This is a genomic window from Enterococcus sp. DIV0167, assembly GCF_050541555.1.
GTDB classification, from domain to species: domain Bacteria; phylum Bacillota; class Bacilli; order Lactobacillales; family Enterococcaceae; genus Enterococcus; species Enterococcus faecalis.
Genome location: NZ_CP172933.1, coordinates 1,830,415 through 2,277,500 on the forward strand (window position 1 = coordinate 1,830,415; position 447,086 = coordinate 2,277,500).

Here is a 447,086-nt window from a genome sequence, read left to right on the forward strand (position 1 = left end):
TAGAAGACAGCCAAATTAAAGAAAGCATTGAGCCCTATTATATGGCTCGAATTGTTGATGTCAAAGCCTTTTTAGAAAATTTTCCTTTTGAAAGTACAGCTAAGCCCTTCCATTTTGTCGTTAAAGATCCTGTTGCTGAGTGGAATAATGGTATTTTTGGCTTAATTTGGGATGAAAATGATCAAGTAACCATTACGGATGAACCTTTAGGTACCGCCGTTCACTTAGATATTCAAACACTAACTTGTTTAGTCATGAATTACCGACGCCCTTCGTACTTACATCGAATTGAGCGCATTGATACAGATAAAGAAACTTTAAATTCTTTGGAACGGATTTTTCCTGACCAAGAAGCTTATTTCAGTGATTATTTCTAAACCCTTGGATTGGAGACAGACAAATGACAAAAATTTATTTTGCAGGACCTTTATTTTCGCAAGCTGACTTACGTTATAATGCCTATTTAGTCGAACAAATTCGACAATTGGATAAAACAATCGATCTTTATTTACCACAAGAAAATGCGGCGATTAACGACAAATCTGCTTATGCCGATAGTAAAATGATTGCCTTAGCAGATACAGAAAACGTCCTTGCTAGCGACTTATTGGTTGCTTTATTAGACGGACCAACCATTGATGCGGGCGTAGCTTCCGAAATTGGTGTTGCTTATGCCAAAGGAATCCCGGTGGTTGCCCTTTACACAGACAGCCGCCAACAAGGTGCTGATAATCACCAAAAGCTTGATGCTTTGAACGAAGTCGCTGAAAATCAATTCCATTATTTAAACCTTTATACAGTTGGTTTGATTAAATTGAATGGTCGGGTTGTTTCTTCAGAAGAGGACTTGTTGGAAGAAATTAAGCAACGATTGTAAAAGTATATATTATATATAGGGCAAAAGAAAAAACTCAAAAGTTAGTCTAACTTTTGAGTTTTTTTCTTTCTAATCCTTACTTTTTTATTTCTTATTTTCAAAACTTAAATTAAGAGACAAAAATATTATTTTAAACTAATTGTCTATGTATAAAGGATATTTTAAGCTATAATAGTTATGATTTTACATTTTACATTTGGGGGTTTATACATGTTTCGTTTTATTATTGGTATAACTGCTTTTATTTTAAGCTTTGTCGGTTACGGCATATATCTAAGAAAAAAAGAAGTGCCACGTGACTTTATTCCTATTATTATTTTCTCTTCAATAATTGTAGCTATGTTTTTAGGCGGTCTTCTTAACATTCTAAAAGTCATGATACTTATTATTATTTTCAGTGGTATATTCTTATTGTTATTTGATTTTTGGAAAAATAAAAGTATTCGGCGATCTTTAAAAGATCTATTATCACCAGGTATACTTTTTTTCCTGTTATTTAGTTTTATTTTCTTTCTTGTTAGTCGAAACAGACTATTCATACATTACGATAATTTTTCACATTGGGCTTTAATTGTTAAATCAATGTCTCTGACAAATAGTTTTCCTAATTTTAAAACGGATGTCATAATGTTTACTTCTTATCCACCAGGATCGGCTGTTTTTATTTATTATTTTATTAAATTAGTTGGCGTCACAGAAAGCAATGCTATTTTTGCACAAATATTATTAATTTTAGCTTCCATAACGACCATCTTTAATTGGAAAAATATTTTTTCTACCAGCTTTTCGCAAAAACAAAATAAAAATGTTAAAAAACTACTAGTATTCTTTTTGGCTGTTTTTTCATTTTACTTGTTTAAAGGCCCAACTTCTCTAATGGATCTTTTGGTAGACAATCTATTGCTGCTTTTGGGAACAGCAACCATGAATATTATTTTTTATTACTATCATGATTTCAAACGCGGCTTAATCCTGTCAAGTCCGTTAATGATTAGCCTTTTACTAGTGAAAAATAGCGGAGTTATTTTCATTGGATTAAATACTATATTTTTACTAATAAGTTTTTGGAATTGCTATGTCTTAGGGAAAGAGCGTTGTACAAAAAAAGAACTGTTCCAATTTTTATTACTCTTACTAACGCCATGGATTTCTTTTTTTCTTTGGCTACGCCATACAAAATATGTATATCCAGATGGAATGTCTGGGAAGCATGATATGAGTATTGCTTACTATAAAAAAATATTTTCAGAAAAAAGTTTTTCAGATATTGTTGAAATAAGCAAACGGTTTTTACTTAGAATGTTCTCCTTTACAAGCTCAAATTTTCTATACGAATTGTTACTTTTCATTATAATTGCACTAGGGATTGCCTTCTATCTTAATAAAAAAACTGCTATTCCGATTAAAACATTAAAGCTACAAATTATCAGTAGTTTGGTTTTATTTTTAGGTTATATGTGTATTTTGTGGGCGATGTATCTTCTTTCTATGCCGACTCCAGAAGCTTTAAACTTAGGAAGTTTTGATCGTTACGCTGGAAGTATTTTTAACTTTCTAATTGCTTTTATTATTGTGCAACTGCTGTGTTATATAGCTAAAACAGACAATTATAAAATTATCATGACTTCCTTGTTATCATTAACGCTATTGTTCTCCTGTGTTATATTTGTTCGAATTTCTGATTACTCATCAATCTTTTTAAGTAATCGTTATCCAAATAGCTTACGCGAACAAATAGAGCAAGCCTTACCTAATTCAAAAAATGCTTTAAAAGACAGAGACACTTCACATTCATATGCTGTCTATTCACCAGCCAGCAAAAATGATGCTGGTTACTCAGGTTTCTTTTTACGATATAAATTATTTAATAAAAATTCTTCTGTAATTTATGATTTAAATGATTCTTCTACTTTTAATGATAAAATTAAAGGTAAGGATTACTTAGTTGTAGTGAAAGATGATCCTAAAATCTTGGAATACATTCAACGTAATAATTTAACTAAAGTAGAAAATAACACGTATAAACTTCAGTAAAAAAAGAACGAGCGAATTCGCTCGTTCTTTTTTTATACTTCTTCTATCGGTTCATTTTCAAAAACTAATTGATTGTCTAATAGACTAATCGTGACTTTTGTTTTTGGCATTACTCGACCAGAAACAATTTCTTTTGCTAATGGTGTTTCGACTTCGCGAGTAATGAAACGTTTTAACGGACGAGCTCCATAAGCTGGCTCATACCCATTTTCAGCAATCCACGTTTTAGCTTCATCAGTGATTTCCAACACAATTTCTTGTTGCTCTAAACGATGAGCAAGTTGTGCGGTCATTTTACCAATGATTCCTTTCACATTATCCAAGCTTAATGGTGTAAATAAAATAGTATCATCAATTCTGTTTAAGAACTCTGGTTTAAAGTGTCCTTTTAGAATATTCATGACTTGATTTTCAACTTCTTCTGGAATTGTTCCTTCAGGTGTCACACCTTCCAATAAAAGCTGAGAGCCGATGTTACTTGTCATAATTAAAACCGTATTTTTAAAATCAACGACCCGACCTTTAGAATCTGTCAAACGACCATCATCTAAAACTTGTAATAAGATATTAAAGACATCTGGGTGCGCTTTTTCAATTTCGTCTAATAAAACAATTGTATATGGATTTCGACGAACAGCTTCTGTTAACTGACCACCTTCTTCATAACCAATATAGCCTGGAGGGGCCCCAACCAAACGAGACACGGCATGTTTTTCCATGTATTCACTCATGTCAATCCGTACCATATGATCTTCAGAATCAAACAAATCTTCAGCTAAAGCTTTAGCAAGTTCTGTTTTACCAACACCAGTTGGTCCTAAGAAAAGGAACGAACCAAGTGGGCGATTTGGATCTTGTAAGCCTGCTCTTGAACGAATCACCGCATCACTAACAGCATCGACGGCTTCATCTTGACCAATCACACGTTTGTGTAATGTTTCATTCAGTTTCATTAATTTTTCTCGTTCGCCTTCAACTAATTTTGTCACAGGAATGCCGGTTAAACGACCGACCACTTGCGCAATTTCGTTTTCAGTAACCGATTCTTGTACCATTTTAACGTTATCTTTGGCGTTCTTTTCTTCCAATTCTTTCAATTCATGTTCTAATTGCGGAATTGTTCCATGACGCAAAACAGCAGCTCGTTCTAAATCATAATTATTTTCAGCATCTTCTAATTCGTGTTTTGCTTTATCAATCTCTGCACGTTTGTTGGAAACCGCATTAACTTCTTCTTTTTCCGTTTCCCATTGCATTTTCATTGAGTTGGCTTCTTCACGCAAATCTGCTAATTCTTCTTGCAAGTTGGCTAACCGTTTTTTACTTGCATCATCCGATTCTTTTTTCAAGGCCGCTTCTTCAATTTCTAGTTGCATTAACCGACGTGTTACTTGATCGAGCTCTGTAGGCATCGAATTCATTTCCACTCGAATCGTTGCGCTTGCTTCATCGACTAAGTCAATCGCTTTATCTGGTAAGAAACGATCAGTAATATAGCGATCGGATAAAGTAGCGGCAGCAACTAAAGCATTGTCATGAATATTCACGCCGTGGTGAATTTCAAATCGTTCTTTTAAGCCACGCAAAATAGAAATGGTATCTTCTACTGTTGGTTCTTTGACTAATACTTTTTGGAAACGACGTTCTAAGGCTTTATCTTTTTCCATATATTGGCGATATTCATCAAGCGTTGTGGCACCGATTAAATGCAATTCACCACGTGCTAGCATCGGTTTTAATAAATTCCCGGCGTCCATACTGCCTTCAGTTTTACCAGCTCCGACGATATTATGAATTTCATCAATGAATAAAATGATTTTGCCATCACTTTTTTTCACTTCTTTTAAAACAGCTTTTAACCGTTCTTCAAATTCGCCACGGAATTTTGCTCCCGCAATTAAGGCGCCCATATCTAAAGAAAAAATAGTTTTATCTTTTAAGTTTTCGGGAACATCTTTACGAACGATTCGTTGTGCTAATCCTTCAACAATCGCTGTTTTACCAACACCTGGTTCACCAATTAAGACTGGATTATTTTTAGTTTTTCTTGATAAAATCCGAATAACGTCACGAATTTCTTCGTCACGACCAATGATTGGATCTTGTTTTCCTGCTTTTACTTGTTGTACTAAGTCAACACCGTATTTTTCTAGTGCTTTATATTGTTCTTCCTGGTTTTGAGAAGTCACACGATCTCCTCCTCTCATCTCTTCAATATTTTTTCTTAACTCTTTTTCTGTAATGCCTTGTTGCATTAAATATTTTGTTAAACGATAATTTTTCAATTTCATTAAAGCTAAAAGTACAATTTCGGTTGATAAAAATTCATCTTGGAATTCTTCTCGAAGTGAATCAGCTTCTTGCAATAAATGGAACAAATTTTGACTTAAATTTTGACCATATTGCACATTACCGCCTGCCACACTTGGATATTCATCTAACGCGTTATCTACTTCTCGTTCAAATGCGTCAACATCTAAACCAGCATCTGTGTAAAAATTACGCCCAAAATGGTTTGGTTGAAGAAAAATTTTCCATAAATGTGCGATATCAATTTCTTGATGTTGCCGTGTCACCGCAACTTTTTGAGCTTCAGCAATCGCCTCTTGTAGCGTTGTTGTCATTTTTTCAATATTCATAAACGATCCCTCCCGTTTATTGTTTTGTCTTTTTTTATTTTAACATTCTTTACAATTATTATTATCCGACTTTTGATGGATTTCTTCAAAAGTTAAGGTATTCGTAAACCTTATAAATTTATTATACCTTATTGGTCAGTAAAGGTCAATAAATAAATTGACCTTTTTTGACCTTTTTGATAAAAAAAACCTAAAACAGTTAAATATCACTGTTTTAGGGCTTTTTTCGCAATAACAACTAGTTTGACCAACTCTTTATTACATTGATTTATTAAAAATAAAGTTTTAACGTAAGATACTTTTTATCGGCATAGCTAACCAAAATAGCCAAACTGGTTATTGCTAAAAATAATTCGTACTCATAACCACTAAAACCACTTGCCAAACCAAAAGAAAAAATAGCTCCGACTAAAACTGCTATGAATCCTACTGATACCAATGGAATTAAAAAGCCAATAATCATAAATAATCCACCAATTAATTCAATTGCCGCTACACCATACACGAAAAGGCTTGGCAAACCAATACTAGCAAAAAACGCTAAAGTATCTTCCAATGACGTTACTTTCATCACTCCATGAATTAACATCGTCACCCCTAGCCAAATTCTAATCACTTGAATGCCTCGTTGTTGTTTATCCATACTTCTCCTCCTTTGTTTGCATTAAATAGCTAATGTAACTATTTTAGTTACATTATAAAGGATAAATAGAAAAAAGTATAGAAAAAAACAAACGTATTTAACAATACGTTTGTTTTTTAATGTTACTGTAAAACTTATATTTTTTCTTAATACAATTAACTTTCCTTTCAAGTGAAACATACTAAGATTAGACTACATCGTCCAATGACCAAGTTACTGTCGATTGATATACTTTTGATATTTCTCCTACATTTGCAGGCACAGTTAATTTTATCTCTTCAAAAGGAAAATATAGTTGCCAAGTTCCACTTCCTTGTGCTCCAGTTGCTGTGATTATTGATTGGGCTGTTGCACCCGATCGAAAAGCTTGAGAACCTAACATCGGTCCATTGGTAAAACCAGTCGTTACTGATTCCTCAGCTGTATTAGCATATTGAACTTTTTGAAGCTGAGTGTCCGCAAAGTTTAAGGTAATTCCTTCTCCTTGTGGTAAAGATTTACCAGTTTTATCTTTAAATTCAGATAAACTAACGTTTAATTTCCAACCTGTGCTAGTTGGTCGATTATCTTCTAGACGTAACATAAAACCAGCTTGTTGTAATTCGGGACTTCCTACATAGCTAGCTGAATTTAGTCCATAACTTTTTGCCGTTGGCGAAATCGTTTGTTTGCCAAAATCAAACGTACTTGGTGTCCCCATCAATACAGGTCGTTGCCCACTCCATTTCGCATATAAAGTTACAGTCCCATTATTAGTAGCAGTTAATGTCGAAATTATTTGTTTATCCGTATAGACAACTGCACTTGTCCGTGTCCTTGACCAACCAAGGAACGTATTACTCTCTTTCGTAAAGGTGTTGGCTGGTAATGGCTTGCCTGTTCCATAAATAAAACTAGCGTTAGGCATAGTACCAGTTCCCCCATTCGCATCAAACTTTACGGTATAAGCGTTCCCCTTCCAAACAGCATAATAGGTCTTAGCTGAGGCATAATTAACGAGAGGGTTTGTTGTAATATCTGGTGTTGTGGCACTGGCTGTTGTAGCCCAACCTTGAAAAATATAGCCTGTTCTTGTTGGCTTCACAACCGTGCTTAAATTAACTACTGTCCCAAAAGTATAGGCTTTAGCAGCCGTACCACCCGAGCCCCCATTGGCACTAAAAGTCACATTCACTGAGATTGGTTCCCAAATAGCTTTCAGAGTTATTTTTGTGGTAGTTGACGTAGACGTAAAGCTAATCGTTGCTCCCGGTTGATATTTTTTGGTTGGTGTTTCAACATCTTGCCATTCTACAAAAGTATAACCACTAAGCGTTGGTTTGGCTGTTGGAATGACAATTTTGCCGGCATCATTCACATCTAACTGGATTGTTTGCGGAGAAGGTAAATCTTTCACTCCACTTCCAGGAACTGTAATACTCGGTAAATTTTGTTCATAGGCTACTTGAGCAAACTCTGTGCTAAAGGTAATTTCATCACTAACTGCTGTTAAAGTGGCTCCTGCCTTAGCTTCTTTAGCAGAATATTGAAATTGGTTAATTGCTTTTTGATTCTCTGCATCTGGCACTAAAAAACTCATAATCGCATCTAATGTCTCACTTGGTTTGATTGTCGTTGCGCCAAAATCGACATAGATTGCTGTGATTAAAGCTGAATTAGCGGGTTTAGTTGTAGTGAACCCTAAACTGGTTAGTTTAGTGGCATTCCACGCTTGCAAATCATTGTTAGCATAACTAGGCAATTGTGAGACAGGCTTAGTTGTATAGTAAGTTTTGGCTGTCCCATTATTACTGGTCAAGTTTGTAAACCCGATGCTGCCTGTTGAACCACGACCATCGCTAGAAGAAGGTAAAATATTATACAAGCGAACGTTATTGAAGTTTGTATTTCCAGAATTTTTAATGACCGTTTGCATTTGCGGGGTGCCTTTGCGATCTACCGCAAAGATATTCGTATTTGACCAAGCTTGCGTCGCGGAGCCACGAGCATTAGTAGCGCTGTCTAACTTAGAAGAATCCACAACAGAAAAGCCGACATTAAAAGGAGATGAGTTGATCTCGTAGCTATTTTCTTTCGTGTTGTCTACACCGATTTTTTTAGCCTCTGCAGCGGATAATTGAGTAAGTACACCATGAAAGAAATCAGTTGGCTTAGGGCTACTATAGGCGATATAAGGAATTTGATAGCTTCCAGAAGCAGCTGAACTATCCACTACAAATTCTAAAGGAATCCGAAAAAAACTAGCCTCTCCCGTTACTTTAGATTTATAAGCCGTGCTGGACGTCTTAAAACGATAATAATTGTAAGTTGTATCATTTGTAGCTAAGGTTTCAACGGTCACCGAAGCTGGATAGGTCACTTGATTACTCTCATCAATAAAATCTTTTTTCGTAGTCGCTTTTAAACGTAACTGTTTGGGAACTTTAATTGTAATAATGGGATTCTCCCAATCCCCAGAAGAAGTATCTGTATAGTAGCCACTATTTCTCCCGAGTATTTCATAGTTAACCGTGTCCCCAGGCAGTTTATTTTCACTATTAACACTGGTAAGTCTAGCAGAAACACGTAAGGCCACGCCTTTATTATAATATACTACATTATTGTTTAATTTAAGCTCTGTAGGAGTCCCCATTGCGTCTTGGTACTGCATTGTGGCTCCAAAGGTGATTGGATTAGTCATCTTAGAAAGTACTGTCCCATCTGGCCACCGCCCATTAGGCCAACTTTTGATTCGATATCGGAGTGCCATCCCATTGCCTGGAGGTAACGAATTGGCGGTTGTGCCATCGGTTCCCATAGGAATAATATCAATGGTTGAAATATACTCATTGGTTGCTAAAGTCGGTAAAGCTGGACTAAAGCTACCAGTCGTGGCAGGTGTACTGCTCCAAACAGAACGACTCGTTCCAGTTACAGCATTTTTAATATGATACAAAGGGCGATAATAGGCGGGGGCACTCACTCCATCAGTCAAACCTAAAATATATAAATTAGTAAAGTTTCCCTTAGCTGAGCCTGCAGTTAATTCTTGTAACTTGTATGTCACTCCTTGAATTGGTTTAGCGCCAGTATTCTTAATAGTAGCAGAGCGGTTAAATATCCCAGAGCTAAAAGCGTAAAAATTTCCAGCTGTCGCTAAATTATCTAAGTTATTAACTGTGTTAGTAGAACCTATAACAGTCGAATGATAGCCTGTTCCTGATAATTGAAAATCTGGCCGAGAACGTTTTACATAACTTTTCGTAGTGGTAAGCGTATTTATTTTCCCATTTAGGAATTTTACTTTCATTCCAAAATTAACAGAAAAAGTACTCCCTTCTGCATACGTTTTATTCAAAGTAACCCTTGTGTTAGTATAGGATAAATCAATTCGAGTTGCTGGGTTTTCTAAAATATTTGGTGAGAGAGTTACTAATTTCTGATAGTACCGAGTAAAACCCGCTGGCACACTAGGGTCTTGTGCATTTGTGATCCCTGTTTTTAATAATTTATTGGCTAAAGTTCCCGTTAATGTAGCTCCCGTGGGAATTTCAACATACACTTGATGCTCATAATTAGGGTCTAAATTCGCTCTAGCTAAATAATTAAACCGATAAGAGTTTGTCATAACAATATCACCATCAAAATAATTGTCATCACTAGGAACTGCGTAACCAGAAAGCACATATGAAGCACTAGAAACAGCCACATCAGTTTTTAACACTTTATTTGTCGCTGAACTTGCTATTTGTGTCCCCGTATTATCAAATACCTTCGCTTGGAGATTATTCCACACGATTTGTTCAGGTGGGATTTTGGCATCATAGACATTATTAAATTTAAAACGTAAATTAATCGTCTCTAAAGTTGTCTTGGTTTCTTTCAAGCGAATAATTAATTTTTTATTGGCCGTATCGTTTACATACGAAGCCACAATGGAGTTAGCACTAGGTGTACTAGGTGTCACCAACGAAAATATCGGTGCTGTACTATCAAAGTCTTTAAAAATCGGGTCACTTTTACTTGGATAAAAGCCATAAGGAAGCTCAATCGAAGTACCAGTGAGGCCCGCTTGGCTGATGGAAACTGGTAAAGAAACAGTTAAGTAATCTGGTGCTGTTCCTGTCGCAGGGTCAGTATATGTACGATAAGTGGCTGGTGCAGTCAAACCGACCGTAATCCCATTCGCTTTAGCGGCAATGTTTTTAGACTTAACGACAGGGTTGCTTTTTTCATTTTCCTTTGTTTGCTTCTGCTCACTACTCTTCTGGGTCTCTTGTGGCACTACTACTTGCTCTTTCACAATCGTCACGTCTAAATTATTAGCCAACGTTTCTTGGTTTTTATCTTTGACTGACAATGTAAAGGTTCCTGCTTTTGTTGTCGTTAACAGCAAGTAACTCTCCCCCAACTGGGCTAAGTCTCTTAAAACCAAGCTATGTTGTTCTTGATTATAAGAACTATGCTCCTGCAATTGTTGGTTCTTTTGGGGATTATATTGAATTTCCTGAGGCAATTGGATTTCCGCCCAGGTTGCATTGCTAATTATTTTTAGATAAAAATCCGCTCCGGCAGTTACTTGACGTTCTGATTCTTGTTGTGACCAAGTAAAGGAAACAGTTTCTACTTCTTTCGTTGCTTCAGTTGCTTGAGTTTTTTCAATTGAAGAATCGGTTGTTTCAGTTGTTTCTATCGTTTGCTTGGACGGTTCTGATAGCTTAGGTAATGAATCTTCAATAATTTGTTGCATTTCACTCGTTACTGTTGTTGACTCAGTCCCCTCAGCTAAGCCATTAATTGGTAAAATCATCGTGCCTAATAATATGACACAGATTAGATTAGTCATTTTCTTGTTCATAACCAACACCTGCTTTTCCTTTTTATTTCTTTACTATTTAGTTCTACTCTTTTTAAGATAAAAATAAATGCTAACTACAACGAGGACCATTGCACTACTCCCCACTAACAAAAACGGTTGCCTTTTTGCTGAAGGTGTATTCGTCGACCATTGTTTTATTTGCGTTTGTGTAATTGTAAAATCTTTTCGCCACTGCCATTCGCGATTACCAGCGCTTACTTGGCTGTGAACAGTATAAGTTCCCGCTGGCAGGACAACGTCATTCAATGGCAGATCCATAGCTAATAGCGAATTAGGTGCCACTGTCACATCTGCTTGTACTTTTTTTAGTAACTCTTTTGTCTGACCTTTTTTGGTTAACCAATTGGTAATTGTTGCTTCTTTCATAACTTTTGGTTGCCGATTTTGGTATGTTACTTGAACCACAGGTTGGCCAGCACTGATCGTTGTACCAACTTTTTTTAGTTGCAATTCTGCTCCTTCATCAAATGGTTGTTTATCTTCTGTCAACATGACGGAAATAGTATACGCATAGGTTGATGTAAACTGATTACTTGTTAATGATTCATCCTCTAATTGTTTAATAAACCGTAATGCGCCTAATTTAACTCCAGAAAATGGCTCTTTGGGTATTTTGATTTCATAATTCACTATTTTTTCTTCAAAGTTTTTTACAGTGACCGTAGCTTCCTTATTTTGCAAATGAACAATTTGTGTGATGGAATTTGTCAAACTAGAATCTAGTTTGGGGCTCGTCTGCGTATAGTCAATCTGTCCTTCCGTTCCGTTCACTGCATCATGAATACTTAAAGCGACAGTTACGGGCTCTTTTTGCAAACTTCTGATTTTCACTTGAATAATCTGCTGATTACTTGGCTGAACACCTAAATAAAAATAAGTTTGGTTCTTATCTAGCTGATTATCTGGTATCACACTTTCAACTGTGAAACCCGCCAGTGGCTGTGGCTCTGGTTGTTGGGATAAAGCAACTTCGAAGCGTAAAAAGATTAGATAACAGCTAACTATAAAACAGAGATAACAGAATATTTTTATTCCATTCCCCGTCGTTTTATTTGGGACTTGTGACAATTTCATTACAATCAACTTTCCCTCCATTCTTTTAATAATTATCGTTAATAGACTCATTATAGCTAAAGATACACAAAAAAAAATTTTGAATTTTTAAACCCATAATTAAAAAATGATATATGCTTATCCTATAAGGGTTTGATAGCGCTTTACACCTATGAAAACACCTAAATTCCATCTTTTTTTGAAAATATCTCCTTTATAATCTAAAGAAAAACCAAACAAATAGCGAGCAAACGTCAAAAGGTAAATAAATGAATTATACCTTTTGACGTTTGCTCGCTAAAAATTAATACTTTTTCTTCTTATTTCTACTAAATAACTTTTCAACTTTTTTTCTGAAAATAAAAAAAGCGCTCAGGAAGAAACTGTTTTTTCCTGAACGCTCTTTTTTATCCTAAACCAACACGTTCAAAAATCGTGTCAACATTTTTTAAATGATAATGATAATCAAAGGCATCATCTAGCTCTTCTTTTGATAAGACAGATGTAATTTTTTCATCCGCATCTAGCAACGGACGGAACGCCGTTTGATGATCCCATGCGTAAGCTGTTTTTGGTTGGACCAGATCATACGCTTCTTCACGTGTCATGCCATGGTCAATCAATTTTAACAAGACACGTTGGCTGTAAATTAGTCCATAGGTCGCATCCATGTTACGTTTCATATTTTCTGGGAAGACCGTTAAGTTTTTGACAATATTACCAAAACGATTCAACATGTAATTTAGCAAAATCGTTGTATCGGGAATAATAATCCGTTCAGCAGACGAGTGAGAAATATCTCGTTCATGCCATAAACTCACATTTTCAAAGGCAGTAATGACATGACCACGAATCACACGTGCCAAACCAGTCATATTTTCAGAACCAATTGGATTCCGTTTATGCGGCATTGCCGAAGATCCTTTTTGTCCTTTTGCAAAAAATTCTTCTACTTCACGTGTTTCTGATTTTTGTAGACCACGAATTTCTGTTGCAAATTTTTCAATACTTGTCGCAATTAATGCCATGGCAGAAACATATTCTGCATGTAAATCACGTGGTAAAACTTGTGTCGAAATCTCTTGAGCACGGATCCCCAAATGTTCGCAAACATATTCTTCAACAAATGGTGAAATATTGGCAAAGGTACCTACGGCTCCACTGATTTTACCTGCTTCGACACCTTTGGCTGCATGTTCAAAACGTTCAATGTTGCGTTTCATTTCAGAATACCACAACGCTAATTTCAAACCAAATGTAGTCGGTTCTGCATGAACACCATGCGTTCTTCCCATCATGACCGTATGTTTATACTCTTTGGCTTTGGCTCCGACAATCTCCGTAAATGTTTGTAAATCTTTCCGTAAAATATCATTCGCCTGTTTCAATAGATAACCATAGGCAGTATCCACAACATCTGTGCTGGTTAACCCATAGTGTACCCATTTTCGCTCTTCACCAAGCGTTTCTGAAACGGCACGAGTAAAAGCGACAACATCATGACGTGTTTCTGCTTCAATTTCTAAAATACGTGCAACATCAAATGATGCATTTTCTCGGATTTTTTGTACATCTTCTTTAGGAATTTCGCCAAGTTCTGCCCAAGCTTCATCCGCCAAAATTTCAACTTCTAGCCATGCCTTGTAGCGGTTCTCATCTGTCCAAATTGCGCCCATTTCGGGTCTTGTATAACGATCAATCATTGTACCTTATCCCCTCTTTACTCCTCAATTTTTGAAAAATAATTACGACCAAATCTTTGTTTCTTTAATTTCTTCCAGTGTTTCATCGATTTCTTTGGTTAATATAGTAATATGCCCCATCGCTCGTTGCGCTTTTGCTTCACTATGGCCATAATAGTGGAAATGCCAATCTGGATGTTCATTAATAATGTCCATCGTTTCATAGGCTTCATTCCCAAGCACATTGACCGTAACCGCTTCTGACAACAGTTGAATCGTTGGCATTGGCCAATTACATAAACCACGAATATGCGTATCATATTGGCTAAAAGAACAAGCATCTATTGAAAAATTCCCAGCATCTTCTGGACGAGGTAAAATTTTATTTACATAAATCCCGCCTGTTTCTGTATAAAACATTTCAATTGAAAGGGTGCCGACTAAACCAACTGCTTTAGCAATCACCTTAGCAATTCGTTGCAACTCGCCACTGACTTCGTCATCAATTCGGGCTGGCGCAATCGTTTCATGTAGCTTACGCTCTTTTTTAATTGTTTCCACAACTGGAAATGTCGCAAATTCGCCACGACCATTACCAGAAATCAGAACAGATAATTCTTTTTCGTAAGGAATCCAAGCTTCCAAGACACAGGTTCCTTCTCTCAGAAGATTCATGGATGGCGCTAAGTCTGAAGTACTATGTAGTACATAACGACCTTCCCCTCGCGTATTCTTCAAGATACACGGATAACCAATGCCATCAATTGCTTCTTGAATATCAGTCGGACTAACAATCGTTGCATAAGGTGCAATCACAATATTATTATCTTCCAAGAAACTTTTTTCCATTAAGCGATCTTGCGTAATCGCTAAAATGTCTGTTCCTTGTGGTATATTCGCTAAATGTTGAATCGCTGTTAACGCATCAACATCTGCATGTTCAAATTCATACGTAATCACTTGGGCACGTTTTGCCAATTTCTCTAACGCTTCAGGATCATTATATGCTCCTAATAATTGCCAATCGGCAACTTGTGCAGCAGGACAATCAATTTGTGGATCTAGCACACCCACTCGAAACCCCATTTCTCTTGCACTAAGGGCCATCATTTTTGCTAAATGTCCGCCACCAATGATACCAATCACTTGACCAGGTAATAGTGGTTTATCCAAGTTCATCACAACTTTCCATCACAGTTTTATCCTTAAAATCCTTCTGCGGTTTCTCGTCGCAGTCTAGCCTTTAAGAGTGCTCTTTTTACATGATACAAGGAAAAAGGCTCAACTTCAAGTGCCAGCAGTGTTTCCCTTAGGTTTTCTCATCAGAATTTATTAACATACTTTAGGATAAAACAGCGGTAACTTACTACTCGTCTCTTTGTAACCAAGCTTTTTTCTCTTTTTCTCTTCAGATTGATGAAAACATTAAATTTTTCTAAACGATGATTAGGTCAAAAAAGTATGAAAGAAAAGCCACCTGACCTTATCTATCATACTTTTTTGAAACTATTCCTTACTTTCTGAGGTTTCTTTTAAACCATTGAATAAAAGATTTAAAATAATTGCGGTAATGCTGCTCATGACAATTCCATTACCAGTAAACATGCTAACAGTTTCTGGTACTTTATTAAAGAGCGTTGGCATAATATTAAAGCCTAAACCAAAGCCAATCGAAATGGCAATAATTAATAAATTTTTGTCATTTGAGTAGTCAACTTTTGACAACATGCGCATTCCTTGGACAGCCACCATTCCAAACATAACCAGCATTCCGCCGCCTAAAACTGGCTCTGGGATAATTTGGGCCATCGCACCAATTTTTGGTAATAAGCCTAAAATAATTAAGAAAAAAGCAGAAAAATAGATTGGCCGACGTGTTTTGATTCCAGATAATTGAACTAACCCGACATTTTGAGAGAAACCTGTATAAGGAAACGTATTAAAAATCCCCCCTAAAATGACGGCTAAACCTTCTGCATGATACCCACGACGTAAATCATCTTCGCCAATTTTCTTCCCTGTAATGTCTCCTAAGGCAAAATAAACACCTGTTGATTCAACCATACTAACAATTGAAATAATAATCATCAACACAATAGAAGAAAGATCAAACGTTGGTTTGCCAAAATAAAATGGCTGTGGAAAGTGAAACCACGTAGCTTGACCAACAGGAGACAAATCCACTAATCCCAGAAACGCAGCTAAAATTGTGCCACCGACTAGGCCGATTAACACGGCAATTGACTTGATAAAGCCACGTCCCCAAACTTGCACAACAATGATTAAGGCAATTGTTACAAATGCGAGGAGCAAGTTTTTAGGATCACCAAAACTTTTGTCCGTTGCTAAGCCGCCACCCATTTTTTCAACAGCAACAGGAATTAAGGTCAAACCAATAACTGTAATGACTGTGCCGGTGACTAAAGGCGGAAATAGACGCTTAATTTTTGAGAAAAATCCTGCAATAAGAACGACAAAAATGCCCGAAGCAATAATTGAACCGTAAATTGCACCAACCCCTTTGTTCGTACCAATCATGATTAAAGGCGCAACTGCTTGAATGGCACAACCTAAAACGACTGGCAAGCCAATCCCAAAAAACTTATTCACCGTTAATTGTAAAAGTGTCGCAACGCCGCACATAAAAATATCGATTGAAATCAAATACGTCATTTGTTGCGAATCAAAATTCAAGCCGGTTCCGATTAATAAAGGTACCGCAACTGCTCCAGCATACATCGCTAATAAATGTTGCAATCCTAAAACGGCGGCTTTCCCATTTGGTGTTTCCGTCTGTTGTGGTGTATTCAATTGTTTTGTTTCCAAGATTATGCATCCTCCTCTAAAAACGTCACCGTTCCTTCACTTAATGAAGCGATACGTGCTAAAGAGACTACATTTAAGCCCATGTCTTCTAATAACTGACGACCATCTTGGAATGATTTTTCAATTACGATACCAATTCCTTCAACCTTTGCACCAGCCTGTTGGCATAATTCTACCAATCCTTTAGCAGCTTGTCCGTTAGCTAAAAAGTCATCAATAATCAACACTTTATCAGCATCAGATAAAAATTTTCTTGAAATTGAAATTTGACTTGTCACTTGTTTTGTAAATGAATAAACTGAAGCCGTTAAGAGCTCTTCATCCATGGTTAAACTTTTTGCCTTACGAGCGAAGATCATTGGCACGCCTAATTTTTGCGCTGCGTATAAGGCAGGAGCGATTCCTGATGCTTCAATTGTAATTACTTTGGTAATGCCTGCTTCTGCGAAAACCTCAGCAAAACGATTACCCATAGCCTCCATCAATTCTGGATCCACTTGGTGCGTAATAAAACTATCTACTTTTAAAACACCTTCACCTAATACACGGCCATCATTTTTAATACGTTCGACTAATTCCTTCACAATATGAACTCCTTTACTTATTTTTCGATAGATGCTTTGTTCTCATCCTGAGGAAAGGACGGTTCGTTAAAAACGAACGAAATAAAACAAAGTGCTATTTATATTCGTGTTCTAACAAAAGAAAAAAGCCCATTTTGCCAAAGCAAAAAAGGGCTATCCGCTCTTCTTCACTTATAGACCAGCATTTACGGTGCTGGGTAGAGACGGTCAACCGTATTTTGACCTTATACAAGCTTCTATGTTTCTCTAGGATAGTACAAAAATCTCTAACTTTCAATGGTTTAACAACTTTTTTTCATTAGAATTTTCAAATAATTGGTTCATTCTTCCATTGTTCCGTAAAAGCGAACATTAAATAGCCAAAAACGCTTTGGCAGGATAGACTGCCAAAGCGTTTTTTATTCTTCATCGGTTGCTTTTTCTTGTTCACGATATTTTTTCATTTTTTTGCTGAATAATTCACCGTTACTAGGGGGCGTATATGTAATAGCATTCGCTCCGGCGATAATGGTTTCATGAATACTCGATTCAGTTGGTCCTCCTGTTGCAATAATCGGTAATTCTGGATACTTGCCACGGAAATAGCGTACAGTGGCTGCAGTGTCTTTTCCTGCACTGATATTAATCATATCCACGCCAGCCGCAAGTTTTTCATCAATTGGCGTATGAATAGAAGTTACTGTGCTGATAATAGGAATATCGATTGCTTCATCCACCATTTTAATTGTTTCAATTGGTGTAGGACCATTCAAAACGACACCCATTGAGCCTTGTGCTTCTGCAAATAAACTCATATAAGCAGAACGCATGCCTTGCGTTAAACCGCCGCCGACTCCTGAAAAGACAGGAATATCCGCTGCTTCAATAATGCCTTTTGTAATCGCTGGATGCGGTGTAAAAGGATATACAGCAATCACTGCCTGTGCATCCGTATTGCGGATAATCGCAATATCTGTCGTAAAAATAATTGATTTTATTTTACGGCCAAAAATTTTAATGCCACTGGCTTGCCGAATAATCTCTGGCATTTTTACAATATCTTGTTTCAGCGGCGTCATAATTTCTGGAATCCACTTTTCGCTCATTGTCATCGTTCCTCCATGCTTAACGGTCGTATTTATTTAAATTGTATTCTTCAATTACATGAATGATCTTATCAGCGTATGTAGGATCCGTTGCGTATCCAGCATCTTGAAGCGCTTGTGCAGCCTCTTTATAATTTTTGGCTAACAAGACTTTTTCATATAAATTTGGATCCCAATCGACCCCATCAACAAATAACTTGGTATGATCTCGCATGGATTCTTCCCAATTGTCATAAACTCGAAAATCACCCTGAATCGTAATCCAGACCTCATTGACATACTCTTTTGTTTCTAAATTGACTTTTGGTTGATTGCCATATGCTTTAATCCCAAAAAGATTGTTATATTTCGATGCTAATTGACTTTGTCCAAAATTTGATTCTAAAACTGCTTGCCCCATAATAATACTTGGTAACACCCCGTAAGATTCTTGTAATTCACGTGCATACGGTGTGATTTCAGCAACAAATTCTTCTTTTGAGATGTTTTCATTTTGGCGATTGACTGACTCGCTTTGTCCCTTATCTGAATCAGAAAGGACAGATAACGAAAAGACAAAGGCCAAACCGACGACAACTACGCCTAAGAATAACTTTGGCAAATTCAGCTGCTTTTTTCTTTTTTTCTGATAGTTGCTCACTTCATTAATTCCCCACTTCATCTTTTATTTTCCGATAAAATGTTTCACTATCTTTCACTTTCGTGATTGATTTCATTTGTTACTATAACCGAATAATTGTATCATTTTCACAGAAAATTATCAACTTTCATCACTGCTTACGCTCGTGATTTCAGTACTTGATTCAGTGGTAGCAGTTGAAGAAACTGTACTACTTTCAGAAATTTTAGTGGACGATTTCACTGTTGTTTCAGTTGATGTGTGAACAGATTCTTCAACTGGCTTTTTGCCAAAAAAGACAAAAATTACCGCACCAAACATAATAATCACAGATAAAATCCCAGCAATTGTGTATTTCAAAAGACCATCCTTCCTATTCGTTATTCACCTACGTAAGTATCCATCAGATTTTCATTGACCCAATCTAATAATTCAACTTTTGAACCTTCCAATTGTCGTTGAATCGTAGCTGGTAACCGGAATGTAATAATATCATCAAAACCCCATTCACCATAGGCCAGCGTCACTTTCAAATCGATATAACCAGCAGCAATTTCTTGTTCCTGTTTATTGTTAGGAATCAATTCTACAACGCCCAAATCAGATTGTAACCATTTTTTGGCAATTGTTGTTTTTAACCGTTTATATTCCGAAACAGCTAGGTTACGTTTTTCCGGAAATAAGATGGTTTGGCGGAGTATTTTTTGAGTCAGCATCCACTCATAATCCGTAAACAAATTCTTAATTTTTTGCATGACTTCATTGTCCAAACCAAATTGGCCTTCTTTCCAAGCTTGCCAATCGGCTGCTTGAATTTGATAAGCGGAGTAAAAATTTTCTTCTGTTTGGTACTGTTCAATAATTGCGTCAACAATAATATCTACATAAACTTGATGCATAATCATTCGCCTCCATTTTCTATTTTACTGAAATTCTCTAAAAAAAGCATCTTTTTATCTCTGGATTTTATCATATTTACAAAATTGTCCTTGTTTTCTAATTTCTCTTGTTTACAGTATAATAAATAATGAAGAAGATTTGAAGAAATTGCATAGATTAGGAGGACTTCTTTTGACAAAAAAATTATATCAATGGGGCATCGTCGGATTAGGTGGAATTGCCCACGAATTTGCTTCAACGTTTAAACAAGAAACTAGCCAACTTGCAGCTGTTGCTTCACGGACATTGTCTAAAGCAGAACAATTTGCCGCTGATTATTCAATCCCTAAAGCCTATGGTTCTTATGAAGAATTGCTAGCAGATGAAACAATCGATGTTGTCTATATAGCAGTGCCAAATAAACAACATGCTGAACACATTTTAAAAGCGCTCCAGGCCGGAAAACATGTGTTGTGTGAAAAAGCTATTACGATGAACGCAGCAGAATTAAAACAAGCCTTGGCAGTTGCAGAAAAAAATGACCTTATTTTAGCAGAAGCCATGACTATTTTTAACATGCCACTATACGACGAATTACGTCGCTTGATGGATGCTGGCAAATTTGGTCAGTTAAAAATGATTCAAGCACCATTTGGAAGTTACAAAGAACCCGATCCTAAAAATCGCTTTTTTAATCCTGACTTAGCAGGCGGCGCATTGTTAGATATTGGTACTTATGCGGTTTCGTTTGCTCGTTGGTTTCTCAGCTCACAGCCAGACGTTTTAGCTTCTAGCATGGTTCCCTTCTCTACTGGCGTTGATGAACAATCGGTGACATTGCTTCGGAATAAAGAAAATGAGTTGGCTACTATTTCATTAACATTCCAAGCAAAAATGCCAAAGCAAGGAATTGTTGCTTTTGAAGATGCCTATATTACCATTACAGATTATCCACGTGCAGATGAAGCAATCGTTCACTACAATGACGGTACGGTTGAGACCATCGTTTCTGGGTACTCAGCTGAAGCCATGAATTATGAAATCTACAATATGGTTGAAGCAATCAAAGGTACACAACCCAACCGCTCCTTATTTTTCACGACAGAAGTCATTGATATTTTGGACCAGATGCAAAAATTATGGCAGAATTAAAAAAAGAACTTCGGCTTTTGCCGAAGTTCTCTTTTTTATTTGTTCTCTATGGATAAATACGGTTTAACATACGTGGGAACGGAATCGCTTCACGAATGTGTTCATTACCAGTAATGAACGTAACAGCACGTTCTAAACCTAACCCGAAGCCGGAATGTGGCACAGAACCGTATTTACGTAAATCTAAATACCAGCTGTATTCTTCTTCAGATAAGCCAAACTCAGCTACTTTTTCTTTCAAATAATCATAATCAGTTGCACGCTCTGAACCACCGATAATTTCACCATAACCTTCTGGCGCAATTAAATCGGCACAAATTACAACATCTTCACGTGTTGGATGTGGTTTCATATAGAAGGCTTTAATTGCTTTTGGATAATTTAAAATGAATGTTGGAACGCCATAGTAATTTGAAATAAAGGTTTCATGTGGGCTACCAAAGTCTTCGCCCCATTCAATGTGATCATAATCATTGTTTGCTTCTTCTTTTTGTAATAACTCAATCGCATCATCGTAAGTAATACGTTTGAATGGTTCCGAAACATATTTTTCCAGTAAAGCTGTATCACGTTCTAAAACATCCAATGGATATTGTTGATTTTTCAATACTGATTTAATTAAATGTTTTACGTAAGCTTCTTGAATATCTAGTGATTCTTCATGAGTTGTGTATGCCATTTCTGGTTCAATCATCCAGAATTCCGTTAAGTGACGACGAGTTTTGGATTTTTCCGCACGGAAGGTTGGTCCAAAAGTAAAGACTTTTCCAAATGCCATCGCACCAGCTTCTGCATATAATTGACCTGTTTGTGATAAGAATGCTGGTTGTCCGAAGTAATCTGTTTCAAATAATTCTGTTGTGCCTTCTGGTGCTGAGCCTGTTAAAATTGGGCTATCAATTTTAATGAATCCTTGTTCGTTAAAGAACTCGTAAGTAGCACGAATAATTTCGTTACGAACTAACATGATTGCATGTTGTTTGCTTGAACGTAACCATAAATGACGATGATCCATTAAGAAATCTGTGCCGTGTTCTTTCGGCGTAATTGGGTAATCTTCTGAAGCGCCAACGACTTCTAAATCAGTGATATCCATTTCATAGCCGAATTTAGAACGGCTATCTTCTTTGATAACACCAGTAACCATGACTGCTGTTTCTTGTGATAAATGTTTAATTTCTTGGAATTTTTCTGTACCAGCTTCTTCACCAAAGGCTTCAATGAAGTTTGGTTTGAACACGACACCTTGGAAAAAGGCTGTCCCGTCACGTAATTGTAAAAAGGCAATTTTTCCGCTTGAGCGTTTGTTAGCAATCCAAGCGCCAATTTTTACTGTTTCTCCAACATGTTTGTTTGAATCAATAATTTGAATTTGTTCCACGTTTGTCTCTCCGTTCATTTCTTAGTTTATTCTTTTAGGCGTTGTGCTGAATTCGTTTCTTTTCTATAAAGTCGTTCATTCGCTCAATCGCTTTTTCTAACGTCATTAAATCTGTCGCATAGCTCATCCGCACATGTTCTGGTGCACCAAAGCCTTCTCCTGTTACCAGAGCAACATGCGCTTCTTGTAATAAATCTTCCACCCAATTAGTCACGTTATCATACCCACAAATTTCTAACGTTTTTTTGACATTCGGGAATAGATAAAATGCGCCTTCAGGTTTTATTAGCGAAACACCTGGCAAAGCTGCTACTTTTGGATAGATATGATTCAGGCGTTTTTCAAAGGCCTGACGCATGTCTTCAACTGTCGACTGTTCACCTGTTAAAGCCTCAATTGCCGCATATTGGCTAACCGCGACTGGATTACTGGTGGATTGTGAAGCGAGTTGTGTCATTGCTTGAATAATTTTTTCATCACCGACTGCAAAACCAATGCGCCAGCCTGTCATTGCATATGTTTTGGAAACACCATTAATAATGATTGTCTGTTGACGAATTGCTTCTGAGATGGTTGCAATTGGTGTGAACCGATGTCCATTGTACACCAAACGACCATAAATATCATCTGCAATAATGAGGATATTATGAGCAACTGCCCATTCACCAATTTGGCGTAATTCTTCTTCCGTATAAATAACACCAGTTGGGTTAGATGGTGAATTTAAAATGATTGCTTTTGTTTTGTCCGTTCGTACAGCTTCTAATTGTGCGACTGACACTTTAAATGATTGCTCTTGCGTGCTTGATACAAATACTGGCTTGCCTTCTGCTAACTTGACTTGTTCACCATAACTTACCCAATAAGGGACAGGGATAATCACTTCGTCCCCAACGTTCAAAATGGCTTGAAATAATAGATACAGCGCATATTTGGCACCATCTGTCACAATAACTTGCTTGGGTTGATAACGAAGTTGATATTCTCGTTCCACATAAGAGACAATTGCTTGCTTTAATTCAGGAATGCCGCCAGAAGGTGTGTAATAACTTGCTCTTCCATCCTCAATTGAAGCAATTGCTGCTTTTTGAATATTTTTCGGGGTTACAAAATCTGGTTCCCCAACCGTTAAGCTTAAAACATCTACACCTTTTGCTTTTAATGCTTTCGCTTTGGCGGCAGCTGCTAATGTAACAGAAGGAGTCAATTGCTGTGCTCGATTTGATACGTTCATACACCTTTCACTCCCACTTTCATCAAAACCTATCTAAATTAAATATCTTTGACAACGTTGATCTCTTCGCCTTTATCAAAGCTCATCAGATAATACGTCAGTACTCCTTGATCATTTTCGGTGACCACTTCCCATGCAGGGCGCTTATCATAAAGCCCTAACGTAGCTTTCATCACCGATTCATCGGGATGGGCTTTAGCAACAATGTCTGTTATTTGTTGTTCTGTTTGACCATCTTTTTGATTTAAGACCGTGACTTTTTCTCCCGATTTAGGGACAATCACGACAATCTCTGTGCCTTTATCATTTTTGCCGGTTAAAGTAAAATACGTATTTTTGCGTGTAAACCAGTAAAATTTATCAACTGTTTCTAAATTAGCAGAAGTTTTGGCAATTGCGGTTGCTTCTTTTTTGGCTTGAGCCATTGGTTGATTGGTTCGTACAAAAAAGATAATTATTGTTACAAGAATTGCTAAAAGGATTGCCAATAGGGTTAAAAGGACAGTAATCCGTTTCTTCTCTTTCTTTTCTTCTAATTCCTCCAAAAATCCTTCCATCCTCTCTAAACTTACTGGGTCTTATTATAGCAGAAAAATAGCGGCCTTTCACAAATATGACCTAAAAATAATCAATTATTTGTTTAAAAATTCCTTTAATTCTTCTAAAATTTCAGGCATGGGCGCTTCTTTTACTGAGAGTCCCTTGGGAAACGCTTTGATTAATCGTTTGCCATATTTTGCAGTGACTAAACGACGATCCAGAATCAGCAATGCCCCTCTATCTTCTTCAGAACGGATTAAACGGCCCAGTGCTTGTCGCAAACGTAAGGCTGCTTTCGGTACCGCTTCTTGAGCAAATGGTTGTATCCCTTCTGCTTCTAAATACGCATATTTTGCTTGCACAAGTGGTCGTTTCGGGTTTTCAAAAGGCAAACGCGTGACTATCAATAACTGTAAAGCTGTTCCTGGTAAGTCCACACCTTCCCAAAAGCTATCGGCTCCTAGCAAGACATTTGGTTTTCCATTAGAGAACCGTTTAAGAATTTTTTCACGACTGCCGCTAATCCCTTGGGCGAGGACCTCTTGTCCTTTTTCCAATAACCTTGGCTGGACTTGATGATACACGGTGGACAATAATTCATGCGAAGTAAAAAGAACCAACATTGAACGTTCCTCTTGCGCCATCAATTTTTCAATGGTATCTGAAATGTATTGACCCATTTCATAGGAAGAGGCATTTTGAATGGCTACTGCTTCTTCCGGTACATAGACTCGCGCATTTTCTGCATAGTTATATGGCGTTGGCAGGGTTTTGAACGTCACCTCTGTTAAACCTAACCGTTGCGGTAAATACTTTTTATTGTTGCCAAACTTCAATGTGCCGCTTGTATAAATAATTCGTTCATACCGCGGATACCACTTTGTTTCGGGAAGCAAACTAGCTTCTAAGTCATGAATTTCAATCAAGCCATGGTCTTCATTTTGTGGTAAATATTCTTTTACCCAACGTGGACGCCAATCATCAAGATAAATGGTAAAACAGTGGTGAATACGTTCAATTTCATCAAAAAATTGAAACAAGCGAACAAAAACGATGCGATCAGCCAAACTAAAGGTTTCCAACTGACTCATAATTGTTTGCTGTAACTTACTTTGAATAGTTAACAGCTCCTGCAGTAAAAGCTGGAGCGTTTGACTATGTTTTTCTCCCGCAGCAGATAAATAATCAATACGTTCTTTGGTTAAAAGCAACTCCTGATGGTCTATCCGCTTCTGTGTTTTACTAAATAAACGATGCAGTTCAAAAAGAAAATCTTGCCATTCATCCACAAAATCCAGTAAACCTTGCTGATAAACTTTTACAAGCCGCTGCTCTTCAGAAAACTGTTGAAAAATTTGCTGTAAAGCAACAAAAAGTTGTTCTTTTTCAATAAAATGCGTGACTTGTTTTTTTAGTATCACGCTGTTCACTCGTTCGCTCGCCATCCGACTAGCGATGTCTGGTAAATGATGTGCTTCATCAATAATTAGCCACGGACTTTCAGGTAATAACGGTTGTTTTCTTAGCGACTCTTGCGCCAAAAATGCATGATTAACAATCAACACGTTACTTTGAGCGACTTTTTTATACAAATGTCTTAAAAAGTCAACTTCATAAAGTTCATCTTTTTTTGAAAGAAAATCCAATCCGCGATGTGTAACTTCTTTCCAGAATAAATGATTTAAATTCGTCAATTGTAGTTCATCTAAATCGCCCGTTTCTGTTTCTAGCAACCAGACGAGAACGCCCATTTGATAAAGAGCGTATTGTTTTTGCGGAGTTGGCTGATTCAACGTTGCCTTAAAGCGTTGTAAATCAAGATAGTGTCGATGGCTTTTAATAACAATGCCTCGTAATTTTCCTTGGCAGATTTGATTGGCTAATGGTAAATCTTTTTCCACTAATTGATTTTGTAAAACAATCGAAACTGTTGAAATGATAACTGGTTTTTCTGGCGTTGCTAAATAGCTCATCGGCAACAGATAGCCTAATGTTTTTCCCGTTCCAGTCGCTGCTTCAATAAATAAATCTTTTGTCGTTCCTTCTGTAAAATGATCATAGACTAAATTCATCATCCGACTCTGTTCCGCACGATAAGCGAAACGTTCCCCAAACAGTTTTTCTTTGGCTTTTTTAGTTTTGGGATACGTGCTAGTCTGATAGAACGTTTCTTCAAAAAGAGGAACTTCTTTTTTGCGTAAAGCAATGCCACTGACCACTTGATAAGCTGGATTTAATGGTGTGACTTGTTTTTTCATTTGTTCATACGTTTGTTGAATAAAGGCACTGGTTTCCCGCGCTGTCTGTTGACTTAATTCCGCAATTTTTTCCATAGTGACTAATGGTAAAGATTTCATTTTTTCTTGAATTAATAACAAAAGTTCGGCTGTAACCTGCGCATCACTATCTGCTTGATGGGGATTCTCATGAGACAAACCTAAACTTTCCGACAAATCACTTAAACGGAAACTTTTTTCTGTCGGTAAAAAAATCTGTGCCAATTCCACTGTATCAATGGCTGGAATAGTAAGTGGCGGCGTGCCACACCGTACCAGTTCACGAGCTAAAAAATTATAATCAAAGTGGACGTTATGCGCCACAAAAATAGTATCTTCCAGATAATGATAAATTGTATGTGCTACATCTTCAAAATAAGGCGCTTTTTGAACTTGCGTATTACTAATCCCCGTTAAACTTTGAATTTGTTTTGGTACTACTTGATTGGGATTCACATCTGTCGCAAAGTTCGCAATAATCTTTCCATCTTGAACGAGAACGCATCCAAACTGAATGATCCGATCACTTGTAGGATCTGTTCCAGTCGTCTCAAGGTCAACTACTGCATACACTTGTTTGTCTTTCAATGACTTCACGCCTTTCATTCATCTTTGAAAATTATACTACAATTTATAGGATTTTCACTAGTATTTCAAAAATTCTCTTGAAATCTTTTCCAGAGATAATAAGAAAGAGCCTGAAACAAAAATCCAAAGTGATTTTTGTTTCAGGCTTAAAAGCTGATAAACTGAACGGTTTTGTCTTACCTTCTCCTAAATAAACGATTAATAACAGTCAAGGATTTTCTGCATATACTGGTTTAATTGCCCATAGCCTTCCAATTCTCTGATTACTGGGAGCGGACAACGAACCTTTTTATTAAATAGTGTCCGCTTTTCAACATATTCTGTAACTTCGTCTAAAAATTTATCTAATCCTTTTTCTAATTTCATACAACTTAACTGATTGCAAATTCGCACGTCTCCTGCCTTTTTCTTTTGAACTTGTTTAAATGATTGTGAGAATGCTTTTGCTTCAAACATTTGTGCTTCTAACTGTCTTTTTTCAATCGTTATTTTCGGTACTGCTTGATTTCCATCAGTATCCTCTAACTGGCGACTCATAAAGCGACGATAAATTTCCTCTTCTAATTCGTCCAATTGTCGTTGAAAGTCCGCAGGAATTGTCCGACTTGATGAATTTTCTTTCTCACTTTCCATAGAGACAGCTTCTTTTTCTGGCTTCTGCTCCTCTTCTTTTTCGGCAGACTTATCCACTGAATTTAGCGAGCTTTTTTCTGTTTCTTGTGGAAAAGTAAATAAAGGTTTTGCCGCAGTGCTCTGCTGGTTTTCTTGTTTTTTTTCTAGCTGCGCTTCTTTAATTGGCGCTGGTTCAGATAACACTGGTTCTTTCGCTGGTTCTTCAAGCACTAGTTTGTTAACGGGAAGCACTGCTTCACTTGTTGCTACAGTTGTTTCACCTTCTTGATTTTCCAGATTATCAGGCGAGAGATTGACGTCTGGTTGTTCCGGATTAGTATCCTCTGATACTTTTAGCGATGCCTGTTCTGCGGCTATCACAGGAGAAGCTCTTTTCAAATGGATCGTTTTTATTTGTCTAGAAATGACGGGATTTCTCGTTTGCTTAACGGCTTCATTCAAGGAGGCTAAATTTTCTTTTAAAAGTGTCAACATTTCACGTAAGACAGCAATTTCACCAGCTAATTCCGTTAATTGATTTTCTTGCGGCACTACTTGCACATTGGTTTCATTCATACGGACTGTTTTTTTATTTTTAGTTGTCGGTATTTCATACATCCATTGTTTCAATGCGAATCGTAAGTCACGAGTGGTCGGCTCAAAGCTTCCAAAATAAACAGTGTAGTACATTAACTCCGTTTCAACATAGACATAAATCTTTTTAACAATTAACTCTTCAAACTGTTCTGATTCATCCCAACTTTCACATAAAGCCTCAAAAAATTGTTCCCCTTCTGCTAAATTTTGGTACTCTTTCGCTAAATAAAGCTTGCGAATTAAGTAAAAATTATACAGTGTTTCAACATTATCCGCATAAATTTCTCGTCCTAAAAAATCTGGATTCGTTTCTTTACAAAGAAAGACCGTTTTCTCTTCTGGTTGTGTTTCAAGTGTTTTAGTCATGAGGTTCACTTCCTTTTTCTCCGTTAATAACCATTTTTAATGATAGATACCTTTAGTATACAGGAGAAATTCTTCTGATTTTCTCATATTTTTAAGAGACAATAGAAATTTTAGAGAAAAATCGACAGAAAAAAACGTGAGACAAACAGTCCTATTGACCATTTATCTCACGAAAAATACTTAAACTGGCTATTTTATCCTTGAAACATGTAACCAATTATTCTGCTGAATCAATTGGCAAAATCGTGTCTTTTTTCTCACGACGTGCAATTGCTGGTAAAATCATTCCTAATAGAATTAAGACGATTGGTGTTACAATGTTAGAAGCTAATTGGAACAACCAGCCTTGAGGGTCTGAGGCATACTCAAATTTAGGCACCATTCCTAGGATACAAGCAAAGGCTGTAAATAGGAAACACCAGAGACCAAACACAAAACCAATTTTAGGATTTTTAACAAATTTATATTCTGAATTAAATTGTTTGTATGCTTTGTTTAGAAGCATATAGGCAAAGAAGACCCACAAGTAACGCATTGGCATAACTACAGAATTTAAGTTAGTTAGCCATTTAACCACTTCGTTCATGTCCTTCAACCCAAACATCGGTAAAGCGATAATAATACTTACTAAAATACCTGTTAATAGGTAACCATTAATTAACGTACCTTTTTTCGTACGTTTACGTAACCAACTTGGAACAAATTCTGGATCTGCTTCAGCTAAAAGAATTTTCAGTGGAGCATCAATTGAAAAGGCTAACGCAGCCACTTGACCCACTGTATTCGTTAACGCATAAACAATCATTAAGAGATTACCGACACCATAATACGCGCCTAATTTTTGGAAGGCACTATAGGCACCATTTGCCATTAAATCTTTAGGAATATTGTCACTTGAGAATAACATTCCCATTGCAAATGAACCTAAAACAGCCGATAAACCAACCATTGCTGCTAGGAAAATCATTCCTTTAGGGAACTCTTTGGCTGGATTTTTAGTTGCATTTACGTAAGGAGAAATTTTTTCAGCGCCACCTACCGCAAAAACTAACATTGATACGGTTGTAAAATAACTAAAATCAAATTTAGGAATGTAGGTGCTGACTTGTGACATGTTTGGCGTCGCAAATTCAACCGTTGAATTAATAAATGGTGCGCCTACCGCTAATAAAATGAATAAAATAGACATCACAAACATGGCGGTTCCAGCTAAACCACCAATAACTTTTAAGGTGGTTAACCCTTTTGTTGATAATAACAAGAAAACCAAGAAAATTATTAATGAAATAAATGATACCGTTACGATTGGCATCGTATTGACTAAGTTTCCATTCCCTTGAACTGCCCAACCTAAGGCAATTAAAATTGCTTGTGGTTTTTGTGCCAAGTAAGGAATGTGCACTACCCAATAAGTCCATGCTGCATAATAGGCTAGACGTTTAGTACTGGTATTTTGCACCCACGAACTAACCCCACCATTACTGTCTTTAAATGTTGAACCTAACTGTCCTACGATTAACGCATAGGGAATAAAATATAAAACTAAAATCAAAAGCCATGAAGTGACCACTGAAATCCCTTGTTGTGCATAATTATTCACAACATTTCCAAGACCCCAGACCATGTTAAAGGCAATTAACCCGACGGTGAACCATCGTAATTGCTTTTTGTCCATATAACCAATTCCTTTCTTATTAAAAAATAAAGCTCTTCATTTATCATAAGCATTTTACTTTTTATGCACAAGCTCAACATAATTAAATAAAGATGGCTTTTTAATAAGTAATTAAAACGCTTCTAGCAATGATTTTCTAATTTATTTGATGACTAAAAAAGGCCGGTGAATAAGTTGCTTCACCGGCCTTTTTCTAAGAGATTTTTCTTTTATAACATATCAAATAATGATAATTGGTTTTCATCTGGCAAGTCTTTTAAGACACCATTTTCATTCATGTATTCAATTAACGTTTTAGAAACTTTGCCTCGTGTTGCCAAATCTTCTTTCGACAAGAACGGTTGCTCTTCTCGCGCAGCGACAATGGCTTTCGCTACGTTGAGTCCTAAACTTGGCACTGCTCGGAAAGGTGCAATCAAGGTATCCCCTTCAATCACAAAATTTTCAGCGTCCGATTTGTACAAATCAATCATGCCAAATTTATAGCCCCGTTCCAGCATTTCATTACATAATTCTAAAACCGTTAATAAGTTCTTCTCTTTAGTGGAGGCGTCCATCCCTTTGTCCGTAATTTCTTTCATTCGTGCTTTCACAGCTTCTTTCCCTTGTGACATTGCCACTAAGTCAAAGTCATCCGCCCGAACGGAGAAAAATGCACAGTAATATAAGATTGGGAAATAAACTTTAAAGTAAGCGACCCGCAATGCCATTAATACGTATGCTGCCGCATGGGCTTTCGGGAACATATATTTAATTTTAGAACAAGAATCAATATACCAGTCAGGGACGTTGTTTTCTTTCATCGCATTTAAATACGTATCCCGTAGTTCATCAGGAATCTTATTCCATTGTCCTTTACGTACCGTTTCCATAATCTTAAAGGCCATCCCACTGTCCAAACCAGCATGAATTAAATATACCATGATATCATCCCGACAACCAATTACTTCAGCAAGATTGGCTTCGCCACGGCGAATCAACTCTTCTGCATTCCCTAGCCACACATCGGTTCCGTGAGACAGTCCAGAAATTTGAAGTAATTCTGCAAAAGTTGATGGATGGGTCTGCTCTAACATGCCTCGAACGAAACGTGTTCCAAATTCAGGAATTCCTAACGTTCCTGTTTTAGAATAAATTTGCTCTGCATCCACACCTAGAACCTCAGGTCCTTCAAAAATACGCATCACTTCTGGATCGTCTGTTGGGATGGTTTTTGGCTCAATCCCAGATAAATCTTGTAACATCCGAATCACGGTTGGATCATCATGTCCCAGAATATCAAGTTTTAAAATATTATCGTGAATGGAATGGAAATCAAAGTGCGTCGTTTTCCATTCTGCCTCTTGATCATCAGCAGGGTATTGAATTGGCGTAAAGTCATAAACATCCATGTAATCAGGAATTACAATAATACCGCCGGGATGCTGCCCAGTCGTCCGTTTAACCCCTGTTGAACCTTTGGCTAAGCGATCAATTTCAGCACCACGCAAATGTAAATTATGATCTCTTTCATATCCTTTAACAAAGCCATACGCTGTTTTGTCAGCTACTGTACCAATGGTTCCTGCCCGATAGACATATTCTTCACCAAAAAGAACTTTCGTGTAGTTATGGGCTTCGGCTTGATAATCGCCAGAAAAGTTCAAATCGATATCGGGAACTTTGTCGCCATGGAACCCTAAGAACGTTTCAAAAGGAATATCGTGACCATCTTTAAACAATCGAGCGCCACATTTTGGACAGGCTTTTTCAGGCATATCAAACCCTGAACCATAGGAACCATCTTCATAGAACTCAGAATATTGACACTCAGGACAATAATAATGTGGCGCTAAAGGATTTACTTCAGTAATCCCTGTCATTGTCGCAACAAAACTCGAACCGACAGAGCCCCGTGAACCGACTAAATAGCCGTCTTCATTACTTTTATGCACCAGTTTTTGAGAAATTAAATAAATGACCGAGAAACCATTCCCGTTAATCGAATTCAGTTCCTTTTCTAACCGTTTTTCGACAATTTCTGGTAAAGGATCGCCATACAATTCGCGCGCACGATTGTAGCTTAAATCAGTGATTTCTTGTTCAGACCCAGGAATTTTTGGCGTATACAAATCGTCTTTTACTGGAATAACTTCTTCACATAAATCAGCGACTTTGTTGGGATTTTCTACTACAATTCGCTTAGCGACGTCTTGTCCTAAAAATTGGAATTCCGTTAACATTTCATCGGTGGTTCTGAAATGAACCTTTGGTAAACTATGGCGATTTAACGGATTAGCGCCACCCATAGACCCGACTAAAATTTTCCGATAGATGGCATCTTCTTCATTTAAATAATGAACATTTCCAGTGGCGACAACCAGCTTGCCAAGTTCGTCACCGATTTTCACTAGATTACTAATAATTTCTTCCAAATCTGCTTCATTTTTCACCAATTCTTGTTCAATTAATGGCGCGTAAACTGGTTTGGGCATAACTTCAATATAATCGTAGAATTTGGCACGATTTTTTGCTTCTTCGACACCTTTTTGCATCATTGCTTCAAAAATTTCGCCGTTTGAACATGCGGAACCAATTAAAAGCCCTTCTCTTAACTTCGATAATTGCGAACGAGGAATCCGTGGTACTCGGAAAAAATAATCTACATTGGACATGGAAATCAATTTAAAAAGATTTTTTAATCCTGCTTGAGTTGTTGCTAAAATCGTTGCATGGAAAGGTCGAGCTCGTTTGTATGAGTCTCCTTCGCCAATATGACGATTCAAATCATCATGGAAATGCATATCATGATTCTCTTTCGCTTCTTTTAAGAAAATCCAGCACAAATGACCCGTTGATTCCGAGTCATAGATGGCGCGGTGATGTTGTTCTAAGTTGACGCCAAATTTTTTCGATAAGGTATTTAGACGATGGCTTTTGAAATGTGGATACAAGAATCTGGATAATTCTAATGTATCGATGACGGGATTAGCCGCTTCAGGTATTCCATGTTTGCCATAACTTGTGTTTAAGAATCCCATATCAAAAGAAGCGTTGTGGGCCACTAAAATAGTTCCTTCTGAAAACTCTTTAAACATGCGTAAAACTTCTTCTTCGGATTTTGAACCGCGCACCATTTCATCTGTAATCCCAGTTAAATTGATTGTCGTTTGAGATAATGGATGGCCAGGATCAATAAACTGCTCAAAAGTCTCAATGACATTTCCTTTGTGCATTTTGACAGCGGCCAATTCAATAATTGTATCATAAACAGCGGAAAGCCCCGTTGTTTCCACGTCAAAGACCACATAGGTAGCATCTGTTAATTCAATATGTTCTTCGTTGTAAGCAATGGGTACACCATCATCAACAATATTAGCTTCCACGCCGTATAAAATTTTAACGCCTGCTTTTTTACCTGCAGCATGGGCATCAGGAAACGCTTGGGCGCCGCCATGATCCGTAATTGCGATGGCCTTGTGACCCCATTTCCCCGCTTGCGCCACCAAGTCACCGACTTTATTGGTCGCATCCATTGTACTCATGTTACTATGCATGTGTAATTCTACACGTTTTTCACCTTCTGGCGCGTAGTCTTTTCTTGGCGCATGGGCGACTTCCATCAAATCTTGGGCATTCATGACTAAATCACGCATGAAGGTATCTTCTTGTACACTACCACGAACACGAATCCAACTTTGCGGTTGAATCGCATCAAAAACTTGTTCATCTTTTTCCCCATTCGAAAATTTCTTCACCACGAAAGAGGAAGTATAATCAGTTATTTTCAAAATTAAAATTTTTCGTTTAGAACGCAATTCACGCACTTCTTTATCAAAAATAAAGCCTTCAATCGTTATCCGACGTTCTTCTTCCAGTATATTTCCCATTGGCATAATGGGTTCATCATTGGGAATATTCCGACCTAAACGAATTGGACCATCAAACGCAGGCGCTTGTTGTTGTTTTTCTTTTTTCATTTGTTCATGTTTAACAAGCGATTCAGCAGCTTGTTGTTGAAAGGCTGCGGCTTGTTCTAATTTTTGCTCTTCAAACTTTTTCAGCACTTCTGCAGCTTGCTGTTGATCCATTTTTGGTTCAATATGAAATTTAGGAAACCCGTAAGAGAAATAAAGTTCCTCAATAATTGGTAAATATTGTTGCTTCAAATAAGGAATAACTGCTTCATTATCAACAGGTAAGATAATTTTCCGATCTTCAAATTGTGGTGTCTGTGTTTTTAAGACTTTCTGAACTAACGGTGTATTGCATTGACTATTTAACAAGGCCAATTGCCAATAATCCGTTAATTGTTCCTCAGTAAATGTTGTCTGATTTGTGGTTATTTGAACGGAAACCTGCGCAATTTGTTGAAAAGCTAGTTCCAATTGTTGCATAAATGTTTGATATAGCATCACTGGCATCAATTCATCAAAACTTAAATGAAATTCCCATAAGCGACTTTGTTGGTGAACAATGACCTTGTCAATCCGGCCATTTTGAATTAAGGGATGTTCTTTCGCTGTGTCATCTAACTGAATTTGCGTCATCAGTTTATCAAATAAATCGCGTGCTTTTTCTGTCACAAAATGAACCTCCTTCTATCATTGAAAAAAGGCCCTCAGACAAATCTGTCAAGTGCCTTTTTTCGGTTTCTCTGCATTCGCTTCTCTATTAAGTATACTCGTTTTTTGTAAAAAAACAATCTTGTTTCTTTTCTAAAAAGAGCTAAGAAGAGCTTGAAGCAAAAATCACTTTAGATTTTTGCTTCAAGCTTAAACGCTGATAAGTGGCGGAAACAGTTTATCCTAATCATTCTGTCCGCCCTTTTCATTATTATTCCACTTCTGATGTTGTGTTCATCAAAATAGAAAGTGTGCTTTCTAATTCTTCTTTGCGTACTTCCAACATTTCACCAGTACGTTTGATTTTGACTTCTACCACACCATCGACTGCTTTTTTCCCGACTGTAATACGGATTGGACAACCAATTAAATCAGCATCAGCAAATTTTACGCCTGCACGCTCGTTGCGGTCATCAACTAATACTTCGTAGCCCGCTTCGGTCATCATTGCTTCAACTTCTTGTGATAGTTTTGTTTGATACTCATCTTTCACATTCATTTGGACCACGTGTAAATCAAATGGCGCAATTCCTGTTGGCCAATTAATACCGCGCTCGTCTGCATTTTGTTCAACGATTGCTGAAAGTAAACGACTAACGCCGATGCCATAGCAACCCATGATCACTGATTTTTCACGACCGTTTTCATCTAAAACTGTTGCGCCCATAGCATCACTGTAACGCGTTCCTAATTTGAAGATATGACCAATTTCGATTCCTTTGGTAAAGGCTAAGACACCATTGCCATCAGGAGAAGGATCGCCTTCTTGAACAAAGCGTAAATCTTCGTAACTAATTGGTTGGAAATCACGATCTGGATTTACATTTGTCAAATGATAGCCATCTTCGTTAGCTCCAACAATGGCGTTGGCTAAATCTTGAACAGCTAAATCTGCATAAATTTTAACATCTTCGGAAACATTGACTGGACCAATTGAACCAAAGCCCGCTCCTAAGACACGGCGAGCATCTTCTTCTGTTGCTTCATCTAAGAAATCAGCGCCTAAGAAGTTTTTCAATTTGACATCATTGACATCATGATCGCCACGAACCAAGACCATTACTGGCTCTTCATCGGCAATAAATAGTACTGATTTAATAATACGTTGTGGCTCAACTTCAAAGAAGTTTGCCACTTCGGCAATTGTACCCACTTCTGGTGTTGCAATTTTTTCTAAATCTAATTGTGTTTCATGTGATTTTTTCGGCGTATAAAGACTTGTTGCCATTTCTAAATTGGCAGCATAATCACTTTCTGTTGAATAACAAATAGTATCTTCCCCAATTTCAGAAATCGCCATAAATTCTTTAGAATCTTTACCACCCATGGCACCACCGTCCCCAATAATGGCACGGAATTCTAGTCCACAGCGTTCAAAAATGCGTGAGTAAGCTTTTTCGTAATCACGGTATGATTGATCTAAACTAGCTTCATCGGCATGAAAAGAATAGCCATCTTTCATGATAAATTCACGGCCTCTTAATAAGCCAGAACGTGGGCGTTTTTCATCACGATATTTTGTTTGAATTTGGTATAAATTCAAAGGTAATCGTTTGTAAGAATTGATTTCATCACGAATTAATTCTGTGAAGGTTTCTTCATGCGTTGGGCCTAAGATATAGTCACGGTCATTGCGATCTTTTAAGCGATACAAGTTAGGTCCATAAGTTTCATAACGGCCTGATTCTTTCCAAAGTTCTGCTGGTAATAACGCAGGCATTAACATTTCAACTGCATCAATTTTCTCAAATTCTTCTCGCATAATCGTTTTTAATTTTTCTAAAACACGATTGGCTAAAGGTAAATAAGAATAGATCCCTGCAGCGACTTGACGAATATAGCCTGCGCGCAACAGAATTTGATGACTTAAGACTTCTGCATCATTTGGTACTTCTCTTAACGTTGGAATTAACATTTTTGACTGTTTCATTAAAACTCTCCTCTATTTTAAAATCAACTATTTTTGATTTCTTTACACACTTTTTTACTTAAGCTTTCTCCTTAAAAGAAAAAGCGTTGAATATCGTTCCAAGTAACTAACACCATTAACACCATGACAAACCCAAAGCCAATTAACGTAATGATGCCTTCTTTTTCAGGACTAATTGGTTTTCCACGTACACCTTCAATAATGTTTAAGACAATTTTCCCGCCATCTAAAGCTGGGATTGGCAACAAATTAATAATCCCTAAGTTCATTGACAACATGGCCATTAAGAATACAACTGTACTTACTCCAGCATTGGATGCTTCTTCCGATAATTTAAACATCATGACTGGCCCACCTAGTTTGTTTAAGCTAAAACCGGTGAATAGTGAGCCGAGTGCTTTAAAAATCTGTGTCGTACTATTTAAAGTATCCTGAATACCGCCCATCAATTTTGACGGTAAATCGGTTTTCATATAAGGATAAACGCCGACTTTACCAATCGTTTGTTTTTCCACTTTTTGTTTTTCTGGTGTCACTGTTAGTTGCTCTTCTTTGCCGTTACGCTCAACTACGAACGTTAACGGCTTTTCGGGGTTCTTCTGCACAATGGTTGTAAAATCTTCGTATTTTTTGATTTTTTGATTATTAATCGATAAGACTTTATCATTTTCTTTCAACCCAGCTTCTGCGGCTGGGCCATTAGGAATCACTTGTCCAATTTGATTCGTGTTTAAATCAGTAACGCCTCCTTGTAGAAAGACCGCTAACGTAAACAGAATAAACCCTAAGATAAAGTTATTCATGGGTCCCGCAAAGTTCGTCAAAATGCGTTGCGATAATTTCGCTGATTGAAATTGAACGTCAAGTGGCGCAATCCGCACCTCGGTTCCATCACTTTCAATAATCGTTGCATCATGGTCAACTTTATAAACGGTTTCTTCTTCCTCGTTTCCATTGACATAGCCCTTGATGAATAATTCTTTTTCAAGATCAAAATCAACGACTTCCATCGGAATACTATGAGGTAATTGTACTTTTTTACTTGTATTAATTTTAACCACATTACCCACGGCATTTAACTCAACAGATAGAGGCATACCTGGTGTGATTTCTGTCATGTCTTCGCCCATCCCAGCCATTCGCACATAGCCACCAATTGGCAATAAGCGAATCGTATAAGTGGTGCCATCTTTTCCACGATGCGCAAAAATCTTTGGTCCCATTCCGATTGCAAACTCACGAACTAAAATACCCGCTCGTTTTGCAAAATAAAAGTGGCCAAATTCATGTACGAGGACAAGAATACCGAAGACAATAATGAATGTGATAATTGTTTTCATAGATGTCCTTCTTCCTTCATTCACTGACGTTCAGTGCTTTTTATTATTACATGGGAAAGTCTCGTAAAACTTGCTCTGTTCCCTTCCCGATAAACCAGTGCAACTGTTTACTGAGAACAGTCGCCACTGTTAGTGAACAAATCTTTCCTTATGTAAGACAAGTTTTATTTTAGCATATTCACTCATAAATAACCATTGGACTTGACCACTTCGCCTAGATATTTTGTGTTTTTTTAGAAAACTCTATAAATGAGAGGAATTGATTACTACGACCAGTATTTTTTTAAAGACCTTCAACAATAGTAGCTAACTTTAGACCATAAACTTTTCCGACAGTTTGTCGTATTTTATCAACACGCTGATTGACATGTGCTACCATGAAAGTATTAATAGTAATTTTAGGGGGAATGAATCAATGTATGGAGAATTACATGGTAAAGTGGCCGTTGTCACTGGTGCAGCTACGGGTTTAGGATTATTTATTACTCTGCGTTATATCTTAGAAGGTATGAATGTTGTTGCTGACTATGTCGGTGAGCTGCCTAAAGAATTTGAAGATGTCCAAGCCAAGCACGCAGACCGCGTAAAATTCGTGAAGGCTGATGTCTCTAATGAAGAAGATATTAAAGCGTTAGCTGAAACCGCTTTAAAAGAGTTTGGTCATGTTGACATTTGGGTAAATAACGCCGGTGTGGAGGCTTCTTTTCCGACAATTGATATGCCATTAAAAGAATGGCAACGTGTCATTGATGTCAATTTAAACGGTGTCTTTTTGGGTTCTAGAGAGGCACTCCGAATATTTAGAGATCAAAAAATCAAAGGGTCAATCATTAATATGTCCTCCGTTCACCAAAGAATTCCTTGGCCAACGTTCGCCCACTATGCGGCAAGTAAAGGCGCCACCGAAATGTTCACGAAAACAATCGCTTTGGAATATGCGGAATATGGTATTCGTGCCAACTGTATTGCGCCTGGAGCGATTAACACACCTATTAATGCTGAAAAATTTTCCGATCCCGAACAGTTAAAACAAACAACGAGCATGGTTCCTATGGGCATTATTGGTAAACCAAATCAAGTAGCTGCTGCGGCCGCTTGGTTAGCTTCTGATGAATCCTCATACGTAACCGGAACAACACTCTTTGTAGATGGCGGGATGTCTCTATACCCTTCGTTCCAACACGGAGCTGGTTAAAAAGTAGTCTGCAACAAAATTCTCTATGAATTTTTGTTGCAGACTTTGTACTATCACACACAAAATCTATTCAGGAGGCTTACCATGAAACTAGTCAAAAATGTTCTTTTAATTTTAATTGGTTTAGTTATTATCGGGATTGGCGCATCCACTTTAAGAGTGGCAGGTTTAGGAGTTGATCCTTTCACTGCTATGAATATCGGACTTTCTTCGATGTTTGGTATGCAATTAGGCATTTTTCAAATTATTGTCAATGCGTTTATTTTATTCTATGTCTATTTAAAAAACAAAAAAGCCATTGGTCTAGGAACTATTTTAAATATGCTTTTAGTAGGGATTTTGATTCAACAGATTTCTACTTGGCTTCAACCTTACGCCAATAGTTTAGGAGGCTCAACAATTGGCAAACTACTTTCTTTATTCTTCGGAGTCCTGATTTTTACATTTGGCTGCGCCTTATACATGGCTACAGATCAAGGCGAATCCCCCTATGATGCGATTGCGCCAACCATCTGTCAACAAATCAACAAACCTTACGCTTCTGTTCGAAAAGCACAAGATTTGTTGGTCCTATTAATTGGCTTTATTGCTGGTGGTCCAATTGGGATTGGTACAATTATTTGTGCATTTGGTGCTGGCCCACTCATTAGTTTCTGGAACAAGTTACTTCAACCTTTAGTAAAATAATTTTTTAACTAAAATATAAGAAAAAGCGATGACTTCATAGAGACTTTCTTCTCGAGTCATCGCTTTTTTATTTGTGCTTCTTTGAAGAAGCATGATTAGTATGTTTCTTGTTTGGCTTTCCGTTGTTGTTTTGGTTGATTATTTGTTGGTAGAGTGAAAAACTAGCCGACAGAGCCTTCCATATTGGAATCGACTTCTCAACCAGTGTCATTAACTATCAAACCAAGTTATTAAGAGTTCTTATTGTAGTTTAAAGACTCAATATTTATCAATGATTATCAAATTAGGATGGTCAAAATCTGGTCAATTTTGATGTGTTATTGGTAGCAAAAAATGTTGGGACATTTCCCAACATTTTTTATTAATTTTATACATATCAATTCAGATACCTTATAGTATTTTTTCTTTTTAAAGAAGTTTTTAAATGAATTATGGTAACTCTTTAGAGTGTCAATTGACTGTACTTATAAAAAAATAAAGTTTGATAACCAAATCCTTAGAGTAATAAATGAAAAAAAATTCTAGATAAAATCAACCAAAAGATCAATCATGCTAGACATTCTAATATTTTTCTACATACTTCGGATAACTCTGAACCAGTATTTATATTAAAATTTAATAGTTCTATACGTTCAAATTCAATTAGTATTGAATCAAATATTTTTAACCCAGAAATTTCTTGTTTATATTTTTTATTGAATATTTTTGCTTTTTTTCTAAATTCAAATATATCTATGTTATATCGTTCTTTACTAGAAAGATTTTTAATTTTTTTCGAATTATTTATTTTTTTTAATTTTTCAGAGTCTTTAACGATACATTTAAATAAATTTTCTAATGTAATATGTTTTTGAATATTATTCAAAAACATATTACATTCCCAATCTAAATAAGCCAATACTTCTAATAAATCCTCCTCTGAATTTTTAATATCTAAAGGATAAATATTAGCATGAGCATATTGATGACGAGGTTGAATCATACTATCGTAACTTTTAATCTTTGAAAAGTTTTGATTTAAAACAAATTTAAAATTACTATTTAAAGATTTTAATTCCTCTTCAAAAGATTTAAATTTAGGATTAGGACTAAACTTCTCTGGATTTAGTTTTCTGAACATAAAATTATTTACATAATCGTTACTATTATTTTTAAATTCCAGACAATGATAGATAGTATTTTTTAATAATTTTTCCGAAAATGTATAACAATCAATCAACAAAGAATACTCTGATTTTTTTATTGATTCCTTGGCTATATTAAAATCTAGACCAATTTCCTCATAAAATCGTCTATAGCTAGAAGAATTATCTGATAGACTGTTTGATACATCAACAATTCTCGAAAAATTCCTTTGAATATCAATTAAAGTGTCCTCACTATTAAATTCATAAATCATCAATACTATCTCCAATAATTTTATCGAATATACTTAATCTGGCATTAATTGATTCCGCTGTTCCTGTTGATATACTAAAAGGATTTACACCAGTTTCTTTTGCTTCTTTATCTATACTAGCCATCTTTTTTTTATAATTAATTAATATTTTCTCATCGTTGATTATTTTGTTATGCATTATTCTATCTATAACTGATGAAATCATTGCCTCAAAAATACTAATATTCATACTTCCAACAAATGTAAAATTATCTTTTTCATACCCAGCTTCTTCATTTTTAAACTCTACCCGCTTACAAAAAGAACTTTTTTCAAAAGTATTAAAAGTTATTGATATTGCTTCCTTTATCTTTTTCCCTTACTCTTCTCTACAGTATATTTCTTTCCATTCTTCTTAATCTTATTCTTTATAATCTCTTCAACACTCAAACCTAAATCATCAGCTAAAATCAAGCAATAAATCATCACATCAGCAATCTCATCTTTAATATTTTCTAAATCATCAGCTATTGCTTCTTCACTCGACTTCCATTGAAAGTTTTCCAGTAATTCTGAAGCTTCAAGAGAAACTGATAATGCTAGGTCTTTAGCATTATGAAATTGTCTCCAGTCCCTGTCATCTCTAAATTGGTTAATTTCTTTTATTAAGTCTTCCATAATGCATTCCTCCTATAAGCCCACTCGTTCTTTAACTAGTTTCTCTACATTTTTATCTTCAAAGTAAACAGCACAACCATCTATACCTCTTGAAAGTAGTACATAATAAATATTTAATATATACTCTGTTAATTCAGATAAATTAAATCCCTCTTTTAGAGGTGTCCCGCCGATATCTTTGTAGTTTTCTGGCACCGCCACAATTTTTCCATCTTTTACTGTTATATCATTGCCTACTATAACTCCGGAATAGTTTAGATCATATCCTTGAATTGCATGTATTGAACCTATTTCCTTTTCTGAGTTTGGTTTCTTTACCCAATCTTCATAAGTAGAGTTCCATCTTTTTTGTATACCATCTATATTCCAATCGTATGGCAATTCTTCAAATTTTTTACCTTTATTTTCTTTTTTCCCAGTATTTGATACCCACTCTCTGCAGTAACCAGCAATCAGTCTATTGGTCGTTTCTGGATAAGCGTGAGAATAATCATCAACATAGTCAATAACTTCTTTAAAAGTGGCTACAATTTTAAAATAGTCATCTTTAAAAACTTTAGAATTAAAACTTTTGTCATTACTTAATTGAAAACCGTATAATATGCCTTTTAAAAAATCTTCTCCTGAGAAATCTCTATCTCCTCCGATTCTAAACTGTTGCATTAAACAAACTTTTTTATAATCACTCGTAAGGCTTCTTATTTCTGCAGGTCTAATATTCTGAGGTTTAATACCTTGATATGGATCATATAACAGAACTAATCCATCTGTTAATTTTTCAAGAAGAGTGATCTCATCATCACCTTCATCAAGATGTCTTCTTGCATTCGGATGTCCTTTTCTATAGTATTTTTTCAATTTATGAGCTTCATCTACAATAATAATATCGTATTTTTGCTCATTTTTCTTTGCATCCATTATTAGTTGAGAACCTGTTTTTACTATTAATCTATTGTTCAGACCGATCGACTTAAATATCAAATTAAATTGTTTAGTTAAATTTCCTGTTGTTATCAAACCTATTCTTAAATCAGGATACACTTCAGCTAAGGAAAAAGCTAAGTTTGTAAATAGAACTGACTTACCAGAACCTGCTGGTGCTTCAATTAAATATTTTTTTGTTATGTTTTTTTCAATTTCATCAACTATTTCTTTTTGCTTAAATGATAGCTGTTTAAAAGGAGAGTACTTAAACAGAAGTCTTTCTCTTAACTCTTCAACATTAGGATTATCTACTAACCCCAGTGTATACAATTCATTATTCCATAATTTATTAAAAACTTCTGTTAATATTTCTTCCTTATTTTTATATACCAACTTAGTTTGTCCATTATTTCCATTAGCTAATACAAATTTTGTCACATCAGATTCAGCAATCATATAGTTCAATATTAATGATTCCAAATCCAGAATGGACGATTTATCAAATAGACTGGAGTATATGACTAAGCAATTTGTATAATCTCTATAATCCACTTTCGGATTGCTTTCAATCAGATGCTCATAGTGTCTTCTAATGAAGCCATTAGTCTCTCCAACATAAATTTTTTTAGTTTTAAGATTATAGTAAACATAGGTGACTGGATTATTCTCTAATACATTAACATGAATTTTTTCCAATTTATTTGATATTTCCCCATTTTTAAATATTAAATTCATGACTCTGTAACTTGACATTTTATTCACTCCAATTGTTAATTTCCTATCTATAATAAATTGTATCATACTAAGTATAAGATATATAATTAATTATTTAAGTGTATTAAATAAAAAAATAGAAGTGACTATCTCTATATTAAAATATCTCCTAAAGCCCTAATTCATGAGTAGCTTATTCTGCATCTACTCAATCAATTAACAATAAAAACTTATAGATATGAAACATTGTACAAATATTTCATATGAGTATTACAACCTGAAATAATTGTAGGTCTGTTTCATCTGCAATAACTGCCACAACTATGTAGTACTTTTTAACTATTTTTAGCAGAAAACTATTTTTTTATTTCCACATAAATGAAACAGAACATCCCTTTGTATCAGCATTCTTAACCCTAATTTCATTTAGTTTCATCTATCAAAATTTATTAACCTTTTGCAAAAGACAAAAAAAGAGTATCCCAAGTGAGCCGTGTAGCTCAATTAAAGGGTACCCTTAGTACGGTCAAATATCAACGGGGTGGGTTTCTCTATCCTATTCAATTCCTTGTATGATTCTGCCAAAGATATGATTAGCTTGGGTTGGTTGTCCATCAATTAGAGTAAGAGTGTACTCCGTTTCCAGCGGCTCTTTTAAGCTTACTGTAATCCCTTCTCCACCTTCTGCTGAACAGATAGGCAATTGCTTTCAGATGTTCAATTGCTTCTGATATAGCTTGCTGATCATTTGGAATAGACTCATCAACATAAATAGAAAAGTAACGTAATCTATCTATACAGATATTGCGAACAGCGCCCCTAAGAAAACTGGTCAAGAGTTTGCTGATATGATGGCTCATCAGTAAAAAGCTGGTCATTTCTACTATCAAGACAAAATAAAAAAGCTAGAATCCTTATACATCAAGGGTTCTAGCTCCTATAATAGGTTTATCCAACACTGCCTTCCATTAAATTTATCGGTAATCAATAGGTTATAATAAGCATTAGATCAAAGAAAATGATGAGATTATTTTTGATCTTATATATATCGTATTCAAAAAGCACAAATAAAATAGCATTTAATTTGGCATTAAAATTTTGAGGAGCTATTTCAAAAATCAATTTTGAATTTTATATAAATATTTCGATTTTATTTGCCTTTTACTGCTCCCCCAGGGCATTTCTTTCTCTAGAGGATAAGTCAAATAACACTCTCTTTTTGCCCTAGTTAAAGCAACAAACATATTATTTAGTTCTTCTTTTTCTTGAACAGGAGTTTTTACTCTGTAGTCAGGAAATGTTCCTTCTACCATGCCTATTATAAAAACTACTTCAAATTCTAAGCCTTTTGACATGTGGACCGTTAATAAAGAAACACCTGAATTACTATCTGTATTTAATTTTCCCAAAGAAACTTGATTTCTAAAATATGCTAGACTTCTATCTCCTTTTACAGATTGTTTGACGTATTTGTTCCAACGAGTTTCCCATAATTCTATGTCGCCTTGAATTAAAAATTTAAATTCCTCATCAAAATCTCCATTTAAAACCACATCTTTTATAATATTTAAAGCTTTATTAAAATCCTCTTGGTAATTATATAATATATTCCATGCTTCAACTATCGAATTAAAAACCTGTATATTTACCTCATTTGAATTAACTACATCATTGGTTAAAATATCTTCTAAAAAATTTTCTTCTTTATTTTTTCTAGAAAGATGTTTATTTAATTGTCTATAGTGTAAATCATCAAAAGGATTAACAATAATTCGAATTCCTAATTCAAATATCTTCATTTCAATTGTTTCACACTCAATATTAGAGTTTACACCACCAAAAGAAAAATCTATTTGACTGTCTTCAAGTTTTTTTTCTAATTTTGAAAATAAATATCTATTTCTACCAATAATAGCGATATCTTTTAAAGTAATATCTTCTTCTACCCACTCACTACCATTGGTTAATAAATAGTGTATCTTTTTAGTAATCCATTCAGCTTCTTCAATTTCATTTTCAAAAGAGTGTATTTGAAGTTCGCCTTCTAAAGGATAAACTGACAATGATTTTGATTCAGGTTGAATTTTGCTAGCTGCTTCAATTATTTTTGAAGTAGACCTAAAGTTTTCTACTAATGAAAAAGTTTTAGGTTTGTAGTCTTCGACGAATAGTTTAGTCATAATTTTACTATCTGACCCATTGAATCCATAAATTGATTGTGCAGAATCTCCGACCATCATTAAGTTTTCAAAGTTTGGGGTCAACGCCTTGATAATTCTATACTGAGTATTATTTAAATCTTGTGCTTCATCTATCAAAATGTATTTATAAAGTCTCGTATAATTTTTTGCAACTGATGGACACTCTATTAAAATCCTGTATGAGTAGTATAATATATCATCAAAATCAATCATTCTGTTAGACTTTAATAAATTATTGTAAGTTTCAAAGATATCTGTAAATTCGTTATTATGTTCCATACTATCAGGATATAAAAAATTTTTTTTATATCCTTCTATAGCATTTAATTCTTTACGCAACACTTTATCTTCTGGAATCATCATTTTTGAATTCAAATATGCTCTCTTTAAAATATCAAGTTTATCATTCTTATCTTCAATAACTGTCAAACCACTTTTAAGACCTATTTGATTTCCTCTATTTAAAACTAGATCCAAACAGAAACTGTGAATAGTTTCTACTTTTATTCTATCGTGATTTTCTACAGAAAGTTGTTGTTTTACTCTATCTGATATTTCTTCTGCTGCTTTATTACTAAATGTTAAAGCTAAAACTTTTCCTTTTCTCAACTCTAAAATATTGGCAATTCTCTGCGTTAATACCCTCGTTTTACCACTTCCTGGTCCTGCTGTTACCAATATTGGACCATCAATATAATCTACTATTTTTTGTTGGCTAACTGTCAACTTCATTTTTATCTCCCCTTTTCAGCATATAATGAGGCAATCGAGAAATTCTTAACTTTCGATATTTCAAAAAACATTTCTTGAATGATATCAGGTATTTTAGTTTTATCTTTGCGTTTAAGAATTTCACTACCAATCATTGAAGAATACTCTGTTTTATTTTCTTTTAAATAATCTAGAAGTGCTTCCTGATACCCTTCATTACCACTATAATCTCTAATAGGAGCCTTAAATATATTTTGATTACATTTAGAACATTTTTCATTTGTTTTTATCCTCTTTTTTTCAGTGCCATTTTTTTTATCAATATATTTAGAAAGATAATCTTCATCCTGTTCAATAAGTCCGATTACTCTTAATAGCTCTTTTTGATAACCATGATTTACCAAATATTTTTCAAAGTCACATTCTTCTGGTAAAAATTTTATTCGTTTATCTATATCTTCCTCAGTGATATTACAATACACACTTTTATAAGCTTTTTTAACTTTTTGTATTACTTCCTCCTCACCATCGCTTAAAATAAATAATTCAATATCCAAATCTTTCGCAACTCTAAGAAATGGTTTGTACTTCCCAAATCCACCAACACTTACTATATTAACTCCTAGTTCAAAGGGTTCATAGCCAAAATATTCTTTAAAAAATTGTGGTAAAACTTGATCTTCTGTTTCCCCTTCGCATAATATCAATACATCTGCAAACAGAACATCCCCACGAGTTTTAAAAACTTCTTCTTTGATTTTTCGAATTTCATTTTGATTTAATTCATCAACTAAAATATTATTAGTTTTAGAGTTATCGCCTTTTTTATATACATGAATAATTTCACCAATGTCTGATTGAGAAGCAATTATTGGCGAATGTGTGCTTATGATCTTTTGACCATCTAAATTACTCATTTGAGAATAAATTTTCCTTTGAGCTTGTGGATGTAAGTGTGCTTCTGGTTCTTCTAACAAAAGAATTGGATGGAATGCAGACCCTTTTTCAGCCATTTCTTTTGTTTTCCATTTTATATATGCTGATAAAGTTAAAAAAGTAGCCCAACTTCTAGTTCCCATCCCTTGGTTAATGATTGAAAATGATTCAGATTTTTTATCTGTGAAGCGAATCTCCATTCCTTGATTTAAATCTTTTATCTTTCTACTAACTGGATTAATTTGTATAGAACTCTCTCCAGAATCCAATACTTGACTAATTTCATTTAAACTACCAGATAAATGTTTTAATACCTCACTATTCTCCACAATATTGTCATTAATTTCATTTAAATGTCTTTCCATTTCCTGTAGATTTTCTTCTGACAGCTTAATATCTTTCACTAATTTCCCAAAATAAGAGTACTTATCGTTCATTTCAGAAGCAATGTCTCTTTTAGCATCTAAATAAAAAACTGGGAATGCTTCTATTAAATCTTTAGTAACTCTATTTGTGCTAAAATTCTCAAAATTTTCAACTTCATCAGTACTTGGCCAACTATTCATCCCTTTCCTTTCAATTTGATAATCTCCAGTCGCATGATTATATTTTATTATGGTTCTAATTCCAGCATATTGCTTTTCATTTTCTTCAAAAACAAGTTCGCCAAACAAGTCAAACCATTTTTCAGTAAATTCATGATTCTTAGATTCGATTAATAAATCTAATATTATTGATTTGTCTTTTGATAATATTTCATCTTTTTTAACGAAAATAATTTCTTCATTAATTCTTTTATATTGAGTAAAACATAATTCTATGGCTTCTAATAGAGATGTCTTACCAACATTATTAACACCTAGAAGCAGGTTGGAATCTTTTAAATCTACATCGACACTTTCATAACATTTATAATTTCTAATTCTCAATTCTTTTATACAAACATCCATTTACTTCATCTCCAAAAATTATTTTCATTAAAATTAATTTTAAATGCTAAAAAGATAAAATTTTCTCACTTTATGCATAACTTGGATCAAAAAATGTAAATCTTCTTCAATAGAAGTATTTATTAAGTAAAAAACTCTGAATAACTAATGTCAAAAAATTTTTTTATTCCTTTTAATTGTTCCAACTTAATATGTTGCTTTCCGCTTTCAATCTTAACAAGTGTTTCTCTGGTAATATTCACATTCATTAACTGTAGTTGTTTAACTAATTCAGTCTGTCCTATTCCTTTTTCCAATCGTATTCTCCTAATGTTACTGCCAATAATATTTTCATTATCTATAATCTTTTCTTCTCCCAAGACTAGCACACTTTCTGGACTAAAATAAGTCCTTTTTCATCTAATCTTAGTGAAAATTTATGATATAATGGGACCAGTACAAGTCCACAAAGGAGATTTCATATGAATAATTCTTATATTAAAGTAATATTTTCAAAGATATTTCTGTCAATCATTATAGCCGTATTCCCATTACAACATTCTCAAAGTTCTACTTTAGGAAAAATATTCTTATCTTATCTTGCTTTTTCTATTATTTATTTTTGTTTTGCAATTTCAAAAAATTATCTGATTACTTTAATATTACTTATACTAGTTATCGCTGGTTTTACTTATTTAAATGATTTATCTCAAATACCTGCATTCATTTCACAATACTTAATTATTGGAGTAATTTTAACGCCTTTCATTTATGACTCCTATATTATTATTTGCCTTATTCTAGATAAGGTAAAATCACACAAATATTAATTTAAAAGATCACCTAAAAAAACTCTGAGCAATTTATATCTCAGAGTCTTTTTTTATTTTATCTATTAATTTATTCATCTCTTCCCAATATTCAGATACATATTTCAGTTCTTTTTCATTCAGGTCAAACAAATCTAGATTATGCATCATTTTAAATTGTTGATATAATATTGCAAAAAAATCATTTGATCTTTCTATATCAATTTTTTTATTGCATAAAAAAGTAATTAGTTTGGCTATCACTCCCATAGAAAGCTCACTTATCGTTTCAACCTTGTACATATGTTCATAATCGTATTCTTTTTTCATTTTCTATCAAATTCACCTCATTTTTTTATCTAACTTTTCTTTATATCGAGTAGCACAACAAACAAAAAATATACACTACTTGTTTATAGGTTTTAGGATCATTCCTAACAAAAAAAACCAGGGTGTGCGCACACACCCGATGCTTGCCCTTACTTTTATTTGACATACTTGTTCTATTATATATTAATTGTCGTAAATAAAACTACGCCTGTCTTTTTCCAAACTCTGTTTAGAAGAATAATTTGATTTCATTTCAAAAAACATATCCTCTAATTCTAAATTACCATTAGAATGCCAATAATCTAATTGTGTGAAACCATATTCTCTTTCCATACAATATACATTTTCCCAAAAATTTATCATTATTTTATTCCAATATGCTTTTAAATTTTTTATAGGCTCCCCTTTGTATTCTGCTTCTTTCATTTTCAAAATAAAATTAGTTGCTTTTTTCTCAATTTCGTTTGACCATATTTCACCATAAATTTTTATGGATTTTTTAGATTGACTAACTCTTTTCTCTACAGTTTTTTTAGCTATAAAAATAATATCTAAAAATTCCTTTGCTTCAAAAAAAGTACCAAACAACAAAAAAAGACGTACTGTTTTTTCAGTTAAAAATTCTTTGTTATAGGATGTTAAGATGTCATCTGTATCGATTATTGTATCAAATATATTTGTATTATTAGTATTTGTATTATAGGTATTTGTAGTTGCGGATTTTCCATACTGCGATTTATCGGAATCTGGAAAATCCGATTCTGGTATCCCTCTGACTGGATTATCAGTAACTATCCAAGTATAGCCACTAAATTTCCCTCTATTCCTATTATTAAATCCTCTGATATACCCCCTTCGAATTAATTCTTTCCAGCCACTATTAAAACTATCTTTTTTATCTTTTGAATGTGTCATAACTTCGCTTTTATATATTTTCCAATCAGGTGGTAAACTCGCCAAATAAACTAAAATTCCTCTTGCTTTCCATGAAAGTTTCTTATCTCTTACTGCTTCATTTCTAATTTGAGTAAAATTTTTGCCTGAAAAATTAGTATATATTCTTTGTTCCATATTTTTCTCCTCTGTTTACTAAAGTTTCAACTAGAAGAAACCCGAGGACTCTTTCCATCATACTCATAACTTTATAACAAGCCTACTTCATGTTAAACTATATGATGAAATAGAGTCACAGGCTCCTATTTCATTAAAGGCTTGATGTCTATCCACCAAGATTAAGCATCAAGTCTTTCATTTTGTCTTTGTAACATGAATTTCGAAACTTCACTTTTTGAATAAAAATTTCTTCCTCCAATCACAATAATAGGTAAACCTTCCTTAACATAATTCTTTAAAGTATTAATGCTTACTCCTAACCAATCGCTCATCTCTCTCTGATTTAAGAAGTCCTTATCCGAGCTTACATCGTGAATAGCTTTTTTAATAGCCTCGTTAGTTAAATCATAAACAAACTTTTGCAACTCTTTGGTTTGCTTTTCATTAAGTAAAACCTGAAATCCTTCCATTTGCAATCAATCCTCTCCAAAAAATTTATGAGTAGCTCCTCATAAATGTATCATAACACGGTACATAAAATCAGGTCAAGAAGTTGTACCTCATCATGATACATTTGTATATCATGATTTATTTTTTTATTGTATAATAATAGAAAAAGGACGGTGATTACATTCTATGACATCTATTGATAAAAAAAATGTAGGTGAAAGAATTAAGACTATTAGGCTCAATTTTTCTAAAAAGCCCATGTCCCAAACACGTTTTGGTGAACTTTTTAATCCCATAGCAAATAGAAGCTCAGTTCAGAAATGGGAATCTGGAAAAAGTTTACCTAATGATGAACGCTTAAAACAAATAGCTTTCTTAGGAGGAACCACTATTGATTATTTACTTTATGGAAATTTCAGACAATCTTTAGGCTATGGAGAACGCATTAGACAGATTCGTGAAAACGAACTTAATATGACTAGAGAAGAATTTGCAAGTTCTTTTAATCCACCGGTTACAGAAAATGAAATTCGTGATTGGGAAAACGAACTTGCATTTCCTCCTAAAGATTATTTGAAGTATATTGCTCAAGACGGGCACATGTCCGTAGCTGAATTAATCTATAAAGAAAGAAAATTTTCTAGTCCCGTTAGTCCTTATTTATCACTTGAAACTATTGAAAACACTTTAGATGAATCTAATCTATCATTTGATAATCGTTGGAAATCAGATATATTTTTCAAAAATTTAAATGAATTACGTTATCTACAAATTAAAAATCCTCCCGCTTTTGATAAATTGAATAGACTCATCGAAATATTGCATATCAATTTAATCGAAAATACAGATTCTACTAGTAAAATTGATAATAAAGATATAAAAGAGTGCAAAAGACTAATTGAAGAAATTCTCAAAAAAAACTAAGGTTGTCTCCTATTGATTTTTGAAATAGCTCCTCAAAGTCAATATTATAGGAGGTTTCAAAATGGCTTCATTTAAACAATACACTTTAAATAACGGTAATAAACGTTGGAAATTCCAAATATATTTAGGTACTCACCCTGTTAAAGGAACGCCTATAAAAACAACTAGAGGTGGTTTTAAAACTAAAAGGGAAGCTCAAATTGCTTTAGCTCAATTACAAACTAATTTTGAAAAAAATAATCGTGAATTAACTAATCAAGAAAAAATCACTTTTTCTGATCTTTATGATTTATGGTTAAAGCAATATCGATTGAAAGTGAAACCTTCAACAGTTGCTACATCACGTCGATTTGTTGAAAATTATGCTCTAAAATATTTCGGCAGCTTGAAGTTAGACAAAATTACTGTTAGGTATTGTCAAAAGATAGTCAATCTTTGGCATGATCAATACAAGCAGTACCATTATTTTAGAAAGGTAGTAGGACAAATACTTCAATTTGGTGTTCAAATGGAATTAATTGATTCTAACCCCATGAGAAAGACTATTCTACCTCGTAAAAAAGAAGTAGAGGAATTTCCTAACTTTTACACCAAAGAGCAACTAGAGGTGTTTTTTGAGTGTTTAGAGAAGCATACAAATGAAGTCAGTCGGACTAGCACAAAAATATTCACCTTTTTCCGTCTTTTAGCATTTACAGGGATGAGAAAATCTGAAGTACTTGCTTTACAATGGAAAGATATAGATATTTTCAATCGTAAACTTACTATAGGAAAAACACTTGCTATAGATGAGCATAATCAAATTATCATTCAAGAACCTAAAACGATTAGTTCTCAAAGGGTTATTGCTCTAGATGCTAATACGATTAAAGTCATTGAACAATGGCGATATAATCAAAAAGAGTGGTATTTTAAATTTGGATATAATACATCCAAAGACACTCAATTTCTTTTTACAAATAAATTCAATGAGTTATATTATCCTCAAGCTCCTAATGACTGGCTTTATAACATACTCGAAAAATATGACCTACCAAAGATTACATTACATGGTTTTCGTCATACTCATGCTAGTCTGTTGTTTGAATCCGGCGCAAGCATAAAAGAGGTTCAGGAAAGGTTGGGGCATAAAGATGTCAAAACTACTATGAATATTTACGCTCATGTTACTCCTGAAAAGATTAAAGAGACTGGCGAACGGTTCGCAAAATACGTAAATTTTTGACGAATGGCATTCAATATGGCATTCACTTATCTATGAATACAAAACAAAAAGCCCCGAAACGTTATTACATCAACGTTTCGGGAACTTATAAAATTTCTAACCCACTGACCCTTCCATCTCATAACTAATCAACCGATTCAACTCAACCGCATATTCCATCGGTAATTCTTTCGTAAATGGTTCAACAAAGCCCATAACAATCATTTCTGTCGCTTCGGCTTCAGATAAGCCGCGACTCATTAAATAATATAATTGTTCTTCAGAAATTTTTGAAACTTTGGCTTCGTGTTCTAAGGACACTTGGCTGTTATGGATTTCGTTAAACGGAATCGTATCTGATTTTGATTTTTCGTCCATGATAATCGTGTCGCATTCGATGTGGGAAATCGAGCCTGCGCTGTCTTTTCCAAAAGTCACTTGGCCACGGTAGTTAACTTCGCCGCCGTCTTTAGCAATTGATTTTGAAACAATTGAGCTAGAGGTATTCGGCGCATTGTGAATCATTTTGGCCCCAGTATCTTGGATTTGGTTAGCACCAGCAAAGGCAATCGATAACATCGTGCCACGGGCGCCTTTGCCATCTAAGTAAACGCTTGGATATTTCATGGTTGTTTTAGCTCCTAGGTTACCATCAATCCATTCGACAGTGGCACCTTCGTAAGCTTTAGCACGTTTGGTTACTAAGTTGTAGACGTTATCTGACCAGTTTTGAATAGTGGTATAACGACAATAAGCATCTTTTCTTGTAAAAATTTCTACGATGGCCGCATGCAAGCTGTTACTTGAATACGTTGGTGCCGTACAACCTTCAACATAGTGAACGCTAGCCCCTTCATCGACAATAATCAAGGTCCGTTCAAATTGGCCGGTATTTTCAGCGTTGATTCGGAAATATGTTTGTAATGGTACATCAACTCGAACGCCTTTTGGTACATAAATAAAGGTTCCACCTGACCAAACAGCTGAGTTTAAAGCGGCCAGTTTATTATCTGTTGGTGGCACAAGTTTTGAAAAATACTCTTTGAATAAGTCAGGATATTCTTTTAAAGCAGAGTCAGTATCTGTAAAAATGATGCCTAATTTTTCAAATTCTTCTTTCATGTTGTGGTAAACAACTTCTGATTCATATTGAGCCGAAGCCCCAGCTAGATAAGCACGCTCAGCTTCGGGAATCCCAATTTTTTCAAAGGTTTCTTTGATTTTATCAGGTACATCATCCCAATCGCGTGCGGGTTTGTCACTCGGTTTTTGGTAATATTTAATTTTACTAAAGTCAATATCTGACAGGTCTGGACCCCATTCTTGCATGGGCATTTTATTGAATTGTTCTAACGATTTTAAACGGAAGTCAAGCATCCATTCTGGTTCGCCTTTCACGCGAGAAATTTCGCGAACGACGTCTTCTGTTAGGCCGTCTCCGGTACTAAAGACTGGTTCCACATCGTCGTGAAAGCCAAATTTATATTCTTCTAATTCAGGTACTGTACTCAATTCGTCGTCACCCTTTCTTTATTTTTCACAATGTAAATGACCGGCTTCGCCTTGGCCGTTATTAGCAACAGCCTGCTCTAAGGCTTTCCAAGCCAGGGTTGCACATTTAATCCGAGCTGGAAATTTAGCTACGCCGCTTAACATTGCTGCATCGCCTAATTTTTCATCTTCGGCCACTTCATTTCCTTGAACAAGTTGAGAGAAATCCTCTGCTAAGGCCGTTGCTTCGGCGATTGTTTTTCCTAAGACCGCATCAGTCATCATACTAGCACTTGCGGTACTGATGGAACAGCCACTTCCTTGAAAGGCGATATCTTTAATCACACCGTCTTCAATGGCCACATCCAGTTCAATCACATCTCCACAAGTAGGATTATTCAGTTCAATTGTTTGGCTAGACGCATCTAGCGTTCCGTGGTGATGTGGGTGGCTAGAATGGTCCAAAATGACTTGGCGATATAAGTTATCTAATTTAGAAAGTGCCATGCTGGAAAAACTCCTTTGTCGCTTTAATCGCTTCAACTAAGCGATCTGCGTCTTCTTTGGTATTGTATAAATAAAAACTTGCCCGTGCAGTTGCTGGCACGCTCAGATAGTTTAATAACGGTTGCGCGCAATGGTGACCCGCTCTGACAGCGACCCCTTCCATATCTAACGCCGTAGCCACATCATGTGGATGTAAACCTTCAATATTAAAAGCAATCACACCTGTGTGGTCTTTTGGATCCTGTGGACCATAAATCGTCAAGCCCTCGATAGCTTGCAACTTCGGCAAAACATAGTGAACAAGGGCTGCTTCATGTTGATGAATGGCCTCTAAACCAATTTCAGTTAAATAATCAATGGCGGCACCTAAGGCAATTGCCCCGGCAATATTAGGTGTGCCAGCTTCAAATTTCCAAGGAAGCTCTTTCCAAGTACTTTCTTGAAGATGAACAAAGTCAATCATTTCGCCACCAAATTCCACAGGTTCCATTTGTTCCAATAAATGACGTTTGCCATAAAGGACACCAATTCCAGTTGGTCCACACATTTTGTGACCACTAAATGCATAAAAATCAGCATCGATGGCTTGAACGTCCACAGGCATATGAGGAACTGCTTGCGCGCCGTCTACCACCATCACAGCGCCATTTTGATGAGCTAATTGTGTTAATTCTTCGATTGGATTAATGACCCCTAACACATTTGAAACATGAGCAATCGAAACAATTTTCGTTTTTTCTGTAATTTGTTGACGTGCACTTGCCATGTCTAAAAAGCCGTCTTCAGTGACGTCTATATACTTCAAAATGGCCCCTGTACGTTGAGCTAATTGTTGCCAGGGAATAATGTTTGAATGATGTTCCATGTAAGATATGACGATTTCATCCCCGGCTGTAACTGCCAAGTCACCATAACTTTTGGCAATCCAATTCAAACTGGTTGTTGTTCCTCGTGTAAATAAAACTTCCGCTGTTTCTTTGGCATGGATAAATTGGCGAACCTTTTCGCGGGAGGCTTCATAGTCCTTCGTTGCTCGTTCGGCTAACGTGTGCACCCCACGATGAACATTGGCATTATCGGTTTCATAATAATGTCGTAAAACATCTAACACTGCCGTTGGTTTTTGGGTTGTTGCAGCATTGTCTAAATAAACTAGCGGTTCATCATTAACTTCTTGAAATAAAATAGGAAACGATTGACGAATGGTTGCTGCATCCATCATGCGTTTAACTTCCCTTCAATTACTTCTACAAATTCATTTTGTACTTCTTTAACTGGAATTGCTGTAATGACAGAACCTAGGAAGCCACGAATCACCAAACGTTCCGCTTCTTCTTTACGCAAGCCGCGGCTCATTAAATAATACATTTCTTCTGGATCTACTCGACCAACGCTGGCTGCGTGTCCGGCAGTCACTTCATTTTCATCAATTAAAAGAATTGGATTGGCATCACCACGAGCTTTATCAGACAGCATTAAAACACGACTTTCTTGCTGTGCGTCGGCTCCTTTTGCGCCTTTTAAAATGTGGCCAATTCCGTTAAACGTTAAAGTACCACGTTCACGAATAACTCCATGTTGTAAAATATGACCAATCGAATGTGGCGCTTTGTTTGTCACTCGTGTGTCGATGCCTTGTGTTTGTTTACCTGCACTAATTGCAACGACTTTAACTTCTGAATGAGCGCCTTCGCCAACTAAATCAGAATCAAAATCAGCCACAACATCGCCATCATTCATGACGCCTAGAGCCCAATCAACAGAGGCATCCCGCATAATATAGCCACGACGATTCATATAAGTCGTTACAGTTTGCCCTAATTGATCCACAGCTGAGTATTTAACTTTTGCGCCATCTTTCGCAATCACTTCCACAACAATATTTCCAGAAGCTTTCTCTGCGTGATTACCGGTTGATTGAAAACGTTCTAAATAACTGAATTCACTATGATTATCTGCAACGATTAAAACATGTTTAAAGAAAGGTTGGTTGCTATCTGAATCCTGAATAAACAAAGATTCAATGGGCTCTTCAATCACTACGTTTTTAGGAACGTATAAGAAAACGCCACTATTCATGAAAGCTGCATGAGCTGCTGTCAGCTTATCTTCTTCTGGTAATACGGCTTTAGTCATATAGTATTCTTTAACCAATTCTGGGTGCTCTTGTAAAGCAGTAAAAATGTCTGTAAAAATTACCCCTTGTTCCGCTAATGAGGCTGGCAATTGCTCAAAAGCATGAAAAGATCCTTGTTGAACAATTAAAGGATTGTCTTTCATTTGATCAAAACTTGCGACATTTCCTTCAGAAGGCACATAACTTTCCATGTGAACATTTAATAAAGGCCAACGATGAAATTTCACACGATCAATATGTGGTAACTCACTTTCGTCAGCGTTTCTTAAAGCCGTTGTTCGCAATTCAGTCATCCAAGCTGGTTCTTCATGTTCTAGTGAAAAAGCGGTGACTTCGTCAAGATAATCCATTAGATTTACTTTTTTCATTTATCTTGTCCTCCTTACGCTTCTTCTTTGTAATCAATACCTAATTCTTGGCTGATACCAGCATAGCCTTCTGTTTCTAAACGTTTTGCCAAATCAGCCCCACCGGTTTTCACAACGCGGCCTTCCATCATGATATGAACAACATCTGGCGTGATATAGTTCAATAAGCGTTGATAATGGGTAATAATTAACGCACCAAAGTTCTCGCCGCGCATTTCATTAACCCCTTTAGAAACTACTTTTAACGCATCGATATCTAAGCCTGAATCAATTTCATCTAAAATGGCAAACGTAGGCTCTAACATCAATAATTGTAAAATTTCATTTCGTTTTTTCTCGCCGCCAGAAAAACCTTCGTTTAAGTAACGCTCAGCCATTTCTTCAGGCATATTTAATAATTCCATTTTGCTATCTAATTTTTTTAAGAACTGCATGACTGACATTTTGTTGTCTTCGTCACGTTTTGCATTGATTGCTGCACGCATGAATTCAGCATTGGTAATTCCTGGAATTTCACTTGGGTATTGCATTGCTAAGAATAAACCTAAGCGAGCACGTTCGTCTACCTCTAAATCTAAAACGTTGACGCCGTCAAATAGAATTTCTCCTTCTGTGACTTCATAGTTAGGATTTCCCATAATTGCTGCTGATAAAGTAGATTTACCAGTTCCATTAGGTCCCATAATTGCATGGATTTCTCCAGTATTAATTGTTAAATCGACCCCTTTTAGAATCTTTTTATCTTCAATTGATACGTGTAAATTTTTGATTTCTAACACAGACATGTACAATTCCCTCCAACTTGTTTTAATCGTTTTTCCGTTCTCACTCATTTTAGCCTAATTGAGAATGAATCGCAAATTACAATTGCTAAAAATAACAACTCTTATCATCAAATTTTAGGATTCAATTTGTGAAGGAAAATTTTAAAATGCTGATATTTCAAAGTTTCTCTATATTTTCAAGTGATCCTCCCTACACAAAGAAAAAAATTCTGGTAGAATAAAAAAATTTATTAAAGAAAGCGTTTTCTTAAATAATTACTTTAGAATGACTTTCGCAAAGAGAGATTTGAGATACGCCTTCCTCATCTATACAAAAAAATCCAGAGCATTTGCTTCTCTGGATTCAATAATTTTTATTAGTAATTGGTTTTATACTTCTAAAAGTTCTTGTTCTTTTTCAGCAGTAATCGCATCGATATTTTTGATGCTATCATCTGTTAATTTTTGAACATCTTTTTCAAATGAACGTAATTCATCTTCAGTGATGTCGCCATTTTTTTGAGCTTTTTTCAACTCATCCATTGCATCACGACGAACGTTACGGACAGCAACTTTTGAGTTTTCCGCTTCTTTTTTCACGTCTTTGGCTAATTCTTTCCGACGTTCTTCCGTTAATTGTGGAATCACTAAACGGATGACATTTCCATCATTGGTTGGGCTAATGCCGATATCACTCATTTGAATAGCTTTTTCAATGTCAGCGATAGAATTTTTGTCAAACGGTGTAATCATTAATACACGAGCTTCTGGGATATTGATACTTGCTAATTGGTTAACTGGTGTTGGTGCACCATAATATTCTACTTGAATACGGTCTAATAGACTTGCGTTCGCACGACCAGCACGAATTTGACCTAATTCACGGCGTAAGCTTTCTTCCGCTTTTGTCATTTTTTCTTTGGCTGTTGCTAAAACTTCTTTAGACATTCTTTATTTCCCCCTTACAGTTGTTCCGATATTTTCACCAAGGATGGCACGACGGATATTTCCTGCTTCATTTAGGTTAAAGACAACTAAAGGAATATCGTTATCCATACTTAATGAGCTTGCTGTTGAATCCATTACTTGCAGCCCTTTAGAAATAACATCTAAATGTGTTAGTTCTTCAAATTTTGTCGCTGTTTCATCCACACGTGGATCCGCAGAATAAACACCATCAACATTGTTCTTCGCCATTAAGATGACGTCCGCATCTACTTCTGCAGCTCGTAACGCAGCCGTTGTATCTGTCGAGAAGTAAGGATTTCCTGTTCCTCCGGCAAAAATAACAACGCGGCCTTTTTCTAAATGACGTTCTGCACGACGACGAATGTATGGTTCTGCAATTTGACGCATTTCAATTGATGTTTGAACACGTGTAGGCACACCAAGATTTTCTAATGTATCTTGCAATGCTAAGGCATTCATCACAGTAGCTAACATGCCCATATAATCAGCTTGTGCACGTTCCATGCCCATTTGAGCACCAATTTGTCCACGCCAGATGTTTCCGCCGCCAACCACGATGGCCATTTCGATACCTAATTCATGGACCTCTTTAATTTCTTGGACGATTTCTTTAATGACTGGTGGTTTAATGCCAAAACCGTCTTCTCCGGCTAGCGCTTCTCCACTTAACTTTAATACGACACGTTGATACTTAGGTTTAACCATCATAATTCCCTCCAAGATTCTCTAAAAATCATTCAATTCCTCATTTAGATGACTTTTCACCAAAATGATTTTTTAGACCAAGCAGTGCGATCCACTGGTTTTGCCTAAAAAAAGGGAGCGCATATCAAAGTTATGCGTTCCCAAATGGCTGAAAGACTGCCTTGAATCAAGCAGTAATCAATTTATGCAGCTTCCTTTGGGGATCGCTGTCTGTTTAGATACTTATGATTCACGGCTTTTCAACCGAGCGTTTGATGCTCTTAGTTTTTCATTTGGCTCATTACTTCATCCGCAAAGTTATCTTCACGTTTTTCGATACCTTCGCCAACTTCAAAACGTACGAATGATTTCACTTCGCCGCCTTTAGAAGCAACAAATTTTTCGACAGTCATATCTGGATCTTTAACAAATGGTTGGTCAACCAAAGCGATTTCTGCTTTGAATTTTTGTAGACGACCAACAACCATTTTTTCAACGATATTTGCTGGTTTACCTTCGTTTAATGCTTGTTCAGTTAACACAGCTTTTTCGTGTTCTAATTCTTCTTGAGGAATTTGAGATTCGTTGACATAGCGAGGGTTGATTGCCGCGATGTGCATAGCAACATCTTTCGCTACTTCTTCGTCAGTTGTGCCATCGATAACTGTTAATACAGCAATACGGCCACCCATGTGTAAGTAAGCGCCAAATGCAGCATTGTCAGCTTTTTCGACAACTTCAAAACGACGGAAGCTGATTTTTTCACCGATAACAGTTGTTGCTTCGATTAAATCAGATTCGATTGTGCCTTTTTCAGTTTTAATAGCCATTGCTTCTTCCATCGTAGCTGGTTTGTTTTCAGCAACTTTAGTCGCAATATCTTTAACTAAATCTTGGAACATTTCGTTTTTAGAAACGAAGTCAGTTTCTGAGTTTACTTCAACGATTGCTGCAACGTTACCTACAGTTGCTACGTTTGCTAAACCTTCAGCCGCAATGCGGTCATTTTTCTTCGCTGCTTTAGCCATACCATTTTCACGTAAAAAGTCTACGGCTTTTTCCATGTCGCCTTCTACTTTTACTAATGCTTTTTTAGCGTCCATCATTCCAACGCCAGTCATATCGCGTAATTCTTTTACCATTTTAGCTGTAACGTCTGCCATTATTTGTGTCCTCCTCGGATATTATCAATTCTTTTTAAAAAAGCTATCTCAAAGGAGAATCAGGCTTTTTGTCGCCTAGCCTTTGAGACAGCTCCGTAATCATTATTATTCAGCTGATTCGTTATTTCCTTCAACAACATCAACGATTTCTTCGATTGAAGTTGCTTCTGGTGTTTCTTCAACGAATAACTCTTCAGTTGCTTGGTCTTCCCCTTGGTTACCTTCGATGAAAGCGTCAGCCATTTTAGCAGTGATTAATTTCACGGCGCGGATTGCATCATCATTTGAAGGGATTACAACATCGATCTCATCAGGATCACAGTTTGTATCAACCATTGCAACGATTGGAATGTTTAATTTGTGTGCTTCTTGAACAGCAATGCGTTCTTTACGTGGGTCAACGATGTACATTACATCTGGAATTCTTGGCATATCAGCGATACCACCTAAGAATTTTTCTAAACGTTCACGTTCTTTGTTTAAGCCAGCAACTTCTTTCTTAGGTAAAACTTCGAAAGTGCCGTCTTCTTCCATTGCATTGATTTTTTTCAAGCGAGCAATACGTTTTTGGATTGTATCCCAGTTAGTTAACGTACCACCTAACCAACGATGGTTTACATAGTATTGACCAGCGCGGATTGCTTCATCTTTGATTGCTTCTTGTGCTTGTTTTTTAGTTCCTACGAATAAAGCAACGCCGCCTTCTTCTGCAACGTTTTTCATGTAATCGTAAGCTGCATCTACTAATTTCACTGTTTTTTGTAAGTCAATGATGTAGATACCGTTTCTTTCTGTGAAGATATATTTCTTCATTTTTGGGTTCCAGCGACGAGTTTGGTGACCAAAGTGTACGCCGGCTTCTAGTAATTGTTTCATAGAAATTACTGCCATGTTGTGTTTCCTCCAGTTTGGTTTTTATTTTCCTCTTCTTTTCGTCAACTCCTTGAAGAACTACCGTAGTAGCACCACTTCGCAGATGGAAAAGAATGTGGATTTCGTGTGTGAAAATCACACCTTTAACAGTATAAGATATTTTCAGAAAAATAGCAAGCCTTAAAACTAGAAATGTCGCTCCTACTGCGCTTGCCAAACAAGATGACATTCTTCGTTTCCCGTTTCATCGATGGTTCGCTTTTGTTGGACAAAGCCTTGTTTTTGATAAAAGGCGTAAGCTGCTTGATTTTCCCTGTAAACAGCCAAAGATAAGATGTCCTGTTCTTCTTTTGCTACTTGCAGTAATTTCTGACCGATGCCCTTCCCTTGAAACGCTTTTTTTATAAAAATTCCTGCGATATAGTTATCCATTAAGCCTAAAAACCCAATTATCTGACCCTCTTCTTCCGCTAAGATCAGTGTTGCTTTTGGCAACGCAGCGCGGACAAATGCCTTATTTTCTTGCCAATAAGTTGGTGCGACAAATGGATGAGCTTCTAGATTCGTTTGCAGCCAAATAGCCATAATGGTTTCTAATTCTTTTTCTGTTAACTGGGTTGTCTTTTTGATAGTCAGCATTTTTTGACACTCGTTTCTGTTATTGATTATTTTCAAAATAAAACATTAACACGCCTGCTGCGATAGCGACATTCAATGATTCCGCTTGACCTTTCATTGGAATATAAAGATTTTTCGTGGTTTCTGCTAACAATTCTGGCGAAACCCCGCTACCTTCATTGCCTAAAATCAACGCATAATTTTCCACTGCCTCTTGTTCATAATAAGCAATCGCAGCTTCATTTAGTTCTGTACCGAAAACTGGTAGACCTTGCTTCTTGAATGCCTGAACCACTTCAGTCAACTCTCGTTGAAGAACTGGTAAATGATAGTGGCTTCCCTGCATTGAGCGCAACACTTTTGTATTGTAAATATCTGCTGTGCCCTTACCTAAAATCACGCCTGCTAAACCCGCTGCATCAGCTGTGCGAATCATCGTACCAACATTACCAGGGTCTTGGATATTATCTAAAAGTAACCAACCACCTTTAAAAGAAAGCGACTGCTCTTGTTGCGTTTCCAAGGTGACAATTGCCAAAATTCCTTGTGAAGTTGGCAGCTCCGACAAACTATTTAAAACCTCATCACTTACAAAAATTAATTTTTCTGTTTCTTGTTCAGCTAACCAAGTTCCCCATTCTTGTTGACCTCTTTGGTTAAACAAAATCCACTGGACATCGGCATTGGCGTTCACAGCTTCTTCAACTAAATGAAATCCTTCTATTATATATTGGTTCAGTTCTTCTCGGTACTTCTTTTTGTGTAATTTTTTCCATTCTTTTAATTGGTTATTTTTCGTTGATGTAATTTCTTTCATAAGTCACCTCGCCTTTGTATTATAGCATGCTTCTAGCTTGCTTGGATACTTGCTAGAACCAAGAAAAATCGCTATCATAAAGAAAAAAGCAAAGGAAGTGTCTCTCATGGAAAAACTAAGAATGAATGTACAAGGGCGTGTCCAAGGTGTTGGCTTCCGCTACATGACCAAAATGGTGGCAGATCAATTAGGTGTCACTGGTTCAGTGAGGAACGAAGACGACGGGTCCGTTTCAATTACAGCAATTGCACCCGAAGACATAATGGAAACATTTATCAAAAAAATCAAAGATTCCCCCAGTCCAGCGGGACGTGTAACGTATGTTGATATTCAAGAAGACCCTTTGTTAGAAGAAACGGAACAATTTAAAGTGATTCAATAAACTTACTTTCTAACGATTGATTTCTTTGGGAAGAAGCCTTGAACAGCAAGTAGTTCCTGCTTTTTATTGATTTTTGTAAGAGCTTCTTTTCGATTTTGATTGAAAAAGAGCGCTGTTTCAAGTATAGTTAACCATGTAAAAATTTTTTAGAAAAGGACCGAATTACATGCGTAAATTAAACCGATGGCTTTACGGCTCTGGCTTACTATTTTTAGTAATGTTTTTATCAGGCTGTGTGAAAACAGGAGCAGATGGACAACCAACTGGTGAAGGTTTTGTCTATAACTTCCTTGTTTTACCGATGAGTAATGCAATTACTTATCTTGTCGATAACTTTAATTGGAACTATGGTTGGGCGATTATTTTTATCACCATTATTGTACGGATCATTATTTTACCGTTAGGCTTACATCAATCGAAAAAAAGCTTTATCCAAACGGAAAAAATGCAAGCAATCAAACCCCAAGTGGATGTTGCACAAGCAAAAATGAAACAAGCAAGTACGCGTGAAGAACAAATGGCCGCACAAGCAGAACTACAAAAGATTTATAAAGAAAACAATGTGAGTATGGTTGGCGGAATTGGTTGTTTGCCTTTATTAATTCAAATGCCTATTTTCTCATCTCTGTTCTTTGCTGCTCGTTATACAAAAGGTATTGCCACAGCAAGCTTCTTAGGAATGAATTTAGGGCAACCAAATATGATTTTAGTGGCATTAGCTGGTTTAGCCTATTTAGCTCAAGGCTATATTTCAATGATTGGTATTCCTGAAGAACAAAAGAAAACAATGAAATCAATGCTGATTGTTTCACCATTAATGATTGTTTTCATGTCCTTTAGCTCACCTGCAGGCGTAGCGCTTTACTGGGTAGTTGGTGGTATTTTCACATGTATTCAATCTGCCATCACAAATATCCTCTTACGTCCAAGAATTAAAAAACAAGTACAAGAAGAATTGAAAAATAACCCACCAAAACAAGTGGTTACTCCTATCAAGGATGTGACACCAAAAGAAACAAACAAAGTAACGCAAAAAGCGAACCAACCAAAAGCAAACGGCAATAAAGGTCGCAATGCTGGAAAACAAAAACGTAAATAAAAAAAGGATCGCCTCTAAACGGCGATCCTTTTTTTATTTCAATTCTTTCCCAGTCATCTCTTCAATAGTTCGAATAGACTTTGGACCAAAGCCATGCAACGAAAGTAACGCTTTTCGGCCTCGTGCGTAGAGTTCATCCACACTGTCGATTTTTTCATTCGTTAGCGCACGAACAGCTGGCTTTGATAATTGTGTTAAAATTTGTTCAAATGTTGTTTCTAGCATGCTGTCGGTTCCTCCTTAGCGGTCGAAAAACAGCGCTTTTTATTTTACAATTAATAAGTCTAAGCTAGCAATTGATAACGCCATTTTAGCAATTTGCATTAATTGTTTTAATCGGTTTTGTTTGACTTTTTCATCCTCAACCATAACCATCGTTTCATTGAAGTACGCATCAATTAACGGACGTAGATTTACTAGTGCTTCATAGTTTTCTGCAATCGTGCGTGTCGCAAATGCTTCAGATAAATCGTTAACCGCTTGATACAGTTCTTTTTCTGCCTTATTTTCAAACAGACTTGGATCAATCCCTTCTTCAGTATCACCTAAAAGTTCTTGACCTTTTTTCGCTAAATTAATAACACGCGTTAAGGCTTCCATTGATGGTTTAAAATCTTGATCTTCAAAACGGCTTTTTAAAATATTTGCTGAAGCAAATAATTTCGATAAATCGGCTTGCTCAGCAGACACCACTGCATCGATAATGTCATGGCGAACATTTTTCGTCATTAATAATTGACGTAAGCGAGCTTTCACAAATTCAACGACTTCTGCTTGTCCTTCGTTTAGTAAAACGCCATATTTCTCAACATCTTGATTCACTGCTTCATCAACTTCTGTTTGTAATTGGACTAATGGGAAGGTCCAGCCTTTATCTTCAATAATTCGGATAACGCCATAGGTTTGACGACGAAGTGCATAAGGATCGTTAGAACCTGTTGGAATCATACCAACTGAGAAGAATGAAAAGACGCTGTCAAGCTTATCGGCTAAGGCCAAAACAGCCCCGATTGCTGTTTCTGGCAATTCACCTTCACTGGAAGTTGGTAGATAATGTTCTCGAATCGCCGTTGCTACGGCTGGTTTTTCGCCTTGTAATAAGGCATATTTTTCTCCCATAATTCCTTGTAATTCTGGGAATTCACCAACCATATTTGTTACTAAGTCAAATTTATAAATTTCAGAGGCACGTTTTAAATCTTCCAATTCCTCCTCAGATAAGCCAACTTTTCGACCAATGATTTGTGCAATCAAAGCAACCCGTTGCATTTTTTCATAAATTGAGCCAATCTTTTCATGGAAAGTCACATTTTTTAGTTTTTCAACACATGCTTCAATCGTTAATTTTTTATCTTCATTGTAAAAGAATTCTGCATCTTCTAAACGAGCAATTAACACTTTTTCATTTCCTTTAATCACGTTTTCAAGGTGAACATTATCCCCATTGCGAACAGCGATAAAATGCGGCATTAATAAGCCTTGGTCGTTACGAACTTCAAAGTAACGTTGGTGTTCTTTCATAGAAGTCACTAATACTTCATCTGGAACAGATAAATATTTTTCATCAAAACTGCCTACAAATGCAGTTGGATATTCCACTAAATTCGTAACTTCTTCCAATAACTCTTCATCTAAAGCTAACTGCCAATTTTTTTCTGCAGCGAGTGCGTTCGCTTGATCAACAATCATTTGTTTCCGTTCATTCGGTTGAACCACTACAAATTGTTCTTTTAATTTTGTTTCATATTCATTAGCATGTTGGAACGTCACATCGTCTCCCAAGAAACGGTGGCCACGAGAAGTTTGCCCTGTCGTCACGTCTAACACTTTGAAAGGAATTACTTCATCATCAAGTAGTGCCACAATCCAATGAATTGGACGAATATATTCGAAATCATAGTTTGACCAGTGCATTGTTACCGGGAAAGTTAGACTTGTAATCACGTCATTTAATTTTGTTAATACCTCTTTGGCACTTTGGCCTTTGGTAAACTTCGTCACATAGACATATTCGACACCATTTAATTCTTTGAAAACAATGTCCTCAGTTGTAACTCCTTGGCCGCGTACAAAACCTTGTGCAGCTTTTGACCAATTTCCTTCAGCATCTAAAGCAATTTTTTTCGCTGGACCTTTTACTTCTTCTTCAACATCCGCTTGTTTTTCAGGAATCGCAGTTACTTTCACGGCTAAACGGCGAGGTGTGGCAAAGGATTGCACTGTTTCATAGTCTAAATGATGTTCATCTAAAAATTTGATTACTTTTTCTTCAAGTTGGATACGGCTTGGTGTGACAACATGTGCGGGCATTTCTTCTAAGCCAATTTCTAATAATAAATCTTTTGCCATGTTATTCTGCCTCCTTGGATACACTTTGATCTTTATTTAATAATGGGAACCCTAATTTTTCACGTTCAGCCACAAAAATTTTCGCTACGGAACGAGCCATATTCCGAATGCGGGCTAAATATCCTGCACGTTCCGTTACAGAGACAGCGCCGCGAGCATCTAATAAATTGAATGTATGGCTACATTTTAAAATATAATCATAGGCTGGATGAACTAAGCTTTCTTCAATACAGCGTTTAGCTTCTTTTTCAAATTTGTCAAAGTTTTCTAAAAGCATTTCTTGGTTACTAATTTCAAAGGAATATTTTGAATGTTCATATTCAGGTTGCACAAAAATTTCACCATATTTAACGCCTTGTGTCCATTCTAAATCATAGACACTTTCGACTTCTTGGATATATGATGCCAAGCGTTCTAACCCGTAAGTAATTTCAGAAGTGACAGGATGACATTGTAAGCCGCCAACTTGTTGGAAATACGTAAATTGGGTAATTTCCATGCCATCTAACCAAACTTCCCAACCTAAACCAGCACAGCCCATTGAAGGATTTTCCCAGTTATCTTCTACAAAACGAATGTCATGTTCTAATGGATCAATTCCTAATAATTTTAAACTTTCTAGATAAAGTTCTTGGATATTTTCAGGAGAAGGCTTCATTACAACTTGGAATTGATGATGTTGGTATAGACGGTTTGGATTTTCGCCATAGCGTCCATCAGCTGGACGACGAGAAGGTTCTACGTAGGCAGCATTCCATGGTTCAGGTCCAATGGCACGTAAAAACGTGTAAGGACTCATGGTGCCGGCTCCCTTTTCTGTATCATAGGCTTGCATTAACATACAGCCATTAGATGACCAAAATTTTTGCAAGGTTAAAATCATTTCTTGTACGGTTAACTTGTTTTTCATTGTTTTCCTCCTTGGAATATTTTTTATAGACATAGGGATTGGCTTTGCTTCGGGAATGTAAATTTAAAAAGGGCTACAGAGAAACAATTTTGTAGAATGAGATAATTTTTATGCTGTTATAACGTTCCACATCTACTCCATGTTTTTGGCTAAGCAGTTTGTTTTAACACAGAGGAGACAACGTTCCCTTTGGTCACCTTGTGCTGTTCATCATCTACTCCATGTTTTTGGCTAAGCAGTTTGTTTTAACATAGAGGAGACAACGTTCCCTTTGGTCACCTTGTACTGTTCATCATCTACTCTGTCGCATTTGCGCCAATCGTAGTGATTCACAGCAAAAAGTCCCCATGCCTATTAATAGACATAGGGACGAATAATTATCGCGGTTCCACCCTACTTCCGATGTGTTCATCGGCAGCTTCGTTTGTCGTACTCCAAAGTGCCTTTCAAAAGTTCCGTGTTTCTGGCTCCCACTCTCCCAGATTCGCTTAACAGAGGGTTCTTTTTACTTCTCTTTTTCTTCGTACGTATTTAACTTCTCTATCATAATACGGTGTCTGAGGGAAGTTGTCAAATTTTTTTTAGAAAAACGTCTGCTTGTTTATGTTTCTTTTTCTTCCTTCTTTCGTGGTGGAATTTTTAACGTATTTTCCCACGTTTTCATTTGATCAATAAATTTTTTGCTTTTTAAGTGCAACCCGACATATTCATCGTATAACATATCAATCGTTTCTCGAATACTTTTCTTAGTTTCTTCTTTTACTTGAATGTTTTGGACTTTTTCATAGGAGACTTGCGAAAATAAGCGAATAAAATGAATTGCTCTAGGATCTGCATGGTAGCGCTGTTCATCTAAATGCCAATGTTTTTCACAAAGCACACCGCTATATTTTGAGGAATAATCAAATTTCCCTTGTGTTTCGCCACAAGCCACACAATGATGCCATTCTGGTCGTACACCAAACCGTTCTAACAATTGAATTTCAAAAATATTTGTAATGATTTCCGGATCTTTTTGCTCATTTAAAGCGGATAATGCCATGTGGGTAAATTGAAATAAGTTCGGATCATAGTGCTGATCTTCAATTGCTGCATCGACTAAGTTTAAAATATATGTTCCATATGCGTTAATAAATATATCTTGTTGAATGTTTCGAAAAGGTTGAACTCCTTTGCTGCTATTGAGAAAAGATAAGCCTTCTTCTCTAAAGTTTCCGATGTAGACGGCTTCTGTAAATGGCAGAATCGCTGGCAAAAGAGGATTATTTTTTCGATGCGCGCCTTTCACAAAAAACATCAATTTTCCATAGGATTCTGTAAAAATTTTGACGAGTTTATCCTTCTCTTTAAAATCCTTCGTAAATAAAATAATGCCTTTGGTCTCCCCTAATGCCATTCAATTCACTTCCATTTCTTATGTAAATTAGTGTAGTGTTTGGAAAGTTCGTTTATACACTCGCTTCCCAAACACTACTTTCTTAATATTCTTCTTTGCGATAACCAAAATCTTGTAAATAGATTTTTTTGTCACGCCAGTCTTTTTGGACTTTTACCCAAAGCTCCAAATACACTTTGTCATCTAATAAATATTCAATATCTTGACGCGCCTTGGTACCAATTTGTTTCAGCATTTTTCCGCCTTTGCCAATAATGATACCTTTTTGACTGTCCCGTTCCACAATAATGGTTGCTTGGACATGGACTTTATCGTTTTCATCCCGTTTCATTGAGTCCACAACGACAGCGACAGAATGAGGAATCTCATCTCTTGTTAAAAGTAACACTTTTTCACGAATTAATTCGGAAACGATAAAATATTCTGGATGATCCGTAATTTGGTCATCAGGGAAATATTGTGGTCCTTCTGGCATTTGCTCAACGAGAACATCCATCAAATGCTCAAAATTATTTCCTTCAGTGGCAGAAATGGGAATAATTTCTTTAAAGTCCATTTGTTTCGAATAGTCTTCAATAATACTCAATAAATCATCTGGATGGACTTTGTCAATTTTATTAATAATCAAGTAGACTGGACTATTATTATTTTTCAATCGTTCAATAATAAAGTCGTCACCTTTCCCGCGTTTTTGATCAGCACTTACCATAAATAAAGTAGCATCTACTTCACGCATCGCATTGTAGGCACTTTCCACCATGAAATCGCCTAAGCGGTGTTTAGGTTTATGAATCCCTGGAGTATCGATAAAAACAATTTGTGCTTCAGGAATTGTATAAATTCCTTGAATCTTATTACGAGTTGTTTGTGCTTTGTCACTCATAATTGCAATTTTTTGGCCGACAATTCGATTTAACAATGTTGATTTTCCAACATTTGGTCTGCCGACAATGGCTACGAAACCAGATTTATGTTCAGTTGTCATTGTATTACTCCTCTTATTTCCACATTTGAATGATTTGTAAAATTTTTGGTACAAATAGAATTAGTCCTACTAGCACTGCGAAACCGGCTGTTAATAAAACAGCTCCTGCGGCCATGTCTTTAACTTTTTTTCCGATTGGATGAAAGTGAAAATCCGTAAACATATCTACGACATTTTCAAAAATTGTGTTGATAATTTCTGCCAACCAGACGAGAAAAACGGCCAATAACAACCACAGCCATTCAGCAAGTGTTAAGGAAAACAAGAAACCAAACACAATGGCAGTGACACCAAACGCCACATGTTTGCGCATATTACGTTCTTCTCGAAAAACTGTTTTGATTCCTTGCCAGGCAAATTCTAATGAATTAATAAAATGTTTATTTTTTCCTGTTTGCTCATCTTTTAAGGCCATACGCATCTAAAATCTCTTTCTGTAAACCAAACATTTCTTTTTCATCTTCAGGTTCCATATGATCGTACCCATTCAAATGTAAAAAGCCATGTACTGCCAAAAAGCCCATTTCTCGCTCCAATGTGTGCCCATATTCAACTGCTTGTTCTGCTGCTCGCTCTGTTGAAATAATTAAATCACCTAGATTCCGTGGTAGCTCTGCCAACTCTTCATCATCAAAAATAATTGGCAATTCGTCTTCCCCTTCATCCTCTAAAGCAAAACTGATGACATCTGTAGGCATATCTTTGCCCCGATAGTCACGATTAATCACTTGGATACCTGCGTTATCTGTAAAAGTCACCGACATCTCCGTATCTTCGGCAATTTCTAGAAAACCCGCTGCAAATTGCAGCAAGTTTTCGATTTCTTTGATTTCTTCTGTTGGTACTTTCTCGGTTTCATCAATGAAAGTAATATCCATTAGTCATCTCTCTTTTCTTGTTCATCTTTCATTTCTTCTGCTTCAGCTTTCATTTTTGGATACTTAATCCGTGAATGGAAGGTACTGCATAATCCATTAATTAATGATTTTTCAATGATGCGAATCTCTTTCATCGTTAACCCGCATTCATCTAATTGGCCATCTGAAATTCTATCTTGAATCACATTATGCACAAAGGCTTGAATTTTTTCGTTGGTGGGATGATCCATCGCCCGCACAGCAGCCTCACAAGTATCAGCAATACTCACAATCCCTGCTTCTCGTGTTTGCGGACGTGGTCCAGGATAACGGAAGTCTGATTCTTTAATTTCAGGATTGCGTTCTTTTGCTTTCACATAGAAAAATTTCATCAATGTTGTGCCATGATGTTGACGACAAATGTCAATCACCATTTGCGGCATATTGTACTCTTCTAAAATTTTGGCGCCATCAATTACGTGGCCAAAAATAATTTGTTTACTATCTTCTGGTAATAAAAAGTTATGTGGATTTTCTGCACCAGCAGGTAAGTTTTCCACAAAGAAATTGGCGTGTTTAATTTTGCCAATGTCATGGTAATAACAAGCAACTCGTGTTAATAGCGACCGCCCGCCAATCTCAGCAACAGCGTTAGCGCTCAAACTAGCCACCATCATGCTATGATGATAGGTACCTGGCGCTTCTTCTAACAGTTGTTTTAACAACGGATGGTTCGGATTACTTAATTCATTCAAGACAATCATACTATCATCAGTCACTAATAATTCGATATATGGATGCAAGCCCATTGTTGCTAAAAATGAAAGTACCGTTCCTGCACCTGCACAAATTAAAGCTGTCCACGTTTTACCATCTGTTAAACTCATTCCTTGATAAATCATTAAGACAACCGCCATGAAAACAGGAAAGACCACTACCCACATTAAAGCTGGGAAAACTTGCTCACTCATCCGTTTCCGTTTAACAACTGTTGCTAGAAATCCTGAGAATAAGTACATAATCAGAATAACCGTCAACGAGTTTGTGCCAATAGAATTATAAAAGATAAATAACGCAAAAACGACTTGGAAAATGGCAGCGATTATCCCTGAACGACGATTTACAAAATGATTTAGAATCAGCGGCGCAAAGGCTGCCGGATAGAACAAGGGAATATACATCAACTGCTCTGTTTGGAAAATCTGGAAGAATTTCATTAAAATAACACTGATTAGCATAGCACCCGTGTAAAAGATAATAAACGAGCGTTGTCGTGAAGGCTCAGTCACTTGTTTTGTAAAGAAAATCAACACTTCAACTTGAAGTAAAATAGCTAATGCTAATGCCACCATTGGAAAAATAGAGGTATTTTGACTAGTCATTCCTAGTAGCTCAAGTTTTTCGACCGCTTTTGCATCAATTTGAGTACCTTCACGAACAATAATTTCGCCTTGATAAATCATTGCGGGTTGGACAGCATTCATCGCTTTTTGGCGTAGCTCTTCTGTTCGTTTTTCATTGGCAATATCGTTTACCACAATCCCTTGGTTAACAATGTAACGAATGACTTGTTGCATGGTACTCGTAATATCTAAGTATTGAATTTTACCGTTAGCTTCTTGGCGAATTTTATCTAAATCAGATTCTCGAACGTGATTTTGCATTGCGTCGTCCACCAACATCAAACTTTCTGAACGAACCTTATCCAATTGCTCAGAGGTTAATGTAAAGATTGTTTGATAAAAAACATTAGGAAAACTTTGATAAAACGTAACTTCATCTTGCGGTAAAGATTCAAACAATGACTTTAAGCTAGCTACTCGTTCTTCCACGGTCGGCGCAGGAATCGTTTCTTCCTTTTTGGCCTTCGCTTGCTTATTGCTGTACTCTTTGTCTACTTTTTCATTCGCAGAATCAATCAATTTAAATAATTTATCAATACGATTATGTTGGACAGATGCCGTATCTTCTTGATAAATATATTCGGGTGTGACAGCTTCTGCTGCCAATTTTTTTCTTTGTTCTGTTTCGTAGGTATTCTCGATATTTTTATTTGCACGAATGGTTTTCTCGGCCAGTTGACCTTCTTTAATTTCTACTCTTTTCTGATGGACACTGCCAAACATAATCATAAATAAAAGAAGAGAAAAAACGGCTAATAAAATAGGTAAATAGGCTTTACCTAAACGATCCCCTAACTTTGTAAGTACTTTTTTCAAAAGGTACTTTCACTCCTTCCCTAACTGCTTAGGAATGCTTTTGTTGTTCCTTTTCATAGGCTTGAATAATTTGTGCTACAACCGGATGACGCACAACGTCACTGGCTTCAAAATTTACAAAGGCAATTTTTTCAATGTCTTTTAACGTACGCTCGGCGTTAACTAAACCACTTGTTACACCACGTGGCAAGTCAATCTGACTAGTATCTCCATTAACAATCATTTTTGAACTAAACCCTAAACGAGTTAAAAACATTTTCATTTGGGCAACCGTGGTATTTTGTGCTTCATCTAGAATGACAAAAGCATCATCCAATGTACGACCACGCATATAAGCAAGCGGGGCAATTTCAATAACGCCGCGTTCCATTAAACGATTTGTATGATCCATACCAAAAATTTGATACAAGGCATCGTAAACTGGACGTAAATAAGGATCGACTTTTTCTTTTAAGTCACCTGGTAAAAAGCCCAAGCTTTCGCCAGCTTCCACCGCTGGACGAGTTAAAATAATTTTTTGTACTTCGCCTTTTTTTAAGGCTGCTACTGCCATCACCACGGCCAAAAAGGTTTTTCCTGTCCCCGCAGGTCCCACCCCGAAAATGACGTCATGAGTTTTAACTGCATCGATATATTTTTTTTGACCAACATTCTTAATTCGGATCGCCCGACCATGATGGTCCTTCATAATTTCTTCTTCATACATGGCAATAAACGCCTCTAAATTTCCAGCTTTGGCCATTTTAAAAGCAGAAACGACATCTGGCGTATGCACTTTGATGCCTCGTTGAATTAATGTTTGTAGCGCTCTTAACACGGAAGCGACTAACTCTACCTCTGATGATTCGCCAATTAACTGAATAACTTCGCCACGACTATTAATCGTTACGTGGGTATTCTCTTCTAAAAATTTGATATGTTTATCATGTGTTCCTAAAAGCATGTGTGCATCATCAGAATCAGTAAGTATTAATTCCAAAGATTTTGACTGATTATCTGTCAAAAAACGTCCATCTCCTTTATTATATAGTCCTTTACAATGATACCACATTCTTATCTGTTTAAAAAGAAGTCGTACCTGATTTGACTTTGAAAGTCAAAAAAGAGAAAACCGTAAAAAGCTACCGGTTTTCTCTTTGCATAAAAAAACTAGGACAGTATCCTGTCCTAGTTTCGATAACGCTCTTAGTTTTCTTGTAATAATTCTTTCACAATTGCGTTAACTTGGTTGCCATCGGCTTTGCCTTTGACTTTCGGCATCATAGCGCCCATCACTTTACCAAAATCTTTTGGTGAAGTGGCGCCAGTTTGCGTCATTACCTCTTGAACTAGTTGACGAATTTCTTCCTCCGTTAGTTGTTGAGGCATATATTTTTCAACAATTGCTATTTCAACTTTTACTTTTTCAACAAGATCGTCGCGTCCCGCCTTTTCAAACTCTGATAAAGAATCTTTTCTCTGTTTCATCTCACGAGACAATACAGTGAGTTCTTCTTCTCCGTTCAATTCACGGCCCGCTTTAATCTGATCATTTTGAATGGCAGTCTTTAACATACGAAGTACGGCTAAAGTTTCTTTGTCTTTAGCTTTCATCGCTGTTTTAATGTCGTCATTCAATGTGGTTAGCAATGACATACCACCAACTCCAATTCATTCAAAACTAGAATTTTTTACGTTTTCTAGCTGCTTCAGATTTTTTCTTACGCTTTACACTTGGTTTTTCGTAGAATTCACGTTTACGTGATTCTTGTAAAGTACCCGCTTTTGAAACGGAACGTTTGAAGCGACGAAGAGCATCATCAAGAGATTCGTTTTTACGAACGACTGTTTTTGACATGTTATTCCCTCCCTCCGAGCTTAAAAAGTAACCGTTTTTCTTATTTGTGGGAAAAACCCACAAATTAAAATACTGTCCTTGTTATATTATAGCTAAAGCATAAATAACCGTCAACCACTCTACTGATAAAATACGAAATTTTTGTTTGATTTTTCGTCTTATTCGCTATTTTTCGCAACAATCGGCACAACGACCAAGTATTTCAAAGCGATGTCCTTCAATTGAACAACCTTTTAACTGTTCTTCAAAAAAATTCATCGGACACATGTGAATTTCTTCCGTTTTGCCACAAACCGTACAAATAAAGTGATGATGATGTTCCACCTCTTGGCAACAACGGAAGCGAAACTTTTGTTCGCCATTTAATTCTGTTTTTTCCAGCAATTCTAAGCGCTCAAAGTCATGCAAGTTACGATAAACCGTATCATAACTGACTCCTTTAAAGGTTTCATTCATAAATTCATACACTTCACGTGCAGAAACATACCGATTTCGCTTAATCAAATAGCTCATCAGTAATTCTCGTTTTTTAGTATATTTTAATCCACTGGCTTTCATGGTTTCTAAGGCTTGTTCAATATTGGTTTTTACTGGTGCCATCGCCATTTCCTCCCTCACCAACCTAAATCAGAATCATTACGAAATAGATTCTGGACTTATGGTATAATAAAATTATTAAAAATGCAAGAAAGGACTTACCCTCTATGACTATTTCTGAAGAAAAAAAATGTGTGACGATTTTTGTCATCTCAGATTCTGCTGGCGAGACCGCTTCAAAATTGGCGGCTGCTTCAATGGCCCAGTACCCCACTGTTGATTTTACTTTGATTAGACGAACATTCGTTAAAGACGAAGATAAACTGGTGCAAGCGTTAGAAGATGCCAAAAAAGCAGAAGCCATGGTGCTGCATACTATTATTAATGATCATCTCGTGGCGATTGCAAATCAATTTTTCAATGAGCATCAATTGTTCCATTTTGACATTTTGACACCACCAGTTGCGGAAATCGAACGATTAACAGGTGTCGCGCCCATGCGGGAACCAGGTGCCTTACATCATCTGAATGAAAATTATTTTAAACGAATTGAAGCAATGGAATTTGCTGTCAAATATGACGATGGCAAGGACCCACGAGGCTTTTTAGAAGCGGATGTGTTACTTCTTGGCGTTTCCCGAACTTCTAAAACACCGCTAAGTCTCTTTTTAGCCAACAAGAACTTAAAAGTTGCTAATTTGCCACTAATTCCTGAAGCACATTTACCGAAACAATTATTCGAAATGGACCCTAAAAAAATTGTTGGCTTAACCAATGATCCCAATGTTTTAAACGGGATTCGTAAAGAACGAATGCGCGCATATGGATTACCTGAAAATACTTCTTATTCAGATATTGAAAAAATTCGGCGAGAACTGGCTTTTGCTAATGATCTTTATCAAAAATTGGGTTGTATCGTTATTGATGTCGCTTCTCTTTCAATTGAAGAAACTGCCTCAATGATTCTTAATGCTTTGAACTTAGAAGATCATAGTTATTATTCCACGGAAACAGCCGAGGATTAAAAAAAACGAGAAAAAATCACTAGTGATTTTTTCTCGTTTTTTTAAAAGACTTGAACGCCTTCTTGATCAATATTGAAAATTTGGATGCTCGCTTTGGTAGATAATTTCTCCAAACTTTGAACAATTTCGTTGGTTCGTTCTTCTGGCGACAAGATTAGCACAGTTGGACCAGCACCGCTTAAGAAAGAGCCATAAGCACCTCTTTGCTGGGTTAAACGACGAATTTCTTTTAAGTGAGGAACCAATGAACGACGATACGTTTCATGCCATTTATCTTGTTCCATCATTTTGCCTGCTAAAGGTAAATCCCCGTTTAAAATTGCGGCAATCATAACATTGGCAATTGAGCTGGCCGCGACCGCTTCTTTATAAGCCAATTTTTCGGGCAAAACAGCACGACTTTTTTCGGTAAATAATGGTTCCTCTGGAATAAATGCAATGACATCACACATTGGAAAGTGATGTTTGACATGGTAGACTTGGTTTTCTACATGGCTAGCCACCACGAAATCTCCTAAAATAGCTGGGGCAACATTATCCGGATGTCCTTCCATCTCTGTGGCCAAACGGACTTTTTCTTTAGGGGACAAATTTAAATGTGCTAGTCGGTTAGCTAATTCAATGCCTGCTACAATCACACTTGAGCTACTGCCTAGTCCTCTTGCAAGGGGAATATCAGAAACCATCCGAATAACTTTTGGTGTTAATTCTGGTGCAATTTTCAATGCCGTTTGAATTAATAAATTCTCTTCATTAGTAGGGATTTCTTCTCCCAAAGTATGTTGAATTTCCCAAAATTCACTTTCACCTAAAACGTTGATTGTTAAATAAGCGGATAATGCAATGCCACATGAATCAAAGCCAGGTCCTAAGTTGGCACTAGTGGCAGGTACTCTTATTTTCATAGTGTTGCGACTCCTTTTCGTAAGTGCAGACGCATTTCTTCCACGTCACTCATTTTTGAAATAGTTACTTCTGTCTCCATTGCTGTATCAGGATCTTTCAGTCCGTTACCAGTAAAGACTGCCACGACGGTTTCACCTGCTTTGATTTTACCGCTTTTAACATGTTGAATAACTCCAGCTAATGAGGCAGCCGAACCAGGTTCAATGAAAACCCCATCTTGAGCAGCAATTTTTCGGTAAGCCGTTAAAATTTCTTGATCTGTCACGGCATCAATGAAACCACCCGATTCATCGCGTGCCTGTTCTGCTAATTGCCAACTAGCAGGATTTCCAATCCGGATCGCTGTTGCCACGGTTTCAGGTTGCTCAATCACTTGGCCTTTCACGATCGCTGCGGCACCTTCTGCTTCAAAACCATGCATTCTTGGTAAAGTTGTTCCTTGTTTTTCATGCCATTCTTTAAAGCCTTTCCAGTAAGCGGAAATATTGCCGGCATTTCCAACTGGAATCGCTAAGACATCGGGCGCTTGACCTAATTGTTCACAAACTTCAAAAGCTGCTGTCTTTTGCCCTTCTAAGCGATAAGGATTCACTGAATTAACTAGCGCAACTGCCTCAGTTTTCGCAATCTCTCGCACCGCTTTTAATGCTTCATCAAAGTTACCTGGAATCGAAATAATGTCCGCCCCATACATAATAGCTTGCGCCAATTTTCCCAGTGCGATTTTTCCTTCTGGAATCACTACATACGCTTTAATGCCTGCTCTTGTGGCATAAGCAGCAGCGGCGGCACTAGTATTTCCTGTAGAAGCACAAACAATCGCTTTGGCACCTTCTTCTACCGCTTTTGCTACAGCCATCACCATCCCGCGATCTTTGAATGAGCCAGTGGGATTTAAGCCTTCGTATTTTCCATATAATTGAATACCTAATTCTTTGGATAAATTAGGTAAAGGAATCAGTGGCGTATTTCCTTCGGCTAAAGAAATCATTGGTGTTTTTTCTGTTACGGGCAAATACGCTTGATACTGTTTTAACAAACCTTCATACATGTTTACTCATCTCCTATAACCTTCATTACATTCAATAACTGAAAGGCTTCCGTATTTTGAATAGCTGTCACAACTTGTTGCATTTGTGCTTTTGATATCTGGTGTGTAATGGCAACAATTCTTGCTCGCTGTCCATCTGATTTCTGTTGAACTAATTGATCAAAACTGACTTCTGCTTTAGTCATTAATTGCGTCAACTGCAAAAATTGTCCTGGTGTATCTGGAACATCTAATGAAAAATAGTACTGCCCAAATACATTTTCGGAACTCGTCAATTGGGTTTTATGTTGATACGAATTGAACATATGGCCAGTCGTTGCCAAGCGAATGTTTTTAGCAATCGTAATTAAATCACTGACCACACTGGTTGCTGTCGGTTTAGCGCCAGCTCCTGGACCGTAATACATTGATTCGCCCACGCCTGCACTTTTTATAAATACTGCATTGTACTCATTCCGAACAGATGCAATAGGATGCTTTTGATTGACTAGCATAGGCGCCACTTCCACCGAGATACTATGCTCATTTTGTTCAGCAGAGCCAATCAATTTGATTTCATACCCCAGTTGTTTAGCCATGGCGACATCATCTAAAGACAATCCGCGAATTCCACGAATATCAACTTGTGGTAATGAAACATTCATCCCAAAAGCAAATTGACTTAAAATAACCATTTTATAGGCTGCGTCAATTCCATCGACATCATTTGTCGGATCCGCTTCAGCAAATCCCAACGCTTGCGCTTCTGCTAAAGCTTCTTCATAAGTTTTATCAGCAGAAACCATTTGCGTAAGCATATAATTCGTCGTACCGTTCACAATCCCTAAAACTTGTTGAATATTGTCTGCCGCTAAGCTATTAGCAATTGTTCTTAAAATTGGAATCCCGCCAGCAACACTTGCTTCGTAATATAAATCACAGTGATGTTTTTGGGCTAACGCTACTAATTCACTCCCATGTTGCGCCAGTAAATCTTTATTAGCAGTCACAATATGTTTGCCCTTTTCTAAAGCTTTCATGATATAGGTTTTAGCTGGTTCAATGGTTCCCATTAATTCCACAACGATTTGAATCTCTTTATCTTCTAAAATATCATCAATTGAAGTTGTTAAAGACAGACCGTATTCTTCCGCTTGCGCTTGTTTCGTTTCAAGATTTCGGACAAATGCTTTTTCAATGACTACATTCATTCCTGTCACTTGTGAAATTTTCTCTTGATGTTCTTTCAAAAGAGTTAAAACGCCAGTGCCTACAGTCCCTAATCCTAGTAACCCGATCTTTAAGGTATCCTTCATTTTTACCTCCATCAACAGCGCTATTCTAGTTACGCTATTTTTTCCCTACTTTTTATCGATGTTCAATATGCTCAAAGGTCTGATTTAAAATATCTATTACATGATGATCATCTAATGTATAAAAAATCGTTTTTCCTTCACGACGTGCCTTGACAACCCGGCTATCTCTTAATAATTTTAGTTGATGAGAAACGGCGGACTGTTCCATTCCCAATTGTTCACTAATCGCCGTTACGTTATGCTCGCCTTCTTTTAAAAGTAGCAAAATTCTTAAACGTGTTGGATCACTTAATACTTTATATAATTGACTTACTTGTTTGATTTCTTCCATTTGTTTCATTATAGTCGCCTCACTTTGCACTCATTATAACACAGAGTTTTTTAAAATAAGAACTGCGATTGTTCTTTCCTACGAAAAATATGGCACAAAGAAAGTTGGAAAAATGACAAACTTGTCGATTTTCCAACTTTCTTCATCTATTCGTGGTTGGCTTGCTGAACTGCATCCATCACGGCATAACGGAAGCCATTTTTTTCTAGAGCTACGACACCGCGAATCGTACTTCCTCCTGGAGAAGTCACTTCATCTTTCAATGCTCCTGGGTGTTTTTTCGTGTCTAAGGCTAAGGTCGCCGTTCCTTTTATCATTTGAGCGACAATTTCATAAGATAAGTCTCTTGGTAACCCTTCTAAGACTGCTGCATCTCCCAATGCTTCCATAAAGATATCAACAAAAGCTGGACTGCAACCAGCCACAGTACCAAAAGTTTCCAGTTGCGCTTCACGAATTTCTTTGACTAACCCTAAAGTAGCAAGAAGTTCCATTACCAGGTCCTTCGTTTGGCCTTCAATTGTTGGTGCCAAGGCTACGCCAATCACACCCTGATTCACGCTAACTGGTGTATTAGGAATGGCATGAACAACTTTGGCTTCTTTATTGCCAAGAGCCATTTGTGCTTCTTGTATGGTATGACCTGTTGCAACAGAAATCAATAGACTTTCGTTGGAAAAATGAGGAGCTAATTCCTGAAGAACAGGTAACACGACCTTTGCTCCTGTCGCAATAAAAATAACCTTACATTCTTGGAAAAGTGCATAATCTGTGACAAGTTGAAAGCCCCACTCTTTTTGAAGTGCTTCTGCTGTTCCACTTGAGCCGCCTTTCACATATAAATGTTCCTTCTTGACTGCCTCAGCTTTCAGTAACCCTTTAATCATGGCACCGCCCATACTGCCAGCACCGATAAAGCCAATTTTCATAGCATTCCCTCCTTAGTTAAATAAAGTGTTTGTGTCAAAAGTCAATTAGCTTTTGACACAAACACTAACATTCGTACTTTTTTCCGTACAGCCTGTTTCGTTTATTTTATTTTGTTAATTCATTAACGACTGCTTCAAACGCAGCAATTTTTTCAGAAGCTTCTGAACTACTTGTTGCTTTTGTCGCTAGATAGAATTTAATTTTTGGTTCTGTTCCTGATGGTCGGATAGCAATCCAACTGCCATCTTCTAAATGATATTTCAGCACATCAGAAGGAGGCGTTTGTAATTGTTCTGTTTGACCATCTGCAAAAGTGCGTGTTAATTCTTTAAAATCTTCCGTTTGAGCAACTTGAATCCCGGCAAACTCAGTTGGGGCTTGTTCACGACATTTTGCCATTAAAGCTTTGATTTTGCCGCTGCCTTCAATTCCGCTCATTGTTACGGAAATAGTTTTTTCTTCAAAGTAACCAAATTCTTCAAAGATATCTTGTAAGCCATCGTATAATGTTTTTCCTTGTTTTTTATAGAAAGCCGCTACTTCTGCTAATAAAACTAACGCTTGAATCGCATCTTTATCACGAACAAAAGGTTTCACTAAGTAACCATAACTTTCTTCAAAACCAAACATAAACGTTTGACTGTGGTCTTCTTCGTATTGTTGAATTTTTTCAGCAATAAATTTGAAACCTGTTAAAACATTAAACATCTTCGTATTATATTTCTCAGCAATCGCTGTAGCAAGTTCACTAGAAACGATTGATTTTAGAACCGCAGCATTTTGAGGCAACGTGCCTGCTTGTTGATGGGCTTCTAAAATATAATGAATCATAATTGAACCTAATTGATTTCCTGTTAATACTTGGTAGTCTCCGTTTGGCATCCGCACAGCAGCACCTAAACGATCAGCATCTGGATCTGTTGCAATCAATAAATCAGCGCCTTCTTTTTCCCCTAAACGAATCGCGTATTCAAAAGCTGAATGTTCTTCAGGGTTTGGTGACTTAACTGTAGTAAAGTCAGGATCAGCAACAGCTTGCTCAGGTACTAAAACAAATTTTTCAAAACCGGCTTGTTTTAATGCCTTTTCTCCTAACATTTTCCCAGTTCCATGTAAGGGAGTGTAAACTAATTTTAATTCTTTACCCATTTCGTTAATTAATTCTTGATTAATCGTAACTGTTTTAATTTCTTTCAAATACGCGTTATCGACTTCTTCACCAACAATGTTAATTAAACCGCTGTGGGCAACTTCTTCATCTGATAAGACATCAATTTTCAAAGGATTTTCGATACTACGAACATATTTAGTTAATGCATCTGCATCAGCTGGCGGCATTTGACCACCGTCTTCACCATAGACTTTGTAGCCATTATAGGCAGCTGGATTGTGAGAAGCCGTAATCATGATTCCCGCAAAAGCTTTAAAGTAGCGGACCGCAAAAGATAATTCTGGTGTTGGTCGTAAGCTTTCAAACACAAAAGAAGGAATATCATGTTTAGCTAATGTTTTAGCTGCTTCCATTGCAAATTCTGGAGACATATGACGTGAATCATAGGCAATGGCTACACCGCGACGTTTTGTTTCAGGATCTTGCGTATCCATAAAACGTGCAAGCCCTTCTGTCGCTTGACGAACCGTAAAGATATTCATCCGATTAATACCGGCGCCTAAAATTCCGCGCATCCCGGCAGTCCCAAATTCTAATGGTGCGTAAAATGCATCTTCACATTTTTCAGGGTCTGTATTTAAGTCCTTTAATTCATTTTTTAAATTTTCTGGAATATTTTCTTCATTTAACCATTGTTGGTAAACTTGTTCCCAAGACATGGAAAACACCTCATTTGTTTTTTTGTTTTTACTTTTTAAGTATAGCATTGGATATTCGTTTAGAAAAGGGAAGTTGTAGCGTTTTCTCTCAGCAAATGATTTTTATAAGAAAAATCTTACTTACTGTTCTATTTTTGTTTGTCTATTTTCAGAAAGTTGTCGTGTAATCCGTACCATTCGCTCACAAAAAAGAGGCATTTCTTCTGGTGAAATTCGGGAACAGTTCAAGCGAATACTTCCACGTTTTTCACTAAAAGCGACACTTGGTGCTACCAAAACACCTTCTCGTAAAAACACTTGCCAATCTTCTGGCTTAAGTGCCCCTTGACGCCAATGTGCCCATAAATAAAAGCCGCCTTTTACTGGCGAAACTTCCCATTCTGACAACGATTTAAATACTTGATACACATCTGTTGCTCGTTGTTCCACTTGTTTATTTAATAACGTAATTTTTTCAGAAAAAGAAGGATCTTCAATCGCCATTTTAGCGAGCATCTGCGGAAAAATACTCAACGATACATCCATCATTTTTCTGGCTTCTGCAATTTGTTTCGTCACGGAGGCGGGCGCACTTAACCAACCAATTTTCGTGGTCGAACCTAAAATTTTTGACAACGAACCGATATACAAGACATTATCTGGATCTAATTTTTTTAAAGGAGGAATTTCTGTTTTCGGGATAAAACTTAGCTGCCCAAAAACATCATCTTCTAAAATAGGAACTTGATACGTTTGACAGACTTTCACGAGCTGTTCTCTTTTTCTTAAAGGCATCACTGTCCCAGTCGGATTTTGAAAGGAAGGATTAACCATAACCATTTTGATGCGATGTTGTCGGATTGTTTGTTCTAGCGCTTCAAGATCAATCCCTTCCTCTGTCATGGGCACACCAAATAAGCGCACACCAGCAGCTTGGAAAATTGGTAAGGCATAGAAGAAAGATGGATCTTCTACGGCAACACTATCTCCTTGTCTCAATAAAACTTGTAAAACTAAAAAAAGTGCTTGTTGCGCACCTGAAGTAAGCAATAAACTTTCACTTGGTAAATGAAGCTGATATTCCGTTGCTGTAATGGCTTGGATTTCTTTTCTTAACGGCAAATAACCTAATTCATCTTGTGCTTCCTCTTTTAAAAATTGTTTCCAATTTAATGCTGGAAAATCGAAACTGGGAATTAAGTCTAACGGCAACTCGCCTGTATACATATCTAAGTCAGTCGGCAAATTTTGTTTAGCACGTAACTCAATCTCTGTCACCAAGGGATGAACTTGTTTGAACACATTTTGTTCTAAATAACGATGCCAATCCGTTCGTGGCGTCATCATTACCCCCCATTTTCCTTCGTTGACAATCGTTCCGCTCCCTCTTTTTCGCACAATCCAGCCTAAGTCCACCAGTTCGTCTAATGCATGAACAACGGTTGAACGATTGACAGACAAGTACTCTGCCAGTTTACGTTCTGAAGGGATTTTTTCGCCTGGTAATAATTCGCCTGTTTGAATCTTTTGAACAATCATTTCCATAATACTGCGATAAATGGGAACATTTTGTTCTTTTTTAAGTTGCCACATAGCCATCACCTCAACAATTGGATGAGTTAAAAGTAATCCAGTTTAATGCTTTTGTCAATCGAAAATACAAGAAAAGTGGGGCAGCCGTTTTGACGAATGTCCCACTTTTCTGTTTTACTATTAACAGGTTTGTCTCAATGTTTGTGTAAAAATGCTTGGATGGTGTTATAAAAGATTCCTGCGAACATAAAGATTAACCAACTAAACCGCCAATCCCCTAAAACAAAACTAATAAATAAATAGAGTGCAACAACTAAGGGCCAATAAACGGATGCAATAATTGCACCGACAGGATTTCCCACAGGTCCTTCCTCTGTTTTTGTTTGCTGAGGGGCAAAATCAGGATGACCAACATGTTCTGAATAAAAATAAGTTTCATTCAACAATTTATTAAAACTTCCTTTAATTACTCCACCAAATATAAACAAGAAGACGCCAACCGATACTAAAAAGAAGAGCCAACTAATCCCCATCGTTCCATTATAATATTGTCCGCCCATCATTTGATGCATGGAACGGCGCATCATCAGATGAAGGCCACTACTAAAGACAACAACTGGGATTAAACCCAAAATACAAAAAACGACGCCCGCTGCCATACAAAAAATAAATGATCGTTGAAAACTTTGTTCTCTTTGTGCAACTTCTTTTTTTAACTTAATCGGAATCAATCGTTGCCCCAGCTGTTTGTCCATTGCAACAAACCGATTACCAACAACAATAAATAATGGAACGCCGATTGCCACACCTATGAAAAGACAAACTAAACCAAGACCGTTAGAAAGAACACCACGCATACCAACCAGCAAGCCAACACCCACCATGATTGCAACAACACCAAGACCAATTTGAATAGCACCTTTACGTTGGACAGCTAAATAGTCAAGTCCTTCCTCCACTGAAATTTCTGGCAAACCGTTCATTGAATCGTTTGTTTCATCCACTTGTTTATTTTCTAAATTCAATTCTTCCATTAATTCATCAATAGTACCAAATTCAGAAATAATTGTACCAATTGCTTCATTTTCCGATTTTCCTTGGCTGAGCAAATCTTCATAACGATCCTCAGCATTTGCTAATAAGTCCGCCTTTAATTGTTTTGTTTCAGATGTTTCAACAACGCCTGAAAATAAGCTATCAATAAATTCTTCTATAATTTTCATTTTCCCATCTCCTTTACAAATGCTTCGACGACGTCTTTTGTTACTTCCCATTCTAGTAACTTTTCCTCTAAATAACGCTCTCCTGCATGGGTTATTTGATAATAGGTCCGCTTTTTGCCATGCGTTACTTCTCCTGGAAATGATTCAATGTAGCCATTTTTCTCTAAACGTGTAAAAGCAGAATAAAGTGTCGTTTCTTTAATCGAATATTGTTCTTTAGAAATTTCACGAATGCGTTTAGAAATCGCATAACCATATGAAGCGCCAGATTGTAAGATTGAGAGAATAAAGGTATCGTTGTATCCTCGAATTGCATCACTACCAATCACATAAATTCCTCCCTCAAGTACTTCAACTATCGTACTACGTCTGTCGTTGTAATTATCTTAACACGATTACTACGATAGGTAAAGTAAAAAAAGCACGGAATGCAGAAATCGTTTTAATTTCTGCACTACGTGCTGTCTTCTTTTCAGTCTATAGTTGAATGTTAAATGGTATCACCATTAAAAATAGAATTTTTTACAATCACATAATCAACTTTACGAATCGCTTCTAAATCACGACCTCCCGCGTATGAAATGGAAGATTGTAAATCTTGTTGCATTTCGACTAAAGTATCTGCCAACTTCCCTTTATGGCGTAACCAGATTTTTTTGCCTTCAACGTTTTTCTTTTCGCCTTTTTGGAATTCAGAGGCGCTACCAAAGTATTCTTTGTAAACAACGCCATCTTCCACTTTTGTTTCACCTGGTGATTCTTCATGTCCAGCAAATAATGAACCAATCATGACCATAGTTGCCCCAAAACGCACAGATTTTGCAATGTCTCCATGGGTCCGAATTCCACCATCTGCAATAATTGGTTTCCGAGCAGCTTTGGCACACCAACGTAAAGCCGCTAACTGCCAGCCACCTGTCCCAAAGCCAGTCTTAATTTTAGTAATACATACTTTTCCTGGTCCAATCCCCACTTTGGTGGCATCGGCTCCAGCGTTTTCTAATTCGCGAACGGCTTCTGGCGTTCCAACATTGCCCGCAATAACGAACGTTTCTGGTAAAAATTTTTTCAAGTGTTGAATCATATTAATCACCGCATTTGAATGACCATGGGCGATATCAATTGTCACGTAGTCAGGAACTAAACCTTCTCGGGCTAACGTTTCAACAAAAGCGTATTCCCCTTCTTTCACACCCACACTAATTGACGTGATTAAGCCCTTTTGTTGCATTTTTTTAATAAATGGCACTCGCGCCTCTTCATCAAACCGATGCATGATATAAAAATAACCGTTTTCAGCAAGGGTTTCCGCAATCGTTTCATCAATAATTGTTTGCATGTTCGCTGGAACGACAGGCATTTTAAACGAATGTTTTCCTAAAGTTACTGTAGTATCACATTCAGAACGACTATTCACGATACATTTATTGGGAATTAATTGGACATCTTCATAATCAAAAACTTTCATACTTACTGCCTCCTAGTTATTTACAAAAATAACGTAAAAACCGAACATTCGGTCATTTAACGTTCGTGTTTACAAACACCATTGTTAATTTACACTATTTACCGCCACTTGTCAAAGGCGTTTTAACGAAAATTAATCTTTTTACCCTTCTTGAACGTTTGGTAAAATGGCCTGCAATAAAATAGCAACAATTGAGGCAGTTGCCACGGGTGAACTAAATAAATATTGTAAAAATTGTGGTAGAGTTTCCAAAAACTCTTTTGGTAACAATGTCAACGCTAATGTCATAATAATCGGAACGGCAATTACATACATCTCTTTTTCATGAATTGTTACATCGCTCATGACTTTCATTCCACTTACAGAAATGATGCCACAAACAACCACAAAAACACCGCCGATAACTGGTGCCGGAATGGCCGAAATCAAGGTGGAAAGTTTTCCAGATAAGCCAAATAAGACAAACCACGCACCTGCAGCCACAAAAACCTTGCGACTAGCAACTCCAGTGATTGAAATAATCCCAGCATTTGTAGAGTAACTAGTTACTGGCGTGCCGCCAATGAATGAAGAAACTAAGCAACCTAAGCCTTCACCAATTACGCCGCGATTAATTTTTTCTTCGGTCAAAGGTTCAGCGACAACATGACTCACAGCAAACCAAGTGCCTGTTGTTTCCGCCATTAAAACCAGATAAATAACTAACATCGTGGCAATGGCTGACCAATCAAATTGGAAAGAAAAGTTAACTAATGGTAACTGAGGCAAACTAAACCAAGCCGCTTCACTAACGGCTGATAAATCAAGTACCCCTAATAATTGTGCCGCGATGCTCCCAAATAATAATGCCAAAATGACAGAAGAAACGCGGAAAATCCGCCCTTTTTTCAAAGCAGAACCTAAGAGCGCAAAGAAGATCAACGTCCCCGCTGCTATAAATGCTAATAAAATATTTTGTCCTAATTCCCCTTTTGCGTGGTAAATATTATCCGATAAAGCGACTGGCATTAACGAAAGCCCCACCACAAAAATAATTGTTCCTCCCACAATTGGTGGAACAAATTTAGTGATTAAACGATTAAAGATACCAGTAAATCCTAATATAATAACAACAATTGCCCCCACTAAACTAGCACCTAAAACTGCGCCCCAGCCATTTCCTTGTTGGTTATTGGCAAAATAAATTCCCGCAATTGCCCCGATTGGAATAAATGAAGGGCCTTGCGCAACTGGTAATCTCATACAAAAATGAGATTGAATAATCGTGGCAAGTCCTGCTGCTATGAATGTTGCTTGGATTAAAGAAGACGTTTGTGCTGTGCTAATCCCAATAATTGAAGCAATGATCACAGGTACGACGTACACGTCCATTGCTAAGACATGCTGAATCCCTAACATAGTGGCCTGCCCAAAAGATACTGAATCTTCTGGCCCCACTGTTAAATGAAGATTATTTTGTTTCTTTTCACTCATTTTTTATACTCCTTTAGTTGCTGACATTAAATTTTTATCATGTACTTTTTCACCTTGTACCCAGACTTCTCGAATATTTTCTGGTCGTGCTAAATATAAGATTTTTTGGAAAATATCAAGCAATGATTCCCCTGGATTTTTAGGGATTCGTGCTTGTGACAAGCTTGTATTAATAATTTGAACATCCCAAGCATACCCTTTTTCTAATTTTCCAATTGGTAAACTTAGCGCTTGACCACCACCAGCAGTAGCTAAATAAAACGCTTCATTTACTGTAATCCGTGCTGTTTTAACACCTCGTACTTCTGGTTTTTTTGTAGCATCGACACCATCTTCTAACATTCTAGAAGAAATAACCGCTTGCTTTAAATTGTCAAAAAGACTTGGTGAAAAACCACCTGAAAGATCACTACCTAAACCAACTTCTACTTGATGTTGATGTACTAATTTTGCAATCGGTGTTACTGCATTACCAAAATAAGCATTAGAGATTGGGCAGTGCGCCACAGCCGTCCCTGTTTCATGGAATAAATTCATATCTGCTTCTTCTAAAAAGCCTGCATGTGCCATCACTGCTTTTTCTGTCAATAAACCAAAATCATTCAATGCTTGAGCATCATTTTTTCCAAAACGTTCTTGAACAAATTGATGTTCCCAATCACTCTCACTACAATGACTTTGAACATGGACTTGATATTTCGCTGTTAATTCTCCTAATCCTTTAAGTGCTTCCTCTGTACAACTAGGAATGAAACGCGGAGTTACAACGGGATACACGCCTTGTTTTGTTTGCTGCGCTAATGTTTGAATTTCTTGAATAAACCGTTCCGTTTCTTCTAATGCTTGTTGCGTTGTTTGATCACGATAGTACTCTGGATTCTCATTAAGATCATCCATTACAACTTTACCAATTAAGCCACGTTGCCCTTTTTCCGCACAAATCTCTGCCAAACGACGGCTAGCTTCATAATGAATGGTTGCAAAATAAAGGGCTGTTGTTGTCCCATTAGCTAACAATTGGGTTACCAATTCATCATAGACTTGTTGGGCAAATGCTAAATCTGCAAACTTGGACTCCAAAGGAAACGTGTACGTATTCAGCCATTCATACAATGGAATATCCAAGGCGGTCCCTGATTGTGCCCACTGAGGTGCATGGACATGTAAATCAACAAAGCCGGGTAAAAGATAAGAATCTTGGGGCAATTCTTGAAAACGTTGTGCCTCTTTTTGTTCTGCTAGCACAGTTTCATACGCTTCAGCATCTGGTTCAATTATTTCCTGAATTACTCCGGCCTCATCTATACAAAAAAGTGTCTCTTCATAAACTTTAATCTCTTGCAAATTTTTACTAGAAAAACCTGTTCCTTTTATTACAAAATGAAACATTTAATACTCCTCCTTACTATCACATGAAGATTATACATAAACTTTCGCTTAATAACTATAAAAATGTGATTTTTTTTAAAAAAATACGTGTTAAAACAAGCAAAAACCGAACATTCTAAGAATGATTTATTTTTTCTTTGGATAAACAAGAAAACTTTCTATTCTTAAGATTCTTCGGTATACTTGAAGAGAATCGTTAGAACTTTAGGAGGTCCTGAGATGATACAGATCGAACAAATTAGAACAGGTGTTATTCAAGAAAACTGTTATCTTGTTTATAATGAAGAAGCATTATTAATTATTGATCCGGGTGCAGAAGGAGCAAAACTAATTCAAGAAATTACCCGTTTAGGGAAGAAACCAGCCGCTATTTTATTAACACATACTCACTATGATCATATTGGTGCGGTAGAAGAATTGCGCCATCATTATCAAATCCCTGTTTATGTTAGTCCATTAGAACAAGCGTGGCTTTCCAATCCTATTTTGAATCTTTCAGGATTAGGCAGACATGATGATATAGCAAATATTATTGTTCAACCCGCCGAACATGAATTTAAACTAACCGATTATGAAATTGGCGGCATGAAATTTTCCGTAGTCCCAACACCTGGTCATTCAATTGGTAGCGTCAGCTTTGTCTTTGATGATTTTGTTGTTGTTGGGGATGCATTGTTTAAAGGTAGTATTGGTCGTACCAATTTACACACTGGTGATATGCAACAATTATTACACAGCATTACGACCTATCTATTCACTTTACCAGAAGAATTTCCTGTTTATCCAGGCCATGGTGATGCCACAACCATTCAACATGAAAAAGCCACAAACCCATTTTTTAATTAGAGATTTATTCACTATTTAAAGAAACTTAGGAGGAGTAGCATTGACTGAAGCAACGACACTTTATATTATTCGTCACGGAAAAACGATGTTTAATACGATTGGCCGTACCCAAGGCTGGTCAGATACCCCCTTAACCAAACAAGGAGAAGAAGGCATTTATCATTTAGGCTTAGGTCTTAGAGACATAGACTTTAAGGAAGCCTATAGTAGTGATAGTGGTCGTGCCATGCAAACCGCTCAGATTATTTTACAAGAACATCAAAACCACCAAAAGATTCCTTACCTAACCGATAAACGGATTCGTGAGTGGTGTTTTGGTTCTTTAGATGGTGGCTATGATGGTGAACTTTGGGGTGTGGTGCCACGCATTTTAGCTTTTAAAAGTTATGAGGACATGATGACCACGAAGATTACCTATCGTGAGCTAGCAAATGCTATTATTGAAGCCGATACGGCTGACTGGGCGGAGCCTTATGAAGTTATCCGTGATCGTGTTTGGTCTGGTTTCGAAGATATCGCTCATCATCGAGAAAAAAATGGTGGCGGCAAAGTCATGGTGGTTTCCCATGGACTAACAATTTCCTTTTTACTTTCCTTAATTGATGCAAGTTTGCCTATGCAGATGGCACTGGAGAATGGTAGCGTGACGACCTTAACTTACGAAAAAGGAACATTTACCATTCAAGGAATTAATGATATTTCTTATATTGAAAAGGGAAAAAAGATCGCTGAAAAGCGCCGTTGATAGTAAAAAAAAGAGAAGGTTATCTGTCATTTTGACAGATAACCTTCTCTTTTTATTTATTCTTTTAAACGTTCTACATTTTTTCTTGAGATTTGAATTTTTTCTAAGGTTTCCTTATAGTTTTTTGCTGCATAAGCAAAAAATAAAACATCGACTACATACAATTGTGCCACCAAGGAAACAGTAGCCGCACTTCTCAATGGCACGTCTTCCCCACTAGAGGTTTGAAGGACGATATCACTTTTTTCACCAATCACTGATTTTTCATCTTGTGTGATACTAACAATAGGAATCCCTTGCTGCTTCGCTAAATCAGCTAAAGTACTTGCTTCTTTATTCGTTCCAGAATTAGAAATAACAATAAAAACACTAGGCTTTTCTGTTGAGCCTAACATAGAAGCAAATAAATGATGGTCCAATGTTGTAAATACCGTTCGGCCTAATCGCGTAAACTTTTGATAAATATCTTGAGCAACCAACGAAGAGGCGCCCAACCCATAGACAAAAATTACTTCTGTTTTTTCCAACAAATCAACGGCTTCATTCACTGCGACATCCTCTAATGTCTGACCGCTTCGCTCAACCACATGAACAAAGCGCGCCTGTAACTTTTGTTTAATATCAGCTGTTGATTCCCCTTTAGTAACTTCAGTATACATTTGCTGCTTCATTTGGCCAAGATTTGCAGATAATAAAAGTTTCAACTCTGTGAAGCCATTCACATCCATAGAATGACAAAAGCGAATAATTGCCGCTGGACTTGATCCTGCTTGTTTCGCTAGCTCTTGCGCATTCATTGAAATAACTGTTTCTGTATTTTTTAAAATATATTCTGCGATTTTTCGTTCTGATTTTGGTAATTGTTGTAGACGATCTTGGATAGATAAGACAATATTTTGTTGCATAAACACCCCTCCTGATACACCATTTCCTACGCAATTAAATTTTAACAAAGAAAAAGGGAGAAGCCAAGTTCTCCTTTTTTCTATTTATTATTTAGTTGTTTGCATATCTTTAGGAATCCCAAAGAATAACGTTGCTACAAAACCACCTGCGTAAGCAGCCAATAAACCTAATACATATGCAAGCCATTGGTTGTTGGCAATTAATGGAATTAAAGCCACCCCACTTGGTCCAATAGCAATCGCACCAACATTACCGAAGGCACCAATTACTGCACCACCAATACCACCGCCGATACAAGCAGTAATGAATGGACGTCCTAATGGTAAAGTAACTCCGTAGATTAATGGTTCACCAATACCTAAAATCCCAACTGGCAAGGCACCTTTAATCATTTCAACTAATTTTTTATCTGATTTACAACGAATCCATAATGCTAAAGCTGCACCGACTTGTCCCGCACCAGCCATGGCCAGAATTGGTAATAACAAAGTCATCCCTGTTTGATTAATCATTTCAATGTGGATTGGCGTCAAAATTTGATGTAAACCAAACATTACCATTGGCAAGAAGGTTAAACCAAGAGTAAAGCCAGCAACCATGCCACCTTTTTCTAAGACAACATTGATAATACCAACTAAGCCATTAGAAATAGCTCCGGCTACAGGCATGATTAAGAAAATAGTTGCTAAGCCAATCACTAAAAGTGAAATGGTTGGCGTTACGATAATATCAATTGATTCTGGGACAATTTTATGCAATTGTTTTTCTAACAATGATAATAACCATACGGCAAAAATAACACCGATAATTCCGCCTTGTCCTGCAGATAATGTTCCCCCAGTGAAAATATTACTGATTGGTGCATCTGGATTCATTCCTGTCAACATTGTGACTGCCCCAATAACACCACCCAACGCTGGCGTTGCACCAAAAACGCTGGCACTGTTAATCCCAGTGTAAAGAGCTAAATAAGCAAAAATCCCATTTTTAATGATATTTAAGACATCAATATATTGTTGCCATGAAGCTGAAATATCACCAGCAACAACTAAGTTAGACATAACAGCTGCAATCCCGCCAATAATACCAGCCCCAACAAAGGCAGGAATCATCGGAACAAAGATACTAGAAATGGCTTTTAACACTTTTTTAAATGGTGAAGTGTTATTTTGTTTCGCTTTTTGTTGTGCTTTCATTTGAGCGGCTTTTTCTTCTACTAAATCTTTTCCAGATTTGCCTGCTGAAGCATCCGTTGCGGTGTCATGATTAAATGGTTCTCCCAATTTGACACCTGCTTGATCTACCATTTCTTGTGCAACCTTGTTAACAGTCCCTGGACCAACAACTACTTGCAACGTATCATCTTCTACGACGCCCATAACGCCATCAATTTTTTTCAATCCTTCAATATCCACTTTGTCATAATCGCGGATATCCATACGAACACGAGTCATACAATGAATGACTTTGTCCACGTTTTCTTGACCACCAACTTCTTTATAAATCCCATCAGCAATGCGTTTAATTCTTTCTTCTGCCATGTTAAAACACCCTCCTAATTCCTTAATTTAATGTATTCTTGATAAATTGATTCCCGTCAATTAATTTTTGTGTTGCTTCTTCTTTAGTACTATCAGTTAAAATCATTACAATTGCTAACTTCACATTTTCTTCTGCTTCTACAAATTTTAGTTCGGCAACTTCATAACTACAACCCGTTGCTTCCATAATAATCCGTTTGGAACGCTCCACTAATTTTTCATTGGTTGGTTTTACATCAACCATTAAGTTATTGTAGACTTTCCCAATACCAATCATGGAAATAGTTGATAACATATTTAAAATTAATTTTTGAGCTGTCCCAGATTTCAAGCGAGTCGAACCTGTTAAAAATTCAGGTCCTGCATCTACTTCAATCGGCATTTGTGCATACTTACTAATTTCGGCATCTTTATTACATGCCACAGTTGCGGTAGCTGCTCCCACCGTTGTAGCATATTCTAAACCGCCAATTACATAAGGCGTCCGACCACTGGCTGCAATCCCGACAACAATGTCATTTGCTGATAATTTTAGATCAACTAAATCTTGACGACCTAGTTCTTTTGAATCTTCAGCACCTTCTACTGCGACAGTCATTGCTTTTTGACCACCAGCGATGAGGCCTTGAACCATCTCTGGCTCGACGCCAAAAGTTGGTACACATTCGGCTGCATCTAAGACACCTAACCGACCACTCGTACCAGCGCCCATGTAGATTAAGCGGCCGCCTTGATTGAAGCTTTTGATGATGGCTTCTACCACTGGTTCAATGGCTGCTAATTCTTGACCCACTGCCATTGCAACTTTTTGGTCTTCTTGATTCATTTTTTGTAAAGCTTCTTTGACACTCATCTCATCTAAGCCCATTGTATTTTCATTTCTACGTTCAGTTGTTAAGTTTTCTAAATTCATTCTCTATCGTTCCTTCCGTGACTAGCGTAAATTGATTGCCTGCCTTGATTAACGGCAATATCGTTTGATCTTTTTCAATAATTCGTGTAATCGTATTGACTTTTTCATCTTTCGGCAAGTCCACAAGTGTGACTTGAATTTCTCCCATATAGCGACCATATTTTTCATTATCAATCGTTACGGTTCCCACTGGACGTGCTTCAGTCTGCTCTGACTCAATCGTTGCAATTTCATCTTTTCTGAACATTTCACTCGTTCTTGATAATTCACTTCGCAAAACATCTCTTGCAGCATCTAAACGATTGGTATGAGTCCCAAGTATTCGCTTCAAATAGCGGCTCTTGCTAGGTGCTACTTCTAACAGAAATTGATTGGTTTGGTGATAATAACCAAATTGAGCCATGGTTCGCTCACTAATTGTAGGATCACCAATATAAACAGCATCGACATAAGGATCAGCCATCAAACCAACGGCAGCGGCGAAAGGATTTTGCCCACGATGTTTTTCTAATGTTGGTAAACCAGCAAAAATTGGGCCTCTTGTTTGCCCATCTCCTGGCACAAAAGTAAAAACTTGTAAGCCTAATTCTTTAAGCCAGCGGTTCTTTTCATTAAAAAATGTTGTTCCAATACCTGTTTCAGGTCTTGGATAATAATTATGCCAAGCTTCTAAGCGAGAAAATTCCGCTTGGTGAGCCTTTAACTCAGCCACTTCTTCCAGTGTAATGGTACTAGCATTCAATCCTATATCAATCTTATGTGAAGCATGAGCCATTTGTTCTATCGTAATGCCATAGTCCATCCGGAGGCCAGTTACGCCCAACTCAATTAAAGGCTCTAATTCATCGAAAGAAAAACCCGCTCTTTTTAACGCTTCACCTGAAATATCTACCATAATTTTCATTTTTTCTGCCTTAGCAATTGCCCCTAAATCAGTCAAGCGTTGGCGGTAAAGGGAAGTATCATCTTCTGGAATGTGTAAAGAAGTGAAAATACCATCAAATCCAAGCGCTTTCATCTTTTTGATATAAATAATTGTATCGTTTGTAATCTCTTCACCAAGAAAAACTGAAATACCATACATCTTTTTAGCTCCTCTCTAATACGCTTTCATTATAACTTGTTTGAAATAAAATTTCAACTATTTTCTAAATATTTTTTAATTCCAAAATAAAATTTTATTTCTGTTCAAAAAAAAACAGATATTCCTTTATAGAAATATCTGTCTACTACATTAATTGGCTGTGGCAGAGCCAACTGGTGTACCAGCTGTAACCACGCCAGTTTTCTCTAACGAAAATTGTGCTACTTTATCCATGTTGGTAATGATGACAACCATTTCAGTTCCTTTACCAGCTGCTTTAATTGCTTCTAAATCAGCAATTGCGACCACCGTATCTGCAGTCACTTGGTCGCCTTCTTTCACTTTAATAGTGAACGGTGCCCCGTTTAACTCTACCGTATCGATCCCCATGTGTAATAAAATTTCAAGACCGTTTGTCATTTTTAAACCAATGGCATGTTTTGTTTGGAAAACGCTTAAAACTTCTCCTTCAATAGGTGCATAAATTTCACCATTTTCTGGAACTACTGCATAGCCATCTCCCATCATTTTTTGTGAAAAAACAGGATCATTCACTTCACTAATTGGGATAACGGTTCCATTGGCAACGGCATACATTGTATTATTTTCGACAACTTCATTCTTTTTCTTCAAAAATCCAAACATTTCTCTTCCCCCATTTTTTAAAGTATCACTAGTATAGAAAAAAGTTTCATGAATTACAAGTGGCACCTTTGTATAATTCTAAAATTTATTTTAAAATAAGAATTTGCATTGGCATTTACTTTGTCAGCGGGTATACTTATACTTGATGTATTTTGCATTTATTTCAGAAAGGAATGGTGACATGCTTTTTGCTAACCTATGGAAAGCAATTATTCTTGGTATTATCGAAGGAATTACCGAGTGGCTTCCAATTAGTAGTACCGGACATTTAATTTTAGTGGATGAGTTTATTAAACTCAATCTAAGTAAAGATTTTATGGAAATGTTCAACGTCGTTATCCAATTGGGAGCAATTATGGCGGTTGTTATTTTATACTTCCACAAATTGAATCCTTTCTCACCAAAGAAAAATGGCGAAGAGAAAAAAGATACTTGGATTCTTTGGTCTAAAGTCTTAGTCGCTTGTTTACCAGCGGCAGTTATTGGTCTAAAATTTGATGATTATTTAGATGCACATTTTTATAACTTTTTAACAGTATCGATTATGTTAATTGTTTATGGGATTGCTTTTATTATCATTGAAAAACGAAATAAAAATGTTGCACCGAAGTGTACTAATCTAAAAGACTTCACTTATAAAGCCGCTTTAATCGTTGGTGCTTTCCAAGTACTGGCATTAATTCCAGGAACTTCACGTTCAGGAGCGACCATTTTAGGGGCAATCTTAATTGGGGCCTCACGTTTTGTTGCAACAGAGTTTTCATTTTTCTTAGGAATTCCAGTAATGTTTGGAGCAAGTTTTTTAAAAATCTTTAAATTCTTGGCCAAAGGAAATACGTTTGGATCAGAAGAAATCATTATTTTATTAACTGGCTCTATTGTTGCCTTCGTTGTTTCCATCATTGCAATTAAATTCTTATTGAATTACTTGAAGAAAAACGATTTTACAGTTTTCGGTTGGTATCGTGTAATTTTAGGTGCGATTTTAATTGGCTACTGGTTATTCTCATAAAAATAAAACCGTTGCTTTCACTGTTGAAAGCAACGGTTTTATTTTTTTAAATCGCCAAACGTTATTCGCTCAATCCCCTGTTCTTCAAACCACTGACGAACACAAGGATCACAAATCGTTGCTAATTCTTTACAGCGTAAAGTGGTATAAGAAGAATTGTCTAACACAAATTGATCCAAATACCCAACATCAAAATGCATCTCAGCAATTGCCGATTCCGGCATCCGTAATAAACCAAAGTCATCTTTTAAAAAATTCTCCACTGATACGCCTTCGTGAATATAAGATAACGCCCCAGACTCTAACAAATGTGTCACCTGGAAATAACCTTGTTGCGGTGGATATTCTTTTTCCCCACTATATTTCAGGGTTGTATGAAGTCCGTACTCTTCTGCTAATTCTAAAAATACTTGATCAACCACTTCATCCCCAATCGAGTGGCAATCAAAATGTTCAGGATAATGTCCAGTTAGTTCCTTAAAGCGCGTCAATTGCGCAATCGTTTCAAGTCGTACTTCTTCATATACGAAGGTTACTTGCTTTTGTTGACGATAATAAGAAGAGCGATGAAAATTGCCTTGTTCATCTACCAGTGAAGGAATCATACATGGGTCTGCACAAGGTTTCCCTAATAAAAAATTCGTATGCTGACCTACAAATAAGCCTGGATAATTTTTTGCTAACGCAACGGCGTGTTCTGCTGTTGGTAAATTGGGCATCAAAAGTGTCGACGTCGTTAAACCATCGACATAACTTTTGATAATGCCATGATTAATCGCTTCTGACATCCCAAAATCATCAGCATCAATAATTACTTTAACCAACAGCTCCCCCTCTTTTCTTTACGTATTTTTGATGACAATTCCGACAATAATATTAACAGCTGATTCACAATCATTAATCGTGCGCTCAAGCTGATCATAAACATCTTTCCACTTGATAACTTTTAATAAATCTTTTTCGTTAGTCATCAAATCTTTCATGGCGCTACTGTATAATTTATCGCCTTGAGATTCAATCGTATTCACTTCATCAATCAATGAAACTAACGTTTTGGAATTCTTAAATTTTGCAAATTCCTTCGTTGCTGATTTAACGCCTTCTGTCGCTTTAACAATATAAGCAGTTAATTCTAGCGCGGGCGCAATCATTTCTTCGACAACTAAATGATCAAGTAAATAAGACAAACTATTAATGCTATCGATAATGTTATCTAAGTGATCCGTAATATCGACAATATCTTCTCGATCAATCGGCGTAATAAAGGAAATATAGAGTTCATTTAAAATTTTGCGAACAATTTCATCATTCTCTTTTTCCAATTGATGAATCACTTCTGATTTTTTTACTAAGTTTTCTAATGAATAATTGTCTACAATTTCTTGCAAAACCTTTGCCGCTTCATAAGCATTTGTTGCTAACTGGTTTAATTCTCCAAAATAATCAAATTGTTTTTTACGTGCCATGTTTTTCTCTCCTTAAAAAATTGCAATAAATAATTTTGACATCACATAAGCGATCAGCCCACATCCTGGGAAAGTTAAAATCCATGCTATCAGCATTTCTTTCACGATACGCCAGTCAACACTTGAGATTCGCTTAGAAGCACCTACTCCCATAATCGCTGTTGTTTTTGTATGAGTAGTTGAAACTGGAATCCCAAAAGCCGATGCTAAAAATAAACAAATAGCCGTGCTTAAATCTGCAGTGAAGCCTTGATAGCGTTCAAGTTTTACCATATCCATCCCGACTGATTTAATGATTCTCATGCCGCCCACAGAAGTTCCAATGCCCATTGTAATGGAACACAGAACCATAACCCATAACGGAATCACAAAACCGCCACCTGTTTTTTCGACTAAATTATTATAAAAAAGCACTAACATGAACACGCCCATAAATTTTTGCCCATCTTGCGCACCATGTAAAAAAGCATTAGCTCCTGCACCAAAGGCTTGTCCAACTGTAAAAAATTTGTTGGCTTTTCTTCTAGGCACAGCCGAGAAAGCTTTCACAACAAGTTTGGCAATCAAATAACCGCCGCCAAAGCCCATAACGGTAGAAACAACTAGACCAACAAGCACTTTGATCCATTCCGAGCCATTGACTGCACCCAAACCACCTAATGCCATTGCCGAACCAGTCAAGCCGGCAATTAACGCATGGCTTTCACTTGTGGGAATACCAAAATACCACGCAGCAACTGCCCAAACCACAATTGAAAAAAGCGAAGCAGCCAAAGCCACCTGTGAAGCGTTTCCATTTGCGTCAAAACTAACAATGTTGCTAATCGTTTCAGCTACTTGGGCATTAAAAAAGGTCATGACTAATGCACCTAAAAAGTTCATCACAACAGCCATCCAAATTGCGACATTCGGTTTTAACACCCGAGTCGAGACAGCGGTTGCAATTGCGTTCGGCGCATCCGTCCAACCGTTAACAAAAATTACACCCATTACCAAAGTAATCGTTACCAATAATGCAATACTCACAAAGACACCACCATTTTTCATTTATCTATTTTATCATAGCATGTTTTAAAAAAAATGTATGCTTTTTTCTTAAGGCTCTGGCAAATTTTCTTATTTTTTTCTTGAAATTGTCTGTTAAGGAAAAAAACTTGTCGTCTTTTATTGCAATGGAACAATGGATTAGGTATAATGATTACTGTTGAATTACATTGGCTGACCAGTGTAAAACCTAAATCATCGGAGGTGAAACAAATGCCAAATATCGAATCTGCAATCAAACGCGTACGTACAAGTGCTAATGCGAATGCGAAAAATTCATCTCAAACAAACGCAATGCGTACAGCAATCAAGAAATTTGAAGAAGCTGTAGCTGCTGGAGCTGATAACGTCGATGCTTTATACAACGAAGCTGTTAAAGCTGTTGATATGGCTGCAACTAAAGGTTTAATCCATAAAAACAAAGCTAACCGCGATAAAATTCGTTTAAGCAAATTAGCTAAATAATGTGAGATAGAAGTTAGCATTCATGTTAGCTTCTTTTTTCATCAAAAAATGTCCAAGTCTGTTTTCACAAAGACTCGGACATTTTTTTATAAAGGTGAATCAATCCACGGTAAATCTGTTGTGAGATGTTGACTAAATAATTTAGTCTCTTCTCGCAAAGCTAAACGTTGTTGTCTTCTCGTTTCATAATTGGAACAAATCAACTTTTCTTCTGCAGTTTCTGGGACGACTGCCGCTAATTGGAAGTCACTTTCGGGATTCATATGAGACGGAATGGCTACAAAAGTTGTAAAACAAGTCGCCGCTAAATAACGCTCTCCAGTTGTTAAATCTTCTCCTACAACTTTAACAAATACTTCCATCGATTTATGATGCACACCAGAAACAAACGTTTCAACACACACTGAGTGATTTTCTTTTAAAGGTTTTAAAAAATTCAAGTTATCTAAAGATGCTGTAACTGCCCCTCTCCGACAATGTCGTGAAACGGAAATGGATGCGGCGTCATCAATTAAAGACATTAATTTCCCACCAAATAGTGCACCAAAGGGATTTAAATCAAAGGGAAATACACGATGTGTTTGAATCACTCGTGATTCTCGACAAAATTTTTCTTTCGTCATTAACGATTCCTCTACTTTCATTTATAAACTTTTCCACGCTTTACTTTAGCTTACTTTACCATTTGATGCAATCCTTACTTTTTAGGAAACATTTAAAAAATAACAAATTTGCAAGTCCCATTTATTCATTTTTAGGAAAGTTGCTGTATAATAATAACGGTTAAAGAACTTTTAAGGAGATGGATACACATGAAAATTGCAATTGCTGGTGCCGGCGCTATGGGCAGCCGTTTAGGAATTATGTTGCATCAAGGCGGAAATGATGTAACTTTAATCGATCAATGGCCCGCGCACATTGAAGCCATTCGTGAACATGGTTTAATCGCTGATTTTAATGGAGAAGAAGTTGTCGCAAAACTACCAATCTTCTCACCAGAAGAAATTGACCATCAAAATGAACAAGTAGATTTAATTATTGCTTTAACCAAAGCACAACAATTAGATGCAATGTTTAAAGCGATTCAACCAATGATTACTGAAAAAACGTATGTACTATGTTTATTAAATGGCTTAGGTCATGAAGATGTACTAGAAAAATATGTACCAAAAGAAAACATCTTGGTTGGCATTACCATGTGGACAGCTGGTTTAGAAGGACCGGGACGTGTTAAACTTTTAGGTGATGGCGAAATTGAATTAGAAAATATTGATCCTTCTGGTAAAGAATTTGCTTTAGAAGTCGTTGATGTCTTCCAACAAGCTGGTTTAAATCCAAGCTATAGTAGCAATGTTCGCTACTCTATTTGGCGGAAAGCCTGTGTCAATGGCACGCTAAATGGTTTGTGTACAATCCTTGATTGTAATATTGCCGAATTTGGTGCATTACCTGTTAGTGAATCCCTTGTTAAAACATTAATCAGTGAATTTGCAGCAGTCGCAGAAAAAGAAGCCATTCATTTAGATCAAGCAGAAGTCTATACACATATTGCTCAAACTTATGATCCAAACGGTATTGGCTTGCACTATCCGTCTATGTATCAAGATTTAATTAAAAATCATCGTCTCACAGAAATTGATTACATTAATGGTGCCGTTTGGCGCAAAGGACAAAAATACAACGTAGCAACACCTTTCTGTGCCATGTTGACACAGCTTGTTCACGGAAAAGAAGAACTATTAGGAGCTAAATAATAAGAAAGTGCCAGAGACAATCGTTGTATGACGATTGCCTCTGGCATTTTCTTATTTTGCTTGTGCAGTCAATTTTAAAATAAATAATTGGAATAGTAATTCTTTATCCATTTGTCCTGTTTTCATGCGGTAATCATTTTCAACTAATTCATCATAAAGTCTTTCTAATCGAGACAATTCAAATCGTCGGACTTGTTGTAACGCTAACTTGACTCGATAAGGATGAACCTTTAATGTATCAGCGATATTCGCTTGTTGATAGCCCATCTTAGCCAAAATTTTTGTTTGCAGAAAAAGGCGAATCTGATTCAATAAGATTGCATTTAACTTAATGGTTTCTTCTCCTTGTAAAAGTAAATCTTCATACAATTGAACAGCTTTTTCACTGTTTCCAGAAAGTACTTCGTTGGTTAAGTCAAAAACATTATGTTCCAAAGACTTAGGGACTAATTCTTGAACCGCACCTCGTGTAATTGTCTTCGTCTCAAGGGCATATAAATACAGCTTCTGTAATTCTCCCATAATTTTTGATAAGTTCAAGTCTGTCAATTGAAGTAATAAATCAAAAGCATCGGAGCGAATAGTGTACCCTTCGCTCTCAATCGTTTGAGAAATGTACTGACGAATAGCCTTTTCATCCATTGGATTGACATCAACTACTGTGGCATTTTTTTTCAATGCTTTGGTAATTTTTTTTCGTTCATCTAATTTTTCATAAGAGGCCATAAAAACAAGAACAGTTGTTGGTGATGGACTTTCCAAATAATTCAATAAAAGATTGACATCATGTTCCACACCGTTTGTTTTTCTTTCGGCAGTTAAAAAGTAAGGATTTTCCACAAAGACAAGGCGATAATCACCAAAAAACGGAATTGTTTCCGCTTCAGCAATCGCTGCACTTAAAGGTGTTTCCTCCATATCAAATGAGAAAAAGTTAAATTGATCATCCTCTTCCGTCAACAATTCTTTCATCAATGTTGTTTTAAATAATTCAGTTAAATAAAGTTCTGTTCCTATTAATAAATACACTGGAGCGATTTTTTGCTCTCGCACTTCTTTCAAAGCTTTTTGTAACTCCATTGGCTCGCTCCTTTTCTCGTTTCTCTTGTTTATCCTATCATGTTACTTCTGGAAATACTAGTCTTGTTCTTTAACAAATTTGGCTTTAGAAAGCCCTTGCCAAGGTAACCATTGATAATAAATCATTCCTTGAAGATCGGTCCGATAATAATTTATTTTTTGCTCCTCCAGCGTCGCTAATGTCTCCTGATGAGGATGTTTAAAACGATTATTCAGTCCAGCTGAAATCAATGCTTCTCGCGGATTAAGCTGTTTGATAAATCTTTTAGTAGACGACGTTTTACTACCATGATGACCGACTTTCAAGATGTCGATTTTCAACTGGGGATAGCGAGCCAACACTTGTTCTTCTCCTTCGGCTTCCAAGTCACCAGTAAATAAAAAATGCCGTCCGCCTAATTGTGTGGAAAACACTATCGAGTCATTATTGCCCCCAATACTGCTCTTATTGGGCGATAAAATTTGAAGAGAAATGGGCCCATTAATTCGCTTGGGCGCTAAAATTGGCCGACAGTCTGTTCCGCTTTTTTGGAGTTGTTTCAAGACTTGGCGAAACGAAAAATTGGCTTCAGCTGCTCCTTTAGGGAAATAAAGAACAGAAATTGGAACCTTCTGCGCAATGGCTAATAAATCGCCAAAATGGTCTTCATGTGCGTGTGTGATGATCACTTCATCTAAACGTTTGACTCCTTGACTTTTGAGAAAAGGAATCACTGAATATTCCGCTCCTGATCGACTATTTTTCCGTTGCCGCCAAGCTTCTTTGTCAAAAGACAACCGACCACCTGTATCGATCAGTGTATTTTTTCTGTGAAAAGGCGCTTGGATAAACAAACTATCCCCTTGGCCTACATCGATCATTGCAACAATGCCAATTGGCGAAAGGTATTTACTATTTATCAAAACAATTAGTAGTCCGATTGAGAAAAAAATTTTTTTAGACTTGTCTGCTAAATAAATCATTGAAAGTCCGATTAGTAATAACAAACTAATTTGTATCCAAGAATTTAAATAGCCGATGGTCAGCTTCGGATTTAAGTGAACTAGCACCCACTCAAATAAGCCATTCATTGTTAAAAATAGTGGTTCGAGCAAGGCTGCTAAATAACGTGCTGGCATAATAATCACTAGAAAAAAGCTCAACGTCAAAAGCGGTAACAAGAACCGTTCAAAAATTGGTAACAAGAGAAATGTTAAGAAACTTCCTAACAAGGGCCATTCATAAAATGATTGGACTAAAATAGGTAAGGAAGCCACAGCCAATAGGAAAGAGCCTAAACAATTTTTAATGAAAGGCGAAGAATAACCAACCAATGTTTGCTCTAAAAACAGCAGAACAAAGGAAAGTAAATAACTAAATTGACCGCCGACTGAAAAAAAGAGGGTTGGCTGAACAATCAAGTGCACTAAGAGAGTTAAACTCCAACAATCGAGGGCCGGAACCTGCCAATTAAACCGTCGATTGAACGTATTGAGGTTTGTTTGTAAAAGCGCCCGCATGACACTGACTGAGAATCCTGTTAAACCAGCATATATCAGTGAAAAAGCGCATTGCCACAAAAAATAACTTTCTTGCGTTCGGCGAGCAATTCTTAGCATTAGCAAGCGAAATAAACGAAGGAAAAAAGAAACATGCATCCCTGACAAACTAAAAAGATGCAAAATGCCTAATGCTGAAAATTTATCGCTTATTTCAGCAAATTCTTCATTACGAAAACCTAAGAGCAACGCATTCATATACATTGCACTAGTCTCAGCAAAATTTTTCTGAATATGTACCATCGCCCACTTCCGCCAGCCGCTAATGATTTCTTTAAACCGCCAAGAAAAAAAGGAACGCTGTTGTCCTATCTCCTCAATGAATAAAATAGCTTCGATTCCTTGATTCTTTAAAAATAGTTGATAATTGAAGCCATTTTTGTTGGTTTGACCTTGGGGCGAGTCTAAAATACCTACAGCGGTTGCCTGAATGGTTGTGGTTAGTTGTTGCCATTGCTGTTTTTCTTTCACACTTTTTAATTGATAAAATACCATCACTTTCTGCCTTTTGCCTTTTACGATCCAATTGGCAGGAAATTTTACTTGATCACCATCGACTTGTATTTCATCTGGCAATATCGTTAGCTGTCCTGACAAGCGGACTTCTTTAGGCAACAAAGAGACTGGCTTTAACCACTGGAAAATCAATATGCCCCCTACTATTAAAAAACTGCACAAAAAACCTCCCAATATAACAGGAAAACTTTTTGTACAGACAATACGGATAACAGTGATAGAAAGAAGAAGAGCTCCTAATAGACTAGGTGCGAAAAAACACCACAGCCCACAACTAGTCAGCAGAGCTATGAAGAACCAATTATTCCTCAGCTGAGGAAGGATTGTCCTCAAGTGTGGCAAATTCTTCTCCCCATTGTAATTCGGCAAAATATTTTGGTACTAAAGTCACTTTTTCAACCGTGGCGCCTACTTGTTCAATTAAATTTAGGGCATACTTATCATTACGGTAATCCTTTAAATAATAAATCTTTTTAATCCCTGCTTGTAAAATCATCTTTGTACATTGCAGGCAAGGGAAATGTGTCACATAAATTTCTGCCCCTTCTGTAGGGACGCCAAACTTCGCACATTGTAAAATTGCATTCATTTCTGCGTGGATTGTTCGAACGCAATGATTATCAACAACATAGCATCCTTCATCAATACAATGCGTTCCGCCACTGACTGAACCATTATAACCTCCTGCAATAATTCGTTTGTCGCGAACAATGGTTGCTCCGACAGTTAACCGTGTGCAAGTACTTCTTAATGATAATAAGACGCTTTGTCCCATAAAATATTGGTCCCATGGAATTCGTTCCATAATAAACCTCCTTTATTTTTAATGACTCCTGTGTTCGATTTGCCAAATCATTTAATCTTATTACAAATAGTATGTTATCCGCATCCCATAGTCAAGAATTCTCAGGAATTTTCTGTTAAAAGTTAGCCAGTCACTGTCAACATGTCTTTTAAACGTTCTACTGTTTTCTCTCCAATACCGGGAACATTTTTCAGTTCCTCGACGGTTTTAAACGGTCCTTGTTCGTCACGAAAACGAATAATCTCTTGTGCTTTTTTCGCACCGATTCCTGAAATCGTTTGTAGCTCTGCTTCTGTTGCCGTATTAAGGTTGATCTTTTCCTCCTGATTTTGCTGAGCAGATGCTGATTCCTGCAGCGTTTCTAATGACTGTGCCACTGGTTCTCCTTTTTTGGGCACGTAAATAATCATTTGATCTTTTACTTTTTGAGCGTAATTGACCTGGGCAGTATCAGCTTCCTCGCTCACGCCTCCAGCTAAAGCTAAAGCATCCCAAATCCGCTGCTGATTTTTTAGTTGGTAGATTCCTGGTACTTTCACTGCGCCTTTAATATCAACATAGATCATTGTTTCTGCCCTTTCTTTTGTGGCATCTGTGGTGGCCTCTGCCGTAGTGGTCAGACTTGTCTCCTCCCACATTGTGGTGTCTACTCGTGGCTCCTTATTAACCATCAAATAAATGCCCACTAATAGAGTTATCAAAATAACTATAGACGCGCCACTACCTAGCAATAGCCACTTTTTGGGTAACTGTTTCAACCAATCCATCGTTTGTCCTCCCTTCAAAATATAATTACGCATTTTTTAACAAAAAAAATGCGCCTGGACCAAAAATCACTAGTAATTTTTGGTCCAGGCGTACTTTTATTTTAATTTCTCTAGATAGTTCAAGGCATCTTGAACCGTTTTTACTGGGACAATTTTCATTTTTGTCCCAATTTTTTTCGCAGCTTCTTGTGCTTCTTGATAATTCGATTTGATTTTTGGCTCAACTTTTTTCATTTCTGAAGTTATTTCATCATCGGGTGCAAAGAAAATTTCTGCGCCGTTCTCACTGGCAGTTACAACTTTTTTGTCAATGCCTCCGATTCTACCAACGATTCCTTGACTGTTCATCGTACCTGTTCCAGCAATTTCATGACCTTTACGTAAATCTTTATGACTTAATTGTTCATAGGTCTGCAAAGTAAACATTAAACCAGCCGATGGCCCACCAATATCACCCGCTTCAATAGATACTGGGATAGAAGAATCAATTTCTGTATGATCGGTCAAACCAATACCAATCCCCGCTTTTTTATCTGTTGGCAATTCAATTAATTTGCCAGTCGCTTCTTTTGCTTTGCCATCTTGAGTAAATTGAACAGTGACTTTTTGATTCACTTTTTGTGCTTTAATGTAGTTCATTAATTCTTCACTGCTTTTAAAAGATTTGCCATCCACGCCTGTCACGGTATCGCCAACTTCAATTTTTCCTTTAAAACTTGAGTTGTCTTCCATCGCTAACACATAGACGCCTTTAAATTTCATCTCATATGGAACCTTCGCTAATTTTAAGGCTTGCTCAATTGCGGCGTTTTTTGAGGAATCCATATAGTATTGTTGAATTCGATTATATTCGCTATTACTACTATCTCCCATTAATTCTTTTTTAGACATAACTTCTTGAAAATCCGAAAAGTTTGCTTTTATGGCAGAAAAAATAGTGGCCGAACGAATGCCCACCGTTGTTAAATAAAAAGCACCAGACTGCGTATCTTTTTTCCCATCAACAGTTACAAACTCTTTTAAATTTTCTGTCGTTCCTGGTCCTTCAATATAATAAGGAATTGGGACGATAAACAAACCAATTAGCAGCAATGCCAATACCATTGGAATGAGTGATTTAAACGAAAATTTTTCTGTTTTTTTATTCATTATTTTAGCTCCAGTCATTCTTCTTTTGTTTTAACGCATGATAAATATTGGGAGGAAGATAGTCAGACACATCGCCTCCAAAACGTAAAACTTCTTTTAGTAAACTGGAGCTTACATGTGCATATGGTTCTTCTGCTAATAGAAAAACCGTTTCAATTTCTGGCGCCAGATGTTGATTCATTTTAGCAATGTCTTTCTCGTACTCGTAGTCTTTGACGTTTCTAATGCCACGAATCAAAAAATTAGCCCCTAATGATTTTGCACTTTCCACAGTTAACTGGGTTTCTTGCATAATAACACGCACATTTGGCATTTCTTTAGTTGCTTCTTCAATTAAATATTTTTTCTCTTCTGGCGTAAATAATGTTTGCTTACTTGTATTTATAAAAACGCCAATGATGACTTCGTCAAATAACTTCGCACTGCGTTCAATCAAATTTAAATGACCATTTGTCATCGGATCAAAACTTCCGGGAAATAGAGCAATTTTACGCATCTTACGCCTCCTGACGATAAATCGTTACTTGAGTGATTCCGTAAACGGTTTCTCTTGTTTTTTCTAGTGTACCAATCGTTTCCGGTAATTTGACAGTTTTATCTGTTTCACAAACGATAACGGCTTCGTTTGTTAATAACTGCCGTTCTAACATCTTTTCTAATTGTGAAACAATTTCTTGTTTGGCATAGGGCGGATCCAATAAGACCAAATCAAACTGTAGCTTCTCTTCATAAAACTGTTCTAAGGCACGATTAGCATCCATTTTTCTAACTTCAAATTTTTCTGGTTCTTTTGTAATCGCAATATTTTCTTTAATTACTTTTAGTGCAGCAAAATTCTTTTCAATACAAATACTTTTGTCCATTCCACGAGAAACGGCTTCAATCGCTAACCCGCCACTTCCTGAATATAAATCCAGCGCCATTCCACCGTCGAAATATGGACCAATCATATTAAAAATAGATTCTTTTACTTTATCTGTTGTGGGCCTAGTATTGTCGCCATCTAACGCTTTCAAGCGTCGTCCACCATATTCTCCAGAAATAACACGCATTGTTTCGACTCCTTTATCAATCATTCTTTTATAATTCATTATAACAAAAAGAGTGAAAAATGTTTGAAATTTCTCATAACATTTCTCACTCTTTTACATCAGACATTCTCTGCTAAGCGAATCTCTGTAGATAATTCCTCTACTACATAGCCATCGTCTTCTTGTTCTTGATAAGCCGCTTTGGTACCAATTTTTTCAGCAAAATTCATTTCGACATCTGGTCGATACGATTTATCGACACTACGAACAAAATGTAACTGATTAATTTTTTCCATGTTACTTTCAATATTTTCTTCATTCATGTAAATCACCACATATTTCATTTTTCGTGAAACATAGTGAATCAGTCCATATCGGCGTAACTGTTTTAACGGTTTTAATGTGTATACCCAAACAATTAGGCAACGACGCTCTTGAAGCGTAAATTCTTTTTCTTCTTTAGCTTGCATGGCAGCTTCCTCCACAACCTGAATGTTTCTTTCCTCGTTCAAAGAAAGGATTTCCAGCATCTACTTTAATATCTTCAGAAATTAGTTGCGCAATCTTTAAACCAATTGTATCTAGCAACGTTTGAACGTTTGTCTCAGCAAAACGATAATTTGCAACGATTTCATTTAAATCAAGCGCCCGCTTCGCTTTACGTAGGGCTCGTTGTTTCTCCCGAAAATCGGGTGCATGAATTCCATAAGCTTCTACTCGTTCAAAAGCTGACTTAGCTTCTAAAAATGCTTTTTGTAACTGAGCAACTTCCCTTGAAGCATACATGGCTTTTTTTGTTTCTTTATAGTTTTGAACAGCATCACTTTCTAAAAGTGCTGAAATTAAGCATTCTGTTTGATCTTCAATTGCAAATAAATGTTCTGTTACAATCATAACTTTTCACTACTCTCCGTGATTTGCCTATTTTCTGGTCGTTTCTCTAATAAGACTAACACACCTTCATTGGAAAAGGCAACGCCCAATTCTGTCGTTTCTGACTCAGCAAAATAGCTATCATATTGCGGGTCCGAAAACCATGACAAAATAGTAAAGGTACTATCATAAACAGGTTCTTGGAAAATACCTGCTGGTTCTCTCAACGAAAGTTTGCTCGTTTTAACTAATAAAGAAAATTCGTCCTTAGTCAAATGAAAGGGATGAATGGCTGTATGTTCCTCTCTCGTTTGTAACAATTCTGCTTGTCGATTTGCCGACAAAATTGTTGATGTATGGTTAGCCAGCGTTTGATACAATGTTTGGGCATCTTTTTGACTTTGTGTGGAAACTGAAAAAGCAGCTTGATTTTCTTGCTGTTTAACCAGATTCATGACATAAATCGCTTGGTTACTTTGAACAGGATCGAAGGTCATTGACTGCGTTATATCAACTGGCAAAGGAGAACCTTCATTTAATTGATACGGCATTTCCGTGAGCAACGTTTCTTTATTGACATAATTAACTGCCATTAAACCGCCCGTCCGCTGATTAAAAAATAACACCGCAAAACTGCCATTATCAAAAGCAACCAGTGGTCGATAGTTCATATCTTCTTCCATCAGCTCGACATCGTAAGCTTCATGATGAAAATTAAATGCAAAATTCGAATAAATCGTCATTAAATCAGACAAGTCAGCAAGCTTCATATCTATTTTAAACGGTTCTATCATTTTGTCATTGTTAAAGGCCTTAATTGCGATGACTTTATTTTCTCGAACGTTGACTTCTAAGTAATCATTCATCGTCAAACCGAACGTCCATAATTCATACGTACGACCTGTTTTAATTTTTTCTTTAGGATTGCCAAACTGGCGGATAAAGGTTTCCACATCTTTCCCTATGTATGCTGCGTAGCCAGAAGCTGGCAATTCTTCATGAGGAACAGCGGTGTGAGCGCTGGATAAGCGCCCACTTTGAGCTGTTTCGGTTGGTTTTTCAGCAGGGAAAAAAACTGGCTCTAAATATCCGATGAGTAGAACTGTTAAAAAAACAGCAGTAAAGGCCCAAAATCGCTTCATTTTTTCCCCTCTCATCTTATTTTTCTTTCACTTCTAATAACAAATCACCTGAGCTGATTGCTTCGCCTTCTTCAACATAAATGTGATCTACCGTGCCCGCAAAACGTGCTTCGATAGTCGTTTCCATTTTCATGGCTTCTGTAATCAGCAACGGCTGACCTTTTTCTACTTTATCGCCACGTTTGACCAATACTTGTAGAACAGAACCAGACATCGTTGCGCCGATTTGTTCTTTATTAGTTGGTTCCGCCTTTTGTTTTACTTGAACAGCAGACTTAATGGAGGCATCTTTAACTAAAACCTCACGACGTTGCCCATTCAAATTGAAGAACAAGACACGGTTTCCGTCAATATCAGGTTCGCCAATTTCATCTAAACGAATAATTAACGTTTTTCCTCGTTCAATTTGAACTTCCAATGTCTCTCCTTGACGAATACCATTAAAGAATGTTGGCGTATCTAATAAGGTTATATCTCCAAAGGTTTCGTATTTTTGACGATACTCTAAAAATACTTGTGGATACATTAAATAACTTAAAACTTCTTCCAATTTAGGTTGATACCCAATTTTTTCGGCTAATTCTTCTTGTACTTTTGCAAAATCAACAGGTGCTGCTAAGTCACCTGGCCGCTCTGTGAAGGCTGGTCGACCTTTTAGAATAATTCGTTGGAGCTCTTTCGGGAACCCACCAACTGGTTGACCTAAATCACCTTGGAAAAAAGTCACAACGGATTCAGGAAAACTTAGTTCTTCGCCACGCGCATAAACATCTTGTTCTGTCAGATGATTTTGAACCATGAAGAGTGCCATGTCTCCCACGACTTTTGAAGATGGTGTCACTTTTACAATATCACCAAACATCAAATTCACTGTGTGATACATTTTTTTGATTTCATCCCAACGGTGCCCTAAGCCTACCGCTTTTGCTTGCTGCTGCAGATTAGAGTATTGACCACCAGGCATTTCATGCATATAGACTTCTGTTTGCGGGGCATTTAACCCATTTTCAAATGGTTGATAATACATGCGCACATCTTCCCAATAATGATTGATTTTCTGTGCATTATCAATGTTAATAGTTGGCGTCCGTTCACCATTGACTAAAGCATAATATAGACTGTTCATACTTGGCTGGCTAGTTGCGCCACTCATCGCACTCATTGCGACGTCAACAATATCAACGCCTGCTTTAGTGGCTGCTGAATAAGTGATGATCCCATTGCCACTAGTATCGTGGGTATGGAGATGGATTGGTAAATCCGTGGCTGCCTTTAATTCACTAATTAAACGATAAGCAGCTTGTGGTTTCAATAAGCCAGCCATATCTTTAATCGCAATGATTTGTGCACCTAAATTTTCCAATTCTTTAGCCATATCAAGGTAATATTGAACATTATATTTTGCTCGGGCTGGATCATTGATGTCCCCAGTATAACAAATTGCTGCTTCCGCAATTTTTCCGGTATCCCGAACGACTTGAATACTTTTTTCCATTTGAGGAATCCAGTTTAAGCTATCAAAAATTCGGAAAACATCGACTCCTTGGCGAGCGGATTCTTTAATAAATTCTTCAATAACATTATCAGGATAATTTTGATAGCCTACCGCATTAGATCCTCTGAACAGCATTTGTAAAAGTGTGTTTGGCATCAACTGACGAATTTTTCTTAAACGTTGCCATGGGTCTTCGGTTAAGAAGCGATAGGCAACATCGAACGTAGCGCCACCCCACATTTCACTAGAAAACAGCTCAGGCAGGGCTGCATCAGTTAGACCAGCAATTGCTTTAAAATCTTGTGTTCTCACACGAGTAGCTAATAAACTTTGGTGCGCATCACGGAACGTGGTATCTGTCATTAACACACTTTCTTGATTCTTAACCCAATCGATGACGGCGGTTGCTCCTTGAGCGTCTAGAATATTTTTAGCTGTGATCACTTTTTCTGGAACTTCAACATCTGTCGGCACGCGCGGAGCTTCAAAATATTTTTTCTCCGTTCGTTCAATGCCAGGGAACCCATTGACCGTTACTTCTCCAATGTATTTCATCGTTTTATTGCCACGATCGCGCATACGAGGAAATTCAAATAATTCAGGTGTATTATCAATAAAGGTTGTTTTGGCTTCCCCAGATTGAAACGCTGGATAGCTCACAACATTTTGTAAAAACGGAATATTTGTTTTCACGCCACGAATCCGAAATTCTTTTAAGCAGCGTTGCATTTTACTGATTGCCTGTTCAAAAGAGAAACCATGCGTACAGACTTTAACCAATAAAGAATCAAAGTAAGGCGTCACAGCGTAGCCAGAATAAGCATTCCCTACATCTAAACGCACACCAAACCCACCTGGTGAACGATACGTATCAATTTTCCCTGTATCTGGCATAAACTGGTTCAGGGGATCTTCAGTCGTAATCCGACATTGAATAGCCGCGCCTTTTAATGTCAATTCGTTTTGTTTTGGCAAATGCATATCTTTATGCAAATCAAGCCCTTGCGCAATTTGTAATTGAGAGATCACAATATCAATATCTGTAATCATTTCTGTGATAGTATGTTCTACCTGAACACGCGGATTCACTTCAATAAAATAAAACTGATCCCCTTCTACTAAAAACTCAACCGTTCCCGCATTCACGTAGCCGACATGCGCCATTAACTGCACAGCAGCCGAACAAATGGCTGCTCGTTGTTCTTCATTCATTGATACACACGGTGCGACTTCTACCACTTTTTGGTGGCGCCGTTGAACGGAACAATCACGTTCAAATAAATGCAAGACATTCCCATGATGATCGCCTAAAATTTGTACTTCGATATGTTTAGGATTAGAAATATACTTTTCAACATAAACCTCGTCAGAACCAAAGGCTGCTTTCGCTTCACTTTTTGCTCTTTCGTAACCTTCTCGTGCTTCCTTGGCATCGTGGGCAACCCGCATCCCGCGACCGCCGCCACCTAAAGCAGCTTTAATCATGATAGGAAAGCCATGCGTTTCACCAAAGGCTACGACCTCTTCCACCGTTGCTACTGGCCCATCTGAGCCTGGAATCGAAGCAATCCCCGCAGCTACAGCTGCTTCTTTCGCTTTAATTTTATCGCCAAAAATATCTAAATGGTGTGTTTTAGGTCCAACAAAAATGATTTCTTCTTCTTCACAACGTTCGGCGAAGTGCAAGTTCTCAGATAAAAAGCCATAACCAGGATGAATGGCATCTGCTCCCGATTTTTTGGCAATTTGGATAATATTTTCAATGTCTAAATAGGCTTCAATTGGTTTTTTCCCTTTACCAACTAAATACGCTTCATCTGCTTTGAAACGATGAACAGAATACTCATCTTCTGCAGCATAAATCGCTACTGTACGGATATCTAATTCTGTACAAGCTCTAAAAATTCGAATCGCAATTTCGCCACGATTGGCAACTAATACCTTTTTCATAACGTCACTCCTACCATCAATTTCCTTCAAATTTATCGGTTCTGTTCTAAAGATAAATAGTACTCATTTTCTAATTTCTGACGTGTTTCATCTGCACTGATATTCAGGACAAAGGCCACAGCAATCGAAATAATCAGCAAACTATTCCCACCTTGACTCAAGAACGGGAAAGTAATTCCTGTTAATGGAATAATCCCAGTAATCCCACCAACATTAATAAAGACTTGAATTAATAACATTGTACCAATTCCAATACACATTAGTGAATTAAAAGGTTTCTTCGAGCGTACACCAACTAAAATAATTCGCGCAATCATAAACATCAACAATCCTAAAATCGCTAGACCGCCGATAATGCCTAACTCTTCTAAAGTAATCGCAAAGATAAAGTCCGTATGTGCTTCTGGTAAAAAGCCTTTTTTCTGAACACTATTCCCTAGACCTTTGCCAAACCAGCCGCCATTACTGATTGCATAATAAGAATTAGCTAACTGATGGCCTAAGTTCCGTTCATCTAAAAATGGATTTTTAAAAACAGCAAAACGATTATAAATATATTGGTAACGCGCTGGGAAAATTTTTCCTTTAGACATAATTAATAACTGAATAGCCGTGATACTACCTAAAATGCCCAAGCCACCGACCAAGTAGGTATACATATAATTAATCCCACTTGCTAAAACCATCACGATGGTAATTAATGTTAGAATGGCCGCATTCCCGAAGTCAGGCTGGATTGCAACTAGAGCAATTAATACAAAAACGAGCATCAACGGGCGCCCGGCAGCTTGTTTAAATTGATCCATGCCTCCATTAATTGTCTTTTGTCGCCGTGCTAAAATATAAGACAGATACCAGACAACCATAATTTTTAAATACTCAGCTGGTTGCATCGAAAATCCACCAATCTCAATCCAACCACGTGCGCCATTAATTTCTTTCCCGATACCAGGAATCCGAACGGCTAAAACCATAACCGTAATTACTGCAATGGCAAACATGATAAAACTTCGATTCTGGAAAACGGATGTTTTCATCTTATAAATAAAAAACATTGCAACTAACCCTACTACCCAAAAGGCAACCTGGTTAATAACGAATGACGTAGGTGAAAAACCTTTCATTACTTGTAATGCGGATGTGGAACTATATACCATAATCAATCCCACGATACTTAAAATTAAATATGGAATAAAAATACTATAGTCTAGCAAATGCCGTTTCTTTACTTTGTTTGGCAAAGCTTAACCCTCCTTGCCAATCTCGTTTTTTTCTTGTGTTTCTTCATAAACATCTGTATATAATTGATTCAATTCGCGTTCTAAATCACTTAGTAAGCGATGTCCTTCATCATTAGTTAAAATCCCCAAACGGGTCGCATAGGTCACTTGTCTTGAAAAACCATACATTTGTGTATCCACCACTTCTTCAAATGCTTTACATTGAGAAATGCACAAACTGTTTTTTTGATTACGAATAAGCATTTTAATGCGTTCTGCATCGTCTTCTAATAATTGAATGGCAAATTTCTTTGAAATTCCTTCGTCCATTTGTACAGAACCTCCCTATCTTAATTAAATAATTATAACATAATTCTCAGTTAGATACATGATGATTTCAGAAAATTTCCTTTAAGAAATTTTCTAAAACCAAGCGATATATTAAGTAAGAAATCTCTTTATATAACAAGCTTATTTTATCAATACAACAACAAATACATTAAAAGAATTTTTTCTTATTTTCTGCTTTTAATTTTAAATAAAATAACAAACTATATCATTTTTCCGTCTCTTGATATTCTTTAATTACTTCTAAAAAGGCGGTGCCATATTTATCTAATTTATTTTGGCCGACCCCTTTTATTTGCAATAATTGAATCGTTGTTTGCGGTAATTTTTCACACATTTCTTTAAGTGTACTATCGGAAAAGACTACATATGGCGGCACGCCTGCCTCTTGAGCCATGTCCATACGTAATTCGCGTAATCGTTCAAACAAGGCATCATCCACTGCTACTTTTCGAACTTTTTGGTCTTCTTTTCGGAAGACTTTCCGTTCCCCTAAAAGCACCTGAACACCTTCTGTCGAGACTGATAACAACGGAAATTGCCCATCAGAAGGAATTAAATAACGTTCTGCTGTCAAATAATCAATCAGCTGTGTGACTTCTTTTTGCGTGCGACCTTTCATTAGTCCGTATGTTGGCAAACGATCAAAATGCCATTGATCAATTTTTTGATCTTTTGAGCCAGTCAAGACTTTACCAACTAAGCCCTTACCGAAACGTTCTCCCATACGTTTTACACAAGACAAGACTTTTTGGGCATCGACCGTAATATCGACTAATTCTCGATTATCCAGACAATTCGAGCAGCGACCGCAGTCCGTCCCTTCTTCACCAAAATAGCGTAAAATATATTTTTGTAAACACATTTGTGCATTCGCATATTGTGACATTTCCCGTAATTTCAAGTACTCTTTCTGCTTATAATCAATGGTCATTTCAGATTGTTCAATAAAGTATTGTTGAATTTGCAAGTCTTGTGGAGCAAACATTAACACAGCATCACTAGGCAGACCGTCACGACCAGCTCGGCCGGCTTCTTGATAATAAGATTCAATATTCCCTGGTACTTGTGCGTGAATGACAAAACGAACATTACTCTTATTAATCCCCATACCAAAGGCATTTGTTGCTACCATCACTTGCACTTGATCATACAAGAATGCTTCTTGATTTTCACTACGTAACTGTTCACTCATGCCCCCATGATACATCCCAGCCGCAATTTTTTTATTCTCTAATAAATGATAAATTCGTTCAACTTCCTTCCGCGTGCTTGCATAAATAATACCTGATTGCCCAGTATTCATCTTTAAATATTCCAAAAGAAAAACGTCTCTGTTTTGATCTTTCACGACTTGAAAAGATAGATTTTCTCGAGCGAATCCTGTTTTGATTTCATTTTCTGATGGAATTCTTAATTGCTTGACAATATCCTCCGCTACTTGTGGCGTTGCTGTAGCTGTTAGTGCAATCACGGTTGGTTGTTGTTGAAATTGATCGATAATCTCTGCTAAACGCAAATAGCTTGGACGAAAATCATGCCCCCATTGTGAAATACAGTGTGCCTCATCTACTGCCAATAAATCAATCGGTACATGTGTCAGCATCTGTTGAAAATCATAAGATTCTAATCGCTCTGGCGCAACATACAATAGCTTGACTTCTTTGTTAACTGCTAATTGAATACGATGATTCATTTCTTGATAGGAAATGGTACTATTGATATATGTAGCTGGAATCCCCATTAAATTCAGGGCATCTACTTGATCTTTCATTAAAGAAATTAATGGTGAAATCACCAATGTTAAATTATCCAGAAGTAAGGCTGGCAACTGATAACAAATCGATTTGCCTCCACCTGTTGGCATAATGCCTAAGACATTTTCTTGTCGCAATACATGACGAATAATCGTTTCTTGTCCTGGCCGAAAATCATCATAGCCAAATGTATCTTTTAATAATTCTTGTAATGCACTCATTTATTGCGCTCCAATCTTTGTTCTACAAGTCATTTTAACACGCTAATCTAACAGGAACAAGGTGTGTTAAACCAAGACACAATCGTGAAACACCAGTTAACGTGAAACATCAAAAAGAATGAAAAATTGTGAAAGCTTGCTATCAAAAGCTTTCAAAAATAGCGGCATTTGCTTGTTGTGGATAACGAGTAGTTATCCACACATAAAAAAATAACCTTATCTTAAAATACGCATTAATCCGTTTTTTTCATAAAAAAAACCAACTATTTTCGTAGTAAAACGAGCATAGTTGGTTTAAATGTTTATTTGTCGAAAAATTATTCAGCTTTTTTCTTTTTCTTGCTTGCTTTTTCGCGTTCGTTTTTGTTAAGAATTTGTTTTCTTAAACGGATGCTTTCTGGTGTTACTTCACAGTATTCATCTTCATTCAAGAATTCTAATGATTCTTCTAACGTTAATTTTTTCGGTTTTTTGATGACTGATGTTTGGTCTTTCGTTGCCGAACGAACGTTAGTCATTTGTTTAGCTTTTGTGATGTTCACAGTTAAATCGTTGTCGCGGTTGTTTTCCCCAACAATCATTCCTTCGTAAACTTCTGTCGTTGGTTCAACGAAAACTGTACCACGTTCTTCAATACTCATGATTGAGTAAGTCGTTGCTTTACCAGTATCGATTGAAACTAGCGCTCCTTGATGACGGCCACCAATCGTTCCTTGAATCATTGGTAAGTATTGATCGAAGGTGTGGTTCATAATACCATAACCACGAGTCATTGATAAGAATTCTGTTGAATAACCAATTAAGCCACGAGCTGGTGCCAAGAAGATTAAACGCATTTGTCCGTTACCGGCATTAATCATATCTTGCATTTCGCCTTTACGTAAACTTAGGGATTCAATCACGCTACCCATGTATTCTTCAGGTGTGTCAATTTGAACACGTTCAAATGGTTCACATTTAACTCCATCAATTTCACGTTCAATAACTTCTGGACGAGAAACTTGTAATTCATAGCCTTCACGACGCATGTTTTCAATTAAAATTGATAAATGCAATTCGCCACGGCCTGATACAGTCCAAGAATCTGGGCCAATTGGATCAACACGTAAAGATACGTCTGTTTGTAATTCAGCCATTAAACGTTCTTCGATTTTACGAGCGGTGATGTATTTTCCTTCACGTCCCGCAAATGGAGAATTGTTAACTAAGAAAGTCATTTGTAAGGTTGGCTCATCAATGTGTAGAATTGGTAATGCTTCTTGATTGTGAACATCTACAACTGTTTCCCCAACGAAAATGTCTTCCATTCCGGAAACGGCAATTAAATCGCCCGCTTTTGCTTCATCAATTTCCACACGTTGTAGGCCAAAGAAACCTAAAATTTTCGTTACACGGAAATTTTTCACGCTGCCATCTAATTTCATCAACGCAACTTGGTCGCCGACTTTCATTGTGCCACGGAACACACGGCCAATCCCAATACGTCCAACGTAATCGTTGTAGTCTAGTAATGAGACTTGGAATTGAAGTGGTTCGTCTGAATTATCAACTGGAGCTGGCACATGTTCAATAATTTTATCAAAAATTGGGGCCATTGTTGGCTCTTGATCTGCTGGATCATCTGATTCACTTGAAGTTCCGTTTAAAGCAGAAGCATAAACAACTGGGAAATCTAATTGATCGTCGTCTGCGCCTAATTCGATGAATAACTCTAAAACTTCATCTACTACGTGTTCAGGACGAGCAGAAGGTTTGTCAATTTTGTTAACAACCACGATTGGTGTTACTTTTTGTTCTAATGCTTTTTTCAATACGAAACGTGTTTGAGGCATTGTTCCTTCATACGCATCGACAACTAAAACAACACCGTCTACCATTTTCATGATACGTTCTACTTCACCACCGAAGTCCGCGTGTCCTGGTGTATCTAGAATGTTGATACGTGTACCGTTATAATCTACTGCTGTATTTTTTGCTAAGATAGTAATTCCACGTTCACTTTCAAGTGCATTGGAATCCATTGCACGTTCTTGTAATTGTGTGTGCCCATCTAAAGTGTCAGATTGTTTTAAAAGTTCATCTACTAAGGTTGTTTTACCATGGTCAACGTGGGCGATAATTGCCACGTTACGAATATCATCTCTGTATTTCAATTTAATTGCTCCTTATCTATATACGCTTATGTTACTTAAGTCCATAAAAGCCGACTGCTTATTATAGCAAACTTTTTTCATTAAAAAAAGGCTTTCGCCTGCAAAAATAATGAAAGTTTTAGAAATTATTCGGCTTTTTCTGAAAACAAGGACATTTTTTTACAAATTTTTCTCTTTTAAAAGAGGAAGAGCCTTACCTTCCAGCAACGCTCTTCTTGGATTATTCCGATTCATTTAAATATCGGGTAAATACTTCATCATAGGTTTCAGGAGTTGCTGCAATAAAGTATTCACGACCCGCAAAAGTTAATGGTTTTCCTGTAACACCAGAGTATTTAAACCCAAATTCTTCCAAAAGTACTAAGCCTGCTGCATAATCCCAAGGACTTAGATTAGATAAATAGCCATGATGGTTGCCTTTTAACATGGCAATAATTTCCAAACCTGCACAACCGCTAATACGCACGCCCATGCTTGCTTGTCCGATTTCCGTTGCGTGATGAATATTTTTTCCATGCATGTAAGCATTCATGCCCCATAATCCATCTGCCAAGGCTTTCATAGTAGGCGCTTTTAATAATTGATTATTCCGATAAACGCCAAGCCCTTTGCCGCCCCAATAAAGTTCTTCTCGCATCACATCATAGATAAAACCTAATTTACCAATGCCGTCTTCATAAACAGCTAACATAATACAAAAATTTTCTCTTTCCATCACGAAATTCATTGTGCCATCAATCGGATCGATGATCCACACGCGACCAGCAAAACTTTTTAAAGTATTGTAGCCTTTTTCTTCCCCTAAAATTTGATCTTCGGGAAAATTTGTTTGAATTTTATTCATTAAAAATTCTTGGGTTTGTTCATCCATATTTGTCACTAAATCGGTGCGGCCATTTTTCTGTTGAACGGTTAACTCTGATTCCAAGTTCATTCGAATCACATCGGCTGCTTCAAAAAGCCAACTTTGAATTGTTTGAACAAATTTTTGCGTTTCAGTCATCTAATCATCCCCCAGCTTTAATTTACCGCTTCCCTGTTTTTTAGCTTGTTGAAGCGTACGATATAACGAATATCCTGAAGCATTTTCAAATTCACGACCTAAGCGTTTTTCTTCGCCGATACTTTTAACGACCGTTTTAAATTGTTGATAGGTTGTTAAAAATTTGTCAACAGGCAAGCCTGTTTCGTTGGCTTGCTCAACTGCTGTCCACATATTAGTGACAATCACCATTTCTTCTGTCGTCCAATCTAAATCTAATGGATATTGATAGTCTTTCATGTCTTCACCTCATCTTCTCTAGTTTAGCATATTTTCATAAAAAAACATCTTATTTACGTCGATTTTTTAATGCATTAAAGAGAGGATATTCTGCTGTTCCTTTGCGATACAAACTTTGTTGCGAAGCATAAATACCGCTATTTCCTGAGCACATAAAACTGATTAAGCAGACCATGAAAAAATAGACTGCCGCTTCACTACCAAATAGTTCAATGCCCATAATGAAACAAGCAATTGGCGTGTTCGTGGCGCCAGAAAAAACACCAATAAATCCTAAACCTGCTAAAAAAGGAATTGACAGATGTAACAAAGGGGCCAAAGAACTCCCTAACGTAGCCCCAATTTCAAACAATGGCGTCACTTCTCCTCCTTGGAATCCGGCACCCAAGGATAACACCGTAAAGAATAATTTCCCAACAAAATCAAAAGGCTGCGCATTGCCTGCAAAAGCATCTTCTAGTAAAGGTAAACTCAAGCCTAAATAACGTTGGTTGTTTAAGACGAGCACAAACAGAACGACAATGGACGCCCCAAGAAACGCACGAAGGTAGACATTAGCAAACCAATTTGCGTAGGTCTTTTTTAAAAAGACAATGGAACGACTAAAAACCCAACCTGCTAAGCCAAAACAAATCGATGCCAAAAATAATTTTACGAATAGATCAACCGACCAAGTCGGAATTTTGCCCATCGGATAATGCGTATGCGTTACACCAAAACTTTCAGTCACAAAATTAGCAAATAAGCCTGCAAAAAAACTTGGGAAAAGTGCCTCTGCACGAACTTTTCCAATCGCCAAAACTTCTAATCCGAAAACCGTTCCCGCTAATGGTGTGCCAAAAACAGAACTAAAACCTGCACTAATTCCGCTAATAATAATTACTTGTCGTTCCAAAGCGGACAGTTTAAAGACTTTTCCTACAGCATTTGCGATTGCGCCCCCCATTTGCACCGCCGTCCCTTCACGACCAACAGAACCACCAAATAAGTGCGTAGTAATCGTGCCAAACAATGTTAAAGGAATTAAGCGCAAGGGAATATCTTCTTCCCCGCCATTGCCTTGTTCAATCACTAAGTTATTTCCTCGGCTAGCATTTTTCCCAAAACGCGTATAGAAATACGTAAAAACAACACCGCTAATGGGGAGAATAAAGAGTAACCAAGGATTTGCTAAACGAACATCTGTTACATAGGTGAGACTCTTTAAGAAAAAGGCGGATAACGCCCCCATAAATAAACCAATAATTGCGGTAATGAGCAACCATTTTGCCATATAACCGCCGATTGATAGTAGTTGCTTTGTTTCTTTTTTCACTTTACATGCTCCTTTACAATTTTCTTATCGCCAATCCTAGCGTACAGAAAAAGCCTACCAAAGGGTACACTTCTCCCGTTTGGTAGGCGTCATTAATTTATTCGTCCGATAAATAGTTCGTGGTGAACACCATCACCATGTTGCTATTAAACTATTAAAAATAATACCACGCAACTCTGGAAAGTGCAATAAAAAATCAATTGCGTTCCGTTTTTATCCACGTTCTATTCCCTTTAATAAACCGATAATAAGCCATTACCACACTAACGAATAAAATTAAGTACATGTAGGAAATAGTAAAAGGTAAACTAATTAACCCCACTTTTGCCGGTACTTCTAATTGAAAATTTTTCAACTCGCGATAATAGTTGATTGTAAAAAAAATGCCGAAAACGAGTGAAATACTGACAGCCAAAGCAAAACTAATACCTAGAGATAACGAAAAACCTAACCTATACAAGTGTTGCAGTTGAAGCCCAGTTAAAACAAAAACGAGGATTCCTGCGACGAGATTAATAAAGGGTTGCGCTAAAAAATAATAGATGCCGCACTTCTGCCTTAGCGTTAATGACTTTGATTTAATCACCCTGGGTAAATACGCTAGACAATCTAAATTCCCTTGAACCCAACGGCTTCGTTGCCGAATAAAACGTTTCACACCTCTCAGTGCTTCTTGAGCCATAAAGGCCTCGTCAATATAAGCAATCGATAACTCTTTCAGCATTAATTTAATGGTTAACTCATAGTCATCCAATAAAGCATTTCCCCAAGGCTGATAGCCTAAGTGTTCGGTAATCATTGATAACCGAAAAAACTGACCATTGCCACCAAGTCCAATGGTTTTTGTTGCTCGACGCGCCTTTTGAATAAAATTATTAATCGTAAAAAACTCAACATCTTGTGCAATAAACATAAAACTTGTAACATCTTTCATTTTGATTCTTGTTTGCGCAGCACAGACTGTTGTATCTGCGAAAACAGCAGTTAGTTCATTGATAATATTCTCACTAAAAAAACCATCTGCATCCACTACTCCCACCAATATTTGATTTCGTGAGTAGTCTTTTTTTTCTGCATCTGCTAATACAATTTGGAAAGCATGGTTCAAAGCGGCGCCTTTGCCTTGTTGCGCATTAGGAAATTGACGAGACAGAACTTGGATTGGACCAGCAATACTGTCCATCATTGCTTTGGTTTGGTCCGTTGATCCATCATCAATCGCGATTATTTTTTTCTTAATTGGTAAAGCAACCAGTTTTTTTAATGTTTCTCCGATGACTTTCTCCTCGTTTACACACGGTACAAGAAAGTAGCAGAAAAATTCTTCTGCTACTTCGACTTCTCTTCTTGTTTTTTTTCTTGTTCGAAAACTGAGAAATAAACTTGTAAATAAATAGGTTAAGAAAATGAACATAATTACTTTGTATAACTGATACAAATAAATCATGTAATTTGTCCTCTTTTCAAAAAATAACGATATAGAATGTAGGCAGTGACAATTGAAACTAGAATAACACCAATTAAATCAGTCACGAAAAGGGCGCCCGTTGAAATTACCCCAAGTTTCGGTAAAGCGGATTGACTCATTAGATACTCCTTTCTCTCTATTTGTTTTTTACCAACACACCACCACGATAACCATGACACATCCCCCATAATAATATCTTGGCGGATTATAGTACACAGGTGGATTATAGTTAGTGATGGGTGGCACATAGGGCCAAACTGTTGGTGGCGGTGGATTATAAACTGGTATTCTGCGATTTTCTCGAACAATTGCAATTGTTTGCCCCGCATGATTTTGCATCAGACTGACACGTGTTGGCGTAGTATTTCGTGAATAACCAGCTGGCGCTTGAACTTCTCTAATTTCATACACTCGGTTTACGGATAGTCCACTGATAGTAACTGTACCATCTCCCCCAGTTGTCACTCTTTGTGTATAGCCGTTAGTTGTATCTTTCCATTCAAAAACAGCGCCTGCTAAACGTACTTTTGTTTCAACATCTTGTTTAATAATTTTAATAGCACCATAGTTTGCTTTATTGTTTAACACTAACGTATACGTTTTTGCGCCTTGGCCTCGTAAGTCAATCCGATGGACCCTACTATCCAACGCATACCCAGTTGGCGCTTGAATCTCGGTGATTTCATAAATACGATCTGACGATAATCCTGGAATCAGTACTTCACCATTTCCATTTGCTGTAAATGTTGCCGTATAGTTATTGGTGGTATCGCGAAATCTAAATTTCGCTCCTGCTAAACGTTGTTTTGTATCCGTATCTTGCTTAATAATTTTGATAGCGCCCTGTTGTGATGTATTATTCAAGACTAGTGTATAGGTTTTACCACCTTGTCCACGTAAATCAACTTTATGAACACGTCTATCTATAGTATAGCCGTTTGGTGCTTTAATTTCTGTGATCTCATAGATACGATCACTGGCTAATCCAGGAATCAGTACTTCACCGTTTCTATCCGCTGTAAACGTTGCTGTGTAATTGTTGGTCGTGTCTCGGAATTTAAATTGTGCGCCTGCTAAACGTTGTTTCGTATATCCATCTTGCTTAATAATTTTGATGGCACTTTTTTGTGCTTGATTATTTAAGACTAATGTATAGGTTTTACCACCTTGTCCACGTAAATCAACTTTATGAACACGTCTATCTATGATATAGCCATTCGGCGCTTTGATTTCTGTGATCTCATAGATACGATCACCGGCTAATCCAGTAATCAGTACTTCACCGTTCCTATTCGCTGTAAACGTTGCAGTATAATTATTGGTTGTGTCTCGGAATTTAAATTGTGCACCTGCTAAACGTTGTTTCGTATATCCATCTTGCTTAACAATTTTGATGGCGCCTTTTTGTGCTTGATTATTTTTGGTAAACGTGTAGGTTTTGCCAGCATAATTCGAAGGTAAAAGAACTCTATGCACCGTTTTGTCAAGTATATAACCATTTGGTGCTTTTATTTCTGTAATTTCATAAATCCGGTTGACGGAAAAATTATATAAAGTTGCTTCACCATTAGCATTAGCAGTTACTACGCCTGTATTCCCGTTCACTGTGTCACGCCATCTAAATTGTGCACCTGCTAAACGTTGTTTTGAATAACTATCTTGTTTAATTAATTTTAAATTGCCACGTAGCGCAACATTTTCAATGGTATAATAACCAATCTTGTCAGCAAAATTAGTCGTTAGGGTAACTCGGTAAGTCTTGTTATTTAAGATATAGCCGTTTGGTGCTTTAATTTCCGTAATTTCGTATACACGATTGACTGGCAAATCTGTTATCAGTGCTTGTCCATTTTTGTCGGCTACAACTGTTCCTTCTTTTCCCGTCACCGTATCACGCCATTTGAACTCTGCACCTGCTAGACGTTTTCTTGAATCTTTGTCTACTTTGATTATTGCTAGACTACCTTTTTGCGCTGTATTTTCAATGATTACTGTCACTACTTTATTTGCCTGTGCAGTTGTTAAAGTGACTTTATGCACGGTTTTGTCTAGTACATAACCTGTGGGTGCTTTCGTTTCTGTGATTTCATACGTACGATTGACGGATAAGTTGGGAATTGTGACCGTTCCATCGGTTCCAACTGTCACTGTTCCTGTTTTTCCTGTCACCGTATCTTTCCACTGAAATTCTGCGCCTGTTAAACGTTTTTTACTGTCTTTGTCTTGTTTAACAATTTTGATAGACCCTTTTTGCGCTATATTGTCAACAGTTACAGTCACTACTTTATTGGCTTGTGCAGTTGTTAAAGTGACTTTATGCACGGTTTTGTCTAGTACATAACCTGTGGGTGCTTTCGTTTCTGTGATTTCATACTTACGATTGACTGCTAAATTGGGAATTGTGATGGTTCCATCGATTCCAACTGTCACTGTTCCTGTTTTTCCTGTCACCGTATCTTTCCACTGAAATTCTGCGCCTGTTAAACGTTTTTTACTGTCTTTATCTTGTTTAACAATTTTGATGGAACCAATTTGTACTTGCTGCTTATTCTTCACCCGATATGTTAAAGTGTAGTCGGCTTTTCCAGCAAATGAAATAGGATGTTTAGTATCGTCTAATTCATAGCCATTAGGCGCCTTCGTTTCAACTAAATAATATTCTCCATCAGGTGATAAATTTGAAAATAACAGCTCGCCATTTTCATTCGTGACACCTTTTTCTATTAGATTATTTTTTTGGTCATACAACGAAAATTCAGCACCCGCTAAACGCTTCGCCTCATTATTTTCATCTACTTTTTCTACTTTTAATTGATTTTCTAAACGTGTATTTTCTTTTTTCAGACGAATCGTCTGAGTTTGGCCTGATTTAATTTCAAATGATACTGGCGTTGCATCTAATTTATAGCCGGGTGGTGCTTTAACCTCAATTAATTCATATTGATCAGGTTCTAAACCAGCTAAACGGATTTGTCCAGATTGATTGGTCCTTAAATTCTCTTGAATAACTTGTTGTGTTTTTTTATTCACAAGTTTGAAAATAGCGCCTTGCAGAACTTCAGCTGTCTCTGCGTCTATTTTTTCTAAAATAACACCACCTTGACCTGTTCCTCCACTATTTTCATCCGCAGTGATATAAGCGATGTCTTCATCTTCCCAAGCATCGAATCCCTCATTAGAAATACGCATATAGGTGTAATTTGATAGTAAGGCATCACTTGGAATATTTTCATTTGGAATTGTTTCTAAATAAATATAATAGGCGTTTTTGTTAGAAAGATAACTGCCCGTAGCCGTTGGTATTCCTTCAAATTTCTCCGCTTCATAATTAAGTCCGCTTTTAGAAGCATGTTTTTGGAAAAATTGACTAGCATCGTAACTGTATTCATCATGCTCTAAATTCCGAATCATTTCACCATTTACTTCTAAAATAGGCTGCTTGGTGAGATACGCGGCAATACTGTCAACAGCTAATGTTTGGTTTGGACCTACATTATCTAAAAATTTAAAGGTTGTTTTTTCTGAACCTGAAAGTCCTGCTTGGTTATAGTTAAAATAGATGACCCAAGCAACTCTTCCTTCTGGCGTAAAACCTAAAGGAACTTTCCGAACGAGCTCAGTTTCTGGAACTTTCTCAACATATTGCCCAATGTTAATCATTGCAACTTTTTGTGAATCTCCAAAAGTAAAAGTCACTTTATCTTCAAAATTTTCTGACAAATTTTGGTTATATCGTAATTTTAATTCTAAATCAGCTGAATAGTCTACAATATTTTGCAACGCTTTAATCGTCCAAGTTCCATCATCATTTGGAGTCACTCGAAGCCCATCACTGATTTCAAAAGGTGTCATTGAATAGGAATATTTTTCGCTATCCATTCTTAATGTAATCGTCTCTCCAATTGCTAATTCGGAAATTGATAACGCCAAGGAAACAGTTGCCCAATCTTTTGTCGCAACAATTTCCGTCTTATTTTCTGGATACTCCACAGATACAGACCGAATTTGCGGTCCACTTTCATTATCTATCGCATAAGAAATAATACTTGTATTAGATCCTAAAATAATAAAAATAATTAAACAAAGCGAAAATAACTTATTAATAATTTTTTTCATTCATCACAATCCTTTCAACATCAATATGTGTCTTTTTAGACACTAATTCACTAAAAAAAATAGTCATAATTTCTTCATTCTTCAAATCCAACAACTGTGAAATCAATTTAATATCCGCTGCTTTGAAAACAACTTCTCCTTTTAATTTTTTGTAAATCGTTGAAGCGGATACGGGCTGCCCGTATGCAGTCATTTCATTTGCCAACCATTCAACATTTTTTCCTTTCATTCTCAATTTTGAGTGAATTAAATTTGATTCCATTTTACTCTCCCCCTTTTCCACTCTTCGTGTCTAATAAGACACAGAAATTATATCATTTTGTGAAAAAAACGTCAATATCATTAAAATCAAATAACTTTTTTGTTATATTTGTTATATCTACTTTCAAAAAAACATGTTTCTTTTGCGACACTTTTTGTGCTAGAATGTTTTTACGGAGGTGGTTTTTTTGAAAGAAAATTTTTTGAAGCAAAAACGGATGGAGAAAAATCTTACATTAGAACAAGTTGGAAATTTTGTTGGTGTTGGAAAAAGTACCGTCAGGAAATGGGAAACTGGAATGATTGAAAATATGGGGAGGGATAAAATTGTCGCCTTATCTAAAGTTTTAGATGTATCACCTCTTGAAATCTTAGGTATTCCTGAAACGGAAGAAACGCCACTTGTTGTCCCGACCAATATTATGAATGTTTACAAACAATTGACAACTGAAAATCAAGAAGCAGTCTATCGATATGCTCAAAAGAAATTAACAGAACAAAATTACTTTTAATATTTATTTTAAATAGATGAATGTTAGACTTTTTAGTCAACGTCAAACAAAAAAAGCTTATCCTTCCGGATAAGCTTTTTTTAGATTGACTGTTGGCCAAAATACTGACGCCATTTGGTTTTCATGGCTGTCGTCATCGGCAACGCTGCTTCTTTGACAGCACAATATTTGTCAACAAAGGTTACAATGTAACTTTCTTTGTATTTTGGTGGTGCAATAGTTGCGCCCCACATATGTTTAATAATAATGTCTCGTTCTAAATCAGACAACTCTGTAATTTTTTCAGCATTTTTGGCTGCAATTCGTGGATGAACATAGGCATGAGAGCCTTCGTCAAACTTTGTTGTGCGCCAATCATAGTAAAACAAATCATGCAATAAACCAGCACGAGCTGTTGCACGAGCATTGCCGTTCCAACGCTTTGCTAATTTATAGCTATGATAGGAAACACTAATTGAATGTTCTAAACGAGTTGAATGCATATGTTGTGTGTATTCTGCTAATTTTTGGACTTCTTCGGTTGCTAATAAATCTTCTACATAAGAAAGATATTCTTCGTCTTCACGCCATTTTTCTGTCATATAATTGGGTGCCACCTTTTCTAATCCTTTTATAACTTGACTCGAGTATAGCACCCCAGCTATTTAATTACTATGAATTTCTCAATCTGTAACTTAACTTTAATATTTGCTTAATAAGTTTAGCGTTCAACGCAGTAAAATTTTCACAAAAACTTCTACATTTCTTCTGGTGCATGTAATCCTAGTAAACGTAAATCTTCTTTTAAAACAGTAGCTACTGCATAAACTAACGCTAAGCGTGCCTCTTTTTGAGCATCTTCATCCAAAATCCGAACATGGGCATAATATTTATTGAACGCTTGTGCTAAATGAATGCTATGTTTCGCAATAACAGATGGTTCATATTTTTCAGCAGCTTGCATCACAGTTTCAGGGAATTTTTGTAACAACTTCACGACTTCCCAGCTATCCTTGTCATTTAGTGCATAACGTTGTGTAGCGTCTGGTGTAAAGTTTGCTTTACGTAAAATACTCATCGCACGAGCATGTGTATATTGAACATATGGGCCAGTTTCGCCTTCAAAACGAACAACTTCATCTAATACAAAATCGAAATTATTTAGACGATCATTTTTAAGGTCATGGAAAATAACTGCACCTACACCAACTTGTTTCGCCACTTCTTCACGATTTGCTAAGTCTGGATTTTTCTCGTTAATTTGATTTCCTGCTAAAGTAACAGCTTCATTCAATACTTCTTCTAATAAAACAATTTTCCCTTTACGTGTGGATAATTTTTTACCGCCTTGAGTAATTAAACCAAACGGAATGTGTTCCATATCATCTGACCAGTCAAATCCTAGTTCTTTCAAGACTGCTTTTAATTGTTTGAAGTGATTGCTTTGTTCGTTGCCGACTACATAAAGTGATTTGGCAAAATCATACGTCCGTTTACGGTAAAGCGCAGCAGCTAAATCCCGTGTGATATATAAGGTCGCACCATCTGATTTACGAATAAGTGCTGGATTTAAATTATATTCTGTCAAATCAACAATTTCTGCACCTTGATTTTCTGTTAATAAATGTTTTTCTTCTAATAAAGTAACAATTTCATCCATTTTATCATTATAAAAGGCTTCGCCATTATAAGAATCAAATTCAACTTCTAACATGGAATAGATTTTATCAAATTCTTTTAGAGACTCGCTACGGAACCATTTCCATAATTCATTGGCTTCTTGGTCTCCTTCTTCTAATTTTTTAAACCAAGCACGTGCTTCGTCTGCTAATTCTGGTTTTTCTTCTGCTTCTTCATGAAATTGCACATATAAGCGCAATAATTCATTAATTGGTTGTTGGCGGACTGCTTCTTCAGAACCCCATTTTTTATAAGCTACAATTAACTTACCAAACTGTGTACCCCAGTCACCTAAGTGGTTAATCCGAATTGGCTGATACCCAATTTTTTCTAAAATAAAGGCAATTGAATTCCCGATTACCGTAGAACGTAAGTGCCCCATAGAAATTGGTTTAGCAATGTTTGGTGAAGACATATCAATAGGAACATTGCCATTATTGCCAAAGGTACTGTTTCCGTAGTTGTTTTTTTCTTTGACTACTGCGCCAATGACAGCTTGACTGACTGCTTCTTTATTCATGAAAAAGTTTAAATAAGGTCCCACCACTTCAATTTTTTCAAAATTTGTCCCATCAATTTTTTCTGCTAATTCTGCTGCAATTTGTTGTGGTGCTTTACGATAAATTTTAGCTAATGAAAAGGCTGGAAAAGCAACATCTCCATGATCAACAGATTTAGGATTTTCCAATAATTGTTCGATTTGATCCATCGTTAATTCTTCATTTAAAACATCATGTAACGCTTTTGCTACGATTTCTTTGTTGTTCATAAGAACCCTCCTGATTAATTTGTAAGTATAAAAAAACAAAAACGTCTCTGACAAAACAAAATGATTTGTTTTGTCAGAGACGAGAATTTACCCGCGGTACCACTCTAATTGTCTATACTACTTGGATAGACCTGCTTCATCGATAACGGTGATTGCCGTCTGCTTTCAGCAGAATTCTAAAAGTGCGCTTCCTCATTCCGATCACTCTTGGCTCCCACCTTCCCAAGATCGCTAAGCTGACGTTGAAATAAGTACTCTCTTTATCATCGAATGTCATTGTTAAACTGGCTTCATTATAGCAAATTTTTGTCTAGCTGGCTAGCCTTCTTCACTAATTGTCATAAAACTAACGCCAGGTTCTGCATTTAAGTTATACGAAGCAAAGTGATTCTTTTCAGCTTCGATAAAGGCGGCAGCGCCAATCATCGCCGCGTTATCCCCACAAAGTTTTAATGGCGGAATAAGTAATGTCACTTCTGGTAATTGTTCACTGATTGCATGTCTCATTGCTTCTCGTAATCCTTGATTCGCAGCAACGCCCCCAGCAATTAGCAATTGTTTAACAGGATATTCTTGACAAGCACGAATGGTTTTAGTCACTAATACTTCTACCACACTCGCCTGAAAACTTGCGGCTAAATCCTTTGTAGACAGTACTTCACCACGTTGCTCTGCATTATGAACCGTGTTAATAAACGCACTTTTCAAACCACTAAAGCTAAAGTCATAGTTATCCTCTTTTAGCATCGCCCGTGGAAATTGATAGGTATCTGTGCCTTCATGGGCCAAAGCATCAATCTCTTTGCCACTAGGATAAGGCAACCCTAACACACGTCCGACTTTATCATACGCTTCACCAGCTGCATCATCACGTGTTTCACCAACAATTTCGAAAGAGCCATCTTCTTTCATGTAGACCAATTCCGTATGTCCTCCACTAACGAGTAAGGCCATCAATGGAAATTCGAGCGGTGCCACAAAACGGGCAGCATAAATGTGCCCAGCCATATGATTGACTGGAATAAGTGGTAATTGGTGCGCCCAAGCAAATGCTTTTGCTGCAGAAAGTCCTATTAATAAAGCACCAACTAACCCAGGCCCATAGGTCACAGCAACGCCACTAAGCTCTTCTGGTGTGACTTTTGCTTCTGTTAATGCTTCTTCAATACAGATCGTCACTTGTTCAACATGATGACGGCTCGCAACTTCCGGAACGACTCCACCAAAACGTTGATGGCTCTTAATTTGCGAAGCTACGATATTGGAAAGAATTTTGTCGCCATCTTCAATGACAGCCACACTTGTTTCATCACAGCTACTTTCCACAGCTAATAATAATTTACGTTCTTTTGTAAAAATTGTCATTGGGCTTCCTTCCTTAATTTCGCACACATTACAAAGGCATTTTCTTGAGGTTCTTTATAATAATTTTTTCGAACAGCTACTTTCCGAAAACCTGTTTTCTCATAAAGTTTTTGAGCTAATGTATTCGATTCTCTGACCTCTAAGAAAATTTGTGTAATGTCACGACTTTTAACATATTCTTTAAAAGCTTTCATTAATTGACAACCAATTCCTTGGTGTTGTTTCTGACCATTCACAACAACGTGACTAATTTCTGCTTCATCTAAAATAAAATGATAGGCAATATAACCTAACCACTGGCCATTTTCAACTAAAAAAAGATATTCGCTATTTTCCTGAGCAAAATCTTCCGCGAATTGTGTTTCTGTCCAAGGGGAGCCAGTTGTATAAGAAGAATTACTAAAACGCCATAATTCTTCACCAATATTTGCTATAGATATTTCTTTTTTTGTTACTAACATTTTTTCTTCACTCTTCTTTTAAATCAATTATCATTTCTAGTGCGTCTTCATTATTTTCGTCATAATAGCCTTTTTTCACCGTTTGTGAGGCAAAGCCAATTTTTCGATATAAACGTTGGGCTTTAACATTACTCATTCGTACTTCTAGCGATAAGGTTTCACAACGATTTTTCTTGGCAAAAATTCGCGTTTCTTCTATTAAAGAACGACCTAAACCTAAGCCTTGGTATGCTGTGTGAACAGCGACATTCGTAATGTGTGCATCCGTTCCTTGAATCCGACAGCCAATAAAGCCAACTGTTTTTCCGTTAATTGCCGCTAACAAATAGAGATGCGGCGCTTTTGAGCCAAGTTCTGCCATGAAAGCAGACATCGTCCAAGGAAGTTCCCCAGCATAAACTTCGCGTTCAATTGCAAGTAAATCCTTAATATCTTGGTAGGTAATTTCACGCAATTGAAATTCTTGCTGGTTCATTGCAATGGTTTTAGTTATATACCGTTGCCTTCTTTTTGTAAAGTATTTTGTCACAAAATTAAAGTTTTTCCACATAGCTTTCTCCATTAGGCGTGTGTGTCTTCAACCAATTTTCTTCCGCTTCTACTTTTTTCAAATACGCAGGTAAGAACCCATGAACATTTTCAACAGGTTCAGCCACACTACCTAACGCAGCCAAAACTGCGGCATTAGGAATTTGCCATTGCGGGACATCACAAATTTCTCCATGAGGAATGATTTGAGCTATTTCTTCAGTGAATTTTTCAACATCTTCACCAACAAAAAAAAGATTTGGTTCATTTTTTAGTTGTTCTAATAACTCCCGCAGGGAAATATGTTGGTCCGGTAACTCATTTTGCCACATGCCATTGACAAACCGATAAGCACCAGCATAGACGTTTTTACGACGCGCATCAAAAAGAGGCACAACTAAACCGGTTTGTCCAACACAATTGGCAGCTAACGTTTGTAGACTGGAAATGCCTACTAGCTCTTTCTTTAAAGTATAGGCCAATGTTTTGGCAGTCGTCACGCCTAAACGTAAACCAGTGTATGATCCAGGTCCTTCTGCTACGACAAAACGATCAATTGCCGTTGGCGCCAAGTTCAATTGACTCATCAAATAGTCAATTGCCAGCATTAATGTTAAGCTATGATTTCTTTTAACCGTTGCTGTATAACTTCCCAGAATTTTTTGATTTTCACACACAGCAATACTCAATGTTTGGTTAGATGTATCTATTGCTAAAATTCGCACACGAATCCCTTTCCTTCTACAATTTAGTCGCTTCATTGTAGCACACTTTCCTTTTTCTAAAAAGGGAAAACGAGGTTTCTTTTTACAGAAACCTCGTTTCGTTCATTTTCTCTTTTTATTTAATGGTTGCTTCTAAGTAATCAATTAATGGTTTACTGATATCTGTTGCAGAACCATTTTCTCCTGAATTTTCAACCATAATCATTGTTAAGAATTTATTGTTACTACGATCTAACGTTAGAAGGAAACTGTTTTCTTTGCCATCTGTATCTTGTTTATCTTTTATTTCAGCTGTTCCTGTTTTGGCAGCCAATGAGAAGTTCGGATTGTACATATTATAAACATAACCTGAAGGATCTTCCACACTACCTAAAAGATCTGTGGCAATTGTATTCGCTGCGTTGGCGCTGATTACATTGTCTTTTTTCTTCGTTTCTTTGTCTAAAACTAGTTTTGGATAGACTAATGTCCCATTATTTTGGAAAACACTATACATGGTAGCTTGCTGGATTGGCGAAATTAACAATTGGCCTTGGCCGTAGCCCGTATCTGCCAAAAGAATTTCAGAATTAAATTTATCTTCATTTGAAATTTGAGCAGGCGTCATGGCAATTGGTAAATCTAGTTCCTCACCGAAAATGAATTTATTAAGACCCGCTCTAAATTTGTCTTCCCCCATACGTAATGTTTGTTGGGCAAAATAAATATTATCTGAATTAACTAAAGCGGTACGCAGATTGACTGGACTTGCTTCTTTTACACGTGTTGCAAAATAGCCGCCCCAAGATTTATCTTTTTGCCATTTCAAGCCATTAATTTCTAGCTCTTCATCTGGCTTCAATGTCCCTGCATCTAAACCAATGGCACCGGTAATTGTTTTAAAGGTAGAGCCTGGTGCATAGCCTGTCGCAAAACGTGCTGTGAATGGTAAATCTTTGTTGTTATTGTAAGCATCATATTCTTTTTGAGAAATACCATTGGCCATTTTATTAGGATCATACGAAGGTGAACTAACCGTTGCTAATAAATCGCCTTTTTGAGGATCGGTAATGACCGCACTACCAGGGCGTTTGTCAAATATAGCGAAGGCTTGTTGTTGTACGCCACTGTCAATCGTTAATTTAATCGTTTGACCATCTTTTTTCTCTTTGGTTTGTAAAGCTTTTTTGACATTCTCTTTGTCATCTAAAATAACTAGTGAGCCACCATCTTGCCCTCTTAATTCTTTATCAAACGCTCGTTCTAAGCCAGTTTTACCAATTACGCCCGTACTACTTAACTCTGGATTTTTTTTAATATCTTCTGCAGTAATGGTGCCTGTATACCCGATTAATTGCGCAGCTGCTTCCCCCAGCGGATAATAACGTGACTCTGTATCTTTTGTCGCAGCCCCTGTTGGTAATTCTGTCACTGGTTCAGAAGCGACTGTGATTGGTACAAAGGAGTCTGCTTGGACCCACCCTTGGCTTAACTTTTGATTGATTTCATCAACAGAAACGCCGAACTTATCACTAAAAGCTTTGATATTGGCTGTTTTTTCTGCGCCAGAACCGAGTTTGCCAGGCACTACGCCCACTTCGTCAAACACTTTGTTAATTGCTAGCCCACTACCATTACGATCGACAATTTCTCCACGTTTGGCATTATCTACTTGAATCGAAATTTTATCATTTCCTGACATATCTGGAAAAATTAAAGACGGCTTCCAAGCGATTTGGTAGGTATCGCCTTTTTTGGCGATACTTGATTGATAAGACAAATCTTTCATTTCGCCTAAAGGGGTACTCATCGATAATTTATAGGTAAATGTGTATTGATTGTCTTTCGCTTTTTTGACTTGAACATCACTAGCTTTGACTCCTTCTGCTTGAATCCCTGAATAAATTGCTTGGTATTTTTCAACAACAGATTTAGTATCATAGCCATTTTTCTTTAAGCTAGCTTCTTGAACAACGGACGGTAACTTATCAAATTTCTGTTTTGTCAATACGTTTAAAAATGTAGTAGCTGTTTTCTTCGCTTCGGCTAATTCTTGTTTGGCTTGCCATTGACTATAAGCATAATACCCGCCACCGGCAGCAGCGATTAGAACCAAGGCAGAAACACCAAGAATAAGTGGTTTTTTTGAAGATTTTTTATTACGATTGCTTCGTTCCATTCAATAATCCCCTAACTATATAATATGTCTTTTCTTCTATTATACGTAACTTTTTTTAAAATGCTTGTGTTTCACCTATACTTTTTTTAATTTCTTAATAAAGTTTGATCAATTTTTTCCATTTCATCAGGCTTTCGTTGGATTTCTCTGCATTCATTGTGTGGTATACTAGCTGTAACAATTAGTTTTTTATTAGGAGGAATGAACATGGGACTTATTAAAGCAGCAACAAGTTCAGTTGGCGGTGGCTTGGCCGATCAATGGCTAGAGGTTATTGAACCTGATAATATGGGGGACACAACCGTCATGACAAAAGGTGTTTTTGTGCGTAAAGATGATAAACGTGGTTCTAATCGTAAAGGAACGGACGATGTTTTAACAGATGGTTCTGTTGTACATGTCTATCCCAACATGATGATGCTTCTTGTCGATGGGGGCAAAATCATCGATTACACTGCTGAAGAAGGCTATTATACAGTCAAAAATGATTCTGCGCCTTCAATGTTTAACGGTTCTTTAAAAGATGCGATTGCAGAGACCTTCAGTCGTTTCAAATTTGGTGGCGTAACTCCACAAAAACAACAAGTTTTTTATATTAACTTGCAAGAAATTAAAGGCATTAAATTTGGAACACCTGCGCCATTAAACTATTTTGATAATTTTTATAATGCCGAACTTTTCTTACGTGCACACGGAAATTACTCAATTAAAATTACAGATCCTTTACTATTTTATACTAATGCGATTCCTAAAAATCAAACGCAAGTAGATATTAATGATATTAATGAACAATATTTGGCAGAGTTCATTACAGCATTGCAAGCAGCAATCAATCAAATGTCTGCTGATGGGCAACGTATTTCTTATGTTCCCTCAAAAAGTGTTGAATTAAGCAAATATATGCAAACTGCACTTGATGAGGATTGGCGCACCAATCGCGGCATGGAAATTGTTTCTGTAGCAGTTGCGAGCATTTCTTATACAGATGATTCAACAAAATTAATCAACATGCGAAATGAAGGAGCTATGCTCAGCGATCCAGGTGTTCGCGAAGGCTATGTTCAAGGTTCCTTGGCTCGTGGTATGGAGGCTGCTGGTAAAAATGAAGGTGGCGCTATGAGCGGCTTTATGGGCGTTGGTATGGGCATGAATGCGAATGGCAACTACTTTGCGCAAGCGTCTCAAACAAACCAACAACAAATGCAAGAAAAACAAAACCAGCAAAACGCACAAGGGTCTACAGACACTTGGACTTGCCCACAATGTGGGACTGAAAACACTGGGAAGTTTTGTTCAAACTGTGGTACACCAAAACCAACAAACGAGAAACCAAAATTAGAAATGAAATGTAGTGAATGTAGCGAAATTGTTGACTTAAGTAATGGTATTCCTAAGTTCTGTCCACATTGTGGTAAACCATTCCAAGGGGTTCCTTTATAAGCAAGTAGTGAACAATTAAAGAAAAGGGTCAGGCACAAGTCTACCCTTTTTCTTTGAATCAGATTCCTGTTATTTACTCACTCTATTAGAAAGGACGGTTGCAATGGAAACAACATTTACCCATAAATGCCCCAACTGTGGCGGCCCGCTCTTATTTAATCCCAAAGATCAAAAATTTCATTGTGAATATTGTTTAAATATTTACACGGAAGAAGAAGTGACTCGTTATGAGCAACAGCAACATGAGGCGCATTTAGAGAATCCCTCAACAACGACTGCCGAGGAAAATTTGACTTTCACGGCGGAAGAAGAATCCTCCGCTACGCAACAAACAGAGACCACTGAGAATGAAGCAGCTGCAGATGCAGGCACAATGGAAATTTTTAATTGTCCAAGCTGTGGCGCTCAAATTGTCACCGATGCAACAACGGCTGCCACATACTGTTATTATTGCCATAATCCTGTTGTCTTGGCTGGTCGATTAAGTGGCGAATTTTTACCAGAAAACGTCTTACCCTTTACAATTGAAAAAGACGAAGCGATTGAAAAATTTCTCGCTTGGACCAAGAAAAAATGGTTCATTCCCCGAGATTTTTTCAGCAAAAATCAAATCGATAAATTAACTGGGGTTTACTTCCCCTATTGGGTCGTTGATGCAGAAGTCGATGGACAACTCCAAGCTACTGGCACAAGTATTCGCATTTGGCGCGTAGGTGATATTGAATACACCGAAACAAAACGTTTCAATGTGGGACGTTCAGGAAAATTATCGTTTAAAGAATTAGTTAAAAATGCCTTGTCAAAAAACGTCCAACAAAAAATGGTGGAAGGCGTTCAACCATTTTTAATTGATCAAGCAGTGCCTTTCAAAAGCCAATACCTAGCAGGTTTTCAAGCAGAAAAACGCGATATTGAATATGAAGCAATCAAAAAACACGTCCAACAAGAATTACAAGATTATTCGGAATCATTGTTACGGGACTCTGCTTCTGGTTATACTACATTGACAAATGTTCGCACGGATATTTCTCTAGACCAAGAAAATAATCACTATATGCTTTTGCCAATTTGGTTAGTCACCTATCGCAGTCAGGAACAATCAAAAAAAGTTTATTATTATGCCATGAATGGACAAACAGGTAAAGTAAGCGGTGTGCTTCCAATTAGTTACACTCGTTTAGGACTAGCAACGTTAGGCATTTTCGCTGGACTCTTAGCACTCTTTTTATTAGGAGGTTATTTCCTATGAAAAAACGACTTTTACCTATTTTTTTCCTAATACTTCTTACCTTTGGCCTTGCCCTACCCGTTTCGGCGGCTGAAAATTCAATTGATGATGGTGCACAATTACTGACACCTGATCAAATCAACCAACTAAAGCAAGAGATACAACCTTTAGAAGAAAAAACAAAAGCCTCTGTCTTTATTGTGACCACAAATAATAATACCTATGGCGATGAACAAGAATATGCAGATCATTATCTTTTAAATAAAGTTGGCAAGGACCAAAATGCGATTCTTTTTCTCATTGATATGGACTTACGGAAAGTCTACATCTCTACTTCTGGAAACATGATTGATTATATGACGGATGCACGAATTAATGACACCTTAGATAAAGTAATGGATGGGATGAGTCAAGGAAATTATTTCGCGGCTGCTCAAACCTTTGTTCAGGAAACTCAAGCATTTGTTAATAAAGGGGTTCCTGGGGGGCACTATCGTGTGGACAGCGCAACAGGTAAAATCACTCGTTATAAAGTCATTACCCCGCTGGAAATGGTAATTGCTTTTGCTGCTGCTCTGATACTCAGTTTGGTCTTCTTAGGCATTAATATTTCTAAATATCAATTAAAATTTTCAAGTTATCAATATCCCTTTAGGGAAAAAACAACTTTAAACTTAACCTCCCGTACAGATCAGTTAACCAACTCTTTCATCACTACGCGTCGTATTCCTAAAAACAATGGCGGCAGTGGCGGAATGGGCGGTGGTGGCAGCACCACCCACTCAACTGGCGGCGGCACATTCGGTGGCGGCGGTCGAAGTTTTTAGATTTTTCACAGAAATACCAACTCCTATAAAGAGTGATGAAAACCAACCGATTGAACCAAAGCTATCTGATTCACAAAAAAACTCATCTAGCGCTATTGAAGACGTAATGGCTGAGTTAAGAAATTTAAAACTGTTAGTTGATGAAGGAGTTCTAACAGAAGAAGAATTTCAACAAAAGAAACGGCAATTGCTTCAATTAGATTAATAAAAAAATCCTGAAAAGACTCGTCATCTTTTCAGGATTTTTTTCTTCTTGGTATTTTCCCATAATTCTTGATAAGGTATTTCATGGATATCACGGAAATAGGCTACTTCAAACTTTTCAAAATCAGTTGACTGGCAGTTGCCTGTTAAAACACCAATTCCTGCTTTGCCATGACAAGTTCCCATGAAAACATCCACGAGCGAATCCCCCACCATAATTACTTCTGTCGACTTCAATTGACATGACTGACAAAAGGCTTGGAGCATGTCCGCATCTGGTTTCGGTAAGTAACGATCTCCTGTCGCAATAAAATCAAACATTTCTGTTAAACCAAGATATTCCATAATCAACATAGTCGCTGGCAAAGTATCTGAAGTTGCTAGTCCAATTTTATAGTTCTTCCGTTTTAGCTCAAGAAATAACTGTTTTAAATCACCAATTGGTTCAATCTTTTTCAGATTTTTTCGTAAATAATCATAAAAAAATTGCTCCAGCCATCGACTGCTGATTCCCTGTTCGACTAATTCCTCAAATTGCGCCAATTCCTGATAAAGTTCCTGATAAAGGACTTCATCAAGTAAATGTTTTTGCAAAAAACGTTGCTCCTGAATAGCTAATATCTTTTTTATTTCTGCTGAATGATGAGGGGCTAACATACTTAGTGTTTCAAAACAAGCTTGCAAACCTGCTTGCCAAAGAGTATCAAAACGAATACACGTACCATCTTTATCAAATAAAATTCCTCGTTTTTCCATGAAAGAACACCTCAAAACGTTTGCTTTGCTTCCTATTTGTTTCTTCAAGTATACTAATCATTTATTTGATTTTGATATTCTTTTTGTATCATTTGTGTAAAAAAATATAAAAAAGCAACGAATTTAGAAAAATTCGTTGCTTTTTTTTAATCAATCACTTTTTTTACTTTGAATTCTTTTGTTTCAGCAGACGGTTCTGTTTGATCAGCTAATTCAAATAAAATATGGGTACCATTTTCTTCATCTTCAACGATAATCAGTTTTCCTGGAATCTTTCGAGTATCTTTCGCAATTTGGGCTTCTTTAATTAATTCTTTTTGATCTCTTTTTGAAGCAAGGGCATTTCCTAAATTAAAAAAGACAGTTTCTTCCATAATTAACCACTCACTTTCTCTACTTTTCTTAAGTCAATTATAGCATATCGCTAGAAAAAGTGGCAGCTTGTGTCCTTTTACTTTCATTTAAGCATCAATAATCAAAGAATAAGCATAAGGACTTTCATAAATTCCTGAAGTATAATAATTGAGCCTCTTTTTAAATAGCGGGCCGTCAATTACCAACGTATGGTACTCCCCGTTTTCTCCGCAAATATCTAATTGATGCTCTTTAAGGTACGTGATAAATGTTTCATTTAACGGTTCTCCTAAAAATTTTATTGGAATACCTGCCTCTTTGCTGACCGTTTTGATAATTGCTGTGTACCCTTTTGCCAAGAATTCTTTGACAAGTGCTTCGCGATTCTCCTGCCAAAGAGGTAATTGTGGCTCAAGCCCAGCACTTAATGCAACTTGGCGATCCCAAGCACCATTTTGTTCAATATCTATATCGCCAAAACAAACCGTTTCTGCACCCAATTTTTTAGTTTCATGCAGTGCCTCAACCACTTTTTCTGTGTAATTTGTTTCGTTGTTATGTGATATAACAAGTGGTAAATCTAACGCTTCGGCTGCTGATTCTAAGACGGAGATTGGTATCCCGTGAAACCAAGAACGATTAATTTCATCACTTAATGTTGTCACTAACGCAACTGGCTGATTTCCTGCTTGTACCAATCGATCCATCGCCAATAAACAATCTTTACCAGAGCTATAACTTAAACAAAATTTTTTCATAAACGTTCCCTCTTTTCTCTATGACTATACCTCAAAATAATACATCCGTATACATATTTATTATTTAAGTATAACTAATACTGAATAGTTATTTGAATCAAAACATGGTATAAAATAGAGGTAAAGCAAGCTTTATTCACTTCTTTATATCTCTTTTCAACGGATGATCAGCTGGCGGAAACCAGCTGATCTTTTTTTCAAAAAACACAGCTATCTTTTGCAGTTTTCTTTTCCTCATGTTATAAAGAGAGGGTAGGAAGCATTTATTCACTTCTTTACAAATCTATCTTAATCTTAGACAGTCGGCGGAAAACGGCTGTCTATTTATCTGGAAAAATTATGAACTCGTCAGCTAGTGGTCAGTTGACGAGTTTTATGTTATAATAATTAGAACACGAAAAATATTTTTAAACGAACCATTCAATTGTTTTGATGATTTTATTCAAAACTGGCGTGTCTAGAGAGACACAAGGATGTATTAGAGGTAGGGAATACATCGCTTAAATGAAAAATACTTGAATACTAGAAATAGTCTGATCCAACTTTAAAATAATAATATTGATTCGTTAGATAGCCTTCTCTTTAAAGAGAAGGCTATTGTCAATTAAAGAGTAAAACCACCGTATTCTTGTCAGTATACGGTGGTTTTACTTCTTCATATATTACATATAATCAACAAATTTGCTTCTGAACTTAACATGTAAATGAGCCCCTACGATAAATATTACTAATGTTGTTAGCCAAAAAACAATAAGCTGGGGCTTATCTTCAAAAAACCATCTTTTATAGAAAAATGTATCTCGAAATCCATTAATAATATATGCGTAAGGATTCAACATAAGAATTTTTGATAACCAAGACGGTAAATTCTTTGTACTCAAATCCCAAAAGACCCCTGACATATACATTAATACTTGGATAATAGAATTCAAGAAAATTTGATAATCCCTAATTAATGCAGCAATCGTTGAATTAATTAGACTAAAACTATATAAAAAGATAATCATCGCTACAATATAGTAAGGTAGCTGAATCCAATAAATAGAAATCTTTTCGCCTGTCGAGATTGAGACAATTGCTGCTAACGTAGTGAATGCAAAATAACTTGGTAACTCAGAAAATATTTTAACCATTGGCAAAATACTTATTGGAAACTTCATTCTAGAGACCATGCCAACTTGCATATAAACAGAACTAGAAGCTTGTTTCGTTACTGTACTTAAAAAAATCCATGTACTTAATCCTATCATCAACCAAGCGATATAGGATACTCCTCCTTTTACGGTTCGAGCACCACCAAGGGCAATCCCAAAAGCAAAATAATAGACACCTAACTGAATTAAAGGACTTAAAATTTGCCATAAATTTCCTAAGATGTGGCTTTGATATAATGCTTTATTACTGTATTTAGCAATTCGTTGTGCAACGCCTAAGTATGAAAACTGTTCAGCTAAAATTAATTTTACCTCGCGCATTATTCAGTCACCTCTTTCAATTTCAACACTTGTCCAGGATAAATAGGTACCTCAATGATTTCTGGGTTCAAAGTTTGAAGTTGTTCTATAGTGAGTCCGTGATTTTCAGCAATCAAACTGACTGAATCTCCAACTTCCACTGTATATGTCGACACAGCTTGTTCACTATTATTATTTTCTGGTACGTTCGTTGAACTAGACTGTACTTCCTCCTGCTGGATAGATTCTTTTGTTGAAGTTGGTTTAGTTTTAGACGTTTTCACAGCGCTTGAATCCTTACCTGCTACTTTCTCAGGAACAAATATACGTTGAATTGTTTCTGCTGGATGAATAAAAGCTGTTGTTAATGAAATACCTTTTACAAAGGTAAGACTTACATAAAAAATCATACAAAGTAGCAAAATTAACAAGCTCTTCGTACCAAGAGTCATTTTATCTCCAATTTTATTTTTAGTAGTAAATTTTATGACTTCTTTAGTCGTCCGGCGACTGCCTACTTGTTGATTGGCTTTTTCAAGAATTGTTTCTTGAAGTTGTTCCAAAGAAAAATTTCTCTGTTTGGCCTTGCCATCTCTCTGATACGATTCTTTTTGCGGTTCAGTGAAATGATTATAACGGTGCAAGAAAGCACGATATTCCTTTAAAATATGCTTAGTTTCACCAAATGCACGTAGGTCACCATAATGCATCCAAGCGACACGATCACAAATTTGCTCTACTTGTTGAATAGAATGAGAGACGAAAAAGATAGTTTTGCCTTGCTCTTTAAATGCAAGCATTTTTTTTAAGCCTTTATTATAGAAGGTTTGATCTCCTACAGATAACGCTTCATCGATTACTAAAATATCTGGATTTTGATGAACCGCAATTGAAAAACCAAGCTTAGCACGCATACCGCTAGAATAAGTTTTAACAGGCTGGTCGATAAAAACGCCTAATTCTGAGAATTCAATAATATCATCGATTTTGGCATCAATTTCTTTATTCTTTTCCCCCAACATTAAACATTTCATTCGAATGTTTTCTCGTCCTGTTAAATTATTATTTAGTCCTGCACCAATCGAAATAATTGAAACTTCACCATTTATTTCAAGTTCTCCTGACGTTTGAGGAGTGATGCCTGAAATAATGTTTGATAAAGTGGATTTGCCTGAACCATTTAAACCAATAATACCAATTGTTTCTCCAGAATATACGTCGAGGCTAACACCTTTTAACGCCCAAAATGTGGGAACTTTGTTTTGAAAAATACTAAAAAGTGTCTTCAATTTGTCAATACGTGTTTGCGCTAAACTGTATTCTTTGGTAAGTAATTTTGTTCTAACTTTCAGTTCTTTTTCCATTTGTTCCTCCGAGTCTAACCGTTCACTAGTTGGCCATTTCACCAAATTCTTTAGCGACTGCTTTCAAAGCTGCTCCGAAAACTTGGTCCATATCATAGTATTGATAATTGGCTAAACGTCCACCAAAAATAACTTTTTCTTGAGCGTTTGCTTTTTCTTTGTATTTTCTAAACAAAAGTGAATTTTTCTCATCATTAACAGGATAATAGGCTTCTTTTGAACGATCCCAATCTTGTGGGTATTCTTTCGTCAAAATCGTTTTGTTTTCATCGGCCTGTTGATCAAAATGTCGCCATTCCATTATCCGTGTATAGGGGGTTTCCGCATCTGTGTAATTAATTACGGCATTGCCTTGTGCATTGTTTGAATCTACTGTTTCATTTTCAAAACGTACTGAACGATATTCTAATTCGCCATAAGAATAATCAAAGAATGCATCAATCATCCCTGTATAAACAATTTTTGGAAACTCTGATAAGTAAGTTTCTTTCTCTGCCAAAAAGTCTTTATTCAATTGAATATCAATTAATTCACTCTCTAACAATTTATCAAACATAGCTGTGTAACCGTCGACAGGTACGCCTTGATAGCGATGGTTAAAGTAATTATTATCAAAAGTAAAACGAGTTGGCAAACGGCGAATAATAAAACTTGGTAATTCCGTAGCCTTACGTCCCCACTGTTTTTCTGTATAGCCTTTAATTAATTTTTCATAGATGTCTGTTCCTATCAAACGAATCGCTTGTTCTTCTAAATTTTTTGGAGCTCCTTTAATTCCAGCTGCCTCCCGCTGTTCTGAAATTTTTGCTTGTGCTTCAGCTGGTGTTTTTACCCCCCACATTTGGTAGAACGTATTCATATTGAATGGTAGGTTGTAGAGCTCCCCTTTGTAATTAGCAACTACTTGATTGATGTAGCCATTGAATTCCGTCAATTGATTGACATAAGACCATACTTCTTTATTGTCAGTATGAAAAATATGGGCACCATAGTCATGGACATTAATCCCATTTTCTTTATGTGTATACATATTGCCACCAATATGAGCACGTTTCTCAATAACTAATACTTTTTTCCCTCGTTTAGCTGCTTCACAAGCAAACGTTGCCCCAAAAGGTCCCGAACCAACAATTAAATAGTCATAATTTTTCGTATTGTATTTCATTTACTAACTTCTCCTAACAAAGTTACTTTCAATTTATTTCAAACACCAAATGCATTATTTATTTCTTCACTAGAGTAGCCAATACTTTTTTTCCAACGCCTTCTTTTGTGTAAGAATATAAGTTGATTTTTTCGTTATCTTTTTCTATTTTATAAACTACAAGTGATTTCAAATTTTTTCCCTTTAAAATCACAATATTATCATTTGTAGTCGAAACATCATAAATACGTTTGCCATCCAATGTCCACACATTATCTTTAACAACTAATGTTTTCCAATCCCAATTAGCTGTTACTTGATACTCTCCATTTACAATCAAAGGTTGTTCTGAGTTAGTACTTTTGGAAATAGTTGTCTCTTGGTTTTCCGAATATTTTTTACCGATGTAATATCCTGACCAAAAACCACAACCGATACCAATTGCTAAAGACACAATTATCGTGATTATTTTCTTCATGTCACACACTCCTCTGTTTATTTAAAAGTTAAACTTGCTTCCCACATATTTGCACCTAAAATTCTCACTTCTGGTTTTAATAAAAATCCAGAAAATTCATAAACTTTTGCAATAATTAAATAAATTAATGCTTCATAGTCTTGAGCAGAGGCTTGTTCAACATTGATAAAGAAACCTGGATGTTTTTCAGATACTTTTACTCCGCCAATTCTAGTACCAACTAAGCCAGCTTGTTGAATTAATCGAGGCGCCCGTCCCCAAGTAAAAGTTGATCCATGATTTGGATGTGTTAGTGGGTGCATCCTTTCTCTAATTTCGACAGTTCCTACCATGTCATTTACCATGTTTTCTAAATTACCTTCTGAAATCTGTAATTTAGTTTCTAGAATAATCCACTCAGGATGATCCATAAATGAACTATAGCGATGACTAAATTGAACATCTTCTTTATTTAAAACTTTAATTTCTCCATTTTCATCTACAATCGTAGCTTCAAGAAACATACTATTAATATCCTTAACTGTCCCAGCATTCATATAAACTGCGCCACCAATGGTTCCTGGAATATTATCTGCCCATTCTAAACCGCATTTCAAGTGTTCTAGTAGATAATAAGATGTTTCAATTAAACTTGCACCTGCCGAAACTGTTAAAACATTCCCCGTAATTTTACGATAATTCAAGGCAGTCATATTTAAAGTAATCCCACGGATACCACCATCACGGACTAAAATATTTGAACCTTTACCGATAACAGTTAAAGGAATCTGATTATTTTTAGCATATTTTACAATTAAAGCAACTTCTTCTATCGTTTTTGGAAAAATTAAAAGGTCTGCTGGACCACCAACAAAATTCGAAGCATATTCTTTTAATTCACGACCTACAAATAACTCTAAATCTGGTAATTCTTCTAAAAGATCCTGTTTCCACGAACGAATTCTCTCATTTTGCACAATTTTCATAATTAATTGTTTTCTTGTTAAAAGATTCTCTGGAATTGCTAATGCTTTTTTTTCTGTGCCTTGTTTCGGTTTAGGCTTAGGTTTTTGTATCGGATGCAAATACATGACATGTTCGATTTTTTCATCTTTCACATATTTACCGACGATTCTAAAAGGACTGAACGTTTCCTTTCCCTTAAACTTTTCACGATTAAATCTTGTAGTGACTTCACGATGATTATTCATAAAAATTAGTTCTTTATCTGTTAGCTTCCAAAAGCTTTCATTAGGGTTAGAATTTTTTATCGTACCATTTGGCGATAAAACAATTGCTGCGGAAATCGGAACAGTTGTTTTAGCTCGATAAAAATCCAAAGGTTTATTGATAATATATCGTCTAAATTCATCATATACTTCGTCTTCATCTGGGCTAAATTTACTTGTCAACGCATCGGTTAACCACTTATCTGAAATCTCTTTTTCCCTGGCAATCTTTCCAGCGGTCTTTTGATAGTCAAGTGCTAAACTAATGTTTTTATTTTCTTCAATTTCTTGTTTTGTATTTTGCTCATAGACACGTCTAGTTTCGCCAAGCTCAAATAGGTTCATCAAGCTGTTAAAGCGATCAATTCCACGTTGTTCATTATAAAAAATTGAAAACGGTTTTTGGAAAATAGTCGCAAAAACAGTGCCATGAAACGAATCAGTAATAATATATTTTGCTTCTCGATAAACAGCTAAGAAATTTTCTGGTGTATCTTCAGAAACATATTCTACTGTATTAGGGAATGTTTTTTTCGCTAGTTCACGTCCTTTTAAAGGATTAGGCAAGACCACTAATTTCAGTCCCAATTTTTCTGCGATCGCTAGTGCTACACGAACTTTTTCCTTGTTAATATCCAAGAAAAAGACAGCCATATAATCTCCTGATTCTTGTCGTTTAAACGTAGCTTGATCAGCTAAAGAATCATATTCACTTCTTTCAACAAGATAGGTTGGATCCAAAGCCTGAATAACTTCTTCTTGAAAAATATCCTTCATAATTTGTACAGAAAAATCTTCTCTCATAGAAACATGATTAAACTGTGTAATATCTTTTTTGCGGTTTGCAACCCATTTGGGATCATATTTACTTGTATCTGCTTTTCCTAATGAAACAGAATAAGCAATTGTTTTATTACGAGGATAAACAAAATCTAAGAAATCATCATCGTCTACCCAACCATTCCACGGATTCCACATCTGATCAGAACCTAAAATAAAGGTATCTAGATTTTCTAAATCATTCAATGTCGGTAACGTTTCTTTTGTTAATTGCTCGGTATAGGGCATATTATTTTTCTTAAAAAAATTATACGCTAAAGGCATCCATGCTCGAAAGTTACTTCTGTTTTTATAACCTAGTGGTCCATCAATCATAACCGTCTCGTACCCTTTATTCTGTACATATTTGTTTAGAGCATAGTATGTTAAGATTGATCCATAATTTTGGTTATACCACCAGCCCATAATTGCTGCTTTTTTCATTTTTCCGCTCCTACTTTCTCTGTTACTTAATCAAATAAATAATTATTTATTAACGCTAATTGTAAATGAATACTTTCCATTATCGTAAGGCCGTGTATACCAATTGTATTTTCAGAATCAATCATTAATTCTAATTTTTTCAAGGTAAAACCATTAGATAAGGGGTAAATTTTCTCATACATTTTTTTATTTGCTTCAGAAGCAATCACCGTAATGTTTTCTAATTCATAGTTTGACTGTTCCATCTTATCTTTTATTCGGTTTGAAAAATCCATTTCTACGAAATCAAACATTAACTGACGATCTATTCTACCATCCGCGCTGTTTACCCAAGGCTCTCGATCAATTACTGGATCTACACTAACTGTTTTGTAATTACCTGTAATACCTAATAATAACGCTCCCGTTCCGCCTCTAGAATTTCCATAGAAGATTATATCTTGATGCTTCAGTCCAAATTCTGTTTTCTTTGCTTCAATTAAATCCAAAATTTCTTGCTCAAATAATGTGTAATAGGATCCTGACACAAAGCCAACATCAGCTATTCTAAGAATGATGGTATTTTTTCGAACAGATTGAGACAGGGTATTCCATTGTCTCAATCCAAAATATCTTTCTTTGGCGCCAGAGTGTCCCACTCCATCCGCAGGAACAAAAAGTACTACCATCTTCTTACTTAGTAATTCATTAAATTCTGGGATTTGGATACTATAATGAATATTTCCAAATTTTTCCAGACCAATAGACAAAGTATCTAGAGCAACAAAATTAAGTTGATCATTTAAAATTCCATCAACTGTATAACCTTGTAATGCTTTTACCTTTATCAATTCTTTCTCTTCAGGATGATTATCTAAAAAATTCCATAAATCGTTCATTTTTAATCTCCTTTAAAATCTTTCTATTTCAACAACCCTTTTGCTTTTTTAAGACTTTTTGATACAGCTTTTTTAATTGTTGTAGGTTCATTTCCTTCAATTTTATTGATAGGTGTTAATTCGTTACTGATGCTTGTCATTGTATCTTGGATATAGCCTTGGTTTTGTCGAACGACACTGAAATGCGTTTCCCCTTCTCGAGAAGTCAAAATTCGAACATTGTAATCAAATGCTGCATATTTTTGAGTATAGCCCGCCCAAATTGTAAAAACATTGTCTACGAAAGTATAATACATATTTTCTTGTAGTAAGGTATAGCCTTTTTCCCACTCGGCTTGTAAAACAATCGATTTTAAAGTAGTACCTTCTTTTTTAATTAATAAAGATACTAATAAACTATCATGAATTATTTTTGTATTGTCACCCATATAAACGAAATCAATCACTCCGCTGGCATTGCTTGTATCGTTATCTGCAATAATAATTGAAAACATTTCAATTGCCGTCCCATTCCCCTGGGTTTTCTCTTGTCCAAAAATTACTTTACCTCCACGCTCTTGAATATGAACATTCGGGATAATGAAGGTTTTTTTCATCCCAAAATCTTTATAAATATTTTGATATATTTCTAAATTGTATTGTAAAATATTTTGGATTCGAGTGATACGTTCTACTTGTTCTGGGTCATTAGAATATTTTTCTTTTTTCACTAAGTCTAGCCCTAATTGTTGGATATATTTCTCTTTTAATTCTTGATAGAAACGTTCTTTAAATGCTTGATCAACACGATTCATATCAAAAATAAACCAGTTTAATGTATTAATAATTTTTAAACGATATGCTTCAATCCGATTTGGAGCATGTTGTTTTAAGTACTCCAACATTTTGTCATGTAAATTGAACTCATCACGATAATTCATTCCGTACGTAGACATCAAACCATCTTGTCTAACAATTCGAGTCAGCAAATATTTGTTTAGCGCAACAATTTTTTCGGTACCTAATAATGCTGTATAAGTGAAATAAGCGTCTTCACCAACAAATTGTTCTAAGTTTACCAAGTTATTTTCTTTGATGTATTCTAATAAAAATAATTTGTCATATAAATAAGGAGTTACTTCATCCAATGAAATTTCTTCACCAGACATACGTCCGCCATTAGTTAGTAATGGATTGTGAACCACGTGCACTTCTCCATTTGGCAATTTTTCTTTCATACCAAATAAAAGAATATCTGTTGCACTATCATATGCACGATAATAAGCGTCTTGTAATAAATTCACTTCAAAATGATCATCTGCATCTAGAAATTGTAAATACCGGCCTCGTGCCATCGAAATGCCCACATTTCTTGCATGTCCAGGATTACTTTTGCCAATAGAAATCCCCATAATTCTCGGATCTTTTACTGCAAATTCGTTAATGATATCCATAGTATTATCCGTAGAACCGTTCTCTACCAAAATGATTTCAATTTCACGTAAAGACTGCCCACAAACAGTTTCTAATGTTTGTCTTAAATATTTGGATGCATTGTGAATCGGCATGACAACACTAACTTTATACAGATTTTTCAAGTAGTCCTCATAATAAGCTACTGGATCATTCGAAATTTGATAAAATTGTTTGATATATTCAAAATCGATATCATTCAGCTGGTCTATTTCTATAGCTTGTTTAAAATCTACTGCCACTTCTTGAATCACTTCATAAACCGACTCGTCACGTAAATGGGTTAATTTTTCAATCGCCCAAAAGTATTTTTCGAACATTTGCTTATAAAAATAACCTTTGTAACGTTCAAATTTATTTTGTTCAATTAAATTTGAACGAATTAGTTTAAATTGTTGAAACAAGAAAGGAACCTTTGTTGCCACATTATTTACTGTCGAATTCGGGTTGTCTTGTCTATAAAAATACAAACAATCTTTAATAAAAATAACATTCTGAGATGCTGAATTGATTTTCCAAAATAGACCAGTGTCCCCATAACTTTTAATTTCCTCATCCCAAGTTACGTTTTCTTTCTCAATCATACTTTTTTTATAAATGGCATTCCATGGATAAACTTGTACAATTAAATCCGTCGTTTTTAAGTCAATCAATTGATTGTATTTATCGGGATATTGCCATAATATATCTCGCTCAACCTCTTCTTCCGAAGAAAATTCAACCCAGTTACAACGGACAACATCTGCATGATGACTTTTAGCCGTATTGTATAAACGCTCATAGGCATGCAACGCTACATAATCGTCACTTTCAAATTCAGCAATATACTCACCTTTTGCTTCTGAAACACCCAAGTTAAAGGCTTTTCCAATTCCCCCATTTTTAACATTGAAAACGCGAAAACGTGGATCGTCTTGTGCAATTTCTTCAATAATTTTTTGACTATTATCAGTAGAGCCATCATTAATAATTAAAAATTCAATTTCTTTTAATGTTTGATCTTTCAAACTCATTAATGCCTCTTCTAAATAGGTTTCTACGTTATAGACGGGTACAATGACTGACACTTTCACATTTTCCATAAAACAAATTTCCCTCACTTATCATTTATAGTTGTATACTCAAAATATCCTGATTTAAACGGACAAAATTTAAGCAAAAAACTTACTAAAATCTTTAACCCCAATTTCTAAATAATTATCAAAAACTATCGTAAATCTACTTTCTTTATTTGAAAATTTTTCTGGCAACTCCACCTGGTAACTAGTTTCACTAATTTTTTTAAACGCCAGCCTCTGTCTTGTTTCAAAAGGATTTTTCAGCTCTTTTATTTCAAATCCTGTAATTTTTTGGTGTGTATACACATTTAAAGAAAGCGTATTGCCTTCACGTTGCGTTGCTTCTGCATAAGCATTCATGCGAACTGCTGGGAATCGTTTCAATAATCTGGGATAATAATAACTTCTCTCTGTTTTTGAAACATAACCAAAGCGATTGACTAACACCCAACGAATGGACTGACATTGAATAAACCAATACAAACCATCAATATCGTTAGTTTGTAAAAATGTCCAAATAATTTGGCGCACATCACTTCTAAAATACGGGCTAGGATCAAAATTTAATTCGCCTAAATACAGATCCATCTGTACTTTAAAGTCTTGTAATCGCTTTTTACTGAATGGATACCCAGTATCCCTCCGAATACAAAAGTCATAAATTAGCCATTCTAAACGGCGGGCTAACATCCGCTCTTTAGACAAATCATCTGGAAACTGTTGATTGATATAACTTAACGCACGCAACCAAGAAAGCATAAATGTCCGATTAATTGATTTGCTTAAACTTTCATTATCTGCATCTCGATTTAAATAAGTCGTTAACCTTTCCCCTTGTGTAATGGTTTTTGAAAATCGCATGGCTTCATAAAAGAACAGCACATCATCAGCCACCCGTTGATTAACAAAGTGTAAATTATTATTGTGTATCAGTGAAGTTCTTAACATGATAGCTTGCGGTCCTAACCAACCATAAAATTCAGCTGGCAATTCTTGGATAGACCGATTTTTAAATGACCCATCCACATAATACGGCTTACTTTTTAACATTAAGTGGCCATCCGTACTCTGTATTAGACCAGAAACAGCAAAATCATCGTGAGAGTCATCTAGTAGGTCTGATAAATATTTCAATGCATTTAAATCATACCAATCATCTGCATCTAAGAAGACACTATACTCACCACGTGCATTTACAATTCCTACGTTTCTTGGGCCGTGAGCACCTCCAGTGTTTTCAAGTAGCTGATAAATTTCAATATTCGGATATCTTTCAAGATATGGCTCTATTACTTTTAACGAATGATCTGTGGAACAATCATCAATAAACATCACTTGCAATTGCTCGATCCCAATGGTTTGTTGAACAAGAGAATCCATCATCTTTTTAAGATATGGTGCATTATTATAATTAGCAATAATGATTGAGACTTTAGGATTTTTTGATATTTTTTCTGAAGAGGACAGCTTAAATTGACTTAACTCCTTTTTCCACGTTTCAGTATCTAACATATATTGATACTCTTCATATTCTTTTTGGACTTCTTTTTGTTTTTCCAACCTACACCCTCCGGCTTTTTATCTCTTTAAAATTTCTGAAATCAGCTGTCTAGTGGCATCCTGATTTTCAAGGCAAAATTCACGAAAAAACTGCACATATAAACGTTGTTCCTGTTCCGTTTTAGAAAACAATACGTTTTTTACAGACGTTACTAGGCTATCCGTATCTGTCACAATTTTCCCAGGCAAAATTGCTGTTGGGTCAAAATAGAATCCCCTTGTACTATTTTGATACTTTTCCTTATCATACATAAAAAATAGCATCGGTTTTTTTGTTAATGCAAAATCAAACATAACCGATGAATAATCTGTAATTAATAAGTCAGCGATTAAATAAAGTTGATTGATATCTGGATAAGAAGAAACATCGATTACACGTGAACCAAATGCACTTATATCAAAACTTTCTGCAATTAAATAATGTAGTCGTGTAAGTATAACAACAGAAGAATCAATTGCTAAAAGTTGTTCAACTGGCAAATGGTTGGTAAAACGATAGGCTCCTTTTCGAATAGACTCATCATCACGCCACGTGGGGGCATAAAGAATAATTTTTTGATTGACTGAAAGGCCTAACTGATTGCGAACAGAAAAAGCTATTTTGTCCTTATTTTCACAAACTAACAAATCATTTCGCGGATATCCTACTTCTAATATTTCCCCTCCATAATGAAAGGCCTGTCGAAATACTCTCGTACTATATGCATTAGGTGAGATGAGATAATCCCAACGCTTTGCTTCTTGAATGACTTCTAGTTTATAGCTCTCTGTTTCATGGTCTGGCATTTTGACTGTTTCAATATCTAAGCCCAGTTTCTTTAGAGGGGTCCCATGCCACGTCTGTATATAGATTGTTGTTTGATTCTTATACATCCAAGCTGGCATCCGCGTGTTAAAAACCCAATACTGAGCTCTTGGCATCAACCATAGCCATCTCCAACTTAATCGTTTGACGAAAGGAACATTCTCTTCCACAAAAGGCATCTCATATCCTTTTTTGACTGCCCAAATACATTGATATTCAGGACAGTTATCTCTTATGTACTCAAAAATTGCACGTGGATTATCACTATACTGTTTTCCATGAAAACTTTCAAAAATAAATAACTTCTTTTTAGGTAGTTTACCTAAAAAGAAAAAACAAGCTTTTATGGCTTGATGTATACTATTCTCTAAAAATTTTTTCATTGAATTAATCCTTTACATTAGATTATCAAAAATATAATCCTAATCTATAACCTTGTATGAAGAACGCGTTCACAAATCTCTAAATTATCTTCTCTTTACTTGTTTAAATTTATGAATAACTCTCACCACGATTGAACAAGCTTATAAAATACATTATTTTGCTTTTCTTCTTTTAAGTATAAATTTATCTATGCTAAACGTCAATGGCTTTATTGAAATAAACATTCCAGTGTTATTCGATTGTTATAATTTAATTTTTAACAATCGAATAACACTGGAATGTTCAGATATTTAACATCCAATCACCTATTTAATTTTTTAGAAACTTTAGCCATCTTTATACAATTACTCTTATAAACTAAATAACTCACAAGGTACCTAAACTAACCCAATAAACAGCAAAAATCCAGAAGAGTCTCTCTTCTGGATTTTTGCTTATTTGACGATACTTTTTTAAATTTTGTTAATCAATTTAAAATAATCCACATAAGTGCATAATTGGGAAAACAAATAATAAACTATCAAAACGATCTAAAATACCACCATGTCCTGGCAAGATGTTACCAGAGTCTTTCACGCCATAATGACGTTTGATAGAAGATTCAACCAAATCACCGAATTGACCTACTATAGAAAATAGAACCGTCAATACAAGCATCACCGGCATCGGATAAGGAAATAGCCCTTTATTAGCTGTGAAAACTAAAAACAACGCTGCTACAACGACGGCTGATAAAATACCACCAAGTGCACCTTCTATTGTCTTGTTGGGTGAAACATCTGGCATCAATTTATGACGACCAAATCGGCGTCCAAATAGATATGCACCAATATCCGTTGCCCAGACAATGAATAAAGCAAATAACAAGACTTCAAAACCTGCGGAACGGGCACTAATAAAGTTCTGGAACCCCATCCCTACATATAAACTGACAATAACTGGAAAGCCAGCTTCTTCAATCGTATATGTATTTTTAGAAATTACCGAAGCACCTAACAACAACATTACAGTGACATAAAATAAAATGAAATTTGTTTGCATTTCCGGCAAAAAGTTTAACCATTTAATTGTTGGGATAACTAAAAAAACGGCCCCTAATGCTGATAAAATACCTTCAAAACTTAATAACGTTAATCCTTTCATACGGAATAACTCGTACACGCCGACTACTGCCAAAGCAACAGCGGCAATCTCAATTGCAAAACCACCATACCAGATAATTGGAATAAAGATGATTAATGCGACGATAGCTGTGATGACACGTTGTCTCACTGCGGATCGCTCCCTTCTGTTTCTGTAGTTTCTTTTAGACCTCCAAAACGACGATTACGATTTTGGAAAGAAGCAATCGCGGTTTCTAAAGTGTCCCCTGAAAAATCAGGCCATAATGCTTTTGTAAAAAACAACTCGCTATAAGCAATTTGCCATAGCAAGAAATTACTAATTCTCTCTTCCCCACTTGTTCGAATCAACAATTCTGGATCACGAAGTTCCGTGGGTAAAAAGCCAGTCATCAAGTGATCTGCGATCGTTTCTTCTGTAATCTCATCTGCCGTATATGTTTTTTCTGAAACCTCTGCAGCAATCTGTTTCATGGCAGTTAGTAGCTCCGCACGCGCCCCATAATTTAAAGCAAAGTTCAAAACCATGCCCGTATTGTCCTTGGTTTGCTCAATGGCCCGCTTAACAGCATCTTGCGTATGGCTTGGTAGAAACTCTTGGTAGCCCATTACATTGACTTTAACATTTTCCTTAATTAATTCAGGCACGAATGTATCAAAAAAATCAACAGGCAATTGCATTAAGAAATTGACTTCATCTGTTGGTCTCTTCCAATTTTCCGTTGAAAATGCATAAAGTGTTAAAACTTTAACACCTAAATGACTAGCATGCTTCGTTATTTTTTTGACCGTATCCATGCCTTCTTTATGTCCAGCAATTCTCGGCAGTCTTCGATTCTGTGCCCACCGGCCATTTCCGTCCATAATAATGGCAATGTGCTGCGGAATTTGGCCTTCTTTATCAAAGGCGTACTGGCTTGCTTCTTCTACATATTTATTTTTTTGCGGAAAAAAACGTAACATCTTTTTCCCTCCATTCCAAAAAATCTATCTTAATTATTATAACAATAACTAATGCAAATGCCTATGCATAGTCCCTGAATTTTCCTGATAATTAAGAAATTCCTTGTAACTTTATCATTTATGGTCCTTTTTTAAAAGAAAAAAACTTAGACTTGGCAGGTAAATCAACATGATGTATCTGCCTAGCCCTAAAATTTTAAATAAACAACGGGACAGGAGCAGCTTCTTCGGAAATAAGCTGAACGTCCTTGAGAGACAAAAAGCATCTTTCAGAACTTTCTTCTTATTTCTTGAAGCTTAACACGCCTGTCCCGACCTCAAGTTTTTATTCTATTGTCTTTTTCTTTTTATTCATTGACTGGAACAATGGCACCGTTCCATTTTTTCGTAATCCAATCTTGGACTTCTTTGCTACGTAACACTTTGACTAATTTTTTTACATTTTCGTTGTTTTCGTCTTCTTTACGAACCGCAATAATATTGGCATAAGGTGAACTTTCTTTTTCTAAAGCAATCGCATCTTTTTTCGGATTTAATCCTTGATCCACGGCAAAGTTTGAGTTAATTAAAACCGCAGCCCCTTCTTCATTGTCATAAAGAGTGGTCATGATTGCTGGATCACTTTCATGATTGAATTTCAACTTTTTAGTATTTTTATCAATATCATCGAAAGTAGCAGTTGTCCGGTCTACCCCTTCTTTCAGCGTGATTAAACCAGCATCTTCTAAAATCGTTAAAACACGTGGCCAATCTGAAACGGAAGAGCTAACGTAAATCGTTGAACCATCAGGAATTTCTTGTAACGATTTGTATTTTTTCGAGTAAAGCCCAACTGGTTCTAAATGAATCGCACCTGCATTCACAAAGTCATAATCATTTTCTTTAACCGCTTCATTAAAGAACGGCACATGTTGGAAATAGTTGGCATCGATATCACCACTTTCCAACGCCTTGTTAGGTAGCACGTAATCTGTATAAGTCGTCACTTCTAGTTTTACGCCTTCTTTTTCTAATAAAGGTTTTACATGTTCTAAAATCTCTGCATGTGGAACCGGTGAAGCCCCAACTTTCAAGACCGAGTCATCACTCTTTTTATTGCCGCAAGCCCCTAAAATTAAGACAGCTACTGCTACAGTAATTACTGACCATAATGTACGTTTTTTCATCTTATTCCCTCCATTTATCGTTTATCTATTTTTTTAGCGACTGTATCCCCAAGCCATTGAATCGCAAAGACAATAATTAAGATACAAATCGTTGCTACTAAGGTAACTGTATTTTGACCACGTTGGAAGCCATCTTGATACGCCAAACTTCCTAAACCACCCGCTCCAATAGCAGCTGCCATTGCAGTGTAGCCCACTAAAGAAATGGTTGTAACGGTTAAGCCAGAAACAAGTGCTGGCAGACTTTCTGGTAATAGAACTTTCCAAATTATTTGGAAACGATTGGCCCCCATTGCTTTGGCTGCTTCAATCACGCCTTTATCGACTTCACGAAAAGCAATTTCGACCATGCGAGCATAAAAAGGTGCTGCGGAAATAATCAATGCTGGTAAGGAGCCTTTGACACCAGACATACTCCCTAAAATAATTTTTGTAAAAGGAATTAACAGAACGATTAAGATAATAAACGGAATCGAACGGAAAATATTTACAAAAATGGCCACTAGCCAATACAGTAATCGGCTCAAAATCCCTTTTCTGCCTGACGTTTCAAAAAGTAGTAGTCCTAAAATCAGCCCTAAAATGGCGACCACTATGATTGAAATCCCTGTCATATAGAGTGTTTCAATCGTTTTTTCTTGTAGTTTACTTATATCAATTTGGGAAAAATCAAAGAAACTTGCTAAGCCACGATTATTCATTTCCAATCACCTCTGTTTCTACACGAAGTTTACGTAATCCTTCAATGGCTGCTAGAATATTTTGCTCTTCGCCTAATAATTGAATATAAAGAGAACCCACTGCACCTTGCTTTGTTTGCTGAATGTTCCCTTGAATAATACTGACTTCTACTTGATATTCTTGGACAATATGCGAGATAATTGGCAATTTTGCTTGTTCGCCGTGGAAAAGTAGGCGAACAATTTTTCCATTCGGATATTGTTCCAACATTTCTTCAACAACCAGTTCCGTTTCTTCAATGTTTTTATCCGCTTCTTGTTGGATAAAGCGTTTCGCAATTTCTGTTTGAGGCTTTTTGAAAATATCGATTACTTTACCTTCTTCAACAATTTCACCATATTCCATCACGGCTACGCGATTACAAATTTTACGAATCACGTGCATTTCATGGGTAATTAATACAACCGTTAAATTTAATTCTTGGTTGATTTTTAGTAGTAATTCTAGCACTTCATCGGTTGTCTGCGGATCCAAAGCACTCGTTGCTTCATCACAAAGCAAAATGTCAGGATTGTTAGCTAAGGCACGGGCAATCCCCACTCGTTGCTTTTGCCCACCAGAGAGTTGACTTGGGTAGGCGGTTTCCCGTCCTTCTAAACCAACCAACTTGATTAACTCTTCTGCGCGGCTTTTCCGATTTTGTTTTGGAACACCAGCAATTTCCAATGGGAGCATGATATTTTCTAGGACCGTCCGTGACCATAATAAATTAAAATGTTGAAAGATCATCCCAATTTTTTTACGGAAGTTTCGTAGTTCTTTATTTGGCAACAATGCAATATCTTGTCCTTGAATTTCTACTTCACCTTCTGTAGGTGTTTCAAGTCCATTCAATAGGCGAACCAACGTACTTTTTCCTGCACCTGAATAGCCAATAATGCCATAAATATCACCTGATTCAACCGTTAAATCAATATCTTTTAAAGCCGTGACTTTACCCGCTTTACCGGAAAACTCTTTTTTTACATGACGTAATTCAATTAATGCCATTTTGTTCTCCTCTTCTTTCTGTTCTACTTTCTTATTTTGAAGGTTTCGCACTTTTTATGAAACGAATTTGCTTAATAAAAACAAAAAAACTTCCATCCTTTTGCTATTACAGCAAAAAGGACGAAAGTTTGTCATTTCGTGATACCACCTTAATTCGCTATTATTTCTCAATAATAACCTCATACGGTACTTGATTCTTCGCATACCGTTGGCTGTAACGGGCGCCCCGTAGTAAGTTCACTGCTTCGCTCACTTACTCTGCTCAAAGACCATCTTCCATCTTAAATCTGTTACCCATTCTCAGCAAACAGGGCTCTCTTCAAACGTCCTTAACATGTACTCTTCTTTTCAAAGCTTTCTTTTGATTAGATTGAGAAAATTATAGCAATAAACATTGACCTTGTCAACGTAAGACTAAAGATTTTCAAATTCTGTTGGTTCAACATCTGCTAAAACAGCAATCCAGGCATTTTCTTCATCTAATGCACTTGGCTCTTGATCAGCCGCTTCATTAATCGCAACTACCTTACCAGATAATGGACTACTGAATTCACTGACTGCTTTTTCTGCTTCTAATTCAATTAAAGAATCACCCTTAGCTAATGTTTGTCCGACTTTTGGAAATGTTGCAAAAGTAATCTTCCCTAACTCCTCTTGGGCTTCGGCAGTTAAACCAATTTTATAACCTGCTTCTGTTGGTAAGATCCATAATTGATCGATTTGTTTCATTTCACTCATTTTCCAAGCACTCCTTCGTAATCTGCTTCTTTAAAACCATTCGTTAGAAATGTATTGTCTTTTAAGAGAATTGGACGCTTAATCAACATGCCATCCGCAGCTAAACGCTGACTTGCTTCTTCAATAGAAAAACTGTCAACCAGATCTTTTAAACCTTGTTCTCTATATAAAACCCCACTTGTGTTAAAAAAACGACGAACAGGCAAGCCGGTTTCTTTCATCCATTTTGCTAGTTGTTCACTACTAGGCGGTGTTGTTTTAATATCAATTGCTTGGTATTTAACGCCTTGTTGGTCTAACCACGCTTTCGCTTTTTTACAAGTTGAGCATTTAGGATATTCATAAAGTGTGTACATTTCTACCCCTTCTTTCTTCTTTCTTTAACGGCCACTTCTGGTACGAACCGTTTCTTGTTGGTAACGCATGGACATAATTAAGCCCACCCCAATCATGTTACCTAAAATGGAAGAACCACCTTGACTAATAAACGGTAATGGAATCCCAGTTAATGGTAGTAAACCAATATTTGCTCCAATGTTTTCAAAAACATGGAACAAAATCATCATGATAATTCCTGTGGCAATGTAGGCATAGAATTCATTATTTGTATCAAAACAAACGCGAATCATGCGGTAGATTAAAATAAAATACAACAAAATAATGAAACAGCCACCAATAAAGCCAAAGTTTTCACCAACAACTGTAAAAATCATATCTGACTCACGAACAGGGACATACACATCACTCACGTTAAAGCCTTTTCCGAAAAGGCCCCCAGAACCAATTGCTGTTAATGCTAGCGCTGGTTGGAATGAGCGATCTGGATCTGTATGGAAAGGATTTAGCCATAAATCAATCCGATCAAATTGATAAGCTTTAATGCCAATTTTAGACAATAAGTCTCTTCCTGTTTCTGTTGTTACCAAGTAGATGGTTCCAGCTCCGACTAGAGCAGCTATGATAAAGGCGGGCACAATAATTTTCCAAGTAATGCCAGACATTAAGAAAACTCCCCCAAAAATGGCTAAGAAAACTAACATCGTCCCGAAGTCTTTTTGTAAAAGTACTAAAACAATTACCGGAATCGCCACTAATAGCATTTTAGCGATTAGCCAAAAGTCGCTTTTGAGTGTTCGGTCCACATATTTAACATTATGCATGGTCACTATATAGGCCAACATCAAAATAAACGCAATCTTCATCAATTCCGATGGTTGGAATGTGGTGCCACCAAAGCGAATCCAGTTTTTAGAACCTGTTTGCTCTGCTAGCACGGGATCATAGAATTTCAGTAGTAATCCCATTAATACTAATCCAAGTGCATAAAAAACGGGCGTTAACCGCCAGAGTAATTTTGAGCTAAAATGCATAATAATGACAATACTTAATCCTCCGACTAAATACCACAGTCCTTGTTTCATTAACAAGCTACCAATTTTAGGTTTGCTTGGATCATTGTAAAGCGCTACGTAAAGCGATAGCATACCAATTAGTGATAAAAGAAACACTGGTAATATCACGCCGTAATCAATTCGACTATCTAAATTTGTTTTCTCTTTTCTATTCATTCGTCATCCCTTTTCCTTTGTTCATACGTTTTTTATTATATCTTTCTCACAGAAGAAAAGAAAGGAATTCTACTATATTTGAGAAAAACTTTAGAGAATTGGTCCTTCACTAGCAATTTTTTCTTTTTCTTCAATCCTATTTTGCTTTTATTTAAAATTTTTTACATCAGTGATAATGAGAAAGTTTACTATAAACAGTCAGTAACAAAAAACAGTCGCAACTAAAACACGTTGCGACTGTTTTTATTCGCTTTTTCTTTGTTTCGTTTGTTGTAGCTCTTTATTAATTCGGACAATTTCGTTGCCAAAATTTTGCCAGTCACTGGCTCGCGGGGGCGCTAGCCAAATTAAACATTTTACTGAAAATAACGTTTTTGGTAAATAATCCGAAACTACTAAATCCGTATCTGGTCGAATCGCTGAATGAAAGTGAATGCTGAAAGATTCGAATATTTTGATTTGTTCTTTGATAAACTGAGTATATTTTTCTCCTTGCGTAAAATTCACATAAAGATTGATCGTGCTTTTTTCATTCCTTTGGTCATAAAGACGGGATAACACTAATAGCAAATCAAAAAATAAAGAAAGCTTACTAAACTCAAACGCCGAGCAATCCAACGCAAATAAAAACTGACGACAGCTATTAAAAACAATTGGGTAGCGTTCCTGAAAAAATTCTAAATCCATAATTCGTAAGGTGATATCGATGAACGGCGTAATAAAACGATGTTGATAAATAATCGGAACAATTTCTTGATAAAATTCTTCGTCCGAAATTGTAAACGGCATATAAGAAAAGAATAATGTTTTCGTAGCCGTAATTGCCTCATTGTGAGAACTCAGCAAATGTTCCGAAATAAGTTCACTTTGATAGACCGATAAATTGCCGATAATTCCTTGAATTTCTGCGTTTTTCTCTGCATGAGTCGCCTTCATCACTTCGTTGATCCAACTTTGAATTTCTTGATAAATCGAACTTTCTTCATCAAAAGCGAATGGATTTTCTTCTTGGGATAAAAAATAATTAGCTTTTCTCTGCGTTCGTTCTAACGCCACCAATACATAATGTTTAAATAAATGAAAATTAGTGATATTTTCATAAGAGCCTTTCAATTGAGCCAATAATTGGTTAACTGCGCGAAGATCTGTTTGATTATATAATTCTTCAGAATCTTTGTAAATTCGGTAATAAAGCATAGTAAAATATTGTCTAATCGCCATTTCATTGCCGCTAAGTTGTAAATTTTTGGATAACTTGATACCGTATTGACCTAATTCTTTCCGGATATGGTCAACAATTTTGTACACAACCGTTCGACTCATCCCGTGCTTTTCACCGTATTTTTTGATTGAGGTAAACTGATGAAAGAAAATCGTTTTTAATAGATTAAATTCTAACGAGTCTTTTAAATAATATTCTTCAATAATACTTGAAGAAATACGAAGGCTTTGAGATAACAAAATTTCATTATTTTTTTCACTGATTTCCATCTCATTAATCAGACCAAAGCGTTGCAAATCTGCATTGATTTCTGTTATGTTCCGTTCTAGCAAATAAGGAGAAATAGCTAATTGCTTACATAAACGATCTTTTCGTTCAGAAAATGAATATTGTTGCTCTAACTTTCTAATAATCGCTAATTTTAAATTTTCCCGATCATCTAATAACAAGAATTCCATTTAAACTCTCCTTGTTCCATACAAAAGTGAGCCTGACAGGAAGCTTAAAGTGGTGCCAAATTGAGAGGACCCACTTGCCGCTCCTCCAGTAATTTCCACTGGGGCTATCGTATCTATTTTTTTCAACAACTCATCATTTAACAGCACCTTTTTATTTACTCGTTCCTGTTCAATTTTATTTTTCTTTTTCTCCTGTTTTGTTTGTTGCTCCTTGTCCTGTCTCGAGGCAATAATTGGTCTTTCTGGGCCAATCATTGCTTGACTATAAGGAAGCTCTGCAAGCATATTCCCCTCTGCAGCAAAATTAGTAGGGTTGACATACACCTTCGCAATAGAAAGGTATGACTCGTAACGGAAGGTTACAAAATAAAGGCCTACTTTTTGAGTATTTACATTATTTTCTATAATTACATTTTCTAAATTTAAAGGGCGACCCTCTTTATCTTTTAGAAAAACGACATTGTCTAAGGGTGACCATGCTTGATTAACTCCTAAAAACGTGTCTTTTAATTTAAGTTCCGTTTGATTTTCTTTGACCGTAATGGTTGCTGTTTCAATTTTGCCATCCACTTCATAAGTCACGGTATATTTGCCTGGTGTTGTCGCTTCGTTTGCATAGCTATTCACTGAAGCAATCAACATTCCTGAAGAAAGAAATAAGGCTGTGCCGATACTACCATAATAAATAGTTCGCTGGTTCATCTCGTTTATTATTCCTCCAAACTATTTCATAAAAATAACTATCTTAACAGAAAAACCTGCTAATAGGTGTTCTTAAAATAAAAGTCACTTGTAAAACTTCCTATTTTCCAAGGAAACAGCTACCCTCATTCATGCACTTATTCATCTTTTAAGCGTGGAACAAAAGTTACTTTAAACTTTTGCCCCACGCTCATTTAATTATTTTCGTTTCTTCTTGATGACTATACCACTAATAATCACAATAAGTAACACAACAAGTCCTAGCACACGATATAGACCATTAGTTTGTTCTCCCGTTTTTGGATAACGTCCTTGCTTGTCAGGTTTCACAATATGTGTGACATACTGACTACGTTTTATCGTGGTTTGATTCGTTGAGGAACTAGTCTGGTTGTTCTCATTTTTATCTGGTAGTGGTGTAGGATTACGATCAATCACATGAACAGTTGCTACTGTCGTCAATTGACGAGGTGTTTCGTTTGAAAACATTGCGAAAAGTCGTGACTGCACAGCTGGTTTGGTTTCATTAACTGGCTCAGTGGTATAGGAAATCTGGTACTCTCCTGTTTTCTTTGTATCAACTCCCCCTTTTACTTGAACCTTATCAAAGGATATAGCATGACCGTCACGATCTGTCGCTGAAACGAAATTATCTTCTGGTTTCCACGAATCACCAACATAAATCGTTGTATCTTTAACCTCTAACTTAGATTGGTCGGGTTTGACAGTCACATTAGCTGTTTCTTCTTTACCTTCGTAACTGTAAATGATTGGGTAAATGCCCGCTTTGGTGTTATCAACTTGACCTGAAACAGTGATTTTTTCGAATGGGACATCTTGACCTGTTTTATCTGTTGCTGAAACAAAGTTCTCTTCTGGTTCCCATGAATCGCCGACATAAATCGTTGAATCTTTGACTTGTAAACGACTATCATCACGGACATGAACGATTGCTTTCGCTTCTTTTGTGCCATTTTTATAGACAATTTCATAATCGCCTATTTTATCAACATTCACTGTTCCCTGAACATCAATTTTTTCAAACGGAACGTCTTGACCTGTTTTATCTGTTGCTGAAACGAAATTATCTTCTGGTTTCCACGAATCACCAACATAAATCGTTGTATCTTTAACCTCTAACTTAGATTGGTCGGGTTTGACGGTCACATGGGCTGTTTCTTCTTTACCTTCGTAACTGTATACGATTGGATAAACGCCTGCTTTGCTAGTATCAACTTGACCTGAAACAGTGATTTTTTCGAAGGGGACATCTTGGCCTGTTTTATCTGTTGCTGAGATAAAGTTCTCTTCTGGTTCCCATGAATCGCCGACATAAATCGTTGAATCTTTGACTTGTAAACGACTATCATCACGAACATGAACGATTGCTTTCGCTTCTTTTGTGCCATTTTTATAGACAATTTCATAATCGCCTATTTTATCAACATTCACTGTTCCCTGAACGTCAATTTTTTCAAACGGGACATCTTGACCTGTTTTGTCTGTTGCTGAAACGAAATTATCTTCTGGTTTCCACGGATCACCAACATAAATCGTTGTATCTTTAACCTCTAACTTAGATTGGTCGGGTTTGACGGTCACATGGGCTGTTTCTTCTTTACCTTCGTAACTGTATACGATTGGATAAACGCCTGCTTTGGTGTTATCAACTTGACCTGAAACAGTGATTTTTTCGAAGGGAACGTCTTGACCTGTTTTATCTGTTGCTGAGATAAAGTTCTCTTCTGGTTTCCATGAATCGCCGACATAAATCGTTGAATCTTTGACTTGTAAACGACTGTGATCAATTGTTTTCGTTAATGGAATTTTTAGTTGATTGTCTCCTTTGACCAGCTTAATAGCTTTTCCTGTCAAATACTCTTCATCCACGGAATATTCCTGCGGTACATTCGTTACTCGCAAAGTATAATCACCTGTCATGATGGCATCAAAGGAGTATTGACCTTTTTCATCTGTTGTAAATTCGGTTGCTGTATGCGTGACATTATCAATTAGTTCAAAAGAAACTTTCGCAATTGCTTGGTTTTCATCCTCTACGTTATGCGTGTAGAATGTGGCAGTTGCTAAATAGACAATGCCTTCCGCATCACCTTCTGAGAATTTCAATGTGATTGGCGCAGTGGCGACTTTTTTCTTGCTAGCAGACATCTGGTTCAATGTTTCAGAGTCGATTGTTGTTTCTGTATAGATTTGGCCAGCGTTTGCAGAGACAGTATTGTATTCAATCGTAATGTTTTCTGTCAATGTATAGTCTTTAAAAATAATTTTCGCACCGTTTGTAGTCTTCTCTAATGAATAAGCATCTTCTGGCACGCCTTTCACGGTAATAGAATTCAAATCGATTTGAGCATTGGTTGTGCCTTTGGGTGTTAATTCAATCGTTGGATTTTTCACACGATGTGTTTTATTATCAATATTTTTTGTTGTTACTGTCGTTTTTGTTACATTTTTTAATGTTGGATTCGCCGCTTGTGTTGCACTCAAAATGTCTAACGCTTCATTTTGAACAGAAACCGTAGCAGACCCTTCATTATTATTCGATTGTGGTTCTTTAGCTGTCCCTGTTATAAAAAGAGTTGGCACGTCGATCCAGCCATTGGCATTTTTATACTCAATAATGTAACGTTTGTTGGTTTTTCCAAAATCAAACGTGTAACTATTGGTATTTTCGTCAAAAGTAATCGTTGGGTATCCAGGACTGTCTGGTGACATTGGTTTATCAAAATAATAGCCACGATCCCAGTATTGTGGATAAATTGAATCTACCTGATCGTTTGAAACATCATAAATGTCAAAAAGAACATCGGCGCCAGCTGGAATTTTTGTACGGACGCTTAGTGAGTCAAAAGAATCATTTCGTGCATTGACAAGGAATTGATTTTTACTACTTTGAAGTGTTCGTTCAGAACCACGCTTACTATTAGTAGTTACTGTCGTATCAACTGGAGTTAAACCTTCAGCACTCATTGTTATCGGTATCGTATCGACTGGGATACTTTTATCTTTTGGCAAACTATCGGGCACATAATTAAAACCAATTGGAATTTGGATTTCGTTGGTTATTGGCGTAGTGAACTTAATAACTGAACCATCTGACGTTGGCGTTACTGTATAATCCGTTCCTAACTTGTAATAAAAATAAATTTCTTTTGTAGCTCGCAATGAAAGATAATTAGGATGCTTTACTTTAATTTCTAAATTTTGAATCGGTGTCTCTTTGCTTCCCATAACTGAGACAGTTGTTCTTGATGAATAGGCACCATTTTGATCATAATTACCCCAAGCAGTTTCAGCATTCAAAGGATTAACAACACTAATTGGTTCAATATATTGATCAGATACTAATTGAATGGCTTTATTGGGACCAATTACAGGTGTACTTAATGATAGATTGATATCTTTCTTGTCAAAATCCATTGTTAAATCAGAAATATTTATTCTTAAATAGCTATCTTTTGTGGCCGTTAAAGTGAGCTTGCCACCTTCAGTTTTAATATCAAAATAGTCTTCCAATTTTACATTTTCATATAAAGGACCATACGCCGTAAATTTAGGATTCTTAATTTCTTGACCGTTTGTACTCTCTAATACGATTTGTTGACCCACTTTTGTTTCTGTTAATGTGCCATAAATTGTTACATAATATTTCCCTTTGCTTTGAAAACTGATATAGGACATACTACGCATTTCACGATCAGCAATTACTTTACTTGTTTGACTCGTCTTCGCAGTAAAATCGGTTGTTTGTTTAGTTCCTGTCGTACTTTTCAAAGAAATTGACCCAATTTTTGTGGTTGGATACTGCTGCGAATATAAGTAGTTATAGTCCGAAGCACTCTCTAAATAAATTGTCCGATTAATCGATAAGGAATAGGCTTTTTGTTGATTCATGTTTGGAACAGTTACAGCAATCCGCCCGAGTGAATTATCGCTTAATGTATAATCTTTGCCAGGTGTTAACAGGGCTTGCGTTTCTGGTAAAATTTGACCATTAATATCGACATCGTAACTGAAAACTTGAGGTTCCAAGTTATCTTGTTTTCCAAAGACAGCGCCTGGCGTCTCTGTTGTTAATAATTCTAATGTTTGATTGCCAGTTAACGTCCGGTCTAAATTATAAAAAATTTCGCCATCTAACCCTGTCGTTCTGGTTCGTTCGTTATATTGAATTGGTTCCACTTGTTCATATAAATCAAACGAGTAGGTTTTTTTATTTTTTCCTGGAGTTTCAATTTTGATTAATGGTTCCGCCTCTGTTGTTAGATAACTTTTTAGTTCTACTTTAAAGGAAGTATCTGAAACTCGTTGATTAAACGTAATACTTAATGTTTTGGTTGCCGCATCGACTGCCCAAGTTGCGCCAATGCCTGTCACTTCTCCGCTAACAGTTGAATAACCTAAATGTTCTGGTAATTGAACTGTATAAACTGATCCAGGTGCATAACCTGTGTTTCCAACAGCAAATTGGAACGTAGCGGTTACCGGTGTTGTATTTAATTCGCGGTGAACCTCTGTTTGGCTGTATTCTGTTCCACCAATCGGCGCAAGACTCATACTGTCAAGTAGTTCATCTGTAATTGGCGCTTGAACATCTGGTAGGGCTTTTTCATTAAGTGAGGTGTCCTTGTCCTCCGTTGTTTGTTGTTCAGATGGTGTAGCACCACTGGAAGCTGTTGTGCTCGCCTCTGTGGTTTGCGATTCAGTTGTTGCAGTTGGTTGATTCATTTCTGAAGTAGTCGTTGTTGCTAAAGGTAAAGATGGTGTTGAGTTCGATAACTCTGCCTCTTTTTTTGCTGTATCAGTGGTCTCTGTTTGTGCTTCTGTCGTTGTTACAGCATAGGCATTTACGGCAAACCCGAAATTTTGTGCGAGAAGTATACTCAACATCACAAAAGAAAAAGTTTTTTTCTTCATACTAATCCCCTTTCAATAAAATTCATATAACCTAATAATAGCTTGTTAAAAATGAAACAATTGATTAATTTTTTTTGAATCTTCGAAAAAAAAAAACAGCTTTTCATAAAAAAATACTTGGAAAATCAGCCACAATCACTGTTTTTCCAAGTATTTTTTTATGAATATTTGTAAATTATCGTTTCTTTTGGCGAAAAACGACCACGAAATAAACTGCAATAAACAATAACACTAAGAGCGAGTTACTATTTTTAATGAAAGTTAAAAATTGACTTGTTTGCATTGAAATGCCTTTGCCGCCAGTCAATTCTAATAAAAATTGTGTCGTGCCACCTTTGCCTACTACAGTGACTAACATAAGCGCCATCAAAATAAATTGATGGAATAAACTCCCTTTTGTTTGTGTTGTATATTTGATAAGGATGCGGCTATCTTTAGGCAAATCTGTCTCTTGATAATATCGCCTAGCTAAAAAGCTGTTCAATGTGCTTTTGAAAAAACTCAAGAGAAACAGGCCTAAAATAGTCCACGAGGTAAGAAGTAATATTCCCAAACTTCCCGCCAGACCAATCATTGGTATGTTGTTTGACCATTGTTTCGTTTTACTAGCTACAATCATTGCAAAAATCATCCCTAAAACATAAGGTAAATAGAGATAGATGCCCATATGAGCTCTGCCATAAACCCCTGCAACATAAATGGAACCAAATAAAAATAAATAGTTCCCGACAATCCCGTTAATCAAGGTCGCAAGATTCATTTCTAATGATACTTTATATGCGCCCCGTTTGCCATAATGACTAACGAAAAGGACAGCCACCACAAAGAAACAGCAGGCGCCAACAATCGCATAATCAAATTCCACCGCATTCGTTAATAAGCGACCACTTCTTAATAAAAGTAATAACACAAAAAAGATAACAAACAGAATTAATTCTTTTCGTGAAACTTCTGCTGATTCTTCTTCTAGCTCGTTTAATGAAACAGGATAGCTCTTGATTGCTACTAAAGCAACCAGAAAATAGAGCGCGTACACCAATAACGCCAGTCCAATCTCAGTCGCTTTAAAAAATAAAGCGCCAAATAAAACAGCGGTCAATAAGACTGTCGTTAAAAGATTGCTATGACTGATTTTTTGACCTTCTTCTTTTAAGAAAAAGCGAATTGATTGATTACTTGGTGGCAACAATGCCCCACTAAGTCCTAACAACATTCCTGAAATACTATAAAGCGGGAAAGAAAAAGCGCCGGCGATCCCAATTAAGGAGCCTGCCAAGCCTAACAATAGAGAAATCTTTAGTAGACCTAGACTAGTTAAAGACAAATTAATTCCTCGAACCAGAAAAATGCCTGTCATACGCAATGTATAAAATAAGACAAATGGTAAAATTGTTAAAAGGTTGTGTCCATCACTCAATTGAATGTAAAGTAAATAAGGCACAACAATAATCGTATTACTTAGTAAACTTAATGCTGTATTACCAAGACTTTCAATTTTTTTATTCATTTTGACCTCTTCTTTTATCTTTCATTTTCTATTATTTTTAGGGTAGCATTGTTTACTTTTTTTGTCCATAAAATAACAGATGTAGCAATTTCCTAATGTTTATTTTCCACTGTTACGTATAATAGTTAATGACGACAGCTTGGACTTTCTCTGTTCCATCATTTATATACGTGTGTACTTGATTAGCATCAAAATACATAGCGGCGTCTTTTGGAAGAAGGTATCTCTGACCGCCCACTTCAAGAGCTAATGCTCCTTGAATAACCATGACATATTCTGTCGAACGTTTTGAATGCCCAACAGCTTGATACTTTTTCCCTGGATCTAATTCAAACTGAAAGAGTTCAAAGTTTCTTTCCTGGTTGTCTGAGTAGTAATTAAAGACTCGATAGGAGTGATCTTCAGAATGTTGTGTTACCGTCTCAGTTTTTTTAACCACGGGATTTTCTTTAACATAGTCATCTTCTAATAAATACGTATATGGAACATTGAGTCCATTACTTATTTTCCAAATTGTATTTATGGTAGGATTGGTGGTTCCTTTTTCAATCTGCGAAAGCATCCCTTTACTCACTCCGGTTATCCCAGCTAGTTCATCTAACGTAAGTTTTTTTTCTTGTCTAATTTTTTTTAAATTATTGCCAATGATTGTATTAATCTCCAAAATAGTTGCTCCTTCTGTTTCTTTTTATTATCTAAAAGTTTAATATATTGAACAAAAGTATTCTTTATTGTATTATACAATATATATCTTAGTTGTTCAAAAGGAGTGGTTAATAATGAAAACGCTCATTCGCTCGTTGTGTCTTATTATCGAAGGTCTAGATTTTCATACACACGTGTTTAAATTTTATACAGAAAGAAGGAAAAAAAGAGAATGAACCACCAATTAGATGCACGCACTGGCATTCGTGAAGCCTTGCCAACGGTTTTTGGCTATATTGGTATTGGGATTGCTTTTGGTATCGTAGGACAAGCAGCAGGTTTTTCCCCTCTTATTGTTAGTGCGATGTCGTTTTTTATTTTTGCAGGATCTGCTCAGTTTGTAACGGTTAGTATGTTGACTGGTGGCAGCCCTATCTTATCTATTGTGTTAGCGACTTTCTTAGTAAATGCGCGTATGATTCTTATGGGAATGACCATTGCGCCTTACTTTAAAGCCGAATCTCTCGGTAAAAATCTCTGGTTGGGAACCTTACTGACGGATGAAAGTTTTGCACTAGGAATGAATAAATTAAACCATACCAAAGGACGTTTAAGTTTTGAGTGGTTTAATGCTGCCAATTTGATTTCCTATGCGACTTGGTTTTTTTCGACGATCATCGGTGCCTATCTAGGGCGCTTTATTGCAAACCCTCAAGCATTAGGTCTTGAGTTTGCGGTCGTGGCTATGTTCATTGGTTTACTCTATCTGCAGATAATTAGTGATCGTTCCATGAAAATCGCTTTACAACTCATCATGGTCCTGATTACTTTTGGGTTGATGTCTATTGGTCTAATTTTTATTCCCAGTAATTTAATTGTCTTAGTTGTCACGTTAATCGGTTGTGGAATAGGAGTGATGATAAAACATGCCTTCTTCTGAGTATCTCTTTTTAACAATTTTAGGCTGTACCGTTGCAACCTGGCTTTCAAGAATACTGCCATTTTTACTTTTAAAAAAAATCAGTCTGCCACAGAAATTATTAGAATATCTAAGTTTTGTTCCCATTGTGATTATGTCCGCCTTATGGTTTAGTAGCTTATTTGAACAAAGAATAGGGCATTTACCAAGCCTCAATCTTCCTTATTTATTCGCTTCATTTCCTACCATTTTAGCCGCAATACTTACTAAAAACTTATTGCTTATTGTACTGGTAGGCATTGCTTCATTTGCACTAATCCAAAATTTTATCTAAAAAAACAGACAGGCACTACCAGATGGTAGTGCCTGTCTGTTTTTTTAGATGCCAGCTGCAGGGATCGAACCTGTGACCTACGCGTTACGAGTGCGTTGCTCTACCAACTGAGCTAAGCTGGCCTGAAACAAATCTATTATAGGACTTTCTACTTTATTTGTAAAGTCTGTTTGTTATTTATTTATGCAAAATCTCTTTAAAATAAGCCAAATAGCGACTTTACAAACTTTTTTCTGAAAATGTGGTATAATAGAGATATCAAGAAAGGATGGTTTTTTGTATGTCAAATTTTAATGGTATGGTTACTCCTGTTGTTCCATCGGATGCTGGTAAGGATTTCGCCGTTGACACCCATGTTACTTTTCTTGTTCACGGACAGCCACAAACAGGCGTTGTTACGAAACAATTAAAAAATGCCGCTGTCGTCGAAATTGACGAAACGCAAAAAAACAATCACTTAATGGTGCACAGCAATGGTGTGATTGTTATTAATTACAAACAATTGAAAAAGATTTAATTCTTCAAGCGTGGGAAATTTCCCCCGCTCTTTTTTATGTACAGAATTGGAATACTTTCCAATTCGTCGGAAGCTATAATGCTGTAATAAACGCAAAAAAACCAAAAATAATTCCGGGAACATTAGCAAAAATAATGGACTTATCTCGTGTTTCTCCATCGTCTCCATATAACCCATGAATCGTCCAAAAAATACAATTAATCATTGCCACTAATGGTTGCGTCGGATTGCCTTTTTCCCCATGTAAATTTCCATAAATTTGTGGAATATATGAAACATACATCAAAACTGACATCACACTAGCAATCACAGCGATAGCGTGTAAGACTTTTTTATTCTTTTTCATAGCTACTCCTTTGTTTTTTTATTTTTTATTATACACCTAGAAAAGTTCTTTAAGCAAAAGAAAACCGTTAGTAACCATAATCGGTTATCTAACGGTTTTTTGTTATTATTTTGTTCCGAATAAACGGTCACCAGCATCCCCTAAACCAGGAACGATATAGCCGTCTTCGTTTAAGCGCTCATCTAAAGCTGCTGTATAAATATCTACATCTGGGTGCGCTTCTTGTAAAGCTTTCACACCTTCTGGAACGGCCACTAGACATACAAATTTAATGTTGCTAGCACCACGTTCTTTTAAGGAATCGATGGCCATAATTGCGGAACCACCTGTTGCTAGCATTGGGTCAACAACAAATAATTGACGACTTGCAATGTCTTCAGGTAATTTCACGAAGTATTCATGTGGTTGCAATGTTTCTTCATCACGGTAAAGTCCAACGTGTCCAACTTTCGCTGCTGGAATTAATTCTAAAATCCCATCAACCATGCCAATGCCGGCACGTAAAATAGGAATGATTGCTACTTTTTTCCCTGAAAGTGTTTTTTGTGTTGATTTACCCATCGGTGTTTCGATGACAACATCCTCTAAAGGCATATCCCGTGATACTTCATAAGCCATTAACATAGCAATTTCGTTGACAACTTCGCGGAAAACCTTTGTCCCACAGTTCTTTTCGCGAATCATTGTTAGTTTGTGTTGAATTAGCGGATGATCAATTACTTGAAATTTTCCCATATCTATTCTCCTTCATTATTTTATTCTTTCTTATTGTAAAACAAAAGAGCCTAGGACACAAGTTGAATTCCTTAAATCCTAAGCTCCGACTCTTATTTGTACAGAGAATCGCGCTTCAGCTATCCCTGATGTTAGTTATATAATGGATATTTTTTAGTTAGCGCTGCTACAGCTGCTTTGACTTCATCATGAACTGCTGTATTTTCTGGATCTTTTAAGACTTGAACGATTAATTTAGCAACTTCTACCGCATCTTCTTCTTTAAAACCACGTGAAGTAATCGCAGGCGTTCCAATACGGATACCACTTGTTTTAAATGGACTTAATTGTTCAAACGGAATTGAATTTTTATTGACAGTAATATTTACACTATCTAAAATAGCTTCTGCTTCTTTTCCATTTAAACCAAAACCTGTCACTTCAATCAGTAATAAGTGGTTGTCTGTTGCCCCACTAATTAAACGAGCTTCTGGCGCTTGATTGAAAACTTTCGTCATCGCTTGCGCATTTGCAATCACTTGCTGACTATATTCAGCAAAACTTGGATCCAAAGCTTCTTTAAAAGCTGCGGCTTTTCCGGCAATCACATGTTCCAACGGGCCACCTTGAATGCCTGGGAAAATACTACTATTTACTTTTTTCGCCAATTCTTCGCTATTTGTCAAAATTAAACCGCCACGAGGACCACGCAATGTTTTATGGGTCGTACTTGTTACGATATCAGCATACGGAACTGGATTTGGGTGCAACCCTGAAGCCACCAAGCCTGCAATATGCGCCATATCAACCATTAACTTGGCATCTACTTCATCAGCGATTTCACGGAAACGTTTGAAGTCAATCGTTCGTGAATACGCACTTGCGCCAGCAACAATTAATTTTGGACGATGTTCTCTTGCTAAAATTCGCACGACATCGTAATCGATTACTTCTGTTGAAGGATCCACTCCATAACTGACAAAATTATAGGTTTTTCCACTAAAGTTAACGGGCGAACCATGTGTTAAGTGACCACCAGCTGATAAATCCATCCCCAAAATGGTATCACCTGGTTCAACCAATGAAAGGTATGCCGCTGTATTGGCTTGAGAACCTGAATGGGCTTGTACATTCGCGAATTTTGCACCAAATAATTCTTTGGCACGATCAATAGCTAAATTTTCTACGATATCGATAAATTCACAACCACCATAGTACCGTTTGCCAGGGTAACCTTCTGCATATTTATTCGTTAAAATACTTCCTTGGGCAGCCATCACCGCTTTTGACACGACATTCTCAGATGCGATTAGTTCCAAGTTATTTTCTTGGCGCTCTTCTTCTCTTGCAATTGCATTCCATAAATCTGGGTCATACGTTTTGTAATCCATTCAAACAACACTCCATTTTGTTTTCTTTTGTCTGATTGTATCATACTTCTGTGTCAGCTTCGTTACAAATACCTCTTATTTTTCAAAAAATTTTTGATTAGCTGATTTTTTCAAGCGATTCATGTAAGCAGTGCCTAAACCAGTTTCTGCAAATCCTTGTGCAAAAATCGTGGTAGCTCCTTGCTCATCTAACGCTCTTAACCCTGCAAATAGTTCTTTTGTGGCATTTTCAACCGTTTCTGCACCATAAGAATAAACAAACGCATTTTCTGTATCTAGTTGTGCTGCCTGTTCATCACTTAAAAATAAGCCGATTTTTTCCTGTTGTTCTTTTGCTTGCTGAATCGCCGCTTGCCATTCTGCTGTTTGACCGCTTATAATCCAAACTTCCGCATCAGGAGAATAGTGTTTGTATTTCATCCCTGGCGCTTTGGGTGCTGCATTTTCGCTAATTAAATGTGTATCGATTTTCACTTGGGAAATAATGCTTTCCAACTGCTCTTTGGTAATTGCTCCTGGTCGTAAAATAACTGGCACACCATCTTCCGCCGTTAAATCTAAGACCGTTGACTCCACCCCAATCTGCGTTGGGCCATCATCTAATATGGCAGCAATTTTCCCCTGCAAATCATGATAAACATGCTCTGCAGATGTTGGACTAGGCTTGCCAGAAGTGTTCGCACTTGGTCCGACCAATGGAACATTGGCTTGTTCAATCAAAGCTAAGGTCGCTTGGTTATCTGGCATACGAAAAGCGACTGTCTCTAAACCACCTGTTACTGTTTTAGAAAATGTATCGCTAGGCACATTAAAAATTAAAGTTAATGGTCCCGGCCAAAAGGCAGACACCAATTTTGTAGCGACTTCTGGTAAGGTCGCCACGTATTTTTTGACCATCTCAACGTTGTTCACATGAACAATCAATGGATTATCACTGGGGCGGCCTTTTACTTGGTAAACTTTTTTTACTGCCGCTTCATTTAAGGCATCGGCACCTAAGCCATAAACAGTTTCTGTTGGAAAAGCCACTAGCTCGCCTGCTTGAATGGCTGCTGCTGCTTGGGCTATTTCTTGTTTGGTTAATTTTTTTGTTTCCATTGCAAATCGCTCCTTCTAGAAAAGTGGCGACGAAGAACCTTAGTTACTCGGCTATCGCGAGGCGATCGTTGCCAGATAAATCTTTTTCAATTTTAATTGTTTTTTGTGGATAGGCGGCGCTCAATAATTCTTGGAGGGTCGCGCCTTGTTGAAACCCTATTTCAAAATAAATTTTACCGTCTGCTTTAAGCATCGTTTGACTTTCATGAATTAATTGTTGGTATAAAGCCAAACCGTTATTTTCAGCGAATAAAGCGGTTTTAGGTTCATACGTTCGGACACTTGAATCCATTAAATGCCATTCTTGTTCACTAATATAGGGCGGATTAGAAATAAGCAGATCAATTTTTTCAGAAGCAACTGGCTGTAAGCCATTCCCATGATAAAATTCGATGCCAGCACCTAATGCTTGCGCGTTTTGTTTAGCGACAGTCAACGCTTTCTCTGAAAGATCAATGGCAATAACTCGCCAGTTGGGCCGTGCCAGTTTCAAGCTAATCGCAATGGCACCTGTCCCTGTTCCGACATCCACGACCGTCAAAGGAGTATCTGGATTGGCTTTTAAGCAACGCTCGACTAATTCTTCTGTTTCTGGTCTAGGAATCAAAGTATGTTCATTAACAATAAAGGAATGTCCATAAAATTCAGCTTGTCCTAGTAAATATTGTGCTGGGTAATCTGTCAATAATTGGGCTAAATCCGTTTTTAATTGTTCCTCTTCTTCTTTGGGCATTTCTTCTTGCATATGCAGGAGCCACTGCGTTTTATCCCAACCTTTACGTTCTAAAAAAACATAGTGAATAGCATAGCCTTCTTTGCCTTGCGCCTCTAAAAAAGAAGAAGCCCAGTTAAGGACTTCAAAGTAACGTTTAGCCATTTTGCATCTCTTCTAATTTCGATGTTTGATCATATAAGACTAATGCATCAATGATTTCATCTAATTTGCCAGCAAGAATCTGGTCTAGTTTTTGGATGGTTAAACCAATACGATGATCCGTTACTCGATTTTGTGGGAAGTTATACGTTCTGATTCGTTCTGAACGATCTCCAGTCCCCACCGCCGATTTACGGTTAGCATCATATTCACTTTGTGCTTCTTGTTGAATTTGGTCATACACACGAGCACGCAAAACTTTCATTGCTTTTTCACGGTTTTTTAGCTGTGAACGTTCATCTTGCATTGCGACTACGATTCCTGTTGGTAAATGGGTTAATCGAACAGCCGAAGCGGTTTTATTGACGTGCTGTCCACCAGCGCCACTTGCATGATAAATATCGACACGGATATCTTTATCAGCTAATTCGATTTCGACTTCTTCCGCTTCCGGCATAACTACAACGGTTGCTGTCGATGTATGAATCCGTCCTTGTGATTCTGTTGAAGGAACTCGTTGCACGCGGTGAGCGCCACTTTCATATTTTAATTTTGAAAAGACGTTATCTCCTGAAATCATCATAATTACTTCTTTATATCCACCGATTCCAGTGACGTTCGCTTCTAAAACTTCCGCTTTCCACCCTTGTGCTTCTGCATATTTTTGGTACATATTAAATAAGTCGCCAGCAAAAAGTGCGGCTTCATCGCCACCGGCTGCACCACGGATTTCCATGATGATATTTTTATCATCATTTGGGTCTTTTGGTAATAATAAAATTTTAATGCGGTCTTCTAACACTTCTTTTTCTTTTTTCAAATCAGAAAGTTCTTCTTTCGCCATTTCGGCCATTTCCGCATCTAAGTTTTCACTTAAAAGTTCTTCGGCATCGCTAATCCCTTCAACAACTTGTTTATATCGGCGATAAACCTCAACCGTCTCACGTGTATTAGCTTCTTCCTTCGATAATTCCATGAAACGTTTTGTATCGCTAATGACTGCTGGGTCACTTAATAATTCGCCCAATTCCTCATAGCGATCTTCAATAGATTGTAATTGATCGTACATAGTGTCTCTCCTTACTGTTCTTCATTCACTGTTTTTGGATGAAAATAATGTTTGCGACAAACAGGATAGTAGGCTTCATTCCCACCAATTTGGACTTGATCCCCTTCATAAACGGGTTTGCCATCAATATAGTGCAAGTTCATAGTTGCTTTTTTATGACAGAACCAGCAAATCGTTTTTAATTCTTCTAATTTGTCTGCATATAAAAGTAAATACTTTGAGCCTTCAAATAATTCATTTCTAAAATCATTCTTTAGCCCAAATGCCATTACTGGAATATCTAATTCGTCAACAATTCGTGCAAATTCAATGACATGATGCTTGTTTAAAAATTGACATTCATCGACTAATACGCAAAAAGGTTTGTAAGACAAATCATTAATCAAGTCAAAGACATTGGTTTCTTCAAAAATTGGAATAGCATCTCTGCGTAATCCGATGCGACTGGATACTTTCCCGACACCATCACGTGTATCTAGTCCACTGGTCATCAAAACAACTGGTTTGTCTTGTTCTTCGTAATTGTGTGCTACTTTTAAGATTTCAATGGTTTTACCACTATTCATTGCGCCATACTTGAAAAATAATTGAGCCATGTTCACTACACCTTTCCGTTAGTTCCTTACGTATTTTACTATATTTTCAGCAAAAAAGCAGTATTTTTAGCTAAAATGGTCGTGCATTTTTCTGAAAAAAACAGAATCTACGCCAAAGTCATTTTAGCAGAGCTGTTTATACTACAACTAATGATCCTGCTAGTATGCAATAAAAAAGCCCGAAATTGTAGTTATTTGACTACAATTTCAGACTTTTTAATGCTAGTTATTTTTGAGCAGAGGCAAATTTTGCTGATTGCGTACCTGCTTGACGACCATAAATGATAATATCGGCGATGGCATTGCCTCCGATACGGTTTTGACCATGTAAGCCACCTGTTAATTCACCAGCAGCATATAGACCTTTAATTGGTGTGCCATCTTCACGTAAAACTTCTGTTTTCGTGTTGATTTTCACGCCACCCATTGTGTGGTGAATCCCTGGTGCAATTTTAATTGCGTAGTAAGGGGCTGTGCTTAAGTCAGCTTCCATGCCAGTTGTCCGGCCAAATTGTTTGTCATCTTTGGCATTAACATCTTGGTTCCAAGTATCAATCGTTGCTTTCAATGTATCGGCAGGCATGCCAATTTTTTCAGCTAATTCTTCAATCGTTTCACCTTTTTCCACGAAACCTTTTTGATCATAGAAATCAATGGCTTTTGCACGGTCGCGAACGCCTTGGTCAAAGACTAAATAAGCTGATTTTTCTGGTAAGGCATTGATTGCTGCAGAAACTTTGTCACGTGTATCTAACTCATTAACAAAACGTTCTCCTTTTTGAGAAGCCAAGATTGCGCCTTCTCCACGAACTGCTTCACCAATTAAGAAAGCATCGCTTTGTTGAACAGTTGGGTGAATTTGAATTTCTTTCATATCCACTAACGCACCGCCAACTTTTTGAATCATTTGGATACCGTCACCTGTTGTGCCTTCTTGGTTCGTTGTAACATAGTTTTTCAATTCTGGTTTGTATTGTGTAATTAATTTTTCGTTGGCACCGAAACCACCTGTTGTGACAACGACTGCTTTTGCTTTAACTGTTTTTTCTTTATCATCTTTCATTTTCACTTTTACGCCATCAATTTGACCGTTTTCTTCAACTAAGTCTGTGACGTCAGCATCAACAAACAATGGAATTTTTTCTTCGCGAACGTTACGTACTAAACCGTCAACTAGATAGCCCCCAATTGCTGATCCGTCAGCAGGACGGTGTGTGCGTTTTTCGCTCATTCCACCTGTAATCGTTAAATTGCTCAATGTAATTCCTTTTGTATCTAACCAATCAATTGCTTCAGCTGAATGATCAACAAAATAACGTAGTAATTCTTGATCGTTGGTTCCTTTACCGCCTTTTAGTGTTTCTTCAAAGAATTTATCGTTGCTATCTTTAATGCCTTCTTTTTCTTGGAATTTTGTTTGTGAAGCATTCATTCCTGAAGACGATTTAATTGTATTCCCACCTGCAACAGGCATTTTTTCTAAAATAACTGGATTCATGCCAGCTTCTTTGGCTTGTAATGCAGCGGTCATCCCCGCACCACCTGAACCAACAATAACAACATCATAACTGTCTTTTAGTTCACTTGGATCTGTATAACCATTAGCAGAGGCACCAGATGTTGCTTCTGTTTTTTCAGAAGATGCTTTTGTTTTACCAGCAGCTTTTTCTTGATCGCTTGTACAACCTGTTGCTGCACCTAATAATAACCCTAGGGAAAGAACTCCCATTAACACTTTTTTCATTGTTTTCCCACCTTATAAACTATTGATTTCTACCAACACAATTTCTTATTTTTCATTTGAATAAAAATAACAGTTTGTTACATAAAGTGAACACATTCACATATCAACCGAAATAAAAAAGCTACCACTACTTTTTAAAGTTGTATCGTTAGACAAACTGACCAATTAGCAATAAGTTGTTTGGGGAACAACCTATTTTTCTATTCTTTCATAAAATATCATGTTCTCGCTTGTTTGTGGATGTTTTCCAATTATTTCTAACGAATTTCTTATTTTTATTTGTCATTTCAAGGATTTTCTGGCAGAATTATTCGTTTGAGGCGAAAAGTTTTGGTATACTTAGTTTAATTAGAATTGGGAGGTTATCTAGTGAACCATACACGTTTGCTGTGGCTGGCACAGCGAAAAAGCGATCGATTTATTCGCAAAAATTTTTCATCTATTCAAATCATCGTCGCTTATTACATATTAATGACGGTTATTTCTTATTTATTGTTTTGCCTCCCTATTTTCAGAGAACCTGACTCTCATGTTCCCTTTATTGATTTATTTTTCTTAGCAATCAGTACAGTCAGCGTTACTGGACTCACCACAGTCGATATTAATTCGGTTTTTAATGATCGTGGGATCGTCTTATTGGAGGTTCTTTTCCAAGTTGGTGGCTTAGGGATTATGATGATTTCAACGGTCTTTTTTATTTTATCAAAACGGCGAATCACATTAAAGCAACGTCAGTTAATTATGACTGACATGAATCAGCCGCGGCTGAGCGGAATTGTTCGACTGATCCGCACCACTTTTTTGATTTTAATTTGGTTCCAAGTAATCTTCGGCTCGCTCTTTTCGCTTTATTTTTATATAAGTGGTTATTATACAAACTGGCGAGATGCGATATTTTATGGATTTTATCAAGCTATTTCTGCAGTGACTAATTCAGGCTTTGATATTTCAGGTGATTCAATTATTCCTTTTGCTCATGATTATCTCTTTTTACTGGCAATTATGTTCTTAATTTTTATCGGCGGAATTGGATTTCCCGTTTTACTGGAAATTCATGAGTGGTTACATTTTAAGAAAAAGAACTTTCGTAAGAAGAAACGAGGCTTGCCTTTCCGCTTCTCATTGTTTAGTAAAATTGCTTTGCTAGCGTTTATTGTTCTGTTTATTGGTGGGACTATTTTGATTTACTTATTAGAAAAAGATCACCTATTTTTGACAATGAATGAAAGTGGCCGTTGGGTAAGTTCGATGTTTTATTCGATGACTACACGAAACGCTGGCCTCCAAATTAATGATTTAGGGGACTTCCAAATCACAACATTGATTATTTTTTCTGTGTTAATGTTTATTGGTTGTAGTCCTAGCTCTGTTGGTGGTGGTGTTCGAACAACGACTGTTGCGATTATTGGTTTGTATTTGTTAGCCTTTTTAAAAAGTGAAGATGATATTAGCGTCTTTAGCCGTAAAATAGATGACGATGATGTCAAAAAATCGATTGTCGTCTTCATGTTGTCTTTGATTATGTGCTTTTTCGCTGTCGTCTTTTTGTCAGCAACTGAAAATCTGCCCTTGATTTCAATCATTGTGGAAGTCGCTTCTGCCTTTGGGACAACCGGTCTTTCTTTGGGCATTACAGACGATTTAACAACAGTAGGTAAATTAATGATTGCCTTATTAATGTTTATTGGACGTATTGGTATGCTTTATACCTTAATGATTTTTGTACCAAAAGAAACACGTGACTTAGGCTACGAATACCCTTCAGAAAAAATTATTATTGGATAAAAAACAAAGCCTCTCAAGTAAGAGGCTTTGTTTTTTTATTTTTTCATATGTGTGGCTAGTTTGTTATAACTTTCAGAGCGTTCAATTGCATCTTCTTTAGTTTTATCAAGTAAATGTTCGACTACTTCTTGATTCTCTTTAATTGTATGCAACGCAGAGTAACGTGTTTGTTTTTCAAGGAAATCACGCATTTTGTCAAAATCTGTTTTCTTGTAGTCAATGACCATCGGATCTTTGCCTTTCTTAACTAACTCTGGATTATAGCGATAAAGTGGCCAATAGCCAGATTCAACGGCTTCTTTGGCTTGATCTAACGTCCGAACCATTCCACCTTTGACCCCGTGATTAATACATGGGGTATAACCGATGATAATTGATGGGCCTGGGTACCGCTCCGCTTCGTCAATTGCTTTAATCGTTTGCATTGAGTTTGCGCCTAAAGCCACTTGTGCAACATAGACATTCCCATAAGTGATTGCCATCATCCCTAAATCTTTTTTAGAGGTATGTTTCCCACCCGCTGAGAATTTGGCAATGGCTGAAGCTGGTGTAGCTTTAGATGTTTGTCCGCCTGTATTGGCATATACTTCGTTATCCATAACAAAAATATTAACATCTTCCCCACTGGCAAGAACATGATCAATGCCGCTAAACCCGATATCATAGGCCCAACCATCGCCGCCGACAATCCATTGACTCGTTTTCACTAGTAAATCTTTTTGTTCGTAAATTTTTGTTAAAAGTGGATCTTCATCGGCTTCTTCACTTAATGCCGCCGCTAGTTTGGTTGCTCGCTGTTGTGTTCCTTCCCCTTCAGCCATGTGTTCCAACCAATCATTTAACAAGGCTTGAAGTGAATCTGATCCGACGTTTTTAGCAAGACTTTCTTCAACCAGACTAGCTAAATGTTGCCGTTTCGTTCGATTGGCAATATACATACCATAACCATATTCCGCATTATCTTCAAACAGCGAATTACTCCAAGCTGGTCCTTGGCCACATTCGTTCGTTGTATAAGGCGTCACCGGTGACGAACCACCCCAAATTGATGAACAGCCTGTTGCGTTAGCAATCATCATTCGATCACCAAATAGTTGCGTCAACAACTTAATATAAGGTGTTTCGCCACAGCCTTCACAAGCACCTGAAAATTCCATCAATGGCTGGTTAAATTGGGAACCTTTAACAGAAAGTTTTTTGACTGGGTTGGCTTTTTGTTTAAGAGTCATCGCAAAGGCCCAATTCATCGCTTGCTCTTTCTGAGTTTCATAAGGTTTCATTAAAATCGCCTTGTCTTTCACGGGACATGCCTGAACACAAAGACCACAACCTGTACAGTCTTCTAAAGAAACTTGGATACGATACATCAATCCATCTGTGCCACGCATTTCGCGCATGGCAAAACCTGCAGGTGCTTCTTTCAGTTCTTCTTCATCCGCTAAAAACGGTCGAATAGCCGCGTGTGGACAAACAAAGGCACATTCATTACACATCGTACACTTATCCATTTGCCACTCAGGCACTTCTAACGCAATGCCACGTTTTTCATAAGCCGCAGTGCCCATAGGAATGGCACCGCCCTTCATTCCGTTTTCAATCAAATCTGAAACGGTCAGCTGATCCCCTTCTTGACGATTGATTGGTTCTAAAATGTTTGTCACAAAAGCTGGAACTTCCGACTCTTGATTTTCTGGTTCTAAAACAATGGTGGCCCAATCTTCTGGGACTACAATTTCTTGCAGCGATTCAAAGGTAGCATCAATCGCTTGGTAATTTTTTTCAACAATTTCCATTGATTTTTTTCCATAAGTCTTTTTCACTTCTTCTTTAAGTAACGGTAAATATTGCTCTTTCGTTAAAATATCTGTTACTTCAAAAAAGGCAGTAGACATCACTGTATTGATCCGACGGCCTAAGCCTACTTTGCGAGCTAACTCAACCGCATTGATAATATAAAATTTGATTTGGTGCTCCCCAATATATTTTTTTAACTTAGCCGGTAATAAACGATGAACCTTTTCTTGATCCCAAATAGTATTCAGTAAAAACGTTCCGCCATCTTTTAAACCTTTTAACAGGTCGTATTTATGCAAATAGGAAGCATTATGACAAGCGATGAAATCTGCTTGTTCAATTAAATACGTGGAAGTAATTGGCTCTTTACCAAAACGCAGATGCGAAACGGTTAAACCGCCTGATTTTTTAGAATCATAACTAAAGTAAGCTTGTGCATAAAGGTCGGTATGATCTCCGATAATTTTAATCGCTTGCTTGTTTGCTCCCACAGTTCCGTCAGAACCAAAGCCCCAAAATTTTGCTTGGAAAGTAGTATCTGGCGTTAAATCTAAAGTAGATTCTTCTGGCAATGATTGATAGGTTACATCATCAACGATCCCTACCGTAAAACGTTGTTTTAATTCTTTAAATGGCAATAACAAATGATCATAGATCGCTTTAATTTGATTAGGCGCTACGTCTTTAGAACCTAACCCATAACGTCCACCAATCACAATTGGGCGATTTTCATGTTGATAGAGAGCGCTTTGAACATCTAGCAATAATGGTTCCCCTTCGGCTCCTGATTCTTTTGTTCGATCTAAAACCGCAACCTTTTCTACTGTAGCTGGTAATTTTTCAAGAAGGTTTTCGGTAGGAAATGGACGATATAAATGAATATTGATAAAACCAACTTTGCGTCCTTGTTGATTGAGATAGTCGACTGTTTGTTTGATTACTGGCGAAGCCGACCCCATTGAAATAATGACTTCTGTTGCATCTTCAACCCCGTAATAATCGGTTAAATCATACGTTGTTCCACGAAGATTGTTAATTTTTTTCATGTATTTTTGAACAATTTTTGGCATTTCTTCGTAATTTTTATTGACTGTTTCTCTTTGTTGAAAATGAATGTCAGGATTTTGAGCGGTCCCTGAAACAGTGGGATGATTAGGATTCATGCCTCCCATTCTAAAACGAGTTACAGCTTCCTGATTCACCATTTCTTTCAGGTCATCATAATCAATCACTTCGATTTTTTGTAGTTCATGGCTCGTTCTAAAACCATCAAAAAAGTTTACAAAAGGTAAACTACCTTCTAAGCTAGCTAAATGAGCAACTGCCGACAAATCCATCACTTCTTGAACACTCGATTCTGCTAACATACAAAAACCTGTTTGGCGGGTAGCCATCACATCGCCATGATCACCAAAAATACTCAACGCACTTGTCGTTACTGCCCGAGCCGCCACGTGGAACACAGAAGGTAGCAATTCTCCTGCGATTTTATACATATTGGGAATCATCAACAGTAAACCTTGTGAAGCAGTATAAGTAGTGGTTAACGCACCTGTTTTTAACGAACCATGAACTACTCCCGCTGCCCCAGCTTCTGATTGCATTTCAATAACTTGAACTTTTTGACCATAAATATTTTTTAAACCACTTTCCGCCCATTCATCTACCAACTCAGCCATTGTTGAACTTGGTGTGATAGGATAAATAGCGGCAACTTCTGTAAACGCATATGAAATATAAGCCGCTGCGGTGTTTCCATCCATTGTTTTTTTCATTTTTTCACCTTTTATCTTTCCTAAACATTGCTTGTGACTGTTGTTTTTTGTGTTTTGACATACTGATCAATTGCATTAGCTGCGATTTTCCCAGCGCCCATCGCTAAAATAACGGTGGCAGCACCTGTGACTATATCGCCCCCAGCAAAAACGCCAGGTATTGAGGTTGCTCCTGTTTTAGGATCAGCTTGAATGTAACCCCATTGGTTTAGTTCTATTTCTGGATATGTTGATAACAAGACGCGATTTGCCCCTTGGCCAATTGCCTCGATTACTGCATCAGCAGGAATGGTAAACGTGCTGTCTGGAACCGGTTCTGGCCGTCGTCTTCCAGACGCATCTGGTTCACCTAAAACCATTTTGACACATTCAACACCGGCTAGATTTCCTTGTTGGTCATCTAAATAAGCAATTGGATTCGTTAACCAATAATAGTTAATTCCTTCTTCAAGGGAATGGTGGTATTCTTCAATTCTTGCTGGTAATTCTTCTAACGAACGACGATACACAATGTTCACATTTTCAGCGCCTAATCGTTTGGCTGAACGAGCGGCATCCATTGCAACATTCCCGCCGCCAATCACAACAACATTTTTAGCACGTTTAATCGGTGTATCATATTCTGGAAACTCATAGCTATGCATTAAATTGATTCGTGTTAAAAATTCACTAGAAGAATAAACCCCATTTAAACTAGTTCCTGGGATTCCCATAAAGTTTGGTGCCCCTGCACCAACCGATAGATAACAGGCATCAAACTCTGACATTATTTCTTCCATCGTAATCGTTTTACCTACTACCACATTGGTTTCTATTGTTACACCTAAGGCTTCAATACTCGCAATTTCTTGTTTAACAATTTTTTTCGGTAATCGAAATTCAGGTATACCATAGGTTAATACGCCACCAGCTTCATGAAGCGCTTCAAAAATAATTACTTCGTAGCCGAGCTTTGCCAAATCCCCCGCAACTGTTAACCCAGAAGGACCAGAACCGACCACTGCGATTTTCCCTTTTGTTGGTTCCGCTGTTTTCTTAGGAAACTTGTGATTTTCTAATGCCCAATCGGCAACTAAACGTTCTAATTTGCCAATTGCCACTGGTTCAAAGTTTTTGGCTTTCCCTAATTTACAAACTTGTTCACATTGTTTCTCTTGCGGACAAACGCGTCCACAAATAGCAGGTAAATTCGTATATTTACTTAAAATATCGGCTGCTTGTTCCATGTTTCCTTCACGAATAGCTAAAATAAATCCAGGAATATCAATCATCACGGGGCATTTAGCAATACAAGGTGCATTTTTACATTGTAAACAGCGAATCGCTTCTTCTTGCCCTTCTGCTAATGTATAGCCTAAGCAAACCTCTTCAAAATTATTCTTTCTGATAGTAGGTGCTTGTTCCGCAATCGGTGTTTTTATACGACTTTTTCTAGCCATTTTTCTCCACCTGCTCTTTCAAACGATCTGTAAAGCAAACTGCTTCTTCTTCCTGATATTGCTTCATTCGATTAATGAATTCATCCCAATTTACTTCATTGCCTTTAAACTCAGGTCCATCAACACAGGCAAATTTCATGGTGCCATCAACAGTGACCCGACAACCGCCACACATACCTGTTCCGTCAATCATAATAGGATTCAAGGAAACATAAATTGGTAATTGATGTTTTTCAGCTGTCAAGGTACAAAATTTCATCATGATGCTGGGCCCAATCGCCCAACTGCACGCTACAGATTCACGTGCAATAACTTCTTCCATCGCTTCTGTTACTAAGCCCTTTTTACCTAATGAACCATCATCCGTTGTAATGATTAGTTCATCCGAATAACGACGGCATTCTTCTTGTAACAGAACTAACTCAGCTGTGCGTGCCCCCAAAATCGTAATCACTCGGTTGCCTGCTTCTTTTAAAGCCTTGATAATTGGATAAATAGCCGCGATGCCAACCCCGCCACCGACAACCATCACCGTTCCATATTGCTTCACTTCTGTGGGCATACCTAAAGGTCCAGTGATATCTAACAAAGAGTCGGAAGTTTTAAGTTGGGAAAGTGCAGCTGTTGTCTTACCGATTACTTGGAAAATAATTCGAATACTGCCTGCTTGTGGATTTGTCTCCGCAATCGTTAAAGGGATCCGCTCTCCTTTTTCGTCAATTCTTAAAATAACAAACTGTCCAGCCTGGGCATGTGTCGCTATTCTTGGCGCTTCCAGCCAAAAATCAAATGTATTACTAGATAATTGAGTCGACTGAAGAATATTAAACATTGAAATACCTACCTTCATCATTCCTTTTCATTCTGACTCCTACTTTCTTAAACCTTTAGGCAACGCTATCAGATAAAGTTGTGGCAACACTTTTAACAAATGTTTTTAGCATTTCGATGTCTTCTTCTTCTGCATTGTTTTCAATTTCAACTGTTTCAGCTACTTTTTTAGCACCAGCTTTTTCAAAAGCTCCTACAAAATCATGCGCTGATTTACAGAAAAATTCACCATATTCACGATCACCGGAACCAACAACGCCAAATGGCTTACCTGCTAAATCCTTTTCAGTTAATTCATCAAAGAAATCTTCAAATTCAAAAGGCAGTTCCCCATCACCATAAGTATACGTTGCGATAATACAAGCATCTGCATCATCAAAGAAGTCTACATCAACTTCTGAACATTCTTCACGTTCTACTTCAACTCCAGCTTCTTGAAACTGTTCTTCCAAAATCTCGGAAATTTCTTCTGTGTTTCCAGTCATACTTGCATAAACAATTTTTACTAGTGCCATCTTCATTCATTTCCTTTCTTTTTTCCTAAATATTTCAATGCATTCAAATGCAATTGTAACCCCTTACATTAATTCCTAAAAAAATAACTTTTACAAATGATTTTATTCACAAATTAATCTAACTAAGTATGTACTCTTCCCCTTTCGAGATAGAGTATTTTTTACTACGTCTTTACTATACCACATTCCAAACCGTTTTAACAATATTTTTAAGGTAAAAAAAATATTATTTAGGTTCTTTTTTATAAAACATTTTTCCTTCTTCCAATCATAAAAATTGCTTCTAAAACCGCTCCCCCTAATGCACGAGCTTTGTCGGAGATCGTCAAGCAATCGACTTTCTCAACTGGTCGAGGATCTACATCTGCACACTTCAACCCTTGACAGCATATTACCTTTTCTGAAATCAATCCTCTCAAAGTCCCTGTCAAAGGCGAATAAACTGGAACCTGATCGATTAAAAATAATGCTTCCCCTTTCAACACGAGATCCCCGATGTTTTTAAGGTGGATAACTTGTCCTGAAGCAGGGGCATGGACAACTCGTTCCGCACTTTTTCCGCCAATTTCACCTGGAATACCTGTATTAGGTAAAGCTGTTCCTTCAAAGTATAAACGTCCCAACCTATGTCCACGCATTGTCTCAATCACAACATCGACATCTTGCGGTGCTGAAAAGCCTGGTCCTAAAGCAATCGTAATCGGTGCCATTCCTCGATGCGTACCTAAATTTTTCTTAGCCAAAATCGCATCGATAACAATCAGTGGTTTCAATTGTTGAATAGCACTTGCTGTTTGATCGACAAAAACAGGCAGCTTATTTTGCTGCCAACATTTCGCGCAATCCTTTAATGAAGTAATTCGAACAGCAACCAAATCTTCCACTCTTTGTTCTTTCTGGAAAATAGCATCACAAACTGAAACAGTCCGCCGAATGGCCAGAGGACATTCTGTTTCTAATACTAGTATTTTAAAGCCAACGTGCCATAATTTTTGGATAACACCTGTCGCTAGATCGCCCCCTCCGCGAACAATCACTAATTTTTCTTGGATGTTTTGACTGATTTCTCCCATAAAATAAGTCCTTTCTCTAATTCCATATTGCAAGCAATAATTTTGTCTAATTTTTCAAAACAGCTTTTGGGTAACTGAAGACAGACATTCATCGCTTGAACGAACTCTCTTCGCGTATGGGTTTGATTTAAACACAAAATTCGTTTGCCTTGGCTCTCTTTAAACAATCCTTTTGGATGAGCAATGAGTTGAGCTAACAATGTTTCTGTGATTGGTTCTTGTTGTTGCGCATCGGTTAATTCCAAAAAAAGCGGCAACCGATGAATGGTCGTTTCATCTATCTTTTGACCAATCACAGAAATCGGAAGCACACCAATTGTGGTGGTTGTTTCTTTTAATATCACGGGTTCATAAGAGGACCAGCCTTTCAAAGGTCGTTGTTTGGATCCATCCGCTTCTAAAAAAACTTTCGTGAAGTGCTGAAACAATATTTGAAGCGAGGTCATTGCAGGCATCGTTAGTTTTGTTTGGTTGTTGATAGCGGTTCCTGCTAAAGTGATTCCGCAGATATTCGGCGTTATTTTTTCAAAATGGTTTGTATAAAAATAATCATACAATTGACGTTGGGGAAACCCAATTTTTGTAGTTGTACTAACCAGAACAGCTTCCTTTCGATATGTTTTTGCTAGCGCCCACATTAAGCTTGTTTTCCCACCACTACCAACAATCGACACAATCTCCTTTCCTTGTAAATCAAAACACTTTTTTAAGGACTCCACAGTTGGTACCTCCTTTCCCCAAGGTCATTTTTCACAGAAAAAATAGAGGCTACGCGTACTTTTGCTTCTTCTAAAAAACATACACTGTGAGTTATTTCCGCTTCATTAATGAGTAAACCGATCCCACAGCCATCCGTCAATGATGGTGGCAAAGTAAAGACGCGAACAGCCACCTTTCTTGCCAATAGTACTTGTTCCGCCTGAACAGCATAATGTGTATTCGGAAAGGTTAGCAAATACTCCATCTTTTCACCTTCTTTTTTTGTTAAAGCGTAATTACTTTAGCCGCTTGATTCATTGTTTCAACAATTTCGTACATATTAGTAATAGAGCCGATGGCTAAGGTGTCTGTTAAATGATAAAAATCTAAACAGGCCCCACACGTTTTAATCGTGGTTCCCTTCTCCGCTAATTGTTGCAAATCAGCTAAGGTATTCGCTGCTTGATTCGTTAAAAACGCCCCTCGATTAAAGAATAATAGCTGTGTAGGAACAGTTTCTGCTTCTGATAATGATTGAAGATAACTTTTCATTAATAGTCGTCCTAGCTGCTCGTCTCCAGTACCTAATTGATCGGAGCCAATCGTAATTACTAAATCTGTTGCTGACTGACTTGTTTGTTGCGTCGCTTCTTCAGGTACCGTAATTTTGACAGAGAAAACCGTGGCTTCTATCTGCTTCGCAGTCAAAGTGGCCTGTTTTTTAGCAGCTAATTTTTTCAAATTTTCAACAGCTACTTCGTTATCGACTAAAACCTCGATAGTGCCTCCAGCTAAACCTAACTCCGCCAAAGCTTTTTTTGTTTCAATCACAGGTATTGGGCAAGGTTTCCCCAATGCATCTACTAATTTCATATTTGGCCCTTCTCTCTATAAAAGTACTACTGCTTGTTGTTCTTTTGGCAGAACCTCACCAATAATTTTGGCAACAGGGTCCTCTTTTTGAATAGCTGCTAAACAGGCTGCCGCTTCGTCAGCAGCAACACTAATTAACAGTCCGCCAGATGTTTGTGGATCAAACAAAAGTTCTTGCATTTCCATAGAAATTTTTGAATAATCGATTGTCGTTCCGATTGTTTGTCGGTTTCTTTGCCCAGCTGCAGTGACTAAACATTCTCCGGCGTAGGCCAACGCTCCTGTAATGGTTGGTAACGCTTCTGTATCAATCAGTAATGTTACCTGATTATCAGCCATTTCTTTTGCATGAATTAATAGACCAAACCCAGTCACATCAGTACAAGCATGTACTGCGTAAGATCGAGCATTCGCAGCGGCATATTTATTTAAACGTTCCATCGAATCTTGTGCGATTTTTTGTTCCGTCTGCTTCGCCAATTGCCCCCGAACAGCCGCTTGAATAATTCCTACACCTAATGCTTTAGTTAAAATCAAGACATCCCCCACCTGTGGCGTATTATTATGCCACAAATTTTCTGGATGAACTTCTCCAGTTACCGCTAAGCCATACTTGGGTTCATGGTCATAAATCGAATGGCCTCCCGCCAGTAAAGCGCCCGCTTCCTTTAATTTTAAACTGCCACCCAAGAGCATTTGTTCCAACCATTCTTTTGACATCTTTTGTGGAAAACAAACAAGATTTAGCGCATAAAGGACTGTACCGCCCATGGCATAGACATCACTTAAAGCATTAGCGACCGCAATTTTTCCAAATGATAACGGATCATTGACCATTGGTGAAAAAAAATCAACCGTTGAAATCAAAGCTTTTTCAGACGTTATTTGGTAAACAGCGGCGTCGTCGGCATGTTCAAATCCGACGAGTAGCCGCTCATTTGCCGGTGTTTCGGGTAAGTGTTGCAACAATTGGTTCAGTACACGGGATTCAATTTTTGCCCCGCAGCCACCTGATGTACATTGTGATAAAAAATCCATGCTGTCCGCTCCTTCTCAAATTAGTAGTTCTTGTAAAGCGTGAATTGTCCAAGTAATTTCTTCAGGCGTTGTCTGCCAACCAAAGCTAAAACGTAAGGTGCCAGTTGCTAAAGTCCCAGCTGTTTCATGGGCTAATGGTGCACAATGCAAACCTGCGCGCGTCATAATGCCATATTGTTCTGCTAGTTGCTGTGCCACCACTGTTTCTTCCTGATTCCACAGTGTGATAGAAACAACAGGGACAGTTTGTGCCGCGTCCTTGGTTCCTAAAATTGTGACAGGTAACCCTGATAAACCATCTAAAAAATTCTGCATTAAGGTTCGTTCGTGCTTTTGAATCGCTGCTAAACCAATTTTATTCAACTCTTTAACAGAACTATTTAAGCTTAGAATACCTAAACTGTTTAACGTACCAGCTTCAAATTTATCTGGTAAAAAAGAGGGTTGATCAAAGGAATTAGAATGGCTACCAGTGCCGCCCGTTATCAGTGGTTTGACCGCTTCAGCCCCTCGCTCACTAAAAGCTAACCCACCAATACCTGCTAATCCATATAAGCTTTTATGTCCAGTAAAGGCTAACACATCAATGGCCATCTGGGTCATTTTTATTGGTAAAAATCCCGCCGTTTGAGCTGCATCCAAAACGGTTAATAATCCTTTCTGTTTGGCCCATTGAAAACATTCTTCAATGGGTAAAATGGTGCCTAAGACATTGGATGCGTGTGTCATCACCAAGGCTTTTGTATTCGTTCGCCAGGCTCGCTGAATATCTTCTACATCTAACAGACCCGTTTTTTGACAAGCAACATACGTCACTGAAATGCCTCGTTCTTTCTCAAGTAAGTGAAGCGGTCTAGCTACTGCATGATGTTCTAACATGGTCGTAATCACATGATCGCCAGGTTGTAAAATCCCCGCTAATGCAAGATTTAAGGAAGTTGTTGCGTTATTCGTAAACGTAATCTGAGCCGCACTGGGTGCCTGAAAAAAGTCTGCTAACAATTGACGTGTCTCTAAAAGAGGAAGCCCCTCTCTAAGCAAAGGGGCATTTCTTCCGTAATTCATGAACTGATTTTCTGCTAAATAGGCAGTCAAAGCCTCAATGGTTGCTGGAAATTTTTTATAGGAAGTCGCTGCATAATTTAAATAAACCAAATCCTTCATACGATTTTCCTCTCTAACTATTGGTTTCTTGAATTAATTTTCTGTACTCTTCTGGCGTATCGATATCTTTCAAACGGCCAGGAGTCGCTATTCTCAGCATCTGAACTGCTTCTGGAAAGCGTTCATAAATCATGCGTCCGCCTTTTTCACCAGTCAATGTTAATAGTTCTTGTCGAAATTGATTACCGAATAATACTGGACTACTAGGACAGCCATCTTTTTGTAATGGCACTATAATTTTATTTCTCTGACATTTATCTAACACGGGTTGTAGCATTTTAGGTGTTAACAATGGTTGATCACTAGGTAAGTATAAATAGCCAGCTCCCCGAGCTTGTTCGGTTCCTAAACGAATACTGCTACTTTGCCCTTCTTGCCATTGATGATTGAGAATCACCTGAATGTTCTTAGGTAAAGGAAACGCTGGCTGATTCTCAGGCGAAACAACTAAAATCCGTTCTAATACGTCTAATTGATTCACTAAGGTTAACGTGTGCTCTAAAAATGTTTTTCCTTGATATTTTAAGAACAATTTATTTTGGCCCATCCGTTGTGAATTGCCCGATGCTAGAATAATGACACTAACGAGTGACATGAGTTGTCTCCTTTTATCTTTTTTTCTTTTGATAAGGGGTATTTTCTAAAGGCAGACTTGGTCGTAGCTGACCATCCAAGGCAAAATATGCGCCTGCTAAAGCTGGTGCGGTAGGGATCGTTGCTAACTCACCTACGCCTTTAATTCCATAAGCTAAACCTTCGTGAAGATTGTCAGCATGAACCAAAATTGTTTCGATTGGTGGTACTTGAGTGGCGTTCACTAATCCTAGCGTTGCATATTTTGCTTTAACATAGCCTTCTTCTAAGGCAAATTTTTCAGTTAAAGCATACCCCATGCCCATTGCAATCCCACCTTCAATTTGACCTTCAGCAGCTCGTGGATTCACCACTTGCCCCATATCATACGCAGCCACAAATTTAGCTACTTTTCCTTTGTCATCTAGAATAGCTACTTCAGCAGCATAACCATAACCAGCATGACTAACTGGACTTTTTTTATCATTAATTAATGGATCCGTTTTCGCTGAATATTCCCCATAAAATTCTTCGCCTTCCAAATCGCTTAAAGCACGTCCCATATCAAGCTCATACCGTAATTGCATTGCCGCTCTTCTAGTTGCTTCTCCTGTGAAGAGTGACTGCCTCGAAGCCGTTGTCGTTCCTGAATTCGGTGTTCTTCTCGTATCAGGGGCTTCCGCAACAATCATTTCTGGTGGTAAATTTAATGTTTCACAGGCAATTTGCGTCGTAACGGTTGCCATCCCTTGACCGATACAAGCAGCACTTGTGCGGACATGTATTTTTCCTTCTTCAACAGAAATAATACAACGCCCTGTATCAGGTAGCCCCACACCCACGCCACTATTTTTAAAGAAACTAGAAATTCCAGCAACTTCCGCTTGTTCATAGACGTCTTTAACTGCTAACAAGGCTTCTTTTAACGCCGCATTTTTCGAGACCAATTGTCCATTCGGTAAAGTATCTCCTGGGGCGACGGCATTTTTAAAGCGTATTTCCCATGGTGATAGTCCGACTTTTTCTGCTAACAAGTTTAAATTACTTTCAATTGCAAAAGCCGTTTGGCAAACACCAAATCCACGAAATGCACCTGCTGGCGGATTATTAGTATATACAGCAAACCCTTCCACATCAATCGTTTGATACTTGTAGGGACCTGCCGCATGTGTACAAGCCCGTTGCAATACTGGTCCTCCTAAAGAAGCATAGGCCCCAGTATCCGCATAAATCACTGCTTTCATTGCAGTTAAATTACCTTCTTCATCACAGCCAGTCGTAAAGTCCATTTCCATGCCATGGCGTTTGGGATGAACCATCAAACTTTCTTCACGGCTTAGCAGTACTTTTACTGGTTTCTTCAATAACCAAGCGGCTAAGGATGCATGATGCTGAACACTCATGTCTTCTTTTCCACCAAAACCACCACCAACAAGTTTTGATTGAACATGAATTTTTTCCTTGTCCAGTCCTAACATCCGAGCCACTTCCCGTTGTTCATCATAGATACTTTGACCCGCACTAAAGAGCAAAATGCCCTCACCTTCAGGCTGTGCAATCGCACACTCGGGTTCCATAAAGGCATGTTCGTTAATTGGTACGGAATAATGTTCTGTCACTATAAACGCAGAATTTGCTAATACTTCCTCTGCATTGCCACGTACCAAGTGTTCATGAGACAAGATATTGCCCTTTTCATGAATAGCTGGTGCACCTTCTGCTAAAGCAGCTTCACAAGAAGTAAGCGGTATCATTTCTTCGTAATCAACTTCCACTAAATTTTTTATCTCTGGTAAGGTTTCTTTTCTTTTTGAAACAACGAGTGCCACTGCATCCCCAACGTACCGTGTTATTTCTCCTTCTGGAATCATTACATCCCAATCGGAAATAAATTCTAAATGACCAATTTTATTATTTCCTGGAACGTCTTTAGCTGTGAACACAGCCACACAGTCAGGATGCGCCAACGCTTGGGTACTATCGATTGATAGAACTTTTGCACGAGGATAGGCACTCCGCAAAGCAGATGCATGAAGCATTCCTTCTATGTCAATGTCATCTACATAAATCCCTGTGCCTAATGTTTTCTCTACTGCATCGACCCGTTGGAAGTCTTCCCCTAATTTACCATTTGAATGTTCTTCCGGAATGCTCGTTTCTTCACAAAACATTTTAGCAGCTAACTGAATGGCTTCTATTATTTTCACATATCCTGTACAACGACAAATGTTTCCTCGTATAGCTTTTTGAATGTCTTCTTTTGTGGGTTCGGGTTTCTTGTTCAATAATCCTTGTGCCGAAATAACCATCCCAGGGATGCAATACCCGCACTGAACTGCACCCGTTTTTGCAAACGCATAGGCATAAACATCTTTTTGCCGTTGGCTTAAACCTTCGATTGTCGTGACTTCTTTACCAGCTAATTTTTCTAGAGTAAACAAACACGCTTTGGAAGCCTTTCCATTTACTAGCACCGTACATGCGCCGCAAGAGCCTTGGTTACAACCATCTTTTGTTCCAGTTAGGCCCAGATCCTCCCGCAAAAAGTCCATTAATTTTTTGTTTGTTTCACAGGTTTCACTTTGACCATTTACAATAATTGAATACATTTCTTGCACCTCGATTTCTGATATAGTTTAGTGTTCAATCACCTAGATTATACCACAAATCTTCGTTCTAAAAATTATTTTTTAGCAAAAAAACTTTTTTATTTAACTCAAAAGTCCTCATTATTGATAGCGCTGTTGAATTAATTCTCCCGTGATGCTAATCGCTAACTCTTCTGGTGTTTCGGCTGCAATGTCTAAGCCAATTGGCATGAAAATTCTTTCAATTTCAGTCATTGTATAACCGACCTCTTTTAACCGTCGAACTTGTGAAGCAATTTTGTGTTTGCTCCCCATCACACCAATATATTTGGCTGGTGTTTCCAATAACTGTTTGGCAACGATGAAATCAAAATTGTGTCCTCTGGTAATTACTATACCATAATCGTCCGCCGTTATTTCAATAAACGCAGCTAAATTTTCTAAAGGAATAACCCGTAGTTCCTCAGCTTGTGGAAAAGCTTGTGCCGTCAAAAATTCTGGACGATCGTCCACTACAACGCAATAAAACGATAAATAGTTTAAAATAGGTACCAATGCGCGTGCGACATGACCACTTCCAAAAATATACACTTTCCCTACTTGGAGGATCGCTTCTGTTAAAAAAGTGATTTCCTCTTTTTGCTCACAATAGATACCTTTAGGTAGCAAACTTAATTCCCCCTCCCAAGAAGTGGAACCAATCAATTTGCCTGTTTCACTATAAAAGGATACTTTTCCTAAATTGTTTTGATCTAGTTCAGTCATTAACCAACCTTGTTGATTATTTTGAAAATGCGTTTCTATGGACTCACACAACTCTTTTAAAAATGGCGTTTCCCATGAAAGATAATGGAAAAAAATCGTGACATTTCCGCCACAGACCATGCCTAAATCAGCAATATTATTCGGGGCTAAAATAAATTGACGTTGTGCATTTTCTTTCTCAATAAGTAGCTTTTTTGCCACTTGTTCAGCCTGAAATTCAACCGCGCCACCACCAACAGTTCCGGCTATTCTACCTTCGGCGGAAACCAGCATTCTAGCCCCTTGACTTCGTGGTGTAGATCCTGAACTTGTACCAATCGTTAATAACATCGTGTCTTGCTTTTCCAATATTGCCTGTTTCAAACGCTGAAATACTTCTCTCATTTCAGTTCCTCCGATACTACATCCTGTTCTTTAAATATTTCTTCAAAGCAAGCCTCTACCTGTTGATACACTTTTTTCTCAAATAAAAGATATTGATCAATCAACTCTTTTCCTTGATCCGTAACAATTGACCCGCCACCATTACAACCACCAACACTTTTGATAATTAATGGAAAAGATAGCTCTTCTTCAGCTACCCGCACAATCCGCCATGCCTTATTATAAGACATTTTCATCTCTTTTGCCGCTAAGTTTAGTGACCCAGTTTGCTGAATTTTTTGTAAAACTTCGACAACGCCAGGACCAAAAAAGTTCCGATCTGTTTTTAATTTTAAGTTTAAGGAATACGTAAACATCTTCTCCTCCTTTATTCGTTCATTTTTTTATAGATAACGTAAGGGAAAAAGGATACGAAAGCTTACTCACTTTCGTATCAAAAAAAGCAATCTTCACTCAAGTGCTACGCGCTTTTTTGGTTTTAAAATGACATTTAAAAGGACTGCTACCAAAGTGGTTAAGATAACTTCCGAATTACCGAAAATCGTTGTTACCCAAGTTGGAAAACCAGCTAAGCTTCCAGTAGACAATGTGACACCAATTCCAAATGCTAGAGCTGTTCCGACAACCCCAGTATTTCGAGGAGTCATTTCCTGCGAAGCAATCATCCGAATACCTGTCATAGAAATAGAAGCAAAAACTGAAATCGTTGCGCCACCAATTACTGCGTAAGGAATCGTAGTTAATAACGCAGCTACTTTCGGAACAAAACCAGCAATTAATAATATAACTGAAGCGAAAACCAGAACATACTTATTAATCACTTTTGTTACCGTAACCAGACCAACATTTTGTCCAAAAGTTGCCACTGGGATTGATCCAAATAAACTGCCAATAAAGTTAGTGAAACCACTCCCCATAATTCCGCCAGATAATTCTTCATCCGTTGCATCCCGATCCATTGCCCCAACCGTTGTTGCTGTAAATTGACCGATGGCTTGAACAGCATCAACAATAAACATCACTACAAGCGTAAAGATAGGTACCAGTTGAAAATCCAGTCCAAAATGAAACGGGGTAATTACCTGAACGATTTTAGCATTTTGAACTGGTTCAAAACTAACCATCCCTAAAGCTAAAGAAATCAAATAACCAATAACCATTCCGTTTAAAATTGCGGATAACTTCAAAAATCCTTTTGCAAAATAATTGAAGTAAAAGACAATCGCAAAGGTTAATAATGCAACTAACCAATTCCGTGCTGAACCAAAATCAGCACTACCAGCTCCTCCTGCCATATATTTAATCGCAACTGGAAACAAGGATAGTCCAATGCTTAAAATAACCGTTCCTGTTACTAAAGGCGGAAACAACACACGGATTTTTTTAATGAACAAACCAACAATAATAACAAGAATACTGCCAACTAATTGGGAACCAAAAATTGCTGCAATCCCAAAATCAGCTCCGATGGCCATCAAAATCGGTACATACGCAAAACTTGCACCCATCATAACTGGTAACCGTGAACCCACTTTTCCAAAAATAGGGAAAAGTTGAATTAACGTGGCAACTGCTGAAAAAATCAATGATGTTTGAATCAAAATAGTTGTATCACTAGGACTTAATTGGCAAACTTTGGCAATCATGATTCCCGGTGTGACAATCCCTACTACTGCTGCGACAACGTGTTGCAATCCCATCGGAATTGCTTCAGAAATTGATAGTTTCGCATCATATTCAAATAATGCTTGCTCTTTTTTTTCATTCATAGGATCGTTTCCTTCTTCTTTTTATTCTAAAAGGATTGTTTCCCTTAATCAGTAAAGAATGCAATCCTTTTTCCCTCAGAAACATCTTAAAAATTATCCTTTGACAGCAACTGCTTCAATTTCAAATAAACCATCTTTTGGCAACTTGGCTACTTCTACACAAGAACGTGCAGGCAAAACTTCTGAAAAGTAATTCCCATAGATTTCGTTAATTTTGCTAAAATCAGACATATGTTGTAAAAACACCGTTGTTTTCACAACATTATCATAGGTCATCTCGACCTCTTTTAAAATCGAACCTAAATTGATAAAAGCTTGTTTTGCTTGTTCTTCCACTGTAGCCTTCATTTCACCCGATTGCGGATCTAATCCTAGTTGTCCAGAAATGTACAACGTATTTCCCGCTAAGACAGAATGTGAATAAGGTCCTACAGCAGCTGGTGCCTGTGCAGAATTAATCATTTTGTTTGTCATCGTTTTCCTCCATTCTATGATTCTTTATTTTCAATTAAAGTCCCTGTTTTTCCAGATAATCCTTCTTTGGCTTTTTCTAATAACGTAATCAATGTTTTTCGACCTGGCTTAGATTCAGCAAACTTAATCGCTGCTTCAACTTTTGGTAACATTGAACCTGGAGCAAACTGACCTTCTTGCGCATATTGTTTCATTTTTTCTGTTGAAATATTCCCTAAGGCTTCTTGATTTTCTTTACCAAAATTAATACAAACTTTTTCAACTGCTGTTAAAATCACGAGCAGATCAGCATCTACTTGTTCAGCTAGTCGTTCACTACAAAAATCTTTGTCGATGACTGCATTTACCCCTTTCAGTCGGTTCCCTTCTTGAATGACTGGGATGCCACCACCGCCGCCAGCAATGACTGTTTGGCCAGCGTCAACCAATGTTTGAATCGTGAGAAGTTCGACAATATTTTTGGGTTTAGGGGAAGCGACGACTTGGCGGTAACCACGGCCAGCATCTTCCATCACTTGTATATTTTTTTCTTTGACTAATTGTTCTGCTTCTTCTTTTGTCATGAAGCGGCCAATTGGTTTCGTTGGTTTTTTGAACGCCGGATCATTTTCATCCACGACCACTTGAGTGACTATGGTGGTGACGGCTTTACTTATATTTCGCTGACGCAACTCTTCTTGTAGCGCATTCTCTAAATCATAGCCAATGTAACTTTGACTCATGGCTACGCACATGGATAACGGAACAACTGGATATTGTGGATTATTAAAGGAAAATTCTTCCATAGCTAATTGAATCATCCCCACTTGAGGACCATTGCCATGAGATAAAATAACTTCATATCCTGCTTCAATCAAATCTGCAATCGCTTTGGAGGTCTGTTTTACGGCAGTCATCTGCTCCGTCAAATTATTTCCTAAAGCATTGCCACCTAAAGCTACTACGACGCGTTTGCCCATTGCTTCACCTCATTTTCTGTTTTATAAAAAGGACGATGCTTTTTCTTTTTCACAACGAGTTTTCGTATTAACTGTCTGTTGTCGTTGCATGAAGTCAACGCACATGACTAAGCGTTCTTGACTCGAGACAATCACACATTCATGAATAGACTTGGGAAGGTCTTATTTGTTCATGTTGAAGAGGCAACTTCTAATGATTCATTGTGTAAAGAAAAAGCATCTGTCTTCATGCCAAATTCATTATTTTACTTCTCTTGGTGTCGCTTTATCCGCTAAGTCTGTTAAGGTTTTTTGCGGATTTTTTACTTTACTTAAGAAAATCATAGCCGCAATAACATACGGTTTGTAGCTAGCTTCTTTGTAAAGTTCGACCCGATAACGATCGAAAACAGAAGCTTCCACTTCGCCTTCTTCACAACTAACGCCAGTAATATCAGCTGGTAGACAATGCATATACAAAGCTTTGCCGTCTTTTGTTGTTTTCATCAATTCTTCTGTACATTCCCAATCTTTGTGCTTTTTATTTTGAGAAAGTAATTCTTGTTCTAGTTGATCAATTCCTGCTTGGTCACCATTGCCATATAATTCAGTTCGCTTTTCCATTGCCGCAAAAGGTGCCCAGCTTTTCGGATAAACAACATCCGCATCTTTGAATGCTTCTGCCATACTATTCGTTTTAGTAAAGTTTCCACCAAATTCTGCTGCATTTTTCTTCGCAACTTCTTCTACTTCTGGCATAATTTCATAACCTTCTGGATGTGCTAAGACGACATCCATTCCTAAACGGGTCATTAGACCAACAATTCCTTGAGGAACAGATAATGGTTTTCCATAAGATGGTGAATACGCCCAAGTCATGGCAACTTTTTTCCCTTTCAGGTTTTCAATGCCACCAAATTCATGAATTAAATGCAACGCATCCGCCATTGCTTGCGTCGGATGGTCAATATCACATTGTAAATTCACTAACGTTGGGCGTTGTTCTAATACCCCATCTTTATATCCTTCTTGGACAGATTCTGATACTTCGTGCATGTAAGCATTGCCTTTACCAATGTACATGTCATCACGAATACCAATGATATCAGCCATAAAAGAAATCATGTTTGCTGTCTCACGAACAGTTTCTCCGTGAGAAATTTGACTTTTTCCTTCGTCTAAATCTTGAACTTCTAAGCCCAAAAGATTACACGCTGAAGCGAAACTAAAACGTGTTCTTGTAGAGTTGTCGCGGAATAAAGAAATCCCCAAGCCACTATCAAAGATTTTAGTTGAAATATTATTTTCTCTTAAATAGCGTAATGTATCGGCAACTGTGAAAACAGCTTCTAATTCATCTCTTGTTTTTTCCCAAGTTAGGAAAAAGTCATTTTCGTACATTTTTTCAAATTCTAATTTATCTAATTTCTCAATATATTCTTTAAACGTTTCCATTCCATCTGCTCCTTTTTTCTTGTCTAATAATCCTTTACTTAACCACAATAGACCGTTGGTAATGCCGCATAAACGGCTGCACAACGAACCAAATCATCTTTCCAAGTTTTTTCATTTGGTGCATGTGCTTGTGCTTCCGCCCCTGGCCCGAAACCAATACAAGGAATGCCATTACGTCCCATAATTGAAACGCCATTTGTTGAGAAGGTCCACTTATCTAACAATGGGCGTTCTTCACGCATTTCCACTGTTTCTACAGAGCCTTTCCGTGTTTCTCCATAGAGATTTTTATGCGTTTCCATCAAGGCTTTTGTTACATCATGATTTTCTGGAATTACCCACGTTGGGAAATAACATTCAATTTCATAAGTTAAATCAGTATAAGAAGGACGATCATAGTTGTACATTGAAACCGTCACATCATCTCCATATTTTTTAACAGCTGGTAAATTACGAATTTCTTCTAAACAACTTTCCCAAGTTTCTCCAGCTGTCATTCGACGGTCTAGTGAAACGGTACAGCCATCCGCAACAGCACACCGACTTGGTGAAGAATGGAAAATTTGCGAAACAGTCACCGTACCACGTCCTAAGAAACGGGCTTCTTGCCACTCTGGATTGTACTTAGGATCTAACATACGAACTAAACCACGAATCGCTGTGCTTTCTGTATCTCCATTGTTGTTTAAGGCACGAACATCTTGTAAGATATCCGCCATTTTGTAAATGGCATTATCTCCACGTTCTGGTGCTGAGCCATGACACGAAACGCCTTTGACATCAACTTTAATTTCCATTCGGCCTCGTTGACCACGATAAATCCCACCATCTGTTGGCTCTGTTGAAACAACAAATTCTGGACGGATACCGTCTTCTTTGATAATGTACTGCCAGCATAAACCGTCACAGTCTTCTTCTTGGACAGTAACTGTTACCAAAGCAGTGTATTTTTCTGATAATAGACCTAAATCTTTCATAATTTTAGCGCCATAAATAGCTGAAACAATCCCGCCTTCTTGGTCAGATGTACCGCGACCACCGATCTCAGTTTCTGTTTCATAACCATCGTAAGGATCAAATTTCCAGTTACTCATTTCACCAATTCCGACAGTATCCATGTGCCCATCAAAAGCAATTAATTTTTCACCAGACCCCATATAACCAAGTAAATTTCCTTGAGGATCAATGTCAATTTTATCGAAACCTAATTTTTCCATTTCGGCTTTTGCTCGCGCAATTTTGTTGCCTTCTTCTGCACTTTCTCCTGGAATTTTGACAAGGTCTCTTAAAAATTTGACCATATCTTCTCTGTAACCTTCTGCTGCTGCATTTACTGCATTAAAATCCATTCCTTTTACCTCCATAAAATTTTTTTATAATTGTCTGGATCAGTGTCCCCTTCGGTAGAAAACATTAAAACGTTTGACGTCTCATCCAGTTGCAATGCCTCACGTAATTCTTGATAGTCGGGATCTTGCATCACTGTAGCTACTAAGCCCATTGCTACTGCCCCAGATTCGCCTGATACAACTTGCGGATCCCCTTTTAATGGCGCGCCCAACATACGCATTCCTTTTTCAGAAACCCAATCTGGTGCTGAAACAAAGAAGGATGTATGATTTTTTAGAATATCAAAAGAAATCGTATTAGGTTCTCCACATGCTAGGCCAGCCATAATTGTCTGTAAATCACCATCGACAAAGCGAATTTCTCCGTCTTTTTTAATTGCTGATTGATATAAACAGTCAGCCGCCTGTGCCTCAACTACGACCATAATCGGTGGGTTTTCTGGAAAAGCATTAGCAAAATAACCAATCACCGCCCCAGCTAAACTGCCGACACCAGCTTGAACAAAAACATGACTAGGTCGTTCAGAGCCAAATTTTCTTAATTGTTGAGAGGCTTCTAACGCCATCGTTCCATATCCTTGCATAATCCAAGTTGGAATTTTTTCATATCCGTCCCAAGCGGTGTCTTGAACCATGACACCGTTTTCAGTTTCTTCGGCCATTTTATTAGCCATTCGCACACATTCATCGTAATTAACTTCTTCGATTGTGACGGTTGCGCCTTCTTTTTCAATATTTTCTTTTCTCGTCTGTGTTGAACCCTTTGGCATGAGTACAACTGATTTTTGACCTAATTTATTCGCAGCCCAAGCGACTCCTCGTCCATGGTTGCCATCAGTTGCTGTAAAAAACGTAGCTTGTCCAAAAGCTGATCGTAATTGATCAGAAGTTAATTCATCATATGTTAGTTCCGAAACATCTTTCTTTAATTTTTCGGCAATATAGTTAGCCATGGCAAACGAACCACCTAAGACTTTAAAAGCATTTAAACCAAAGCGATAAGATTCATCTTTAACAAAGAAATCATTTAACCCCAGATACGCGGCCATATGATTCAATTCTGCTAATGGTGTTTCTGAATACTGTGGAAAACTTTTGTGAAAAGCCAAAGCTTTCTCAATTTTTTCTTTAGACATCAGTGGTAAGTACTTATCCTCCGTCTTCGGCATTTCATTTGCTGTCCATTTAATTTTTTCCAAAAATACTTCTCCTCCTTCTATTTTTAAGTTGCTTTACGAAAAACAAATTTTCCTTGATTTGCCAAGATGACTTGCCCAGCTTCAGCAACTTTTTGACCTCTTAAATAAACCATTCGAGCCTGTCCTTGTGTTTCAAATCCTTCATACGGCGTATAATCGACATTTTGTAACTGCGTTCTCGCAGCAATCACGCCGGTTGTTCTAGGATCCCAAACAACTAAATCGGCATCACTGCCTTCTTGCACCACACCTTTTTGTGGATACATCGAGAATTGTTTAGCAATATTTTCAGAAAGCAGAGCAACCATTTTTTCCAAGGTGATTCGGCCCTTCGCCACACCTTCCGTGTAAATTAATTCTGGTCTCGTTTCAACACCTGGCATCCCATTGGGAATTTTACTAAAATCATCTTCGCCAACTGTTTTTTGTCCGTGAAAATTAAAACTGCAGTGATCTGTCGATATTGTATTGATTGCCCCCTCTTTAATCCCTTGCCACAAAGCCTGTTGATCCTCTCGTTTGCGTAGTGGCGGTGAGCAGACATATTTTGCTGCTTCAAAATTAGGCGCATCATACAAGTGATCATCTAGTAAAAGATATTGAGGGCAAGTTTCTACATAGACTGATTGTCCTCTTTGACGAGCCCGTTCCACCGCTTCTAATGATCGTTTTGTGCTTAAATGCACAATGTTAACCGGCAAATCAGCCATTTCCGCTATCATCAAATATCTTGCTACCGCTTCTGCTTCAACAGCCGCCGGTCTTGATAACGGATGATAGTGCGGGGTTAGCTTTCCTTGAGAAACATATGATTGGATTAATTCATCTACTAAATCACCATTTTCACAATGAACGCCTAACATTCCATTAACTTTTTTTATTTCTTTCATCGCTTCAAAAATTTCCGCATCTGTGGTCCGCAAGTTATCATAAGCCATATACATTTTGAAGGAAGTAATACCTGCAGCAATCATTTCCTGAATTTCAGCAGCTATCGTTGGGTTCCATTCGATCATGGACATATGGTAAGTATAATCACATGAACTCTTGCCTTCAGCCAATTGATTCCAAGTAGCTAAACAGTCTTTCAATGAGCCACCTTTATTAGGTGTAGCCATATCAATAACCGTAGTCGTACCTTTGGCCACCGCCGCTTGGCTGCCAGTAGTAAAGTTATCCGCCGTACTTAACGAACCTTTGCCATTATTTAATTCCAGATGCGTGTGCGCATCAATAAAGCCTGGTAATACATAACACCCCGTAACATCCTCAATCTGAGAATTTTCTACTGGTAAATTTGCCCCCATCTCTACAATTTGCTCGCCGTCAATTCGAATATCCAATTGACGACGATTATATGCAGATACGACGGTTCCACCTTTGAGCAGAATAGACATTTATTTATCCCCCAGTCGTAAATTTCCTTTTATGCTTGCATACAATAAGCATATTCTTCAATCATAGTTACCATTAATGCAATTAAATCTTCTGGTACATCTAATCCTTGATCTGTTAATTGAATTGTTGACACCGTTCCCCATAGACGCAGTAAACAAATTTTATCCACAGGATTTTGAACATAGAAACCTGAATTAGTACTGTCATAAAAATCAGCTTCACTGTTAAATAAGGTAAATTTGTCTTTGTAAGGGGCACTTGCATAAGGGCAAAATGTTTCACAGTTACCACATTCGTTACACATCCGATCAACATGGACAATTTGTGGTTTTCCTTCGACATACACAACAATATTTGCTCGGTTTGGACAGACATCCATACAAGATTCACAAATTGTGGAGCATTCTAAGCAACGACTAGCTTGACTACAAGACATCTCGTCTGTCACAAGGATACCCCGTTTGTTTCTAACAAATGCGACATCACTATTTAAATTATCTTTTTCATAGTGATGATTGTGGACAAGACAAATATTATTGGCCGCTTTGGTTGCATCAGCAATTGCTTCAACAATTGTGGCTGGTCCTAAATTAGCGTCACCAATGACATAGACGCCTGGTATATTTGTTTCCAATGTTTCTTGATTTGAAACGACTTTCCCATAGTTGTCTGTGTGAATGCCTAATGCTTGGTAAAATTCTGTATCTACTTTTTCACCAACAGCGGCAATCACTGTATCAGCAGGAATATCAATCATTTCTCCTGTACCAATCGGACGACGGCGTCCAGAAGCATCTCGTTCACCTAGGACCATTTTTTCACAAGTTAATTGTTGATTTTCATGTTTAATTGGCGAAAGTAATTCTAAAAAGTCGACACCATCTTCTAAGGCTAAATAAAGTTCTTCTTCATCTGCTGGCATATTGCGTTTATTCCGACGATAAACCACTGAGACTTTTTTAACACCAGGCAATGTTGTGGCTGCACGAGCACAGTCCATGGCTGTATTTCCGCCACCAACGACGACAATCTGTTCCCCGTAAGGATTAATCGTTGGATTTTCTCGGTTTGCTTTTAAAAATTCTAACGAGTTCAATGCTCGCCCAGATTCTAAACGAAGGACCCCATGTTTCCATGCACCAATGGCATAAATAACATTCGTATAGCCTTGGTTTTTCAATTCTGCCAATGATGGCGCCTCTTGTCCTGTACGGAATTCAACTCCCATAAATTCCGCTAACTGAACGTCTTTTTGAACAGATTCCATAGAAATTCGAAATTCTGGTACAATCTGGCTACAAACGCCCCCAATTGTCTCGGATTTTTCAAACACAGTAACAGGCATGCCTTCACGTGCTAATAAATACCCAGCAGAGATCCCTGCAGGACCTCCACCCACAACAGCTGTTTTAGGTGCATTTTCTTTTGGCTGTGGCTTTTCTAGTGTCGTCAATAATTCATCATAAGCATGTTCAGCTGCTTCTAACTTCACTTCCCGAATATGAATAGATTCTTCATAAAATTGACGTGTGCATTTGGTCATACAAGGATGTGCACAAATGGTTCCAGTAATAAAAGGCAACGGATTTTTATCGACAATTACTTGCAAGGCCTTTAAATAATTGCCTTCACTTACATAACGAAGGTAAGCAGGAATATCCTGATTGATTGGACAACCACCGTCACTTCGACAAGGAGCAATATAACAATCTGTTAATGGGACTGTTTTTCTTAGTTTGGTACTTTCTGGTAATTTAATTGATTTTTGGTAACGCGCTTGTGTTTTAGCTTTCTCAACAACTTGGGCTAATTTATCCAAGTTGACATGAACCATCTGAGGATATTCTGCTGCGCTTAATACATTAGCAACTTGATTCATTCGTTGATAGCCACCAGGTTTCAACAGCGTCGTTGCCATAGTGATTGGCCAAATCCCAGCATCAAATATTTCTTTACTATTGAAAATATCTGCACCGCCAGAATAAGAAATTTGTAGTTTCCCATCAAATGCTTCTGATAATTTTTGTGCCAATGAAATACTAAGAGGAAATAGCGAACGTCCTGACATGTACATTTCATCACCAGGTAATTCATTTGCTGCAATCGTTACTGGGAAAGTGTTCGTAATTTTAACTCCGAAGCTTAGATTTTTACTATTGGCTAATAATTGCAGACGTTGTAACATCGGTACTGCTTCTTCAAATTGTAAATCTTCTTTAAAATGGTGATCGTCAAAAACCATATAATCAAACCCTAGCTCATCCATCGTTTGACGCGCATATTCATAACCTAACATGGTTGGATTACATTTAATAAAGGAATGGAGACCTTTTTCACTTAATAAATAGGCCGCAATTCGTTCAATTTCATCTGATGGACAGCCGTGTAAAGTCGACAGCGTAATAGAATGACAGACTTTAGGACTAATTGCTTCGATATATAAGTCATCTACTTTTTTAAAATAAGATAGATATTTTTTGGCAGCTGCTTGGCATTCCGCCCAAATCGGCGTTCCTTCTGCGTTCTGCATTTCGTTAATATAACGATCAATTTTTGGTGATTGAATCCCTGCCAAATCATAGCCAACACTCATGTTAAAAATGAAACCATTCGGGTCACCTAGCTCAAACTCTTTACTCAGTAACTTCAAAACAAACCATGCTTTGACGTATTCATCATAAGCTTGGGGAACGCGCAATTCTGTGGACCACTCAACGTTGTAACATTCATCCGCTGCTGCGATACATGGTTTACTCACTGGTAAATCTTCTCCATCCAGTATCTGGACTGTCTTAACTTCAAAAAAACGAGAACCTGTTAAATAGGCCGCAATAATATTTTGTGCTAATTGTGTATGAGGACCTGCTGCTGGACCACAAGGGGTTTCCATTTTTTCTCCAAATAACGAAATCGTTTTTGTAGGATCCGCATGATAAAATTTACGAATGCCAAAAATTGTGCCATCTTGTTGATACTCACTAAAAATCCAATTTAATAAAGCCTCAATTGAGATGGGATGCATAATATCACTCATTAACGTCACTCCTTTTATTTATAATGAAAGCTATTGATTTACTCGTTTCCAGAAAGATTGTGCTTGCGTTTGCGCATCATGCCAAACTTTCTCTTCATCAATTCCTTGAACTTCACGATTACGCATCCGAATTTCTCCATTAATCACCGTGTCAGTGACCATCCCACCATTCATGCCGAATAAAATGTGCATGTTATAATTCTCTTTTGTCATTGGTGTCGGGCCATGATAATCAACAATAATGACGTCTGCTGCTGCATTAGGTTCTAAAACGCCTAGCTTTGTTTTAAAATAGCGATTAGCCATTTGCGGATTATTATCAAATAGCATTGCGGGAATTTCTGCCCAAGCCGCATTTGGATCAGCTAAATGATGTTTGTGGATAACATTTCCTACCTTATAAGATTCCGTCACATCATTCGTATAACCATCTGTGCCAAGACCCATCAAAATACCATACTCATTAAACATGCGCATTGCAGGTGGGCAACCGACCGCATTCCCCATATTCGACTCTGGATTCGTGACCACCATTGTGTCTGTATCTCTTAGTAATTCCATCTCATGAGGTCCAATATGGATGCAATGGCCTGCCATTGTCTGTTTTCCTAAAATTCCTAAATCAAATAATCGGTTCACAATCGGCTTCCCATATTTTTTCAAAGAATCATGAACATCGGCTAAATCCTCTGCAATATGAATATGATAACCAATCCCATCTGGCGTATTGGCTGCACATAATTCTAAAGAAGCATCTGATAAAGTAAAGGCTGCATGCATACCCATCATCGCTTTTTGCATATCATCATTTCTTAAGGAACTGGCTTTAATAAAGGCGGCATTTTCTTGAACTGCTTCCCGCATTTTCTGCTCACCATCGCGATCAGAAACTTCATAACAAAGGCAGGTCCGAATCCCTAACTCGTCCGCTGCATTAGATAATTGGGTTAAACTCCCTGTAATTTCTCCGTAACTAGCATGATGATCAAAGACAGTTGTAACACCGTTGCGAATACTATCTAAATAAGCAACCTTACCACTTTGATAAGTGTCTTCTAATGTCAAGGCACGATCAATTCGCCACCATTGATCTACCAAAATATCCATGAAATTTTTAGGATGATAATTCGTTAAACTTAACCCACGTGCAAAGGTACTATAAATATGATTGTGCATGTTAATAAAGCCTGGCATAATCACTCCACCTTTAGCATCAATAAATGTCGCTTCTGGATAAGCTTGTTTTAATTCTTCTGTCGTTCCGACTTGTTTCACAACTTGACCATCAATCGCCACACACCCATTTTCAAAAAAATGATTCTGCGCATCCCGAGTGATTAAACGCCCATTTCCAATTAATAACATGTATTCTCCTCCTATTTTTCAACCTATTCCCCACAAGCGGCAAACGCTTACAAATCAATCGCTCAATCATTCACGAATATAGCTTGATTAGCTTTGCTAATCTACATTCCTTACGAAAATCATTTGAAGCGCTTGCATTTTTTTACTAACGAACTCATTAACTTGATTAAAGTATATCACCTTACCTTAAAAAAAACAATGCTACCTAAAAAATATTTTTTAGAATTTTGACAGCCGTTATCTTGTATTATTATTTTTATCATGCTATCATTATTTTTCAGAACAGGTAGTACGCGACATTAAAGGATTTAGCCCTGCCTATTCCATTTAAAAATATTATGTTAAATTTGACACAATCTTATAAAAACTGTTTGTGCCAGGCACATTAGAAAGGAGCTTATTTATGTTATCCGACGAAAAACTTACTTTTTTAACACAAATTGCTAAAGGTTTAGCTGGTCAATTTGGGGAAAACTGCGAAGTCGTTATCCACCAAATCAATGAAGACAATATTAACAATTCTATTGTTTCCATTGAAAATGGTCATGTCTCTTCTCGTCATCTGGGCGATGGACCTTCTCAAGTAGTCTTAGAAGCCTTAAAAAAAGACCCTAGTGAGTTGAATGATCATATTAACTATCTGACCCGCACCCATGATGGTCGTATTTTAAAATCTAGTACAATGTATTTTAAAGATGAGAATGGTCAACTCGATGGTATTTTTGCTATTAACTACGACATCACTACATTGATTGCTGCAGAGTCGAACTTAAAATCTTTGATTTCCACTGCAGAACCTGAAGAAGATAAAGACCCTGATTACATTCCTCAGGATGTTAATGAGTTGTTAGACGATTTAATTCACGAATCAGTTAAATTAGTTGGCAAGCCGGTCCCATTAATGACGAAGGACGATAAAATCAAGTGTATTCAATTTTTAAATAATAAAGGCGCCTTCTTAGTCACTAAATCTGGGGACAAAGTTTCTAACTTCTTCAATATTTCTAAATATACGCTATACAGTTATATTGATGCGAAATAAAAATGGAAATCGATGGACGATTTGTTGTTAAGACAAGTCGTCTATTCTCTTTTTTCCTTCACTATTCTACTTTTTCTAAAAGACTTTTTAAATAATAGTAAGAAAAAGTAAAAGGAATTAATTTTTTATTTTAGTTATGGTATGATAGATTGAGTTTAATTTAAAATAACGAAAAATTAAAGATATAGAAATTGGGGGACAACAAATGGGGATTCGAAGTCATTTAGCAATTGCTGCAGGAAAAACTTCGCAATGGGTTTTACAAACATTTTTTAAAGGCGGCAGTAGCTACCCAGGGAAATTAGCCCTAAAAATCGATCCTAAAATTTTAGATACATTGGCAAAAGACTATGAAATTGTCGTAGTCACTGGAACGAACGGCAAAACATTGACAACTGCTTTAACTGTTAACATTTTACGCCAAGAATTTGATGAGGTATTAACAAATCCAACGGGTGCTAACATGGAGCAAGGAATTGTCTCTACTTTTTTAAATGCCAAGGCGAAAAAAGGACAAAAGAAATTTGCGGTTTTAGAAATTGATGAAGCAAGTTTAAGCCGTGTCACTAAATATATTCAACCAAAATTATTTGTTTTTACGAATATTTTCCGCGACCAAATGGATCGCTATGGTGAAATTTATACGACGTATCGCTTAATTATGGAAGGCGCCGCTGCTGCTCCTGAAGCAACTATTTTGTGCAATGGTGATTCGCCAATTTTTAATTCAAAAGAAACTGTAAATCCTCGCAAATACTATGGATTTAATCATTTACCACCGAAAGAGCAATTGGCTCATTACAATACAGATGGGGTTTTATGTCCAAAATGTAATCATATTCTTCATTATAAAATGATTACGTATGCTAATTTAGGTGATTACTATTGCCCAAATTGTGGCTTCAAACGCCCTGAGTTGGATGTGCAGTTAACGGAAATGGTCCGAATGGATAATACATCTGCTGATTTTGTGATTGATGGCGAAGAATACGGCATTGCTGTTGGTGGGATGTATAATGTTTATAATGCGCTAGCGGCCACAGCGGTAGCAGAATATTATCAGGTGGCACCAGATAAAATCCGAGCAGGCTTAGCTTATGATGAAAAAGTTTTTGGGCGTCAAGAAACTATTAAAGTTGGCGATAAAGAATGTACATTAGTTTTAGTAAAAAATCCCGTTGGTTTAAATCAGGTCATTGATATGATGGGCTTAGCCCCTTACTCTTTCTCGCTGGTTTCATTATTAAATGCCAATTATGCAGATGGAATTGATGTCAGTTGGATTTGGGATGGTAATCATGAAGCCTTTGCTGATATGGACATTCCAAAAGTAATTGCTGGCGGTGATCGCCATGAAGATATGGCCTTGCGTTTAAAAGTTGCGGGTATTCCTGAAGAAAAATTACTAGAAATTCCTGATTTGGAGCAAGTAATTTCAGAAATTAAAACGTTGCCGACAGATCATGTCTATATTTTGGCAACCTATACTGCTGTTTTGCAATTAAGAAAATCATTAACAGCCCAAGGGTATATTCAAGGGGGAATGAATGGTGTCTAAAGAATTAGTCGTTTGTCATTTATATGGCAACTTATTAAATACTTACGGAGATAACGGAAATTTATTGATGCTTAAATATTTAACCGAAAAAATGGGCGTTACCTTCCGATCAGAAATTATCAGTATCTACGAACCGTTTGATCCCGAAAAATATGATTTAGTCTTTGTTGGTGGCGGTCAAGACTTCGAGCAATTGATCATCTCAGAAGACATTCAGAATAAAAAAGAAGCTTTGACTTCTTATATTGAAAATGACGGCGTCTTGTTAGCTATCTGTGGTGGTTATCAACTTCTAGGACATTACTATGTCGGCGCACAAGGCGAAAAAATTAAAGGAATCGGTGCATTAGATCATTACACTTTGAGCCAAGACAACAATCGTTTCATTGGTGATATCGAAATTTATAATGAAGAATTTGATGAAACGTATTATGGTTTTGAAAATCATAATGGCATGACTTTTTTAGGAGAAGGTGAACGACCTTTAGGAACAGTCAAACAAGGCAAAGGCAATAACGGTCAAGATAATGGCGAAGGCGTTGTCTATAAAAATGTGTTTGGCTCCTACTTCCACGGTCCAATCTTAGCACGCAACAAAAATCTAGGGATTCGGTTAATTCGGACCGCTTTAGAGAAAAAATATGGTGAACCGATCGCTATTCCTGAAACGCTTTATAAATAAAAGAAGAATCTAGTTCCTACATATAGGGCTAGATTCTTTTTCATTTCTCCGACAACTATTTACATCTTTACAAAATATAGTAAGATAAAGAGGTGCATTTAAAATCGAGAATTTCTCGGACTGGTTCGGAAACTTCCCAGAATAAAAAACTAAGTATCTCTCAATACTAACTCAAGTCATAGCTTTTTTAACAAGAGTTATCATTTGCAGTTAACGAAAAAGGAGGATTGGAAAAAATGCAAAAAGTAATTATTGATTGTGATCCCGGAATTGATGACACGCTTGCTCTCTTGTATGCACTTGCTTCACCAGAGCTAGATGTCCAAGCGATTACAGTTGTTTGCGGAAATGTCCCTGTGGAGATTGGCGTGGGAAATGTTTTTAAATGTTTAGAAAAAGTTAATCGCTTAGATATTCCTGTCTACCAAGGGGCTGCTAGCCCTTTAAAACGGCCATTTGTTAGTGCACAAGATACACATGGCATGGATGGTTTAGGTGAAACTTATTTCCCCAGAACTAGCAAAATCCAAGCACAAGCGCTTTCCGCTGCCGACTATTTAGCACAAACCTTTCAACAAGCCACCGATTGTTCAATCATTGCCCTTGGTCCTTTAACAAACATTGCGTTGGCTTTAAAAAAAGAACCTCTTCTGGGACGAAATCTTCAACGTTTTGTCTCAATGGGTGGTACCTTTAAAAGCCACGGCAATTGCTCTCCTGTTGCAGAATTTAATTATTGGTGTGATCCTGATGCAGCAGCTTGGGTTTTTGAGGAATTAGGTGCAAAAATCGAGATGGTCGGCTTAGATGTCACACGAGAAATTGTTTTTACACCAACAATTCTCAACTATTGTCAACGACTCAACCCCAAAATGGGGAATTACCTCGCTGAGATTACTCAATTTTATTTTGATTTTCATTGGAAATATGAACGTATTTTAGGGTGTGTTATCAACGATCCCTTAGCGGTTGCTTATTTTATTGATCCTACGCTCTGCCAAGGCTTTTCCAGTTACGGACAAATTGTTCCTGACGGCATTGCTATGGGGCAATCAATGATCGATCAGTATCATTTCCAGCAGCAACCAGCTAATTGTCATGTCTTGACTACGGTTGATAGTCAACAGTTTTTCGTGAAGTTTCTATCCATTCTTTTAAATGTACAAATAGATGAGATCGAAAGAGATTTCAAAAATTTAAGGATGGGATAACCATGAAAAAAATAACACCACGAATCATTACAATTATCGCTTTTAGTGTTGCTTTAAATTACCTCGGCAGTACCATTGCGTTACTCCTTCGTTTACCAATTTATCTTGATAGCGTGGGAACTATTTTTACAGGTGCGTTATTAGGCCCACTCTTTGGTGCACTGACAGGTATTTTAACAAGTCTATTAACTGGATTGACAACGGATATCTTTTCTCTGTATTATTCACCTGTCCAACTCTGCACAGGAATTTTAGCAGGTTTGCTCCTTCATCAGCAGTTAAAAGTAACCAAATTACCATTTAAAACGTTATGGTTAACGATACCAGGAACAGTGATTTCTTCCTTAATCACAGTTTGTTTATTTGGTGGAATTACTTCTGCTGGCTCCAGCATAATTGTCCAATTTTTATATGGTTTAGGCTTAAATCAGCTAGCAAGCGTCCTGTTGGTTCAATTGATAACAGATTACGGGGATCGTCTGCTATCAGTCATCATCGTCACAGCTGTTATCGCTGCCTTACCTAAACGTTCCTTTATAACAAAATAAACTGTTTTAATGCCAAAAAATGAGGAAATCATCTGTTGATGATCTCCTCATTTTTTTAGCGACTGCCAGGTTCTGAAGCTATAATCGTTAAATCACCTTCAAAACGCCAGCTCGGAATATCTGTTGGAAAGATAAAGCTATCGCCTTTTTTCAAATCAAAAGTAGCCACATCTGCTTTTGCAGCATCTTCTGTAATCAATCGACCCACACCTTCAATAACTGTTGCTAATGTATAAGGTGCTTGTTTTTTGACTTTTAGAATCCCACTGACACGCCACTCATAGACATTAAAGAAATCTGTTTTTACATAAGTAACAATGCTTGATTGTCCTTGATTTTCTTGTTGAATAGAGAGATCAGGATCCTTTGCCGGAACGGTTGTCACATCAATGGATTGTTGAATATGCAATTCCCGGGTCTTTCCTTGATCATCTGTTCGATCATAATCATAAACCCGATACGTAGTATCACTGCTTTGTTGCGTTTCTAAAATTAAAATACCCGAGCCGATGGCATGAATAGTGCCGCTTGGTACATAATAAAAATCGCCTTTTTTCACTGGTACTTTTCTTAAAAGATCGTCCCAACGACCTTCTTCAATCATTTCAGCTAGTTCTTCTTTTGTTTTCGCGTGATGTCCATAAATGATTTCAGCGCCAGGTTCTGCATCAATAATGTACCAACATTCAGTTTTGCCTAGCTCGCCTTCATGTTTTTGACCATATGCATCATCAGGATGAACTTGCACGGATAAATCATCTTCAGCATCTAAAATTTTCGTTAATAATGGAAAGACAGCGCCACCTGCATGGCCGAATAACTCTTGATGGTCTGCCCACAATTCATCTAATTTTTTTCCTTTAAATTCGCCATTTAAAACAGTACTAACGCCATGTGGATGTGCACTGATGGCCCAATCTTCACCAATTTTATCGCTCGGTAAATCGAAACCAAATAGCGTGTGTAGACGATTGCCGCCCCAAATTTTTTCTTGAAAAACAGGTTGTAAAAATAATGGTTCTTGCATTGACTGTGACCTCCCAAATTGAATTCGCTCTCATTATATCACTAAAAACTAGTCATTTCATCTGAAACTGATGATTTCTCTTTTAAATAGGTTGCCAACAACTGATCTCTTTCTTCGATATAAGTATTCCGGTGGTCCTCTGGATGGACTCGATTAGATAAAAAGATAAACGCTGATTGTTGTCGCACATCAATTAGCAAAAAAGTGCCTGTATAGCCTGTATGGAATAATAATGGCCGTTGCGTAGCTACATCATATTTAAAATCCCAGCCTAGAGAACGTGGTTTATCTGCAGCTGGCACTTGGTTAACTAGTAACAAATCAATTGTCTCTTTTTTCAAGAATTGGTGATTGTGATAACTGCCTCGATTTAAATACATTCGAACAAATTTTGTTAAATCATAGACATTGCTAAACAAGCCAGCATTCCCTGCATGTTCCCGTAAAACAAATGCCTTAGGATCATGGGTTGTACCTCGAATCAACCCTCTTTGTTCATGTAATTCTGTTGGCACACAGTTTAAAAGATTCTTTGGTAGAAACGTACTTTCGTTCATCCCTAAAGGAAGCAATACTCGCTCAGATAAAATTTCTATCATTGATTGCTGGAACATTTCTTCTAACATAAAGCCTAATAAAATAGTCCCTGCATCTGTATAAACAACTTTTTTACCTATCGCTTTGCCTGCGTGAAATGAATGATTGTAGGCGTCTTTTAATTCTTGGGCATTCAGCTGATCACGATTAGGAATATAGCCTTGTAAATCTGCCGTATGTGTCAACAAATGCCGGATTGTAATATTAGAATCTTGAAAAGAGGGATAATAAGTTTGTAATGATTGATCTAGAATAATTTTTCCTTCTTCCACTAATTGCAAAATAACGGTGGTGGTGCCGACTACTTTGGTTAAAGAAGCCACATCAAACAGCATGGCCGAGGTTAATTGTTCTTTGGTGGGTTTTACTTGTGCGAGTCCCCAACAATTGCTCTCCTCTTTTTCACCTTCAATGAAACAAAAACTAGCCCCCGAAAAAACACTTTTTTTCATCATATTTTGAATTTTCCACTTTGTTTTTTCGTACATTTTTTCACCTACTATTTTTAATATTAAAGGAAAAGTCTAGAATAAGTCCCGAACAAAAGCAGCGTTAAACTTTTATTCCGACTTTATTCCAGACTTGCTAAAACAAGCTTATTTTGTCTGTCTAAGCGTTTATTTTAAGACAAACCACCATTCCAAGCCAATTGGATCAAACACAGTGACAATCGCTTTTTTCTGGTCAATAAAGAACTCTTGATTTTTTGCCGTTAATTGTTGCTCCATTGCTAAAATATGTTCTTGATCAGAGAGCTTAATGGTAAAGAAATCTAAACCTAAGTGTGGATCAGGTAATTGATCCACTTCACTTGTTTCAGGTTTTTGGAATCCAATAGTTGCTTTGCCATCTTCTAAAACAAATTGATCTTTTTCATTGCGTTTTAAACCCAGAACTTCCTCATAGTATGCTTTTATTTCTTTTTGATTGTTTGTTTTTAATTGCACATGCGCTAAATATGAGCCAGCGGCTAACCCTTGATGTGGCTCTAAGTCCTCACTGATAAGATCTTTAAGCACAATTGGTTGCTTTTCAGAAGTCGAATTTGCTGTTGCTTCATCGTGAAAAATCTCAAATTGATTGCCTTCAAGATCAGTAATGAACATGCTTTGTCGTGTGCCAATTTGGAAACTTTCATCAATTGGGTAGTCTTGCTCAAGCACTCGTTGAGCAATTTGTAAAAATTCTTTTTCCGTAGGAACTTTAATTGAAAAATAAGCCATTTGCTTTTCTTCATTATGAAAATCTTCGGCTTTTCTAGTTTCTTCTAAAATTAATAATTGCGTTCCTGCTTCACGTGTACCCCAGATAGACAGGTTATTTTCTTCTGACTTTAAAACAAAACCCATTACTTTTTTATAAAAGTCGACCATTTCGCCAACTTTTTTCGCACGAATGGCAATTGTTTTTAATGTCGCAGCTTTTTCTAATTGAAATTCAGTCATTTTTTCTGTTACCTCCATTTTCTTCTCTCCCATTTTATACATCTCTTGCTATTTCATCAAGTAATATCCTGTTTTTCTCAAAAGAAAATAGAAATTTTTCAATTTCGCCAACTTTTTGTCAAAAAAATAAGGCTTCAGGAACCAGTCTTTACGACTATGGTTCCTGAAGCCTCATCATGAATTACTATTTTTTGCTTCGCCTTTTAGGCTACTTCTTCTGAAAACTGACTGTTATATAAATCAGCATAAAAACCGTTTTTCGTCATTAATTCATCGTGGGTTCCTGTTTCCACAATTGAACCTTCTGCCATAACGATAATCGTATCAGCATCACGGATAGTCGACAAGCGATGAGCAACTACAAAGCTGGTCCGATTTTCCAATAAACGATTCATTGCTGCTTGAATCAGTATTTCTGTTCGAGTGTCCACACTTGAGGTGGCTTCATCCAAAATTAAAACGTCTGGATTTGCTAAGAATGCTCGAGCAATTGTAATTAATTGTCGTTGACCTTGAGAAATATTGCTGGCTTCTTCATTTAAAATCGTTTGGTAGCCTTCTGGTAATTTTCTGACAAAATCATCCACATGGGCTGCTTTCGCCGCACGGATCACTTCTTCTTCGCTCGCTTGGTCATTACCATAATGAATATTGTCATAGATACTTCCAGTGAACAACCAAGTATCTTGAAGAACCATTGAGAAGTGTGCTCGCAACTCTTCGCGAGATAAATCGCGCGTATCTACGCCATCATATTTGATGCTGCCGCTACTAATATCATAGAAGCGTTCCAATAAGTTAATTAGGGTTGTTTTTCCAGCACCTGTTGGGCCCACGATTGCGACCATTTCCCCAGGTTTAACATTTAAATTGAAATCTTTCATTAATAATTTCTCTGGTGAATAGCCAAAAGCAACATGTTCAAAAGAAACACGATAAGGACTATCTGTTTCCACTGGTACGCCAGAAGGTTCATCCACCATTTCTTCTTCATCTAATACTTCAAAGACACGTTCTGCCGAAGCCACCGTAGCTTGGATTGTATTCATTAAATTAGCGATTTGAGTAATCGGTTGTGAAAATTGATTGGTATATTGAAGAAATGCTTGGACATCCCCTAAATCCATCATACCATTCGCTACTTTTACGCCACCAAGGACTGCAACAAACACGTAGCCTAGATTTTTGATAAAGTTCATTAAAGGCATAATGATCGCTGAAATAAATTGTGCTTTGCGACCAGCATGATATAATTTTTCATTTTCTTTTTCAAATACTTCTTGATCACTTTCTTCGTGGTTGAAACTTTTTACTACTACGTGACCACCGTAGGTTTCTTCGACTTGGTTATTCAATAATCCTAAGCTTTTTTGTTGAGCCGCAAAATGTTTTTGCGAGCGAGGTGCCACAACCATCACAACAATTAAACTTAATGGCACTGTTGCTAAAGCAATTAGTGTTAACTGCCAGCTAATGGTCAGCATCATCCAAAGTACACCCACAAATGTCACGATACTGGTAATTAATTGGGTTAAGTTTTGTTGTAAAGTACTCGCAATATTATCCATGTCGTTAATTGCCCGTGACATAATGTCCCCATTACTATGAGTATCATAATAGGAAATTGGAACTTTGTTCATTTTCGCTTCTAATTCTTGACGTAATTCATAAACTGTTCGCTGTGAAACACGTGTCATAATTACTTGCTGCAAGAAATTAAAGACAGCAGAAATAAGGTACATGGCAATAACAATTAATAAAATTTGACCGATTTTGTCAAAATCAATTGGAAAAGAAGTTATTTTTAAGCCTTGTTTCATTTCAGCAGCGCCTTTCATGACGCCTTTAAAAATTTCAGTTGTTGCCTGTCCTAATACTTTTGGTGTTTGAATTTGGAAAACGACGGCTGCGATTGCTAATACTAAGACAGCAATAATTGACAGCATTCGTTTAGACATGTACCGAAATAAACGTTTCACTGTTTTCCAGAAATTTTTTGGTTTTGGCCCTTTTGCGCCAATGTTACGTCCTGGTCCCCCGCCCATTGGTCCGCCTTTTGGTCGACTACTCATGCAAGGTCCTCCTCTCTCAATTGAGAATGTACAATTTCTTGATACGTTTGGTTATTCGCTAATAACTCTTCATGCGTTCCTTTACCAACTAATTTCCCTTCGTCTAATACTAAAATTGTCGATGCTTCCATAACCGTACTTACACGTTGGGCTACTAAAACGACAATTGCATCCGTCATCTGCTCTTTTAAGGCTTTTCTTAAATTAGCATCTGTTTTGAAATCCAATGCAGAAAAGGAATCATCAAAAACATAGACATCTGCTGGTTTTACTAAAGCACGAGCAATAGCCAACCGCTGGCGTTGTCCGCCAGAAAAATTACCGCCGCCTTGTTCGACATGACTATCCAAACCTTCTGCCAATTCTGAAACAAACGCCTTCGCCTGCGCGATTTCTAAGGCTTGCCAAATTTCTTCATCGGTCGCATTTGGGGCGCCGTATTGCATATTTTCACGAATCGTTCCTGTAAATAAAACAGCCTTTTGCGGTACAAAGCCAATCATTTCTCGTAAATTATGCTGTGACGTTTCTTTAATGTTTTTACCATTTAGCAAAATTTTGCCAGATTCAACATCATAAAAACGTGGTAAAAGATTAACCAGCGTTGTTTTCCCAGAACCTGTCCCACCAATAATTGCGACCGTCTCCCCAGATTTTGCTGAAAAATCTATATCTTCCAGTGCTAAGTTTTCAGCATGCTGGTAACGATAATTAACATGTTCAAATGCCAATGTTGCTTTGTCGCCTTTTAGAGAGAGTAGTTCTGGATTGGGTACATCTTTGATTTCTGAATCAGTATTTAGCACCTCATTAATCCGATCAGCAGAAGCTTGCGCCCGCGGTACCATGACAAAAATCATAGATAACATCATGAAACTCATCAGAATTTGCATGGCATAAGTCATAAAGGCAATTAAGTTCCCTACTTCTAGTTGCATTTCCGCAATATAATGACCGCCAAACCAGGTGATTGCAATATTGGTACCGCTCATAATGAGTGTCATTAAAGGAATCATCAAAGCGACAATCGTATTCACTTTAATCGCCGTTTGTGTATAATCCTTATTGGCTTCATCAAAACGTTGTTCTTCATAGTTTGCTTTGCCAAAGGCCCGAATCACACGAACCCCTGTCAGTCCTTCACGAAAAACTAAATTTAAACGGTCTGTTTTCTTTTGCATGCTTTTAAATAACGGAACCGCTAAAAACATGATACCTCCCACTAAAACAGCCATAATTGGTAAAACATATAGAAAAATTTTCGTTAATTGCGGGTCCTTATTATACGCCATAAAGCTTGCACCAATTAACGTTAAAGGTGCGTTAATCATTAAACGTAAAAACATTTGCATAACCATTTGAATCTGATTGACATCATTGGTTGTTCGTGTAATTAGCGAAGCTGTCCCAAATTTATCAAATTCATTATTAGAAAAATTTTCAACTTTTCGATAAATATCAGTCCGTAATTTTTTACCTAAACTTTGTGATTCTTTGGTGGCAAAAAAGGTATTTCCAATAGAAGCGACAATGCTAATCAAAGAAAAGCCTAACATGACAACTCCTGTACTCCAAATATAGTTAATATCTCCTTTAGCGACACCGTCATTAATGATATTAGATGTTAATGTGGGCAGATATAAATCTGCGATAATTTGCACGATCATAAATAAAACCGCTGCAAAGACCGACCATAACGACATCCGTTTGACTAGTTTAATCAACTAACTTCTCCTCCTTTTTGCTACTTATAAGCGCCATTTTTCAACCAATTTAATTTCATTTTTAATTGTTTGACTGCTTCAGTTGAATCATAGGCAGTATTTTCTCTTTGTTGACGATACCCATCAACAATTGTTGAGAAAACGGCATGCATCGCCGTCTGCATGAACCATGTGAATTCTTTTGGCGTTTCAATGGTTAATTTCGAACGATCAATTATTTGATAAAGATGTTCTGCATAGGCAGCATGGCCTTTTCTTCCTCTATGCTTATGACAGTTCTGTTTCCTATTTTTTTCCTCTTCTCCAGTCGCTAAATTATCCGTCACCCGACGTGAAGCACGATAATCCATGTTGACAAATAAATTCCGATAGAAAGAAGCATTCTCTCCCGTTAGCACTTCGACAATCATTTTGGAGAAATAGACATCCATGGCTTCGATTAAATCACCATTTTCTGCAATAATTTGTTTCTCTAAATCTCGTTCACTATTTTTTCTTAATGTCGCAAAGTAATAAAAATACAAATCTTCTTTGTTCTCAAAATATTGATAAAAGCTACCGCGAGGAATTTCCGCTAATTTAACAATATTTGCAATTGACGCTTCTTGTAAAGAATGGCGTGAAAATTCAATTTGCGCAGCATCTAATAAGCGTTGTTGCTTTTCTTCTGGCAAATGAAAAAACGTATTCGTAGGCATATTTGTGTTCCTCCCTTTTATGACACATTGTCATATGACACCATGTCATTATAGCACTCTCTATTCAGAATGCAAGTTTTTTACAAAAAAAATCAAGCACCTAGCAAGACAAAATTGATGTTAGATTCTGTCTCACCAGTTGCTTGATTAATAATAGTGTTTGATGCATTCTTGTAACAAGCCAGCGACCTCTTTTATAGGTCCATTGGCATCTATTCGTTGATAATTAGGATATTGTTCCAATTGGTTTTTGATAAGAATTTCTTGATCATAAAGGTTTAAACGTTCTTCAATAATTTTAGGATCAGATTCTCGTTGCTTTAAACGTTGATAAATATTTTCTTTTGAAACGTCAAAAAAAACTGGAATGACGGACTCGCCAAAACGCTCAAAGACCGCTTGAAAGCCTGGAAAAGTTAACGCATTATAGGCTGGATGCTCTTTCGTTGTTTCAACGATGGCAGCTACACCGACACCGTAATAGTTTCCATGGTAAAAATCATACTCCACTAACTGATTGGTTTCAATCAAGGTTTGAAAACTTGCTTTTGTTTCAAAATAGTAATCCACACCATCCACTTCATCCAACCGTTTTTTCCTCGTAGTATGCGAGATAACTTTATAGTTTTTCGGAAAAACCTTACTTGTAATTGCGGTCTTGCCAGAACCACTAGGACCCATAATAACAAAAAATGGATGTTGTAATTGCTTAATCATTAGAAACGCTCCTCTCAGTTGTTTCTATTATAACGTATTGTGCACTATTTTGAAAAATTGACAAAAAAGAGCTTGGGCCAAAAATCACTTTAGATTTTTGGCCCAAGCTTAAAAATTAATAGACGGCGGGAACAGAAGCAACAACCTGCTACGCTTATCTTGTTTTGTTTAATTACAATAACTAGTCTAAGTTTTGTCCATTAGTTTCGATAACTTGTTTGTACCAATTAAACGATTTTTTTTCATAACGGTTTTTAGTACCATTTCCTTCATCGTCTAAATCAACGTAAATAAACCCATACCGTTTACTCATTTCACCTGTGGAAGCACTGACTAAATCAATACAGCCCCACGGCGTATAGCCCATTAAATCGACGCCATCTGCAACTGCTTCTGCCATTGCTTCAATATGACGACGTAAATAATCAATCCGATAGTCGTCTGCCACATAGAAATTTTCGTCTACTTTATCAATTGCACCTAAGCCGTTTTCCACAATAAATAAAGGTTTTTGATAACGATTATATAATTCATTTAGGGCAATTCGTAAGCCTTCGGGATCAATTTGCCAACCCCATTCACTTGCTTCTAAGAAGGGATTTTTAACGCCGCCTAAAAGATTCCCATTTGCTGTATCGTTGGTAGTACCAGTAACATCGACAGCAGTCGACATATAATAACTAAAGCCAATGTAATCCACTGGGTATTCTTTTAATAATTCTAAATCGCCTTCTTCAATGACTAAGTCTTTCACAGCATATTTTTGATATATGCGTTCTGCGTATGCTGGATATTCACCACGAACTTGAACATCTGTACAATAATAATTAAACTCTTGGTTTTCAATCATTGTAGCAACTTGATTGACTGGATTCGAATCAATGCCATACGTTGTTGCATAAATAATCATACATCCAATTTTTAATTCTGGATTTAATTCATGGCCAATTTTTACAGCTTTACTACTTGCAACAAATTGATTATGCCAGGCTTGGAAAATGTTTTGATAATCATTGGCTCCATTGCTTTTTACCAATCCTTGACTAAGTGCTGGAAAATGAAAAGCTGAATTAATTTCATTGAATGTCATCCAATAGTTAACTTTTTGGTGGTAACGTGTTAAAACAGTTTCCGCAAAACGTTCATAAAAGTCAACTAATTGACGATTTTTCCACCCGCCGTATTCTTTCGCTAAATGCAGTGGCATTTCATAATGAGAAATCGTAATTACTGGTTCAATGTTATAGCTTAAACATTCATCGATAACCGCATCATAAAATTTCAAGCCGGCTTCATTCGGTTGTGTTTCATCTCCTTGTGGAAAAATACGCGACCACGCAATTGAAAAGCGATAACATTTAAAGCCCATTTTAGCAAACAACGCAATGTCCTCTTTAAAGCGATCATAGTGATCAATTCCTGTATGATTAGGGTAGCGATATTTCGTTTCGTCAATCGTCCAATCAAACGCTTCATCTCCTAAAATAGCGAAACGTTGTTTTCCTCCAGGCATCGCATCTGCCACAGATAACCCTTTACCATCGGCTAAGTAAGCCCCTTCTAATTGATTGGCTGCGGTCGCACCGCCCCATAAAAATCCTTTTGGAAATTTTGTCGTTGTTGTCATACTTGTTCCTCCTCCAATTGTCTTTTATTTAATAATGGCTAAAAAGTCTTCACCATGTAACACGTCTGTTTGGTTCATATCCAAAACATCTAAATAATCATTCGTATTCGTTACCACAATCGGTGTAACTACTGGATAACCAGCTTCTTTAATGGCAGCAATATCAAAAGTAACCAGCAAATCTCCTTTTTTAACAGAATCACCTTGTTTCACTGATAATTCAAAGCCTTTACCATCTAATTCGACCGTATCCATGCCAATATGCATTAATAATTCAACGCCCTCTGTTGTCGTCAAGCCAACAGCATGTCCTGTCGGAAATAATGTGGTGATTTCACCATCTGCGGGTGCATACAGTTTGCCTTCAGTCGGCTCAATTGCAACACCTTTTCCTAAAGCACCTGAAGCAAAAACAGGGTCTTGTACTTTTTCTAGCGGTAAAATTTCACCTTGAAGTGGACTTGCTAAAATAATTTTGTCTTCTTGATTCGTTTTTACAGGTGCCACCATCTTATCAGTTTCTGTTTTTTCAGTTGCTGTTTCTGGATTAGGTTGATCTTCAAAACGTAAGACAAACGTTAAGACAAACGCAATGATAAAGGCAATTCCGGCACCAATTGCACCAGTAATCATCGGTGCAGTATCTTTTGTCTCTGCAGGAATAAAGCCAGGTAAGCTCAACATACTAACCAAGCCAAACGTAAAGTTTTTCACGTGATTCATAGCCACAAATGCACCACCGATACCGCCACCAATACAAGCTGCAATAAATGGTTTTTTCAATGGTAAAGTCACGCCATATACAGTTGGTTCAGTAATTCCAAAAATAGTCGTAATACTTGAAGACAAAGCCAAACCTTTTAGTTTCACATTTTTTGTTAGGAAAAAGACAGCTAAAGCAGCCCCACCTTGTGCAATAACGGCTGGTAATAACATTGGTACCATCGTATCGCCACCTTGTGTTAAGTTTAACATCATAATTGGTACAAAGCCCCAATGCATACCAAACATTACCAAGACTTGCCACAACGAACCCATTAATAACCCTGCGATAATTGGACTAAAAGCGTAAATTGCGTTGTATCCTTGTCCCAACCAATCGCCGATGACCGTCCCGATAGGACCAATAGCTAAGAAGGTAACAGGTGCCATAATAAGGAAAACAGCTAACGGAACGCAGATAATTTGTAGAAAACTCGGAATTACTTTTTTGAAGAAACGTTCCACATAACTTTGTGCAAAAACAGCCAAAATAATTGGTAAAACCGAAGAAGTATAGCCACTTGGCCCAATAATCACTGGAAGACCAGCAAAGCTAATTGTTTTGCCTGCTAAAGCAGTAATGCTGGGATGAACTAAGGCCATCGCCAAAGCAACCGCTAAAAAGGGATTAGTATTGAATTTTTTAGCAGCCGTAAACGCTAACATAATTGGTAAGAAAGTAAATAAACCATCTGCAATCGAAAAGAGAACAAGATATACGCCTGAAGTGTCAGCTAACCAGCCCATAGTTACAGCCAATGTTAAGAAGCCTTTTAAAACCCCAGCGCCGGCCATTGCACCTAAAAACGGTGTAAAAATAGAAGAAATAATATCAATTAAACGGTTAAAGATATTTCCGCCACTTTCTTTTTCTCTATTATCAGAATCATTACCTAGTCCACTGTTGGCCATCAAATCCTTATAGACATCACTAACGTGACTGCCAATAACCACTTGATATTGTCCTGCACTTTGAACTACCTGAATAACATCTGGGTCAGCATTCAATGCAGCTGTATCTGCTTTATTCTCATCTTTTAATTTAAAACGTAAGCGTGTAGCACAGTGAACAACACTATTAACGTTGCCTTCGCCCCCAACAGCTTTTAACACACGTGCTGCAATTTCTTGATTTTTACTCATCTCTAGATCCTCATTTCCATTAATTTTTAATATCAAAAAAACCTACATTGAAAAAGAGCCAGATCCTTCTCTTCACAGCTGCGCAGTCTGCGAAAATTGTTATCGGTTTTTTCAATCTAGGTTTTGCCTGCATTATCAGTAACAATCCGCGATTATTGGTTGTTATGCTTTTTTATCATTGACCACTCTTTGGATATGAATGGTTAAATAAATCATTTCCGCTTGATCAATTGGTCGATCATAGCTTTTTAATAAATACTCATTAATACGTTGGACCGCTTGAAACGCCTTAGGATACTTTCCTTGGACCAAAGCAAAAAGAAATTCGTCCTCCTCATCATGCGCTTCTTGTTTTAAATAACGTTGCGCAAAATATTGAAGATGTGTAACAATTCGTTGATAGTTCAATGAATCTTCATCAAACACCTGTCCAAAGTAGCGACTAATAATCGTTAAAATATCACGAACCATCTTGGTTGCTTCCATGGTAACTTCCATATTGCCATTTCCTTGTTCAGCATTCACAATATGAAAAGCAATGAAGCCCGCTTCATTTTCTGAAAATTGAACCCCTAGCTTTTCAGCAATAATCGCTAATGCTTGCTTTGCGATTTCAAATTCTTTAGGATAAAATTTGCGTGTTTCGAATACAAGAGGATTCGGAATATCAATTCCTTCTTTGGCTCGAAGTAACGCATAGTGAATATGATCCGTTAAAGTTAAATAAATATTTGATGAAAGCTCAATCGCTAGCGTTGTTTCTGCTAAATCAACGATTTGTTTGACGACTTCTACTTCTTTGGTGGGGACGTCTTCAAACAGCTGCTGGAATTGTCCTGCCATAGCGGAGTCCTTTAACACGAATTCCTTTTCAACATAATCTGGATTGATCGTGTCTCCAATCTTCTTTTGAAAGGCTAAGCCGCGTCCCATATAAACAATTTCTTCGCCTTGCTCATTTCTTGAAAGCACGACATTATTATTTAAAACTTTTTCAATCCTCATGATGAATGCAACCTCACTTTTTTATAAAAAAAGCCCAGAATCCCTCCACTGATTGTGTTAATGGAAGACTCTGGTTTTGCCTGCAAAGCAGTAACAATCCTTATTTACAAAGTAATAATAGCATGCTTTTTTTTAATATGCAAGCCTTTCCAAAAAAATATTTTTATTTATTTTTTACTCTGTTGATCCATTTTAAAAAAAAGTTTACTAAAAGTAAAAAAAAGACTTGCTTTCTCTTACTTTTTATTAGTAAAATAGAGATGTTGAATTTTTAAACTATTTATTTTAAGGAGATTACACAATGTCAAAATTATTAGTTGTTAAAGCACATCCATTAACAAAAGAAGAATCACGCTCAGTTCGTGCGTTAGAAACATTTTTAGCTTCATACCGTGAAACAAATCCATCAGACGAAATCGAAATTTTAGATGTTTATGCACCAGAAACAAACATGCCGGAAATCGATGAAGAATTATTATCTGCTTGGGGTGCACTTCGCGCTGGCGCAGCATTTGAAACATTAAGCGAAAACCAACAACAAAAAGTGGCTCGTTTTAATGAATTAACTGATCAATTTTTATCTGCAGACAAAGTAGTAATTGCTAATCCAATGTGGAACTTAAACGTACCGACACGCTTAAAAGCTTGGGTAGATACAATCAACGTTGCTGGAAAAACATTCCAATATACTGCAGAAGGACCAAAACCTCTAACAAGTGGTAAAAAAGCCTTACACATCCAATCAAATGGCGGCTTCTACGAAGGAAAAGATTTTGCTTCTCAATACATTAAAGCGATTCTAAACTTTATTGGCGTTGATCAAGTTGACGGATTATTCATCGAAGGAATCGATCATTTCCCTGATCGCGCGGAAGAACTTTTAAATACTGCCATGACCAAAGCAACTGAATACGGTAAAACATTCTAAATTTTCCGAGTGATTTACAGCAAAAAGAGACAAGCAGTTCGTTCACTGCTTGTCTCTTTTGTTACGTAGATTCTTGTTGATCTGGCTTATCTTCATCATACAAACCGGAAACAATTTGGTACCACTCAAAAATGTGTGTAATTATCACCTTAGCTGCGGCATAAACAGGAATTCCTAAAATCACCCCGACAATCCCAAATAGTTTACCAGACGTTAATAAAACAACCAAAATGGTGACTGGATGAATGGATAACTGACTGCCTAGGACAAGTGGTGAAATAAACCGACCTTCGACCGTTTGCTCAATGGCAAAAACAATCAAGACTTTAATTAACAAAGCTGGCCCACTGACAATTCCTAAAAAGACTGCTGGAATCATGGCTAAAAATGACCCTAAATAAGGGATTAAATTTAAAAAGCCTGCTGCAATACCTAAAGTGACTGCATAATCTAAGCCAATGACAGAAAAACCAATCATAAACATAATTGCCACTGCGAAAGCGACAGTTAATTGTCCTCTAATATAAGAAGAGACTTGATCATTGACTTCTGCAAGAACTTTTAAGGTTGGTTTACGCATCTTCACTGGTAAAAACTTCATTAAATATGGCGCTAAGTTTTTGCCATCTTTCAGTAAATAAAATAGAATAAAGGGCATCGTAATGATGGCGACAAAGATCGTAGCCACCGCCCCAAAGAAATTACCAATTCCTTGTACTGTGAACGTTGAGACGTTTTTAATGATGGTACCTAACGAACTGACAACTTTATCGCCTGCCGCTTCAAGTTGTTCTCTAAATTGCGCGAAAAGTGGATCACTTAATATTTCCTGCGATTTTTGATCAATTGTATCAATATATTGAGGAAAATGATTTACAAAGCTGACAGATTGCTCACGAATTTTAGGAACGATTACAATACCACCCCAAATGAGTAGTGCCACAATTAAAATAAATAGGCCGATAATACTCCAGACACGTGAGATTTGTTTTTTCTCTAAATAATCGACAATCGGATTTAATAAATAATATAAAATCCCCGCCATAATTACTGGTAAGCCGACAACGCCAAAAAACTGCCAGACGGGCTTAAATAAATAAGAAACTTTCGTAAAAGTTAGAATAATTAACAGCACCAATAAGACAATCAGTAAGGCTGTTACTACTTGATTATTTAAAAACCAACGCCAAAACCAAGACAGGCGTTTATCAGTCGTTTGTTTTTTATCCATTGATTCACGCTCCATTTACTAAGTAATCAATTGTTGTTCCAATCGTTATCTTTGGTAACTGATGGGGCGTTAAATAAACACCATTTCGGATAACATCATCCTCATCGGTTGGTGCATCAGCAAAGATTAAAGTGCTGTGAGCGATACTTTGCAAGTTACTATTGGCAAAAGAACCCACTTTTGTAATTGTATAGTTTGTATCGCCAATTTTCAGATGATCTCCTTCTGCCAAGGTAACTTGGTCTTTTTCTGGGAATGATTGAATAACTGCATGTTGCTTCAAGGTATCGGTAGCAGTTTCACCAAAAAGAATAATCATTTTTTCTGAATCATCGATTGCATGTTTGCCTATTTCTGTTACGGTTGCTTGCATCTTCCATCCCACTCCTTCATTATCTTACTTCTATTATTATAGCATAGAATAAAATAGATATTCAGGAAAAAGAAAAGGCGATGAACAATCGTCAATTGACTTTTGTTCACCGCCTTAAAATAAGTTTTTATTTAAAGAAGTTCATAATATGAGTCCAAATTTTTTCATCAAAGACATCCATCGGATTCCCATTTCCAATCAAACCATAACCAATCATTGTTCCCACAACAAATAAGATAATGACTAACGAAATGACCACTAGAATTTTCAATAATGTTACTAAAATATAACGAAATGAACTCATACGTTTGACTCCTTTAGATTACTGTCGTTGCTTGTTTTTCTTCAATTTTTTCATCATTGACGCGTTCAACGTTCGCGCCTAATTTTTGAAGTTTTTTATGGAACTCATAATAGCCACGATCTAAATATTTCAAATTAGAGACACGTGTAATGCCATTTGCACGTAACCCTACTAAAATCAATGCGGCAGCTGCCCGTAAATCAGTGGCTTCCACTGCTGCTCCTTGTAACTCGTTGCCACCATTAATAACGGCGATGTTGCCATCAATTTTTAAGTCAGCGTTCATTCGACGCATTTCCTCTAAGTGTTGGTAACGATTTTCAAAGACTGTTTCTGTCACGATGCTTGTTCCTTCAGCAAACATTTGGATCGCTGTCATTTGCGCTTGCATGTCTGTTGGGAAACCAGGATGCGGCATTGTCTTAACATCTGTTGGTTTTAGATGTTTTGGTCCAATTACACGGATGCCGTTTTCTTCTTCTTCAATGATTGCACCCATTTCAGTTAATTTAGAAATTAGCGGACGATTATGTTCAGAAATTGCTTCTTCAATTAAAACATTGCCCTCAGTCATTGCTGCAGCTACCATGAACGTACCTGCTTCAATTCGATCTTGAACGATTGAATGCTCTACGGCATGTAATTTATCGACGCCTTCGATACGCATCGTTTCTGTCCCAGCACCGATAACATTGGCACCCATTTTGTTTAAAATATTTGCTAAGTCAACGATTTCAGGTTCACGAGCAACGTTTTCAATGATGGTTGTTCCTTTCGCACGAACAGCAGCCATCATAATATTTTGCGTAGCGCCGACACTTGGGAAGTCTAAGTAAATAGTGTTACCGATTAGTTCATCCGCAATTGCTTCAATGTAACCATTTTTTTGGATGATTTTTGCACCTAATGCTTGGAAGCCTTTTAAGTGTAAGTCAATTGGTCGTTTGCCAATGGCACAGCCACCTGGCATTGCCACTTTGGCATGACCATTACGAGCCAATAAAGGTCCCATTACAACGATAGAAGCACGCATTTTACTAACGTACTCATAGTTTGCTTCGATCCCTAAAGGTTGTGTTGCGTCTATTGTTACTTCATTCGCGTCTTCATCAAAATCAATGGCTACATTCAAATGCTTAATTACTTGATTCATTGTAAATACATCAGATAAAATTGGTACATTTTTTAAAGTAGTAACGCCTTCTTCAGCTAAAAGAGTAGCTGCTAAAATTGGTAAAACAGCGTTTTTGGCGCCTTCAATTTTTACAGTTCCTTCTAATTTTGTATTACCACCATGAACAATAATTTGTTCCATTTTGTTCCCCCCAAAAAAATGAGAATAGGTATTCCTATTCAAAATCTTTACTATTATACCATTATTCAACTAAAAATTGTACCTTTTTTTATTTTTCAATTTTTAAGGAAAATACACAATGAAAAGATTTCGACAAAGCGCAATCAATTCTAAAGCAAACGAGCTAACTGTGTATCCGATAGCGATGGCGAAAAATACCATCAACATTCTAATTTGCGGTGTAAATTGGGTTTTGAAAAATTGCTCAATACGCAATGATTGCAACGCCCAAAAACTTATGTAAATGAACATAAGATGACTAACGATTCGAACAATAGCATCTACTCCATAGTATTGCATAAGGAGCCTCCTTTTTTCTAACGTAGGAACATTTTATCACAAAATAATAAAAACCGATAATTAATCCACTTGAAATGCCAAAATTTGACACTATTTATTAAAAAATACGAAGAAATAGAGTTTAAGGCAACTGACTCAATAGCAAGCGCCTTAAACTCTACAAAAGTGACTGAATCCTTCAGCCTTTTTTACCCATGTTTCGATACGTTGATCCGGTTGATTGCACGATGCAAAGCAACAGTCGCACGACGTAGTTGATCGCGGTCGTCTTTTGCTTTGGCTTCTTCAATTAAACGTTCTGCTCGTTGTTTTGCTCGTTCAGCACGAGGTACATCGATATCTCGTTCACGTTCGGCACTATCGGCAATAATAGAAACGACATTATCACGGACTTCCATGATACCACCATTTACAGCTACCCAGTCAACATGTGTATCTGAATCGGTCCGTTTGATGCGGACTTCATCAATCGCTAGCGGAACGATGATTGGCGCATGTTTTGGTAAAATACCAATTTCACCATCTGTTGTTTTCGCCACAACGATTTTTGCATGGTGGTCATAAACTAGACCATTAGGCGTTACTACATTCACAGTAAGACTATCCATTGTGTTTGCCGCCTTTCTAGTAGTTTAATTGTTTCGCTTTTTCGATGGCATCTTCAATTTTACCGACACTACGGAAGGCTTCTTCTGGCAGATTATCATGTTTACCTTCAAGAATTTCTTTAAAGCCACGAACTGTTTCCGCAACTGGTACATAAGAACCAGGTTGACCTGTAAATTGTTCAGCAACGTTAAAGTTTTGAGATAAGAAGAATTGAACACGGCGTGCGCGACCAACAAGTACTTTTTCGTCATCTGATAATTCGTCCATCCCTAAAATAGCGATGATATCTTGTAATTCACGGTAACGTTGTAAAATATGTTGCACTTCGGTAGCCACTTCGTAGTGTTCTTCTCCAACAATTTCAGGAGCCAAGGCACTAGAAGATGAAGCTAACGGATCTACCGCTGGATAAATCCCTTGTTCGGTTAATTTACGTTCCAAGTTAGTTGTTGCATCCAAATGGGCAAACGCTGTTGCTGGCGCTGGATCGGTATAGTCATCGGCTGGAACATAGATTGCTTGAATAGAGGTAATTGATCCTTTTTTCGTTGAAGTAATCCGTTCTTGTAATTGTCCCATTTCAGTCGCTAAGGTTGGTTGGTAACCAACGGCTGACGGCATCCGACCTAAAAGGGCAGAAACTTCTGAACCGGCTTGGGTGAAACGGAAAATGTTATCAATAAATAATAGCACGTCTTGTCCTTCCACATCACGGAAATATTCAGCAATCGTTAACCCAGTTAAGGCCACACGCATCCGTGCACCTGGTGGTTCGTTCATTTGACCAAAAACCATGGCTGTTTTTTCAATAACGCCTGAATCTTTCATTTCATAGTACAGGTCGTTCCCTTCACGTGTCCGTTCACCAACACCAGTAAAGACGGAAATCCCTCCATGTTCTTGGGCAATATTATGAATTAATTCTTGAATTAAGACGGTTTTACCAACACCGGCACCACCGAAAAGTCCGACTTTACCACCTTTTAGATAAGGCGCTAATAAGTCAATAACTTTAATCCCTGTTTCTAAAATTTCATTACTGGTACTTAATTCATCAAATGCTGGCGCTTTTTTATGAATCCCACTACGTTCAGCATCTGCAGGGAATGGCGCTTCTAAGTCAATTGTGTCTCCTAAAACGTTAAACACACGACCCAATGTATCTTTACCAACAGGAACTGAAATTGATTTTCCTGTATCGATAACTTCCATTCCACGTTGTAAACCATCTGTCGATTCCATGGCGATAGAACGAATCACTCCATCACCTAGTTCTAAAGCGACTTCAAGTACTACTTTTTGTTTTGCTTCGCCATTTTTATAAACGACTAAAGCGTTGTTAATATCGGGTAAGGATTGATCTAATGAAAATTCCACGTCAACAACGGGACCGATTACTTGAACAATCTTTCCTGAACTCATAATTTCTTTCCTCCAGTCTTCATAAAGTCACACGCTTTGAACGTTTTTATACACGTTCAAACGTAAGACTAGATTATTCTAGTGCAGCTGCACCAGCAACAATTTCTGTAATTTCTTGGGTAATCGCCCCTTGACGAGCACGGTTATAAGAAATTGTTAAATCGCTAATAATATTTTGCGCATTGTCAGTGGCTGTTTTCATGGCGGTCATCCCAGCAGCATGTTCTGCTGTTTTCGCATCAATGATCGCCCCATAAATTAAGCTTTCTGCATATTGTGGTAATAATTGATCCAAGATTGCTTCAGGTGAAGGCTCTAAAAGATATTCTTGTTCGTAAGAGGTCGCCTCTGATGGATCTAAATCAGTAATTGGCAACATTTTTTCCACACGAAACTGACTCGTTAGTGAGTTAACGTGGTGATTATAACAAACATACAATTCATCAAACACTTCGTTTTGGTACATAGTCGTTGCCGTTGTCACAATCTTACGGACTTCTTCAAACGTTGGTTGATCCGTTAAGCCTCTTAGCTCATAGGAAACATCGATTCCGCGTGCTTTAAAGAAATCCGCCCCTGTACCACCAATGGCGATTAAGGCATATTCTTTATTAGAATCATGGTCTTCTTGAATCATACTCATGGTTTGTTTTAAGATTGAGCTATTGTAGCCACCAACTAACCCTTTGTCAGAAGTGATAACGATATAGCCTGTTTTTTTGACAGGTCGTTGTGCTAACATCACATGATAGTTCCCTTCACTAAGAGAAGATTGTTCTGTTTCACGTAATTCACTTAACTGAGCAGCTACTAAATGCGTAACGACACTACGAATTTTTGAAGAATATTCTTGAAAGCTTTTAGAGGCGCCTTCTGACTTTGTCAATTTGGCTGCAGAAACCATTTGCATCGCTTTAGTAATTTGGCTTGTCTTTTTTGTTGATGCAATGCGTTGTTTGATTTCATTTAATGAAGCACCCAATGTTGCTCACCTCTCTTATGCGTTATCGATTTTTTCTAAAGCTTCTTTGGCTGAATCTCCGCTGTTGTTTGCCGCTGCAAACATTTCAGAAAACTCTGTAATCGCTGCATCTAATGCATCAGTATCTGGTAAGTCTTTCGTTGTACGAATGGTTTCCAATAAGTCTGCATGTTTGCCATCAAAATAATCGAATAAATCTTGTTCAAAGTGTAAAATTTTATCTACGCTCACGCTATCTAAAAAGCCGTGTGTTAACGCATATAAAATTAAGACTTGTTTTTCTACAGGCAGTGGCGCATGTAGTTTTTGTTTTAAAATTTCTACCGTACGACGACCACGGTTTAATTTAGCTTGTGTTGCCGCATCTAAATCAGAGCCAAATTGTGTAAAGGCTTCTAACTCACGGTAACTAGCTAAGTCTAAACGAAGCGTTCCGGCAACTTTTTTCATTGCTTTGATTTGCGCTGATCCTCCGACCCGAGAAACAGATAACCCAGCATCAACGGCTGGACGAGTGCCTGCATAGAACAGGTCGCTTTCTAAGAAAATTTGTCCATCAGTGATTGAAATAACGTTTGTTGGAATATAAGCAGAAATATCGCCTGCTTGTGTTTCAACGAATGGTAAGGCTGTCATTGAACCGCCACCTAATTCATCACTTAATTTAGCTGCACGTTCTAATAAACGTGAGTGTAAATAGAAGACATCCCCTGGATAAGCTTCACGACCTGGTGGACGGCGTAATAGTAGAGAAAGTTCACGATAAGCCACGGCTTGTTTTGATAAGTCATCAAAAATAATTAAGACATGTTTGCCGTTATACATGAATTCTTCACCCATTGCAGTTCCTGCATATGGTGCAATGTAAAGTAATGGTGCTGGTTGTGAAGCCCCTGCAGTCACAACGATTGTATAATCTAAGGCACCAAATTTACGAAGTGTTTCTACTTGGTTACGAACAGTAGATTCTTTTTGACCAATCGCTACATAAATACAAATTACATCTTGTCCTTTTTGGTTAATAATTGTATCAATTGCAATGGATGTTTTCCCTGTTTTACGGTCTCCAATAACCAATTCCCGTTGTCCACGACCAATTGGTACGAGGGCATCAATGGCTTTTAAGCCAGTTTGCATTGGTTCAGCAACAGATTGACGTTGCATAACACCGGGAGCTGTTGCTTCCACAGGACGTGTTTTGTCTGTTTTAATTTCGCCTAAACCATCTAATGGTTGACCTAATGGATTAACAACACGGCCAATCAAAGCTTCCCCAACGGGTACTTCCATGATTTTGCCTGTGCGTTGTACTTTATCTCCTTCACGAATGGTTTCAAAATCGCCAAGGATAATAATCCCTACATCATTTGTTTCTAAGTTTTGTGCCATTCCGTATGAACCGTTTGAAAACTCAACAAGTTCTCCACTCATGGCATTTTCTAAACCGTGGGCGCGGGCAATTCCGTCACCGACGTAAGTGACTGTTCCAACTTCTTCAACAGCAAGCTGTTGTTGATAGTTTTCGATTTGTTCTTTAATCAAGGCACTGATTTCTTCTGCTTTGATAGCCATTCAATTCACCTCTTTGTAGTCCTAAAGATTATTTTAATAACTTCTGCTGCATATGTTCTAATTGTTTGCGGATGCTGCCATCGATTACTTGATGGTTTGCTTCAATAACCACTCCGCCGACAATTGACGGGTCAATTAAATTGACTAAATGCGCTTGTTCATACCCTAATAATTGGGCAGCTTTTTCTTCCATTGCTTGATGTTGTTCTTTTGATAAAGGAATGGCTGTTGTCACTGAACCCAAAATTAGTCCTTGGTGCTCATCATAACGTCGTTCATATTCATCAATCATCAAGAGCAGATCGTACATGCGACGATATTCGTAAACCACTCGCAAAAAGTTTTGCATCATTTCACTAAAACCTGTTACTAGTTTTTCCATGATGCTGTCTTTTTCATAAGGCTCTAAGCGATCATCACTTAAAATATCGCCAATACCAGGTACTTGGTGATAGACTTCGCGAAGCGTCAATAATTCTTGATAAATTGCTTCAGCTTGGTTCTTTTCAACTGCCAACTCAAACAAAGCCTTGCCGTAGCGTTTACCAACTGTATATTTATCTAGTTTCATTTGCTTTACCTAAACTTTCAATATAAGAATCAATCAATGCTTCATGTGCATCTGGTGTTAATTCTTTATTTAAAATTTTGGCTGCAATTTGAAGAGAAAGATCTGCCACTTCATTTTTTACTGAAGACAATGCTTCTTCACGTTCTTGAGAAATATCTGTCCGAGCTTTTTCGCGTAGGCGAGTAACTTCCGCAGTTGTTTCTTTTAATGTTTTTTGGCGAGTCTGTTCTCCACTTTCTTTCGCGTTTTTAATAATTTCAGCTGCTTCTGATCTGGAAGAAAGTAATTGTTGTTGACGTTCTTTTTCCATTTTCGCTGCTGCTACGCGAGATTGTTCTGCAGAGTCTAAATCGTTGGCAATTTTTTCTTCACGTTGTGTCAAAATATCTACGATTGCTCCCCATGCATATTTCTTTAATAAGAGCATCAAGATTAAAAATGCACCACTGACAACAATCATCGTGCCTAGTGTGGTACTAGGAGCCGTTTCACCGACTACCAATGTAGTAAGTAGCATGAAGTCTCAACTTCCTTTCCTGCAAAAATCGATTTAGCTTCTTCAACTGCTTTATCACCAGCTATTGAAAAGGCTAAAGATAGAAGAAAGCAGTGACGGTCCCGATAATAATCAGCGTCCTGCCTCCATTTTATTGCTTATCTGAATAAAAGTAATAAAGAAACAACGACACCTAAAATTGGCACAGCTTCGATTAAAGCGACCCCGATAAACATTGTTGTTCTTAATTGACCAGACATTTCTGGTTGACGAGTCATTGACTCGATTGTTTTTGAAATAACTTGTCCGTTACCGATAGCGGCTCCGATAGCTGAACCGAAAATTGCAATTGCTGCTGCGATAAAATTTAATCCTTCCATTGTGTAAAATCCTCCTAAAAGATAATTTTTGTCCTTCGTATTTCTTGATTATTCTTCTGTTTCAATTTTGTGTGACATATAAACCATTGAAAGTGTCACAAAGATAAACGCTTGGATACATCCAATAAAGATTGAGAATGCTACCCAAATCATTTCTAGCGGAATTGCTAGTGGGATAACCCATAATCCGACGCTTGCTACGGTTCCAGCAATTAAGCCCAATAGAACTTCGCCGGCAAAAATGTTTCCGTACAAACGCAAGCCTAATGTTAATAGATTCGTGAATTCTTCCATTAATTTTACCGGTAGTAAGAAACCAACGGGTCTTAAATAACTATTAACTAGATAGCCTTTAAAACCAAAGCGTTTCATACCAAAGAAGTGTGTTAAGACAATCATCATCATCGCTAACGTTAAGGTTACGATTGGATCGGCGGTTGGACTTTTCCAAACGCTGAGATCGTCGCCCACAACGATTTTTGTAACGAGACCCAAGATGTTTGAAACAAGCACAAACATGAAAAGGGTAAACGCCATTAAATGAAAATTGCTCACTTCTTTACGAGGTAAATTGTCTGTAATGATTCCACGAATAAAATCCACTAACCATTCGATGACCGTTTGTTTGCCTTTAGGTCGTAGCTTCATATTTCTCGTACAAGCATAGACAAAGGCGAAAACAATGATACACGTCAACAGCACCATCAAAACAATGGTTCCATCAAACCAAATTGGTCCGATATTGAAGAGTAATTTCTTCTCTTCCAAATCAATTCACCTCTTTTCCAACAATCTTTCAGAAGTTTCATCCTACTCCTGAGTGATAATCCCTGGCAAAGCTATCGTACCACCACTTGTTGATAATTTACAAATAGTTTACTTTTAAAATTTCATGTGTTGAAAATTGGTTGGAAAACCTTTTCCATAAACCAATCTAATGCAGGGTGGTACTGCTTTCCGAAGCGATTAAAAAATGAATCATTTACATTCATTTACTCAACACTTACCAGATTTTACACCTAATCCGAAGAAAGGCAAGCAAATATGCGAAAAAGAATAAATTTACATTTTTAACGTCGGTTATTTTTTAATGTTCGGCTGATTTGTCGGTCAACTTCCTTACGTTTCAAGTCTTCACGCTTGTCGTACTGCTTTTTCCCTTTAGCTAAACCAATCAAAACTTTGGCATAGCCGTCTTTAATATAGACCTTCAAAGGTACTAATGTGATACCTGTATTTTTGGTTTCGCCGATTAACTTATTAATTTGTTTTTTGTGTAATAATAATTTTCTGGTACGTAATGGGTCATGATTAAAAATATTGCCCTGTTCATATGGACTAATATGAACATTATACAAAAAGGCTTCTCCGTTTCGAATTCGTGCAAAACCATCTTTTAAATTGATACGACCATTTCGAATAGATTTGATTTCTGTTCCTTGTAAAACAAGCCCAGCTTCAACCGTATCGATAATTGAATAATCATGTCTAGCTTTGCGGTTTTGTGCGATTAATTTTCCTTCCCCTTTTGGCATAAGCGACCTCCTCTACTTCTTCTTTTTCCCTTTTTTATTTTTTTGTTTCATTGCTTCTTTATAAAAAGGTTGTTTTTTGCCTTTGCCTTTTTTCTTATTTTTCTTTTTCTTACCATCAAATGATTCATCTTTTTTATTTCTTCGTTGATTATTTGAACGAGTTGAAGAATTGGCTTTACCTTTTTTACGTCCTTTTGGTCCTTCGACTGGCGCAACTTCCTCAGCTGAAATCAATTCAAAATCAACTTCTCTTGTTTCTGGATCAGCTTTTTCAACACGGATTTGAACTTTCTGACCAATTTTCAAAGTCATTCCCGTCCGTTCACCAACTAACGCCATATGATTTTCAATAAAGTGGAAATAATCTTGTTTTAAGTTATTCACGTGAATTAAGCCTTCTATTGTATTAGGCAGTTCCACAAAGATACCAAATTTTGTGACAGAGCTGATGATCCCGTCATACGTTTCTCCCACTTTATCTACCATAAATTCGGCTTTCTTCATGGCGTCCACTTCACGCTCTGCATCAACTGCGCGACGTTCCATACTTGAACTATGATTGGCAATTTCTGGTAATGCTTCGTTCCATTTTTCTTGATTTTTTTCAGATTGATCTTGGCTATAGCTGCGAATCAAACGATGCACAATTAAATCTGGATAACGACGTATTGGTGAAGTGAAATGCGTATAATATTCAGCGGCCAACCCATAGTGTCCGTAGTTGTCTTCTGAGTATTTCGCTTGTTGCATACTTCTTAGCAACATCGTATTGATAACCACTTCTTCCGGCTTATTTTCAACTTGCTCTAAAACTTTTTGTAAATCTTTCGGTGAAATGTTTTCTTTTGTTCCTTTAACAAGAATGCCAAGTACTGCAGCAAAGTCAAAGAAACGTTGCATTTTTTCTTCTTTTGGTTGTTCATGAATCCGATAAATAAATGGCAGTTTTAAGTCATGATAATGACGTGCCACAGTTTCATTGGCTGCCAACATAAAGGATTCAATTAATCGTTCACCCACGCCACGCGTGCGTAAAAGAATATCTTGGGGATGACCATTTTCATCAACTAGGACTTTGGCTTCACGATCTTCAAAAGAAATCGCACCACGGCGCATACGCATCTCTTCTAATATATGGTGCAGCTCGCCCATCTCTTTAAACATGGGAACTAGCTCTTTGTAGCGTTCTAACGTTTCAGGTTTTTGCTCTTCTAAAATTTCATTGACTGCTGTATAGGTCATTCGCTCCGTTGTTTGGATTACACTTTGGAAAATTTCATGCGAAATAACTTCTCCTTCTGGTGTAATTTCCATCTCACAACTCATGGTTAAACGTGGAACATGTGGGTTAAGCGAACAAATCCCATTTGATAATCGCTGCGGAATCATTGGCACAACTCGGTCTGTCAAATAGACACTTGTGCCACGTTCATACGCTTCCATATCCAATTGACTTCCTTCAGTTACATAATAAGAAACATCTGCAATATGCACCCCTAAAAAGAAATTGCCATTTGCTAACTTTTGTACCGTTACTGCATCATCTAAATCTTTCGCATCTTCTCCATCAATCGTCACAATCAACTGATCACGTAAATCCCGACGACCGACTAAATCGCTTTCTGCAATAGTTTCTGGTACTTGGTCCGCTTCAGCTAAAACTTCGTCAGGAAATGCTGTGGGAATTCCATGAGCCACCACGATTGATAAAATATCCATTCCTGGATCATTTTTATGACCAATCACTTGTTTGACTAGTCCTTCCATACTTGTTGGATATTCTTGATCTGGATAATAGGTAATTTCAGCAATGACAATGCTACCATCTACTGGCTTAATCCCTTCAGGTGCAATTGATACAGTATACTGATTCAATTTCTTATCTTTGGGAATCATGTAGCCATACAGTCCCATTTCTGCCATTTCTTCTTCACTATATGCCACAAATTCTCCGACAACTTGGCTCACTGCTCGCTCTTTAATTTCTTTGACTTTACCTTCTGCGCCGCGATCTGAAAAAGGATCAGCATGTTGGATCACGTCGATTAAAACCGTGTCCCCATCCATTGCAAAGTTCGTTGCCTCTTTAGGAATATAAACATCTGGTTCTTCAGGATCGATGGTCACGAAACCAAAGCCTCGTTCATTTGCACGAAACGTTCCTTCTATTAATAAGTCTTTCATTGGTAACAGGACTTTGCCTTTTTTGTTGAAACTAACTGACTTTTCTCGTTCCATTTGTGCAATGGTTTGCACTAAAATTTTAAAATCTGAACTTTTTTCTAAATTCAAGCCTTGTGCAATTTCTTCCATTGAAAAGCTTTTCTTTTTTTGGCTTTCCATGAAATGTAAAATTTGCTCTTTAATTGTTTGTTTTGTCATTATTTCTCCTCATTCCAAGGTAGTGTTGCTAAAAATTGCACCACATCTTGCTCTAATTGTTTGTGTTCTCCACTCACCGTAATGACATGTCCGCTGTTTGGGTACCATTGTAAGGTCACACGTGCTTGTGTTAGCGCTTGGGCCGTTTGATAGACGCCCATTGGCTCAATCATTTCATCTTTGCCAGCTTGCGCTAAGAAAAGAGGTGCGTGGATTTTGTTTAGTTTGTCTGCCGTCTGACTAGCAATTGTTTCAATCGCTCCTAATTGTTGTTTGACTCGTTGCTCAATCGATTGCAACCGGCTTTGTTGTTGCTCTGCAGGAACTTCTGCGATTTTCATCACGTTTTCTGCGTATAATACAAAATTTTCTGGGACTTTATTTTCGACAGGGTAGATCGGTGAACAGAAAAATCCACCACCAATTAATCCTGTTAATTGTTCCGTTAATGCATGCATACTGAAAATCCCGCCCATTGATAAACCAAAAATGGCAATTTCTTGGTAACCTCTTTCTCTCAAAAAAGCGACTGCTTCTTGTGTATCTTGCCACCATTGTTCCGTTGTTTGATCTAAAATATCTTCAGGAACTAGCGTGCCATGTCCTGAAAAATTAGGCGAATAGACAGTATAATTTTCTTTTTCTAAACGTCTGCTTAACATCCGTACATCATTACTGCTGCCAGAATAAGCGTGTAATAAAAGGACCGCCCGTTTTCCTTTTTCTGAAAATAACGGCTTCGGTAAATTGATTTTTTTTGCCACTTCGCTCACCTCAGCTTCATTCTATCATATTCTCAAAAGAAAACCTTCCGAAATGATAAGTTTCAAAGACTTTTTCAGAAAGAAAAAGAACAGAAAAATAAGTGTTCGCACTCATCTCTCTGTTCTAAACTTGTCATTTTAAAAGATTACGTACTTATTTTGAAGATAAGAACGCCAAAACAAATAATAAAATCATCCAAATTGCGCCAAGAACTGCTGTTGAGCGTTGCATAACAGCTTCAAAACCGCGCGCTTTTTGCTTCCCAAATAATTTATCTGCACCGCCAGTGAAGGCACTTGCTGCACTGTTTTGTTTGCTTGGTTGCATCATAACAGTAATGACGATTAAAACAGATAAAATGATGACCAACGTTAAGATTAGATTATACATGCGTTAATTCTCCTTTTTATACAAATATGCGAAATTCATCTACTTTAATGTAGCATATTTTATCTGTAAACACCAGTGAAATTTAATGTCTTTCCTTATTTGTCTCTAATAGCAACAGCCGCAAGTAGGAATCAAATTTCTACTTGCGGCTGTTGCTAACTTATTTTTTATTTTCTCAATACGTCTCCGTATTCAGGTTTAGTATCAAATTCTTTTTTGGCAAATGGACATAGCGGAATAATTTTTTTATGCTCTTTTCTCGCTTTTTCAACACCGGCTAAAACAAGTTTTTCAGCTAATTTTTGTCCACGATAAGTTGGATCAACAAACGTATGATCAATAATCATCATGCTTTCGCCAGCATCTGACCAAGTCATTTCACCAATTTCTTGGTTTTCATCGTTATATAGAGCAAAACGATTGTTTTCTTCTTTAATTTGCATATTCGTTCCCTGCTTTCCGAATATATTTTAGAGCGCCACTTGGACATGAATCAACTACAATCATGTCATTTTCAACACTTCCGTTATCTGGAATAATCCATGGTTTCCGACCAACTTCAAAGACTTCTGGATTTCCGCGAACACAATTACCAATATGTTCACAAATATCTTTATTATAAAAGATATCAATTCCTTCCCCCGTATATTTACGGTAGCCTTCTTTTAATAGTTGTTCTTCCGTAACTGGTTGCCCATCTATTTGGTTTCCTTTCATTGCACAATCTCTCCCCTGTAACTTATTAATATTAAAAACGTACCTTTATTTTACCACTAAGCTGGACATTCAGGCAATTAATTGTTCCACCTTACTTGCCAATTCGACGAGCACGCAAAGCAGATAAGATTGACACAGTGTCCACGACTTCTTGTAGCATAGCTCCGATTAGCGCCGGAATGATCCCGGTACTAGCAATTAGCATTAGTAAAACGCAGATAAAAATTCCGATTAATACAGATTGTTTGGCAATTTTCATGGTATCTTGGGCAATTTCGACCGCTTGGCTGACTTTACTTAAGTCATCTTTTAAAATAACAACGTCAGCAGTTTCACTAGCCGCAGTAGCTCCATGAGCGCCCATAGCAATACCTACGTCTGCAGCAGCAAGCGAAGGTGCATCATTTACACCATCTCCTACCATGATGACTGGATGGTTTTCTTTGGGCAATTCTTTTAGAATAGTTAACTTATCTTGTGGTAAACATTCCCCATGTACTTCGGTAATTCCTACTTCTGCAGCAATCGTTTCTGCGACGGATTCTTGATCCCCCGTCAGCATTAAAATTCGTTGAAGATGTAATTGGTGTAATTTTTCCATAGTCTCTTTTGCTTCTGGGCGTACAGTGTCTGTAAAAGTAATTCGGCCTAAATATGTGCCATTACGTGAAATATGAATAGTCGTTTTATCAATTTTTTCAGTTGCTTGAGACTCTTGTGTCACAAAATTCTTTTTACCTACCCGTATCTCAGCACCATCCACAAATGCCTTCACGCCAGCACCAGAAACTTCCGCTAGATCTGTAATATTTTTTAATGGGACATCTTGCTTTCTGGCATAAGCAACAATTGATCTAGCTAAAATATGACTTGATTCTTGTTCCACGCTTGCTGCTAATCCCACTAATTCAGCAGCAGTTATTTCAGCATTGATTGGTTGGACTTGATCAACAGAAAGTTGTCCTTGCGTAATCGTGCCTGTTTTATCAAACGCAATCGTTTTTGCAGAAGCTAATTTTTCGACCATCGTTCCCGATTTAATAACGACCCCATGACGACTTGAACGACCCATCCCTGCCACTAAAGCAATTGGGGCAGATAGAATTAAAGGACACGGCGAAGCAACAACTAAGACTTCCGCAAAACGTGTCGGACTTTTTGAAACAAACCAAGCAACACCTGCAATTAAGTAGGCAACTAGTGTAAAAGGTACCGCATAGCGGTCTGCTAAACGTACAAAATGAGCTGGACGTGCCGCAGATTCTTTCACTAAGTTCACAATCGTTTGATATTGACTGTCGGCTACAGTTTTTTCAGCAACCATTTTCAAAGAGCCATCACCATTCACGGAACCCGACATTAATTCATCCCCAGGATTTTTTTCAATTGGTTTTGATTCTCCTGTTAATGAAGATTCATCGACTGTTGATGTCCCGGTTTTTACCAAGCCATCAACTGGAACTAGTTCCCCTGGTTTTACTACTAATTCATCGCCAACATTGATTTCCTCAACAGAAACATCTTCTAAATTTTCGCCATTCAAGCGATGAGCTTTTTGTGGCGAGTTATCCAATAATGACTTCAGCTCTTGGTTAGCTTTTCCAGCGGCATAGTCTTCTAATGAATCACCACCAGTCAACATAATTAAAATCATCAAACTGGCCCAGTATTCTCCCACAGCTAAGGTTGCGACGATAGCGGTAATCGCTAAAATATCGACACCATATTTTCCTTCACGTAAGGTTTGAATCATTTCCCAGAACATCATTAACGCCATTACAGAACCTGTTATTAAAATAATGCCATACGCCCAATTCGGCTGATGTAAAATAAATTCAAATAATAATGCCAAAACTCCTGTTATAATTGTAATCCCCAATTTTGTTACATGCTTCATCTCTTTTTCTCTCCTATCATTCACTTTACATTATTGAGCGTACCTTTTCTGTTTTGAAAAAGAAAGTGAAAACGCCTAAATGAAAACGACTTTCATTATCATAGGATAGTTGCTGTAGCAACGTTTACTTTCTGAAAAGTAGTTATGTAAAAAAAACACAGACCATCGTTCATTCGCCGATGGTCTGTGTTTTTATTTCCAAAAATCATCAAAAATTGTAATGGGTAAATGCCGTTTGTGTTGTCCTTTTTTATACCAGTTTTCAATTGTTTGTTGATCTGTTTCCGAGACTTTTTTGCCTTCCAAATAATCATCAATGGCATCATACGTGACACCTAAGGCAACTTCATCTGCAACTAACGGTTTGTCATCTTCTAGATCAGCTGTTGGTATTTTTAAATACAAGGCTTCTGGTGCCCCAAGTTCTTTCAGCAAAGCTTTCCCTTGGCGCTTATTTAAACGAAATAACGGTAAAATATCCGCTCCGCCATCGCCATATTTGGTGAAGAAAGCTGTCACATTTTCGGCTGCGTGGTCTGTGCCAATTACTGCGCCAGCATTTTCGCCAGCTACTGCATATTGTGTAATCATACGTTGACGTGCTTTCATGTTCCCTTTATTAAAATCGCTAATTTGAACGCCAGCGTTTTCTAGCGAACCAACCATTGCATCCACTGCTGGTTTAATATCCACTCGTAAAGAAACATCTGGCTGGATAAAGGCTAGCGCGGCTTGTGCATCAGCTTCATCTGCTTGCTCACCGTAGGGAAGGCGAATCGCAATAAATTGATACGACATATCTCCTGTTTCTTCGCGCATTTCAGTCATCGCTAATTGTGCTAAGCGCCCAGCTAATGTTGAATCTTGTCCGCCACTAATTCCCAAGACAAAAGTTTTTAAAAAAGGATGTTTAGTTAAATAAGCTTTCAGAAAATCAATACTTTTACGAACTTCTTCTTTTGGATCAATTGTCGGTAAAACACCTAACTCTTGAATGATTTTTTCTTGAAGTGTTGTCATTTCTAGGCCTCCTTATTCACCGTTTCCGTTAAATGTTTAACGTCTTTACGCACTTTTTCCAATAAATTCATTTTGTGGTTCCAACAATCTGTTGAAAGGTCCACGGGATATTTCTGCGGATTCAAGTCCCGCTTGTATTCTTCCCAAAGTGAATCTAAATTTTCTTTTGCATATTGTTTAATTTCATCTAAAGTTGGTAATTCATACACACGTTTTCCTTCAACGAAAATATCTTGGAGTACTGGCCGTGCTTCAAAATCACGGACATACTTATTAATAAAGGTATGAACGGGATGGAACATATAAATTTCTTCTTCTTGGCGAGGATCTTCGTTCCAAAGTGTCACATAGTCCCCTTCTGACTTTTTATCAGATTTACGTGTAATGCGCCAGACTTGTTTTTTTCCTGGTGTTGTCACTTTTTCAGCATTGCTAGATAGTTTAATGGTATCTTTCATTTGACCATCTTCACCTTCAATTGAAACTAATTTAAACACCGCTCCTAAAGCCGGTTGATCATAGGCGGTAATCAGCTTGGTACCCACGCCCCATACATCAATTTTTGATTTTTGCATTTTTAGATTCAAAATCGTATTTTCATCTAAATCGTTCGATGCATAAATTTTTGCTTCAGTAAAGCCTGCTTCGTCCAGTTGTTCACGAACTCGTTTAGAAATATAAGCCATATCGCCACTATCAATCCGCACGCCTAGGAAATTAATTTTATCCCCCATTTCTCGAGCTACTCGAATTGCGCTTGGCACTCCCGCTTTCAAAGTATCATACGTATCAACAAGGAAAACGCAATCCCGATGTGTTTTGGCATACGCCATGAATGCTTCATAATCATTTCCATACGACTGAACCAATGAATGGGCATGAGTCCCACTAACCGGAATACCAAAAATTTTACCAGCACGAACATTACTTGTCGCGTCCGCCCCACCAATATAGGCGGCTCTTGTGCCCCAAATGGCAGCATCTAATTCTTGTGCCCGGCGTGTTCCAAATTCCAATAAAGGATCATCGCCTATCACGGATTTAATTCGAGCCGCTTTTGTCGCAATTAATGTTTGGAAATTCACCATATTTAGCAAGGCAGTTTCTACCAATTGACATTGTGCCAAAGGACCTTCAATTTGAATTAACGGTTCGTTATTAAAAACCAAATCCCCTTCTAAAGCAGAGCGTACAGTACATTTAAATTCAAAATTTGCTAAATACGTCAAGAAATCTTCTGGATATTCTTCAACTTCTCGGAGATATGCAATATCAGATTCTGTGAACGTTAAATTTTCGAGATAATTGACTAAACGTTCTAAACCTGCAAAAATTGCGTAGCCATGATTAAAGGGCATCTCTCTAAAGTAACATTCAAAAACAGCATGTAAATCTGCTCTCCCTAATTCCCAGTATGTTTGCATCATATTGATTTGATACATATCTGTATGCAATGTCAAACTATCATCTGCATATGTATAGTCCATCGTTTTCTACCTCTATTCTTTGTATTAAAAACTTGTTTATATTATAACAAAAAAATTTTTTTTAGCCTAAAATCTGCTTAGACCTCTTTTTCTTTAAAAATGAAAAATTTACTGAAGAAATAATTTAAAATCACTACTACAACTTGTGTAATCATTTTCGCCCAAAACGATGAAAAATGAATGCCATCAATTAGGAGAATCATTAAACCCATATCAGCCACAAAAGATAAAATTCGGTACCAATAAAATAAGCCCATTTCTTTAAAAAAACCAGCTATGCTTTCATGCTTACTTGCGAATACCCAATATTTATTCGTGAAAAAGGCAAACAGAACAGATAAAAACCAACTAATTGCGTTACTTATCTTGTAATCCAGCCCTAACACGTTTTGACAAACAAAAAACACAACTAAGTTGACGACCGTCGTTGCACCACCAAAAAATAAATAAGCCAGTACTTCTCGGTATTTACGAAATAATTCTTTCAATTTTCACGCATCCTTTCAACTAATCATTTTATCAAACTTCGGCAAGAAAACCTATCTATTTTGTGTAAAGACACAATTCTCTTGCTAATTTTACTATTTATTAAGGTATTTATGAAAAACATAGTAAGAGAAGAGGAGAAGTTCATCCATGGATGAACTTCTCCTCTTCTCTTCGTCTAATAATATATGACTCCATCAACCAATAAGTTAAATCAGCATTAGTCCTTTAGCTTAGGAAGTGCTATCGTTTGTCCTTCGGTTAATACAGAATACGTTAAGTCATTTGCCTGCTTGAGTGCGGTTAAGGAATAGCCCGTTTTTTTAGCAATTTTTGCGAGTGTCTCTCCTCTTTTTACTTCATAATACTCAGTAGACTCTGTTTTTGAGTCATTCGCTGTACCATTTGATTGCTCTGCTGTTTCCAAAGCATTAGTCACCGATTTACTGATTATTAGTGATTGAAGTAACGCTTGTTCTTTCGGTTCTAGAGAAGTCGCCGCTGTATGCTGAGGAATCGTGATTTTTTGGCCAATATAAAACATTTCTTGAGTCTTTGAATTTTGTTTTAAAATGGCTGTTGCTGACACACCAAACGTCTGGCTAATGGTGGCGAGAGAATCTCCTTTGCTTACTTCATAGATGACTGCTTCTTTTTTTAGCTGTTCTTTGACTGCTTCCTTATCAAACGAAGGTTTCTTTTCTTCTGCCAAATTAGTCACTACTGGTTTCTTCTTTTCTTGATCGTATTCAGTTAATTGATAGGTTTCAATCAACGCGTTTAATTTTTTATCGTAATATGTATCCGTTGCATAACGACCTGTCAAAAATTTTGTTGCCTGCTGATAATTCGTCGTGTTTGCTTTCAAAACGCCGTGATAAAACGTTGGATTACCCGCCAGCCCATTGATGATTAATTTACTATAGTCTGTTAATGACTCTTTATAGGATGGATACTGACGAAAATCGGCATGAATGGTGGTCATCTTCCCTTTACCATCATCTTCTTGTGTGGGAAAGCTGACACTTTGACCTTGATAAGCGCCTTTAATGCCAAACAAATTATAATTTGGCGGCGCCGCTAACGCACTATTGCCCGAGCCACTCTCTAAAATAGCTTGAGCTATCATGACAGAAGCGTATAGCTCATGTCGCTGACCAATAACTCGTGCTTCTTCACCAATTTTTCTAATAAACTCAGAAGTAGAAGCATTCTCTTGGACAACAAAATTTGCCTCGGCTTGTTGTTGAATTCCTGCTTGCTTTTCCTTTTCTTGACTATTGTCTATCTCTGAATGTACCAACGGCTCTTTGGTCTTTTCAGTTAATGTAGAATTTTGTGGTTCCTGATTATGAGGCGGCTTTTCAGTGAGTGCTTTACGCTCTTCAGACGCTGGTTGCTCACTTTGTAACGATTCGGTTGGTTTAGTACTAGCAATTGGCTTTTCTTGTGGCGGTAAACTATTTTCAGATTCTGAAGGTTCCATATTATTTTCCTGATGGTCACCGCTGTCATTTTGTATTGAACTTTCTTGTTGTTCAGACGAACTTATTACTGTTTCGTTCAGCGTTGAAGAAGTAAGAGTTCCTTGGTCTTGATTGACTTGGTCCGCTCTTTTTTCTTCCAGTACTAGCTGTCGGCTTTCGTTACTCGTTTCGGTCTCCTCTTGAGCGATTAATGGTTCCGAATTGTAGTAACTGGCGCCCGCATAAGTCCCTAAGACTCCAAGACATACCAACTTCAAATATCTTGCCTTTCTTTTTTTCATCGCATTTCTCCTTCATTTACCTCTTTATTTCTGCTAATAATTGCTCTATCTGTTGGTACATTCCTGTTGATTCATTCTTGATGGTTAGCATTTGTTCACAATAAGCTTGGTACTCTCTTGCCACTTGCTTCATGCGTGTTAAAGTTGCTAAACGTTGTTCCATCTCTTCATGAACTGTTGCAACTTGTTGGTTAGCTTGGGCAATTGTTTCTTTTGCTTGACGTTTGGCTTCTAATAAGACTTCGCCAATTTCTTTTTGAGAAAGCGTAACGGCTGTGTCTAAGTTCTCTTCGCTAGTCTGTTTCTGTTGTATCTTTGCTTCAGACAATTGTTTCTGTAAAGAAGTGATAGTTGCTTCTTTATCACTTAACGTTTCTTTAACATCTTTAAGTTGAACATCTTTTTCGACTACTTGTTTTTGTAATGCTTCCACTTCATTGGTTTGCATTAATAATTGCTCCGTTAGTTTTTTTATGGATTGCTGATATAGTTGATTTTCTTCTTCTAGTTTTTCAACAAAAGAAAATGACTCTTCTGACAGTTCAGTCGGCACTTCTTGCTGGACCTGTTTTACTTTTGCGGCTTGCTCTTTTGCATAAACGACCTCGTCATCAAAGATTGCTTCTTCTGTTACCGTTGGTTGTGCTTTCATCGATTGTTCATTTTCAAAATCCGGCATCTTCTCATACTCCTCATCTTCATTGTTTTTAGTCAAAAATTGCCACATCTTTTTCTCCTCCTTCATACCTTTTACACCGTTAACATATAGCCTTTTGAACGAATTGTTTTGATATATTGTGGTTTGTTCACATCTTGTTCAATTTTTTTGCGCAAATGGAAAATCACATTAGCGACACGATATTTTCGTTCATTCGCAGTATCTTTCCAGACATTTTTGTAGAGTTCTTCATATGTAATTGTTTGTCCTGCGTGTTTGTATAAATACTCTATTGTGAAAAATTCCAATTTTGTTAAAAGAATTTCTTCTCCGCTTCCCAAGCAAACACTCAAATTTGGCGCAATTAAATACAATCTCTCAGAAAGATTCTTAGTAACTGTTTGTTCCTCGTTTGCAATAGCTAATTTAGGATAAAAACGTCTTTTTACACGTTGCAATAAATTACTCATGCTTAACATGCATTCTTGACGATCATAAGAATGATCAAAAACACCATCTGCGCCTAATTGTAAATAAATAATTCGATTGACTTTACTAATTGCTTCTGTCCGAGAAAATAACCAAATTGGCAAGTCTGACTGCTTGCGAATTGTCATTAATAACTCACAACAAGTATTTACTTGCTGGTGATCAGTAACTTCAATCACTAATCCATCAATATGGTGCAAATGAAGAAGTATATTTGTTCCTTGGATGATCTGACATTCTACTTGATTACTAACAAACCAATTTTGACAGTATTCTTTTGTTTCAATTGTCAAAGGAACGACACCAATTGTATATTTTTCCATTTTTCCACCTCAATCTTCCTAATATTCCCCTTCAAAATATAATAATTTTTATTTATATTCTATTAATAAATAAAAATCACCAACTACTAGTTTTCAAAAAATGATTGTTATTACTAAATTTTATCGAATAAAAACAAGGCTGTCTAGCTAAAACGAAGCCTTTAAATTATCATCTTTTTTGTTAAATGAGTAAATATTTGAGAAAATACTATAAGCAAAGATATTATTTAGATTATTTATTCTTTATGTAAAAAAAAGCTTACGATTTTTCAATCGTAAGCTTTTAGAATACTTTTTTATTTTTACATCATACCGCCCATGCCCATTGATGGATCCATCATAGGAGCTGGTGCAGCTGGTTCTGGTTTGTCTGCAACAACTGCTTCGGTTGTTAATAATAAAGCTGACACAGAAGCTGCATTTTGTAAGGCAGAACGAGTTACTTTTGTTGGGTCAACAATACCAGCTTCAACCATGTTTACCCATTCACCGTTAGCTGCATTGAATCCGATACCTAAGTCAACATTTTTTAGTTTGTCAACAATCACTGATCCTTCATAACCAGCATTTTCAGCGATTTGACGGATTGGTTCTTCTAATGCACGAACGACAATCTTGATCCCTGTTGCCACATCGCCTTCAGCTTCTAGCGCAGCGACTTTACCAATTACATTGACAAGTGCGGTACCACCACCAGAAACCATGCCTTCTTCTACAGCGGCACGTGTTGCGTTTAACGCATCTTCAATTCGTAATTTTAATTCTTTTAATTCTGTTTCAGTTGCAGCACCGACTTTAACGACAGCAACCCCGCCAGCTAATTTAGCTAAACGTTCTTGTAATTTTTCACGATCAAAATCAGACGTTGTTTCGCCGATTTGGTTTTTAATTAAATGAACGCGGGCCTCAATGGCTTCTTTTGAACCAGCACCTTCAACAATTGTTGTGTTATCTTTGTCGACAACTACTTTGCTAGCATTTCCTAAGTTTTCAATGGTTGTGTCTTTTAACTCTAACCCTAAGTCGTCAGTGATTACTGTACCACCTGTTAAAATAGCAATATCTTCAAGCATCGCTTTGCGGCGGTCACCAAATCCTGGCGCTTTTACTGCGACAACATTAAATGTCCCACGGATTTTGTTCAATACTAATGTTGGTAGAGCTTCTCCATCAACATCATCCGCAATGATCAATAGTGGACGGCTTTGTTGTAGAATTTGTTCTAATAAAGGTAAGATATCTTGAATATTTGAGATTTTTTTGTCGGTAATTAAGATATATGGATTTTCTAAAACAGCTTCCATTTTATCGTTGTCAGTAACCATGTATTGAGATAAATAACCGCGGTCGAATTGCATTCCTTCAACCACATCTAATTCTGTTTCAATCCCTTTTGATTCTTCAATGGTAATTACGCCGTCGTTACCAACTTTTTCCATTGCATCAGCAATTAATTGGCCGACTTTTTCAGAACCTGATGAAACAGCAGCGACTTGTGCAATCGCTTCTTTTGAATCAACTACAGATGAAATATTGTGTAATTCTTCTACTGCTGTTTTTGTTGCTAATTCAATCCCACGACGAATACCTAATGGGTTAGCTCCAGCAGTTACGTTTTTTAAGCCTTCACGAACAATGGCTTGTGTCAAAACAGTCGCTGTTGTTGTTCCGTCACCAGCAATATCATTCGTTTTAGAAGCAACTTCTGAAACTAATTTTGCGCCCATGTTTTCAAAATGATCTTCTAATTCAATTTCCTTAGCAATTGTTACTCCATCGTTAGTAATCAATGGTGAACCAAATGATTTTTCTAAAACAACGTTACGACCTTTAGGGCCTAATGTCACTTTCACTGTATCTGCTAATACATCTACTCCGCGTAGCATTGCTGCACGTGCATCTTCTGCAAATTTAATCTCTTTTGCCATGATTTCTTCACCTCATAATTTTTTTCTTCTATTATATTATTCTGTAAAAGTTGTTTATTATTCAACAGTGGCAATAATGTCTTTGGCTGATACAATTAAGTATTCTACGCCTTCGTATTTCACTTCTGTTCCTGAATATTTTTCAAACATTACTGTGTCACCAATTTTTACTTCCATCGGAACTTTTGTGCCATTTTCAAGCACACGACCTTCACCTACTGCGATAACTTCACCTGTTTGTGGTTTTTCTTTTGCAACGGATGCAAGAACAATTCCTCCAACAGTTTTTTCTTCTTCTTTCGCGACTCTAATTACGACGCGATCGCCTAATGGTTTTAACACAATAAATCCCTCCAAATAAAAAGTTTTCGCTTATTTTAGCACTCGATACATAAGAGTGCTAACTCACACTATTTATAATACTCATTTCACTCTAAAAATGCAAGTCTTTTCTCTCTTTTTCTTGTCAATTATAAGATACGCATTTTTTATTGAGTATTCTTTTTTCATGGAATGTTTTTCCAATCCTTTAATTCATGGTAAAATAAATTGACTACGATTGGAGGCGAATAAAATGAAACAACGTTTACTTACAGCACTAATAGCAACCTTCGTTTATTTTGTGATAGCGAATTTAGGAAATCTTGTTTTCAGTGTCACAGAAGGAATTGTTTCGACACTTTGGGAATCTCTTTTCTTTTTCTTATTCGTTTTTCTTTTATTAGGATATCGCAATAATCGTAAAAAATAATTATAGAAAGGATTAACCATGACCTTAAGAAAATCAAGTTTATTTATTTTAGTCACATACATTATCGCTTTTTTCGGGCCGTTACTTTTTTCGGGTATTTCCCCCAATGCAGCGATTAATGTGACAACTGCTCTCTACATTATTGGCGCCCTTGTAATGATTGGCATCTTTTTAAAAACAACAGAACCTTCTCCTTTAGAGGAAACAGCAACCTTGAAATCACCTATTTTTATTTTTTTACTAGGTGTTAGTGGGATTTTCATTGCCATGCTGATTCAAGGGGTTACTTTTGCCATTGAAGTAGCCATCACAGGAGAACAAGCTACTTCTCAAAATACACAAGCTATTGTAGCGGTGATTTTGGCAAATCCTTTATTTATTTTGGCAACTACTATCGGTGGTCCGATTATGGAAGAATTCGTCTTTCGTTATGCATTTATCCATTTAATCCAGCCTTTTACAAATTTCTGGATTGCGGCTACTGTTAGTTCGGCGATTTTTTCACTCGCACATGCCGATGGTCACTTTTTTGTTTATTTCTTTATGGGATTTTTCTTTGCTCTTTTGTACAAGCAAACTGGAAAAATTTGGACCTCAATTATTGCCCATTGCGGCATGAATACGATTGTGATTATTGTTCAACTACTTTTGCATAATGGTGCAATTCAATAAGAAAAGGGCCTTCGTCTAAACGACTAGGCCCTTTTCTTTTGCTTATTCTTCTTCGTCAATCAATTCGTTGTCATGATGTAAGAAATAAATTAATGTTTGTAATTCGTTGGTTAAGTCAACATTTTGAATTAATACTTCAGGTGGCGCTACTAAACGCGCAGCCGTAAAGTTTAGAATTCCTTTAACCCCTGCTTCAGCAAGTTTGTTCACAACTTCTTGCGCTTTGCGAGCTGGAATAGTTAAAATAGCTACTTCGATTTGTTGAACACGGATTTGTTCCATCATATCTTCCATTGGATAAACCGGAATACCGTCAACAATGCGTCCCACAATATCTTCATTCACATCAAATGCGCAACTTACACGAATACTGTTGCTTTGATGGAATTTGTACTTTAATAAAGCACTTCCTAAATTACCAACCCCGATTAATGCGACATTGGTTAACTCATCTTCATTCAATGTTTTTGCAAAAAAGTTCATTAAGTTTTCAACATCATAGCCGTACCCACGTTTACCTAATTCACCAAAATATGAAAAGTCACGACGAATAGTCGCACTGTCTACTTGTACCGCTTCACTTAATTCAGTTGATGAGACTTTATTTTTTCCTGTATCATGTAACATTCTTAAGTAGCGATAATATAAAGGAAGGCGTCGCGCCGTTGCTTTTGGAATAACTTGATCTTTCACAATTGGACCTCCAATACTTTCACTTAAATCTTATCCATTAACATAATAGCAGTTTTTCACAATAAAAAGCAATTCTATGGCTCAAAAATAGCATTTTTCTTCAAAAGTTTGTGATAAAAGGTATAAACCTTCACAAAGCATTTTTTGATACGTGCTATTTTAGCAGATTTTATGCTACACTAAGGGCAATGAATTTAGAAATGAGGACTACTGATGATTTTATTACAAGCAAATCAAGTTGCCCGGCATTTTGGCTCGGAAACATTGTTTGAAAACATACATTTAGAAATTGCAACAAAAAGTCGGATTGCCTTAGTTGGTCGTAATGGTGCTGGAAAATCGACTTTTTTAAAAATCATTGCAGGCATTGATGCTCCCGATAGCGGAACCATTGCCAAAAATAAAACTGCTACGTTAGGTTATCTAGCTCAAAATACCGGCTTAGAATCAGATAAAACCGTTTGGGAAGAAATGACAAAAGCCTTTGCTGACATCCTAGAAATGGAACAGCGTATGCGAGAATTAGAAACCAAAATTAGTGAAATGGAGCCAACCACTTCCGTTTATGAAGGAATTTTAAAAGAGTACGATCAATTGCAACATACGTTTTCTGAAAAAAATGGCTACGGCTATGAAAATGAAATTCGCTCAGTCCTTCACGGCTTTGGCTTTGATGAATCCTTTTACACGAAAGATATTCAAACCTTATCTGGTGGTCAAAAAACCCGGCTTGCATTAGCGAGAATGCTTTTACAAAAACCAGACATTTTAATTCTGGACGAGCCTACAAACCACTTAGATATCGAGACGCTTTCTTGGCTGGAATCTTATTTGCCAAGCTATGCCGGCGCCCTATTGATTGTTTCCCACGATCGTTATTTTTTAGATAAGGTAGTTAATGAAGTTTATGAACTGAGTCGCAAAAAAATGACTCACTACAAAGGAAACTATTCCAAATACTTAGAGTTAAAAGCAGAACAATTAGCCAGTGAATGGAAAGCGTATGAAAAGCAACAAGAAGAAATCAATAAGTTAGAAGATTTCGTTGCCAAAAATCTGGTTCGTGCATCTACAACGAAACGTGCACAAAGTCGCCGAAAAATATTAGAAAAAATGGACCGTTTAGACCGACCTCAAGGAGATGAAAAATCGGCGCATTTTCTTTTCGATAGTGAAAAAGTCTCGGGAAATGTTGTTTTACAAGTCGAAGATGCCGCCATTGGTTACGACCAAGAACATATTTTATCCGAACCTATTCACTTGGATATTCGTCGTAAAGAAGCCATTGCCTTAGTCGGACCGAACGGAATTGGTAAATCCACTCTCTTGAAATCAATTATTGACCGCATTCCTTTCATTAAAGGAAGTAAAACTTTTGGCACCAATGTTTCTGTAGGTTACTATGACCAAGAGCAAGCCAATTTACATGGCAATAAAACGGTCTTAGCGGAATTATGGGATGAACACCCAACCACACCTGAAAAAGAGATTCGAAGTATTTTAGGCGGCTTTCTCTTCAGTGGAGACGATGTTGAAAAAACGATTCCTTTATTAAGCGGTGGCGAAAAAGCACGTGTGGCATTAGCAAAATTAGCGATGGATCGTGACAATTTCTTGATTCTCGATGAGCCAACCAACCACTTGGATATTGATAATAAAGAAGTTTTAGAAAATGCGCTGATTGATTATGAAGGAACCATCCTCTTCGTTTCCCATGACCGTTACTTTATCAATCGAATTGCAACAAAAGTTGTTGAGCTTTCTGAAAAAGGCAGCAAACTTTATTTAGGCGACTATGATTATTATTTAGAAAAGAAACAAGAGGAAGAAGAAATCGCTGCCCTCTTAGCTAATGAAGAAGCGGCGAAAAAACCCGAACCAGTCACAGCCAAAAATACCTTTTATCAAAATAAGGAGCAACAAAAATTACTCCGTACTTTGCAGAGAAAAATAACACAAGTCGAAGAAAATCTTGCTCAGCTAGATACGACAATTGCACAATTAGAAGCACAAATGAGTCAACCAGACATTCTAGAAAATCATGTTGAATTGCTGGCTTTAAACCAACAATTAGATGACGCTCGTCAGCAACAAGATGAACTACTTGAGCAATGGGAAAATTTCAGTTTAGAATTAGAAGAAATGGAAAATAACAATTAACGGAGGGATTCACTATGGCTTCCAAAAAAATCAGTTTAACGAAGCCCAAATATCAACAAATCGCCGTTGATGTTGCGGAAAAAATTGCAGAAGGCAAATTACATGTTGGAGATAAAATCCATGCCCGTTCCACCCTAGCTAACCAATACCAAGTGTCGCCAGAAACAGCTCGCAAAGCCATTATCGTTTTAGTCGATTTAGAAATCGTTAAAGCCAAACACGGCAGCGGCTTCTATGTGGCATCAAAAGAAAAAGCGCAGGACTTTGTGACACAATATCAAGACGTTCAAACGATTGCTGAAATTAAAGAAGAATTGCTAGATAGCGTAGCGAAACAAAAAGAAGAACTTACTCATTTTTCTAGCATTCTAGATACTCTTGTTGAACAAACAAAGCGTTTTGATTCTTTCAATCCAATGAATCCTTATTCATTGGTTTTAACAGAAGAAGCTGCTTATCTTGAGGCGACGATTAGCGAAATGAATTTTTGGCAAAACACTTCGGCAACGATTATCGCCATCAAACACAAAGAAGAGCTTCTGGTCTCACCTGGTCCATATGCAAAGATTTCGTTGAACGACACACTTTATTTTGTTGGACATGACGAATCAACGTTACAACGAGTGCAGAATTTTTTCTATCCTTAAAAAGCTCATTTGAGCTTTTTTTCTTTTGACAAATTCCTTTCAAATTGCTAAAATAAAGTAACGAAGTCGTTACATTTAGAAACGAGGTAGTTACATTGATTAAAAACAAACTTAAGGTTCTTAGAGCCCAAAAAAACTGGACACAAGCTGATTTAGCAGAAAAAGTTGGGATTTCACGCCAAGCAGTTATTTCTATTGAAAAGTATAAATACACACCCTCTTTAGAACTAGCCTTTGATATTGCAGCAGCTTTTAAAAAACCCGTCACAGAAGTATTTTATCAACAAAAGGAGGAAACTAAATGAATATTGAAACACTGAAACCACTTTTAGGAATTAGTTCGATGTGTATCTTAGCGATTTTTATGTATTTAACTGAACGATTCAAAAAACAGAAAAAAGTTGAATATAAAAATGATGAACGCTGGCAAGTTATCCGTTTAAAAGCAAATCAAATGATTTTACGTTATTTCTATATTCTAGGAATTGTTATCTGTATATCTCTAGCAACTGTGCTTGTGTTGAACTTAAAAACGGAAATTTCTTTAACCACTGTTGTTCAAGTTCTTTTTTATGGTTACTTATTTCAAAATCCCATTGAGTACTATTCATTAAAATACTTTGATCAAGAAATTTAAAACAAAGTGACTACTTATCTTGCGGTAAATAGTCACTTTTTTTATTTATTATTTCTATTTTTCATAAAAAACCACTATAAAACCTAGTTAAAATACTGTTTTTCTTCATTTTCAGAAAGATTTTCATCTAATTTGACAAAGTGACAACTTTATAGTAGTCTGATGTAGTCACTTTTTTATTGAGGAGGAACAATGATTTGCCAAAAGTAAAAGTAAATCACCTTACCAAAATCTTTGGTAAGAAAACCAAACCGGCACTTGAAATGATTCGTGCCAACAAAAGCAAAACAGAAATTTTAGAAAAAACGGGTGCCACAGTCGGTGTTTATGATGTAAATTTCGAAGTTGAAGAAGGCGAAATTTTCGTTATTATGGGGTTATCAGGAAGTGGGAAATCAACATTAATTCGTTTATTAAATCGTTTGATTGAACCAACTTCAGGAAATATTTATATTGATGGACAAGATATTTCTTCTTTAGATAAAGAAGGATTACGTGAAGTACGTCGAAATAAAATGAGCATGGTTTTCCAAAACTTTGGTCTTTTCCCCCATCGAACTATCTTAGAAAATACGGAATATGGTTTAGAAATTCGTGGTGTTCCTAAAGAAGAACGCCAAGCAAAAGCTGAAAAAGCCTTAGAAAATTCTAGCTTAATTGCTTTTAAAGACCAATTACCAAGTCAATTATCTGGTGGGATGCAACAACGTGTCGGCCTTGCTCGTGCCTTGGCTAACGATCCAGAAATTTTATTAATGGACGAAGCGTTCTCTGCTCTTGATCCGTTAATTCGTCGTGAAATGCAAGACGAACTATTAGATTTACAAGAAAATGTCAAAAAAACCATTATCTTTATCACACATGATTTGAATGAAGCTTTACGAATCGGCGACCGGATCGCCTTGATGAAAGATGGTCAAATTATGCAAATTGGGACTGGAGAAGAAATTTTAACCAACCCAGCCAACGAATATGTGCGAACCTTCGTGGAAGATGTGGATCGTTCAAAAGTCTTAACTGCCCAAAATATTATGGTACCTGCTTTAACTACTAACATTGAAATTGATGGCCCAACTGTTGCTTTAAAACGGATGCGTCAAGAAGAAGTGAGTATGTTACTTGCCGTGGATAAAAAACGCCAACTAAAAGGCGTTGTACGCGCAGAAAAAGCTTTAGAAGCGCGTAAAAATGGGACTTCTCTTGTAGAATGTGTGGATCCAGAAATTCAAACAATCGACAAAGATATGTTAGTGAATGATATTTTCCCACTGATTTATGATGCACAAACGCCTCTTGCTGTGACTGATAACGGCAAACTATTAGGCGTGGTCATCCGTGGTAGCGTACTTGAAGCACTTGCAGAAACAGAGGTGAACGAACATGAATAAGTATCAATTACCTGTCGCGTCTTGGGTTGAAAGTTTTACTGATTGGTTAACTTCAACATTTGCTGGATTATTCAGCTTTTTACAAACAATTGGTCAAAGTGTAATGGACAACATTACTGCCTTACTAACAGCCGTACCACCACTTGTGCTGATTGTGCTATTAACGATTGCTGCTTTCTTTATTTCTAATAAAAAAATTGGCTTAAGTTTATTCACATTTATCGGCTTAATGTTTATCTATAACCAAAACTTATGGAACGATTTAATGAGTACCGTTACGTTAGTTTTACTTTCTAGTGTTATTTCCATTATCATTGGTGTGCCACTAGGGATTTTAATGGCGAAAAGCGAAAAAGCCAAGAGTATTATTACACCGATTTTGGACTTCATGCAAACAATGCCTGGTTTCGTTTACTTGATTCCAGCCGTTGCATTCTTCGGAATTGGTATGGTTCCTGGGGTCTTCGCCTCTGTTATCTTCGCTTTACCACCAACCGTGCGCTTTACGAATTTAGGAATTCGACAAGTACCAAATGAACTTGTTGAAGCAGCTGATTCTTACGGTAGTACTGGCTGGCAAAAATTATTCAAATTAGAATTACCTTTAGCCAAAAACACGATTATGGCTGGTGTTAACCAAACAACCATGCTAGCCCTATCAATGGTAGTTATTGCTTCAATGATTGGTGCGCCTGGACTAGGACGTGGCGTCCTTTCTGCTTTACAACGTGCGCAAGTCGGGAACGGTTTCGTAAATGGTGTGGCTTTAGTTATTTTAGCGATTATCATTGACCGTTTTACTCAACATTTAAATAATAAAAAAGCAGCCCCTAAAGCATCTGGTGCCACCTCTAAAAAGAAAAAATATGGGATTATTGCAGCGGTTGTTGTAATTGTTGCTGGCTTAGTTGGTGCTTCAATTTTTACAACAACAAATGATAAGCAAATTTCCCTTTCTTATGTGGAATGGGATACCGAAGTAGCCTCCACACATGTGGTTGCCGAAGTCTTAAAAGATATGGGATATGATGTTAAAACGACTCCTTTAGATAACGCAATTATGTGGGAATCTGTAGCTAAAGGTGAAACAGATGCCATGGTTGGTGCGTGGCTGCCAGGAACTCACGCAGAGCAATATAAACAATATAAAGATAAATTAGACGACCTTGGTGAAAACCTTAAAGGCGCGAAGCTAGGAATTGTCGTCCCTTCTTATATGGATGTTGATTCTATCGAAGATTTATCTGATCAAGCTGGGAAAAAGATTACTGGAATTGAACCTGGGGCTGGTGTTGTTGCAGCAGCAGAGAAAACTAAAGAAGCTTATCCTAATTTGAAAGATTGGTCTGTTGAAACTTCTTCATCAGGTGCCATGACTGTCGCCTTAGGACAAGCAATTAAAAACAACGAAGACATCGTTATTACTGGCTGGTCTCCTCACTGGATGTTTGCAAAATATGATTTAAAATATTTAGCTGATCCAAAAGGCACTATGGGCGGTGAAGAAGCGATTCACACAATGGCTCGCCAAGGCCTAAAAGAAGATCAACCAGAAGCTTACAAAGTGTTAGATAATTTCCATTGGACAACTAAGGATATGGAATCTGTCATGTTAGAAATTAACGAAGGCAAAGACCCACAAGAAGCTGCACGTGATTGGGTTGATTCACATAAAGACCAAGTAGCAGAATGGAAAAAATAATTCTTAACAAATGACTTCCCCATCTATTAAAAGAGGGCGTTGAACAAATTGTTCAACGCCCTCTTTTTTCGCCAAAAAAACCACTCAGTTGGGTAGACTGAGTGGAAAGGAGTTATTTTTACTTGAGGAGTAAAAATGAAAAGTGTTTATGTTGGGTGTTTTGTTGGTATGCTTATATATTAACGAGAACCTGTGAATAATTTGTGACGAAAACCTTGGAAATTTGCTACGAATTACTTAAAAAAGTTTAAATGTGTCTCATCCTAGTTAATCGATACAGTAATTATTTCTTTTTAGCATTTTGGATGGCTTTAAATAATGTTGAAAATTGTCCTTTGAAAGACATCACATCATCAAAGATATCAACACCATCGTTTAACATTTTGACGGTCACCCAGCCAAGCGCTTCCGTAATTGCTACCGCAACTGAAGCATTGACCATGCCACCAGTCACAGTTCCGACAACAGGAATCACTTTTAGAATATTTCCGACTGCGCTCTTACCTAAACTAACCACTACTAATTCTTTGGTTAAACTTTTCCCTAAGCTTTCAGACCAAGACTGACCAAAAATTTTATGCAGCCGTGACATCATAGTTAATTGAACAGGTACCAGTAAAAAAGCATCCGAAAATGGAATTGGCGAAAACCCAATAATTGCTGCTGACAATGCAGCAAAATGAATCGTTTGATGACTTTTCTTTTTCACGTCAGGTGAAACACCAGCCAAAAATTCATCAAATACTTTGTCGAGTTGTGTTTGACTGTTCGTCACTAATTGTTCTGCTTTACCTTTAGAAGTTGCGAAAGCATTCATTATGGCCGTAGACGTTTTTTGTGGAAATTTTTTCAAGACATCCTGAAAAAAAGAACGAAATTCTGGGTCTTCGATTTCTTCATTCAATTGCTTAGTTTCTTGTTCTGCTAATTCTTGTTTTTCAATCTCTTCAAAAAGTTCTTGTTTCTTTTTGTTTTTATGTTTTTTTCTTCTCATCTCATTAACTCCTTTATCTATCAATATGTAGAAACAAAGTATAGCATAGCCCCTGATTGATTCTCTTTTAGATGATTTGAAAAGCCAGAACTTATCTGTTTTTTAAACAAATAGAAATGTTCTAGCTTTTCTCAAAAAATCAGCTATTTTGTTTGTTCTTCACCGCAATAGACCGTCAAGTGTTTAGGTAAAATTTCCAGCGTAATTGGCAAAGCAGCTCCTTCATCACCATCCACATTAGTGGTTAATTCTTCTTGGTTTTCTAAGGAGATTGTTCCTTCTTTAAAGGTTAGGTAAACTAAATTATCAGTGGACTGGTCGACTCCTTTTAACAAATCTGGGACTGCTTTTACTGCATCCCACAATGATTGATCTTTTAAATAAACTAAATGAAGTTTGCCATCATCCACTTGGGCCTCTGGTAATAATGTTTCAAACCCACCGATTGAATTCGTTAAGCCAACTAAAACGGTACTACTTTCAATGGTTTGTTCTTTTTGATCCAAGCTTAAATGAAAAGGATACGTTTGAGCATTCGCTAAATGTTTGGCACCTGAAATAAAATAAGCGAGTTTTCCTAACTTCGTTTTTTGTTCAACGTCCACGTCGTTAATTGACTCTGGAATCGTCCCAATCGCAACGACATTCATAAAATAGTCGTCATTGATTTTCCCCACATCTAAAGCACTGGTTTTTTCTAAATCTAATTGTTGAATCGCTTCTTCAGGGTCCATCGGTAAATTCAAGGCTCGCGCTAAATCGTTCACCGTTCCTAAAGGAAAAAAGCCAAATTTTGGGCGGTAATCTTGTTCTGCCAACCCGCTAATTCCTTCATTAACGGTTCCATCTCCCCCCATTACGAAAACACTGTCGAAGTGACTTTCCGCAGCTTCACGGGCAAATTGTTCTGCATCGCCGCCTTTTTCTGTTTGTTTCACTACAACTTCATCAAATAACTGCTTTAATTTTTCTTCTGCTAACGTTTCAAATTCTTTGGCTTTTTCACCACCAGAACTGGGGTTAACAATTAAAACTGCTTTTTTCACTGGCACCACTCCTCATTGATATCTAAATCGTTTGATTCCTTACAATTATTATAAAAGATATTTTTGATTCTGGCGAAAAATATGCTGACACTTGCTTAACAAACAAGCATTCCTGCTCCTCACTACTTTTCAAAACGTTCTTTAAAGCAATAGGCAAAATAATAGAACAATTTCCAAAAATCTTGCCAAACTTTTGGATCCATCCCCGTCAATTCATGAATTCGTTTCAAGCGGTAATTCAATGTATTTCGATGGATATGTAATACTTGTGAGGTTTCATTGATGTTTAAGTTATGATTGGCGAAAAAAATAACGGTTTCATAGTATTCATCATAAATCGTCTGGATGGTTTCAAAAAAATCCAATTCAATATGAAAAGGAAAATTAAAAATTCCTTGAATGAAAAAATCTTCTGCTTGGTAAAACTTAGCCTTTTCTAATTGGAGAAACGATAGAAGTAAATACGTGTTTTGTGCCTCTTGGACCATTTGTTGAATCGTGGCTTTTTCCGAACTTATTACAAGGTATTCTGTTACTGGCTTTGTTATCTGAGGTGGTTCAGAAGTAATCACCAGATAACAATTTTCCCATTCAAATATTTCATGGCCAGGATAATAACTGGATAATAAGCGCTTGTCCTTGGTCAGTACACAATGATTCTGGTCATCTAATTGAAGGTTATATAGTTCCAACGCTTCAAGTTTTAAGGCTTCTGAGTAAGCAGAATCAACATGCATTAAGTGCTGGATAAACTGATTTTTTTGTTTCTTCTTTTTTTCGCGTTCTTGTTGTGTATTTAATTCTTCTGTCAGTAAAAGAACAATCGAGCGCACAAGCTTGGTAAATTTGCGCACCTCGTCTGGTTCTCCTGAAATGCCTACGACACCTAAAATGTGATCATTCAAAATAATCGGTTCATTGGTGCCTTTTTTCTCTAAAGAAGTATCTTTATAAATTTCAATATTTTTCCGTTCATTGATGGCTCTTTCTGCGCCACGATGGCGCTCCCCAATTCGAGCAGAATCTCCACTCGCAATAATTTTTCCTCGTTCATCCATAATATTGATGTTATAAGGAATATCTGCCATCAACTTTTCAACAATTTTATTTGCTTGGATTTTGTCTAATTTTAACATTGCTATCGCCAACTTTCTAAAAAGCGAGTAGCGTTTGGGACATAAGCCGCAATGACTTATGTCCCAAACGCTTAATTCTTCAGATCAACGACTGAACATTTTTATTTCAGCTTTCATTACTGATGATACCATGGTTAGTTCTTAGTCACAAGGCACCAGCTGTAATGTACGAGCAATATTTTCAACGGTTCTTTCTAAGTTAACTGGTCCATTTTTCAATGCTGCTTCCAATGGTTCGGCTTTGGCCAAAATTCCAAAAATAGCCGTCATCCCTTCTTCATAGAGGACATCCACATCTTTGCCGATATAGCCAGCACAAGCGAAAACCGGTTTTTGATACTTCTTGGCCAAACGTGAGACGCCATAAGGGGCTTTGCCGAATTTTGTTTGAAAATCCATCCCGCCTTCACCAGTAAAGACATAATCAGCGGCTTTTATTTTTTCTTCTAATTGATTCACTTCTACGACAATATCAATTCCTGGGCGTAACTGAGCTTTTGTGAATGCTAGTAACCCTGCACCCAAACCACCAGCAGCTCCTGCGCCTGGCATCATCTCAACATCAATGCCGACCTCTTTTTTGATAATCGCTGCATAATGGGCTAAGTTTTTATCTAATTGAGCCACCATTTCTTCTGTCGCACCTTTTTGCGGGCCAAAGACATGAGACGCCCCTGTTGGCCCTGTTAGTGGGTTATTCACATCACTTGCTACTAGAACTTCGGTAGCAAAAATACGTTGATCAAACTGTGTTAAATCGATCTGCGCCAGTTTATCTAATGCACCACCGCCACGCGTCAATTCTTGCCCTTCCTTGTCTAACAAACGCGCACCAAGTGCCTGAATCATACCTGCACCCCCATCATTTGTCACGCTACCACCAATGCCGATAATGATTTTTTTTGCCCCATGATTGAGCGCATGTTGAATCATTTCTCCTGTACCATAAGTAGAAGTGATCAAGGGATTACGTTCTGCTGCTTTGACCAATTCAATTCCGTTGGCTTTCGCCATTTCAATGACCACCGTTTCTTGGTCACCTAATAAGCCGTAATAGGTTTCAACGATTTGATCAGGAAGCGGTCCTGCCACACGCACTGGTACTCTTGTGCCTCCTGTTGCATCCACTAAGGAATCCACCGTTCCTTCCCCGCCGTCTGCCATAGGGACGTGTTGAATGTCTGCATCTTTAAATACAGCTAAAATCCCTTTTTCCATTGCCAGACAGGCTTCTTTTGCACTCATACTTTCTTTAAATGAGTCTGGAGCCAAAACAAATTTTTTCGTCATCTTTTCGCGCCTACTTTCCAACTAGTTTAAAATAAAGCCATATAAAATGGTTGCAACAATCGTCATTACCCCACCGACACACATTTCATAAGGAATCACTCGAATTCTTTCTTTAATCGTCATATTCATACTTTGTGCCGTAATATGGAAATAATTGCCTTGAGGAACACTATCAATCACAGTTGCCCCAGTATGCACCATGACTGCTGCTGAAAGTGAAGATGTGCCCATATCTAAAATCGCTGGTCCAAAAGAACCTGTCGCTAAAATAACCGCTGTGGATGTTGAACCAACTGCTAAGCCCATTAAAATACCAGAAATCGGTGCCAAGAAGGTTCCAGAAATTCCCATAACAGAAATTAAGTGGACAATTTGTGTTGATAAATCAGAAACAGAAATTAATCCAGCAATTGCACCTGCACCAATTAAAATTAAAACGGTATCAGTTACTCTCTTTAAGCCAGAAGACGCATAAAAGGCCAGTTGTTTTGTTTGACCAATCGCAATTGTCCCAACAACTGAAGCGAACGGCAAAATATACAGAGCATCAATATTCAAACTTTTGATGAAAGAAATATTTAAAACGGCGCCAATCGGATTAAGTAATAATAAGACAATCGCTAACACTGGCGCGATCAACGCCTTTTTCAAAGGTAATAATTCTTTTGTTTGTTCCTCTACAAGATCCGTTTCTTTGACCATTGATCCTTTGCTTCTCATGATATTTGCAAGAACAACAGCTGTAATTAAACCAAATACGGCTGGAATAAATCCAGCAATCATAACGTCACTTAAAGGTAAATCAAAGCCGTTCGCCGCTGCAATAGTATTTGGATTAGGCGAAATAATATTACCCGCTTTGCCGCCACCTGATAAGGCAATCAATAATGATAACTTACTGATACCCGTACTTTTCCCAACAGATAGAGCAATCGGGGCAACAATCAACACTGCAACAGGAATGAATACGCCCACTGCTGTAATTACCATTGTGGATAATGCCAAAGATAAAATAGCTTTTTTCTCGCCAAGTTTTTGTACAATGGCGTTGGCAATTGATTCTGCCGCACCGGATTCCATCATCACACCCGCCAACATGCCGGCTGCTAAGACACGGATTGCGGTTCCCATAATACTTTGTGTTCCGTTTAATAGAACAGCGACTGTATCTGACAGGGAAGCGCCTCCAATAAGACAACCAACAATTGCACCAAAAAACAAGGAATACACAGGATTAAATTTTTTCAAAATTAATACTATTGCTACAACTAATCCTAAAATTGCAGCAACCCAAGATATTGTAATATCTGGCATTCAAAATCAGCTCCTTAAATTGTTTACGCTTTCATTTTATCAAAGTCCTTTCTTTTTAAAATTGTAAATTTAACAGGATTTATTGTTCAAATGCACAAAAAAACCGTTCTTAAAGAACAGTTTTTTGAAATCTTTTTCTATCTTTCTCAATAATGACCACCAAGCCAACGAACAAAAGAACACTCACAATTAACAATACTGCCGTTTTATTATATCCATGAAAGAGCGCTTCGCCTCCACATGCGTAAAGTATTGAGGAAGGAATTACACCAATGAATATAGCGGCTATTAAATTTTTTAATGGCAACTGCATAGTATCTGCAGCAAAATTAATCACAGAAGAAGGAATAATTGGAATCATGTAGCCCACCATAATCCCAATTTTTGGATGCTTCATCCGTCGAATGGACTGGACCCAATGATTGGTCTCCGTTTTTCTATCTAAAAATTTTATATGATGCATCAAAAAGATTGCAACTAAATTTCCCAAACTATTCCCTAAAACATTAATGAGTGTGCCGCTGAAGGGACCAAAACTCAATCCTGCAATCACACCAATTACCGAGGTTGGAATCCCTGGTACTGCACACATGATCGCGGTCAAAAAAACTAACAATAGCGCTGCTGAAAAACCATGTGAACGAATTCGCTCTAATAATTGTGTCTTACTGGCTTTAGGATTCAAAAATAATTGAATATCTGTTTGATATTCTAGATACAAACGGTAACCAACCAACAGGATTAAAATAAGACCGCTACTGATTAGTAGTATTCGGATTGTTTTCCTCTTCATTTTCTTTGCTCCTTTTATGCTTTATACAAAGTGTAGCACAGGATTCTTTGTGCCTCAATTAGAAGCTTGTATGAATAAAAGCCGCCCCTAAAAGTTAGACTAAAAATCTAGCTTTTAGGGGCGATTCGAAAGTTATGAAGGTACTTTTTTTATTTCCGATACATCTTAAACTCCAAGAACAGATCGTTATAAATTCCTAAGTATTCTTGACCTAAATCTTGGTAAACTTCTAAATGTTTGATGGTTTCATCATCTGGATAAAATTGTTTATCTTCGGCAACTTCTTTTGGTAATAGTTTTTTAGCTTCTTTATTTGGTGTGGAATAACCAATATATTCTGCGTTTTGTGCCGCATTTTCTGGTCGTAACATAAAGTTCATAAATGCATAGGCACCATCTTTATTTTTGGCTGTCTTAGGCATCACAATGTTATCAAACCAGAGATTAGAGCCTTCACTGGGAATCACATAATGTAGATGTTCATTGTTTTCTAGCATTTCAGCAGCTTCACCAGAGAAAGTTACAGCAACTGCACTTTCTTCATTAGCCATGTACATTTTGATTTCATCGGCAACAATTGCTTTGACATTGTTCGTTAATCGGTTTAACTTATCGGTAGCCTGACGTAATTGTTGGTCGTTTTTACTGTTTAACGAATAGCCTAAACTGTTCAAAGATAATCCTAACACTTCCCGAGCACCATCAATCAGCATGACATTATTTTTTAATTCCGGGCGCCATAAATCATCCCAATGTTGGATCTGACGGCCGTCAATAAATTTATCATTATAAATAATCCCCAACGTGCCCCAGAAGTACGGAACGGAAAACTTATTTTTGGGATCAAAGGATTGATCTAAAAAGCGTGCATCAATGTTTTCTAAGCCTTTTAATTTGCTGTGATCAAGTGGTAAAAGCATCTTCGCTTTCATCATTTTTTGAATCATATATTCAGAAGGAATGGCAATATCATAAGCTGTGCCACCTTGCTGAATTTTTGTATACATGGCTTCATTAGAATCAAAGGTTTCGTAATTGACTTTATAGCCTGTTTCTTTTTCAAATTTCTTAATCAAGGTCGGATCTATATAGTCCCCCCAATTGTAAATGGTTAAGGTATCTGCTCCTGCCATGCCACTTGCTTTCTCCAATTGGCGCACGCCAAAAAACAAGATGACAATAATAGCGATAATTCCAATAAAAAGTGACTGTAATTTTTTCATTTTAACTTGGCCACCTCACTTTGTTCCCGACGCATTTTCTTTAAACGTTTTGGCGTATTGTCTTTACTGATAAAGTAATAACCGACAACTAGAATCATTGAGAATAGGAACACTAACGCACTTAAGGCATTGATTTCTAAACTAATTCCCTGACGTGCTCGTGAATAAATTTCAACAGATAATGTTGAAAAACCATTGCCTGTCACAAAGAATGTTACGGCAAAATCGTCCAACGAATAAGTAAAGGCCATAAAGTAGCCAGCAATAATTCCTGGCGCTAAAAAAGGCAAAATAATATTTTTAATCACTTGAACATTATTGGCCCCTAAATCCCGTGCCGCATCTACCATAGAATCGTTCATCTCTTGTAGTTTTGGTAAAACCATTAAAACAACAATTGGAATACTAAAGGCAATATGCGACAATAATACACTTGTAAAACCTAAACTGATAAACCCTACTGCCGTGAAGAAAATTAAGAAACTGGCTCCAATAATAACATCTGGTGAAACGAGTAAAATGTTATTAAAGCTAAGCAACGTGTTCCGGTTTTTACGACGTTTTGTATAATAAATCCCCATCGCGCCAAATGTTCCAATGATGGTTGCTATTAAAGCCGATAAGAAAGCTAGCAAAAACGTATTCAGAACAATGGTTAACAAGCGTGTGTCTTCGAAAACGTTCCGATAATTATCTAACGTAAAACCAGTAAACTGATTCATCGTTTGCGTGTCGTTAAACGAATAAAAAATCAAATAAAAGATTGGTGCGTACAGTAGCGCAAAGACAACGAATAAATACACATAAGACCATTTAAACTTTTTCTTTTGCATTATTTGCCACGCCCTTTCTTCTTCTCACCCGTCAGCAACATCACAATAAACATGGCAACAATTAAAATCACACCAATTGTTGAACCCATGCCCCAGTTTTGCGTTACTAAGAAGTGCTCCTCAATCGCCGTCCCCAACGTAATCACCCGATTGCCGCCAATTAAACGTGTTAACATAAAGAGCGAGAGCGAAGGAATAAAGACAGCTTGAACACCACTTTTCACACCGTTTAGGGAGAGAGGAAAAATGACACGGCGGAACGTTTCCGCACTGCTAGCTCCTAAGTCCCGACTAGCACTAATCAATGAAGGATTCATCTCTTCTAAGGCATTAAAAATCGGCATAATCATAAATGGAATTTCAATATACGTTGCGACAAATAAAAAACTGAAATCTGTAAACAGAATTTGGTGCGTACCCAAACCCATAAAACTCATAAACTGATTGATACTCCCATGAATACTGAAAATCCCAATAAAGGCATAAGCTTTTAATAATAAATTCACCCACGTTGGTAAAATAACAAGCATTAACCATAACTGTTTATGCTTGAGCTTTGTCAAAAAATAAGCCGTAGGATAACTTACCAATAACGTAAAAATGGTAATCAGAAAAGCATACCAAACCGAATTAACGGTCATACTTAAATACGTTCCTGATGTAAAATACGTTTGGTAATTCGCCAAGGTAAACTGGCCATTCATATCGAAAAATGATTGATAAATAATCATTAGCACTGGCGCAATGACGAATAAAAGTAACCACATTACATAGGGAATCGAATAAATTCGACGCATTGTTTTCATTTTATTTTCCCCTTTCGTTTACTCGTCGTAACTTTCTAAACGGGCATCAAAGTCTTCTTCTGATTCATTGAAGCGCATCACGTGAATATCTTCTGGCTCAAAAGAGAGCCCTACTTGAGCGCCTTCTTTGGCTTTTCGAGTGGAATGCACCATCCATTCGTTTCCTTGTTCATCAAAACAAATAATTTCATAATGAACGCCGCGGAATAACTGTGTATCCACCGTTACGGTTAGCTTGCCTTTTTCAAGCGTGGTAATCGTTAAGTCTTCTGGACGTAAAACGACTTCTACAGGTTCATTTTTCCGCATGCCGCCATCGACACATTCAAACTTTTTGCCCACAAATGAAACTAAATTATCTTCCAGCATCACGCCATCCACAATATTACTTTCCCCTACAAAGTCAGCAACAAAGTGATTAATCGGTTCATCATAAATATCGACTGGTGTGCCACTTTGCACGATATGACCTTTATTCATGACAAAAATTTCATCACTCATCGCTAATGCTTCTTCTTGATCATGGGTCACAAAAATAAAAGTAATTCCTAAACGTTGTTGTAAATCACGTAGTTCATATTGCATCGCTGTGCGTAATTTCAAATCTAAAGCGGATAACGGCTCATCTAAAAGCAATACTTTTGGCTCATTGACAATCGCTCGTGCAATTGCGACCCGCTGACGCTGGCCCCCAGACATTTCACTAATTTCACGTGTTTCGTAGCCCGGTAATTGAACCAAACGTAATGCCTCTTTCACTTTTTTTTCAATTTCTGCTTTGGATAGTTTTTTGATTTTTAAACCAAACGCAACATTATCAAAAACATTCATGTGAGGAAACAAAGCATAATCCTGAAACACGGTATTGACTTGGCGTTTATTGGCAGGTACATCATTTATTCTTTTACCATCAAAATAAACATCGCCAGAAGTCACGTCATTGAATCCCGCAATAATACGCAAAATCGTTGTTTTGCCACATCCTGAAGGTCCTAATAAGGTATAAAATTTTCCTTCTTCAATTTCAAAGCTGACATTTTTTAATACTGGTTCATCGTCAAATTGTTTGACAACATTTTCAAATGAAATCACATGGTTTCTCACTGGATAAACTCCTCCATTTCGTCCTTTATAAATACGATTCTGTCGCCACAATTAACGCACGACTTTTTCCTCGACCATTGTTGCTAATTTGGTGAGGTTCTGTTGCTTGGTAATACATGGTTTGACCTTTTTTAGCAATATACGTGGCTTCCCCTAATGTCAAACGAATGGAGCCATCAATCACATAAATAAATGTTTCCGATAGAGAAGGTTCAAACGTTTTGTATTCGCCATTTTTATCAAAAGTAATAATGACAGGTTCCATTTCTTTTTCATTTGAGGCTGGAATTAACCATTTTAGTTCATAGCCATGTTCTTCATCATAATAGAGGGTACTTTCTTCTTCATTGTAGACAATTTTCTGTTCAAGCGGTTGCTGACTAAAAAACTGCTCTGGCGTCACGCCTAGTACTTCTAAAATTGAGAAAAATGTTTCCATTGATGGTGAGCTTAAATCCCGCTCCAATTGGGAAATATAGCCTTTGGATAAATCCGTTCTTTCGCCTAATTCTTCTTGTGTTAAATTTTTCTGAATGCGTAAATTTCTCAACTTCTCACCAATTTCCATGGCACACCTCGTTTCTATTTTCAGCTAATCTTTTCAACAAAAGTTTTGTAATACTAAACTTACAGTTTAGTTTTACCTTTTTTAGTATACGAACTTTTTGAAAAATTTCAACCATTTTTCTTTATTTTTCTAGTCTAATTGTCACACAATCTTTCTTTTCTGTATAACTTACTGTTTATAAGAAGAAAAATGATACGAAAAAATCAGAATATGATAAAATAAGACGAGTTGCTTTTTTACATAATTGGAAGGAGAGTTTTTATATGAATTCATTTCAAGCATTTACGTTAAGAGAACAAGATACATCTGTTATTGGTCAACTAGAAACCATTACTTTAGACGATTTATCAGAAGGCACTGTAGTAATCAAAGCAGCCTACTCCTCAGTTAACTTTAAAGACTCTTTAGCTTCAAAAAAAGACGGCGGTGTGATTCGCAATTATCCAATGATTCCAGGAATTGATGTCAGTGGCACTGTTGTCACATCGGAAGATCCTCGTTTCAAAGAAGGCGATAAAGTGATCGTAACAGGCTATCAATTAGGGGTTAGTCATACTGGTGGTTATTCTGAATATGTGCGTGTTCCTGGCGATTGGGTAGTTCCACTTCCTGAAAAAATGAGTCTCAAAGAAGCAATGATTTTCGGAACTGCTGGCTTTACGGCCGGATTATCTGTCACAGCTTTAGAAGACGATGGCTTACGCGACGACAAAGAAGCCCCCATCGTTGTAACTGGTGCGACAGGCGGTGTTGCGACATTGTCTATTGCGATGTTGCATCAATTAGGCTACACTTCAATCACTGCATTAACTAGAAAGCCAGATTCTTTTGAGCTTTTAAAAGAGTTAGGTGTTAGTGAATGCTTATTAGTAGAAGATTTCTTAGCAACTCCTGTTAAAGCATTGATGAAACAGCGTTTTGCTTTTGCAATTGATACCACTGGTGGGGAAATTACTTCTGCTGTTTTACCACAACTTCGTTATGATGGCCGTTCAGCCATTTGTGGCCGCGCTGCTGGAATTACATTAGAGACAACCGTTTTACCCTTTATTTTACGGGGCGTTCATTTATTGGGCATTGATTCGGTTAATGTTGGTATGGACAAACGAAAAATAGTCTGGCAACGTCTTGCCACTGATTTAGACATCACTGAAAAAGCTGTGTATCAAGAGATTACTTTAGAAGAACTTCCCCCTGTTTTTGAAGCATTACAAGCAGGCCAACATATTGGACGGACCATTGTCCGAATTTCTTAAGGAGGCGTTTTGATTATGGATGTTTTAGTTACTGCTGGCGGAACGTCAGAACCGATTGATAATGTTCGTTCGATTACCAATCATTCTTCTGGCGGACTAGGAAAAGCAATTGCTGAAAGTTTTTTAGCTGCGGGACACACCGTAACCTACGTAACAACCAAACATGCATTACGTCCAACCCAACAATTGGACTTATCAATTAAAGAAATAGAAACAACGGTTGAATTAGCCACTACGTTAGAACAACTCTTTGCTGAAAAGCAATTTGATGCGATTGTTCACGCAATGGCAGTCAGTGATTTTACGACGGAAACCGCGCAAACGGAAGAACAATTTATTGATTCTTTTGCTCAACAATTAAGCGAACAAACATTGCCAAAGACCAAAGAAGCCTTGGTAACTATCGTTCAAAACACATTGAATCAGATTGCTGATATTCCTCAAACAGCAACAAAAATTTCATCTGATACGGACCGATTATTAATTTTTCTAAAGAAAAATCCTAAAGTCATCCAAATGATTCGTGACAAGCAACCCCAAACTGTTTTAGTGGGCTTTAAATTACTTGTCGACGTTTCACAAGAAGAACTCGTCCAGGTTGCACAAGCCGCTTTGGTTAAAAATCGGTGTGACTTTGTCTTAGCCAATGACTTGATGAACGTTCATGAAACAGAACACGAAGGATTATTAATTAACGAAACGGGCATTGTCCAAGAAGCTTGTTCAAAACAAGGGATTGGTTCAATGATCGTTAAAAATGTTGAAAAGAAATGGAGAGAACAACAATGAAAACTATTTTATTAGGCGTCTCTGGCAGCATTTCTGCATATAAAGCAGCAGATATTACAAGTCAACTAGCTAAGCTTGGCTACAATGTGGAAATTTTAATGACTAAAAGCAGCACAGCGTTCATCACTCCGCTGACCTTACAATCACTTTCTAAGAATCCAGTGCATACGGATGTCATGATGGAAATTGATCCCAGTAAAATTAATCACATTGAGTTAGCTAAAAAAGCGGATTTATTTTTAGTAGCACCTGCTTCGGCCAATACAATTGGGAAATTAGCCCATGGGATTGCCGACGACTTATTATCAACAGTTGCTTTGGCGCTTTATCCTGAAACACCAAAAATTATTGCGCCCGCGATGAATACGTATATGTACCAAAACCCCATTGTCCAACGAAATATTGGCATTTTAAAAGAAGTCGGCTATCAAGAAATAATCCCACGTGAAGCTCTATTAGCTTGTGGTGATTATGGTCGTGGCGCACTTGCCACTGTTGAAGATATCCTTCAAACAGTGATGAAAATTTTAGCATCTGATAACAAGGAGTAATTTATGAATAACACGAAAAAATTTACGTTAACAGCCATGTTCTTAGCTATCTTACTTTTACTGGCTTTAACCCCGCTAGGATTTATCACATTAGGTCCTTTAAATTCGACCACGATGCATATTCCTGTAATTATTGGTTCCATTGTTTTAGGGCCAAAAATCGGTAGTATGTTGGGCGGCACGTTTGGGATCATTAGCTTAATTAAAAATACGACAGCACCAACACCTTTGTCGTTTGTTTTTTCTCCATTTATTCCCGTGATCGGTACCGATCACGGTAGTTGGAAGGCTCTTTTAATTGTGCTCATTCCGCGGATTTTAATTGGGGTCGTTCCTTATTTCGCTTACAAATGGCTAAATAAATTAACGAAGGAAAAAGCGCAACCTGTCTCCTTATTTGTGGCTGGTGTTTTAGGCTCAGCAACGAATACCATTTTAGTCATGAACATGATTTATTTTCTTTTTAATTCAGCTTATGCTGAAATTATTGGTAAAGCTGGAACTGCTGTTTACCTAGCTATTATTGCGACGATTTTCAGTTCTGGTGTGCCAGAAGCTCTTGTTGCTGGTGTAGCTGCTTCAGCAATTGCTAGCGTTTTGCTTCGCTTAATGAAACGGAATGCAACGCAAAAACTATAGAAAAAAACACAGGGACTAAAAATCAAGTTTGATTTTTAGTTCATGTGTTTTTTATTTATTTTTTTTGTTTTCGTAATTTATAGGCATATTCACTGGCTTTAAATAATAATTTATTAACCGGTAAATCGAATTCCCCAATAAATTCATTAATCGTTGGGTTGAAGTTCGCTTTAAACTTAATTAATCCATCATTTAAACTACCTTCTAAGCCGCCCATATTACAGCTTTCGCAGCCACGGTTAAAACATTCTTGAATGGCATCTCGCCAAGTCACATAAGTTGGCATGTAGCGTTTATAACGATCATCTAAGCCAGCATAAAGGATTTCACTTGTTGGACCAAATGTCACAGCCAAGGCGCCAGCAACCGTGACGATTTCACCAGCTTCTGCGATATTTTCTTCTAATTCTTTTAGTTCCCGAGTCAAGGAAGCATCTAATTCTTCTAAATTATGGCGCTTTTTCACTTGATTTTCTTTCAAATTACTCAAGTCTTTTTGATTTTTGTCATAGCGTTGTCGCGTGCTATCTAAGCGTTCCTTTAAATTGACTTGCGCCAACATAATAAAGGAGTCTTCTGGGTAAATATTCAACAGCTTCTTAAAGTAATCACTATTCCGCAAAGAAATATGTTGGCGTTCCATGGTTGATTGAATGACTTTTTCAAATTCATCAACAAAGTCAACATGCCCTTGCTGCACAACGACCCCTTTTTTTTCAGCTGTTTTAATCATTTTCTTGGTGCTTTTTGACAATTGTTCCTCACTAAAATCTTCACGATAAATATTCGCTTGGAAGCGGGGCTGGATGGTGGCCCCCATATCCATTGTCAGTCCTTGATATTTGGCACCTGCTTCTTTCAAGGTCTCAATAATAGCTGTCGCTTCAGCATGCGGTTGATGTTCTTCTCCCAAATGAAAATCTTGATAGTGAACCGCTGGATCCATTTTTATAAATAAAGCTCGTTTTTTCTTGCCAAATTTTTTCAATTCAGCCATAAAGTAGTTGACCAAACGTTCATTTGTATAGTCCATTACTGGACCTCTTGGTGTATATAACATCGTAAAACCGGCTGGTAATGGTTTGATTAAAACTAAACTTGATGCAACTAATGTATCCTTTTCATAAACCCCAACAATTTCAGAACCCCAGTTATCCTTGACTTTTGCCCATGAAGATGACTGTAGTAAATTACATAATGGGTGATTTTTAACAAATGTATCGTGTACTTCTGCCGGAATACCGATTTTAAATGTGTACATGTTCAAACTCCTCTGCTGTGACTTTCCAATAGTCCGTTTATCTTACACTATCATAGTGTATTCCAACAGACTAGTAAAGTTTTACATGAAAATTTTTAGAAAAAATGTAGATCTTATTCTTTATGTAAAAAAGACGAGGTAGAAACAGTTCATTCTACCACTTAGTTCACTAATAGCAACGACACTTTTCTTCACTGCCATTCAAAGGATGAATCATTTCTATCCACATCTTTTCAATTAAATACGTGTTTCAAATTTTAATGACTTGTTGATAAAATACATGATTGGTGCTGAAATCGTCATAATAATCGCTTCACTTAATGCTAACCAACCATAAGTTGTCCAAAATGCTTGACCGCCACTTGGTACTAGCATAAAGGCAATAAAAAACATACTTACAGTAAAAAATAGACTATTTAGACACATTCTAACAGGAATACTTGGTACCTTTTTTTGTAAAAAAGCTGTTAAGCTCAACGCAAATAATGTTTGCGCTCCACCAAACAGAACATCCATTACACCGAAACCAAAAAATAAGTTAAAAAAGATAACGCCGCCTAAAACACCCCACATCAATTTGCGATTGAAAACGACTAGGTGATTCAAACTTTCTGAAATTCTAAATTGAATCATACCAGAAGAAACTGGCCGAACCAATAAAGAGAGGACAATATATAAGCCCATAATGATACCATTGGCTAAGATTGTTCTTAGCTTTCGATTGGCTTGAAACGAATTTTGCATACTTTTTCCTTCTTTCTCCGAGTTTTTTTACAAGGGATGGTTGATGAACCTTGGTTACAATTGCAACAGTTCACATTCTAATATGGAAAGTCAAAATAGTCAATGAAAGCCCTGTTTTACTTTGCACTTATTTGCAGTTTTCACCTCTCATGCATTGTTTCGTGCCTTTTTCTAGTCATTTTTTACTTTTTTAAGCAATCTTTATTCGCAGAAGTTCCTCCCTCTGGTATAATGGACAATAGCGATTCAAAGGAGGAGCTCAATGAACATTCACTACTATCTTATTATCAACGAGCAGGCAAGTAGCGGCAATGGCCGAAAAGTCGCTAGAAAAGTGATTCAACAACTCAAGCAACAAGAACTTAAATATACGGCTCTTTACACTGATTACGCTGGACATGAAAAAGAATTGACGAAGGAACTTGCAGAAACAACTTTACTTCCTTGGTCTGAAGACCTAGACGTTTCAACTTTTCCAATCCTAGTCGTGCTAGGCGGCGATGGCACACTACATAATGTCATTAATTCATTACTTCCATATGATTCAGCTATTCCTTTAAGCTATATTCCATGCGGCTCTGGAAATGATTTTGCACGAGGGGTGGGATTATCAAGGAATATTGATAAAGCATTGCATCAAATCCTGCGCACCAGACGACCAAAAGAAATTCAAACGATTCATTATGTAGAAGCCAACCAAGAAGAAATCGGCTTAGCCACCAATAATGTTGGCTTAGGGTTAGATGCGGCAATCGTGGAAAAAACCAACGAATCGTCATCAAAAAAAGCCTTAAATAAATTTAAGCTTGGCTCGCTTTCCTATATTTCTTCAATCATTCATGTCTTTTTTAAACAAAAAGGCTTTCCAATTTTAGTTGAAATGAATGGTAAACAATACACATTTAATCGTGCTTTCCTATGTACGGTCACAAATCATCCTTATTTTGGCGGGGGCGTATCAATTATGCCGACGGCCAATCCTCGCAAAGCAGTCGTGGACTTAGTTGTCGTGGAACGAATCAATATTTTTAAAATTTTGTGGCTTATTTTCCTATTGCTTCGCCAAAAACAAGGGAAATCTAAGCATTTTCATCATTTTCAATCAAGCAAAATTCGAATTGTTTCGACGATTCCACAAACCATTCACGCAGATGGCGAGATTTTAGGCAAACGAAGTATTGATATGGTTTATACCACACAAAAACGTTTGTTTTGGTTTTAACTGAGTCCCTTAAGGTTGAAAAAGAGCCTGGGACAAAAATCACTTTGGATTTTTGTCCCAGGCTTAAAAATTGATAAACGGCGGGAACAGAAGCAACTCCTTCGGAAATAAGCCGAAATTCTCCAAAAATTATAGAACAATTTTCGGAAATTTCTTCTTATTTCTCGGAGTTAAACGCTTCTGTCCCGACCTCTTTCCTCTTCTCACATAAATTGATAAGGCGTCGTATCCTTCATTCCAATCATTGGATCAACAGCATTTGTTTGAATAATTTCGACTGTTAGTCGTGGTTCTTTTGGTAATGATTCTTCGACAACTTTTGTCGCTTTATTTACTGTTTCTGGGGTTGACTCTTCCCCTTCATCAGCAAATAGTGAAACTTCTTGTACCGTTGTTTCAACTAATTGCTCGTCTGTTTCTTTTATCTGATCGGCTTTCGTTGATTGCTGTTCAGTTTCATAAGAGACAGCTTTTGTTTCCTTTTCAGTAAATGGATGGTCTGCCGTTAAACCTTCTTCATAGGCTTCTAACTGAGTTCTAGTCGTTAAGGTCATTTGTTCTGCGTTCACGATTCGTTCTTTTAGCATCGTCATGCGACTAGCCGATTCGTTTTTGACACATGTTTCAAAAGCAGAAACCTCACCTAGTAGAATTAATAATTCTTTACTACGTGTCACTGCTGTATACAGCAAATTTCGTTGCAGCATTCGGCTATACTGATGAACCATTGGCAGTAACACCATGCGGAATTCACTACCTTGCGCTTTATGAATCGAACAACAATACGATAGCGTAATTTTATTCCATTCATTTCTTTTATACGTTACTTCATTATTATCAAACTGTAAAACCAACTCGTCCACTTTGTCCTCTGAGTCTTTGGCTAAAGTAATTCCGACGATTTCTCCCATATCTCCATTGAACACATTTAATTCTGGCGTATTGACTAGTTGCAAAACTTTGTCCCCAATCCGATAGACGGTGTCATTCCATTTGACTTCTTTTTTCTTACCATCATTTGGATTGAAGATTTCTTGCATCATCTTATTCAAGGCATCAATGCCGGCTGCGCCACGATACATTGGCGCTAAAACTTGGATATCTTGTGGCGTAAACCCTTTTGCTTTTGCCTTTGTGACGATTTGTCGAATGTATTCTTCGATATGACCAATATCACTTGCAAAGAACGAGCGATCCTTTTGATTTTTTTGAAAATCAGCAGGCAACTTTCCTTCTTTAATTTCATGGGCAAGAGGAATAATACTTGAACCGTCTCCTTGACGATAAATTTCGTTTAACTCACATTTGGGAATTTCGTTAATTTGCAATAAGTCATGTAAGACTTGACCTGGACCGACAGACGGTAGCTGATCCTTATCACCAACAAAAATCACTTGCATGTTTGTCGGAATAGCTTTTAATAACGTATTGGCTAACCAAGTATCCACCATTGACATTTCATCTACAATTAGCAAACCGCCTTCTAATTCTTTGGCGGTTAAACTCGGATTTTTTTCACGACCTGTCAAGCCTAACAAACGGTGGATGGTACTTGCAGGTAAACCTGTCGTTTCGTTCATGCGTTTCGCTGCTCGCCCAGTTGGCGCCGCTAGCAAGATTGGAAACATCTCCTGCGTGTAGTCTTTGAGATCTAATGAAAGACCATTTAGTTCCGCAAACAACGAGACAATCCCATTAATAACAGTTGTTTTCCCTGTTCCGGGCCCTCCAGTTAAAATAAATAACGGCGATTTAATCGCTTCTTCAATCGCTGCTTGTTGCGAGTCGCCATACTGAATATTTAAACGTTTCTCAATCATTCGGATATTTTTTTGGACTTCTTCTTCCTCGTAATGAATTTCTTTTTTACGAGAAAGTAAACGTTGAATCGAAGTACCAATGCCCCATTCAGAAAAATAGAGACTGTTCTCAAAAAGTTTAGTCTCTTCTTGTTGGATTTTTCCATGTTCGACTAACGTAATGATTTCATTGGCCACTTGATCAGGTGAGATTTCCACTGGGCGACTTGCTTCCAAGGTCCGAATCGCTCCTTCTAACAAAACATCTGCTTGAACATACGTATTGCCTGAGCGAATGGAGTGTTCAAACACTTCATGTAAAATCGCTGCCCGAATTCGAACAGCAGAATCCGCCTGAATGCCGATTTGTTCAGCAATATTGTCCGCTCGTTTAAATCCGACTCCCTCAATATCTTCAACTAACTGATAAGGATTTTCTTGAATCACAGAAAGGGTTTCTTCTTGATAGGTTTGATAAATTGAAAAAGCTAACTGACTACCGAAGCCGTATCGATTTAGTCCCACAATCACTTGCTCCATCCCGTGATTCAAGCGAATTGTTTCGACGATTACTTGACGTTTTTTTTCATTTAAAACAGTAACTTCTTCCAAAACACTAGGATCATCAATAATTCGGTCAATCGCACTTTCCCCTAATACTTCAACAATTTTTTCAGCGGTTCGTTTACCAATGCCAGGAAATTTGTCACTTGATAAATAGTTAACCACCCCACTAGCCGAAGTCGGTCTTTCTTGCTGATAACTATCCACCTGAAACTGTCTGCCATAACGAGGATGGTCCACAAAATGACCAAAGAAACGATAGGGTTCCTCTTCTTGAACTTGGCCAAAACTTCCAGTTACTACAATTTCTTTTTCTAAATAATCTGTATTTGTATCGGTCACATTTACAAGAACGACTTTATAAAAATTACTGGGATTTTCAAAAAAGATTGCTTGTACAGTCCCAACAATAAAGGCTTTTTCTTCGTCCTCACCAAAAAGTGTTACCACTACAAGCCCTCCTTTCTGTTGTGCGCTTATTGTACTTTTTCTTTAGCTAAAAAAGACGTATCATTCCATAACGTTAAGTCGTACGGCATGTTCCTTGATGTCTCTTTGGTTTCAAGGATTGAAAGGCTATTGTTTAACAGCCCGCCCATTGTCCGTAATTCTGATAATGGTTTACCAGCCATCGCTTGGATTGCCGCCGTCAGCGCTGCTCCGTGTCCGACAAATAGAACTGGACCTTCGTGCTGTTTCGCCGCTTCAGCAACTGTTTCTGAAATCCGTTGAATCGCTTGCTCGATTGGTTCACCATCAAAAATTGTTGGATCATACAAATCTAAACGATGCCGTAAATGATCTAATTCTTCTCCATAAAAATTACGCATTTCTTCAATATATTGTCCTTCTAGACGCCCTAAACCTAATTCTTTTAAGGTATCTGTATAAACAATTTCAACTGGATGATTCAATTCTTGTTGAATTCCCCGCGCAGTATTTTTGGCACGTAATAGCGGACTCGAATAAATTTTTTCAAACGGAATATCTTGTAAATATTGGCCTAATTGTTTAATTTCGTCATAACTAGTTGGTAATAACGGCGAATCTCCTGTCATTCCTTGAAATCGTTTCTGTTGATTCCATTCAGTTTTTCCATGTCGTGTAAAATATAATTTCATGTAACTTCTCCAAACTTCTTTATCTCTTCATATGTCTTTCTAGTTTATCACTTCCCTGCGAAAATATCCATGGAAGTTTCTAGTAATCCAAGCAAAATAAGCCTAGAACAAAAATCTAAATTGTTTTTTGTTCTAGGCTCGGAAATTGGGCAACAGTAAAAATAAAACCACTTTCTTCTGACATTTTTGAAAAAAAGCGCTACTGTCTTAACTTTTTTTAATCCAATTTATCATTTTCATAATGATGCGTCAGTTCTAAGTTCGGAAAATTTTGCTGACGTAAGGCTTCATAAACAATTAGTGCGGCAGTGTTAGAAAGATTCAATGAGCGCACATGTTCATCATTCATAGGAATTCGGATACACTTTTCTTCGTTTTCTCGCATAAACGTTTCTGGTAAGCCTGTTGTTTCTTTTCCAAAAAGGAAATAATGGTCCTCGCCATCATTATAATTGACCTCGCTGTATGTTTGGTGAGCAAATTTGGTTACTAAATGCAAGTGTTTGCCTGCCACATGGGCTAAAAAGGCAGCCAAATCTTTATGATACGTAATATTTACATCATTCCAATAATCTAATCCGGCACGTTTTAAGTGTTTATCATCTGTTGAAAATCCTAAAGGTTCAATTAAATGCAACGGTGTATTCGTCGCTGCACATGTCCGTGCAATATTTCCAGTATTTGCTGGAATTTGTGGTTCAAATAAAACAATATGGTTCGTCAACTATCTTCAGCTCCTCAAATATCAATCGTGTTCATTTTAGCATAAATTCAAAATAAATAGCGCCCACAATACTTATTTTCAAAAAAAAAACCGCATGACGCGATGATGTCAGGCGGCAGCTGTTCTAACCAATAAAAAAAACGTACCGTCTCGGTGTCTAGCACGGCGAGTCGTTACGTTAGTGAAGGTCTCTTCACTAACTTTTATCAGAACAGGACCCTGATAAAAACCAATGAAAAAACAACTTGTAAGTAATATAACACCAATGTCACTTTATTGCAAGACTTTTTTAGGATTTTCTTCACAAAAAAGTCTATCTTTTACGACCTACTAACAAGCGGACGTCAATCGTGATTTTTTCCAATGGTCGCTGTTGTAGCTCGGCTTTAACTTTTTGAGAAACTTGCCACTCTAATGGCGACATTTCTAATAAATCCAACCGTCTTTCCTCGGGAATGTCAAAGCAATAAGTTATTCGTTCATCTACTTCCACAGCTAATTCCTCGGCAAAACGTTGGACTACTTTTTGATTGGAATAACTTTGTTTCTTTTCGTCATTGGGATAAAAAGCCGCTCGTAATTCCTTTAAATAATTCTCTTCAGGAATAATTTTAATCACAGTCCCGTCAGCTTTTAGTACTCGCCGAAATTCTTGATAATGTGAAGGAGAAAAAATATTCAAAATCGTATCAAGCCCTTGATCCGCAAATGGCAAATTCGTTAAATCCGCCACACACCAAAACGCATCAATTGGCTGATTACTTGCTAAATAGATTCCTTCCTTTGATAAATCAAACCCGATTTTCAGTCCAGATAAGCCTGCTTGACTTAACTCAGCTAGAAAACTCCCTTCACCACAACCAACATCGACTACTGTTTTATTTTGAGGAAGATAGTGCATAATTTTGTTTAAAACAGGCGCGTACATGCCACTTTGAATCATTTTTCCTCGAGAAGTAAACATTTTTTTATTATATTCTGTCTGAACGCCATGATTTAGAAAGTATAACGTGCCTTTCTTGGATAAATCAAATTGATGCCTCTGTTGACAAATCAGACCAACCCCTTCTACATGCATTGGTTGATGACAAGTTGGACAGCGAAATACAGCTGCTTCTTTTTTCAATAATTGTTGTGCTCGTTCAATTTTCTTTAACATTTAAAACTCCTTACGTTCATCAAATGAACATTTTCTCTTATAAAAAGTTGCACTCTTTTTTTCAGGGCTATGGTAGTAAGCAGAATTATGGTACAATGCCTGTGAAGAAAAAGCAAGGAGCGATAAGAAATGATTAAAGAATTCTGTGCCGAAAATTTCACTAAGATTCCCCAAGCCATTCAAAAAGGTGCGAATCGCATCGAATTATGCGATAACTTAGCCGTGGGTGGAACGACGCCAAGTACTGGTGTTATTGAAGAAGTCTTAGCATACGCTGGCGAACATTCTGTACCAGTGATGACAATCATTCGTCCTCGTGGCGGCAATTTTGTCTATAATGATATTGAATTAAAAATTATGCATACCGATTTAATCGAAGCAAAGAAATTAGGAACCGACGGCATTGTTATTGGCTGTTTAACTGAGGATGGTTGGTTAGATGAAGAAGCTTTGGACTTATTCATTGAAACAGCTGAAGGCTTGCAAATCACTTTTCATATGGCTTTTGATGCCTTGTCGAAAGAAAACCAATTTAAGGCGATCGACTGGTTAGCTGAGCGTGGTGTGACGCGTATTTTAACTCATGGCGGGCCAGCTGGTACCCCTATCGAAGACAACTTTGATCATTTAAAAGAATTAATTGCCTACGCAGATCAACGGATTCTTATTTTACCAGGTGGCGGTATTTCCACAGAAAACGTTCAAACTGTGATGGACACTTTAAAAGTCACAGAAGTCCATGGCACAAAAATTGTTTAATTTCTTGTATCTAAAAAAGTGAGGTAGCCGTCGTATTAACGGCTATCTCACTTTTTTGATTTCAAGCAAACCAACGAATCCTTTTACCTCAGTCTCATGATAAATAAGTGCAATTTTTTAAACAAAATAACGCATAAACATGCTGGCAATATTGAAATAAATTAATACACTGGTTAAATCACTTAAGGTAGTAATAAACGGGCCACTGGCAACTGCGGGATCAAACCCTAATTTATCCATTAACATCGGGATTAAACTCCCTGCTAAATTCGCCACAGTAATTGCACAGAGCATTGCCATCCCAATCACAAATCCAAGCGGAAGATTATGTTGCCACACGCCAACCACAATCATAATGGTTAAACCTGTCACAGCCCCCGTCACTAGTCCCGTGAGCACTTCACTTAAGATTAAGCGACCAAAATTACTATCCTTTTCATCTTTCATAGCCAAACGGCGTACCGCGACCGCCAATGATTGTGTTCCGGCATTGCCGGCTGTTCCGGTAATTAAAGAAATAAAAACGGCTAAAATACTCGCTTCGCTAACTAACGACTCATAATTACTGATTAACGAGGCCGTAGACATCCCTAAAAACAGCAGCGTAATTAACCAAGGTAATCGTTTAGAAGCGGCTTTTAAAGGGTTCTCACTAACTTCTTCAACGTCGACCCCGGCTAAACCAGAGTAGTCGCTAGCGGCTTCATCATCGATAACATCAATAATATCATCAACTGTTACAATCCCCAACAAATGATCATCATAATCTGTAACTGGCACAGCTAAGAAGTCATAGTCACGAATTGTTTGCGCGACATCTTCTTGGTCATCGCCAACATGAACTGAAATAACCCGTTCATTCAAAATATCAGCAATCAAGGTATCATCATCATTAACAATTAAATCCCGCAACGAAATAACGCCGACTAAATGATTTTCTTGGTCGACTACGTAAACGTAATAGATTGTTTCCGCCATGTCCGCTTGATTCTTTAAGACGTACATCGCAGAACGCACTGTTTGATTCGCCACAATCGAAACAAATTCGGTGGTCATAATCGCCCCAGCAGTTTCATCTTCGTAATGAAGTAACTCTTTAATTTCGCCTGCTTCTTCACTACTTAACAAACTAAGATATTTCGCCTTTTGACTTTTATCTAACATATTTAGTAAATCCACTGCATTATCGGTATACATCTCAGCTAACATATCTGCTGCATAACTTGGGCGCATTTCAGCTAAATAATCTTTCATATTCTCATTATCTTCTTCGATAACATCAAACATATCCGCTAGTTCTTTCGGAGATAGGTAATTGTATAAATGTTGTCGGTCTTTTTCATCTAACGATTGGTAAAATTGTCCTTGTTCATAAATGTGTAACGCTAAAAATAGCTCACGAAATTCGTTCATTTGTTGATTTTTTAGCGTTTCTAAAAGAAGGGCAAATTGCTCTTCCATTTCTTGGCCTTCATTCATCTTACACTTTCCCCTCCTGCCTCTTTATTATTATAACGTATCATCTACACTTTTCATATCCTCCGCTAGTGGGGAAATCAGATGAACCGTTTCTTTGGTAAAAGGATGAGTAAAAATTAGTTCCATGCAATGCAACGCTTGCCGCTCAATTCCTTGATCCATCTTTCCATGATACATCTCATCCCCTAACAATGAACAGCCAATTGCTTCAAAATGTACCCGAATTTGATGTGTTCGTCCTGTATGGAGCTGAATGCGCACAGCTGCTGCTTGGGCTCCTCTTTTTGCGAGCCAATATTCTGTACTAGCAAATTGACCTGTTTCGATAACTTGGCGTTTTAATAAAGAGGACAAGTCGCGCCCAATTGGCTTTTCAATCAATTGATGCTCGTTTAACTGCTCAATCGCTCCACCAACAAGGGCATAATAAATTTTTGTCACCTTTTTTTCTCGTAATTCTTGGTCAATTAAAGCATGGGCAAAGCCGTGTTTCGCAAATAACATCAGCCCAGAAGTATCTCGATCTAAACGAGTCACGACATGAATAACTTGATTCACGTAATTTTGTCGCTTGTAATAGCCCTTAACACGATTCGCCATCGTTCCTGAAGGATGATACTGAGCAGGTATTGAGGCAATGCCAGCAGGCTTATTAACTACTAAAAAATGATCATCTTCAAACACAATTTCAATCGGTTCATCATCTGTTAATAATGTCTCATGTTCCGCTTCATCTGGAATCGTCATTTTAACGACATCGCCAGTTTGTAAAGGATAGATGGCATTTTGAACGGTCCCATTCACTTGAATTTTACCACCCTGAAATTTCACCTTTGCTAATAACCCTTTTGAAACACCTTGTTCCTTTAAAAAATATTTCACTTGTTGTGTTGTTTCTTTGTCATATGTCCATTGAAATTCCATCGTTTAATTAATCCTCACCAATAAAGGCATCTTTCACTCGATGCCAAAAATGCATGTGCCGATAAGAGGCAAAATGAATCCGTTCGTCTGCAATTCGATAGCAGACAGAAGCGATATTTTCTTGATAAATATCTAATTGGTCCACCGTGACAAAATAATCATCACTTTCCTGTAATTTAATCTCCAGCCACTCCGTATGTGCGATTACAATCGGTGACCCCAATGTTCGAAAGACACGATTGTTTAAGGAGGCGATTTCGGTTAACTGAAACGCATTAATGCTAGGATGCAAAACAGCCCCACCAATACTTTTATTATACGCAGTAGAGCCGGTTGGGGTCGAAATCGACAACCCATCACCACGAAATCGTTCAAACAGTTCGTCTTTAATAAACACATCGCCCACCATCGTCCGGTTTCCTCGTTTAATTGTCGATTCATTTAATGCTAAAAAATGTTTATCTGGTTTCCCATCTCTAAACCGAATCCGCACATCTAATAATGGATAACTTGTACTTTTTTCACGATGAATACATAAACTTTCAACTAGTTCTTTTAATTCATAATCACGCCAATCTGTATAGAAACCCAAGTGTCCGGTATGTACACCTAAGAAACTTACTTCGTTTAACAGATGATTAAATCGATGAAAAGCGGAAAGAAGCGTACCATCTCCGCCGACTGAAATCACAAGTTCAGGTTGACGATTGTCTATTTGAATTTGGTTTTGCTCTAATAGTGTTGTCAGTTGTTTTGTGACTTGTTTCGATTTTTCTTCCGAGTTATGAACAATCGCCACTTTCATAAGCAGACTCCTTTACTGATTTTCTGGTGTTTCGTTTTTAATTTGCTTATAGTATTCGTTTTCTAGCAATCCACGGCCATGAGAGAAGTAATGTTGTGCTTCTTGAATTTCTTCACGAATAGATGACATTTCTTCATCTAATAAATAGGCTGCCTCTGCCGCTCGCTGAAGGCGTTCTTTCATTTCTTCAGGAAAGACACCTTGATATTTATAATTCAAAGAATGTTCAATCGTTGCCCAAAAATTCATGGAAAGTGTCCGAATTTGGATTTCGGCCAAAATAATCTTTTCCCCAGTGACTAATTGCACAGGATATTCCACCACCACATGGTACGAACGATAACCACTTTCTTTTTTATTTTCAATGTAGTCCCGTTCTTCCACAATTTTTAAGTCTTTACGATTTCTTAAAAGTGCGACTACCTGGTAAATGTCTTCCACAAATTGGCACATAATCCGCAAACCAGCAATGTCTTGCATTTCTTCTTCAATCCGATTTAAAGGAATATGCCGAATAGCCGTCTTGGTCAAAATACTATCTACTGGTTTCACACGTCCTGTAACGAATTCAATTGGTATGTGTTTATCTTGCTCCCGAAATTGTTTACGAATACCTCGTAGTTTTACTTTTAATTCGCTGACCGCCTGTTCATATGGCGCTAAAAACAGCTCCCACTCTCGTTCCATGGTAGATCCCTCAATTTCCTTGAATTTCATTCACTGATTATTTTACCACAGTCCTCCCTAAAATAGGGTGTTATTCGCTATTTGATTTCCAAACGCCTTTCATTAGAAAAATTTTTCACAGAGAAGACCACTTTTCTTGACGGAAACCTATATAATATGTGAAAATTGGAGTGATTTAAGAAAGAGAGAGAACCCCATGAGTGAGCACTTAGAAATTGAATTTAAAACATTAGTTAGTCCGCAAGATTTCAAACGATTAATCGACCATTTTTCTATTCAAAAAACGGACTTTTTTACGCAAACAAATCATTATTTTGATACGGACGATTTTCAATTAAAAGCACAACGAATGGGCTTAAGAATTCGCGTATTAGCAGATCGTGGTGAGTTAACCTTAAAAGTTCCTGCGCCAGAAGGATTATTAGAAATCAATGACCCTTTATCGCTTGAGACGGCGAACCACTTTATCAAGAGGAATCACCTCCCTACTGAGGGGGCTGTGGCGAAGAAATTACAAGAATTAGGTATTGAAATCGCCTCGATCCATTTAATTGGTTCATTAAAAACAGCACGTGCAGAAAAACAAATTCCTCAAGGACTACTTGCGTTAGACGAAAGTTGGTATAACCAACAGCACGATTTTGAATTAGAGTTAGAAGTTACTGAAGCTGAAAGCGGCAAGCAAGCGTTTCAAACATTAATGGCTGATTTGAACATTCCCATTACGCTTGCACCTAACAAGATTCAACGCATGATGCGGACCACTGCCCCTTAGTATTCGAAGCACTGACGTTCTGGCACCTGTATTTGAAAAAGCATGGCATTGGAGGAAGTATGAATGGTTGAAATTTATTTGTTCGTCAATCCTTTAGGCGGCGTCTGTTTAGAAATTGAAAAAGAAATTATACAATTGTCTGTTAACGACAAGAAAAAAATACAATTGCGCTTTATCCCTTTATTAAACATGAAAACGATCAATGAATTTTTGAGTCGTCAACATATTCCGATTAATGACATTAAACGACGGAATCGAATTTTTGAAGATTTATACTCAGCCGCTCTTGACTATAAAGCAGCACAGTTACAAGGCCGAAAAAAAGGCCGACAATTGTTGATTGGCTTACAAAAAGCAGTAGCTGAAGACGGTCTAGCTTACTCTCCTGAGTTATCAGAAGAACTACTTCTAGCGGCCGGCGGGGATATTGATATGTATCGTAAAGACCGACAATCCGATTTTGTCAAAGAATCTTTCCAAACCGACCAAAAAGTTGCTCGAGAAATGGGGATTAAACAACATCCTACCGCAGTCGTTTACAACTATACTTGCGAGAACGATTTCGGCATTTTAGTCGAAAATTTTGAAAACATGGATGAAATTAAACAACTTTGTCGTGTCCATCCACATAACGAACCGTTGCTGGACCAAGGTGACGCAACCTTTGAATTTAAACGTCGCTCCAATTATCATTTTCCAAATGGACATTTACATTTATTATAAAAAAGAAGGACCAGTTGACTGGTCCTTCTTTTACTATTTTCACCATGTTCTATAATAATAGATAAAGTCTAATACTACTACATTTGATGCTTTGTTCTTATAAAAGACAGCTATGGAATGGGTCCATGTATATATATTATGTACTCTTAAATATTAACACCGAAATTTGTATCAACCACCAATATCTATTTCAGTTCATCGACTAATCTCTTGGAACGCTATCAGACAATACTCGCCGATACTAACTCAAAAAATCGAGTAAATTTTATTCGGTTTAACACAAGCTAATTTATTTCTTCCCATTTATTTTTAGTCTGTTTATATAATATGGTTAGTTCTTTTTTATCCTTATCTAAATTTTTATTTATTAATTCCTGAATCTCATAAGAAAATTTATTTCTTTGATTTACATTGTCAAAGATGAATTCTTTATCAAAAGATAACTCTAACCCATTTAATGCTCCTGTTGTCCAGTAAATTTTTATATTCGAATCATCACCGCTATAATACATATTAAACTTTTCGTTTTCAGAGATATACGAACTCATTAATTCCAATTCTTCTGGAATTGTAAACAGATTATAATTATCAATTTTAACCACATGATATTGAATGTTATCTTCTATTAAATTATAAGTTTGACCATTTTGATTCCATTCTTTGACACCGCTATACAAATTATTCAGACGAAGTTGTAAAATAGTAAAATATCCACCTATACATAGTACTATAATTAATAATATTAAAAATAATTTTTTGTACTTCTGTCCCTCTCTAATATCTTTCGAAAGTTTCTCCACCATCGTATTGTCCTCCTTCAATAATCGATCCAAGGTCATTTCATAAAGATTACTTAGTTCAATTAAACAATCAATATTAGGATATGATTTATTATTCTCCCAGTTAGAAATTGTTTGCCTAGTAACGTATAATTTCTCAGCAACCTCTGATTGTGTCAATCCTAATTCATTTCTTCTCATTTTTAATGAATTCCCTATGTTCAAAAAAAAACCTCCTTTTATTACTCTAAAGATAATAGAAGCTTGATATAAAAGAAAGCAACAATCTATTTAATTATATAACTAAACCTGGTTTTACACAGATATATTTACTATTCTGTATAAAACCAGGTTTATATTTTATGTTTACTAAGAAGTTACGAATTATAATTTTTCAACCAAAGCTTCTAATTCCGTTAAACGTTCTTCAAAAACTTTCATTGCATCTTCGATATACGCGGCTTGTGTCATATCCACGCCCGCTTTTTTCATCACTTCAATTGGGAAGTCACTACTTCCTGCTTTCAAGTAGTTAAGGTAGTTCTCTAAAGCTCCCTCTTCTCCAGCTAAAATATGTTTAGACAATGCCGAAGCGGCTGAGAAGCCAGTTGCATATTGATAAACATAGTAATTGTAATAAAAATGTGGAATTCTCGCCCATTCGTAACTGATTTCTTCGTCTCTAACTACTTCTGGTCCATAATATTTAGCATTGAGCTCGCCATAATACTCACTCAAATATTCACTTGTTAATGGCGTGCCTTTAGCATCTTCCGTGTGAATAAAATGTTCAAATTCCGCAAATTGGGTTTGACGGAAAATGGTTCCCTTAAAGCCGTCTAAATAGTGATTTAAGACATACGCACGTACTTTAGGATCTGTTTCTGTTTGTAATAAATATTCTGTTAAAATATTTTCATTTGTGGTTGAAGCAATCTCAGCTAAGAAAATTGAATAGTCGCCATAAACATACGGCTGATTATTTCTTGTATAGTAACTATGAACACTATGGCCCATCTCATGGACTAATGTAAATAGTTGATCCAAACTATCATGCCAATTCATTAAAATGTATGGGGCTGTATCATAAGCTCCTGAAGAATATGCGCCGCTTCGTTTTCCTTGATTTTCAATCACATCAATCCAACGACTTGAAAAAGCTTCTTTGACAATAGATAGATAGTCTTCACCTAGTGGTTTTAAAGCCTCAATTGCTTTTTCTTTTGCTTCTTCATAGCTGTAACGAATTGGTGCTTCACCTAGCAAAGGCGCATACAAGTCGTACATGTGTAATTCTTCTACGTTTAATAATTTTTTTCTTAATTTTACATAACGATGTAGCAAAGGTAAATGTTTATTTACTACAGCTACTAATGTTTCGTGAACACTTTCAGGAATATGATTACTTGCTAAAGAGGCTGCCCGAGCAGAATCATAATTTCTAATTTTTGCTTTATAGTTATGTGTTTTAACATGTGCACCTAAAGTTGAGGCTAATGTATTTCTAAATTGTTTGTATACTTTGTACAACCCTTTAAATGCTGCTTCACGAACAGATGGATCGACACTTTCCATTAATTGACCATAAACGCCATGAGAAAGTTGAATTGTTTCGCCTTCAGCATTTTGCACAGTTGGAAATTCTAAGTCTGCATTATTTAAAATTGAAAATGTATTACTTGAGGCACCAAAAATTTCACTAGCCCCCGCCAGTAAAGCTTCTTGTTCCATCGATAAAACATGGGGACGTTCATCTAAAATATTTTGAATATAGTGACGATAAACAGCTAATTTCGGCTGCTCTTCAAAATATCCCCAGATTTGTTCATCACTTAATGTTAAAACCTCTGGGTCAAACCAAGAAACAGCTTCACTAACTTGTGCATATAAAGAACTAGCTCTGGCATATAAAGCTTGGTAAGCTGTATTTGTAGTGTCTTGATCATTTTTTAAATGAGAATAGACATATAATGTTTCCACTTTTCGATAGACATCTAAAACGTATTCTAACGCAGCTAGAAAAGCTTCTGCACCATTCCCTAAGGTACCTTTAAATGATTCTGCTTGATTTAGCTCTTCTGTCAACTGATTATACGCAACATCAAAAGCAGCATCATCTTTAAAAATTTTGGTTAAATCCCAAGTCAATGGAGTTGGAACTTCATCACGTGTTGGTAATTGTTTAATTTCGCTCATAGTTTACTCTCCTTTAAGAAACGTTTTACTCATTATACTATCATAATTTAACACGTGTGACTAAAAAAATGTTGTTTTTTCACTTTTTTTAGCCAATGAATGAGCTTTTCAGGATCTTCTCTTAGGAAAATACTAGTTATTAGGTACTTATTGTTTACTTTAATTAACACATAACATTCTTGTAACCAGCTCAATAATCTATTCCCCACGATTTTAAAAAGCTTTTTTAAGCCAATATTCGGCAGTGGCTGCCAAACAAAGTTCCCTTCTTCCAAAAAAATAGCTTCCAAGATACGCCATAGTTCCTGTTTGGTCACTAAACGCTCTTCTTCGGTTTTTAGTGCTTCCCAAACAAGCATTTTTAAATGAATATCTTCTTCAGAAGAAGGTAATAGCTTCAATCCAGGATAGTAAAACCAAGGAGGTAACTGGAGAAGGTGACAACCTTTCGTATATAAAAAGCTCTGTGTTCTAAGCAACTGAGCATTTCTGTAACCAAGTTGTTGTGTCAATTTTTGATAATAATCATGCATCAATTGACCAGTGTGCCGTCTATTTGGCAGTAAATTTAAATTAGCGGTCGGTAGTCGGAAGATTTCTAGTAATTTTTTTTCGTAAAAATCCCATGATTGTTTTCTTCTATAAAATTGTTGACATTGACTCTCTTCAATATGACAAAGTAATTCTATTCGTTCTTGCTTCTTATTGGCCGTCCATAAATAAAATCCCAAGGACTCCGAAAAGTAAAGGAATTGTTTCGTTAATTGCGTGAGCTTGTCTTTAGGCACTAATCGTTCACCTAAAATCCAAACAACTTGATAGCCATGAGCTTGATAAGTCTCCGTCCGTTCCACCAAACGTTTAATTGGCAATGGACTACATTGAATTTCAATGGCTATCTTGCCAATGAGTAAATCTGGGCGTTGCTTCAAGGTGGGTAAGTATGCCTCAACTTGAAAGGACAGCTTTTCGCGTAAACACTTTTCCGCAAAAAGCTGCTTCAAGCGGAGGTGTTCTTCTGTTTCAGCTTCTGCTTCGTACCAACAACTATTCTTTTTACGATGAGCAAAATGGGGTATTTTAATGGGGCCTGCCTTCAAAATGACCGATTGATAACACATTGGACACACAAAAGCTTGTTCGCTTCGTATCTGTGTTAATTCATCAATCGAGCAATCGATTAAAGAAAATAATTCTTGGTTGTCTGCCGTTAAAGCTGTTAACATGATTTTCACCTCTCATAAATAAACTACGCAAAGTTTCTTAATTTTCATCAAAAAAAAAAAGCAAAAACTCGAAAGTTTTTGCTTTTTTGCTTAATCATTAAAGTAATAACGTGTTAATTCCAGCGCACTGCGTTCCATAATACAAGTGCCATATTCGACTAAAGTATCCTGAGTGACAGTTGTTTTATGAGCGAATTCTAAAATCTGTGCAATTTCATTGTCAACATTTGTTTTTTCTAATTCATCGGTTAAGAACAAAACTTGTAAGTAATAACGATCGTTGTACGTGTATAAGTTAGTCAAAACAGATTGCATGAAGACTTCTTTGGATAATTGGATCATCGCTTCAAAATTATCTAATTCAAAGATTACATTTCTGTTTGTTTCATCTGTGGCTTCCATCTCATCAAGTTCATCGGCGGCTGCTTTGTCTGCTTCAATTTGTTTGCGAATCAATTCGCTAACATCTGCATTGACTTCGCTCAGACCTTCTAAGGAAGACAAGTCGTCCATAGCGACATTTTTACTAATAAACAGTTCTAAGCCATCATTTTTAGGCAAGACTTGGAAAGTGACTGCTTCACTACCTTGGAATTCATCTTCGACATCAACTTCTTCTAAAATACTATAAAAGAAATTTTCAACATCTTTGTGGTTTCCTAGTAAGTCAAGAAAAGTAATCCCTCTATCCGCCAGGTCTTCGTTGCCAATTAACACACGAATCGTATTTTCATTAATATGTTCCATTTCCATAGCGCTACACCTCTCTTTGCTTCAATCAGGAAACTTCTTACGTTCATTGTAGCGAAAACTACACAAAAGTAAAGTGGAAAGTCTGTAAATCCTCGAAAACTAGCGAACGTTTTATAAACTTTGAACTTTTTTAACGATTGGTTTTTCGCTCCTTCTACCTCTTCATCTTAACGCAGTCTCTCCAAAAAAGATACTATTTTTCCTTGACCACGTTCTGCCAAATCAAATGAATACAAGTTCTAAATATGTATTAAAAAGCCAGAGATAAAAATCCCTGGCCCTAAATTCATATGAATCGTTCTTTATTAAAATTAACAAATAAAGAACAAAATTTTATATTTTTTATAAACCTGCCATTAATTGTGCTTGGCGCAATTCCAGTTGTCGAACATCTCTTGGTAAGAATCGGCGAATTTCATCTTCGTTAAAACCGACTTGTAATCTTTTCTCATCAATCATAATTGGCCGACGCAACAATCCAGGGTTTTCTTGAACCAACTCTAATAAATCTTGAAGTGGAAGCTCGTCCAAATCCATATTTAATTTTTGGAAAACTTTAGAGCGAGTAGAGATAATCTCTTCTGTTCCATCTTCTGTCATGATTAAAATTGCTTTTAATTCCTCAATATTTAAAGGTTCAGAAAAAATATTTCTTTCTTTAAAAGGAATTTCGTGCTCTTGCAACCAGGCTCTAGCCTTACGACATGACGTGCAACTTGGGGAAGTATAAAGTGTCAACATTGTGCATCACTCCTTTTCGCGAATCATCGCGTTTCTGAAACAGGGAACTGTACTGTTCCTCTATTTAAAACCAGTATACCTAATTTCTAATAAAAATACTAGGGGTTTTTAAACATTTTTTATTAACTTTGTTTATTTTTCCTTCATTACATCCGTGTAAAATTAGGGTTAATTTTTATGAAATTTTATGGATATTCGTTATGATTCTGTAAAAAAGTAATACAGTTTTCTATTTTTATGGTTGCTGTTATAATTTACTTCTCTTGGTGATTTTTCAAGAAGTTCCCATGTATTTTTTTCTAATAAAATGTATAATAGAACTATTCACTATCTTAAGTCTAAAGTCAGGTGGTTATTTAATGAAAACAATTTTTTCTGGTATTCAGCCCAGTGGTACTCCGACAATCGGAAATTACATTGGTGCAATGAAACAATTTATCGAATTACAAAATGAATACAATTGTTATTTTTGTATTGTGGATGAACATGCCATTACCGTTCCCCAAGAACCGCAAAAGCTACGCCAACAAATTCGTAGTTTAGCAGCTCTTTACCTAGCGGTTGGTTTAGACCCACAAAAAGCAACAATTTTCATACAGTCTGAAGTGAGTGCGCATGCAGAAGCTGGTTGGATCATTCAGTGCAATACTTCTATTGGTGAGTTAGAGCGAATGACACAATTTAAAGATAAATCGCAAAAAAATGGTCGTGCTGGCGTAAGCGCTGGTCTTTTAACATACCCTCCATTAATGGTTGGTGATATCGTGTTGTACAACGCTGACTTAGTGCCAGTCGGAGATGATCAAAAACAACATTTAGAATTAACACGTGATTTTGTGGAACGCTTCAATAAACGTTATGCCCAAAAAAATCAAGAAATTTTAACGATGCCTGAAGTAAAAATCGCTGAGCAAGGTAGTCGAATTATGAGCTTACAGGAACCAACGAAAAAGATGAGTAAGTCTGATACAAATGTGAAGGGCTTTATTTCAATGCTTGATGAGCCAGCAGTGATTCGCAAAAAAATCCGCTCTGCTGTAACTGATTCAACTGGTGTAATTGAATATAATAAAGAAGAAAAGCCTGGTATTACTAACTTACTAAATATTTATTCTGCTGCGACAGGTCAAACTGTTGAGGAACTTGTTCAAGCATACGAAGGCAAAGGCTATGGAGACTTCAAAGCAGATTTAGCAGAAGCAGTAGTTGCCTTATTAGAACCTATTCAAGTGCGCTACCAAGAGCTTCTAGCTTCAGAAGAATTAGATATGATTTTAGATGAGGGTGCAGAAAACGCTCGCCAGGTAGCCAACAAAACACTTCAACGAATGAAAAATGCTGTTGGTTTGGGAAGAAAAGTTCGGCGCTAACTAAACATAATAAAAACCTGCGAAGTTTTATTCGCGGGTTTTTTATGTTCTAAATTGAGCATCGTACAAGCGACGATAGTGGCCTCTTTGCGCGTACAAAGTTTCATGTGTTCCATCTTCTAAAATTCCTTGGTCACTCACTACGATTATTCGATCAGCATGTTTAATCGTTGCCAGTCTGTGGGCAATAATTAATGTTGTTCGCCCGTCAGCTAACGAGTTTAATGACTCTTGAATCACTTGCTCTGTTTCTGTATCTAATGCAGAAGTCGCTTCATCTAGAATTAAAATCGGCGGGTTCTTCAAGAACATTCGCGCAATTGCCACTCGCTGCTTTTGACCGCCCGATAATTTCACGCCACGTTCGCCAATAATTGTGTCCAAGCCATCTGGCATTAGCTGAATTACATGTTCTAAATGTGCTAATTTCACCGCTTGTTGAATGTCTATTTCTGTAGCATTTAAATTCCCATAAGCAATATTTTCTCGTAATGTTCCAGGGAATAAAAACACATCTTGTTGAACAATTCCAATTTGCTTACGTAATGAAGCCAAGGTCATTTGCTGGATATTTCTACCGTCAATCGTAATTTCACCACTACTGACTTCATAAAAACGAGGCAACAGATTGCACAAGGTCGTTTTTCCTGAACCACTTTGGCCAACGAAAGCAACGGTTTCACCAGGTTGAATTTTTAAATTGATATGGTCTAAAACTTTTGTGCCATCTTCATAAGCAAATGAAACATCTTTATAGGCAATCGTTCCTTCTAAATGCGAAACAGCAACAGCTCCTGGCAAATCTTTGATGGACGGTTGTTTGTCCATTTCTTCCGTAAAACGTTTAAAACCAGCAAATCCTTTGGGATAACTTTCAATCATATTGTTGACTTTTTCAATCGGCTGAATAAAAATATTGGCTAATAAAATAAATCCTACAAACTGACCTTCTGTAATTTCTCCTTTAATTGTATAATACGCACCAAAAATTAATGAAAATAAATTTATCAGACGAATTAATAAGTAATTATAGGCGGAACTGACACCCATCACCTTATAAAAATATAATTTCGATTTTCGATACATTTGATTTAAATAATTAAACTGTTTTCGTTAAAATGGTTCATTTGCAAAAGATTGCGTGACACGTATCCCACTTACTGACGCTTCAATCCCAGCATTAAATTCACCTAAATTATCGTAAATATCCGTATTCGCTTTTGTCATTTTTTTATTAAAATAGCCTAGCGCAATCGTGATAAATGGCAATAAAATAAACGTAGCGATGGCTAATTTCACGTGAATGGTTAACATTAATAAAAAAGAACCTGCTAACGTCATAATCGTAATAAAGACGTCTTCTGGACCATGATGCGCCACTTCCGAAATTTCAAAAAGATCAGTGGTCAAACGGCTCATTAATTTCCCTGTTTTTTGATTATCATAATACTCAAACGGTTGTGTTTGCAGATGTTGATATAATTCTTCACGCATATCTGTTTCAATATTCACGCCTAACATATGACCAAAATAAACCACAATAAATTGTAAAAACGTATTGATTATATAAAATGCAAATAAGCCCGCACTAGCTAATGCAATGAGGCGAAAATCTCCTTTTGGCATAATCTTATCAATTACTTGGTTGACTGCTACTGGAAAAGCCAACTCTAACAGCCCCGCAAAAACGGCACACCCAAAATCCAAAATAAATAATCGACGATAAGGTCGATAATACCCAAAAAAACGCTTTAACATAACTCCCTAACTCTCCCCCTTCATTCTCATTCATTATACGGAAAAAGACTGTCTCTTGCAAAATTCTAACTTCTATCAGAACACGTGTTATTTAAGTAACTTTGACTCAAAATCATTTTCACAAACTTTTCATTATCAGAATATTTTTTCATTTATCGTTTCCATTTTTTCGGTAAAAATAACTATAATTGTCTTTTCCCGCAAGGCTTTGATTTCTGTACAAAACCTTGAAATACAGTGAAAAATACTCTATTTATTTGTGAAAATATCGGCTACAATATAACATATGAAAAGTTTTGTAAAAAAGTTAAGAGGTGCACTTGTTAAATGAGAACCATTGTTTTTGATGTTGATGACACGCTGTACGATCAGCAACAACCCTTTCGAAATGCGATGACTAAAATTTTCCCGAACGTTGCGACAGAGGATATGCATGAATTGTATCTTCGTTTTAGACACCACAGCGATGAAACGTTTCCGAAAGTTTTAGCCAATGAATGGTCCCTAGATTTCATGCGGTTTTTCCGGATGAATGAAACATTAAAGGATCTAAACTATCCAGGAATTTCACAAGAAGAAGGAAAAATTTTCCAACAAGTTTATGAAGAAGAATTGGATAATATTACGATGCATCCAGAAGTTACTAAGCTTCTTGATACTTTACAAGAAAAGGAAATTCCGATGGGGATTATTACAAATGGTCCAACAGACCATCAATTTAAAAAAGTTAAACAATTGAATCTTGAAAAATGGGTTCCAAGCCAAAATATCATTATTTCTCAAAGTACGGGTTTCCAAAAACCTGAAAAGGAAATTTTTGATTTAGCCTGTAATCAATTTTGTATGGAACCTGAACATACTTTATATGTTGGTGATAGTTATGACAATGATATTGTAGGCGCACGTAATGGTGGCTGGCATTCTCTTTGGTTTAACCACCGCTCTCGTGAACTACCAAGTTGCCAACCTGCATCACACCTTGCAGAAGTCACTTGTTTCACCGAACTTTGTCCGACTGTGGAGAAATTATTTAATCTTTAAAAAAAAAGCCGCTCTTCAAATGGAACTGACCCAATAAACTGAGACAAAATAAAAAAGCACCTCTTGTTGAATTCACGTTAAAATGAATTTAACTAGGGGGTGCTTTTTCAATGGGAAATCGAGTGTCTTATCCGATTCACATCAAAGAAATGGCTATACAGATGAAAAAAGAGAATATTCCTGTAAAAACGATTATGGCAGAATTAGGCATTAAAAACAAAACACAAATTGAAACATGGTGGCGTTGGTACCGTAATGGCGAGAATCATCGTCTGGTTCAACCCGTTGGAAAACAATATGCTTATGGAAAAGGTCCAGAAATTCTATCAAATGAACAACAGCTTAGAAATGAAAATAACTATTTAAAAATGCATATTGAGGTGCTAAAAAAGTACAAAGAATTGGAAAGGACGTGGAGCCAGAAATATTTGTAGAATTAGTTAAAAAAATGAAAGGAAAAATAACCATTACTGCATTGTGTCAACTTTTCGGCGTTTCGCGAGCTACTTATTATCGTTGGACTCATCGAAAAGACTTAGGAAAGTTAACACCTCTTGAAGAAGCCGTTCGTCGACTTTGCTTCCAGCATAAGTTTCGATATGGCTATCGAAAGATTACTGCGTTGATTAATCAGGAATACAAAGTAAACAAAAACACCGTACAAAAGATTATGCAGAAATATCATTGGAATTGTCGCGTGAAAATGAAGAAACGCAGTAAAGTGGGACAACCTTACACGGTTGTCGAGAACAAGCTAAATAGACAATTTTCTTCAGACGCTCCTTTAAAGAAATTGGTAACAGATATTACTTATCTGCCTTTTGGTCAAAAGCAATTGTATTTGTCTTCAATTATGGATTTATACAATGGTGAAATTATTGCCTATACCATCGGTGATAAGCAAGATACGGCTTTTGTTCTGGATACACTTGATCAATTGCCCCAAACAACGGATTGTCTATTGCATAGTGATCAGGGCTCTGTTTATACTTCTTTTGACTACCAGAATCAAATAAAAGCAAAAGGCATTACCATGAGTATGTCCCGCAAAGGGACACCTTCAGATAATGCCTGCATCGAATCGTTTCATGCCTCACTAAAGTCTGAAACGTTCTACTTAGATGGGCTCACAAGTGAACCTACATCTATTGTAATAGAAATTGTAAAAAAATACATTACTTATTATAATGAAAGTCGAATTCAACAAAAACTAGACTACCAATCGCCGATAGACTATCGGAAATCAGCAGTCTAGGAAAATGCTTTTTTATTCCTGTCTCACAATCTTAGGTCAGTTCCAAATTGAAGAACGGCTTTTTTTTATTTATTTTTTTGTTTTTTCAGACGTAAAATGATGAACAGGCAGATTATCAGTAAAAGGATCAATAAACCGATTAAGAGATAAATAAGTTTAGATTCCGTTTTTTTGACGGTTACATCTTTCTCATTAAATGTTTTTGCTTCCTCTTTTGAGATCGTAAATTCTTTCGTAAATTGCCATTTTTTTCCTGAGCCTTCCACAGTCATTGCCAATACATACGTCCCAGCTTCCATTTCATTTTCTTCATAAGGAATAGGGAAATTAAAAATTGAATTGGGCGCCATTTGCATATCTTCTTGTTCTTTCTCTAAAATAACGTTATTTGTTTTCTTATTTTTAACATTTGCCGTTACTTTCATTGATTGAAGATAGGCTGCTTCATGGTTTAGCAGTGTTGCAGAAATAACACTACGCGCATTTCTTTGCGTCGGTTCAACTTTCTCTAAAGACAATTCAGGTTGTACAACTGTTTCATTTTCTCGAAGTAAAACAGCTACTGTATAGGCATAGCGATTTTCAATTGCTAAGCCGTTTGTATTTTCTTTTTGCTTGTCTTTCGTTTCATCGACTTTTTCACTAAACGTGATCCCGCCCGCTAGTTGCCCTGAAAACTCTTCTTTAGGCATCTTCACTCGCAATTCAACTACTTTTTCACTTTTAGCAGGCAATTCAACACTCTCACCGCCGTCTTTCAGTTGAATGATTTCTGATAAATCTGCTGGTGCAGATTTATCTAAAGCTGTCAACGACTCACCATATTCAATCACTCCGTTGCTGTTTGTTGTGGCCGACTTCACACTAACATCAATCACTAAATTTTCATCTGTACTATTGGCCGCTCGAACTTTCAAAATTTGTTCTTGGTCTGGTTTCATCATTAAATCAAAATATGTTTTTGTTTTATCTATTTGGTTTTCTGGAATTTCTGTTTCAACACTAAATCGTAATTCTGCTGCTGAGGTTTCAATCCCAAAAGCAAAGAAATAAAAACTTAGGATCATCAGAATAAAATATCTATTTTTCATTTCGCTCTACACTCCATTTCTATGTAAAGGAGAAAGGCTGAGTTCCCCTCTTCCTTTCTCCAAAAAGGCTCTTTTTATACTGGCGTATTAGCTAATGTCCAAGTAATTGTTGTTTTGTAGGCATCGTTTAATTTAACTGATTTACCTGGCACTTTTAATTGAACATCTTTCATTACTTGACGGCCGTCAACTTCAGCAATTGAACTAGCATTGCCGTATAAGTATGACCATTTCCCAGCGCCTTGATCTGTTGCGGCTACCATCACGTTATGACTTTCACCCACTGTACCAAAAGTTACGCTCGCTAAACTTGTTGGTGCAGCGCTTTGTCCTGCTGTCACAGCTGAAGCATTTTGAAAGACAATTTCAGTTCCTTCAAGCGTCTGACCTTTTGTAGCAGAAGTAAATGCAGAATTTTGTTTTGCAGATAAAGTCCAGCCTTCTAAAGTTCCACGATTATCTGTAATTTGAGCAAATAATGGACCCGTTTTTTCAACATTATTTTTATCTTTTAAAACTTGTGCTGATGCAAAATAGATTTCATCTTTTGTGCTGATGATATTTTCACCAAAGTTTAAACTTGAAGCATAGTCCAAGGTTAAGGGGCCTGTAGAACCTTCATCAACTGGTTTGTCAGGATTTACTGGGTCGATAGGTGTCACAGGATCTTTGCCGTCTTTGTCTTCTGGATCCACTACAGGATTTTTGCTGTTGGGATCTTTTTCATCTGGTGCTTTAAATTTTACAATAGCATCTGTGTCGCGATTAGCCACTTCCTCTGCTTGAACTGGTAGTGTGCCTACCGCGATGGTTGCTAAAATTAAGCTGCTTGCGATGGTCATTTTTTTCATGTTAGTGCTCCTTCTCTTCTATTGTTATAGTTTCAATAATTATACGCTTGGTAAATCAGCGATTGTCCATGTTAAAACAGTTTTGTATTGAACAGCATCTTTTGGTGTTGCTCCTGGTACAGTTAATGTGATCGCTGTATTTTTATCTACGCTTTCACCGTCAACTTCCACTTTTTCAATCCCACCGAACGCACTAAGCCAAGTTCCAGAACCTTGACCTTCAGCGGCAGACATCACATTTGATGAATCGCCAGCTACTAAAGTTACTTCATGCGCAGTTGGTGTGACTGCTTTGGAATTAGACACTGCTTTGTTTTGACTTAATTTAATTTCTGAACCGTCTAAAACTTTATTTAATGTTTCTTTTGTCGCTGTTAATTGTGTTTCTTGTTTAACTGTTAAGGCCCAACCGGCATTCGTTCCGCGTTTGTCGGAAATTTGTACATAATTTGGTTTAGGATTAGTCAAATCAGGACCAGAACCGTCTGCCAAGAAAAAGTATTGTGGATTTGCATAATATTTTTCATCTTTATTTGAAATTTTATTTTTGCCAAAGTCTAAACTAGAAGCATAATCGATACTTAGTGGACCAGTTGTTCCTTCATTTGGCTTATTACCAGTGTCTGGTGTCGTTGGGTCAAAGGGTTCAACAGGTTTTTCGGTATCTGGATTCACTGGATCGACAGGTTTGTTGATAGAGGTATCCGGCGTAAATTCTACGATGGCATTTGATTCATAGTTTTTTTCTTCTGCATTCACTTCTGGTGCAATAGCCACGCCTAAAGTGATAGCTGGGATTGTTGCTAAGATAATTTTTTTCATTTTATTGTTCCTTCTTTCTTTTTTTTAAAATAAAACTAGCCAAAAAGATGACTATTATTCCGAGATAATTAAACATTTGTTGCTGTTTAATACCAGTTCGAGGTAAGAAGCCTGAGCCTTTTTGATCAACCGTTTTACTTGTTGAATGCTTCAATGATTCTCCACTCACTGCTGGTATTGCTTCCGACTGCTTGGGGAAACGCTGTGGTATCTTACCATCTGGTTTTTCTTTGTTGGCTGGTGGCTCATACTCGCCATAAAAAGAAACTTCTGCATTTGTCGGATAGGCATTTGTTTCAGCAAATACATCAACTGATGAAATCAATCCTAATAGCAATACACCGCTAACTATTTTTTTGATAAGACTCACCCCCTATTTTGCACTGCCATCAGGTACGTCCATCAAGTGCCAAGTTAGTTTTGCTTCGTATTCTTCTGCTTTGGCCGTCCCTCCAGGAACAGATAATAACAACTCTTGGTCATTTTCTTTCCATTGATCAGAAATATTTGTTTCTTGATGTCCATTGACTTGGTTGTGAACAAGAATCGATTGGCCTTCTGGAATGTCCTGTAAGCGATGGTTGGTTCTAAATTTTAAAATATTCGGCAACGTAGCACCTGATTCAGATTTGAAATCAGAAGTAACGGTTAGTGCAAGCGACCAATTATTCCCCGTTTGACGAGTATCCCGTATCACTAATGGTTGATCCATGGAAACAATTGGATATTGGGTCGTGCTACTAGCGATTTGCAGCTCATTCCCAAAGGAAATCGCTGTGGGTACCGTTTTGAACCTGACAGAGCCAACCACAGTGACTGTTAGCGCTAATTCATCAATCTTGTAGCCTTTATCATAGACTTCCACGACCAACTGCTGTTTTCCATAAGTTAGTTCTGGTAATAACAAGGCTTTTTCCTTAAATGTTTTAGAATTAGTGGTTGTTTCATCTGCTAATTTCTGGATTTCTTGGCCCTCTTTTTTGACAATAAATTGTAATCTATTCCCAGCATCGACATCTTGCCAATAAAAAGGCAGGGCTGTTTTTTGAAAGTCATCAATATCGATTGTTTTTTCCATCGACTTTTCTATACGCTCTTTTGACCAAGATAGTTTCGTTTCACTTAAGAAAACTTCTTTGACAGGTTGGACGACTGTTCCAGAAAAGTTCCCTAAGTATGCTTTATCTGTTGATTCCCAGATGTAAGAAACGCCTTCATGAGCTTTGGGTAAATCCCATTCAAACAGTCCTTTTGTAGCATCGTAACTTCCATAAGGGCTAATCGTCAGCGGTGGAAATAGTTGACCATCACGAGATACCACCTTATTTTTTAATTGCAGTGGTTTCCCAGCAATATAATCGACAGAAGATAAGATAATCATTTGATTAGATACATCTAGCCCTGTAATGGCCGTTAAGCCTTTTAACGGACTGATATCTGAAATTTGATTTTCTCCCACATCTAAAACTGTTAGATTGAGTGTTTTCTCTAACGGTGCCAAGGAAGAAATTTGATTGTTTCTTGCATACAGTACACGCAGATTAGGAACAGTGCTTAAAGCTTCCAGACTAGCAATCGTTTGATTCATAATACTCAACTCTTCTAGACGTGGCTTATTCGCCAAGGGCGCAATTGTTTTTAATTGATTATTTTCCACATAAAGACGGAGTAGGTTATTTGCTTCCGTAAGCCCATCTAAAGTAGCAATCTGATTATTGGCAGCCCAAATGGTTTCTAAATTACGAAGAGAACGAAGCGGGTCGAAGGAAGTCACTCGATTATTCGGCGTGATTTTTGACGGATGATCTGTCGTATTTTGGATACTTAAATTTTTTAAAGCAGCCATTCCTTCAAGTCCATTTAATGTCGTTAATTGATTGTTCTCAACATACAAGCCTTCTAAATTAATTAATCCTGCTTGACCTAACGGACTAAGATCAGCTATTTTATTGTTTCTCATATATAAAAAACGTAATAGCTTAAATTCACCTTTAGCAAAAGGACTCAAATCTGTTACATTGAGTGAATCTTGAAAAGATAATTCTTCTAAGTTTCTTAGGTATTGAACTCCTTCCACATTAGAAACAACGACATTTTCTAAAATAACTTTATTCAGTTTATCCAATTCTGCTTGGGTGACAGTATTAGAGGTCCGAGATTTGCTTAACTGTTTTCTGATATTTTCCGCAAAGGCTGGATCAGGAAATAGTGTACTGATAGGCGTCGCTTTATCTAAGACAGCACCTGCGTATAATTGGGGCATCATCAGTTGTGCTTCCGTTATCGCTAGTGCTTCATTTGGCGGCTCTTCACTTGTTTCAACAGTCGTTAACTCTTCTGATTGGGGAATCTCCGAACTACTGGTTGCTGAATTTTGCTCTTCTGCCGATGAAGTTTCTGGAATCTTTTCTTCTGAAACAGATGAAACATTTTCTTCACTGGAGGATGCGATTGTTTCGGTCGTTTCGGCGAAAGTTGTTACAGGAAGTAATAAACTATTAGCCAAAAGTAAGGCACTAACTGCGGAGATGCACATTTTTTTCATAAACTTCACCTCCTGATATTTTCTTAATTATAGTGAATATCAACTGAAAATAGGTTCAATTACGACAAACTGTCCAAATTAATTTGTATAGACAAGACAAAGAGCGCCAAATAGGGTTTTCTACCCCTATTTGGCGCTCTTTGTCGCTAAACACAACCAGAATGTATTATGACAAATTCTCAATTATGCCTAGTTTTCTTTTATTTCTTTTAAACTATCCTCTATTTTTTCCAATTGCCCAGCAAAAAATTCTTGTTTGGCTTTTGGTAAAAACAATGTGATAGATAAGAGGATTTGTTCTTTAAAGATTGACCAATCTGCGAATATTTCTTCATTGGTTAAAATCAATTCTATTTTTTCTGCTATTTTTTTCCAGAGGATCATTCGCCAGTTATTTTCACCCACTTCATATTCTTTAAACATACTTAATACATGAAGAATATGGGGAACATTTTGGCTGACAATCGCCGCAAATAAAAAATCAATAATTACTTGCTCGATAATTTCTAGCGAGCGAATATCAATAATTTCCCGCTCATTGACAGATTGTAGTACACGAAAAAGTAACGAAGTTGGAAACGGCTGCAAGCCAACATTTTTTTGTAATGCTAAAAATTTCAAATTAAAAATAGTATACACATCGGCATTAATTAATCGTTCCAGAATCTGATTTTCTAATGCAATAATCTCTTCTTTTGTCACAACTGTTTGAGGGTTAAAAAGATATTCCAACGCCAACATCGAATACATTACTTCTTGCTTTCCTAAAGCAAAAGACGATTTATCATAATACGCTCGATAATCTGCAACGATTCGACTACTTTCTTGAAAATTTTTACTAAAGATTGCTTGATTAAACTGCTCCTTAGCTAAAACTGTTTTGGACATTGGCGTTAATTTTTCTGTCATTTCCATCGGCGAAATAGACAAGATTTCGACAATAATAGCTAAATCCGAAATACGTAATTCACTATTTCCTTGGACAAAGCGTTGATAACTTCGACTAGAAACACCATTTTCATCAAAGACACGCAGAGGAATATTTTTCCCTTTACGAATCCGTTCAATTTCTTCACCTAGCGGCCGATATTCCATATATTCTTTTTGTTTCAAACGAATTACTCCATTTCTCTTTAAATAAGATAGCAACTAAGTTGAACGGCTATTCTCCAATGCTTAAAATTGTGCGAATATCTTCTTCCGTCATTTTCGCTAATTGCTCTTCATTTCCTTGAATCACTTTTTGGAACAGCTCGCGTTTCTCTTGCTGTAAGGAATTCATTTTTTCTTCAACCGTTCCTTCTGCAATCATCCGCCACACTTCAACAACCTTTTTTTGTCCCATGCGGTGCGCCCGACCAGCCGCTTGTTCTTCGACTGCGGGATTCCACCATAAATCGTATAAAATAACTGTATCTGCACCAGTTAAATTTAGTCCGGTTCCCCCTGCTTTCAATGAAATTAAGAAGACATCTTTTTCTCCTTCATTGAAGGCATTCGCCATCGTTAACCGATCTTGAGGCTTCGTACTTCCTCGTAAATAGAACGTCTCTAAACCTAATTCATTCAATTCTTTTTCTAAGATAGAAAGCATACTTGTGAACTGAGAAAATAATAGGACACGACGATTGTTTTCTTTGGCAGCCACTAAAAAGTCTTTGACTTGTTCCACTTTGCCAGAACCTCCCGTGTAATCCTCAATAAACAAACGCGGATCGCAACAGATTTGTCGTAAACGGGTCAAGCCTGCTAAAATACTCATGCGATTTTTCTTGAAGGTCGCCTGATCCATTTGACTAACATCTGCTTGCATTTGTTTTAGATAGGCCAAATAAACCGTTTTTTGTTCTTCTGTTAAGACACTGTACATATTATTTTCAATTTTTTCTGGTAAGTCTGCAAGCACCGTTTTCTTGTCTCGTCGTAAAATGAATGGTTGAATCATTTTGGCAATTTCTTCCGGCTTAATTTCTCGAAAGGCTTTTTTGCCTGGGAACAATCCCGGTAAGATCATTTGGAAAATTGACCACAATTCATCTAAATTATTTTCAATTGGTGTGCCACTTAATGCAAAACGTTGTGGTACTTTTAAACTTTTTAAGGCTTGCGCCGTTTTAGTCCCACTATTTTTAACCATTTGGGCCTCATCTAGAATCAAATAGCCGACACGCATTTCCTGATAAAGCTGAACATCTTGTCGCATACTTGCATAAGAAGTAATCAGAATATCTTCGGTGCTATTTTGTAAAAGCGCTGCTCGTTCTTGGCGATTGCCAGAAACCACTTGAACATTTAAGGTTGGCGCAAAACGTTTGACTTCGGCTAACCAGTTATAGGTTAAACTTGCAGGAGCGACAATCAAAGCTGTCCCTTTCAAGCGCTCTTCTTCTTTTTCCGAAAGTAAATAGGTAATGGTTTGCAGTGTCTTCCCTAAACCCATTTCATCAGCTAAAATACCGCCAAATTGATAATGGCTAAGCATTTTCAGCCATTTATACCCTGTTTCTTGGTAATGGCGTAACGTTGCTTGTAAGGTTTTGGGGACTTGCGCTTCAAAGTTTTCTGGATGCGTTAAATCCGTGACCATTTTTTTAAAGGAATCTGAAAAATGTGCTCGCTCGTTGTCTTCTAATAAACTTTCGATCATGAGGCCTTGGTTTTTGGGCACATGAATGACATTGTCTTCTTGATGCATATTTTTTCGCAGCTTCGTTAAAATTGCACTTGTATGGAAAAATTCCTCTGAGTCAAAAGCAAGAATTTCACCACTTTTCAACGTATAAAAAGCATCATTACGTAGCAGACTAGTCAATACTGCATCGATTTCGGTTTCATCAATGCCAGTGACATCAAACCGAATATCTAACCAAGAATCCCCTTCCGCAACTTCAATCGTTGGTTGATGATGCTGGGCATCTAAATACAATTCCCGTAATTTCCGTCCCATCCGAACTTCTCCTAATTGACGGAAAGCTGGAACCTCGGCTTTAAAGAAATAATACAAGGACTCTCCAGCAGGTAAGACTTTTTCAAAGCCTGTGGTTGTTTGCTGATAGGCAAACTGTTGAAATTGTTGCTTAATTGCTGTTTCTTTTGCTTTATCTCGAACGATTTCTTGATTGACTTCAGGTAATTGAGCATATTTCGGGTTTGTCGAGAAAATGACTTCTCCATAGTGATAGTCAATTCGAGCATTAATCCGACCTTTAATTTTCTTAAAAATAAAGACTGCTTTTAAAGGATGATGGACGACTAATTCTTCAACTGATTCTTCAACAGACACTCGACCAATTTTTTCCAATAATGGTAACACTTCACTAAATAAATCAGAAACTGTTTCTTTTTCATAAATAATTGACGGCTCTTCCAAGCGTTTCATTAATTGAAGTAACGTGGTGTAGATGGCTTCCTGCTCTTCTGTTAGTAAATAAACCGTTTGATCCGCAATCGCCCAGTGATAGTGGGCTAGAAACGTTGTAATAGGATTCTGAATAGTTAATTTGAAGCTTTGTTCCTCGGTTTTTTGCACTGTAAACGTAAGTGGCAAACTGGTTTCTTTGAACGTTAGATAGCGATACTTATGAGTTTGATTGGTCAATATAAACTGACCCGTTCGATTCATTTTTTCAACTAACGATTGACTGCGATCAATTGGTAATAATAGATAACGTTTGTCGATTTTCCCTTTAACTTGAATACCGTTTGCACCTAATAATTGGCTGGTATGATAAATTGCCGCAAGTTCTGTTAAAATTTCTTGAATCTCCATTGAAAAAGAATCATGTAGCAAAGTAAATTGGTGTTGTTTATTCACCATAAAGGTCATTTCTTTTTCATATGCTTGTAAAAAATCACCAATATTTTTCACAATATATGTTTTAGGTTTGGTCCCTTCCAAACCAATTTTTAAAGAAAGACCAATCGTTGATAATTCTGGATAGTAATTATTCGTTTCAATCACATCTAAATGAAATTCTAAACGTAAAGGCTGCAAGGGAACTTCGGCAGAAGCTTTGCTTAATTTGGCAAAGCCTTTGGTAAACATTTCAGCTGTTGATCGATTTGTTTTCTCAAAACTGACTGTTTGATTCGCTTGAATAATTCTTGACACGCCTCGTTGTTTCAGTGCCAGTTCAACTGCCACTGTATGCTTGCAATAGCCATGTTCCATCCAATATTGACATTCACAAACATCTTGTTCTTTGGCGGTACCATCCAATTCAACAAGATAAAGTTCTTCCCCTAAAACCTCAGACAACCAGATCCTTTTTTCTGGATTTTGAACGATAGATAAGACCCGGCCTTCTTGCATATATTCGCGCCCTTGTTCAACGATTCGCTCTGGAATACTCCATTTCATCGACTCACCTCCTCTTCTACTAAGCTAGCTGATAGTGAACGGTACTTTGACCATTCCCATTGCTTTTTATTTGTAATTGTTGTGGAATTCGTGCTTTTAATTCGCCAATATGACTAATAATCCCAATCATGCGGCCTTCATTTTCAATCGTTTCTAACGCCTCCATTGCCATTTCCAATGCTTCTTCATCTAAGGAACCAAAGCCTTCATCAATAAACAACGCATCAATTAAGACTCCGCCTGCTTGTTCTTGAATCACTTCTGCTAAAGAAAGTGCCAAAGCTAACGCTGCTATAAAACTTTCCCCGCCTGATAACGTGTGAGCGCTGCGCACCGTCCCTGAATTGTCATCATAAATATTGATTTCTAGCCCCGTTTGATTCCGATAACTACCTGCTTCGTGATTCAATTCAAATTGATAACGACTATTGGTCAGGCGGTCTAAACGCTGATTAGCGACTGTCAGCACTCTTTCTAAATACGTTTGTAACATATACCGTTCAAAACTAATTTTTTTAGGATTATTGCCATTCACCGTATCTGCCAATTGTTGTAGTGCAGCAACTTCCTCAAACTTGTCTTCAATTGTTGTTCTTTGCGCATTAATTTCTTGAACCAACTGTTGGTTGTTCAGCATTTTTTCATGCAGTTGATAGTATTTTTTTTCTTGTTCTTCAATTTGTTGTGTTATTTGTTCAATTTCTGTGGTGATTAAAGATAATTCTGGGAACGTATCACTAGATAATTTTTTTTCAATTTCAGCGAGTTGGATAGTCAGTTGGGTTTGCTCTTGTTCAAATAAAGCAATTTGTTCTTGCTGACTTTCTAGTGTCGGTACCTCTTTCAACCACTCCGTCAATTGGTCCTCTGTCACTCCTTGTTCCGTTAAAACTGCGTTTAACTGACTCTCAAGTTGTGCGACTGTTTGTTGAAGTGTTTGTTGTTCTTTCTCCAAATGCGTCAACGTACTTTCAAGGATCATTTCTTCTTTCTTCAAGGTTTCTCCTTGTGTCGTCACGTTTTCTTTTTGACGTTCAAATGCAGAGAGTTCTTCTTGAAGCAAAGCTTGTCGTTTAGTCATTTCTTCGTATGTGACGGTTGCATCCAATAATTGGCTAGCAATCATTTGCTGCTGGATAGTGATTCTTTCCAGACTTTGTTGCATTGTTTCTACTTGTTGTCGGAGCACTTCAAAGCGTTGGGAATTTTCAGCTACTTGTTCTTCTAGTTCCGCCAGACGGTCCTTTTCGACTGAAATTTCCGTTAGTTTTTGTGCTATTTGTTGTTTTTCTTTAGCTAATTGCGACTCAACTTCCGCAATTTCTGCAGGTGTTACTTGTGAAAAAGTTAGTCCTGTTAACGGCAACTGCAAGTCAGCAAACTGCGCTGCTAATTGTTCTTGTTCCTCAGTATACGCAGCTTCCTGTTCTTGTAATTGGCTTTCTTTCTGTTGCTTTTCCGCCCCTAATGCAGAGAGCGTTTCAGTAAATCGTTGAACCGTTTTTTCAACTTCCGTTAATTCCCGTTCCGCTTGATCAATCTCTTCTAAGGAAACTTCTTGATGAGTTTGTTGTTTTGGATGTTCTAAAGAGCCACAAACTGGGCAAGGTTCCCCCTCTTCAAGTAACAAGCTTAATCGTTGGATTTGTAAAGAGGCCCATTGACTTTTCTTTGTCTGCAACTTCGCTTCTTCGGCGCTTTTTTGTTGCTGTTCAACAGCAAACCGTTGTGTCAACTCGTGCAATTCCCCTTGGTTTTGACTAATTTTTTGCCAAGCTTTTTGATTTTTTTGCCAACGTTCTACAAAATTTTGCCAATGATCTGCTACACTAGAACATTCAAAATTTGCTTTTTCAAGTGTTCCTTCTTGTTCAATAAATTGTTTGGCTGTCGCCACTTTATCCGCTAATGTTGTTTTTTCCTGTTGGCAAGATTCATACTCTTTTTGAATGGCTTGATAATTGGCTTGTTCTGCTATTTTTCGTTGAGCTAACTGTTCATATTCTTGGTATTGTGGTAATTGACGTTGAATCGTTTGAAGACGTTCTTGTTTTTCAGCAATCAATGGTTGTTGTTCTTCCAACTCACTCATGATTGCTTGCCAATCTGTCAATGCTTGTTGCGTTTCCATAAGAGCTTGTTGTTTAGACTTTGTTTCTTGCTCTTTTTGTTGTTTTTCGCTTCGTTTTTCAAAGACTTTTTCAGCTAAAGATTGCTGTTTTTGGCTCCATTTTAATTGCTGAATCTGTTCCTTTAACCGTTCAATGACGGTTTCCTGTTCAGCTTGTTTTGCTTTCTTTTCCAGTAATTCTTCTTTTTGCTGTTGCAAGTTTTGCCGTTCTTCAATAGCATAACGAACTTGCTCTTTTGCTTGTTTGGCTTGTTTTAAGGTTGTAATTTGTTCTCTTTCAACTAATAGTTGTTGCTGAGCCTCTTGTTGTTGGCTTTCTAATAATTGAAGTTTTTCAAAAAGTGTCATTGTCGGTTCAGGTTCTTCTGACCAATGCAACTGTTCTGTTTTCAGTTCAATTTTTTGCTGGGTTTCTTGAATCTCTTGATTGGCAATTTTTAAGCGTTCTTTTAAATTTTCGCTGAACAACTGATACAATTCTGTTCCGAATAAATTACGCAAAACCTTTTCTTTTTCATCACTTTTAGCAATTAAAAAAGTCCGAAACTCTCCTTGTGGTAACAATACAATTTGAGCAAATTGATTGGCATTCAAATGCAATAATTCTTGAATGAGTTCGTCCACTTCACGTCTTTTAGAATAGGCTCGTAGTTCTTTCCCTTGAGCATCTTTGACAATTAAAGAAATTTTGGCACTTTGTTTACGGACTCCTGTGCCACGTTTTTTAAAAAGTTCTTGTTCGGGAAGTCGGTTCAGTTCATAGAGAAACTCGTTATGTTTAAAAAGCAAAGTAACTTCAGTGGCTTCTGAGGGGTCAGCAAATGTGGAACGCATTTCTTTGCCTAAACGTAATTTTCCAGAACTTTCACCAAACAAAGCATAGCTCATTCCATCAAAAATCGTTGTTTTCCCAGATCCTGTTTTTCCACTAATTAGAAAAAGTGAAGAATCTTCAAACTTCGTAAAATCAATGGTTTCATTAATATACGGTCCGAAGTTTTTCAATGTTAAAGATAATGGTTTCATCCTATTACTTCCCTCTTTCTAATTGATTAAGTGTACTCAGTTCTTCTTGGACCCATTGTGCTTGTTGTTCTGTCAGGGCCTCTCCTGTCACATCGTTAAAAAAGTCATGCAAATGTTCTTCAGGTGAGCGTTGTTCTATTTGTACCATTTTTTTCTGATTTCCGCTGCTTGTTTCTCGACCATTCAAACGTTCCAGCCCAATAATTTTGGGGTAAATTTTTCGCAATTGATTCATCATGTTGGGAATGATCGCTCGGTCGGTTAATTGGACATGTAAATAATTTTCCCGATTCACTTCTTGATAAAAAGCGGGATCCGTTAACTGCTGAAACGAGCCCGTCAATTGTTGAATGTCTCGCAATGGTTTCAAAGCACGGAATTGAAAATGAACTTCAGCTTCTGTTTCAACAAGCCAAACACCCTTTTCTTGTGTCATTTCTGATAAAGAAAATTTTACAGGCGAGCCACTGTATCGAGCATTAGGTGCCTGCAACGCATTTTTTCCATGTAAGTGGCCCAACGCGACGTAATCAAAAGGCTCTAACAAAGCCGTCGGAACAACATCCAAACCACCCACTGTTAATTTTGTTTCAGAATCAGTTTTTTCACTGCCAGCGACAAAAAAATGACTAACTAACACCTGTTTTTTGTTGGGAAGAAAAGATTCCTGCATTTTCGCGACAACTTTTTCCATCGCCGCCTGAATCGTTCGAATCGTTTCATCTTCAAAATATAAGCGAGCCGCAATCGGTTCAAAATAAGGCAACAAATAAAATTGGGTATTGTCGATTTCAATTGGTTGAAAGGCTTGTTCTAAACGCGTATTCAAATGAAATTGCGTTTGGTTAAACCAAGGGCCTCCTGTTTCTAAACGAGTGCTGCTATCATGGTTTCCCGAAATAGCTAACACGGGGAAATGCTCTTTGAGATTCATTTGAATCATCATTTCATTAAAAATCTCGACTGCTTCAACTGCTGGAACAGAGCGATCATACAAATCTCCAGCGATCACAACAGCATCCACTTGCTCTTCTTTCGCAATTGCTAAGATTTGTTTAAAGGCTTCCCTTTGTTCTGCCAACAAATCAAAACCATGTAATTTTTTGCCAATATGCCAATCTGCTGTATGTAAAAATTTCATTTTTTCACCGCCTAAAAAAGTCCTTCTTATTATTATAACAAATTTCTGGTATTTTTTAAGAAAATCGGACAGAAGAATTAGATTTTTAACAAACTTTTTTCTTAACACAAGAAAAAAGACAGGGAGCATCATCTTTTGACGAGACTACCTGCCAGTAACATTTCTATTCTGTAGCGGTTTGTTTTATTCTTTTTCTGTTGAATCATACTTAAAAGTTGGATCAATTTCTTTATCTAACTGATCAAATGCTTCTTGCATCCGACGTTCCACTTCAGCTAAACCGTCTTTATCCATTTTTTTAATATCGCTAATATCGATTGGCTCCCCAAAACGAACCGTTACTTTTTTACGTTTAAACAACTCTTTTAAAGTTAACGGACCTTGATAAACAGATGGCACGATAGGTACTCGCCCCATTTTAGCAATCAAGGCTACCCCACCTTTTAATTCTGAGGAATGACGCGTGCCACTAGGGAACATAATCAAACTTAAATCAGAATTTTTTAAAATTTTGACAGGTGTTTTAATCGCGCTGGGACCGGGCTTCTCACGATCCACCGGAAACGCATTCGCATGTTTTAAAATGAAACGTAAAACAGGATTTTTAAACAACTCTTTTTTTGCCATAAAGCTAAACTTCTTAGGACTGCCAGCAACAGCTAAATACAGCGGTTCCCACCATGTTCGATGCGGCGCAACTAAGACATAGTTTTGGTCTTTTGGTAATTTTTCTTTATTTTCATAATGTGCATTTCCATTAATCACAAATAAAATGACGCGAACCACGCCACGCATAAATGTAAAAAACATAATTTTCTTCCTTTCTTCTCTCCGCTTTCTAGTATGCCGAAAGCTCTACCTTTTGACAAGCTTTTTTTACGTCTATCAATCAGAGAAATAACATGTCCCTACTAATCTAGGGAACAGATTTTGTCATACGGGTTTAAAAGTAGTATAATACATGAACAATCAGATGAAAAGTTGGAGGTTCTTAATCTATGTTATTATCCGGCGAACGGATTGATCAATTATATGCGGATGATATTCAAATTATTCAAAGCAAAGAAGTCTTTTCTTTTTCCATTGATGCAGTCTTATTGGCTAATTTTCCGCAACTACCAAAAAAAGGCAAGATTGTCGATTTGTGTGCTGGCAATGGCGCGGTCGGCCTCTTCGTTAGTCGGAAAACAGCTGCAAAGATCGACCAAATCGAATTACAACCTCGTTTGGCAGATATGGGTCAACGAAGTATTCTATTAAATAAATTGGAAAAACAAGTAACGATGTATGAACGTGATTTAAAACAAGCGACAGAGGTCATCAAAAAAGATTCTGTTGATTTAGTACTATGTAACCCCCCATACTTTAAAGAACGACCAACTAGCCAAAAAAATCCAAACCCGCATTTAGCGATTGCCCGTCATGAAATTCACACGTCTCTTCAAGAAGTGGTCACTGTGTCGGCGGATTTATTAAAAACAAATGGTCGCCTCGCAATGGTTCATCGTCCTGATCGTTTCCTGGATATTTTACATGCCATGGAAAACGCCAATATTGCGCCGAAAAAAGCTCGGTTTGTTTATCCGAAGCCAGGCAAAGAAGCCAATGTTTTACTAATTGAAGGCATTAAACAAGGCAAAAAAGACGGTTTTCGTGTGTTACCACCTCTTTTTACATACAATGAAAAGAACGAATACGAAGCTGAAATGAAGGCTATGCTGTATGGAGAATAAGAAATCCCATTATTTTTATGTTTTACTTTGCCAAGATGGTTCCTTTTACGGTGGCTATACAACTGAGCCAGAACGTCGATTAACCGAACATAATAGCGGAACTGGTGCAAAATATACTCGATTAGCCAAACGACGGCCAGTCGAAATGATTCATACAGAGAAATTTGAAACACGTAGCGCGGCCACCAAAGCCGAAGCCGCCTTTAAAAAATTAACGCGCAAACAAAAAGAACAGTATTTAAAAACTTTCCATTAAGTGACAATAAGCAAAAAGAAACAGCCATCATTTCATTGATGAAATGATGGCTGTTTCTTTCTCTTTTTAAACTAAGTTTTCGACAAAATGAATAACCATTTCGGCTGATTTTTTCCCAGCTTCATCGATGAATTCGTCAAAGCTTTGAGTTGCTTCGCCATCTGCTGTATCACTCATTGCCCGTACAACTAAGAATGGAATATTGAACTGTGAAGCGGCTTGGCCAATTGCTGCGCCTTCCATTTCACAAGCTAAGGCTTCAGGAAACTCTTTCTTAATTTTGGCAATTTTCTCAGCGCTGTCCACAAAAGTATCTCCAGTAACAATCAATCCTTTACGAATAGCTAAACCAGTTTTTTCAGCAGCTTTCGCAATTTCCATCCGCAAGTATTCACTTGTTTCAAAATACAAAGGCACACCACCAGGCAATTGTCCATAGGCATAACCAAAACCAGTGACATCAACATCAAAGTAAGCTAATTTGTCCGCAATGACTAAATCGCCGACTTTTAGTCCTTCACCGATACCACCAGCAGAACCGGTATTAATCACCATATTTACGCCATATTGATGAATCAATAAAGTCGTGGTCACAGCTGAGGCCACTTTACCAATTCCTGAACGAACCACAATCACCTCATGTCTTCCTAACGAACCAGAAACAAATAAAGCGCCTGCTCGTTCCCATGACATCGTGTCTGTCAATTTTTCTTTTAGAATTTTGACCTCTTGATCCATTGCTCCAATAATTCCAATTTTCATAGTGATTCCTCTTTTCTATAAATTCAAAACGATATATGCCACAACGGCTAATAAAATCGCTACAATAATAATTGCCTTGTTTAACCAAGTACTCCGTTCTCGACGCTTCGAGTATTCTCCTACTCGTGACTTGTTGATTGGTTTTTGTTTTTTCTTTTCTTTACGATAAAACGTCGAAATTTCTTTTTCTTTTCGCTTATACGCTTTTTCCGCCAGCTTCTGCTCTTCTTGCTGACGACGTTCCGCTTCTTTTTCTTCTGCTTCTCTGCGTTTGCGAAGCTCTGTCCGAGTGACTAACGGACCTTTGCTCATTGCGTGTCCTCCTTAAACTGTCTCTGCAGTAAATACAATTCCCAGTATTGTATAGCAAAAAGTGTTTTGGCATCACAAATCGTGCCTTTTGCCACCTCTGCTTTGGCTTCAGCTATTGTTAGCTCGTAAAGTTCCAAGATTTCATCTTCATCTTGAGGACGCGGATTTTCGACTTTCTGCAAATCCGTTGCCAAATAGAGAGCCAATTTTTCATTAGCAAATCCTGGTGACAGATACATTGAATTTATGTAGGTAAGCTGACCTGCACGATACCCAGTTTCTTCTTCTAATTCCCGCATAGCCGTCGTTTCCAGTTGATTTTCTTCTCCAGGATCAATTTTTCCCGCCGGAATTTCTAAAATTACTTGTTCCAAGGGTTTTCTAAATTGTTTAACTAAGACGATTTTTCCTTCTGCGGTTAACGGAATCATAGCTACTGCGCCTGAATGAAAAACCAATTCGCGTTTAGCAGTGCCGCCTGTCGGTAAAGCCACGTCATCCAAAAAAACATCAATAATCTTTCCTTTAAAAATTTCTCGACGTTGAAGTGTTTTTTCTTCGAAGTCCTCATAATTTAACATATCTTTCACCAACCTTTCTTGTTTATCATACCCTAAAATGATAAAAATCGCACCCCTTCTTCTCTAGTTAAACCCTTTTCAAAGAAAAAAATTTATTGCTTTAGAAAAAAATTACATTTTCGAAAAAAAATAGACATAAAAAATTCACAACTTCCTTGTATTATTTAAGCATACCAACAAACAACCCTAACAAAACACTTTTTCATTTTTAACTCCTTTCCCGTCCTACCCCCAATTAGGACGGGTCTTTTTTTGCGTTTTATACTTTTTTTCTTAGGATTTCACTAAATCATAAAATACATCTTCCGCTGTATGTCTTTTCTCTCACAGAGTATGCTAAAATAACTATTGTAACGAGAGCTGACTCTTTCGAGGATTAGATAGATAGGAGGAACTATATAAATGAACAAATTAAATACAAAATTACTGATTGGCTATATTCTTTTAGGAGCCTTAATCATTGCTGTCGCTAGAGAATATGGCTTCTTCGCTTTTGTGATTCTGGTAGGCTTTTTAGTATTCGTTCTCTATCGAAAAAAGAAAAATGCCGCCGACAAGAGCGATCAAATGCCTTACTTAACAAAAGATAAAGAAGCCCATTATCGTGAGTTGGGGTTATCTCCACAAGAAATTGATTTTTTCAGAAGTACAATGAGCACAGCCAAAAAACAAATCATACAATTACAAGAAAACATGAATCGTTCAACTAAATTACGGGCGATTGACTTACGTAATGATACTACGAAGGTTTCTAAAGCTCTGTTTAAAGAGTTAGTGAAAGAACCTAAAAAGTTACACTTAGCCAATCACTTTCTCTATACACATTTACCAAATATCGTTGACTTAACAAGTAAGCATTTAGAAATCGAACAACATGAAGTAAAAAACAAACAAACGTATGAAAAATTAGAAGAAAGCGCACAAATCATTGACCAATTGTCAAAATTAGTTAAAAATGATTATGAGGAAATCGTTTCCGATGACTTAGACGATTTAGATGTCGAAATGTCGATCGCTAAAAGCAGCTTGTCGCAAAAAGCTGCAACTGAGGAATCACCTCAAGTAAACGAAGACCAGCAATAATCATTAGGGAGGAAAAAAAATGACTGAGCAACAACCCAAAGAAACAACATCTGTAACCAATACATTGGACGATTTATTAAGTAATCCATTTTCATCAATGGATGAACTAACACCAACGCAACAAAATGAACTATCTGAGTTAAAAGAACAGCAAGCAGCTCCTCGTTTAATTGATAAATTACCACAAGAACGTCAAGCCCAAGCAAAAGAGTTAGCTTCAAAAATTGACGTCCAAGATTCACAAGCAGTAATTACCTATGGTTCAAATGCCCAAATCAAACTCGGCGAATTTTCGCAAGCGATGTTAAACCACGTTCAAGCACAAGACATTGGTCCTGTTGGTGATTCACTGACCGATTTAATGTTTCGTTTAAATGAAGCCAATCCCAATGAATTACGTGCTGGCGAAGGCAACTTTATTCAAAAAATGTTAGGTAAAGTCAAACAATCCGTTTACGAAATTACCGCCAAATATCAAAAAATTGGTGCGCAAATTGACAAAATTGCTGTCAAATTAACCCATGAAAAAGATGGTCTTTTAAAAGATAATGCCATGTTAGATCAATTGTATCAAAAAAATAAAGATTATTTTGATGCCTTAAACATCTATATTGCCGCTGGGGAATTAAAAGCAGAAGAACTACGGACGCAAATTATTCCTGAAGCCATGAAAAAAGCGGAAGAATCTGGAGATCAAATGGATGTTCAAATTGTTAATGATTATAACCAATTCCTAGACCGTTTAGAAAAAAGAACCCATGATTTACGCTTGGCTCGTCAAATTACGATTCAACAAGCCCCACAAATTCGTTTAATCCAAAATACTAACCAAGCTTTGGCTGAGAAAATTCAATCATCGGTGAATACGGCGATTCCGTTATGGAAAAACCAAGTAGTCATCGCCTTGACCTTACTCCGTCAAAAAGATGCTGTGACTGCTCAACGTCAAGTCTCTGAAACCACCAATGACTTACTGAAGAAAAATTCAGAAATGCTAAAAATTTCTGCAATTGAAACAGCAAAAGAAAACGAACGTGGCCTAGTCGATATTGAAACATTACAAAAAACACAAAATGATTTAATTGAAACTATCCAAGAAACATTACGTATTCAACAAGAAGGAAAAGAAAAACGCCAAGCTGCCGAGATCGAACTTGGCCATATGGAAGAAGATTTGAAAAATAAATTATTAGAATTAACACAATAAACACTGTCTAGAACAAACTTCTTATAGTACAAACCTGGGACAAAAATCACTTTGGATTTTTGTCCCAGGCTTGCTTTTCTTTTTACGCTTGAATATTGTATTTCAGCCACTTAATGATACAATAAAAGAAAACCATGTTTCTTTTTGAAAGGAGGAGCAATTGTGCCACAATTTGCTTCTAAAGCGGAAGAAAAAAATTATTATGAACGCCAAGCTAGCTTAGAAGAGTTTTTAACTTGGTATCATCAACAAGAATTACCTGAATATGAAAAACCCTCTTTAACCGTTGATATGGTTCTTCTTTGTTACAACAAGGAAGCCGATCAATTGAAAGTCTTACTGATTCAACGTAAAGGTCACCCCTTTAGAAACTCATGGGCGCTTCCTGGCGGTTTTGTTAATCGTAACGAATCTACTGAAGATAGTGTTTTAAGAGAAACAAAAGAGGAAACTGGTGTGGTGATTTCTCAAGAAAATATTGAACAATTACACAGCTTTAGTCGCCCAGATCGTGATCCTCGTGGCTGGGTCGTGACAGTCAGCTATTTAGCTTTTATTGGTGAAGAACCTTTAATTGCTGGCGACGATGCCAAAGAAGTCCACTGGTTCAATCTTGAACGGCATGGTCAACATATCACGTTATCTCATGAAGATGTGGAAATTACTTTAGACTTGAAAACAGCGGCCTCTCTTGGTAAAGATACATTAGCCTTCGACCATAGTGAAATTATAATTAAGGCGTTTAATCGTGTTGTTGATAAAATGGAACATGAACCGCAAGTGCTTCAAGTCTTAGGAAAAGATTTCACCATTACGGAAGCCCGTAAAGTTTTTGCGAAGTTCCTCGGCGTTGATTATCGTAGCATTGACCATTCAAATTTTAAAAAAGCCATGACACAATATTTTGAAGAGTTAGGTGAACGTCCCGTTGGCATTGGCCGCCCTTCAAAAATTTACCAATTGAAAACAACAACAGGTTTCTAAGAGGAGGGAATATTTTTTGACTGTTTACTTAAGAAAAGCAGAACCTTCTGATTTGCCTGACATCCTTGCTATCATTGAAGATGGACGCCGCACCTTACAAAAAAGTGGCATTCCCCAATGGCAAAACGGCGATGGCCCGAATCAAGAAATTTTAGCAAAAGATATCGACCAGCAAACTTGCTATATTTTAATGGTTGAGGATACCTTGGCAGGCGTTGGTGTTTTATGTTCGGAGATTGATCCTGCTTATGAAGCGATTTTTAATGGTTCTTGGCAACCTCATTCTCAAGCTACGTATACAGCAATTCATCGTGTTGCTCTAAAAAGTTTCTTTCAAGGTCAAGGACTGGCTTTGGTGCTTTTGCGCTCACTGGTTACAGCCGCTCGTTTGCAAGGTGCTACTGATATTCGAATTGATACACATCCACAAAATCTCGCTATGCAGCACCTGATTAAAAAAGCTGGCTTTGTTTATCAAGGTGACGTGATTTTAGATGTTAACGATGGCGAACGTTATGCTTATCAGATGATATTGAAATAAAAAAGTTAGGGATAACTGCCAGATTGACAGCTATCCCTAACTTTTTACATCTTATGAACACTATGAGCGCTTTGAATGCCCTCACAGGCTTCTTTACAAGCTTGATTAATTAATAAATAAGAGGATTCTTTTTGGCGGATTCCTAATTGATATTTCAATTCATCTGTCACTTGGCAAGATTCACTTAATGCCTCTAACCAGAAAAATACTCCTTCTTTATACGTATCTAATCCTTCTAGCAAGATTTTCGTTGCTTCTTTATCATAATACGGCTCTAAATTTTTACGAAACATCATTTCTTCTGTAAAAAAACGATTCACATTATTTCGGCAAAACATATAAGTGTCACGGCCTCTCCGATGTGCAGCCTGATTACAACCGTATTCTTGAACTTCTTTAGAGATGGCTTTGAAAATTTCGTTGTATACTTCAATTCTTTGCATAATTGACAAAATGGTATCTGTATAACTAAACATAACTCCTTGCTCCCTTCCCCTTCTAAGTAACAAAAATTTGCTTGTTACTTTCATTATAAAGGGAATGTTGGGTTTATATCAAATGATACGCTGTTTCCTTGCTAAAATCCTTCGTTTTTTCCTTAGAAGAATAATAAGTAAGCGGATTATTTAATCTGTTATGTTCGGATTTTCTACACTTGGAAAATAAATTATTTTATAAAGCCATTTTCCGTTTTAACTGATGGCAACGGGCCAGTCTGTGTATTGCCAGGAACACCAATATACGTATTGCCGTTGATAGAAGTCATTTCGTTTTCCTCAGCTGCTTCATCTTGAACGGTATAATCACTTTGATATAAAAATTCACCGTTCGTATGGAAGACATAGCCGTCTTGATCTCGTTCATCTGGCTTTTCTAAATTTAAAGACACACGTAATTGATGACGGACATTTTCAATACTATCTGGATATAGTTCAACCATACTGCGCCCTTCATTACTAAAAGTGCGCCAGTCAAAAGAAAGCTGTTGTTTATCATAATTGGTCCAAGTCAAACCTTCTTTGACTAAATGAGTCAATTCATTGGAATCCACATCAGTTTGAATGTTTCCATTTAACGAATCAATAATGTCCATTATTTTCATGATTGATTGACCAGATTTCAACTTGTCTTCAACTGCTTGAATAATTTCTTGTTGTCGGAATCCACGCATAATATCGTTATCGCTATGTCTTTCACGGGCATAAGATAAAGCTTTCGTACCATCTAAATGCTGTTTCCCTGCATCAAAATGAATGGATCCTGGCCCGTCTTTGGTGACACCATCAAACGCCTGCTTGACATTGACATCTATGCCGCCAACTGCATCAATTAACTTAATAAAAGATAAAAAGTTAAACACAACGTAATGATTGATTGGAATATTCAATAATTTCTCAACGGTGTTAACAGAAGCTGTTGGTCCATCGTAGGTATAGGCGGCTTCAATTCGCTGCATCCCTTGGTAATTTTTCGCATCAATTTGCACAAAACTATCCCGTGGCAAACTTAAATAGGTTATTTTCTTCGTCTTGTTATTCACGGTAATCACCATCATAGCATCAGTCCTAGTTGTGCCTAATTTCCGTTCAATTGTATTGTCTAGACCCATGACCAAAAACGATTGACTATCTTTATTTTGCGCTTCAGTATAATCATTTTTTATGGGGACATAGCCTTTATCAATCGTTTTCTTTAAATAACTACCCGCTACAGCAAAGTATGCTGAGCCGACTGTGACAAAAAACAAAATGATGACTAAACTAATTAAGCTGATTTTTCGCTTCCTACTCATTGGCTGTACTTCCTCTCTCTTGAAAAGTCTCCACCATCATTACTACTCCTCTAAGCAGACAAGAGACAAGTCTATCTTACCAGTCCCTTTCAAAACTAAACATAGCAGAATTTATATAGGGGTATAACCTAGAGGAAACAAAAAAGAGGGGCTTGTTTGTTTAAAAGTCTCTCTTTTTTGTTATTTATTTTTGTGTTCTTTTTTGAAGAATTCCACCATTTTTTGCTGTGGTTTTGGAAAAACATAGTCCGAAAATTGTTGTGCTGCTACCCATCGCTGCGACTCTAGTGTGGCTAATTCGCCTGTATTTCGGCCATAAAAGACTAAGATATGCCATTTTAAATGACTGAAAATATGAACGACTTCGCCTAAGGCACGTTTTTGCCAGACAACTGTTTCATAGTCCGTAAAAAAGCTGACAGGTTCTTCAGCGACCAAAGGCTCTGTTACAGGCTCTAACTCTAAAGTTAATTGTTTTTCCGTTTCTACTGGTTGCGCCATTTTTTGCAATTGTTGAAATTGTTTTTTGCTAATTTCTTCAATCGGAAACAGCCACATATTGGCTAACAAACCGGTTTCAGGGCGTTGTTCTAATAAAAATTCTTGCTTTTTATTTTCAATAATAGTGCCGACATAATACACATCTTTCGGCTTAACTTTTTTTGATTTGACTGGATAAGCGGTCATTTTATCTGCCTGATAGGCCGCACAATATTGCTGAAGCGGACAGCTTTCACACTTAGGTGAAGTTGGGGTGCAGACGGCTGAGCCTAGATCCATTAAGGCTTGATTAAAATCCCCTGGACGCTCACGATCGATGATTTTAAGCATCGCCGCTTCAAATACTTTACGACTACTCGCTTTTGCAATATCTGCATCAATTTCAAATAAACGGCTCACTACCCGCATGACGTTACCGTCAATTGCTGGTTCGGGTAAATTAAAGGCAATACTGCCAATCGCACCAGCCGTATAGGGGCCGATTCCTTTTAAACTCCGAATATCTTCGATTGTGTCAGGCATTTTCCCACCAAATTCTGAAACAATCTGTTGCGCTGCCACTTTTAAATTACGCGCTCGTGAATAGTAACCTAACCCTTCCCAAGCTTTCAACAACTTATCATCTGGCGCTTCCGCTAAATCTTGAATCGTCGGAAACCATTCCATAAATCGATAAAAATAATCAATGACTGTATCTACGCGAGTTTGTTGTAGCATAATTTCAGAAATCCAAATACGATACGCATCTGTATTCGCTCGCCAAGGTAAATTGCGTTTTTCTCGTTCATACCAAGCTAAAAAATCTTCCTGGAATGAACTAACTTTTGCGGGACTCCACGCCTCCCAAGGCTCTTTATTCGTCATGTTCTACTTCCTTTTCGCTAATAAATTGCTGAACCAAATCATAGTCAAACCCTTTTTGGAATAAGCTTTGTTTGACTTTTTGGACTTTTTTAGAAAAATCAAATTGCTGATTAGCACGCCATAAACGTTCGCCTTCCTTGTTTAACGCTTGTTGTTCTTGTTCTTCGTCCTTTTCAAAAGCTAAAGATTCCAAAGCTAGATCAATGATTTCATTTGTAAAGCCCTTTTGCATCAGATGCAGACGCGTTTTCTGTAGTGCATCTTTAAAACTTTTAGTTCGATAGCGTTTCATGGCCTTTTCTGCAGTTGCTGTGGCAACATTAAGCTGTTCATCTAACGTATAAAAGGTCAAGCCATGCTGAATATCTTCTTCACTAATGCCTTTTTGCTTTAATTGTTGTGCCACATTTCGTGGTCCTTTATCACTGGTTCGCATAGCTGTCCGCACGTAACTTTCACTAAAAATTGCATCATCCAACAACCGTAGCTCTTCTAAACGTTGAACGATTTTTACTCGATCTTCAGGTACAATTTCTTTCTCTTTTAAATAAATAAAAATCTCTTTCTTTGAACGTAATTGATAGCTTAAGTAATTCATCGCCATTTGTAACCCGACATCATAAGAACTGGCTTTTTTTATTTCTTCTATTAAAGTATCTGATAACTCTTGGCCTTTTAGCAGACGCTGCCGTACTAAAATATCTTCCGAGACACGCAGTTTTTCGCCTGAAGATAGCCAAAGTAGATAAAATTCACCTTTATCTTTACTAATTCGTGTGATTGTTGTCATCTTATTCTCCTGCCCCTCTAAATCAGAACATATATTCTACTATACCATAGAATCCTTGGAAGCCAAATAAATAAAAATGTGCTAAAATGGGAGGAAGTGAAAAATGTGAGATGACTAAAGGATGAAAGAATATGACCCAACAACTAGTAAAAAAAGGCCAACAAATTTCTTTAAAAATTAAACGATTAGGAATTAATGGCGAAGGTATCGGCTATTATAAAAAATTAATTATTTTCGTTCCTGGGGCGCTACCGAAAGAAGAAGTGACTGCCACGATCACAAATGTTACACCAAAATTTGCTGAAGGAACCCTTCAATCTGTCAAAAAAGCTGCTAAAGATCGCGTGGTCCCTCCTTGTCCTGTCTATGAAACATGTGGCGGCTGCCAACTACAACATTTAGCCTACAAAGCACAATTAGACTTTAAAAAAGATTTATTAAAGCAGGCGCTTAACAAATTTAAACCAGCCAATTATCAAAACTATGAACTACGAAAAACAATTGGGATGGAGAATCCTTGGAATTATCGAAATAAAGCCCAATTCCAATTACGCCAAATCGATGGCCAAGTAGAAGCTGGTCTCTATCAAGCTGATTCACATCAATTAGTACCGATTGATAACTGTTTGGTCCAACAGCCTGCGACAACCAAGGTGATGAATACATTAGTTGATTTATTGAATGACTTTCAATTACCAATTTATGATGAACGTAAAAATAGTGGTATCTTTCGAACATTAATGGTTCGAGTGGGCATCCAAACTGGCGAAGTCCAAGTAGTGTTCATTACACAATCGCAGAAATTTCCACAAAAAGAAAAAATGGTTCGCGCAATTAATGAACAATTACCAGAAGTTGTTTCTATTATGCAAAATGTCCAAAATAAAAAAACCTCTCTAGTAATGGGTGATGATACCCTTCACTTATGGGGCAAAGAAAGCATTGAAGAACACATTAACGACGTTGTCTTTGATTTATCGCCGCGAGCATTTTTCCAATTGAATCCAGAACAAACGGAAGTTTTATATAATGAAGGAATCAAGGCCTTAGATTTACAACCAAATGAAACTGTTGTTGATGCTTATTGTGGCGTCGGGACCATTGGCTTAAGTTTAGCGAAACAAGCGCATCAAGTTCGTGGTATGGATACCATTCCCGCCGCAATTGACGATGCTAGATTCAATGCAAAACGACTTGGTGTTACGAACACACATTATGCTGTTGGAACAGCTGAAGACTTATTACCTAAATGGTTCAAAGAAGGCTTTAAACCTGATGCCATTGTAGTTGATCCCCCACGGACTGGTTTGGATCGTAAATTATTAACGGCCCTTTTGAAACAACCACCTAAGAAAATGGTGTATATTTCTTGTAATGTATCCACGTTAGCACGTGATTTAGTTCAATTAGCCAAAGTATATCAAGTAGACTATTTACAATCTGTTGATATGTTTCCACAAACCGCTCGTTGTGAAGTTGTCGTAAAATTAACGAGAAAATAAAAAAAGGAGCGTGGGACAAAAATCACTTTGGATTTTTGCTCCACGCTCAAAAACTGATAAACGGCGGGAACAGAACCAACACTACGCGTTGCTCCGATCTCAACAACTTCTAAGAGCTAAAGCTCTAAGAGTTGAAGGTCCTTCGGAAATAAGCCGAAATTATCCAAAAATTAAAAAGCAATTTTTGGAAATTTCTTCTTATTTCTCGGAGCTAAACGGTTCTGTCCCGACCTCCTTTAACTAATTAAACAATTATTTACTTAATTAGCTATTTTTTCGTCCGAAGAAGAATGAAACCACAGCAACTAAAATTACTGCCCCAATAATTGATGGCACAATTGCCATACCTGCTACGTGAGGACCCCAGCTACCTAAGATTTTTTCTCCGATAAATGAACCAACTAAACCGGCAACGATATTCGCAATCCAACCCATTGATTGACCTTTGCTTGTAAGCGCGCCAGCGATAGCACCGATAACAGCACCAACGATTAAAACCCATAAAGTATGCATAAAATAATTCCTCCTAAATGCTTTATCTAGCGAATAATTCGCTATGTTACTATTATGGACTACTTTTATTAGATAACAAAATAGTTTGCTTGTTTCCATGAAAAAAAAGCAATAATTTCTGATAATTTCATTAAAAAAACTCAGAACAGGAGACCGAAGTGCACTGTTCTGAGCTTTTATTTAAGAAATTGTTGGTCGTTTTACTCGTTCATGTGCGACATCCGCTGCTTGAATCTCTTTATTATTAAAAGGTGTTAAGCGGAATGCCAATTGGAATTCTTCAAACGTAGTCCGGTATTTTTCTAATTGCCACTGGCCACAAGAGTAGCTACCTAGGGCGTTTTGTTTGTAATCGATATTTAAAACAACATACTCACTTTCTTGTAATTCATTGGTATGCTTAGCAACATCTAGCGCTTGTTCTTCAAAATAAGAAACACTAAAATTATATGAATCAGCCGCTGTTGCTACTACCCCTTGGCCACGATCATCCGTGAATGCGGACCATTTAGTCGCCATGTGGTTACCATTGGCTTGTGGAACAACATAATTAGTGAACATTTCCGCTACTGTAGCATCATAAACGCCAAGTAAACCAGCTTCTTGTGAATCTACATAGTTTTCTCTCGGCCCTTTACCGAAATATTTTACTTCTGATAGAGACTTGTCTAAATGGAGAGTCACACCCAAACGTGGTAACATATCTGGCGCATTTTCAATTTTACCAGCAGGACTACCTTTTAAATCGAAGAAAATTTCGCCATTTGGTGCAATTAAATACTGATAGGTACATTGATAATGCCAAGCACTGTTAGTCGTTCCGTTAATTGTTTTTACGATGACTTGGATAAAATCATCAACTTTTTTCCACTCAAAAGAACGGACAATTTCATGCTCTAAATGTAAGAAATATTTCTTCTTCATTTCATCAATAATTTCCATATCATTACTGATCGGTGCCCGCCAAAATGTAAATTTCGGCCCTTTATGCAATAATTTTTTACCATCTCGTGTCACATTCGTTAAGGCACCCTTCACTTTATCAAAATTAATTGAAAAGTTTGGTCCTTCAATGTATAAATGAGGGCCAATTTCCTTTGCCATTAGCGAGCCAACTGGTGTGATCTCAATCCCTGGTGTTGCAATTGGCAATTCAAACTGTGCGGTAGCTAATTCATGACCAGCAGATGCATAGGCAGTCGTTTCTTTCAATTGATATGAAAGAGTTAAATAATAGGCGGCTCCTGCCTTTTTAGGAAAATCTAAATGATAAGGTAAGTGCAGTCTTCCTTCTTCTCTAGCAGCAATTGCTGGCACTGCTACTGTCCCTGATTGAATCACTGTTTGATCTTCAGTAATTGTATAAACCAGCTTAAAGATAGCCAAGTTTTCAAAGTCAAACCGACTCAATAATGAGAATTCACCTGACAGAACGTCAATAGCGCTAGTTGTAATGGGTTCAATGACTTTTTTGTATTCATACAAGCTAGGAGATGGCGTACGGTCAGGCATCAACATCCCATCAATACAAAAATCTTTGTTACTTGGATCATCGCCGAAATCGCCGCCATAACGATAATAAACTTCACCGTTATCTGTTACAGATTCAATGCCATGGTCAAACCATTCCCAAATAAAGCCACCTTGTAATTTATCATGAGCATAAAATAGCTCTTGGTATTCTTTTAAATTCCCAGGGCCATTCCCCATCGCATGACAATATTCACATAAAATATGCGGTTTTTTTGAATTTTCAATAATCGTATTCATCAGTAATTCTCTAGTTGGGTGTTCCAACCAAGTATACATTGTAGAATAGACATCCGTGACCTCTGCCTCAAAATCACCTTCATAATGAACCAAACGTGTTGGATCCATTTCTTTGGCAATACGGGCCATTTCAATAAAGTTATGACCAAACGCAGATTCATTTCCTAACGACCAAAAGAGAATTGATGGATGGTTTTTATCCCGTTGAATCATCCGTACCATCCGAGAAACATAAGCCGTTTCCCATTCTGGATCGTTACTAATCCAATCATATTCTCCAGTTAATTCAAAGCCGTGACATTCCAAATCAGTTTCATCAATCACATACATTCCATATTCATCGCATAAATCATAGAAATAAGCAGATGCTGGATAATGACTGGTTCGAATGGCATTAATATTAAATTGTTTCATTAAACGAATATCTTTTTCAATTTCTTCACGACTAACCACTCGACCATTTTTCGGATTATAATCATGACGATTCATTCCTTTTAGTTTAATGGCCACACCATTGACTAAGAAAGTCTCACCAGATACATGAATATTTCTGAAACCAACTTTTTGCGGAATAACTTCGACGACTTCCCCTTCAGAAAAAACAGTAATAAATAGTTGATACAAGTATGGTTTTTCAGCTGACCAAGCAGTGACAGACGGTAAACTTGCTGAAAATTCAACCGTACCTTGATTTCCTGCGACAGTCTCTTTAAGAACCGTTTTTCCCTGCTGATCCATCAACTCCAATTGAACTTGTTGTCCTTTGTCTTGCCAAAATTTACCCGTAATTGCCAAGTGGCCATTTTGATACGAATCATCTAAATCGGAAATAATAAAGAAATCTTCCAGCCCATTTTCTGGTACACCGAGTAATTCAACATCACGAAAAATACCACTTAACCACCACATATCTTGATCCTCTAAATACGTACCATCTGACCATTGATAGACTCGCACCGTTAAATCATTTTTTTCACCAATTTTAGCGTAAGGCGTAATGTCAAATTCTGCTTCATTTCGTGCACCTTTACTGTAGCCAACTTCATGGCCGTTCACCCAAACATGATAAGCTGAATCTACGCCACAAAAACGTAAAATGATTTTTTTATCGTAAAATGTTTCATCTATAGCAAATGTTCGTTTGTAAATACCTGTTGGGTTTTCTGTTGGTACATACGGCGGATTAATGGGAAAATTGTACCATAAATCAGAGTAATGCATTTTGCCATATCCTTGGACTTGCCAATTTCCAGGAACAGTGATTTGATCCATTTGGCTTGTATCAAAATCCGTCGCAAAAAAGTTTTCTGGGCTGTATTCTGGCGCTTCTAAAAAAAGAAAATGCCAGCGTCCATTTAAATTTTTGTATGCTTGTGTATATTTATTTTCATTTAGTAAGGCTGTTTCTTTCGAGGGAAAGCTCGAAAAGTGTGCTCGTCCAGGCAACCGATTAATACTATCTACTTTATAATTTTCCCAAGTCTTCATAATCCATTTCTCCTTTACCAACTTCATTTTTTTCTTTTGTTTCATATCGTTTCCAACAAATCCAAGCAAAGCCCATAAAGACAATTAACCCAATGATGTTATACGCCAACATGCCCAGTGGACTAGCGGTTCCTTTCGGTAACGTGCCATTGATTTCTTCCATGATTAATTTTGGATCTGGCACAGTTGACATAAAGAATACAAAGATAAAAATGGCTAATAAGAAAATCCCCGCAATTAAGCCAAAGGTTCGATTACCAAAGCGGAAACTTCTCGGCATTGTTTCTTTTTTCCAACGAAGCCCAATATAGGCGATTAACAAGAACAAGACAGGCACTAATGACGTAGAAGCTGTCATATTAATTAACGTTTCTAAAAAGCTATCCATATTTCCAATTCCTAGTGCTGGAATGGCAACTAAAATCGTCACAATAATTCCTTGAACTAACAAAGCATTGGTTGGATTTCCCTCTTCGTTCGTTTTCACTAGCCACTTACCGAAGACCCCATCAGGAATTTCTGAGAAAAATACTTTAACTGGTGCTGCCGTCCACAGAGCCAAAGAACCAAGACTTCCGACAAATAAGATAATTCCTACTAAGCGCACCATCATTGCTTCGGGAATATGGAAATACGTACCTAAAATTTTAAAGATATCAAAAATACCATTTGAAAAATTTCCTTTTAAGACGTCCGTTGGCACTACCAAACCTACAGCAACGGCACCAAGAATATACATGATACCGACCGCAATCGTTGCACCAATCATCGTGCGGACAAACGTTTTATTGCCGCCTTTAACATCCTTAATATATACACCGATACTTTCACCACCGCCAACAGCTTGTAAAATCCACGCCATCGTCATGAAAAAAGTCCAATTAAAAGTTGGCATAATTGACGTCGTGGTAAACTCTTGTGCTGGCTCATTGCCAAAACCAAACACGACGACAAAGGCTAAAACCACAAAAGCTACGCCCATAAATAAACGAGCACCACCCGCTAAGCTAGTCACTTTCGAAATCCACGAAACCCCTTTAATACAAACCCATGTCATTAACCAAAATAACAGGATAGAAATCACTGCAATTATTTTAGTACTATGGTTTCCTTGAAAAACGTTTTGACCTAAAAAAGCGTATGAACCATAAATCAATGTATTCGGTAGTAATGAACAGAAGAAAAACAAGTTGACAAAGAAATATGACCAAGCGCCTAAAAATGCCCATTTAGGTCCTAACACAGATTCCAACCAACTGTGAACACCTGATTCATTTTCAGAATTAGCAGAAGCAAATTCTGCAATCATTAGAATAAATGGTAAAAAGTAAAAAATAGAGCCGAATAAATAGCCTGGAATAGTTGCTAGGCCAATCTGAATACTGTTGTTAACAATGCTGGGAAAGGCAAAAACCGCTGAAAAAGTCATGAGCATCAATGCGACAGAACCTAATCGTTCCCGTGAATGTGTTGCCATTTTACTACATCCTCTCTTTATCAAATTAATTAGTACTCACACATTGTAAAACGCTTACAGTTTTTTAAAAATAAAAAATGTTGCCTATTTCTTGTAAAGATGTTGACTTTTAGAAAGCCTTTACATACTCTTATAAAGAGGTGATAGCATGCAAAATGTTTTTACAAATAATGTCAGCATCCTGATTAATGATCAACCTATTAGCCAAGAATTTCATCTTTATGAAGCTGGCTATGAAAAATGCCGTCCGACAAAACCAACTGAGTTTGCCCCTATTAATTATTGGGTTTTGCATTATTGTAGCGATGGTGAAGGCTATTTTTCAACACCCTTTATGGAAAAACAACACATTACCGCTGGTGATTTGTTTATGATTCCAGCCAATTGTCGCAATATTTATTATCCTAATCGGCAAAATCCTTGGACCTATCATTGGGTCGGTTTTGTTGGAGATCTTTCGTCTCAGTATTTAGAAAAAATAGGTCTGACTACCGAAAATTGTATTTTAAAAGGAACTGTTGATAAGAAATTAGAAAGTTTATTTAAAAATATTTACCAAGAAGCGAAGAAACATAATCATTTTGGCAGTTTAAGTGAAAGCTTTCAATTGTTGAATTATCTAGAGCATCATTCCGTTACACAGCACGAAAATCAAAGCCAACAATTATTTAACCAAATTAAAATGGCTATTCACGAAAATTTTTCAAACAATCTTTCAATTAGTCAATTAGCTTCTGAGTATAACATTGATCGTAGCTATTTATTTAAGCTGTTTCAGCGTTATGAACAAACAAATCCTAGTATCTATGTACAAAACTTAAAATTGCAAAAAGCCTGTTCTCTGTTAAGAAAAAGTTCCTTAACCATCACGGAAATCAGTTTTGAAGCAGGTTTTTCTTCACCTTCTTATTTTTCAAAATTTTTCTTCCAGAAAAAAGAGATGACACCTCGACAATATCGTCAACAGTTTTTGACTTAAAATAAATTGTCATTATTCTTAAATCTGTATTTTTATCCTTTTAAAAGATTGACAAGTTTTCGTTATGCAGCATACTTGTCAATCTTTTATATAATGACTAATTTACTCGAAACTACCATTAAGCGAATACAGTACTTCTATAACCAACACCTTTGAAATATTTTGACACTAATGTAGTGCTCTCTATGGATCGTTTTTTTGATAGATTAACAGTTTAAAATTTATATTTTTTATCACCTAGTATATATTCTTAAGCTTTTCTTAATATTTAATTGTTACAAAAATATTTCAAAAATGTTACAATAGGTAACGAAAGGAATGATTAAAATGAAAAAAATGTTTTTAGGACTCTTTTGTTTTGTTTCGATTACCACACTATCAGTTTCTAATGTATGGGCAGAAGATTCGGCTAATGAAGCTTCTGTGGAAAAGTCAACAGTTACTTCTTTAACTCAAGAAACTTCAGCAACAACAATTAATGCTTCAACTGATTCAACAGCACTTACAGCTGAAAGCGAGGAACTTCCATCGCTTCGTCAAACACTTCTTAATTACGTAGGTATGTATGGTTTAACAGAAACCTTGATAAATCGTTTATCTGATGACGAACTGGACTACGCAAAAAAAGTTTCGTTTCATTTTGTAAACCAAGACATCAGTGGAACAGCGAGAATGATTACTAAATTATATGGTGAGAAACCTATCCCGGAGGACTCCTACTCTACAGATTACTCAACATTAACGATTGATGACTTAAAAAATTATTTACCTCAAATTCGACTTTCGTTAATTTATGTATATGATTTAAATAGTGATGTTGTAAATAATTTAAGCGATCAAACACTCGTCGATTTAATTAATCAAGTCAAGGTAGACTACGCTAACCAAAATTACCCATCTGATGTCCGTGGTGATTATGGTTTAGCATCAATGGCAGATAAAATAAAAGCAAACGATTATACGTCAATTAATCAAAGTGCTGAAAGTGTTTCTTCGGATACTACTAATACAGAATCTACATTACAAACAACTACAAGCAGTTCGAAGAAAGCTACTACATCAAGTTCAACCGAGCACAAAAAGGGGATATTTCCCAGTACTGGCGGAAAAAAATCAGTTTTATTTACCATCATTGGAATCATCTTACTATCTTTAGTTAGTATATTCATTATAAAAAATAAAAAGAAATAGACCTACTATTCAATCATTATTTAAATAATTTGCTTTTTATCAAATAATATTGATAACGAGAACTTATAGAAATTATCAAATCCAGAGGTTAAGATCCTCTGGATTTTCTCTTTAGCTATGAATGCTTATCTTTATTAAACAAAAAGATTATTTTGACAATCAATTCACTAACTTTACCACCATTTAAAAGCTTAATAAAAAAGAACCCTTGTAACACAAGGGTTCTCGAACATTCAAAAGTTGAATGAATTATTTTACTGTTACTGAAGCGCCAACTTCTTCTAAAGCAGCTTTTAAAGCTTCTGCTTCTTCTTTAGAAACGCCTTCTTTAACTGGTGCAGGAGCGCCATCAACTACAGCTTTAGCTTCTTTCAAGCCTAAGCCAGTTGCTTCACGAACTGCTTTGATAACTTTAACTTTTTGATCGCCAGCTGCTGTTAATTCAACAGTGAATTCAGTTTGTTCTTCTGCTGCTCCACCTGCTGCTGGTCCAGCTACTGCTACAGGAGCTGCTGCTGATACGTCAAATTTTTCTTCGATAGCTTTAACTAATTCGCTTAGTTCTAAGATAGTTGCTGTTTCTAACTCAGCAACGATGTTTTCAATGTTTAATGCCATTTTGAATTTCCTCCATTTAAATTAAAATTGTTTGTTTTTTATTTGTTTGAATTAGACTGCAATTAAGCAACTTCTTCGTTTTTCTCTGCCACTGCTTTGACAGCGTAAGCCACGTTGCGGACTGGCGCTTGTAATACAGATAATAGCATAGATAGTAAACCTTCGCGGTTTGGTAGTTTTGCCAACGCAGTAATTTGTTCCACTGAAGAAACTTTTCCTTCGATGACGCCACCTTTGATTTCTAATGCTTTTGCATCTTTAGCAAATTCGTCGATGATTTTAGCTGGTGCTACTACATCGTCGTTGCTGAATGCGACAGCAGTTGGGCCTGTAAAGACTTCGTCTAAGCCGTCTAAACCAACTTTTTTAGCTGCACGAGAAAGGATTGAGTTTTTGATGACTTTCATTTCTACGCCTGCATCACGTAATTGTTTACGTAAGTTAGTGACTTCTTCAACTGTTAAACCACGGTAGTCCACGATTACAACTGATGCTGCTGATTCAAATTTCTCAGCGGCTGCTTGAACTAGGGTTTCTTTTTTAGCGATTGCTGCTTCACTCATTTATTTCACCTCCTGATTTTGATGGTGGAGTTGGACTTGGTTTACGTTATGTAAAGTAGAAGAATCAAATGAAACTTCGCTCACTTCGTTCGCCAAGTATTGTTTTACATCGGCTTTTTTTCAAAAAGTCGTGTAAAACAACAAAACTCCATGCCACCGTAGACATAGAGGGACCGAATTGTATATAACTCAACAATTGTCCTCGGTAGGAAATTAAGACTTGCGTCACCTACTGTCTTCGGTACAGTTAATTATTAACCTCACTCACTTTACCATAGGGTAAGTGAGTGAGTCAAGAATTTTTTAATTATTTTCTTTCAAATTAGAAAGAAGCTTGGTCAACGTGGATTCCAGGTCCAAATGTTGTTGTTACTGAAATGTTTTTGATGTATTGACCTTTAGCAGTTGATGGTTTAGCTTTCAATAATACGTCGTTAATTGTGTTGAAGTTTTCAACCAATTTTTCGTTATCAAATGAAACTTTACCGATTGGTACGTGGATGTTACCAGCTTTGTCAACGCGGTAAGTTACTTTACCAGCTTTAACTTCTTCAACAGCTTTTGTAACGTCCATTGTTACAGTACCAGTTTTAGGGTTTGGCATTAAACCTTTTGGTCCTAAGACACGGCCTAATTTACCAACTGTAGCCATCATGTCAGGAGTCGCAACAACTACGTCAAAGTCGAACCATCCACCTTGGATTTTTGCAACCATGTCGTCGTCGCCTACGAAATCTGCACCAGCAGCTTCAGCTTCTTTAGCTTTTTCGCCTTTAGCGAATACTAAAACAGTTTGTGTTTTACCAGTTCCGTTTGGAAGCACAACTGCTCCACGGATTTGTTGGTCTGCTTTTTTAGGGTCAACGTTCAATTTGTAAGCAACTTCAACTGTTGCGTCAAATTTCGCGATGTTTGTATCTTTTGCTAAAGCTACTGCTTCTTCAACTGAGTAAGCTTTTGTAGCATCAACTTTTTTCAATGCTTCTTGCATTTTTTTGCTCTTTTTAGCCATTTTGTTTCCTCCTTGATTGTGGTTATAACGGTTGTACCTCCCACGTCTTTCATATCTTTAAATATGAAACGAACTGAGAAGCTACTTCTTTGAGTAAGTGTGGAATAAAAATTATTCTACGATGATACCCATGCTTCGTGCAGTTCCTGCAACCATGCGCATTGCTGCTTCAACGTCAGCGGCGTTTAGGTCTGCCATTTTAAGTTCAGCGATTTCTTTCACTTGATCGCTTGAAACTGTTGCAACTTTAGTTTTGTTTGGTTCACCTGAACCTTTTTCGATTTTTGCAGCTTTTTTCAATAAGACTGCAGCAGGTGGTGTTTTAGTAATGAATGTAAATGAACGATCTTCATATACAGAGATTACTACTGGAATAATCAAGCCTGCTTGGTCAGCTGTACGAGCATTGAATTCTTTAGTGAATCCCATGATGTTGATACCTGCTTGACCTAACGCTGGACCTACTGGTGGAGCTGGTGTTGCTTTCCCCGCAGGAATTTGTAATTTAACGATTTTTTCTACTTTTTTAGCCACGAAAATACCTCCTTAAGTTCTCGTGCGTGGTTAATGGGGTTGAGATTTCCCCTCCCACTCAACGTACATTTAAAACATACCCTATTACTATACAGGATTCCCTTTACTTTTTCAAGATGTTTTTATGATTTCAAGACAATTTTTTTATCCGTTATTTTCTTCATGAAATGCGCATCATGCTCAATCACTAGCATTGCAGGCTTCACAGATAAGATTAGCGCTTCTAATTGTTGATGATTAAACACATCCAAGTAATTAAGGGGTTCATCCCAAATATAAAGCTCTGCTGATTGAGACAATGATTTGGCTACTTCGACTTTTTTCCGTTGCCCCATACTCATTTGTTCAATTCGATTAGTGAAAACGGCACGCTCCATCCCAAGTTTTCGTAAGTTATTTAAAAATTGAGTGTAATCTAACTGATTTTTCTCTGCAAATTCGGATAAAGTTCCTTGATTGTCTTCATAATCTTGGCGCACATAAGAAATGGTTAATTGGTGAGCCAAAGTGGCTTCGCCTTCTGAATCCCCAGAAAAATTATCCAATAAATACTGAATTAAGCTCGATTTTCCTGAGCCATTTTTTCCTGTTATTCCGACAATTTCTCCCGCGTTTATTGAAAAAGAAATTGGCGCAAACAGCCAATTTTTCTCGTAGCCTAGACGAAGCTCTTCCACCGTCAATAATGTTTTGTGATGCGTTGGCTGATAATCCATTGACAAAGAATCAATATACTCAAGATCTTTTAATAGTTTTTCTTTTTCTGCTAATTGTGTTTCGGCGCGTTGTTGAATATGTTTCGAGCGCTTCATTACGCGCGCTGCCCGGGCACCAATGGCTCCTGTATCAAAAATCGCCCCGCTCCCTTTTTCCTTAGCGTTGCCGTACTTATCACCTTCACGGTTCATCGACCATTCCGCTTTTTTACGAGCGGTTTCTTTCAAGCGATTGACTTCTTTTTTGATTTTTTCATTTTCTGCCAGTTCAAAAGCATCTCTTAATTTTTTTTGCTCTTCATAAATAGAAAAATCCCCTTGGTACAGTGTCAATTGACTTTTTTCAATCGCCAAAATATGATCAACCACTTCATCAACAAATGCCCGATCGTGGCTGACTAAAATAAATCCATGTTTCTTTTTCTTCAAATATTCAGCCACTTGTTGTCTGCCAGCTAGATCTAAATGATTTGTTGGCTCGTCAATTAAAGGAAAGGCATTTTCTTCAATAAAAAGAAGACCTAATAAAACTTTCGTCTTTTCGCCGCCTGATAAAGAAGAAAAGGGCCGCCATAAAACTTCAGGATCAACGTTTAAAAGCGTTAATTCTCGTTCTAATTCCCACTGTTCAAAAGAAGTCACCTCTTGTAAGACATAATAAGTGAGCTGTTGTTCTTCTGCAACTGTTTGTGGAAAATAGACGAAATCGACTTGATGAAGAATCTCTCCTTGGTAATCCAACTGCTTTTGTAACAATCTTAATAAGGTTGTTTTCCCACGGCCATTGCGGCCAATCAATCCTAATTTCCAATTGGTATCCATCGTGATATTTGCCTGATCAAAAAGCAACGCTTCTTGATTATCATAGGCAAAAGATAGTTGTTTTAGTTCAATTTTCGACATAAATATACCTCCATAAAGCAAAATTGATGCAGCTTTACGGAAATCAGCGGCATCAATCCAAGGTATACAAAAAGACCCGTGGCTGAATTCTTTAAACTAATTTCCGAAAATCCGCACACTCCACCCGTTATAATCAGGCAAAGTTATACAGTTTCTCTAAAAAATTAACTTAAATTTTCAACGCACGAATCCCTCTTTTCGTCTTTTATTATCTAGAATTTAGCATCTCTTCACTGATTTGTCAACGAAGGCCCCTTGCTTTCATTCTGATAAAAATTTAAATTATTCGCTAAAACACAAGCGATTGCCTAGTTCCCCGCCATTTTTTGTGTTAGACTTCCAATGAAAACATATTTTAATGAAGAAGGTGCTGAAATGGAAGAGTTACGCTTTAATAGTGTTTTTGATATTATCGGACCCGTTATGATTGGTCCAAGCAGTTCTCATACAGCTGGAGCGGCAAGAATTGGAAAAGTGGTTCGCAGTATTTTTGGACAGCAACCTGATAGCGTTGACATTTATTTATATGAGTCTTTTGCCAAAACTTATCGTGGTCACGGAACAGATATCGCCTTAGTTGGCGGCCTTTTAGGCATGGAACCAGATGATGAGCAACTAGCCAATTCTTTGGAAATTGCCTATGAACAAGGAATGGAAGTTTGTTTTATTCCTAAAAGTGAAAAAGCGGACCACCCTAATTCCGTTAAAATTGTGGTTTCTTCTGGCGACCGAAAACTATCTGTGACAGGAATTTCAATTGGTGGTGGAAACATTCAAATTTCTGAATTAAATGGCTTCAAATTGTCTTTAAGTATGGGCACGCCAACATTTATCGTTGTCCATCAAGATGTTCCTGGCATGATTGCTAAGGTGACCAACATCCTTTCAGCTAGCGATATCAACATTAGTACAATGACCGTTACCCGAGAATCTAAAGGGGAAAAAGCGATTATGATTATTGAAGTGGATCAAGCCGAAGTCGGTGACATTGTCATGCAATTAGCTGAAATCCCTCATATATATAGCGTCAACTATTTTGACTAAATGAACGTAAAGGAGTAATACGATGTTTTATTCAATTGAAGATTTGGTAGCTCAAGCGAAAGAGTACCCTTCTGTGAGCGAATTAATGATTGCAACAGAAATGGCTCATGGCGGGTATTCTCGTGAACGAATTATTGAAACAATGGAAAAAAATCTAGCCGTTATGAAACAATCTGTCGCTGAAGGAATCGCTGGTGTTACCTCAGTAACGGGGCTAACTGGTGGCGATGCAACCCGCTTAAATGATTACATACATTCAGGCAACTTTTTAAGCGGTGAGACCATTTTACAAGCCGTGCGAAATGCGATTGCTGTTAATGAAGTTAATGCAAAAATGGGCTTGATTTGTGCTACACCAACCGCAGGCAGTGCCGGAGTAGTTTCTGGCGTCTTGTTGGCAGTTATTGATCGCTTAAAGTTAACGCATCAGCAACAATTGGATTTTCTATTTACAGCTGGGGCTTTTGGCTTAGTGATTGCCAATAATGCCTCAATCAGTGGTGCCGAAGGTGGTTGTCAAGCTGAAGTCGGCTCTGCTAGTGCAATGGCCAGTGCCGCTTTAGTTGCGGCTTCTGGTGGTACGCCTGATCAATCTGCTCAAGCTGTGGCTATTACGATAAAAAATATGATGGGCCTCATTTGTGATCCTGTTGCAGGACTTGTTGAAGTCCCTTGCGTGAAGCGAAATGCATTAGGTTCTTCTCAAGCCTTCATCTCAGCTGACATGGCTTTAGCGGGGATTCGAAGTGTCATTCCACCAGATGAAGTCATCCACGCAATGTACCAAGTGGGTCGCCAAATGCCACAAATTTTCAAGGAAACCGCTGAAGGCGGTCTTGCGGTGACACCAACTGCACAACGTTTAAGCAAAGAAATTCTAGAGAAACAAAAATAGAAATAACTATTGCAAGAAGCTTACAGAAAAAAACGTCCATTCGTTTTTTCCGTAAGCTTCTTCTTTAATAACTTGTTCCGCCTAAACCAACCACAGCGACAATTCCATTCATGACATCTTTCATCGTTTCACCTACAAATGAAACAGTTCTACCATCAATGCGTTTAATCATTGGTAACATTTCAATACGATCTGCTTGTGCTGTCGTCACGCATTGCAATTTTACAGTTGCTGGTGTTTGCAAGGCATATCGGGGTAATTCAGACAACGCAAAGGAAGTTAACACCTGACTTGTAGTTGCTACGATAGCTTCCCGAACTTGTTGCATGGGTCTATTTTTGATTGCATAACGTCCCAGAGATTCTTTGGTGGAAACAAAGGGAACTTTGGACATCATTTTTTCTTGAAAAAGTTGTTCCTCTAAGCCTGATTCACCGATAATTAAACCAACAGGGACACCTAATTCGCTAGCGTAAGCTGCATTAATTGTCGTTTCATTCATCGCTAAGTCGTTTATTTTTAAATCATAAGCAACACTAGCACTATACCCATGATCCATATTCCCTTTTTGTTTACCAATACCGGCATGATAACCTAAGAAAAAGACTACATCATAGCTACTATCCAAGCCACTCATCATATAATCCATGCGAGGAAAGCCGCTCACTAAGGAAATTCGTTCATCCATTTCTGCCAAGCGCGCATAAGCTAAATTCAATCCACGGCTATGCGAATCGGCAATAGTAATTTCTGTAATTTGTTCATTTTTGGCACTCTTTTGAATCCCTTCAATCAACCAAGCCACATGTTGGTGATATAATTCTCGGAATAAAACGGTGTCCTCTTTTTCCATATCAAATGTCGCAATACCTGCTAATCCTTCAATATCGCATGACACATAAATTTTCATTTGTTCCACTCCTTTGACAATGGCTGAACCAGTGCTTGAATTTTGTCGGCGTCTAAATTTTTGATTAATTGAATGACTAATTCTTTCGCCGCTTGGTAATCTTGAAAGTCTACATAGCAATGGGGTGTGTGAGCGTAACGGACAGGAATTCCTACAACAATCGTCGGGGCTCCTTGAACTTGTGTAATCGCCATGCCATTGGTTCCACCACCACTTCGAACAGAAACTTGAACAGGAATTTTGTGTATTTTAGCAATCTCTAGTGCATACTCTTGAAATTCTGGATTCGTAATCATAGAAACATCAAAATAGCGTAACATCGGTCCTTTTCCCATTGCTGATTGAATCATCTCTGGCGTTTCTGCCGTATCATCAGCTGGGCAGCCTTCGAAAACAATAGCTAAATCAGGATTGACTTGCTTTGCGGCAATAAGTGCTCCTCTTTCGCCAACTTCTTCTTGTGCAGTTACTGTCGCAACTAACTTGAATGGAAGTGTCTCTTCTTTCAACTCCTCCATGACATCCACTAAGCAAGCACAGCCAATGCGACAATCAAAAGCTTTTCCTAAAAAAAGATCTGTCTGTTCGTTGTAACAACACGTCACATCTGGAATGACCGGTGCACCAAGATCGATTTTGTACGTTTCAATTACTTCTTCTTTTGAGGTAGCACCAATGTCGATCGTCAAATCAGCAATGGTTAACGGCCGCTGACGTTCCTCTGGTGTCATAAAATGAGGGGGTCGACTAGTAACTACGCCTGGCAGATAGGTACCTTCCCGGTTACGAATCCGAACTTTTTGTGCAGAAATCGTATTTGGGACCCAACCACCTAACGGAAGAAAACGCAACAAGCCGTTTTCTTTAATTGCTTGAATCATAAAACCCACTTCGTCACTATGAGCATCAAAAAGCACTACTGGACCTTCACTTAGATTATTTTTCTTCTCAAGATATAAATTTTTAATGGCATCTAGCCGTTGAATAGTAAAATCCGCAGTTGCGTGTTGAAGGATTCTAACGACTTCTGTTTCAAAGCCTGAAACACCATTAGCATTTGAAAGTTCCTGAATTAATTGAACAGCTTGACTTTTTTTCATTTTTTCCCAACCTTTACTTATCACTGATAGAGACTGATTTGTAATAGCCTGAACCTAATGGACCATAGACTAAATTTTGGACAGAATCGTCCACTAAGCGTGCTTCTGTTAATTGATAAAGAGGAACTAGGGGTGCTTCTTCCGCAACCAATTGATCCGCTTTTTGTAATGTTTTCCAACGTTCTTCATATTTGTTTGCATAAGTTACGTTTGCTTCTTGAAGCAACTGATCAAAGGTCTTATTAGACCATTTACCAAAATTATTGGAATTTTTTGATTGCAGTAAGTTTAAGAAATCGATTGGATCAGCATATACTGGCGTCCAGCCACCAACCACAATGTCGAAATCTCCGCTGCGACTTTTTTCTAAACGATTATTAAAAGGAACTGGTGAAACATTGACTGTTAAATTTTCTAAATTATCTGCTAAAGCTCCTTGAACATACTCACTGATTTTTTTAGCATTTTCTGTATCCGAACTTAAAATGGTTAGCTCCGCTTTTTCAATTCCTAATTCTTTTTTAGCCATTTGCCATAACTCTTTCGCTTTTTCTGGTTCACTAGGATTTAAATCTCCTAATTCCTCTGCAAAATCTTTTTGCGTTTCTTGATTAGTGAAACCTGTTGGCACGAAGCCAAGTGCTTTTTTTGAGCCATCATTTAAAACATTTTTAGCTAAACGTTCAGAATTTAATGATAATGCTATTGCTCGACGTGCATTCTTATTTGCCAAAAGATCTTTTTGCGTATTTAATTGGATATAATACGTTCCAGGAATTTCACGAATTTTCAAAGCTGCATTGTCTTGTTCTTGTGCAACAATTTCTCCAGAAATTTTTACAACATCTAATTCTTTCCCTTCGAAAAGATTTTTCCCAGTATTGACTTCTTTAACTACTTGGACATCCACCTTATCCAATGAAACATTCGCTTGATCCCAATAATTTTTATTCTTCACATAGGACCAAGTATTATTCGTGCCATCCCAACCTTCTAATGTGAAGGCGCCATTGTAAAGTGTTGACTCAGCTGATGTACCATAGTTTTTGCCCGTTTTTTCGACAAATGCTTCATTTAAAGGATAAAAAGCTGGTACCGCCAATAATTGTTGAAAATAACTCATAGGATAGCTTAGCTCTACTTCCAAGGTATGGTCATCAATGGCTGTTACCCCTAACTCTTCTTTAGATTTGCCACCGTCAACAATAGCACGATAATTTTTTAGCCCTTCAAAGTAATACGCTTGCGGGGAAGCTGTTTTTGGGTCCACTGTGCGCTTCCAAGAGTATTCAAAATCATTTGCTGTGATTGGCTCGCCGTTACTCCATTTTGCATCTTTTCGAATCGTAAAAGTATAGATTAAACCATCATTGGAGGGCTGTACTTTTTCAGTTGCCAATGCTGGTTTAGCTTCTCCTTTTTCGTCAAAGGAGAAAAGTCCCTCCCCTACTTGGCTCATTACATCTGCTGCTGTATTATCCATTGCCAACGACACGTCTGCCGTTGATAATTCCGAATCAATCCCGACCCGTAATACCTGTTGTTCTTTCTTTTTGGTTTCTTTCCCAACACTTCCACAGCCCGAGAGAAGTAGAACCATGATTGCTGCCAAAGACAGCCTTTGCTTTGTTGCCCTTTTCATAAAAACACCTCATTTTTTATTTTTTGATACCTTTTTCCCACAAAATTATTTATAATCTGATAAAGGAGGTTTGCTCATGAACTTAGATTACTTAAAAGAAACGTATCATTTAACAAAAACAGAAAGTCAGATTTTGTATTATTTGGATCAACAAAGTACGAACGCGGCCGATTTGAGTATTCGAGAAGTTGCCAAACACTGCTTTTCTTCGCCTAGTTCCATCATTCGTTTAGCCAAAAAATTAAATTTATCAGGTTATAATGAACTTATTTACAAATTAAAAGAAGCCCATTTTTCTCAGCCAATCCCTTATGAAACAGCACCTTCATTTGAAACAACCAACGAGTTTTGTCGACTGCTTGCCAAACACAAGAATCATTTATTTGTTATTTTAGGTCATGACTTTTCACGACATTTGGCGGCTTACATTAGTGAGGTTTTCAATTTTCATGGCATCCCCAGTATCACAACAGCCCATACTCATTCGATAAATAGTCAAAATAATCTGAATTTTCTTTTTATCATCCTTTCACATTCTGGTGAAGAAAAATACTTAAAAGAAACAGCTCTGCTTGCGAAAGAGAAAAAACATCCTATCATTTCTTTTGTTGGTGCCAAAAATTCAACTCTTGGTCGACTGGCAGATCTCGTTTTTTCAACTGACTCTTACAGCCCGTTTTCAACAAGTGTCGCTCAGCCACAAATGTTTTTTGGCCAAACATTAATCACCTTTGAAGCCTTGATTTGTGCTTATTTAAATCATGAGGATTCCATTCCAATATCTCCTAAAAATAAATAATTTTATTTATTATAGCTGAAAAAAGCTATTTCGCTAGCCAAAGTATAGAAAAAGGCACATGTTCCATTTTTTATGGAACATGTGCCTTTTTGCTATTTTTTACTCGGCCATAGAAATTCGATTAGCAATTGATCTACTTCAGGATTTTCATGTAATTGACTATGTTGTGCATTTTCTCCTTTAATAATCTGGCTAGTGACTTGAGTTCCTCGCTGTCTTAGCAAGGCGTTGACTGCTAAGGCACTAGATAACGGCACCGTTCCATCACTTAAATCTGTTGCACTTAATTGACCACCAATTAATAAAATGGGCAGTTTTTCTGGAACAACATTAATCATCTCTTGATAATCCAAATAGCGGCTACTTTTTTCTGTGGGGCCGTTTTCTAGTTCCGTTTCGATGGTTTGCTGTTGACTCGTATCAATAAAATCATTGAAAGGTGCTCCAATGCTGACGAATTTTTTAATTTTAGGTAACGATGCGTCTTGCCCATAGGTTCCTAAATAACGTAAACCACTAACACCACCCATAGAGTGCCCGACAATATTCGCTTTGTTCACTTGATAATTTTTTTGTAAATAGAGTAATGTGTTTTTTATCCATTCTGTTTGATTCCATTCATTGTTTTTATTATCTTCAAATAGAACTTGAACACTGGGATTCGTCGCTTTGCCACTTAAAGCTCCTCGCTCTTTAACCACGGTCCCATCAGGTTTAACGAGTAGCACTAATTCTTGAGTTGTGGCACCTTGTTTCTCCAAGCGATGCAGTAACGAGCCAAACGAATTTTTAGTTCCCGCGTAACCATGAAAAAAGAGCGTTGGTGTTGTTGTGCGGTTTAACTCAACGGTTGCTTCTTTTGTGGCGGCTTGATTGTCATTCTTCGTGGTTGCCCCAATTTGGCAAGCACTTAATAATAGAACAAGACCCATTAGCAAAGAAAAATAACGATATTTTTGGGCATGTTTCATTTTTTTCATTCCTTTCTGCGATGAACTAAAAAAGGGCTTGGAAAAGAAGTCAGTTGACTGCTTTTCCAGACCCTACAATCTGTATCAATCAGCTGAACAATAGTTTGTCAGCTTGTTTATTAATCAATGTTATCGACTTGTTCAAAGTCTAATTCTGTACTTGTTTCACGACCAAACATATCGATGTTTACTTTTAATTTTTGTTTTTCTTCATCGATTTCTGTCACAACACCTTCAAGACCAGAAAAGGCACCTTCGATAATTTTCACTGTATCGCCTAGCGCTACTTCTAAGTCTGATTGACGGGTGCTCATGCCAATTGAACGTAAAATGTGGTTAATTTCTTCTTGTAATAAAGGAGCGGGTTTACTACCAGCACCATGTGAGCCTACAAAACCAGTTACGCCTGGCGTGTTACGAACAATATACCAAGAATCATCGGTCATAATCATTTCCACTAACACATAACCAGGGAAAGTTTTATGAACGATTTCTTTTTCTTTACCATTTTTGACTTCTTTTTCTGTTTCTTCTGGTACAACGACACGAAAAATATAATCGCCCATCCCCATGCTTTGTGCACGTGATTCAATGTTTGCTTTTACTTTATTTTCATAGCCTGAATAGGTGTGCAATACGTACCAATTTCTTTCAAAAGTTTCCATTACTGATTCGGCTCCTTTAAATGTTTTAGTTTATTTTTTTCGAGCAAATAAAAAAAGCTCAGTTTCCCGAAGCTTTTTCTCGAATACTATTATAGCACCCCTCGTCGGGAAATACTAGAATTAATTATTTTAAAATCCAGCCAAATGCCGTTTGGATAACAGTATCCATGATAAAGAACAATGCTGCAAATAAAATAGATGTTTCAATTACAACTAATGTATCTTTACGCAATTGTTTTTTTGTTGGCCAAGTTACTTGCTTCATCTCATCAGCAACGCTGCGGAAAAATTTCATGTTGATACCCTCCTCTAAATCTATTTCGTTTCTTTATGTAACGTGTATTGATTACAATATTTACAGAATTTATTGATTTCTAAGCGTTCGCCACGTTTACCTTCACTAACGGATTTAGAATAGTTGCGAGAGCCACAAACGGAACAAGCAAGAGCTGCTTTCTTTGTTGCCATGTTCTTCGACCTCCTCTATTCACAAATTTACTTCTTAACAGTACCATTATTCGAAAAAGTTGTCAAAGTTTAATTTACTTTTTAAAGAAGCGCTGTGCCGATTCTTACGTAATTTTTTACCATTATCGCGAATACGTGCTTGATTTCTTTTATAAAATATCTGATTTTTCTTTATTTTCTATTTATTTTAACAAAATTGCTTTTATTCTGAGGTCTCAGCTATTGTTTTCTGCTAAGTTATGATATGATAAATTTATTAAAAATGAACCCTTAGGAGGCCTGTTTATGTTATTAAAATCTGTAGTTATTAAAAAAGATAATTTAACAACAGTCAATGAATCTTGTACTCTAGAAGAAGCTCTTTCTATTTTAGAAGACTCAGGTTACCGTTGTGTCCCAATTTTAGACGAATCTGGAAAAATTTTCCGAGGAAATATCTATAAAATGCATATTTACCGCCACAAAGCAAACGGTGGCGATATGAGTTTACCTGTTACCTATTTGTTAAAAAATGCCACAAAATTTATTTATGTCAACACTTCATTTTTCAAGGTATTTTTTACTATTAAAGAACTACCTTACATTGCTGTTTTAGATGAAAATAATTATTTTTACGGCATTTTAACACACAGCACCTTATTAAATATTTTAGCGCAATCTTGGAATGTAAAACAAGGGAGCTACGTTTTAACAATTGCTTCAGTTGGTCAACAAGGCGACTTAGCAGCCATTTCAAAAATCATTGCCAAATATAGCAGCATCGCCAGCTGTATTACATTGGATGTTGATAGTGAAGAATTTGTTCGTCGCACACTTATTACTTTACCAGCCGGCACAACTGCCGAAACGTGTACAGCCATTGTAGAACATTTAGAGCGGAAAAACTTTAAAGTTGTAGAATTGGAAAATTTAGAAGACGAGTAAAAGAGATGACTCACTTATCTTGATACAAATAAAAAGAAATGGAACAGATGACAATACACAATCTGCTCCATTTCTTTTTACGTTTGTTTTTTAATATATTTTTGGGAAAAAATTAGTATCAGTATGCCGAACAGCACTATAAAATAGTTTGCTACCGAAATCTTTAACAAAGGTACATTTAGATAATCTACTATTTTTTTAGGAACATACATCAACAGAAAAGTTGTTAGCCAAAAGAACATCCTATTACTCTTTTTATTGGCGTAATACGCACTCATAAAAGATATACCAAAAATGATGCCAAAAAAAGTTGTATAAAAAGTGATTTCTGATTCTTTTTTAACAGCTAACTGAACAACTCCTAGAATAACCATCACTATAAATAGAATTAGTAATGTGTAATTAATCCAATAAAAAAACAATCGTTGCATTTAATCACTTCTTTTCCTAAAAATTTAAAAAGTACGATGCTGATAACCAATCAAAGGGGCACCTTTGTAACGATAAACTCCTCGCTTATAGAGCGCTACCCAACCATTTCCATTACTATCAAAAACTTTTGCCAACCTTTCTCCAGCAGAAATTCCACGAGCACCCATATATCCGAAAACGAAATCAGCAGCAGCTCTCGAAATTCTAAAAAGAGAAGCAAAGTAACCTATCCAAGAACCTAATCCCATATCAACAATTGTTGCAAAAACATTTCTACCTACTGCCAAATGTGTATAAGTCCACGGACCATTATAGATTCTTTGCAAAGGATTATAATCTTGTATTTTTTCTTTTTCACTATCAAAACTACCAATAATTGGTGACGTCTCTGTTTCAACCTGGTACGTTCCATCTTCTAATAAAATGCTTTTTTGTACAATAATATTTTCTCCTGTATTAACGACTGATATAGTTTGATTATTTTCGGTATCATTAATTTTTGTAGCCAGAACAACGTCTTCTTCCCCAATAACTGTTTTAACTTCTTCGCCGGAACCTGTATCTTCATACGAGCTTATATTAATAACCTCCGTACTCTTTTCAACAAAAGTATCGAAAACAGGAGCTGATTCATTTGAAGAAAAAGTTTCTCCTTCAGTAATTCCATCGCTGCTTACACTTGAAGTATCCTCTGCCAGAACTGTTACACTAGGAACTATTACCGTGCCAAATAAAATCAGGGTTGCTAAACAAATCAATTTTTTCATAATAAACATCTTCTTCTATCAATCTTATATATACAACAAGTATATAAGTTCATTGTATCACATTCATTTTAAAAAAATAAGTTTTTTCTCGTTATTATCAAATCAAAAACCAATTGTTTTATCCCTTAAAACAAATAATCTTTATTTAATAAGTATAATTTTCTATCGAATATTTAGAGCGCAAAAACTTTAAAGTTGTTGAATTAGAAAACTTAATAGTAACCTAAAAAAGAAGTAATGGTCTGTGCAGTAGGAAACAGACCTGAAAAACATCTGTCAATCAGCTTGTTATATTTAGCTCTTGGTATCTCACTCCAAAATAAATTGTTTATCGCATATAGTAGGTACGTCTTATGATGAACTTACTTTGGAAATCATTCGAGAAGCAACAATCCAAATCGTTCCAATTGTGCGGGTATTATTATTGGCGATTTACTTAGGACTTTTGCTACCTTTTCAATCCCATAATTATCTCCATTCACAAGAACACTTTTAAAAATCAAAAGAGCCTGGGACAAAAATCACTGTGGATTTTTGCTCCAGGCTCAAAACCTGATAAACGACGGGAACAGAACCAACACTATGCGTTGCTCCGATTTCAACAACTTCTAAGGTGTTGAAATCGACATACGTCTAGCCTTCAAAAGAGCTACAGCTCTAAGAGTTGTGATGTTTAACTGTGAGACATGAACAGATGACATCATCGTACCTACTTGGTTCTTGGAGTTAAACACTTCTGTCCCGTCCTCTTTGGGCAACTAATGAAGTACTTCTAGACTTCTTCACCAATAATTCGAACTTCTGTTTGCAATTCAACATCAAATTTTTCTTTAATCACTTCTTGGATATGTGCAATTAATTCCACATAATCTGTTGCGGTTGCATGATCGATGTTAACAATAAATCCCGCATGCTTTTCGGAAATTTGAGCACCGCCCCATTTTAAGCCTTGTAAGCCAGCGTCTTGGATTAATTTTCCTGTAAAATGACCAACAGGGCGTTTAAAGACACTGCCACAAGAGGGATACTCTAGCGGTTGCTTCAGTTCACGAAGTTCCGTTAATTCATCCATTTGGGCTTTAATTTCTGCATGGTTTCCTTTTTCTAAAGCAAACGTTGCTTGCAAGACAATACAATGTAATTCTTGAATTTCACTATGACGATAACGGAAATTCAGGTCTTCTTTCGTCATTGTTTGGATAGTTCCATCTGCCAACAGCACTTCTGCAGACTGGAAAACATCTTTAATTTCCCCGCCGTATGCTCCAGCATTCATATAAACAGCACCACCGACACTTCCTGGAATGCCACAAGCAAATTCAAAACCAGTTAAATCAGCTGCTAAGGCTTCGTAGGTTGTATCAATCAGCTTGGCACCAGCATCCACAATCATGGTGGTACCGGCTACTTTGATTTCTTTCATTTCTGTTAGCATAATCACGACATCGCGAATACCGCCATCACGAACAATCAAGTTGCTAGCATTGCCTAATACTAACCATGAAAGTCCTTGTTCTCGGCAATACGCCACAATCTCTTCGACTTCTTTTTTTGTTTTGGGTAAGGCCAACACATCAGCTGGGCCACCTGTTTTGGTAAAGGTTACGTTTTTTAATGGTTCATCTACTAATAAAGTAATTTCGTTTAATGTTTCTAACATAGCTTTAGTGTTCACGAAAGTTAGTCCTTTCTTTTCAAAATATCTGTCTTATTCTAGCATGATAGAAAGAAAGTTGCTAGTCCTCTTTAAAGAACATGCCGTTGTTGTTGGCGTAGCATTTCTTCACATAACGCATGACTTTCATAGACTTTTTCTTGCTTTAACTCTTGCTCTTGCGGTTTTTGAATGGCCTGAATGAAAGCAGTAACCATTTGGTAAAAACCTCTTTTTTCCAATGTTGGCGTCCAATCTCCCATCTCTTTTACTTGGTATTCTTCTTCTGTTTGGATGGTCAAATGCGTTAAATTTTCCAAACGATAAGTACCTGTAGGGCTGGTGACTTCAAAAGTTTCTGTATTGGCCCCAGAGTGTAAATCCATAGAACAAACAATTGTTGTCTGTTCGGTTTCTAATTGTAAAATTGCTCGTTTTAAATGACCGTTTTCTTCCACTAATTTTGACTGCACCACGTGGAGCGGTCCTTCCGCTAAATAAACGGCGGTATCAACGACATGTAAAAATAAATCATACATCATAAAACTTGTTTCTCTCGTTGTATTGATGCGGTTCTTTTTAATAAAAATTGTTTGTTTTTCAGGAATATTTTTCAATACTTCCGTATAAGGGGCAAAACGACGATTGAAGCCAACCATCAGGCGCAGATTTTTGGCTGCTGCCAATGCTTGTAATTCTTTGACTTCAGCAAGCTCTTCACTTAAAGGTTTGTCCACAAAGACGTGAATACCGGCCTGTAATAATTGGCGAACGACTGCACCATGCACTTTTGTGGCTACATGGACAAAACAAGCATCAATCTTCGCTTCAATCAATTCTTCTATGGTCCCAACGGTTTCTGTAAAGCCATACTGATCAGCGATTTTTTGTCGTGTTTCTGGGTTTCTAGTTGCTAATACAAACTCTGCCAAGTGGCGGCATTCACTATAAGTTGGCAAATACGCTTTTTGTGCAATGTTTCCTAAACCAATGACTCCAATTTTCATTCGTTTGTCCTCATTTCTGCTCTTTTTACTATTTTATCATAGACTACTTCTTTACAAAAATCAGTCATTTTCTCTTTTTCTTTTCAAGTATTTAAAACTTCTTTAAAAAGTATTAGAATAGAAGAAAGCACCAAGCGACCTTTTCTTTGGTTCTGGTTTGCACTGAAACGAGCAAAAGCGTTTCTTATTTGAAAGGAGTTTCAACAATGAAATGTATTTCTTGGAATGTCAACGGCTTACGAGCGGTTGTTAAAAAGAATTTTATGGATGTTTTTAATGAATTAGATGCAGATTTTTTCTGTTTACAAGAAACAAAATTACAAGCTGGGCAAATTGATTTAGAACTTCCTGGCTATCATCAGTATTGGAATTACGCCGAAAAAAAAGGCTATTCTGGCACAGCAATTTTCGCTAAAGAAGAAGCGTTAAGTGTTCGCTATGGCTTAGGTATCGAGACTCACGATCAAGAAGGCCGCGTGATCACTTTAGAATATCCAGAATTTTTCATGGTCACTTGCTACACACCAAACTCACAAGCTGAACTAAAGCGTTTAGCTTATCGAATGACATGGGAAGATGCGTTTCGTGCCTATTTAAACGAATTAAATCAAGAAAAACCCGTAATTCTTTGCGGTGATTTAAACGTAGCTCATCAAAAGATTGATTTAAAAAATTGGAAAACCAATCAAAAAAATGCGGGGTTCACGCCTGAAGAACGGCAAAAATTTACTGAGTTGTTAGACAGTGGCTTCACTGATACATTCCGTTATTTTTATCCAGAAGCTGAAGGCATCTACTCATGGTGGAGTTATCGCTTTAACGCACGAAAAAATAACGCAGGATGGCGGATTGACTATTTCGTTGTGTCAGAATCCTTGAATGAACGTTTAGTCAGTGCTAAAATCCATACAGATATTCTTGGTAGTGATCATTGTCCAGTGGAAGTTGTACTTGATTTTTAAGTGTTACTCAACGCGTTGAAAGGAGTTTTTTTTAATGAACTTTTACGCTTTTGACTTTGAAACAGCTAGTTATGATAAACATAGTGCCTGTTCCATTGCAATTGTTAAAGTAGAAAATAGTCGGATTGTGGATGAATTTTACACGTTAATCAAACCAGAAACACCTTTTTTCTGGCGAAATACGCAAATTCACGGCATTCATGAATCAGATGTTGTCAATGCGCCCAAATTCCCTGAAGTATGGCAACAAATTCAGCATTGTTTTCAACCAAATCGGTTAGTGGTCGCTCACAATGCAAGTTTCGATTGTAGTGTTTTGGCTGGCTGTTTAGATTACTATGGCTTAGAACAACCTAATTACCTTTCTTTATGTACAGTCAAAACGAGTCGCAAACTGTTTCCTGAATTTCCTAATCATAAATTAAATACCGTTTGTGAAAACCTCAATATCACTTTAAATAATCATCATGATGCTTTAGAAGATAGCCGAGCTTGTGCCGAAATTCTTTTACAGCAAGAACAACGATTTGGGGTTGAACCTTTAAAAAAATTAGTATTGGTGAAATAATCCAGTTCTTGTTTCCAGCAAGGGCGTTATCTCTTTCAGTGGCTAGTTGGCAGGAGATAACGTCTTTTCTTTTACATAACTTTTCCGCTAAACCAAAAATTTTTCAGAAAGGACGCGATGATGTATTCGATTCTTTACTTATTCACAGACTCTCTCAAAAATGCGTGGCGCTCAAAAAACCAATTTAGTACGTTGATTCTTATCTTTATTATTAGTTTTCTGACTTTTTCTGCTCTATTATTGACTTTGTTGTTTTCTCGATGGCTTTCACAAATGATTCTTCTTGATAATTATGCAGTGATTCCTCCCTTGAAAATTTTCAGAGGTTTGGCTGGAATCAGCGCTGGAACACTCTTTTTCTTCCTGATTAGTTATATTTGCCGAACTTTCTTCCTAACTTTTTTAGAGCAAAAAAACGACTTACTGATCTTAGCTCTTTTAGGTACGACAAAATTACAAATTTTAATTAGCTATGCCTTACACCCCCTCTATTATTTGATTTTTGTTTTGCCTTTAGCTGCTTTTCTAGCTAATAAGCTCATTCAACAGTTTATCCATGATTTTTTCAGCGAGGTACCTGGTTTAATGCATATCGATAGCTACATGCAAGATGTCTTTTTACCACTAACAGGAAGCCTGTTGTTCATTTGCTGTTGTGTCTTTTTAATTCTTTTTAGGAAACTCAATCGCCTAATCAAAAAAGGTACTTGACTAACTATGCGAAAAAAGTGAGAAATACATCATCTCGACGTATTTCTCACTTTTTTGAATGACTTAGGTCTTTATTTTTCCGCCTCTTTTAAGCCAAGGCTTCAATAATTTCGGTCATTGTTTTTGAACCAAAAATCATTTGTTCGCCATCAATTAGCATTGCTGGAACGCTCATAATTTTCTTTTCTTTTTTCAACTCTGGAAATAGACTAATGTCCACCATTTCTGCTTCCACATGAGGATTAATTGATGCAATATGTTGGCAAGCCGCCACGACATCGGGACAGAAATGACATGTTAGTGAAACAAAGATTTCTATTTTTCTTTTTGGCAATGCAAGTATGTTCTTTTGCAGACTTGCTTCTAACGGCTGCCCCTCGCTGCCGACATTATAAACCGCCAAAACCAACGAGTTTACTTCATGGCCACTAGGAATACCACTAAATTTAATTCCTGTATAGTTTCCTGCCGCATCTAAGAGCACAACGCTAGGCATTTTTTCAATCCCATACAGCAATTCTTTGGCTGGCTCAGTATCTTTCAAAATCGTTTCTAAAGTAATCTTCTGATCCAGACTTGCAAATTCTGTTAAGAATGATTGAAGTTCCAATGATTTTTCATCACTTGCATCCAAAAACTGAAGCAATGTCACTTTTTTGGTTAGTTTAGCGAAAATACCGCTTAATTGTTGGCGCATACTTTCTGGGAACCACTGATGCTTACCAGTAACTTTCGCTGGCTGTTTTTCTTTTGATTGCTGACTGTTTGTTTCAGGGGCAGATTGATTAGCTAATCGTTCAGTCATTCGCTTCGTTACAATCGGTTGGCCCGCCTGTGTTTTTTGTTCTGTCACGTAACGTTGCGCATGAGTGGCGGCAATTGCACCGTCTGCAACCGCCGTCACAATTTGACGTAATTCTTTTATTCGTAAATCTCCTGCTGCATAAACGCCAGGGATATTGGTTTCCATATTCTCAGTTGTTGGCACATACCCACGGTCTAAGGCAATTTTTCCTTCAAAAATTTCTGTACTTGGTTTATTTCCAGCAAAAACAAACAGACCAAATGTACTGTCTTTTGGTGCTTCATAAACCGTTTCTTCTCCCGTCTGGTTATTGACAAACACAGCTTTTCGGACAAAATCATCTCCCGTAATTTCTTTCACTTCTGTGTTATAAACAATCTTAATTTTCGGGTGATTTTTAGCCGCCTCCGCAGTTAATTTTGCACATGTAAAATCGGGTTCTCGGATAATCATCGTTACTGATTTACCGTAACGTGTCAAATAAACGGCCTCTTCCGCTGCTGCATAACCGCCACCAATCACAAAAATATCCAGACCTTGGAAAAACTCCCCATCACAAGTAGAACAATAGGCCACGCCGCGTCCTGTAAATTCACTTTCCCCAGGGAAACCAATTTTACGAGCAGAAGCCCCTGTCGCAATCAATACTGCATATGCTTGATAGGTTTGACTCGCTGATTGAACAGTTTTTATCGTTTGACTAAAATCAACATCAATAATCTCGTCTTTTGTAAAAGCTACACCGAAGTCTTGTGCTTGAATGCGCATTTCTTCCATTAGTTCTGGACCTGTTGTGTGACGAATCGCTGGATAGTTCACAATTTCAGAAGTCGTCGTTACCTGTCCGCCAATTTTGTCTTTTTCAATAATTAAGGTATCCATCATTGCGCGACCTGCATAGATACCTGCAGATAAAGCAGCTGATCCGCCACCAATAATAATCAAATCGTAGATTTCTTCTGTCACTTGCTTCTCCTCTTTCTTCTGTGTTTCAGAAAAAGAGCTGAACAAAACATTTTCTCTGTTTTATCCAACTCTTTGACCTCTATTTACAAAGCGAATTTAAATTTTACCAACTAAATCTAAGCTTGGTGCAATTGTTTCTTCTCCTGGTTGCCAATTGGCTGGACAAACTTTATCACCATGTTCTGCTACAAATTGAGAAGCTTCTAATTTACGAACAAGTTCTTCAGCATTACGACCAATACCCATGTCGTTGATTTCATAAGATTTGATGTCCCCTTCTGGACTCACAATAAATGAAGCACGGTAAGCCATTCCAGAAGCTTCATCTAAAACGCCAAAGAAACGAGCAAGTTGACCGTTGGGATCGGCTAACATTGGATATTTAATTTTTCCAATCGTTTCTGTAGCGTCAGCCCATGCTTTATGCACATAATGACTATCTTCTGAAACAGAGTAAACCTCACAATTTAATTCCTGTAAATGCGCATAATGCTCTTGCATATCCCCTAATTCCGTAGGACACACGAAAGAAAAATCAGCTGGATAAAAGAAGAAAATACTCCATTTTCCTAAAATATCTTCTGTTGATACTCGTGTAAATTCACCATCGTGATAGGCATCACATTCAAAGTCAAAAAGTTTTTGATTAATTAAATTCATTGTCGTTCCTCCTCTGTTTTTTTACTCTTTAAGGATAACAGTTTATAATTATTCCGTCAATAGAATAATTATAAACAAACAAGGTTTTATTAACGAATAATACTGTCCTATTGAGAATTTTATGATTATCATTCTCAATTAGAAATAGCGAGATAACTTTTTAAATAACATAAAAAAGAAAGCGAATCATTAAAAGAACTTGCTTTTTAATGATTCGCTTTCTTTTTGTGAAGACATTCTTTAACTATCTAAAATAATCGTTTCTTTCTCTTTGGTAATTAAAATAACTCCATCACCAAGAGGAACTAAAGTAGAAGTTAAATCAGGGTGCGCCATGACTACATCTAAAAATTGGTTTAATTTACGATGAATCGCTCGATTTTTTTTCGGTACTTCCTCAGCAGGGTCTAAAATTGTCCCAGCTTGAAATACATCATCCACCATCAAAACGCCGCCAACTGGTAGCAACCGTAAACATTCAGGTAAAAATTCAATGTATTTTGATTTGGCACTATCCATAAAAATAAAGTCATAAGGTCCTTCCAACGTTGGTAGAATCTCAGCTGCTTGTCCTTCTAAAAGAGTGACCTTTTCTTCTAAGTCTAGGCGTTGGTAGGTTTTCTTCGCTTTTTTTATCATTACGTCAAAACGATCAATCGTGGTCACGTGACCATCTTCACCGACAAATTGGGCCATCAAGCTTGAAGAAAAACCAATTGCTGCCCCGATTTCTAAAATATTTTTGGGCTTTAGTTGTCCTAGCAAAAATTGTAGAAAAACTACTGTTTCGTGTGGAATAATCGGTACCCCTGCTTCATTGGCTTCTGCCTCCACGGCACCTAATTCTCCGGGAAGTTTCTTTTGTTTTGTACGCATATACTCAACCAATTCTGGTTTAACGACTGGTCGATGCATCATTTCGTTTCTCATCACTTTCGCTCCTTTTCGTCCCTTTATTATACGAAGTCCTTGTTCCTCTGTAAAGGATTGAAATAGGATTCTTAGTATTTGTTTGAAAATAACATGCACATTCTTAACTTCCTAGCTAAGTGCGGATTACTTCTTGTAAGCACATTTTTTCTTTGTTTCTGCTATTTTTTATTAAGTTTTATTCAGAAAACGTCAAAAAGTAGCCCTCAAGAACATACCTATTGATTTTTTCTCGTTATTTCTTATAAAAATATTTCTACATATGTTAATATTTTCCCTTAAATCACTATTAATTCTTGCTATTTCAAGCCCCAAAACAAGCCTGTAACCTTGCTAAAATAAGAAACGTCAAATTTTACTACTTTGTCTGTAAAAATTTGATATCACAAAAGAAAGGAAATCTTGTATACTCTTTACAGATAGTGATTTATAGTGAAGCACATAACCAAATTCCCGAACTTGACTTGGTTCAAGTACATATGCAGGCGAGCTATTTGATAGTTCCCTGATAAAAATCGTTTCGACGATTTTGCACATAGCACTACCTTTCTAAAAGCTAAAAATTATTTTTTAGCTAGAAAAAAGACAACCGTTTGAAACGGCTGTCTTTTTTTTTAATAAATTAACCCAAGCAAATCTTCTTTTTCGATGTTGCCAAAGTATTTTTTAACGTCAATTTGATCAATGGCTTCTTCTAAAGAAGCTTTATCATATTTCACGCCGGTTAAAATATCTTCAACATCTTTAATTTCACCAAGCCCAAAGAAGTCCCCAAAGATTTTAATTTCTTGAATGGCACCATCCGCCACGTTCATTTTCATTTCAATTGAACCAATTGGAAAACGATGGCGACGTTCTAAGTTAAATGCAGGTGATTTACCATAATTCCAATCCCAATTGCGATAGTATTGCTCTGAAATTTTGTTAATAGCCGCCCAGTCTTGATCAGTTAATTCATACGTTTTAACTTGGTCGATCGAATCTACGCCGAAAATTTTCAAAAGAATTTCTTGGCGGAATTCTTCCGTTGTCATCTCTTGTTTATCTTCAGATAAAAATGGTTTAATGTTTGTTACCCGTGAACGAACAGACTTGATACCTTTAGATTCGATTTTATCTTTCCGTACTTTCAATGTGTTTACAACTTCATCAATATCACTATCAAACATTAAGGTTCCATGTGCAAACATGCGGCCGTTGGTAGCGTACATCGCATTTCCTGAAAACTTCATATCATTAATCACTAGGTCATTGCGCCCTTTTAATTCGGCACCTTCAACGCCTAAGTCGTGCAATGCTTGAATAATTGGTTGGGTAACTTTCGCAAAATCACGGAAAGAGTTGCCGTCATCTGGCATAATAAAACTAAAATTCAAATTACCATGATCATGATAAACGGCGCCGCCGCCACTTAAGCGACGAACAACATGAATGCCGTGCTCATCTACATATTCTTTGTTAATTTCTTCAATTGTATTTTGGTTACGGCCAATAATGATTGACGGCTCGTTAATGTAAAATAAAAGAATGGGCTCATCTAAAGGCATTTCTGTTAACAAATATGTTTCAATTGCTAAGTTCACTCGTGGGTCATTATTTTCATTCGGTACAAAAATCACAATCGGTTCTCTCCCTTGGTATAGTTACTTTTTTAAATCTCAACTGTTAAATCTGGTTGGGCTAATGTCACTGGAATTTCCGTTCCAGCATAGTTTTGCGCTTCTTCCCGTAGTTGTTCCAATGACCCATGCTGTGGTAAATGGGTCAACATCAATTGTTTGACTTGTGCTGCTTTGGCAATTTCACCCGCTTCTCTTGACGTAAAATGTGCATGATGTCGTTCATTACCTTCAAATAAGTACGTATCCGCTAAGAATAAATCGGCGTCTTTTGCAAAGTCTTCAAAACTTGCTAAGTAACCAGAGTCTCCTGTAAAGACAAAGACTTTGCCAGTCGCTTTTTCAACAATCCGCATCGCGTAACAAGTGACAGGATGAATCGTTTCCATGAAAGTAATTAAAAATGGTCCTACTGCCAACTCTTCTGCTTCAAAATACTCTTTCCCTTCGGAAACGTTAGGAAGCGTTAGTTCTTTGAAATGCATTTGATCTTGTGTATGGCCATATATTGGCAAAATAGGCGTCGGTTCCAGCGTTGGATAAAGCTGACGATAATATTGTAAAACACCTAAATCTGCGATATGGTCATGATGGTAATGCGACAGAATGACAGCATCTAATTTCAATGGATCTAGATAGTTTTCTAAACGCACTAATGTCGTACTGCCTGCATCAATAAGCAAATGAAAGCCTTCAGATTCTAACAAATAGGAACTCGTTCCTTCTCCTTTGTATGGATAAGCACCTAAACAGCCTAAGACAGTCAATTTCATGTGTGGACAACCTCCTTCAATACGATACTTCCATGTTACCATAAAATAACGGAAAAACGAGGTTAAAACGCTTAAATTTTCACAAAAAGACCAAAGAAAAAACCTGAACCCTTTGTCGAGATAACAAAGGATTCAAGCTTCTATTTTATTCTTCGGCTAAACCTTTTTCTTCTAAGGCAGTTTGATAAAAACTAGCTAACGCTACATAGTTATAAGGAATCACCCATAGTAGACCGATACCAATAGCTAAAAAGCCCACAATATACCAACCAATAAAAGAAAATTGTAAACATAAATATTGCCAAAAACGATTTTTCATTAAATATAACGCCTGTTTCAATGCCATCATAATTGGCAGTTCTGGATTATCAAAACGTAGCCACACAGCAAATTGAAAAACGCCACTCACAAATAAACCAATTAAAAAGATCAAGATAGTGGCAACGCCAAATGCTAGGAAAAAGGAAAAATCATTTAAGAAAAAGGCTTGGATTTCCTCTGGTGTAACTGTATTAAACATCAATTTGAAATACAAGGTTGTCCCTGCCCCAAATAAAATTGGTAACAAAAATAACAAACCAATTACACGTTCAAGTACTTTTTGAAGTAGGTTGACCACAAATAGCGGACCATAATATTTTCCTTGAAAAACACTCATTAAAATATTGACCCGCACCTTTTCACCACGCAACACCTTCAAGGCTGCGTAATATAGCGCATAACTTAACGCGAATAAAACAAAAATTTGCAGTAATACTGCGGCAAAACTACTTTGAAAAACTTGATTTTCACCAGAAAATAAATTTTGCACAATCGATGTTAAGAAGCTCTGTAAAACCACTCCTAAGAAAGTTAACCAAGCCATGATCCCCCATTGCCCATCAAGGGCTCTGCGAGCATTGGCACGATGTTGCGAATTTGTTACTAAACTTTTCATTCATTCCATCCTTTCTGAAACTAATAACTAGTCAATTTAGCGACTGTTTCTTTATCTAGACGTTTCACCACTTCTGTGACTAATTTGACTGTGTTGAAATAATCATCTTCATGAATAACTGAGGTATGTGAATGCAGATATCTAACAGGCACCGTGATGGCTAATGATGGAATCCCGTTGCGCGTTAAATGCATGCGACCAGCATCCGTACCTCCCCCTGTAATTACTGTATATTGGAAGGGAATGTTATTTTCTTCCGCCACTTGAATAACAAAATCACGTAATTTTTTATGCGGAATCATTGATGCATCATAAATCAAAATTTGTGGCCCTTCACCTAAAACAGAGTCGGCTTCTTTAGGTGTCATTCCTGGTGTGTCACCAGCTGTTCCTGTGTCTAAAGCAAACGCTATGTCTGGATTCACAAGATGCGTACTTGTTTGCGCACCGCGTAGCCCGACTTCTTCTTGCACATCACTGCCTGCAAATAAAATATTGGGGTGCCCTTCTGTCGCTAAATTTTCTAAAACTTTTAATGAAACGGCCGTACCAATTCGGTTATCCCACGCTTTTGCCAATAAAAATTTTGTATCATTCATGCGACGATAGTCAATATATGGTGTCACCATATCCCCTGGATGAATCCCCCATTCTGCAACTTGTTGATCGCTACTTGCACCAATATCAATAAACATATCTGCAATCTCATAGGGTTTGTTACGAACTTCCGCTGTTAACACATGCGGTGGTTTAGACCCAATGACACCATGGTAAACCTTACCAGTCGTGGTTTTAATCTGAACTTGTTGGGCCAACATCACTTGCCCCCACCAACCGCCAACGGTTTGAAATTTTAAAAAGCCTTTTTCTGTGATTTGGGTAACCATGAAACCGACTTCATCCATATGCCCAGAAATGTAGACTTTTGGTCCTTCTTTATCACCAACATTTTTTGCAATAATACTGCCAAGGCCATCATATAAAAATTTATCCGCATACGGTGCTGCATACTTTTTAAATAACGAACGTACTTCGTCTTCATTCCCAGCAATCCCTTTAGCACTTGTTAAATCAATTAACATTTTTTCTTCTTTTGCATCCATAAAAATAACTCCCCTCAAAAACCAATTTTATCCATTATACCACGAACTAAAAAAATACTTACAAAAAATAAATTGAGCAACGTTCTCCACTAAAAGTAAACGAAAAAACAGCCTGCACGCTCGTTATTCAACGGCAGGTACAGGCTATTTTCATTGTTACGAAGCGTTTCTAGTCCGCTTCAGATAATTGGTACTTGATCCATCTTGCCTTCTTAAAATTGAGGTAAGACCAATGGATTTTGTTGTTGCCAATCTGTCTGATAAAAACGATCATCAATTTGATACGCTAACTTTTTAGACGCAGGTTGTTTCATAAATTCATCTACTTGACGATCAACAGCGAGCCAACCACGCCAACCTAAATGAATCGTGTCCGCCATAAAGTAGCGTTCATTACTACATGTTGAGAAGTCAGCAATGTTAGTAAACCCTTGCTCTTGAAGTTGATATTTCAGCTTGCGTGCTACTTGTTGCAGCATATCTTGTGACAAGCCCGTATAGTCCGACCAACGTTTGTTAACAGGTGGGATTACAAATAAAACATCGACATTTTTTTCTGCTAACTGTTCTAACGCAGCTTGGAAATCACCATATTCTGGAGAAAAACGGTAATCCCATTTCTTTTGTGAATGAGCTAATTTCGGTAAAACTGGTTTAATCCGTTGGCGATAAAAACCGTTACTAATTTCAAATTTATTATTATTAATGGCTTTTGCCGCAATTTTTCCAGCTAGCTGATCTAATTCATTAAAATTATACGTAGAAGGTAATTGTTTCATATCTTTTTCAACAATTGGTTCTCTGCTAACCATGCCAATTTGGCTAAACAATTCATCTTCACGATTCAAGAAACGGAGATTCATTATAAAATAATCTCGTTGAGAGCGTTGGGGAAGTTGCCCTGCCTGCAGATTTGCCAAAGTTTCCATTAAGACTTTGTCTTTTTGAACAACTGGAAATTTGGTCAAACGTTGTGCTAGATATTGGTCACCGCTGGTTAATTCGGTTAAATTAGCTAACCATTGATAGGTTTGTAATTGTGAATAGTGTGCACCAAAACTATCATTAGGTACACCCTTTTTGACAAACCATTGCGGAGATAAAATAAAGACCGCTTTCTTATTGGCAATCGCATCGCCCATCGAATGAATGACCATTGCTTGGGTTAATGACTGTGTGCCCGCTTCTCCTAGTAAAAACGGTCGGTAGTTCCGTTGATACTTTTCAGAGAGCACACTAGGGTGGAAAGCACTAAATCGACTTAATTCAGAAGAGCCAAAAAAAGGAACATATTTACCAGAAGCCACTGCTTTGTTTTTAATCACATTGCCTTTTAAAACGTTCGGTGCCATTGACGTTGATGCTTCCTTCAACGTTTTTTCGGAAGTTAAATTGATTCTGAACGGTGCAAAAAAGAACACTGCAACCAAGACCGCTGAACAAAGCACTGGACCTAAGATTCTGATTAGTCGTTTTTTTCTAGACATTATTGTAAAGCTTCCACTTGTTGAATGATTTGTTTTGGTGTTCCCCATACTTCACGGTCAAAGTCTGATACAGGAACTTGGATTCCTAATTGTCCTTCAATTTCTACTAATAATTGAACCGTTGCTAAAGAGTCCAATAATCCTTCTTCAAATAATTGAATGTCTTGATTGTTCACAACTTCGTCTGTTCCTGTAATATCTTCTAAAATGTTTAATACTGTTTCTTGAATGTTCATTGTAAATTGCCCCTTTATATTTTTATTTTTGTTTATTTAAACCATAGTTTGTCTAAAAATCCTGAGAAAATCAGGAAGCTGACACAAACCGCTTGGAAAGTTAAAAAGACTGCAAATGCATGTGTAAATTTGTTTGATGGTATCTTGTCTTTATGTTTTTTCTTAAAACGTAGCCAAGCATCTGTTACACAAATTAGTGTTGCATGGTAGAGCCCATAAGCGATGTAGAACCACGTTAATCCATGCCAAATGCCCATGATTAAGAACAACGCAAAGTAACCAATATTAGAAGTCACAATCCGACTCTTAAAGACTTTCTTTTTCATTAAGAAAAACATTAAGCGCATGTAAATGTAATCACGGAACCAAAAAGATAAGGTCATGTGCCAACGATTCCAGAATTCTTTAATATTCCAACTTAGGAACGGTTTGTTAAAGTTCATTGGTGTATCATAGCCCATTAAATAACTTGTGCCAACGGCCAGTAAACTATAGCCTGCGAAATCAAAGAATAGATACAAACTGTAATTATACATATAGCCGACTGTCCACCAAGATAAACCACCTTGTGCCAAGGCCATTTTTTCCACATGTGGTAAAAAGACACCACCAAGATAATGACTGATAATAAACTTATATAAAAATCCTAGAAATAAATAAAAAATTCCTTTTTCTAAAAAGTCTAAATATTTCTCCGCACTCGGCGGGTTTTTCAAATCTTTTTCAAAGCGCCGATAACGATCGATGGGTCCTGAAGAAATAGTCGGGAAAAACAAGAGAAACTGAATGTAACGAAACGGATGATATTCTTTCATTACGCCATCCCGTAAATCCATGACCACTTGGACCGCTTTAAAGGTTAAATAAGAAATCCCTAAAAAGCCAAGTAAGGTTGTTTTGCCTGTCATGAAGGGAGAAACTTTCACCCAAACAAGCGGTAATATAGCTAAAAAGACAGCCAGATAAAAGACCCAACCTGCATTTTTATTTTTTCGATAAGCCGCATAGCCCCACGTTAGTAACGTTTGATAAATAACATATACAATCAGAGCGACTCCTTGTTGCCAAAATTCGCCACCAAAACTGATATATAGAAAGACCAGTGTCACGAGCGTTTGATACCAAGGCCAACGTGTCCCTTTAATGGCTAAAGTTAAAATCATCGGCAACAAGGCCGCAATTAGCAGAACAAAGTAATACGGTGCATTATAGGGAATCATATGAGGAAAATTCATCATGTGGCATTCACCTCATTCATCAACCCTTTCCGATCAATTTTGCCATTACTTGTCAAAGGTAATTGTTCAACATATACAAATTTTTGCGGAATCATATAGTCCATTGTCAACGTGGCTAATTCTTGTTTAATTGCCTTAGTTAATTGAAAATCACTTGAAAATTCATGTGCTTGCGGAACGACATAGGCAATTAATTGTTGGACTTTATTTCCTTGATATTTCGGCACAACGACTGCTTGTTTCACGTAGGAAACATTCGTTAAGTGATGATCCACTTCTTCTAACTCAATGCGGTAGCCATGCAATTTAATTTGAAAATCTAAGCGTCCCTCATACTGCAATAGGTTATCGACTAACTTTCCAGCATCGCCTGTGCGATAAGCTGGTACGCCATCTAATTGGAAAAAAGCTTCAGCTGTTTTCGCAGGATTATTTAGATAGCCTTTGGAAACACTTGGTCCAGCAATGACGATTTCACCAATTTCACCTGCAGGTAATTTTGACATGCCTTCCATAATATAAATTTGCGTATCCTCTTTCACATACCCGATTGGTAAACGTTGGACACTTTTTAAAACTTCTTGAGTGATTTCAATGGCACTAATCGCTACAGTCGCTTCTGTCGGCCCATACGTATTATAAATATGCGCAGTTGGGAAACGAGCGGCTAATTTTTCAGCCGTTGGTTTTGGTAATTCTTCTCCACAGAATAAAAACGTGCGCAGTGCTGGTAAATGTTCACCATCAAAGCTTGGTTCCATTAGACACAATTCAATAAAGGACGGTGTTGAAACCCAGACGTCGATTGTTAATTGTGGCAAACGCGTAAATAATTGTTTAAAATCGTTAATGATTTCATTGGGTAACGGAGTTAATGAGCCACCTAACGCCAATGCGGGATAAATAGACATCACCGATAAATCAAACGAATAAGGTGCCTGTGCTAAAAAGCGGGCCCCTTCTTCTAAACCAAAATCTTGCAACAACCAATTCGTAAAGCTAACTAAATTATCATGGCTGATTTGCACACCCTTTGGTACGCCAGTTGTCCCTGAAGTGAAAATGATATAGTAATTACTTGCTCCTGTGACAGGCGTCAACGCAGGCGCATATCGGGGTGCATGCATCATCATTTCTGTTAATTCTTCCGCCGTAATTACTGGCACTTCGGTGGCTAATTCAGGCCATTCATGCACAGCAATCACTGCGGTTGGTTTGGCTACGTTTAGAATTAGTTCAATGCGTTCTTTTGGTGTATGTGCATCAATGGGGATATAGCTAAAACCAGCTTTCGATGCGCCTAAAAAACTCACAATCATTTCAAAATCTAATTCTCCGTATACGACAATCGCTGACTTGTCCGTTTTCAGCTCAGCTAAATAAGCGGCTAGATTGTCTGACTTTTCTTTTAACTCTCCATACGTAGAGACTTTTTCTTCGGTTAAATAAACAGGACGTTGGGGTTCTTTACGTGCCCATTCATCAATCGTTTGAATCATATTAATTACTTTTTCCATGTATAGCCGCCTCCTTAAAACTCGTTATAAATGAAGGTTCCTCCATTGATATTCTTGTAATGATAAAGATAAATTAATGCAATGACAATGAAAGAATAAAATAACGTTTTACCGATGAATTTAAGACTTTCGTTATTGAGAATTTTCTGAAAAGTTGTTTTCATTATCATTCACCTCCTAAGGTTAATCGCTATCCATTATTTTATGCTATATTTCAGCAAAGTCCATTGAAATTTCTTACAATTTAATAAAAAAACTAACAATTTCGTCACTTCTTAAATTTTCATGATTTTCATAAAGGGAACTCTCATAATTTTTTCGCATAAAGAAACTGTAAAAACCGCTTCACAACGGCTTTTACAGTTTTTTAAAAATGGATGTGTCGAATCATCCGCGCATAAATGGCAGACGTTAAAATATAAAAAATTAGATAAACAATTATTAAGATTCCACAAGAAAGATATACTAACAAATATCCTGGACTCTTAATAAATTGGCTTAACAAATAAATGGCAAAGGTGGTATGCAAAATCCCAATGACCATCGGCGGAAAGAAAATCAAACTATTCTGTCGATAAATTTGCTTAGTTATCGCTTTACTAGAAACACCCATCCGTTTTAAAGTCACGTAATCTTGACGCTCACTTACAGCTGAAAACAGTTGTCGTAACATCAAAATACTGCCCGTAATAAACAACGCTAAAATTGCCACAAACATGGAGACATATAAAGTCAAGCCGTTAATTTTTCGTTCATAGCGTAAAGAGGCGTAGCGATCATTCATATTTAGCCGCCAAGTTTCTGTGACATCATCTTGCGTATTCTTTACCTCTTCGTTAGGCATTTGTTTGGCAAAACCACTCAACTGCTGGTTATTTTTTTCATACTTATACAAAATTGGCGCTTGCCATTCTGTGGCAATCTGTTTATTTACGGCTTCATAAAGTTTTTCACGGCTTTTCGTGTCAACATTTACGGCGTTAATCTGATACTGAATGGAATTTTTTGTCACTTTCTGATAAAGGGCATCGGAAACGACAATCGTTGGTAAGGAATATTGCAATAAAAAATTGCCTAGATAGTTAGGCAGCACTTGTTGCAGTTGTGCCTTCTCTCCTTCAACAAATTGCAGTTTCGATTCATAACGAGACATACCACTTAAAATATTGGTAAAGCTATCCATATAGATAACACTTTGGTCATTTTTTAAATGTAAATCGTTTAAATAAGGATTAATTTTTTGATAGTTGCGGTAATTTGAGAAGGATAAAACATTAACTGCTTCAATCGTTTCTTGTTCCTCTTGCGCTTGACCAATTCGCAAACTTCGTTCAATTCCAGTAATTTTATAAGAAAGTGTCACTTCATTTTTTATTTTGGTGTCCTTCGCTTCATCGAGAACTTTCTTCAATTTAGGATAGCTTTCCTGTGAAACTAAAAAGTCCACGGGGCCATCACTGTTGACCGTGTGCATACTAATCGTATACACAAAAACCATCACGCCAATCCCACTCAAGGCTGTCGCAATTAACAAGGTCAAACCAGTGAGTGTTTTGCTACTTTTAAATAAGTAGCGTTTGGCATTGCCTAAAGTAATCATGCGTAAATCTTGGTAATACCATTTTTTTCTATGATTAAATAAGCGAATGATAAAATACATGGTATAACGGAAAAATAAATAAGTTCCCACCACACAGAGACCCAAAATGATAAAAGGCGTCAATGTAATAATCATTGGAATCGAGATATCCAATGAATCATTTAATTGTTTATACACAATACCTGTCGCTAAATTCCGAAAATCAAACGCAATAAAATAACCAGCCAGTAAACAAATAGGTCCTAAAATACCTAGAAACTGCCGCCGTTTCGTTAAACGACTATAATTAATTTGACCAATTTTTTCTTGGTGCATAAGCTGCGACAATGGATAACGATAAATCATCCAAATACTTCTTAAGCAGACAATCAAAATCATAAATGCAAAAGCTACACCGGTTTCAATAACGGAACGCCAAGAAATATAGAAGAAACTGGGGACTTCTAAAAACATAACTTTGGCTAAAATCATTGAAAACAACTTGGTGAAAATCACTCCTAAAATAATTCCATTAATTAGTGAAACAAAGCCTAAAACTAAATTTTCTACTAAAAAAATTAGTGAAACTTGGCTCTTTCTCAAGCCAATTAATCGATACAAGCCAATTTCTTGGCTACGTTTTCCTATAAAAAAACGATTTGCTGCCAACATAAAGCCCAAAATAATAATGGTGACTAAGGTACTACCGAGTCCTAAAGATCGCTTAATTTCGATATCACGGCCTGCACCTGCGACAAGAGGCTGGTTGTAAGCAATCGCACGGAAACAATAATAAACGACCGCTGCAAAAGTCATACTAATGTAATAAACCAGATAATTAGGTACATGAGCTTTTAAATTTTTTAATGATAGTTTAAAAATCATTTGCGCGCCCGCCTCCACCAATCGTTGCTTGCATATCTATCACACGATTAAAAAATTCCTTACGTGATCCTTGACGAACAACTTCTGAGAAAATCGCACCGTCTTTAATGAACAAGATGCGATTGCAAAAACTGGCCGTGTACGGGTCATGTGTCACCATCAAAATTGTGGCATCATCATGTAGATTAATTTCAGCTAAATATTTCAACAATTCTGTTGCTGATTTTGAATCCAGCGAGCCAGTTGGTTCATCTGCAAAAATAATTTTAGGGTTCGTAATCAAAGCACGAGCAGCTGCTACTCGTTGTTTTTGTCCCACAGAAATCTCTGGTGGATAAGCAGATAAAAGCTCCTGAATCCCCAAAATCGAAGTCACATGTAACAAACGTTTATCCATTTCTTCTAATGAAACTTTTTCTACAGCTAAAGGCAACAGAATATTGTCCTTCACATTTAACGTATCAATTAGGTTAAACGATTGAAAAATAAACCCCATTTCGTTTCTTCGAAAATCACTTAATTGATTATCTCGCATTTTTAAAATATCTTGTCCGGCGATGCGCACGATTCCTGCGGTTGGCAAAATAATCGAGGATAAGACATTCAACAGTGTCGATTTCCCAGCACCACTGGGACCCATAATCCCCACAAATTCGCCTTCATCAACGGTAAACGAAATATTATCTAATACTTCTGTTTTATTATTTAAACGACCATATGTCTTGCTGACATGGTTTACTTCTACAATTTTTTTCATTTTTCTCGCTCCAACGTTTTGTTATTACTCTTATTTTACCAAGAAAAAATCTGAATGAACATCGTTTTATCTTACAATATCGTTCGGTAGTCAAAGAATAATTGGCATTTCGTGAATAAATCCGCAAACAATTATTATTTAATAATTGTTATTTTTTAGTGTTGCTTTTAGCAATTTGGCAAAAAAATCTTTGCTGTTTTTTAATTTGGACAAAGAATTTTTTTCACGCAAAAAAATTTGCTCAATCCTTTTCTTCATTTGTTTTCATATTTTTTCAAAACAGTGCAAGCACAATATATAGTGTTTGTCTAGTGATATTTTACTAAAAATACGCAATATATCGATTGAATTTAGCCGACCTTTGTATTAGGATAGTTACTAACGAGATATAAGGAGCTGGATAAAATGATGAAGATTACTGATGAAAAAGCCGAGGATGTTAATCTCTCAACAATTAAAGTCGTCAAACGGGATGGTCGTTTAGTGACTTTCGATGATCAAAAAATATACGATGCTTTGATCAAAGCTGAACAAAAAATACATGACCAAGTCACTCCTTTGACACATCAAAAAGTCCAATCGATTGTTGCCGATGTCAATCGAGAAATTGCCGAACGTTTTACCAATAACGTAAAAATTTATGAAATTCAAAATATTGTGGAACATACTCTGCTATCCAACAACGAATATGCCTTAGCCGAAGAATACATTCATTACAGAACCCAACGTGATTTTGAGCGTAGTAAAGCGACTGATATTAATGTATCTATCGGCAAATTAATTAATAAAGATCAGACTGTCGTGAACGAAAATGCCAACAAAGACAGTGACGTTTTTAATACGCAACGTGATCTAACCGCTGGGATTGTTGGAAAATCAATTGGTTTAAAGATGTTGCCTTCACACGTGGCTAATGCCCATCAAAAAGGCGACATTCACTACCACGATTTAGATTATCATCCATATACGCCCATGACAAACTGCTGTTTAATTGATTTTAAAGGCATGCTAAACAATGGCTTTAAAATTGGGAACGCTGATGTCGAATCACCAAAATCAATTCAAACGGCCACTGCACAAATTTCTCAAATTATTGCCAATGTAGCTTCCAGTCAATATGGTGGTTGCTCTGCTGATCGGATTGATGAATTATTAGCGCCTTTTGCGGAACGTAATTATGAAAAACATTTAGCAGATGCGCAAGAATGGATTGAAGGAGAAGAACGCCAAAAAGCATTCGCTCAGAAGAAAACGAAAAAAGATATTTTTGATGCCATGCAAAGTCTTGAGTATGAAATTAATACCTTATTTACTTCCAATGGACAAACCCCTTTTACTTCTCTGGGATTTGGTTTAGGTACCAACTGGTTTGAGCGAGAAATTCAACGGGCGATTTTACAAATCCGAATTAATGGTTTAGGGATTGAAAAACGAACAGCTATTTTCCCAAAACTAATTTTCACAATTAAACGAGGCGTCAATGCGCAACCTACTGATCCAAACTACGATATTAAACAGTTGGCACTGGAATGCGCAACGAAACGCATGTATCCTGATGTTTTAAACTATGATAAAATCGTTGAACTAACAGGTAGTTTTAAGGTACCAATGGGCTGTCGTTCCTTTTTACAAGGCTGGAAAGACGAACAAGGTGAAGAAGTAAATGTTGGCCGAATGAATTTAGGCGTTGTGACCTTGAACTTACCAAGAATCGCTTTAGAAGCGCAAGGAAGTCAAGAAAAGTTCTGGCAAATTTTAAATGAACGTTTAGCGATCGTTAAAGATGCTTTGGTTTATCGGGTTGAACGTGTTAAAGAAGCTAAACCAGCGAATGCACCGATTTTATACATGTATGGTGCATTTGGAAAACGTTTAGCTACACAGGATGCCGTAGATGAACTGTTTAAAAACAAACGTGCCACGGTTTCACTTGGCTATATTGGCTTGTATGAAGTGGCTTCTGCCTTTTACGGCGGTGCTTGGGAGGACAATCAAGAGGCCAAAAACTTTACACTGGATATTTTAAAAGAACTGAAAAAAAATGCCGACAACTGGGGCAACGAATACGGCTATCATTTTAGTGTCTACTCTACACCGAGCGAAAGCTTGACTGACCGTTTTTGCCGTTTAGATACTGAAAAATTTGGCATCGTCGAAAATATTACAGATAAAGAATATTACACAAATAGTTTCCATTATGATGTACGCAAAAATCCAACGCCTTTTGAAAAACTTGATTTTGAAAAGGATTATCCAAAATACTGTTCTGGTGGTTTTATCCACTACTGTGAATACCCCATGTTACAGCAAAATCCCAAAGCACTTGAAGCTGTCTGGGATTACGCTTATGACAAAGTTGGCTATTTAGGAACCAATACGCCAATTGATCATTGTTATGCCTGTGGTTTTGAAGGGGACTTCCATCCAACTGAACGTGGCTTTGAATGTCCAGAATGTGGCAATCATGATCCTAAGACTTGTGATGTCGTTAAACGGACTTGTGGTTATTTAGGTAACCCGCAAGCTCGCCCAATGGTACATGGTCGTCACAAAGAAATTTCCTCTCGTGTGAAACATTTAAAAAATTAAACTCGATTATTCTATAGAAAGAAGTTTTGCTGATGCGTAATCCGAAACCACAAGAATGGAAAACCGAAGACTACAGCCAAAAAAAGATTGCCGATTACAAAGCGTTCAACTTTATTGATGGCGAAGGTGTACGCAATAGTTTATATGTGAGCGGCTGTCTCTTTGCTTGTGAAGGTTGTTTTAACAAAGCTGTCCAAAATTTCAATTACGGTACGCCGTTTACAGAATCTTTAATGAATCAAATTATTGAAGATTTGTCCCATGACTATGTCCAAGGTTTGACTCTTTTGGGTGGTGAACCCTTTCTGAATACAGATGTTTGTCTTAGTGTAGTCAAACGTGTGCGGGAAACATTTGGCTCAGCCAAAGATATCTGGTCTTGGTCAGGGTATACCTTTGAAGAACTACTTTTAGAAACGCCTGATAAGCTTGAACTACTCCATTCAATTGACATTTTAGTCGATGGGCGTTTTGAACTGGCAAAACGTAATTTAAATTTACAATTTCGTGGCAGTAGTAATCAACGGATTATTGATGTACCCAAATCACTTGCTGCTGGCAAAGCTGTTATTTGGGAAAAATGTCATGACGCCGAAACGTCTTATGAACAAATCAAAAAATCAATTTAAAAAAGTTAGCCCTTTAGCCATCTCTTGAGGATGTGTCTAAAGGGCTAACTTTTTTCCCATAAAGGTAAAACAATGTTTTCATACGCTAGTGGATCTAAATTCGTTAAAGTAATGCCTAATAAACGGATTCCTTGTTCTAAACCTAAAATATCTTCCCAAATTAAATTCGCTTGATAGAAAAGTTCTTCTTTTTTAGAAATATATTCAGGTAATGTCACACGTTTCGTAATCGTCGTATAGTCAGTATAACGAACTTTCAGGACTACTGTTTTGCCATGTTTTTGCACTCGTTGCAATGCACGCTCAACACCTGCTGCTAATTGTCTCAATTGAGCCGTAACCTGCTCTTCCGTCGTTAAAGGGGTGCCGTAAGTATGTTCCTTGCCTACCGACTTACGATCTCTAGTCACTTGAACTGGCGCATCATGGATACCACGGACTTTACGATACAATGAATAACCCATTTTACCGAATAACCGAATCAACGTCATCTCATCTTGCTTGTATAAATCTGCTCCAGTAAAAATCCCTAGTTCATGCATTTTAGGCACTGTTTTTTTCCCGATTCCGTGGAAATCTTCAATCGGTAATGCTTTCAAAAAATCTTCGGCCTCTTCTGGTAAGACAACCGTCAGGCCCTTTGGTTTCTGAAAATCTGATGCTAACTTGGCTAAAAACTTATTGTAACTAACACCTGCCGAGCAAGTTAACTGCAATTCATGCCAAATATCATATTGAATCATTTTCGCAATTTTAATAGCCGACTTACTGTTGACCTTATTTTCAGTTACATCTAAATACGCTTCGTCAATAGATACTGGTTCAATCACATCTGTATAGCGGCGAAAAATTTCACGGATTTCTTGAGAAATTTCACTATATTTCTGATAATTACCTGGCTTAAAAATGGCACTTGGACATAGTTCATACGCCTTTTGAGCACTCATAGCCGAGTGAATACCGTACTGTCGAGCAATATAATTCGCTGTGGTCACCACTCCTTTGCCCCCAGTATCACTTGGATGGCGCGCAATAACTAACGGATGTCCTACTAGCTCTGGATGATCTCGTTCTTCAACTGAAGCAAAAAACGCATCCATATCTATATGTATAATTTTTCTCGACGTATCTTTTTTTAAGGGAAAACGTAATTCGCTCATCATTTTGATTCGCCTCCTCCCTCCATTATATACGAACGTCCGTTCTTTTTCAAATTGAAACTTCTTTATTTCAACCAGAAAAAGCTGAAAATCCGTGAAGTTATAAACACAGATTTCCAGCTTTTTAATTAAACAACCAATTGTTTTTGTTGATTATAGTAGCCTTTATAGGCAAGATAAGTTGCAATCACTGAACCAATACTTGTTGCTGATAGCAACATAAAAGTCACCATAATCTGATATTTTATCGCATGGACCGGATCAACGCCCGCAAAAATCAAGCCTGACATCATCCCAGGCAAACTAACAATTCCGACAGTTTTGGCAGAATCAATCGTCGGCGCCATCCCGGTTTTCACACTTTGTTGGATGATTGGTAAAGAGGCAAGTTTGATAGTTGCACCTAATGCTAGTTTCTCCATTACCGCTTGCCGTTGGTTTTGAAAAAGAGTATCTAAATTGCGATAGCATAAACCAATTGCCACCATCGAATTGCTGGCAATCATCCCACTGATAGGAATGATTTGAGAAGGAATAAATTTAATAGAACCAGAAAAAATCAAAATACCAATGGTAATTCCTGTACTACAACCAATTGCAATGAAAGAAATCAAAAAGCCCTTTTGTAATTGCTGGCTGCGTTTTTTTGCATTAAAGGCTGCGTTGGAAACAATCACCAAAACCATGATGAGCGTTAAAATCAGGTTATTGACTTGAAAAACATATTTTAATAAATAACCGACTGCGACTAATTGAATGACTGCTCGAATCACACTAATAATAATATCTTTGGTAAAACCTAATTTTTCTTTAGTACTAATAATTAATGCGACCATCACTAGCATGGCTGAAAAAAATAAGGATAAATTATTAACTGCTAAATCCATCTGTCGGCGCCACCTTTCCTGCTACAATACGAATCACTTGCTGTGCTTGCTGAATTTCTTCGGTATCATGCGTGACACGAACCAGCGTGACTCCTTGCTCTTTGTTTAATTGGTTTAACAATTGATTGACAATCTGTTTGCTTTCTTCATCTAATCCCGTTGTAACTTCGTCTAATAATAAAACATCTGGTACAAAAATAATGTTTCGTAGCAAAGCAACCCGTTGTCGCTCACCACCAGAGAGTTCGGCTATTTTCTTTTCAAGATAAGCAGCGGGCAATTTCACTTGTTGGAGTAATGCCACGACTTTTTCCTGATTAAACGCTTCTTGTCTGACGGTAAATGGAAATAATAAATTATCATACACGGTTTCACCAAATAAAGTTGGCTGCTGAAAACAATAAGAAACCTTTTGGCGGTATGTTTCGATTGGCATTGTAGTAATTGGCGCTTCTTGATAAAAAATTTCGCCTTCTGTAGGACTTAATAATGAAGATAAAATTTTTAAAAATGTACTTTTCCCGCTACCTGAAGGACCAACAATTGTTGTATTGCTACCTGTTTCAAATGACAAATCAATATCAGAAAGAATGCTACGACCATTTACTTGATAAGACACGCCTTCTGCTCGCAATAAATTACTCATGTTTCTCTCCTTTTTTAAATGGAATGATATTCTTTATATACTTCTTGTTTTTTTACATTTCTCAATTTGGCCACTTCTTTGATCGCCTCTTTGGAACTCCGTCCCTCTTCCTCCATTAAAACTTGTACATGTTCTTTGAGGGAAATAGCTGGCATTGCTGCTATTGTCTCTTTCTCACCAGTAAATCCGCTAACTAATAAACAACACTCGCCTTTTAGCGTATTTTCTGCTAAATATTCTGTTAGTTCTCCTAAGGTACCTCGTAAATACTCTTCGTGAAGTTTCGTTAATTCTCGACAAATCACAGCAGGGCGTTCTTGACCATAGACTTCAGCAAACGTTGCTACCGTTTTAGCAATCCGATAGGGGGACTCATAAAAAATCTGTGTTGGCCGTTCTTCTTTTAATGCTGATAACACGTCTTTCTGTTCCTTTTTCTTTCTTGGTAAAAAACCATAAAACGTAAATGGCTGTGGTAAAAGACCCGAGGCAATCAAGGCGGTCATTCCTGCCGTAGGTCCTGGCAAGGCAATCACTGCCAGTTCTTCTTCAAGACATGCTGTAACCAATTCATGACCAGGATCACTAATTGAAGGCATACCTGCATCGCTAACTTGGGCAATCGTTTCACCATTCAGCAATCGTGTAATCAGTTGAGGAATTCGCTCTTTGTAATTATGTTCGTGTAAACTAATTTGTGGTGTTGTAATCTCAAAATGATTTAGCAATTTTTGTGTGTTTCTTGTGTCTTCACTAGCAATCACCGTTGCTTCTTTCAATATGTTTAAACAACGAATACTCATATCTTCTAAATTGCCGATCGGTGTTGGGACAAGATACAATTTTCCTTTTGTTGTTTGCTTATCAAAACTTTTCTGTTTTTGCATAGCGCATCCCTCATTTTCCTTTTTCGTTCTATAAATAGATAAAGGTTTGATTTGACAATCGATTGACTGTCAAACCAAACCTTTCCTTTTTATTTGCAGTGTCCACTAGACTTAACGCGTACGTTCCCCATAAATAACATCAAGACAAAAGGCACATTCTTCATCATTTTCACGTCTTGAACCATATAAAATATTGCAGACATGGAAGCCCTCTTCATAAAGTTTTTCCAAATTCATACGTGATTTTGATAGCTCTTGTTTTTCAGTTTCAGTTGTATTTCCTGCTAACTTATTCAGTTCTTGGAGATGCTCCCGTAAGCGTTGGTTTTCGATTTCCAACGTGGTATTTTTTTCTACCAACTCATGGAGTGCTGCTTTAATTTCTCTTAATTGTGTCACGGAACTGTCTAAATCAGTTTCCAACGAATTTAATCCATCATAGAGCGAACGTTTATCCATTTTGATCACCTTTTTCAGCAGCAACTTTCGCAGTAGCTTCTTTGATTTCTTCGTAATCATAATCCGCTGCGATTTCACGACCATGCAGACGAACTTTGACAATCCGACTTAATAGATTCAACCCGACGACTTTACCTTTGCCATCTGGTGTTATTACTTCTTTTCCATAATCTGGTAATTCTTTTTTAGCGGCTTCATATTCGTCGTTTTCGTATTTCAAACAACACATTAAGCGGCCACATAATCCCGAAATTTTGACAGGATTTAAAGATAACCCTTGATCTTTAGCCATTTTGATTGAAACTGGCATAAAATCTCCTAGAAATGTTGAGCAACATAGTTGTCTGCCACAAGGGCCAATGCCACCTAATATTTTCGCTTCATCTCGGACACCAATTTGACGTAACTCAATTCGCGTCCGGAAAATAGCCGCTAAGTCTTTGACTAATTCACGAAAATCAATTCGCCCATCTGCCGTAAAGTAAAAAATCATTTTGCTACGATCGAAGGTATATTCTACTCGCACTAATTTCATTTTTAAGTCATGAGCTCGAATTTTTTCATTGGCAATGCTTTTGGCAGCTTCTGCATCAGCCAAATTTTTTTGTTCTTTTTCTAAATCATTGGCTGTTGCTTTATTTAAAATGGGTTTTAGGTCCTCTGGTAAATCGTCTGAATCGACTGTTTTTTTAGGAATAGCAACAGTAGCTAATTGTTTTGACTGTTGAGATTCAACGAGTACTTTCTCATTATAAATATACTCAGATTTTCCAGGAGCAAAATAATAGATATGACCGGCTTCACGGAAGCGAACTCCTACTACTTCTACCATTTTATTCCTCCTAATCTAGTTCAAGTGAACGTCGCTTCAATCGGTTAAGGAACTTGTGAAACAACTAAGTTCCTACTATATTATGAAACTGAATGCCACTTGGCACTTTTTTCCTTTATGATTTAGGGTGAATCATTTGGATAACTAATTGTTCACAAACATTTTGCCAACTAACATTGGCAGTCCATTTTTGGCGTGCTTTCAAAATTAGCGCCAACCGTTCCGCCTGCTCTTCCGTTACTTTTTTGGCTTGCTGTGTCGCAACACTTTCTTCCAATAATTGACGGTAATAAACCATGAGCAAGTCAAAGCTAAGCGCTTGTTGTTCTTTTTCCTTAAATACTTTGACCATTTTCTTCTGAACGTAGATAAATGCCTGTAAATCATTACTTTTTAGATAATTAAACCATTGCAAAATGATTTCCCTAGCTTCATTAAACCATTCATCTTGAGAGATTTCAACTGCTTTCTCAAAACTATTTGTCAGCTCAGCTAAAAGGGTTGCAGTCTTTTCACCAATCCCCTGTTTGATTAAGCGATCAATTAATGTTTTTTTGACTAATGGTTGAAAATGTAAGGTTTGGCATCGTGATTGAATCGTTGGTAAAATTCGAGAAAGCGAAGTGGTTTCTAAAATAGCTAAAATTTGTCCTTCTGGTTCTTCTAAAAATTTTAAGAGACTATTGGCTGCGCCGGTACTCATTTTATCTGCTTCTTGAATTAAGAAAACTTTTTTAGCAGTCTCGACCCCACTTTTAGAAAACTCCGCTTTTAATTCACGGATTTGGTTCACTTTGATGGTTTGCCCATCTGGCGCAATTCTTAAAACATCTGGATGTTCATTTTCATTAATCCGCACACAATTATGGCATTCGTTACAAGGCTGTTGATTTACTAAATTCGTACAAAAGACATGTTTCGCCATCCATAAGCCAAATTCTTGTTTTCCAGTTCCTGTATCTCCTTCAAAAAGATAAGCATGGGCAAGACGACCATGCTCAAAACTTTTTTGGAGTTGCTTGTACAGCAAAGGTTGCATTTGCTGTAGCTGTTGTGCTTCATTCATCTTAATATTGATGGAATCCTTCAACTGGTAAGACGAAGCAAGTAGCGCCGCCTACTTCAACTTCCACAGGATAAGGAATTTGGCCATCCATTGTGATATCTAAAGTCACAGGTGTTGAAACATATTGTTTTCTTGATTGACATGTTTCTTTAATTAAAGCTAATGTTTCGTCGACACGTTCATCATCAATCCCAATAATAAATGTGCTGTTTCCCGCTTTTAAGAATCCACCTGTTGAGGATAATTTTGTAGCACGAATATTGGCATCAATAAATTCGTTGGCTAATCGGTTACTATCTTTGTCTTGTACAATGGCTAAAATAATCTTCATGGTCTACACCTTCCTATAATTAAAAGTTTTCTGGATAACGTTCAATAATCGCCTGATACGTTGCTTCTACGACAAGTTCTAAACTCATCCGTGCATCAATCTTTTTGATACGTTGTGGATTTTCTTCTGCTAATTTCAAATATTCATGACGAACACGTTGATGAAATTCTAATCCTTCTGAATCTAAGCGATCAATTTGCTGTGTTCGATTTTCTTGAATCCGCCGTAAGCCAGTATCTGAGTCAACGTCTAAATAAATTGTAAAATCTGGTGAGACACCTTCTGTCGCAAACGCATTAATTGAAGCAATTGGTGCAATCCCAATTCTACGCCCAGCGCCTTGGTAGGCTAATGAGCTGTCAACAAAACGATCACATAGGACTAAATGACCCGCTTCCAAAGCTGGCAAGATTTTTTCCACTAAATGTTGACGACGAGCAGCTGCGTAAAGTAAAGCTTCTGTTCGCTCATCCATTCTGTCATTTCTTGGATCTAAAATAACTGTTCGAATCTTTTCGGCAATCGGTATGCCGCCTGGTTCTCTTGTAGTGACAATTTTTCGTTTTGACTCTTTAGCTAATCTTTCAGAAACTTCCTTCAAAACACTGGTTTTACCAGCACCATCTGGACCTTCAAATGTGATAAAAATACCCTGCACGTGCGAAAACTCCAATCAATTTTTACTTGTATCTATTATACTTCATCTTGCTCTATCAGTCTAATTGAAATCCTTATGTCCTATTTAAAGTGATGCATCCGCTGAAAAAAAGAAACTGAAAAAGAAGTACTGAAAAACTTGAACTGCGACATTTTCTCACAGAAACGACCTACTTCGATTTCAACCTCTTTTTCCAACGATGTTTCTTTTAAATTTCTCGACGTCCTTCGACTGCTTTTAGCAAGGTTATTTCGTCTGCATATTCAATATCGCTGCCGACAGACAAGCCGTGTGCCAAACGAGTAACGGTGATTCCAGCTGGTTTAATGAGCCGTGATAAATACATCGCCGTCGCTTCTCCTTCAGTGGTAGCGTTGGTTGCTATAATGACCTCTTTCACTTCATCATCGTGCAATCGTTTGATCAAAGAGGCAATATTAATATCTTCTGGTCCTGTTCCTTCCATCGGTGAAAGCACCCCGTGGAGTACGTGATACAAGCCTTGATATTCACGCATTTTTTCCATTGCCATAACGTCTTTTGGTTCTTCCACTACTAAAATAATACTACGGTCACGATTTTTATCTTGGCAAATTTCACAAGGATCTTCTTCAGTAATATTTCCGCAAATACTACAGAAATGGAGATCTCTCTTGACACTAATTAGCGCTTTTGCAAAAGCATTAGCATCTTCTTCTTTCATATCAATTGTATAAAAAGCAAGCCGTGTCGCTGTTTTTTGACCAATTCCTGGTAATTTCATATAACTTTCAATCAATTTTGCAATCGGTTCTGGATAATTCATGAGGCTTCTACAGTCCTTTCTTAGCAAGGCGTTTCTGTTATTACTGAGCGAGTTATAACAGATTTTGCGTCACTGAATATCTTATCACGCCCTGTCAAAAAAGCAACTGACAATTACTGCTTTCTAATACAAAAACAAGTCGTTAGTTACGAGCACTAAACGACTTGTTTTTGTATTAACCAATCCAGGTTTCGTGTGTATAGGCCATTTCCCAAAAAGCGTATTCCATCTCACTGCTGATAACAAAAGCGGTGATCATAGCTGCTTGTTCTTGTGGTGAACTTTCTTCATATAATTGGTCTAACAGTTGACGTTCCTCTTGGACGTGTTGGTACGCTTCCTCCCCAGCATAGGTTTCAATCCAACGTTGGTACAGTGGTTCTGGTGAGTGTTGTTTGACTAACTGTGCACCAATTTCTTGATAGAGCCAAGAACAAGGCAACATACTTGCTGCGGCCGTCTTAGGCGTTCCTTCAATAAGTTGGCGATACATATGAGAAATATAGTGATAAGCGGTTGGTGCAATCGGTGTCGCTGCAACTTCTTCTTCCGTAATCGCCAGTTCTTCAAAAAAAGTTTCACGAATAGCTAATTCGCCCAACGCGAGATTTTCCGCATTTGTTAAGAGTAATTTTTTCAATCGAGGTTGTTGCGTTTGTGCCGCAATCAAGCGATAAAGCTGACTAAAATGTTTTAAATAGTAATGATCTTGAATTAAATAGTAGCGAAAAATCGTTGGACTCAAGGTTCCTTCATGTAATTCTGTGATAAAAGGATGCTGAAAACTTCCTTGCCAAGAAGCTTGCGCTTGTTCTTTGGCTTGTTCTGTAAATGTCATAGGTTTCTCCTTTACGTTAGAAAAATAAACAAATTGGTAAAAATGATGATCAAAATAGCAAGCCCCAGACTGACTTTTGCTGACACAAAATGCTCTTTTCGACTTCTGGTGGCTCCTTCTTCATAGCCATGGGCAGACATTGCTTCCGTATATTTATCTCGCCAAGAAACAGCAACGAGCAGTGTTTTAACATAAAGCATCGGTGACCAAAAATGAAACGTTTTGCCACGGAGTAGGCTTGCTTCTTTTAAATCATTAATTTCTCTTTTCACTTCCGGTAAGGCGTGAACCACCACTAAAATTCCATAAACAAAGTTTGGTGCTAGCCCCTTTTGTTCCAATAACAACAATAATTCTTCAAAATCAACGCCTACAGCAAAAGCTAGTCCTAAACCGGCAAAGGCATACGTTCGACTAAACAAAAGCCAGGCTTGTTGACTACTCGTACCATGCAAATAAATAGACCAAAACGTCCCGATTGCTGGTAAAAGTGGCAAGAAAAATAACCAAAGCAGTAAGCGGGATTTTCGCTGGCCTATTAAAAAAATGACACAACCCATAAAAACCGCCAAATTTGCCAAAATTGACTGAGAAAAAGATAATTCAAAGGTCAAAATAAGAATCAAAGAAGCATAAATTGCTGCATTTGTTTGCTTTATTTGCATGTGGTTCCCTCCTGCCAGATAATCAGTTGTTGCTGCAGCAATTCTATTCGGTAATTGCTCACGCCAGAGAGAGGTTCTAGCCGATGCGTGACGATTAGAAAATCTTGTTGCGCACTTTTTTCTTTGATCCATTCAACAAAATAATTGCATGCTCGCTCATCTAATCCAGCAAAAGGTTCATCTAAAAGTAAACAGTCCAAATCTAAGCTCAGCAAACTAATTAATTGCACCATCTTTTTTTGCCCTTCACTTAGTTGAAAAACACTGTACTCTAGTTTTTCTTTTAAACCTAAAAAAGTTAAGGCTTCCTCTTGTTTTCTTCTTTTTTCTGCTGTCATGTTCTGACCAAACAAAAGCTCTTCTCGTAAAGTCAACGTGACAAACTGACGATTGGCTTGTTGCACCGCTAATGTCATGTGTTGATACAATTTTTTTGAAGCCCGCAAGCGGCGGCCTGCCAAGAACATTTTTCCTTGATATTTTTGTCTCTGAACGATGGCTTTTAATAAGGTGGATTTTCCCGCCCCATTTGGCCCCGTCAACGTGGTAATTCCTTTAAACAAAAGCGCTTCTTTTTCTTCAAGTAGCACTCGTTTTCCCTGAGACAAACGAAAATTTTTCAATTGGAGCATTGGTTGTTTTACCACAGAAGTTGTAAGCTGAAATGTCTGTGGTTTTGTTTTGATAAACGTCAACGGTTGCTTTTCAAACTGGCCATTTTTCAACGTGACGACTTGGTCCACAACATCAGCGTAATCGCTGAAATCGTGGTCGCACACCAAAATCGTTTTGCCTGCTTGATGGAGTCTTGCTAATATTTGAATAAATTGTTTTCGAGAGGTTGGATCAATACTTGCAAAAGGTTCATCTAATAAAAGAATATCTGGGTTCATTGCTAGCAGAACTGTCAACGCCGCTTTTTGTTTTTCACCACCAGATAACGTAGCTAATTCTCGTGTGAATAAGGTTTGAGTCTGAACAAGTTGAAGCGCTGTTTGGATTTTTCGATTCATTTCTTCAGGCGAGATTCCTAAATTTTCTAAAGCAAAAATCAGTTCTCGTTCCAAGGTTTTCATTGTAAATTGTTGACTGGGATTTTGAAACAGCATGCCAATTTTTTGCGCCTTTTCACGAGTTGATAATTGTCGGCGTTCTATTCCTTCAATCAAAATTTCTCCTTGGTAATCAAGCGGAGCAAATCCGGCAATCAATCGTAAGAGCGTTGATTTTCCACTACCACTATCGCCAATTAATAAGGAAAACGTTCCTTGAGGAATTGCTAAATTTGTCTTTTCAAACAAGGGTTGTTCTCGTGAAAAGGACACAGCTTTTAATTGGATACTATTCATTTTGCCTTCACAGCTAACCCTTGCGCAGACTGATACATTCGTAAAATAACTTTCGTTAAGAAAATACCAAAGAAACAAATGGAAACGAACCGAACGCTAATTAAAGCAATGTTCATCCCCAGACCGTAATTGCCATAACCAAACTTAAAGTATTCATACACATAACTAAAAATAGTCGTCCCAATCGCACTATAAAATAACGTGAGTGTATCGTACCGTTTGTAGCGTGTCACAAAAAAGCCACTTTCACTACCTAGGCCTTGAATCACACCAGAAATTAATACACTAGGTCCGAAATACGAACCATAAAGCATTTCTGCCAAAGCGGCTAAAACTTCCGCCAAAACAGCACTTCCCGCTCGTGGAATCAGCATCGCTGCAATTGGTGCCACCATGGTCCACATTCCAAATAAAAGCTCATTGGCAAATGGACTCAGTCCTAATGGTAACAGCGCAGCATTCAATAACGCATAGAGGAACCCTGCCCCCATAAAAACACCGCCAAACAAAAAGGCTAAAAAAGCGAGTAAGACGACTTGTTGCAATGACCATTTTTTCAATAAAAAAACTCCTTTCTCTTAACAAAAAGCAAAAGGAGTGACTTAAATAAACCCTGATAAAAGAAAACACACTCATCCTAGGACAGAATGAGTGCGTGAAAAATCAAAGTAAATCGGCATTTCCCTGCGACAGTACTAACTGCATCAGGTTCAATGGGTATCATCTCAGCCATAACAGCACCCCAAATGTTTTTTATTAAAATGTACTTTTACTATAGCATAGAATAATTATAAAAACTAGTCTTGGCACTTTTTTCTTTCATCAAAAGCTGAAGAAATCAAACAATTTTGTAAGATAACTGTTAGGCAAATAAATGGTTGGTTTTTCTGAACTTTGTTATATTGTTCTTTATGAAAGAGAGGCGTTTATACTATGGGTAAAACATTAACTGGCTTTCATTTGAAAGTCATTGGGGTTATTTCAATGGTCTTTGACCATCTATTGCAATTTTTTAGTTTTTTAGGCGTGCCTGGTTGGTTCGGATGGATTGGACGAATTGCTGCACCTATTTTCTTATTTGAAAGTTCTGAAGGCTTCATTCACACAAGCAATCGGCGAAAATACATGTTCCGGTTATTGTTAGGTTTCTGGATTATGGGGATTCTGAACGGCATTTTAAATGCGTATTTTTCAACAGGTGGCTTAATTATCAATAATATTTTTGGGACGTTATTTTTAGGTACGGTCTACATGCAGTCTATGGACTATTTTAAACAAAAACAAATTGGTAAAGGGCTTCTTTGGTTTATTGTGCCTTTATTAATCAGTGCCTTACCTCTCGTTGTTTTTAGTTCTCCAGACATATTAAGCAACCCTGCTATCTTAATTGGTTTCCAAATTTTCAATCTGATTGTGCCATCACTAATGATGACAGAAGGTGGGTTTTTATTTGTTCTCTTGGCCGTAGCTTTTTATTTATTCCATGGCAAAAAGTGGTTACAAATTTCAGCAATTGGCGTTGTTGCGTTGATTTCAGCAGCCAGCTATAATTTCCAAGAACTATTCGGGGTGAACCACCAATGGATGATGATTTTAGCAGCGATCCCAATTGTTCTTTATAATGGTGAAAAAGGCCGTGGCATGCGGAATTTCTTTTATATTTTCTATCCAGCTCACATTGCTATTTTTGCAATTATTAGTTTCTTCATGCAACGTTAATTATTTTCTGCTTGACGATTGCCTAAAAACTGTTTACAATGCAACATGTAAACAAATCGTACAGATAACACGCAAGTTGCGTGTCGAGAGAGAGGCGGTTTCTATTCTTATAGAAACTGCTTCTATTTTTTTACGAAAAAATGAAAACTATAGAGGTGATTAAATGGAACAAAAAAACGTACGATTATTCCCTGCCGTTTTAGCGACAGGAATTATGTCTTTTGCTGGCGTATTAATTGAAACAGCAATGAATGTAACCTTTCCGACATTAACAAAGGAATTTGGTGTTTCCACCGGTACCGTGCAGTGGGTGACAACGATTTATTTATTAGTTATTTCTATCATGGTGCCCTTATCCAATTATTTATTAAAAACCTATTCGCTAAGACGCTTATTTATCGTTGCGAATCTTTTCTTTTTGATTGGTTTAGCGATTGATGTCTATTCGCCATCTTTCAGTATCTTGTTATTAGGCCGACTCTTCCAAGGGGCTAGCACTGGGATTGCTTTGCCACTGATGTTTCATATTATTTTGAACTTTACTCCGCTAGAAAAACGAGGAACGATGATGGGGGTAGGCACATTGACCACTTCAATTGCTCCAGCCATTGGTCCAACGTATGGTGGAATCTTAACATCTTCCCTATCTTGGCACGCCATCTTTTTATTCTTAATTCCTGTTTTACTACTTTCTTTGTTTATGGGATTATCTGCTATTCCAGAAATACCTGTTAAAAAAACCACCACTCTTGATTTGGTTAGTTTAATTGGTATTGCCCTGTTATTTAGTGGTTTGTTGATGTTTTTAAGTAAAATTGGCACATTGTTTGGCTGGCTTTCACTTCTGGCAGCCATTATTGGCTTTGTTATTTTTTATAAACGAGCAACGACGGCTGAACAGCCACTAGTTCGTTTGACAATTTTAAAAAATCCCGCCTTTGTTTTATTTTTATGTGGCTTTTTAGTTTGTCAATTCTTATTGTTAGGTATTTCCTTTGTCTTACCAAACTTTGTTCAAATCGTCCTTGGAAAAAATGCGTTTGTAGCTGGGCTAGTCATGCTGCCAGGTGCTACAGTCGGGGCCATTTTGGCACCACTTTCTGGACGAGTGTTGGATCAATACGGCGCTAAAAAACCTATATTATTTGGCTTAAGTTTGGCGACAATCGGTTGGCTAGCTTTAACAATTTTACTAGAGATGCCTGTTTTATTAGGATTCGTCGCTGGACATGTTACCTATATGATTGGTCTAGGTTTTGCATACAGTAATATGATGACGACTGGTATGAGCTTGTTAGAGGAGAAAGATTTTGGCGACGGCAATACGTTATTTAATACACTTCAACAATTTTCTGGCGCTATTGCGACGGCCATCGTAGCGACGATTATTAATATCGCTCAAGACCACGCAGATAATTTTGCTCAGGGGACAACGATGGGCTCCCTCATTTCTCTGATTTTCTTGTTAACCTTATTAGTAATTGTTTTAATTGCTTGCTGGAATTATTTCCGCAAAAAAGCTTAAAAAAAAAGCAGCTGGTCAGTTCCATAGTGACCAGCTGTTTTTTTTAGTTTTCTAAAGATAGTTGTTTTTTTGTTCTTCTTGCTTCCGAATATAAAGTACGAACAAGACAGCAATTAACACGATAAAACCACCAAAAATCGGTGTATATGTTACTGATAAATGATCTGTGACCACCCCACCTGTCATTGAGCCGACGGTAATCCCAATATTAAAGGCTGCAATATTAAAAGCTGAGGCCAAAGTGATATCTTCTGGAACATACTTTTCCGCTAATTCTACAACATATAGTTGTAAACCAGGTACATTCATAAAGGCAAATAGGCCCAACATCAAACTTGCTAATAAGCCTAGAAGACTGTTATCCATTAAAACAGTAATGAATAAAAAGACTAAGGACAGAATTAATAAGCTAAACATTTTTACTAACGAATCTAAGGGTTTTTTATTTGCCCAGTGACCACCTACTGTATTGCCAATTGCGACCATTACGCCATAAACAACTAAAATAATCACTACCGCGTTGGCTGAAAAGCCTAAATTTTCCAATAACGGTGACAAGTACGTATATGCAGCAAACGTTCCACCATAACCAAAAGCAGTAATTAGAAAAGAGAAAACGAGGGGTTTGTTCGTAAAAATCCGCGTGATTCCTTTTAAGTCAACCTTCCCTGGTATCGGTAAATTTTTGGGAACTAAAAAATAACTAGCAATCAGTCCCACCAAGCCAATACTGGCTATAAAAAGAAAGGACATATGCCAAGCTGTTTGTTGCCCAATAAACGTCCCTAAAGGTACACCAGTCACTGTTGCAACCGTTAAGCCCGTAAACATAATAGCAATGGCACTGGCTCGACGTGATGGAGGCACAACATCTACGGCGATGACAGTCGAAACAGACATGAAAATACCATGCGCCAATGCAGAAAGTATCCGCCCTACCAATAAAATAATAAACGTTGGCGCAAATGCAGCAATTAAATTCCCACTAATGAAAAGAAGCATAATCCCCAGCATTAATGAGCGACGATTCCATTTCCCTGTCAAAATTGTTAATAACGGCGCCCCAATCGTCACACCTAAAGCGTACAAAGAAACAGTCAAACCTGCTTGGGAAAGACTAATATGAAAACTTTTAACAATCATTGGTAATAAACCCACACTAATAAATTCTGTTGAACCGATTGCGAAAGCATTGATAGCTAATGCAAAGAGCGTTAAATTTGGTGAAATTTTCTTTTCCATTCTCTTCCTCCTAAAAAACATTTGAATTTCAACAAAAATTACTATATACTAAGATTGAATTTTTGATAAGTACCTACTTTTTTGTATCATAGGTACCTTTTAGTAACTTTTGTTTATTATCAACCTGTTAAGGAGGAATGTTTTTTGGAAACTCGTACATATGCGATTGGTGTCGAAGCAACGATGGATGTTATTGGTGGCAAATGGAAGCCAATTATTCTGTGTAATTTACGGCACGGTGCCATGCGCCCCAGCGATTTAAAACGCGGCATTACTGGCATTAGTCAAAAAATGCTGACACAACAATTACGGGAACTCGAAGAAGACAACATTATCGAGCGAAAAGTTTACAACCAAGTTCCACCAAAAGTCGAATATTATTTAAGCGATTATGGTCAAAGCCTCTCTGCTGTCTTAGATAACTTATGTAATTGGGGAGAATCCCACGTGGCTCATTTGCAAGAACAAGGCCAAGAAATTTATTTAAAATGTGAAGATTAGTGAACAAAACGTTTATAACCTATATCAAAAAAGAGCTTTAAGCTATTTAAGAGCCTGGGGAAAAATCTAAAATGATTTTTCCCCAGGCTCTTCTTATGCTTTAATAACTTGAATATCTTGCGTTAATTGGGCCCAATGATTAGTAGGTCCGTGACCATGTCCAACAGAAATTGCTTGGCTAATGGCCCCTTGTATAAACTGTTTGCCAATCACAATCGCTGCTTCTAACGGCGTGCCTTTTGCTAATTCGGCTGCGATACACGCTGAAAAAGTATCTCCTGTTCCATGAGTATTTTTCGTTACAATTCGTGGTGCACTTAGCCAAAAGCTCGAACCGTCTTCCATTAACACATAATCAGCCGCTTGTTGATTTGTGCTATGTCCGCCTTTCATAATAATATTTTTTGTGCCCAATTGCTGTAATTTTTTTGCTGCGGTCTGCATTTCTTGTTCTGTCTTGATGGTCGTCTCTAGTAAAACTTCCGCTTCTGGTAAATTAGGTGTCACGACCGTTGCTAATGGCAACAGTTGCTCTTTAATCGTTTGAACTGCCTCGGCTTCTAACAAATGATGTCCACCTTTAGCCACCATTACAGGATCGACAATCAACGGACCAAAATCAACTTTCTGCAAATTGCGAACAACAGCTTCGACACGCTCACTATCTGCTAACATCCCCGTTTTCGCTGCCCCAATTTTAAAATCAGCCGCCAGTGATTGAAATTGTGCATCAATAAATGAACTAGGAATCGGTAAGCTATCTTGCACGCCATACGTATTTTGTGCCGTCAATGCAATGACAATATTTAAGCCAAATGCCTGCCGTGCTTGAAATGTTTTTAAATCTGCTTGCATGCCAGCTCCCCCACCAGAATCAGAACCAGCAATCGTGACTACTTGTGGTGTCAAATTATATTCGGTCATTTTTTCACCTCCAACATTCGCTCCGTTACACGCATCAACCCTTGAACTTTCTCGGTTATCTGTTCAGCCAGCATAATTTCACTGACCAGTGAAACACCAGCCACTCCCGTTCCCATAAGTTGTTCTATATTTTCTTCTTTGATCCCACCAATCGCCACAACAGGAATCGTGACTGCTGCGGCAATTTCAGAAAGTGTCTGCAAAGAAGTTAACGGACTGTCCTTAGTCGTTGTGGGGAAAATTGCGCCCACGCCTAAATAATCAGCGCCCTCGTTTTCCGCTTCAACTCCTCGTGCCACCGTTTTGGCTGAAACACCTACGATTTTTGTGGACCCAACCAGTTTTCGCACAAGAGCAACCGGTAATTCATCATCCCCTATATGCACACCTGCCGCATCCACTGCCAAGCAAATATCGACACGATCATTAATAATCAACGGAATCTGATACGCATCTGTTACCGCTTTAACTTTCACTGCTAATTCGTAAAAGCGACGTGTTGACACTTCCTTTTCGCGCAGTTGGACCAATGTCACTCCACTGCGACAAGCAGTTTCAATTCGTTTTAAAAATTCAGTATCACTAAAATCATACCGTCCTGTCACCAAATAAACTTTCAATTGCTCTCTCATAGCACTCGTCCTTTCACCGCCTCAAACCAATCCTTCTCCTTCATTAAAAGAGATAACTGATTTAACGTATTTTGGCGAAAATCGGCCAGCCCTTGGCTCTTAGTCTGGGCTTTTTCTCCGCAAAGATTAAAATAGCTCACTGCGGCTACTGCCGCAGTCATTGGCGCGTTGCCTTCACCTAATAAAGCGGCAACTAATGCGCCGACTAAATCGCCCGTGCCAGTGAAACAATCCAACTCAGGCACGCCATTTTGTAAGACAATCACTTGCTCTTGGTTAACCAAAACATCTTGAATCCCTGTTGCTAAAAATACCGTCTGGGGAAACTTTTGTGTTTGTTGACGTAAAGCTTGAATCAGCTCCTCAATTGCTTCTTCACTTTGATCCAAAGGGCTGCCATCCACTCCTCGGCCATGACTCACCAACTGGCAAAAAGTCCGCATTTCTGAAAGATTCCCTTTCACAACGGTTGGCTGATTGTGCACCAGCTTTTCCCCGACTTCATTTCGAATATCACTGGCGCCATAACCGACTAAATCGACTACGGTCGGTTTATTCACTTGCCGAGCATAATCACTAGCTGCTAACAAGCTTTGCTCTCGTTCTTGTGATAAATGGCCTAAATTCAAAACCAAGGCACTGGTTTGCTGAAACAACTGCGGAAATTCCCGGGGATCATCTGCCATAATGGGTTTAGCATCAATATAAAGTAATGCATTCGCCATAGACTCACACGTAATTTCATTCGTAATGCACTGAATTAATGGTGCCGTTGTCAGTGGAAAAATCGTTTCAAACTTAACGCTTGTTTTCATAAAAGTACCCTCCCAAAAATAATTCCTGTGTTTGTTTAAATACCCGAGTTTCTTTCAGTTTTACTAAGACAAGCCAAGCAATCACTGAACCAATCAGTGTGGCACCAATAAATCGTGGTGTATAAATGAACCAATAAAAATTCTGCTTACTGCCAGTAAACCAAACCATTACATGATAGGACAATAACGAGCCAATGATGCCTGTCCCAAAAATTTCCCCTAGCATCGACCAGCCTAATTTTTGTCCCCATTGATAAAATAAACCAGCAAAAAACGCGCCAAAGACGGCACCTGTTAACGCTAATGGCGGAATACCTAAGAACGTCATACGGATTAAGCCGCAGACAAGTGCCATGAGAGTTCCGTAAAGAGGACCTAATAAAACTCCGGCAATAATGTTCATGACACTGGACATAGGGGCCATTCCCTCAATTCGCATTAACGGCGATAATACAACGTCCATCGCAATCATTAAAGCCAGTAACGTAACTCTGTGGATTCGATTTTTTTCCACGTAAAAAAACTCCTTTCTGCGAGAAGCAAAAGGAGGCGCGACTGAAAAAGACAGAAAAACCCAACCACAAATAAACGTAGTTGGGTGCAATAATCGGTCAAAATTTCAAGACATTTCCCTGCGCCAGTCCTAACTGTTTCAGGTTCCATGGGTATAATCTCAGCTAATAGCACCCCAAATGTTTCTCTTCAATTGGCTTTAGTATAGCATAGTTTTTTGGAAGCGACTACTAAAATTGCCAAAGAGTTTTCCCACAAAAACAGAAAAAACGTCATGCCCAAAAAGTTCGATTTTTTGGGCATGACGTTTTTCATACTTTCGTTGGTCTTATTTTTTAGAATCCTGGCATTCCTTTGGTGTATTTACCTAAAGTTGCTTCGGTTTCTTTTTCAATTTTTACTAACGCATCGTTGACAGCCATAATGACTAAATCTTGTAACATATCAACGTCTTCAGGATCAACCACGTCTTCTTTAATGGTCAAATCTTTCATTGTGCGATCACCAGTAAAGGTCGCTGTCACAAGTTGATTGGTTGCTTCACCGATAAATTCTTTTTCATTTAGCGCTTCTTGCGCTTTGGCCATTTCTTTTTGCATTTTTTGTACTTGTTTCATCATGCCTTGCATGTTGCCCATTCCTCGCATCATAATTCCTCTACTCCTTCGTATTAATCATCTAGTACTTCGACAAGCTCTTCACCAAACATAGCGATTGCTTCATCTACTACTGGATTTTCTTGTGAATGTTCATTTGTTACAGGCGGTTCGTCCGCTAGACGAGCCATTTCATTTTCAGGTTCAGAATGATTCAAACTGCCCTGATTTTGGTTAATAAAACTTTGTCTTAGTTTTGGCCAGCTTTCTCTAGTAATGCAGACCATCTCTGGTGTATAGTCCATCAAACGGCTTAAATTATTATTGAAAGCTAACTGCATCTCTTCATCGTCTGTTGCACGAGCACAAACAATCTCATAGTCAAATGCCACCACGATCCCCTTAGGACTTGCTGCGACAGGTTCACTAGCCTTTAGCATCGCTCGTTGAGTCACAGATAATGTTTGCAGTAAGTCTTCCCAAACATTTTTCACATTCATTAAATGTGTTCTAGTCGCTTCGTTTAAGACTTGATATACGCGTTCTGTGGGTACGCGGAACGAACTTTTTGGCGCTTGTGGTCGTGCTTGTTGACGTGGCGCATCTGCTTCTTTGACAGCTACACCGTGTTTCTTTAATTCAGCCAGTTCTTTCTTCAGTTGCCCGATTTGATTTTGTAAATCTGCTAATTCTGGATTTCCCTCTGCACTACCACCTTGATTAGTTGTTTCTGGCGTGTTGTGTTTATTGGGTTGCACCGTTTTAGCTAATTTGACAGTGGCTACTTCCAGATAGATATTCGCATTGTTGGTAAAGCGGATCTCATTTTGTGTGTCACTTAAAATTTGGATTAGTTGGTAGATTTTTTCAGCAGGTGTTTGTGTAGCTAGTTCCTTAAATGCTTCTGTCAAAGTTCCTGCTTTTTCTGCTAATAACTTCGGTGCTTGCTGATACATCAGCAAATCTCGACAATATAATAACAAATCTTCTAAGAAACGGCGCGCTTCTTTACCTTCGCCTAAAATACTTTCCAAGCCTTCTAATGCTCGTTCAACATCACCGGCGACACAACACTGAATATAATGATCCATCATTTCATAGGTTAGGCTGCCTGTCACTTGCATTGCATCTTCCAGTGTTACTTTTTCATCACTAAATGAAATCGTTTGATCCAAGATACTCAAGGCATCTCGCATCCCACCTTCCGCAGCACGTCCAATCACATAAAGGGCTTGTTCCTCATAATCGAGAGCCATTTCCTGCATGATATGGGCCATATGATCGACGATATCTTGCGTACTAATTCGCTTAAAATCAAAGCGTTGCGTCCGTGAGATAATCGTTAACGGAATCTTGTGTGGTTCAGTCGTTGCTAAGATAAAAATAACATTTTGTGGCGGTTCTTCCAAGGTTTTTAAAAGTGCATTGAACGCGCCTGTTGATAGCATATGAACTTCATCAATAATATAAACTTTGTACTCGGCTTGTGTCGGTGCATACTTTGCTTTATCACGAATATCACGGATTTCTTCCACGCCATTATTACTCGCCGCATCAATTTCAATGACATCATTTAAACGACCTTCCGTAATGGCTACACAGGTTTCACAAACATTACAAGGTTCACCATCTTGACTATGTTTACAGTTAATCGCTTTAGCGAAAATTTTTGCGGCACTGGTTTTACCTGTACCACGAGGGCCAGTAAATAAATAGGCATGAGATGTTTTCTTTTGCACTATCGCATTTTTCAGTGTCTGAGTAATTGCTTTTTGTCCTACTACGTCATCGAAACGTTGTGAACGCCAGACCCGATAAAGTGCTTGATAAGCCATTTTTTACCCTCCCTTATTTTTCATTCTTATCTATTATACGTGATTTTTAGTCATTCGGCATCTTTTTTCTTTTAATGAGTCACTGGCGCAACCATTGCTAAAAAAGCCGCTTTTCCTTCACTTGTTTCTGCAAACGCACTGGCTTCTTTTAATCGCTGTTGATACGCTGAAGCGACAGTTTCAAGTGCCTGCGTTTTCTGGTTGTTCCAAGTCGTTAAACCTTGGACTTCTGCTAACGTTAACGAAGGCTTTGCTTGAGGTCGACTAAAAATTAAGTCCATGACATATAAAAGTTCTTTTCGTCGGGCAACGATTTGTATCTCATCCGTTGGCAGTTTCAGCATTTGCCATTGCTCAAAAATATCATTTGCGGCTTGGGCAACTTCTGACGCATTCGGTCCCTCTAAGCGAAATGTCGCAACTGGCCAATTCACCATTCCTGCGTTGATTAAAGGATAGTTAGCTAACTCAACATATTCTGAAATGCTCGCTTCGGCTAATGGAAATTGTTGCAAACCCGTTTGATAATAGACATGCTCATTTTGTTCAAAGACAGCATCAATCCCAGCAAAATAATGAGGAAAGACCTCAACAATTTTCAACAATTGCTGAAAAGTCTTAACTGAACGTTTCGCTGCCTGATGTTTTTCAAACGCAATCACACCTTGTTGCTGATATTGTGCCTGTTTTACAAAGGAAAACCCCCAGCTTTCGCCATCTAAGTTCATTCGAATCACTCGATGGTTCGTAGTCGCAGGAAATTGCTGACTTCCCTGGTAGCCTTCTGTTGCCATGCACCATTCACAGCGGGGATAGCTTTGTGCAGAGAGCGTTGCTTTTGACGCCTCACTGTGGACCTTATTTGCTAAAAAATCACCATAGACTGTTGAAAAAACAACAGGTTCTTCCTGTTCAATGACCGTACCGTTTTTTTGACAAAGTTGGTAAAAATACTCGGTAGCCTCTTGTGGCTCTTTGGCATAATGTTGCGCAAAAAAAGCATTAACCACAGAAGGTGGCGGTGTCAACAAATCCATCAATTGCACCATGAACTGTTCTTTTTGTTGCTCTGTTTTTACAAGTTGATTGGCACTCGCAATTTGACACAATTGTTCCGCCAAATCAGCGGCGGGTGTTGCCACAGGCCGTATGTCTACTTCGCCTAATTCTTGTTCACCAATCATTGATAATAAACGATTCTGAAGATATAAGCGATCCAATTCCATCCAACCACCTGCTTGAATAGCAAGTGTGGTAAAATCGGCAATCATTTGACTCGTGGTCATCGCTTCATTCCTCCTATTACTTTTCTTGATATCCATGTGGATGAGCTTGGTGCCATTGCCAAGCGGTGGCGATAATGTCCTTGACCTCAGTTACTTCTGGTTGCCAGCCTAAAACTCGTTTGGCTTTTTCACTAGAAGCAATCAACTTACTAGGATCCCCTGCTCGGCGTGGGGCGATTGTCGCAGGAATTTCTTGGCCTGTCACTTCGCGAGCAGCATCTAACATTTCTTTAACAGAATAGCCGTTGTTGCTTCCCAGGTTAAAGACGTCACTTTCGCCGCCATTTTTCAAATATTCTAAAGCCAAAATATGTGCTGCAATCAAGTCTTCAATGTAAACATAATCTCGAATGCACGTGCCATCTGGTGTATCATAATCATCCCCCAAAATACTTAGCTCTGCTCGTTGGCCTAATGCCACTTGTAAAATAATTGGCACAATATGCGTTTCTGGCGTGTGATCCTCACCAATTGAGGCATCTTTTTTTGCTCCTGCAACATTAAAATAACGCAAAGCAATATATTTCATTCCATAAGCGTTGTCGCACCATTTCATGATTTTTTCCATCATTAATTTACTTTCCCCATACGGATTTTTAGGATTCGTTGGGGTTTCTTCTGTAATAGGCATTGCTTTTGGTTCGCCATAAGTGGCCGCTGTGGAAGAAAAAACAATGTGTTTCACCCCGAATTCTTGCATGACTTCCAAGGCAATTTGCGTGCCGTGAACATTGTTATTGAAATACATTAACGGTTTCTCCACGGATTCTCCTACTAAAGAATTGGCCGCAAAGTGCAACACCCCTTCAATTGATTCCTTTTCAAAGACACTACGTAAAAAAGCTTTATCACGAATATCGCCTTCATAGAAAGTCGCTTGTTCATGAACTGCTGAACGATGCCCCGTTAATAAATTATCAACAACAATAACGGCATATCCTTTTGAAATTAATTGATCGACGGCATGTGAGCCAATGTAGCCTGCGCCACCTAATACTAAAATAGACATAAATACGCTCCTTTTACTCCCTAATTTCTTTTTCTATTGTACCATTAAATAAGGTTTACTTCTGAATTATTTCATTTTGTAAACAGGATTTAATTTGGCCATTTCTCCTTATTCATTTTTCCTATAAAAATACAGAAAAGACTTGGTAAATTTTAACAAATCTCTAAATTAGTCGTAGAGTTTATGAAAAATCATTGTAACTATTGGATTTTTTTGCTTTTTTCCGTCATAATAGAAACAAATACAATTTGAAAGAAGGAATGAACGATGAAAAAATTTGTATCAGGTATGTTAGTCGGTACTGCTATCACAGTTGCTGCTTTAGCCGGTGTGGCTACAACTATTAAAAAAACAGTCATTGATCCAATTGAAGAAAAAGAAGATATGATTGAAGAAAACCGTAAAAAAGCGATGCGTAAACGTATTGCACGTTAAAAAATAGCTGTGACGTTGAGATAAAAAATCTAACGGCAAGAAATCAACAGGAGCGCTTCTGGCTTGGTTGATTCTCTTAAGCATAACAAGTGGTCATCCATCAAAGCGATGGATGACCACTTGTTATGCTTTCTTTTTTACCAAAGGAGCTGACTATTTTTCTTAACTATTAAAAATAGTGGCAGCAATCCGATCCATATCGCGCATATTCCAAGGATCCACACCCGGACGAGCTGCAGCGGCTGTTAACCAATGAATACCTTCTGTTGGAATACCACAACTAAAAAGGCCTGTCGCCACCTGTCCATCTTTTGTGATGACTTGATTCGTGGCAGGCACAATCAAGAGTGCACCTGTTTTGACTATTTGACCATCGGCTAATGCCAGTTGATGGAGCGTAGCTAGCTTATCGGCTAACAACTGCCTCGTTAAAGGATTCAAACTTTTTTCATTATTAACTTTGGGAATGCGCGCTTCAATTAAAAAGTGACTATTATACCGATTTTCCGGAAACAAATTAGCATAAGTAATAAATTGACCCGCTTTCATTTCGACACGCATTTCTGGCCCCAGAATCGTGACTAATCCCAGTTCAACTAACGCCTGTAGCTCTTCTGTTCTTTCAACAGAAGGTCCCACTGACAAAAAGGTATTCAACGGGGTAAACCAATGCCACAACCACTTTTGACTCTCGTCATTCGTTAATAACCCTTCATCCAAAACAAAGCGAATCTGATCTCTTAAATCTTTTAAACTGTCTAAAGCAGTGGTCAAAGGACCGCTAAGATTGCCTTTCTCTGCTTCTTGAATATCCCATTTTAAATACTCTAGTAAAAACGAACGAAAACTTTCATGAGTGGTTTTCTTTGTTTCAGGATGTTCTAACGCTTGCCAATCAAACCAATCTTGTTTTTCAAAGTGGGCTAAGCTTTCCGACGCTCCCTTGGTTTGAATAAACAGCTGTTGAAAGGCCTCTTTAGAAAGATGCGGATATTTTTCTTCGATTAAGCAAGTGTAATACACATATTCCACTTCTTTTTTTAAATACCAAAAAAACTCTGCACCTGTAACCTGTCCTTTTTTACGACATTCAGCTAAATACGTTTCGGTTAAAAAAACAGGCTGATAGGTTTCCCCGTAACCTTTTTGATTAATCCCTCGAGGATGAGAAGGAAAACCGCGACCAGAACCAGCAATAATAATAGGCTCTCTTCCAGAAGGTTCATAACGTAAGCGGCCATTTTGACGAGAAAAAACACCCCCGCGGCCAATCGTCAAGGCAGATAAATAGTCAAAAAATGCCAAACCTAAGCCTTTTAACACAACGGGTTGTTTTGCGGGTATATTGGCAAGTGCCAATAAAGCATCCGCCGCATTTTTAGGAGAAGAATAAAACAAACGATGCTCCTTGGCGTAGTCCGCAAGCTCTTGTTCAACAGTCGTTAATTCATTTTCTTGGTGACCCATGGCTAAAATTACTTTGTCTGCCGTAAACTCAATGGATTGGGTGTACACATAATAGTTATCCTCTCCTGCCCGTACAGCAGTTACTGGCTCTTTAAAAAACGTCAGCGATGTTTGTTCGTTACATCGCGTGGCTAAATACGTATAAAACCATTTTTGGTACATGCCATAAAAAGCCCTCGAGCAGTGATCATTCGGTCCAAGGCGATGACATTCTTTCAACAACTCAAGATAATTATAGGGTTGTTGCTGTTGAATGTACTGCGCAGCTTCTGTTTGGGTCCATTCATAGAGAGTGGGTCCCTTGACAATTGGTCCTTCGCCACTAAAAGATTCATCTGTAAATAAAGTGACTTGACTAATCACGGTGTTCATTAATAAATAATTAGGTTGCTCTGCTCGCCAAATTTTTCCACCTGGACCGTATGGATCAAACAACGTGAGCTGAACATTTATTTCCGTTTTACGAGCCCATTCAATGACTCGTTCTGCAGCTGATAAGCCTCTGGGTCCAGCACCTACAATTGCAATTTTCATCCAATCACCTACTCTATTTTTCTAATAATTCTTTTAAGACAACCGCTTGATTATGCACTGTATCTTTCGCCCCATAGACCAGCGTGACTACTGGCTGATTTTTTACAATCGTCTGTAACTGCTTAAACGCTGTGGCAGTTGGCTCATGTTTCAATTCTTCTTGGTATTTTTGTTTAAACTCAGGATACTTATTTGCTTCATGATTAAACCATTTCCGTAGCTCTGTACTTGGGGCCACTTCTTTGAGCCATTCATCTAACTTTTCAGATTCCTTAGATTTTCCTCGTGGCCAAACACGGTCAACTAAAACACGGTAGCCATCTTGCTCTGTCGGTGCTTCATATGCTCGCTTGATTTGAATCATCTGCCTTCACCTCTTCTCTTTATTGTAGCTCAAAAAGTGAGGACTGACAAAAAGCAGCATCTCTATTAAACTTTCCTATACAAAAAGAGTTGGTCTCAATGAAGACCAACTCTTTTTGTTATTAACTATTTCTCTTTTTCACTTTCCCAGTCCAGCCATCATAGCCGCCTTTTAAAATATAAATATCAGTATAGCCATTTTTGCGTAATAAATTAGCTGCTCGGATACTTAAAGCTTTCTTCTGATCATAAAGATAAACAGGTTGATCCTTACGAAGAGAACCAATTGTTGTTTTTAACATGCTGTATGGCATGCTGCGCGCCCCTAAAATATGCCCAGCATCAAATGTATCTTTCTCACGAACGTCAATCACTTGTGCTTTACGCATTGTTTCTTTAAATTCTTCTTCCGTCAGCATTTTTGCTGAACGTTTCACCATAATTTTCAAATATAATTCATTGAATACCATCGCTAGTACAATAACTAGCAAAATGCCATTGATTACCCATAAAATACTCATTCTAAAAAGCCCTCTCTATTTCTCTTTTGAAAATTGTAATGCTAGTGAAGCGGCACCAATGACGCCGGCCTCATTACCTAGCTCTGCTAATTTGATTTTTGTACTATTTCGAACTTGCGGGAAGGTAAATTCTTGGAAATATTTTTCGACACGACTACGTAAAAATTCTCCTGCTGCAGAAACACCTCCACCGATAACCACGCTATCTGGATTTAACGTGTTACCTAAGTTTCCTGTGGCTAAGCCTAAATAGAAACAAACACGATCCACAACCATTAAAGCAAAATGATCGCCTTTTTCAGCAAATTCAAAAACATCTTTACTCGAAACATCTTGTCCATCATCAATCGCTTGTTTCAGTTCAGAGTCACCTGCAAACTCTTCTGATAAATGACGTGCAACACGAACGACACCAGTGGCACTAGAAACAGTTTCTAAACAGCCACGTTTCCCACAGGTACAGTCAAAGCCGTTAGGATCAACCGTCACATGCCCAACTTCACCAGCGCAGCCAGCAACACCGTGGAGCAATTCTCCCGCTGCAACAATGCCTCCGCCAACACCTGTTCCTAAAGTAATAAAAATCACGTCGGGATTGTTTTCCCCCGCGCCCTTCCAACGCTCACCTAAAGCGGCAACATTGGCATCATTATCTAATGCAAACGGAATTCCTAAAGCAGATTCGATTTGTTCTTTGACAGGCTGTACAGTCGTCCAGTTTAAATTATAGGCACCTACAACAGTTCCTTTTTCAATGTCGACACTTCCTGGTGTTCCCATACCAATTCCCACAAAATCTTCTTTTTTCATATTATAAAGATCTATACGGTGACGAATACTTTCAATAATTGATGGCACAATATGCTTGCCATCTTCTAAAATATTCGTTTCAATACTCCATTTTTGTTGAACAACGCCATCAGTTGTTAAAATAGCAAATTTGATGGTCGTTCCACCTAAATCAATCCCAATAATCTTCTTATCCATTTAGTCGATTCCTTTCTGCTTCCCTCTAGATTCTTCTATTCGATGCTCTCTTTGCAAAATATGCCGGGCCTGTAAATACGTATCTCGGTCTACCAATTGACCTTCATACAATTTTTTTAATTCAATCATCATTAACTCAATATCATAAATCCGTGCACCGACATAAATATACATCCCAAACTGTTTAAAAAGTTGTTGTACATCATATAACGTTTCCATACGAAAACACTTCCTTATTATACAGGTAAACCGTATTTTTTAAAACCCAATAACAGACAAATTACGACAAGAAAAATAAAAATTAACGTGGCCATAATTCGCTCGTGCTTATTAAATGCTTCTTCACGATTTGGAACAGCAAAAGCCGTCGCTACTAATAGTCCACCGATTAGACCGCCAACATGACCCATCATATCTACAGAGCTACTAAACAAGTTAAATAACAAATTAATCACAATAAACATTGAATAGCGTTGCACCATATACATAATCGCTGGATTGTCTCTAAAATGGCGTCCTAAAATAACAAATGCGCCAAACAAACCAAAAAGCGCTGTACTAGCACCCGCTGAGACACTGTTGGGTGTCCCAAAGGCAAAACTGGCGATATTTCCAGCAATCCCACTCAATAAATAAATGCCCAAATAGCGCCAATGCCCATAAATTGCCTCAACCTGTGCGCCGATATAATAAAGAGTAACCATATTCAAAATAATATGCATAAACCCAATGTGAAGAAACATTGGCGTGATAAACCGCCAGTATTCATGATTTTGAGCTACCAGTGGACGAACCATTGCTCCCCAATTAACTAAGTTTAAAATATTTTCTGATCCTCCAGTTAATTCCAATCCAAGGAAAACAATGATTGAAATACCTAAAAGGGCATACGTAATGAACGGCTGATTTTTTAGCCGTTTCAATTTCATTTCTGTTTGATAATTCATTCCATTCCTCCTATTGTATAAATAATTGTTCGATTGGCTGATCAAACGCTTCTGGTTGCCATTGCTCATGGAGTTGTTCACTAAAAACTAAACTACATGAATGGCCCGAAAAATGTTCCAAATAACGATCATAAAAACCACCGCCAAAGCCTATTCGATAGCCAGCACGATTGAAAACAATCCCTGGCACAATCAATAAATCAATCGCTGTAGCTGTTATTTCTGCCGCTGTTAACGGAGGTTCTTCCACGCCAAATGCACTGGTGTCATAAACCGTCTCTGGAAAGACTTGATAAAAGTGCATTTTGCCTCCTTTAAATGTTCGCGGCACCGCCACTTGCTTGCCCTCTTGCATGGCCCTTTCGAAAATTGGCTGTGTTGATAATTCTAGCGGTAACGACCGAATCATTCCGATTGTTTGTGCTTGTTGCCATTGCTGACTAGCAAACAACTGTTCATAGAGACTTGATTCTTTATGTTGTTTAATTTCTGGATGTTGTTTTAGCCATTCCAGGGCAGTTAAGCCCACTTTTCTCAACTTGTTTTTCTCCATGTACACCTTCAACCCCTTTTCTGTTAAGTTTATAGAAAGTGTTCTTAAAAAACAAGCTGATTCCCCTTTTCTCTTTGAAAAATCCCGTTATTTTTCTAACGTTTTTGACGCTTCTTTAAAAAAGTCAACAACCAAATCCATTGTTTCTCCTTTCACTAAATGCCGCTCACCGATTTCCGTTATAAATTGCGTATTTCTCGCATACGTTTTCCCAGACACTAATTGTTCAAAATCAGCCATGTCTTCATAGGGAATTTTTTCATCTTCCGTTCCATGCCAAAACAGCATCGGTCGTTCTTGCAGTCTTTCTGGCGTTTGTGATAAATCGTATTGATGCACCCAACTTAGCAACAGTGGCAAGTCTTTAGGCACAAAAATAGCAAATTCTTTCGCCCGTTGAATCACTCGCTGAATATAGCGCGCCGGATAGGGTGTTCCCATTAAGCAAGCAGCAGCTTGAATCTCAGGATGTTGGGTCATAAGAGCGCTGGTAGTAATACCGCCCATGGATACACCACCCACGCCAATCCAATTTTCTTTAATCAACCCTAATTTATGAAAATGATGGATAATTACTGGAAATTCAATCAAATTATATTGAATGCTACTCCAAAATGTAATCGAAGGAATCGTGGAAATAGGTCCTGTTTTTCTTTCTCCATGGTTCATGGCATCTGGTAAAATGACCCGAAACCCCTCGTGTGCTAATTTTCTTGCTTGTGTTAAAGATAATTCTTTAGCTGATTGCCAACCATGATAGTAAACAATTAAAGGTAATGCTTCGTTTTTTTGCTCTTCTGTTGTCACTTCTAATGCTGGAATTTTTGCTATGTAGCGATGTCTAATACTGATTTTCATTCATGATTCCTCCATTATAAAATATCTTCTCTTATTTTACCGTTTTTTGATAAAACCTGCTCCTTATATGATTTATCAAAAAAATCACAAAATATGCGAATTCGCATTTTCCTATTTTATTACTTTCCGTTATAATCATTTTATTAAATACAAAGGGGTGTTTTTATGGTTAAAATTGAGGAAAAAGGCAAAGTAACATTTGGACAAGCTTTTAAAGATTATTTTCGTGGATATGTTGATTTTAAAGGTCGGACCACACGTGCTGGTTATTGGTGGATGACACTGGTATTAAGCATTTTAGCACTTATTTTTTATATTGCCATTGTCGGCAAAGCCGTGTCAGCAATTTTAGCAGCTGAATATTTTGAAACCTATGATTTTGGAAACTTATTACCGTTGATGCTTTTTGCACTTGTTTTATGGTTAGCTTTATTATTACCAACGTGGGCAATGTGTGTCCGTCGTTATCGTGATGCTGGGATGACAGGTTGGGGCGTGCTTGTTTTATATCTACTTTCTATTGCCTGTAGCTATACACAAGTTTTCTCTGTTATGTCAACACTGAAATATGATGTTCAAACAGATACTGTGATAACAGGTGGCAGTCCCGTCTTCTTATTTTTCACTCTTGTGATTAGTCTGTTTTTCTTCTTACTAACAGTCTTACCGACAGATAAACTAACAACAACTAGCCAAAATAGCGTCTTACGCTTCTTCTTCCGTTACAAAGAAGTGAAGTAAGGAAAAGTTTTAAGCCTTTCTTTTAAAAGAAGGGCTTTTTTCTTATTTTAAAATCTTTATGATAAAATAAGAACTAGTCTAGCTAAAAAAATGGAAGGAGAAAATATGGCTACTTTTAAACGGATTCTGAATCTAGAAAATTATATTTTTAGTTTTTTTATTTTATTTGTCTTTTACGGCGCAATTAACTCTCCCTATTCGCTGGTAAAAATTCTTTGGGGAAAGCCTAAGCACTTGCTTGTTTTACTTCCTCTATTAATTATTCTATTGTTGATTATTTATAAAAACAAAAAATTTCTTTACACTAAGATTCAAGCGCTCTGGCACTTAATAAAAACCCATGATCGTGTGGTTATTATTGGTAGTTTGATCAGTTTATTTTTACTACAACTTTTACTCCTGACGCAGATTACTGTGCCGATTGGCTGGGATGTTTTTGACAACTTTCATAGTATTACCACTGAAAATAAGGATTATTCAAAAATCGTACTTTCTTTAAACCCCAATAACGAATTTTTCTTTTTCATGATGTATTACCTGAATAAATTTTTGCGTTTCATTGATGTAACAGAGAGCTGGAGCAATACTTGGTTTAGTTGGCAAGTGGTTAATTGCTTGTTTATTAATAGCAGTTTATTTCTCTTTTGTCATGCCTCTAAACGTGTCTTTAATCCATTAACGGCCTTCGTTGCTTATAGTTTATTTTTTCTTTCTTTCGGATTGTCTCCATGGTTACTAACGCCTTATACAGATACGGCCGTCTTATTGTTCATCAACCTAGTTTTTTTTGCATATAGCCTTTTTGACCAAGTTTCCCATCCCTTCATAAAATATTGTTTATTACTGTTTATTGGAATTGGCCTAGCTTGGTGTTTTTTAATGAAACCTTCGTCTATTATCTTTTTTATTGCATTTAGTTGTATCAAAGTGCTGCAACTTCTTTTAGTAAATCGGAACAAACAGTCTATCGTAAAATTAACCGTGGTTGCTCTCTTTTTACTGACTGGTTTCGCCAGCGCATATTATAGTTTTCAATTTTTTGTGGAAAAACAAACGATTACGGAAATCGATAAAGAACAAGCCAAACCTTGGACACTTTTTGTAATGATGGGTTTGACTGGAACTGGCGGTTACAATGATGCAGATACACAAGCAGTAAATCAGTTGCCTACACAAAAAGCCAAAAAAGCTTATACCATAAAAACGATTCAAGACCGTTTAAAAAATAAAGGATTCTTCGGTTATCTCCGTTTTCTGGCTCAAAAAAATCGTCATAATACTGCCAATGGTGATTTTGACTGGGGTTGGGATGGCGGTGATTTAATCCCAGAAACACCTTCTAAAAATCGTTGGCAAGAACACTTGCGGTCACTGTATTATCCGCAAAATCCCAAAAGTAACTATCTACGAATTTATATGCATTTTTTCTATTTACTCACATTACTAGGTCTATTGTTCAGTATCCCTCTAAAAGATTCAAAAAATAACTACGCGATTTTAAAATTAGCTTTCATTGGAGCTATTCTGTATTTATTGCTCTTTGAAGGCGGCCGCTCTCGCTATCTAATCCAGTTTATGCCGTTTTGGTACTTGTTATCAGCGAGTGGTTGGCTGGGGTTGAGAGAGATTCGAAGATACAAAAAAACAGTAAAATAGAAAAGAGGATTGAGTTAAAAATGAAAAAAAGTTTACTGGGGTTGATTGTTTTTTTATCCTTACTGACCCTTACTTCTTGCAGAAATAAAGTGACCACAAAAGAGCTAATGGCAAACGAGTGGGCCGTAAACTCCAACGTTGATGAAGTAGTAATGATTGTATCATTCAGCGAAGATACCGCTACTTTCAAAATCAATACAGATGAACACACATCAACTGCAAAAAATGATTTGGAAAAAGCAGGCGAAGAATTAGGTAAACAAATTGCAAATAAAATAGAATACAAAGTCAAATACCATCTAAAAAACAATCAAATTCGTTGGAAAAATGAAGGAAAAGAAGTAGCTTACAAGATAAAAAAAGAAAAGCAAAATCTACTTTTCACTCCTACTAAGACAAACAATTCTGATAACCAAACAAAACTAGTTTTGAAACCTTACACAAAGAAAAGTATTGATTCTTCCACTCAAAAAGATAAAACGGAAGAAACCAGCTCTAATTATCAAAACGTCTCATCTGAAACAAACCAATCTACCTCTTCATCTACTACTAAAGAACCGCTACCACAAGTTAGCTTAGCTGATTTTATAGGCGGTTGGGGTATTCCTCAAAGTGATAACTTATTTTTTATAAATGCTGACGGAACACTCACTAGCATAACTCAATCGAATGTTCCTCTTCAAAATGTAAGTTTTTCTGTGGATGAGAATGGTAATCAAATAATGACGTTTCTTTTGAATAATACGCCCCGAACAGTAACGAAAAATAATGATGGTACTTTAACTGTTAATGGACAAATATACACTTATCTAGGTAATATTACGTTGGAACAATTAATTGAAAGAAATAATCAAACTCAACAAGTTTTTGAACAATCTGAACAGCAACCACCACAAAACTCTGATTCTCGTGAACAAATACAAAATTCTAAATCAGACCAACCTATATACGATACGGTACGAAGTGGTGAAGGTGGGCGACAGTTAGCCGAAAGAAATGGTTTAACCTTAGAAGAATTATTAGCATTAAATCCAGGCATTGAAACTTCTGTTTTTTATCCTGGTCAGTCATTACGAATTAAATAGAAATTTAGGTATACTAATAGATAATAGTCTATGAAAGTAGAACTGGACCATCTACCATTTACTTTGGGATACCAGTTGATGGCAATAGGTTTGACGAAGTGGAACTAGACCTTGTACCGACTGGCTCAGCAAAAATTGCGACATTTGATATAGCAGTTGGGCATTGATTAACAGCATGCATATAATTTGATAATATGGAATATAAACAAAAATGTCTAAGGAGCCTAACATTCTTTCAAGAAAGAATGTTAGGCTCCTTTTATTCAGACAATTTCAGCCACTCTTTGCGATTGCAATAGGACATAGTTTTTACAAAGACAAAATGATAAAGCAAACCGTAAGCTAGCCCCAACATATTTAACAAAATTCTTAAGTAAAGACTTGTTTCTAGCCCAAATATCATAGAAGCTGCCATGATAGCACCAACACAATTAAAAATCGTTTTACTTTTATAAGATGTGCATAAGCCTAAACAAAGTCCTCCTAAAATACCAAGTAGGTTCGTTGGTATATAAAATAACAAGATAGCCGATACTAGAGAACCAATAACGACCCCTATTATTCGTTCTTTGGCTCGTTCAGACAATTTAAACGTATCATACCCAGAAAATAATGACGAACTAGCAAATGTTGCCCACATAAAGCGGTCAATCTGAAGGTGCGTTCCTATAAAAAGTAATAAGCTAATGCCTAAAGCGTAATAACCAAACCAAATATTTCTTTGATTAAAAAAACCATTTTCTTTAACCATCTGTATAAAAGTAATCTCCTGATCCAACTTTTTATGTTTCACATGATAAACAAAAGCTAAAAGTAGATAAGCAAACACTAATACAAAGAAAGTTTGTTCTAATTGCTGAAACGATTGATAGTGAACCGTGCCAACTAAATATAAGTAGGAGAACGTATACAAGCCAGGATTACCCATTTTAGGGTTTTTACCAGTTAAGAAAAACAATGCCAGCAAGCAGATAAAATGAAGACCCCATTGTAAAAATGATACAGAAATCAGTGAAATTAGTGGACTAACACCTAGAATTGTTAACACGATTCCTAAACTAAGCAAGGCCTGTTTTTCCCTGTAGCCATATGAGACGAAACGGATACTCAACAGCAAACAAAATAATACAATTGAAAAAGGCGCTACAGCTTTTCCAAAGAAAAAAGTAATCGTCGACACCCATAAAATCGCAAACGAAACTAATAAGATATCCCTTATTAACAAGGCGCGCCAAAAATATCTCCGCTGTTTTTTAGTGTCCGCTTGATGAATTTTTTGTTTTAAAATAAATGGATCTAACTGCAATAATTGATAAAAAGTCACCTAAAATCATCTCCTAAAAATCGACTCTTCTCAATTCATTATTCCAACTTTTCCTTCTATGAAATTATAAGAAAAGTAGTTGTGACGAACATTTTACTACAACTTTTTTTCTGAATCAATACATGCTTTATTTCTTAATTCAATACCTCTCCCGATACGATTTGCTTACTTCATAAAAAATAAGCCTAGAAAAAATCAAAACGATTAATTCTAGGCTCAAAATTAAATAACTGTTGAACAAAAGCTAGCACTTTTTTACATAAACTTTTCCAACAGATCCATTTCTTTTTCTAATTCTTTTTCATCATACTTATCATACTTACCAGCTTCGTGTGCAATTTTTTTAATCTCATGAATGGCTTTTTTTTCAACAATCCATTTCTTCATACTATGTTTTTTTGTATCCTCATCTAGCGAGTCCAACTCTTCTAAACTTGCATCCAATTTATTCAAAATGTCTGCAATTTTTGCTAATGCTTGCGCTTCTTTTTCTTCATAGTTTGACATAATAGACACCTCTTCTTAAGTATTTTTCTACTTTAAGTGTACGTCTCTGTCGTTTTATTTGCAACTAATAACTCAACTGCTTCTCGGTACGGAGGATAAGGGATTCGAACCCTTGCACGATGTTACTCGCCTAACGGTTTTCGAGACCGTCCCCTTCAGCCAAACTTGGGTAATCCTCCCTCTACATTCCATCTACAAATGAACATGTAATGAATCAATAGATAAAAAGCCTAGACCCTTACACAACAAGGATTCTAGGCTCTGTCTAACTAAATTATTTAGTTTCACGGTGTAAAGTAACTTTTCTTTCACGTGGGCAATATTTTTGTTTTTCTAAACGATCAGGATTGTTACGTTTATTTTTATTTGTTAAGTAGTTACGTTCTTTACAAGAAGTACACTCTAAAGTGATGTTTACGCGCATGTTTTCCCCTCCTACTAATAATTGATCTTTCCAAGAGATTTCTTAGACTTGAATATCATACCATTTTTTTTGTCATTTGACTACCCTTTTGGGCAAATTTGTAAAGTAGTTCTACTTTACAAATTTTATTTTTTGTACATTTCCATATACGCTTCTAAAACTTCTTTGGCAATCGTTTGATTTGGTTTGGAAGATTCATCATTTAAGTGTGGTAAAACAACGCTAATTGCAATTTCAGGATTTTCGTACGGCGCATAAGCCACCAAGTTACTATTAACCGTTGTATGGTTTACTCCATTAGCATCTGTTGCTTGCGTTTCGGCGGTCCCTGTTTTAGCAGCAATCGAAAACTTGTCTGATTTTAAACCACGTGCAGTTGTAAAAGGACTAGTTCCATTTACCACATTATAGAAACCTTGTTGAAGAATTCCTATCTGGTCTTCAGAAATATTCACCTTATTCAAAACTTTTGGTTCAATTTCTTTTAAAATTTTTCCTAAAGCTCCATTTTCATCATTGCCATAGATTCCTTCTACCACATGGGGTTGCACGCGGATACCATTATTTGCGACAGTGGAAACGTACTGTGCTAATTGTAACGCGCTATAGGTATCATATTGTCCAAAAGATAGGTCAAGAAGATTACCGCCTTGTGGCGCAGAAGACGAATCCTTAAAGTCCTTGTTTTGAATTCCTGTTGTTTCTCCTGGTATATCAATTCCAGTTTTCGTTCCCATACCATATTCTGCAAAAGCTTTTCTTAATTCTTTAAAGACAGTGTCATCTCCTACTTCATAAGGGAAAATCATATTGGGATAATAATTCACACCCATCATTTTAAAGACTAATTTCATCATATAGGCATTCGAAGAATATTCTAACGCTTGCTCCGCAGTTAATTGCATGGTTGTTCCGCCAGAAGCATTCCACCAAGAAGCTTTTGGATTACTACCTGCTAGTAAAATAGCTTCATCTGTTAAAACGTCATTGCCTTTAATGACGCCTGTTTCATAACCAGCTGTTAAAGTACCTGCTTTCACAACTGATCCAGGAACTTCAGAATTCAAAATAGGTGCTAAAGGATTAGGTGTGACTTCCCCAGTTGCTAAATCATGATGAAATCCGGACATCGCTAAAATAGCACCTGTTTGAGGGTTCATAGCAACGACATATGCATTTTCTGAGTATGGTCCAATGGTTTTGACTATTTGTGAATAGTTTCGTTGTAAAATTTCATCAACTTTGTTTTGGAAATTTGAATCAATCGTTAATTTTAAGTTGGAACCTTTTTCCCCTTTGGAAATTGGGGTTTGTGAAACAATCTTTCCGTTATTGTCTAAAACGACTTCTGATTTTGCTTTTTTACCTTGTAGAACGTCTTCATATTGTTTTTCTAAATAGCTAGTCCCAACACGGTCATTTCGTGCATAGCCTTTTTTCAAATATTCATCGACTTCTTCGGCTGGCAATCCTTGTTTTTCAGTTGAAACGGTGCCCAACAGGCTACGTAATGCACCACTTTGAGAATAATCACGCGTCCAATCAGTCCCTGTTGAAACACCAGATATTTCCGCTGTGTGTTCACCAATTGTCGCAATTTCACCTTCTGTTACCCCTTCATTCTTGATGAAGACCGTGTTCATTTGTGACGCGGCATTCATTCGTTTAAAAATCGTCACTGCTTGTAAGGTTCGGTCATCAAACGCAATTTCTTCAGGGGTGACTTTTTCAACGGCTTTGGCATATAATGTGCCTTCGTCCGTAATTTTGTTGCCTTTTTCATCTTCTTTATCTTGATCGGTTAAACGGGCTTGGGCTGCTTTTAAATTTTCAGGATTCGCTAACCAATAATCTTTTTTATCACGGTCCGTTAAGTTTGGATCAACTGGAACATTAATAAGTTCGTTGACTTTATTCGCAATCGGTAAAATATCTTTTCCTTCAATGTTTTTTCCTCGTGTGTAAGTGATTGCTAAATTGGCTTTGTTAGAAACCAAGACTTTTCCTTGTGAATCATAAATTTGTCCTCGAGGGGATGGTGTCGTGATTTGTAGTGAAGAATTGGCAGTGATTTTTTTGTTAAACTCTTCTCCTTCTACAATCTGTAAATACCCTAAACGGACAATTAATGAAACAAATAAAGTGAATATCACAAAAAATAATAAGTTCAATCGAAAAGGAATATGTGGCTTTCTACCTCGTTGACTCTTTGCTGCGGCATCTGTTTTTTTTATTTTATCTATAAATGAGTTTTTCTTCATACCTCTAGTCCCTTCACTAAAAAGTTTCGCATTCTCATTGTAACAAAAATTAGTCAAAAAATCAGGATTATTCCTAGCTCTAAGGAAATATTTAATTATTTTGTTGTTGAAAAAAGTCAAAAGGACTTCTGAATTCAGAAGTCCTTTTGACTTTTTCTCTTTTTTTAACGGCTGTAATTGTGAACTTCAGCAGCCATGCTGTCAATGAAAATTGATAAATCTTCGACAGAAGTTTCTTTGCTTCCATAACGACGGACGTTCACCGTTGCATCTTCCATTTCTTTGTCCCCGACCACTAATTGATAAGGTACTTTTTGTGTTTGAGAGGCCCGAATTTTGTAGCCCATTTTTTCGTTACGATCATCGACTTCAACACGTAAGCCTTGTGCTTGTAAACGTTCTTTGATTTCATAAGCATACTCAGAATGCGCTTCTACAGAAACTGGGATAATAGTTGCTTGAATTGGTGCTAACCAAGTAGGGAAAGCGCCTTTGTAAACTTCTGTTAAGTAAGCCACAAATCGTTCCATTGTTGAGACGATACCACGGTGGATAACAACTGGGCGATGTGTATTTTCACCATCTTCGCCAACATAAGTTAAGTCAAAACGTTCTGGTAATAAGAAGTCTAATTGGATGGTTGATAATGTTTCTTCCATTCCTAAAGCTGTTTTTACTTGAACATCTAACTTCGGACCGTAAAAGGCAGCTTCACCTTCTGCTTCAAAGTAATCTAATTCTAATTCATCCATGGCAGCTTTTAACATCGCTTGCGCTTTTTCCCACATCGCATCATCATCAAAATATTTGTCTGTATTATTTGGATCACGATAGCTTAAGCGGAAACGATAATCCGTAATGTTAAAGTCAGCATAGACTGCCACCATTAACTCCAAAGTACGTTTAAATTCGTCTTTAATTTGGTCAGGACGAACAAAAGTATGGCCATCGTTTAAAGTCATTTCACGAACACGTTGTAACCCTGATAATGCGCCAGATTTTTCATAGCGGTGCATCATCCCTAATTCAGCGATTCGAATTGGTAATTCGCGGTAACTATGAATGTCATTTTTATAAACCATCATATGGTGTGGACAGTTCATTGGACGTAATACCAGCATTTCGCCATCGCCCATATCCATTGGTGGGAACATATCTTCATGGTAATGATCCCAGTGACCAGATGTTTTGTATAATTCCACATCTGCCATAATTGGTGTATACACATGTTGGTAACCTAAGCTAATTTCTTTGTCCACAATATAACGTTCAATTGTACGACGAATGGTTGCGCCTTTTGGTAACCAGAAAGGTAACCCTGAACCAACTTCTTGTGAAACCATAAATAAATCTAATTCTTTTCCTAATTTACGGTGGTCACGTTCTTTGGCTTCCTCGCGCATTTTGATAAATTCTTTTAAATCTTTTTTATCGAAAAAGGCAGTGCCGTAAATCCGTTGCATCATATGATTGTCAGAGTTTCCGCGCCAATAAGCACCAGCTACTGAAAGTAATTTAAAGACTTGAATCCGTCCTGTTGAAGGGACGTGAACACCACGACATAAATCAACAAAATCGCCTTGATCATAGACAGTGATGATTTCATCTTCTGGTAAATCTGTAATTAATTCAACTTTGTAAGGATCATCAGCAAATAATTCTAACGCTTCTGCACGTGAGATTTCTTTACGAACGATTGGGTTATTTTCCTTCACAATTTTCATCATTTCGGCTTCAATTGCAGGTAAATCTTCCGCTGTCACAGGGGATTCCCCATTATCTGTATCATAGTAGAACCCAGAATCAATCGCAGGACCTACGCCAAATTTAATGTTAGGGAAAAGACGACGTAAGGCATTAGCCATTAAATGAGCTGACGAATGACGTAAAATTCCTAAAGCATCTTCATGATCAGGCGTCACGATTTCAAGCGAACCATCTTCTACGATAGGACGATCTAAATCGATTAAAACACCATTGAATTTACCAGCTAAAGCTTTTTTGGCTAAACTGTTGCTAATACTTTTAGCAACATCAAATGTTGTAACCCCAGAATCAAACGGTTTGACAGCGCCATCTGGAAAAGTAATGTGAATAGACATAATAAAATTCTCTCCTTTTAATTTTTTTGATTTGAAGCGTTTCATTGTGTTCCTGTTTTTCACAATGAAACGAAACAGCCACCTGTTCCCCTTGTTAAAAAACAAAAAGTCCTAGTATTCTAACGAATACTAGGACGAAAATATCGTGGTTCCACCTAATTTTGAACACAAATAATCTGTGTTCCTCTAGCGTGTTAACGGTGCGACCGCCTTTGTTTCAACAAAGGTTTCGAAAGTGGTCATCCCTTGTGCCAATCTGGAAAATTTTCAGCCAAGATTTTCCTCTCTAATAGATCGCGGGCAAGTTCAGTTGTCTTTCTCATCAATCATTTATGCACTTATTTAACCACTTATTTTCAGAAAAAGCAAGTGATTCAACAGAAATTCTCTGAAAACTTATTTTTTCCATTCGCCGCCTTGTGCATAGCGGTCTTTTTTCAATTCATTGACAATCACATGGATATTCTCTTTTGGTGCACCAGCATTTTTTGACACAGCTTCTGTAATATCTTTGACCATATTAGTTAACTGTTCTTCTGTGCGGCCTTCAATTAATTCTACATGTACAAATGGCATCTTCGTTCCCCCAATTTAAATTGCTTGTTCTGTTTGTATCATAGAGCGGGTTATGACGCTTGTCAATAAAAAATAGCCTATGTTCAGTAAAAGCTAAGATAGCTTTATTGATAAACAATTAATTATTATTTTCTGCTAAGTATTCTTCTAACGTTAGACTCGCTTTTTGAATCTCTAGTGCTGCTTTTTTACCCACATATCGATAATGCCAAGGTTCATAACTAACACCCGTAATTTCCACTTTGTCTGAAGGATAACGAAGAATAAATCCATATTTATAGGCGTTCTTTGCCAACCAAGCGTAGACTTCTTCGTCAGTAGATCGCTTACTTTGCGCATTTATATCCACTGCTAAACCTACTTCATGTTCACTAGTTCTCGGCACTGCTACCCAACTTTCAGCTGTTTCAATCGCTTCTTGTTCGCTGAATCCTTGATCTTGAAAAGCCTGTACTTTTTCTGCCATAATTTCTTTTTGCTCTTCATTTGTTCGATAACTAGAAGTGACTTCAAGATAGAAGCCTTGTCTTTTGGCATCTTTAAACATCCTGTTCAAAGCTGGATAAATTCGTTTATCCACTGCCTGTTTGTTAGGTAATTTTTTTAATTGGATTTGATAATCTTCAGGAATCTGATGCGTTTGATTTACTAATAATAATTTCCATGATTGATCGCCTTCTTCAGGAGAACTCATTTTTTCCTCTTCCTCTAAACTGAGGGCTTGCTCATTTCCTATTGAAACTATTTTTTTCTCAGCAACTTGTTTAACAGCCATTCCCACAATAAAAAGCCCTAAAATAGCGACACCAATTGTAACTTTAAATTTCATTTTTATTTCTCTCCTCTTTACTTACTTAACAAAATTAGTATAGCAAGCTAGTAAAAAGGAGCCTTCTTTTTTTTCGCAAGAATTTCTAACGATTTTCTTACAAAATCGATAAAGAAATCATAAAGGTAGTTTTTTCATTTTCGCTTTCAGCTGAAAGCACCCCTCCATGCAGCTCCACAATTTTTTTAGCAACCGCTAAACCTAGTCCTGCGCCTCCTCGGTTTGTTTGACGGGCAGTATCTAATCGGAAAAATTGTTCAAAAATTCGGGCTAATTTTTCTGGTGGAATAGTAGGGCCATGATTTGTAAAATAAATATTTACTCGTTGATTTTCATTATCAACTTTAGTGGAAAGAGAGATGGTTGTTCCTGCATAGCTGTAGTTAATGGCATTTTGAACTAAGTTATCAAAAACTCTTTGCATTTTATCGACATCAAGATGAATAGACAAAGCCTCAGTAAAATCTGTTTCAATAGTTAACTGTTTTTGTTTCAACATAGGTAAAAATTCATAACTTACTTGATTTAACATACGATCCAAGCGAACACTCGTCGGTTCTAATTCAATATTCGAGAGATTAAATCGAGCTATTTCAAAAAATTCATTAATCAACTCTTCTAAATGCTCTGCTTTTTCTAATGAAATAGCTAAATATTTTTCTCGTAATTGCGTCGAAATTTCCAGTTCATCATGAAGAAGTGTTAAATAACCAATGACTGATGTTAAAGGCGTTTTTAAATCATGTGCTAAATAAACAATCAAATCATTCTTTCTTTGCTCAGCTTCCTTCGCTTGTTGCTGGCGTAAGTTAACTTCTTGACGGATTTGATTCAACTCTTTGTCAAACTCCATTAAATTTGCTGACAAGGCTATCGGTTCTTCGGAATTCTGATAGAGTTTCCCTGTTGCCTCCAATACTTCTGTTAATTGATTGATGCTTTGCAACCATATCCGAAAAAGAATGATTACTGAACCACCTAGAATTACTAAGCTAATTAAATAAACGTAGTTCTCCTCAATTCCTTTGGCTAAAAGGTAGAGTGGATCTTCCATGCCCCATCTACGTAATCCAAACAAAAAATTACTAAAAAAATACAAGACTGCTGATAACGCCAATATTCCCAAACTAAAAAACAAAAACTTTGTTAGTAGTTGTTTAATCATTCGTTCTTTAAATTGCTGTTTTCCTGTTTTTTTCTTTTCAGTCAATTTTATACCCCACTCCCCAAACAGTTTTAATAAACTTTGGCTTCCTTGGTGGTTCTTTTAATTTTTCCCTTAAACGGCCAATATGTGCCATCACGGTATTTCCATTGTTTTCCAAATATTTTTCACCCCAGATTTCTTCAAACAATATCTCTGCTGGGACTACTTCTCCCTGACGTTCTGCTAAATACCAAAGAATTGAAAATTCTAATGGCGTTAAAAATATATCCTCCCCGTATAGTTTACTTGTATGATGTATTTTATTTATCACCAAACCATGAATATCTATTTCTGTTCCTTCTGTTTCTTGTTGTAGACTCGCCTGTGAATTATATTTACGAAAACGTCTTAGTTGTGTTTTAATACGTGCGACTACTTCCAATGGATTAAACGGCTTTGTAATATAATCATCAGCGCCTAAAGTTAGCCCAGTAATTTTATCAATGTCCTCAATTTTAGCGGTTAAAAGAATAATAGGGAAAAAATATTTTTCCCGTGCTTTTTTAACCATTTGAAAGCCATCAATATCTGGTAACATTACATCAAGTACCGCTAAATCGAACTGATTATTTGCCATTGATTCCAGAGCAGGTTTCCCTCGATAAAATTTTTCTACTTCATAACCGTCACTCGTTAAATATACTTCCAGCAAATCAGCTATTTCTTGTTCATCATCTACTAATAAAATTCTTTCTGCCATGGTTTTGCTCCTTGCTTGTCCATTTATAAATTATCTATTCAACTAAAACAGCACCAAAAAGACTGCTCATTTGCCCTTTTGGTGCTGTAAATAATCATTTATACTTCTTCGCCGTAATCCACAGGTTTATCAAATTCACCTGGTGCATCATCATAGATATGTCCGTAAATAATTACCGGCATTCCGTCATAGGATACGTCAAAGATTTTTGAAACTTCTGTTCCTGGCGTATTGATACAGCCATTACTACCAGCATCGGTTTTAAAGGCTTCTTTATCGCCGTACTTATCCAATTTATGGTCGGAGTCATGAATCCCAATTTGTGTGACAACGCCCCCTTGACTTAATAACGGCATCCAATATTTTACTGGCACACTGTATCGAGAACCATCAAGCATTTGACCTTCTAAATTCACATCGGTTGTCCGATATAAAATTGTATGGAATCCTGGTACTGTTGCAGTTCCTTTGTTATATCTGCCAGTAATGACATCTGTGGTGACTATTTTTTTGCCATCAATGAAACAATACATTTTTTGATCTTTTAAATCAATTTCAATGTAATTATTGGCAATTTTACTATTTTCTTTGGTATCGCCAACCAACGGAGCAGTGATTGCATTCGTTTGTTCTTGGCTATTCAGCGCGTTTACTAGTAGTTCTTGCGTTTTGGCCCCATCAATCGACCAGCCATAACTTCCATTGTTTTTAAAACGACGTGTCGTGCCGTGAACATCTGTAAATAAAACTGGTTGATTAGCAGAACCATATGTTGTTTCTAATTGTGTCACCCAAGTAGTTAGTTTTTCTTTGTTGATTGTGCCATCATCATTCAGCACGTTTTGAATTTGTGTTTTATCAAAGGCTACTTTTTCACCATTAATATCAACTGTAATTGTTTTATTTAACTTGTTATTGAGCGTTGTCAATGTTGCCTTTAACGTTTGATCCTCTTTTGTAATTTCAGGGGCTTTATAAAAATCTTTGGCATTGTATTGATAGTTGCCTTTTCCCGCTTCAACATCCGCAATAATCTGCTGATTTAAGCGCTGTGTGTCCACTACTGTGCCTTGTTCTTCGGGAACAATTTCAAAAGTGCCATTGCCTCGACGGATACTCGCATTTTTGCTTGGTTTCCCCTCTGAAAAACTCAAAGTTGCTAATTTGGCTTCTAGTTCTTTTTTGAATGCCTCGTTTAACGGTAGCTTCACCTTGCTACTGTGTAAATGGTCTTTTAAAAATTTTTGATCCAATTGGTATTTTTTAGGAAGTTGAATTTTTTCTTCTTTTGTCCCCGTTTGAACCACAACTTCTTCGGTTTGATTAACTTGCGCTAATTTTTCTTCCGCTGCATTTACATTTAACCAGCCTACAGAAACTCCATTTACTTTTGTAGTTGGTAAAAAGTGACTTTGAAAATAAACATAGCTGCCCCCAGCAACCAGAGCTAGTCCAACCAAAGAAGTAATAATTACTTTCTTTTTATTATTTTTTCCTGATTTTTGACGACGTGTATTACGCACTTGCATTTCTTCTTTTTTCATTTGTTCATCCTTTATATCAATAATTTTAGGTTTATTTCTTAGAGTCTAGGCAACAAACAACTGCGGTGATCTACAATCAAAAAAACTTCCCTTTCTCTCGCAGATTAATTTTTTCAATTATACACTATTTTTACGTTGTTTTCAGCTTATTTTCCTTGTAAATCCTTTAATCTTAAAGAATTTGTATACTCTGTGACTTTTTTTGCTTCTTGTAAATGATACGTAAACTGGGCCATTTTAGCAAAATCCTGAGCGACGACGTCAAAAAAGGCTTGTGTCTTTATTAAGCTGTTCCAACAAGCTTCTTTACTAGAAAAATCCAGCAACGATGCTAATTGATCCATCGTGTCAGGAGTGACATAATTTTTCAGATACTTAAATTGTTTCCCAACAGAAATTGGCTCCGGTTCCTGCCAAGCCGCTTGCCAAGAAAGCAAGCGCAACAGTTCCTGCTGACAATATTCATAGAGATGTGTGACAGCGTAAAATAGTTCATTCCGACAAAGCCCCTTAACTACATACGTACTAACCCACCAAAATTCATTGCAACAATCGTTAAATTGCTGCTGATTCGGAACTGTTACTGTATAATTTTTATCAGATGCTACAGGTAAAGGTGGCAAATTTTCATCTTTGTCTAACAAGATAATTGCTAAAGAATCGCCTTCATGCCAATTGTCTTTTTCTGCGAGAGGACACAACGTTAAATCGATACGTTGACCATCTTCAAATAACATTAAAAATGTTTCCCGCGTCTTCGGTTCTGTGGGAAATAAGGTCATTTCCTTGGGACGTTGCATAATTAATGGTTGACCAAATTTTGCTGTCCACGTTGCTGTTTCAAAAAACTCAGCACATGGTTCTACAATATAAACAATGTCGAAATCTTGAAAACTATCTTTTGGCGCTTTCACATTCGTACGAGAACCCACCATTCCCACGGCTCGAATGTGTTCTTCTTGTTTTGCTACATCCATAATAAGTTGAAACATTTCTTCTTCTGTACGCATTCACTCGCTCCCTCTCTTCAAAAGTTTCTATTAAAACATAGATTTTTTTATAAGTCTTTTGTTTTCTATCGCTTTTTCTATGGTACTTCGTATACACTAACATTACAAGGAGGGATGTTTCATGCATTGGTTAAAAATAACAAGTTTATCCATTGTCAGTTTTGGCTTTTGTATTCTTTTGATTTTAGGTCTACTTATTTTTACTGGCAAAAATACGCAACCCACCGATAAACCAGATGCTATTTTAATTTTAGGGGCCCGTGTTTTAGGGACGTCTAAAGAAACCGCACTGCCCAGCCGTGTTTTGCAAGCTCGGTTAGATGTGGCTATCCCCTATATTAAACAACACCCCGAGACACCCGTTATTGTTAGCGGAGGGCAAGGAGCAGATGAGCCGGCTACGGAAGCCGCGGTTATGAAACAATACTTGCTAAATAAGGGTGTTCCAGAAAAACAGATTCTCTTAGAAAATCGTGCCACACGCACCAAAGAAAATATTGTCAATTCACAAAAACTCCTTTCTTTTAAACGGCTAGTGATTGTTACTAGTGACTTTCACATGTATCGCTCGCAACTTTTAGCCAAGCGAGCAGGCATCTCAAATGTTTCAGGCATCACTGCGGCTTCTTCTTTTCCAAAAGATATCAAAAATTTTGGTCGAGAGCTGCTTTCTTTAGGCTATGCCTTACTCTTTGATTGGTAAAAGAGCGTCCTTCGCAAGACCATTTTGCGAAGGACGCTTTTATATTCTGTGGATTTGCTCACTTTTGTTCTCTTCTTCTTGTGTTTAAATTATAAAAATGATAACATATCTTTGTTAGCGCTTACAAATAATATTTATTTTATAGGAGGAGAAAGTTATGGGGCATCAATTGAGCACTCATTTTTTTAACAAGAAAACAGGGATTATTTCAACTTTTTTAAGTTTGATACTTTTAGTCGGTGGTTTACTGTTTGCACTACCTGCATTTGAAGTACAAGCAGCATCAACTGTTACACCTAAAACAGTCATGTATGTAGAAGTAAACAACCACGATTTTAACAATGTGGGAAAATATACTTTAGCTGGAACCAATCAACCTGCTTTTGATATGGGGATTATTTTTGCAGCCAATATTAATTATGATACGGTCAATAAAAAACCTTACTTATATCTAAATGAACGGGTCCAACAAACTTTAAACGAAGCTGAAACACAAATTCGTCCAGTTCAAGCACGCGGCACTAAAGTCCTATTGTCTATTTTAGGCAACCATGAAGGCGCTGGCTTTGCTAACTTCCCAACTTACGAAAGTGCGGATGCCTTTGCAGCTCAATTAGAACAAGTCGTTAATACGTATCATTTAGATGGTATTGATTTTGATGATGAGTATGCTGAATACGGAAAAAATGGAACGCCTCAACCAAATAATTCTTCGTTCATTTGGTTACTTCAAGCCTTAAGAAATCGCTTAGGCAATGATAAATTAATTACTTTTTATAATATTGGACCAGCGGCTGCGAACTCTTCTGCTAATCCTCAAATGAGTTCTTTAATTGATTATGCTTGGAACCCTTATTATAGTACCTGGAATCCGCCACAAATTGCGGGGATGCCTGCTTCTCGTTTAGGTGCTTCTGCCGTTGAAGTTGGTGTCAATCAAAATCTAGCTGCGCAATATGCTAAACGTACGAAAGCGGAGCAATATGGTATTTATCTAATGTATAACCTCCCAGGAAAAGATTCATCTGCGTATATCTCGGCGGCGACACAAGAACTTTATGGTCGAAAAACGAACTATTCACCAACTGTTCCAACACCTTAATATTATCTCGTGTCTACAAGCGCCAACATGTAAAGAGTTAAAAGCCAGCTTACTACAAGCTGGCTTTTTGGTATCTTGAGCGAATCGTTTTACACAAAAAAAGACCCGCCCTTTGGGTAAGGACGGGAAAGGAGTTAAAAATGAAAAAGTGTTTTGTGTTGTTAAGGTTGTTTGTTGATATGCTTATATCTTACAAACTAAATGTGAAGATTTTGTGATCATTTCATTCTTATTTTGCTACTTTTATAGGAATTAAATAGATTGCCACGAGACTATCTTTAGTTGCCTTGTGCATCCGTTATTCTGACTGCTCCTTGTGGTGTTACTCTGAAAAAACCGACAGTCCCAGTCCCTCCATTTGCAACCATCTGTTTCGATTGGGCTCTAAAAAAGAAGTCATTTCCATTCATACCAAAAAATCCAAGGTTCGTATCATCATTTTCTGCATCAGTCAGTGTACTTCTGATACATGCCTCTGCTTTTTCTTGTGTATCGATGATTTTTGCCTCTTCATTTTGGTCTTGAATTTCCTCTTCAGAAGAACGATAGTAATACTCTTCCGCAGGATAATTTCCACTATCTTGAGTAATTAACAATCGTGGTTTCGTCTTATCCGATTGGTCGCCGTTAGGATTTTCAACACCAATTTTATATAATAATAACGCAGCACCAGTAGGCCCCCACCTAATACTTAAGCTTGTAATTGGTCGCGACTCATCAGTAGGTGAATCCTTCGTAATCATTCCTCCGGTATTTGTACTACCATCAGGATGAATGATCAAACTCTCTCCTTTACCATTTTTCCATGTTCCAACTAAAGTAGTAAAATCGCCAGCATTAATCGCTGTAGTATCTAAATCAGCTACAGTTAGCTGACTATTGTTTTCATCAGCTGTCGGCTCTTCATTTTTCACTGATTCGTTAGACTCGACACTGCTGCTCGCTTGTTCGTTTGTCTTATCAATTGTTTCACTTGTTTTTTCATTCGTCTCTTCAACTTTAGAGGATGCCTCAGTTGAAGCGGTTACTTTCTTTTCTTTTGGTTCCCGACAAGCAGTTAATGATAAAACCGCTAGCCCGACAAAAAACGCTAGCATTCCCTTTTTCACGCCTATTCACCCCGTTCAATGATCTATCTTACTAGACTATTGTACTATTAATTCAACTGTTTAGACAAATATTTATGGAACAGACAAAAGTTGAACCTGTCATTGAATGCTTTGTGTCACATGGACTTATCAATCAACTTTCTTTTTTCTATATATTATATGAAAAAAAAAGAGCCTGGGACAAAAATCACTTTGGATTTTTGTCCCAGGCTTAAAAATTGATAAACGGCGGGAACAGAAGCAACTCCTTCGGAAATAAGCCGAAATTCTCCAAAAATTATAGAACAATTTTCGGAAATTCCTTCTTATTTCTCGGAGTTAAACGCTTCTGTCCCGACCTCTTTCTAAATCTTAAAACAAACGAACAAATGGATTATTCAGGTAAATCTACATTATGATGAACTTTTTGAACATCTTCTAAATCTTCTAAAACGTCTAACATTTTTTCAAAGTTCGCCAAATCGTCGCCTTCTAATGTTACTTCGTTTTGTGGAACCATTTCTAACTCAGTAACCGTGAATTCTTCAATGCCTTTTTCTTTTAACGCTTCTTGTGCATGGTGGAAATCTTCTGGTTCTGTGTAAACGATAATTTGACCGTCTTCTTCAACAACATCGCGAACATCAATGTCTTTTTCCATTAAGTATTCTAAAATTTCATCCGCATCGTCACCAGCAAAGCCAATGATACCTGTATTATCAAACATGTAGGAAACAGCACCGCTGACACCCATGTTTCCGCCGTTTTTACCAAATGCGGCCCGCACATCTGCTGCTGTTCGGTTCACGTTGTTTGTTAAAGCATCAACAATGACCATTGAACCATTTGGCCCAAATCCTTCATAGCGTAATTCAGAATATTGTTCATCTGCTGAACCTTTTGCTTTTTCAATAGCGCGATCAATAATATGTTTTGGTACATTGTATGTTTTGGCGCGTTCGATTACAAACCGTAATTTTTGGTTTGCATGAGGATCAGGGTCTCCTGACTTCGCTGCTACGTAAATTTCAATCCCGAATTTTGCATAAACACGGCTATTGTTTGCGTCTTTGGCAGCTTTTTTCTCTTTAATATTTGCCCATTTACGGCCCATATTCTCACTTCGCTTTCTCTGATTTGTTGTTAGTATCTTATCCCTTGTTTATTATACTGGGGAAACTGATTTTTGTTAAGTATTTTTTAGGTATCTGGCGAAAATCGTAAGGGAAACCGACCAAAATTTTGTTCTTTTAAAGAAGAATCTCCCATCTGGTATAGTTGATTGGCGCGAATATCTAACGAAAGCATTGCGCGGTTTTCTTTAGATACTTTGGAAATTACCGGCAATTGAATCTGTGCTTTGGTTTCTTTTAGATAAGCTTGTCCCTTTGACGTAAATCCTAGCACATGGAGATAACTGTTTTGCCAAACAGTTTCAACTTCTTCTTTGGTCATATTTAACAATATATAGGTTGCTAATCGTTGCAATCTTGTCCAAGTATAACGCTTCGTTTTCATACGTTCCATTAATTCGTGAAAAGAACCTGCTGCTTGGATTTGATCTTTTAGTCGATATTCAAGTCCTTCCGTCATTTGGTAAATGGCTTGTAACTCTTCTAACGAGGATTGAACAATTTTATACTTTAGGAAGGGCCAATAGTTTTCCCATGAAATCATTGTCTGTGTTTGTAAATGTTGTGCGGTTATAGAAGGAACCGTTGGCAGCACTTGCGTTATTTCTTGTTGAAAAACACTTTGCCTAATCGCCGTGGCGCTAGCAACTTTCCCAGAAATCGTTGCATCATGAAAGCCCGCTTGTTTTCTAGCAATTGGGTAGAGCGTCATCGGGGTTGGATACGTGGCATTTTCCTTTGCATAACTCATCCCCAAAATATGATTAGGCGAAGAAAAATCAAACCTGCTTTCAGGATATACTTGACGAAAAACAGCAGTCATTTTTTGTGGATAACTCAATTGTTTGTCTGTCAATGCGTGGAACGTTTGATCAATTAAGGATTGATTTTCTTGGACAAACTGGCCGAAAGCCGCATAATCAATTGCGCTTGTACTATCTGTTCCAAAACATAAGCTCTCACATTGCAACGCCTGCAATAACTTTATACCGCCTTTGGCAAAGTAATCCGCAGACTGTACCGACCAAGCTGTCGGCAATTCAATGACTAAATCCACACCATTTTGCAAAGCTTCTTCTGCTCTGGCCCACTTATCTAGTAAGGCTGGTTCTCCTCTTTGTAAAAAATTTCCACTCATTATAGCAATCACTACTTCAGCTCCGCTTTGTTGGCGAGCTTGTTGGGCATGATAGCGATGTCCATTATGAAAGGGATTATATTCCACGATAATGCCACAGGCTTTCACTCTAGCCACCTCCGTTATAAAAAAATGGACTTATCAGCAAAGAGACAAACGTTTTTAAGCGCTGTCCCAAGCTCATAAGCCAAATCTTATTAATCTCTTTGACAAACAAAGAACCAGCGTTCACTTGTTTCAGTTGGTGCTTCATCTGTAAAATCTGCATAAACTTTGACATTCATGAAACCAGCACTTTCTAACATTCGTAGATAGTTATCTAACGAATAGGTTCGTTCTTGATGCAATTCATCATACCGAACAAAGTGTTCATCTGTTTCCTGTTCTTTCACAAAAAATGTTAAGAAATGTTCGATGCTGTGTTCTTTTTCACCAGCGTAACTATCCCATAGAAAAGCAAATTCTTCTGTTTGATAATGATAGCTATATTCTGGAAAAACTGAATCAATTTTGTAAGTAGAATGAACATCAAAAATGAACGTTCCTTCCTCTTCTAACGCTTGATAAACTTCATCGAACACTTGTTGTACTTCTTGGCGATTAGCCATGTAGCACAGTGAATCAGAAAAACAAGTGATGGCTTGGTATTGTCCCACTTCAGATAAATCTAGCATATTTCCCTGAACAAATTGAACTGGCACTTCTTCTTCAAAAGCTCGTTCACTAGCAATCATCAACATTTCTTCTGATAAGTCTAAGGCTGTCACATCGTAACCACTTTTTGCAAAATCAACTGCTAAAGCGCCTGTACCACAAGCCATTTCAAGAATTTGTTGGGTTCCTTGTGGGAGATGACGATTGGAAAAATCCAACCATTTTTGGTATAGGCTTTCGTCCATCACTTCGTCATAGACGAAAGCAAACGTTTCATAGGCCATTTTAGTCGACCCAAGCGCTTAGATCAACCATTGGGGCATCTGACCATAATTTTTCTAAGTTGTAAAAGGCACGTTCTGAAGATTGGAATACATGGACAATAACATCGCCTAAATCGATTAAAATCCATTTTCCGCCTTCTTTACCTTCCACACGCTTGACTTCTACTTGATTTTTGGCTTCTTGTTCGTTAATTTCATCAACAATCGCATTGATTTGACGTTCACTATTGGCTTGGCAAATTAAAAAATAATCTGCTAATAATGAAATCTCTCTTACGTCTAATGCGACAATTTCTTCTGCTCGTTTTGAATCTGCTGCTTTGACAGCAATTTCTAAAATTTTCTGGCTATCTATGATAGTTCCCTCCTAGTAATTCTTTCTTCTTTTATTTTTGATTAACGACCCATTGATTGTAGGTCTCTAACGTTTTTGGATAAATTTTATGTTCTTGTTCAATCAAATGTAACAAGGTATGTTTCGTTTCATAAGCAACCGCTGCATCTAAGTCAACAAGGGCAATTTCACGGGCTTCTTTCACACCTGGAAAATCACGTCCTGGTTCAATGTAATCTGCGACATAAATAATTTTATCTAGCAAGCTCATCTTAGCAGCCCCAGTTGTATGCACACGAATTGCCTGCAAGATTTCTTCGTCATCAATGGCTAATTCCCGTTGAACAATATCCGCCCCAACTAAGCCATGCCAAATTTCATTGCCATAGTTTAATAAAGCCAAATCAAAACCATCTCGGCGAATAATCAACTCGAATTCATCGTTTGGACGTTCTTTGGCGTAATCATGCGTCAAAGCAGCAATACTGGCTTTCGCTTCATCGGCACCATATTTCGCTGCCAAGGCCACAGCTGTTTCCTCGACTCCTAACACATGGCGAAAGCGGCGTTCACTCATTTGCATTTGAACTTTTTGCATTAATAATTCACGTTGTGCAGCATCATAATTTGTTATCCAGCTCATCTTGATACAGTCCCTTCTCTTGAATATAGTTTATCACATTCTCTGGAAGAAGATAGCGTGTTGAGCAACCACTTTTGACTTTTTGTCTAATCAAAGTGGAACTAATCGCCATCTGCGGAACATCGACCCAAATAATTGGATAGGTAGATTCCGTTGGATAATTAGGACGCCGAATGCCGACAAATTGAACTAAATGGAGTAAGTCATCAATCCGATGCCATTTGGGCAAGTATTCCACCATATCTCCACCAATTATAAAATAATAATCAGTATCTGGATTGGCTTCTTTTAAAGCTTTCATCGTATCATACGTGTAACTTTTGCCTTTGCGAATTAATTCAATTGGCTCAATATCTAAGCAGGGATTATCAGACACCGCTAGTTCTAACATTGCTAACCGATGTTCGCTGCTAATTGTTTTCTTTTCGTCTACATGTGGTGGTAAGTACGTAGGCATTAAGTAAACTTTGTCCAAACCTAGTTGATTTTGAACTTGATCGGCCATGACAAGATGTGCTAAATGAACGGGATTAAAATTACCACCTAACAAGCCGACTTGCTTTCTTGTTTGAAAACGTAACGGTTCCTCTTGCAAGAGAACGTCCGCTCCTTGACGCGCTTGTCTTTTTTCTCCCATTGTTCATCCCTCCAATATTAAATCTCTTTGACTGCTGCTGAAATTTTTTGATATTTTTCTTTACTTGATGGCTTGAATAAGACCAACACGCGACCAATAATTTGTACCACATCGCAATGAATGGCTGCTGTTAGTTCTTCTGCAACCTCTTCTGCTACTTCATCTGTATTTTGTAATAACGTAATTTTAATCAATTCACGTTTTTCCAACGCTTCATCAATTTGTGTAATCATTGCGTCATTCAAACCACCTTTGCCTACTTGAAAAATAGGTTGTAAATGGTGTGCCTGACTACGTAAATAACGTTTTTGTTTTCCTCTAAGTTTCAAATTGTTTGCCTTCTCTCTAAAATTTAAATTAATGCTTTTCTACGTAAAACATCGACACCTTTAGGCGCCCAACCAGCGACTACACCAGGTTCTGTGACAGTAATCCAACCCAGACCAGCAAACACAATATCCGTTTTTTCTTTCACGGAAAATTCAAAGCGCACTAATTCAGGAAACTCAGCGACTTCATCGGCACGTGGAGGCTGCAATAAGCCACCAACATGTTTTTCATAAAAAGCATCGGCGGTTGCTGTTTTTGTTCGGTGTAAATTTAAGTCATTGGAAACGTAGGCAATGAAGGAACTTTTAGCACCTTGGACATAATCAAAGCGAGCCAAGCCACCTAAAAACAAGGTTTGTTCAGCATTTAATTGGTAAACTTTTGGTTTGATTTCTTTTTGCGGTGCAATAATTTTCAAGTCTTTTTTACCTAGGTAATGTGCCATTTGATGACGGTGAATAATTCCCGGCGTATCGATTAAGAAGTGGCCATCGTCTAATGGAATTTCAATTTTATCTAGCGTTGTTCCAGGAAATTGTGATGTCGTAATCACATCTTGAACACCCACTGTTTGTTGAATGATTTGATTGATTAATGTTGATTTTCCAACATTGGTCACACCTACGACATAAACGTCTCGGCCTTCACGATATTTTTCGATTGTATCTAATAACTCTTGCATTTCTTGTGGTTTCTTGCCACTTGTTAGTAAAACATCAACAGGGCGTAATCCTGCTTCATGGGCCCGTTCTCTCATCCATTGAACCATTTTAGGTTTTTTTAATGATTTAGGCAAAATATCCACTTTATTGCCAACTAACAACACAGGATTATCTCCGATAAAACGATGTAGTCCTGGAATAAGAGAGCCATTAAAGTCAAAAATATCCACTACGTTCACAATCAGTGCATCTTCTGTTCCTAAACCATTCAATAAACGTAAAAAGTCATCATCTGTTAATTGGACATCTTGAATGTCATTATAATGTCTTAAGCGAAAACAACGTTGGCAATAAACTTCCCCTGTTTCCATTCCTTTTTCGAAAGCTGTTTTTGGTGTATAGCCTAATTCATGAGGATTTTCCGTTTGGATAATCGCACCACAGCCAATACAATGAATTGCCTCTGTCATTCTAATCCGCCTCTCCATGTCATTTCTGGATGTTTTTTTGATAAGTATTTCATAATTTTCCGTTCAAAGAACCGATTGATTCTAGTATTCCAGCCATCTGTATCGACAATCGGTTGAACTAAAACATTGCGTATACCCGCTGCGTTAGCTCCCCGAATATCTGTCATAATCTGATCGCCGACCATTAACATTTCAGATGGCTTCAAGCCTAATTTTTTTTCTGCTAATTTGAAGCCACGTGCGGTTGGTTTCAAGGCACGTGCTACATAATCTAAGTCAAACTTTTCAACAACGCGTTTAATCCGGCTGTCTTTGTTGTTTGAAACAACAAGGACGGTAATTCCTGCATTTTTCATCTCTAATAACCAAGTTTTTAATTCTTCTGTTCCATCGGGGTTATTCCAAGCAATTAACGTATTATCTAAGTCAGTTAGTACTGCCTTAATCCCCAGTTTTTTTAATTGTGCGGGGGTAATTTTATAAATCGCATCAATCATCCATGTCGGTTTATATTTTGAAAACATCGTGACTCCTCTCACTGACACTATGTAGTTTCTTCGATTTTAAGAGACTGAAACATAACTAAACAATTATGCTTCAGTCTCTACCTATTGTATTATACTGCATTTTGCTGAAAATTTCTATAAAGGACGGTCGTTCCTTGTAAAAGAACAAGTAAAATAAAAGAAAAAATAAAAAAAGCCACCCATCAACCCCTGAAAAGTTCGTTGATGAGTAGTAACTTCTAATATTTGCGAAAACGTTGGTATCTTTTTTCTAGTAATGTTTCCGTATCTAATTTAGCTAATTCAGTTAATTTTGAAATGAACGCTTTTTGTAACATGCGATTAATTTTTGCTTGTTCCAGAGGCTGACCGTTCATAACTTCTGGAATTACTTTATCTACAATAGCTAATTCCTTCAGCTCTGTCGCTGTGATTTTCATCAATTCTGCTGCTTCTTTCGCACGACTGCCATCTTTCCACAAAATAGAGGCGAAACCTTCTGGCGAAAGAACCGCATAAATCGTGTGTTCCAACATCCAAACTTCATCTGCGACTGCTAAAGCTAAAGCACCGCCACTACCGCCCTCACCAATGATGACTGAAATGATTGGCACTTTCAAATCAGACATCTCTAACAGGTTTTGCGCAATGGCTTCCCCTTCTCCCCGCTCTTCGGCACCAATCCCACAATAGGCACCAGCAGTGTTCACAAAGGTAATGACTGGGCGATTAAATTTTTCTGCTTGTTTCATTAAACGTAACGCTTTGCGATACCCTTCAGGATTAGGTGAACCAAAATTACGTTCAATATTTTCTGGTAGATTTCGACCTTTTTGGATACCTACCACTGTAACTGGTTTCCCTTGCAAAGTAGCAACACCACCGACTACAGCTAAATCATCGGCAAAGTAACGATCCCCATGAAATTCTAAAAAGTCCTCAAAAATTGCTTCTATATATTCTAAAGTTGTCAAACGATCTTGGGCTCTTGCCAAGGTAACAACATCATTGGCTGTTTTCTTTTCCATGTTAGCGCCACCCTTCCAAAGAATGTAAACGTAACAAGTCGCTCAATCGTTGACGCAAAAGATTTCTTGGCACAATCTGATCTACAAAACCATGTTCTAAAAGAAACTCGGCCTTTTGAAAATCATCTGGCAACTCTTGACGAATCGTTTGTTCAATTACACGGCGGCCAGCAAAACCGATTAAACTCTGAGGCTCTGCCAAAATAATATCGCCATCCATCGCAAAACTTGCGGTAACACCGCCAGTCGTTGGATCAGTCAATACCGTAAGATACAGCAAGCCTGCTTTGTTATGCCGTTGCAAAGCGGCCGAAATTTTCGCCATTTGCATCAATGAAAAAATTCCTTCTTGCATACGGGCACCACCAGATGCAGTGAAAATCACCACTGGTAAATGCTTTTCTGTCGCCCGCTCAAACAAGCGTGTGATTTTTTCACCAACAATCGTTCCCATACTGCCCATGATAAAATTAGCGTCCATGATTCCAATTGCAACAGCTTGTCCTTCAATTGTTGCTTCTCCCGTTAAGACAGCTTCATCTAGCCCAGTTTTTTCTTGCATTTTTTCAATTTTTTCAAGATAACCAGGAAAATTTAGTGGATCTTTTGTTACTAATTCACTGTCCCAATTGTGGAAACTCTTTTCATCAACGGTTATCGCTAATCGTTCCCATGCACCAATCCGAAAACTATAGCCACAATGCGGACAGATTTTTTCTGCACCCATTTCTTTTGTATACAGTGTTCGCTTACAAGAAGGGCATTTTGCCCACATATTATCTGGAACAGAAGGCTTCTTTGATGCATCATTTGCATCAGCACGATTTGGATTAATGCGAATGTAATTTTTCTTTTTAAATAATGCCATTTGCTTACTCCTCGTATTTTAGCGGCAAGAGCTCAGCTCCTTTCAAAAGATCACTGATCTTTCCAAGCAAGAGAGCTCTTGCGGCGTTCTTTCTTTAATGATTGCTTTCTGGCTCCCAATTTGGTAGAAATGTTTCTTGTAAAAAGCTTGTGTCATAGTCACCTGTCAAAACATTGTCATGTGTAATTAAATCTAATTGGAATTCGGCATTCGTAATAATACCTTCTGTTACAATTTCATTTAAAGCCCTTTGCATTTTCATCAAGGCATCAAAACGATTTTCACCATGTACGATGACTTTCGCAATCATTGAATCATAATAAGGCGGAATTGAATACCCTGAATACATAGCGCTGTCTACACGCAAGCCCATTCCACCACTAGGCAACAAGAGATTTTGAATTTTACCTGGTGAAGGAGCAAAATTAAAGGCAGGATTTTCAGCGTTAATTCGGCACTCAATCGCATGCCCAGTCATGGTAACATCCTCTTGGGTATAGCCTAAAGGTTCACCTGAAGCAATTTCTAATTGTGCTTTGACTAAATCAATCCCTGTTACCATTTCCGTAACTGGATGTTCGACTTGGATGCGGGTATTCATTTCCATGAAATAAAAGTCGCCAGCTGGATCCATCAAAAATTCAATGGTTCCGGCATTTTCATAATGCACAGCTTGTGCCGCTCGAACGGCCGTTTCGCCTAACATCTGACGCTTTTCTTCAGAAATAGCAATCGATGGTGATTCTTCTAACACTTTTTGATTATTTCTTTGTAGTGAGCAATCACGTTCCCCTAAGTGAATCACATGCCCATATTGATCACCTAGAATTTGCACTTCGATATGACGTGCTGGATAAATAATTTTTTCTAAATACATATCATCATTACCAAATGCGGCTTTGGCTTCTTGCTGCGCTGAAGTAAAGTGTTTCGGTAACTCTTCTTTTGAAAGAACTTTTCGGATTCCTTTTCCGCCACCACCAGCAGCTGCCTTTAACATCACTGGGTAACCAATTTTTTCAGCAATCGTCAACGCTTCTTCGACAGAATCAATGACGCCATCACTCCCAGGAATAACAGGTACCTTGGCTTTTTGCATCAGTTGACGTGCGTTTATTTTATTGCCCATTGCATCAATCGTTTCTGCTTTAGGACCGATAAAAGTAATGTTACATTCTTCGCACATTGAAGCAAATTGACTATTTTCAGATAAGAAACCAAACCCTGGATGAATCGCTTCAGCATTGGTAACAATCGCTGCACTTAAAACAGCTTGAACATTTAAATAAGAATCAGTTGCTTTCGCCGGTCCAATACAAATGGCTTCATCTGCTAACTGTGTGTGTAACGCTTCTTGATCCGCTTCAGAGTAAACAGCAACTGTTTGAACGCCTAATTCGCGACAGGCACGAATAATACGAACAGCGATTTCTCCGCGGTTTGCGATTAATACTTTCGAAAACATTTTTCACCTATCCAATCATAAAGGTTAATTCAGCCTCGGCAACTTTTTTTCCATTAACTTTTGCCACACCTTTACCCATTCCAGCAGAAGCGCGGACTTTTAAAAGTTCAACCTCTAAAATTAATGTGTCGCCTGGTGTTACCTTTTGTCTAAATTTTGCTTTATCTAATCCACCAAAGTATGCCGTTTTCCCTTTGAATTCAGGCATTGAAAGTAATGCCACGGCGCCTGCTTGAGCCAACGATTCAATAATTAAAACTCCTGGCAAAACAGGATTCCCAGGAAAATGACCTTGAAAAACTTGCTCATTAACCGTTACATTCTTTTTCGCTACAACGCGTTCCCCAGGAATGACTTCTTCAACACTATCTAATAATAAAAAGGGATAGCGATGTGGTAAAATTTCTTGAATTTCTGTAATTGTTAATTTCATGTTTTATTCTCCTTTAGCAACTCGGAATAGCGGCTGACCAAATTCAACCACATCTTCATTGTTGACTAACACTTCGGTGATCACGCCGTCAACTGTCGCCGTAATTTCATTCATTAATTTCATCGCTTCAACGATACACACAACGTCACCCGTTTTAACAGTGTCTCCTACTTTGACAAAGTTCTCTTTATCTGGTGCTGGTTGTAAATAAACGATTCCTACAATAGGTGACGTAATTTCTTCTGTCTTTTCATTGGCTGTCGGTGTATTGGTTGGCGTTTCTTCAACGACAGAAACTGTTTCAACAGGCACTGACACACCACTAGCGGCTACTGGTGTTTCTTGTGGTTGCGCCACTGGTTCTACGGCACTTCGTCCAGAAACTGTATTTTTATTCATATATAATTCAAACGAGCCTTCTCGTAAATCAAATTCGGTTAAAGTTGATTGATCAAATTGTGTTAATAGTGCTTTTACTTCTTCTAACTGCATGTTAATCCTCCCAGCGTTTTAAGCAAATAACTGCATTGTGGCCACCAAAGCCTAGCGAGTTACTTAAAGCATAATCAAATTTATGCTCTTTGCTTTCGTTTAAAACAACGTTCACCGTAATTGCTTCATCTTGATTTTCCACATTAATGGTTGGCGGAATAAATTGATGTTGTAAAGCATTTAGGGTAGCAATTCCTTCAATTCCACCAGCGGCGCCTAAGAGATGTCCCGTCATACTCTTTGTACTACTTACATACGCCGTTTTTGCGGCATCACCTAAAGCCAATTCAATTGCTTTAGATTCTGCACTGTCATTAGCTTGTGTGCTTGTTCCATGGGCGTTAATATAGCCAATTTTTTCTGGAGAAATCCCCGCTTCTTCCATTGCTAGTACCATGGCTTTCGCTGCGCCGCTCCCATCTGGTGTTGGCGATGTCATATGATAGGCATCGCAATTAGCACCATAGCCAACCACTTCACCTAAAATAGTTGCGCCTCGTTCTAGAGCATGATCTAATGATTCTAAAATAAAGACACCCGCTCCTTCTCCCATCACAAATCCACTACGTTCTTTATCAAAGGGAATTGAGGCTTTTTCTGGATCAGTCGCCTTTGTTAAAGCGGTCAAGGAAGCAAATCCTGAAATACCGATTTCTGTAATAGGCGCTTCTGCTCCACCAGCAATAATGACATCGGAGTAGCCATGTTTGATATTGCGGAACGCTTCCCCAATTGAATGAGTTGCACTAGCACAAGCCGTCACTGTTGACGTACAAATTCCTTTGGCACCAACACGTAAAGCAATATTTCCCGCCACCATGTTTCCAATCGCCATTGGAATAAATAACGGTGCCACACGTTCAGGTCCTTTGTCGTGCATCCGAATTACTTGATTTTGAATTGTTTCCAAACCACCAATCCCGGAACCCACCATGACGCCAAACCGATCCACATCTAGTTGACTGGTATCCAAGCCACTCATAGCCATTGCTTCTAAGGCCGCATAAATGCCAAATAACGAAAACTTATCCATGCGTTTGCCATCTTTTTTAACAAAATATTTTTCCATTGGAAAGTCTTTCACTTCAGCTGCTAAGGTGACACCTGTTTCACTAACATCAAATTTACTAATCGGTCCGATACCATTTTCCCCTGTTTTCAAACTTTCTAAAAAAGTCTCAGGTTCATTGCCAATCGGCGAGGTGACACCGTAACCGGTAATAACTACTCGATTCATCCTTTTGACTCCTTTCGTTTATCCGTGCATGACTAAGCCGCCATCAACATTCACGACTTGCCCAGTAATATAGGGACTTTTAGCTAAGAATATCGCTGTAGCTGCGACATCTTCGACTTGCCCAAACGTTTGTAAGGGAATTTGCGCATTCATTTGTGTTTTAACTTTTTCCGATAAAACATCCGTCATTTCTGTTTGGATAAACCCTGGTGCAATCGCATTGCAGGTAATACCGCGCGGCGCAACTTCTCGTGCCACCGATTTAGTAAAACCTACGACACCGGCTTTACTCGCAGCGTAGTTTGCTTGACCAACATTTCCCATTAAACCAGAAACGCTAGCCATATTAATAATCCGACCACTTCGTTGTTTCATCATACGTTTAACCGCTTGTTGGGTCATGTTAAAAGTTCCTACCAAGTTAATATCTAAACAGGCATTAAAATCCTCTTTTGTCATTCGTAATAATAATTTATCATTCGTAATCCCAGCGTTATTCACCAGAATATCAATCGAGCCTAATTGGTCAACAGTTGCTTGAATCATCTCACCTGCTGCATCAAAATCGGAAATATCTCCAGAAAGGCCAATACATTTTACCCCAAAGGCTTCAATTTCTTGTCGTTGTTCTGGCGTAATCTCACTCCGACCGTTTAAAACAATATTGGCGCCCTCTTTCGCAAAAGCCAACGCAACTGCTTTGCCAATCCCACGAGTGCTTCCAGTAATAAATACGTTTTTTCCTGTTAATTCCATTTTTTACCTCCCAGTAAGTGCTGTTAACGTTTCTGTTAATGTTGCAACATCTTCCACACGGTGCATTTCAATTGTTTTGTCAATTTTTTTAACAAAACCAGTTAATGTTTTCCCTGGACCAACTTCAATCATCGTTCCTACGTTCATAGCCTTCATCGTTTCGATACTGTCTTCAAAACGTACCGCAGACATGACTTGCTTTTCCAATAACGCTTGAATTGCCTCTTGGGGCATAATTTCGGCAGTCGTATTACTAATGACAGGAATTTGCATCGTTTGAAAGTTCAATTTTGCTAAATCCTGAGCCAATTTTTTTGATGCTGGTTGTAACAGTGCCGTATGGAAAGGACCACTCACATTTAACGGAATCATTCGCTTCACACCAGCTTCTTTGAGAAGTATCATCGCTTGATCAACAGCAGCAACCTCACCACCAATCACGATTTGTTGTGGTGTATTATAATTTGCTGGAGCCACAATTCCGAAAGTACTGGCTTCTTGACAGGCTTTTTCAATTACTTCACGCTCAGCATTCATGACAGCAACCATTTTGCCAGTTCCTTGTGGTGCTGCGTCTGTCATGTACTGACCGCGCTTTTGGACCAAGGCCACTGCTTCTGAAAAACGCAAAGCCCCGCTGGCAACCAAAGCACTGTATTCCCCTAAGCTTAAACCCGCTACGACATCAGGTGTTAGTCCTTTTTGTTGCAAAAGACGGTAAAATGCGACACTGACTGTTAAAATAGCAGGTTGCGTATATTCTGTTTCATTTAAACGTTCATTTTCAGTAAAACAAAGTTCTGCCATCTCATAACCTAAGATATGACTTGCTTCATCGAAAGTTTCCCGAACAATCGCTTCTTGGTGATATAATTCTTCACCCATCCCTTGATACTGGGCTCCTTGTCCACTAAATAAAATCGCTGTTTTCATACGACACCTCATTTTTTGTTAAAATTATTCACTTAGCCCCAACGCTGATTCATCTTATGTACAATCGCTTTGCATTCAGACATGAGTGAATCAATGATTTCTTGGGCTGTTTCTTCTTTTTTTATTAACCCGGCAATTTGTCCCGCCATGACGGAACCGTAATCCATATCCCCGTCAACGACAGCTTTGCGCAAAGCGCCTTGACCAATCTTTTCAAACATTTCTAAATCAGGTACTTCTTTTTGAAGTTCTTGCTTTTCTAATTGATTATATTGAGCGGTTAATTTATTTTTTAAAGTACGCACTGGATGGCCAAAATGTTGACAGGTAATTACTGCATCTAAATCACGTGCCTTTAAAACTTTCTGTTTATAATCTGGATGAACGTTGCATTCTTTTGCAATTAAAAAACGTGTGCCTAACTGGACTGCTTCAGCACCTAACATAAAGGCAGCAACCATACCACGACCATCACCAATCCCACCTGCTGCAATCACAGGAATTGACACAGCGTCAACGATTTGCGGTAAGCCACTCATAGTGGTTAACTTGCCAATATGTCCACCAGCTTCCATTCCTTCAAAAATGACAGCATCGGCACCAATTTTTTCCATTCTTTTTGCTAAAGCAACTGAAGGAACTACTGGGATTACTTTAATGTTATGTTCTTTAAAGCGAGCCATGTATTTGGCTGGATTGCCCGCACCTGTCGTTACGACAGGAACCTGTTCTTCACAAACCAAATCGACAATTTCATCGACAAAAGGTGAAAGTAACATGATATTGACACCAAAGGGTTGCTCCGTTAATTCTTTAACTTTTTTAATTTCTTTTTTTACGACTTCTTTTGGGGCATTGCCGCCAGCAATAATCCCTAATCCACCAGCGTTTGACACGGCACTTGCTAATGAAGCATCGGCTACCCAAGCCATACCGCCTTGAAAAATGGGATAATTGATTCCAAGCAACTCACATAACTGTTGATTCATTGATTTTATACGTCCTTTAGTTCTAAGATAAGTACACTTCATTCAAGTAAAAAAGGATTTTTCCGGCTTATTTACTTGTTTTTTTAGGGACTGGGTCATTTAGCAATTAAATGTCCCAGCCCCCTATTTTCATGTATTAGTTTGCTTGTTGTTTTTCTACATATGTTACTAAATCTTGAACGGTTTGGATGCCATCTTCTGTTTCGATTTTCACATCAAATTCATCTTCGATTTCGTTAATGATTTGGAATAAATCTAAGCTATCCGCGTCTAATTCTTCTTGAATGTTTGTAGTTAATTGTACCTCTTCAGCATCTTTTCCTAATTCTTCTACGATAATTGCTTGAATTTTTTCAAATACCATGTGTATATTCCTCCAAAATAGTCATTTTCTTCATTTATATGTGAACAGTTTTTTACAGCGTTAGGAGCAGTGAGCCCCATGTTAAGCCGCCGCCAAATCCTGTTAGCACCACGCGTTGTTGGGAACCTAAAATTAAGGTCCCATTTTCAACTGCTTCATCCAACAAGATGGGAATGCTAGCAGCTGAGGTATTGCCATATTTATCCATATTCGTTAAAAACTTCTCGCGGGAAATCTTCGTCTTACGTGCAATTTTATCGATAATGCGCACATTTGCTTGATGTAGTAGAAGATAATCCACGGTTTCGTCCGTCACGAGTGATAAAATATTTTGTGAAACATCTTTAATCGCAAAATCAAAAATACTACGTCCTTCCATCTGTAGCGTCTTACTAGCCTGCTCATGCCCCTGATAAAAAGGACTTTCGTTGATCGTGTAGCCTGAAGTTAAAGCCGCCCACCGTTGTCCATCTGCTTGTAATTTTTCATTTAGAAAATGCGGTGTCTCAGCCGCTTCAATCAAGACGCCGGCAGCCCCATCACCGAAAAGCACCGCTGTGGAGCGATCGGTCCAATCCAACATTTTGGAAAATGTTTCGCCACCAATTACTAGACCTGTATGATAACGACCACTTAAGACTAGTTTTTCTGCCATGCTTAAGGCATAGACAAAACCAGAACACGCTGCACTGATGTCAAAAGCAAAGGCCTCAGTGGCGCCAATTGCGCCTTGCACTTGGCAAGCAACAGAAGGCATATTGAAATCTGGTGTCACTGTTGCAACTAAAATAAAGTCAATCTCACTTGCTTGCTTTCCAGATTTTTCCAATAACTGTTTTGCGACTTGATGACATAAATCAGACGTATTTTCTTGCGTAACGATACGACGTTCACTAATGCCTGTTCGCGAATGTATCCATTCATCAGAGGTATCCATCATTTCACTCAGTTGGTGATTCGTGACACAATTCTCTGGAACATAACGGCTTGTACAATTAATTCGTGCATAATTCTTCATGGGGATCCTCACTTTTTATTTGTATTCTTGCAAGAAATCATGAAGATTTTTTAGTGCTCTTAACAGCGCTTGTTCTTCTTCTTGCTCCATGCCTTTCAAAATGTTTTTAACCATTTCACGATGAAAATGCTGATGGACTCTAAAAAGTAATTTTCCTTTTTTAGTTAAGCCAAGCTTTACTACACGTCGATCATCTTCACTACGCAAACGTTCAACATAGCCTTTTTTAACTAAGTTGTTAATCGCTACAGTAAGTGTTCCGACGGTAATTGACAGTTCCTTGGCTACTTCTGAAGACGTTTTTTTCTTGTACATACCAATTGCTTCGATTGTGTGCATCTCCGTAATGGATAAATCATTAAATTGTGATTTTTTCAATTCAGATTCTTCAATCGTTAAGATGTCATTAAAGACACTGACTAAGTAATCGTTGACTGTTTCTAAATTAGGTTCCATTCTGTGCACCATCCATATACTTTGATTATCAAAACATTTGATGTTCAAACTATATCGTAAATAAGCAAAGAATGCAAGAGAATTTTCTATATTTTTAATGAAATATTCTTCAAATATTTCAAAAAAGGCGCATTTTCAAGGGACGAGGCTTTTAAAAAAAGGATCAATTACTTTGATACCCAAACTATTTTCACAGAAAATGGAAAGAAGTGCAACTAAAAAGCATCACTGGCACTCCCCTGATTGAGAAGTACCAGTGATTTTTGTTATATAATTCTTAAACTCCCACTAAGCTATTGCTACAACTTGACTGGATAATACGAGAAGAGAGTGAACCAGAAGCTTTGGTGCTTCTACTCCACTCCCTTATTAAAATGTAGGACGATTAATTATTGAATTAAGTCGTAAATTTCCATTGCTACAATATCGATGTTATCGAATTGATAGCTTTGGTGCGTATCAGATTCTGTTAATTCAAATGTTTCTGTTGATTTATCAAAACTTACAATACATTTCTCTACGCCTTCACGTTCAAAGCGGCGTACTTGTACTTCATTATCTGCTGCTTCGATCATTGCTTCCAGTCTCTTAATAATCGCCACAAGTTGTGAATGTTTCATCAGTGGGCCTCCTTTTGCAAACTAGTTCTGTACCATTGTAACAAAACATTGCCTAACTTGCATGATTTTTCGTCATTTTTTTTGATTTTTTTGTTGTTCTTTAATTTTTATTCGTTGGTTGCTTGCCATCTGTCCACCAAAGCTTAATTAAGGCCTGTGTGCCATCATTTTCAAACCCTTTATCTGCAAGGCTTTCATATAATTCTGTCGCTTTTTGCGTCGCTGGCAATGGAAGGTCAAGTTTTTTTGCTTCATCTAACGCAATCTTTAAATCTTTGATAAAATGTTTAACAAAAAAGCCTGGCGTATAATCTTCTTTTAAAATACGCGGTCCATAATTACTTAATGACCAGTTCGCAGCACTACCACCACCGACTGTTTCCAGAACTTTTTCTAAAGTTAATCCTGTCGCATTTGCATAAACGAGCATTTCAGTCAACCCGGTCATTGTGCCTGCAATCATTAACTGATTCGCCATCTTAGTGTGTTGCCCTTTTCCAGCTGAGCCATGTAGCATAAACGTTTTGCCAAATGTTTTGAAAATTGGTAAGACGGTCTCATAACTTTCTTGATCGCCACCAACCATAATTGTTAAAGTACCATTTTTAGCACCTAAGTCACCACCAGAAACTGGCGCATCCAACGCATGAGCACCCACTTCTGCTGCTTTTTTGGCAATCTTTTCAGCCAAGGTCGGCGTACTTGTGGTTAAATCTACTACTATTTTACCTGTAAGATCTGCTTGAAAAATCCCTGTTTCATTAAAATACACGCCTTCAACATCTGAAGGAAAGCCAACCATTGTAAAAATGATATCACTCGCTTCCGCAATTGCTTTTGGCGTATCATACCAAACTGCTCCTTCAGCAACTAAATCATCTGTTTTACTTTTTGTTCGATTGTAAACATTGACAGATAAATTGTTTTTCATCATGTTACGAATAATTGATTTCCCCATGACACCCGTTCCAATAAAGCCGATTTTAGACATAGTAGCTTCCTCCGTTCTTAAAATAAAAAACTTTCCTCCTTCAGTATAAACGAAGGAGGAAAGTTTTGCAGTTTATTTTCTTAAAGATGTAAATTTTACTTTAATTTTTTTAATTGAGTCCGCATTTTCTTTTTCCATTTGAAGTTGATCAAAGTAAATCAATGTATCTTGATAAAATTCAATCATTTTGTTGCCAAAGTTTGTAGAAGAAATTTCAAATAATTTTTCATCTAAAATAGTTTGGTCCATTTTAATATTTGCTTGTATATAGTCAATCAATGTTGGGGCAAAATCACTGTCTGTCTTAAAAGTTTTGCCTAAGCTTTCATGATCAAATAAATTATTTAAATAGGCGTTCCCTTCTGCAACACATTGAACGCCAGCGGCCATCGCTTCTGTATAAGTTAAGCCTTGTGTTTCCGACGTTGAGGCGCTGACAAAATAGTCAGCAGCTTTATAATAAATCGCGACTTCTTCATTTGGCACTTCACCCGTAAATTGAACGTATTCACTGACTTCTAGTTCTTCTGCTAATTCTTTTAAATCCTCTAAATAGGGACCATTTCCAACTATTACTAAACGAGTTTGTGGTAATTTTTCAATAATTTGTGGTAATCCTTGAATAATTGCTTGAATATTTTTTTCATAAGAAATTCGACTTAACGATAACAACATAATCTGTTGCTCTTCAATACCTAATTGTTGACGCATTCCAGCGATCATTTCTTCAGTAATATCGGGACGTAAAAACTTATCAATTTCGATCCCTGTTGGAATAATTCTCATTGGTGCGGTCACTCCATAATCCCGTAATTTTTCAATTACACGTTCACTGGGACAAACAACACCTGTCGTATGATTTGTAAACACTCTTGAAAAGAATTTAACATGTGATGGACGGACAACTTTTCCTTTAGCAATATAATGTAAGTAATCTTCATACATCGTATGATACGTATGGATGACAGGAATTTTCATTTTTTTCCCAACCATTTTCCCTAAAATACCCGCACCAAATTCAGTATGTGTATGAATTAAATCTAATTCCAATTCTTTGGCAATT

General features: G+C 37.2%; 418 protein-coding genes, 2 tRNA genes, 1 pseudogene, 5 riboswitches and 3 other annotated features (2 of these 429 only partly in view). Of the genes and pseudogenes, 77 read left to right on the plus strand and 344 right to left on the minus strand.

Annotation, left to right across the window (positions count from 1 at the left end; translation table 11 throughout):
- The 3 genes from IGM09_RS08785 to IGM09_RS08795 form a co-directional block, all read left to right on the plus strand.
- A protein-coding gene (locus tag IGM09_RS08785; protein ID WP_002356813.1) for a GNAT family N-acetyltransferase crosses the window boundary here: on the plus strand, positions 1-377 show its 3' end. 844 nt of this gene lie to the left of the window's left edge; only the last 377 of its 1,221 coding nucleotides appear in the window; its start codon lies off the left edge, out of view; it ends in the stop codon at positions 375-377.
- Between the two features lie 23 nt (positions 378-400).
- On the plus strand, positions 401-877 hold the full coding sequence (locus IGM09_RS08790; RefSeq protein WP_010713229.1) for a nucleoside 2-deoxyribosyltransferase: 477 nt from the start codon (positions 401-403) through the stop codon (positions 875-877).
- 210 nt (positions 878-1,087) lie between these two features.
- On the plus strand, positions 1,088-2,911 hold the full coding sequence (locus IGM09_RS08795) for a hypothetical protein (protein WP_229208082.1): 1,824 nt from the start codon (positions 1,088-1,090) through the stop codon (positions 2,909-2,911).
- A gap of 32 nt (positions 2,912-2,943) precedes the next feature.
- Here the strand turns inward: IGM09_RS08795 and clpB are convergent, their stop codons facing one another.
- From clpB to IGM09_RS08855, 12 genes are all read right to left on the minus strand, one after another.
- Entirely contained in the window at positions 2,944-5,550 is a 2,607-nt protein-coding gene (gene clpB / locus IGM09_RS08800; RefSeq protein ID WP_002362158.1) for an ATP-dependent chaperone ClpB, read from the minus strand.
- Between the two features lie 271 nt (positions 5,551-5,821).
- Positions 5,822-6,193 carry a DoxX family protein gene (locus IGM09_RS08805; RefSeq protein WP_002359784.1) on the minus strand — a complete coding sequence of 124 codons (372 nt, stop codon included), beginning with the start codon at positions 6,191-6,193 and terminating at the stop codon, positions 5,822-5,824.
- Positions 6,194-6,380: 187 nt separating this feature from the next.
- Positions 6,381-11,030 (minus strand): WxL domain-containing protein, encoded by a 4,650-nt coding sequence (locus IGM09_RS08810; RefSeq protein WP_085443017.1) that lies wholly within the window; start codon positions 11,028-11,030, stop codon positions 6,381-6,383.
- A 33-nt stretch (positions 11,031-11,063) separates the two neighbouring features.
- Positions 11,064-12,125 (minus strand): DUF916 and DUF3324 domain-containing protein, encoded by a 1,062-nt coding sequence (locus tag IGM09_RS08815; RefSeq protein WP_029677175.1) that lies wholly within the window; start codon positions 12,123-12,125, stop codon positions 11,064-11,066.
- 386 nt (positions 12,126-12,511) lie between these two features.
- Complete coding sequence (gene purB, locus IGM09_RS08820; RefSeq protein ID WP_002356808.1) at positions 12,512-13,807, minus strand: adenylosuccinate lyase; 1,296 nt, start codon at positions 13,805-13,807, stop codon at positions 12,512-12,514.
- 42 nt (positions 13,808-13,849) lie between these two features.
- A complete protein-coding gene (purK, locus tag IGM09_RS08825) occupies positions 13,850-14,965 on the minus strand; it encodes a 5-(carboxyamino)imidazole ribonucleotide synthase (RefSeq protein WP_002382795.1) in 1,116 nt (371 codons plus the stop codon).
- A 327-nt stretch (positions 14,966-15,292) separates the two neighbouring features.
- The gene (locus tag IGM09_RS08830; RefSeq protein ID WP_033625069.1) at positions 15,293-16,612 is read right to left on the minus strand and encodes a nucleobase:cation symporter-2 family protein; all 1,320 of its coding nucleotides are present in this window, start codon (positions 16,610-16,612) and stop codon (positions 15,293-15,295) included.
- Between the two features lie 2 nt (positions 16,613-16,614).
- On the minus strand, positions 16,615-17,196 hold the full coding sequence (locus IGM09_RS08835) for a xanthine phosphoribosyltransferase (protein WP_002356804.1): 582 nt from the start codon (positions 17,194-17,196) through the stop codon (positions 16,615-16,617).
- Between the two features lie 154 nt (positions 17,197-17,350).
- Positions 17,351-17,448, minus strand: a riboswitch (purine riboswitch).
- 146 nt (positions 17,449-17,594) lie between these two features.
- Positions 17,595-18,281 (minus strand): hydrolase, encoded by a 687-nt coding sequence (locus IGM09_RS08840; protein ID WP_002356802.1) that lies wholly within the window; start codon positions 18,279-18,281, stop codon positions 17,595-17,597.
- Between the two features lie 19 nt (positions 18,282-18,300).
- Positions 18,301-18,942 carry a glycoside hydrolase family 73 protein gene (locus IGM09_RS08845; RefSeq protein ID WP_002366997.1) on the minus strand — a complete coding sequence of 214 codons (642 nt, stop codon included), beginning with the start codon at positions 18,940-18,942 and terminating at the stop codon, positions 18,301-18,303.
- A gap of 99 nt (positions 18,943-19,041) precedes the next feature.
- Positions 19,042-19,221, minus strand: a complete 180-nt coding sequence (locus tag IGM09_RS08850) for a hypothetical protein (RefSeq protein WP_002384259.1) — start codon at positions 19,219-19,221, stop codon at positions 19,042-19,044.
- 59 nt (positions 19,222-19,280) lie between these two features.
- Positions 19,281-19,805 carry a hypothetical protein gene (locus IGM09_RS08855; protein ID WP_002382789.1) on the minus strand — a complete coding sequence of 175 codons (525 nt, stop codon included), beginning with the start codon at positions 19,803-19,805 and terminating at the stop codon, positions 19,281-19,283.
- A gap of 166 nt (positions 19,806-19,971) precedes the next feature.
- On the opposite strand from IGM09_RS08855, the gene IGM09_RS08860 reads away from it, so the two are divergent.
- Entirely contained in the window at positions 19,972-20,931 is a 960-nt protein-coding gene (locus IGM09_RS08860; protein ID WP_002382786.1) for a Gfo/Idh/MocA family protein, read from the plus strand.
- A gap of 46 nt (positions 20,932-20,977) precedes the next feature.
- On the opposite strand, the gene asnS is transcribed toward IGM09_RS08860, so the two are convergent.
- From asnS to rseP, 9 genes are all read right to left on the minus strand, one after another.
- Positions 20,978-22,330, minus strand: coding sequence for an asparagine--tRNA ligase (gene asnS / locus IGM09_RS08865; RefSeq protein WP_002376912.1), 1,353 nt, complete (start codon positions 22,328-22,330; stop codon positions 20,978-20,980).
- Positions 22,331-22,346: 16 nt separating this feature from the next.
- A complete protein-coding gene (locus tag IGM09_RS08870) occupies positions 22,347-23,546 on the minus strand; it encodes a pyridoxal phosphate-dependent aminotransferase (protein WP_002359774.1) in 1,200 nt (399 codons plus the stop codon).
- 38 nt (positions 23,547-23,584) lie between these two features.
- Positions 23,585-24,103 carry a DUF5590 domain-containing protein gene (locus tag IGM09_RS08875; protein WP_002382785.1) on the minus strand — a complete coding sequence of 173 codons (519 nt, stop codon included), beginning with the start codon at positions 24,101-24,103 and terminating at the stop codon, positions 23,585-23,587.
- A 75-nt stretch (positions 24,104-24,178) separates the two neighbouring features.
- Complete coding sequence (locus IGM09_RS08880) at positions 24,179-26,968, minus strand: ATP-dependent DNA helicase DinG (RefSeq protein WP_033625070.1); 2,790 nt, start codon at positions 26,966-26,968, stop codon at positions 24,179-24,181.
- Positions 26,969-27,148: 180 nt separating this feature from the next.
- Positions 27,149-28,525 carry a hypothetical protein gene (locus IGM09_RS08885; RefSeq protein ID WP_113826060.1) on the minus strand — a complete coding sequence of 459 codons (1,377 nt, stop codon included), beginning with the start codon at positions 28,523-28,525 and terminating at the stop codon, positions 27,149-27,151.
- Positions 28,526-28,742: 217 nt separating this feature from the next.
- A complete protein-coding gene (locus tag IGM09_RS08890) occupies positions 28,743-30,200 on the minus strand; it encodes an amino acid permease (protein ID WP_002356790.1) in 1,458 nt (485 codons plus the stop codon).
- 209 nt (positions 30,201-30,409) lie between these two features.
- The gene (locus IGM09_RS08895; protein WP_002400824.1) at positions 30,410-34,765 is read right to left on the minus strand and encodes a PolC-type DNA polymerase III; all 4,356 of its coding nucleotides are present in this window, start codon (positions 34,763-34,765) and stop codon (positions 30,410-30,412) included.
- A gap of 250 nt (positions 34,766-35,015) precedes the next feature.
- Entirely contained in the window at positions 35,016-36,734 is a 1,719-nt protein-coding gene (locus tag IGM09_RS08900; RefSeq protein WP_002359769.1) for a proline--tRNA ligase, read from the minus strand.
- A 71-nt stretch (positions 36,735-36,805) separates the two neighbouring features.
- Entirely contained in the window at positions 36,806-38,074 is a 1,269-nt protein-coding gene (gene rseP, locus IGM09_RS08905; RefSeq protein ID WP_002362168.1) for an RIP metalloprotease RseP, read from the minus strand.
- Positions 38,075-38,489: 415 nt separating this feature from the next.
- Here rseP and IGM09_RS08910 point away from each other — a divergent pair, with 415 nt between their 5' ends.
- Entirely contained in the window at positions 38,490-39,269 is a 780-nt protein-coding gene (locus tag IGM09_RS08910; protein ID WP_002359767.1) for an SDR family oxidoreductase, read from the plus strand.
- Positions 39,270-39,353: 84 nt separating this feature from the next.
- Positions 39,354-39,956, plus strand: coding sequence for a YczE/YyaS/YitT family protein (locus IGM09_RS08915; protein WP_002384244.1), 603 nt, complete (start codon positions 39,354-39,356; stop codon positions 39,954-39,956).
- 547 nt (positions 39,957-40,503) lie between these two features.
- On the opposite strand, the gene IGM09_RS08920 is transcribed toward IGM09_RS08915, so the two are convergent.
- The 10 genes from IGM09_RS08920 to IGM09_RS08965 all read right to left on the minus strand — a co-directional run bounded on the left by IGM09_RS08920 (position 40,504) and on the right by IGM09_RS08965 (position 51,089).
- A complete protein-coding gene (locus IGM09_RS08920) occupies positions 40,504-41,355 on the minus strand; it encodes a hypothetical protein (RefSeq protein ID WP_033625071.1) in 852 nt (283 codons plus the stop codon).
- Positions 41,345-41,584, minus strand: a complete 240-nt coding sequence (locus tag IGM09_RS08925; RefSeq protein WP_033625072.1) for a hypothetical protein — start codon at positions 41,582-41,584, stop codon at positions 41,345-41,347. Before IGM09_RS08925 ends, IGM09_RS08920 begins: the two co-directional genes overlap by 11 nt.
- Before the next feature lie 116 nt (positions 41,585-41,700).
- Positions 41,701-42,012, minus strand: coding sequence for a nucleotide pyrophosphohydrolase (locus IGM09_RS08930; RefSeq protein WP_080270540.1), 312 nt, complete (start codon positions 42,010-42,012; stop codon positions 41,701-41,703).
- A 12-nt stretch (positions 42,013-42,024) separates the two neighbouring features.
- A complete protein-coding gene (locus IGM09_RS08935) occupies positions 42,025-43,689 on the minus strand; it encodes a DUF2075 domain-containing protein (RefSeq protein ID WP_010713219.1) in 1,665 nt (554 codons plus the stop codon).
- Positions 43,690-44,768: 1,079 nt separating this feature from the next.
- Positions 44,769-46,583, minus strand: coding sequence for an ATP-dependent helicase (locus IGM09_RS08940; protein WP_104858221.1), 1,815 nt, complete (start codon positions 46,581-46,583; stop codon positions 44,769-44,771).
- A gap of 2 nt (positions 46,584-46,585) precedes the next feature.
- Positions 46,586-48,448 (minus strand): ATP-dependent nuclease, encoded by a 1,863-nt coding sequence (locus IGM09_RS08945; protein ID WP_113826061.1) that lies wholly within the window; start codon positions 48,446-48,448, stop codon positions 46,586-46,588.
- A gap of 122 nt (positions 48,449-48,570) precedes the next feature.
- Positions 48,571-48,816: a helix-turn-helix domain-containing protein gene (locus IGM09_RS08950; RefSeq protein WP_104858219.1), complete on the minus strand. Its 246-nt coding sequence runs from the start codon at positions 48,814-48,816 to the stop codon at positions 48,571-48,573.
- A gap of 474 nt (positions 48,817-49,290) precedes the next feature.
- On the minus strand, positions 49,291-49,566 hold the full coding sequence (locus tag IGM09_RS08955) for a hypothetical protein (protein WP_104858217.1): 276 nt from the start codon (positions 49,564-49,566) through the stop codon (positions 49,291-49,293).
- Positions 49,567-49,749: 183 nt separating this feature from the next.
- Complete coding sequence (locus IGM09_RS08960) at positions 49,750-50,637, minus strand: hypothetical protein (protein ID WP_113826063.1); 888 nt, start codon at positions 50,635-50,637, stop codon at positions 49,750-49,752.
- Positions 50,638-50,798: 161 nt separating this feature from the next.
- The gene (locus IGM09_RS08965; RefSeq protein ID WP_104858222.1) at positions 50,799-51,089 is read right to left on the minus strand and encodes a helix-turn-helix domain-containing protein; all 291 of its coding nucleotides are present in this window, start codon (positions 51,087-51,089) and stop codon (positions 50,799-50,801) included.
- A gap of 166 nt (positions 51,090-51,255) precedes the next feature.
- On the opposite strand from IGM09_RS08965, the gene IGM09_RS08970 reads away from it, so the two are divergent.
- On the plus strand, positions 51,256-51,993 hold the full coding sequence (locus IGM09_RS08970) for a helix-turn-helix domain-containing protein (protein ID WP_104858215.1): 738 nt from the start codon (positions 51,256-51,258) through the stop codon (positions 51,991-51,993).
- A gap of 61 nt (positions 51,994-52,054) precedes the next feature.
- Positions 52,055-53,218, plus strand: a complete 1,164-nt coding sequence (locus IGM09_RS08975) for a site-specific integrase (RefSeq protein WP_104858214.1) — start codon at positions 52,055-52,057, stop codon at positions 53,216-53,218.
- A 96-nt stretch (positions 53,219-53,314) separates the two neighbouring features.
- Here the strand turns inward: IGM09_RS08975 and sufB are convergent, their stop codons facing one another.
- The 11 genes from sufB to IGM09_RS09030 all read right to left on the minus strand — a co-directional run bounded on the left by sufB (position 53,315) and on the right by IGM09_RS09030 (position 63,588).
- Complete coding sequence (gene sufB / locus IGM09_RS08980) at positions 53,315-54,709, minus strand: Fe-S cluster assembly protein SufB (protein WP_002356769.1); 1,395 nt, start codon at positions 54,707-54,709, stop codon at positions 53,315-53,317.
- An 18-nt stretch (positions 54,710-54,727) separates the two neighbouring features.
- The gene (sufU, locus tag IGM09_RS08985; protein WP_002356768.1) at positions 54,728-55,195 is read right to left on the minus strand and encodes a Fe-S cluster assembly sulfur transfer protein SufU; all 468 of its coding nucleotides are present in this window, start codon (positions 55,193-55,195) and stop codon (positions 54,728-54,730) included.
- Positions 55,182-56,417: a cysteine desulfurase gene (locus tag IGM09_RS08990; RefSeq protein WP_002376739.1), complete on the minus strand. Its 1,236-nt coding sequence runs from the start codon at positions 56,415-56,417 to the stop codon at positions 55,182-55,184. The genes sufU and IGM09_RS08990 overlap by 14 nt, the downstream gene beginning before the upstream one ends.
- Positions 56,414-57,700, minus strand: a complete 1,287-nt coding sequence (sufD, locus tag IGM09_RS08995; protein WP_010776000.1) for a Fe-S cluster assembly protein SufD — start codon at positions 57,698-57,700, stop codon at positions 56,414-56,416. Before sufD ends, IGM09_RS08990 begins: the two co-directional genes overlap by 4 nt.
- A gap of 14 nt (positions 57,701-57,714) precedes the next feature.
- Positions 57,715-58,485, minus strand: a complete 771-nt coding sequence (gene sufC, locus IGM09_RS09000) for a Fe-S cluster assembly ATPase SufC (RefSeq protein WP_002356763.1) — start codon at positions 58,483-58,485, stop codon at positions 57,715-57,717.
- A gap of 369 nt (positions 58,486-58,854) precedes the next feature.
- Positions 58,855-59,412, minus strand: a complete 558-nt coding sequence (gene frr / locus IGM09_RS09005; RefSeq protein ID WP_002356762.1) for a ribosome recycling factor — start codon at positions 59,410-59,412, stop codon at positions 58,855-58,857.
- 3 nt (positions 59,413-59,415) lie between these two features.
- Entirely contained in the window at positions 59,416-60,138 is a 723-nt protein-coding gene (gene pyrH / locus IGM09_RS09010) for a UMP kinase (protein WP_002356761.1), read from the minus strand.
- A 260-nt stretch (positions 60,139-60,398) separates the two neighbouring features.
- Positions 60,399-61,280 carry a translation elongation factor Ts gene (gene tsf / locus IGM09_RS09015; protein WP_002356760.1) on the minus strand — a complete coding sequence of 294 codons (882 nt, stop codon included), beginning with the start codon at positions 61,278-61,280 and terminating at the stop codon, positions 60,399-60,401.
- 105 nt (positions 61,281-61,385) lie between these two features.
- Positions 61,386-62,171 carry a 30S ribosomal protein S2 gene (gene rpsB / locus IGM09_RS09020; protein ID WP_002356759.1) on the minus strand — a complete coding sequence of 262 codons (786 nt, stop codon included), beginning with the start codon at positions 62,169-62,171 and terminating at the stop codon, positions 61,386-61,388.
- A 183-nt stretch (positions 62,172-62,354) separates the two neighbouring features.
- Entirely contained in the window at positions 62,355-62,792 is a 438-nt protein-coding gene (locus tag IGM09_RS09025) for a GNAT family N-acetyltransferase (RefSeq protein ID WP_010712668.1), read from the minus strand.
- Between the two features lie 19 nt (positions 62,793-62,811).
- Positions 62,812-63,588: a TrmH family RNA methyltransferase gene (locus IGM09_RS09030; protein WP_033625079.1), complete on the minus strand. Its 777-nt coding sequence runs from the start codon at positions 63,586-63,588 to the stop codon at positions 62,812-62,814.
- A 106-nt stretch (positions 63,589-63,694) separates the two neighbouring features.
- On the opposite strand from IGM09_RS09030, the gene IGM09_RS09035 reads away from it, so the two are divergent.
- Together IGM09_RS09035 and yidC are read left to right on the plus strand one after the other, a co-directional pair.
- Positions 63,695-63,970: an acylphosphatase gene (locus tag IGM09_RS09035; RefSeq protein WP_010706543.1), complete on the plus strand. Its 276-nt coding sequence runs from the start codon at positions 63,695-63,697 to the stop codon at positions 63,968-63,970.
- Positions 63,971-64,136: 166 nt separating this feature from the next.
- A complete protein-coding gene (gene yidC / locus IGM09_RS09040) occupies positions 64,137-65,069 on the plus strand; it encodes a membrane protein insertase YidC (RefSeq protein ID WP_010776001.1) in 933 nt (310 codons plus the stop codon).
- Between the two features lie 33 nt (positions 65,070-65,102).
- Here yidC and IGM09_RS09045 read toward each other — a convergent pair whose 3' ends face one another.
- The 12 genes from IGM09_RS09045 to IGM09_RS09100 all read right to left on the minus strand — a co-directional run bounded on the left by IGM09_RS09045 (position 65,103) and on the right by IGM09_RS09100 (position 76,228).
- Entirely contained in the window at positions 65,103-65,294 is a 192-nt protein-coding gene (locus IGM09_RS09045; protein WP_002356753.1) for a DNA-directed RNA polymerase subunit alpha C-terminal domain-containing protein, read from the minus strand.
- A 39-nt stretch (positions 65,295-65,333) separates the two neighbouring features.
- Complete coding sequence (gene glyS, locus IGM09_RS09050) at positions 65,334-67,418, minus strand: glycine--tRNA ligase subunit beta (protein WP_010823845.1); 2,085 nt, start codon at positions 67,416-67,418, stop codon at positions 65,334-65,336.
- Between the two features lies 1 nt (position 67,419).
- On the minus strand, positions 67,420-68,328 hold the full coding sequence (gene glyQ, locus IGM09_RS09055) for a glycine--tRNA ligase subunit alpha (RefSeq protein WP_002379669.1): 909 nt from the start codon (positions 68,326-68,328) through the stop codon (positions 67,420-67,422).
- 601 nt (positions 68,329-68,929) lie between these two features.
- A complete protein-coding gene (recO, locus tag IGM09_RS09060; protein ID WP_010713216.1) occupies positions 68,930-69,724 on the minus strand; it encodes a DNA repair protein RecO in 795 nt (264 codons plus the stop codon).
- Positions 69,725-69,806: 82 nt separating this feature from the next.
- Positions 69,807-70,709, minus strand: coding sequence for a GTPase Era (era, locus tag IGM09_RS09065; protein WP_002359745.1), 903 nt, complete (start codon positions 70,707-70,709; stop codon positions 69,807-69,809).
- A 13-nt stretch (positions 70,710-70,722) separates the two neighbouring features.
- Complete coding sequence (locus IGM09_RS09070; protein ID WP_002382764.1) at positions 70,723-71,124, minus strand: diacylglycerol kinase family protein; 402 nt, start codon at positions 71,122-71,124, stop codon at positions 70,723-70,725.
- On the minus strand, positions 71,108-71,587 hold the full coding sequence (ybeY, locus tag IGM09_RS09075; protein ID WP_002356745.1) for an rRNA maturation RNase YbeY: 480 nt from the start codon (positions 71,585-71,587) through the stop codon (positions 71,108-71,110). Before ybeY ends, IGM09_RS09070 begins: the two co-directional genes overlap by 17 nt.
- Positions 71,587-73,785, minus strand: coding sequence for an HD family phosphohydrolase (locus tag IGM09_RS09080; protein ID WP_002382763.1), 2,199 nt, complete (start codon positions 73,783-73,785; stop codon positions 71,587-71,589). Before IGM09_RS09080 ends, ybeY begins: the two co-directional genes overlap by 1 nt.
- 28 nt (positions 73,786-73,813) lie before the next feature.
- The gene (locus IGM09_RS09085; RefSeq protein ID WP_373409089.1) at positions 73,814-74,728 is read right to left on the minus strand and encodes a PhoH family protein; all 915 of its coding nucleotides are present in this window, start codon (positions 74,726-74,728) and stop codon (positions 73,814-73,816) included.
- A 242-nt stretch (positions 74,729-74,970) separates the two neighbouring features.
- The gene (locus IGM09_RS09090) at positions 74,971-75,420 is read right to left on the minus strand and encodes a GatB/YqeY domain-containing protein (protein ID WP_002356741.1); all 450 of its coding nucleotides are present in this window, start codon (positions 75,418-75,420) and stop codon (positions 74,971-74,973) included.
- A 25-nt stretch (positions 75,421-75,445) separates the two neighbouring features.
- Positions 75,446-75,622, minus strand: coding sequence for a 30S ribosomal protein S21 (gene rpsU / locus IGM09_RS09095; RefSeq protein ID WP_002356740.1), 177 nt, complete (start codon positions 75,620-75,622; stop codon positions 75,446-75,448).
- 165 nt (positions 75,623-75,787) lie between these two features.
- Positions 75,788-76,228 (minus strand): Fur family transcriptional regulator, encoded by a 441-nt coding sequence (locus IGM09_RS09100; protein WP_002387080.1) that lies wholly within the window; start codon positions 76,226-76,228, stop codon positions 75,788-75,790.
- A 98-nt stretch (positions 76,229-76,326) separates the two neighbouring features.
- Here IGM09_RS09100 and IGM09_RS09105 point away from each other — a divergent pair, with 98 nt between their 5' ends.
- Positions 76,327-77,184: a pyruvate, water dikinase regulatory protein gene (locus IGM09_RS09105; RefSeq protein ID WP_002389973.1), complete on the plus strand. Its 858-nt coding sequence runs from the start codon at positions 76,327-76,329 to the stop codon at positions 77,182-77,184.
- Positions 77,185-77,225: 41 nt separating this feature from the next.
- On the opposite strand, the gene thrB is transcribed toward IGM09_RS09105, so the two are convergent.
- The 12 genes from thrB to guaD form a co-directional block, all read right to left on the minus strand.
- A complete protein-coding gene (thrB, locus tag IGM09_RS09110) occupies positions 77,226-78,089 on the minus strand; it encodes a homoserine kinase (RefSeq protein WP_010709745.1) in 864 nt (287 codons plus the stop codon).
- Positions 78,086-79,141 (minus strand): threonine synthase, encoded by a 1,056-nt coding sequence (gene thrC / locus IGM09_RS09115; protein ID WP_002368976.1) that lies wholly within the window; start codon positions 79,139-79,141, stop codon positions 78,086-78,088. Before thrC ends, thrB begins: the two co-directional genes overlap by 4 nt.
- Positions 79,142-79,143: 2 nt before the next feature.
- Complete coding sequence (locus tag IGM09_RS09120) at positions 79,144-80,436, minus strand: homoserine dehydrogenase (RefSeq protein WP_033625082.1); 1,293 nt, start codon at positions 80,434-80,436, stop codon at positions 79,144-79,146.
- Positions 80,437-80,488: 52 nt separating this feature from the next.
- Positions 80,489-80,797, minus strand: a complete 309-nt coding sequence (locus tag IGM09_RS09125; protein WP_002356730.1) for an ArsR/SmtB family transcription factor — start codon at positions 80,795-80,797, stop codon at positions 80,489-80,491.
- A 116-nt stretch (positions 80,798-80,913) separates the two neighbouring features.
- A complete protein-coding gene (gene proC, locus IGM09_RS09130) occupies positions 80,914-81,696 on the minus strand; it encodes a pyrroline-5-carboxylate reductase (RefSeq protein ID WP_002362189.1) in 783 nt (260 codons plus the stop codon).
- A 106-nt stretch (positions 81,697-81,802) separates the two neighbouring features.
- Positions 81,803-83,527, minus strand: coding sequence for a phospho-sugar mutase (locus IGM09_RS09135; protein ID WP_002356727.1), 1,725 nt, complete (start codon positions 83,525-83,527; stop codon positions 81,803-81,805).
- Positions 83,528-83,647: 120 nt separating this feature from the next.
- Positions 83,648-85,099 carry a PLP-dependent aminotransferase family protein gene (locus IGM09_RS09140; protein WP_033625083.1) on the minus strand — a complete coding sequence of 484 codons (1,452 nt, stop codon included), beginning with the start codon at positions 85,097-85,099 and terminating at the stop codon, positions 83,648-83,650.
- Between the two features lie 134 nt (positions 85,100-85,233).
- Positions 85,234-86,262 carry a permease prefix domain 1-containing protein gene (locus IGM09_RS09145; protein WP_033625084.1) on the minus strand — a complete coding sequence of 343 codons (1,029 nt, stop codon included), beginning with the start codon at positions 86,260-86,262 and terminating at the stop codon, positions 85,234-85,236.
- The gene (locus IGM09_RS09150) at positions 86,259-86,591 is read right to left on the minus strand and encodes a PadR family transcriptional regulator (protein WP_002356722.1); all 333 of its coding nucleotides are present in this window, start codon (positions 86,589-86,591) and stop codon (positions 86,259-86,261) included. Before IGM09_RS09150 ends, IGM09_RS09145 begins: the two co-directional genes overlap by 4 nt.
- 161 nt (positions 86,592-86,752) lie before the next feature.
- Positions 86,753-87,730 carry a GMP reductase gene (gene guaC / locus IGM09_RS09155; protein ID WP_002362677.1) on the minus strand — a complete coding sequence of 326 codons (978 nt, stop codon included), beginning with the start codon at positions 87,728-87,730 and terminating at the stop codon, positions 86,753-86,755.
- A 141-nt stretch (positions 87,731-87,871) separates the two neighbouring features.
- Positions 87,872-89,203 carry a nucleobase:cation symporter-2 family protein gene (locus IGM09_RS09160; protein WP_002359736.1) on the minus strand — a complete coding sequence of 444 codons (1,332 nt, stop codon included), beginning with the start codon at positions 89,201-89,203 and terminating at the stop codon, positions 87,872-87,874.
- Between the two features lie 3 nt (positions 89,204-89,206).
- Complete coding sequence (gene guaD / locus IGM09_RS09165) at positions 89,207-90,592, minus strand: guanine deaminase (protein WP_033625085.1); 1,386 nt, start codon at positions 90,590-90,592, stop codon at positions 89,207-89,209.
- Between the two features lie 219 nt (positions 90,593-90,811).
- Between guaD and IGM09_RS09170 the strand changes: the two genes are divergently transcribed.
- Both IGM09_RS09170 and IGM09_RS09175 read left to right on the plus strand, forming a co-directional pair.
- On the plus strand, positions 90,812-91,438 hold the full coding sequence (locus tag IGM09_RS09170; RefSeq protein ID WP_113826064.1) for an MBL fold metallo-hydrolase: 627 nt from the start codon (positions 90,812-90,814) through the stop codon (positions 91,436-91,438).
- Positions 91,439-91,478: 40 nt separating this feature from the next.
- On the plus strand, positions 91,479-92,183 hold the full coding sequence (locus tag IGM09_RS09175; RefSeq protein ID WP_002364444.1) for a histidine phosphatase family protein: 705 nt from the start codon (positions 91,479-91,481) through the stop codon (positions 92,181-92,183).
- 56 nt (positions 92,184-92,239) lie between these two features.
- On the opposite strand, the gene IGM09_RS09180 is transcribed toward IGM09_RS09175, so the two are convergent.
- The 5 genes from IGM09_RS09180 to IGM09_RS09200 form a co-directional block, all read right to left on the minus strand.
- Positions 92,240-93,088, minus strand: a complete 849-nt coding sequence (locus IGM09_RS09180) for a MurR/RpiR family transcriptional regulator (RefSeq protein ID WP_002385762.1) — start codon at positions 93,086-93,088, stop codon at positions 92,240-92,242.
- Positions 93,089-93,175: 87 nt separating this feature from the next.
- Complete coding sequence (locus IGM09_RS09185; protein WP_002356713.1) at positions 93,176-94,630, minus strand: PTS transporter subunit EIIC; 1,455 nt, start codon at positions 94,628-94,630, stop codon at positions 93,176-93,178.
- Positions 94,631-94,652: 22 nt separating this feature from the next.
- Positions 94,653-95,543 carry an N-acetylmuramic acid 6-phosphate etherase gene (gene murQ, locus IGM09_RS09190; RefSeq protein ID WP_002362196.1) on the minus strand — a complete coding sequence of 297 codons (891 nt, stop codon included), beginning with the start codon at positions 95,541-95,543 and terminating at the stop codon, positions 94,653-94,655.
- Entirely contained in the window at positions 95,518-96,627 is a 1,110-nt protein-coding gene (locus IGM09_RS09195; protein WP_033625086.1) for a DUF871 domain-containing protein, read from the minus strand. The genes murQ and IGM09_RS09195 overlap by 26 nt, the downstream gene beginning before the upstream one ends.
- A gap of 150 nt (positions 96,628-96,777) precedes the next feature.
- Positions 96,778-97,338 (minus strand): PTS sugar transporter subunit IIA, encoded by a 561-nt coding sequence (locus IGM09_RS09200; protein WP_002380597.1) that lies wholly within the window; start codon positions 97,336-97,338, stop codon positions 96,778-96,780.
- A 115-nt stretch (positions 97,339-97,453) separates the two neighbouring features.
- Between IGM09_RS09200 and IGM09_RS09205 the strand changes: the two genes are divergently transcribed.
- Entirely contained in the window at positions 97,454-98,284 is an 831-nt protein-coding gene (locus tag IGM09_RS09205; protein WP_002381570.1) for an undecaprenyl-diphosphate phosphatase, read from the plus strand.
- 38 nt (positions 98,285-98,322) lie between these two features.
- Here the strand turns inward: IGM09_RS09205 and IGM09_RS09210 are convergent, their stop codons facing one another.
- The 3 genes from IGM09_RS09210 to IGM09_RS09220 are packed head-to-tail and all read right to left on the minus strand — an operon-like array spanning position 98,323 to position 100,797.
- Positions 98,323-99,108, minus strand: coding sequence for a ChbG/HpnK family deacetylase (locus IGM09_RS09210; protein WP_010713209.1), 786 nt, complete (start codon positions 99,106-99,108; stop codon positions 98,323-98,325).
- A gap of 18 nt (positions 99,109-99,126) precedes the next feature.
- Positions 99,127-99,750 (minus strand): DUF47 domain-containing protein, encoded by a 624-nt coding sequence (locus IGM09_RS09215; protein WP_002400859.1) that lies wholly within the window; start codon positions 99,748-99,750, stop codon positions 99,127-99,129.
- A gap of 12 nt (positions 99,751-99,762) precedes the next feature.
- Complete coding sequence (locus IGM09_RS09220) at positions 99,763-100,797, minus strand: inorganic phosphate transporter (protein ID WP_002356704.1); 1,035 nt, start codon at positions 100,795-100,797, stop codon at positions 99,763-99,765.
- A gap of 210 nt (positions 100,798-101,007) precedes the next feature.
- Here IGM09_RS09220 and rpsT point away from each other — a divergent pair, with 210 nt between their 5' ends.
- Positions 101,008-101,259 carry a 30S ribosomal protein S20 gene (rpsT, locus tag IGM09_RS09225; protein WP_002356703.1) on the plus strand — a complete coding sequence of 84 codons (252 nt, stop codon included), beginning with the start codon at positions 101,008-101,010 and terminating at the stop codon, positions 101,257-101,259.
- A gap of 86 nt (positions 101,260-101,345) precedes the next feature.
- Here the strand turns inward: rpsT and IGM09_RS09230 are convergent, their stop codons facing one another.
- Positions 101,346-101,903: an acyl-CoA thioesterase gene (locus IGM09_RS09230; protein ID WP_002382741.1), complete on the minus strand. Its 558-nt coding sequence runs from the start codon at positions 101,901-101,903 to the stop codon at positions 101,346-101,348.
- 168 nt (positions 101,904-102,071) lie between these two features.
- On the opposite strand from IGM09_RS09230, the gene IGM09_RS09235 reads away from it, so the two are divergent.
- The gene (locus IGM09_RS09235) at positions 102,072-103,013 is read left to right on the plus strand and encodes a 2-dehydropantoate 2-reductase (RefSeq protein ID WP_002382740.1); all 942 of its coding nucleotides are present in this window, start codon (positions 102,072-102,074) and stop codon (positions 103,011-103,013) included.
- A 51-nt stretch (positions 103,014-103,064) separates the two neighbouring features.
- On the opposite strand, the gene holA is transcribed toward IGM09_RS09235, so the two are convergent.
- The 22 genes from holA to IGM09_RS09345 all read right to left on the minus strand — a co-directional run bounded on the left by holA (position 103,065) and on the right by IGM09_RS09345 (position 129,502).
- Entirely contained in the window at positions 103,065-104,093 is a 1,029-nt protein-coding gene (gene holA, locus IGM09_RS09240) for a DNA polymerase III subunit delta (protein ID WP_002362655.1), read from the minus strand.
- Positions 104,094-104,150: 57 nt separating this feature from the next.
- The gene (locus tag IGM09_RS09245) at positions 104,151-106,415 is read right to left on the minus strand and encodes a DNA internalization-related competence protein ComEC/Rec2 (protein ID WP_162782969.1); all 2,265 of its coding nucleotides are present in this window, start codon (positions 106,413-106,415) and stop codon (positions 104,151-104,153) included.
- Between the two features lie 34 nt (positions 106,416-106,449).
- Positions 106,450-106,953: a ComE operon protein 2 gene (locus IGM09_RS09250; protein WP_010823854.1), complete on the minus strand. Its 504-nt coding sequence runs from the start codon at positions 106,951-106,953 to the stop codon at positions 106,450-106,452.
- 122 nt (positions 106,954-107,075) lie between these two features.
- Positions 107,076-107,753, minus strand: coding sequence for a helix-hairpin-helix domain-containing protein (locus tag IGM09_RS09255; protein ID WP_025190568.1), 678 nt, complete (start codon positions 107,751-107,753; stop codon positions 107,076-107,078).
- Positions 107,754-107,816: 63 nt separating this feature from the next.
- On the minus strand, positions 107,817-108,887 hold the full coding sequence (locus IGM09_RS09260; RefSeq protein ID WP_002399203.1) for a SepM family pheromone-processing serine protease: 1,071 nt from the start codon (positions 108,885-108,887) through the stop codon (positions 107,817-107,819).
- On the minus strand, positions 108,874-109,365 hold the full coding sequence (gene coaD / locus IGM09_RS09265) for a pantetheine-phosphate adenylyltransferase (protein ID WP_002356693.1): 492 nt from the start codon (positions 109,363-109,365) through the stop codon (positions 108,874-108,876). The genes IGM09_RS09260 and coaD overlap by 14 nt, the downstream gene beginning before the upstream one ends.
- Position 109,366: 1 nt before the next feature.
- Entirely contained in the window at positions 109,367-109,960 is a 594-nt protein-coding gene (gene rsmD / locus IGM09_RS09270; RefSeq protein ID WP_002414371.1) for a 16S rRNA (guanine(966)-N(2))-methyltransferase RsmD, read from the minus strand.
- 59 nt (positions 109,961-110,019) lie between these two features.
- Positions 110,020-110,370, minus strand: coding sequence for a YlbG family protein (locus IGM09_RS09275; RefSeq protein WP_002359714.1), 351 nt, complete (start codon positions 110,368-110,370; stop codon positions 110,020-110,022).
- Positions 110,360-110,794: a YlbF family regulator gene (locus IGM09_RS09280; RefSeq protein ID WP_033625088.1), complete on the minus strand. Its 435-nt coding sequence runs from the start codon at positions 110,792-110,794 to the stop codon at positions 110,360-110,362. Before IGM09_RS09280 ends, IGM09_RS09275 begins: the two co-directional genes overlap by 11 nt.
- Positions 110,791-111,915, minus strand: coding sequence for a CAP-associated domain-containing protein (locus tag IGM09_RS09285; RefSeq protein ID WP_002364455.1), 1,125 nt, complete (start codon positions 111,913-111,915; stop codon positions 110,791-110,793). Before IGM09_RS09285 ends, IGM09_RS09280 begins: the two co-directional genes overlap by 4 nt.
- Positions 111,916-111,931: 16 nt before the next feature.
- Entirely contained in the window at positions 111,932-115,360 is a 3,429-nt protein-coding gene (locus IGM09_RS09290; RefSeq protein ID WP_113826065.1) for a pyruvate carboxylase, read from the minus strand.
- Between the two features lie 32 nt (positions 115,361-115,392).
- Positions 115,393-116,601, minus strand: coding sequence for an FtsW/RodA/SpoVE family cell cycle protein (locus IGM09_RS09295; protein WP_010715381.1), 1,209 nt, complete (start codon positions 116,599-116,601; stop codon positions 115,393-115,395).
- A 3-nt stretch (positions 116,602-116,604) separates the two neighbouring features.
- Positions 116,605-116,910, minus strand: a complete 306-nt coding sequence (locus IGM09_RS09300) for a YlaN family protein (protein WP_002356684.1) — start codon at positions 116,908-116,910, stop codon at positions 116,605-116,607.
- 226 nt (positions 116,911-117,136) lie between these two features.
- Positions 117,137-118,906: a DNA helicase RecQ gene (gene recQ / locus IGM09_RS09305; RefSeq protein ID WP_033625090.1), complete on the minus strand. Its 1,770-nt coding sequence runs from the start codon at positions 118,904-118,906 to the stop codon at positions 117,137-117,139.
- Positions 118,907-119,223: 317 nt separating this feature from the next.
- Positions 119,224-121,059, minus strand: coding sequence for a translational GTPase TypA (gene typA, locus IGM09_RS09310; protein WP_002356682.1), 1,836 nt, complete (start codon positions 121,057-121,059; stop codon positions 119,224-119,226).
- A gap of 220 nt (positions 121,060-121,279) precedes the next feature.
- Positions 121,280-122,062, minus strand: coding sequence for an inositol monophosphatase family protein (locus tag IGM09_RS09315; RefSeq protein ID WP_016616755.1), 783 nt, complete (start codon positions 122,060-122,062; stop codon positions 121,280-121,282).
- Entirely contained in the window at positions 122,063-122,341 is a 279-nt protein-coding gene (locus IGM09_RS09320; RefSeq protein ID WP_002356679.1) for a UPF0223 family protein, read from the minus strand.
- Positions 122,342-122,390: 49 nt separating this feature from the next.
- A complete protein-coding gene (locus IGM09_RS09325; protein WP_002384204.1) occupies positions 122,391-123,656 on the minus strand; it encodes a voltage-gated chloride channel family protein in 1,266 nt (421 codons plus the stop codon).
- 76 nt (positions 123,657-123,732) lie between these two features.
- Positions 123,733-123,802: riboswitch (Fluoride riboswitch) on the minus strand.
- Positions 123,803-123,852: 50 nt separating this feature from the next.
- Positions 123,853-125,103: a glycosyltransferase family 2 protein gene (locus IGM09_RS09330; RefSeq protein ID WP_010713202.1), complete on the minus strand. Its 1,251-nt coding sequence runs from the start codon at positions 125,101-125,103 to the stop codon at positions 123,853-123,855.
- On the minus strand, positions 125,100-125,243 hold the full coding sequence (locus IGM09_RS09335; RefSeq protein ID WP_002400869.1) for a hypothetical protein: 144 nt from the start codon (positions 125,241-125,243) through the stop codon (positions 125,100-125,102). Before IGM09_RS09335 ends, IGM09_RS09330 begins: the two co-directional genes overlap by 4 nt.
- A 28-nt stretch (positions 125,244-125,271) precedes the next feature.
- Positions 125,272-129,240 (minus strand): MSCRAMM family protein, encoded by a 3,969-nt coding sequence (locus tag IGM09_RS09340; protein WP_104877087.1) that lies wholly within the window; start codon positions 129,238-129,240, stop codon positions 125,272-125,274.
- Positions 129,224-129,502 (minus strand): hypothetical protein, encoded by a 279-nt coding sequence (locus IGM09_RS09345; protein WP_010707303.1) that lies wholly within the window; start codon positions 129,500-129,502, stop codon positions 129,224-129,226. The genes IGM09_RS09340 and IGM09_RS09345 overlap by 17 nt, the downstream gene beginning before the upstream one ends.
- Positions 129,503-129,680: 178 nt before the next feature.
- Here IGM09_RS09345 and IGM09_RS09350 point away from each other — a divergent pair, with 178 nt between their 5' ends.
- Positions 129,681-130,013, plus strand: coding sequence for a helix-turn-helix domain-containing protein (locus IGM09_RS09350; RefSeq protein WP_016618386.1), 333 nt, complete (start codon positions 129,681-129,683; stop codon positions 130,011-130,013).
- A gap of 80 nt (positions 130,014-130,093) precedes the next feature.
- Here IGM09_RS09350 and IGM09_RS09355 read toward each other — a convergent pair whose 3' ends face one another.
- The 7 genes from IGM09_RS09355 to IGM09_RS09385 form a co-directional block, all read right to left on the minus strand.
- Positions 130,094-130,594, minus strand: a complete 501-nt coding sequence (locus IGM09_RS09355) for an HD domain-containing protein (RefSeq protein ID WP_002356666.1) — start codon at positions 130,592-130,594, stop codon at positions 130,094-130,096.
- Between the two features lie 155 nt (positions 130,595-130,749).
- Positions 130,750-132,441, minus strand: coding sequence for an arginine--tRNA ligase (gene argS / locus IGM09_RS09360; RefSeq protein WP_113826066.1), 1,692 nt, complete (start codon positions 132,439-132,441; stop codon positions 130,750-130,752).
- Between the two features lie 72 nt (positions 132,442-132,513).
- Positions 132,514-132,717 (minus strand) — a binding site (T-box leader).
- A 42-nt stretch (positions 132,718-132,759) separates the two neighbouring features.
- Entirely contained in the window at positions 132,760-133,806 is a 1,047-nt protein-coding gene (gene tsaD / locus IGM09_RS09365) for a tRNA (adenosine(37)-N6)-threonylcarbamoyltransferase complex transferase subunit TsaD (protein ID WP_002374298.1), read from the minus strand.
- Positions 133,803-134,267: a ribosomal protein S18-alanine N-acetyltransferase gene (gene rimI / locus IGM09_RS09370; protein WP_010713199.1), complete on the minus strand. Its 465-nt coding sequence runs from the start codon at positions 134,265-134,267 to the stop codon at positions 133,803-133,805. Before rimI (IGM09_RS09370) ends, tsaD begins: the two co-directional genes overlap by 4 nt.
- A 7-nt stretch (positions 134,268-134,274) precedes the next feature.
- Complete coding sequence (gene rimI, locus IGM09_RS09375; protein WP_002384199.1) at positions 134,275-134,829, minus strand: ribosomal protein S18-alanine N-acetyltransferase; 555 nt, start codon at positions 134,827-134,829, stop codon at positions 134,275-134,277.
- Entirely contained in the window at positions 134,801-135,520 is a 720-nt protein-coding gene (gene tsaB, locus IGM09_RS09380; RefSeq protein ID WP_033625092.1) for a tRNA (adenosine(37)-N6)-threonylcarbamoyltransferase complex dimerization subunit type 1 TsaB, read from the minus strand. Before tsaB ends, rimI (IGM09_RS09375) begins: the two co-directional genes overlap by 29 nt.
- A gap of 115 nt (positions 135,521-135,635) precedes the next feature.
- The gene (locus IGM09_RS09385) at positions 135,636-137,678 is read right to left on the minus strand and encodes a penicillin-binding transpeptidase domain-containing protein (protein WP_002400876.1); all 2,043 of its coding nucleotides are present in this window, start codon (positions 137,676-137,678) and stop codon (positions 135,636-135,638) included.
- Between the two features lie 207 nt (positions 137,679-137,885).
- Here IGM09_RS09385 and IGM09_RS09390 point away from each other — a divergent pair, with 207 nt between their 5' ends.
- The 4 genes from IGM09_RS09390 (at position 137,886) to IGM09_RS09405 (ending at position 141,378) form a co-directional block, all read left to right on the plus strand.
- A complete protein-coding gene (locus IGM09_RS09390) occupies positions 137,886-139,118 on the plus strand; it encodes an SPFH domain-containing protein (protein ID WP_002381543.1) in 1,233 nt (410 codons plus the stop codon).
- 103 nt (positions 139,119-139,221) lie between these two features.
- Positions 139,222-140,367, plus strand: coding sequence for a hypothetical protein (locus IGM09_RS09395; protein ID WP_010776016.1), 1,146 nt, complete (start codon positions 139,222-139,224; stop codon positions 140,365-140,367).
- Positions 140,364-141,173, plus strand: coding sequence for a TPM domain-containing protein (locus IGM09_RS09400; protein WP_002362631.1), 810 nt, complete (start codon positions 140,364-140,366; stop codon positions 141,171-141,173). The genes IGM09_RS09395 and IGM09_RS09400 overlap by 4 nt, the downstream gene beginning before the upstream one ends.
- Positions 141,151-141,378 carry an SHOCT domain-containing protein gene (locus IGM09_RS09405; RefSeq protein WP_016616760.1) on the plus strand — a complete coding sequence of 76 codons (228 nt, stop codon included), beginning with the start codon at positions 141,151-141,153 and terminating at the stop codon, positions 141,376-141,378. Before IGM09_RS09400 ends, IGM09_RS09405 begins: the two co-directional genes overlap by 23 nt.
- A 23-nt stretch (positions 141,379-141,401) precedes the next feature.
- On the opposite strand, the gene IGM09_RS09410 is transcribed toward IGM09_RS09405, so the two are convergent.
- The 25 genes from IGM09_RS09410 to IGM09_RS09530 form a co-directional block, all read right to left on the minus strand.
- Entirely contained in the window at positions 141,402-142,133 is a 732-nt protein-coding gene (locus tag IGM09_RS09410; protein ID WP_016616761.1) for an HAD family hydrolase, read from the minus strand.
- Between the two features lie 146 nt (positions 142,134-142,279).
- Positions 142,280-142,507, minus strand: a complete 228-nt coding sequence (locus IGM09_RS09415; protein WP_002362220.1) for a hypothetical protein — start codon at positions 142,505-142,507, stop codon at positions 142,280-142,282.
- Between the two features lie 87 nt (positions 142,508-142,594).
- Positions 142,595-143,245, minus strand: a complete 651-nt coding sequence (locus IGM09_RS09420; RefSeq protein WP_010823866.1) for a hypothetical protein — start codon at positions 143,243-143,245, stop codon at positions 142,595-142,597.
- Between the two features lie 662 nt (positions 143,246-143,907).
- The gene (locus tag IGM09_RS09425) at positions 143,908-144,720 is read right to left on the minus strand and encodes an ABC transporter permease (RefSeq protein ID WP_010713192.1); all 813 of its coding nucleotides are present in this window, start codon (positions 144,718-144,720) and stop codon (positions 143,908-143,910) included.
- Entirely contained in the window at positions 144,720-146,105 is a 1,386-nt protein-coding gene (locus IGM09_RS09430) for an ATP-binding cassette domain-containing protein (protein ID WP_025192006.1), read from the minus strand. Before IGM09_RS09430 ends, IGM09_RS09425 begins: the two co-directional genes overlap by 1 nt.
- Positions 146,089-147,228: a UDP-galactopyranose mutase gene (gene glf / locus IGM09_RS09435; RefSeq protein ID WP_002359687.1), complete on the minus strand. Its 1,140-nt coding sequence runs from the start codon at positions 147,226-147,228 to the stop codon at positions 146,089-146,091. The genes IGM09_RS09430 and glf overlap by 17 nt, the downstream gene beginning before the upstream one ends.
- A gap of 58 nt (positions 147,229-147,286) precedes the next feature.
- On the minus strand, positions 147,287-147,685 hold the full coding sequence (cpsH, locus tag IGM09_RS09440) for a lipoprotein CpsH (protein ID WP_010776017.1): 399 nt from the start codon (positions 147,683-147,685) through the stop codon (positions 147,287-147,289).
- A gap of 17 nt (positions 147,686-147,702) precedes the next feature.
- Positions 147,703-150,156: a UDP-N-acetylmuramate dehydrogenase gene (murB, locus tag IGM09_RS09445; RefSeq protein WP_002378569.1), complete on the minus strand. Its 2,454-nt coding sequence runs from the start codon at positions 150,154-150,156 to the stop codon at positions 147,703-147,705.
- Between the two features lie 26 nt (positions 150,157-150,182).
- Positions 150,183-151,034 (minus strand): casular polysaccharide biosynthesis protein CpsF, encoded by an 852-nt coding sequence (gene cpsF / locus IGM09_RS09450; protein ID WP_010713189.1) that lies wholly within the window; start codon positions 151,032-151,034, stop codon positions 150,183-150,185.
- 23 nt (positions 151,035-151,057) lie between these two features.
- Positions 151,058-153,568 (minus strand): glycosyltransferase family 2 protein, encoded by a 2,511-nt coding sequence (locus IGM09_RS09455; protein WP_010713188.1) that lies wholly within the window; start codon positions 153,566-153,568, stop codon positions 151,058-151,060.
- Positions 153,569-153,637: 69 nt separating this feature from the next.
- Complete coding sequence (locus IGM09_RS09460; RefSeq protein ID WP_033625093.1) at positions 153,638-155,104, minus strand: glycosyltransferase family A protein; 1,467 nt, start codon at positions 155,102-155,104, stop codon at positions 153,638-153,640.
- Positions 155,105-155,122: 18 nt separating this feature from the next.
- The gene (locus tag IGM09_RS09465; protein ID WP_033625094.1) at positions 155,123-156,292 is read right to left on the minus strand and encodes a CDP-glycerol glycerophosphotransferase family protein; all 1,170 of its coding nucleotides are present in this window, start codon (positions 156,290-156,292) and stop codon (positions 155,123-155,125) included.
- 472 nt (positions 156,293-156,764) lie between these two features.
- On the minus strand, positions 156,765-157,565 hold the full coding sequence (locus tag IGM09_RS09470) for a phosphatidate cytidylyltransferase (RefSeq protein WP_002397120.1): 801 nt from the start codon (positions 157,563-157,565) through the stop codon (positions 156,765-156,767).
- Complete coding sequence (locus tag IGM09_RS09475; RefSeq protein WP_002356646.1) at positions 157,562-158,377, minus strand: isoprenyl transferase; 816 nt, start codon at positions 158,375-158,377, stop codon at positions 157,562-157,564. The genes IGM09_RS09470 and IGM09_RS09475 overlap by 4 nt, the downstream gene beginning before the upstream one ends.
- A gap of 347 nt (positions 158,378-158,724) precedes the next feature.
- Positions 158,725-159,543 (minus strand): MetQ/NlpA family ABC transporter substrate-binding protein, encoded by an 819-nt coding sequence (locus tag IGM09_RS09480; protein ID WP_016616121.1) that lies wholly within the window; start codon positions 159,541-159,543, stop codon positions 158,725-158,727.
- Positions 159,544-159,557: 14 nt separating this feature from the next.
- On the minus strand, positions 159,558-160,244 hold the full coding sequence (locus tag IGM09_RS09485; RefSeq protein ID WP_002356640.1) for a methionine ABC transporter permease: 687 nt from the start codon (positions 160,242-160,244) through the stop codon (positions 159,558-159,560).
- On the minus strand, positions 160,237-161,274 hold the full coding sequence (locus tag IGM09_RS09490; protein WP_002356639.1) for a methionine ABC transporter ATP-binding protein: 1,038 nt from the start codon (positions 161,272-161,274) through the stop codon (positions 160,237-160,239). The genes IGM09_RS09485 and IGM09_RS09490 overlap by 8 nt, the downstream gene beginning before the upstream one ends.
- A 113-nt stretch (positions 161,275-161,387) precedes the next feature.
- Positions 161,388-161,635, minus strand: a binding site (T-box leader).
- 53 nt (positions 161,636-161,688) lie between these two features.
- Positions 161,689-162,003 carry a glycine cleavage system protein H gene (locus IGM09_RS09495; RefSeq protein WP_080270567.1) on the minus strand — a complete coding sequence of 105 codons (315 nt, stop codon included), beginning with the start codon at positions 162,001-162,003 and terminating at the stop codon, positions 161,689-161,691.
- Between the two features lie 5 nt (positions 162,004-162,008).
- Complete coding sequence (locus IGM09_RS09500) at positions 162,009-162,368, minus strand: arsenate reductase family protein (RefSeq protein ID WP_002376650.1); 360 nt, start codon at positions 162,366-162,368, stop codon at positions 162,009-162,011.
- Positions 162,369-162,392: 24 nt separating this feature from the next.
- Positions 162,393-163,580 carry an FtsW/RodA/SpoVE family cell cycle protein gene (locus IGM09_RS09505; protein ID WP_002367107.1) on the minus strand — a complete coding sequence of 396 codons (1,188 nt, stop codon included), beginning with the start codon at positions 163,578-163,580 and terminating at the stop codon, positions 162,393-162,395.
- 243 nt (positions 163,581-163,823) lie between these two features.
- A complete protein-coding gene (locus IGM09_RS09510) occupies positions 163,824-165,260 on the minus strand; it encodes a helix-turn-helix domain-containing protein (RefSeq protein ID WP_002356635.1) in 1,437 nt (478 codons plus the stop codon).
- Positions 165,261-165,962, minus strand: a complete 702-nt coding sequence (locus tag IGM09_RS09515; RefSeq protein ID WP_002356634.1) for a bacterial Ig-like domain-containing protein — start codon at positions 165,960-165,962, stop codon at positions 165,261-165,263.
- Positions 165,963-166,160: 198 nt separating this feature from the next.
- Positions 166,161-170,897: a bacterial Ig-like domain-containing protein gene (locus IGM09_RS09520; RefSeq protein WP_173962311.1), complete on the minus strand. Its 4,737-nt coding sequence runs from the start codon at positions 170,895-170,897 to the stop codon at positions 166,161-166,163.
- A gap of 175 nt (positions 170,898-171,072) precedes the next feature.
- Positions 171,073-172,404 (minus strand): hypothetical protein, encoded by a 1,332-nt coding sequence (locus IGM09_RS09525; RefSeq protein WP_010713183.1) that lies wholly within the window; start codon positions 172,402-172,404, stop codon positions 171,073-171,075.
- A 112-nt stretch (positions 172,405-172,516) separates the two neighbouring features.
- Entirely contained in the window at positions 172,517-173,068 is a 552-nt protein-coding gene (locus IGM09_RS09530) for a helix-turn-helix domain-containing protein (protein WP_002362234.1), read from the minus strand.
- Between the two features lie 213 nt (positions 173,069-173,281).
- On the opposite strand from IGM09_RS09530, the gene IGM09_RS09535 reads away from it, so the two are divergent.
- A complete protein-coding gene (locus IGM09_RS09535; RefSeq protein ID WP_002379698.1) occupies positions 173,282-173,989 on the plus strand; it encodes an AzlC family ABC transporter permease in 708 nt (235 codons plus the stop codon).
- The gene (locus IGM09_RS09540) at positions 173,976-174,302 is read left to right on the plus strand and encodes an AzlD domain-containing protein (protein WP_002362235.1); all 327 of its coding nucleotides are present in this window, start codon (positions 173,976-173,978) and stop codon (positions 174,300-174,302) included. Before IGM09_RS09535 ends, IGM09_RS09540 begins: the two co-directional genes overlap by 14 nt.
- A gap of 49 nt (positions 174,303-174,351) precedes the next feature.
- Here IGM09_RS09540 and IGM09_RS09545 read toward each other — a convergent pair.
- Positions 174,352-174,424: transfer RNA gene (locus tag IGM09_RS09545), tRNA-Thr, on the minus strand.
- Positions 174,425-174,582: 158 nt separating this feature from the next.
- Here IGM09_RS09545 and IGM09_RS09550 point away from each other — a divergent pair.
- Positions 174,583-174,819, plus strand: a complete 237-nt coding sequence (locus IGM09_RS09550; RefSeq protein WP_002381528.1) for a hypothetical protein — start codon at positions 174,583-174,585, stop codon at positions 174,817-174,819.
- 73 nt (positions 174,820-174,892) lie between these two features.
- On the opposite strand, the gene IGM09_RS09555 is transcribed toward IGM09_RS09550, so the two are convergent.
- The 8 genes from IGM09_RS09555 to IGM09_RS09590 form a co-directional block, all read right to left on the minus strand.
- The gene (locus IGM09_RS09555) at positions 174,893-175,165 is read right to left on the minus strand and encodes a membrane protein (protein ID WP_002356625.1); all 273 of its coding nucleotides are present in this window, start codon (positions 175,163-175,165) and stop codon (positions 174,893-174,895) included.
- Positions 175,166-175,270: 105 nt separating this feature from the next.
- Positions 175,271-175,900: a uracil phosphoribosyltransferase gene (upp, locus tag IGM09_RS09560; protein WP_002356624.1), complete on the minus strand. Its 630-nt coding sequence runs from the start codon at positions 175,898-175,900 to the stop codon at positions 175,271-175,273.
- A gap of 131 nt (positions 175,901-176,031) precedes the next feature.
- Positions 176,032-177,270, minus strand: a complete 1,239-nt coding sequence (gene glyA, locus IGM09_RS09565) for a serine hydroxymethyltransferase (protein WP_002356623.1) — start codon at positions 177,268-177,270, stop codon at positions 176,032-176,034.
- A 75-nt stretch (positions 177,271-177,345) separates the two neighbouring features.
- Positions 177,346-178,368 carry an L-threonylcarbamoyladenylate synthase gene (locus IGM09_RS09570; protein ID WP_016616765.1) on the minus strand — a complete coding sequence of 341 codons (1,023 nt, stop codon included), beginning with the start codon at positions 178,366-178,368 and terminating at the stop codon, positions 177,346-177,348.
- Between the two features lie 43 nt (positions 178,369-178,411).
- On the minus strand, positions 178,412-179,245 hold the full coding sequence (prmC, locus tag IGM09_RS09575) for a peptide chain release factor N(5)-glutamine methyltransferase (protein ID WP_016616766.1): 834 nt from the start codon (positions 179,243-179,245) through the stop codon (positions 178,412-178,414).
- The gene (gene prfA / locus IGM09_RS09580) at positions 179,238-180,311 is read right to left on the minus strand and encodes a peptide chain release factor 1 (protein WP_002356619.1); all 1,074 of its coding nucleotides are present in this window, start codon (positions 180,309-180,311) and stop codon (positions 179,238-179,240) included. Before prfA ends, prmC begins: the two co-directional genes overlap by 8 nt.
- Positions 180,312-180,322: 11 nt before the next feature.
- Entirely contained in the window at positions 180,323-180,907 is a 585-nt protein-coding gene (locus IGM09_RS09585) for a thymidine kinase (RefSeq protein WP_002356618.1), read from the minus strand.
- Between the two features lie 226 nt (positions 180,908-181,133).
- A complete protein-coding gene (locus IGM09_RS09590) occupies positions 181,134-182,651 on the minus strand; it encodes a flavocytochrome c (protein ID WP_033625096.1) in 1,518 nt (505 codons plus the stop codon).
- Between the two features lie 369 nt (positions 182,652-183,020).
- Here IGM09_RS09590 and IGM09_RS09595 point away from each other — a divergent pair, with 369 nt between their 5' ends.
- Positions 183,021-184,436, plus strand: coding sequence for a Ktr system potassium uptake protein D (locus IGM09_RS09595; RefSeq protein ID WP_002385738.1), 1,416 nt, complete (start codon positions 183,021-183,023; stop codon positions 184,434-184,436).
- 35 nt (positions 184,437-184,471) lie between these two features.
- Here IGM09_RS09595 and nifJ read toward each other — a convergent pair whose 3' ends face one another.
- The 23 genes from nifJ to ssnA all read right to left on the minus strand — a co-directional run bounded on the left by nifJ (position 184,472) and on the right by ssnA (position 212,928).
- Positions 184,472-188,005 carry a pyruvate:ferredoxin (flavodoxin) oxidoreductase gene (gene nifJ / locus IGM09_RS09600; RefSeq protein ID WP_016616767.1) on the minus strand — a complete coding sequence of 1,178 codons (3,534 nt, stop codon included), beginning with the start codon at positions 188,003-188,005 and terminating at the stop codon, positions 184,472-184,474.
- A 20-nt stretch (positions 188,006-188,025) separates the two neighbouring features.
- Positions 188,026-189,444, minus strand: a complete 1,419-nt coding sequence (gene gltA, locus IGM09_RS09605; protein ID WP_010776028.1) for an NADPH-dependent glutamate synthase — start codon at positions 189,442-189,444, stop codon at positions 188,026-188,028.
- A complete protein-coding gene (locus tag IGM09_RS09610; protein ID WP_002365019.1) occupies positions 189,437-190,294 on the minus strand; it encodes a sulfide/dihydroorotate dehydrogenase-like FAD/NAD-binding protein in 858 nt (285 codons plus the stop codon). The genes gltA and IGM09_RS09610 overlap by 8 nt, the downstream gene beginning before the upstream one ends.
- Before the next feature lie 37 nt (positions 190,295-190,331).
- Positions 190,332-190,796 (minus strand): flavodoxin, encoded by a 465-nt coding sequence (locus tag IGM09_RS09615; protein WP_002382673.1) that lies wholly within the window; start codon positions 190,794-190,796, stop codon positions 190,332-190,334.
- Positions 190,797-191,032: 236 nt separating this feature from the next.
- Positions 191,033-191,863 (minus strand): selenium-dependent molybdenum cofactor biosynthesis protein YqeB, encoded by an 831-nt coding sequence (gene yqeB, locus IGM09_RS09620; protein WP_010707250.1) that lies wholly within the window; start codon positions 191,861-191,863, stop codon positions 191,033-191,035.
- Complete coding sequence (gene yqeC / locus IGM09_RS09625; RefSeq protein ID WP_002367120.1) at positions 191,827-192,582, minus strand: selenium cofactor biosynthesis protein YqeC; 756 nt, start codon at positions 192,580-192,582, stop codon at positions 191,827-191,829. Before yqeC ends, yqeB begins: the two co-directional genes overlap by 37 nt.
- Complete coding sequence (locus IGM09_RS09630) at positions 192,570-192,827, minus strand: DUF3343 domain-containing protein (protein WP_002387137.1); 258 nt, start codon at positions 192,825-192,827, stop codon at positions 192,570-192,572. The genes yqeC and IGM09_RS09630 overlap by 13 nt, the downstream gene beginning before the upstream one ends.
- Before the next feature lie 20 nt (positions 192,828-192,847).
- Positions 192,848-193,435 (minus strand): sulfurtransferase-like selenium metabolism protein YedF, encoded by a 588-nt coding sequence (yedF, locus tag IGM09_RS09635; protein WP_002374269.1) that lies wholly within the window; start codon positions 193,433-193,435, stop codon positions 192,848-192,850.
- Positions 193,436-193,450: 15 nt separating this feature from the next.
- The gene (selD, locus tag IGM09_RS09640; protein WP_002407197.1) at positions 193,451-194,473 is read right to left on the minus strand and encodes a selenide, water dikinase SelD; all 1,023 of its coding nucleotides are present in this window, start codon (positions 194,471-194,473) and stop codon (positions 193,451-193,453) included.
- A 15-nt stretch (positions 194,474-194,488) separates the two neighbouring features.
- Positions 194,489-195,637 carry a selenocysteine lyase SclA gene (sclA, locus tag IGM09_RS09645; RefSeq protein ID WP_016616768.1) on the minus strand — a complete coding sequence of 383 codons (1,149 nt, stop codon included), beginning with the start codon at positions 195,635-195,637 and terminating at the stop codon, positions 194,489-194,491.
- 13 nt (positions 195,638-195,650) lie between these two features.
- Positions 195,651-196,232: a molybdenum cofactor cytidylyltransferase gene (gene mocA / locus IGM09_RS09650; protein ID WP_016616769.1), complete on the minus strand. Its 582-nt coding sequence runs from the start codon at positions 196,230-196,232 to the stop codon at positions 195,651-195,653.
- Positions 196,233-196,245: 13 nt separating this feature from the next.
- Positions 196,246-198,819 carry a selenium-dependent xanthine dehydrogenase gene (xdh, locus tag IGM09_RS09655; protein WP_010707245.1) on the minus strand — a complete coding sequence of 858 codons (2,574 nt, stop codon included), beginning with the start codon at positions 198,817-198,819 and terminating at the stop codon, positions 196,246-196,248.
- 120 nt (positions 198,820-198,939) lie between these two features.
- Positions 198,940-199,947: an XdhC family protein gene (locus tag IGM09_RS09660; RefSeq protein WP_033625097.1), complete on the minus strand. Its 1,008-nt coding sequence runs from the start codon at positions 199,945-199,947 to the stop codon at positions 198,940-198,942.
- Positions 199,944-200,303, minus strand: coding sequence for a winged helix-turn-helix domain-containing protein (locus IGM09_RS09665; RefSeq protein ID WP_002356595.1), 360 nt, complete (start codon positions 200,301-200,303; stop codon positions 199,944-199,946). The genes IGM09_RS09660 and IGM09_RS09665 overlap by 4 nt, the downstream gene beginning before the upstream one ends.
- 93 nt (positions 200,304-200,396) lie before the next feature.
- On the minus strand, positions 200,397-201,716 hold the full coding sequence (locus IGM09_RS09670; RefSeq protein WP_002356594.1) for a nucleobase:cation symporter-2 family protein: 1,320 nt from the start codon (positions 201,714-201,716) through the stop codon (positions 200,397-200,399).
- 93 nt (positions 201,717-201,809) lie between these two features.
- Positions 201,810-202,190: a RidA family protein gene (locus tag IGM09_RS09675; RefSeq protein WP_002356593.1), complete on the minus strand. Its 381-nt coding sequence runs from the start codon at positions 202,188-202,190 to the stop codon at positions 201,810-201,812.
- A gap of 14 nt (positions 202,191-202,204) precedes the next feature.
- Positions 202,205-203,149 (minus strand): carbamate kinase, encoded by a 945-nt coding sequence (arcC, locus tag IGM09_RS09680; RefSeq protein ID WP_002359647.1) that lies wholly within the window; start codon positions 203,147-203,149, stop codon positions 202,205-202,207.
- 240 nt (positions 203,150-203,389) lie between these two features.
- Complete coding sequence (ygeW, locus tag IGM09_RS09685) at positions 203,390-204,583, minus strand: knotted carbamoyltransferase YgeW (RefSeq protein ID WP_002359643.1); 1,194 nt, start codon at positions 204,581-204,583, stop codon at positions 203,390-203,392.
- Between the two features lie 38 nt (positions 204,584-204,621).
- Positions 204,622-205,947: a YgeY family selenium metabolism-linked hydrolase gene (locus IGM09_RS09690; protein WP_002362247.1), complete on the minus strand. Its 1,326-nt coding sequence runs from the start codon at positions 205,945-205,947 to the stop codon at positions 204,622-204,624.
- The gene (gene dpaL / locus IGM09_RS09695) at positions 205,938-207,131 is read right to left on the minus strand and encodes a diaminopropionate ammonia-lyase (RefSeq protein ID WP_002356589.1); all 1,194 of its coding nucleotides are present in this window, start codon (positions 207,129-207,131) and stop codon (positions 205,938-205,940) included. The genes IGM09_RS09690 and dpaL overlap by 10 nt, the downstream gene beginning before the upstream one ends.
- A 23-nt stretch (positions 207,132-207,154) precedes the next feature.
- The gene (gene hydA, locus IGM09_RS09700; protein WP_016616770.1) at positions 207,155-208,528 is read right to left on the minus strand and encodes a dihydropyrimidinase; all 1,374 of its coding nucleotides are present in this window, start codon (positions 208,526-208,528) and stop codon (positions 207,155-207,157) included.
- Between the two features lie 29 nt (positions 208,529-208,557).
- Positions 208,558-211,563, minus strand: a complete 3,006-nt coding sequence (gene ygfK / locus IGM09_RS09705) for a putative selenate reductase subunit YgfK (RefSeq protein ID WP_016616771.1) — start codon at positions 211,561-211,563, stop codon at positions 208,558-208,560.
- Positions 211,564-211,593: 30 nt separating this feature from the next.
- Positions 211,594-212,928, minus strand: coding sequence for a putative aminohydrolase SsnA (ssnA, locus tag IGM09_RS09710; protein ID WP_016616772.1), 1,335 nt, complete (start codon positions 212,926-212,928; stop codon positions 211,594-211,596).
- Between the two features lie 403 nt (positions 212,929-213,331).
- Here ssnA and IGM09_RS09715 point away from each other — a divergent pair, with 403 nt between their 5' ends.
- From IGM09_RS09715 to IGM09_RS09735, 5 genes are all read left to right on the plus strand, one after another.
- Positions 213,332-213,970, plus strand: coding sequence for a helix-turn-helix transcriptional regulator (locus IGM09_RS09715; protein WP_002381503.1), 639 nt, complete (start codon positions 213,332-213,334; stop codon positions 213,968-213,970).
- Positions 213,971-214,175: 205 nt separating this feature from the next.
- Positions 214,176-215,528 carry a Mur ligase family protein gene (locus IGM09_RS09720; RefSeq protein WP_002362254.1) on the plus strand — a complete coding sequence of 451 codons (1,353 nt, stop codon included), beginning with the start codon at positions 214,176-214,178 and terminating at the stop codon, positions 215,526-215,528.
- Positions 215,518-216,210, plus strand: a complete 693-nt coding sequence (locus IGM09_RS09725; RefSeq protein WP_002356583.1) for a type 1 glutamine amidotransferase — start codon at positions 215,518-215,520, stop codon at positions 216,208-216,210. The genes IGM09_RS09720 and IGM09_RS09725 overlap by 11 nt, the downstream gene beginning before the upstream one ends.
- Positions 216,211-216,324: 114 nt before the next feature.
- Positions 216,325-216,369: riboswitch (PreQ1 riboswitch) on the plus strand.
- 77 nt (positions 216,370-216,446) lie between these two features.
- Positions 216,447-217,421: a nucleoside hydrolase gene (locus IGM09_RS09730; RefSeq protein ID WP_002367139.1), complete on the plus strand. Its 975-nt coding sequence runs from the start codon at positions 216,447-216,449 to the stop codon at positions 217,419-217,421.
- A gap of 2 nt (positions 217,422-217,423) precedes the next feature.
- Complete coding sequence (locus IGM09_RS09735; protein WP_002356581.1) at positions 217,424-217,969, plus strand: ECF transporter S component; 546 nt, start codon at positions 217,424-217,426, stop codon at positions 217,967-217,969.
- 55 nt (positions 217,970-218,024) lie between these two features.
- Here the strand turns inward: IGM09_RS09735 and manA are convergent, their stop codons facing one another.
- The 10 genes from manA to licT all read right to left on the minus strand — a co-directional run bounded on the left by manA (position 218,025) and on the right by licT (position 230,786).
- Positions 218,025-218,996 carry a mannose-6-phosphate isomerase, class I gene (manA, locus tag IGM09_RS09740; protein ID WP_002356580.1) on the minus strand — a complete coding sequence of 324 codons (972 nt, stop codon included), beginning with the start codon at positions 218,994-218,996 and terminating at the stop codon, positions 218,025-218,027.
- Between the two features lie 41 nt (positions 218,997-219,037).
- The gene (locus IGM09_RS09745) at positions 219,038-220,081 is read right to left on the minus strand and encodes a serine hydrolase domain-containing protein (protein ID WP_016616773.1); all 1,044 of its coding nucleotides are present in this window, start codon (positions 220,079-220,081) and stop codon (positions 219,038-219,040) included.
- A gap of 129 nt (positions 220,082-220,210) precedes the next feature.
- Positions 220,211-221,080, minus strand: a complete 870-nt coding sequence (locus IGM09_RS09750) for a VOC family protein (RefSeq protein WP_002359617.1) — start codon at positions 221,078-221,080, stop codon at positions 220,211-220,213.
- Between the two features lie 161 nt (positions 221,081-221,241).
- Positions 221,242-223,110 carry an ABC transporter ATP-binding protein gene (locus tag IGM09_RS09755; protein WP_002365026.1) on the minus strand — a complete coding sequence of 623 codons (1,869 nt, stop codon included), beginning with the start codon at positions 223,108-223,110 and terminating at the stop codon, positions 221,242-221,244.
- Positions 223,107-224,834, minus strand: coding sequence for an ABC transporter ATP-binding protein (locus tag IGM09_RS09760; RefSeq protein WP_002374237.1), 1,728 nt, complete (start codon positions 224,832-224,834; stop codon positions 223,107-223,109). The genes IGM09_RS09755 and IGM09_RS09760 overlap by 4 nt, the downstream gene beginning before the upstream one ends.
- A gap of 20 nt (positions 224,835-224,854) precedes the next feature.
- Positions 224,855-225,532, minus strand: a complete 678-nt coding sequence (locus tag IGM09_RS09765) for a TetR/AcrR family transcriptional regulator (RefSeq protein ID WP_033625098.1) — start codon at positions 225,530-225,532, stop codon at positions 224,855-224,857.
- Between the two features lie 147 nt (positions 225,533-225,679).
- On the minus strand, positions 225,680-226,249 hold the full coding sequence (locus tag IGM09_RS09770; RefSeq protein ID WP_002367148.1) for a guanylate kinase: 570 nt from the start codon (positions 226,247-226,249) through the stop codon (positions 225,680-225,682).
- Positions 226,250-226,430: 181 nt separating this feature from the next.
- Entirely contained in the window at positions 226,431-227,876 is a 1,446-nt protein-coding gene (locus IGM09_RS09775; protein ID WP_002382651.1) for a glycoside hydrolase family 1 protein, read from the minus strand.
- A gap of 24 nt (positions 227,877-227,900) precedes the next feature.
- Positions 227,901-229,781 carry a beta-glucoside-specific PTS transporter subunit IIABC gene (locus IGM09_RS09780; RefSeq protein WP_002359609.1) on the minus strand — a complete coding sequence of 627 codons (1,881 nt, stop codon included), beginning with the start codon at positions 229,779-229,781 and terminating at the stop codon, positions 227,901-227,903.
- Positions 229,782-229,943: 162 nt separating this feature from the next.
- On the minus strand, positions 229,944-230,786 hold the full coding sequence (gene licT / locus IGM09_RS09785) for a BglG family transcription antiterminator LicT (protein ID WP_002359608.1): 843 nt from the start codon (positions 230,784-230,786) through the stop codon (positions 229,944-229,946).
- 301 nt (positions 230,787-231,087) lie between these two features.
- Between licT and IGM09_RS09790 the strand changes: the two genes are divergently transcribed.
- Positions 231,088-231,714 carry an FMN-dependent NADH-azoreductase gene (locus IGM09_RS09790; RefSeq protein WP_002367152.1) on the plus strand — a complete coding sequence of 209 codons (627 nt, stop codon included), beginning with the start codon at positions 231,088-231,090 and terminating at the stop codon, positions 231,712-231,714.
- A 61-nt stretch (positions 231,715-231,775) separates the two neighbouring features.
- On the opposite strand, the gene IGM09_RS09795 is transcribed toward IGM09_RS09790, so the two are convergent.
- The 28 genes from IGM09_RS09795 to groES all read right to left on the minus strand — a co-directional run bounded on the left by IGM09_RS09795 (position 231,776) and on the right by groES (position 257,495).
- The gene (locus IGM09_RS09795) at positions 231,776-232,945 is read right to left on the minus strand and encodes an AI-2E family transporter (RefSeq protein WP_002381494.1); all 1,170 of its coding nucleotides are present in this window, start codon (positions 232,943-232,945) and stop codon (positions 231,776-231,778) included.
- Positions 232,946-232,949: 4 nt separating this feature from the next.
- Entirely contained in the window at positions 232,950-233,318 is a 369-nt protein-coding gene (locus IGM09_RS09800; protein ID WP_002356567.1) for a PTS glucitol/sorbitol transporter subunit IIA, read from the minus strand.
- Positions 233,319-233,445: 127 nt separating this feature from the next.
- Complete coding sequence (locus IGM09_RS09805; RefSeq protein ID WP_002356564.1) at positions 233,446-233,622, minus strand: DNA-directed RNA polymerase subunit beta; 177 nt, start codon at positions 233,620-233,622, stop codon at positions 233,446-233,448.
- 13 nt (positions 233,623-233,635) lie between these two features.
- Positions 233,636-234,937 carry a UDP-N-acetylglucosamine 1-carboxyvinyltransferase gene (gene murA, locus IGM09_RS09810; RefSeq protein ID WP_002356562.1) on the minus strand — a complete coding sequence of 434 codons (1,302 nt, stop codon included), beginning with the start codon at positions 234,935-234,937 and terminating at the stop codon, positions 233,636-233,638.
- 102 nt (positions 234,938-235,039) lie between these two features.
- Positions 235,040-235,276, minus strand: coding sequence for a DUF1146 family protein (locus IGM09_RS09815; protein ID WP_002356560.1), 237 nt, complete (start codon positions 235,274-235,276; stop codon positions 235,040-235,042).
- A gap of 188 nt (positions 235,277-235,464) precedes the next feature.
- Positions 235,465-235,884 (minus strand): F0F1 ATP synthase subunit epsilon, encoded by a 420-nt coding sequence (locus IGM09_RS09820; RefSeq protein ID WP_002356559.1) that lies wholly within the window; start codon positions 235,882-235,884, stop codon positions 235,465-235,467.
- Positions 235,885-235,900: 16 nt separating this feature from the next.
- On the minus strand, positions 235,901-237,307 hold the full coding sequence (gene atpD, locus IGM09_RS09825) for a F0F1 ATP synthase subunit beta (protein WP_002356558.1): 1,407 nt from the start codon (positions 237,305-237,307) through the stop codon (positions 235,901-235,903).
- A 73-nt stretch (positions 237,308-237,380) separates the two neighbouring features.
- Entirely contained in the window at positions 237,381-238,289 is a 909-nt protein-coding gene (locus IGM09_RS09830; RefSeq protein WP_002359606.1) for a F0F1 ATP synthase subunit gamma, read from the minus strand.
- A 15-nt stretch (positions 238,290-238,304) separates the two neighbouring features.
- Positions 238,305-239,861 (minus strand): F0F1 ATP synthase subunit alpha, encoded by a 1,557-nt coding sequence (atpA, locus tag IGM09_RS09835; RefSeq protein ID WP_002356555.1) that lies wholly within the window; start codon positions 239,859-239,861, stop codon positions 238,305-238,307.
- 28 nt (positions 239,862-239,889) lie between these two features.
- Positions 239,890-240,432 carry an ATP synthase F1 subunit delta gene (gene atpH, locus IGM09_RS09840; protein WP_002356554.1) on the minus strand — a complete coding sequence of 181 codons (543 nt, stop codon included), beginning with the start codon at positions 240,430-240,432 and terminating at the stop codon, positions 239,890-239,892.
- The gene (gene atpF, locus IGM09_RS09845; RefSeq protein ID WP_002365031.1) at positions 240,419-240,949 is read right to left on the minus strand and encodes a F0F1 ATP synthase subunit B; all 531 of its coding nucleotides are present in this window, start codon (positions 240,947-240,949) and stop codon (positions 240,419-240,421) included. The genes atpH and atpF overlap by 14 nt, the downstream gene beginning before the upstream one ends.
- 137 nt (positions 240,950-241,086) lie before the next feature.
- Positions 241,087-241,308, minus strand: a complete 222-nt coding sequence (atpE, locus tag IGM09_RS09850; RefSeq protein ID WP_002356552.1) for an ATP synthase F0 subunit C — start codon at positions 241,306-241,308, stop codon at positions 241,087-241,089.
- Positions 241,309-241,356: 48 nt separating this feature from the next.
- Complete coding sequence (atpB, locus tag IGM09_RS09855) at positions 241,357-242,076, minus strand: F0F1 ATP synthase subunit A (RefSeq protein WP_002356551.1); 720 nt, start codon at positions 242,074-242,076, stop codon at positions 241,357-241,359.
- A gap of 302 nt (positions 242,077-242,378) precedes the next feature.
- Positions 242,379-242,843: an SsrA-binding protein SmpB gene (gene smpB, locus IGM09_RS09860; RefSeq protein ID WP_002356550.1), complete on the minus strand. Its 465-nt coding sequence runs from the start codon at positions 242,841-242,843 to the stop codon at positions 242,379-242,381.
- A gap of 12 nt (positions 242,844-242,855) precedes the next feature.
- Positions 242,856-245,225, minus strand: a complete 2,370-nt coding sequence (rnr, locus tag IGM09_RS09865; protein ID WP_002356549.1) for a ribonuclease R — start codon at positions 245,223-245,225, stop codon at positions 242,856-242,858.
- On the minus strand, positions 245,225-245,998 hold the full coding sequence (locus IGM09_RS09870; RefSeq protein WP_016616776.1) for an alpha/beta hydrolase: 774 nt from the start codon (positions 245,996-245,998) through the stop codon (positions 245,225-245,227). Before IGM09_RS09870 ends, rnr begins: the two co-directional genes overlap by 1 nt.
- Positions 245,999-246,143: 145 nt before the next feature.
- Positions 246,144-246,380, minus strand: a complete 237-nt coding sequence (gene secG / locus IGM09_RS09875) for a preprotein translocase subunit SecG (RefSeq protein ID WP_002356546.1) — start codon at positions 246,378-246,380, stop codon at positions 246,144-246,146.
- 167 nt (positions 246,381-246,547) lie between these two features.
- Positions 246,548-246,823: a GNAT family N-acetyltransferase gene (locus tag IGM09_RS09880; RefSeq protein WP_002356545.1), complete on the minus strand. Its 276-nt coding sequence runs from the start codon at positions 246,821-246,823 to the stop codon at positions 246,548-246,550.
- Positions 246,813-247,097 (minus strand): (4Fe-4S)-binding protein, encoded by a 285-nt coding sequence (locus IGM09_RS09885; protein ID WP_002356543.1) that lies wholly within the window; start codon positions 247,095-247,097, stop codon positions 246,813-246,815. The genes IGM09_RS09880 and IGM09_RS09885 overlap by 11 nt, the downstream gene beginning before the upstream one ends.
- Before the next feature lie 91 nt (positions 247,098-247,188).
- On the minus strand, positions 247,189-249,018 hold the full coding sequence (locus IGM09_RS09890; protein WP_002367160.1) for a heavy metal translocating P-type ATPase: 1,830 nt from the start codon (positions 249,016-249,018) through the stop codon (positions 247,189-247,191).
- Between the two features lie 168 nt (positions 249,019-249,186).
- The gene (gene nadE, locus IGM09_RS09895) at positions 249,187-250,014 is read right to left on the minus strand and encodes an ammonia-dependent NAD(+) synthetase (RefSeq protein ID WP_002356540.1); all 828 of its coding nucleotides are present in this window, start codon (positions 250,012-250,014) and stop codon (positions 249,187-249,189) included.
- A 2-nt stretch (positions 250,015-250,016) separates the two neighbouring features.
- On the minus strand, positions 250,017-251,501 hold the full coding sequence (locus IGM09_RS09900) for a nicotinate phosphoribosyltransferase (protein ID WP_002356538.1): 1,485 nt from the start codon (positions 251,499-251,501) through the stop codon (positions 250,017-250,019).
- A 77-nt stretch (positions 251,502-251,578) separates the two neighbouring features.
- Entirely contained in the window at positions 251,579-251,989 is a 411-nt protein-coding gene (locus IGM09_RS09905; protein WP_002367164.1) for a GtrA family protein, read from the minus strand.
- Between the two features lie 218 nt (positions 251,990-252,207).
- Positions 252,208-253,755 (minus strand): glucosaminidase domain-containing protein, encoded by a 1,548-nt coding sequence (locus IGM09_RS09910; protein ID WP_016616777.1) that lies wholly within the window; start codon positions 253,753-253,755, stop codon positions 252,208-252,210.
- A gap of 16 nt (positions 253,756-253,771) precedes the next feature.
- Positions 253,772-254,482 (minus strand): hypothetical protein, encoded by a 711-nt coding sequence (locus tag IGM09_RS09915; protein WP_025193973.1) that lies wholly within the window; start codon positions 254,480-254,482, stop codon positions 253,772-253,774.
- Between the two features lie 23 nt (positions 254,483-254,505).
- The gene (locus tag IGM09_RS09920; RefSeq protein WP_002384140.1) at positions 254,506-255,225 is read right to left on the minus strand and encodes a response regulator transcription factor; all 720 of its coding nucleotides are present in this window, start codon (positions 255,223-255,225) and stop codon (positions 254,506-254,508) included.
- 302 nt (positions 255,226-255,527) lie between these two features.
- Entirely contained in the window at positions 255,528-257,153 is a 1,626-nt protein-coding gene (groL, locus tag IGM09_RS09925) for a chaperonin GroEL (RefSeq protein WP_016616779.1), read from the minus strand.
- Positions 257,154-257,210: 57 nt separating this feature from the next.
- Entirely contained in the window at positions 257,211-257,495 is a 285-nt protein-coding gene (gene groES, locus IGM09_RS09930; RefSeq protein ID WP_002356531.1) for a co-chaperone GroES, read from the minus strand.
- 232 nt (positions 257,496-257,727) lie between these two features.
- Between groES and IGM09_RS09935 the strand changes: the two genes are divergently transcribed.
- Together IGM09_RS09935 and IGM09_RS09940 are read left to right on the plus strand one after the other, a co-directional pair.
- On the plus strand, positions 257,728-257,904 hold the full coding sequence (locus IGM09_RS09935) for a hypothetical protein (protein WP_002356530.1): 177 nt from the start codon (positions 257,728-257,730) through the stop codon (positions 257,902-257,904).
- Positions 257,905-257,922: 18 nt separating this feature from the next.
- Positions 257,923-258,576 (plus strand): CPBP family intramembrane glutamic endopeptidase, encoded by a 654-nt coding sequence (locus IGM09_RS09940; RefSeq protein ID WP_002356529.1) that lies wholly within the window; start codon positions 257,923-257,925, stop codon positions 258,574-258,576.
- Between the two features lie 42 nt (positions 258,577-258,618).
- Here IGM09_RS09940 and IGM09_RS09945 read toward each other — a convergent pair whose 3' ends face one another.
- Complete coding sequence (locus IGM09_RS09945; RefSeq protein WP_002356528.1) at positions 258,619-259,269, minus strand: redox-sensing transcriptional repressor Rex; 651 nt, start codon at positions 259,267-259,269, stop codon at positions 258,619-258,621.
- Between the two features lie 213 nt (positions 259,270-259,482).
- On the opposite strand from IGM09_RS09945, the gene IGM09_RS09950 reads away from it, so the two are divergent.
- From IGM09_RS09950 to IGM09_RS09975, 6 genes are all read left to right on the plus strand, one after another.
- On the plus strand, positions 259,483-261,429 hold the full coding sequence (locus IGM09_RS09950; RefSeq protein ID WP_113826068.1) for an ABC-F family ATP-binding cassette domain-containing protein: 1,947 nt from the start codon (positions 259,483-259,485) through the stop codon (positions 261,427-261,429).
- Between the two features lie 14 nt (positions 261,430-261,443).
- Positions 261,444-262,076, plus strand: coding sequence for a GntR family transcriptional regulator (locus IGM09_RS09955; RefSeq protein WP_002356525.1), 633 nt, complete (start codon positions 261,444-261,446; stop codon positions 262,074-262,076).
- 95 nt (positions 262,077-262,171) lie between these two features.
- Positions 262,172-262,381, plus strand: coding sequence for a helix-turn-helix transcriptional regulator (locus IGM09_RS09960; RefSeq protein ID WP_010776042.1), 210 nt, complete (start codon positions 262,172-262,174; stop codon positions 262,379-262,381).
- On the plus strand, positions 262,378-262,713 hold the full coding sequence (locus IGM09_RS09965) for a hypothetical protein (protein ID WP_002359589.1): 336 nt from the start codon (positions 262,378-262,380) through the stop codon (positions 262,711-262,713). The genes IGM09_RS09960 and IGM09_RS09965 overlap by 4 nt, the downstream gene beginning before the upstream one ends.
- 197 nt (positions 262,714-262,910) lie before the next feature.
- Entirely contained in the window at positions 262,911-264,101 is a 1,191-nt protein-coding gene (locus tag IGM09_RS09970) for a quaternary amine ABC transporter ATP-binding protein (protein WP_002388977.1), read from the plus strand.
- Positions 264,094-265,803 (plus strand): ABC transporter permease/substrate binding protein, encoded by a 1,710-nt coding sequence (locus IGM09_RS09975; protein WP_010776044.1) that lies wholly within the window; start codon positions 264,094-264,096, stop codon positions 265,801-265,803. Before IGM09_RS09970 ends, IGM09_RS09975 begins: the two co-directional genes overlap by 8 nt.
- A gap of 283 nt (positions 265,804-266,086) precedes the next feature.
- On the opposite strand, the gene IGM09_RS09980 is transcribed toward IGM09_RS09975, so the two are convergent.
- The 11 genes from IGM09_RS09980 to IGM09_RS10030 form a co-directional block, all read right to left on the minus strand.
- Positions 266,087-266,821: a YcjF family protein gene (locus IGM09_RS09980; protein WP_002384134.1), complete on the minus strand. Its 735-nt coding sequence runs from the start codon at positions 266,819-266,821 to the stop codon at positions 266,087-266,089.
- A gap of 119 nt (positions 266,822-266,940) precedes the next feature.
- The gene (locus IGM09_RS09985; RefSeq protein WP_033625099.1) at positions 266,941-267,843 is read right to left on the minus strand and encodes a diacylglycerol/lipid kinase family protein; all 903 of its coding nucleotides are present in this window, start codon (positions 267,841-267,843) and stop codon (positions 266,941-266,943) included.
- Positions 267,844-267,965: 122 nt separating this feature from the next.
- Complete coding sequence (locus IGM09_RS09990) at positions 267,966-268,979, minus strand: CdaR family transcriptional regulator (RefSeq protein ID WP_002356518.1); 1,014 nt, start codon at positions 268,977-268,979, stop codon at positions 267,966-267,968.
- A 141-nt stretch (positions 268,980-269,120) separates the two neighbouring features.
- Positions 269,121-270,269: a glycerate kinase gene (locus tag IGM09_RS09995; RefSeq protein ID WP_002356517.1), complete on the minus strand. Its 1,149-nt coding sequence runs from the start codon at positions 270,267-270,269 to the stop codon at positions 269,121-269,123.
- Between the two features lie 21 nt (positions 270,270-270,290).
- A complete protein-coding gene (locus tag IGM09_RS10000; protein ID WP_002359581.1) occupies positions 270,291-271,583 on the minus strand; it encodes a GntP family permease in 1,293 nt (430 codons plus the stop codon).
- 109 nt (positions 271,584-271,692) lie between these two features.
- A complete protein-coding gene (locus IGM09_RS10005) occupies positions 271,693-272,376 on the minus strand; it encodes a TVP38/TMEM64 family protein (protein ID WP_002368872.1) in 684 nt (227 codons plus the stop codon).
- 149 nt (positions 272,377-272,525) lie between these two features.
- Complete coding sequence (locus tag IGM09_RS10010; protein ID WP_033625100.1) at positions 272,526-273,599, minus strand: ABC transporter substrate-binding protein; 1,074 nt, start codon at positions 273,597-273,599, stop codon at positions 272,526-272,528.
- Positions 273,596-274,432 (minus strand): ABC transporter permease, encoded by an 837-nt coding sequence (locus tag IGM09_RS10015; protein WP_002356512.1) that lies wholly within the window; start codon positions 274,430-274,432, stop codon positions 273,596-273,598. Before IGM09_RS10015 ends, IGM09_RS10010 begins: the two co-directional genes overlap by 4 nt.
- Entirely contained in the window at positions 274,432-275,238 is an 807-nt protein-coding gene (locus IGM09_RS10020) for an ABC transporter permease (protein WP_010707223.1), read from the minus strand. Before IGM09_RS10020 ends, IGM09_RS10015 begins: the two co-directional genes overlap by 1 nt.
- Positions 275,239-275,256: 18 nt before the next feature.
- Complete coding sequence (locus tag IGM09_RS10025) at positions 275,257-276,342, minus strand: ABC transporter ATP-binding protein (RefSeq protein ID WP_002356508.1); 1,086 nt, start codon at positions 276,340-276,342, stop codon at positions 275,257-275,259.
- A 25-nt stretch (positions 276,343-276,367) separates the two neighbouring features.
- Positions 276,368-276,910, minus strand: coding sequence for a helix-turn-helix domain-containing protein (locus IGM09_RS10030; RefSeq protein ID WP_002356507.1), 543 nt, complete (start codon positions 276,908-276,910; stop codon positions 276,368-276,370).
- A 263-nt stretch (positions 276,911-277,173) separates the two neighbouring features.
- On the opposite strand from IGM09_RS10030, the gene IGM09_RS10035 reads away from it, so the two are divergent.
- From IGM09_RS10035 to IGM09_RS10050, 4 genes are read left to right on the plus strand one after another with little or no spacing between them, the layout of a single operon-like run.
- Positions 277,174-278,166, plus strand: coding sequence for a YhdH/YhfP family quinone oxidoreductase (locus tag IGM09_RS10035; protein WP_010707222.1), 993 nt, complete (start codon positions 277,174-277,176; stop codon positions 278,164-278,166).
- 15 nt (positions 278,167-278,181) lie between these two features.
- Positions 278,182-278,955, plus strand: a complete 774-nt coding sequence (coaB, locus tag IGM09_RS10040; RefSeq protein WP_002359575.1) for a phosphopantothenate--cysteine ligase — start codon at positions 278,182-278,184, stop codon at positions 278,953-278,955.
- Entirely contained in the window at positions 278,952-279,506 is a 555-nt protein-coding gene (gene coaC, locus IGM09_RS10045; protein WP_002359573.1) for a phosphopantothenoylcysteine decarboxylase, read from the plus strand. Before coaB ends, coaC begins: the two co-directional genes overlap by 4 nt.
- A 3-nt stretch (positions 279,507-279,509) precedes the next feature.
- Complete coding sequence (locus IGM09_RS10050) at positions 279,510-280,145, plus strand: ECF transporter S component (RefSeq protein WP_002356501.1); 636 nt, start codon at positions 279,510-279,512, stop codon at positions 280,143-280,145.
- Between the two features lie 55 nt (positions 280,146-280,200).
- Here the strand turns inward: IGM09_RS10050 and IGM09_RS10055 are convergent, their stop codons facing one another.
- Together IGM09_RS10055 and IGM09_RS10060 are read right to left on the minus strand one after the other, a co-directional pair.
- Complete coding sequence (locus IGM09_RS10055) at positions 280,201-281,406, minus strand: aminoacyltransferase (protein ID WP_033625101.1); 1,206 nt, start codon at positions 281,404-281,406, stop codon at positions 280,201-280,203.
- Positions 281,407-281,643: 237 nt separating this feature from the next.
- A complete protein-coding gene (locus tag IGM09_RS10060) occupies positions 281,644-282,150 on the minus strand; it encodes a QueT transporter family protein (RefSeq protein ID WP_033625102.1) in 507 nt (168 codons plus the stop codon).
- Between the two features lie 262 nt (positions 282,151-282,412).
- Here IGM09_RS10060 and IGM09_RS10065 point away from each other — a divergent pair, with 262 nt between their 5' ends.
- Positions 282,413-283,372: a diacylglycerol/lipid kinase family protein gene (locus IGM09_RS10065; protein ID WP_002356498.1), complete on the plus strand. Its 960-nt coding sequence runs from the start codon at positions 282,413-282,415 to the stop codon at positions 283,370-283,372.
- A gap of 203 nt (positions 283,373-283,575) precedes the next feature.
- On the opposite strand, the gene recD2 is transcribed toward IGM09_RS10065, so the two are convergent.
- The 4 genes from recD2 to IGM09_RS10085 all read right to left on the minus strand — a co-directional run bounded on the left by recD2 (position 283,576) and on the right by IGM09_RS10085 (position 288,739).
- On the minus strand, positions 283,576-286,185 hold the full coding sequence (gene recD2, locus IGM09_RS10070) for an SF1B family DNA helicase RecD2 (RefSeq protein WP_033625103.1): 2,610 nt from the start codon (positions 286,183-286,185) through the stop codon (positions 283,576-283,578).
- Positions 286,186-286,211: 26 nt separating this feature from the next.
- The gene (locus tag IGM09_RS10075; RefSeq protein ID WP_016617098.1) at positions 286,212-286,856 is read right to left on the minus strand and encodes a histidine phosphatase family protein; all 645 of its coding nucleotides are present in this window, start codon (positions 286,854-286,856) and stop codon (positions 286,212-286,214) included.
- Positions 286,857-287,073: 217 nt separating this feature from the next.
- Positions 287,074-287,580, minus strand: a complete 507-nt coding sequence (gene trmL / locus IGM09_RS10080; protein WP_002356493.1) for a tRNA (uridine(34)/cytosine(34)/5-carboxymethylaminomethyluridine(34)-2'-O)-methyltransferase TrmL — start codon at positions 287,578-287,580, stop codon at positions 287,074-287,076.
- A gap of 313 nt (positions 287,581-287,893) precedes the next feature.
- Complete coding sequence (locus IGM09_RS10085) at positions 287,894-288,739, minus strand: methyltransferase domain-containing protein (protein ID WP_010707217.1); 846 nt, start codon at positions 288,737-288,739, stop codon at positions 287,894-287,896.
- A 129-nt stretch (positions 288,740-288,868) separates the two neighbouring features.
- On the opposite strand from IGM09_RS10085, the gene cutC reads away from it, so the two are divergent.
- Positions 288,869-289,498 (plus strand): copper homeostasis protein CutC, encoded by a 630-nt coding sequence (gene cutC, locus IGM09_RS10090; protein ID WP_002359565.1) that lies wholly within the window; start codon positions 288,869-288,871, stop codon positions 289,496-289,498.
- 117 nt (positions 289,499-289,615) lie between these two features.
- On the opposite strand, the gene mgtE is transcribed toward cutC, so the two are convergent.
- The 4 genes from mgtE to IGM09_RS10110 are packed head-to-tail and all read right to left on the minus strand — an operon-like array spanning position 289,616 to position 293,393.
- Positions 289,616-290,977, minus strand: a complete 1,362-nt coding sequence (gene mgtE, locus IGM09_RS10095; protein ID WP_002362548.1) for a magnesium transporter — start codon at positions 290,975-290,977, stop codon at positions 289,616-289,618.
- A 30-nt stretch (positions 290,978-291,007) separates the two neighbouring features.
- A complete protein-coding gene (locus IGM09_RS10100) occupies positions 291,008-291,901 on the minus strand; it encodes an RluA family pseudouridine synthase (protein WP_002362281.1) in 894 nt (297 codons plus the stop codon).
- 7 nt (positions 291,902-291,908) lie between these two features.
- Positions 291,909-292,706, minus strand: coding sequence for an NAD kinase (locus tag IGM09_RS10105; RefSeq protein ID WP_002356486.1), 798 nt, complete (start codon positions 292,704-292,706; stop codon positions 291,909-291,911).
- 12 nt (positions 292,707-292,718) lie between these two features.
- Positions 292,719-293,393, minus strand: coding sequence for a GTP pyrophosphokinase (locus tag IGM09_RS10110; protein ID WP_002356484.1), 675 nt, complete (start codon positions 293,391-293,393; stop codon positions 292,719-292,721).
- 196 nt (positions 293,394-293,589) lie between these two features.
- On the opposite strand from IGM09_RS10110, the gene IGM09_RS10115 reads away from it, so the two are divergent.
- Both IGM09_RS10115 and IGM09_RS10120 read left to right on the plus strand, forming a co-directional pair.
- Positions 293,590-294,168 (plus strand): CYTH domain-containing protein, encoded by a 579-nt coding sequence (locus IGM09_RS10115; RefSeq protein WP_002395485.1) that lies wholly within the window; start codon positions 293,590-293,592, stop codon positions 294,166-294,168.
- A 63-nt stretch (positions 294,169-294,231) separates the two neighbouring features.
- Positions 294,232-294,891, plus strand: coding sequence for a ClpXP adapter SpxH family protein (locus tag IGM09_RS10120; protein ID WP_002356482.1), 660 nt, complete (start codon positions 294,232-294,234; stop codon positions 294,889-294,891).
- Between the two features lie 284 nt (positions 294,892-295,175).
- Here IGM09_RS10120 and IGM09_RS10125 read toward each other — a convergent pair whose 3' ends face one another.
- The 5 genes from IGM09_RS10125 to spxA all read right to left on the minus strand — a co-directional run bounded on the left by IGM09_RS10125 (position 295,176) and on the right by spxA (position 300,586).
- Positions 295,176-295,895, minus strand: a complete 720-nt coding sequence (locus IGM09_RS10125; protein WP_010713157.1) for a helix-turn-helix transcriptional regulator — start codon at positions 295,893-295,895, stop codon at positions 295,176-295,178.
- A gap of 159 nt (positions 295,896-296,054) precedes the next feature.
- On the minus strand, positions 296,055-297,866 hold the full coding sequence (gene pepF, locus IGM09_RS10130) for an oligoendopeptidase F (protein WP_002356480.1): 1,812 nt from the start codon (positions 297,864-297,866) through the stop codon (positions 296,055-296,057).
- Positions 297,867-297,913: 47 nt separating this feature from the next.
- Positions 297,914-299,092: a competence protein CoiA gene (locus IGM09_RS10135; protein WP_010713156.1), complete on the minus strand. Its 1,179-nt coding sequence runs from the start codon at positions 299,090-299,092 to the stop codon at positions 297,914-297,916.
- A gap of 90 nt (positions 299,093-299,182) precedes the next feature.
- Complete coding sequence (locus IGM09_RS10140) at positions 299,183-299,845, minus strand: adaptor protein MecA (protein ID WP_002356478.1); 663 nt, start codon at positions 299,843-299,845, stop codon at positions 299,183-299,185.
- Positions 299,846-300,187: 342 nt separating this feature from the next.
- Complete coding sequence (gene spxA / locus IGM09_RS10145; RefSeq protein ID WP_002356477.1) at positions 300,188-300,586, minus strand: transcriptional regulator SpxA; 399 nt, start codon at positions 300,584-300,586, stop codon at positions 300,188-300,190.
- A gap of 359 nt (positions 300,587-300,945) precedes the next feature.
- Between spxA and trpS the strand changes: the two genes are divergently transcribed.
- Entirely contained in the window at positions 300,946-301,956 is a 1,011-nt protein-coding gene (gene trpS / locus IGM09_RS10150; RefSeq protein WP_002359559.1) for a tryptophan--tRNA ligase, read from the plus strand.
- A gap of 42 nt (positions 301,957-301,998) precedes the next feature.
- Here trpS and IGM09_RS10155 read toward each other — a convergent pair.
- A pseudogene (locus IGM09_RS10155) lies at positions 301,999-303,714 on the minus strand (ABC transporter ATP-binding protein).
- Positions 303,715-304,041: 327 nt separating this feature from the next.
- Here IGM09_RS10155 and IGM09_RS10160 point away from each other — a divergent pair.
- Both IGM09_RS10160 and IGM09_RS10165 read left to right on the plus strand, forming a co-directional pair.
- The gene (locus IGM09_RS10160; RefSeq protein ID WP_002356474.1) at positions 304,042-304,755 is read left to right on the plus strand and encodes an HAD family hydrolase; all 714 of its coding nucleotides are present in this window, start codon (positions 304,042-304,044) and stop codon (positions 304,753-304,755) included.
- A 110-nt stretch (positions 304,756-304,865) separates the two neighbouring features.
- Positions 304,866-306,010, plus strand: a protein-coding gene (locus IGM09_RS10165) for an IS3 family transposase (RefSeq protein ID WP_113826046.1) whose coding sequence is annotated in 2 segments (ribosomal slippage) — positions 304,866-305,139 and positions 305,139-306,010 — 1,146 coding nt in all. Because the reading frame shifts where the segments join, the coding sequence is not laid out codon by codon here.
- Between the two features lie 65 nt (positions 306,011-306,075).
- Here IGM09_RS10165 and elrE read toward each other — a convergent pair.
- The 10 genes from elrE to IGM09_RS10215 all read right to left on the minus strand — a co-directional run bounded on the left by elrE (position 306,076) and on the right by IGM09_RS10215 (position 320,787).
- Positions 306,076-307,101 carry a transmembrane protein ElrE gene (gene elrE / locus IGM09_RS10170; RefSeq protein ID WP_002376547.1) on the minus strand — a complete coding sequence of 342 codons (1,026 nt, stop codon included), beginning with the start codon at positions 307,099-307,101 and terminating at the stop codon, positions 306,076-306,078.
- A 74-nt stretch (positions 307,102-307,175) separates the two neighbouring features.
- On the minus strand, positions 307,176-307,952 hold the full coding sequence (gene elrD / locus IGM09_RS10175; RefSeq protein ID WP_002362542.1) for a WxL domain-containing protein ElrD: 777 nt from the start codon (positions 307,950-307,952) through the stop codon (positions 307,176-307,178).
- A 39-nt stretch (positions 307,953-307,991) separates the two neighbouring features.
- Positions 307,992-308,774 (minus strand): WxL domain-containing protein ElrC, encoded by a 783-nt coding sequence (gene elrC / locus IGM09_RS10180; RefSeq protein WP_002394120.1) that lies wholly within the window; start codon positions 308,772-308,774, stop codon positions 307,992-307,994.
- A 1-nt stretch (position 308,775) separates the two neighbouring features.
- Positions 308,776-309,144, minus strand: a complete 369-nt coding sequence (gene elrB / locus IGM09_RS10185; protein WP_033625105.1) for an LPXTG anchor domain-containing protein ElrB — start codon at positions 309,142-309,144, stop codon at positions 308,776-308,778.
- 3 nt (positions 309,145-309,147) lie between these two features.
- Positions 309,148-311,319: an enterococcal leucine-rich protein ElrA gene (gene elrA, locus IGM09_RS10190; RefSeq protein WP_033625106.1), complete on the minus strand. Its 2,172-nt coding sequence runs from the start codon at positions 311,317-311,319 to the stop codon at positions 309,148-309,150.
- A gap of 189 nt (positions 311,320-311,508) precedes the next feature.
- Positions 311,509-312,414, minus strand: a complete 906-nt coding sequence (elrR, locus tag IGM09_RS10195; RefSeq protein WP_016627428.1) for an Rgg family transcriptional regulator ElrR — start codon at positions 312,412-312,414, stop codon at positions 311,509-311,511.
- 67 nt (positions 312,415-312,481) lie between these two features.
- Positions 312,482-315,679, minus strand: coding sequence for a DEAD/DEAH box helicase (locus IGM09_RS10200; RefSeq protein ID WP_002362298.1), 3,198 nt, complete (start codon positions 315,677-315,679; stop codon positions 312,482-312,484).
- 19 nt (positions 315,680-315,698) lie between these two features.
- Positions 315,699-318,836: an SbcC/MukB-like Walker B domain-containing protein gene (locus tag IGM09_RS10205; RefSeq protein ID WP_033625107.1), complete on the minus strand. Its 3,138-nt coding sequence runs from the start codon at positions 318,834-318,836 to the stop codon at positions 315,699-315,701.
- 4 nt (positions 318,837-318,840) lie between these two features.
- Complete coding sequence (locus tag IGM09_RS10210; RefSeq protein WP_002408697.1) at positions 318,841-320,109, minus strand: exonuclease SbcCD subunit D; 1,269 nt, start codon at positions 320,107-320,109, stop codon at positions 318,841-318,843.
- Between the two features lie 51 nt (positions 320,110-320,160).
- A complete protein-coding gene (locus tag IGM09_RS10215; RefSeq protein ID WP_010816715.1) occupies positions 320,161-320,787 on the minus strand; it encodes a lysophospholipid acyltransferase family protein in 627 nt (208 codons plus the stop codon).
- A gap of 188 nt (positions 320,788-320,975) precedes the next feature.
- Here IGM09_RS10215 and IGM09_RS10220 point away from each other — a divergent pair, with 188 nt between their 5' ends.
- Both IGM09_RS10220 and IGM09_RS10225 read left to right on the plus strand, forming a co-directional pair.
- Complete coding sequence (locus tag IGM09_RS10220; protein ID WP_002356457.1) at positions 320,976-321,710, plus strand: tRNA1(Val) (adenine(37)-N6)-methyltransferase; 735 nt, start codon at positions 320,976-320,978, stop codon at positions 321,708-321,710.
- Positions 321,700-321,966 carry a GIY-YIG nuclease family protein gene (locus tag IGM09_RS10225; protein ID WP_010707201.1) on the plus strand — a complete coding sequence of 89 codons (267 nt, stop codon included), beginning with the start codon at positions 321,700-321,702 and terminating at the stop codon, positions 321,964-321,966. The genes IGM09_RS10220 and IGM09_RS10225 overlap by 11 nt, the downstream gene beginning before the upstream one ends.
- Positions 321,967-322,032: 66 nt before the next feature.
- On the opposite strand, the gene IGM09_RS10230 is transcribed toward IGM09_RS10225, so the two are convergent.
- From IGM09_RS10230 to IGM09_RS10240, 3 genes are read right to left on the minus strand one after another with little or no spacing between them, the layout of a single operon-like run.
- The gene (locus IGM09_RS10230) at positions 322,033-322,728 is read right to left on the minus strand and encodes a 5'-methylthioadenosine/adenosylhomocysteine nucleosidase (protein WP_002356454.1); all 696 of its coding nucleotides are present in this window, start codon (positions 322,726-322,728) and stop codon (positions 322,033-322,035) included.
- Between the two features lie 15 nt (positions 322,729-322,743).
- Positions 322,744-323,040, minus strand: coding sequence for a cell wall synthase accessory phosphoprotein MacP (gene macP / locus IGM09_RS10235; protein WP_002356451.1), 297 nt, complete (start codon positions 323,038-323,040; stop codon positions 322,744-322,746).
- Positions 323,037-323,621, minus strand: coding sequence for an NUDIX hydrolase (locus tag IGM09_RS10240; RefSeq protein ID WP_002356449.1), 585 nt, complete (start codon positions 323,619-323,621; stop codon positions 323,037-323,039). Before IGM09_RS10240 ends, macP begins: the two co-directional genes overlap by 4 nt.
- A 402-nt stretch (positions 323,622-324,023) precedes the next feature.
- On the opposite strand from IGM09_RS10240, the gene IGM09_RS10245 reads away from it, so the two are divergent.
- The 4 genes from IGM09_RS10245 to IGM09_RS10260 all read left to right on the plus strand — a co-directional run bounded on the left by IGM09_RS10245 (position 324,024) and on the right by IGM09_RS10260 (position 327,436).
- Entirely contained in the window at positions 324,024-324,704 is a 681-nt protein-coding gene (locus IGM09_RS10245) for a 5-bromo-4-chloroindolyl phosphate hydrolysis family protein (protein WP_002356448.1), read from the plus strand.
- Positions 324,705-324,723: 19 nt separating this feature from the next.
- Complete coding sequence (locus IGM09_RS10250) at positions 324,724-325,911, plus strand: toxic anion resistance protein (protein ID WP_002356447.1); 1,188 nt, start codon at positions 324,724-324,726, stop codon at positions 325,909-325,911.
- A 162-nt stretch (positions 325,912-326,073) separates the two neighbouring features.
- Positions 326,074-326,895: an NUDIX domain-containing protein gene (locus IGM09_RS10255; RefSeq protein WP_002372290.1), complete on the plus strand. Its 822-nt coding sequence runs from the start codon at positions 326,074-326,076 to the stop codon at positions 326,893-326,895.
- Between the two features lie 16 nt (positions 326,896-326,911).
- Positions 326,912-327,436, plus strand: coding sequence for a GNAT family N-acetyltransferase (locus tag IGM09_RS10260; protein ID WP_033625109.1), 525 nt, complete (start codon positions 326,912-326,914; stop codon positions 327,434-327,436).
- Between the two features lie 44 nt (positions 327,437-327,480).
- Here the strand turns inward: IGM09_RS10260 and IGM09_RS10265 are convergent, their stop codons facing one another.
- From IGM09_RS10265 to recX, 4 genes are all read right to left on the minus strand, one after another.
- Entirely contained in the window at positions 327,481-327,966 is a 486-nt protein-coding gene (locus IGM09_RS10265; protein WP_002356444.1) for a hypothetical protein, read from the minus strand.
- 137 nt (positions 327,967-328,103) lie between these two features.
- A complete protein-coding gene (locus IGM09_RS10270; protein ID WP_002368824.1) occupies positions 328,104-329,228 on the minus strand; it encodes an LCP family protein in 1,125 nt (374 codons plus the stop codon).
- Between the two features lie 180 nt (positions 329,229-329,408).
- A complete protein-coding gene (gene mutY, locus IGM09_RS10275; protein WP_033625110.1) occupies positions 329,409-330,593 on the minus strand; it encodes an A/G-specific adenine glycosylase in 1,185 nt (394 codons plus the stop codon).
- Positions 330,583-331,383, minus strand: coding sequence for a recombination regulator RecX (gene recX, locus IGM09_RS10280; protein ID WP_113826069.1), 801 nt, complete (start codon positions 331,381-331,383; stop codon positions 330,583-330,585). The genes mutY and recX overlap by 11 nt, the downstream gene beginning before the upstream one ends.
- 131 nt (positions 331,384-331,514) lie before the next feature.
- Between recX and rlmD the strand changes: the two genes are divergently transcribed.
- A complete protein-coding gene (rlmD, locus tag IGM09_RS10285) occupies positions 331,515-332,885 on the plus strand; it encodes a 23S rRNA (uracil(1939)-C(5))-methyltransferase RlmD (protein WP_002359466.1) in 1,371 nt (456 codons plus the stop codon).
- 264 nt (positions 332,886-333,149) lie between these two features.
- Here the strand turns inward: rlmD and IGM09_RS10290 are convergent, their stop codons facing one another.
- The 3 genes from IGM09_RS10290 to IGM09_RS10300 form a co-directional block, all read right to left on the minus strand.
- The gene (locus IGM09_RS10290; RefSeq protein ID WP_002356434.1) at positions 333,150-333,398 is read right to left on the minus strand and encodes a GlsB/YeaQ/YmgE family stress response membrane protein; all 249 of its coding nucleotides are present in this window, start codon (positions 333,396-333,398) and stop codon (positions 333,150-333,152) included.
- A gap of 180 nt (positions 333,399-333,578) precedes the next feature.
- On the minus strand, positions 333,579-336,701 hold the full coding sequence (gene ebgA, locus IGM09_RS10295; RefSeq protein WP_162782959.1) for a beta-galactosidase subunit alpha: 3,123 nt from the start codon (positions 336,699-336,701) through the stop codon (positions 333,579-333,581).
- Positions 336,634-338,133, minus strand: a complete 1,500-nt coding sequence (locus tag IGM09_RS10300) for an amino acid permease (RefSeq protein WP_010713143.1) — start codon at positions 338,131-338,133, stop codon at positions 336,634-336,636. The genes ebgA and IGM09_RS10300 overlap by 68 nt, the downstream gene beginning before the upstream one ends.
- A 148-nt stretch (positions 338,134-338,281) precedes the next feature.
- Between IGM09_RS10300 and IGM09_RS10305 the strand changes: the two genes are divergently transcribed.
- Entirely contained in the window at positions 338,282-339,112 is an 831-nt protein-coding gene (locus tag IGM09_RS10305) for an AraC family transcriptional regulator (protein ID WP_002356429.1), read from the plus strand.
- Positions 339,113-339,430: 318 nt separating this feature from the next.
- Positions 339,431-340,303 (plus strand): LPXTG cell wall anchor domain-containing protein, encoded by an 873-nt coding sequence (locus IGM09_RS10310; RefSeq protein ID WP_033625113.1) that lies wholly within the window; start codon positions 339,431-339,433, stop codon positions 340,301-340,303.
- 249 nt (positions 340,304-340,552) lie between these two features.
- Here IGM09_RS10310 and rplL read toward each other — a convergent pair whose 3' ends face one another.
- The 5 genes from rplL to lsa(A) form a co-directional block, all read right to left on the minus strand.
- Positions 340,553-340,921, minus strand: coding sequence for a 50S ribosomal protein L7/L12 (rplL, locus tag IGM09_RS10315; RefSeq protein WP_002382519.1), 369 nt, complete (start codon positions 340,919-340,921; stop codon positions 340,553-340,555).
- Between the two features lie 62 nt (positions 340,922-340,983).
- Entirely contained in the window at positions 340,984-341,484 is a 501-nt protein-coding gene (rplJ, locus tag IGM09_RS10320) for a 50S ribosomal protein L10 (RefSeq protein WP_002356426.1), read from the minus strand.
- Between the two features lie 130 nt (positions 341,485-341,614).
- Positions 341,615-341,744, minus strand: a sequence feature (ribosomal protein L10 leader region).
- A gap of 62 nt (positions 341,745-341,806) precedes the next feature.
- Entirely contained in the window at positions 341,807-342,496 is a 690-nt protein-coding gene (gene rplA, locus IGM09_RS10325) for a 50S ribosomal protein L1 (RefSeq protein WP_002356425.1), read from the minus strand.
- A 111-nt stretch (positions 342,497-342,607) separates the two neighbouring features.
- Positions 342,608-343,030: a 50S ribosomal protein L11 gene (gene rplK / locus IGM09_RS10330; RefSeq protein WP_002356424.1), complete on the minus strand. Its 423-nt coding sequence runs from the start codon at positions 343,028-343,030 to the stop codon at positions 342,608-342,610.
- A gap of 122 nt (positions 343,031-343,152) precedes the next feature.
- The gene (lsa(A), locus tag IGM09_RS10335; protein ID WP_010713140.1) at positions 343,153-344,649 is read right to left on the minus strand and encodes an ABC-F type ribosomal protection protein Lsa(A); all 1,497 of its coding nucleotides are present in this window, start codon (positions 344,647-344,649) and stop codon (positions 343,153-343,155) included.
- A gap of 375 nt (positions 344,650-345,024) precedes the next feature.
- On the opposite strand from lsa(A), the gene sdaAB reads away from it, so the two are divergent.
- Positions 345,025-345,693 carry an L-serine ammonia-lyase, iron-sulfur-dependent subunit beta gene (gene sdaAB, locus IGM09_RS10340; protein ID WP_002414070.1) on the plus strand — a complete coding sequence of 223 codons (669 nt, stop codon included), beginning with the start codon at positions 345,025-345,027 and terminating at the stop codon, positions 345,691-345,693.
- A gap of 22 nt (positions 345,694-345,715) precedes the next feature.
- Positions 345,716-346,588, plus strand: a complete 873-nt coding sequence (gene sdaAA, locus IGM09_RS10345) for an L-serine ammonia-lyase, iron-sulfur-dependent, subunit alpha (protein WP_002367199.1) — start codon at positions 345,716-345,718, stop codon at positions 346,586-346,588.
- 64 nt (positions 346,589-346,652) lie between these two features.
- Here the strand turns inward: sdaAA and IGM09_RS10350 are convergent, their stop codons facing one another.
- From IGM09_RS10350 to IGM09_RS10360, 3 genes are read right to left on the minus strand one after another with little or no spacing between them, the layout of a single operon-like run.
- Positions 346,653-347,498 (minus strand): M55 family metallopeptidase, encoded by an 846-nt coding sequence (locus IGM09_RS10350; protein ID WP_002362310.1) that lies wholly within the window; start codon positions 347,496-347,498, stop codon positions 346,653-346,655.
- Entirely contained in the window at positions 347,495-348,598 is a 1,104-nt protein-coding gene (locus IGM09_RS10355; protein ID WP_002356417.1) for a M42 family metallopeptidase, read from the minus strand. Before IGM09_RS10355 ends, IGM09_RS10350 begins: the two co-directional genes overlap by 4 nt.
- Positions 348,599-348,611: 13 nt before the next feature.
- Positions 348,612-350,240, minus strand: coding sequence for a peptide ABC transporter substrate-binding protein (locus tag IGM09_RS10360; RefSeq protein ID WP_016616644.1), 1,629 nt, complete (start codon positions 350,238-350,240; stop codon positions 348,612-348,614).
- 76 nt (positions 350,241-350,316) lie between these two features.
- Here IGM09_RS10360 and IGM09_RS10365 point away from each other — a divergent pair, with 76 nt between their 5' ends.
- The gene (locus IGM09_RS10365) at positions 350,317-351,039 is read left to right on the plus strand and encodes a MurR/RpiR family transcriptional regulator (RefSeq protein WP_016616645.1); all 723 of its coding nucleotides are present in this window, start codon (positions 350,317-350,319) and stop codon (positions 351,037-351,039) included.
- Between the two features lie 92 nt (positions 351,040-351,131).
- On the opposite strand, the gene IGM09_RS10370 is transcribed toward IGM09_RS10365, so the two are convergent.
- The 4 genes from IGM09_RS10370 to rpmG (IGM09_RS10385) all read right to left on the minus strand — a co-directional run bounded on the left by IGM09_RS10370 (position 351,132) and on the right by rpmG (IGM09_RS10385) (position 353,143).
- A complete protein-coding gene (locus tag IGM09_RS10370; protein WP_016616646.1) occupies positions 351,132-352,019 on the minus strand; it encodes an alpha/beta fold hydrolase in 888 nt (295 codons plus the stop codon).
- 110 nt (positions 352,020-352,129) lie between these two features.
- A complete protein-coding gene (gene nusG / locus IGM09_RS10375) occupies positions 352,130-352,675 on the minus strand; it encodes a transcription termination/antitermination protein NusG (protein WP_002384070.1) in 546 nt (181 codons plus the stop codon).
- 124 nt (positions 352,676-352,799) lie between these two features.
- Entirely contained in the window at positions 352,800-352,970 is a 171-nt protein-coding gene (gene secE / locus IGM09_RS10380) for a preprotein translocase subunit SecE (RefSeq protein WP_002356409.1), read from the minus strand.
- Positions 352,971-352,990: 20 nt separating this feature from the next.
- On the minus strand, positions 352,991-353,143 hold the full coding sequence (gene rpmG, locus IGM09_RS10385; protein WP_002356408.1) for a 50S ribosomal protein L33: 153 nt from the start codon (positions 353,141-353,143) through the stop codon (positions 352,991-352,993).
- A 285-nt stretch (positions 353,144-353,428) separates the two neighbouring features.
- Between rpmG (IGM09_RS10385) and cbpA the strand changes: the two genes are divergently transcribed.
- Complete coding sequence (gene cbpA / locus IGM09_RS10390) at positions 353,429-354,067, plus strand: cyclic di-AMP binding protein CbpA (RefSeq protein WP_002365057.1); 639 nt, start codon at positions 353,429-353,431, stop codon at positions 354,065-354,067.
- Between the two features lie 455 nt (positions 354,068-354,522).
- Here cbpA and IGM09_RS10395 read toward each other — a convergent pair whose 3' ends face one another.
- The 3 genes from IGM09_RS10395 to IGM09_RS10405 form a co-directional block, all read right to left on the minus strand.
- Positions 354,523-355,266: a hypothetical protein gene (locus IGM09_RS10395; protein ID WP_010707187.1), complete on the minus strand. Its 744-nt coding sequence runs from the start codon at positions 355,264-355,266 to the stop codon at positions 354,523-354,525.
- Positions 355,267-356,038: 772 nt separating this feature from the next.
- Positions 356,039-356,926 (minus strand): UDP-N-acetylmuramate dehydrogenase, encoded by an 888-nt coding sequence (gene murB / locus IGM09_RS10400; RefSeq protein ID WP_002387193.1) that lies wholly within the window; start codon positions 356,924-356,926, stop codon positions 356,039-356,041.
- Positions 356,927-357,012: 86 nt separating this feature from the next.
- Positions 357,013-357,927, minus strand: a complete 915-nt coding sequence (locus IGM09_RS10405; RefSeq protein ID WP_002359452.1) for a Gfo/Idh/MocA family protein — start codon at positions 357,925-357,927, stop codon at positions 357,013-357,015.
- Positions 357,928-358,133: 206 nt separating this feature from the next.
- On the opposite strand from IGM09_RS10405, the gene IGM09_RS10410 reads away from it, so the two are divergent.
- The 3 genes from IGM09_RS10410 (at position 358,134) to IGM09_RS10420 (ending at position 360,168) form a co-directional block, all read left to right on the plus strand.
- Positions 358,134-358,889 (plus strand): exodeoxyribonuclease III, encoded by a 756-nt coding sequence (locus IGM09_RS10410; protein WP_010707186.1) that lies wholly within the window; start codon positions 358,134-358,136, stop codon positions 358,887-358,889.
- A gap of 34 nt (positions 358,890-358,923) precedes the next feature.
- A complete protein-coding gene (locus IGM09_RS10415) occupies positions 358,924-359,457 on the plus strand; it encodes a 3'-5' exonuclease (protein ID WP_002356400.1) in 534 nt (177 codons plus the stop codon).
- 120 nt (positions 359,458-359,577) lie between these two features.
- Positions 359,578-360,168 carry a hypothetical protein gene (locus IGM09_RS10420; protein WP_010707185.1) on the plus strand — a complete coding sequence of 197 codons (591 nt, stop codon included), beginning with the start codon at positions 359,578-359,580 and terminating at the stop codon, positions 360,166-360,168.
- An 88-nt stretch (positions 360,169-360,256) separates the two neighbouring features.
- On the opposite strand, the gene IGM09_RS10425 is transcribed toward IGM09_RS10420, so the two are convergent.
- From IGM09_RS10425 to IGM09_RS10490, 14 genes are all read right to left on the minus strand, one after another.
- Positions 360,257-361,939, minus strand: a complete 1,683-nt coding sequence (locus IGM09_RS10425; RefSeq protein WP_033625114.1) for an FAD-dependent oxidoreductase — start codon at positions 361,937-361,939, stop codon at positions 360,257-360,259.
- Between the two features lie 96 nt (positions 361,940-362,035).
- Positions 362,036-362,599 carry an alkyl hydroperoxide reductase subunit C gene (ahpC, locus tag IGM09_RS10430; protein ID WP_002367212.1) on the minus strand — a complete coding sequence of 188 codons (564 nt, stop codon included), beginning with the start codon at positions 362,597-362,599 and terminating at the stop codon, positions 362,036-362,038.
- 240 nt (positions 362,600-362,839) lie between these two features.
- Positions 362,840-363,529, minus strand: coding sequence for an O-methyltransferase (locus IGM09_RS10435; RefSeq protein ID WP_002381418.1), 690 nt, complete (start codon positions 363,527-363,529; stop codon positions 362,840-362,842).
- A 614-nt stretch (positions 363,530-364,143) separates the two neighbouring features.
- Positions 364,144-365,148, minus strand: coding sequence for a lipoate--protein ligase (locus tag IGM09_RS10440; protein ID WP_002356394.1), 1,005 nt, complete (start codon positions 365,146-365,148; stop codon positions 364,144-364,146).
- 32 nt (positions 365,149-365,180) lie between these two features.
- Entirely contained in the window at positions 365,181-365,921 is a 741-nt protein-coding gene (locus IGM09_RS10445) for an MBL fold metallo-hydrolase (protein ID WP_002356393.1), read from the minus strand.
- A 145-nt stretch (positions 365,922-366,066) separates the two neighbouring features.
- On the minus strand, positions 366,067-366,858 hold the full coding sequence (locus tag IGM09_RS10450; RefSeq protein WP_002365061.1) for a DUF975 family protein: 792 nt from the start codon (positions 366,856-366,858) through the stop codon (positions 366,067-366,069).
- 20 nt (positions 366,859-366,878) lie between these two features.
- Positions 366,879-367,961: a M42 family metallopeptidase gene (locus IGM09_RS10455; RefSeq protein ID WP_002367214.1), complete on the minus strand. Its 1,083-nt coding sequence runs from the start codon at positions 367,959-367,961 to the stop codon at positions 366,879-366,881.
- 212 nt (positions 367,962-368,173) lie between these two features.
- Positions 368,174-369,448, minus strand: a complete 1,275-nt coding sequence (gene dltD / locus IGM09_RS10460) for a D-alanyl-lipoteichoic acid biosynthesis protein DltD (protein ID WP_010707183.1) — start codon at positions 369,446-369,448, stop codon at positions 368,174-368,176.
- Positions 369,448-369,684, minus strand: a complete 237-nt coding sequence (dltC, locus tag IGM09_RS10465) for a D-alanine--poly(phosphoribitol) ligase subunit DltC (RefSeq protein WP_002356389.1) — start codon at positions 369,682-369,684, stop codon at positions 369,448-369,450. Before dltC ends, dltD begins: the two co-directional genes overlap by 1 nt.
- Before the next feature lie 32 nt (positions 369,685-369,716).
- Complete coding sequence (dltB, locus tag IGM09_RS10470; protein ID WP_002382500.1) at positions 369,717-370,922, minus strand: D-alanyl-lipoteichoic acid biosynthesis protein DltB; 1,206 nt, start codon at positions 370,920-370,922, stop codon at positions 369,717-369,719.
- Positions 370,919-372,439, minus strand: coding sequence for a D-alanine--poly(phosphoribitol) ligase subunit DltA (gene dltA / locus IGM09_RS10475; RefSeq protein WP_010713131.1), 1,521 nt, complete (start codon positions 372,437-372,439; stop codon positions 370,919-370,921). The genes dltB and dltA overlap by 4 nt, the downstream gene beginning before the upstream one ends.
- A 14-nt stretch (positions 372,440-372,453) precedes the next feature.
- The gene (locus tag IGM09_RS10480) at positions 372,454-372,603 is read right to left on the minus strand and encodes a teichoic acid D-Ala incorporation-associated protein DltX (RefSeq protein ID WP_002356384.1); all 150 of its coding nucleotides are present in this window, start codon (positions 372,601-372,603) and stop codon (positions 372,454-372,456) included.
- A gap of 203 nt (positions 372,604-372,806) precedes the next feature.
- Positions 372,807-374,903: an ABC transporter permease gene (locus IGM09_RS10485; protein WP_002384061.1), complete on the minus strand. Its 2,097-nt coding sequence runs from the start codon at positions 374,901-374,903 to the stop codon at positions 372,807-372,809.
- Entirely contained in the window at positions 374,893-375,660 is a 768-nt protein-coding gene (locus IGM09_RS10490) for an ABC transporter ATP-binding protein (RefSeq protein WP_002356382.1), read from the minus strand. The genes IGM09_RS10485 and IGM09_RS10490 overlap by 11 nt, the downstream gene beginning before the upstream one ends.
- A gap of 405 nt (positions 375,661-376,065) precedes the next feature.
- On the opposite strand from IGM09_RS10490, the gene nrdD reads away from it, so the two are divergent.
- Both nrdD and nrdG read left to right on the plus strand, forming a co-directional pair.
- On the plus strand, positions 376,066-378,249 hold the full coding sequence (nrdD, locus tag IGM09_RS10495) for an anaerobic ribonucleoside-triphosphate reductase (RefSeq protein WP_002382497.1): 2,184 nt from the start codon (positions 376,066-376,068) through the stop codon (positions 378,247-378,249).
- Positions 378,250-378,281: 32 nt separating this feature from the next.
- Complete coding sequence (nrdG, locus tag IGM09_RS10500; RefSeq protein ID WP_113826070.1) at positions 378,282-378,878, plus strand: anaerobic ribonucleoside-triphosphate reductase activating protein; 597 nt, start codon at positions 378,282-378,284, stop codon at positions 378,876-378,878.
- 44 nt (positions 378,879-378,922) lie between these two features.
- On the opposite strand, the gene dinB is transcribed toward nrdG, so the two are convergent.
- The 14 genes from dinB to IGM09_RS10570 form a co-directional block, all read right to left on the minus strand.
- Entirely contained in the window at positions 378,923-380,038 is a 1,116-nt protein-coding gene (gene dinB, locus IGM09_RS10505) for a DNA polymerase IV (RefSeq protein WP_023894966.1), read from the minus strand.
- A gap of 128 nt (positions 380,039-380,166) precedes the next feature.
- Complete coding sequence (locus IGM09_RS10510) at positions 380,167-380,925, minus strand: ABC transporter permease (RefSeq protein WP_010713130.1); 759 nt, start codon at positions 380,923-380,925, stop codon at positions 380,167-380,169.
- Complete coding sequence (locus tag IGM09_RS10515; RefSeq protein WP_002356375.1) at positions 380,909-381,571, minus strand: ABC transporter ATP-binding protein; 663 nt, start codon at positions 381,569-381,571, stop codon at positions 380,909-380,911. The genes IGM09_RS10510 and IGM09_RS10515 overlap by 17 nt, the downstream gene beginning before the upstream one ends.
- 14 nt (positions 381,572-381,585) lie before the next feature.
- On the minus strand, positions 381,586-382,458 hold the full coding sequence (rsmI, locus tag IGM09_RS10520; protein WP_002359438.1) for a 16S rRNA (cytidine(1402)-2'-O)-methyltransferase: 873 nt from the start codon (positions 382,456-382,458) through the stop codon (positions 381,586-381,588).
- A 111-nt stretch (positions 382,459-382,569) separates the two neighbouring features.
- Entirely contained in the window at positions 382,570-382,917 is a 348-nt protein-coding gene (locus tag IGM09_RS10525; protein WP_002356372.1) for a DNA replication initiation control protein YabA, read from the minus strand.
- A complete protein-coding gene (locus IGM09_RS10530; protein ID WP_002356371.1) occupies positions 382,910-383,749 on the minus strand; it encodes a PSP1 domain-containing protein in 840 nt (279 codons plus the stop codon). The genes IGM09_RS10525 and IGM09_RS10530 overlap by 8 nt, the downstream gene beginning before the upstream one ends.
- Positions 383,750-383,864: 115 nt before the next feature.
- Positions 383,865-384,815, minus strand: coding sequence for a DNA polymerase III subunit delta' (gene holB, locus IGM09_RS10535; RefSeq protein WP_002384059.1), 951 nt, complete (start codon positions 384,813-384,815; stop codon positions 383,865-383,867).
- A gap of 1 nt (position 384,816) precedes the next feature.
- The gene (locus IGM09_RS10540) at positions 384,817-385,146 is read right to left on the minus strand and encodes a cyclic-di-AMP receptor (protein WP_002356367.1); all 330 of its coding nucleotides are present in this window, start codon (positions 385,144-385,146) and stop codon (positions 384,817-384,819) included.
- A gap of 19 nt (positions 385,147-385,165) precedes the next feature.
- On the minus strand, positions 385,166-385,804 hold the full coding sequence (tmk, locus tag IGM09_RS10545) for a dTMP kinase (protein ID WP_002356366.1): 639 nt from the start codon (positions 385,802-385,804) through the stop codon (positions 385,166-385,168).
- Positions 385,805-386,012: 208 nt separating this feature from the next.
- Entirely contained in the window at positions 386,013-386,609 is a 597-nt protein-coding gene (gene recR, locus IGM09_RS10550) for a recombination mediator RecR (protein WP_002356363.1), read from the minus strand.
- 175 nt (positions 386,610-386,784) lie between these two features.
- On the minus strand, positions 386,785-387,447 hold the full coding sequence (tenA, locus tag IGM09_RS10555) for a thiaminase II (protein WP_033625115.1): 663 nt from the start codon (positions 387,445-387,447) through the stop codon (positions 386,785-386,787).
- An 11-nt stretch (positions 387,448-387,458) separates the two neighbouring features.
- Positions 387,459-388,112 carry a CbiQ family ECF transporter T component gene (locus IGM09_RS10560; RefSeq protein WP_002362491.1) on the minus strand — a complete coding sequence of 218 codons (654 nt, stop codon included), beginning with the start codon at positions 388,110-388,112 and terminating at the stop codon, positions 387,459-387,461.
- Positions 388,103-389,461 (minus strand): ABC transporter ATP-binding protein, encoded by a 1,359-nt coding sequence (locus tag IGM09_RS10565; protein ID WP_016618087.1) that lies wholly within the window; start codon positions 389,459-389,461, stop codon positions 388,103-388,105. The genes IGM09_RS10560 and IGM09_RS10565 overlap by 10 nt, the downstream gene beginning before the upstream one ends.
- Positions 389,458-390,021, minus strand: a complete 564-nt coding sequence (locus IGM09_RS10570; RefSeq protein WP_002359429.1) for an ECF transporter S component — start codon at positions 390,019-390,021, stop codon at positions 389,458-389,460. The genes IGM09_RS10565 and IGM09_RS10570 overlap by 4 nt, the downstream gene beginning before the upstream one ends.
- Positions 390,022-390,125: 104 nt before the next feature.
- Positions 390,126-390,216, minus strand: a riboswitch (TPP riboswitch).
- 178 nt (positions 390,217-390,394) lie between these two features.
- Between IGM09_RS10570 and IGM09_RS10575 the strand changes: the two genes are divergently transcribed.
- The gene (locus IGM09_RS10575) at positions 390,395-391,180 is read left to right on the plus strand and encodes a TraX family protein (RefSeq protein WP_002356353.1); all 786 of its coding nucleotides are present in this window, start codon (positions 390,395-390,397) and stop codon (positions 391,178-391,180) included.
- A gap of 163 nt (positions 391,181-391,343) precedes the next feature.
- Entirely contained in the window at positions 391,344-392,705 is a 1,362-nt protein-coding gene (locus tag IGM09_RS10580; protein WP_010713127.1) for an MFS transporter, read from the plus strand.
- Between the two features lie 51 nt (positions 392,706-392,756).
- Here the strand turns inward: IGM09_RS10580 and IGM09_RS10585 are convergent, their stop codons facing one another.
- A complete protein-coding gene (locus IGM09_RS10585; protein ID WP_113826071.1) occupies positions 392,757-393,947 on the minus strand; it encodes an MFS transporter in 1,191 nt (396 codons plus the stop codon).
- Positions 393,948-394,091: 144 nt separating this feature from the next.
- Here IGM09_RS10585 and IGM09_RS10590 point away from each other — a divergent pair, with 144 nt between their 5' ends.
- On the plus strand, positions 394,092-394,448 hold the full coding sequence (locus tag IGM09_RS10590) for a winged helix-turn-helix transcriptional regulator (protein WP_002356348.1): 357 nt from the start codon (positions 394,092-394,094) through the stop codon (positions 394,446-394,448).
- A gap of 93 nt (positions 394,449-394,541) precedes the next feature.
- Here the strand turns inward: IGM09_RS10590 and thiD are convergent, their stop codons facing one another.
- The 8 genes from thiD to galE form a co-directional block, all read right to left on the minus strand.
- The gene (gene thiD, locus IGM09_RS10595) at positions 394,542-395,372 is read right to left on the minus strand and encodes a bifunctional hydroxymethylpyrimidine kinase/phosphomethylpyrimidine kinase (RefSeq protein ID WP_002362487.1); all 831 of its coding nucleotides are present in this window, start codon (positions 395,370-395,372) and stop codon (positions 394,542-394,544) included.
- Positions 395,369-396,004, minus strand: a complete 636-nt coding sequence (gene thiE, locus IGM09_RS10600; RefSeq protein ID WP_033625116.1) for a thiamine phosphate synthase — start codon at positions 396,002-396,004, stop codon at positions 395,369-395,371. Before thiE ends, thiD begins: the two co-directional genes overlap by 4 nt.
- Positions 396,001-396,819, minus strand: a complete 819-nt coding sequence (locus IGM09_RS10605) for a hydroxyethylthiazole kinase (RefSeq protein WP_002376476.1) — start codon at positions 396,817-396,819, stop codon at positions 396,001-396,003. Before IGM09_RS10605 ends, thiE begins: the two co-directional genes overlap by 4 nt.
- Positions 396,803-397,291 carry an energy coupling factor transporter S component ThiW gene (gene thiW / locus IGM09_RS10610; protein WP_240185868.1) on the minus strand — a complete coding sequence of 163 codons (489 nt, stop codon included), beginning with the start codon at positions 397,289-397,291 and terminating at the stop codon, positions 396,803-396,805. Before thiW ends, IGM09_RS10605 begins: the two co-directional genes overlap by 17 nt.
- 140 nt (positions 397,292-397,431) lie before the next feature.
- A riboswitch (TPP riboswitch) is annotated at positions 397,432-397,520 on the minus strand.
- A gap of 147 nt (positions 397,521-397,667) precedes the next feature.
- Complete coding sequence (locus IGM09_RS10615; RefSeq protein ID WP_002382484.1) at positions 397,668-397,982, minus strand: YbaB/EbfC family nucleoid-associated protein; 315 nt, start codon at positions 397,980-397,982, stop codon at positions 397,668-397,670.
- A 20-nt stretch (positions 397,983-398,002) separates the two neighbouring features.
- Positions 398,003-399,763 (minus strand): DNA polymerase III subunit gamma/tau, encoded by a 1,761-nt coding sequence (gene dnaX, locus IGM09_RS10620; protein WP_002367228.1) that lies wholly within the window; start codon positions 399,761-399,763, stop codon positions 398,003-398,005.
- A 71-nt stretch (positions 399,764-399,834) separates the two neighbouring features.
- Positions 399,835-401,085 (minus strand): UDP-glucose--hexose-1-phosphate uridylyltransferase, encoded by a 1,251-nt coding sequence (locus IGM09_RS10625; RefSeq protein WP_033625117.1) that lies wholly within the window; start codon positions 401,083-401,085, stop codon positions 399,835-399,837.
- Positions 401,066-402,058, minus strand: coding sequence for a UDP-glucose 4-epimerase GalE (gene galE / locus IGM09_RS10630; RefSeq protein WP_113826073.1), 993 nt, complete (start codon positions 402,056-402,058; stop codon positions 401,066-401,068). Before galE ends, IGM09_RS10625 begins: the two co-directional genes overlap by 20 nt.
- 267 nt (positions 402,059-402,325) lie before the next feature.
- On the opposite strand from galE, the gene IGM09_RS10635 reads away from it, so the two are divergent.
- Entirely contained in the window at positions 402,326-402,493 is a 168-nt protein-coding gene (locus IGM09_RS10635) for a DUF3042 family protein (protein WP_002356337.1), read from the plus strand.
- A 162-nt stretch (positions 402,494-402,655) separates the two neighbouring features.
- Here IGM09_RS10635 and IGM09_RS10640 read toward each other — a convergent pair whose 3' ends face one another.
- The 8 genes from IGM09_RS10640 to IGM09_RS10675 all read right to left on the minus strand — a co-directional run bounded on the left by IGM09_RS10640 (position 402,656) and on the right by IGM09_RS10675 (position 408,723).
- Positions 402,656-404,494: an FAD/NAD(P)-binding protein gene (locus IGM09_RS10640; RefSeq protein WP_033625119.1), complete on the minus strand. Its 1,839-nt coding sequence runs from the start codon at positions 404,492-404,494 to the stop codon at positions 402,656-402,658.
- A 13-nt stretch (positions 404,495-404,507) separates the two neighbouring features.
- Entirely contained in the window at positions 404,508-404,858 is a 351-nt protein-coding gene (locus tag IGM09_RS10645; protein ID WP_002362343.1) for a DUF488 domain-containing protein, read from the minus strand.
- Positions 404,859-404,979: 121 nt separating this feature from the next.
- On the minus strand, positions 404,980-405,378 hold the full coding sequence (locus IGM09_RS10650; protein ID WP_002356334.1) for a rhodanese-like domain-containing protein: 399 nt from the start codon (positions 405,376-405,378) through the stop codon (positions 404,980-404,982).
- 15 nt (positions 405,379-405,393) lie between these two features.
- A complete protein-coding gene (locus IGM09_RS10655) occupies positions 405,394-406,365 on the minus strand; it encodes an ROK family glucokinase (protein ID WP_002356333.1) in 972 nt (323 codons plus the stop codon).
- Positions 406,366-406,584 (minus strand): YqgQ family protein, encoded by a 219-nt coding sequence (locus IGM09_RS10660; protein ID WP_002356332.1) that lies wholly within the window; start codon positions 406,582-406,584, stop codon positions 406,366-406,368.
- Between the two features lie 17 nt (positions 406,585-406,601).
- Entirely contained in the window at positions 406,602-407,312 is a 711-nt protein-coding gene (locus IGM09_RS10665; RefSeq protein ID WP_002362481.1) for a rhomboid family intramembrane serine protease, read from the minus strand.
- A gap of 10 nt (positions 407,313-407,322) precedes the next feature.
- Positions 407,323-407,865: a 5-formyltetrahydrofolate cyclo-ligase gene (locus IGM09_RS10670; protein WP_002394065.1), complete on the minus strand. Its 543-nt coding sequence runs from the start codon at positions 407,863-407,865 to the stop codon at positions 407,323-407,325.
- A gap of 87 nt (positions 407,866-407,952) precedes the next feature.
- The gene (locus IGM09_RS10675) at positions 407,953-408,723 is read right to left on the minus strand and encodes an alpha/beta fold hydrolase (protein WP_002356329.1); all 771 of its coding nucleotides are present in this window, start codon (positions 408,721-408,723) and stop codon (positions 407,953-407,955) included.
- A gap of 165 nt (positions 408,724-408,888) precedes the next feature.
- Between IGM09_RS10675 and IGM09_RS10680 the strand changes: the two genes are divergently transcribed.
- The 3 genes from IGM09_RS10680 to IGM09_RS10690 all read left to right on the plus strand — a co-directional run bounded on the left by IGM09_RS10680 (position 408,889) and on the right by IGM09_RS10690 (position 412,205).
- Positions 408,889-409,464, plus strand: a complete 576-nt coding sequence (locus IGM09_RS10680; RefSeq protein ID WP_002356327.1) for a DUF805 domain-containing protein — start codon at positions 408,889-408,891, stop codon at positions 409,462-409,464.
- A gap of 90 nt (positions 409,465-409,554) precedes the next feature.
- The gene (locus tag IGM09_RS10685) at positions 409,555-411,120 is read left to right on the plus strand and encodes a membrane protein (protein ID WP_033625120.1); all 1,566 of its coding nucleotides are present in this window, start codon (positions 409,555-409,557) and stop codon (positions 411,118-411,120) included.
- Entirely contained in the window at positions 411,072-412,205 is a 1,134-nt protein-coding gene (locus IGM09_RS10690; protein ID WP_029644925.1) for a DUF4950 domain-containing protein, read from the plus strand. Before IGM09_RS10685 ends, IGM09_RS10690 begins: the two co-directional genes overlap by 49 nt.
- A gap of 259 nt (positions 412,206-412,464) precedes the next feature.
- Here the strand turns inward: IGM09_RS10690 and IGM09_RS10695 are convergent, their stop codons facing one another.
- The 12 genes from IGM09_RS10695 to IGM09_RS10750 all read right to left on the minus strand — a co-directional run bounded on the left by IGM09_RS10695 (position 412,465) and on the right by IGM09_RS10750 (position 424,689).
- Positions 412,465-413,529, minus strand: coding sequence for an FUSC family protein (locus IGM09_RS10695; RefSeq protein ID WP_016618027.1), 1,065 nt, complete (start codon positions 413,527-413,529; stop codon positions 412,465-412,467).
- A gap of 255 nt (positions 413,530-413,784) precedes the next feature.
- On the minus strand, positions 413,785-414,036 hold the full coding sequence (locus IGM09_RS10700) for a hypothetical protein (protein ID WP_010713122.1): 252 nt from the start codon (positions 414,034-414,036) through the stop codon (positions 413,785-413,787).
- 89 nt (positions 414,037-414,125) lie between these two features.
- Positions 414,126-414,215, minus strand: a tRNA-Ser gene (locus tag IGM09_RS10705).
- A 95-nt stretch (positions 414,216-414,310) separates the two neighbouring features.
- Positions 414,311-414,460 carry a 50S ribosomal protein L33 gene (gene rpmG / locus IGM09_RS10710; RefSeq protein WP_002356321.1) on the minus strand — a complete coding sequence of 50 codons (150 nt, stop codon included), beginning with the start codon at positions 414,458-414,460 and terminating at the stop codon, positions 414,311-414,313.
- 125 nt (positions 414,461-414,585) lie between these two features.
- Positions 414,586-416,721, minus strand: coding sequence for a peptidoglycan D,D-transpeptidase FtsI family protein (locus tag IGM09_RS10715; RefSeq protein ID WP_002359399.1), 2,136 nt, complete (start codon positions 416,719-416,721; stop codon positions 414,586-414,588).
- Between the two features lie 164 nt (positions 416,722-416,885).
- Entirely contained in the window at positions 416,886-418,823 is a 1,938-nt protein-coding gene (gene thrS, locus IGM09_RS10720) for a threonine--tRNA ligase (protein ID WP_002359397.1), read from the minus strand.
- 396 nt (positions 418,824-419,219) lie between these two features.
- Complete coding sequence (locus IGM09_RS10725; protein WP_002356318.1) at positions 419,220-419,399, minus strand: 2-hydroxymuconate tautomerase; 180 nt, start codon at positions 419,397-419,399, stop codon at positions 419,220-419,222.
- 118 nt (positions 419,400-419,517) lie between these two features.
- The gene (locus tag IGM09_RS10730; RefSeq protein WP_002356314.1) at positions 419,518-420,228 is read right to left on the minus strand and encodes a M15 family metallopeptidase; all 711 of its coding nucleotides are present in this window, start codon (positions 420,226-420,228) and stop codon (positions 419,518-419,520) included.
- A gap of 97 nt (positions 420,229-420,325) precedes the next feature.
- On the minus strand, positions 420,326-421,438 hold the full coding sequence (locus IGM09_RS10735) for a sensor histidine kinase (protein WP_010707131.1): 1,113 nt from the start codon (positions 421,436-421,438) through the stop codon (positions 420,326-420,328).
- Positions 421,431-422,135, minus strand: a complete 705-nt coding sequence (gene vanR, locus IGM09_RS10740; protein WP_002356311.1) for a VanR-ABDEGLN family response regulator transcription factor — start codon at positions 422,133-422,135, stop codon at positions 421,431-421,433. Before vanR ends, IGM09_RS10735 begins: the two co-directional genes overlap by 8 nt.
- 98 nt (positions 422,136-422,233) lie before the next feature.
- Positions 422,234-423,679 (minus strand): L,D-transpeptidase family protein, encoded by a 1,446-nt coding sequence (locus IGM09_RS10745; RefSeq protein WP_033625121.1) that lies wholly within the window; start codon positions 423,677-423,679, stop codon positions 422,234-422,236.
- A gap of 146 nt (positions 423,680-423,825) precedes the next feature.
- Complete coding sequence (locus IGM09_RS10750) at positions 423,826-424,689, minus strand: aminoglycoside 6-adenylyltransferase (RefSeq protein WP_010776112.1); 864 nt, start codon at positions 424,687-424,689, stop codon at positions 423,826-423,828.
- Positions 424,690-424,810: 121 nt separating this feature from the next.
- Here IGM09_RS10750 and IGM09_RS10755 point away from each other — a divergent pair, with 121 nt between their 5' ends.
- Both IGM09_RS10755 and IGM09_RS10760 read left to right on the plus strand, forming a co-directional pair.
- The gene (locus IGM09_RS10755) at positions 424,811-425,392 is read left to right on the plus strand and encodes a YdcF family protein (protein WP_002359392.1); all 582 of its coding nucleotides are present in this window, start codon (positions 424,811-424,813) and stop codon (positions 425,390-425,392) included.
- Positions 425,393-425,549: 157 nt separating this feature from the next.
- Complete coding sequence (locus IGM09_RS10760; RefSeq protein ID WP_002382461.1) at positions 425,550-426,494, plus strand: endo-beta-N-acetylglucosaminidase; 945 nt, start codon at positions 425,550-425,552, stop codon at positions 426,492-426,494.
- A gap of 278 nt (positions 426,495-426,772) precedes the next feature.
- On the opposite strand, the gene IGM09_RS10765 is transcribed toward IGM09_RS10760, so the two are convergent.
- The 25 genes from IGM09_RS10765 to bgsB all read right to left on the minus strand — a co-directional run.
- The gene (locus IGM09_RS10765; RefSeq protein ID WP_025191999.1) at positions 426,773-427,603 is read right to left on the minus strand and encodes a DUF6287 domain-containing protein; all 831 of its coding nucleotides are present in this window, start codon (positions 427,601-427,603) and stop codon (positions 426,773-426,775) included.
- A 373-nt stretch (positions 427,604-427,976) separates the two neighbouring features.
- Positions 427,977-428,696, minus strand: coding sequence for a YebC/PmpR family DNA-binding transcriptional regulator (locus tag IGM09_RS10770; protein WP_002356305.1), 720 nt, complete (start codon positions 428,694-428,696; stop codon positions 427,977-427,979).
- 86 nt (positions 428,697-428,782) lie between these two features.
- Entirely contained in the window at positions 428,783-429,970 is a 1,188-nt protein-coding gene (locus IGM09_RS10775; protein ID WP_162782960.1) for a nucleotidyltransferase, read from the minus strand.
- Positions 429,971-430,050: 80 nt separating this feature from the next.
- Positions 430,051-430,791, minus strand: a complete 741-nt coding sequence (locus IGM09_RS10780) for a class I SAM-dependent DNA methyltransferase (RefSeq protein WP_002356302.1) — start codon at positions 430,789-430,791, stop codon at positions 430,051-430,053.
- Position 430,792: 1 nt separating this feature from the next.
- Complete coding sequence (gene rsfS / locus IGM09_RS10785; protein WP_033072556.1) at positions 430,793-431,131, minus strand: ribosome silencing factor; 339 nt, start codon at positions 431,129-431,131, stop codon at positions 430,793-430,795.
- Between the two features lie 46 nt (positions 431,132-431,177).
- Positions 431,178-431,768 carry a bis(5'-nucleosyl)-tetraphosphatase (symmetrical) YqeK gene (gene yqeK / locus IGM09_RS10790; RefSeq protein WP_002356300.1) on the minus strand — a complete coding sequence of 197 codons (591 nt, stop codon included), beginning with the start codon at positions 431,766-431,768 and terminating at the stop codon, positions 431,178-431,180.
- Positions 431,746-432,405: a nicotinate-nucleotide adenylyltransferase gene (locus IGM09_RS10795; protein ID WP_002379799.1), complete on the minus strand. Its 660-nt coding sequence runs from the start codon at positions 432,403-432,405 to the stop codon at positions 431,746-431,748. The genes yqeK and IGM09_RS10795 overlap by 23 nt, the downstream gene beginning before the upstream one ends.
- A gap of 17 nt (positions 432,406-432,422) precedes the next feature.
- Positions 432,423-432,734 carry a ribosome assembly RNA-binding protein YhbY gene (yhbY, locus tag IGM09_RS10800; RefSeq protein ID WP_002356298.1) on the minus strand — a complete coding sequence of 104 codons (312 nt, stop codon included), beginning with the start codon at positions 432,732-432,734 and terminating at the stop codon, positions 432,423-432,425.
- A 23-nt stretch (positions 432,735-432,757) separates the two neighbouring features.
- Positions 432,758-433,867 (minus strand): ribosome biogenesis GTPase YqeH, encoded by a 1,110-nt coding sequence (gene yqeH, locus IGM09_RS10805; protein WP_002381381.1) that lies wholly within the window; start codon positions 433,865-433,867, stop codon positions 432,758-432,760.
- Positions 433,864-434,391, minus strand: coding sequence for a YqeG family HAD IIIA-type phosphatase (locus tag IGM09_RS10810; RefSeq protein ID WP_002356296.1), 528 nt, complete (start codon positions 434,389-434,391; stop codon positions 433,864-433,866). The genes yqeH and IGM09_RS10810 overlap by 4 nt, the downstream gene beginning before the upstream one ends.
- 221 nt (positions 434,392-434,612) lie before the next feature.
- The gene (locus IGM09_RS10815) at positions 434,613-435,401 is read right to left on the minus strand and encodes an acetyl-CoA carboxylase carboxyl transferase subunit alpha (RefSeq protein WP_002362363.1); all 789 of its coding nucleotides are present in this window, start codon (positions 435,399-435,401) and stop codon (positions 434,613-434,615) included.
- A gap of 1 nt (position 435,402) precedes the next feature.
- Positions 435,403-436,269, minus strand: a complete 867-nt coding sequence (gene accD, locus IGM09_RS10820) for an acetyl-CoA carboxylase, carboxyltransferase subunit beta (RefSeq protein ID WP_002356293.1) — start codon at positions 436,267-436,269, stop codon at positions 435,403-435,405.
- 94 nt (positions 436,270-436,363) lie between these two features.
- Positions 436,364-437,734, minus strand: coding sequence for an acetyl-CoA carboxylase biotin carboxylase subunit (locus IGM09_RS10825; protein ID WP_002373903.1), 1,371 nt, complete (start codon positions 437,732-437,734; stop codon positions 436,364-436,366).
- Positions 437,735-437,741: 7 nt separating this feature from the next.
- Positions 437,742-438,167: a 3-hydroxyacyl-ACP dehydratase FabZ gene (fabZ, locus tag IGM09_RS10830; RefSeq protein ID WP_002356286.1), complete on the minus strand. Its 426-nt coding sequence runs from the start codon at positions 438,165-438,167 to the stop codon at positions 437,742-437,744.
- A 3-nt stretch (positions 438,168-438,170) separates the two neighbouring features.
- A complete protein-coding gene (gene accB / locus IGM09_RS10835; protein ID WP_002397489.1) occupies positions 438,171-438,659 on the minus strand; it encodes an acetyl-CoA carboxylase biotin carboxyl carrier protein in 489 nt (162 codons plus the stop codon).
- 1 nt (position 438,660) lies between these two features.
- A complete protein-coding gene (fabF, locus tag IGM09_RS10840; RefSeq protein ID WP_010776117.1) occupies positions 438,661-439,896 on the minus strand; it encodes a beta-ketoacyl-ACP synthase II in 1,236 nt (411 codons plus the stop codon).
- A gap of 18 nt (positions 439,897-439,914) precedes the next feature.
- Entirely contained in the window at positions 439,915-440,652 is a 738-nt protein-coding gene (gene fabG / locus IGM09_RS10845) for a 3-oxoacyl-[acyl-carrier-protein] reductase (protein WP_002356283.1), read from the minus strand.
- 3 nt (positions 440,653-440,655) lie between these two features.
- Entirely contained in the window at positions 440,656-441,585 is a 930-nt protein-coding gene (gene fabD, locus IGM09_RS10850) for an ACP S-malonyltransferase (protein ID WP_010776118.1), read from the minus strand.
- A 32-nt stretch (positions 441,586-441,617) separates the two neighbouring features.
- Entirely contained in the window at positions 441,618-442,574 is a 957-nt protein-coding gene (gene fabK, locus IGM09_RS10855) for an enoyl-[acyl-carrier-protein] reductase FabK (protein ID WP_010707125.1), read from the minus strand.
- A gap of 136 nt (positions 442,575-442,710) precedes the next feature.
- Positions 442,711-442,938, minus strand: coding sequence for an acyl carrier protein (locus tag IGM09_RS10860; protein WP_002356278.1), 228 nt, complete (start codon positions 442,936-442,938; stop codon positions 442,711-442,713).
- A gap of 52 nt (positions 442,939-442,990) precedes the next feature.
- Positions 442,991-443,956 (minus strand): beta-ketoacyl-ACP synthase III, encoded by a 966-nt coding sequence (locus IGM09_RS10865; protein WP_033625123.1) that lies wholly within the window; start codon positions 443,954-443,956, stop codon positions 442,991-442,993.
- A gap of 15 nt (positions 443,957-443,971) precedes the next feature.
- The gene (gene fabT, locus IGM09_RS10870) at positions 443,972-444,412 is read right to left on the minus strand and encodes a fatty acid biosynthesis transcriptional regulator FabT (protein WP_002362455.1); all 441 of its coding nucleotides are present in this window, start codon (positions 444,410-444,412) and stop codon (positions 443,972-443,974) included.
- Between the two features lie 389 nt (positions 444,413-444,801).
- On the minus strand, positions 444,802-445,032 hold the full coding sequence (locus tag IGM09_RS10875) for a YkuJ family protein (protein ID WP_002379802.1): 231 nt from the start codon (positions 445,030-445,032) through the stop codon (positions 444,802-444,804).
- A 100-nt stretch (positions 445,033-445,132) separates the two neighbouring features.
- The gene (locus IGM09_RS10880; protein WP_002359377.1) at positions 445,133-446,023 is read right to left on the minus strand and encodes an NAD(P)-dependent oxidoreductase; all 891 of its coding nucleotides are present in this window, start codon (positions 446,021-446,023) and stop codon (positions 445,133-445,135) included.
- A gap of 72 nt (positions 446,024-446,095) precedes the next feature.
- Positions 446,096-447,086 carry the 3' portion of a cell wall glycolipid biosynthesis glucosyltransferase BgsB gene (gene bgsB / locus IGM09_RS10885; RefSeq protein WP_002389260.1) on the minus strand. It continues 233 nt past the right edge of the window, so only the last 991 of its 1,224 coding nucleotides appear in the window; its start codon lies beyond the right edge, outside the window; its stop codon occupies positions 446,096-446,098.

Bases quoted from the DNA above. Each gene is read 5' to 3' on its own strand.
- mgtE (WP_002362548.1), bottom strand. From the start codon at position 290,977: ATGAATGAAGGCCAAGAAATGGAAGAGCAATTTGCCCTTCTTTTAGAA.
- accB (WP_002397489.1), bottom strand. From the start codon at position 438,659: ATGCAGTTAGAAGAAGTAAAAGCACTATTAACACAATTTGATCAATCA.
- tsf (WP_002356760.1), bottom strand. From the start codon at position 61,280: ATGGCAGACGTTACAGCTAAAATGGTAAAAGAATTACGCGATATGACT.
- IGM09_RS10005 (WP_002368872.1), bottom strand. From the start codon at position 272,376: ATGAAGAGGAAAACAATCCGAATACTACTAATCAGTAGCGGTCTTATT.
- dltB (WP_002382500.1), bottom strand. From the start codon at position 370,922: ATGATGAATTTTCCTCATATGATTCCCTATAATGCACCGTATTACTTT.
- cutC (WP_002359565.1), top strand. From the start codon at position 288,869: ATGATTAAAGAATTCTGTGCCGAAAATTTCACTAAGATTCCCCAAGCC.
- IGM09_RS09780 (WP_002359609.1), bottom strand. From the start codon at position 229,781: ATGAGTAAAAATCAAGAAATTGCAGCACGTGTGTTAAAAGCTGTTGGG.
- IGM09_RS09330 (WP_010713202.1), bottom strand. From the start codon at position 125,103: ATGATTTATTTGTATCAGTTATACAAAGTAATTATGTTCATTTTCTTA.
- IGM09_RS10490 (WP_002356382.1), bottom strand. From the start codon at position 375,660: ATGAAAAAAATTGTAGAAGTAAACCATGTCAGCAAGACATATGGTCGT.
- IGM09_RS10270 (WP_002368824.1), bottom strand. From the start codon at position 329,228: ATGAGTAGGAAGCGAAAAATCAGCTTAATTAGTTTAGTCATCATTTTG.
- IGM09_RS10580 (WP_010713127.1), top strand. From the start codon at position 391,344: ATGGAACAAAAAAACGTACGATTATTCCCTGCCGTTTTAGCGACAGGA.
- IGM09_RS10105 (WP_002356486.1), bottom strand. From the start codon at position 292,706: ATGAAAGTGGCGATTGTTCATAACTCGGAAGAAAAATCGAAACAAGTC.
- IGM09_RS09775 (WP_002382651.1), bottom strand. From the start codon at position 227,876: ATGACAACAACGACAAAATTTCCAAAAGGATTTTTATGGGGCGGTGCG.
- selD (WP_002407197.1), bottom strand. From the start codon at position 194,473: ATGGATTTTTTATCACAATGTACATCAGGTGGCTGCGGGGCAAAAATT.
- IGM09_RS09315 (WP_016616755.1), bottom strand. From the start codon at position 122,062: ATGACTGAAACGCAAAAATTTGTTCAAACAATTCAAAGTTGGCTTTTT.
- thiW (WP_240185868.1), bottom strand. From the start codon at position 397,291: ATGATTGCGATGGACGTTGTATTATCGCCGTTAATGCGAATTGAGGGA.
- IGM09_RS10120 (WP_002356482.1), top strand. From the start codon at position 294,232: ATGGTTGAAATTTATTTGTTCGTCAATCCTTTAGGCGGCGTCTGTTTA.
- IGM09_RS10485 (WP_002384061.1), bottom strand. From the start codon at position 374,903: ATGATTTTTAAACTATCATTAAAAAATTTAAAAGCTCATGTACCTAAT.
- sdaAA (WP_002367199.1), top strand. From the start codon at position 345,716: ATGTTTTATTCAATTGAAGATTTGGTAGCTCAAGCGAAAGAGTACCCT.
- IGM09_RS10625 (WP_033625117.1), bottom strand. From the start codon at position 401,085: ATGGATATCAAGAAAAGTAATAGGAGGAATGAAGCGATGACCACGAGT.
- IGM09_RS09185 (WP_002356713.1), bottom strand. From the start codon at position 94,630: ATGGCAGAAGAAAGAATTAAACGCATTGCTGATGGGATTTATAAAGAA.
- IGM09_RS09900 (WP_002356538.1), bottom strand. From the start codon at position 251,501: ATGGACTATACATATGCAGATGATAGTTTGACATTGCATACAGATATG.
- IGM09_RS10205 (WP_033625107.1), bottom strand. From the start codon at position 318,836: ATGAAACCATTATCTTTAACATTGAAAAACTTCGGACCGTATATTAAT.
- IGM09_RS10310 (WP_033625113.1), top strand. From the start codon at position 339,431: ATGATTAAAATGAAAAAAATGTTTTTAGGACTCTTTTGTTTTGTTTCG.
- IGM09_RS09415 (WP_002362220.1), bottom strand. From the start codon at position 142,507: ATGGAAGAAACTGTCTTTTTTAATTTAGGAAATGCCCTTGCTTCAAAA.
- ygfK (WP_016616771.1), bottom strand. From the start codon at position 211,563: ATGAGTGATATTATGCATCCCATCTCAATTGAGGCTTTATTAAATTGG.
- IGM09_RS09495 (WP_080270567.1), bottom strand. From the start codon at position 162,003: ATGAAACAAATCGATCAATTATGGATCTTACCAACAGAAGCAGGTTAT.
- IGM09_RS10755 (WP_002359392.1), top strand. From the start codon at position 424,811: ATGCATTGGTTAAAAATAACAAGTTTATCCATTGTCAGTTTTGGCTTT.
- IGM09_RS09590 (WP_033625096.1), bottom strand. From the start codon at position 182,651: ATGAAAAAAGTGTTAATGGGAGTTCTTTCCCTAGGGTTATTATTAGGT.
- fabT (WP_002362455.1), bottom strand. From the start codon at position 444,412: ATGGAACCTAATTTAGAAACAGTCAACGATTACTTAGTCAGTGTCTTT.
- IGM09_RS10300 (WP_010713143.1), bottom strand. From the start codon at position 338,133: ATGGCAACACATTCACGGGAACGATTAGGTTCTGTCGCATTGATGCTC.
- glf (WP_002359687.1), bottom strand. From the start codon at position 147,228: ATGAAATACAATACGAAAAATTATGACTATTTAATTGTTGGTTCGGGA.
- IGM09_RS10445 (WP_002356393.1), bottom strand. From the start codon at position 365,921: ATGAAATTGACTGTCTTAGGCTGTTTAGGTGCTTATCCATACAAAGGA.
- secE (WP_002356409.1), bottom strand. From the start codon at position 352,970: ATGAAATTTTTCCGCAGCGTTGCTGATGAGATGAAGCAAGTAACTTGG.
- rimI (WP_002384199.1), bottom strand. From the start codon at position 134,829: ATGGAGAAAGCTATGTGGAAAAACTTTAATTTTGTGACAAAATACTTT.
- sclA (WP_016616768.1), bottom strand. From the start codon at position 195,637: ATGAAGGATTTGGTTTATTTAAATTATGCAGCGACTTCCTATAAAAAA.
- IGM09_RS09300 (WP_002356684.1), bottom strand. From the start codon at position 116,910: ATGGACGAAGGAATTTCAAAGAAATTTGCCATTCAATTATTAGAAGAC.
- IGM09_RS10210 (WP_002408697.1), bottom strand. From the start codon at position 320,109: ATGATGCTCCCTGTCTTTTTTCTTGTGTTAAGAAAAAAGTTTGTTAAA.
- manA (WP_002356580.1), bottom strand. From the start codon at position 218,996: ATGCAAGAACCATTATTTTTACAACCTGTTTTTCAAGAAAAAATTTGG.
- IGM09_RS10000 (WP_002359581.1), bottom strand. From the start codon at position 271,583: ATGCCAGATATTACAATATCTTGGGTTGCTGCAATTTTAGGATTAGTT.
- prmC (WP_016616766.1), bottom strand. From the start codon at position 179,245: ATGGCTAAACGTTACTTTGAAGTCCTTAACTGGGCTTCTTCTTTTTTA.
- IGM09_RS09540 (WP_002362235.1), top strand. From the start codon at position 173,976: ATGCCTTCTTCTGAGTATCTCTTTTTAACAATTTTAGGCTGTACCGTT.
- IGM09_RS10140 (WP_002356478.1), bottom strand. From the start codon at position 299,845: ATGGAAATGGAACATATTAATGAAAATACGATTCGTGTGTTAATTGGC.
- IGM09_RS09805 (WP_002356564.1), bottom strand. From the start codon at position 233,622: ATGAGTTCATTTCGTTATATTTTAGTAACATTATTGAAAATTCTAGTG.
- IGM09_RS09745 (WP_016616773.1), bottom strand. From the start codon at position 220,081: ATGTACGAAAAAACAAAGTGGAAAATTCAAAATATGATGAAAAAAAGT.
- IGM09_RS10565 (WP_016618087.1), bottom strand. From the start codon at position 389,461: ATGAATAGTATCCAATTAAAAGCTGTGTCCTTTTCACGAGAACAACCC.
- coaB (WP_002359575.1), top strand. From the start codon at position 278,182: ATGGATGTTTTAGTTACTGCTGGCGGAACGTCAGAACCGATTGATAAT.
- IGM09_RS10880 (WP_002359377.1), bottom strand. From the start codon at position 446,023: ATGTCTAAAATCGGCTTTATTGGAACGGGTGTCATGGGGAAATCAATT.
- purB (WP_002356808.1), bottom strand. From the start codon at position 13,807: ATGATTGATCGTTATACAAGACCCGAAATGGGCGCAATTTGGACAGAT.
- IGM09_RS10635 (WP_002356337.1), top strand. From the start codon at position 402,326: ATGAAAAAATTTGTATCAGGTATGTTAGTCGGTACTGCTATCACAGTT.
- rseP (WP_002362168.1), bottom strand. From the start codon at position 38,074: ATGAAAACAATTATCACATTCATTATTGTCTTCGGTATTCTTGTCCTC.
- IGM09_RS10730 (WP_002356314.1), bottom strand. From the start codon at position 420,228: ATGAAATTTAAAGTTACAATTGGTGTCGCTATTTTAGGGCTTTTTATT.
- IGM09_RS10365 (WP_016616645.1), top strand. From the start codon at position 350,317: ATGAACTTAGATTACTTAAAAGAAACGTATCATTTAACAAAAACAGAA.
- hydA (WP_016616770.1), bottom strand. From the start codon at position 208,528: ATGTCTATTCTGCTCAAAGGTGGAACCGTCGTATCTGCATATAATCGT.
- IGM09_RS10615 (WP_002382484.1), bottom strand. From the start codon at position 397,982: ATGATGCGAGGAATGGGCAACATGCAAGGCATGATGAAACAAGTACAA.
- elrA (WP_033625106.1), bottom strand. From the start codon at position 311,319: ATGAAAAAAATGTGCATCTCCGCAGTTAGTGCCTTACTTTTGGCTAAT.
- IGM09_RS10810 (WP_002356296.1), bottom strand. From the start codon at position 434,391: ATGTTTTCAAAATATAAACCGACATGGATGATTGATGCGATTTATAAA.
- elrC (WP_002394120.1), bottom strand. From the start codon at position 308,774: ATGAAAAAAATTATCTTAGCAACAATCCCAGCTATCACTTTAGGCGTG.
- dnaX (WP_002367228.1), bottom strand. From the start codon at position 399,763: ATGGCTTATCAAGCACTTTATCGGGTCTGGCGTTCACAACGTTTCGAT.
- thrB (WP_010709745.1), bottom strand. From the start codon at position 78,089: ATGAAAATAAGAGTACCTGCCACTAGTGCCAACTTAGGACCTGGCTTT.
- IGM09_RS08855 (WP_002382789.1), bottom strand. From the start codon at position 19,805: ATGATTATGCATCAAGTTTATGTAGATATTATTGTTGACGCAATTATT.
- murB (WP_002378569.1), bottom strand. From the start codon at position 150,156: ATGAAAAAAGCAGCAATTATGGGCTGGTGGTATAACCAAAATTATGGA.
- IGM09_RS10135 (WP_010713156.1), bottom strand. From the start codon at position 299,092: ATGTTAACAGCTTTAACGGCAGACAACCAAGAATTATTTTCTTTAATC.
- trpS (WP_002359559.1), top strand. From the start codon at position 300,946: ATGAAAACAATTTTTTCTGGTATTCAGCCCAGTGGTACTCCGACAATC.
- IGM09_RS10395 (WP_010707187.1), bottom strand. From the start codon at position 355,266: ATGAAAAAATTGATTTGTTTAGCAACCCTGATTTTATTTGGCACGGTA.
- IGM09_RS09135 (WP_002356727.1), bottom strand. From the start codon at position 83,527: ATGTCTTGGGAACAAGTTTACCAACAATGGTTAAATGAAGAAAATATT.
- IGM09_RS09030 (WP_033625079.1), bottom strand. From the start codon at position 63,588: ATGAAAGAAATTACATCAACGAAAAATAACCAATTAAAAGAATGGAAA.
- IGM09_RS09715 (WP_002381503.1), top strand. From the start codon at position 213,332: ATGTTATCCGACGAAAAACTTACTTTTTTAACACAAATTGCTAAAGGT.
- nusG (WP_002384070.1), bottom strand. From the start codon at position 352,675: ATGGAAACTTTTGAAAGAAATTGGTACGTATTGCACACCTATTCAGGC.
- IGM09_RS09525 (WP_010713183.1), bottom strand. From the start codon at position 172,404: ATGAATAAAAAAATTGAAAGTCTTGGTAATACAGCATTAAGTTTACTA.
- IGM09_RS08960 (WP_113826063.1), bottom strand. From the start codon at position 50,637: ATGGAACAAAGAATATATACTAATTTTTCAGGCAAAAATTTTACTCAA.
- IGM09_RS10515 (WP_002356375.1), bottom strand. From the start codon at position 381,571: ATGAGTAATTTATTGCGAGCAGAAGGCGTGTCTTATCAAGTAAATGGT.
- IGM09_RS09100 (WP_002387080.1), bottom strand. From the start codon at position 76,228: ATGGCGATGGCACCAGTAAAAACCAATATTGAACAAGCCTTAGAAACC.
- IGM09_RS10865 (WP_033625123.1), bottom strand. From the start codon at position 443,956: ATGAAGAATTATGCACGAATTAATTGTACAAGCCGTTATGTTCCAGAG.
- IGM09_RS10795 (WP_002379799.1), bottom strand. From the start codon at position 432,405: ATGGGAGAAAAAAGACAAGCGCGTCAAGGAGCGGACGTTCTCTTGCAA.
- accD (WP_002356293.1), bottom strand. From the start codon at position 436,269: ATGGCATTATTTAAAAAGAAAAATTACATTCGCATTAATCCAAATCGT.
- IGM09_RS09145 (WP_033625084.1), bottom strand. From the start codon at position 86,262: ATGAAAATTATAGAAGAATTTATTGATAGCTTATTTTCAGGCGTTGTT.
- fabK (WP_010707125.1), bottom strand. From the start codon at position 442,574: ATGAATCAACAGTTATGTGAGTTGCTTGGAATCAATTATCCCATTTTT.
- IGM09_RS08790 (WP_010713229.1), top strand. From the start codon at position 401: ATGACAAAAATTTATTTTGCAGGACCTTTATTTTCGCAAGCTGACTTA.
- sufD (WP_010776000.1), bottom strand. From the start codon at position 57,700: ATGAAAAAAGTAAATCTAATGGATTATCTTGACGAAGTCACCGCTTTT.
- IGM09_RS10085 (WP_010707217.1), bottom strand. From the start codon at position 288,739: ATGTTAAAGAAAATTGAACGAGCACAACAATTATTGAAAAAAGAAGCA.
- rnr (WP_002356549.1), bottom strand. From the start codon at position 245,225: ATGACAAAACAAACAATTAAAGAGCAAATTTTACATTTCATGGAAAGC.
- IGM09_RS09610 (WP_002365019.1), bottom strand. From the start codon at position 190,294: ATGAAGGTAGGTATTTCAATGTTTAATATTCTTCAGTCGACTCAATTA.
- murQ (WP_002362196.1), bottom strand. From the start codon at position 95,543: ATGAATTTAGAAAACTTAACAACTGAACGTAGAAATGAAAATACAATG.
- glyQ (WP_002379669.1), bottom strand. From the start codon at position 68,328: ATGAAAAACAAGTTAACCGTACAAGAAATGATTTTAACCTTGCAAAAA.
- IGM09_RS09140 (WP_033625083.1), bottom strand. From the start codon at position 85,099: ATGTGGCAACTTAAAAAAGAACAAAATGTTCCCATTTATCGCAGTATT.
- IGM09_RS10230 (WP_002356454.1), bottom strand. From the start codon at position 322,728: ATGAAAATTGGAATTATTGGAGCAATGGATCAAGAGGTCAAAATTCTA.
- IGM09_RS08965 (WP_104858222.1), bottom strand. From the start codon at position 51,089: ATGGAAGGATTTCAGGTTTTACTTAATGAAAAGCAAACCAAAGAGTTG.
- IGM09_RS09815 (WP_002356560.1), bottom strand. From the start codon at position 235,276: ATGCAATACTATGGAGTAGATGCTATTGTTCGAATCGTTAGTCATCTT.
- yqeH (WP_002381381.1), bottom strand. From the start codon at position 433,867: ATGACAGAGGCAATTCATTGTATTGGCTGTGGTGCGATTATCCAAACG.
- argS (WP_113826066.1), bottom strand. From the start codon at position 132,441: ATGAACAACAAAGAAATCGTAGCAAAAGCGTTACATGATGTTTTAAAT.
- nrdG (WP_113826070.1), top strand. From the start codon at position 378,282: ATGCGTAATCCGAAACCACAAGAATGGAAAACCGAAGACTACAGCCAA.
- IGM09_RS10700 (WP_010713122.1), bottom strand. From the start codon at position 414,036: ATGTCAAACTATGAAGAAAAAGAAGCGCAAGCATTAGCAAAAATTGCA.
- IGM09_RS09090 (WP_002356741.1), bottom strand. From the start codon at position 75,420: ATGTCATTGCTAACCACATTGAATGACGACATTAAAACAGCGATGAAA.
- IGM09_RS09220 (WP_002356704.1), bottom strand. From the start codon at position 100,797: ATGAAAAATGGTGGTGTCTTTGTGAGTATTGCATTATTGGTAACGATT.
- pyrH (WP_002356761.1), bottom strand. From the start codon at position 60,138: ATGGTTAAACCTAAGTATCAACGTGTCGTATTAAAGTTAAGTGGAGAA.
- IGM09_RS09920 (WP_002384140.1), bottom strand. From the start codon at position 255,225: ATGGAAAAATATACAATTGGTGTCGTTCCTTTGACAATTGAAACAAAA.
- glyA (WP_002356623.1), bottom strand. From the start codon at position 177,270: ATGGATTACAAAACGTATGACCCAGATTTATGGAATGCAATTGCAAGA.
- recQ (WP_033625090.1), bottom strand. From the start codon at position 118,906: ATGAGTGCATTACAAGAATTATTAAAAGATACATTTGGCTATGATGAT.
- IGM09_RS08920 (WP_033625071.1), bottom strand. From the start codon at position 41,355: ATGATTTATGAATTTAATAGTGAGGACACTTTAATTGATATTCAAAGG.
- IGM09_RS09630 (WP_002387137.1), bottom strand. From the start codon at position 192,827: ATGGAGTATTTGCTAACCTTTCCGAATACACATTATGCTGTTCAGGCG.
- IGM09_RS10780 (WP_002356302.1), bottom strand. From the start codon at position 430,791: ATGGCCTATGAAACGTTTGCTTTCGTCTATGACGAAGTGATGGACGAA.
- mutY (WP_033625110.1), bottom strand. From the start codon at position 330,593: ATGACGAATAAAGAGCCTTGGGAGGCGTGGAGTCCCGCAAAAGTTAGT.
- IGM09_RS09170 (WP_113826064.1), top strand. From the start codon at position 90,812: ATGATACAGATCGAACAAATTAGAACAGGTGTTATTCAAGAAAACTGT.
- sufU (WP_002356768.1), bottom strand. From the start codon at position 55,195: ATGGCACTTTCTAAATTAGATAACTTATATCGCCAAGTCATTTTGGAC.
- cbpA (WP_002365057.1), top strand. From the start codon at position 353,429: ATGTTATTAAAATCTGTAGTTATTAAAAAAGATAATTTAACAACAGTC.
- IGM09_RS09120 (WP_033625082.1), bottom strand. From the start codon at position 80,436: ATGAAGGATACCTTAAAGATCGGGTTACTAGGATTAGGGACTGTAGGC.
- IGM09_RS09800 (WP_002356567.1), bottom strand. From the start codon at position 233,318: ATGCAAGCAACCGTAACAGAAATAGGCAAACATGCAATCGATGATTCA.
- IGM09_RS08805 (WP_002359784.1), bottom strand. From the start codon at position 6,193: ATGGATAAACAACAACGAGGCATTCAAGTGATTAGAATTTGGCTAGGG.
- secG (WP_002356546.1), bottom strand. From the start codon at position 246,380: ATGTATAATCTAATCTTAACGTTGGTCATCATTTTATCTGTTTTAATC.
- IGM09_RS09520 (WP_173962311.1), bottom strand. From the start codon at position 170,897: ATGAAGAAAAAAACTTTTTCTTTTGTGATGTTGAGTATACTTCTCGCA.
- ssnA (WP_016616772.1), bottom strand. From the start codon at position 212,928: ATGTTATTAATTGGAAATGGGCGTTTAATCACTCGGGATGCGCAGAAT.
- IGM09_RS10075 (WP_016617098.1), bottom strand. From the start codon at position 286,856: ATGAAATTATATTTTACACGACATGGAAAAACTGAATGGAATCAACAG.
- IGM09_RS09465 (WP_033625094.1), bottom strand. From the start codon at position 156,292: ATGAAAAAATTTTTAGAGAATAGTATACATCAAGCCATAAAAGCTTGT.
- spxA (WP_002356477.1), bottom strand. From the start codon at position 300,586: ATGTTGACACTTTATACTTCCCCAAGTTGCACGTCATGTCGTAAGGCT.
- IGM09_RS10035 (WP_010707222.1), top strand. From the start codon at position 277,174: ATGAATTCATTTCAAGCATTTACGTTAAGAGAACAAGATACATCTGTT.
- IGM09_RS09385 (WP_002400876.1), bottom strand. From the start codon at position 137,678: ATGGAACGAAGCAATCGTAATAAAAAATCTTCAAAAAAACCACTTATT.
- IGM09_RS09500 (WP_002376650.1), bottom strand. From the start codon at position 162,368: ATGTACACACTTTATGAATATCCTAAATGCTCAACTTGTAAAAAAGCG.
- IGM09_RS10010 (WP_033625100.1), bottom strand. From the start codon at position 273,599: ATGAAAAAATTACAGTCACTTTTTATTGGAATTATCGCTATTATTGTC.
- IGM09_RS10530 (WP_002356371.1), bottom strand. From the start codon at position 383,749: ATGGTAGAAGTAGTAGGAGTTCGCTTCCGTGAAGCCGGTCATATCTAT.
- yqeK (WP_002356300.1), bottom strand. From the start codon at position 431,768: ATGAGCTGGATAACAAATTATGATGCTGCACAACGTGAATTATTAATG.
- vanR (WP_002356311.1), bottom strand. From the start codon at position 422,135: ATGGCAGAAAGAATTTTATTAGTAGATGATGAACAAGAAATAGCTGAT.
- IGM09_RS08955 (WP_104858217.1), bottom strand. From the start codon at position 49,566: ATGAAAAAAGAATACGATTATGAACATATGTACAAGGTTGAAACGATA.
- recX (WP_113826069.1), bottom strand. From the start codon at position 331,383: ATGACAACAATCACACGAATTAGTAAAGATAAAGGTGAATTTTATCTA.
- IGM09_RS09950 (WP_113826068.1), top strand. From the start codon at position 259,483: ATGATTTTATTACAAGCAAATCAAGTTGCCCGGCATTTTGGCTCGGAA.
- nifJ (WP_016616767.1), bottom strand. From the start codon at position 188,005: ATGAAAAAAACAATGGATGGAAACACCGCAGCGGCTTATATTTCATAT.
- thiE (WP_033625116.1), bottom strand. From the start codon at position 396,004: ATGAGAGAGCAATTGAAAGTTTATTTGGTGACAGGACGGTATGATTTT.
- IGM09_RS10245 (WP_002356448.1), top strand. From the start codon at position 324,024: ATGAACAAATTAAATACAAAATTACTGATTGGCTATATTCTTTTAGGA.
- IGM09_RS10770 (WP_002356305.1), bottom strand. From the start codon at position 428,696: ATGGGCCGTAAATGGGCAAATATTAAAGAGAAAAAAGCTGCCAAAGAC.
- ebgA (WP_162782959.1), bottom strand. From the start codon at position 336,701: ATGAAACAAAAGAAAAAAATGAAGTTGGTAAAGGAGAAATGGATTATG.
- IGM09_RS09025 (WP_010712668.1), bottom strand. From the start codon at position 62,792: ATGCTGACTATCAAAAAGACAACCCAGTTAACAGAAAAAGAATTAGAA.
- IGM09_RS10450 (WP_002365061.1), bottom strand. From the start codon at position 366,858: ATGAAAAGTTTAGTAACAAATTCGCAACATCGTGCCAATGCTCGCAGA.
- prfA (WP_002356619.1), bottom strand. From the start codon at position 180,311: ATGTACGATCAATTACAATCTATTGAAGATCGCTATGAGGAATTGGGC.
- IGM09_RS09215 (WP_002400859.1), bottom strand. From the start codon at position 99,750: ATGGCACGTAAAAAACAATTTGATTATTTTGGAGAATTAAACCAGTTA.
- tenA (WP_033625115.1), bottom strand. From the start codon at position 387,447: ATGACATTTACAGAACAAGCCAAAGAACAAGCGCAAGCTTCTTGGCAA.
- IGM09_RS09755 (WP_002365026.1), bottom strand. From the start codon at position 223,110: ATGAGTAGTCGACCAAAAGGCGGACCAATGGGCGGGGGACCAGGACGT.
- licT (WP_002359608.1), bottom strand. From the start codon at position 230,786: ATGAGGATTGAAAAAGTTTTAAATAATAATGTCGTGCTTTCAAGAAAT.
- pepF (WP_002356480.1), bottom strand. From the start codon at position 297,866: ATGAGCGAAATTAAACAATTACCAACACGTGATGAAGTTCCAACTCCA.
- holB (WP_002384059.1), bottom strand. From the start codon at position 384,815: ATGAATGAAGCACAACAGCTACAGCAAATGCAACCTTTGCTGTACAAG.
- IGM09_RS08970 (WP_104858215.1), top strand. From the start codon at position 51,256: ATGACATCTATTGATAAAAAAAATGTAGGTGAAAGAATTAAGACTATT.
- IGM09_RS09345 (WP_010707303.1), bottom strand. From the start codon at position 129,502: ATGGAATCAAATTTAATTCACTCAAAATTGAGAATGAAAGGAAAAAAT.
- rpmG (WP_002356408.1), bottom strand. From the start codon at position 353,143: ATGGCAACAAAGAAAGCAGCTCTTGCTTGTTCCGTTTGTGGCTCTCGC.
- IGM09_RS10525 (WP_002356372.1), bottom strand. From the start codon at position 382,917: ATGGATAAACGTTCGCTCTATGATGGATTAAATTCGTTGGAAACTGAT.
- IGM09_RS09665 (WP_002356595.1), bottom strand. From the start codon at position 200,303: ATGTTTACGTATTCCTTAAACTTAAAATTAAAAACAGATCGGAACTTT.
- IGM09_RS10605 (WP_002376476.1), bottom strand. From the start codon at position 396,819: ATGAAAACAAGCGTTAAGTTTGAAACGATTTTTCCACTGACAACGGCA.
- IGM09_RS10055 (WP_033625101.1), bottom strand. From the start codon at position 281,406: ATGTACACATTTAAAATCGGTATTCCGGCAGAAGTACACGATACATTT.
- IGM09_RS09250 (WP_010823854.1), bottom strand. From the start codon at position 106,953: ATGGAACGAATTCCATGGGACCAATATTTTATGGGACAAAGCGTCTTA.
- IGM09_RS08815 (WP_029677175.1), bottom strand. From the start codon at position 12,125: ATGAAATTGTCACAAGTCCCAAATAAAACGACGGGGAATGGAATAAAA.
- IGM09_RS10645 (WP_002362343.1), bottom strand. From the start codon at position 404,858: ATGATTCAAATCAAGCGAGCATATGAAGCACCGACAGAGCAAGATGGC.
- coaD (WP_002356693.1), bottom strand. From the start codon at position 109,365: ATGCGTAAAATTGCTCTATTTCCCGGAAGTTTTGATCCGATGACAAAT.
- IGM09_RS10655 (WP_002356333.1), bottom strand. From the start codon at position 406,365: ATGGATAAGAAGATTATTGGGATTGATTTAGGTGGAACGACCATCAAA.
- IGM09_RS10030 (WP_002356507.1), bottom strand. From the start codon at position 276,910: ATGGAAATTGGTGAGAAGTTGAGAAATTTACGCATTCAGAAAAATTTA.
- IGM09_RS09400 (WP_002362631.1), top strand. From the start codon at position 140,364: ATGAAAAAACGACTTTTACCTATTTTTTTCCTAATACTTCTTACCTTT.
- IGM09_RS09675 (WP_002356593.1), bottom strand. From the start codon at position 202,190: ATGACAAACAAAATGATTAATTCTGCACAGGCACCAGCTGCTGTAGGA.
- IGM09_RS08925 (WP_033625072.1), bottom strand. From the start codon at position 41,584: ATGAATATTAGTATTTTTGAGGCAATGATTTCATCAGTTATAGATAGA.
- IGM09_RS09550 (WP_002381528.1), top strand. From the start codon at position 174,583: ATGTCAAATTTTAATGGTATGGTTACTCCTGTTGTTCCATCGGATGCT.
- fabZ (WP_002356286.1), bottom strand. From the start codon at position 438,167: ATGAAATTAACAATTACAGAAATTCAAGAAATTTTACCACATCGCTAT.
- galE (WP_113826073.1), bottom strand. From the start codon at position 402,058: ATGTCTATTTTAGTATTAGGTGGCGCAGGCTACATTGGCTCACATGCC.
- murA (WP_002356562.1), bottom strand. From the start codon at position 234,937: ATGGAACAAATTATTGTTCATGGTGGTAATACAAAATTAGAAGGAACT.
- murB (WP_002387193.1), bottom strand. From the start codon at position 356,926: ATGTTAGAAACATTAAACGAAATTACTTTATTAGTAGATGAACCATTA.
- glyS (WP_010823845.1), bottom strand. From the start codon at position 67,418: ATGGCAAAAGATTTATTATTAGAAATTGGCTTAGAAGAAATGCCCGCA.
- IGM09_RS09790 (WP_002367152.1), top strand. From the start codon at position 231,088: ATGTCAAAATTATTAGTTGTTAAAGCACATCCATTAACAAAAGAAGAA.
- IGM09_RS09940 (WP_002356529.1), top strand. From the start codon at position 257,923: ATGACCTTAAGAAAATCAAGTTTATTTATTTTAGTCACATACATTATC.
- IGM09_RS10455 (WP_002367214.1), bottom strand. From the start codon at position 367,961: ATGGATGCAAAAGAAGAAAAAATGTTAATTGATTTAACAAGTGCTAAA.
- ygeW (WP_002359643.1), bottom strand. From the start codon at position 204,583: ATGGAAACGTTTAAAGAATATATTGAGAAATTAGATAAATTAGAATTT.
- IGM09_RS09820 (WP_002356559.1), bottom strand. From the start codon at position 235,884: ATGGATAGTCTTACTGTGAATGTAGTAACGCCTAATGGTCTAGTTTAT.
- macP (WP_002356451.1), bottom strand. From the start codon at position 323,040: ATGAGCAAAGGTCCGTTAGTCACTCGGACAGAGCTTCGCAAACGCAGA.
- IGM09_RS09660 (WP_033625097.1), bottom strand. From the start codon at position 199,947: ATGAGAGAAGTATTTCAGCGTTTGAAACAGGCAATATTGGAAAAGCAA.
- IGM09_RS10225 (WP_010707201.1), top strand. From the start codon at position 321,700: ATGGAGAATAAGAAATCCCATTATTTTTATGTTTTACTTTGCCAAGAT.
- IGM09_RS10560 (WP_002362491.1), bottom strand. From the start codon at position 388,112: ATGCAAATAAAGCAAACAAATGCAGCAATTTATGCTTCTTTGATTCTT.
- IGM09_RS09770 (WP_002367148.1), bottom strand. From the start codon at position 226,249: ATGATTAAGCAATTACAACATCCATTTTTTGTTATTATGGGTCCTAGT.
- IGM09_RS09880 (WP_002356545.1), bottom strand. From the start codon at position 246,823: ATGCAAATTAAAGAAGAAAACAATCGTTTTGCTCTATATAACGATGAA.
- IGM09_RS10860 (WP_002356278.1), bottom strand. From the start codon at position 442,938: ATGGTATTTGAAAAAATTCAAGCAATTATCGTAGAAGAATTAGGAAAA.
- IGM09_RS10670 (WP_002394065.1), bottom strand. From the start codon at position 407,865: ATGGAGAAAAACAAGTTGAGAAAAGTGGGCTTAACTGCCCTGGAATGG.
- IGM09_RS09765 (WP_033625098.1), bottom strand. From the start codon at position 225,532: ATGCCTACGAATACGTTTTTTCATTTGCCAGAAGAAAAGCAACAACGC.
- IGM09_RS09085 (WP_373409089.1), bottom strand. From the start codon at position 74,728: ATGCTTTTAGGAACACATGATAAACATATCAAATTTTTAGAAGAGAAT.
- IGM09_RS10410 (WP_010707186.1), top strand. From the start codon at position 358,134: ATGAAATGTATTTCTTGGAATGTCAACGGCTTACGAGCGGTTGTTAAA.
- IGM09_RS10745 (WP_033625121.1), bottom strand. From the start codon at position 423,679: ATGAAAAAAGAAGAAATGCAAGTGCGTAATACACGTCGTCAAAAATCA.
- IGM09_RS10825 (WP_002373903.1), bottom strand. From the start codon at position 437,734: ATGTTTTCGAAAGTATTAATCGCAAACCGCGGAGAAATCGCTGTTCGT.
- IGM09_RS10875 (WP_002379802.1), bottom strand. From the start codon at position 445,032: ATGAAACATTCACAACTTGTGGCGATTATTAAGAGACTGGAAGCAATG.
- IGM09_RS09275 (WP_002359714.1), bottom strand. From the start codon at position 110,370: ATGCAAGCTAAAGAAGAAAAAGAATTTACGCTTCAAGAGCGTCGTTGC.
- rpmG (WP_002356321.1), bottom strand. From the start codon at position 414,460: ATGCGCGTAAACATCACTTTAGAGTGTACTTCTTGTAAAGAACGTAAC.
- yedF (WP_002374269.1), bottom strand. From the start codon at position 193,435: ATGAAATTAGTAGATGCATTGGGGAAACCTTGCCCAATACCTGTGATT.
- rsmI (WP_002359438.1), bottom strand. From the start codon at position 382,458: ATGCAAAAACAGAAAAGTTTTGATAAGCAAACAACAAAAGGAAAATTG.
- IGM09_RS09285 (WP_002364455.1), bottom strand. From the start codon at position 111,915: ATGAAGCGATTTTGGGCCTTTACTGCTGTTTTTTTAACAGTTCTACTC.
- IGM09_RS09750 (WP_002359617.1), bottom strand. From the start codon at position 221,080: ATGTATAAAATGGGAGAGAAGAAAATGGAGGTAACAGAAAAAATGACT.
- IGM09_RS09690 (WP_002362247.1), bottom strand. From the start codon at position 205,947: ATGGAGGTAAAAGGAATGGATTTTAATGCAGTAAATGCAGCAGCAGAA.
- IGM09_RS09730 (WP_002367139.1), top strand. From the start codon at position 216,447: ATGCAAAAAGTAATTATTGATTGTGATCCCGGAATTGATGACACGCTT.
- IGM09_RS08840 (WP_002356802.1), bottom strand. From the start codon at position 18,281: ATGAGCGAAAAGTGGATTCCAGAAATTATGACGCCGCTGAAACAAGAT.
- thiD (WP_002362487.1), bottom strand. From the start codon at position 395,372: ATGACCGAATATAATTTGACACCACAAGTAGTCACGATTGCTGGTTCT.
- elrE (WP_002376547.1), bottom strand. From the start codon at position 307,101: ATGAAAAATAGATATTTTATTCTGATGATCCTAAGTTTTTATTTCTTT.
- IGM09_RS10680 (WP_002356327.1), top strand. From the start codon at position 408,889: ATGGTTAAAATTGAGGAAAAAGGCAAAGTAACATTTGGACAAGCTTTT.
- IGM09_RS10305 (WP_002356429.1), top strand. From the start codon at position 338,282: ATGCAAAATGTTTTTACAAATAATGTCAGCATCCTGATTAATGATCAA.
- IGM09_RS09355 (WP_002356666.1), bottom strand. From the start codon at position 130,594: ATGACAGAAAAATGGCGTGAAGACGAAGAATATCTTTCTTATGTAGAA.
- era (WP_002359745.1), bottom strand. From the start codon at position 70,709: ATGACAACTGAACATAAATCTGGTTTCGTAGCCATTGTCGGCAGACCA.
- IGM09_RS10665 (WP_002362481.1), bottom strand. From the start codon at position 407,312: ATGAATTATCAAACAGAAATGAAATTGAAACGGCTAAAAAATCAGCCG.
- IGM09_RS10585 (WP_113826071.1), bottom strand. From the start codon at position 393,947: ATGGAAAAGAAAATTTCACCAAATTTAACGCTCTTTGCATTAGCTATC.
- IGM09_RS08915 (WP_002384244.1), top strand. From the start codon at position 39,354: ATGAAACTAGTCAAAAATGTTCTTTTAATTTTAATTGGTTTAGTTATT.
- IGM09_RS09290 (WP_113826065.1), bottom strand. From the start codon at position 115,360: ATGAAAAAGGTATTAGTTGCCAATCGTGGCGAAATTGCGATTCGAATT.
- IGM09_RS09515 (WP_002356634.1), bottom strand. From the start codon at position 165,962: ATGAACCAGCGAACTATTTATTATGGTAGTATCGGCACAGCCTTATTT.
- IGM09_RS08880 (WP_033625070.1), bottom strand. From the start codon at position 26,968: ATGAAAGGCGTGAAGTCATTGAAAGACAAACAAGTGTATGCAGTAGTT.
- atpE (WP_002356552.1), bottom strand. From the start codon at position 241,308: ATGGAAGGATTAAATTTTATCGCAGCAGCAATTGCAATTTTCGGTTCA.
- atpF (WP_002365031.1), bottom strand. From the start codon at position 240,949: ATGCTACTTACTACATTGGTAGTCGGTGAAACGGCTCCTAGTACCACA.
- IGM09_RS09480 (WP_016616121.1), bottom strand. From the start codon at position 159,543: ATGAAAAAACGTACATTATGGTCAGTAATTACTGTAGCAGTAGCTGTC.
- IGM09_RS08910 (WP_002359767.1), top strand. From the start codon at position 38,490: ATGTATGGAGAATTACATGGTAAAGTGGCCGTTGTCACTGGTGCAGCT.
- IGM09_RS10100 (WP_002362281.1), bottom strand. From the start codon at position 291,901: ATGGAATTTCAATGGACATATGACAAAGAAACAACACAACAAGTGAAA.
- IGM09_RS09975 (WP_010776044.1), top strand. From the start codon at position 264,094: ATGAATAAGTATCAATTACCTGTCGCGTCTTGGGTTGAAAGTTTTACT.
- frr (WP_002356762.1), bottom strand. From the start codon at position 59,412: ATGTCTAAAGAAGTTTTAGCAACAGCCAAAGAAAAAATGACAAAAGCG.
- sdaAB (WP_002414070.1), top strand. From the start codon at position 345,025: ATGGAAGAGTTACGCTTTAATAGTGTTTTTGATATTATCGGACCCGTT.
- ybeY (WP_002356745.1), bottom strand. From the start codon at position 71,587: ATGGATATTACTTTCATTGATGAAACCGAGAAAGTACCAACAGAAGAA.
- IGM09_RS09255 (WP_025190568.1), bottom strand. From the start codon at position 107,753: ATGCGTAATTATATTTTGAAGGGAGGACAAACGATGGATTGGTTGAAA.
- IGM09_RS10290 (WP_002356434.1), bottom strand. From the start codon at position 333,398: ATGCATACTTTATGGGTTTTAATCGTTGGTGCTGTTATCGGTGCTATC.
- IGM09_RS09195 (WP_033625086.1), bottom strand. From the start codon at position 96,627: ATGTATGGTATTTCAGTTTTTCTTGGTGAAGAGATTACAAACGATACA.
- IGM09_RS09965 (WP_002359589.1), top strand. From the start codon at position 262,378: ATGAATATTGAAACACTGAAACCACTTTTAGGAATTAGTTCGATGTGT.
- IGM09_RS09395 (WP_010776016.1), top strand. From the start codon at position 139,222: ATGGAAACAACATTTACCCATAAATGCCCCAACTGTGGCGGCCCGCTC.
- dltA (WP_010713131.1), bottom strand. From the start codon at position 372,439: ATGGAAAAAGTAATTAATATGATTCAAACGATTGATGAATGGGCACGT.
- rimI (WP_010713199.1), bottom strand. From the start codon at position 134,267: ATGTTAGTAACAAAAAAAGAAATATCTATAGCAAATATTGGTGAAGAA.
- rsmD (WP_002414371.1), bottom strand. From the start codon at position 109,960: ATGAATTATAAAAGAATGATTGATAAAGGAGTCGAAACAATGCGTGTT.
- IGM09_RS10265 (WP_002356444.1), bottom strand. From the start codon at position 327,966: ATGAAAGTAACAAGCAAATTTTTGTTACTTAGAAGGGGAAGGGAGCAA.
- IGM09_RS10050 (WP_002356501.1), top strand. From the start codon at position 279,510: ATGAATAACACGAAAAAATTTACGTTAACAGCCATGTTCTTAGCTATC.
- IGM09_RS10685 (WP_033625120.1), top strand. From the start codon at position 409,555: ATGGAAGGAGAAAATATGGCTACTTTTAAACGGATTCTGAATCTAGAA.
- IGM09_RS09955 (WP_002356525.1), top strand. From the start codon at position 261,444: ATGGCTTCCAAAAAAATCAGTTTAACGAAGCCCAAATATCAACAAATC.
- yqeB (WP_010707250.1), bottom strand. From the start codon at position 191,863: ATGGGAGAAATCAGTCAAAACATCCAAGAAAAATTAGTGATTGTTCGC.
- coaC (WP_002359573.1), top strand. From the start codon at position 278,952: ATGAAAACTATTTTATTAGGCGTCTCTGGCAGCATTTCTGCATATAAA.
- IGM09_RS10415 (WP_002356400.1), top strand. From the start codon at position 358,924: ATGAACTTTTACGCTTTTGACTTTGAAACAGCTAGTTATGATAAACAT.
- IGM09_RS09485 (WP_002356640.1), bottom strand. From the start codon at position 160,244: ATGAATAATCGTGGCTTAGCAAGTTTCTTTGATTTTTCCCAAATTGAT.
- IGM09_RS09335 (WP_002400869.1), bottom strand. From the start codon at position 125,243: ATGAGTCAATCCGCTTTACCGAAACTTGGGGTAATTTCAACGGGCGCC.
- clpB (WP_002362158.1), bottom strand. From the start codon at position 5,550: ATGAATATTGAAAAAATGACAACAACGCTACAAGAGGCGATTGCTGAA.
- IGM09_RS10650 (WP_002356334.1), bottom strand. From the start codon at position 405,378: ATGAGTATTTTATGGGTAATCAATGGCATTTTGCTAGTTATTGTACTA.
- IGM09_RS10420 (WP_010707185.1), top strand. From the start codon at position 359,578: ATGTATTCGATTCTTTACTTATTCACAGACTCTCTCAAAAATGCGTGG.
- IGM09_RS09390 (WP_002381543.1), top strand. From the start codon at position 137,886: ATGGGACTTATTAAAGCAGCAACAAGTTCAGTTGGCGGTGGCTTGGCC.
- IGM09_RS10480 (WP_002356384.1), bottom strand. From the start codon at position 372,603: ATGAAAACAACTTTTCAGAAAATTCTCAATAACGAAAGTCTTAAATTC.
- IGM09_RS09475 (WP_002356646.1), bottom strand. From the start codon at position 158,377: ATGTTACGTTTTTTTCCGCAAAAAAATAAATATGTAGAAGAAGCAAGC.
- IGM09_RS10160 (WP_002356474.1), top strand. From the start codon at position 304,042: ATGAGAACCATTGTTTTTGATGTTGATGACACGCTGTACGATCAGCAA.
- IGM09_RS10200 (WP_002362298.1), bottom strand. From the start codon at position 315,679: ATGAAATGGAGTATTCCAGAGCGAATCGTTGAACAAGGGCGCGAATAT.
- dinB (WP_023894966.1), bottom strand. From the start codon at position 380,038: ATGAGCGAATTACGTTTTCCCTTAAAAAAAGATACGTCGAGAAAAATT.
- IGM09_RS09160 (WP_002359736.1), bottom strand. From the start codon at position 89,203: ATGAGTGAAAAGAAACAAAATAATCTTCATTTAACAGTGGGGCCAGAA.
- IGM09_RS10760 (WP_002382461.1), top strand. From the start codon at position 425,550: ATGGGGCATCAATTGAGCACTCATTTTTTTAACAAGAAAACAGGGATT.
- IGM09_RS08850 (WP_002384259.1), bottom strand. From the start codon at position 19,221: ATGTTTGGTGCGGTAATTTTTGTCTTTTTTGGCAAAAAGCCAGTTGAA.
- IGM09_RS09455 (WP_010713188.1), bottom strand. From the start codon at position 153,568: ATGGAAAATGTGAAAGTGTCAGTCATTGTACCCGTCTATAACGTAGAA.
- IGM09_RS09505 (WP_002367107.1), bottom strand. From the start codon at position 163,580: ATGAATAGAAAAGAGAAAACAAATTTAGATAGTCGAATTGATTACGGC.
- IGM09_RS08885 (WP_113826060.1), bottom strand. From the start codon at position 28,525: ATGACTAAAACACTTGAAACACAACCAGAAGAGAAAACGGTCTTTCTT.
- IGM09_RS10240 (WP_002356449.1), bottom strand. From the start codon at position 323,621: ATGTTAAATTATGAGGACTTCGAAGAAAAAACACTTCAACGTCGAGAA.
- IGM09_RS09035 (WP_010706543.1), top strand. From the start codon at position 63,695: ATGGAAAAACTAAGAATGAATGTACAAGGGCGTGTCCAAGGTGTTGGC.
- IGM09_RS10250 (WP_002356447.1), top strand. From the start codon at position 324,724: ATGACTGAGCAACAACCCAAAGAAACAACATCTGTAACCAATACATTG.
- IGM09_RS10015 (WP_002356512.1), bottom strand. From the start codon at position 274,432: ATGCAAAAGAAAAAGTTTAAATGGTCTTATGTGTATTTATTCGTTGTC.
- IGM09_RS10060 (WP_033625102.1), bottom strand. From the start codon at position 282,150: ATGCAAAATTCGTTTCAAGCCAATCGAAAGCTAAGAACAATCTTAGCC.
- IGM09_RS10815 (WP_002362363.1), bottom strand. From the start codon at position 435,401: ATGGAAAAGAAAACAGCCAATGATGTTGTTACCTTGGCAAGAGCCCAA.
- IGM09_RS09340 (WP_104877087.1), bottom strand. From the start codon at position 129,240: ATGAAAAAAATTATTAATAAGTTATTTTCGCTTTGTTTAATTATTTTT.
- IGM09_RS09995 (WP_002356517.1), bottom strand. From the start codon at position 270,269: ATGACGAAAAAATTTGTTTTGGCTCCAGACTCATTTAAAGAAAGTATG.
- IGM09_RS09490 (WP_002356639.1), bottom strand. From the start codon at position 161,274: ATGGCATTAATTGAATTACGTCATGTAAAAAAAGAGTTTTCCGGTAAA.
- gltA (WP_010776028.1), bottom strand. From the start codon at position 189,444: ATGGCTAGAAAAAGTCGTATAAAAACACCGATTGCGGAACAAGCACCT.
- IGM09_RS09420 (WP_010823866.1), bottom strand. From the start codon at position 143,245: ATGAAAAAATTTTGTTTAAGTTATAGCTCTGGTAAAGATTGTTTATTG.
- IGM09_RS09885 (WP_002356543.1), bottom strand. From the start codon at position 247,097: ATGAAAGGAAACCAAATAGATGGGCAACCAGTTACGGAAGAACAACTA.
- IGM09_RS09735 (WP_002356581.1), top strand. From the start codon at position 217,424: ATGAAAAAAATAACACCACGAATCATTACAATTATCGCTTTTAGTGTT.
- IGM09_RS09535 (WP_002379698.1), top strand. From the start codon at position 173,282: ATGAACCACCAATTAGATGCACGCACTGGCATTCGTGAAGCCTTGCCA.
- elrR (WP_016627428.1), bottom strand. From the start codon at position 312,414: ATGGAATATCGGCCGCTAGGTGAAGAAATTGAACGGATTCGTAAAGGG.
- rplA (WP_002356425.1), bottom strand. From the start codon at position 342,496: ATGGCTAAAAAGAGCAAAAAAATGCAAGAAGCATTGAAAAAAGTTGAT.
- atpA (WP_002356555.1), bottom strand. From the start codon at position 239,861: ATGGCTATCAAAGCAGAAGAAATCAGTGCCTTGATTAAAGAACAAATC.
- tsaD (WP_002374298.1), bottom strand. From the start codon at position 133,806: ATGACAATTTTTACAAAAGAACGTAAATTATTATTAGCTGTGGAAAGT.
- asnS (WP_002376912.1), bottom strand. From the start codon at position 22,330: ATGAACGGAGAGACAAACGTGGAACAAATTCAAATTATTGATTCAAAC.
- proC (WP_002362189.1), bottom strand. From the start codon at position 81,696: ATGAAAATTGGCTTTATCGGTGCTGGCAGTATGGGCGGTGCCATGATT.
- IGM09_RS09910 (WP_016616777.1), bottom strand. From the start codon at position 253,755: ATGAAAAAAAGAAAGGCAAGATATTTGAAGTTGGTATGTCTTGGAGTC.
- IGM09_RS08900 (WP_002359769.1), bottom strand. From the start codon at position 36,734: ATGAAACAGTCAAAAATGTTAATTCCAACGTTAAGAGAAGTACCAAAT.
- fabD (WP_010776118.1), bottom strand. From the start codon at position 441,585: ATGAAAACAGCGATTTTATTTAGTGGACAAGGAGCCCAGTATCAAGGG.
- IGM09_RS10640 (WP_033625119.1), bottom strand. From the start codon at position 404,494: ATGAAAATTGCAATTGTAGGTGCTGGACCCAGAGGCTTATCAGCTGCA.
- IGM09_RS08875 (WP_002382785.1), bottom strand. From the start codon at position 24,103: ATGGAAGGATTTTTGGAGGAATTAGAAGAAAAGAAAGAGAAGAAACGG.
- IGM09_RS08810 (WP_085443017.1), bottom strand. From the start codon at position 11,030: ATGAACAAGAAAATGACTAATCTAATCTGTGTCATATTATTAGGCACG.
- IGM09_RS10405 (WP_002359452.1), bottom strand. From the start codon at position 357,927: ATGAAAATTGGAGTCATTGGTTTAGGAAACATTGCACAAAAAGCGTAT.
- IGM09_RS09570 (WP_016616765.1), bottom strand. From the start codon at position 178,368: ATGGAAACAAAAAAATTAACCAAACAAGAAATAGCCCAAGCAGCAGCA.
- yidC (WP_010776001.1), top strand. From the start codon at position 64,137: ATGCGTAAATTAAACCGATGGCTTTACGGCTCTGGCTTACTATTTTTA.
- IGM09_RS10575 (WP_002356353.1), top strand. From the start codon at position 390,395: ATGGGTAAAACATTAACTGGCTTTCATTTGAAAGTCATTGGGGTTATT.
- IGM09_RS10715 (WP_002359399.1), bottom strand. From the start codon at position 416,721: ATGAAGAAAAACTCATTTATAGATAAAATAAAAAAAACAGATGCCGCA.
- IGM09_RS10220 (WP_002356457.1), top strand. From the start codon at position 320,976: ATGTTATTATCCGGCGAACGGATTGATCAATTATATGCGGATGATATT.
- rpsU (WP_002356740.1), bottom strand. From the start codon at position 75,622: ATGTCAAAAACAGTCGTTCGTAAAAACGAATCTCTTGATGATGCTCTT.
- upp (WP_002356624.1), bottom strand. From the start codon at position 175,900: ATGGGAAAATTTCAAGTAATTGATCATCCGCTAATTCAACACAAACTA.
- IGM09_RS10065 (WP_002356498.1), top strand. From the start codon at position 282,413: ATGAACATTCACTACTATCTTATTATCAACGAGCAGGCAAGTAGCGGC.
- IGM09_RS10540 (WP_002356367.1), bottom strand. From the start codon at position 385,146: ATGAAGATTATTTTAGCCATTGTACAAGACAAAGATAGTAACCGATTA.
- IGM09_RS09615 (WP_002382673.1), bottom strand. From the start codon at position 190,796: ATGAAGATGGCACTAGTAAAAATTGTTTATGCAAGTATGACTGGAAAC.
- IGM09_RS09555 (WP_002356625.1), bottom strand. From the start codon at position 175,165: ATGAAAAAGAATAAAAAAGTCTTACACGCTATCGCTGTGATTGCTAGT.
- rpsB (WP_002356759.1), bottom strand. From the start codon at position 62,171: ATGGCAGTAATTTCTATGAAACAATTACTAGAAGCCGGCGTACACTTT.
- IGM09_RS08795 (WP_229208082.1), top strand. From the start codon at position 1,088: ATGTTTCGTTTTATTATTGGTATAACTGCTTTTATTTTAAGCTTTGTC.
- cpsH (WP_010776017.1), bottom strand. From the start codon at position 147,685: ATGAAGAAAATAATCACGATAATTGTGTCTTTAGCAATTGGTATCGGT.
- IGM09_RS08890 (WP_002356790.1), bottom strand. From the start codon at position 30,200: ATGGACAAAAAGCAATTACGATGGTTCACCGTCGGGTTAATTGCCTTT.
- xdh (WP_010707245.1), bottom strand. From the start codon at position 198,819: ATGTATTCAATTATTGTAAATGGTCAAAGTGAAACCTGTGAAACAAAC.
- IGM09_RS08975 (WP_104858214.1), top strand. From the start codon at position 52,055: ATGGCTTCATTTAAACAATACACTTTAAATAACGGTAATAAACGTTGG.
- IGM09_RS09510 (WP_002356635.1), bottom strand. From the start codon at position 165,260: ATGGAATTCTTGTTATTAGATGATCGGGAAAATTTAAAATTAGCGATT.
- IGM09_RS09205 (WP_002381570.1), top strand. From the start codon at position 97,454: ATGCTTTTTGCTAACCTATGGAAAGCAATTATTCTTGGTATTATCGAA.
- IGM09_RS09795 (WP_002381494.1), bottom strand. From the start codon at position 232,945: ATGGATAAAAAACAAACGACTGATAAACGCCTGTCTTGGTTTTGGCGT.
- guaD (WP_033625085.1), bottom strand. From the start codon at position 90,592: ATGTTTCATTTTGTAATAAAAGGAACAGGTTTTTCTAGTAAAAATTTG.
- IGM09_RS10675 (WP_002356329.1), bottom strand. From the start codon at position 408,723: ATGAAAATCAGTATTAGACATCGCTACATAGCAAAAATTCCAGCATTA.
- IGM09_RS09585 (WP_002356618.1), bottom strand. From the start codon at position 180,907: ATGGCTCAATTATTTTTCAAGTATGGCGCAATGAATAGTGGTAAAACC.
- rlmD (WP_002359466.1), top strand. From the start codon at position 331,515: ATGACCCAACAACTAGTAAAAAAAGGCCAACAAATTTCTTTAAAAATT.
- IGM09_RS09320 (WP_002356679.1), bottom strand. From the start codon at position 122,341: ATGAAAGACTATCAATATCCATTAGATTTAGATTGGACGACAGAAGAA.
- IGM09_RS09280 (WP_033625088.1), bottom strand. From the start codon at position 110,794: ATGATTGTAACAGAACATTTATTTGCAATTGAAGATCAAACAGAATGC.
- IGM09_RS10725 (WP_002356318.1), bottom strand. From the start codon at position 419,399: ATGCCATTTGTACATGTAGAATTAATTGAAGGCCGCACAGAAGAACAG.
- thrS (WP_002359397.1), bottom strand. From the start codon at position 418,823: ATGTCTATTCACATTACTTTTCCAGATGGCGCTGTCAAACCGTTTGAT.
- IGM09_RS08945 (WP_113826061.1), bottom strand. From the start codon at position 48,448: ATGGATGTTTGTATAAAAGAATTGAGAATTAGAAATTATAAATGTTAT.
- IGM09_RS10360 (WP_016616644.1), bottom strand. From the start codon at position 350,240: ATGAAAAGGGCAACAAAGCAAAGGCTGTCTTTGGCAGCAATCATGGTT.
- ahpC (WP_002367212.1), bottom strand. From the start codon at position 362,599: ATGAATTTAATTAATCAAAAACTTTTTGACTTTGAATGTGATGCCTAT.
- rplJ (WP_002356426.1), bottom strand. From the start codon at position 341,484: ATGAGTGAAGCAGCAATCGCTAAAAAAGAAACCCTAGTTCAAGCAGCC.
- IGM09_RS09180 (WP_002385762.1), bottom strand. From the start codon at position 93,088: ATGCAACAAAATATTGTCTTATCTATCCAAGATCGTCTACAACAATTA.
- IGM09_RS09725 (WP_002356583.1), top strand. From the start codon at position 215,518: ATGGTGTCTAAAGAATTAGTCGTTTGTCATTTATATGGCAACTTATTA.
- purK (WP_002382795.1), bottom strand. From the start codon at position 14,965: ATGAACTTGGATAAACCACTATTACCTGGTCAAGTGATTGGTATCATT.
- IGM09_RS10370 (WP_016616646.1), bottom strand. From the start codon at position 352,019: ATGAAAAAAATGAAACATGCCCAAAAATATCGTTATTTTTCTTTGCTA.
- IGM09_RS08930 (WP_080270540.1), bottom strand. From the start codon at position 42,012: ATGGAAGACTTAATAAAAGAAATTAACCAATTTAGAGATGACAGGGAC.
- IGM09_RS09915 (WP_025193973.1), bottom strand. From the start codon at position 254,482: ATGTGGCAATTTTTGACTAAAAACAATGAAGATGAGGAGTATGAGAAG.
- holA (WP_002362655.1), bottom strand. From the start codon at position 104,093: ATGGAGTTACAAAAAGCTTTGAAAGAAGTGCGAGAGCAAAAAATCGCT.
- recR (WP_002356363.1), bottom strand. From the start codon at position 386,609: ATGAATTATCCAGAACCGATTGCAAAATTGATTGAAAGTTATATGAAA.
- IGM09_RS10110 (WP_002356484.1), bottom strand. From the start codon at position 293,393: ATGGAACGAGAGTGGGAGCTGTTTTTAGCGCCATATGAACAGGCGGTC.
- rpsT (WP_002356703.1), top strand. From the start codon at position 101,008: ATGCCAAATATCGAATCTGCAATCAAACGCGTACGTACAAGTGCTAAT.
- sufC (WP_002356763.1), bottom strand. From the start codon at position 58,485: ATGTCTGTGTTAGAAATCAAAAATTTACACGTATCAATTGAAGATAAA.
- IGM09_RS08870 (WP_002359774.1), bottom strand. From the start codon at position 23,546: ATGAACGTATCAAATCGAGCACAGCAATTGACTCCTTCTGTTACATTA.
- nadE (WP_002356540.1), bottom strand. From the start codon at position 250,014: ATGACAACACTTCAAGAAAAAATCATTCAAGAGTTAGGTGTTTTACCG.
- cpsF (WP_010713189.1), bottom strand. From the start codon at position 151,034: ATGAACGATTTATGGAATTTTTTAGATAATCATCCTGAAGAGAAAGAA.
- fabG (WP_002356283.1), bottom strand. From the start codon at position 440,652: ATGGAATTAACAGGAAAAAACGTATTTATTACTGGAAGCACTCGTGGG.
- groL (WP_016616779.1), bottom strand. From the start codon at position 257,153: ATGGCAAAAGAGATTAAATTTGCAGAAGATGCACGTGCAGCAATGCTA.
- smpB (WP_002356550.1), bottom strand. From the start codon at position 242,843: ATGCCAAAAGGGGAAGGAAAATTAATCGCACAAAACCGCAAAGCTAGA.
- recO (WP_010713216.1), bottom strand. From the start codon at position 69,724: ATGGCATTAGGGGAGACCAAAGGCATTATTTTATTTACGAAGGATTTT.
- elrD (WP_002362542.1), bottom strand. From the start codon at position 307,952: ATGAAAAAAATGACCATCGCAAGCAGCTTAATTTTAGCAACCATCGCG.
- IGM09_RS09720 (WP_002362254.1), top strand. From the start codon at position 214,176: ATGGGGATTCGAAGTCATTTAGCAATTGCTGCAGGAAAAACTTCGCAA.
- guaC (WP_002362677.1), bottom strand. From the start codon at position 87,730: ATGAAAGTTTTTGATTATGAAGATGTCCAATTAATTCCCAATAAATGT.
- IGM09_RS09935 (WP_002356530.1), top strand. From the start codon at position 257,728: ATGAAACAACGTTTACTTACAGCACTAATAGCAACCTTCGTTTATTTT.
- IGM09_RS10435 (WP_002381418.1), bottom strand. From the start codon at position 363,529: ATGAGAAACGAAATGATGCATCGACCAGTCGTTAAACCAGAATTGGTT.
- IGM09_RS10750 (WP_010776112.1), bottom strand. From the start codon at position 424,689: ATGCGTACAGAAGAAGAAATGTTTCAACTTATTATGGATGTAGCAAAA.
- IGM09_RS08990 (WP_002376739.1), bottom strand. From the start codon at position 56,417: ATGATGGATGCAGCAACCATTCGTCAATCGTTTCCTATTTTATTTCAA.
- IGM09_RS09425 (WP_010713192.1), bottom strand. From the start codon at position 144,720: ATGCGCGAGGTAAAATTAATTTTAGCTGAACAGTTTTCATACTTAGGC.
- IGM09_RS09045 (WP_002356753.1), bottom strand. From the start codon at position 65,294: ATGCTAGAAACAACATTTGAACAAATTTTAACACAATTATCAAAGCCA.
- IGM09_RS09410 (WP_016616761.1), bottom strand. From the start codon at position 142,133: ATGGAAAAACGAGGAATTTTATTTGATAAAGATGGTACGTGTATTCGT.
- rplL (WP_002382519.1), bottom strand. From the start codon at position 340,921: ATGGCATTAAACATTGAAAACATCGTTGCTGAGTTAGAAACAGCAACT.
- dltD (WP_010707183.1), bottom strand. From the start codon at position 369,448: ATGTCTAGAAAAAAACGACTAATCAGAATCTTAGGTCCAGTGCTTTGT.
- IGM09_RS09260 (WP_002399203.1), bottom strand. From the start codon at position 108,887: ATGACTGGAGCTAAAATAATGAATAAAAAAACAGAAAAATTTTCGTTT.
- IGM09_RS09070 (WP_002382764.1), bottom strand. From the start codon at position 71,124: ATGGCCTTAAAAGATGAGCAAACAGGAAAAAATAAACATTTTATTAAT.
- IGM09_RS09235 (WP_002382740.1), top strand. From the start codon at position 102,072: ATGAAAATTGCAATTGCTGGTGCCGGCGCTATGGGCAGCCGTTTAGGA.
- IGM09_RS10660 (WP_002356332.1), bottom strand. From the start codon at position 406,584: ATGGAAACGTTATATGATGTACAACAACTTTTTAAACAGTTTGGGATG.
- IGM09_RS09105 (WP_002389973.1), top strand. From the start codon at position 76,327: ATGACTATTTCTGAAGAAAAAAAATGTGTGACGATTTTTGTCATCTCA.
- atpD (WP_002356558.1), bottom strand. From the start codon at position 237,307: ATGAGTTCAGGAAAGATTGTTCAAGTAATCGGTCCCGTTGTTGACGTG.
- IGM09_RS10355 (WP_002356417.1), bottom strand. From the start codon at position 348,598: ATGAAAAAAAGTCAAGCTGTTCAATTAATTCAGGAACTTTCAAATGCT.
- fabF (WP_010776117.1), bottom strand. From the start codon at position 439,896: ATGAATCGAGTAGTTATTACCGGTTACGGTGTCACCTCGCCGATTGGC.
- thrC (WP_002368976.1), bottom strand. From the start codon at position 79,141: ATGTATGAAGGTTTGTTAAAACAGTATCAAGCGTATTTGCCCGTAACA.
- IGM09_RS10020 (WP_010707223.1), bottom strand. From the start codon at position 275,238: ATGAAAACAATGCGTCGAATTTATTCGATTCCCTATGTAATGTGGTTA.
- IGM09_RS09230 (WP_002382741.1), bottom strand. From the start codon at position 101,903: ATGAAAGTAGAGGAATCGTTAATGACGAAAGAAAAATTTTGTCGAGAA.
- IGM09_RS10215 (WP_010816715.1), bottom strand. From the start codon at position 320,787: ATGTTTTTTACATTTATGCGTGGCGTGGTTCGCGTCATTTTATTTGTG.
- IGM09_RS09670 (WP_002356594.1), bottom strand. From the start codon at position 201,716: ATGAATGAAAAAAAAGAGCAAGCATTATTTGAATATGATGCGAAACTA.
- IGM09_RS10510 (WP_010713130.1), bottom strand. From the start codon at position 380,925: ATGGATTTAGCAGTTAATAATTTATCCTTATTTTTTTCAGCCATGCTA.
- mocA (WP_016616769.1), bottom strand. From the start codon at position 196,232: ATGTCACTCGTTAGTGTCATTATTCTAGCATCGGGCAATTCACAACGG.
- nrdD (WP_002382497.1), top strand. From the start codon at position 376,066: ATGATGAAGATTACTGATGAAAAAGCCGAGGATGTTAATCTCTCAACA.
- IGM09_RS10115 (WP_002395485.1), top strand. From the start codon at position 293,590: ATGAGTGAGCACTTAGAAATTGAATTTAAAACATTAGTTAGTCCGCAA.
- IGM09_RS09990 (WP_002356518.1), bottom strand. From the start codon at position 268,979: ATGTTAAAATTAGACAAAATCCAAGCAAATAAAATTGTTGAAAAGTTG.
- IGM09_RS08940 (WP_104858221.1), bottom strand. From the start codon at position 46,583: ATGAAGTTGACAGTTAGCCAACAAAAAATAGTAGATTATATTGATGGT.
- IGM09_RS10350 (WP_002362310.1), bottom strand. From the start codon at position 347,498: ATGAAAATTTATGTGTCATGCGATATTGAAGGATTAGCAGGTATTGCG.
- IGM09_RS08935 (WP_010713219.1), bottom strand. From the start codon at position 43,689: ATGTCAAGTTACAGAGTCATGAATTTAATATTTAAAAATGGGGAAATA.
- IGM09_RS08845 (WP_002366997.1), bottom strand. From the start codon at position 18,942: ATGAAGTGGGGAATTAATGAAGTGAGCAACTATCAGAAAAAAAGAAAA.
- arcC (WP_002359647.1), bottom strand. From the start codon at position 203,149: ATGGGCAAACGCGTCGTAGTAGCTTTAGGTGGCAATGCTTTAGGAAAT.
- dltC (WP_002356389.1), bottom strand. From the start codon at position 369,684: ATGAACATTCAAGAAACAGTATTAAACATTTTAGAAGATATTACAGGA.
- atpH (WP_002356554.1), bottom strand. From the start codon at position 240,432: ATGAAACTAGATAAATATACAGTTGGTAAACGCTACGGCAAGGCTTTG.